Source organism: Acidobacteriaceae bacterium, from assembly GCA_035944135.1.
In the GTDB taxonomy this organism is placed as follows: domain Bacteria; phylum Acidobacteriota; class Terriglobia; order Terriglobales; family Acidobacteriaceae; genus Granulicella.
Window position 1 is genome coordinate 173,015 of sequence record DASZBM010000002.1, and the last position, 461,373, is coordinate 634,387.

388 protein-coding genes, 9 tRNA genes and 1 riboswitch (1 of these 398 running past the window's edge) are annotated in these 461,373 nt (G+C 60.5%); of the genes, 200 read left to right on the top strand and 197 right to left on the bottom strand.

The genetic code is table 11. The features are described from left to right. Window positions 1-63 precede the first annotated feature (63 nt). The gene (gene ruvC, locus VGU25_03405) at window positions 64-567 is read left to right on the top strand and encodes a crossover junction endodeoxyribonuclease RuvC (GenBank protein HEV2576237.1); all 504 of its coding nucleotides are present in this window, start codon (window positions 64-66) and stop codon (window positions 565-567) included. Further along, on the top strand, window positions 564-1,241 hold the full coding sequence (locus VGU25_03410) for a hypothetical protein (protein HEV2576238.1): 678 nt from the start codon (window positions 564-566) through the stop codon (window positions 1,239-1,241). Before ruvC ends, VGU25_03410 begins: the two co-directional genes overlap by 4 nt. On the opposite strand, the gene rsmA is transcribed toward VGU25_03410, so the two are convergent. The 3 genes from rsmA to tpiA are packed head-to-tail and all read right to left on the bottom strand — an operon-like array spanning window position 1,184 to window position 4,282. Further along, window positions 1,184-2,113, bottom strand: coding sequence for a 16S rRNA (adenine(1518)-N(6)/adenine(1519)-N(6))-dimethyltransferase RsmA (gene rsmA, locus VGU25_03415; GenBank protein ID HEV2576239.1), 930 nt, complete (start codon window positions 2,111-2,113; stop codon window positions 1,184-1,186). The two genes, VGU25_03410 and rsmA, sit on opposite strands and share 58 nt — an antisense overlap. Continuing rightward, window positions 2,113-3,489 (bottom strand): amino acid permease, encoded by a 1,377-nt coding sequence (locus tag VGU25_03420; protein HEV2576240.1) that lies wholly within the window; start codon window positions 3,487-3,489, stop codon window positions 2,113-2,115. The genes rsmA and VGU25_03420 overlap by 1 nt, the downstream gene beginning before the upstream one ends. Window positions 3,490-3,529: 40 nt before the next feature. Next, window positions 3,530-4,282: a triose-phosphate isomerase gene (gene tpiA / locus VGU25_03425; GenBank protein HEV2576241.1), complete on the bottom strand. Its 753-nt coding sequence runs from the start codon at window positions 4,280-4,282 to the stop codon at window positions 3,530-3,532. 162 nt (window positions 4,283-4,444) lie between these two features. On the opposite strand from tpiA, the gene VGU25_03430 reads away from it, so the two are divergent. Further along, window positions 4,445-4,792 carry a four helix bundle protein gene (locus VGU25_03430; protein ID HEV2576242.1) on the top strand — a complete coding sequence of 116 codons (348 nt, stop codon included), beginning with the start codon at window positions 4,445-4,447 and terminating at the stop codon, window positions 4,790-4,792. Here VGU25_03430 and VGU25_03435 read toward each other — a convergent pair whose 3' ends face one another. From VGU25_03435 to VGU25_03445, 3 genes are all read right to left on the bottom strand, one after another. Continuing rightward, on the bottom strand, window positions 4,793-6,016 hold the full coding sequence (locus tag VGU25_03435) for a phosphoglycerate kinase (GenBank protein ID HEV2576243.1): 1,224 nt from the start codon (window positions 6,014-6,016) through the stop codon (window positions 4,793-4,795). Between the two features lie 81 nt (window positions 6,017-6,097). Then, entirely contained in the window at window positions 6,098-6,571 is a 474-nt protein-coding gene (locus tag VGU25_03440; GenBank protein ID HEV2576244.1) for a hypothetical protein, read from the bottom strand. 41 nt (window positions 6,572-6,612) lie between these two features. Next, window positions 6,613-7,008, bottom strand: coding sequence for a RidA family protein (locus VGU25_03445; GenBank protein ID HEV2576245.1), 396 nt, complete (start codon window positions 7,006-7,008; stop codon window positions 6,613-6,615). Window positions 7,009-7,068: 60 nt separating this feature from the next. On the opposite strand from VGU25_03445, the gene VGU25_03450 reads away from it, so the two are divergent. The 5 genes from VGU25_03450 to VGU25_03470 all read left to right on the top strand — a co-directional run bounded on the left by VGU25_03450 (window position 7,069) and on the right by VGU25_03470 (window position 10,877). Continuing rightward, a complete protein-coding gene (locus VGU25_03450) occupies window positions 7,069-7,731 on the top strand; it encodes a DUF6629 family protein (GenBank protein HEV2576246.1) in 663 nt (220 codons plus the stop codon). Between the two features lie 108 nt (window positions 7,732-7,839). Then, window positions 7,840-8,757 (top strand): hypothetical protein, encoded by a 918-nt coding sequence (locus VGU25_03455; protein ID HEV2576247.1) that lies wholly within the window; start codon window positions 7,840-7,842, stop codon window positions 8,755-8,757. A gap of 37 nt (window positions 8,758-8,794) precedes the next feature. Further along, complete coding sequence (locus VGU25_03460) at window positions 8,795-9,340, top strand: sigma-70 family RNA polymerase sigma factor (GenBank protein ID HEV2576248.1); 546 nt, start codon at window positions 8,795-8,797, stop codon at window positions 9,338-9,340. Continuing rightward, window positions 9,340-9,822, top strand: a complete 483-nt coding sequence (locus tag VGU25_03465) for a hypothetical protein (GenBank protein HEV2576249.1) — start codon at window positions 9,340-9,342, stop codon at window positions 9,820-9,822. Before VGU25_03460 ends, VGU25_03465 begins: the two co-directional genes overlap by 1 nt. A gap of 443 nt (window positions 9,823-10,265) precedes the next feature. Beyond that, window positions 10,266-10,877, top strand: coding sequence for a PEP-CTERM sorting domain-containing protein (locus VGU25_03470; GenBank protein HEV2576250.1), 612 nt, complete (start codon window positions 10,266-10,268; stop codon window positions 10,875-10,877). A gap of 86 nt (window positions 10,878-10,963) precedes the next feature. On the opposite strand, the gene gap is transcribed toward VGU25_03470, so the two are convergent. Continuing rightward, the gene (gene gap, locus VGU25_03475) at window positions 10,964-11,968 is read right to left on the bottom strand and encodes a type I glyceraldehyde-3-phosphate dehydrogenase (GenBank protein ID HEV2576251.1); all 1,005 of its coding nucleotides are present in this window, start codon (window positions 11,966-11,968) and stop codon (window positions 10,964-10,966) included. Between the two features lie 210 nt (window positions 11,969-12,178). On the opposite strand from gap, the gene VGU25_03480 reads away from it, so the two are divergent. From VGU25_03480 to VGU25_03500, 5 genes are all read left to right on the top strand, one after another. Then, window positions 12,179-13,042 carry an ATP-binding protein gene (locus tag VGU25_03480; protein HEV2576252.1) on the top strand — a complete coding sequence of 288 codons (864 nt, stop codon included), beginning with the start codon at window positions 12,179-12,181 and terminating at the stop codon, window positions 13,040-13,042. 50 nt (window positions 13,043-13,092) lie between these two features. Next, window positions 13,093-13,857, top strand: a complete 765-nt coding sequence (locus VGU25_03485) for an ATP-binding cassette domain-containing protein (GenBank protein ID HEV2576253.1) — start codon at window positions 13,093-13,095, stop codon at window positions 13,855-13,857. Next, the gene (locus VGU25_03490) at window positions 13,854-14,483 is read left to right on the top strand and encodes an ABC transporter permease (protein HEV2576254.1); all 630 of its coding nucleotides are present in this window, start codon (window positions 13,854-13,856) and stop codon (window positions 14,481-14,483) included. The genes VGU25_03485 and VGU25_03490 overlap by 4 nt, the downstream gene beginning before the upstream one ends. 65 nt (window positions 14,484-14,548) lie before the next feature. Beyond that, window positions 14,549-15,409, top strand: coding sequence for a glycine betaine ABC transporter substrate-binding protein (locus VGU25_03495; protein HEV2576255.1), 861 nt, complete (start codon window positions 14,549-14,551; stop codon window positions 15,407-15,409). Next, complete coding sequence (locus tag VGU25_03500; protein HEV2576256.1) at window positions 15,406-15,939, top strand: DinB family protein; 534 nt, start codon at window positions 15,406-15,408, stop codon at window positions 15,937-15,939. The genes VGU25_03495 and VGU25_03500 overlap by 4 nt, the downstream gene beginning before the upstream one ends. Window positions 15,940-15,950: 11 nt before the next feature. Here the strand turns inward: VGU25_03500 and VGU25_03505 are convergent, their stop codons facing one another. Beyond that, on the bottom strand, window positions 15,951-18,260 hold the full coding sequence (locus VGU25_03505) for a GH92 family glycosyl hydrolase (GenBank protein ID HEV2576257.1): 2,310 nt from the start codon (window positions 18,258-18,260) through the stop codon (window positions 15,951-15,953). A 129-nt stretch (window positions 18,261-18,389) separates the two neighbouring features. Between VGU25_03505 and VGU25_03510 the strand changes: the two genes are divergently transcribed. After that, on the top strand, window positions 18,390-19,097 hold the full coding sequence (locus VGU25_03510; protein ID HEV2576258.1) for an SDR family NAD(P)-dependent oxidoreductase: 708 nt from the start codon (window positions 18,390-18,392) through the stop codon (window positions 19,095-19,097). On the opposite strand, the gene VGU25_03515 is transcribed toward VGU25_03510, so the two are convergent. Together VGU25_03515 and ribA are read right to left on the bottom strand one after the other, a co-directional pair. Further along, window positions 19,094-20,206 carry a serine hydrolase domain-containing protein gene (locus tag VGU25_03515; GenBank protein HEV2576259.1) on the bottom strand — a complete coding sequence of 371 codons (1,113 nt, stop codon included), beginning with the start codon at window positions 20,204-20,206 and terminating at the stop codon, window positions 19,094-19,096. The genes VGU25_03510 and VGU25_03515 overlap by 4 nt on opposite strands. A gap of 68 nt (window positions 20,207-20,274) precedes the next feature. Next, window positions 20,275-20,892 carry a GTP cyclohydrolase II gene (gene ribA, locus VGU25_03520; GenBank protein HEV2576260.1) on the bottom strand — a complete coding sequence of 206 codons (618 nt, stop codon included), beginning with the start codon at window positions 20,890-20,892 and terminating at the stop codon, window positions 20,275-20,277. Between the two features lie 234 nt (window positions 20,893-21,126). On the opposite strand from ribA, the gene VGU25_03525 reads away from it, so the two are divergent. The 5 genes from VGU25_03525 (at window position 21,127) to VGU25_03545 (ending at window position 27,802) form a co-directional block, all read left to right on the top strand. Next, window positions 21,127-21,957 (top strand): TIGR03435 family protein, encoded by an 831-nt coding sequence (locus VGU25_03525; GenBank protein HEV2576261.1) that lies wholly within the window; start codon window positions 21,127-21,129, stop codon window positions 21,955-21,957. A 40-nt stretch (window positions 21,958-21,997) separates the two neighbouring features. Next, a complete protein-coding gene (locus VGU25_03530; GenBank protein ID HEV2576262.1) occupies window positions 21,998-23,389 on the top strand; it encodes a histidine kinase in 1,392 nt (463 codons plus the stop codon). Between the two features lie 208 nt (window positions 23,390-23,597). Continuing rightward, a complete protein-coding gene (gene eno, locus VGU25_03535; protein ID HEV2576263.1) occupies window positions 23,598-24,890 on the top strand; it encodes a phosphopyruvate hydratase in 1,293 nt (430 codons plus the stop codon). Between the two features lie 7 nt (window positions 24,891-24,897). After that, window positions 24,898-26,502, top strand: a complete 1,605-nt coding sequence (gene gpmI, locus VGU25_03540) for a 2,3-bisphosphoglycerate-independent phosphoglycerate mutase (GenBank protein HEV2576264.1) — start codon at window positions 24,898-24,900, stop codon at window positions 26,500-26,502. A 52-nt stretch (window positions 26,503-26,554) separates the two neighbouring features. After that, entirely contained in the window at window positions 26,555-27,802 is a 1,248-nt protein-coding gene (locus tag VGU25_03545) for an energy transducer TonB (GenBank protein HEV2576265.1), read from the top strand. A 149-nt stretch (window positions 27,803-27,951) separates the two neighbouring features. Here the strand turns inward: VGU25_03545 and VGU25_03550 are convergent, their stop codons facing one another. From VGU25_03550 to dnaX, 9 genes are all read right to left on the bottom strand, one after another. After that, window positions 27,952-29,892 carry a hypothetical protein gene (locus VGU25_03550; protein HEV2576266.1) on the bottom strand — a complete coding sequence of 647 codons (1,941 nt, stop codon included), beginning with the start codon at window positions 29,890-29,892 and terminating at the stop codon, window positions 27,952-27,954. A 102-nt stretch (window positions 29,893-29,994) separates the two neighbouring features. Beyond that, on the bottom strand, window positions 29,995-30,756 hold the full coding sequence (locus VGU25_03555; GenBank protein HEV2576267.1) for a hypothetical protein: 762 nt from the start codon (window positions 30,754-30,756) through the stop codon (window positions 29,995-29,997). Between the two features lie 57 nt (window positions 30,757-30,813). Then, window positions 30,814-31,728: an ABC transporter permease gene (locus VGU25_03560; protein HEV2576268.1), complete on the bottom strand. Its 915-nt coding sequence runs from the start codon at window positions 31,726-31,728 to the stop codon at window positions 30,814-30,816. Further along, entirely contained in the window at window positions 31,725-32,600 is an 876-nt protein-coding gene (locus tag VGU25_03565) for an ABC transporter ATP-binding protein (GenBank protein HEV2576269.1), read from the bottom strand. The genes VGU25_03560 and VGU25_03565 overlap by 4 nt, the downstream gene beginning before the upstream one ends. Window positions 32,601-32,604: 4 nt before the next feature. Further along, window positions 32,605-32,967, bottom strand: coding sequence for a GntR family transcriptional regulator (locus VGU25_03570; protein ID HEV2576270.1), 363 nt, complete (start codon window positions 32,965-32,967; stop codon window positions 32,605-32,607). Window positions 32,968-33,159: 192 nt separating this feature from the next. Beyond that, window positions 33,160-34,272, bottom strand: coding sequence for a TIGR03118 family protein (locus VGU25_03575; GenBank protein ID HEV2576271.1), 1,113 nt, complete (start codon window positions 34,270-34,272; stop codon window positions 33,160-33,162). A gap of 110 nt (window positions 34,273-34,382) precedes the next feature. Next, complete coding sequence (locus tag VGU25_03580) at window positions 34,383-35,075, bottom strand: recombination mediator RecR (protein HEV2576272.1); 693 nt, start codon at window positions 35,073-35,075, stop codon at window positions 34,383-34,385. Between the two features lie 103 nt (window positions 35,076-35,178). Further along, window positions 35,179-35,490: a YbaB/EbfC family nucleoid-associated protein gene (locus VGU25_03585; GenBank protein HEV2576273.1), complete on the bottom strand. Its 312-nt coding sequence runs from the start codon at window positions 35,488-35,490 to the stop codon at window positions 35,179-35,181. 74 nt (window positions 35,491-35,564) lie between these two features. Continuing rightward, entirely contained in the window at window positions 35,565-37,487 is a 1,923-nt protein-coding gene (gene dnaX / locus VGU25_03590) for a DNA polymerase III subunit gamma/tau (protein HEV2576274.1), read from the bottom strand. Window positions 37,488-37,626: 139 nt separating this feature from the next. On the opposite strand from dnaX, the gene VGU25_03595 reads away from it, so the two are divergent. Then, window positions 37,627-38,562 carry a DUF5996 family protein gene (locus tag VGU25_03595; protein ID HEV2576275.1) on the top strand — a complete coding sequence of 312 codons (936 nt, stop codon included), beginning with the start codon at window positions 37,627-37,629 and terminating at the stop codon, window positions 38,560-38,562. On the opposite strand, the gene VGU25_03600 is transcribed toward VGU25_03595, so the two are convergent. Together VGU25_03600 and VGU25_03605 are read right to left on the bottom strand one after the other, a co-directional pair. Next, window positions 38,559-39,452, bottom strand: a complete 894-nt coding sequence (locus VGU25_03600; protein ID HEV2576276.1) for a hypothetical protein — start codon at window positions 39,450-39,452, stop codon at window positions 38,559-38,561. The two genes, VGU25_03595 and VGU25_03600, sit on opposite strands and share 4 nt — an antisense overlap. Window positions 39,453-39,532: 80 nt before the next feature. Continuing rightward, window positions 39,533-39,982, bottom strand: coding sequence for a queuosine precursor transporter (locus VGU25_03605; protein ID HEV2576277.1), 450 nt, complete (start codon window positions 39,980-39,982; stop codon window positions 39,533-39,535). A 32-nt stretch (window positions 39,983-40,014) separates the two neighbouring features. On the opposite strand from VGU25_03605, the gene VGU25_03610 reads away from it, so the two are divergent. The 7 genes from VGU25_03610 (at window position 40,015) to VGU25_03640 (ending at window position 55,049) form a co-directional block, all read left to right on the top strand. Continuing rightward, window positions 40,015-40,509 (top strand): hypothetical protein, encoded by a 495-nt coding sequence (locus VGU25_03610; protein ID HEV2576278.1) that lies wholly within the window; start codon window positions 40,015-40,017, stop codon window positions 40,507-40,509. Between the two features lie 125 nt (window positions 40,510-40,634). Next, window positions 40,635-41,708, top strand: coding sequence for a recombinase RecA (gene recA / locus VGU25_03615; GenBank protein HEV2576279.1), 1,074 nt, complete (start codon window positions 40,635-40,637; stop codon window positions 41,706-41,708). A gap of 97 nt (window positions 41,709-41,805) precedes the next feature. Beyond that, window positions 41,806-41,897 (top strand) — tRNA-Ser (locus VGU25_03620). A 674-nt stretch (window positions 41,898-42,571) separates the two neighbouring features. After that, window positions 42,572-46,165, top strand: a complete 3,594-nt coding sequence (locus VGU25_03625; GenBank protein HEV2576280.1) for a carboxypeptidase regulatory-like domain-containing protein — start codon at window positions 42,572-42,574, stop codon at window positions 46,163-46,165. Window positions 46,166-46,288: 123 nt separating this feature from the next. Next, window positions 46,289-49,906 (top strand): glycoside hydrolase family 38 C-terminal domain-containing protein, encoded by a 3,618-nt coding sequence (locus tag VGU25_03630; protein HEV2576281.1) that lies wholly within the window; start codon window positions 46,289-46,291, stop codon window positions 49,904-49,906. A 39-nt stretch (window positions 49,907-49,945) separates the two neighbouring features. Next, window positions 49,946-53,329: a GH92 family glycosyl hydrolase gene (locus tag VGU25_03635; protein HEV2576282.1), complete on the top strand. Its 3,384-nt coding sequence runs from the start codon at window positions 49,946-49,948 to the stop codon at window positions 53,327-53,329. Between the two features lie 190 nt (window positions 53,330-53,519). After that, entirely contained in the window at window positions 53,520-55,049 is a 1,530-nt protein-coding gene (locus VGU25_03640) for an alkaline phosphatase family protein (GenBank protein ID HEV2576283.1), read from the top strand. Window positions 55,050-55,634: 585 nt separating this feature from the next. Here VGU25_03640 and VGU25_03645 read toward each other — a convergent pair. Continuing rightward, a complete protein-coding gene (locus VGU25_03645) occupies window positions 55,635-56,999 on the bottom strand; it encodes a sigma-54 dependent transcriptional regulator (protein ID HEV2576284.1) in 1,365 nt (454 codons plus the stop codon). 171 nt (window positions 57,000-57,170) lie between these two features. Between VGU25_03645 and VGU25_03650 the strand changes: the two genes are divergently transcribed. Next, the gene (locus VGU25_03650; protein ID HEV2576285.1) at window positions 57,171-57,875 is read left to right on the top strand and encodes a Crp/Fnr family transcriptional regulator; all 705 of its coding nucleotides are present in this window, start codon (window positions 57,171-57,173) and stop codon (window positions 57,873-57,875) included. A gap of 53 nt (window positions 57,876-57,928) precedes the next feature. On the opposite strand, the gene VGU25_03655 is transcribed toward VGU25_03650, so the two are convergent. Next, entirely contained in the window at window positions 57,929-58,279 is a 351-nt protein-coding gene (locus tag VGU25_03655; GenBank protein HEV2576286.1) for a response regulator, read from the bottom strand. 112 nt (window positions 58,280-58,391) lie between these two features. Next, entirely contained in the window at window positions 58,392-59,963 is a 1,572-nt protein-coding gene (locus VGU25_03660; protein HEV2576287.1) for a PAS domain S-box protein, read from the bottom strand. Between the two features lie 156 nt (window positions 59,964-60,119). On the opposite strand from VGU25_03660, the gene VGU25_03665 reads away from it, so the two are divergent. Then, complete coding sequence (locus tag VGU25_03665) at window positions 60,120-60,656, top strand: polysaccharide deacetylase family protein (protein HEV2576288.1); 537 nt, start codon at window positions 60,120-60,122, stop codon at window positions 60,654-60,656. A gap of 290 nt (window positions 60,657-60,946) precedes the next feature. Here the strand turns inward: VGU25_03665 and VGU25_03670 are convergent, their stop codons facing one another. From VGU25_03670 to VGU25_03680, 3 genes are all read right to left on the bottom strand, one after another. Then, window positions 60,947-61,873 carry a universal stress protein gene (locus VGU25_03670; GenBank protein HEV2576289.1) on the bottom strand — a complete coding sequence of 309 codons (927 nt, stop codon included), beginning with the start codon at window positions 61,871-61,873 and terminating at the stop codon, window positions 60,947-60,949. A gap of 21 nt (window positions 61,874-61,894) precedes the next feature. Further along, on the bottom strand, window positions 61,895-62,755 hold the full coding sequence (locus VGU25_03675; GenBank protein ID HEV2576290.1) for a universal stress protein: 861 nt from the start codon (window positions 62,753-62,755) through the stop codon (window positions 61,895-61,897). A gap of 142 nt (window positions 62,756-62,897) precedes the next feature. Further along, window positions 62,898-63,569 (bottom strand): hypothetical protein, encoded by a 672-nt coding sequence (locus VGU25_03680; protein ID HEV2576291.1) that lies wholly within the window; start codon window positions 63,567-63,569, stop codon window positions 62,898-62,900. A gap of 182 nt (window positions 63,570-63,751) precedes the next feature. Between VGU25_03680 and VGU25_03685 the strand changes: the two genes are divergently transcribed. From VGU25_03685 to VGU25_03695, 3 genes are all read left to right on the top strand, one after another. Beyond that, window positions 63,752-64,645, top strand: a complete 894-nt coding sequence (locus VGU25_03685) for a universal stress protein (GenBank protein HEV2576292.1) — start codon at window positions 63,752-63,754, stop codon at window positions 64,643-64,645. 131 nt (window positions 64,646-64,776) lie between these two features. Beyond that, window positions 64,777-65,367 (top strand): Crp/Fnr family transcriptional regulator, encoded by a 591-nt coding sequence (locus tag VGU25_03690; protein HEV2576293.1) that lies wholly within the window; start codon window positions 64,777-64,779, stop codon window positions 65,365-65,367. Window positions 65,368-65,442: 75 nt separating this feature from the next. Next, complete coding sequence (locus tag VGU25_03695; protein HEV2576294.1) at window positions 65,443-66,348, top strand: universal stress protein; 906 nt, start codon at window positions 65,443-65,445, stop codon at window positions 66,346-66,348. Between the two features lie 47 nt (window positions 66,349-66,395). On the opposite strand, the gene VGU25_03700 is transcribed toward VGU25_03695, so the two are convergent. From VGU25_03700 to VGU25_03735, 8 genes are all read right to left on the bottom strand, one after another. After that, entirely contained in the window at window positions 66,396-67,886 is a 1,491-nt protein-coding gene (locus VGU25_03700; protein ID HEV2576295.1) for an efflux transporter outer membrane subunit, read from the bottom strand. Beyond that, the gene (locus VGU25_03705) at window positions 67,867-68,949 is read right to left on the bottom strand and encodes a biotin/lipoyl-binding protein (GenBank protein ID HEV2576296.1); all 1,083 of its coding nucleotides are present in this window, start codon (window positions 68,947-68,949) and stop codon (window positions 67,867-67,869) included. Before VGU25_03705 ends, VGU25_03700 begins: the two co-directional genes overlap by 20 nt. Then, window positions 68,946-69,551 (bottom strand): ABC transporter ATP-binding protein, encoded by a 606-nt coding sequence (locus VGU25_03710; protein ID HEV2576297.1) that lies wholly within the window; start codon window positions 69,549-69,551, stop codon window positions 68,946-68,948. The genes VGU25_03705 and VGU25_03710 overlap by 4 nt, the downstream gene beginning before the upstream one ends. 92 nt (window positions 69,552-69,643) lie before the next feature. Then, on the bottom strand, window positions 69,644-70,780 hold the full coding sequence (locus VGU25_03715) for an ABC transporter permease (GenBank protein ID HEV2576298.1): 1,137 nt from the start codon (window positions 70,778-70,780) through the stop codon (window positions 69,644-69,646). 117 nt (window positions 70,781-70,897) lie between these two features. Beyond that, a complete protein-coding gene (locus tag VGU25_03720; GenBank protein HEV2576299.1) occupies window positions 70,898-71,815 on the bottom strand; it encodes a universal stress protein in 918 nt (305 codons plus the stop codon). A gap of 115 nt (window positions 71,816-71,930) precedes the next feature. After that, on the bottom strand, window positions 71,931-74,447 hold the full coding sequence (gene mgtA / locus VGU25_03725) for a magnesium-translocating P-type ATPase (GenBank protein ID HEV2576300.1): 2,517 nt from the start codon (window positions 74,445-74,447) through the stop codon (window positions 71,931-71,933). Between the two features lie 8 nt (window positions 74,448-74,455). Continuing rightward, entirely contained in the window at window positions 74,456-74,956 is a 501-nt protein-coding gene (locus VGU25_03730; protein ID HEV2576301.1) for an alcohol dehydrogenase catalytic domain-containing protein, read from the bottom strand. A 465-nt stretch (window positions 74,957-75,421) separates the two neighbouring features. Continuing rightward, window positions 75,422-75,808 carry a response regulator gene (locus tag VGU25_03735; protein ID HEV2576302.1) on the bottom strand — a complete coding sequence of 129 codons (387 nt, stop codon included), beginning with the start codon at window positions 75,806-75,808 and terminating at the stop codon, window positions 75,422-75,424. 155 nt (window positions 75,809-75,963) lie between these two features. Here VGU25_03735 and VGU25_03740 point away from each other — a divergent pair, with 155 nt between their 5' ends. The 8 genes from VGU25_03740 (at window position 75,964) to VGU25_03775 (ending at window position 88,780) form a co-directional block, all read left to right on the top strand. Then, window positions 75,964-76,827, top strand: coding sequence for an STAS domain-containing protein (locus tag VGU25_03740; GenBank protein ID HEV2576303.1), 864 nt, complete (start codon window positions 75,964-75,966; stop codon window positions 76,825-76,827). A 14-nt stretch (window positions 76,828-76,841) separates the two neighbouring features. Further along, on the top strand, window positions 76,842-77,252 hold the full coding sequence (locus VGU25_03745; protein ID HEV2576304.1) for an STAS domain-containing protein: 411 nt from the start codon (window positions 76,842-76,844) through the stop codon (window positions 77,250-77,252). Further along, window positions 77,233-77,640 carry an anti-sigma regulatory factor gene (locus tag VGU25_03750; protein ID HEV2576305.1) on the top strand — a complete coding sequence of 136 codons (408 nt, stop codon included), beginning with the start codon at window positions 77,233-77,235 and terminating at the stop codon, window positions 77,638-77,640. Before VGU25_03745 ends, VGU25_03750 begins: the two co-directional genes overlap by 20 nt. Then, window positions 77,628-78,608 (top strand): ATP-binding SpoIIE family protein phosphatase, encoded by a 981-nt coding sequence (locus VGU25_03755; GenBank protein ID HEV2576306.1) that lies wholly within the window; start codon window positions 77,628-77,630, stop codon window positions 78,606-78,608. The genes VGU25_03750 and VGU25_03755 overlap by 13 nt, the downstream gene beginning before the upstream one ends. Continuing rightward, on the top strand, window positions 78,601-80,382 hold the full coding sequence (locus tag VGU25_03760; GenBank protein ID HEV2576307.1) for an ATP-binding protein: 1,782 nt from the start codon (window positions 78,601-78,603) through the stop codon (window positions 80,380-80,382). The genes VGU25_03755 and VGU25_03760 overlap by 8 nt, the downstream gene beginning before the upstream one ends. Then, on the top strand, window positions 80,379-81,863 hold the full coding sequence (locus VGU25_03765) for an ATP-binding protein (protein HEV2576308.1): 1,485 nt from the start codon (window positions 80,379-80,381) through the stop codon (window positions 81,861-81,863). Before VGU25_03760 ends, VGU25_03765 begins: the two co-directional genes overlap by 4 nt. Window positions 81,864-82,373: 510 nt before the next feature. Continuing rightward, window positions 82,374-86,330, top strand: a complete 3,957-nt coding sequence (locus VGU25_03770) for a TonB-dependent receptor (GenBank protein ID HEV2576309.1) — start codon at window positions 82,374-82,376, stop codon at window positions 86,328-86,330. Between the two features lie 218 nt (window positions 86,331-86,548). Further along, entirely contained in the window at window positions 86,549-88,780 is a 2,232-nt protein-coding gene (locus VGU25_03775) for a DUF6259 domain-containing protein (GenBank protein HEV2576310.1), read from the top strand. A 45-nt stretch (window positions 88,781-88,825) separates the two neighbouring features. On the opposite strand, the gene VGU25_03780 is transcribed toward VGU25_03775, so the two are convergent. Both VGU25_03780 and VGU25_03785 read right to left on the bottom strand, forming a co-directional pair. Continuing rightward, complete coding sequence (locus VGU25_03780; GenBank protein HEV2576311.1) at window positions 88,826-91,081, bottom strand: GH92 family glycosyl hydrolase; 2,256 nt, start codon at window positions 91,079-91,081, stop codon at window positions 88,826-88,828. Window positions 91,082-91,148: 67 nt separating this feature from the next. Then, on the bottom strand, window positions 91,149-92,564 hold the full coding sequence (locus tag VGU25_03785; protein HEV2576312.1) for a glycoside hydrolase family 125 protein: 1,416 nt from the start codon (window positions 92,562-92,564) through the stop codon (window positions 91,149-91,151). A 287-nt stretch (window positions 92,565-92,851) separates the two neighbouring features. On the opposite strand from VGU25_03785, the gene VGU25_03790 reads away from it, so the two are divergent. The 4 genes from VGU25_03790 to VGU25_03805 all read left to right on the top strand — a co-directional run bounded on the left by VGU25_03790 (window position 92,852) and on the right by VGU25_03805 (window position 102,552). Further along, window positions 92,852-95,017 (top strand): beta-galactosidase, encoded by a 2,166-nt coding sequence (locus VGU25_03790; protein HEV2576313.1) that lies wholly within the window; start codon window positions 92,852-92,854, stop codon window positions 95,015-95,017. Between the two features lie 45 nt (window positions 95,018-95,062). After that, window positions 95,063-98,368 (top strand): glycoside hydrolase family 38 C-terminal domain-containing protein, encoded by a 3,306-nt coding sequence (locus VGU25_03795; GenBank protein HEV2576314.1) that lies wholly within the window; start codon window positions 95,063-95,065, stop codon window positions 98,366-98,368. 37 nt (window positions 98,369-98,405) lie between these two features. After that, complete coding sequence (locus VGU25_03800; GenBank protein ID HEV2576315.1) at window positions 98,406-100,862, top strand: GH92 family glycosyl hydrolase; 2,457 nt, start codon at window positions 98,406-98,408, stop codon at window positions 100,860-100,862. Window positions 100,863-100,947: 85 nt separating this feature from the next. Continuing rightward, entirely contained in the window at window positions 100,948-102,552 is a 1,605-nt protein-coding gene (locus tag VGU25_03805) for a DUF5597 domain-containing protein (protein ID HEV2576316.1), read from the top strand. Window positions 102,553-102,577: 25 nt separating this feature from the next. Here the strand turns inward: VGU25_03805 and VGU25_03810 are convergent, their stop codons facing one another. From VGU25_03810 to VGU25_03830, 5 genes are all read right to left on the bottom strand, one after another. After that, the gene (locus VGU25_03810) at window positions 102,578-103,594 is read right to left on the bottom strand and encodes a LacI family DNA-binding transcriptional regulator (GenBank protein ID HEV2576317.1); all 1,017 of its coding nucleotides are present in this window, start codon (window positions 103,592-103,594) and stop codon (window positions 102,578-102,580) included. A gap of 189 nt (window positions 103,595-103,783) precedes the next feature. Then, entirely contained in the window at window positions 103,784-104,791 is a 1,008-nt protein-coding gene (locus VGU25_03815; protein ID HEV2576318.1) for a zinc-dependent alcohol dehydrogenase family protein, read from the bottom strand. A gap of 26 nt (window positions 104,792-104,817) precedes the next feature. Beyond that, window positions 104,818-105,852 carry a UDP-glucose--hexose-1-phosphate uridylyltransferase gene (locus tag VGU25_03820; protein ID HEV2576319.1) on the bottom strand — a complete coding sequence of 345 codons (1,035 nt, stop codon included), beginning with the start codon at window positions 105,850-105,852 and terminating at the stop codon, window positions 104,818-104,820. Then, the gene (galK, locus tag VGU25_03825; protein HEV2576320.1) at window positions 105,852-107,003 is read right to left on the bottom strand and encodes a galactokinase; all 1,152 of its coding nucleotides are present in this window, start codon (window positions 107,001-107,003) and stop codon (window positions 105,852-105,854) included. Before galK ends, VGU25_03820 begins: the two co-directional genes overlap by 1 nt. Before the next feature lie 87 nt (window positions 107,004-107,090). Next, window positions 107,091-108,662, bottom strand: a complete 1,572-nt coding sequence (locus VGU25_03830) for a sodium/solute symporter (protein ID HEV2576321.1) — start codon at window positions 108,660-108,662, stop codon at window positions 107,091-107,093. A 148-nt stretch (window positions 108,663-108,810) separates the two neighbouring features. On the opposite strand from VGU25_03830, the gene VGU25_03835 reads away from it, so the two are divergent. After that, window positions 108,811-109,929 carry a LacI family DNA-binding transcriptional regulator gene (locus tag VGU25_03835; protein ID HEV2576322.1) on the top strand — a complete coding sequence of 373 codons (1,119 nt, stop codon included), beginning with the start codon at window positions 108,811-108,813 and terminating at the stop codon, window positions 109,927-109,929. Here VGU25_03835 and VGU25_03840 read toward each other — a convergent pair. After that, window positions 109,886-111,262: a GH1 family beta-glucosidase gene (locus tag VGU25_03840; GenBank protein ID HEV2576323.1), complete on the bottom strand. Its 1,377-nt coding sequence runs from the start codon at window positions 111,260-111,262 to the stop codon at window positions 109,886-109,888. The genes VGU25_03835 and VGU25_03840 overlap by 44 nt on opposite strands. A 278-nt stretch (window positions 111,263-111,540) precedes the next feature. On the opposite strand from VGU25_03840, the gene VGU25_03845 reads away from it, so the two are divergent. After that, on the top strand, window positions 111,541-112,728 hold the full coding sequence (locus VGU25_03845; GenBank protein HEV2576324.1) for an alginate lyase family protein: 1,188 nt from the start codon (window positions 111,541-111,543) through the stop codon (window positions 112,726-112,728). An 8-nt stretch (window positions 112,729-112,736) separates the two neighbouring features. Here the strand turns inward: VGU25_03845 and VGU25_03850 are convergent, their stop codons facing one another. After that, window positions 112,737-113,903, bottom strand: coding sequence for an ROK family transcriptional regulator (locus VGU25_03850; protein ID HEV2576325.1), 1,167 nt, complete (start codon window positions 113,901-113,903; stop codon window positions 112,737-112,739). A gap of 500 nt (window positions 113,904-114,403) precedes the next feature. Here VGU25_03850 and queG point away from each other — a divergent pair, with 500 nt between their 5' ends. Both queG and VGU25_03860 read left to right on the top strand, forming a co-directional pair. Next, window positions 114,404-115,513, top strand: coding sequence for a tRNA epoxyqueuosine(34) reductase QueG (gene queG, locus VGU25_03855; GenBank protein HEV2576326.1), 1,110 nt, complete (start codon window positions 114,404-114,406; stop codon window positions 115,511-115,513). Further along, window positions 115,510-116,508, top strand: a complete 999-nt coding sequence (locus VGU25_03860) for a YihY/virulence factor BrkB family protein (protein ID HEV2576327.1) — start codon at window positions 115,510-115,512, stop codon at window positions 116,506-116,508. Before queG ends, VGU25_03860 begins: the two co-directional genes overlap by 4 nt. On the opposite strand, the gene VGU25_03865 is transcribed toward VGU25_03860, so the two are convergent. From VGU25_03865 to VGU25_03885, 5 genes are all read right to left on the bottom strand, one after another. After that, complete coding sequence (locus VGU25_03865; GenBank protein HEV2576328.1) at window positions 116,505-117,689, bottom strand: YncE family protein; 1,185 nt, start codon at window positions 117,687-117,689, stop codon at window positions 116,505-116,507. The two genes, VGU25_03860 and VGU25_03865, sit on opposite strands and share 4 nt — an antisense overlap. 343 nt (window positions 117,690-118,032) lie before the next feature. After that, entirely contained in the window at window positions 118,033-118,782 is a 750-nt protein-coding gene (gene ccsA / locus VGU25_03870; GenBank protein HEV2576329.1) for a cytochrome c biogenesis protein CcsA, read from the bottom strand. Window positions 118,783-118,831: 49 nt separating this feature from the next. Continuing rightward, on the bottom strand, window positions 118,832-119,515 hold the full coding sequence (locus tag VGU25_03875; protein ID HEV2576330.1) for a heme exporter protein CcmB: 684 nt from the start codon (window positions 119,513-119,515) through the stop codon (window positions 118,832-118,834). Next, window positions 119,512-120,009: a Cys-tRNA(Pro) deacylase gene (gene ybaK, locus VGU25_03880; protein HEV2576331.1), complete on the bottom strand. Its 498-nt coding sequence runs from the start codon at window positions 120,007-120,009 to the stop codon at window positions 119,512-119,514. The genes VGU25_03875 and ybaK overlap by 4 nt, the downstream gene beginning before the upstream one ends. 6 nt (window positions 120,010-120,015) lie before the next feature. Continuing rightward, window positions 120,016-120,681 (bottom strand): ABC transporter ATP-binding protein, encoded by a 666-nt coding sequence (locus VGU25_03885; protein HEV2576332.1) that lies wholly within the window; start codon window positions 120,679-120,681, stop codon window positions 120,016-120,018. A gap of 69 nt (window positions 120,682-120,750) precedes the next feature. On the opposite strand from VGU25_03885, the gene VGU25_03890 reads away from it, so the two are divergent. From VGU25_03890 to VGU25_03900, 3 genes are all read left to right on the top strand, one after another. Continuing rightward, on the top strand, window positions 120,751-122,202 hold the full coding sequence (locus VGU25_03890) for a M20/M25/M40 family metallo-hydrolase (GenBank protein ID HEV2576333.1): 1,452 nt from the start codon (window positions 120,751-120,753) through the stop codon (window positions 122,200-122,202). Window positions 122,203-122,401: 199 nt separating this feature from the next. Next, complete coding sequence (locus tag VGU25_03895) at window positions 122,402-122,986, top strand: hypothetical protein (protein HEV2576334.1); 585 nt, start codon at window positions 122,402-122,404, stop codon at window positions 122,984-122,986. Window positions 122,987-123,055: 69 nt separating this feature from the next. Continuing rightward, window positions 123,056-123,571: a hypothetical protein gene (locus VGU25_03900; GenBank protein ID HEV2576335.1), complete on the top strand. Its 516-nt coding sequence runs from the start codon at window positions 123,056-123,058 to the stop codon at window positions 123,569-123,571. An 88-nt stretch (window positions 123,572-123,659) separates the two neighbouring features. Here VGU25_03900 and VGU25_03905 read toward each other — a convergent pair whose 3' ends face one another. Further along, complete coding sequence (locus tag VGU25_03905) at window positions 123,660-124,124, bottom strand: cytochrome c maturation protein CcmE (GenBank protein ID HEV2576336.1); 465 nt, start codon at window positions 124,122-124,124, stop codon at window positions 123,660-123,662. A gap of 195 nt (window positions 124,125-124,319) precedes the next feature. On the opposite strand from VGU25_03905, the gene VGU25_03910 reads away from it, so the two are divergent. The 3 genes from VGU25_03910 to VGU25_03920 all read left to right on the top strand — a co-directional run bounded on the left by VGU25_03910 (window position 124,320) and on the right by VGU25_03920 (window position 129,663). Next, a complete protein-coding gene (locus VGU25_03910) occupies window positions 124,320-125,240 on the top strand; it encodes a hypothetical protein (protein HEV2576337.1) in 921 nt (306 codons plus the stop codon). A gap of 59 nt (window positions 125,241-125,299) precedes the next feature. Then, a complete protein-coding gene (locus VGU25_03915; protein HEV2576338.1) occupies window positions 125,300-127,483 on the top strand; it encodes a DUF6259 domain-containing protein in 2,184 nt (727 codons plus the stop codon). A gap of 143 nt (window positions 127,484-127,626) precedes the next feature. After that, on the top strand, window positions 127,627-129,663 hold the full coding sequence (locus VGU25_03920) for a hypothetical protein (protein ID HEV2576339.1): 2,037 nt from the start codon (window positions 127,627-127,629) through the stop codon (window positions 129,661-129,663). Window positions 129,664-129,759: 96 nt separating this feature from the next. Here the strand turns inward: VGU25_03920 and hldE are convergent, their stop codons facing one another. Further along, the gene (gene hldE, locus VGU25_03925) at window positions 129,760-131,232 is read right to left on the bottom strand and encodes a bifunctional D-glycero-beta-D-manno-heptose-7-phosphate kinase/D-glycero-beta-D-manno-heptose 1-phosphate adenylyltransferase HldE (GenBank protein HEV2576340.1); all 1,473 of its coding nucleotides are present in this window, start codon (window positions 131,230-131,232) and stop codon (window positions 129,760-129,762) included. Between the two features lie 59 nt (window positions 131,233-131,291). Then, window positions 131,292-132,425 (bottom strand): glycosyltransferase family 9 protein, encoded by a 1,134-nt coding sequence (locus VGU25_03930; GenBank protein ID HEV2576341.1) that lies wholly within the window; start codon window positions 132,423-132,425, stop codon window positions 131,292-131,294. A 73-nt stretch (window positions 132,426-132,498) separates the two neighbouring features. On the opposite strand from VGU25_03930, the gene VGU25_03935 reads away from it, so the two are divergent. From VGU25_03935 to bcsA, 5 genes are all read left to right on the top strand, one after another. Beyond that, window positions 132,499-133,089, top strand: coding sequence for a DUF4254 domain-containing protein (locus VGU25_03935; GenBank protein ID HEV2576342.1), 591 nt, complete (start codon window positions 132,499-132,501; stop codon window positions 133,087-133,089). A gap of 209 nt (window positions 133,090-133,298) precedes the next feature. Continuing rightward, window positions 133,299-133,817 carry a tetratricopeptide repeat protein gene (locus VGU25_03940; GenBank protein ID HEV2576343.1) on the top strand — a complete coding sequence of 173 codons (519 nt, stop codon included), beginning with the start codon at window positions 133,299-133,301 and terminating at the stop codon, window positions 133,815-133,817. 153 nt (window positions 133,818-133,970) lie between these two features. Further along, window positions 133,971-135,035, top strand: a complete 1,065-nt coding sequence (yvcK, locus tag VGU25_03945) for a uridine diphosphate-N-acetylglucosamine-binding protein YvcK (protein ID HEV2576344.1) — start codon at window positions 133,971-133,973, stop codon at window positions 135,033-135,035. Window positions 135,036-135,310: 275 nt separating this feature from the next. Beyond that, window positions 135,311-137,200, top strand: a complete 1,890-nt coding sequence (locus tag VGU25_03950; GenBank protein ID HEV2576345.1) for a cellulose synthase operon protein YhjQ/BcsQ — start codon at window positions 135,311-135,313, stop codon at window positions 137,198-137,200. Beyond that, window positions 137,197-140,127: a UDP-forming cellulose synthase catalytic subunit gene (bcsA, locus tag VGU25_03955; GenBank protein HEV2576346.1), complete on the top strand. Its 2,931-nt coding sequence runs from the start codon at window positions 137,197-137,199 to the stop codon at window positions 140,125-140,127. The genes VGU25_03950 and bcsA overlap by 4 nt, the downstream gene beginning before the upstream one ends. 18 nt (window positions 140,128-140,145) lie before the next feature. Here bcsA and VGU25_03960 read toward each other — a convergent pair whose 3' ends face one another. Next, on the bottom strand, window positions 140,146-141,687 hold the full coding sequence (locus tag VGU25_03960) for a hypothetical protein (protein ID HEV2576347.1): 1,542 nt from the start codon (window positions 141,685-141,687) through the stop codon (window positions 140,146-140,148). Between the two features lie 109 nt (window positions 141,688-141,796). On the opposite strand from VGU25_03960, the gene VGU25_03965 reads away from it, so the two are divergent. Together VGU25_03965 and argS are read left to right on the top strand one after the other, a co-directional pair. Beyond that, on the top strand, window positions 141,797-142,882 hold the full coding sequence (locus tag VGU25_03965) for a lysylphosphatidylglycerol synthase transmembrane domain-containing protein (protein ID HEV2576348.1): 1,086 nt from the start codon (window positions 141,797-141,799) through the stop codon (window positions 142,880-142,882). A gap of 38 nt (window positions 142,883-142,920) precedes the next feature. Further along, on the top strand, window positions 142,921-144,936 hold the full coding sequence (gene argS / locus VGU25_03970; protein HEV2576349.1) for an arginine--tRNA ligase: 2,016 nt from the start codon (window positions 142,921-142,923) through the stop codon (window positions 144,934-144,936). Here argS and VGU25_03975 read toward each other — a convergent pair. The 4 genes from VGU25_03975 to smpB form a co-directional block, all read right to left on the bottom strand. After that, the gene (locus VGU25_03975) at window positions 144,914-145,867 is read right to left on the bottom strand and encodes a diacylglycerol kinase family protein (GenBank protein HEV2576350.1); all 954 of its coding nucleotides are present in this window, start codon (window positions 145,865-145,867) and stop codon (window positions 144,914-144,916) included. The genes argS and VGU25_03975 overlap by 23 nt on opposite strands. A 45-nt stretch (window positions 145,868-145,912) precedes the next feature. Then, entirely contained in the window at window positions 145,913-146,428 is a 516-nt protein-coding gene (locus VGU25_03980; GenBank protein HEV2576351.1) for a c-type cytochrome, read from the bottom strand. A gap of 81 nt (window positions 146,429-146,509) precedes the next feature. Beyond that, window positions 146,510-148,054: a leucyl aminopeptidase gene (locus VGU25_03985; GenBank protein ID HEV2576352.1), complete on the bottom strand. Its 1,545-nt coding sequence runs from the start codon at window positions 148,052-148,054 to the stop codon at window positions 146,510-146,512. 37 nt (window positions 148,055-148,091) lie between these two features. Then, entirely contained in the window at window positions 148,092-148,634 is a 543-nt protein-coding gene (gene smpB, locus VGU25_03990; GenBank protein ID HEV2576353.1) for an SsrA-binding protein SmpB, read from the bottom strand. Window positions 148,635-149,047: 413 nt separating this feature from the next. Between smpB and VGU25_03995 the strand changes: the two genes are divergently transcribed. The 7 genes from VGU25_03995 to VGU25_04025 all read left to right on the top strand — a co-directional run bounded on the left by VGU25_03995 (window position 149,048) and on the right by VGU25_04025 (window position 156,493). After that, on the top strand, window positions 149,048-151,591 hold the full coding sequence (locus tag VGU25_03995) for a cohesin domain-containing protein (protein ID HEV2576354.1): 2,544 nt from the start codon (window positions 149,048-149,050) through the stop codon (window positions 151,589-151,591). A 10-nt stretch (window positions 151,592-151,601) separates the two neighbouring features. Beyond that, window positions 151,602-152,132, top strand: a complete 531-nt coding sequence (locus VGU25_04000) for a prepilin-type N-terminal cleavage/methylation domain-containing protein (GenBank protein ID HEV2576355.1) — start codon at window positions 151,602-151,604, stop codon at window positions 152,130-152,132. Beyond that, the gene (locus tag VGU25_04005) at window positions 152,126-152,554 is read left to right on the top strand and encodes a prepilin-type N-terminal cleavage/methylation domain-containing protein (protein HEV2576356.1); all 429 of its coding nucleotides are present in this window, start codon (window positions 152,126-152,128) and stop codon (window positions 152,552-152,554) included. The genes VGU25_04000 and VGU25_04005 overlap by 7 nt, the downstream gene beginning before the upstream one ends. 185 nt (window positions 152,555-152,739) lie before the next feature. After that, window positions 152,740-154,083, top strand: coding sequence for a M48 family metallopeptidase (locus VGU25_04010; protein HEV2576357.1), 1,344 nt, complete (start codon window positions 152,740-152,742; stop codon window positions 154,081-154,083). 207 nt (window positions 154,084-154,290) lie between these two features. Beyond that, the gene (gene queF / locus VGU25_04015) at window positions 154,291-154,701 is read left to right on the top strand and encodes a preQ(1) synthase (GenBank protein ID HEV2576358.1); all 411 of its coding nucleotides are present in this window, start codon (window positions 154,291-154,293) and stop codon (window positions 154,699-154,701) included. A gap of 478 nt (window positions 154,702-155,179) precedes the next feature. Next, window positions 155,180-156,169 (top strand): hypothetical protein, encoded by a 990-nt coding sequence (locus VGU25_04020; protein HEV2576359.1) that lies wholly within the window; start codon window positions 155,180-155,182, stop codon window positions 156,167-156,169. A 120-nt stretch (window positions 156,170-156,289) separates the two neighbouring features. Beyond that, window positions 156,290-156,493, top strand: coding sequence for a hypothetical protein (locus tag VGU25_04025; GenBank protein ID HEV2576360.1), 204 nt, complete (start codon window positions 156,290-156,292; stop codon window positions 156,491-156,493). 461 nt (window positions 156,494-156,954) lie between these two features. Here the strand turns inward: VGU25_04025 and VGU25_04030 are convergent, their stop codons facing one another. From VGU25_04030 to VGU25_04075, 10 genes are all read right to left on the bottom strand, one after another. Beyond that, window positions 156,955-157,434 (bottom strand): polymer-forming cytoskeletal protein, encoded by a 480-nt coding sequence (locus VGU25_04030; GenBank protein HEV2576361.1) that lies wholly within the window; start codon window positions 157,432-157,434, stop codon window positions 156,955-156,957. Window positions 157,435-157,737: 303 nt separating this feature from the next. Beyond that, window positions 157,738-158,145: a hypothetical protein gene (locus VGU25_04035; GenBank protein HEV2576362.1), complete on the bottom strand. Its 408-nt coding sequence runs from the start codon at window positions 158,143-158,145 to the stop codon at window positions 157,738-157,740. Between the two features lie 211 nt (window positions 158,146-158,356). Continuing rightward, window positions 158,357-158,992 carry a GNAT family N-acetyltransferase gene (locus VGU25_04040; GenBank protein ID HEV2576363.1) on the bottom strand — a complete coding sequence of 212 codons (636 nt, stop codon included), beginning with the start codon at window positions 158,990-158,992 and terminating at the stop codon, window positions 158,357-158,359. A 4-nt stretch (window positions 158,993-158,996) separates the two neighbouring features. Next, window positions 158,997-160,478 (bottom strand): argininosuccinate lyase, encoded by a 1,482-nt coding sequence (gene argH, locus VGU25_04045; GenBank protein HEV2576364.1) that lies wholly within the window; start codon window positions 160,476-160,478, stop codon window positions 158,997-158,999. A 62-nt stretch (window positions 160,479-160,540) separates the two neighbouring features. Next, window positions 160,541-160,969 (bottom strand): hypothetical protein, encoded by a 429-nt coding sequence (locus VGU25_04050; GenBank protein ID HEV2576365.1) that lies wholly within the window; start codon window positions 160,967-160,969, stop codon window positions 160,541-160,543. Between the two features lie 709 nt (window positions 160,970-161,678). Then, the gene (gene argF, locus VGU25_04055) at window positions 161,679-162,725 is read right to left on the bottom strand and encodes an ornithine carbamoyltransferase (GenBank protein HEV2576366.1); all 1,047 of its coding nucleotides are present in this window, start codon (window positions 162,723-162,725) and stop codon (window positions 161,679-161,681) included. 229 nt (window positions 162,726-162,954) lie between these two features. Further along, window positions 162,955-164,220, bottom strand: coding sequence for an aspartate aminotransferase family protein (locus tag VGU25_04060; GenBank protein ID HEV2576367.1), 1,266 nt, complete (start codon window positions 164,218-164,220; stop codon window positions 162,955-162,957). A gap of 232 nt (window positions 164,221-164,452) precedes the next feature. After that, window positions 164,453-165,235: an acetylglutamate kinase gene (gene argB / locus VGU25_04065; GenBank protein HEV2576368.1), complete on the bottom strand. Its 783-nt coding sequence runs from the start codon at window positions 165,233-165,235 to the stop codon at window positions 164,453-164,455. Between the two features lie 121 nt (window positions 165,236-165,356). Beyond that, window positions 165,357-166,442, bottom strand: coding sequence for an N-acetyl-gamma-glutamyl-phosphate reductase (argC, locus tag VGU25_04070; GenBank protein HEV2576369.1), 1,086 nt, complete (start codon window positions 166,440-166,442; stop codon window positions 165,357-165,359). Between the two features lie 145 nt (window positions 166,443-166,587). Then, complete coding sequence (locus tag VGU25_04075) at window positions 166,588-167,043, bottom strand: ArgR family transcriptional regulator (GenBank protein HEV2576370.1); 456 nt, start codon at window positions 167,041-167,043, stop codon at window positions 166,588-166,590. A gap of 264 nt (window positions 167,044-167,307) precedes the next feature. On the opposite strand from VGU25_04075, the gene VGU25_04080 reads away from it, so the two are divergent. The 4 genes from VGU25_04080 to VGU25_04095 all read left to right on the top strand — a co-directional run bounded on the left by VGU25_04080 (window position 167,308) and on the right by VGU25_04095 (window position 174,802). Then, window positions 167,308-171,921, top strand: coding sequence for a glutamate synthase-related protein (locus VGU25_04080; protein ID HEV2576371.1), 4,614 nt, complete (start codon window positions 167,308-167,310; stop codon window positions 171,919-171,921). Window positions 171,922-172,030: 109 nt separating this feature from the next. After that, the gene (locus VGU25_04085; protein HEV2576372.1) at window positions 172,031-173,185 is read left to right on the top strand and encodes a PLP-dependent aspartate aminotransferase family protein; all 1,155 of its coding nucleotides are present in this window, start codon (window positions 172,031-172,033) and stop codon (window positions 173,183-173,185) included. A gap of 346 nt (window positions 173,186-173,531) precedes the next feature. After that, a complete protein-coding gene (locus VGU25_04090; GenBank protein HEV2576373.1) occupies window positions 173,532-174,209 on the top strand; it encodes a PEP-CTERM sorting domain-containing protein in 678 nt (225 codons plus the stop codon). 104 nt (window positions 174,210-174,313) lie between these two features. Beyond that, window positions 174,314-174,802, top strand: coding sequence for a hypothetical protein (locus VGU25_04095; GenBank protein HEV2576374.1), 489 nt, complete (start codon window positions 174,314-174,316; stop codon window positions 174,800-174,802). 3 nt (window positions 174,803-174,805) lie between these two features. On the opposite strand, the gene VGU25_04100 is transcribed toward VGU25_04095, so the two are convergent. Next, the gene (locus VGU25_04100; GenBank protein HEV2576375.1) at window positions 174,806-175,348 is read right to left on the bottom strand and encodes a hypothetical protein; all 543 of its coding nucleotides are present in this window, start codon (window positions 175,346-175,348) and stop codon (window positions 174,806-174,808) included. Window positions 175,349-175,662: 314 nt separating this feature from the next. On the opposite strand from VGU25_04100, the gene VGU25_04105 reads away from it, so the two are divergent. Then, window positions 175,663-177,396, top strand: a complete 1,734-nt coding sequence (locus tag VGU25_04105; GenBank protein HEV2576376.1) for a C1 family peptidase — start codon at window positions 175,663-175,665, stop codon at window positions 177,394-177,396. On the opposite strand, the gene VGU25_04110 is transcribed toward VGU25_04105, so the two are convergent. From VGU25_04110 to VGU25_04120, 3 genes are all read right to left on the bottom strand, one after another. Beyond that, window positions 177,397-177,732 carry a type II toxin-antitoxin system PemK/MazF family toxin gene (locus VGU25_04110; protein HEV2576377.1) on the bottom strand — a complete coding sequence of 112 codons (336 nt, stop codon included), beginning with the start codon at window positions 177,730-177,732 and terminating at the stop codon, window positions 177,397-177,399. Then, window positions 177,717-177,965 (bottom strand): ribbon-helix-helix domain-containing protein, encoded by a 249-nt coding sequence (locus tag VGU25_04115; GenBank protein ID HEV2576378.1) that lies wholly within the window; start codon window positions 177,963-177,965, stop codon window positions 177,717-177,719. The genes VGU25_04110 and VGU25_04115 overlap by 16 nt, the downstream gene beginning before the upstream one ends. A 183-nt stretch (window positions 177,966-178,148) precedes the next feature. Next, window positions 178,149-178,225, bottom strand: a tRNA-Arg gene (locus VGU25_04120). 88 nt (window positions 178,226-178,313) lie between these two features. On the opposite strand from VGU25_04120, the gene VGU25_04125 reads away from it, so the two are divergent. From VGU25_04125 to VGU25_04140, 4 genes are all read left to right on the top strand, one after another. Then, entirely contained in the window at window positions 178,314-179,288 is a 975-nt protein-coding gene (locus VGU25_04125) for a glycosyltransferase family 2 protein (protein HEV2576379.1), read from the top strand. Window positions 179,289-179,380: 92 nt separating this feature from the next. Further along, a complete protein-coding gene (locus tag VGU25_04130; GenBank protein HEV2576380.1) occupies window positions 179,381-180,346 on the top strand; it encodes a quinone oxidoreductase in 966 nt (321 codons plus the stop codon). A 41-nt stretch (window positions 180,347-180,387) separates the two neighbouring features. After that, window positions 180,388-180,612: riboswitch (cobalamin riboswitch) on the top strand. 31 nt (window positions 180,613-180,643) lie between these two features. Beyond that, window positions 180,644-183,151 carry a TonB-dependent receptor gene (locus tag VGU25_04135; protein ID HEV2576381.1) on the top strand — a complete coding sequence of 836 codons (2,508 nt, stop codon included), beginning with the start codon at window positions 180,644-180,646 and terminating at the stop codon, window positions 183,149-183,151. Between the two features lie 95 nt (window positions 183,152-183,246). Next, on the top strand, window positions 183,247-184,197 hold the full coding sequence (locus tag VGU25_04140) for a hypothetical protein (protein ID HEV2576382.1): 951 nt from the start codon (window positions 183,247-183,249) through the stop codon (window positions 184,195-184,197). A gap of 67 nt (window positions 184,198-184,264) precedes the next feature. On the opposite strand, the gene VGU25_04145 is transcribed toward VGU25_04140, so the two are convergent. The 3 genes from VGU25_04145 to VGU25_04155 form a co-directional block, all read right to left on the bottom strand. Further along, window positions 184,265-185,632, bottom strand: coding sequence for a glycosyltransferase family 39 protein (locus tag VGU25_04145; GenBank protein HEV2576383.1), 1,368 nt, complete (start codon window positions 185,630-185,632; stop codon window positions 184,265-184,267). Window positions 185,633-185,925: 293 nt separating this feature from the next. After that, window positions 185,926-187,596 (bottom strand): chaperonin GroEL, encoded by a 1,671-nt coding sequence (gene groL, locus VGU25_04150; protein ID HEV2576384.1) that lies wholly within the window; start codon window positions 187,594-187,596, stop codon window positions 185,926-185,928. Window positions 187,597-187,775: 179 nt separating this feature from the next. Further along, window positions 187,776-188,072 (bottom strand): co-chaperone GroES, encoded by a 297-nt coding sequence (locus VGU25_04155; GenBank protein HEV2576385.1) that lies wholly within the window; start codon window positions 188,070-188,072, stop codon window positions 187,776-187,778. Window positions 188,073-188,315: 243 nt separating this feature from the next. On the opposite strand from VGU25_04155, the gene VGU25_04160 reads away from it, so the two are divergent. From VGU25_04160 to VGU25_04175, 4 genes are all read left to right on the top strand, one after another. After that, window positions 188,316-188,804: a hypothetical protein gene (locus VGU25_04160; protein ID HEV2576386.1), complete on the top strand. Its 489-nt coding sequence runs from the start codon at window positions 188,316-188,318 to the stop codon at window positions 188,802-188,804. Continuing rightward, complete coding sequence (locus tag VGU25_04165) at window positions 188,801-189,541, top strand: SDR family NAD(P)-dependent oxidoreductase (protein HEV2576387.1); 741 nt, start codon at window positions 188,801-188,803, stop codon at window positions 189,539-189,541. Before VGU25_04160 ends, VGU25_04165 begins: the two co-directional genes overlap by 4 nt. 123 nt (window positions 189,542-189,664) lie before the next feature. Further along, window positions 189,665-190,741 carry a helix-turn-helix domain-containing protein gene (locus VGU25_04170; GenBank protein HEV2576388.1) on the top strand — a complete coding sequence of 359 codons (1,077 nt, stop codon included), beginning with the start codon at window positions 189,665-189,667 and terminating at the stop codon, window positions 190,739-190,741. Window positions 190,742-191,311: 570 nt separating this feature from the next. Beyond that, window positions 191,312-192,229, top strand: a complete 918-nt coding sequence (locus tag VGU25_04175; GenBank protein HEV2576389.1) for an aspartyl protease family protein — start codon at window positions 191,312-191,314, stop codon at window positions 192,227-192,229. A 15-nt stretch (window positions 192,230-192,244) separates the two neighbouring features. Here VGU25_04175 and VGU25_04180 read toward each other — a convergent pair whose 3' ends face one another. Continuing rightward, entirely contained in the window at window positions 192,245-193,066 is an 822-nt protein-coding gene (locus VGU25_04180; protein ID HEV2576390.1) for a CpsB/CapC family capsule biosynthesis tyrosine phosphatase, read from the bottom strand. Window positions 193,067-193,281: 215 nt separating this feature from the next. Here VGU25_04180 and VGU25_04185 point away from each other — a divergent pair, with 215 nt between their 5' ends. Beyond that, entirely contained in the window at window positions 193,282-193,662 is a 381-nt protein-coding gene (locus VGU25_04185) for a response regulator (protein HEV2576391.1), read from the top strand. Between the two features lie 112 nt (window positions 193,663-193,774). Here VGU25_04185 and VGU25_04190 read toward each other — a convergent pair whose 3' ends face one another. The 6 genes from VGU25_04190 to VGU25_04215 form a co-directional block, all read right to left on the bottom strand. Further along, the gene (locus tag VGU25_04190) at window positions 193,775-194,632 is read right to left on the bottom strand and encodes a glycosyltransferase family 2 protein (protein ID HEV2576392.1); all 858 of its coding nucleotides are present in this window, start codon (window positions 194,630-194,632) and stop codon (window positions 193,775-193,777) included. Further along, window positions 194,629-195,246: a putative colanic acid biosynthesis acetyltransferase gene (locus tag VGU25_04195; protein ID HEV2576393.1), complete on the bottom strand. Its 618-nt coding sequence runs from the start codon at window positions 195,244-195,246 to the stop codon at window positions 194,629-194,631. The genes VGU25_04190 and VGU25_04195 overlap by 4 nt, the downstream gene beginning before the upstream one ends. Next, entirely contained in the window at window positions 195,246-196,427 is a 1,182-nt protein-coding gene (locus VGU25_04200) for a glycosyltransferase (protein HEV2576394.1), read from the bottom strand. Before VGU25_04200 ends, VGU25_04195 begins: the two co-directional genes overlap by 1 nt. A gap of 83 nt (window positions 196,428-196,510) precedes the next feature. Then, window positions 196,511-197,746 carry a glycosyltransferase family 4 protein gene (locus VGU25_04205; protein ID HEV2576395.1) on the bottom strand — a complete coding sequence of 412 codons (1,236 nt, stop codon included), beginning with the start codon at window positions 197,744-197,746 and terminating at the stop codon, window positions 196,511-196,513. 13 nt (window positions 197,747-197,759) lie between these two features. Continuing rightward, entirely contained in the window at window positions 197,760-198,758 is a 999-nt protein-coding gene (locus VGU25_04210) for a polysaccharide biosynthesis/export family protein (GenBank protein HEV2576396.1), read from the bottom strand. Then, the gene (locus VGU25_04215; protein HEV2576397.1) at window positions 198,755-201,004 is read right to left on the bottom strand and encodes a polysaccharide biosynthesis tyrosine autokinase; all 2,250 of its coding nucleotides are present in this window, start codon (window positions 201,002-201,004) and stop codon (window positions 198,755-198,757) included. Before VGU25_04215 ends, VGU25_04210 begins: the two co-directional genes overlap by 4 nt. A 119-nt stretch (window positions 201,005-201,123) precedes the next feature. Between VGU25_04215 and VGU25_04220 the strand changes: the two genes are divergently transcribed. Next, window positions 201,124-202,542: a UDP-glucose/GDP-mannose dehydrogenase family protein gene (locus VGU25_04220; GenBank protein HEV2576398.1), complete on the top strand. Its 1,419-nt coding sequence runs from the start codon at window positions 201,124-201,126 to the stop codon at window positions 202,540-202,542. Between the two features lie 81 nt (window positions 202,543-202,623). After that, window positions 202,624-203,640: a UDP-glucuronic acid decarboxylase family protein gene (locus VGU25_04225; protein HEV2576399.1), complete on the top strand. Its 1,017-nt coding sequence runs from the start codon at window positions 202,624-202,626 to the stop codon at window positions 203,638-203,640. Window positions 203,641-203,660: 20 nt separating this feature from the next. On the opposite strand, the gene VGU25_04230 is transcribed toward VGU25_04225, so the two are convergent. The 4 genes from VGU25_04230 to argJ form a co-directional block, all read right to left on the bottom strand. Continuing rightward, window positions 203,661-205,778, bottom strand: coding sequence for a capsule assembly Wzi family protein (locus VGU25_04230; protein ID HEV2576400.1), 2,118 nt, complete (start codon window positions 205,776-205,778; stop codon window positions 203,661-203,663). 62 nt (window positions 205,779-205,840) lie between these two features. Next, a complete protein-coding gene (locus tag VGU25_04235; protein HEV2576401.1) occupies window positions 205,841-206,536 on the bottom strand; it encodes a thiamine pyrophosphate-dependent enzyme in 696 nt (231 codons plus the stop codon). A 63-nt stretch (window positions 206,537-206,599) separates the two neighbouring features. After that, window positions 206,600-209,299 carry a pyruvate dehydrogenase (acetyl-transferring), homodimeric type gene (gene aceE / locus VGU25_04240; GenBank protein HEV2576402.1) on the bottom strand — a complete coding sequence of 900 codons (2,700 nt, stop codon included), beginning with the start codon at window positions 209,297-209,299 and terminating at the stop codon, window positions 206,600-206,602. Window positions 209,300-209,404: 105 nt separating this feature from the next. After that, on the bottom strand, window positions 209,405-210,622 hold the full coding sequence (argJ, locus tag VGU25_04245; protein HEV2576403.1) for a bifunctional glutamate N-acetyltransferase/amino-acid acetyltransferase ArgJ: 1,218 nt from the start codon (window positions 210,620-210,622) through the stop codon (window positions 209,405-209,407). Between the two features lie 551 nt (window positions 210,623-211,173). Between argJ and thiC the strand changes: the two genes are divergently transcribed. Beyond that, window positions 211,174-212,640 (top strand): phosphomethylpyrimidine synthase ThiC, encoded by a 1,467-nt coding sequence (thiC, locus tag VGU25_04250; protein HEV2576404.1) that lies wholly within the window; start codon window positions 211,174-211,176, stop codon window positions 212,638-212,640. Between the two features lie 370 nt (window positions 212,641-213,010). Here thiC and VGU25_04255 read toward each other — a convergent pair whose 3' ends face one another. Next, entirely contained in the window at window positions 213,011-215,230 is a 2,220-nt protein-coding gene (locus VGU25_04255) for a M28 family metallopeptidase (GenBank protein HEV2576405.1), read from the bottom strand. 55 nt (window positions 215,231-215,285) lie between these two features. Beyond that, the gene (gene mscL / locus VGU25_04260) at window positions 215,286-215,681 is read right to left on the bottom strand and encodes a large conductance mechanosensitive channel protein MscL (protein HEV2576406.1); all 396 of its coding nucleotides are present in this window, start codon (window positions 215,679-215,681) and stop codon (window positions 215,286-215,288) included. Between the two features lie 150 nt (window positions 215,682-215,831). Between mscL and VGU25_04265 the strand changes: the two genes are divergently transcribed. Together VGU25_04265 and VGU25_04270 are read left to right on the top strand one after the other, a co-directional pair. After that, window positions 215,832-216,530: a molybdenum cofactor biosynthesis protein MoaE gene (locus VGU25_04265; protein HEV2576407.1), complete on the top strand. Its 699-nt coding sequence runs from the start codon at window positions 215,832-215,834 to the stop codon at window positions 216,528-216,530. 50 nt (window positions 216,531-216,580) lie between these two features. Beyond that, window positions 216,581-217,507, top strand: coding sequence for a VWA domain-containing protein (locus tag VGU25_04270; protein HEV2576408.1), 927 nt, complete (start codon window positions 216,581-216,583; stop codon window positions 217,505-217,507). A 127-nt stretch (window positions 217,508-217,634) separates the two neighbouring features. Here VGU25_04270 and VGU25_04275 read toward each other — a convergent pair whose 3' ends face one another. After that, window positions 217,635-219,170, bottom strand: coding sequence for a glycosyl hydrolase family 28 protein (locus VGU25_04275; GenBank protein ID HEV2576409.1), 1,536 nt, complete (start codon window positions 219,168-219,170; stop codon window positions 217,635-217,637). A 54-nt stretch (window positions 219,171-219,224) separates the two neighbouring features. On the opposite strand from VGU25_04275, the gene VGU25_04280 reads away from it, so the two are divergent. The 5 genes from VGU25_04280 (at window position 219,225) to VGU25_04300 (ending at window position 223,690) form a co-directional block, all read left to right on the top strand. After that, window positions 219,225-219,494 (top strand): RNA chaperone Hfq, encoded by a 270-nt coding sequence (locus tag VGU25_04280; protein HEV2576410.1) that lies wholly within the window; start codon window positions 219,225-219,227, stop codon window positions 219,492-219,494. A 34-nt stretch (window positions 219,495-219,528) separates the two neighbouring features. After that, window positions 219,529-220,401 (top strand): inositol monophosphatase family protein, encoded by an 873-nt coding sequence (locus VGU25_04285; protein ID HEV2576411.1) that lies wholly within the window; start codon window positions 219,529-219,531, stop codon window positions 220,399-220,401. Window positions 220,402-220,496: 95 nt separating this feature from the next. Next, entirely contained in the window at window positions 220,497-220,757 is a 261-nt protein-coding gene (locus tag VGU25_04290; GenBank protein ID HEV2576412.1) for a 4Fe-4S binding protein, read from the top strand. A gap of 244 nt (window positions 220,758-221,001) precedes the next feature. After that, entirely contained in the window at window positions 221,002-221,817 is an 816-nt protein-coding gene (gene recO, locus VGU25_04295) for a DNA repair protein RecO (GenBank protein HEV2576413.1), read from the top strand. Window positions 221,818-222,061: 244 nt separating this feature from the next. Then, entirely contained in the window at window positions 222,062-223,690 is a 1,629-nt protein-coding gene (locus tag VGU25_04300; protein HEV2576414.1) for a carboxylesterase family protein, read from the top strand. A 65-nt stretch (window positions 223,691-223,755) separates the two neighbouring features. On the opposite strand, the gene VGU25_04305 is transcribed toward VGU25_04300, so the two are convergent. Together VGU25_04305 and VGU25_04310 are read right to left on the bottom strand one after the other, a co-directional pair. Then, window positions 223,756-224,940, bottom strand: a complete 1,185-nt coding sequence (locus tag VGU25_04305; GenBank protein HEV2576415.1) for a glycosyltransferase family 87 protein — start codon at window positions 224,938-224,940, stop codon at window positions 223,756-223,758. Window positions 224,941-225,002: 62 nt separating this feature from the next. Next, complete coding sequence (locus tag VGU25_04310; GenBank protein ID HEV2576416.1) at window positions 225,003-226,247, bottom strand: glycosyltransferase family 87 protein; 1,245 nt, start codon at window positions 226,245-226,247, stop codon at window positions 225,003-225,005. Window positions 226,248-226,326: 79 nt separating this feature from the next. Here VGU25_04310 and VGU25_04315 point away from each other — a divergent pair, with 79 nt between their 5' ends. From VGU25_04315 to VGU25_04330, 4 genes are all read left to right on the top strand, one after another. Next, window positions 226,327-227,322 (top strand): glycine--tRNA ligase subunit alpha, encoded by a 996-nt coding sequence (locus VGU25_04315; GenBank protein ID HEV2576417.1) that lies wholly within the window; start codon window positions 226,327-226,329, stop codon window positions 227,320-227,322. 71 nt (window positions 227,323-227,393) lie between these two features. After that, window positions 227,394-229,541 (top strand): glycine--tRNA ligase subunit beta, encoded by a 2,148-nt coding sequence (gene glyS, locus VGU25_04320; protein HEV2576418.1) that lies wholly within the window; start codon window positions 227,394-227,396, stop codon window positions 229,539-229,541. 198 nt (window positions 229,542-229,739) lie between these two features. Then, window positions 229,740-230,816, top strand: a complete 1,077-nt coding sequence (locus tag VGU25_04325) for an alkene reductase (GenBank protein ID HEV2576419.1) — start codon at window positions 229,740-229,742, stop codon at window positions 230,814-230,816. Between the two features lie 175 nt (window positions 230,817-230,991). Then, complete coding sequence (locus VGU25_04330) at window positions 230,992-232,041, top strand: hypothetical protein (protein ID HEV2576420.1); 1,050 nt, start codon at window positions 230,992-230,994, stop codon at window positions 232,039-232,041. A 94-nt stretch (window positions 232,042-232,135) separates the two neighbouring features. Here the strand turns inward: VGU25_04330 and VGU25_04335 are convergent, their stop codons facing one another. Together VGU25_04335 and VGU25_04340 are read right to left on the bottom strand one after the other, a co-directional pair. After that, complete coding sequence (locus VGU25_04335) at window positions 232,136-233,224, bottom strand: carboxypeptidase-like regulatory domain-containing protein (protein ID HEV2576421.1); 1,089 nt, start codon at window positions 233,222-233,224, stop codon at window positions 232,136-232,138. A gap of 144 nt (window positions 233,225-233,368) precedes the next feature. After that, window positions 233,369-234,034 carry a hypothetical protein gene (locus VGU25_04340; protein ID HEV2576422.1) on the bottom strand — a complete coding sequence of 222 codons (666 nt, stop codon included), beginning with the start codon at window positions 234,032-234,034 and terminating at the stop codon, window positions 233,369-233,371. A 74-nt stretch (window positions 234,035-234,108) separates the two neighbouring features. Between VGU25_04340 and VGU25_04345 the strand changes: the two genes are divergently transcribed. The 9 genes from VGU25_04345 (at window position 234,109) to VGU25_04385 (ending at window position 244,516) form a co-directional block, all read left to right on the top strand. Next, window positions 234,109-236,520, top strand: a complete 2,412-nt coding sequence (locus tag VGU25_04345; GenBank protein HEV2576423.1) for an LptA/OstA family protein — start codon at window positions 234,109-234,111, stop codon at window positions 236,518-236,520. 50 nt (window positions 236,521-236,570) lie between these two features. After that, on the top strand, window positions 236,571-237,299 hold the full coding sequence (gene lptB, locus VGU25_04350) for an LPS export ABC transporter ATP-binding protein (protein ID HEV2576424.1): 729 nt from the start codon (window positions 236,571-236,573) through the stop codon (window positions 237,297-237,299). A 181-nt stretch (window positions 237,300-237,480) separates the two neighbouring features. Continuing rightward, window positions 237,481-239,013: an RNA polymerase factor sigma-54 gene (rpoN, locus tag VGU25_04355; GenBank protein ID HEV2576425.1), complete on the top strand. Its 1,533-nt coding sequence runs from the start codon at window positions 237,481-237,483 to the stop codon at window positions 239,011-239,013. 27 nt (window positions 239,014-239,040) lie between these two features. Next, window positions 239,041-239,373, top strand: a complete 333-nt coding sequence (gene raiA / locus VGU25_04360) for a ribosome-associated translation inhibitor RaiA (GenBank protein ID HEV2576426.1) — start codon at window positions 239,041-239,043, stop codon at window positions 239,371-239,373. 190 nt (window positions 239,374-239,563) lie between these two features. Beyond that, complete coding sequence (rapZ, locus tag VGU25_04365) at window positions 239,564-240,508, top strand: RNase adapter RapZ (GenBank protein HEV2576427.1); 945 nt, start codon at window positions 239,564-239,566, stop codon at window positions 240,506-240,508. A 67-nt stretch (window positions 240,509-240,575) separates the two neighbouring features. Beyond that, the gene (locus tag VGU25_04370; GenBank protein HEV2576428.1) at window positions 240,576-242,444 is read left to right on the top strand and encodes an ABC transporter ATP-binding protein; all 1,869 of its coding nucleotides are present in this window, start codon (window positions 240,576-240,578) and stop codon (window positions 242,442-242,444) included. 92 nt (window positions 242,445-242,536) lie between these two features. Then, window positions 242,537-243,214, top strand: coding sequence for a guanylate kinase (gmk, locus tag VGU25_04375; GenBank protein HEV2576429.1), 678 nt, complete (start codon window positions 242,537-242,539; stop codon window positions 243,212-243,214). Window positions 243,215-243,293: 79 nt separating this feature from the next. Next, window positions 243,294-243,509: a DNA-directed RNA polymerase subunit omega gene (gene rpoZ / locus VGU25_04380; protein ID HEV2576430.1), complete on the top strand. Its 216-nt coding sequence runs from the start codon at window positions 243,294-243,296 to the stop codon at window positions 243,507-243,509. Continuing rightward, a complete protein-coding gene (locus tag VGU25_04385; GenBank protein ID HEV2576431.1) occupies window positions 243,509-244,516 on the top strand; it encodes a uracil-DNA glycosylase family protein in 1,008 nt (335 codons plus the stop codon). The genes rpoZ and VGU25_04385 overlap by 1 nt, the downstream gene beginning before the upstream one ends. Window positions 244,517-244,554: 38 nt before the next feature. On the opposite strand, the gene VGU25_04390 is transcribed toward VGU25_04385, so the two are convergent. Continuing rightward, window positions 244,555-245,358 carry a DUF2076 domain-containing protein gene (locus tag VGU25_04390; protein HEV2576432.1) on the bottom strand — a complete coding sequence of 268 codons (804 nt, stop codon included), beginning with the start codon at window positions 245,356-245,358 and terminating at the stop codon, window positions 244,555-244,557. 142 nt (window positions 245,359-245,500) lie between these two features. Between VGU25_04390 and VGU25_04395 the strand changes: the two genes are divergently transcribed. Beyond that, window positions 245,501-245,576 (top strand) — tRNA-Ala (locus VGU25_04395). A 135-nt stretch (window positions 245,577-245,711) separates the two neighbouring features. Here the strand turns inward: VGU25_04395 and VGU25_04400 are convergent. Continuing rightward, window positions 245,712-247,166 carry an ATP-binding protein gene (locus tag VGU25_04400; GenBank protein ID HEV2576433.1) on the bottom strand — a complete coding sequence of 485 codons (1,455 nt, stop codon included), beginning with the start codon at window positions 247,164-247,166 and terminating at the stop codon, window positions 245,712-245,714. A gap of 16 nt (window positions 247,167-247,182) precedes the next feature. Between VGU25_04400 and VGU25_04405 the strand changes: the two genes are divergently transcribed. The 8 genes from VGU25_04405 (at window position 247,183) to VGU25_04440 (ending at window position 256,293) form a co-directional block, all read left to right on the top strand. Beyond that, window positions 247,183-248,316: a universal stress protein gene (locus VGU25_04405; protein ID HEV2576434.1), complete on the top strand. Its 1,134-nt coding sequence runs from the start codon at window positions 247,183-247,185 to the stop codon at window positions 248,314-248,316. A gap of 2 nt (window positions 248,317-248,318) precedes the next feature. Continuing rightward, complete coding sequence (locus VGU25_04410; GenBank protein HEV2576435.1) at window positions 248,319-249,053, top strand: response regulator transcription factor; 735 nt, start codon at window positions 248,319-248,321, stop codon at window positions 249,051-249,053. Window positions 249,054-249,104: 51 nt separating this feature from the next. Continuing rightward, entirely contained in the window at window positions 249,105-250,688 is a 1,584-nt protein-coding gene (locus tag VGU25_04415; protein HEV2576436.1) for an outer membrane beta-barrel protein, read from the top strand. Between the two features lie 212 nt (window positions 250,689-250,900). Continuing rightward, window positions 250,901-252,664: a potassium-transporting ATPase subunit KdpA gene (gene kdpA / locus VGU25_04420; protein HEV2576437.1), complete on the top strand. Its 1,764-nt coding sequence runs from the start codon at window positions 250,901-250,903 to the stop codon at window positions 252,662-252,664. Window positions 252,665-252,678: 14 nt separating this feature from the next. Then, the gene (gene kdpB / locus VGU25_04425; protein HEV2576438.1) at window positions 252,679-254,718 is read left to right on the top strand and encodes a potassium-transporting ATPase subunit KdpB; all 2,040 of its coding nucleotides are present in this window, start codon (window positions 252,679-252,681) and stop codon (window positions 254,716-254,718) included. Window positions 254,719-254,727: 9 nt separating this feature from the next. After that, window positions 254,728-255,282: a potassium-transporting ATPase subunit KdpC gene (kdpC, locus tag VGU25_04430; protein ID HEV2576439.1), complete on the top strand. Its 555-nt coding sequence runs from the start codon at window positions 254,728-254,730 to the stop codon at window positions 255,280-255,282. Between the two features lie 83 nt (window positions 255,283-255,365). Further along, a tRNA-Gly gene (locus VGU25_04435) sits at window positions 255,366-255,440 on the top strand. Between the two features lie 148 nt (window positions 255,441-255,588). Further along, window positions 255,589-256,293, top strand: coding sequence for a hypothetical protein (locus VGU25_04440; protein ID HEV2576440.1), 705 nt, complete (start codon window positions 255,589-255,591; stop codon window positions 256,291-256,293). Here the strand turns inward: VGU25_04440 and VGU25_04445 are convergent. Both VGU25_04445 and VGU25_04450 read right to left on the bottom strand, forming a co-directional pair. Continuing rightward, window positions 256,290-257,207, bottom strand: coding sequence for a HAMP domain-containing sensor histidine kinase (locus tag VGU25_04445; GenBank protein ID HEV2576441.1), 918 nt, complete (start codon window positions 257,205-257,207; stop codon window positions 256,290-256,292). The genes VGU25_04440 and VGU25_04445 overlap by 4 nt on opposite strands. 90 nt (window positions 257,208-257,297) lie before the next feature. Next, on the bottom strand, window positions 257,298-258,173 hold the full coding sequence (locus VGU25_04450) for a fatty acid desaturase (protein ID HEV2576442.1): 876 nt from the start codon (window positions 258,171-258,173) through the stop codon (window positions 257,298-257,300). 216 nt (window positions 258,174-258,389) lie between these two features. On the opposite strand from VGU25_04450, the gene VGU25_04455 reads away from it, so the two are divergent. Further along, window positions 258,390-261,296 (top strand): phosphoesterase, encoded by a 2,907-nt coding sequence (locus VGU25_04455; GenBank protein ID HEV2576443.1) that lies wholly within the window; start codon window positions 258,390-258,392, stop codon window positions 261,294-261,296. Here the strand turns inward: VGU25_04455 and VGU25_04460 are convergent. From VGU25_04460 to VGU25_04470, 3 genes are all read right to left on the bottom strand, one after another. Continuing rightward, the gene (locus VGU25_04460) at window positions 261,293-262,147 is read right to left on the bottom strand and encodes an IclR family transcriptional regulator C-terminal domain-containing protein (GenBank protein ID HEV2576444.1); all 855 of its coding nucleotides are present in this window, start codon (window positions 262,145-262,147) and stop codon (window positions 261,293-261,295) included. The genes VGU25_04455 and VGU25_04460 overlap by 4 nt on opposite strands. 123 nt (window positions 262,148-262,270) lie before the next feature. Beyond that, window positions 262,271-263,905, bottom strand: a complete 1,635-nt coding sequence (gene pgi / locus VGU25_04465; GenBank protein ID HEV2576445.1) for a glucose-6-phosphate isomerase — start codon at window positions 263,903-263,905, stop codon at window positions 262,271-262,273. A gap of 110 nt (window positions 263,906-264,015) precedes the next feature. Beyond that, window positions 264,016-264,681: a ribonuclease T2 gene (locus VGU25_04470; GenBank protein ID HEV2576446.1), complete on the bottom strand. Its 666-nt coding sequence runs from the start codon at window positions 264,679-264,681 to the stop codon at window positions 264,016-264,018. A gap of 123 nt (window positions 264,682-264,804) precedes the next feature. Here VGU25_04470 and VGU25_04475 point away from each other — a divergent pair, with 123 nt between their 5' ends. Next, the gene (locus VGU25_04475; protein HEV2576447.1) at window positions 264,805-265,896 is read left to right on the top strand and encodes a DNA topoisomerase IB; all 1,092 of its coding nucleotides are present in this window, start codon (window positions 264,805-264,807) and stop codon (window positions 265,894-265,896) included. Between the two features lies 1 nt (window position 265,897). Here the strand turns inward: VGU25_04475 and VGU25_04480 are convergent, their stop codons facing one another. Beyond that, complete coding sequence (locus VGU25_04480) at window positions 265,898-266,563, bottom strand: peroxiredoxin-like family protein (GenBank protein ID HEV2576448.1); 666 nt, start codon at window positions 266,561-266,563, stop codon at window positions 265,898-265,900. Between the two features lie 97 nt (window positions 266,564-266,660). On the opposite strand from VGU25_04480, the gene VGU25_04485 reads away from it, so the two are divergent. After that, the gene (locus VGU25_04485) at window positions 266,661-267,530 is read left to right on the top strand and encodes a sugar phosphate isomerase/epimerase (protein ID HEV2576449.1); all 870 of its coding nucleotides are present in this window, start codon (window positions 266,661-266,663) and stop codon (window positions 267,528-267,530) included. After that, on the top strand, window positions 267,518-268,867 hold the full coding sequence (locus VGU25_04490; GenBank protein HEV2576450.1) for a DUF4147 domain-containing protein: 1,350 nt from the start codon (window positions 267,518-267,520) through the stop codon (window positions 268,865-268,867). The genes VGU25_04485 and VGU25_04490 overlap by 13 nt, the downstream gene beginning before the upstream one ends. On the opposite strand, the gene VGU25_04495 is transcribed toward VGU25_04490, so the two are convergent. After that, window positions 268,864-269,280, bottom strand: a complete 417-nt coding sequence (locus tag VGU25_04495; protein ID HEV2576451.1) for a group III truncated hemoglobin — start codon at window positions 269,278-269,280, stop codon at window positions 268,864-268,866. The genes VGU25_04490 and VGU25_04495 overlap by 4 nt on opposite strands. 295 nt (window positions 269,281-269,575) lie before the next feature. Between VGU25_04495 and VGU25_04500 the strand changes: the two genes are divergently transcribed. Both VGU25_04500 and VGU25_04505 read left to right on the top strand, forming a co-directional pair. Beyond that, window positions 269,576-273,388 carry a CheR family methyltransferase gene (locus VGU25_04500; GenBank protein HEV2576452.1) on the top strand — a complete coding sequence of 1,271 codons (3,813 nt, stop codon included), beginning with the start codon at window positions 269,576-269,578 and terminating at the stop codon, window positions 273,386-273,388. A gap of 2 nt (window positions 273,389-273,390) precedes the next feature. Beyond that, a complete protein-coding gene (locus tag VGU25_04505) occupies window positions 273,391-274,032 on the top strand; it encodes a response regulator transcription factor (protein HEV2576453.1) in 642 nt (213 codons plus the stop codon). Between the two features lie 8 nt (window positions 274,033-274,040). Here the strand turns inward: VGU25_04505 and VGU25_04510 are convergent, their stop codons facing one another. Then, window positions 274,041-277,358 (bottom strand): S41 family peptidase, encoded by a 3,318-nt coding sequence (locus tag VGU25_04510; protein ID HEV2576454.1) that lies wholly within the window; start codon window positions 277,356-277,358, stop codon window positions 274,041-274,043. 69 nt (window positions 277,359-277,427) lie between these two features. Continuing rightward, a complete protein-coding gene (locus tag VGU25_04515; GenBank protein ID HEV2576455.1) occupies window positions 277,428-278,672 on the bottom strand; it encodes an MFS transporter in 1,245 nt (414 codons plus the stop codon). A gap of 65 nt (window positions 278,673-278,737) precedes the next feature. Here VGU25_04515 and VGU25_04520 point away from each other — a divergent pair, with 65 nt between their 5' ends. Then, on the top strand, window positions 278,738-279,349 hold the full coding sequence (locus VGU25_04520) for a hypothetical protein (protein HEV2576456.1): 612 nt from the start codon (window positions 278,738-278,740) through the stop codon (window positions 279,347-279,349). Between the two features lie 5 nt (window positions 279,350-279,354). On the opposite strand, the gene VGU25_04525 is transcribed toward VGU25_04520, so the two are convergent. The 4 genes from VGU25_04525 to VGU25_04540 form a co-directional block, all read right to left on the bottom strand. Further along, on the bottom strand, window positions 279,355-280,092 hold the full coding sequence (locus VGU25_04525; GenBank protein HEV2576457.1) for a succinate dehydrogenase/fumarate reductase iron-sulfur subunit: 738 nt from the start codon (window positions 280,090-280,092) through the stop codon (window positions 279,355-279,357). 18 nt (window positions 280,093-280,110) lie between these two features. Further along, a complete protein-coding gene (locus VGU25_04530; GenBank protein ID HEV2576458.1) occupies window positions 280,111-281,925 on the bottom strand; it encodes a fumarate reductase/succinate dehydrogenase flavoprotein subunit in 1,815 nt (604 codons plus the stop codon). Then, window positions 281,926-282,711 carry a succinate dehydrogenase gene (locus VGU25_04535; protein HEV2576459.1) on the bottom strand — a complete coding sequence of 262 codons (786 nt, stop codon included), beginning with the start codon at window positions 282,709-282,711 and terminating at the stop codon, window positions 281,926-281,928. A gap of 99 nt (window positions 282,712-282,810) precedes the next feature. After that, window positions 282,811-285,123, bottom strand: a complete 2,313-nt coding sequence (locus VGU25_04540; GenBank protein HEV2576460.1) for a GH92 family glycosyl hydrolase — start codon at window positions 285,121-285,123, stop codon at window positions 282,811-282,813. Window positions 285,124-285,361: 238 nt separating this feature from the next. On the opposite strand from VGU25_04540, the gene VGU25_04545 reads away from it, so the two are divergent. Continuing rightward, window positions 285,362-285,922, top strand: a complete 561-nt coding sequence (locus tag VGU25_04545; GenBank protein ID HEV2576461.1) for a DNA-3-methyladenine glycosylase — start codon at window positions 285,362-285,364, stop codon at window positions 285,920-285,922. Window positions 285,923-285,946: 24 nt separating this feature from the next. Here VGU25_04545 and VGU25_04550 read toward each other — a convergent pair whose 3' ends face one another. Beyond that, complete coding sequence (locus VGU25_04550; GenBank protein ID HEV2576462.1) at window positions 285,947-286,225, bottom strand: hypothetical protein; 279 nt, start codon at window positions 286,223-286,225, stop codon at window positions 285,947-285,949. Between the two features lie 362 nt (window positions 286,226-286,587). Here VGU25_04550 and VGU25_04555 point away from each other — a divergent pair, with 362 nt between their 5' ends. The 3 genes from VGU25_04555 (at window position 286,588) to VGU25_04565 (ending at window position 292,394) form a co-directional block, all read left to right on the top strand. Then, window positions 286,588-286,965 (top strand): hypothetical protein, encoded by a 378-nt coding sequence (locus VGU25_04555; protein ID HEV2576463.1) that lies wholly within the window; start codon window positions 286,588-286,590, stop codon window positions 286,963-286,965. A gap of 491 nt (window positions 286,966-287,456) precedes the next feature. After that, the gene (locus VGU25_04560) at window positions 287,457-289,520 is read left to right on the top strand and encodes an alpha-N-arabinofuranosidase (protein ID HEV2576464.1); all 2,064 of its coding nucleotides are present in this window, start codon (window positions 287,457-287,459) and stop codon (window positions 289,518-289,520) included. A 222-nt stretch (window positions 289,521-289,742) separates the two neighbouring features. Then, entirely contained in the window at window positions 289,743-292,394 is a 2,652-nt protein-coding gene (locus VGU25_04565) for a glycoside hydrolase family 3 C-terminal domain-containing protein (protein HEV2576465.1), read from the top strand. Window positions 292,395-292,406: 12 nt separating this feature from the next. On the opposite strand, the gene VGU25_04570 is transcribed toward VGU25_04565, so the two are convergent. The 5 genes from VGU25_04570 to VGU25_04590 form a co-directional block, all read right to left on the bottom strand. Continuing rightward, the gene (locus VGU25_04570) at window positions 292,407-293,258 is read right to left on the bottom strand and encodes an alpha/beta hydrolase (protein ID HEV2576466.1); all 852 of its coding nucleotides are present in this window, start codon (window positions 293,256-293,258) and stop codon (window positions 292,407-292,409) included. A gap of 99 nt (window positions 293,259-293,357) precedes the next feature. Further along, complete coding sequence (locus VGU25_04575) at window positions 293,358-294,161, bottom strand: type 1 glutamine amidotransferase domain-containing protein (protein ID HEV2576467.1); 804 nt, start codon at window positions 294,159-294,161, stop codon at window positions 293,358-293,360. A 533-nt stretch (window positions 294,162-294,694) separates the two neighbouring features. Further along, on the bottom strand, window positions 294,695-295,591 hold the full coding sequence (locus VGU25_04580; protein ID HEV2576468.1) for a 2-oxoacid:ferredoxin oxidoreductase subunit beta: 897 nt from the start codon (window positions 295,589-295,591) through the stop codon (window positions 294,695-294,697). A gap of 11 nt (window positions 295,592-295,602) precedes the next feature. Further along, complete coding sequence (locus VGU25_04585) at window positions 295,603-297,402, bottom strand: 2-oxoacid:acceptor oxidoreductase subunit alpha (GenBank protein ID HEV2576469.1); 1,800 nt, start codon at window positions 297,400-297,402, stop codon at window positions 295,603-295,605. Between the two features lie 354 nt (window positions 297,403-297,756). Then, window positions 297,757-297,846: transfer RNA gene (locus tag VGU25_04590), tRNA-Ser, on the bottom strand. Between the two features lie 119 nt (window positions 297,847-297,965). Here VGU25_04590 and VGU25_04595 point away from each other — a divergent pair. Further along, entirely contained in the window at window positions 297,966-298,196 is a 231-nt protein-coding gene (locus VGU25_04595; protein HEV2576470.1) for a hypothetical protein, read from the top strand. Between the two features lie 49 nt (window positions 298,197-298,245). On the opposite strand, the gene VGU25_04600 is transcribed toward VGU25_04595, so the two are convergent. From VGU25_04600 to VGU25_04610, 3 genes are all read right to left on the bottom strand, one after another. Next, window positions 298,246-298,644, bottom strand: a complete 399-nt coding sequence (locus tag VGU25_04600; protein HEV2576471.1) for a hypothetical protein — start codon at window positions 298,642-298,644, stop codon at window positions 298,246-298,248. A 321-nt stretch (window positions 298,645-298,965) separates the two neighbouring features. Then, complete coding sequence (locus VGU25_04605) at window positions 298,966-299,580, bottom strand: PEP-CTERM sorting domain-containing protein (protein HEV2576472.1); 615 nt, start codon at window positions 299,578-299,580, stop codon at window positions 298,966-298,968. 378 nt (window positions 299,581-299,958) lie between these two features. Beyond that, the gene (locus VGU25_04610) at window positions 299,959-300,666 is read right to left on the bottom strand and encodes a PEP-CTERM sorting domain-containing protein (GenBank protein ID HEV2576473.1); all 708 of its coding nucleotides are present in this window, start codon (window positions 300,664-300,666) and stop codon (window positions 299,959-299,961) included. Window positions 300,667-300,992: 326 nt separating this feature from the next. Between VGU25_04610 and VGU25_04615 the strand changes: the two genes are divergently transcribed. Together VGU25_04615 and VGU25_04620 are read left to right on the top strand one after the other, a co-directional pair. After that, window positions 300,993-301,259 (top strand): hypothetical protein, encoded by a 267-nt coding sequence (locus tag VGU25_04615; protein ID HEV2576474.1) that lies wholly within the window; start codon window positions 300,993-300,995, stop codon window positions 301,257-301,259. Window positions 301,260-301,560: 301 nt separating this feature from the next. Further along, entirely contained in the window at window positions 301,561-301,932 is a 372-nt protein-coding gene (locus tag VGU25_04620) for an energy transducer TonB (protein HEV2576475.1), read from the top strand. 428 nt (window positions 301,933-302,360) lie between these two features. Here VGU25_04620 and VGU25_04625 read toward each other — a convergent pair whose 3' ends face one another. Then, the gene (locus VGU25_04625) at window positions 302,361-302,828 is read right to left on the bottom strand and encodes a hypothetical protein (GenBank protein HEV2576476.1); all 468 of its coding nucleotides are present in this window, start codon (window positions 302,826-302,828) and stop codon (window positions 302,361-302,363) included. Window positions 302,829-303,362: 534 nt separating this feature from the next. Here VGU25_04625 and VGU25_04630 point away from each other — a divergent pair. From VGU25_04630 to VGU25_04640, 3 genes are all read left to right on the top strand, one after another. Continuing rightward, on the top strand, window positions 303,363-304,040 hold the full coding sequence (locus VGU25_04630; protein ID HEV2576477.1) for a PEP-CTERM sorting domain-containing protein: 678 nt from the start codon (window positions 303,363-303,365) through the stop codon (window positions 304,038-304,040). A gap of 299 nt (window positions 304,041-304,339) precedes the next feature. Next, complete coding sequence (locus VGU25_04635) at window positions 304,340-304,666, top strand: hypothetical protein (protein ID HEV2576478.1); 327 nt, start codon at window positions 304,340-304,342, stop codon at window positions 304,664-304,666. Window positions 304,667-304,993: 327 nt separating this feature from the next. Continuing rightward, window positions 304,994-305,545 carry a cytochrome c gene (locus tag VGU25_04640; protein HEV2576479.1) on the top strand — a complete coding sequence of 184 codons (552 nt, stop codon included), beginning with the start codon at window positions 304,994-304,996 and terminating at the stop codon, window positions 305,543-305,545. Window positions 305,546-305,560: 15 nt separating this feature from the next. Here the strand turns inward: VGU25_04640 and VGU25_04645 are convergent, their stop codons facing one another. The 3 genes from VGU25_04645 to VGU25_04655 are packed head-to-tail and all read right to left on the bottom strand — an operon-like array spanning window position 305,561 to window position 308,305. Then, the gene (locus tag VGU25_04645) at window positions 305,561-306,532 is read right to left on the bottom strand and encodes an MBL fold metallo-hydrolase (protein ID HEV2576480.1); all 972 of its coding nucleotides are present in this window, start codon (window positions 306,530-306,532) and stop codon (window positions 305,561-305,563) included. 34 nt (window positions 306,533-306,566) lie between these two features. After that, on the bottom strand, window positions 306,567-307,127 hold the full coding sequence (locus tag VGU25_04650; protein ID HEV2576481.1) for a YceI family protein: 561 nt from the start codon (window positions 307,125-307,127) through the stop codon (window positions 306,567-306,569). A 47-nt stretch (window positions 307,128-307,174) separates the two neighbouring features. Continuing rightward, window positions 307,175-308,305, bottom strand: a complete 1,131-nt coding sequence (locus VGU25_04655) for an FAD-dependent oxidoreductase (GenBank protein ID HEV2576482.1) — start codon at window positions 308,303-308,305, stop codon at window positions 307,175-307,177. A gap of 248 nt (window positions 308,306-308,553) precedes the next feature. On the opposite strand from VGU25_04655, the gene VGU25_04660 reads away from it, so the two are divergent. Beyond that, entirely contained in the window at window positions 308,554-309,255 is a 702-nt protein-coding gene (locus tag VGU25_04660; protein HEV2576483.1) for a hypothetical protein, read from the top strand. A gap of 88 nt (window positions 309,256-309,343) precedes the next feature. Here VGU25_04660 and VGU25_04665 read toward each other — a convergent pair whose 3' ends face one another. The 5 genes from VGU25_04665 to VGU25_04685 all read right to left on the bottom strand — a co-directional run bounded on the left by VGU25_04665 (window position 309,344) and on the right by VGU25_04685 (window position 313,373). After that, window positions 309,344-309,979, bottom strand: a complete 636-nt coding sequence (locus VGU25_04665) for a DUF2306 domain-containing protein (protein HEV2576484.1) — start codon at window positions 309,977-309,979, stop codon at window positions 309,344-309,346. Window positions 309,980-310,045: 66 nt separating this feature from the next. Then, window positions 310,046-310,711, bottom strand: a complete 666-nt coding sequence (locus VGU25_04670; GenBank protein HEV2576485.1) for a methyltransferase domain-containing protein — start codon at window positions 310,709-310,711, stop codon at window positions 310,046-310,048. A 52-nt stretch (window positions 310,712-310,763) separates the two neighbouring features. Further along, on the bottom strand, window positions 310,764-311,810 hold the full coding sequence (locus tag VGU25_04675) for a type III polyketide synthase (GenBank protein ID HEV2576486.1): 1,047 nt from the start codon (window positions 311,808-311,810) through the stop codon (window positions 310,764-310,766). A 790-nt stretch (window positions 311,811-312,600) separates the two neighbouring features. Further along, window positions 312,601-312,750 carry a hypothetical protein gene (locus tag VGU25_04680; GenBank protein ID HEV2576487.1) on the bottom strand — a complete coding sequence of 50 codons (150 nt, stop codon included), beginning with the start codon at window positions 312,748-312,750 and terminating at the stop codon, window positions 312,601-312,603. A 530-nt stretch (window positions 312,751-313,280) separates the two neighbouring features. Continuing rightward, window positions 313,281-313,373, bottom strand: a tRNA-Ser gene (locus VGU25_04685). Window positions 313,374-313,823: 450 nt separating this feature from the next. On the opposite strand from VGU25_04685, the gene VGU25_04690 reads away from it, so the two are divergent. Then, window positions 313,824-314,093, top strand: coding sequence for a hypothetical protein (locus VGU25_04690; GenBank protein HEV2576488.1), 270 nt, complete (start codon window positions 313,824-313,826; stop codon window positions 314,091-314,093). 231 nt (window positions 314,094-314,324) lie between these two features. Here VGU25_04690 and VGU25_04695 read toward each other — a convergent pair whose 3' ends face one another. Then, window positions 314,325-314,597, bottom strand: coding sequence for a nickel-binding protein (locus tag VGU25_04695; GenBank protein ID HEV2576489.1), 273 nt, complete (start codon window positions 314,595-314,597; stop codon window positions 314,325-314,327). Window positions 314,598-314,912: 315 nt separating this feature from the next. On the opposite strand from VGU25_04695, the gene VGU25_04700 reads away from it, so the two are divergent. Further along, a complete protein-coding gene (locus VGU25_04700) occupies window positions 314,913-316,541 on the top strand; it encodes an AAA family ATPase (protein ID HEV2576490.1) in 1,629 nt (542 codons plus the stop codon). Then, window positions 316,542-317,684: a hypothetical protein gene (locus tag VGU25_04705; GenBank protein HEV2576491.1), complete on the top strand. Its 1,143-nt coding sequence runs from the start codon at window positions 316,542-316,544 to the stop codon at window positions 317,682-317,684. 5 nt (window positions 317,685-317,689) lie between these two features. Here VGU25_04705 and ffh read toward each other — a convergent pair whose 3' ends face one another. After that, a complete protein-coding gene (ffh, locus tag VGU25_04710; GenBank protein HEV2576492.1) occupies window positions 317,690-319,105 on the bottom strand; it encodes a signal recognition particle protein in 1,416 nt (471 codons plus the stop codon). Window positions 319,106-319,207: 102 nt separating this feature from the next. Between ffh and VGU25_04715 the strand changes: the two genes are divergently transcribed. Both VGU25_04715 and VGU25_04720 read left to right on the top strand, forming a co-directional pair. Next, the gene (locus tag VGU25_04715) at window positions 319,208-320,203 is read left to right on the top strand and encodes a tyrosine recombinase (protein ID HEV2576493.1); all 996 of its coding nucleotides are present in this window, start codon (window positions 319,208-319,210) and stop codon (window positions 320,201-320,203) included. Further along, a complete protein-coding gene (locus VGU25_04720) occupies window positions 320,200-321,195 on the top strand; it encodes a tyrosine-type recombinase/integrase (GenBank protein HEV2576494.1) in 996 nt (331 codons plus the stop codon). The genes VGU25_04715 and VGU25_04720 overlap by 4 nt, the downstream gene beginning before the upstream one ends. Before the next feature lie 26 nt (window positions 321,196-321,221). Here the strand turns inward: VGU25_04720 and VGU25_04725 are convergent, their stop codons facing one another. The 3 genes from VGU25_04725 to VGU25_04735 all read right to left on the bottom strand — a co-directional run bounded on the left by VGU25_04725 (window position 321,222) and on the right by VGU25_04735 (window position 323,380). Further along, window positions 321,222-321,590 (bottom strand): DUF202 domain-containing protein, encoded by a 369-nt coding sequence (locus VGU25_04725; GenBank protein ID HEV2576495.1) that lies wholly within the window; start codon window positions 321,588-321,590, stop codon window positions 321,222-321,224. A 333-nt stretch (window positions 321,591-321,923) separates the two neighbouring features. Next, on the bottom strand, window positions 321,924-322,622 hold the full coding sequence (locus tag VGU25_04730; protein HEV2576496.1) for a PEP-CTERM sorting domain-containing protein: 699 nt from the start codon (window positions 322,620-322,622) through the stop codon (window positions 321,924-321,926). A gap of 347 nt (window positions 322,623-322,969) precedes the next feature. Further along, window positions 322,970-323,380, bottom strand: a complete 411-nt coding sequence (locus VGU25_04735) for a rhodanese-like domain-containing protein (protein ID HEV2576497.1) — start codon at window positions 323,378-323,380, stop codon at window positions 322,970-322,972. 156 nt (window positions 323,381-323,536) lie between these two features. On the opposite strand from VGU25_04735, the gene VGU25_04740 reads away from it, so the two are divergent. Beyond that, window positions 323,537-324,619, top strand: a complete 1,083-nt coding sequence (locus tag VGU25_04740) for a class I SAM-dependent methyltransferase (protein HEV2576498.1) — start codon at window positions 323,537-323,539, stop codon at window positions 324,617-324,619. Window positions 324,620-324,657: 38 nt separating this feature from the next. Here the strand turns inward: VGU25_04740 and VGU25_04745 are convergent, their stop codons facing one another. The 5 genes from VGU25_04745 to VGU25_04765 all read right to left on the bottom strand — a co-directional run bounded on the left by VGU25_04745 (window position 324,658) and on the right by VGU25_04765 (window position 331,288). Next, window positions 324,658-326,151 (bottom strand): PAS domain-containing protein, encoded by a 1,494-nt coding sequence (locus tag VGU25_04745; protein HEV2576499.1) that lies wholly within the window; start codon window positions 326,149-326,151, stop codon window positions 324,658-324,660. A gap of 139 nt (window positions 326,152-326,290) precedes the next feature. Beyond that, window positions 326,291-326,815, bottom strand: a complete 525-nt coding sequence (locus tag VGU25_04750) for a dihydrofolate reductase family protein (GenBank protein ID HEV2576500.1) — start codon at window positions 326,813-326,815, stop codon at window positions 326,291-326,293. Window positions 326,816-326,908: 93 nt separating this feature from the next. Next, on the bottom strand, window positions 326,909-329,869 hold the full coding sequence (gene secA, locus VGU25_04755) for a preprotein translocase subunit SecA (GenBank protein HEV2576501.1): 2,961 nt from the start codon (window positions 329,867-329,869) through the stop codon (window positions 326,909-326,911). Window positions 329,870-330,034: 165 nt separating this feature from the next. Further along, window positions 330,035-330,355, bottom strand: coding sequence for a hypothetical protein (locus VGU25_04760; protein HEV2576502.1), 321 nt, complete (start codon window positions 330,353-330,355; stop codon window positions 330,035-330,037). Window positions 330,356-330,361: 6 nt separating this feature from the next. Then, on the bottom strand, window positions 330,362-331,288 hold the full coding sequence (locus tag VGU25_04765; GenBank protein ID HEV2576503.1) for a rhamnogalacturonan acetylesterase: 927 nt from the start codon (window positions 331,286-331,288) through the stop codon (window positions 330,362-330,364). A 159-nt stretch (window positions 331,289-331,447) separates the two neighbouring features. Between VGU25_04765 and VGU25_04770 the strand changes: the two genes are divergently transcribed. Beyond that, complete coding sequence (locus VGU25_04770) at window positions 331,448-332,746, top strand: MFS transporter (GenBank protein HEV2576504.1); 1,299 nt, start codon at window positions 331,448-331,450, stop codon at window positions 332,744-332,746. Window positions 332,747-332,813: 67 nt separating this feature from the next. After that, entirely contained in the window at window positions 332,814-333,167 is a 354-nt protein-coding gene (locus tag VGU25_04775) for a VOC family protein (GenBank protein ID HEV2576505.1), read from the top strand. A gap of 59 nt (window positions 333,168-333,226) precedes the next feature. Here the strand turns inward: VGU25_04775 and VGU25_04780 are convergent, their stop codons facing one another. Continuing rightward, a complete protein-coding gene (locus VGU25_04780; protein HEV2576506.1) occupies window positions 333,227-333,643 on the bottom strand; it encodes a cupin domain-containing protein in 417 nt (138 codons plus the stop codon). A gap of 28 nt (window positions 333,644-333,671) precedes the next feature. Then, a complete protein-coding gene (locus VGU25_04785) occupies window positions 333,672-334,163 on the bottom strand; it encodes an isoprenylcysteine carboxylmethyltransferase family protein (protein ID HEV2576507.1) in 492 nt (163 codons plus the stop codon). 71 nt (window positions 334,164-334,234) lie between these two features. Between VGU25_04785 and VGU25_04790 the strand changes: the two genes are divergently transcribed. The 6 genes from VGU25_04790 (at window position 334,235) to VGU25_04815 (ending at window position 341,843) form a co-directional block, all read left to right on the top strand. Next, window positions 334,235-335,635, top strand: coding sequence for a dipeptidase (locus tag VGU25_04790; protein ID HEV2576508.1), 1,401 nt, complete (start codon window positions 334,235-334,237; stop codon window positions 335,633-335,635). After that, window positions 335,632-336,267: a molybdenum cofactor guanylyltransferase gene (locus VGU25_04795; protein ID HEV2576509.1), complete on the top strand. Its 636-nt coding sequence runs from the start codon at window positions 335,632-335,634 to the stop codon at window positions 336,265-336,267. The genes VGU25_04790 and VGU25_04795 overlap by 4 nt, the downstream gene beginning before the upstream one ends. Window positions 336,268-336,329: 62 nt before the next feature. After that, window positions 336,330-337,322, top strand: a complete 993-nt coding sequence (locus tag VGU25_04800) for an ATP-binding cassette domain-containing protein (protein HEV2576510.1) — start codon at window positions 336,330-336,332, stop codon at window positions 337,320-337,322. 188 nt (window positions 337,323-337,510) lie between these two features. Then, window positions 337,511-339,019, top strand: a complete 1,509-nt coding sequence (locus VGU25_04805) for a sugar transferase (GenBank protein ID HEV2576511.1) — start codon at window positions 337,511-337,513, stop codon at window positions 339,017-339,019. A gap of 44 nt (window positions 339,020-339,063) precedes the next feature. After that, complete coding sequence (locus VGU25_04810) at window positions 339,064-340,779, top strand: NAD+ synthase (GenBank protein HEV2576512.1); 1,716 nt, start codon at window positions 339,064-339,066, stop codon at window positions 340,777-340,779. 53 nt (window positions 340,780-340,832) lie between these two features. Then, on the top strand, window positions 340,833-341,843 hold the full coding sequence (locus VGU25_04815) for a thioredoxin domain-containing protein (protein ID HEV2576513.1): 1,011 nt from the start codon (window positions 340,833-340,835) through the stop codon (window positions 341,841-341,843). A 73-nt stretch (window positions 341,844-341,916) separates the two neighbouring features. On the opposite strand, the gene VGU25_04820 is transcribed toward VGU25_04815, so the two are convergent. From VGU25_04820 to smc, 8 genes are all read right to left on the bottom strand, one after another. Continuing rightward, window positions 341,917-342,645, bottom strand: a complete 729-nt coding sequence (locus VGU25_04820; protein ID HEV2576514.1) for a hypothetical protein — start codon at window positions 342,643-342,645, stop codon at window positions 341,917-341,919. A 452-nt stretch (window positions 342,646-343,097) separates the two neighbouring features. Next, a tRNA-Cys gene (locus VGU25_04825) sits at window positions 343,098-343,172 on the bottom strand. Between the two features lie 81 nt (window positions 343,173-343,253). Then, window positions 343,254-343,328: transfer RNA gene (locus VGU25_04830), tRNA-Gly, on the bottom strand. A gap of 53 nt (window positions 343,329-343,381) precedes the next feature. Then, window positions 343,382-345,502 carry a hypothetical protein gene (locus tag VGU25_04835; GenBank protein ID HEV2576515.1) on the bottom strand — a complete coding sequence of 707 codons (2,121 nt, stop codon included), beginning with the start codon at window positions 345,500-345,502 and terminating at the stop codon, window positions 343,382-343,384. Between the two features lie 38 nt (window positions 345,503-345,540). Beyond that, on the bottom strand, window positions 345,541-345,828 hold the full coding sequence (locus VGU25_04840; GenBank protein HEV2576516.1) for a helix-turn-helix domain-containing protein: 288 nt from the start codon (window positions 345,826-345,828) through the stop codon (window positions 345,541-345,543). Window positions 345,829-345,852: 24 nt separating this feature from the next. Then, window positions 345,853-346,407: a CvpA family protein gene (locus tag VGU25_04845; GenBank protein ID HEV2576517.1), complete on the bottom strand. Its 555-nt coding sequence runs from the start codon at window positions 346,405-346,407 to the stop codon at window positions 345,853-345,855. A gap of 9 nt (window positions 346,408-346,416) precedes the next feature. Then, complete coding sequence (locus VGU25_04850) at window positions 346,417-346,914, bottom strand: YcxB family protein (GenBank protein HEV2576518.1); 498 nt, start codon at window positions 346,912-346,914, stop codon at window positions 346,417-346,419. Between the two features lie 2 nt (window positions 346,915-346,916). Next, window positions 346,917-350,810 carry a chromosome segregation protein SMC gene (gene smc / locus VGU25_04855; protein HEV2576519.1) on the bottom strand — a complete coding sequence of 1,298 codons (3,894 nt, stop codon included), beginning with the start codon at window positions 350,808-350,810 and terminating at the stop codon, window positions 346,917-346,919. Window positions 350,811-351,233: 423 nt separating this feature from the next. Here smc and VGU25_04860 point away from each other — a divergent pair, with 423 nt between their 5' ends. After that, the gene (locus VGU25_04860; GenBank protein HEV2576520.1) at window positions 351,234-352,541 is read left to right on the top strand and encodes a hypothetical protein; all 1,308 of its coding nucleotides are present in this window, start codon (window positions 351,234-351,236) and stop codon (window positions 352,539-352,541) included. Window positions 352,542-352,726: 185 nt separating this feature from the next. On the opposite strand, the gene VGU25_04865 is transcribed toward VGU25_04860, so the two are convergent. Together VGU25_04865 and VGU25_04870 are read right to left on the bottom strand one after the other, a co-directional pair. Then, window positions 352,727-355,798 (bottom strand): PIG-L family deacetylase, encoded by a 3,072-nt coding sequence (locus VGU25_04865; GenBank protein HEV2576521.1) that lies wholly within the window; start codon window positions 355,796-355,798, stop codon window positions 352,727-352,729. Window positions 355,799-355,936: 138 nt separating this feature from the next. After that, window positions 355,937-356,584 carry a DUF2306 domain-containing protein gene (locus VGU25_04870; GenBank protein ID HEV2576522.1) on the bottom strand — a complete coding sequence of 216 codons (648 nt, stop codon included), beginning with the start codon at window positions 356,582-356,584 and terminating at the stop codon, window positions 355,937-355,939. An 82-nt stretch (window positions 356,585-356,666) separates the two neighbouring features. Between VGU25_04870 and VGU25_04875 the strand changes: the two genes are divergently transcribed. The 4 genes from VGU25_04875 to VGU25_04890 all read left to right on the top strand — a co-directional run bounded on the left by VGU25_04875 (window position 356,667) and on the right by VGU25_04890 (window position 360,579). Then, window positions 356,667-358,043: an APC family permease gene (locus VGU25_04875; GenBank protein ID HEV2576523.1), complete on the top strand. Its 1,377-nt coding sequence runs from the start codon at window positions 356,667-356,669 to the stop codon at window positions 358,041-358,043. Window positions 358,044-358,105: 62 nt separating this feature from the next. After that, window positions 358,106-359,050, top strand: coding sequence for a protein-methionine-sulfoxide reductase catalytic subunit MsrP (gene msrP / locus VGU25_04880; protein ID HEV2576524.1), 945 nt, complete (start codon window positions 358,106-358,108; stop codon window positions 359,048-359,050). 102 nt (window positions 359,051-359,152) lie between these two features. Beyond that, on the top strand, window positions 359,153-359,872 hold the full coding sequence (locus VGU25_04885; GenBank protein ID HEV2576525.1) for a protein-methionine-sulfoxide reductase heme-binding subunit MsrQ: 720 nt from the start codon (window positions 359,153-359,155) through the stop codon (window positions 359,870-359,872). A 95-nt stretch (window positions 359,873-359,967) separates the two neighbouring features. Next, on the top strand, window positions 359,968-360,579 hold the full coding sequence (locus tag VGU25_04890; GenBank protein HEV2576526.1) for a hypothetical protein: 612 nt from the start codon (window positions 359,968-359,970) through the stop codon (window positions 360,577-360,579). 50 nt (window positions 360,580-360,629) lie between these two features. Here the strand turns inward: VGU25_04890 and VGU25_04895 are convergent, their stop codons facing one another. From VGU25_04895 to VGU25_04910, 4 genes are all read right to left on the bottom strand, one after another. Further along, window positions 360,630-361,937: a hypothetical protein gene (locus tag VGU25_04895; GenBank protein ID HEV2576527.1), complete on the bottom strand. Its 1,308-nt coding sequence runs from the start codon at window positions 361,935-361,937 to the stop codon at window positions 360,630-360,632. 91 nt (window positions 361,938-362,028) lie between these two features. Continuing rightward, complete coding sequence (locus VGU25_04900) at window positions 362,029-362,901, bottom strand: hypothetical protein (protein HEV2576528.1); 873 nt, start codon at window positions 362,899-362,901, stop codon at window positions 362,029-362,031. Between the two features lie 22 nt (window positions 362,902-362,923). Continuing rightward, window positions 362,924-363,661 (bottom strand): PIG-L deacetylase family protein, encoded by a 738-nt coding sequence (locus VGU25_04905; GenBank protein HEV2576529.1) that lies wholly within the window; start codon window positions 363,659-363,661, stop codon window positions 362,924-362,926. A gap of 131 nt (window positions 363,662-363,792) precedes the next feature. Continuing rightward, window positions 363,793-364,611, bottom strand: a complete 819-nt coding sequence (locus VGU25_04910; GenBank protein ID HEV2576530.1) for a ribonuclease HII — start codon at window positions 364,609-364,611, stop codon at window positions 363,793-363,795. Window positions 364,612-364,817: 206 nt separating this feature from the next. On the opposite strand from VGU25_04910, the gene VGU25_04915 reads away from it, so the two are divergent. Next, window positions 364,818-365,903: a hypothetical protein gene (locus VGU25_04915; GenBank protein ID HEV2576531.1), complete on the top strand. Its 1,086-nt coding sequence runs from the start codon at window positions 364,818-364,820 to the stop codon at window positions 365,901-365,903. Window positions 365,904-366,312: 409 nt separating this feature from the next. Here VGU25_04915 and rplS read toward each other — a convergent pair whose 3' ends face one another. The 8 genes from rplS to VGU25_04955 form a co-directional block, all read right to left on the bottom strand. After that, a complete protein-coding gene (gene rplS / locus VGU25_04920) occupies window positions 366,313-366,663 on the bottom strand; it encodes a 50S ribosomal protein L19 (GenBank protein HEV2576532.1) in 351 nt (116 codons plus the stop codon). Between the two features lie 102 nt (window positions 366,664-366,765). Further along, window positions 366,766-367,608 carry a hypothetical protein gene (locus tag VGU25_04925; protein HEV2576533.1) on the bottom strand — a complete coding sequence of 281 codons (843 nt, stop codon included), beginning with the start codon at window positions 367,606-367,608 and terminating at the stop codon, window positions 366,766-366,768. Window positions 367,609-367,726: 118 nt separating this feature from the next. Continuing rightward, window positions 367,727-368,188 carry a hypothetical protein gene (locus VGU25_04930; protein HEV2576534.1) on the bottom strand — a complete coding sequence of 154 codons (462 nt, stop codon included), beginning with the start codon at window positions 368,186-368,188 and terminating at the stop codon, window positions 367,727-367,729. Between the two features lie 51 nt (window positions 368,189-368,239). Continuing rightward, window positions 368,240-369,058, bottom strand: a complete 819-nt coding sequence (gene trmD / locus VGU25_04935; protein HEV2576535.1) for a tRNA (guanosine(37)-N1)-methyltransferase TrmD — start codon at window positions 369,056-369,058, stop codon at window positions 368,240-368,242. Between the two features lie 46 nt (window positions 369,059-369,104). Further along, entirely contained in the window at window positions 369,105-369,755 is a 651-nt protein-coding gene (locus VGU25_04940; protein ID HEV2576536.1) for a 16S rRNA processing protein RimM, read from the bottom strand. Between the two features lie 38 nt (window positions 369,756-369,793). Then, entirely contained in the window at window positions 369,794-370,099 is a 306-nt protein-coding gene (locus VGU25_04945; GenBank protein HEV2576537.1) for a KH domain-containing protein, read from the bottom strand. A 273-nt stretch (window positions 370,100-370,372) separates the two neighbouring features. Further along, window positions 370,373-370,624: a 30S ribosomal protein S16 gene (rpsP, locus tag VGU25_04950; protein HEV2576538.1), complete on the bottom strand. Its 252-nt coding sequence runs from the start codon at window positions 370,622-370,624 to the stop codon at window positions 370,373-370,375. A 150-nt stretch (window positions 370,625-370,774) separates the two neighbouring features. Continuing rightward, the gene (locus tag VGU25_04955; GenBank protein ID HEV2576539.1) at window positions 370,775-371,704 is read right to left on the bottom strand and encodes an alpha/beta hydrolase-fold protein; all 930 of its coding nucleotides are present in this window, start codon (window positions 371,702-371,704) and stop codon (window positions 370,775-370,777) included. Between the two features lie 105 nt (window positions 371,705-371,809). Between VGU25_04955 and VGU25_04960 the strand changes: the two genes are divergently transcribed. The 11 genes from VGU25_04960 to VGU25_05010 all read left to right on the top strand — a co-directional run bounded on the left by VGU25_04960 (window position 371,810) and on the right by VGU25_05010 (window position 382,337). Further along, window positions 371,810-372,526 carry an alpha/beta hydrolase-fold protein gene (locus tag VGU25_04960; GenBank protein HEV2576540.1) on the top strand — a complete coding sequence of 239 codons (717 nt, stop codon included), beginning with the start codon at window positions 371,810-371,812 and terminating at the stop codon, window positions 372,524-372,526. 50 nt (window positions 372,527-372,576) lie between these two features. Continuing rightward, a complete protein-coding gene (locus tag VGU25_04965; protein ID HEV2576541.1) occupies window positions 372,577-373,761 on the top strand; it encodes a hypothetical protein in 1,185 nt (394 codons plus the stop codon). Between the two features lie 44 nt (window positions 373,762-373,805). Then, a complete protein-coding gene (locus VGU25_04970; GenBank protein ID HEV2576542.1) occupies window positions 373,806-374,909 on the top strand; it encodes a carboxylate-amine ligase in 1,104 nt (367 codons plus the stop codon). Between the two features lie 55 nt (window positions 374,910-374,964). Beyond that, window positions 374,965-376,011, top strand: coding sequence for an aminopeptidase (locus VGU25_04975; GenBank protein ID HEV2576543.1), 1,047 nt, complete (start codon window positions 374,965-374,967; stop codon window positions 376,009-376,011). Window positions 376,012-376,057: 46 nt separating this feature from the next. Further along, window positions 376,058-377,296, top strand: a complete 1,239-nt coding sequence (locus tag VGU25_04980) for a hypothetical protein (GenBank protein HEV2576544.1) — start codon at window positions 376,058-376,060, stop codon at window positions 377,294-377,296. An 83-nt stretch (window positions 377,297-377,379) separates the two neighbouring features. Then, window positions 377,380-377,715 carry a PilZ domain-containing protein gene (locus VGU25_04985; protein ID HEV2576545.1) on the top strand — a complete coding sequence of 112 codons (336 nt, stop codon included), beginning with the start codon at window positions 377,380-377,382 and terminating at the stop codon, window positions 377,713-377,715. Then, window positions 377,705-378,478: a response regulator transcription factor gene (locus tag VGU25_04990; protein ID HEV2576546.1), complete on the top strand. Its 774-nt coding sequence runs from the start codon at window positions 377,705-377,707 to the stop codon at window positions 378,476-378,478. The genes VGU25_04985 and VGU25_04990 overlap by 11 nt, the downstream gene beginning before the upstream one ends. Window positions 378,479-378,518: 40 nt before the next feature. Further along, entirely contained in the window at window positions 378,519-379,772 is a 1,254-nt protein-coding gene (locus tag VGU25_04995) for an MFS transporter (protein HEV2576547.1), read from the top strand. A gap of 23 nt (window positions 379,773-379,795) precedes the next feature. Then, window positions 379,796-380,545, top strand: coding sequence for a phenylalanine 4-monooxygenase (locus VGU25_05000; protein ID HEV2576548.1), 750 nt, complete (start codon window positions 379,796-379,798; stop codon window positions 380,543-380,545). Between the two features lie 159 nt (window positions 380,546-380,704). After that, a complete protein-coding gene (locus tag VGU25_05005; GenBank protein ID HEV2576549.1) occupies window positions 380,705-381,829 on the top strand; it encodes an alpha/beta hydrolase-fold protein in 1,125 nt (374 codons plus the stop codon). A 19-nt stretch (window positions 381,830-381,848) separates the two neighbouring features. Beyond that, window positions 381,849-382,337 (top strand): hypothetical protein, encoded by a 489-nt coding sequence (locus VGU25_05010; GenBank protein HEV2576550.1) that lies wholly within the window; start codon window positions 381,849-381,851, stop codon window positions 382,335-382,337. Between the two features lie 196 nt (window positions 382,338-382,533). Here the strand turns inward: VGU25_05010 and VGU25_05015 are convergent, their stop codons facing one another. Then, window positions 382,534-383,001 (bottom strand): transposase, encoded by a 468-nt coding sequence (locus tag VGU25_05015; protein HEV2576551.1) that lies wholly within the window; start codon window positions 382,999-383,001, stop codon window positions 382,534-382,536. Window positions 383,002-383,414: 413 nt separating this feature from the next. Between VGU25_05015 and cobG the strand changes: the two genes are divergently transcribed. Genes cobG through cobA form a run of 3 tightly spaced genes read left to right on the top strand, consistent with a single transcriptional unit; the run spans window position 383,415 to window position 386,674 of the window. Beyond that, window positions 383,415-385,163 carry a precorrin-3B synthase gene (gene cobG / locus VGU25_05020; protein HEV2576552.1) on the top strand — a complete coding sequence of 583 codons (1,749 nt, stop codon included), beginning with the start codon at window positions 383,415-383,417 and terminating at the stop codon, window positions 385,161-385,163. Between the two features lie 24 nt (window positions 385,164-385,187). Beyond that, window positions 385,188-385,889: a bifunctional precorrin-2 dehydrogenase/sirohydrochlorin ferrochelatase gene (locus tag VGU25_05025; protein HEV2576553.1), complete on the top strand. Its 702-nt coding sequence runs from the start codon at window positions 385,188-385,190 to the stop codon at window positions 385,887-385,889. Further along, window positions 385,886-386,674, top strand: coding sequence for a uroporphyrinogen-III C-methyltransferase (gene cobA, locus VGU25_05030; GenBank protein ID HEV2576554.1), 789 nt, complete (start codon window positions 385,886-385,888; stop codon window positions 386,672-386,674). The genes VGU25_05025 and cobA overlap by 4 nt, the downstream gene beginning before the upstream one ends. A 78-nt stretch (window positions 386,675-386,752) precedes the next feature. Here the strand turns inward: cobA and VGU25_05035 are convergent, their stop codons facing one another. The 5 genes from VGU25_05035 to VGU25_05055 form a co-directional block, all read right to left on the bottom strand. Continuing rightward, the gene (locus VGU25_05035) at window positions 386,753-388,288 is read right to left on the bottom strand and encodes a hypothetical protein (GenBank protein ID HEV2576555.1); all 1,536 of its coding nucleotides are present in this window, start codon (window positions 388,286-388,288) and stop codon (window positions 386,753-386,755) included. 84 nt (window positions 388,289-388,372) lie between these two features. Further along, window positions 388,373-389,221, bottom strand: a complete 849-nt coding sequence (locus VGU25_05040; protein HEV2576556.1) for a TIGR03435 family protein — start codon at window positions 389,219-389,221, stop codon at window positions 388,373-388,375. 76 nt (window positions 389,222-389,297) lie between these two features. Beyond that, window positions 389,298-390,419 carry an alpha/beta fold hydrolase gene (locus VGU25_05045; protein HEV2576557.1) on the bottom strand — a complete coding sequence of 374 codons (1,122 nt, stop codon included), beginning with the start codon at window positions 390,417-390,419 and terminating at the stop codon, window positions 389,298-389,300. Between the two features lie 152 nt (window positions 390,420-390,571). Continuing rightward, window positions 390,572-392,497: a PDZ domain-containing protein gene (locus tag VGU25_05050; GenBank protein ID HEV2576558.1), complete on the bottom strand. Its 1,926-nt coding sequence runs from the start codon at window positions 392,495-392,497 to the stop codon at window positions 390,572-390,574. An 89-nt stretch (window positions 392,498-392,586) separates the two neighbouring features. Then, on the bottom strand, window positions 392,587-393,150 hold the full coding sequence (locus VGU25_05055; protein ID HEV2576559.1) for a glutathione peroxidase: 564 nt from the start codon (window positions 393,148-393,150) through the stop codon (window positions 392,587-392,589). Window positions 393,151-393,290: 140 nt separating this feature from the next. Between VGU25_05055 and VGU25_05060 the strand changes: the two genes are divergently transcribed. Beyond that, window positions 393,291-395,171, top strand: a complete 1,881-nt coding sequence (locus tag VGU25_05060; protein ID HEV2576560.1) for an APC family permease — start codon at window positions 393,291-393,293, stop codon at window positions 395,169-395,171. A gap of 25 nt (window positions 395,172-395,196) precedes the next feature. On the opposite strand, the gene VGU25_05065 is transcribed toward VGU25_05060, so the two are convergent. Next, window positions 395,197-396,441: a cysteine desulfurase family protein gene (locus VGU25_05065; protein ID HEV2576561.1), complete on the bottom strand. Its 1,245-nt coding sequence runs from the start codon at window positions 396,439-396,441 to the stop codon at window positions 395,197-395,199. A gap of 60 nt (window positions 396,442-396,501) precedes the next feature. Between VGU25_05065 and VGU25_05070 the strand changes: the two genes are divergently transcribed. Further along, window positions 396,502-397,077 carry a DinB family protein gene (locus tag VGU25_05070; protein ID HEV2576562.1) on the top strand — a complete coding sequence of 192 codons (576 nt, stop codon included), beginning with the start codon at window positions 396,502-396,504 and terminating at the stop codon, window positions 397,075-397,077. A gap of 83 nt (window positions 397,078-397,160) precedes the next feature. Here VGU25_05070 and VGU25_05075 read toward each other — a convergent pair whose 3' ends face one another. Next, window positions 397,161-398,291, bottom strand: coding sequence for a citrate synthase (locus tag VGU25_05075; GenBank protein HEV2576563.1), 1,131 nt, complete (start codon window positions 398,289-398,291; stop codon window positions 397,161-397,163). Window positions 398,292-398,398: 107 nt separating this feature from the next. Then, entirely contained in the window at window positions 398,399-399,397 is a 999-nt protein-coding gene (locus VGU25_05080; protein ID HEV2576564.1) for an FAD-dependent oxidoreductase, read from the bottom strand. 185 nt (window positions 399,398-399,582) lie between these two features. On the opposite strand from VGU25_05080, the gene VGU25_05085 reads away from it, so the two are divergent. After that, entirely contained in the window at window positions 399,583-400,428 is an 846-nt protein-coding gene (locus VGU25_05085) for a hypothetical protein (protein HEV2576565.1), read from the top strand. 81 nt (window positions 400,429-400,509) lie between these two features. Here VGU25_05085 and VGU25_05090 read toward each other — a convergent pair whose 3' ends face one another. The 4 genes from VGU25_05090 to VGU25_05105 all read right to left on the bottom strand — a co-directional run bounded on the left by VGU25_05090 (window position 400,510) and on the right by VGU25_05105 (window position 403,970). Continuing rightward, window positions 400,510-401,055: a hypothetical protein gene (locus tag VGU25_05090; protein HEV2576566.1), complete on the bottom strand. Its 546-nt coding sequence runs from the start codon at window positions 401,053-401,055 to the stop codon at window positions 400,510-400,512. Between the two features lie 20 nt (window positions 401,056-401,075). Continuing rightward, window positions 401,076-402,908 carry a helix-hairpin-helix domain-containing protein gene (locus VGU25_05095; protein ID HEV2576567.1) on the bottom strand — a complete coding sequence of 611 codons (1,833 nt, stop codon included), beginning with the start codon at window positions 402,906-402,908 and terminating at the stop codon, window positions 401,076-401,078. A gap of 42 nt (window positions 402,909-402,950) precedes the next feature. Continuing rightward, complete coding sequence (locus VGU25_05100; protein ID HEV2576568.1) at window positions 402,951-403,166, bottom strand: cold shock domain-containing protein; 216 nt, start codon at window positions 403,164-403,166, stop codon at window positions 402,951-402,953. A gap of 132 nt (window positions 403,167-403,298) precedes the next feature. Next, window positions 403,299-403,970 (bottom strand): NUDIX hydrolase, encoded by a 672-nt coding sequence (locus VGU25_05105; protein HEV2576569.1) that lies wholly within the window; start codon window positions 403,968-403,970, stop codon window positions 403,299-403,301. Window positions 403,971-404,065: 95 nt separating this feature from the next. Between VGU25_05105 and bshC the strand changes: the two genes are divergently transcribed. From bshC to VGU25_05120, 3 genes are read left to right on the top strand one after another with little or no spacing between them, the layout of a single operon-like run. Further along, on the top strand, window positions 404,066-405,715 hold the full coding sequence (bshC, locus tag VGU25_05110; GenBank protein ID HEV2576570.1) for a bacillithiol biosynthesis cysteine-adding enzyme BshC: 1,650 nt from the start codon (window positions 404,066-404,068) through the stop codon (window positions 405,713-405,715). Between the two features lie 45 nt (window positions 405,716-405,760). Further along, the gene (locus VGU25_05115; GenBank protein HEV2576571.1) at window positions 405,761-405,997 is read left to right on the top strand and encodes a superinfection immunity protein; all 237 of its coding nucleotides are present in this window, start codon (window positions 405,761-405,763) and stop codon (window positions 405,995-405,997) included. Between the two features lie 12 nt (window positions 405,998-406,009). After that, entirely contained in the window at window positions 406,010-406,318 is a 309-nt protein-coding gene (locus VGU25_05120; GenBank protein HEV2576572.1) for a hypothetical protein, read from the top strand. Here VGU25_05120 and VGU25_05125 read toward each other — a convergent pair. Further along, a complete protein-coding gene (locus VGU25_05125) occupies window positions 406,315-407,346 on the bottom strand; it encodes a hypothetical protein (protein HEV2576573.1) in 1,032 nt (343 codons plus the stop codon). The genes VGU25_05120 and VGU25_05125 overlap by 4 nt on opposite strands. Window positions 407,347-407,445: 99 nt before the next feature. Here VGU25_05125 and VGU25_05130 point away from each other — a divergent pair, with 99 nt between their 5' ends. Beyond that, a complete protein-coding gene (locus tag VGU25_05130; GenBank protein HEV2576574.1) occupies window positions 407,446-408,966 on the top strand; it encodes a sulfatase-like hydrolase/transferase in 1,521 nt (506 codons plus the stop codon). Window positions 408,967-408,982: 16 nt separating this feature from the next. Here the strand turns inward: VGU25_05130 and VGU25_05135 are convergent. The 3 genes from VGU25_05135 to VGU25_05145 all read right to left on the bottom strand — a co-directional run bounded on the left by VGU25_05135 (window position 408,983) and on the right by VGU25_05145 (window position 410,672). Beyond that, a tRNA-Lys gene (locus tag VGU25_05135) sits at window positions 408,983-409,058 on the bottom strand. 132 nt (window positions 409,059-409,190) lie between these two features. Further along, window positions 409,191-410,045 (bottom strand): MqnA/MqnD/SBP family protein, encoded by an 855-nt coding sequence (locus tag VGU25_05140; protein ID HEV2576575.1) that lies wholly within the window; start codon window positions 410,043-410,045, stop codon window positions 409,191-409,193. Between the two features lie 18 nt (window positions 410,046-410,063). Then, the gene (locus tag VGU25_05145; GenBank protein ID HEV2576576.1) at window positions 410,064-410,672 is read right to left on the bottom strand and encodes a biotin transporter BioY; all 609 of its coding nucleotides are present in this window, start codon (window positions 410,670-410,672) and stop codon (window positions 410,064-410,066) included. Between the two features lie 361 nt (window positions 410,673-411,033). Between VGU25_05145 and VGU25_05150 the strand changes: the two genes are divergently transcribed. The 3 genes from VGU25_05150 to VGU25_05160 all read left to right on the top strand — a co-directional run bounded on the left by VGU25_05150 (window position 411,034) and on the right by VGU25_05160 (window position 412,994). Further along, the gene (locus VGU25_05150) at window positions 411,034-411,423 is read left to right on the top strand and encodes a septum formation initiator family protein (protein HEV2576577.1); all 390 of its coding nucleotides are present in this window, start codon (window positions 411,034-411,036) and stop codon (window positions 411,421-411,423) included. 93 nt (window positions 411,424-411,516) lie between these two features. Next, window positions 411,517-412,452, top strand: coding sequence for an ROK family protein (locus VGU25_05155; protein ID HEV2576578.1), 936 nt, complete (start codon window positions 411,517-411,519; stop codon window positions 412,450-412,452). Window positions 412,453-412,466: 14 nt separating this feature from the next. Then, complete coding sequence (locus tag VGU25_05160) at window positions 412,467-412,994, top strand: DinB family protein (protein HEV2576579.1); 528 nt, start codon at window positions 412,467-412,469, stop codon at window positions 412,992-412,994. A 6-nt stretch (window positions 412,995-413,000) separates the two neighbouring features. Here the strand turns inward: VGU25_05160 and VGU25_05165 are convergent, their stop codons facing one another. The 4 genes from VGU25_05165 to lexA all read right to left on the bottom strand — a co-directional run bounded on the left by VGU25_05165 (window position 413,001) and on the right by lexA (window position 416,621). Further along, the gene (locus VGU25_05165; GenBank protein HEV2576580.1) at window positions 413,001-413,723 is read right to left on the bottom strand and encodes an HAD hydrolase-like protein; all 723 of its coding nucleotides are present in this window, start codon (window positions 413,721-413,723) and stop codon (window positions 413,001-413,003) included. 64 nt (window positions 413,724-413,787) lie between these two features. Further along, the gene (locus VGU25_05170) at window positions 413,788-414,645 is read right to left on the bottom strand and encodes a DUF4097 family beta strand repeat-containing protein (protein ID HEV2576581.1); all 858 of its coding nucleotides are present in this window, start codon (window positions 414,643-414,645) and stop codon (window positions 413,788-413,790) included. An 83-nt stretch (window positions 414,646-414,728) separates the two neighbouring features. Beyond that, on the bottom strand, window positions 414,729-415,943 hold the full coding sequence (locus tag VGU25_05175; protein ID HEV2576582.1) for an efflux RND transporter periplasmic adaptor subunit: 1,215 nt from the start codon (window positions 415,941-415,943) through the stop codon (window positions 414,729-414,731). Between the two features lie 72 nt (window positions 415,944-416,015). Beyond that, window positions 416,016-416,621 (bottom strand): transcriptional repressor LexA, encoded by a 606-nt coding sequence (lexA, locus tag VGU25_05180; GenBank protein ID HEV2576583.1) that lies wholly within the window; start codon window positions 416,619-416,621, stop codon window positions 416,016-416,018. Window positions 416,622-416,922: 301 nt separating this feature from the next. Here lexA and VGU25_05185 point away from each other — a divergent pair, with 301 nt between their 5' ends. The 5 genes from VGU25_05185 to VGU25_05205 all read left to right on the top strand — a co-directional run bounded on the left by VGU25_05185 (window position 416,923) and on the right by VGU25_05205 (window position 420,603). After that, window positions 416,923-417,666: a response regulator transcription factor gene (locus VGU25_05185; GenBank protein HEV2576584.1), complete on the top strand. Its 744-nt coding sequence runs from the start codon at window positions 416,923-416,925 to the stop codon at window positions 417,664-417,666. Continuing rightward, window positions 417,663-417,887: a hypothetical protein gene (locus VGU25_05190; protein ID HEV2576585.1), complete on the top strand. Its 225-nt coding sequence runs from the start codon at window positions 417,663-417,665 to the stop codon at window positions 417,885-417,887. The genes VGU25_05185 and VGU25_05190 overlap by 4 nt, the downstream gene beginning before the upstream one ends. Beyond that, window positions 417,884-419,179 carry a sigma-54 dependent transcriptional regulator gene (locus tag VGU25_05195; protein ID HEV2576586.1) on the top strand — a complete coding sequence of 432 codons (1,296 nt, stop codon included), beginning with the start codon at window positions 417,884-417,886 and terminating at the stop codon, window positions 419,177-419,179. Before VGU25_05190 ends, VGU25_05195 begins: the two co-directional genes overlap by 4 nt. 300 nt (window positions 419,180-419,479) lie before the next feature. Then, on the top strand, window positions 419,480-420,256 hold the full coding sequence (locus VGU25_05200; GenBank protein HEV2576587.1) for a FliA/WhiG family RNA polymerase sigma factor: 777 nt from the start codon (window positions 419,480-419,482) through the stop codon (window positions 420,254-420,256). Between the two features lie 137 nt (window positions 420,257-420,393). Next, window positions 420,394-420,603: a flagellar biosynthesis anti-sigma factor FlgM gene (locus VGU25_05205; GenBank protein HEV2576588.1), complete on the top strand. Its 210-nt coding sequence runs from the start codon at window positions 420,394-420,396 to the stop codon at window positions 420,601-420,603. A gap of 488 nt (window positions 420,604-421,091) precedes the next feature. Here the strand turns inward: VGU25_05205 and VGU25_05210 are convergent, their stop codons facing one another. Further along, window positions 421,092-421,490: an Imm50 family immunity protein gene (locus VGU25_05210; protein HEV2576589.1), complete on the bottom strand. Its 399-nt coding sequence runs from the start codon at window positions 421,488-421,490 to the stop codon at window positions 421,092-421,094. Window positions 421,491-421,506: 16 nt separating this feature from the next. After that, complete coding sequence (locus VGU25_05215; protein HEV2576590.1) at window positions 421,507-422,313, bottom strand: RHS repeat-associated core domain-containing protein; 807 nt, start codon at window positions 422,311-422,313, stop codon at window positions 421,507-421,509. Between the two features lie 70 nt (window positions 422,314-422,383). Here VGU25_05215 and VGU25_05220 point away from each other — a divergent pair, with 70 nt between their 5' ends. The 5 genes from VGU25_05220 (at window position 422,384) to VGU25_05240 (ending at window position 427,718) form a co-directional block, all read left to right on the top strand. Next, complete coding sequence (locus VGU25_05220) at window positions 422,384-423,082, top strand: dienelactone hydrolase family protein (protein ID HEV2576591.1); 699 nt, start codon at window positions 422,384-422,386, stop codon at window positions 423,080-423,082. 135 nt (window positions 423,083-423,217) lie between these two features. Beyond that, window positions 423,218-423,484, top strand: coding sequence for a 30S ribosomal protein S15 (rpsO, locus tag VGU25_05225; GenBank protein ID HEV2576592.1), 267 nt, complete (start codon window positions 423,218-423,220; stop codon window positions 423,482-423,484). 281 nt (window positions 423,485-423,765) lie between these two features. Further along, complete coding sequence (pnp, locus tag VGU25_05230) at window positions 423,766-426,276, top strand: polyribonucleotide nucleotidyltransferase (protein HEV2576593.1); 2,511 nt, start codon at window positions 423,766-423,768, stop codon at window positions 426,274-426,276. 99 nt (window positions 426,277-426,375) lie between these two features. After that, the gene (locus tag VGU25_05235) at window positions 426,376-427,269 is read left to right on the top strand and encodes a hypothetical protein (protein HEV2576594.1); all 894 of its coding nucleotides are present in this window, start codon (window positions 426,376-426,378) and stop codon (window positions 427,267-427,269) included. Between the two features lie 50 nt (window positions 427,270-427,319). After that, complete coding sequence (locus tag VGU25_05240; GenBank protein ID HEV2576595.1) at window positions 427,320-427,718, top strand: hypothetical protein; 399 nt, start codon at window positions 427,320-427,322, stop codon at window positions 427,716-427,718. Between the two features lie 106 nt (window positions 427,719-427,824). On the opposite strand, the gene VGU25_05245 is transcribed toward VGU25_05240, so the two are convergent. Next, complete coding sequence (locus tag VGU25_05245) at window positions 427,825-428,415, bottom strand: hypothetical protein (protein ID HEV2576596.1); 591 nt, start codon at window positions 428,413-428,415, stop codon at window positions 427,825-427,827. 136 nt (window positions 428,416-428,551) lie between these two features. Here VGU25_05245 and VGU25_05250 point away from each other — a divergent pair, with 136 nt between their 5' ends. Then, complete coding sequence (locus tag VGU25_05250; protein ID HEV2576597.1) at window positions 428,552-429,901, top strand: glycosyl hydrolase family 28 protein; 1,350 nt, start codon at window positions 428,552-428,554, stop codon at window positions 429,899-429,901. A gap of 139 nt (window positions 429,902-430,040) precedes the next feature. Here the strand turns inward: VGU25_05250 and VGU25_05255 are convergent, their stop codons facing one another. Further along, complete coding sequence (locus tag VGU25_05255) at window positions 430,041-430,424, bottom strand: peptidoglycan-binding domain-containing protein (protein HEV2576598.1); 384 nt, start codon at window positions 430,422-430,424, stop codon at window positions 430,041-430,043. A gap of 287 nt (window positions 430,425-430,711) precedes the next feature. On the opposite strand from VGU25_05255, the gene VGU25_05260 reads away from it, so the two are divergent. Continuing rightward, window positions 430,712-431,755 (top strand): YncE family protein, encoded by a 1,044-nt coding sequence (locus VGU25_05260; protein HEV2576599.1) that lies wholly within the window; start codon window positions 430,712-430,714, stop codon window positions 431,753-431,755. Between the two features lie 241 nt (window positions 431,756-431,996). Here the strand turns inward: VGU25_05260 and VGU25_05265 are convergent, their stop codons facing one another. The 7 genes from VGU25_05265 to VGU25_05295 all read right to left on the bottom strand — a co-directional run bounded on the left by VGU25_05265 (window position 431,997) and on the right by VGU25_05295 (window position 438,247). Beyond that, window positions 431,997-432,506: an SRPBCC domain-containing protein gene (locus tag VGU25_05265; protein ID HEV2576600.1), complete on the bottom strand. Its 510-nt coding sequence runs from the start codon at window positions 432,504-432,506 to the stop codon at window positions 431,997-431,999. Next, complete coding sequence (locus VGU25_05270) at window positions 432,487-432,840, bottom strand: metalloregulator ArsR/SmtB family transcription factor (GenBank protein ID HEV2576601.1); 354 nt, start codon at window positions 432,838-432,840, stop codon at window positions 432,487-432,489. Before VGU25_05270 ends, VGU25_05265 begins: the two co-directional genes overlap by 20 nt. Before the next feature lie 151 nt (window positions 432,841-432,991). Next, window positions 432,992-434,662, bottom strand: coding sequence for a trypsin-like peptidase domain-containing protein (locus VGU25_05275; GenBank protein ID HEV2576602.1), 1,671 nt, complete (start codon window positions 434,660-434,662; stop codon window positions 432,992-432,994). 192 nt (window positions 434,663-434,854) lie between these two features. After that, on the bottom strand, window positions 434,855-435,346 hold the full coding sequence (locus tag VGU25_05280) for a TadE family protein (GenBank protein HEV2576603.1): 492 nt from the start codon (window positions 435,344-435,346) through the stop codon (window positions 434,855-434,857). Beyond that, window positions 435,343-435,873: a TadE/TadG family type IV pilus assembly protein gene (locus tag VGU25_05285; protein ID HEV2576604.1), complete on the bottom strand. Its 531-nt coding sequence runs from the start codon at window positions 435,871-435,873 to the stop codon at window positions 435,343-435,345. Before VGU25_05285 ends, VGU25_05280 begins: the two co-directional genes overlap by 4 nt. Window positions 435,874-435,878: 5 nt before the next feature. Then, a complete protein-coding gene (locus VGU25_05290; GenBank protein HEV2576605.1) occupies window positions 435,879-437,123 on the bottom strand; it encodes a pilus assembly protein TadG-related protein in 1,245 nt (414 codons plus the stop codon). 206 nt (window positions 437,124-437,329) lie between these two features. Further along, window positions 437,330-438,247: a DMT family transporter gene (locus VGU25_05295; protein ID HEV2576606.1), complete on the bottom strand. Its 918-nt coding sequence runs from the start codon at window positions 438,245-438,247 to the stop codon at window positions 437,330-437,332. A gap of 44 nt (window positions 438,248-438,291) precedes the next feature. Between VGU25_05295 and VGU25_05300 the strand changes: the two genes are divergently transcribed. Beyond that, window positions 438,292-438,444 (top strand): hypothetical protein, encoded by a 153-nt coding sequence (locus tag VGU25_05300; GenBank protein HEV2576607.1) that lies wholly within the window; start codon window positions 438,292-438,294, stop codon window positions 438,442-438,444. A gap of 71 nt (window positions 438,445-438,515) precedes the next feature. Here VGU25_05300 and VGU25_05305 read toward each other — a convergent pair whose 3' ends face one another. From VGU25_05305 to truA, 3 genes are all read right to left on the bottom strand, one after another. Next, on the bottom strand, window positions 438,516-440,465 hold the full coding sequence (locus VGU25_05305; GenBank protein ID HEV2576608.1) for an amidohydrolase: 1,950 nt from the start codon (window positions 440,463-440,465) through the stop codon (window positions 438,516-438,518). A gap of 159 nt (window positions 440,466-440,624) precedes the next feature. Continuing rightward, window positions 440,625-441,884, bottom strand: a complete 1,260-nt coding sequence (locus VGU25_05310) for a M20/M25/M40 family metallo-hydrolase (GenBank protein ID HEV2576609.1) — start codon at window positions 441,882-441,884, stop codon at window positions 440,625-440,627. After that, window positions 441,881-442,819 (bottom strand): tRNA pseudouridine(38-40) synthase TruA, encoded by a 939-nt coding sequence (gene truA / locus VGU25_05315; GenBank protein ID HEV2576610.1) that lies wholly within the window; start codon window positions 442,817-442,819, stop codon window positions 441,881-441,883. Before truA ends, VGU25_05310 begins: the two co-directional genes overlap by 4 nt. Window positions 442,820-443,009: 190 nt before the next feature. Here truA and VGU25_05320 point away from each other — a divergent pair, with 190 nt between their 5' ends. After that, window positions 443,010-445,250 carry a TolC family protein gene (locus tag VGU25_05320; GenBank protein ID HEV2576611.1) on the top strand — a complete coding sequence of 747 codons (2,241 nt, stop codon included), beginning with the start codon at window positions 443,010-443,012 and terminating at the stop codon, window positions 445,248-445,250. Between the two features lie 141 nt (window positions 445,251-445,391). Continuing rightward, complete coding sequence (locus VGU25_05325; protein HEV2576612.1) at window positions 445,392-447,494, top strand: thioredoxin domain-containing protein; 2,103 nt, start codon at window positions 445,392-445,394, stop codon at window positions 447,492-447,494. On the opposite strand, the gene VGU25_05330 is transcribed toward VGU25_05325, so the two are convergent. Both VGU25_05330 and VGU25_05335 read right to left on the bottom strand, forming a co-directional pair. Next, on the bottom strand, window positions 447,495-448,181 hold the full coding sequence (locus tag VGU25_05330) for a MarC family protein (protein ID HEV2576613.1): 687 nt from the start codon (window positions 448,179-448,181) through the stop codon (window positions 447,495-447,497). Window positions 448,182-448,209: 28 nt separating this feature from the next. Next, window positions 448,210-449,178 carry a mechanosensitive ion channel domain-containing protein gene (locus tag VGU25_05335; protein ID HEV2576614.1) on the bottom strand — a complete coding sequence of 323 codons (969 nt, stop codon included), beginning with the start codon at window positions 449,176-449,178 and terminating at the stop codon, window positions 448,210-448,212. A 96-nt stretch (window positions 449,179-449,274) separates the two neighbouring features. On the opposite strand from VGU25_05335, the gene VGU25_05340 reads away from it, so the two are divergent. The 6 genes from VGU25_05340 (at window position 449,275) to VGU25_05365 (ending at window position 456,927) form a co-directional block, all read left to right on the top strand. Beyond that, on the top strand, window positions 449,275-449,682 hold the full coding sequence (locus VGU25_05340; protein ID HEV2576615.1) for a hypothetical protein: 408 nt from the start codon (window positions 449,275-449,277) through the stop codon (window positions 449,680-449,682). Between the two features lie 58 nt (window positions 449,683-449,740). Then, window positions 449,741-450,142 carry a hypothetical protein gene (locus VGU25_05345; protein ID HEV2576616.1) on the top strand — a complete coding sequence of 134 codons (402 nt, stop codon included), beginning with the start codon at window positions 449,741-449,743 and terminating at the stop codon, window positions 450,140-450,142. 160 nt (window positions 450,143-450,302) lie between these two features. Further along, window positions 450,303-450,704: a hypothetical protein gene (locus tag VGU25_05350; protein HEV2576617.1), complete on the top strand. Its 402-nt coding sequence runs from the start codon at window positions 450,303-450,305 to the stop codon at window positions 450,702-450,704. A 241-nt stretch (window positions 450,705-450,945) separates the two neighbouring features. Then, window positions 450,946-453,084: a dehydrogenase E1 component subunit alpha/beta gene (locus VGU25_05355; GenBank protein HEV2576618.1), complete on the top strand. Its 2,139-nt coding sequence runs from the start codon at window positions 450,946-450,948 to the stop codon at window positions 453,082-453,084. 97 nt (window positions 453,085-453,181) lie between these two features. Continuing rightward, entirely contained in the window at window positions 453,182-455,578 is a 2,397-nt protein-coding gene (locus VGU25_05360) for a DUF1800 family protein (GenBank protein ID HEV2576619.1), read from the top strand. Window positions 455,579-455,607: 29 nt separating this feature from the next. Beyond that, the gene (locus VGU25_05365; GenBank protein HEV2576620.1) at window positions 455,608-456,927 is read left to right on the top strand and encodes a DUF1501 domain-containing protein; all 1,320 of its coding nucleotides are present in this window, start codon (window positions 455,608-455,610) and stop codon (window positions 456,925-456,927) included. A gap of 343 nt (window positions 456,928-457,270) precedes the next feature. Here the strand turns inward: VGU25_05365 and VGU25_05370 are convergent, their stop codons facing one another. Beyond that, window positions 457,271-458,224, bottom strand: coding sequence for an alpha/beta fold hydrolase (locus VGU25_05370; protein HEV2576621.1), 954 nt, complete (start codon window positions 458,222-458,224; stop codon window positions 457,271-457,273). Window positions 458,225-458,277: 53 nt separating this feature from the next. On the opposite strand from VGU25_05370, the gene VGU25_05375 reads away from it, so the two are divergent. The 3 genes from VGU25_05375 to carB form a co-directional block, all read left to right on the top strand. Continuing rightward, window positions 458,278-458,589 carry a Rieske (2Fe-2S) protein gene (locus VGU25_05375; GenBank protein HEV2576622.1) on the top strand — a complete coding sequence of 104 codons (312 nt, stop codon included), beginning with the start codon at window positions 458,278-458,280 and terminating at the stop codon, window positions 458,587-458,589. A 693-nt stretch (window positions 458,590-459,282) separates the two neighbouring features. Further along, window positions 459,283-460,419 carry a glutamine-hydrolyzing carbamoyl-phosphate synthase small subunit gene (gene carA, locus VGU25_05380; protein ID HEV2576623.1) on the top strand — a complete coding sequence of 379 codons (1,137 nt, stop codon included), beginning with the start codon at window positions 459,283-459,285 and terminating at the stop codon, window positions 460,417-460,419. Window positions 460,420-460,532: 113 nt separating this feature from the next. After that, window positions 460,533-461,373, top strand: partial view of a carbamoyl-phosphate synthase large subunit gene (gene carB, locus VGU25_05385; protein HEV2576624.1) — the start only. 2,462 nt of this gene lie beyond the right edge of the window; the window shows 841 of its 3,303 coding nt (coding positions 1-841); its start codon is at window positions 460,533-460,535; the stop codon falls past the right edge of the window.

Consider the following 461,373-nt stretch of genomic DNA (forward strand, 5'->3'; position numbering starts at 1 on the left):
ACCGGTTGAGATGCGCGCGGGGCGATTTGGTGGGCCGGGCAGAGGTAGACTGAGGGAACAATCATGCGCGTTTTCGGGATCGACTGCGGAACGGAGTTTACGGGCTACGGCGTCGTGGAGGTCGATGAGACGGCGCGGAACCCGCGGCTGAAGCCACTGTGCGCGGGGGCGATCAAGCTGAACAAGAAGGACCTGACGCCGGTGCGGCTGGGGTGCGTGTATGCCGAGCTGATGGCGCTGATGGAGATGTGGGAGCCGGAGGTGGTGGCGATTGAGGATGTGTTTTTTGCGGCGAATGCGAAGAGCGCGTTGAAGCTGGGGCATGTGCGCGGCGTGGCGATGCTGGCGGCGGCAAACTGCGGGTTGCCGGTCGCAGAGTATGCGCCGCTCTCGATCAAGAGCGCGGTGGTGGGATACGGGCTGGCGGCGAAGGAGCAGGTGCAGTTTATGGTGGCTCGGCTGCTGGACCTGGAGCGCGCGCCGGAGCCGGCCGATGCAGCGGATGCGCTGGCGATTGCGATCTGCCACATTCATCATGCGCAGACCGCGGAAGGTTTGCGGCGATGAGACGAGCCGCGTTGGCGATGCTGGCTGCGACGGTGTTCGGCGCCGTGGCGATGGGTGCGAGCGCTTCATCCATGAAGTGGAGCGTGGTGGAGCTGTCGATGACACCGCGGACTGACGACGCAGAGCCTGGCTGGAAGGTGCGGCTGCAGGCTGATGGTGCGGGGATGTACGTCGAGAGTGGATCAGCGGATGCGAAGGAGATTCCGCTGACGGTGAGTGCGGCGACGCTGGAGCGCGTGAAGCTGGGCGAGCACGCGGTGAAGAGCGGAAAGTGCGAGACGAAGGCGAAGAACATCGCAAAGACGGGCGAGAAGACGATCCGCTACGAGATTGCGGACAAGACGGCGGAGTGCACGTTCAATTACTCGGATGACGCTGGGCTGATGGGCACGACGGCGACGTTCCAGGCGATTGCGGAGACGATGCAGCGCGGCAAGCGGCTGGAGCATGATCTGCGTTATGACCGGCTCGGGCTGGACGCGGAGATGGAGCAACTGGTGGCGGCGCAGAAGAGCGGGAGCGCGATTGAGATCGTGAATATTGCGCCGGTGCTGCAGGCGCTGGTCGAGGACGATCATGTGATCGATCGGGTGCGGCGCAGGGCGGCGCGGCTGCTTCAGGACGCGGGCGCGCCGGTGCCGGCGGGGTACGATCCCAATTCCAACGAGCGATAGAGCTCGGCTAATGATTCAAGTGAGACAGCTTCAGCGCGAACCTGCGCGGGGAGATCGTGCGGCCACGCGTGTTGCAGTTGCGCTGGAGTAAAGCCCGCGGCGCGCAGGTTGTTCGAGAGCGTCTTGCGCTTTTGTGCGAAGCCAGCGCGGAGGAAGCGATTGAAGCCCTCGGGGTCGACGTGGAGTTCGGCGAAGCGCGGGGCGAAGTCGAGACGCACGACGGTGGAGTAGACGTCCGGCGGCGGAGAGAACGCTGAGGGTGGAAGAGTGAAGAGCGGCGCGGCGTGCGCGTGCAGTTGTGTGAAGGCGGAGAGCGCGCCGTAGTCGCTGACGCCAGGTGCGGCGGTGATGCGGTCGGCGACCTCGCGCTGCATCATGAGGACGGCGCGGCGGATGAGGTTGGCGCGTGCGGCGGCGTAGAGGTGGAGGAGGATGTCGGAGGTGACGTAGTAGGGGAGGTTGCCGATGACGTCGAGGGTGGCGGGTTCGGGGGTTGTGCATTCAGCTCCCAGCTGCGAGCTGTCAGCTGCGAGCTGATCAGGATTCGTGGTGGGGTTTTGATTTTCAGTTTTCAGTTTGCAGTTTTCAGTTTGCAGTTGGGCGAGGTTGAACTGGAGGATGTCGGCGTGGTGGATGGTGACGCGCGGGTTGGCGCGGAACTTGAAGGTGAGTTCGCGGGCGAGGGCGGGGTCGAACTCGATGCAGTGAAGGTGGGCGCAGCGCGCGGCGAGGATGGATGTGATGGCGCCGTGGCCGGGGCCGATTTCGACGACGGTGCGCTGAGTGATGTCGCCGAGGGCGTCGGCGATGCGCAGACAGGCGGTCTCGTCGGTGAGGAAGTTCTGGCCGAGTTTGGGTTTTTGTTTCGGCATTATTCGGTGCGGCGCTGGCGGGAGCGCATCCACCAATAGATTGGCACGCCGAGAAGGATGACGGTGGCTCCGGCGATGGAATTGCGCGGTTCGGTGATGAAGCTGAAGACGATTACAACGAATGCGGAGAGGATGAAGAGGGCGGGAGTGACGGGATAGCCGTTGACGCTGTAGGGGCGCGAGACGTGCGGGTCGCGGCGGCGGAAGACGAAGACGGTGGACGTAGTGAGGGCGTAGAAGAGCCACTCGGAGACGATGGCGAGCGAGAAGAGTGCCTGGTATTTGCCGATAACGAGGAGCAGAAGCGAACTTAGGACGGCCTGGAGGATAAGGCTCGCAGCGGGCGTTTGGAAGCCTGGATGAATGGCGGCGAGTGTGCGAGGGAAGAGGTGGTCCCGTGCGGCGGCGAAGGGGACGCGAGCGCCGGAGAGTGAGCTACCGACTAAAGTGGCGCAGATGCTGACAGCCATGCCGATGGTGACGAGCGCAGAACCGGCGCTGCCGGCGACGACGCGGAGTGCGTCTGCGGCGGGGCGGTCCGAAACGGCGATGAGTGCGGCGGGAAGGATGTACTGGATGGCGGTCTGGATGAGGATGTAGAGCGCGGCGACGATCGCGACGCCACCGACGAAGGCGAGAGGAAGCGAGCGCTGCGGCTCGCGGACTTCGCCGGCGAGTTGCGAGAGGTCGGACCAGCCGTCGTAGGCCCAGAGCGCGGCGATGAGCGCGGTCATGAAGCCAGTGATGCCGGCGTGCGCGCCGAAGTAAGTTGTGGCGAGATTGTGCAGCGAGCCGTGGCGGAGGCTGGCGAAGCAGACGACGGCGATGCCGACGATGAGAATGATCTTGAGCCAGGTGAGCGCGGTCTGGACGTTGGCGGATTCTCGCGTGCTGATGATGTTGAGCGCAGTGATGAGCCAGGCGACGATGATGGCTGCGAGCTGCGACCAGAGCAGATGGGCGAACGCCGGTTGCGAGAGGAAGCTGAGCGCAGAGAAGTCGCCGAGCACGCGCATGAGACCAGCGGCGAGCGTGGCGATGGACGCGGGCTTGGCGATGGTGACCCAGGTCCAGGTGTAGAGGAAGGCAGGGAGATCGCCGTAGGCTTCGCGGATGAAGGCGTACTCGCCGCCGACGCGGGGGCGAAGCGCGGCGATCTCGGCGTAGCTCATGGCGCCGAAGAGCGAGAGCATGCCGCCGATGATCCAGACGACGTAGACGATGCTGACGCGGCCGGTGGCGGCCATCATCTCGCGCGGGACGAGGAAGATGCCGGAGCCGATGACGATGCCGACGACGATGGAGATCGCGTGGCGCGCGGTGAGGACACGCGGAAGATCGTGCGGGGCTTGCTCCCGAGATGCGGGTGGCTGCATTGTGTGCAGCGTAGCAGAGCGTGGGGTGATGTTTGTGGAGTTAGCTGTAGTGGACGATTTTGGCGAAGGTTTCCGGATTGAGGCTGGCGCCGCCGACGAGCGCGCCGTCGATGCCGTCCTGCGCCATGAGATCGGTGATGTTGTCGGGCTTGACGGAGCCGCCGTAGAGGATGCGGGTGCGCTCTGCCATTTCGCCGCTGCAGCAGTTGCCGAGCTCGTGGCGGACGATGCGATGGGCTTCCGCGGCGATTTCGGGTGTGGCGGTTGAGCCGGTGCCGATGGCCCAGACGGGTTCGTAGGCGATGACGAGGCGGCGGGCCTCGGCGGAGGAGACGTTCTTGAGAGCGGCGCGGATTTGCGTCCGGATGGTCTCTTCGGTGCGGCCGTCTTCGCGCTCGGTGAGGGTTTCGCCGACGCAGACGATGGGCGTGAGCCCGTGGTTGATGGCGGCCTTCAGCTTGAGGTTGACGCGCTCGTCAGTCTCGTTGAAGTAGAGACGCTGCTCGGAGTGGCCCAGCAGAACGTGGCGGCAGCCGATGGACATGAGCATGGTGGGCGAGATTTCGCCAGTGTATGGGCCTTCGTTGAGCCAGTGCATATTTTGTGCGCCGGCGCGGACGTTGTGGTCGTCAGTGGCGATGATGGCGGCGGCGAGCGAGGTGAAGGGAGGGAAGATGAGGATCTCGTCGCGCTCATGGCCGGCGATGAGTGGAAGAAGAGTTTCGATGAAGGCTACGGATTCGTTGGGGGTTTTGTACATCTTCCAGTTGCCGGCGATGATCGGCTTGCGCATGCGGTGTAGAGAGCTCCAGGAGAACGGTTTTTGGTGATCAAGGGAAGTATTTCATAGGCCGGGCGGGGTGAGGGTTTGCGCGATCAGTTTGCAGTTCACAGTTTGCAGTTCGCAGTTAAACTCGAAACTGAAAACTGACGACTGAAACTGAAAGCGGGCCCATTGCAGGAATTTCGGAAGCTGGATGTATGGAAGAGAGCGCACGAGCTGGTGTTGGCTGTTTACCGCGCGAGCCAGAATCTACCAAAAGAAGAGGTCTTCGGAATCACGATTCAACTGCGTAGAGCAGCGACTGCGATTCCAACGCGAATCGCGGAGGGATGCAGCCGCCAGGCAAGCTCGGAGTTTGTCGCAGACCTCAGACGGAGTGTCGCAGCGACCAATGAGCTCGATTATCTGCTGCTGCTCGCGAGAGATCTGGGGTACTTCCAGCCGGAGACATACGACAGCCTTAGCGCAGAGACCGTAGAGGTGCGGAAGATGATCTACGGTCTGCTGCGCAGGCTTTAGTTATTTATCGTCGAGGGCGGCGACGCCGGGGAGGGTTTTGCCCTCGAGGAATTCGAGGGAGGCTCCGCCGCCGGTGGAGATGTGGGTGATCTTGTCGGCGACGCCGGAGTTGTTGACCGCAGCGACGGAGTCACCGCCGCCGACGATCGAGATACAGTCTTCATTCTTGGCGATCGCGCGCGCGATGGCGTTGGTGCCCTTGGCGAAGGGCGAGAGTTCAGCGACGCCCATGGGGCCGTTCCAGACGATGGTGGCGGCGTCGGCGATCTCAGCGGAGAAGAGCTTGATGGTTTCGGGGCCGATGTCGAGGGCCATGAGGTTTTCGGGGAAGGGACCGTCGCCGGAGAAGAGCGTGGTCTTAGCGTCGGCGGCAAACTTGTCGGCGAGGCAGTGATCGACGGGGAGGAGGAATTTGACCTCGCGCTGCTCGGCCTTCTGCATGGCAGCGCGAGCGACGTCGATCTTGTCGAGCTCGGTGAGGGACTTGCCGGTGGTCTGGCCTTTGGCGTTGAGGAAGGTGTAGGCCATGGCGCCGCCGATGAGCAGAGCGTCGACCTTGTTGAGCAGGGCGTCGATGACCTCGATCTTGTCGGAGACCTTGGCGCCGCCGATGATGGCGACGAACGGACGGTTGGGGTCCAGCACGGCCTTCGAGAGGTAGGTGAGCTCTTTTTCCATCAGGAGGCCGGCGGCGCACTGGCCGCCCTTCTGCTTGACGAAGTGGGTGATGCCTTCGGTGGAGGCGTGCGCACGGTGCGCGGCTCCGAAGGCGTCGTTGACGTAAAGGTCGCAGAGCTCGGCGAGTTGTTTGGCGAAGGCCGGGTCGTTGGCCTCTTCGGCCGCGTGGAAACGCAGGTTTTCGAGCAGGAGCGTCTGTCCGGACTCGAGGTTGCCGGCCATCTCGCGGGCGATAGGGCCGACGCAGTCGGGCGCGAAGGCGACGTTCTCGCCGTTGGTGAGCACGTTCTCGAGGAGCTGGCGCAGCCGGTCGACGACGGGGCGAAGGCTCATCGTATCGACGCGCTTGCCCTTGGGGCGGCCGAGATGCGCGGCCAGGATGACCTTGGCCTTGCGGCGCAGCGCGTATTCGATGGTGGGGATGGTTTCGCGAATGCGCGTGTCGTCAGTGATGGTGCCCTCTTTGGAGAGCGGAACGTTGAAGTCGACGCGGATGAAGACACGCTTGTCGGCGAGGTTGAGGTCACGGATCGAAAGCTTGGGCATTGCGAAGAGGATATACGACGGAGGGGGAGGGTCTGCCAGTGGATATGATTTTTGAGCGAATTGGGTTTGGATTCTACGAAATTATTCGTGGAGGCAGCGCCGGGCGATGAGCGCGATGGGAAGGCCCTGGAACAGAAGGAGCGCGAGTACGGCGTTGAGGAGGATCACTGGCGGCGGCAGGTGAGTGCGCGGCGGAAGACGCGTGAGCGGGAGGACAAGGAAGTTCATCACGACGTAGATGATGCCCCCGTAGACGAGGCCGGCGATGACGGCATGGCGAGTGAGGACGGCGAAGCGTGCCGCGGCCAGGAGAAAGAGTGCGGCCCAGCAGAGAGTGATGGCGTAGTGGATGGCGAGGCCGAGCAATGCGGTTGCGAGGCCGCCGTGGAAGGCTTGCGGTCCGATGAGGGCGCTGGCGATGTTTTGGAGCAGGCGCTCGGGGCTGACGCCGCGCAGGCCATAGAAGATGAGGGCGTCGGAGATGTCGAGCGTGCCGGCGACGAGCAGGCAGAGCACGAGCGCTTTGAGGAACGAGCGGCTGGATGTCCCAGTCATGGCCGCGATTGTAGATGCAGGGCCAGGGCCGCGCGAGATTTTCAGGGCAGGATTGCTTCGGCTTCGATCTCGACACGCCACTTCGGGTTGAGGAGTTCTTTGACCGTCACCATGGTGGCGGCGGGGCGGATGTTCGCGAAGATCTCGCCGTGAGCGCGGCCGATTTCCTCCCAGTCCTCGGTGTGGGTGATGTACATCCGCGTGCGGACGACGTGCTCGAAGCCTGCGCCGGCCTGGGTGAGCGCGTTTCCGATGAGGCCGAAGACGGTGCGGGCCTGCTCATAGGCAGAGAGGTCTTCGGCGCCGACGGGCGCGGTACCCGCGACATGAACGATGTTGCCGACGCGAACGGCGCGGGAGAAGCCAACGATGGGCTCGTAGGGCGACGTGCCGGGGATGTTCGTGCGGATGCGCGTGACGTCGGAGGGCAATGACATGGTACGAGGATAGTCCTGCGGGGTCGTATATGATCTGCGCAATATCAAAGAGGAGTAGCGATGTGTTTTTCGGCGACGGCGAATTTCGTTGGAAGCGGGGTGCTCGGGTCCATCGGCGTCGCGACACTGACAAAGGTGAAACACCGGCGCGAGCTGCTGTTCGCTGCGCTGCCGACGCTGTTCGCGGTTCATCAGCTGATTGAAGGATTTGTGTGGCTGGGGTTGGATGGAGTTCTATCGCCGCAGGTAACCCATGATATGGGTGCGGCGTTCGTACTGTATGCCCAGGGACTTCTGCCGTTCCTGCTCCCGATGAGTGTCGTGCTTTTTGAGCCGACGGTGAAGGAGCGAAGGCGAATGATTCCGTTTCTAGCTCTTGGCACAGGATTGACGCTGTATACGTTGTGGGCGTTGATTGCATACCCGCTGGAGGTTTCCGTAAAGGGACACAGCATCGTGTATGTGAACCAGGGTACGAACCACACTGAAGTCGCAGTCCTATACGTTGCTGCGACTTGCGGCACGCTGTTCTTTTCGAAGATCAGAGATATGGTGATCTTTGGCGCGGCCAACCTGGTAATTCTGCTGGTGGTGATGGAAGTAAAGCGATATGCGTTTACGTCGCTGTGGTGCGCGTACGGAGCCATGTCGAGCCTGATTATCCTGGCGTACTTCTGGAAGAGCCGGTTTCACCGGCCCTTTCAATACGCTCACGCGACTTGAGTCGGGGAGCTCCGGCGGTTTGTCTTCTGACCTGTTAACCGAGGCTGCGCTATGCCGTAGTAGGGATATGCGGCTGCGCGAAGGCGTCCGCCTGGGAGGGTGAGCAGGATGAGATGGTCTGCGGGAATGCGGATGGTGGGGGTGGGTGTATTGGCCGGCGCGATGATTGCGCCGATGGCGGTGGGGGCGCAGGCGCCGGCGCCGGTGCAGGTCCAACCGGCCGCGGCTGCTGAAACGCAACAGGAGCTCGGCGCAACGCAGCAGCAATTGATGCAACTGCTGCGGTTGAGTCCGACGCTGGCTGAGGTGGTGTCGAGCGATCCGTCGCTGCTGGCGGACCAGCAGTATGTGGCGAAGAGCAATCCGGAGCTGGCGGCGTTCCTGGCGCAGCATCCGGAGATTGGGCGCAATCCTTCGTTCTGGCTGTTTTCTGAGCTGCGCAGCCCGCAACAGAGGTACTACGAAATACTGCAGCCGAAACAGGGCTTTGAGGAGAGACGATCTGCTCCGAGCCCGGCTCATGAAGTGATCGAGTCGCTTGCGCCGGTGGTTGTGATGATCGTGCTGCTGTGTGCGCTGGCGTGGATCCTCCGCACGTTAGCGGAGAACCGGCGATGGACGAAGGTTTTCACGCTACAGAGCGAGGTGCATGCAAAGCTGATCGACCGCTTTGCTACCAACCAGGAACTGCTGAACTACATGGAGACGGAGCCGGGCAAGCGCTTCCTGCAGGCGGCGCCGATTGTGACCGAGACAGAGTCTCGGCGGATGCCGAACCTCGTGTCCCGGATGATCGCGACCTTGCAGGTGGGGCTGGTGCTGACGTTGCTGGGTGCGGGACTGTTGTCGCTGAAGAACGTCGTGGGTGACGCGGGAACCACGATGCTGGTGCTGGGAATCGTCGCGTTGATGCCGGGAATCGGGCTTATTCTGTCGGCGGGCGCGTTGTGGGTGCTGGGGCGGCGGCTGAACCTGATGGAGATGCCGCACGTACAGTCGGAGATGGATCTTCGGGGGCGCGAGTGAGGCTAGGTGAGGCCGCGCTCCGGATGAGGGTGTCGCGATGACCTGGGATGAGGTTCTCGACAGTGTGCAGGCGGGTGAGAGCGCTGCAGCCGAGTCGCGCATGGACAGAGATGCGTTTGCTGGATTCTACGAACGGACAGCGCGGCCGCTGTGGGCGTACCTGATGCGGGTGTCGGGCGATCCGGCGCTGGCGGATGACCTGGTGCAGGAGAGCTTTGTGCGGATGCTGTGCTCGACGACGCCGCTGGATGGCGAGGTGCATGCCAAGCGCTACCTTTTCCGCATCGCGACGAATCTGTTGCGGGACTACTGGCGGAGGCCGAAGGCGTCGTCGATTGAAGATGTGCCGGAGGGCATGTTTGCGAGAGATGGCGGCGATGGGGCGGATGCGCAGATGATGCTGGAGCCGCGGCTGTTGCAGCTTCGTCCGCGAGAACGGCAGTTGTTGTGGCTGGCGCACGCGGAGGGATACTCGCACAAGGAGATTGCCGAGATTATGGGGCTACGGTCTCCGAGCATACGGTTGATGCTGTTCCGCGCACGGCGAAGGATGGCGGATCTGCTGGGCGAGGAGTGTGCGTGATGATGCGCTGCGGCCGGACTGCGGAGATCGACGAGCTGCTGCGGCTGGGGCACTGGCCTGAGGCCGCTGGTACGGAGTTGCAGGCCCATGTGCAGGCGTGCCGGGCGTGCGGGGAGCGCGTGCGGGTGACGCAGGCGCTGCGGGCGATGCGTGCGAGCAGCATGCGATCGGCGCGGATGGAGCCGCCGGCGCTGGTGTGGTGGCGCGCGCAGCTACGCCGCAGGCGCGAGGTGATGCAGCAGGTGGAGAGGCCACTGCGTGTGCAGATGCTGGTGGTGCTGGCGGTGGTGTGCGTGGGGCTGGGGTTGGCGTTCGAGCTGAGCGGCGGAGAGGCGGCCTGGCGCGGCTGGATTGACGCGAGCGCAGGGGCAGTGGCGCGGTCTGGATTGGCGAGCTTTGGGGTGGGGCTTGTGGTGGCGAGCGCGGTGGCGCTGGCGACAATGGCCGGGCTGGCGATTTATCTGACGCTGGAGCGTAAGTAAGGGCCGATTTGTTACTGAAAGAGCTGGCCGTCTGGTTACTGTCGGTTACAAGCCTTCCGAGAAAATCTGAGCCTATTTCCTGCGCAAAAAAGGGAAAAGCCTGGGAAGTCCCTGTGACATTTCCTGCATAGGGGACATTACAGGTGGGCGCGGGACGTGCGGATTAGGTCGAATCTGGACATTTTCTCTTCGCGTGAGAATGGCCGCCGGATTGCGACTGTATAGCGACAAATAATCATTTTGCTTTCGGCCGGCCTATTGCGAATCGGGTCTGAAGTAACCGGTCCGCATCTGGCTACAACGTTAACCCGCCGCTAACTGAACGCGTGCCTTGAGGAAGGTAACGTGTGGTTTTGGGGCCAAGTGTGCTTCGGCGTTGCAGAGACGTTACCGCGCATTTGAGGACGTGACTCGTATCAGCACGGGTCAGGAGAATTCTAAAGATGAGAAAGCTATGGGCACTACTCCCAGGCGTCTGCCTGGCTTTGGTCTCTTTGACGGCCAAAGCTGATCCCACACTAACTTTTGACAGCTCACCCGGCGGCGGGGAGATCGGTCCGTACACCCTGACGCTGAACCCGGGAAGCGCGAGCCTGCAGCTGTTCTGCATGAACGACGACCGTTACATCCAGGGCGGCGAAACCTGGGGAGTCAATATCGTGAACGGCGCCGATCTTACGACCTTCCTCGCCAGCGATCCGAACCTTGCGAAGGCCTATGAGGAGGAAGCGTACATCTACAGCCAGTACAACGGCACGAATGCGGCCGATGTTCAGGATGCATTGTGGGACATTTTTAATCCCATGACTCTCGACACCGCTGCTCAAAATCTTGTGACTGACGCTGAGATGTCGTCGAACCCGTTCTACACCAACGGCGATTTGGGTCATTACGACTTCTTCCTGTATGACGGTGGAGCGATCACGAATCAGTACGGCACGTACGATCCGCAGAACTTCATTGGTGCTGCTCCTGAACCATCGAGCCTGTTCCTGCTGGGATCGGGTCTTGCCGGTTTAGCTGGAGCTGCCCGCCGCAAGCTGACTCGCTCGTAGACAAATCAGTCGCCTCAAAACAAACGAGCGCGCGGATTCAGTTCCGCGCGCTCGTTCTTCGTTTCTGTGAGGTTCAGGGTTGTGTTTTACAGGCCCTTCTTCGCGAGGAAGAGGACGAGGTCGCGAACGCGGTTGGAGTAGCCCCACTCGTTGTCGTACCAGGAGATGACCTTGCCGGTGGTGCCGACAACCTTGGTCAGCTTGGAGTCAACGATGGACGAGAGCGGATTGCCCTTGAAGTCGGAGCTGACGAGCTCTTCGTCGGTGTAGCCGAGGATGCCTTTCAGCGGGCCTTCGGCGGCAGCCTTCAGCGCGGCGTTGATCGACTTCACGTCGATCGGCTTCTCGGTGACGAACGTGAGGTCGACCACTGAAACGTTGGGAGTCGGGACACGGATAGCGAAGCCGTCGAGCTTGCCGTCCATCTCCGGGATGACGAGCTTCAGCGCTTTGGCGGCGCCGGTGGAGCTCGGGATCATGGAGAGGGCAGCGGCGCGGGCGCGGCGAAGGTCCTTGTGCGGCGTGTCGAGGATGACCTGATCGTTGGTATAGCTGTGGATCGTGGTCATGATGCCCGAGGTGATGTTGAAGGTCTCATGCAGGACCTTGACGACGGGCGCGAGGCAGTTGGTGGTGCACGACGCGTTCGAGATGACGTTGTGCTTTGCGGGGTCGTACTTGCCTTCGTTCACGCCGAGGACGATGGTGATGTCCTCGTTCGAGGCCGGAGCGGAGATGATGACCTTCTTGACCGTCTTGCCGAGGTGGGCCTTGGCCTTTTCGGCGTCGGTGAAGAAGCCGGTGGATTCGATGACGATCTCGGCGCCAACGGAGGCCCAGTCGAGCTTGGCGGGGTCGCGCTCGGCGAAGACCTTGATGGTCTTGCCATCGACGGTGAGGGAGTTCTCGGTGTGCGAGACCTGATTCGGCAGGTTGCCGAGGATGGAGTCGTACTTGAGGAGGTGTGCGAGAGTGGCCGGTGTGGTGAGGTCGTTGACGGCGACGAATTCGATGTCTTTGTTGCCGAGTGCGCTGCGGAAAATGTTGCGCCCGATGCGGCCGAAGCCGTTGATACCTACCTTTACTGCCATTTGCGTGCTGACCTCGATCTGAATTGTTTGAGAGTGGCGTAGTTCAGAAACGTATGAGGACGCGCATGCTCCCAACTACTGAGGCTATCAAAGCGTGCTATGCGCCGCAAATGAGAGCGCATCCTGAGATATTCAGGGGGGCACGGTTTGGGCGGCATGGCACGCGTGTGATAAAAGCAGCGTATGCGCGAATGGATGCGCGAGAAACTCATGAGAAGACGTTCCAAGCGTGGACCTAACGATTCCGAGTCCACGGGCAAGATTGGGCAAGAGATACCTACGAACCAGCTGGCGCCACTGCGGCCGGCCTACCCTGACTCATCGCAGACCGAGCCGCAGACCGGATTGAAAGCTGAACCGCAGCCGGATGTTGCGGCGGAGATGCATGGATTGCAGCCGGGCGAAGCGACTCGGGACAGTGGCGACGCGAGCCGGCACAGCGATGTGGCGCAGAGCGCCGCGCAGGCTGCTGAGCAGCAGCCGCAGGTCGAGGTAGAGACGCAGCCGGAGTCACTGGCAACGCCACCGGCAGGTCCGGTGGCCGTTCCTGCGAGATCGCCGCGAGGCTATGTGGTGCTGACAATCGGATTGCCGGGGTCCGGCAAGACGACCTGGTACAAGCGCCGTGGCGTGACGCCGCTCTCGAGCGACATGCTGCGCACGATTTTGTTCGACGACATCACGGACCAGCGCTACCAGGGGCTGGTGTTCAGCACGCTGCGCAGTCTGCTGCGCGCGCGTCTGATCGCCAAGATGCCGTGGAACTATGTGGACGCAACGAACCTGAGCCCGCATGAACGCCGCCAGTGGATCAAGATGGCGAAGAGCTTCGGGTACGAGGTGCAGGCGGTGTTCTTCGACGTGCCGCTGTCGGTGTGCCTGGAGCGGAACGCGAAGCGCGACCGCCAGGTCTCGGACGAGGTGATGCACAAGATGGCGGAGAGGCTTCGACCGCCGGCGTTCAAGGAAGGCTTCGACAAGATCACGGTTGTGCGCGTGAAGGGAGCACAGGCGAATGGTTCCGGCGAGCAGGCGAGTGCGGACAGCGCACAGGAGCCGGTCGAGGAGTCATAGAACGCTGCCGCATGGGCAGGCAGAGCGCGGCAGCCACAAGCAGGAGAACGATGGCCACTCACGGGGTGGAGTTCGCGGATGTGAGCTTCACGGTGGGTGGCCGTCCTGTTTTGCGGGGCGTTTCGCTGCGGGTGGAGCAGGGAACGACAACAGCGCTGCTGGGCCGCAGCGGCTCTGGAAAGACGACGCTGCTGCGAACGGTGAATGCGCTGGTGCGGCCGACGAGCGGGCGCGTGCTCGTTGATGAGCGGGATGTGGCGGAGGAGGACGTGATCGCGCTGCGGCGGCGGATTGGATACGTGATCCAGGAGACTGGATTGTTTCCGCACATGACGATCGGCAGGAATGTGAGGCTTCCGCTCGACGTGAACGGTGGCATGGCCGGCCACGGTGACGAAACGGAAGCGGCCGTCAAAGGGCGATTGGAGAGTGTTGGCCTCTCCTATGCGGAGTATCGCGATCGCTATCCATGGCAGTTGAGTGGAGGACAGCGGCAAAGGGCAGGCGTGGCGCGAGCGCTGGTTAACAACCCCTCTGTGTTGCTGATGGATGAGCCGTTCGGAGCGCTCGATCCGCTCACGCGCGCGGAGATGCAGACGATGCTGCGCGAGCTCCTGCGAAAGACGTGTGTGACGACGCTGATCGTGACGCACGATCTTGATGAAGCAATCTATCTGGCGGATCGTGTGGTTCTGATCGAGGACGGACGTGTCGTCGCAAATCTTGCGTCGTCGGAGGTGCTCGAGTCGCGCGAGCCGTCGATACGCGCGTACGTTGCGGCTGCTCGGCGCGCGCAGGAGGTGCCGGCAGAATGACCAACTTTTTCGATCGCTACGGATCGCAGATCGGCCCGCTGACCTTTGAGCATGTGTGGCTGACGGGCAGCGCGATGTTGTTTGCTGTGGCCATCGCTGTGCCGCTGGGCATTCTGCTCACGCGACGGGAGAGGCTGGCACGACCGGTGCTCGCGTTCGCGAACATTGTGCAGACGATTCCAAGCCTGGCATTGTTTGGACTGCTTCTGCCGGTACCGTTTCTTGGCGACCGCGCGGCGAGGCTCGCCATTGTTGCATTGGTGGGCTACGCGTTGTTGCCGATCCTGCGCAACACGTATGCGGGGATTCGCGGGATTGATCCGGCGCTCGTGGATGTAGCGAACGCTCTTGGGATGACGCAGTGGCAGAGACTCATTCGCGTAGAACTGCCCCTTTCGGCGAGCTTCATCCTGGCGGGGATCCGCACGGCGACAGTAACGTGCGTGGGAGTGGCGACGATCGCGGCTGCGATTGGCGCGGGTGGACTGGGGGAGTTGATCTTCCGCGGCGTGGCCAGCGTGGATAACGGCCTGGTGCTGGCGGGCGCGGTGCCCGCGGCGCTGCTGGCGCTGTGCGCGGATGGATTGCTTGGGCTGGCGGAGAAGCGGATGGTGGTGCGGCGGTGATGGAGCTAGCCAGCGAGTCAGCAAGTCAGCGAGTCAGCCGGTGGGCCTTGCTGGCCGTGAGCGTGATGGCGCTGCTGTGTGGTTCGTGTGCGCCTCCGCGGTCCTCGCACATTGTGATTGGGGCGAAGAATTTTACGGAGCAGGTCGTGCTCGGCGAGCTGCTGGCGCAGGAGATTGAGGCGAGCGGCGGTGGCAAGGTCGAGCGCAGGTTCTGGCTTGCTGGGAGTTATTTGTGCCAGCAGGCGCTGATCTCGGATCGAATTGATGCGTACGTGGAGTACACGGGGACGGCGCTGACGGCGATTCTGAAGCAGCCACTGCCGAAGCCCGGCACGTGCGATGAGGCGTGTGTGCATGCGCGGGTCGCGGAATTGTATGAGCAGCGATATGGTGTTCGCGTCGGACCAGGGCTCGGGTTCGAGGATACGTTTGCGATGGTGATGCGTGCCGATGATGCGCAACGGCTCGGTTTGCGGACGATCTCGGATGTGGCGAAGGTGAATCCGCCGATGCGATTGGGCGTAGGGTATGAGTTCGCCGAGCGGCCGGATGGGTTGCGTGGGTTGAGCGCGGCGTATGGGTTGCATTTCACGGGACCGCCGCGAACGATGGAGCTCGGGCTGCTATATCGGGCGCTCGCGGCGAAGCAGGTGGATATTGTCGCGGGGAACTCGACCGATGGGGCGATCAAGTCTCATGGATTCGTCGCGCTTGCGGACGACAGGCACTACTTCCCGCCGTACGAGGCGGTGCCGCTGGTCCGCGAGGATTCGCTGAAGCGATGGCCGCAGATTGGAGTCGCGATGGAGAAGCTTGCAGGCAAGGTGAGTGATGAGGATATGCGTGCGATGAATCTTGCGGTTGAGTCGGAGCATCGGGATGTGGCGGAGGTCGTGCGCGAGTTTCGGGAGCGGAAGGGGCTATGAACGAGAGATCAGAGAGCAGAGATCAGAAAACAGCGAATGCAATCGAACCATGGATGCGCGGCACGCACGGCGATGTTGATGTTGTGCGGCGCGGTGTGATCCATGCGCTTGAACTGGCTGAGGAAGATATCGCAAAGTGGTGTGGCGGATTGAGCGATGAGGCGATGCTTGCGCGGCCGGGTGGCATCGCGCCGGTCGCGTTTCATCTGCGTCACATCGCGCGATCGCTCGACCGATTGCTGACGTATGCGGAAGGACGGATGCTCGACGAGGTGCAGCTTGCGGCGCTGAAGAGCGAGATGGAACAGGGCACGGCTGCGGAGGTATTGCGCGAGTTTCGCGAGGGTATTGCATCGGCGAAGGAACGGGTACGCGCGTTCCAGCCGGAGTCGTATGACGAATTTCGCGGCATCGGACGCAAGCAGTTGCCGACGACCGTCGGCGGCCTGTTGATTCACTGTGCCGAGCACACGGCTCGGCATGTGGGTCAGGCAGTGACAACATCGAAGCTGGTCAGCGGGCCCGCATAGCCGCGCGGGCTTCACGGCCGGGTATCGCTCAACGACGGTGGAGCATCGGATGGCGCGGAGCCCCAGCTGTGATTGGGTTTCGCGCCTGCTGTTACGCGTAACGTGCCGCCGGCAGCGATGGACTGAAATGAAATCCAATTCTGGCTGCGCGACTTGCCGTTGAGTTGCACGCGTTGAATATACGGATCCGCTTCTGGATTACCTTCCGCTTCAATGGTGAATGACTTGCCGGAGTAGGGTTGCTGGAGGTGGACCACAACCTTCGGGAAGACGGGACCGACGAGCTCATACGCAAGGCTGGCGGGATCGACGCTGTAGATTCCCATCATGCTCAGCACGGCCCAGGAGGACATCTCCCCACAGTCATCGTTGCCGGGTACGCCATCGGGCTTGTCGGTGTAGTTCTCGTCGAGGACGCGGCGGACTACTCGCTGCGACTCCCACGGTTCGCCGGAGAAGTTGAATTCAAACGGCGCCTGAAGATCGGTTTCGTTGTAGGGGTTGTAGTACTGGGCGTACCAGGCGGGAATCTTGTAATCGAAAAATTCGGTGAGGCGCTGGTTGAACTGATCACGTCCGACAGCATTCACGAGCCATGCCATGTCGGAGGGCGCGAGCCACTGATAGTGCCAGCCAGTGCCCTCAATAAAGCCGTGCCAGTTCAGCGCTGGATTGAAATCGGGAACCCATTGGCCGTCGGCATTGCGCGGCCGGAAGTACCGGTCTGTGGGATCGAAGAGGTTGCGGTAATAGAGCGCGCGGTCGTAGAGGGTTTTGGCGTCGTCCGTTTTCCCGAGGTCCACTGCGAGCCGATAGAGAGAGGCGTAGGCGATGGTGTCTTCCTGGAGCTGCGAAACCGAGCCGTAATGGACCTTGTCGTCAGGCACGTAATGGAGCTTGTTGATCCAGTCGATTCCTTCTTCGCCTGCATAGGGCTGGTGGGGCGGCGGAGCCTGAGTCGCGTCCTTGTACATTCCTTCCCACGCGGACTTGATGTCGAATCCGTGAAGTCCGTCGAGCCATGCGTTGGCGAGAGCGACGGTGAGCGGGCTGCCGGCCATCACGTTTGTGTAGCGGTTCACTTGTGGCCAGCGGTCGATCCATCCACCTTGTTGGTACGTCAGCACGATGGATTGCGCCATGTCTTCCATTCGATGGGGTTCAATCATGGCGAGTAGTGGGATCTCGCTGCGATAGATATCCCAGCCGGAATAGTTGGCATAGAGAAGATGGCCGGGAGCAACCTGGTGGACCTTGTCGTCGAATCCGAGATAGCGTCCATCCGCATCGTTGAAGATGCTGGGCATCATCAGCGAGTGATACAGCGCCGTGTAGAAGATCTTGCGGTGAGTTGCACTGCCGCCGGAGACATCGATGACACTAAGCTCGCGATTCCACGCGGAAAGAGCAGCGTCGCGGATCTCGGAGAAATCTTTTCCGGTGGACTCCGCCTTGAGGTTGTTCTGTGCACCTTCGGGGTCGACGTAAGAGATTGCAATCCTCGCCGTGATCGTCTGCGGCTGGGCCTGCGGAGCCCAGGTGGCGTATGCGCCGGTCGATCCGTCGTGCGTGGATTGACTTGCTGAACGGCTTCCTGACGCGATTGTCCCGGGACCGCCGTATTTCGCGCCGCTCCATGTGCCGAAGGAGGAGAACGGACGATCGAAGGTCATCACAAAATAGACTTTGTATGTCTGATGTCCGCCGCAAAAGACGCTGTCTTCGACGAATCCCTCGATCTGACGATCGCCGGTTACGGTGATTTGCGCGCCGGTGACGTTGTCGAGCGTGTGGCTGATGGGAACGAGCAGGTTGGCAACCTTGCCGGCGGGAAATGTGAAACGCGCGATGCCGGTGCGGTCGGTGGCGCTTAGCTCCGCGTTTATGTCCCACTGCAACAGTTGCACTTGGTAATAACCGGGCGCGGCTGCTTCCAGTTTGTGGGAGTAGGGTGATTGCATGTCGTCGATCTGCGTGACGATGGGGCCAGTGGTGGGCATGAAGAACATATCGCCTTCATTCGCACAGCCGACGCCGCTCATGTGCGTCATGCTGAAGCCGCGAATCGTATCCTGATCGTAGTGATAGCCGAAGCCTCGGTCCTCAGTGTCCGGACTGAGCTGCACCATGCCGAACGGCGTCGTGGCCCCGGGGAAGAGATTTACGGGTCCGCCCGGGCCACGCCCGGTACCGATGAATGGGTCTACGCTCGCGGTCGGTCCTTTTGCCGAAGGGGTCTGCGCGGTCAAGCCATTGGCTGCAACAGAGATGAAAGTAAGAAGTCCAAGAACGAAGGGGCCAGCGTGCTTCAACGTGGTCATCGAAAATTTCATCTCCTTCGCAGCACATTCAGGCGGCGACGAGTAGATTATCGAACAAGATTGGAATGACGATCAGATACTTCAGGCAGTGACCACGGCCAGGCTGGTGAGAGCACGAGAGGAGGAGCGATGAAAATTGATTTTGCAGGAAAGACTGCGCTGGTCGCCGGCGGCACAGGCGGTCTGGGGCGTGCAGTGTCGCTGGCGTTTCTTGAAGAAGGAGCGAAGGTAGTCGTTCCGTATCGAAGCGACGCGGAGTTTGCGGAGCTGAAGCGCGCAGCTTCAGGGCGAGAGGCGCAGATCGTCGGACGGACAACGGATGTGCTGGACGAGGCTGCTATCGCGAAGCTCGTTGAAGACACAGGGACGATCGACGTCCTGGTGAGCACGGTGGGCGCCTATGTCTGGGGAGACGAGGTGTGGAAGCTTGCCCCGGCGGACCTTGACCGCATGCTCAACCTGAATCTTCGTGCCGGATATCTACTGACGCGTGCGGTGGTGCCGGGGATGTTGAAGCGTGGACGCGGTGCGGTGGTGAATGTTTCAGCGAAGGCGGCGTTGGACCACGCCGCGCGTGCTTCAGCCTATGCGGCTTCGAAGGCGGCGGAGCTGGCGATGATGGATTGTCTTGCCGCCGAAACGCGCGGCAAGGGCGTGCGCGTGAACTCGGTGCTGCCGAGCATCATCGACACGGACGCGAATCGCAAAGCGATGCCGGATGCGAATTTCGACGCGTGGCCGAAACCTGAGGACATCGCGAAGGTGATTCTGTTTCTGGCGAGCGATGCGGCGAAGGTGGTGCATGGCGCAGCGGTGACGGTCTACGGAGACAGCTAGAAGCGCAGTGTGGCATCGAAGAGCGGATCGGGGTAGAGCATGGCCCCGATTTCGTCGGCGACTTTGTCTCCGTTGTCACCGTTCGTAAGAACGACGACGCCCACGCCGCTGGCTGGATTCAAGAAGGCGAGTGAATGAAAACCTGTGTCGGAACCGGTGTGCTCGAGGATTGTGTTGTCGTTGAGCTTCATGACCTGCCAGCCGAGCGCCATACCCACAGAGATGCTGCACGGCTGACCCGCGGGTAGAGCGGAGCAGATCTTGGCGCGTGATTCCGGAGTTACCAGATCGCGATGAATGGTGCGGCGCTGGGCGGCAATCTGGGGAGTGACGCCTTGATCGTGCATCACACTGACCACAAAGCGCGCGTAATCGCCGATGGTTGTGTGCACGAGATCGGCAGCGTTCCAGTGCGAGTTGGCGGGCTCGGGCACATCGCCGGCGGCGGTGTGGGCGATAGCGAGACGCGCAGCGGAATTGGGTTGCGGCGTGTAGGAGGTATCGTGCATGCCGATGGGATCGAAGACATAGGTCTTTGCAAGGAGATCGAAGGAAACGCCGGTCTTCTTTTCCGCGAAGTGGGCAACGTAGTTGTAACCTTCGCCGGAGTAGCTCATTGCGGTGCCAGGCCGGAACTTGAAGGTAAGCACGCTCCCCGTCATGCTCCGCCAATTGCGAAAGCCTGTCTCGTGTGCGAGGCAGATGCGTGGTGTGAGTAGGCTCGTCCAGGGATTGTCTTTGATATCGGGGTCGATCCAGAAGGGAGAGATTGGTTCGTCCAGCGAAAGCTTGTGTTGGGAGGCAAGTCGAAGGATAGTTTCGGCGGTTATCGGCTTGGTCAGCGAAGCCACTTCGTAGAGGGTGTCGGCAGTCGCCGGGACGCCGGGAGACTGGTTGCCGTAGACCGCGGTCCACGCGAGCGCGCCGTTATGAATGTAGGCAACGGCAACGCTGGGAACGTCATGCTGATGAAGCAACGCGGGTGCGGCTGCATCCAGGCGTGAGCGGAGCTCCCTGGGTGACGGAACAGATTGGCTGCGAGCTTGCGCCAGCGCAGCAGAGCCAAGCGACAGTGCGAGCAGCAGTGAAGGCCAGCGATAGCAGCGCATGGCAGTTGATACGCTGCGGCGCGACAAATGTTCAATCGGTGTGGTTTAGCTGGCGGGGCGTAGCGAAATCAACCGACCAGGTGCCCCATCTTGTCGCGCTTTGTTTCGAGATAGCGCTCGAAGGTTGGCTCGACGGGAATTTCCGCGGAGAGGCGCTCGACGACTTTGACGCCGGAGGCTTCGAGTGCCGCGACCTTCTCAGGATTATTCGTCAGCAGGCGAACCTCGTTCACGCCGAGGTGCTTGAGAATCGCTGCGGGCAGCTCAAAGTTACGGCAGTCGGCCTGGAAGCCGAGCTCGAGGTTGGCTTCGATTGTGTCGAGGCCCTGGTCCTGCAACTCGTACGCGCGGAGCTTGGCCATCAAGCCAATTCCGCGGCCCTCCTGCTGTTCATAGAGCAGAATGCCCGCGCCCTCTTCCGCGATGCGCGCGAGCGCAAGGTGTAGCTGATCATGGCAATCGCAGCGCAGGGAATGGAACACGTCGCCGGTGGTGCACTGCGAGTGGATGCGAATGACGGGCGGCCGTGCGTGGATGTCGCCCATAACGAGGGCGACAGCGCTCTCCACAGGCTGTCGGTTAGACTCGCCCGGCTGCGTCAGCCCTTCGAAGCCGAGGATACGGAAGTGTCCCCAGCGCGTGGGGAAGTCGGCATCGGCAACCTTTGAGACACTAACGAGCGGCATAGCAGGATTATAGATTCGCGTGCAGCGCGAAGGATTCACACGGAGCAGCTGAAGTGCGCGATGAGCAGATTCGAGCGGCGCTGCGAGCCGCTCGCCTGTAGTGTCGAAGGGTTGGTCTTTCGTGGAGGAAGTGTGCTTAGAAAAGTGACTTTGCGTTGTGGCTGGAGTTGCGCTCTTCTATGTCTTTTCATCGGCGCCGATTTTCCTCTGTCTCACGCGCAGACCTCACCTGATATGCCGGCGTGGCAACAAGCCGCCGGCGGGAAGATGGAGTTCGAGGTGGTTTCCGTGCGGCTCGGCAAGCCGGACGACAGATCCGGTACACGAGGTTTCCCACTGAGTGCAGACGACTCCTTTCAGCCGACGGGCGGATTATTTAGGGCGGAGTTTCGGTTGCAGGCCTACATTACATTCGCTTACAAGCTGTGGATGACGCGAGAGCAGGAGGATGCGATGCTTGCGCCGCTCCCTAGCTGGGCACGAAACGACAAATTTGTTATCGAAGCGCGTGCTGCGGCGACCGCCACGAAGGATCAGTACAGGCTGATGATGCAATCGGTGCTTGCGGAGCGCTTCGGGCTTAAGCTGCACTTTGAGCCCAAAGAATCTGCGGTTTTGTTGATGACCGTGGAGACGCCGGGGAAGCTCGGTCCGAGGTTGCGGCCACACTCCGAAGGACCGGCGTGCGATGCGGCTCCGGCGAAGGACATTTTCCCAGCCGAATGCTCTTCCTATGAAGCGGAAGGGCGTGACGGGATGTTTCTCGTAGGTTCGCGCGACACGACGATGCCGCTGTTGGCAGACCTTCTGGGGATGACCGGTGGGATGATGGACGAGATTGGAAGGCCGGTGATCGACGATACGGGATTAAAGGGGAGCTTCGATTTCACCCTTCAGATCGCGCCTCCGGCAAGGAACCCAGGAAAAGACTCCGCAGCAGCAGAAACGCAAGGGCCAACATTTCTGCAAGCGGTGCGGGAACAGTTGGGTCTGCGATTGAAGCCAGGAAAGGCCATCCTGTCGCTGCCGGTGATCGATCACGTTGAGCGGCCGTCCGAGAACTAGCGCCGCGTCAATGCCATGGGTAACCGCGTAAAGTAGAGGCGTGCACGCAAGCGACAACCTGATCCTGATCACGCTGCTGGTGGAGCTGGGCGTGGCGGCCGCGGTGGCCAGTTCTCTGGCAAGATCCACGCGGTTCAAGCGGCTGCTGCTGCGCGGCGCGGAGCGTACACGCGCCGAGACGATGGCCCTGGTTGCATGGATCTGCTTCCCGCTAATGCTGGGCGTGTGGGTGCGTGTGCGTGTGCCGAACTTTCTGGCTGCGGACCTTTCGTTTGAGGCGACAACGCTGCTGGCTCTGGTATTCGGCCCCGCTGCTGCGTTCGTGGGCGCCACTTTGCTGGCGCTTCCCGCCGTGCTGCATCACGAGTACTTTGCGCTCGGTGTGAACCTGTTTGTGGCGGCCATTTTCAGCACGTTTCGCGAGTTTGTGGACGAAGAGGATGTGTGGTCGTTCTCGCCACTCATCGACCTGAGTATCTACCGGTGGATTCGAAGCACGGTGCGGTTTCCGCACCTTGACCGGCAGATCTTTCTGCTGGTGCTGATCATGGCCGTGCAGCTCGTGACGAGCCTCATCTCGAGGTTCTATGGGACGCGATACTTCGAGCTCTACTCATACCGCTGGACGATCGAACTTGCAATTTGCGCGTGCGCGCCGGTGGTCGTCGGGATCCCGCTGAAGATCTGGAATGCGGTGCGCATCGAGAGCAAGCTGGAGGAGCAGAGCCGCCTGCTGCTTGAGGCGCGGCTCGACGCATTGCAGCGGCAGATTAATCCGCACTTCCTATTCAACACGCTGAACTCCATCGCATCGCTTGTGCGCTCGCGGCCGGAGCTTGCGCGAGAGCTGATTGTGAAGCTCGGCAACATTCTGCGAGCGCTGCTGCGTGACCGCGACGCGTTCGTTCCGCTCGGGGAAGAGCTGGCGTTCACCGACGACTACATCGACATCGAGGTCGTGCGGTTCGGCGAGAAACTGCGCGTCGAAAAAGAGATTGCCGAAGAGACGCTGGAGTTTGTCGTTCCCAGCATGCTGCTGCAGCCGCTGATAGAAAACAGTATCAAGCACGGTCTGGAGCCGCGCATCAATGGCGGCACGGTTAGAGTGCGGTCGCGCCTGGAGGGCGACCGGCTGGTGATTGAGGTCGAGGATGATGGTGTCGGCGTAGAGCCGGGACGCGACGTAACCGAGCCTGTAAGCGGCCTGGTGCGCGAAGGGTTCGGCATCGGGCTGCGCAACGTTCGCGAGCGCTTGCAGGTGCTCTACGGCGACGACGCCAGCGTAGAGATGGTGAGCCGGCCCGGGCGCGGAACGCGCGTGCGGCTGAGCGTGCCGGTGAACTCACCCCAGCGAACAAGTTCGCCGGGGACCCCGGCGCCGAGCGAGCGCGACGAGAGCCGCCGTGCGCGGGCTGCGGTCGCTGGCCGTTAAGTTGGCGAACAAGCAAGGGTGACCGGTTGCTTGTTAGAATTGGCGCGGTGGGGCTGGCGCCAAAGGAATCATGCCTGAATGGATTGACACGATTGCCGCGGTGACTGGCTCGCCGATTGCGGTGGACAACCGCCCCGGATTGACCGACCGGCTGCAGCACAGAATTGTGCGCCGGTCCAAAAGAGAGAAAGAGAGACAGAGAGATTCAATGACTGAGATTGCATCGATTCATGCGCGCGAGATTCTGGACAGCCGTGGAAACCCGACTGTGGAAGCAGATGTGGTGCTGGAGGATGGAACGCGCGGACGTGCGGCGGTTCCCAGCGGCGCTTCGACCGGCGAGCATGAGGCGGTGGAGCTGCGTGACGGCGACAAGACGCACTATCTCGGCAAAGGCGTGATGCTTGCGGTCGAGAACGTGGAGAGCGTGATCGCGCCAGAACTCGCCGGCATGGACGCGACGAACCAGCGCCTGATCGACGCAACGATGATTTCTCTCGACGGCACGGAGAATAAGAGCAAGCTGGGCGCGAATGCGATTCTTGCGGTTTCGATGGCGTGCGCGCGCGCCGCTGCGGACTCGCTGGGCGTGCCACTGTATCGCTACCTCGGCGGTGTGAACGCGTGCGTGCTGCCTACGCCGATGATGAACATCCTCAACGGCGGAGCCCACGCCGACAACAACGTGGACTTCCAGGAGTTCATGGTGATGCCGGTAGGCGCGGAAACCTTCAGCGACGCGCTGCGCTGGGGCGCAGAAATCTTTCACACGCTGAAGGGCGTGCTGAAGAAGAAGGGTTACAACACCGCGGTCGGCGACGAGGGCGGATTTGCGCCGAGCCTGAAGTCGAATGTTGAGGCTATCGAGGTGATCCTGGAGGCGATTGAGCTCGCGGGCTACAAGGCGGGTGATCAGATTGCGATTGCGCTCGATCCGGCGTCGAGCGAGTTCTACGACAAGGCCGCTGGACGTTACGTTTTCAAAAAGTCAGACAAGAGCGAAAAGACCTCCGACCAGATGGCGGACTACTGGATTAACTGGGTGCGGCAGTATCCGATCGTTTCTATTGAAGATGGACTCGCAGAGGACGACTGGCAGGGCTGGAAGTACATGACGGAGAAGGTCGGGCGCAAGATTCAGCTTGTGGGCGATGACCTCTTTGTGACGAACGTGAAGCGGTTGCAGCGTGGCATCGATGAGCAGGTCGGCAACTCGATTCTGGTGAAGGTGAACCAGATTGGCAGCATCTCGGAGACGCTGGATGCGATTGAACTGGCGCGTCGGAACGGCTACACGGCCGTGATCTCGCACCGCTCCGGCGAGACCGAGGACACGTTCATCGCGGACCTCGCGGTTGCGACCAATGCGGGACAGATCAAGACCGGCTCGGCCTCGCGCACGGACCGTATCGCAAAGTACAACCAGCTTCTGCGCATCGAGGAAGAGCTCGGGCAGACGGCAGAGTTTCTGGGACGGCAGAGCCTGAACGGCGGAGAGTAAGAGAACCATGGCAAGGCGTAATGGACCGGTGGTCCTGACCATTCTTGACGGCTGGGGCTACCGGGCAGAAACGAAGGGCAACGCGATCGCGCTGGCTCGAAAGCCGAACTATGACAAGCTCTTGCGCGAGTATCCGAATACGCTGATCCATGCGAGCAATCACTGGGTCGGGCTGCCGGATGGGCAGATGGGCAACTCTGAGGTGGGGCATCTGAACCTCGGCGCGGGCCGTATCGTGCGCATGGATATCACGCGCATTGATGCGGCGATTGCCAGCGGCGAGTTCTTTGAAGATCCGACACTGCTGAAGGCCATGCAGGCGGGAGCGCGCGCAGGACATGCGCTGCACCTGATTGGATTGGTGAGCGATGGTGGCGTGCATTCGCACCAGCGGCATCTGCATGCCTTGATCAAGATGGCCGCGCAGCAGAAGCTGGAGCGTGTGTATGTGCACGCGTTTATGGATGGGCGCGATACGCTGCCGACGAGCGGCGCTGGATATCTCGGGGAGCTGCAGCAGGTCTTCGCGGAGTACGGTGTTGGCAAAATTGCGAGCGTCAGCGGACGCTATTACGCGATGGACCGCGACCTGCGCTGGGAGCGCGAACTGAAGGCGTTTCGCGCGATAGTGACGGGCACGCCCGAGGGTGGAACATCCGCGGATCCGATTGCGCGCGTGCATGAGAGCTACAACAATGGAATTACCGACGAGTTCATTGAGCCGTTCGTGTGTGTGGACGCGAAGGGCGAGCCGATTGCGAAAATCAGCGACGGGGATGCAGTGATCTGCTTCAACTACCGGGCGGACCGCGTGCGGCAGATTACGCGCGTGCTGGCGCGCCGCTCGGGGCTGGCCGCGGATCGCGGACTGTCGCTGCCGAAGGCCGCAGAGCTGGATGAGACGATTCCTGTCGAGAGCACGCCGCGCGATCTGACGTACATCTGCATGACCCAGTACGATTCCAAGTTCGCGCTGCCAGTGGTGATTCCGCCGGAAAGCATGGAGAATCTGCTGGCGCACGTGATGGCGAAGTTCGAGCTTCGCAACCTACGCGTGGCGGAGACGGAAAAATATGCGCATGTGACGTACTTCTTCAACGGTGGCATCGAGAAGCCCTTTCCCGGTGAGGACCGTGAGCTGGTGCCGTCGAAGAAGGTAGCGACGTATGACCTTGCGCCGGAGATGTCGGCCGAGGGTATCGGCGACATCGTCGAGCGGGCAGTGAAGGACACGGCGTTTGATATCGTGATCGTCAATTTTGCGAACGCGGACATGGTCGGGCACTCGGGCAAGATTGAGCCGACGGTGAAGGCCGTGGAGGCTGTCGATGCGCAACTCGGCCGGATCTATAACGCAGTGCGCGGAGCTGGTGCGAACTGGATCATCACGGCGGACCACGGGAATGCAGAGATGCTGATCGACCCTGTGACCGGCGGCCCGCATACGGCGCATACGACGAACCCGGTGCCGTTCATCCTGGTGACGGACCAGGGGAAGAATGTTGGTGTGCGGGAGGGTGGATCGCTGCGGGATATCTCACCGACGGTGTTGGGTTTGGTCGGGCTGGAGTTGCCGAAGGAGATGACAGGCGGCGATTTGCGGGTGTTGTGAGTATTTGTGGGCTGTAGCGGAAGCCGGAGTGCGCATCTAAGGAAGTGCACACATGGCCACGGCTCCGAAACTCGACCCTTTCGCGGAATCGACTGTCGACAGGTTTGCTCCGCATGTTCATGATTTACAGGAGTTCTTCGGCGCGCGCGGGGTGAGTTTTGGCTCGGCTCGGGACCTGAGCTCGTTTGTCGCTCGGCTGGAATCGGACACGAGCTTCCGCGACGAGATGGCGTCGATGGTGCGGGCGGTGATCTATCGCGAGCGCGACGGGCTGTCGCGACCGGAGTTGATCGAACTGCTGGCGATGGCGGCGACCGGCACGAAGGCGGATCATCTGGCGCTGCCTGAGCTTGGCGAGGCGGTGCGCAAGCTGATGACGTTCGTTGAAAGTGTGTTCCGGACGCGGTGGAATCCGGGCGCGACGGTGAGTGGACCGGCGCCGAGGCTCGTTCGTCGAGAAGCGGAGGAGGCTGCGCTGGAGCAGGAGGTTGCGCCCCAGCCGACACCGGCGGTGCACCCGATGACGGATCTGTTTTATCGTGCTCAAGTGGTGGCGAACGGGGGAGTGGCGGGGACCGTGGCCGAGGAGCGAAAGATCGAGAGCGTGCCGGAGAGCGAGCCGCAGGCGATGAAGAGTCCGGCTCCGGCAGAGCTTCCGAATGACGAGCAGTGGCATATTCCGCTGGAGGACTTTGCGGGGCCGGAGCCCGAGCGGGGGTCCAGGGCGTGGCTGTGGATTGCGGGAATCTGCGCTCTGCTGCTGGCGTTCAGCGCGGGGCTTTTTGTGCACCAGCGGATGATGATGGTACCGCTGCGCGATTCGAGCCAGCCGTATGAAGCGGCGCCTGCGGAGGCACCGGCGGCGGTGCCGGTGGCACCCGTGCACCATGCCGGGGGAACGGCGGTGGATGACGATTGGCGGGCGCGGGCGACGAAGGTGAGGCGGGCACCGGCGTATGTTGCGGCCGAGCCGCCGATTGAGGCGGACCTGGAGCCGCGGTTCATGTCTCCGGCCACCATTGGGGCGTCGCCGGCGCTGATGGAGAGCCGTCTGGTGTATGCGCCGCCGGCGGGGTATCCGGCGCTGGCAAAGATGACCCATGTGCAGGGCAAGGTGATGGTGCAGGCAGTGGTGGGGAAGAACGGGCAGGTGCTCCGGGCGGAGGCCATCAGCGGGCATCGACTGCTGCGCGGGGCGGCGGTGCGTGAGGTGTTCGGGCGGAGGTATCGGCCGTACATTCTGGACGACCGGCCGCGCGACGTCGCCACAATTGTGACGGTGGATTTCAGGTTGAAGTAGGGACCCCCTCCCCCCCCGGTACTTTTTGCGCAAAGTCTTCGGAGGAGAGACTTTAGGTCTGGACTTTCCCAAGATGGGAAACGTGTGGGCGGTCCGGGCTGAAACGAGGGCTTCGTGTGGGAAGCCCTCGCTTGTCAAGTGCGGGATGGTTATGGGGTGACCCTGGCGATTCGGGTATCCCAATTGCCGAGGGCGGCGCGGGTGGCGCCGCAGGTGCCGAGAGGGGTGGAGGCGAGGTACTGGGTGAGGGTGCAGGTCTGCCCGATGTACTCCTGGGCGAACCAGATGGAGTTGCCGTCGGGAACGGCTGCGCCGTAGTCGCCCCAGCGCGGGTCAAAGCCGCCGATGAAGTAGCCGGTGAAGCCATCGTTGGCTCCGACGCCGGGCGCGGTGATCTGGACAGCGCCGGTTCCGGTTTTGTCGTCGAGGGTAGTGAACGCGACGCTTGGGTAATTGGAAGGCCCGGTGGCCGTGAAGGAGATGATGCCCCGGCCGTTCTGGGTCGCGGCGACGGAGCCGTAGGTCATATCGAGGTTGGGATCGCCGAGGTAGCCCTGGAGGTCGACGGTTGCGGTGGGTGTGCCGCCGCCGGCCCTGGGATGAAGGATGAAGTAGGCGAGACCCATGGACACGGAGCCGTCGTCGAAGGCGAGGCCGGTGCCGAGAGAGGTCCAGAGCTTGCCGTTCGAGTAATAGATCTGCTGGATCCGGGAGTCATTGGCGGCGAGTGGAGCGATGACCTCGGTGTAGGGGTTGCTGTAGCCGATCAGAGCGGCGCACGACTTGATGTTGAGGCACTGGCCGAGCGGCCAGTTGACGTTGCCTCCGCCGGGAGCCTGGCCGACGCCATCGGTGAATGAGCCGGGCTGGCGAGCGAAGCCGGGGACAGCGTAGGGCTCGGTGTTGACGATGGAATTGACGAGAGTAGGTGGCTGGTTGAACCAGAGGTTGAAGGTGTTGGTGAGGGACCAAAGCTGGAGGCGATCGTCGACGGCGCTGTCCTGGAAGACCGCGAGCGAACTGAGGAAGTATTCCGTGCCGCCGAATTCAGAAGGGAATGGACCGGCAGAGAGCGCGGGCCAGACCGAGAAGCCGGGCAGACCGGAAGCGGAGTTAGTGGATGGGTCGGCGGTGTTGTATTCGAAGACGGTGATGGATGGCGCAGAGGTGATGAGGGCGAACTTGGAGATGGCATAGATCTGCGCGCCGATGAAGCCGGGCCCGAAGAACGCGAATTCGTTAGAGGTGAGATAGACGCCGTTCGCGTCCGTACCGACCTTTGGGTAGTCGCCGAGGCAGGGACCGCCGGCGCAGTTGTGGTTGGGCGTGCCCTGGGTGCCATCGTCCTGGACGGGGATGCGGTAGATGGTCCAGAGACCGAGCGGATTGGCGGTGCGGCTGACGGCGAGATCGAGGTGATTGGTGCCGGAGAGAGTGGAGGTGGTGCCTACGCGATCGAGCGTGAGAACGAGATGGAACCAGCGCTGCACGGAGGGGTCGAAGTAGCAGCTTGGGTCGGTGATGGAGGGACCGTAGACACCGGCGGCGCGGTTGACGGCCGGAATGTAGCCGTAGAAGTCGTTGAGTGAGACGGGGCCGGTGAGCGGGGTGCCGTCGGACTTGAACACGCGGAGGACGTCGTTGACGGTTTCGAGGACGTAGCCGTTGCCTGCGCAGAGGCCCTGATCGGGAGGCTCGACGGAGAACTGATTGCCGTTGTCGGCGTAGCGCTGCTGGTAGAAGTCGAGACCATCGAAATTAAGGGAAGGCGTGGGCATCGGCTTTGCTTGCGACGAAAGGGCGGAAGCGTGGACGTTGCCGGCGCGGATGGTCTGGTGGAGCGGCCGGTTGATGAGCCGGGTGAACGGGACGTGGCCTGTGGTGTCATTGCCGCTGTCGTGGTCGGGAACCGCGGCGAGCGCCGGGTCGATCTCGGGATTGCCGTTGACGCTGCCGGTGCCGGTGGAGGTGAAGTAGCCGGTGCCTCCGGAGGGAATTTGACGACTGAAATTTTGTGCGGAGAGAGCGAGGTTGAAGGTGAGGAACCCGAAGGCAAACGTGGCCGGAACAATTCTGCATAACAAAGTCATGTTGTCCTCGTAGCCGATCGGAAATGTTTGGTGCGGTATGAAAGCTAGCACCGGATGTCCGGAGATGGCGAGAGGAATAAGCGTCGTGTGGCGGGGCTGCGGCTACTTGTTTGCCGGAAGTGGATGGTTCAACTCCACGACCGTGTACCCGGCGGGTGGCGTGAACAGCGCAGGGTCAGGATCGCCCTGCTTCAGGTCGACGACCTCGACGGTCCGTCGTCCGGTGCCGGAGTTGTCGGTGATCTGCAACACCTGAAGATCGAGCTTGGTGGCAAACCATGTCTCTTCGACGATCTTGTGACCGGCCGGCGTGGTGTTCACGGTGCGGTTGCCGACGGTTGTGACGCCATCGATGGTTTTGGTGCCGAGGTCCTGCTCGTGAATGCCCATGGCTTCGAGGGCAGCGCGGCCGTCGTCGTCACTTTGGTCCGCCGGTGTGGGCGGGTGCGGGTGGCGGACGGGCCCGTAGAGGACGCGACCCACCTTGGCGGGATCGTCATCCTTCCATGAGTAGGTGGCTCCGGTGGCGGTGTCATAGATCAAGGTCTGGAGCACAGGATGGCGGACGCCGTCGGGACCGGGCTGGCAGCCGAGCGATCTCTTCTGCCAGAGCCTGCCAGCGGCGTCGCGCGCCTGATACGTCGTTACGGAGGCGTGAGTGGTGGTTCCGTCGGGGAGCGTCTTGTCCTCGGTGGTTTTCACGGTGGCGCTGTAGGGCTCGCCGAGCGTGGGCAGGGGCGGCATCGACAGCGCACCTAAGGCCACGGGTGTGGTGCATGGAGCCGGAGCCTGGGCCGCAGCGCTGAACGCGATGGCCATCGAAGATGCAATGATCCACGCTGGCCATTGATTGCGCTTCAACATTCGTTCGAGTTTCCTCTCACCGTTTGATGAACGCTCCGACTATATCTCAGGCGGCGATTAGTTCGGTGCGCGGTACCGGCGAAGTTGGATGGCTGCGGCAAGGAAGAGGGCGGCGACGATGAGGCCGCCCCAGAGGCCGGGGCTGGCGAGGAAGTGGCCGGGGTTCAGAGATGCCGCGTGATGTCCCATCTCTGTGCCAAAAGACATTCCCGAGGGTTGTCCGCCTATGCGGGATTTGAGGAAGTTAATGAAGTGCGCTGTGTTGAAGGCGATCTTTTCGATGATTGCGATTGCCAGTGGCGGCAGGAACGCCCACAGCAACGGCACGCGCGGCGCCCAGGCGGAGACAAGGAGAAGCCAGGCGAAGATGGGAGCGTACCAGAGCGAGTGCACGGCGATGAGGTGGTAGAGCAGGCCGGCCTGCATTTGAAGGAGCGGGAGCTGGCGGATCACACTGAGGCTTCGTCCGTGGGCTGCGAGCGTCGCGGCGTCAACGCCGAGAATGACGCACTGCGTTACGACTGTGATGGCGAAAGTCACGAGGGGAATGATGAGCAGCGGGATAGTCGCCTTGGACAGCACGGTTACCGTGTCGGAGACCGGGAGAGATTTCCAGAAGAAGATGCTGCGGTCGCGGCGCTCTCCGTAGATGGCGTCGAGGCAATAGAAGATGGCGACGACGAAGGTGACGCCCATGATGAGCAGTGCTGTGAAGCCGCACTGCGTAGCGATGATGTTTTGCTGCTGCATGGCGTCCGGGGAGAGCAGGTTGCCTGTGCCGTGAAACGAGCCGAACAATGTGCCGAGGATGGCCAGACCAGCGGCGGCGAGCGGGGCGATGTAGATGGAGCGGTTCTCCCAGAGCTCGCGGCGGATGGACCAGAAGAATGGGCGCGTGGGGCGGGTGGGTGAGTCGGCGATGGCTTGAGATTCGAAGCGGGAATCGGAGACTGTGTTTGTGTTGGCGTTCATGCTGCCACCTCCTCGCGAGTGGTGGATCGGTTGCCGAGGATTGCGACGAAGAGGTCGGCGATGCTGGGCGTGCGGACTTCGCCGAGGGTGGTGAGACGGTCGCGGTCGATGCCTTCGAAGAGCAGGATGCTGCGGCCGAAGCCGGGGCGTTCGTTTAGTGGCTTGAGGGCGCGGGCTTCGGGCAGTTTGTCGGGGTTGACGCTGACCTCGGCGTAGCGGGATTCGAAGTTGTCTATGGAGGAGTTGAAGACGATGCGGCCGCGGTCGATGAACATGACGTCGGTGAGGATGTTCTGGATCTCGTCGACCTGGTGGGTGGTGATGAGAATGGTGCGGGTGTGGTCGAAGTAGTCGTTGAGGAGGGAGTCGTAGAACTGCTTGCGGTAGAGGATGTCGAGGCCGAGGGTGGGTTCGTCGAGGACGAGAAGTTTCGCGTCGATGGCCATGATGAGGGCGAGGTGAAGCTGGGTGACCATGCCCTTGGAGAGCTGTTTGACCTTGCTGTGCGGCTGGATGGAGGTCCTGGCGAGGAAGGCTTCGGCCTTGGCGCGGTCGAAGCGGGGGTGGACGCCTGCGACGAAGTCCAGAGCCTGCGAGACGCGCATCCAGCGGGGGAGGACGGCGACGTCGGCGATGAAGCAGACATCGCGCATGAGGATGTCGCGCTGGGTCCAGGGGTCGCGGCCGAGGACGCGCAGGGAGCCATCGTAGGAGGTGAGGCCGAGGATGGCGTTGAGTGCGGTGGTTTTGCCGGCGCCGTTGGGGCCGATGAGGCCGAGGATGCGGCCTTCTTCGACGCGGAGGTCGATGCCGTCGAGCGCGGTTGTTGCACCGTAGTGTTTGCGCAGATTGTGCGCTTCAATGGATGTCATTTGCTCAGCGCCTCCCCTTTTTTCCGTTCAGCAGATCTTGTGTGTTGAGCCCGAGGCGGTCGATTGTTGCTTTCACGCGGGGCCATTCGTCGTCGAGGAAGCGCTGGCGCTCGTCTGCGAGGAGCGCGGCACGGGCGCCGTCCCTGATGAACATGCCGAGTCCGCGGCGCTTTTCGACGAGCTGCTCGTCGGTGAGTTGCTGGTAACCCTTGAGGACGGTGAGTGGATTCACTCGGTATTCGGCGGCGACATTGCGCACCGACGGTAGTGGGTCGCCCTCTTTGAGCACGCCATCGAGGATCATCGCGACCACGCGGTCGCGAAGCTGGCGGTAGATGGGCTGGGTGTCATTGAACTCGAGGTCCATTTTCAGAGCATCCCCCCGCAGGGCGCGGTGTTATAGTCATATATAACACCAGAGCACGTGTCAAGCCCAAAAAAGGAGAGATAGGAGCGCGGCGAGTTTATTCGCTGGTTTCGGGGGATGTTCAGGGCTTCGATGCGACGGGTGGCGCGGCGAGCGGATGGGCGGGAGGAAGGGTTCCCGCCCAGTGGCCCGCTACTTACGTCTGAAGCGGAGCAGAAGGAGACCAATGAAGGCGGAGCCGGTCTCGAAGAGCGTGGAGGGTTCGGGTGTGTAGGCGATCTCTGCGAAGAGGCCGTCCTGCTGATTGTCGATACCCGCGGTGAGATAGAGCGCATCAGTGTTCACGTTGGTCCCGCCGGTGCGCACGATGAGTGCCCAGAGGAAGGGATCGACGATTGGGGATCCGTCCGGTCCATCCAATGCGCCAAGGAACATATCTGTGGTGGGATTGTAGGCGAGGATCTCTCCGTTGCCGAAGTTCCCGATGAGCAGATCGTTACTGTAGGGACCGAATTCCGAGGGAGCGAGGGTGATGCCCCACGGGGCATAGAGAGGCCCGTTCGTGGCGATGCGCGTGATGAAGTTTCCGTTGGCGTCAAACTCGTCCACGTAACCGCCAGGCAGGCCGGTTCCCTGCGAGGTGAGCTGCGCGTAGGTCACATAGATGTTCGAGCCAATGGTCTGGACGTTGAAGGGCACATAGCCGGCTACTGGATTCGGATCGACGAATTTGCCTGCGAAGACTGAACCGGTGACATCCGTCCAGCTGGAGTTGAAGACGTGAATGGCTCCGCCGGCGGAATCTGCAGCGTAGAGATAGGTCGCGGTTGCGGTGCTGTCGATAGCGAGGCCCGTGTAGACGGCTTCGGGAGTGGACGCCATGGTGACAGCGGAAGTACCGCTGTTCCAACCGGCGATGGTTCCGTTCAGGGTGTCGAAGATGAAGTGCGCGGGGCTATTGCCGACGACGAATCCGGTGGTGCTGTTGAAGACCTGGCCGGTTGGACCGCTGGGTGGAGTGGAGCTGCCGGGGATGGAGACGACCAGCGGAGTGATATTGCCCGCGCCATCGTAGAGTGTGGCCACACCTGTGCCTTGGTCGGATACCCAGAAGGGCGATGTTGCGGAGGAGGAGACACCCCAAGGATTGACGAGGTTTGGATCGGTATGTTCTGCGAGACCGGGAACGTTGGAGACGAGGTTGGTTTGCGTGAAGGCACTGGCAGGCAATCGTGCAGGGGCGCAAAGGAACACAACACTGCACACCACGGTCACGAGTGCGTGATTGGAAGCGTGTCTTAGCATGAGTTACCTCCTAAGACGGTTCAGGTTGTGGGTGAGGGGGACGATTTCCGAGAGCCCGGAAAGCAACCGGAAGAAGTATAGCTCGGGAGGTGAAGTGTGACGCTGGGGAACTAGAGGGCTCGACGGTTTTCGAGGGCGCGGGTCATGGTGATTTCGTCGGCGTACTCGATGTCGGAGCCGGCGGGGACGCCGGTGGCGATGCGGGTGATCCGCAGCGTGGGGAAGCGGTGGTGGGACTCGTCGGCGAGATAGCGGGCGGTGGCTTCGCCTTCGACGGTGGGAGAGGTGGCGAGGATGAGCTCGCTGTCGTTCGAGCCCACTCGTCCCGTCTGCGTCGGTACGAATGGGGCACCCGGTTCTGTGGTGGTCCGATCAGGGCTTCCAGTTGATTCTTCGGCAAGGGCGGCGAGGCGGGGCCAGAGGTTGGTGAGGCGGAGCTGGTCGGGGCCGATGCCGTTGACAGGTGAGAGTGTGCCGTGGAGGACATGGTAGACGCCGTTGTAACTGCGGGTCTTTTCGATGGCGGCGATGTTGGTGGGCTCTTCGATGACGCAGATGAGGTGTTGATTCCGCGTGGGCGAGGCGCAGTAGAGGCAGGGGTCGACGTCGGTGATGTTGTTGCAGATGGAGCAGAGACGGAGCGCAGCTTTGAGGGCGCGGATGGAGTCGGCGAGAGCGGCGGCGTCGGAGTCTGAGGAGCGAAGGATGTGGAAGGCGAAGCGCTGCGCGGTGCGCGTGCCGACGCCGGGGAGCTTGCGGAGCTCGTCGATGAGGCGGGTCATGGGCGCGGCGTAGCGGTTCATAAAGGCAGAGGGTAGAGGGTAGGGAATAGAGGGTAGAGAAAAGCGGGTTAGGAGTGAGGAGTTAGGGGCGAGGGGTTAGGGGTTAGGGGTTAGGAAAAGCGGGTTAGAGGCCGGGGAGGCCGAGGCCGCCGAGCATGCTGGCGGCGGAGGATTGCATGGCGTCGTCGGCCTTGCGGGCGGCGGCGTTGACGGCGGCGACGATGAGGTCCTCGAGCATGGTGATGTCACCGGCGGCGGCTGATGCGGCGGAGGGGGCGATGGTGAGTTTCAGCAACTCTTTTTTGCCGTTCATACGGGCGGTGACAGCGCCGCCGCCGGAGTCGGCTTCGACGATGGTGGCGGCGAGGCGTTGGTCCATCTGCTCGCGCATGGCGGTGGCCTGAGAGAGCATGTCCTGCATTTTGGAGAGGTCCATGGGTGAGGTCCTTGGGGCGGTGTTGGTGAGGGTTTGTGCGATCAGCTGCCAGCTGTGAGCTTCGAGCTGCCAGCTTAGTCTTTGTCGCGGAGGTCGATGACGTTGGAGATCTCGGCGGAGAAGAGACGTTTGGCTTCTTTGACCATGGGGTGGTTTTCGGCGAGCTCGGTGGCAGAGCCGGCGGCGGCGGCGCGTTTCTTTTTGGGGGCCGCGGCGGCGGGTGTGCCGGGGAGCAGCGCGAGCTTGAGGGTCGGATGCGACTGGCGAAGCGCGGCGGTGAGGATGCGCGTGGCGTCGGCGTTGAAGACGGCCGGGAGCATGGGTTTGGAGAGCGTGGTCTGGATGTTGAGTGTGTCGCCGGCGATTGTGAGGGTCGCGTCGTGGATGGCGTCGGAGGCGGACTGCTGGCCTTTGGCGGCGGCGAGGGCGGAGACGAGGGTGGATTGGAGAGTGTCGAGGTCGCCAGTTTGTTGAGGGACGAGTTGCGGGCGGTCGGGCTGTGCGGGCTCGGGGGCGAGGGCGAGGGAGCCGTCGGTGGTGTTGGTGGTTGAAAAGGGTCGAGCGGCGGGGGCAGGGCCGGGACCCTCGGGGTCCTTCGGCTGCGCCGCTGAAGCGGCTTCGCTCAGGATGACGGGGTTTTTGGTGGTGGAGAGATCTGTGGATCCCACTCGTCCCGACGATGAAGCTCCGCCCCCGCGAGCAAGTTCGCCGGGGACCCCGGCCGTCGATACGAATGGGGCATCCGGCGTGGTCGCCCCCGACGACAACCGATTGGTGGGTGTCGTTGAGGGAGTGGGTGGGGAGTTGGTGGCGCCGAGTTGGGTGAGGAGGTCTTCGACGGGAAGGAGGCGCTGGAGGTGGACGAGCTTGAGGACGCCGAGCTCGAGGTGGAAGCGGGGTTCCTGGCGGAAGCCGAGGTCGTCGAAGGTGCGGAGGAGGATGGAGAGGAAGCGTGAGAGCTCTTCTTCGGTGAAGAGTGCGGCGGTGCGTGCGGCGCGGGAGCGTTCCTCGGGGGATATCTGGAGGAGGTCGGCGGCTAGGCCGTGCGCGGGTTGGTCGGGTGCGAGGTGGGTGATCTTGGCGATGGTGCAGTTGCGAAGATAGCGAACGAACTGGCGGGCGAGCGGCTGGGGGCCGTTGCCTGCGTCGAGGAGGCGGCCGAGGATGGCGAGGACGTCAGCCGAGTTGTTGGCGTGGACCGCGGCGAGGATCTGCTCGAAGACGACGTTCGAGACGGTGCCCATGAGGGACCGGACTTCGTCGGCGGAGAGCGAGGGGATGCCGTTTTCAGTGGGTGCCGAGGCGATGGCCTGATCCATGATGGAGAGGGCATCGCGCATGGAGCCGTCGCCGGCTTCGGCGAGGAGAGCGAGAGTCGCGTCGTCGGCGGAGATGTTTTCGGCGGTGGCGATGGAGCGAAGCTGGCCGACGATGTCGTCGAGCTTGACGGCGTGAAAGCTGAAGTGCTGGCAGCGCGAACGGATGGTTTGCGGGATGTCTTCGGGCTGCGTGGTGGCCATCATGAAGACGATGTGCTCGGGTGGTTCTTCGAGGGTCTTCAGGAGGGCGTTGAAGGCGGCGTCGGTGATCTGGTGCGCCTCGTCGAGGATGATGATCTTGTACTTGTCGCGCGCGGGGCGGTAGCGGGCGGCGTCGCGGAGATCGCGGATTTCGTCGATGCCGCGATTCGTGGCGGCATCGATTTCGATGACGTCGACGGAGTTTCCGGAGCGGATCTCGGTGCAGGAGTCGCAGATGTTGCAGGGCTCGGGGGTGGGGCGGGCTGGATCACCAATGGGCGTTCGGCAATTGAGGGCGCTCGCGAGGATGCGCGCGATGGTGGTTTTGCCGATGCCGCGGTGGCCCGAGAAGATGTAGCCGTGGGCGATGCGGTTTTGGGAAAGCGCGTTGAGAAGCGTGCGGGTGACGTGGTCCTGGCCGACGACGTCGGAGAAGCGCGTGGGACGGTACTTGCGGGCGAGAACCTGATAGGGCATCGGCAGGGTTGATTGTATCGTTCGGCGCGGGTGTGGAGGGAGCGAGTCAGCAGGGCAGCGAGTCAGCGAGTCAGGCAGGAATTTAATAGCCAGGTGGCAAAGGGGTCGTATTATCGAGGGGTTCTGGAAGGAGGTCGTTATGGGCTCGGCTTCCGGGGTTGAACGAGGTGTAGAGGTTTGGCCGGCGCTGCCTTACAGCGAGTGGGCTGACTGTTGTCAGACGCTGCAGATGTGGCTGCAGATTGTGGGCAAGATTCGGATGCGGCTGACGCCGCATATCAACCATGGGTGGAATGTGACGCTGTATCCGACGGCGCGGGGGCTGACGACGGCGTCGATGTGGTGCAACGCGCGGACGGTGGCGATTCAGTTCGACTTTGTGACGCACGAGCTGGTGATCTCGATCGACGATGGCGGACAGAGAAAGATCCCGCTGCGTTCGATGACGGTGGCTGCGTTCTATGGCGAGGTGATGGATGCGATGAAGGCGGTGGGGACGCCGGTGAAGATCTATACCGTGCCGTCTGAAGTGCAGAACCCGATTCCGTTTGATCAGGACCAGACGCACAAGACATATGACCGCGAGAATGTAGAGCGGTACTGGCATGTGCTGCTGCAGTCGACGCGAGTGATCACGGCGTTTCGGTCGAAGTTCATCGGGAAGGTGAGCCCGGTGCATTTGTTCTGGGGAGCGATGGACCTGGCATGCACGCGATTTTCAGGCAGGCCGGCGCCGCCGCATCCGAGCATGCCAGGGCTGCCGGATCGCGTGACGCGCGATGCGTATTCGCATGAGGTGTCGAGCGCTGGGTTCTGGCCGGGAGCGCCGGGGGTGGATGCGTTCTTCTACAGCTATGCGTATCCGGAGCCGAAGGGATATCGCGAGTACAAGGTGATGCCGGCGGAGGCGCGATTTGATGCGACGTTTGGTGAGTTCATTCTGCCGTACGAGACGATGCGGCGTGCGCCTGATCCGGATAGAGCCTTGATGGATTTTCTGGAGAGCACGTACGATGCGGCGGCGAACTGTGGAGGGTGGAACAGGAAGGCGCTGGAACAGCGCGGGCAGAGCTAGGGAGCGACGGCCGTGGGCGGCTGGTTATTCGAATGGCCCTTGTGAATCCAATGTATGACGTCGGGATAGAACTCGACGGCGACTGAGCCAATGGCGCCCTCGGCGGTGGTGGTGGCGCTGCGTTCTACGGTGAGGATTCCGCCACGATCGGCGGCGGGATAGTAGACGTTCGAGATGGCGCCGCCGATGAAGTTGCCCATGACGTTGGAGTAGTTGGGCTGCCATTTGCCATTGTCGCCGCGGGCCATGATGGTGGATGCAGCGGCGTAGAGGATGCGGTGCATGACCTTGCCGTGGCCCAGGCGGAAGTAGCGCGGGTCCTGGTGAAAGAGCGATGGCAGGACGGCGTTGCCCCAGAAGTTTCCGTCGGCGGTATCGGCGAAGGACGCGCCATAGCGCTTGGCGTAGCCGGTGAATCCCTGGCCATAGCCCGGGTAGGAGTCCTCGCCCTGCTCGAGGGCGGCGTCGGCACCAGCGGCGACGAACTCGAAGGGATCAACCGCGGCTTTGAAGAAGAGATGGAACTTCTGTTTGGCCGTTAGCGGCGGCGCGACACCACTCATAACGCTGTTGAAGTTGGGGATGACGCCCAGCATGCGCTGCTGCTCCTCCTCATGAAGGATGCGGGCGCGGCGCTGCTCTTCAGTTTCCTGCGACTGTTCGGGCGTCTGGCTTTGTGATGTTTGAGCGGCGGGTGCGGTCTGCTGCGGGGTGGATGGCTGCTGCTGCTGCGAGGAGGAGGATGACTCTGGTTGCGATACGTCGGAGGTCAGGAGCAACTGGGGCTGCGGCTCGGTGGGGAGATCGGAGTTATTGGCAACGGATGCGGGTTGTTGCGCAGCGAGGCAGGCCGTGACGGCAAACAGAAGAGATGTTGTGAAGATGCGCAACGTTATTTCATTTCCTTGAAGGAAGAGATGAAATGCAGGGGGCCGGGACTCTGTAATAAGGAAGACGAGATTTCGGGCTTTCAGTTTTCAACCAGATGGAAGGGATTGAAGTTGGTGTGGGCGTCGAAGGGGTCGGATTGCTCGGCGCGCTTGAGGAAGTTGACGACGAGGTAGGTGAGGGGAGTGGCGAGGGCCTCGTAGGCAACTTTGAGGAAGTAGCTGGTAAGAATGATCTTCGCGAGCGTGGCGATGGGGTAAGTCCCAAGGAAGGTGAGGGTGATGACGATGGTGGTATCGACGGCCTGACCGACGATGGTGGAACCGACGGTGCGGGTCCAAAGCCAGCGGCCGCGGGTGAGGAGCTTGAGTCGTGCCATGGTGTAGGAGTTGGCGAATTCGCCGGCCCAGAAGGCGATGAGCGACGCGATGAGGATGCGCGGCAGGATGCCGAAGACGGTGACGAAGGCCTGCTGATTGCGGAAGGCGGGGTCGGCCGGAAGGGCGATGACGAGCGCGGCGATGCCGTACATGAGCGCGGTGCCGATGGGTTCCTGAGCAGGAGATGTGTCACGCGTGCAGGGCGGCGCTGGGCGGAGCTGTGTATGCGCCAGCGGATGGTGTATGGAAGCTGGAGACTGCCGGTGCGGCGGCGATCTATGCGGGCGGATGGGGAGGGCCGCCAGCGGGAATGGAACTGCGTGGCTGCGGGGAGCGGACGTACTGCTTTGTCGTGGAGGATGGGTTTACCGCGCAGGGAAATACGGACGCGTCGCTGAGGGTATATGGGCCGGTGGGCAGTTCGGTGCGGGGGCTGTTGACGATTCCGGTGGAGAGCGATGATCCGGATGGGTCGACGAAGTTGTCGGCGGCGGTGCGGTTTGTGCCGCGTGCGAGCCGGTTGCCGTTCTTCGATGCGGAGGTGATGACGGTGCGGCAGAAGTGCGCGAACGGGCACTGCTCGATCATGCGCGAGGAGACCGTATATCGGTATCGCGATGGCGAGTATGCGGAGTTGCAGGGATCGGTTATCAGGCCAGCGAAAGCGAAGGAGAAATAGCACGAATTACGTACGGGATTTCCGCGGGAATCTTCGCTTTTCTTTTGCCGGTGTCCGGTTTTGCTGCTAGACTCGGCTTCAAGACCTCCACCCTGAGCAGTGAGCGTGGCAAAAGGAGAACTGACGTGGCAGATGACCGGACCCGGGCAATAGAAACGGCCCTTTCGCAGTTGGAGAAGCAGTTTGGCAAGGGTTCGGTGATGCGGCTGGGAGCGAAGGAGGCGATTGGGCCAATTTCGGTCATTTCGACTGGATCGATCTCGTTCGATGCGGCGCTGGGTGTGGGCGGTGTGCCGCGGGGAAGAGTGATCGAGATCTTCGGGCCTGAGAGCTCGGGTAAGACGACGATTACGCTGCAGGTGATTGCCGAGGCTCAGAAGAACGGCGGGCTGGCGGCGTTTGTGGACGCCGAGCATGCGCTGGATCCGATCTATGCAAAGAAGCTCGGTGTGGATACGGATAATCTGCTGGTGAGCCAGCCGGATTACGGCGAGCAGGCTTTGGAGATCGTCGAGGCACTGGTGCGGTCAGGCGCGATCGATGTGCTGGTGGTCGACTCTGTGGCAGCGCTGGTTCCCAAGGCGGAGCTCGATGGCGAGATGGGCGATTCGCATATGGGTTTGCAGGCGCGGTTGATGTCGCAGGCGCTGCGCAAGCTGACAGGAACGGTGTCGAAGTCGCGCACCAGCCTGATTTTTATCAATCAGGTGCGCGAGAAGATTGGCGTGATGTTCGGGAATCCGGAGACAACGACGGGTGGACGCGCGCTGAAGTTTTATTCGTCGGTGCGTATCGACATTCGGCGCATTGGTGCGGTGAAGGAAGGCGAGACGGTTGTCGGATCGCGCACGAAGGTGAAGATCGTCAAGAACAAGGTAGCGGCGCCGTTCCGCGATGCGGAGTTCGACATTCTGTATGGCGAGGGCATCTCGCGTGAAGGCGATGTGCTGGACCTGGCGGTGCTGCACAACATCGTGGAGAAGAGCGGCGCGTGGTACAGCTACAGCGGAGAGCGCATCGGGCAGGGGCGCGAGAATGTGCGGAACTTCCTGAAGGAGAACAAGGACATCTTTGCACGGATGGACGGGGAACTGCGCAAAAAGCTGGGGATCAAGGCCGTGAATGAGGTCGAGATTCCTGAGGTGCCGGTGAACGGAACGGCGAAGGCTGCGGAGGCAGTGAAGTCGCGTCGCGCGTAGCTGGGAAGTTTTGTGAAGATGTTGACGCGCCGTGGAGATGCAAGCCCGGCGCGTTTTCGTTGGGGCTTTGATGTGAGGTAAAATCTACCTCAGGGCCGGAGAGGTGGCAGAGCCCGGTTGAATGCAGCTGACTCGAAATCAGCCATAGTCGCAAGGCTATCGGGGGTTCGAATCCCTCCCTCTCCGCCAGCAAATTTTGTAACCCTCTGATAACGCTAGTAAATAGCTGAAAATCAGGGGGTTACGTGTTTCTGGGGTTGTGCGGCTCGTGCGTTTAGTGCGATGTTTTACGCCTGATGAGCCTGATTTGCATGACAAAACGCTCGGCGCATGACAAAGTCCCCGCTCCCACCAAAACGGCCCCGATACCCACAGGCACTAACGGCTCGAATCTGAGGCACAGTTCTTCCCATGAGCGAAGTGGCTTTGGTTGCGAGTGTAGTCAGTGTGACGGCGGCGCGGTCTCCACAGCAAACACTGCCGTCGAGTTGTCCAAGCTACCGGCAATCGTGAACTCAAAGATGGCGGTCGGTGAGGTTCTGGATGCGGTGCTAGATGCCAAGGTGAAAATCCACGATCTCGGTGACGGTCCGCTGAGGGGCGGGGAAGTAGTCATTGATGACGCCTGCGAGATCCTCAGTAAGCGTTGTCTTTCTCAGACACAGAGGTACTCCTCTATGCCGCGTTCATCGAAGATATTCGCGAAATCTAACGGGCGTTTACGATAACGCAGCCGAAAATTGGCAAATTCGATTTGACAATCGATTTTCTCGCGGAGTATAACGCCACAACTTCTGATGCCGCGATCATACTTCTTTTCAACAAGAAGGCCCTGACAGTTCTGTTTATTTCAAGGAGAGCCGATGAAAAGCAACGCGTTGCTTAGAGCCCTGTATTTCCAGGTAATCGTCGCACTACTGCTACTGACATGCCCTTACGGACGCGCACAGTCGGACGTGGGAAGCATTGGCGGTTTTGTAAGAGATCAATCAGGCGCCGTCGTGCCGAATGCAAAAGTGACGATACGGAATGAGGGGACCGACCAGGCCTTCACCGTAACGACCGATTCAGACGGCCACTACACTGTTCCAAATCTCCCGCCCGCAACGTACTCGATGGAGGTTGAAGCACCCAGCTTCCGCAAGTTCATCAGCTTGCACAACCCTCTGGCAGCCAGCACCGCTCTGGCGATCGATGGAAGCCTTCAGGCGGGCGAAGTTACCCAAGCCGTTGAGGTGACCGCCACCGCTATGGTGTTGCAGACGGAGTCCGGCTCGACGCAGAGCGAGATCAGCGGTCAGACGATCACCGATCAGCAACTTAATGGCCGGAACCCGATGTTCATCGGTTCGCTGATTCCCGGAATGCGCAGCGGCACGACGTTGGGCGATCTCAACTTCGCCATCGGTTCTTCAATTCCGTTCAATGTCAATGGCGCGCGGCAGCAGGACACGCTGTTGACGTTCGACGGCGCGCCCGGCGTGCGCACTCGCGGTTCCGGCCAGGTCATCGGTGTAGCGAATCCGGATGCAATCGAAGAGATGCAGATTCTCACCTCTGACTACCAGGCGGAGTACGGCGCCTCTGCCGGCGGCCAGATGCGCATCATCTCCAAGTCCGGCACCAAAGACTTTCATGCAACAGCTTACGAATATCTGCGCAACTCAGCGATGAACGCGAACACATGGACGCGAAATCAGAGCCCGACGACGCAGTTTGCCTCACCGTTCCGCTTCAACAACTTTGGCTTCACGTTTGGCGGCCCGGTCTGGATTCCCGGAATGCACTGGACCGATAAATATCGGGAGAAGATGTTCTTCTTCGTGGCAGAAGACTGGATCCGTAACCGCTCCACGGATAGCCAGACCCAGTGGGTGCCGACGAACCTGATGCGTCAGGGCAACTTCAGCGAACTGCTGACGGCGAACCCCTTCTACGCCTCGCCTACCTACGTTTACGACCCGGCGACGTGCCCCAGCGTCAGCACGGTCAGTGGCCACCTGGTTGGCGCCACAGGGTGCACTCCATTTTTCAACAATACGATCCCCTCGAACCGCCTCAGCGCCAACGGTCTCGCCATCATCGACGCGTACCCTGCGCCGACGCCCGGGTACGTCAGCTCGTCGGCGAACTGGATCTCAGCGGCCGCACATCCGATCAATCAGCGCAAGCAACAGATCAGCTTCGACATCGCGATCAATGACCATCACCATCTCGCCTTCAGGCGCCAGAATGTCACCTACAACGAAACCCTTCCGTTCGATCAGGGTTCGGGCCTGACGGGCCGTTACTTCAATCGTCCCAACCAAACCAACGGACTTACCTGGACCTGGGTCGTGAACCCGAGTACCGTCAACGAAGCTCGTGTGACGTACAGTCTCGACCAGGTGTACATCCCGGTGAACCTGGCGCTGCCCGGCTTCAACCGGCAGACACTGGGTATCAATTTCCCGTACATCATCCCGGGCGGGAAAGCCGCTCCGAACAAGATTCCCACGGTCAGCGGTCTTGGTACCTTCTACGGCCTGGCCGGCGGACCCTATCCGTCGCATTCGGGCGGCCCGATCTACACATACACTGACAGCTTCACGAAGGTGTTCGGCAACCATACGCTCAAAGCCGGCGTGTCGGTCTGGTTCTCGGGCGAGAACGACAACGACCAGATCAACGTGTCGACGGTACCGGGCGGCGCGAACAACCAGAATGGGAGCTTCGTCTTCAGCGACAATCACAATGGCCTGAACGACACTACGGGCGTAGCAATCGCGAACCTGGCGATGGGCCTCTCCGACAGCTACACCGAAATCGGTCCCAAGTCTTACACTGCCTGGCGGGGTCAGTCATACGATTACTTCGCGCAGGACTCGTGGAAGGCCACTCAGCGGCTCCACCTGGACTTCGGACTTCGCGTCACGGGTCTGACGGCATACAAGCCGCTATGGGGCAATGCGGATTTCTTCGATCCCGCATCGTACAGCGCTTCATCAGCGCCCACAGTGAATACTGCGACCGGTAATATCAATCTCGGCACCGGCAACCCCTACGACGGCATGGTCATACCGGGCTATTCAAGCTTCCCGGCTTCGGCCGCGGCGCATGGCGTCGTCGGCGCGACGTCGTCTTCCAGTAGCACGGCTTGCGACAATAGCTCATGTAACGGCCTGTTCGCGCCCAAGCTACCCAACGGTTACGTCAACACTTCGTGGATTTACCAGCCACGGGTGGGCTTTGCGTACCAGATCCGGCAGAAGACGGTGGTACGTGGAGGCTTCGGCTCATTTGCAACCCGCATGGGATTGTTGGACAACATCTTCCCCGGCGGCAATCCGCCTTTCCAGCCATTCATTACGGTCAATGCGCTCAGCGGCAATCTGACCTCCATGGTGGACAATCCTGGCTTTGCCATCACGCCCGGCACGGCTCCATCACTCACCGTGACTACACTGAACCGCAACCTGAAGGCGCCGACCCGTTACAACTGGAACTTGGCCGTACAACGGGAGCTGCCGATGAGGTCCATGCTTACGTTGGCGTATGTCGGCGGCCGAGGAATTCATAACTGGCGCGTGTATGACATCAACCAGCCAACCGTCGGAGCGCTTCAGGCGTCGGCGGCAGCCCACGGCAAGGCGTACAACGTGAATGCGCTTCGCCCTTACCAGGGTTATGCCGCCATTCAGCAGGAGGTCAGCGATGGCCGCTCGCGCTATAACTCTCTGCAAGTAACCTGGCAGCGAACAAGTGCGAGGAACATCAGCTTCGGTGTAGCGTACACGCTCTCCAAGAGCAGCGATGACAGCTCGAACTACCGCGACATCGTGCCTGATACCTACAACACGAGCAACCTGTACGGACCGTCGGAGTATGACGCCCGCCACATGCTGGTCATCAACTATGTCTGGGCGCTTCCTTTCTTCCGCGACTCGCACGCTTTGAGCGGCAAGCTGCTCGGCGGATGGCGCATTGCCGGCGTTGCGCAGTTCCAAACCGGAGCGCCGTGCGGTATCGGCACAACAACTGATTACGCCGGAGTCGGCGAAGTTGGCAGCTTCGGCTGCGGGTCGGAAGGTCAGTTCTGGGTGATGAATGGAAAGCCGCAGATACTGAAAGGTTTTGCAGGTTACGCCACGAACAAAAAGCAGTGGTTCTCGACCACTGATTCGAGCGGCAACCCGCTGTTCACGCAGCCGACCACGGGAACCTTCAACCTTCAGCAGGGCGTCCGCGATTCTATCTACCAGCCTGGCTATCAGGACTGGAATCTCTCGCTGAAAAAGAGGTTCATGATCACCGAAACGGCCAACGCGGAGTTTACCGCAGATGCCTACAACTTCATCAACCACCCGAACTGGTCTGGACCGAACCTGAATCCGACTTCAGGTACTTTCGGCCAAGTCACAGGTAAATCGACCAGCAATCCTCGCACATTGCAGGTCGGTCTCCACTTCACTTACTAACCAGCCGTAAAGCTTCTTCAATCCGCCCGCATGGAGCCATCCTCCATGCGGGCTGCGTCTCTCCCGCGCACTCTTTTCCGCGCGCGATCCTAAGAACATCCCACCGTAACTATGGAGCCATGCATGAATTGGAATCGCCGCGATCGCCGCGCCGGCGCACGAAGCCGGAAGGAAAAGAATTTTCATCGATCCTTTTTTGCGTGGCTGCCGGCTGCATCGGCTGTGCTGCTGCTGCCCCTGCATGGGACGGCGCAGACCATGAAAGCTCCGGACATCACCAAGGACCCAACGCTGTACGTGGTTCCCTACGCGCATCTAGACACGCAGTGGCGGTGGGAGATGCCGCAGACGATCAGCGAGTACCTGCTGAAGACTATGCGTGTGAACTTCGACTATATCGATCGCTACCCCCACTACGTTTTCAATTGGACCGGATCCAACCGCTACCGCCTGATGAAGGAGTACTTCCCAGACGATTACGCGCGGATGAAGCAATATATCGCGGCTGGGCGGTGGTACCCGGCGGGTTCATCTGTCGAAGAGGGCGATGTAAATCTGCCGAGTGCGGAGGGAATCTTCCGCCAGGTGCTCTACGGGAATGAGTATTACCGCCACGAGTTCGGCAAGGCGAGCGCTGAATACATGCTTCCGGACTGCTTCGGCTTTCCAGCGTCGCTGCCCAGCATTCTTGCGCACGCGGGCGTGAAAGGCTTCTCGACGCAGAAGCTTAACTCAGTCTGGCAACCATCCCCGCTGGTCGGTGGGCCCGATTCGCCGGAAAAAACGCCAGAGGGTATCCCATTCAATGTCGGCGTGTGGACGGGCCCGGATGGTAAGACGGTTATCGCGGCGCTTAACCCGGGAGGGTATGGCAGCAACGTGTACACCGACCTCAGCCAGCCCCCTGTGACTTCAGCAGTTCCAACTTTGTCCGCGGAAGAGAGGGCCAAGCTCACTCCGGCGGAGCTGCGGCGATATGAGAGGCGGCAGGTCGAGTCGAATTGGGTGCAGCGCATCGATCTGGATGGCAAGGTGACAGGGATCTATGCGGATTATCACTATGTAGGAACGGGCGACGTCGGCGGAGCAACTCAGGAGTCCACGGTGAAGTTGCTGGAGGCTATTGCGACGAAGAGCGAAACTGTTCTTCCCGTACCTCCGCAGCTTAGCTTCCTCAACGAGTCGAGCACTAACAGCGCGAAGACGGTGCGTGTTGGTGAGGGGCCGGTGCACGTGATCATTTCCACTGCAGACCAGATGTTCCGCGACATGGGGCCGTTAGATAAGAGCCGGCTCCCTGGATATACAGGCGATCTTGAACTCATCAATCACTCGGCTGGTTCGCTCACGTCGGAGGCGTATCACAAGCGCTGGGTGATGCGAAATGAGTCCCTCGCGAACGCGGCTGAAGAATCATCGATCGCGGCGGCCTGGCTTGGGGCACGCCCCTATCCGTTGCAGAGGCTTACCGATGCATGGACTGTGGCGCTCGGCGGCCACTTCCATGACACTGCAGCAGGCACGGCAACACCGCAGGCTTATCGCTACGCGTGGAACGATGACGTGATCGTCGCGAACCAGTTCGGGGGTGTGCTCACGAGCGCAACGGAAGCAGTGGCCTCAAGCATGGACACGCGGGGCGCAGGCGTCCCGCTGGTGCTGTTCAATCCTTTGAACATTGAGCGCGAGGACCTAGTTGAGGCGTCGGTTGCTTTTCCCGGCGGCATGCCGACGGCGGTGCTAGCGATTGCGCCCGATGGAACGCAGTCTCCAGTGCAGATTATTGGCGGCAAGGTGTTGTTCGTTGCGAAGGCGCCTTCCGTCGGATATGCGGTATACCGTCTCGTTCCGGCGAAGAGTGTATCCGGGAAGAACGAGCTCAAGGTTACCGAGTCTTCTCTGGAGAACGCACGCTACCGCGTGCAGATCAATGCCGCCGGCGATATTTCAAGCATCTTCGACAAGCAGCTCAACAAGGAGCTACTGTCTGGCCCGGTGCGGCTCGCGATCACGACGGACACGCCGAAACAGTACCCGGCATGGAATATGGACTATGAGCAGGTGGAAGCGGCGCCGCGCGCTTACGTTGCAGGAGCTATGAAGGTGCGCATCGTTGAACGCGGGCCGGTGCGCGTAGCTCTGGAGGTTTCACGCGAAACGGAAGGCTCAACCTTTGTGCAGACGATCAGTCTGAGCGCCGGTGAGGCCGGTGGCCGCGTCGAGGTGAAGGACGCGATTGACTGGCGAGGACTTACTTCAAACCTAAAGGCGGTGTTTCCTTTCACGGCCACTAACAAAGACGCTATCTATAACCAGGATCTCGGCACCATTGAACGTCCGAACGCAGCCCCGCGCCAGTTTGAGGTCGGCTCACACCGTTGGATCGATCTCACTGACAACTCCGGAGCGTTCGGCGTAACACTGCTGACGGATTATAAGAATGGATCGGACAAGCCTGACGACCACACGCTTCGGCTTACGTTGCTGCGCTCACCCGGCATTCAGCCAACAGCTACGCGCGCTCCCGGGGCCTATAGCGATCAGGCCAACCAGGACTGGGGACATCACGAGATCGTCTACGCCATCGCAGGTCATGCAAAGGGATGGCGTGAAGCCCAAACCGACTGGCAGGGATATCGGCTGAACGATCCGATCATGCCGTTTGTTACAGAAGCTCATGCGGGTGTCCTAGGTAAGAGTTTCTCGCTGTTACGCATCGATCACTCGCGCATTCGTGTCTTTGCGCTGAAGCATGCGGAGGATTCCGATGAGGTGGTGCTCCGGGCGGTGGAGATGGACGGCCAACCTGCCAATGACGTGCACTTCACCTTTCCCGGACCAGTGGCATCAGCTCGCGAGATCGACGCACAGGAGCAGCCGATTGGGCCGGCAAACGTGGAAGGTGGAAAACTAGTGACCAGCTTCGGCGCTTACCAGCCGCGAACCTTCGCGTTGAAGCTGACGCCGGCTAGGGTAACTGCAGCCGCGGTGCACTCGGAGCCGGTGACGCTGCCGTTTACGTTGGTGGTGGCTACTAACGACGACACGAAAACGCCTGGCGGTGGTTTTGATGGGAACGGAAATGCTCTGCCTGCCGAGATGCTGCCCACCGAGATCGACTATGACGGAGTGCGGTTTCAACTGCCTGCGGCAGCTACAGGCACGATGAATGCGGTGGTCCCCGATGGGCAGCAAGTGGCTTTGCCTGCTGGCCGCTTTAATCGCCTATATGTCCTTGCTGCAGCCACGGATGGTGATCAGCAAGCGACGTTCAGCGTGGGAGGGAAGGGAACGGAGTTGACAGTACAGAACTGGGGCGGATTCATCGGGCAATGGGATACCCGTGTCTGGAAGAATGAACCTCACTTCAACTGGGACATTTCTGCGCACCATGCAGTGTGGCCGGCGAAGGACCTTGAGGAGCGCGAGCTACGCCGCCCGTCTCCCAGCTATCCGGATGATTACGTTGGCTTGGAGAAAGGCTTCATCAAGCCCGCGGGGCTGGCCTGGTATGCTTCGCATCACCACACAGCGGACGGACTCAACACTCCGTACCAATACTCGTATCTCTTCGCGTATGCGCTGGATGTGCCCGCGGGAGCACACTCACTGACACTGCCGAAGAATGACAAGATTCGGATTCTGGCGATCAGCGCTGCCGAGGAGAACCCCGTGACTACGCCGGCCGAGCCGCTCTTCGATACGCTCGGCAGCACCTCCAACCCGAAGCTGGCTCATTAGAAACCGCTTCCGTTTTCGGAAAAAGGAGTTATCGGATTCATGCGTCGTGGTGCTGCGTTCGTTGCCGGATGTTCCCTCGTTTTCTGCTTTGCGTCGAGTGCGGTGGTATCTGCACAAACGGTGAAACCCTCCAAGGATTACACCCAAAACGTCTACACATTTCTTGGTGTGGATTGGGGCGGCAACACATTTGTGGGCGCGGCGCTTCCGTTTGGCATGGTCAAGCTCGGTCCGGACATGGAGTCGTTCGACGGGCGCCCGTCGGGATTCGGATACTGGACGGATGGCCAGGTTTTGGGATTCAGCCACACACACCTAAGCGGCGCGCAGGGCAAGTATGGAAATGTGCTGCTGATGCCGGTGACCGGGCCGCTTGATATCAAGGACATTAAGTCTCCGCGAAATGAAGAGATCAATCATCCTGGCTTTTATGCCGCACAGCTTACCCGTTATGGAGTTCGCGCAGAGCTAACGACGACCCGTCGGGTGGGTTTGCATCGCTATACATTTACGAATTCCGGCGAAGCGCACATCACGTTGAGCATCGATCATTGTCTGAGTCGCGGACTGAGTTCCGAAGCGCAGCGCTTCCTCGGCGGCGAAGTGCACATGGTTTCTGACCATGAGGCGGAGGGCATGGGTCGTTACACCGGCGGATGGAACAAGGGTGGAGAGTATCGCGTGTATTTTGCGATGGCGCTTGACACTCGAGCGAGTGGCACGCGGACCTGGTCAGGCGCCGGCCTTTCCGCCTCGACGGATATAAAGGTGGATACGGATCAGCCTCTGGGTGCGAGCTTTGACTTCACAGCGCAGGCCGGCCAAGTGGTGCAGGCTAAGGTAGCGATCTCGTTTGTGAGCGTCGACCAGGCCCGCGCCACACTCGCTCAGGAGGCTCCCGGGTGGTCGTTCGACGCAGCGCGAAGCGCAAGCCATGATGCGTGGAACCATGCGCTCGCAAAAATCGATATCCATGGAGAGAGCGACTCCAAGCGCATTCAGTTCTACACAGCGATGTATCACACGATGTTGATGCCGACCGATCGCACAGGCGAGAATCCTAACTGGCAATCGAGCGAACCTTACTACGATGACTACTATGCGATCTGGGATACCTATCGCAGTTCGGCGCCGCTGCTGACGCTGATTGCTCCCGAGCGAGAGCGCGATCTTATTCGCTCGCTGATCGACATCTATCGGCATATCGGGTATATGCCGGACGCCCGAAGCGGTAACGACAACGGCCGCACACAGGGGGGAAGCAATGCCAACGTGATGGTCGCTGATGCGTTTGCCAAGCATCTCGGCGGCATTGACTACGAGACCGCTTTCGAAGCAATGCTGAAAGATGCCAGTGTTCCTCCGGCTAATGCGCAGAAGGAAGGGCGCGGGGGAATCGTGGACTACAACAGCAGGGGCTATATCACCCTGGCGGACGAACGTTCGGGATCACGCACGGTTGAATACTCCTACGACGACTTCACTATTGCCGAGGTCGCATGTGGTTTGCATCGCCCAGCCGAGGCGAAACAGTTCGCGACGCGTGCAAACAATTGGCAGAATCTCTGGGACAAGAATTTGAGTGCGGAGGGCTTCAAGGGATTTCTTCGTCCGCGCAAGACCGATGGTTCATGGGCTGCTCCGGACCTTCAGGTGCGTGGAACGTGGCCGGACTTCTTTTATGAAGGAGATCTGTGGACCTATTCTTTCTATGCTCCGCAAGATGTCCGCCAGCTAATTGCGATGAGCGGCGGTGATAAGACTTTCGTCCGACGTTTGGACAACATCTTCGTTCGCGGCCATTTCGATGTGACTAACGAGCCTGGTTTCCTGATGCCCGTGCTCTATAACTGGGCGGGCCGCCCGGACCACACCGCCGATGTAATCAGCCAACTGCTGGAGAAGGCGTTTACTGCGGAACGTAGTGGCATACCCGGGAATGATGATTCTGGTGCGATGTCAAGCTGGTTCATCTTCAACTCTCTGGGCTTTTATCCGAACGCAGGGCAAGATGTGTACCTGATCGGAACGCCTTCGTTTCCCGAGGCGGAGCTTCATCTGGCGAATGGAAAGACGCTGCGGATTATTGCGAAGAATCTTGATGCCGAACATCTGAATCACTATGTGCAGTCAGCGATGCTGAATGGAGCGCCGCTCGATCAATCGTGGTTCAGACACGACCAAATCGCAAACGGGGGCACGCTGGAGCTCACGATGGGGCCCGCACCATCAGTCTGGGGCACGCGCAACCCGCCGCCATCGCTCTCGGATGCGGCCTCACCGCTCTGCGCCGAAGCAGCGTCGGACGGCCCGTTTCACTCGAACGCGCCAGATAGCGAGCCGATCATTGCCGTGCAGCCGCCAGGCACGGTAAAGATGAACCAGATCCAGGTGATCGGCACGCATAACAGTTACCATGCCGGCATTGCGCCCAGCGAAGCGAAGCTGTGGCAGCAGAAGAACCCGAAAGTGTACGCAGCGCTCGAGTACAAGCATCCATCGCTCACGGCGCAACTGGACGGGGGTGTGCGGCAGCTTGAACTGGATGTTTTTGCTGACACCAAGGGTGGGCGTTACGCGCATCCGAGTGGACCGCAGCAGGTGGCAGCCGCGAAATTACCTGCGGACCCTGAATTCGATCCGCATGGAGTGATGAGCAAGCCTGGCTTCAAACTTATGCACGTGCAGGACGTGGATTACCGCAGCAATTGCCAGCCATTCGTGGCTTGCCTTGAGGAAGTGCATGCCTGGTCGAAGGCGCATCCACGGCATATTCCCATTTTTCTTTTGATCGAAACCAAGCAACGCGCGCCAAAGAATTCAACGCTGACGACACCGGAGCCATTTACGGCAGCCACTTTCGACGCGCTGGATACAGAGATCCGCTCTGTATTTCGCGCGGACGAGATGATTGTTCCGGACGATGTGCGTGGAGAACATGACTCGCTGGAAGAGGCTGTCCTCGCGGGCGAATGGCCATCGCTGGATGCAGCGCGAGGAAAGGTAATTTTGCTCATGGATCAGCATGACGTGACGCCGGTTTACCTTGAGGGCCATCCTTCGCTGCGTGGGCGCGTGCTGTTTACAAACTCCGAGCCCGGACAGCCGGATGCAGCCTTTATTGAGCGCAATGACGGTCCGGCAGGCGAGATCGCAGAACTGGTTCGCATGGGCTACCTGGTGCGCACGCGCACGGATGCCGATACGAAGGAAGCACGTGCCAACGACACTAGGCGACGCGATGCCATGATCGCCAGCGGAGCTCAGATTCTCAGTACGGACTACCCGCCTTCTGAAGCGGCTCCGTGGGACGGCCACTTTTCAGTTGCATTGCCGCAGAATGCCAAGGTCGCGCGTTGCGACCCAGCAAACTCGCCGGCCGCTTGCAGTCAGACTGCTGTGGACTCTGAAGGTACTCACTGAGATACTTCTGAGTGCGCCTGAGCCATCGTTAGATCATGGCTCAAACGACGGTGGAGCGTCTTCGGCGCCAGAGCCCCATTGTTTGTTTGGAATTGTTGAGAGCTCAAAGTCAAGCCGGCCGCCATGCTGTATGAAGCTTTCTGGGAGCCAGGTTTTGCTGGTGGATTTGCCGTCTACTTTCAGGCTTTGAATGGGACGGAAGCCGACCGGTCCAGGGCTATGGGAGCGTCCGCATACAAAGGGATATACGTGGACGACCTATCCTGAGCGACTGGAGGCTGCCGGTGTCACTTGGAAGCTCTACCAGGGCGGTACAGGCGAACCGGGTACCCCAACAGACAACTACACGGATAATTCTCTCGAGTTTTTTTCTGCATTTCATCCGGAGGAGGGGGCTGATCCCGATGGTCCACTGATGCAGAAGGGAGTCACGGACCACACACTGAAGGATCTGCGTGACGATGTGCTCGCCGGCCGGCTTGCGCAGGTAAATTGGATCGTTGCTCCGTATAAATATTGCGAACATCCAGAGGCTTCACCGACTGACGGTGCTTACTACATTCACAAGGTGTTGGAAGCCCTGACTGCGGATCCGCAAGTCTGGAGCCGCACGGTGCTCTTTCTTAACTATGACGAAAACGATGGGCTCTTCGACCATGTGATTCCGCCCATGCCTCCGGCGAGCAACGGCCTGGGCGCACAAGGCATGGTGTCGAGCGATCTTGCAGAAAGCCTGCCGGATGAATTTATCGACCTCGATCTTTATCCGAATGAAGAGCACCCTTTGATTCCTGGGCACATCGATCGCGGTTTACAGCCGATTGGTCTTGGACCTCGCGTGCCGATGATTATCGCTTCGCCATGGACGCGAGGGGGCTGGGTATGTTCGGAAACTTTTGATCACACCTCCGTTCTGCGATTCCTTGAGGTGCGTTTCGGCGTTCACGAGCCAAACATCACAGCATGGCGACGCTCGGTTTGTGGCGATCTAACCTCTGCCTTCGATTTCAGCAACGCCGCCGACCCTTTTCCTGTGTCCCTCTCCATTCCGACCCGAGCGGTCTCGAAGCAGAAGCCGTACCGTGTGCCGGCCAAGCAATCGATTCCGGTTCAGGAGACAGGGGACCGTCCTGCTCGCGCGCTGCCGTATCAGTTCATCGTCAATGGGCGCAGTGATGGAAAGCAGTTCTGGATTCACTTCGAAAATCAGGGTAAGGCGGCCGCGGCTTTTCAGGTACAGGATCGCGTTCGCTTCGAATCAGCTCCTCGTCGTTACGCGGTTTCTTCGGGGACGCATCTTTCCGATAGCTGGCAACCGGCCACACGGGCCTCGGACTATGACCTCATCGTGTATGGGCCGAATGGATTTCTTCGACAATTCCGCGGCAGCGCTTCGGACGATGCTCTTGAGGTTGAGATCAGCTACGTTGCTGGACAGCCGGCCTTGGAACTTTCGATTAATAATCACGATAAGGCTTCGTTGTTGCTTACCGCTACAGAAGCCTATAGCGGAAGCAACCGCAAGTTTTCGATACCTCCGGGGGGAACGCAGCAGATATGGGATGCAGCGGAAAGCCATGGTTGGTATGACCTGAGCCTCAGCACGGAAGATCAGTTCTTGCGCAGATTCGCTGGACATATTGAGACCGGCCAACCGAGCGTAAGCGATCCCGCGTTGTCTGCTGCTTTCTTACCGTTCGCGGGTATGGCCGTCGATTGAGCGAAGCAGATCCACATTGTTTCGAGCATGTTTCAGCTATCGCTCAGCTCCTCGTGCATTTGTTCGCGTGTATCCGAAATCAACATTTGCAAATCGCGAGTGATGGATGAATTCAGTGATGCCACGGCTCAAGGTGCGGGGTTCTGATCGAGCGTATAGTGGGACATCTTTTGGGGCTGCGCTGCCGCTCCTGTGTGTAGTCGCGGTAAGACTCTGTTGCTTTTGTGCTTCGCGAACCTCATGTGTGATGAGGATGACTCATCCAGATTTTTGACAATGCGACAGTGGAGCGGGGAGTGTGCATTCATGATCCGTCACTGCATCCGTCAGGATTGCCGGAACACGTTCGAAGACCTGAACGAAGGACAGATCTATTCACCAGAGAGGCGTCCTGTGGGGAGTACGGAGTTCTTCTGGCTATGTGACGATTGCCAACGGAACTTTGCGGTGGCCGTATCACCCGACGGCGAAGGGGAGGTCGCACCGCGAGGCTCAGGGGTTCGGTGGCTGCCTCCGAATCCTCTGGCTGATCTCCGCCCATTTCCGGCAGATCTCAGCAGGCACAGCACGGCATAACCGACCGAGCTACTCGAGGAAGCCGAACTTTTTCATTTTGTATCGCAGCGCGTCGCGCCCGATTCCGAGAGAACGCGCCGCTTCCGACTGATTACCACGTGCCGCCTTTAGCGCCTCGTCTAAAAGACGCTTCTCCTGTGCTGCCAAAGGGAAAGTGGCGTCCTCGGTGAGTTCGCTGGGTCCAGACGATCGAGTCAGAAGCTCGGGAAGATCCGTGACATCCAGTTGCGTATTGGCGGTCAGGATGCAGGCCCTTCCGATGACGTGTTCCAACTCGCGCACATTTCCGGGCCAGGAGTGCCGCTCGAGCACGAGCAGCGCCTTCGGAGTAAGGCCGGAGATGGATTTGCCGTATTGCTCAGAGAATTGCTTCGTGAAGTGTTTCGCGAGCAAGGGGATGTCCTCCCTCCGTTCCGCAAGCGACGGGACGGTCAGTTCCACCATGGACAGCCGGTAGAAAAGATCCTCACGGAAGGCGCCTGTCGCGATTGCGGAACGCAGATTCCGGTGCGTCGCCGCGATTACTCGCACGTCCACACGGCGGGGCGTAAGCGAGCCGACTGGTAGAACTTCCTGGTTCTGAATCACACGCAACAACTTCGCCTGTGCGGACGGGGGCATGTCGCCCACCTCGTCTAAAAATAGCGTTCCACCGCTTGCCAGCTCGATAAGCCCCATCTTGTCCCGATCGGCACCGGTGAAAGCACCACGTACATGGCCGAACATCTCGCTTTCAAAGAGCGTCTCGGTCACTGCCGAGCAGTTCACGACCACGAGTTTGCCTTTGACCCCGCTCTGGTTGTGAATCGCCCGCGCAACGAGGTCCTTTCCCGTTCCGGTGGGGCCATGGACCAGCACGGAGCGGTAGTGGGGAGCAATGCGCTCGATCTGAGCGAACAGGTTCCACATGAGCCCGCTCCGGGCGATCATGCCCTCGAATGCGAAATCCTCCGGATGCGCTGCGTTATTCAGCCGCCGTTGCGAGGACGCTATCAAGGTCGCGATCCGTTCCCGAAGAAGAGGAATCTTAACTGGCTTCTGCAAATAGTCGGCGGCGCCATTGCGGATGGCTTCGACCGCGGTCTCAGTGGTGTAATGCGCGGTCATCAGGATTACATCGATCGTTGGATCGAAGCGGACGATCTCCTGGAGGACCTCGATGCCGCTCATAGTCGGCATCATGAGGTCCGTGAGGACCAGTCGCGGGCGAATGCGCTTCACGAGAGCAATACCCGCAACGGGGTCTGGTGCCGTATGGATGACCAGATGTTCACGGCGCAACGCAGCCGAGATCAGCTCAAGGCTGCCCGAATGGTCATCAATCACGACGATATGGACCGGGTCCGACATCGAGTCCTGGAACGATGTCTGCATGGTATCAGCGGTGTGATGGGTACCGCCGAGCTGCGTTATTTCGCGCACTGATGCGCGAGGCCGCGCAGCCTGTCCGGGTCATCACATGACGAAGTGTCTGAAATCACAAGGTCTTGTGTTTGGCGCCCCGATTGCTGTTTGAGACTGTAAGCGCAATGGAGGAGTCCTAAAATGATCGCCTGCCTCATCCCGAACTGCAATGGCTGCCCGATTCGTCAAGCGCATGCTTTCTGCAACCTGCCCGAAGAGGCGCAGGAGTTTCTGGAAGCGAACTCGATTTCGATGGAATATCCTCGCGGCGCGGTGTTCTTCCGAGAGGGAGATCGTTCCACTGCGATCTATACGCTATGCTCTGGCCGGGTGAAGGTGTCGACCAGTTCACGGGAAGGGCGTGTGATGATTCTTCGCCTAGCCGGCGCTGGTTCTGTTCTGGGGATGAGCGCCGCATTTTCCGAAGAGCCGTACGAAACGACAGTAGAGGCTCTAGAGCCTTGCCATGTACGCGTGCTTCGCACATCTGCGCTGACGGTCCTGCTGCGTGACTATTCTCAGGTTGCCGTGGCGATGGCGCGAATCCTTGCAGGCGAGTACAAAGCTGCATTTGAGGAAGCGCGGCGCATCGCGTTGCCTGCCAGCCCCGCGGGTCGTATCGCCTGCCTGCTGCTGGATTGGCTTGCCTCTGAGAAAGGGGCACGTAAGGCCGACACCATCACGATGACTCTTACGCATGATGAACTTGCTTCAATGACGGCAACGACACGGGAAACTGTCACACGCACCCTCAGCCGCTTCAAGAAGGACGGCGTGATCAAGACGCACGGTGTGGCATTTACAGTGCTACAACCGGCGGTCCTGCACGAACTCGCTGCTTGCTGAGAAACCGAGCGGTCCGATCGTCGAGCTCTGGTGCGAAAAGAATTCGAAACTTGCTAGAGAAGCCTCGAAATGCAATTGCGCAGTCCCGCCGGCGGAATGGGCTTCGATAAGAAGGCCGAAAATCCGGACTCCTTGATTCGCGCAGGGTCGGTTTGGGTAACACCGGCACTTAGCGCAAGAATTGGCGTTTGCGTAAAGGCCGGCTGTTTGCGCAACTCCGCGGCGACGGAGTAACCGTCGAGCCGTGGCATGTTCAGATCGAGGATGAAAAGGTCGGGCGTAAATTCCAGAGCTAATGCAAGTGCTTGTTCACCGTCCTGCGCCTCGATCACATCACAACCGCTACGCTCCAGGATGAACCGGAGAAGATCACGGCTGCTTTGCGAGTCGTCCGCAATGAGCACGTGCTTTCGCGTTCCGTTTGTAACATGTGTCAAGTCTCCCAAGAGCGACCCCCAACCATTCTGATGACTTTACCGGCAGTTCAGTTGGAACCGCCGTGATGGGGGTCACCCTTTAGGCCCTGGGAAGTTCGAAATGAAATTTACTGCCCGCCCCGAGTGTGGATTCAACCGAGATCGATCCACCCTGTATCTCCACAAGCTGTTTGCAAATCGCGAGCCCCAGCCCGGTACCTCCCGTTTTGCTGCTTACCTGATAAAACCGGTCAAAAATCTGCGCCTGCTCTTCCTGAGACATGCCAATTCCTGTGTCAGTAACAGTAACCCGGACTGCAGTTCCATTACCTTCGGCACCAACAGTCACACTGCCGCCAACGGCGGTGAACTTTACAGCATTGCTCAGCAGGTTATAGAGGATCTGCCGCAGTCGGACGGAATCTGCAATGACCCGAAGATCACCCGGATCATCTGCACGCACTTCTACCGGTTTTGCATCGGCATGCGGTTTGATTCCGCTGACGGCCTCTAGAATCGCCTCACGCACGGACAGACTCTCCGTGTGGAGCCTCAGTCCTCCACTTTCAATCCGGCTAAGATCGAGCACGTCATTGATGAGGCCGAGAAGGTGCTCCGAATCCCGATGGATATGTCGAACAAACGCTCTTTGTGTCTCGTTCAGCGTGCCTTCCAGCTCTTCGCCTAACAGGTCCGTGAAACCGAGGATCGTATGCAATGGAGTGCGAAGCTCATGACTGACGCTGGCCAGGAATTCATTCTTCAAATGGTTCAGCCGTTCTGCCTCTCTCTGGCGATCCTTAAGTTCAGCCATGTAGCTTTCCTGCAAACTTCGAACCTGTTCCTCCACTCGCCTGCGCTCGGTCACATCGCGGATCACGGCTGTGACGCGAACACCTGCTTCGCTTGTAACAGGGCTCAGGCTAACCTCGACAGGGAACTCGCTGCCGTCTTTTCGGCGCGCACGGAGATCGAGGCCGATACCCATGGGCCGCGCAACATTTGCTTTCACAAAGTTTGCACGATACTCGGCATGGCGCGCCCGATAGGCGTCTGGCACGAGAACATCGACACTTCGGCCAATTAATTCGTCATGGCTGTATCCAAAAAGCCTTTCGGCTGCGCGATTGCTCACGATAATCATGCCCGCACCATCGACCTGAACGATCCCGTCCGGAGCGTCTTCAATCAGCTGGCGAAAACGCTGGTTTGCGAGGCTTGCTGCGCGCGCCTCCGCTTCTTGTTCGGTGAGCAATCGAACTCGATTGCTGCTCGCGAGTATGGACTGCTCCATGGCCACACGGCTCGTGATGTCTCGCGCGATCTTCGCGATGCCGATCAGCTTTCCGCTCGAATCAAGGATTGGAGACATGCTGAGAGACACCAGAACCTTTGTGCCATTTTTGTGCCTCCGGACGGTCTCGATGTGGTCGACACGCTCGCCACGGACGACGCGCCGGAGGAGGTCCTCGTCTCCCTGTTCATTCCCGGGCCAGATGAGCGATGAAATTGATCTTCCCGCTGCTTCTTCAGCCGTATAGCCGAAGATTCGCTCCGCTCCCCGATTCCAACTCGTTACCACCCCTTCGAGCGACTCGCCGATGATCGCGTCATCGGAGGACTCGACGATCGCCGCAAGCCAACGCTCGGCGCCTGAAGTCTCCGTACCCATACGTGCCTTTCAGAGGAAACTCTCGAATTCCGCCTTCGCCGGTGCATTCGCAAGTGTGAGAGTGATGAATGGCGGATAGAGAGTTGGTGACCGGCATCACATTGCCCACTGCAGTGGATCACAGTACGCAAATTCCAACAAACACACAATCACGTTATGCGCTGGCGCGTTTACCTGAGTGGATTTGATCTTATCGTGATTCTTTGCATCTGCGGTTTGGTGGCTCGAGCACAGAAGGGCATTCCAATCCTGACGTATCACCGCTTCGATTCCAAAACGCCCGCGTCAAGCACCGTGACGACCGCAGCATTTCTGTCTCAGCTCGACACATTGGAGACTAATGGATATACCGTCGTTCCACTCGAAACGGTAACGGACATTCTTCTGGGAAGCGCGCAGGCACCTGTAGACCCTATAGCAGCAATCACCGTGGATGACGGTCATTCCTCGGTATATACGGTCCTTTTCCCAATCATCAAGCAGCGGCGAATTCCTATCACTCTCTTCATCTATCCGTCGGCGATCTCGAATGCCTCTTATGCTCTTACGTGGGATCAGATCCGGGAAATGCTTGCGTCTGGACTGGTGGACGTCCAATCCCACACCTATTGGCATCCCGATTTCCGCAAAGAAAAGGTCCGCCGAAGTACCGGAGACTATGCGGCGTTCGTGGACACGCAGCTCTCGCGTTGAAAGGTGAAATTGGAGCAGGAACTTGGGATCCGAGTCGATCTCCTGGCCTGGCCATACGGGATCGTTGATGACGAGCTCGAGACTGCCGCATCGCGGAACGGATATCGTGCAGCGTTTGCGTACGATGGGGAAGTCGCGAGGACCGGGCAGGACGCGTTCGCTATCCATCGAATTCCGGTTGATGATTCTGCTCGCGGTGCGGCATTTATGGCAGTGCTGCGCGGGAATACCTCGGTTAGAAAGGACCACGCGAGGATAGCTCGTGAGTAGGCTTTCTATTCGTTTCGCGATTATCGAGAGTTGGTGGCTTCTACAATTCGCGTCAATGCCGAATGCATAGGATTGAGGATCCGGTCATGGAAAGTCAGGACCGGGCATCGCGATTGTGCGATGACTTGATACGTGTGGCTGTTCTGCTTAGACCACCAAGGGAAGTCATGGCGGATTCCCATCACGATGCAGTCGACATCCTCTGAGGCTGAGAAGTGCAGAATGCTTTGAACCGGGTCACCATATTCCATACGCGTTCGGACGTGCAGATCGGGCGGCCAGATGAAGTCCTCGACCTCATGGCGCGTCGTTGTTTCAAGTACCTCTGCGTAGTGCCCTGTGGCATTCGAGGGTGGCATTACGTGGAGAAACGTTAGCTCTGCGCCATACGCGTGCGCTATTTCGGCGGCGAAGCACATTCCCTCAAGGTAAAAACCTGAGGGTACGACAGGGTGGAGAATCCTAGCCTGGTGGCCGTGTCTCGGCCCTTGGTCCGGATTTGGCGGGATCACGAATACAGGCACTGTCGCTGTAAGCAGCAGAGCATTTGCTACGGTTCCGATCATGTTTTGGCCGCAAGGTCCATGCCCGTGGGTCCCTATGATCAGACGCCCGGCATGTACCCTGGTGATCTCCTCTCCCACCACTTCAGCGGGCAGCCCTTTCCTTACTATCGATGAGCATCGCACACCCTCAGCTTCAAGACCGATCTTCATTTGGTCCAGACGCTCGCGGGCATACATCTCTTCTTCCCGAGTCTGCTCCGGCGAATCAATCGGCGAACTCCGGATGACATGCACCAGAGTTACGTCCGCTTTGCACATCTTCGCCTGAACCGAGACATGCGGCAGCAACTCCTGCATCTCCGTCAAATCTGAAGCGACGACGATCTGGCGAGGAGAGATGAAATGAGCGGGAAGGGACTGGTCATTCCACGGAAACGGCATGAAGCACCTCGGGCGACTGCGTCACTGCAACCTTCGCCGAACTACGAGAACAGGGCAGCGCGCCTCCCGAATCACATGAGCGAGTGTTGACCACGGAGCGTGATCGGACAGCATCGCCCCCTCGCGGATACCCATCACGAGTAGGCTCGGGCAAACAGACTGGGCAACCTGGGTGATCATCTGACCAGCCTTGCCGTGCTCGATGCGCAATTCTCCGGACGAATAGATCGCGAGATCGGATGGCAGCAGGCTTCTTAGGCTTCGCAGTATTTCCTCTTCGGCCAATACAGGCCGCCGCTCATCTGGCATGCTTTTGGGCTCAACCACATGAAGCAACGTGAGCTTTCCGTGGAATCGCTCGGCGAGCCCGGAGGCATACTGGGCGGCCCGGAGTCCAGTCCGCTCCAGATCAGTAGCCAGCAGGATCGAGCGGAAGGGATGGTGGACCGCGGTGCAATGCGGGCCGACAATCAGCGTGGGACACGGGATGCGCTGCAGGATTGACTGGGCGATCGATCCTAATGCCAGGCGCTCCATGCCAGCGGGGCCATGAGAGCCGGCAACGACGAGGTCCACCTTTTCGTCCTTGACGATCTGCTCGATCAAGTCAGCTGGATAGCAGTAGGTAACGATCTCCCGATGTTTGATGGTTGTCAGATCACCGCAGTTATCGACGAGTTCCGTCATCATTCCCTTTGCGATATCCAGCGCGACCTCGAAGGTCTCGATGGGAACGGGTTCAACGCCGGTTCCGTAGACCTGGGGCGTCGCGCCGTTGACAAGGATCAACTCTGAGCCGAAGGCTTTTGCGATTGTCACCGCAGCTTCCAATGTGCGCGGGGTTTGTTGAGAGAAATCGATCGCCACCAGGAGCTTCGCCACATGAACGTCGCTCGTTTCGAGCTGGGGTATTGTCTGTAGATTCGCTGTTCCAGTCGCTGTCATGGACTTCTCCTTATTGATCAGAAGGTCAGCCTATGTCGGGTCGGCGGCCGGTTCTGTGATGGGCGTCACGCCGCAGAGATCACCGACGCCCGTAGGTGTGCTCCTCATCCGGCACAAACAACTTTCGAGGCATAGGAACCTCGTTATGCGGCATGGAAGACGACGTTAACCGCGCCTCACGATCCGCATACAGCATCCTCGCCGCAGTAAGGCACTGAGCGATTCCGAACGCTAGCAAGTAAATGTACACAGCCCACGAAAGAGCGCGCGGAGTGAGGATCTCGGCCCACCTGATGCGGATGAACCCGTACACCACCGCGAACACAAATGCGATGACGGCTGCGGCATAGTTCCAATGGCTAAGACTGCGGTTAGCCGTATGTCTCGCAACGACTGTTTCGCCGACTCCCGCCATGAGTGCCTGGAGGGCAGCGAGGCTTAAGAACCACTCCAAGCGAACCTGGTTGTAAACCACTGAGAGCAGCAGTAGACCGATAATCACGCCCATAAGACCCTGCAGGCGAAGCGCCGTCCTTATCTTCTGTCGTTCGACCATGAAGCTTGAAACAAAAATCAGGACGCTATCGAACACTCCGTATCCAGCCAAGCCGGCTATGGCGACGACTATCGCAATCGGCAGCAGAAGAATGGTTTTCGCCATATCCGGAATGATGAGGATCGCGCTGCCGGCGAGCAGTGCCACCAACCCCCGCGCCAGTACGGTGATCCAGAAGTGCACATCTCGCTTCATACAGCCTCCTTCTTGTGCGCTGATTAAGGATTTCAGGAGGTCGTGATGGCGCGCGGTGATAGGTGACGTTCAGACTTGTGATCACCGTCACTCCAAACCGTGATAGCCCTTACCGCGCTATGTCTTCTGGCCCCCTAGGCTGAGCGTAACCATGCAAGACCAGGGTAGTAAGGAGGTACGAGATGGCGGTAATAGGAGATGCAGTCGGCCTAACACTCGATCAGATTGTTGTTGCCACGGATTTCACGCCAGTATCAGAGATGGCTGTCAGTTACGCCGCCGGATTCGCGAAATGGTTCGATTCGAAGCTGACCGTTGCTCACGTGGTGGACCTTTCGGCTGCAACTCAAATGGATGCAGGTCTACTGGGGATTTCGATTGACACGATGCGGCGGCACAGCGCTGAGAAGGTCGAGAATTTGCTGAACGATCTGTCACTGGACGGAGTCCATGCTCTGGGAAGGACGCTCGAGGCTCACAATCCTGCTGCCAAGGTCGTCTGTTTGGCGAACGAGATCCGCGCAAGTCTGCTGGTCATCGGAACGCATTCCAGAACCGGCCTGAACAGGATGATTCTTGGTTCTTTCGCCGAAGGCGTGATTCATCACGCGAACTGCCCGGTTCTCACCATTGGTCCAAAAGTGAAGGTGCCGCCGATGGAGGACCTTCCATTTCGCACGATCGTGTTTGCAACTGACCTGGAGGATGATTCCGTACAGAAAGCCGGCGTGGCTCTCGCATTCGCGCAGGACAGTCTGGCCAGAATTTACATGTGCCATGTGATTAGCCATGCACCTAGAGATCTCACCAATTCGCTTAAACTTCAGTTCACCGCTGAAAAACGGCTTTCGAAGTTGATTCCGGCTGCAGCTTATGAGTGGTGCAGCCCCGAATGCATCCTGGAGTACGGCAATCCGGCGGAACATATCCTGCACCTTGCTGAGCAGAAGAGGGCAGATTTAATTGTGCTGGGGGCTCGGCGAAACACGAGCTGGTTTACTCATCTCACGCAGGGCACTGTGGCTCACGTCCTCTCAGAGGCAGCCTGCCCGCTCATGACAATCTGTGGAGAGTGAGGTGGGCGACGATGCCGGTCCGGACCTCCCAATTTGCGCTCAAGTGCAGCGAATACGACTGCGGTTCGCTAAGAATGTTCTGCAGCGCCCCATCGGATGTCGTTCAGGATCTGAATTCGATTGGCATGCAAATGCGCCTTCCGAAGGGAACCGTGCTATTCCAACAAGGTGACCCGGGGAGCAGCATTCTGATTCTCTACGAAGGCCAGGTTAAGCTTCAATGCACTTCGCGTGAAGGAAAGCAATCCATTCTGAAGATCGCCATGCCCGGTGATGTGCTGGGGCTTGGAACGGTCATCTCCGGCACCCGCTATGAGGTGACCGCCGAGGTCCTTGAACCAGCAACCGTGAAGAGTATTCGGAAGGAGGAGTTCCTTTCATTTCTAAAGCGCCACAACGAGCTAAGCATTCCCGCAGCCCGTGTCCTTTCGGAGGAGCATAAATCGGCATTCTTCGACGAGCGTCAAACGGTGACCTACCCTTCGGCCGCCAGCCGACTGGCCTGCATACTTCTCGACCTCAGCCGCAAGGCACCAGGCGAACGCGGCCGGCGCTGCTTCACAATGGCATTGACTCATGAGGAGCTCGCTAACTTGGCTGGAACCTCCCGCGAGACAATCACTCGCATGCTCGGCCGATTCCGGCGGGAGGGATGGCTTCGCGTCGAGGGATCGTCGATGACAATCCTGGATCCAGAATGCCTCATACAACTCGTGTCCTAACCTCGCGTGATCGCTGTCACTGCTTGCGAGGGCGCTCGTTGCTAGGCTCCTGCGTGATAGATGAGGTCAGCAACTATGAACCAGACAATCGAAGCGACAAAAAGTGAACTGCCGGTCGGATTACCGAAGTTCGAAAAGGTACTGCTCTGCACAGACTTTTCGCCAGCCTCAAAAGCTGCTGCCGATGCAGCTATGCAGTTATGCAGGGGAAGAGAGACGCATTTGACCGTGATGCACGTCTCGGAGTATGGGCCGATGCCGGCCATCACTGATGAAGCGCTGGATTATGTTTTGGGGCTTGTAGAAGAAGAACGTCGCAAACTGAAGAGTGTGACGGACGAGTTTGTGAAAAGTGGGATTCATGCTGAATCCGTCATGGATGAGGGAAGCGCGGCGGGGATAATTGTCGAGCACATCGGGCGGTGCCATATTGATCTGGCCATTCTCGGTACGAGTGGAGCAAATGGGTTAGATCGACTCTTATTTGGATCAACGGCAGAGTCGATCTTCCGCCGTGCCGCGTGCCCCATCCTCACCGTCGGGCCGAAGCTGGGATCTGTTGCGATGAACACTGTAGGAAGGCCAGTCATCTTCGCTACCGACTTCAATGACAGCTCTCTCGACGCACTGCGGCATGCTGCATCCCTTGCAGAGATTATCGGGTCACCCCTTCACGTCGTTCATGTGCTGCCGGCGACCGCCAATCAAGGGACGGATTTGGTTCCCGCGATCGTAGGAGATGCCCTTCGTCTTGTGGCAACGCGAATCCCGCCTGACGGCTCAGTTCCGCAATGCCAAATCTTGCGAGGCAGCGATGTCTCTCACGCTGTGGTGGAATACGCGAATGCGCAAAATGCTGCCTTCATCGTGCTTGGCATCCGCAGGAAATCGGCTATCGCTGCTCATCTACCTCCGCATCGTACCTTCCGTATCATTTTGACGGCACCATGCCCGGTCCTCACCGTGGCGTATGAGATATAGCCGCTAACCATGGAGCGCATCCCAGTCGATACAGGGCGCGATGAGTGCTATTTGGTCTTGGCCACCATCGCGCCTGTTGGTAGCTGTTGCACCTTCCAGCCGCCTCCCAAAGCCTGGATCAACTGGACGGCTGCCGTCATCTGCTGAGCCCGAATCTGCACCGCCGTCTCTTGATAGTTGAGGAGCGTTTGCTGGGCTTGGATGACATTAAGGTAAGGATCGAGCCCGGCTCTGTATCGGACGGTTGCCTCATCAAACGCTCGTTGTGCCGCAGCTATAGCCTGATTCTGCTGTTCCAACTCTCCGGCCAGTACATGCGAAGCTACCAGGCTATCTTCCACCTGCTGGAAAGCTGTCAACGTGGTTTGTCTGTAAGAGGCGATCGCAGCGTCATATTGAGAGCGATATTGCTGAACCGTCGCCCTCCTCAACCCAGCATCAAAGATGGTTTCCGTAATTGCTGGTCCAAGTGCCCAGATGCGACTGGGCCATGTAAACCAGTCGGATGCGCTGAGTCCGGTAAATCCTGCGGTTCCGGAGAGGGTGACATTTGGGAAGTAGGCGCTCTTCGCGACTCCGACTTGTGCATTCGCTTGGGCCAGCGTACGCTCGGCTGCCGCGATGTCGGGACGTCGTTCAAGGAGTTCCGATGGAACTCCCACCGGCACGGCCGGCGGGATCAACTCGGCGACAGCCGGAGAGAGGCTGAAATCGGCCGGTGCCTTTCCCAGCAATACGGCGACGGCATGTTCATACTGTGCCCGCGCTATGCGCACGCTCTCCCGTTGCACCTGAACGGAACGAAGCTGTGCCTCGGCAGCTGAAACTGCCTCGTCGGTTGTCAACCCGGAACGATAGAGAGTCTGGGTCAGATCCAACGTCTGCCGATCGGACGCTACCGTGTCGTCGAGCAATTTTGCCAGTAAGTCCTGCGTCCGGACGAAGTAGTAATCCATCGCTAACTGCGCCTGGACGGTAAGACGAACATTTGCGAGGGTTGCGGCATCGGCCTGGGCGGCGAACACCGCCGAATGCACTGAGTTCCGCACACGCCCCCACAGATCGGGTTCCCAGGATGCCTCCACTGGAAGTGAATATTCTGCGTACGTCGTTCCAGAAGTAAGATTCGCAGCCGGAAACACAGAGCTCCTGGAGTATCCGATAGAAGCGCCAGCAGTAAGAGAAGGAAAATACTGCGAGCGGACCTCGCGAACAATCGCACGTGCCGTCGCATAGTTTGCTGCTGCTGCCGCTATGTTCTGGTTCGAGATAACAACTTCTGTCTCAAGCGTATTCAATTCCTGATCGGTGAAACTTTCCCACCACCGGCCACGCGTCAAAGCATCGGCGGGATTGGCCGCCCCCCAACGGACACCACCTACCATTTCACCTGGCGAGAGCTCCTTATATGCTGCCGGTGCTTGAACCGTCGGAGGTACGTATTTTGGCCCAACGGTGCAGCCCAGGAGCAGCGTTCCCAACAGAAGACCGAAGGGAATTCCGATCACGAGCCGTGTTTTAGTTCCCAAGGTAGACATCGACCAACTCTCCGGGGTAGAGGTTCACTCTCTGCGGCTTCGCAAAGCTGAAGATCACCGGCAATACTCGAACGTCGACGCGTTCCTGCCGCTGGTCAGAGAGTTCAATCTTCGGTGAAACAAATGGCTGAATCCGTTCGAACCGGAGCGGAATTTTTGTGTCAGTTCCACGAATTGTCATCTGTGCCTTGATGTTTTCGGGCGCGGGCAGGCGCGATAGAAGAATCTCGTCGATATAGCAGCGAACATGAAGGCGATTCTGCTGCGGGCCGAGCACCAGCACCGGTAGGGATGCTTCCGTGTAGATGTCATAGGCTCCCTGCGGAGAGATGTAGCTGCCAGGAGCCGTGTTCAGCGTAAGCACTGTCGCATCGGTGGGAGCATGTAGCGTGTATTTCGCGAGCAGCGCACTCGATGACAGTGCCGACCTGTGCAGCGCCTCGTATTGCCTTTCCTGATTGCGGATGTCATAGCTCCAGGCGCCCGCCTTGGTGAGCTCGTACTGACGTTGTGCAACGTTCAAATTCGCCTTTGCCACCAACTCAGCGTTGATGGCAGCGTCAAGAGCATCTTTGCTTACGGCACGAAGGTCCTCTTTATACGCAGACTGCTGCTTCGCGAGCTCATCGCTTGTGGTCTTCAGAGATGCTTTAGCGGCTTCCACCTGCGCGACGGCAATCTCCAGGTTTTCTTTCCGTGGTTGTGCGTGTAGCTCCTCGAGCAACGCATGAGCGGCCTGCGCCTGTGATTCCTGCTGCTCGGTTGTGGCTCGTTGCACAGAGTCGTCGATTAGAAGCAGCGGCTGACCAGCATGGACCTTCTGCCCCTCATTCACAAAGATCTTGCTTACTGTTCCTGGAACCTCCGGGTAGACGCTTATATTCGATCCGCTCGTTTGTTCACTTTCCACGATCCCTTCGGCGTAAATGCCTGCGGCATAAGGGTTCGAGGCCGGATTGAATAGTGGCGGTTGTGCCGGCTTTTGAATCGCGAAGACAACAGCTGCAGCGCACCCCAGAAGAATGCCAATCCCCGAAAGAATGAATAGGAGTTTGTCTTTCATTCCTTGCTCCCCGCTCCGCTCAGGAGTTTGCCATCTTCCATGGTCAAGATTCGGGTCGCGAATTCGTTGATACGGGCATCATGAGTCACCACAACAATGCAGCGGTTTCCATTGAGAATGTTCGTTTTCACAAAGGTGAGAATTGACCGGCCGGTATCGCCATCCAACGATGCGGTCGGTTCATCCATGATCAGAATGTCGGGCTGGCTGATCATGGCTCGCGCAATGGCCACGCGTTGTTGTTCGCCTCCACTCAGCTTCACCGGTGGGAGTTGCGCCCGGCTCTTGAGCCCGACCACGTCAAGATATTTCTCCGCCTCTCGGAGAGCCTGATCCCATGGAATGCGTCTCAGAATGAGCGGAATTGCAACGTTTTCGGCGGTCGTAAGGCGAGGAAATAAGTGGTAGTCCTGGAAAACGAACCCGATTCGATTGAGGCGAAAGTCTGCGAGCTTGTCATTGGGCAAAGACCAGATGTCCTGGCCTTCCATCGTCACGGTTCCTTCGTTCGGCCGCAGGATTCCCGACAACATGCTTAGCAGCGTTGTCTTTCCGCTGCCAGAGGGCCCGACAATGTACACGATTTCGCCGAGGTAGGTCACAAGATCGACCGCTCTAACCGCATTGGTGCGAGCGTCGCCCTCACCAAACCATTTGGTGAGACCGATCGCCTGTATCGCAACCTGTGACATGGTTATCCCCGGAATATCTCGAAGGGTTCAATCCGGAGCACCTTGCGGACTCCGATGTAGCCAGAGATGGCTGCGATGATTAGCACCATTGAAAGTCCGAGAGCAAGATTTAGAAATGTGATCATCGATGCGTAATCGGGAATACGAAGCCGAGCCATGGCGATCACACACGTGCACAAGCCAATGCCGAGTCCGTATCCGATCAGCCCTGTAAATCCCGCCTGAAAAACGATCATGTTTACGAGATCGCGGTTTTTTGCACCGATCGCCTTCAAAGCCCCAAATTTGTCCAGGTTTTCGAGGATGAACGTGTAAAAGGTCTGACCTGAAATCGAAAGACCCACGATGAAGCTGATAGCGGTCATCAGCATGATGTTGAGTCCGAGCGCCGTTTGATATGTGTAGAAGTCCGAAATGCGGCGGATAAACTGGTCCTTTGTCAATGCCAGGTATCCGAGCGCTCGTACCTGTTTTTGGATTTGGACGACATCGGCCTGGGACTTGGGCCTCACGAGAATGTACGAAATCGTATACCGCGGGTTGGGAATGTACTGGATAGCACGCTCATACGTTGTATAGAGCGTGGGTGTTCCAAAGAGACCACTTGTGGTGACTTTCGCGATGCCAATGATCACACCACGGTGATCGTTCAACTCAAACTCCGTTCCGATCTTCGGATTGTTGAGTTTGGCGAACTCTGAGTCGTGGAGAACGATGAACGCGTTCTCGGCATAGATGCTTTCAATTTTCCCCGTTTCCATTTGCGGCCGGCCGTACAGGCTCGTGTCATCAAGCCCGATAACATTGACCGACTGGTAGGTGCCATTTACCAGCCTTACGAGCGCGCCGCCAGAGAACAAGGGGACTGCATAATCGACGCCGTTGATGCTACGTACTGCGTCCAGCGTGTAGTCGGGGATCCCGATGGTGTTTGCGACTGTGTTGACGCTCGGATCCATGATCCAGATCGGCGCCCCGATGTTGATCACAGTAGATGAGGCCCGGTTCAATACGCCGGCGAACATGGAAGTCATTGCGATCATCAGAAAAACCGCAAACGTGATGCCTATCAGCAGACCATTGAACTTTGCCCGATCGTTCACCAGCAGCTTGAATGCTAGTTTTAGAATTCCTGACATTCACTGCCTCCCGGTCATCTGGGATCATCGCAGTAATGCCAACGCGTCGCCGGGTCATTCGTCACGGAATATGGTGATGCGGATCACAAGCTTTCGCGAAGATCCCGCGATCGCCTGTTAGGCGGCCCCGGGCACTGTGAGAATTGGGCACTTCGCCGCGCGAATAATCGCGCTCAATGGTCCCATCTGTGATGGATCAGTTGCAGGATGCACGATTCCAAAGCACAGCAGGTCAGCCGAAGCTGCTTTAGCCTGTTCCAATATGTGATCCTGCTGAGATCCGAATCGCAGAGTCCAACTGGACCCGATCCCTTGGCGCCTGAAGTTGTCCGCAATCTTCTCCTCCCGCATCTCTAATTCGCGCAGCCTGGCGCCATCGATGACACGTGTTGCGTAAGGCTCGATATGGACGACGTGGATATGCATTGCAAATTTCCTGGCTAGATCGCGAGCGAGCTCCTGGGCTCGTCCCTGACTGGTTGGCAGGGTGGATGCATACACAATCTCGGACAGTCTTATCCCGTGTGCCGAAGCTTGCGCAACCGATGGGCCGACGATAAGGACTGGGCAACTGACAGATCGCAGGAGATACTCGGCAGTCGATCCGAGCGTGATGCGGTCAGCCGCGTGATACCCATAAGCGCCCATTAACAGGAGGTCGGGCTTGCGTTCGGATATTAATTGGACCAAAAGATCCGTAGGGGATCCACTCTGGATGAGATATGAAGCCTTGATCCCTTGCGACTGCAATTGGGTCGACAGCTGATCCAACTCGTGACGCTCTGCCAGTATCTCGACCTTCGCCTTAGCAACGCCCTCGTCCATCATCTCGCTGAGCGTTCCCGGGGTTTCAATGTGAGCGAGCACGATCTCAGAGTGAAAAGTCCTGGCAATCTCAATTGCGTAACGTAAAGCTGTTTCGGACGCGGTCGAGAAATCGTAGGCAACGACGAGCTTCTGAAGCACTGCCTGTTTTGCAGCTTCTGGAAATACCGTAGCGGGTGGATTTTGCTTCTGTAAGGGTGCGGGTTCCATAAGCTCCCCTCCTGTTGAGGTGAACTTTAGTATTCATTTGAACGCGTTCGTTCAGATGTGATGACTGTCACAACTGCGCGGGCCGGTGCACTAAGTCTCCGAATCGCAGAGCGACTTAGTGCACCGGTGAGGCTAGAACAGGAGTCGCGAGGTGGGGGACGAGGTCGCGGACTGGGAAAAGCTTCCGCTTCGCGAACTCCACAAACAGCAGATAGGCCCCGGTGGCTAGTCCGAGGAAGATGAAATATCGCGCATGCAGACCGACAAAGCCTAATCGCTGTGCGAAGCGGGAATAGGGAAGCCATAGGCCAGCTATTACGGCAACCGCGACGGTGATCAGCAACCCGTTGGACGGCCTGCTACGCAGCGGCGACCGCATCGTTCGAATGATCAACAGGACCAATGTCTGCGTAGCTAACGATTCAACGAACCAACCTGTATGAAACTCGACCTCGCCTGCATGAAAGACACGAAGCATGACGTAGAAGGTCAGAAAATCGAATAGAGAACTGATTGGGCCGACGAGAACCATGAAGCGCCGTATGGTTCGAATGTCCCAGTGTTGTGGCTTCTGGATGTACTCCGGATCGACGTTGTCAGTGGGAATTGTGAGCTGAGAGAGGTCATAGAGGAAATTATTCAGAAGAATTTGAGTTGGAAGCATCGGAAGGAAGGGAAGTACGACTGATGCCGCGGCCATGCTCAATACGTTGCCGAAGTTAGAGCTGGTCCCCATTAGCAAATACTTCATGACGTTCCCGAAGGCCCTACGACCCTCCACGATGCCATCGTGCAAAACATTGAGACCGGGCTTCAGCATCACCACGTCTGAAGCGTCTTGTGCAATGTCTACAGCATGCGGTGCGGCGATCCCGATATCGGCGGCATGCATCGCAGGTGAGTCATTGATGCCATCCCCGATAAAACCGACCACATGACCTGAGTGTCGCAATGCGTTCAGGACACGCACCTTTTGTGCAGGAGAAAGACGAGCGAATATGTTCGCCTCGTTTACGAGGTGCACCAGTGCCGGCTCGCTGATGTTTTCCAGATCATCGCCTAGAACTACACCAGAGATGGGCATTCCCGCATCCTGGCAGATGTATTTGGTTACGAGATCGCTGTCACCCGAAAGGATCTTGATCTCGATTCCATCTTCCTTCAAGTGCTGTATGGTCTCGGCAGCGTCTGGCAGAATCGGATCGGAAAATGAGAGATAACCCAGAAACGTCAGATTGTTCTCATCCGCAACAGTGTAAATGCCGCGAGGATCGAGCTGACGCTCGGCAACTGCAAGTACGCGAAAGCCATTGGCACTCTCTCGTTTGTAAAGATCCGTAAGGAAATTCTTCTGCTCCGCCGTTATAGGCAGCTCGCGGTCGCCACTCGCAATGGCGGTCACTAAAGGCAGGATTCCCTCCGGCGACCCCTTGCATATCAGGATGCTCTTGCCGTCTCGCTCCACTACAACCGAGAGGCGGCGGCGTTGGAAGTCGAAAGGAATCTCATCCAGCTTCCTAGGCATAGAGAGACCACTCATTGGAGTGGCTAAGATAGCCGTATCCAATGGGCTGCGAATTCCGGTCTCTTGTTGACTGTTGATTTGTGCGGCCGCGAGGGCCCGCGGCGAGGTTTTCCCATCCGGTCCGAGGGTCCCATGCAATTCCAGAGCGCCCGATGTGAGTGTGCCCGTTTTATCGCAGCATAGAATATCGATGCTGCCGAGGTTCTGGATTGCGGGAAGTCGTTTCACAATGACCTGTTTCCGCGCCATTGCCAGTGCCCCGCGTGAGAGGGTGACAGAGGTAATCATCGGGAGAAACTCGGGTGTGAGTCCCACGGCGAGAGAGACCGCGAACAGCAACGAATCAAAGGCTGGTCGATGCAGAGCCAAGCTAATTAGCAACACAAAGAGCACGAGTCCGAAAACGAACCTTGTGATTAGGTAGCCGAATCGGCGTAAACCGATATCGAATGCGGTCTCCGGCGCTCGCTCCGATAGCTGCGCCGCGATGTCACCGAACGCAGTTCGGGAACCGGTCGCGATCACCTCAGCAATGGCGGTGCCACTCACGACAGACGTGCCCACGAAAATCATGTTCGGTGCGTTCGGCAATTGCGACGCAGGAGTATCCGATGCCGTCTTCTCCGTAGGCGCCGATTCCCCCGTGAGCATCGCCTGTTGTACGAACAGATCGCGAGCTTCAAAGAGCCGCGCGTCTGCCGGAATCAAATCGCCGGCGGATAATCGGATGATGTCACCAGGAACAAGGACACGCCTGGGGAGCTCTTGCCAAGTGCCATCGCGTTGCACGGAGGCCGTGGCCGCGACCTTGGCCCGAAGGTGCTCGATGATCTTGCGCGATCTGTAGGACTGTACGAAATCGATCGTGGCTCCAAGGAGCACGAGGGCGGCGATCAAAGTGGCGTCAAAGGTTTCGCCAATTAGACGGGAAATGGCTGCCGCGATCAGCAGGATAATCGCGAGCGGATTCGTGAAAAGAACCAGGAAATCCAGCCACGGCTGCCTGCCGTGCTTCCTGGGCAATTCGTTCGGGCCAAATTCTTCGATCCTTGCGGTAGCTTCCTGAGAACTCAACCCTGGGAACGAAATGTTAGCTGTCGTTGCCATGGGACATCTCATGCTTGAGGTAGAAGGACGGCCGTGTGATTCAATTGGTCCGCCTCCTGAGCACGTAAGGCTGCATTGACCTGATCCAGTCGATAGGTATCTACCTCAGGTCGAAGATGGAGGGCAGCCGCGATCTTCAGGAGCTCGTATTCGGCGTATGCATCGTGATGCGTGTACACCGGCGGATCGCACAGATTTTCTCTATCTGCGCGGCAGAAGCGCCATGTTCCGTCTGTCCCCACAACCCAGGACACGCCGACGCGCATGCCTGCAGATAAGCGCTTCTGGGGCGATTGGACGACCTCTGCCACGATTTCATGGCCGGGAATGATGCACGGACCTTTTGGTGGCAGATGTCCTTCAATGATTTGGAGGTCCGTGCGGCAGATGCCACACGCTAGCACTTTCAGCAATGCAAAGCCCGGTTCAACAATGGGCGTGGGAATGTCTCGAATCGAGAGTGGGTTCGCGTCTGCTGCACCTAGTTTTGTCAGCACCGCTGCCTTCATCGTCCACCCCGGGTGCGACTTCGAATCGTGCCAAAGCCAGATTGTTCCTCCACTTCGGCAGACGGCAGTGATCAAGGTCACAAGCTTTCGTGACCGAAAATGCAGCACCAGTGCGCATTTGTTCCTACGCTCTCCCTAGATCCGCAGGATCGGAGGAGCAAACGCTCTTGCGCAAACCTGCCAGTCCAGTTCATCTTGAACGTGCTGACGCAATTGCAGATCGCTGCTCATCATTTCATTTCTCAGTTATGTCCAATGCTATTGGCACTCGCCCGAGTGAAAACCGGGACGTCTTCTGGCTGCTCGCAGGTGCCAGATAGCGCATCACGTCCTTGAGGTCCGATGGCGGGGGTCTTCAGCCCAAGTTGCGCAGGTCAAGTAGGGGAATCTTTCTCGCCATGGCTAATTAGTTCAAGGACGCCCTGGATGAAGCCCTTGACGCTGTTGGTCCTCGGAAGCGTAGCGTCACGATTCATCGGCCTGCAGAAACGCTCCTCGCAGTACCGAAACCAGATGTTCAACTCTGATTGGGTAGCTCAGGAAAGAAACTGCGCCGAGATCCATGGCGTGAGTTCTGGCCGATTGAGTGTCATGCGTCGCTGAATGGAAGATGACAGGGACCGACTTGGTCTGTGGATCGCTTTTCAACTTCTGACAAACATCAAAGCCGGTCATATCCGGCAGATTAATGTCCAACAGGACTGCATCCGGGCGACGCGAAGCGGCCATTTTCAGCGCCTCCGAGCCGGTTGTGGCCTGCATGACCTCGAAACCAGACCCCTCGAGATGTTTCCCGAGCGCGTATTGATGAGTTTGATTGTCATCGACGACCAGGATGATTCGATGATCCAAGGCTCCCTTTCCCTCCGTATCTGTAAGGATCGATCTTAATGTAAGTGAGCCGGTTCGTCGCTATGGACCGAGTTCGCACGCAAACATAACATCTGAACGCCGAGCTATCGCTATACTGGGTGTTCCGTTAGAACCATATACCAGAAGAGGTCCGTGTGAGCACATCGAAAATTCCCGAAATTCTTCGCCAGCATGAAGGAACCCTCCTGGACGACTGGACGCGAGAGCAGGGTCAGATCAAGGATTCGAGCAATCGCCTATCCGATGCAGAGGTGAGGTCACAATCCAGACGCTTCCTTCAACTGGTGCAGGAGGCAGCCACAAGGGGCAACGTGGTCGACGTCGAGGGGGATAATTACAGAGAGGTACGTAAATTCCTCGAAGAGATATCTTCGAGCCGTGCGGCTCTGGGGTTCAGCCCGAAGGACACAGCGCTTTTTATTTTCTCGTTCAAGCAGCCTCTATTCGCACAGATTCGCACCTCCCTGCCGAAGGCGGAGGAACAGGTTGCCGAGATATGGAATGCGACGCTGCTGCTCGACAGGCTGGGTCTGTTTACGACAGAGATGTATCAGAAGTCCCGCGAAGCCGTCATTCTCCGCCAGCAGGAGGAGATGCTGGAGCTCTCGACGCCTGTTGTGAAACTGTGGGATGGGGTTCTGGCGCTGCCCATTATCGGCACGCTGGACTCAAGCCGCACGCAGACGATCATGGAGAATCTTCTGGCGAGAATCGTTGAGACGGGATCGGAGCTCGCAATTATCGACATTACCGGCGTTCCCACGGTGGACACGCTCACGGCACAACATCTTTTGAAGACGGTCACGGCGGCGCGTCTGATGGGAGCGGAGTGCATTATCAGCGGTATACGTCCGCAGATTGCTCAGACGATCGTGCACCTCGGCGTTGAGCTGGGGGACATTGTGACGAAGGCAAGTCTTGCCGACGCCTTCCGCGTCGCGATGCAGCGCACAGGTCACACCGTAGTCCGTAGAGCCCTCGTTGCGGGCAAGGCATAATTCAGGAGCGATTCATGGAACATATACCTATTCTGCGGATGGGCGAGTTTCTCCTGATTACTGTGCAGGTAGACATGCACGACCGGCTTGCCATGCAGTTGCAGGACGATCTCACAGAGCAGATTGTGCGCTGCGGTTCACGCGGCGTTCTCATCGACATCTCGGCACTTGAGGTGGTGGATTCCTTCATTGGCCGAATGCTGGGAAATATTGCGTCGATGTCACGTGTGCTTGACGCGCAGACCGTCGTTGTTGGCATGCGTCCGGCAGTCGCGATCACGCTGGTGGAGCTGGGCATGTCTTTGCCAGGAATTCGGACCGCCCTGACGGTTGAACGCGGCATGGAGATTCTGCGCGCCGACGTATCTCGTGCTAATGAGGAGCTCGAAGCGGAGGAGTTAGCAGATGGAAGTTCTGAAATCTGAGACACTCGCCGTTCGAACGTCTGAGGATGTGGTGACGGTTCGCACTTCGGTGCGCAAGTTGGCGGCCGACCTTCGTTTCGGCATCGTCGATCAGACCAAAATCGTTACTGCGGCGAGCGAGATTGCCCGCAACACAATCGATTACGGGCATGGGGGAAACCTTCGCATGGACGTCCTTAATAACGGTCTGAAGAGAGGCCTCCGGCTGATTTTCGCGGATCAGGGGCCTGGAATAAAAGACATCCAGCAGGCCATGACGGATGGATTTACGAGTGGAAGCGGTATGGGGCTGGGGCTCGGCGGTACCCGTCGTCTGATGGATGAATTCGACATTGCATCCAAGCTAAACGAAGGGACAACCGTCACCATCACAAAATGGAGCCGCTAAAGCAAACCACGATCGTTCCTATTCAGGATTCGTCGCAAGTCGCACTCGCACGCCGGACAGCCAATGAGCTTGCGTCTGTGGCGGGTCTGGACGAACAGCGCCGCTCTGCAGTCAACGTTGTCACAGTAGAGCTGGCGAACAACATCCTGCAGCATGCGGGTTCCGGCCAACTGCTTTTTCAATACATCCAGAAGACCGGGGCGTTCGACATCATAGCCGTCGATCATGGCCCCGGGATGGTGGACGTGGAGCGTTGTCTCGAAGACGGCTTTAGTACAAAATCGACTCCGGGATTAGGGCTCGGTGCGGTACAGCGCTTCGCCATACGATATGGGGCGTTTTCAGTGCCGGAGCGCACTACTGTCGTGACCGCGCGTATGGCTGAACGAGCTCCCGAGCCCGACTTTTCCGTGATCTGCACTGCTATTCATGGCGAGACACTCAGCGGAGACGGGTGGGATGTTTCTGCGGATGGGCGCAGCTTCTGCGTTGTCGATGGCTTAGGCCACGGCATGCTGGCCGCAGAGGCTGCAAAGGTGGCTATCGAGATCTTACATAAGCATCCTGGAATCTCACCGGCGGCCTGCCTTGAGAAGATGCACGCGGCAATGAGATCCACTCGCGGAGCTGCAGGAGCTGTGGTACGAGTGAATCCTGAGACTGGTACTCTGGATTTCGCCGGAATCGGCAACATCAGCTGCGTTCTGATGGCGGACGAAAAGAACCAAAGTCTTGTCTCTTATAACGGCACTCTTGGGCATCAGCTTCGCCGTGTCCAGGAGTTTTCTTATCCGTACAAACGCCGTGACCTGCTTTTGATGCACTCAGATGGTCTGACCACGCAAGCGAAGCTAGGCATCCCCTCTTTGCTGCTCTCGCAAGCGCCGAACGTGATTGGGCCCTTTCTCTTTTCCGAGCAGCTTCGAGGTCGCGATGACGCGACCCTCCTGGTGAGCCGCCTTGCATAGAAACAGCTCAAGCCGGTTGCTCTGCGTTACGCTCGCTGTCGAGACGGACTTCCTGCTCGCGCGCCAACGTGCGAAGCAGATCGCCCATATTCTCGGATTCGACGGACAGGACCAGACGCGGATTGCCACGGCAGTTTCCGAAATTGCGCGCAACGCGTTCGAATATGCGGCGGGCGGTACCGTCGAATTCTATTTAGACCGCGACGATCGCCCGTCGTTTCGGATCATCGTCACGGACAAGGGCAGAGGGATCAAGAATCTCGAGGACATCTGGGACGGGACGTTCGTATCTGCATCAGGTATGGGCGTGGGCATAGCCGGCTCTCGGCGGCTGTTGGACGATCTGAAGATCGAGAGCTCTGACACCGGAACAACCGTAGTTATGCTCAAGTATCTTCCACGCGGGCGGCCCGTCCCGGCACAGAAAATAATCGCCGACCACCTTGCGGCACTCGGTCCACAGGATGCAAGTTCCGCTCTGCACGCGCAGAATCACGAGATGATGCGCCTTCTCAACGAGCTACGCGAACGCGAGCGCGAGCTCAGCCAGCTAAATCAGGAGTTGAAGGAGACCAATCGCGGCGTCATGGTTCTGTACGCGGAACTCGAGGACCGCGCGCAGGAGCTGCAGCAAGCCTCAGAGATGAAATCGCGTTTTATCTCGGGAGTGACCCATGAGCTGCGCACGCCGCTCAACTCCATCGTTTCATTGGCCGGACTACTGATTCGGCGAATCGATGGCGAGTTGAGCGCGGAACAAGAGAAGCAGGTGCTCTTCATTCAGCGCTCTGCGCAGAACCTGACGGAGATGGTCAACGATCTTCTCGACCTGGCGAAGATTGAAGCGGGCAAAGTCACGCCACGGCCATCCGAGTTCACGATCGCCGAGTTCTTCGCCGCGTTGCGCGGTATGTTTCGCCCACTCGCCATGAACGAGAATGTCCAGCTCATCATCGAAGACAGTCCCATAGTGTCAACCCGCCTCTACACGGACGAAGGCAAACTGGCGCAGATACTTCGGAACTTCATCTCCAATGCACTCAAGTTCACTGAGCGGGGCACGGTTCATGTAAGAGCGAACCTCACGCGCGATGGCGGTGTTCGCTTCTCGGTGAGGGACACGGGGATCGGCATCGCGCCGGAACACGCAGAACTCGTCTGGCAGGAGTGGGGACAGGTTGAAAGCGATCAGCGGCCCCGCCATAAGGGCAGCGGTCTCGGCCTTCCGCTGTCGCGCCAGCTTGCTGGGCTGTTGGGCGGGAAGACCTGGCTTGAATCCACTCTCGGCGAAGGCTCGACCTTTTATGTTGAGATCCCGACGGCAGTAAAATCATCAACTGTTCGGCCCGAGCCGGTTAAGAGCGAGGCAACGATGCTCATCATCGACGACGATGAGGTCTCGCGGTACATCCTTCGTCGCACACTCGTTACGCTGACCAGTGCGAAGCTCCTCGAGGCATCTTCTCTCGTCGAAGCTCGCCGCTGCCTGGCAACATATCATCCCAGCGTCATCTTCCTGGACATCGTCATGCCAGAGGAGAACGGACTTGCTTTCGCCGAGGAACTGGGAGAGAACGAAGACACCGCTGAACTGCCAATCGTGCTCGTCAGCTCCAAGGTGCTAACGCCCGAGGAAGAGGCGTACATCCAGCGCCGTTCGCTCGTTTACATCAATAAGGATCACGGCGACGCAGAAGATCAACGCGTAGCTTTGGAGCGCGTGCTCCTGAACCTCGGCATGAGCGATCTTCACGAATCGAGGGAGGCGCATTGATACATCACAAGAAGCGGCCGATCCTCTACGTGGACGATACCGTCGAGCAGCGCTACGCCATGCGTCGGATCCTCGAGACGGAGGGTTTTGACGTGCTCGAGGCTGGAACAGGCAAGGAAGCCCTCAAACTAATGGAAAGGGACCCGGCGCTTGCGGTCGTGGACGTCAGACTTCCCGACATCAGCGGATATGAGCTATCGCGGCAGATGAAAGAGATGTCGCCTCATCTCCAGGTGCTGCAGGTATCGGCAAGCTTCAGCGATCCCGAGTTGCGAGTCTCGGGGCTGTCTGGAGGCGCTGACGCTTACCTCGCTCAGCCGGTGTATCCCTCCGAACTTGTCACTTTGATTCGCCGCATGCTGCGCACAGCGGACGCGGAAGAGGCACTTCGTTTTCTCGCAACCATCGGCACGCGCCTGAGCGAATCGCTGTCCATTTCGGATACCGCAACCAACATCTGCGAGGCGATCGTTCCGCGGTTCGCAGACCGATGCCGGATATTCCTGGAGAAGTCTCCCGGACGCGCAGCGTCTTACTTCCCGATAGGGAAACGCGACGATGAGGACCTGATTGCGGCAATGAAGCCGCATTCGGCAATAACAACCGTCTGCATGGCAAATAGTCGGTTGCTTGTGGCACCGCTTTCGAGTGGTACGAGGTCCATCGGTTTGATCGCATTTCAATTGGATCAGGATCGCGAGTACACGGAGTCAGACCTCATCCTGGCCGATGATCTCGCGAACAGAGCAGCCTTGGCTCTGCAGAACTGCATCCTGTTTTCTTCCGAGCAACTGACCCGCTCTGCTCTGGTTCAATCCGAGAAACTCGCGACTGCGGGACGAATGGCCGCTGCCATAGCACACGAGATTAACAACCCGCTCGAAGCTCTCACCAATTTGCTCTACATCGTTGAAAGTTCGAATGGAGCGACCGAATCGATTCGAGAGACGGCCGGTGCTGCTCTCGCAGAGGTGACCCGTATTGCTCACATTACACGGCAGACATTGAGCTTTTATAGGGACATGCGAACGCCGATGACTCTGAACCTCTCCCAGAGTGTCTCGGACACGCTCCAGCTCTACATCAGGCGATTCACAGACAAAAGGATTGCGATCGAGCTCAAACTCGACGAGAAGGTTCAGATCAAAGGCGTAAAGGGAGAGATACGACAGGTTGTCGCGAACCTGTTGACGAATGCAGTTGAGGCGATGGAGCCCGACGGGAACATGCAGCTCGCGGTCTTCGAAGACCAACAGGACGCGGTTCTTTCTGTCTCCGATTCGGGGCCCGGCATAAGCGAGGAGCTGATCGGAAAGATCTTTGAGCCGTTCTTCACAACCAAACAGGGAACGGGAACCGGTCTGGGGCTCTGGATCACGCAGACGATTGTCGAAAAGCATGGGGGCAAGATTCGGGTCTCAACCAAGCGGGGCATCACGGATCATGGAGCGTCGTTTGAGGTCAGGTTCGCGAAGGCGTAGCTCGTGAGTTCATCGGCTGAACGGCTGTAAAAGCGTATGCCACCGATATTTGGCGAGACGTAATCGACGAGTTGACCCGAAGCCTGGGCGAGCGAAGACAAAACTTGCGTCGAGAAAACAAAGAACCCGATCGCTTTTATTCATGTTGGGCGATGGATGCGGGCGCGCAATCGAAGACAGCATAGTGTTGCGGTGCGGAAGATGAGACGCGGCCATATTGCGGGAAAAAATCGGCCTCGTCGAGCCTCGGAAAAGAGGCCGCTCGTGAAATTAGGAACCCGTTTTCCTAAGGCGATAGAGGCGTGTCTGTAAGATGTTCATAATAGACGTCTTATTTTTAGTGACCGTTCTCTCGGATTTTGTTTGACACCCTTGAAATTGTTCGCCTAAGATTGCGGGCGAACTCAAAAACACATCGTTGGTGAAGTCAGGCTAACGAGCAGGAGTACTTTGATGGCCAGTCAATCGATTGCAATCAACTCAGACCCAATAGCGAAAGTTCACAGGGACGTGACAAGAGCTCGTTCTGTCACGCGGGCCATCTGGAGCAGCTTAATCCTGACGCTGGCTGTGATCGGTTTGCTGAGCCCGCGTACAGCGGTGGCGCAGGTGGATCAGGGTGCCATCATCGGCGTGGTCACGGACTCGAGCGGCGCAGTGATCCCGAATGCCCAAGTGACGGTTACGGAGACGGACACCGGGCTGGTGCTGAAGGCGAAGACGAACGGCAGCGGAAATTACTTCTTCTCGCCGATCAAGATTGGAAACTACACGGTTAGCGCCTCGGCACCGGGCTTTCAAACGACCGAGGAGAAAAACGTCGCCGTTCACGTTCAGGACCGGCTGAACATTCCTCTCCATCTGCAGCCGGGCAAGGTGAATGAGACCGTTGTTGTCACTTCGACGGCGCCGCTAATGCAAACGCAAACGGCTGAAGTGGCCATGGACGTCGACTCGAAATTCCTGAACGATGCACCGCTGGCGAATCGCAACTGGATCTTTATCGCGCAGGAAGCTCCGGGCATCACCCCGGAGATAGGCCGCGGCGCCGGCAATGGTGACTTTTCATCGAACGGCCAGCACGAGGAACAGAACAACTACCAGCTTGACGGCGTCGATAACAACGTTGCGAACAGCGACTATATCAATGGATCGTCGTACAATCTGGCTCCCCCGCCGGATGCCATTCAGGAGTTCAAGCTCGAGACCAGCAACTATAGCGCGGAGCTCGGGCGCGGCCATGGCGCGGTGTTCAACGCCACCACCAAGTCCGGCACCAACCAGTTTCACGGTGATCTCTGGGAGTATGTGCGAAACACAGCCTTCGACTCACTCGTCTGGAACCAGGCCCCGGGCTCGAAGGTTGCGGTATTCCATATGAACCAATTTGGTGCTACGCTCGGTGGCCCGATCATCAAGAATCACTTGTTCTTCTTTGGAGACGTTCAGGAGCAGCGCTTCGTGAACGGAGCGAATCCCACCACGTATAGCGTGCCCACGCCGCGCGAGCGTCGTGGCGACTTCAGCGAACTGCTGAATCCGACATGGGGCAATGGTACCTGCCCCATAGTGCTGTACGTGCCTAACACCAACGGCGGCAACGGCCAAGACAGCAACAACTACTATAAGTGTGCAAGCAACTCCGTATCCCACGGGCCTACGGGCAGCCTGCAGCAGTATGGCAATTCGCAGTACACGTATTCCGGGTATACGTTTGCACCGGGCCAGAACGTTTTCTCGCCAACGCAAATCGACCCGGTCGCCCAGAAACTGCTTCAGGAGTACCCCTGCCCGAACTATGCTTCTGCCGGCCAACCGAATTTTGGGAAGCCTAATGGCGGATGGAGTACGGGAGACTGCAATTCTACGAGCGATGTGGACCAGGGACCGACCTCCAACAACTACCAGACGAATCTGACGACGACATCGGATCCAATTAATTGGGATGGGAAGCTCGACTGGAACATCAGCAGCCGCGACCTGGCCACCTTCCGCGTGGACTACGCGCACTTCATTCAGACGAATCCCTCCCCACTCGGCCCGATCCTTGACGGCTACCCGAACTACGCGGGCCATAACCAGAGTTACCTGAGCGAGAACTTCATGCTCAGCGAGACCCATACCTTCTCACAGTCGCTGATCAACGAATTCCGCTTTGGGTTTAACTACGGCAACGATTCGAACCTGCAGTACAACTACAACGCGAACATTGCGGCTACTCTGGGACTGAACGGGGTACCCGTCAATCTAGCTAACCAGGAAGGCGGCCTGCCCTCGGTAGCGGACGGCTTCACAACCTTCGGAACTCACGGCAACGACCCAGCCCATGAGGGCATGAACATCTACCAGTTCCTGGACAACGTCACCAAGGTGATTGGGAACCACTCGCTGAAGGCCGGTGTCGAAATCAATCCCGGGCGCTGGTACAGCACGAACGCCGGACAGCCCCTCGGAAGCTACAGCTATAACGGCCAGTTTACCGGTGTGACCGCAGCAGGCGGACCCACTGGAAATGGCGCCGCCGATTTCCTAGCCCTCGGCACATTAGCGGGCGGCGGATACACCAACACAAACAACATGGCCAGCGGCCAACTCACCACCTTCGTGTACACGCACTTCGTGCAAAAATACAATGCCGCCTACGCGCAGGACGACTGGAAGGTGACGCCCAAACTTACCCTGAACCTTGGGCTCAGGTACGAATACTTCACGCCCAAGAGGGAGCAGGCCAACCAGCTAGCGAACTTCGTCCAACTGGGCAGCATGATGACGTCGAATGGCGCGGTTTCCTCAGCGGAACTGGTGATGCCGCAAGCCGATTCGAGCCAAACGCTTCCAGCGAACTTCCTGGCGCTGCTCAACGCGGATAACGTGAAGGTGGTCTACACCAGCAACCCGTACCTGACGTCCTTCCCCAAATTCAACTGGTCGCCAAGGGTTGGCGCCGCGTACCAATTCAGCCCGCAGACAGTGGGGCGTATCGGTGGCGGCCTCTTCATGGGCGGTTTTGAGCCGGGCGGGGGCGCTGCCAATATCCTTAATCCGCCCTTCATCGTGACCGCCGCCACAGCCGCCTTGCCGTCCTGCTCGCAGGGAAGTTATTGTGAATCGCAATATGCGTTCGGCAATACGCTGGAGGGCGGTCTCGGGCAGTTCATGGGGCCGGGCGGAGTGGCGAACCACGCTGCCTTCCCGCAGGTCTCGGAAGAAGACCCGAACATGCATATGCCCTACACCATCAACTACAACGTGAGCGTGGAACAGGTGCTTACGCCCACAACCACGATGACGCTGAGCTACGTGGGCAGCCTCGGACGCCACCTGGTGACGAGCACCGGCCCCAACCTGCCAATGGCGATTACCGTCGGCGGCGAGCAGCCGAACGGGTTCCAGCAGTTCCCGCATCTTGGTGGGTACGCTTACATGCAGTGGACAGCCGCGAGCAATTACAACTCGCTGCAGGCACAGGTGCAGAAACGCTACGCCAGCGGGCTCGCCTTTTTGGCCACCTATACCTGGGCCCATGGCTTCAGTGACGAAAGCGATCTACTGGGCGGAGACGTCGGGTACAAGTCACCCTACATCATCCCTATCAGGAACGAGTACACCCAGTCGGGACAAGATATCCGGAACCGCGCTGTGATCAACGTCGACTATGACCTGCCGTTCGGCGAAGGCAGGCGCTTTGTAAATCAGAACCGTATTCTGGACAAAATCATCGGGGGATGGAAGACCGACATGGAATGGTGGGGCCAGACCGGTCAGCCGTTTACGATCGGCATCAACAGAATCTCAGGCTGGGGGAACGCCAACGGTGGCACGGCCAACAGCGCCATCAAAATCGCCAACCCATTCTCAACGGGCCTGCCGGCGCCAAACGTAGGCGGCGATCCGGCTCGACAGAGCGGCATCACCAACGGGACGCCGTCCAATACAGCCGCGAATGTTTGCGCTGCGCAGACTCACACCAGGACGCGCTGGTACAACCCTTGTGCCTTTGAAGACCCGATAGGTGTGATGAGTAACAACGCGGCTGGGTACGCTGCCCTGGCGCCGTACGCAACGGGGTACTTCAGCTATTATTCCCCGGCCATCGGCCCCGATTCAGCGCTGAACGACGGAGCCTACAACAACAATGGGACACTCAACACCCTTGGGCCGGCGCCTTACGTGACGGGCTATCCGAATGTGGCGCCGTTCTTTGGCAGCACGAGGAACGATCTTTCCGGTCCGGGCAACTGGAGGCTTAATGCGTCGATCTTCAAGGACTTCAAGGTGTGGCGCGAGGGCACCTATCTGGAGCTCCGCGCGGACGCGTTCAACGTGCTGAACCACCCCAGCTTCGGCAACCCTGGCGGCGGCACGAACATAGGTGCCAACTCAGTCGCGCTTACCGGGCCGGGATCTAACCAGGCCAACACTATCGACTCGCGCTTCCTCCAGTTCTCAGGGAAGTTCGTGTTCTAACGTAGTTCGATTCAGCCAACCACAGGGCTCTGAGCATGTTGGATATGCTCAGAGCCCTATGTGCTTAACTTCGCCCAACTGAATCACGGCTGAGCAGGCATGTGAGGCGAAGACAAACGCAGGCCTGCGGATCAAAGATGTTTTGTAATTCAACGCAGCCGCAGCTACGGAATGTCATGTATAGTGTTGCAGAGACCGGTATCTCAAGGAGATGAGAGTTGAAAGAGGGAATCAGTCGCAGGACGTTTGGGAAGCTCGCGGGTCTGGCGACGTTTGGTGCGCTGGGTAGCGGCAGCGAGTTAGCGGCACAGGACCAAGAGTCGCGACCGATTGCGCCGATGAAACTCGGCGAGGAGGTTGTGCTCGAAGACGCGCAGGTTCATTTAGCGTTCGACAGCCTTTCGGGTGCGCTCGTGCGGATGGAGCGCAAGTCAGGAACCTGGGTGATCGAACGGCGGCCGGAGCTTGGCGCGTCATTCCGCCTGTTTGTTCCGTTAAGCAAACGACGCGATAACTTCATCATTGGAACGAAGCAGAAGGCGATTAGTGTTCAGAAAATTGCGCCGAACAAGGTGCGTATGCGCTGGGAAAATTTGCTCAGCGAACATGGCGGCGTCATGCCGATCGCGTTCACCGGCACTGTGACGCTCGAGAACGGCAAGCTGACGTTCGACGCGGAGTTGGAGAACAACTCCGACTGTTTTGTCGAAGCGGTGGACTACCCGTACTTCGGCGACTTCAATCCGCCCTCGCGCGACAGCGTTGTTGAGGCACACCACATGTGGGTTGGGGCGCTTTCCACGGATTCGATCTATCCGCGATTCGATAATGCGAAGGGTTATTGGGGAGTTCGGTGGCCGACGCGAACGATCGAATCGAGCCAGAGCCAGTACTGTCTGCTGCAGGCTATACAGCCGGGAACTGCGGCACAGCCGGGTGCTGCCGCGGAGCAGGGAATCTATGTGGCCATCGAAGATCCGGAGATTCGCTATCTGATGGAATTCACGTTCGAGCAGCATCCGGGGGTGGTGGACTGGACGTATGACGATGTGCCGAAGGAGGATGAGATCTCCGGATGGCCGGTGCATCTCGAATTCCGAACGTGTCACTTTGTGTTCGCGCATCCGCATTCGAAAGTGCAGTTTGCGCCGATCGTCATGCGGACCTATGACGGAGATTGGCATGCGGGGCTCGATGTGTACAAGCAGTGGCGAGAGACATGGTTCAAGAAGCCGCGCATTGCGCCCTGGGCGCAGGATGTGCACTCGTGGCTGCAATTGCGCGTGGACGGCGCAGAGCAGGATTACAGCGTTCCGTACCGCGACCTGGTGAAGTATGGAACGGAGTGTGCGGAGAACGGGGTCGCGGCGATTCAGTTGGTGGGATGGAATAAGGGTGGACAGGATGGCGGCGATCCATCGCTGGATACTGACCCGGGACTCGGGACTTGGCAGGAATTGCACGACGCGGTGGCGGAGCTGCAGGCCAAGGGCGTGCACATGATTTTGTTCGGCAAGCCGATCTTCGCGGACATGTCGACGGATTACTACAAGAAGGAGCTTTATAAGTACGAGGCTGTTGATCCGTACGGTAATAAGTATGAGTCGGGCGGATATGCGTATACGACGCCGACGCAACTGGCGGGGATCAATCAGCGGCGCCGAGCGATTATGGATGTCTGTTCCCCGGCATATCGCGAGATCGCAACGCACGAGTTCGAGAAGATCCTCGCGCTCGGGGCCCACGGATGGCTGTTTGACGAGGTGATGCAGCACAATGGCGTTCTGTACAACTTCGCGCAGGGGCATGGCTATACTGCTCCGGGTTATCTGTTCAGCGCCGATATCCCGCTGGTTAAGCAGTTTCGCGCAGCTGCAGATAAGGTGAATCCGGACTTTCTTTTTGCGGGTGAAGGGCCAGGCGACTGGCTGATGCCGTACTACTTTCTGGGCTATTACCGGATCGGAACGGCGACGCGTCATGCACTGCGTTACCTCGATTCCCAGGCGCCGCTGATGGCTGCCGTGCGGGGTTTCAATGCGCGCGAGGAGGTAAATCTCTGTTTGTTGTACCGGTACATCATCAGCTACGAGCCATTCAACTTCAAGGGGCATGTCACAGACTTCCCGCTAACGCTTGACTATGGCAAGAAAGTCGATGCTCTGCGGCGAAAGTATCGCAAGTTTCTGTGGGATGCAGAGTTCCGCGACACGCTGGACGGCAGCGCGTCAGCGAATGGGCTGTTCAAATACAGCGTGTTTATCGCAAACGATAAGAAGAGGGCGGTGGTTGTGATGAACCTCGAAGAGGCTCGCCCAATCACGGTAAACGTCGCTGTGCCGGGAGTCACGAACTTCGTTGTGGCCACCCCGGAAGATCAGGATGCACAACCAAACTCCGGGACGCTGACGGTGCCTGCACGTTCCGCGGCTGTCTTCATGGAAGCTTAGCCGCTTTGCAGCTATTGGAGCGTGCAGCGGATTATGCTGCACGCTTCAGCTTTTCAGCGGGTGATCCTGCATGGAAAATTCGATTCTTCCGCCGCGCATGACAGTCTCGTGGGGGAGATACGGAGATTTTTGAGGCGTTCCGTTGACGGTAAGGCTAGAGACGTAAACCGCGGTTTCGCTTTGGTCCCGGGCCTCGATCTCAAGCGTCTTGTTCATCGGGAGATGCAGCGTAACTTTTTCAAAGAGCGGGCTGCCGAATACGTACTCCGCCTTACCCGGGCATAGCGGATAGAAACCAATCGCGCTGAGAATGTACCAGGCGGCCATGGAGCCTGTATCTTCGTCGCCGGGAAAGTCGTCGGGACTGTAGAGCTTGTTGAGCACCTGACGGACCCAGTACTGCGTGCGATCTGGCCGGCTGGCCACTGCATAGATGTACAGCAGGTGATGCACGGGCTGGTTGCTTTGCGCATACTGTCCGAAATCGACGGCTGCCATTTCGGACATCTCGTGGATCTCCTGGCCGTAGACACCGACATGAAAGGTCGGCGGCAGCGACAACATACGATCGAGTGCAGCGACAGCACTCGCTTGGCCGCCCATTTGACTGATGAGTGCGGCGATTTCATGAGGCGCATCCCACCGATGTTGCCATGCCGAGCCTTCTACGTAGGGCGAGCCCCACTGGAATTCGTCGAAGGGCTCAAGCCATGTGCCGTCCTCATGTTTGCCGCGAAAAAACCCCGTCTTCGGATCAAACACGCGGCGCCAGTTGCGTGATCTCTCGAGGAACATGCGGGCGTCGTCATTCTGTCCGAGCGCAGTTGCTACCTGAGATATGCAGAAGTCGCCATAGGCGGCATCGACGGTCTCGGCGACGGACTGGCTTACGGATTCAACGGGAACATAGCCGAGTTTCAGATAACTCTCGATCCCACGACGCCCATATCCCTTTTCCGGATCGCCGGGTTGTGTCGCGTGTTTCTTTAGGCCCTCATACGCGGTCTTCAGATCAAATCCAGGGATGCCTTTCGCAGCCGCGTCCCCGAAGACGGCGTCGATGAGGCTGCCGGTCATGCAGGCGCGGTAACCGGGACAAGGGAATTGGGGGAGCCAGCCTCCTTCACGGTAGGCATTCACCCAGCTCTCGAGGATTTCGCCGAGTTTCTCCGGCCAGAGAATCGACATGAGTGGATACCAGGCGCGATACACATCCCAATAACCATGATCCGCATACATCACGCCAGTATGAACTTTGCCATCGTAGGGGCTGAAGTGTTGCGGTTGGCCGCTTGCGTCGAACTCGTGCCAGGTGTGAGGGAAGAGCAATGCGCGATAAAGGCAGGAGTAGAAGGTCTTTCGCTGGTGGTCTGTTCCGCCCGTGATCTCTATCCGGTTTGCGTAGCTGTCCCACTGCTTCTCTGCGCGTTCGCGGTTCTGGTCGACACTTTGACTGCCGAGCTCAGCCGCGAGATTGCGTGCGCACTGCTCGTATGAGATGAACGAGGTTGCGATGCGCGCGGCGATCTTGCGAGGACCCGCGTCACCAAAGCTGATGAGAGCGGCTGTGCCAGCACTTGTTTCCAGGGTTTGTACGTGTTCCCAAGGTTGGTCGAACTGAACGATGTAATAGGTTGCAAAGTTCTCCGGAACGCCACCGTGATTCGAGCGAGATTGAAAACGAATAGTGGTGTGGTTGGAGTCTTGCTGGAATGTGACATCGTGCCCTGGAACTTCGATTATGAATCCGGGGGTTTCCTTGCTGTGGTAGCTCGAACTGATGAGGGCACAGCGTTCCGTCGGAACCAACTCCGCATCAATCTGATAGCGCATCAGCTCCAACTCGAAAGAGAACGGCTGGAGGCGAGCTTGCTCGGGACGCCATGAGGACGATCGCGATTCCGCGTCCAGCTTCGGCGCGCCGGCGCAAGGAAGGAAAACTGCATGGCCGTAGTCGGCGAGCCAAGGGCTTAACTGATGTGTGCAGCGAAATCCCTGAAGGCGGCGGCTTGATGGATCAAACATCCACGCGGTTCCTTCTGCCGATTGAAGTGTCCAGTGCGCCATGCCAAAGGGGAGAGCGGCGATTGGAAGGGTGTTGCCGCGCGAAAATCGGTATGTGGAATTTGTTCCCTGTAGGGGATTCGCATTGCCGATATTGGCCGAAGAAGGCGGAGAGGTGCTTAGATCGTCGCCCGCCTGCTGGGCATCGGCCGCGTTATTGTCCAGCGCCACGCCGACGATTACCGCGGCCGAAGACTTAAGAAAATCCCGACGTCCGAGGGGAAGACGCTTTGTCATGTTTGGATCATCCATTGAACACCCTTGAACATTTCCGCATGATTCATAGATCTGGCAGCGCAGGAGGTCAGATTGATTCGCGCAGGAGGTGAGGTTTTTTCTGCAGGAGGTTAAGGATCAGCTCCCCAAAAAGAGTGTTCACCCAAGCGAACCATGGTCGCGTGAAATTTGACGCATCGTCTTTGTTGAACGACTCATGCATGAATTTGGTGCCCGCTGTTGTGTCACGCAGCCAGCGGAGGCACTGTCGAATTTCCTGATCATCATTCGACGTCATCGCCTGAACGATGATTCCCATCGGCCAAATGTTGGACTGGCCGGCATGCGGGCTGCCGACTCCGTCAGCGGCGGTTCCTTTGATGAAATACGGGTTGTCCGAGCTAAGTACGAAGCGCCGGGTGCGTTGATAGAGCGGGTCATTCGACGCGCAGCAGCCAAGGTAGGGAAGGCTGAGAAGGCTGGGCACTCCGGCATCATCCATCATCAATGCATTACCGTAGCCGTCGACCTCATACGCCCATATGTTGCCGAGCGTGCCGTGCTGTATAGTGCCATGCGCCGTGAGTGCAGATCGTACTTCACGGGACAGATCGTCGCAGGCTTGTGCGAGGCGCTCATCCTGCGCGGCCTTGTGGGCAAGTTCGGAGAGGAGCGACAGTGCTTGCACGGCGAACAGGTTTGCCGGAATAAACAGCGGGAAGATACAGGCGTCATCGGACGGCCGGAACATGGAGAAGATGAGGCCCACAGGCCTTGCGGGGTTTCCGTAGCCGCCGAGGGGCAGAGTGTCCGTGGGGATGCGGGAGGAACGCTGGAACTCGTAGGGTCCATTCCCGTTCTTGCGTTGTTGTTCGCGGAAGGTCTGTACGATCTTCCATGCGCTCGCCTTCCACGTAGCGTCGAACGGTGTGGTGTCCCCCGTGTTCTGCCAGTAGCCATGGGCGAGCCGGGCCACATGGCAGAGCGAATCGACCTCCCATTTGCGCTCAGCGACGCCGGGAAACATCGTGGTATCGTCATGCACTGCCCAGCTCAGCGGTGGATCAGCGGCTGTCCGCATGAAGGCGTTTGCATAAGGGTCGATCAGAACCAAGCGCGCATGCCGTCGTACAACGCCCTGCAGCATGGCTTGGAGGCGAGCGTCCTGTCGGGCGAACGGAAGATAGGGCCAGACCTGCGAGGAGGAATCGCGAAGCCACATTGCGTCGATGTCGCCGGTAATAATGAAGGTATCGGGCGGTCTGCTCTGCTGGTCGAAGAAAACAGTTGTGTCGAGAGTGTTCGGGAAGCACTGTTCGAACATCGCAGCGAGCTGGGGATCGGCAATGCGGCGGCTCGTCTCCCTGATGACGGATTCAATAGCCGGGCTGGAGAAGCGGCGCTCGGAAGGCGCGGGCCGTCCGGCCAAAGCCTGTGCCTGTGCCGGGGCCGCCAGTGGATGAACGGCCGACTGCACGACTGCGGCGCCCCCTGCGAGAAGCATCGATCGTCTGGAGATCCGGGGCAATATGGCCTCGCGTCTGAGCATTCCCGCTGCACGGCTAGAAAAATGATAGAAGACAGCGGCTTCAATATACCGGTCACTCACATCAATGTGCAACGCTATTCAAGCTTTGCCCGGCTCCATAAATGTCTCCACGTAGCTCTTTGATTCTGCGGGTCGCTCTGATATCGTTCTTGTAATTCTGGATTGAGACAATTAACCCCAGAGACCGGTTTCCTAAAATGCTCCCTTCATTTTCGATTAGGTGCGGGGGAAGGACAACGTAGATGAATCGGCGAACCTTTGCGAAGACTGTCGGTTTGTCCGGCCTGGGCGCTCTGCTTCCCAAGCCAATTCGCGCGACAAACTTGTTTGAATCAGATCCTCCCGGCAGTTCTGCCCTCGCCGCTTCTCCATGGGATGTCTATCGCCTGGGAGCTTCCTATTATCCCGAGTGGTGGGACCCCTCTGAGTGGGAGCCCGATTTTGCCGGGATGCAGGCACTTGGTGTGAACACAGTTCGTATGGGCGAGTTTGCGTGGTCGTCCTTTGAACCGCAAGAAGGAAAGTTTGTTTTCGACTGGATGGATCATGCGATTGAAATCGCAAATCGGCATGGCATCAAGGTCCTCTTGGGCACACCCACTGCTGCCGTGCCGCCATGGCTGTATCAGCTTCATCCGGATGTGCTGGGCGCCAGCGCAATCGGCCCCTACACGTACGGAGGGCGCAAGGGATATTGCACGAACAGCCCGAACTATCTCGCAGCGAGCGCTCGAATCACACAGGCGCTTGCCGAGCACTACGGCTCGCATCCTGGAGTTATCGGGTGGCAGCTCGATAACGAGCCGGGAATTCCTTTCGAGTGCTACGACCTGAACTGCGAGCATGCATTTCAGCGGTGGCTTCAGAAGCGGTATGGCAGTCTCGATGAGTTGAACCGTACGTGGAACGGGGCGTTCTGGAGCAACCACTATACGGACTGGTCACAAATTCACTTCCCGAAGAATTCCGGTGAAGGCGGATGGCAGCCGGCGATCAGTCTTAACTATCGCGAGTTCTTTTCGGATTCCTACCTCAATCATCTTCGTCGTCAGGCGGACATTCTTCATCAGGTTACGAAGCATCAGTTCGTGTACACCAATTGGCCAAGCACCACATGGTCGGTTGATGTGCACAAAGCTGGCGCCGAGTTTCTGGATGCGACGGCCTGGGATAACTACGTAAGCGCCCCGGGCCTGACGGAGTATCAGCATCAGTACATTTCCTGCTTGAATCACGACCTTGCGCGCTGTGCCAGCCACGAGCAACGGTTCTTCTGCGCGGAACAGATCGCGTATCTGCCGCCGAATGCACTCGACGAAGGTCTGCGGATGCAGGCTTATCTGAATTTGGCACACGGAAGTCGCGGCCATATCTACTTCGAGTGGCGCAGGCCAGTTGCGGGCGGAGAGCAAGCCCGGCCTTCGTTCATCAAGGGATTCGACGGCAAGTTGACCCCGCAGGGGCCAATTCTCGAACGCATTGGACGCGAGTTCGGCGAGCTCGGTCCTGCGCTTGCTAATGCCACGACGAACGCCGACGTTGGTCTTTTGTACGATTTCACGAATGAGTTCGCGCAAGGCTTCTGGTCGGTCGGCGACCGCACGGATCGTTATGACGCCGAGTGTTCGCGCTTTTACGCTGGGTTGAAGTCGTTGCAGCGCAACATTGATATCGTTCCTCTCACGGCCGAACTCGATCGGTACAAGCTGATTGCTGCTCCGAACCTACGGTTGATCGATGATGTGGTGGCGGACAAGCTGAAAGCGTATGTCGCGCGTGGCGGTGTGCTGATCCTCACTTACCGCGTCGGCACTCAGCATACTGACGCCAGCATGCGCCACATCCTGTCGCCCGGAGTGTTCGCTGACATCGCGGGCGTGTCCGCGATCGCAAGGCTGGATCTGGTTGAATACAGCTCCGCACGCGGACAGATGGACAGCGCGCATGAGACGCAACTGGGCGTCGTGTTCAACGGCAGTTCCGAGGTTTTCAAGCCACGGACGATCATGGAGTCTTTGCAACTGCATGGTGCTGAGCCGGTCGCATCCTTCCGCGGGGGTCGTATGGAAGGCTTACCCGCCGTGACGCGTCACCGCTACGAGAAGGGATGGGTCATCTATGCAGGGACCGACAGCGGAGAGCACGGCTTCCACGAGGGGCTCGCGAGTCTGGCCGCAGCTGCTGCCGGTGTTAAGCCACTGCTGGAAGTGCCGCGCGGCGTTGCGGTGACCACTCGTGAAGACCAGCACCGTGTCTACTACTTTCTGCTGAATTTGACGGAGACGCCACACGACAACATCGCACTACCCCGTCCGATGGAGAACTGGACGGAGAATCGCCGGAGCGTGTCGAGCGTTCGCCTGGAGCCGGTGGGCGTCGCTCTCTTGGCTGCTGCAAAGAACGCGTGACCCAGTCTCTCGTTCGCTCGCTTTCCTTTTGAAAGGTTCACCTAGATGAAGAAGACAAGATTCACGACGGCAGCCGCAGTACTGGCATTTTGTGCAGCACGGCCGGGCGTAGGCACCGCGCAGGCAGGGCAGGCGATTGCGACATTTCCTCCGACCGCGGAGACCACACTCAACCGCCTGTCCGGTCTCGATCATCTTGACAGCGGAACCTGGCGCTATCACGCGGCGGACATGCCCCACGGCGAAGACCCAAATCTGGATGACTCAGCATGGCCGGTGGCGGAATCTAATCGGGATCTCGGAACGGAGGCAATATGGTTTCGGCGTTGGATCGAGGTTCCCAAATCTCTGGATGGTTACGATCTGACTGGCACGGCAATCTGGTTCCATGCCTCGATCGATGCCCACCTTCCACTTACGCAAATCATCTACGTCAACGGCCGCCGCATCGCAATGGGAGACAACATTGAGCCTGTGGAACTGCTGGCGCACGTCACGGCGGGCGAGAAGATACTTGTCGCAGTGAAGGCGCTTGCGACTGTACTGCCGAAGCGTTTCAACGGAACACAGATCACAATCCACTTCTCACCGGACCGCCCGAATCCAGTTGATCTGCGAGATGAGGTGCTGTCGGCGGCCATCCTTCTCCCGTCGGTGGAAGCAGATGCGTCTGCGGATAGAAAGGTGTTGGAGAGGGCCGTCGATGAGATCGACATCAAGGCATTGGACACAAATGATCAGAAAAGGTTCGATGCATCGCTTCGTGAGGCGCAGTCCACGCTTGAGCCGCTAAGACCTACGATGCAGAAGGTGCAGGTATCTCTCGATGGCGATGCACATATTGATGCGGCATGGTTGTGGCCCTGGACTGAATCCGTCGACGTCGTGCGGCGTACCTTCTCCACGGCACTGCAATTGATGGATGAATATCCGGGATATGTGTTTACGCAGTCCGCGGCTGCGTACAACGAGTGGATGGCCGAGAAGTATCCGGACATCAACGATGAGATTGCAAGGCGGATCAAGGAAGGCCGGTGGGAGGTCGTTGGAGGTATGTGGGTCGAGCCCGACCTGAACATGCCCGATGGTGAGTCGACCGCTCGGTCGCTGCTCATCGGAAAACGCTGGTATCAACAGCACTATGGTGTGGATGTGCGAGTCGGCTGGAATCCTGATTCCTTTGGGTACAACTGGCAGTTGCCGCAGATCTACAAGAAGTCCGGCGTCGATTATTTCGTCACGCAGAAGATGAGCTGGAACGACACGAACCAGTTACCACTGAAACTCTTCTGGTGGGAGTCGCCAGACGGCAGCAAGGTGCTGACCTATTTCCCAAGAGGCTATGGGAATCGCGACGTAGGCCCCGTGCGGTTGTCTGCAAACATGGTGCAGGCGCGCCAACAAGCCCCAGGCATGACGGATATGTTGGACTTGTATGGCGTGGGTGACCACGGTGGTGGGCCGACACGCGTCATTCTCGATCAGGCCTCGCGCTGGATGCAGCCCGGCAAGGTTGCGCCGCAGATGCACTTCGGCACAGCGAATGCTTACTTCGAATCTGTCGAGAAGCAGATCGCGAAGGACTCGCCGGTCTGGAACTATCAGAGCATCGCGGAGGGATATCACCCACCCGAGCCGCAGTCCGGTTCGGTTGTGATTCCAACGTGGAAAGATGAGCTCTACCTCGAGACCCATCGAGGCGTGTTCACAACTCAGGCCAATCAGAAGCGCAACCTTCGCAAAGCGCCGGAGGCAACGCTGAATGCGGAGAAGTTTGCATCGCTGGCGTGGCTGGATGGCGACTCATATCCTGGAGTGGAACTGACGGAGGCATGGAAGAAGATCGCCTTCAATGGCTTTCATGATCTCGCCGCAGGCTCCGGCATCGCCCAGGTCTACCGGGATGCACAGAAGGATTTCGACGAAGTCCGACGGATTGATGATGAGGTAAGTCGCAAGGCGCTTGAGACGGTTTCTGCCCGCATTGATACGCGAGCTCCTCAGGGCGTTCCCGTCATCGTGTTCAATCCGCTCGCGTGGAACCGGTCTGGATTTGTCAATGTAAACGTGCAGCTGCCAAACGCTACCGCAGACGTATCGGTATTCGATGGTAGTGGACAAGTGCTGCCGTCAGAGGTGATCTCACATGATGCGACGACGAACAGGTTTGTAATTCGGCTGTTCGCACGCGAGATTCCATCCATGGGCTACAGCGTTTTCCGCGTTGTGCCGGGGCGCCGCACCTTCAAGAGTGATCTTGAGGCGCATGGAACAACGATTGAAAATGCATCTCTTCGGGTGACCGTTGATCCGAAGACGGGTTGCATTACGAGTCTCTATGACAAGCGTGCGAACTTTGAAACGCTCGCGCGGGGAAGCTGTGGGAACGAACTGCAGGCGTTCAAGGATACGCCGAAGATCTACGATGCCTGGAACATCGATCCCGGCACACTCGATCAACCGCCCACGCGCCTCGACCATGCCGAATCAGTGAAGCTCGTCAGCAACACGCCTCTCCGCGCCGTTGTGCGTGTAACGCGTTCCTGGCAGAGTTCGAAGTTCGTGCAGGATATTGAGCTCGACGCTGGATCTGACGAAGTGCTGGTCAATAACAACATTGACTGGCACGAAACGCACGTGCTGCTCAAGGCTGCATTTCCGCTGGCTGCAACCGCACCGTTCGCAACCTATGAGATCCCCTACGGGACGATCCAGCGTCCTACAACGCGCAACAATTCCTTTGAGAAGGCTCGCTTCGAGGTGCCAGCCCAAAAGTGGGCGGACCTGGGCGACACGAAGCAGGGTTTCAGTCTCATAAACGAGAGCAAGTTCGGTTACGATGCTGTCGGAAATCTCCTTCGGCTCACCTTGCTTCGGTCGCCTGTCTATCCGGACCCCAACGCGGATCGTGGGCCAAATCACTTTCGGTATGCGCTCTATCCCCATGCCGGCAGCTGGAAAAATGCGCTCACTGTCCGAAAAGGATTTGAATTCAACTATCCGCTGATTGCTATGCAAGTAGCCCCGCATAGTGGCCCGATGCCGTCGGAGCATTCGTTTCTGCGACCCGCATCAGACAACGTTGTCATAACGGCGATGAAGAAGGCCGAGGACACACATTCCATCATCGTTCACCTGTATGAGTGGAAGGGCGAGGATCACGACGTTGATATCGATGTCCCCGCCGGTACGACCGCTGCAACGGAGACCAATCTGATGGAGAAGCCCGAAGGTGAAAGTCTCCCACTGAAAGGAAATCGCGTAACGCTCCACGTGCATCCGTTCGAGATTGTCTCGTTCCGTTTGGACTACCCGGACAGGTCAGACGTACGATCGGGCGCGGCGGAGTGAGCGTTCGGCGCATGCCTGGAGAGAGGGTGAGATCACGATGAAAATTGTTCGGCCTACTTCACAGCCACGGCGAGCGTTTCTCAAATCCTGCGTTGGTCTTTCGGCGGCACAGATCGTTTCATACTCGTCACTGTTGTCGATGTTTGATGGAAACGCCGCTGCGCAGCAAGCATCCACGAAGACACCTGAAGCTGTCTCGTCTGCAAATCCGATGGTTGGCACTGGCTGGCGTGGCCACATGTTTCCAGGGGCGACGCAGCCGTTCGGTCTGGTGCAACTCAGTCCGGACAGCAGCGGCCCTCCGGAGCCGCATTGGAATGTTCAGGGTGACTGGTACGAGTGGCAACATTGCTCCGGATACAACTATCGCGACAATGTCATTAATGGCTTCAGTCATACACACGTTCAGGGCACAGGAGGCATAGACCTCGGCGATGTTCTGATCATGCCGATGGTGGAGGGTCTCAACTGGTCTTGGGACGCTGGCCGGATCCAGCCTCTAACCGAGATGCAGATCGTGGCACTCGGGACGGACTCCGGGATTGTGTTCTCGCCGTCCGAGCTTGGCTACCGGTCCTTCTTTTCGCACGAACGAGAGATCGCGCGCCCTGGTTATTACAGCGTTCATCTGGATACACCGAAGGTGCAGGCTGAGCTGACTGCCACAACGCGCTGCGGCATGCACCGGTATCGCTACATGAGCAGTATTGGCCGGCAGGGACTTATGGTGGATCTTGTTCACGGACTCAACTGCCGTGTTCAGGATGCCGAGCTCACGATTGAGAGCAATGGGAGCATCACGGGCCGTCGATCGACTACAGGATGGGCGCATGACCGCGCCGTTTTCTTTGCGCTGGATCTTTCAGATGTTGCGGAAGCCATCGATGTAAGCGTGGATGGAACGATAACGAAGGCCAGGGTCGGCGATCGGTTTACGGGCAAGGAGATTAAAGTGATCTTCACTCGCCGCCCGTCGCAGGAGCCACTCATCGCTCGCGTGGGCATCTCGCCGGTCAGCATCGAAGGCGCCAGAAAGAATCTTCGCCGTGAGATTCCCGAATGGGGCTTCGATGCTGTTGCACAACGAGCGAGCGACAATTGGAATGAGCTTCTCTCCGGGCTGAATGCCGAGTCCTTCGACCCTGAAATCGAAAAGACCTTTTATTCTGACGCGTACCACTCGTTTGTTGCACCGGCTACCTACAACGATGCCGATGGCACCTTCCGCGGGCAAGACCTGAAGACTCACTCGAACCCAGGCTTCACGAAGTACACGACGCTCTCGATATGGGATATCTATCGCGGCCAGTTCCCATTTCTTACGATCACGCAGCCGAATCGCATCAACGACATTGTCCGCACGCTGCTGACGGACTATGACCAACTCGGGCAGCATGCGCTGCCCATGTGGCCCCTATGGGCGAATGAAACCTGGAGCATGGTTGGGTTTCATGCCGCGGCGATGATTCTTGGTGCCTACGTTCGCGGCTTTCGAGACTTCGACATTCAAGCCGCTTACGCTGCTGTTCGCGACACTGCGCTTGTGGGTGCCGAAGCACGTGGTAATCGCGAGTTGCAGGCGATGTTCCGGCAGTACGGGTATGTGCCATATGATCTTCATCCCGGCAGTGTCTCCTCGACGCTTGATCTCTCCTACGACTACTGGTGCGCGGGTGCTCTCGCACGGCTGCTTGGCAAAACCGAAGACAGCCAGATGTTCGCCAAGCTTGGCCAGAACTATCGGAACGTTTTCAATCCCTCAACGGGGTTTATGCAAGCCAGGTCAAAGGATGGTGCGTGGCGCATGCCGTTCCGTCCTGACCAGGAAACGAACGATTACGTGGAAACGGATGCCTGGCAGGCGAGCTTCAGCGTGCCCCACGATATCCAGGGCCTCATCCAACTCTATGGCGGTGACGAGGCGTTCATCGAGAAACTGGATGGCCTCTTCACTGCGCCATCCACAGTCCTCGACGCACGCCCTGACATCACGGGTATCGTCGGACAGGATGCGCAAGGCAATGAGCCCAGCAATCACCATCCCTACTTGTTCTCCTTTGCAGGAGCACCGTGGAAGACACAGTACTGGACTCGCACGGTCGCCGCGCTGTATAACGCAACGCCGGCGGGGATCCCCGGGAATGATGATTGCGGTCAGCTTGCGAGCTGGTTTGTTTTCGCGGCATTGGGCTTTTACCCCGTGAATGCGGCGAATGGAGTGTATGTGCTGGGCAGTCCGCTGGTGAATCGTGCTGCCATTCGCAACCCGGCAAACGGCTCGACCTTTACGATCGTCGCGGACAATAACAGCGCCGCGAATATGTACATTCACCAGGCCCACTTGAATGGAGAAGAGCTTCATCGATCATGGATATCGCATCAGCAGATCACAGCTGGAGGAGAACTGCGGCTGCGTATGGGCTCATCGCCAAACAAATCGTGGGGTTCCGCTTTGTCCGATAGACCACCCTCTGAATTGTTGTCTGAAAAATAGGCGTCGCAATCTAACAACGGAGTTTATACAACCACATATGATCAGCTGCGCCGCACCAGGTCGTGCATCAATCTGCTCGCGAGGAGTGAAGCTCGCGCTTGCATTTGCGCTGCTTCTTCTATCGCTGATTTGTAATCCACTCCGCCTTCGGGCGCAGGCGATTCCGACTGTCGAGAAATCGGACGGGCACTTTCATCTGCTTGTTGACGGCAAGCCATTTTTTGTCCTTGGCGCGCAGGTGCACAATTCCAGCGGCTGGCCGACAGCGCTCGATCAGGCCTGGCCTGTGTTGACGGCGATGCGCTGCAACACCGTGTCGGTCCCGGTGTACTGGGAGGCAATCGAGCCTGAAGAGGGCCGCTTTGACTTCAGCGCAGTCGATGCGATCGTGCTGGGCGCCCGTGCACACAATCTGCATGTTCTTCTCTCGTGGTTCGGTACATGGAAGAACGGTGCAATGACGTATGTGCCCGCCTGGGTCAAAGAAAATCCCAGGAAGTACCCACCCGTCCTTGATTCCGCGCAGCAGCCCGTGGAGGCCCTGAGCCCTCTTGGCGATGCGAGCCGCGAAGCAGACCGCAAGGCGTTCGCCGCGCTGATGGCCCACCTCAAATCCAGTGATGGCACACAGCACACGGTCATCCTTGTGCAAGTCGAGAACGAAGCCGGTGTTCTTGGGGCCGATCGCGACTACTCCGCTCAAGGGAACGCCCGCTTCCACGAGCAGGTCCCAACCGAAGTCTTAGCGTCGCTCGGCAGGACCAATGAACATGGCACATGGTCTGAGGTGTTCGCAGAACGCGCACCGGAAGCGTTCATGTCCTACTGGACCATGCGCTGCATCGACTCTGTCGCCGAGGCAGGGAAGAGCGTCTATCCGTTGCCCATGTACGTCAATGTGTGGCCGCGCGAGCAACCGGGACTGCTGCGCCCCGGCTTCTCGTCGCCGAGCGGAGGTGCCGTTGCCTGGCTGCTGCCGATGTGGAAACGCCTCGCACCGCACATCGATGTCATTTGTCCGGATATCTATGACGAGGATGAGGACTCTTATGAAACTCTGTTGAGTCTCTACAGCCGCCCCGACAATCCTCTCTATGTACCGGAGACTGGCGGTTCGATCGCACACGCGAAGAACATGTTCCTGACCTTTGCGTCACCGAACTCTCTAGGTATCTCCATCTTCGGAGTGGACGGCGCGTCTGCACAGGATCTGGAATCCTTCAAGGGCTGGGGCAGTGAAGTCGCAATGAACTTCGCGCTGTTCGGCCCAGCGTCCAGCGCGTTTCGGTCTCTCAGCGATGCAGGGCACTTGAAAGCAGCGGTGGAAGAGGAGGGTCTTGCCAATCCCGGAATGAGCTTCGATCAGTTTGATGTTGCTGTGCGCTTCGGCCCAGTCCTGAACGGCTACGGTGGCCCTCGCGGCCGCGGAAATTCTCAGCGGAACGGCCGTGTGCTTGTCGGTCAGATCAGCCCGGATGAGTTCCTCATCGGCGGCATGAACGCGAATATCATCTTCGCACCGAAGCTTGGATCAGAAATGACACACGCAATGCTTGTGACTGTCGAGGAAGGCCATTTCGAAGCTGGGGTATGGCAAACGGAACGACTGCTCAATGGTGATGAGACAGCTTTCGGGCTCACGCTGAAGCCGCATGGCAGTCTACTGAAGGTAAAGGTGCGCGCCTACTGAAGGCTGCTCCCAAACGTAGCCGGGCTTATCTGGGAGTCTGTACGCGGGGTGCGCCTGTCGAGTCGCGGAGCACGAACCTTGTCTTGTACTCGTACTCGTGGCGCACCTTGTCTTGCCGGATGTCTTCGAGAAGCGCCCGGAAGGCGAGGCTGGCAAGTTCGCTCGGTGAGAAGCGGATCGTCGTCAGAGAAGGCTGAGTAAAGCTGCAGAGCGGAAGATCGTCGAAGCCGATCAACGAGAGATCGCGACCGGCCACGATGGACCGCGTGCTCATCGTCTTGAGCGCTCCCATACCCGCCATGTCATTGCAGCACATCACCGCAGTCGGCGGTTTGGGCAGAGAAAGCAGCTTTGCCATCCCCTCTGCCCCGCCTTCCAAAGTGTGGTTGCACTCGATGACAAGCTCCTTCTGGAGCGGGAGGCCCGCCGAGCGCATGGCCTTGCGAAGCGCCTCATAGCGCATCTGCATACTGCTCCAATCCAGGTTGCCGCTGAGATATCCGATCCGCTTGTGCCCGAACTCAGCCAGATGTTTCACGGCATCGCGAAAGCCAGTTTGATAGTTAACACGGATGTTCCGGATGCCGTTCAACTGCCGATCCGCACCGGCATAGACCATCGGCAGCTTTCCACTATCGGCGTGCAGGCTTTGCTCCATGCCGAATGTCAGGACAGCAATGCCTTCCACCCGGCGCTCCTTCAGTCGGTCTGCGCAGACTGCAATGTGATTGGGATCGGTCTCTGTATCGGCAAAGCTGATGAGCACTTCGAAGCCATTTTCAACGGCGCAGCGCTCGAAATAGAGGATGATTTCAGCAAAGAACGGATTCCCACCGCTGATCTCCGAAACGATGAGGCCAACCGTGTGGCTGCGTCCTCGGGCAAGCGCCCGCGCCTGATAATTTGGCCGGTAGCCAACCTCTTCGATGACCGCCTGAACCCGCTTAGCAAGTTTGGCGTCGACGGTTGGAACGTTATTTATGACTCGGGAGACCGTCGAGTGCGAAACTTTGGCCCTGCGTGCAATTTCACGAATGTCCAAAGGTAGCCTTTCGTTGCCAGTGACCAGCCGACAGCATTGTCGGCAACAGTGTTACATCATTCGAAAAAGATTGCCACTGAATATACCGGTCACTCTACTAACTCGGCAACCGGTCAGGATGGGTCGAAGTCGCTATATTCGCGGAAGAAGGACCGGTTACCAAACGGCGAACATGACTTTCGATCTGGTTCATGGAACGATCACTGCCGAACTCGATACCTCGTCGGATTTGACCGCGAGGAGCGCTTCGTTGGCCTGTTCAAGAGGAAACGTCTGCACCCGCGGTGAGATTGAGATCTCCGCTGCAAGTTGCAGAAAGTCCCGGGCATCCTGTCGCGTCATATTGGTGACACTGCGAATCTGCCGTTCACCCCAAAGTAGCGTGTCATAGTCAAACTGCGGGATGCCGTCCAGATGAATAGCGTTGATCGCGAGGATGCTTCCTTTGTCCAGCGAACGCAGCGCGGCGAGGACCACTTCGCCTGCTGGAGCGAAAGTGATCGCAGCATCGAGCTTCCGCGGCGGAGTTGCGAGTGCATCGCCCACCCACTTCGCACCGAGTTCACTCGCAATCGCCTGGTGTCGCTTGTCTCGGGTCGAGACGTAGATTTCGCAGTTCCATGCGGTTAGCACTCGCATAAGAATTTGTGCGGAAGAGCCAAAGCCGAAAAGGCCAACCCGCATGCCCGGCTGAACACCGGCGATACGAACGCTTCGAAAGCCAATGATGCCGGCGCATAGCAACGGAGCAGCATCGGTGTCGGACAGTTTGTCGGGCAGCGGAAGGAGAAAATCAGTACGGGCCGTGGTGAACTCGGCATAGCCTCCGTTGTGGGAGTAGCCCGTGTAGGTAGGGTCATCGCAGAGGTTTTCGCGATTGGAGCGACAGAACCGGCAGGTGCCGTCGGTTCCGCCGACCCACGAGACTCCCACGCGTTGGCCGGGTGCAAAGGCGGGATCCGGCGAAGTGACCACCTCCGCCACAATCTGGTGGCCGGGAATAAGCATGTCCAGCTTCGGAGGAAGTTCACCTTCGACGATATGCAGATCGGTCCTGCAAACGCCGCAGGCAAGCACCTTCAGAAGCGCAGAGTTTTCATTCGGCTTCGGGACCGGGACCGTCTCGATCGCGAGGGGTCTGTCGCGTACAGCCGCGGTATGTCGGAGCACCGCGGCGCGCATGCTCGTGGACTCCATGAGCGCCTCCTTGTGAACTGACTGCGCTAGAGCGACATTACTCGTCGAAGCGTCTCTGCAGCGGATTCTGGCGTGATGTCGCGCTGCGGAGAGCCTAAGAGCTCAAAGCCGACCATAAACTTCCTGATCGTGGCTGACCGTAATAGCGGCGGATAGAAATGTGCGTGGAGCTGCCACTCTTTGTGCTCGTTTGAGTCGCACGGAGCGCCGTGAAATCCCATAGAGTACGGAAACGGCGCGTTGAACACGCGGTTGTAACCCGCTGTGACCGTTTTCAAAATCGATGCCAACCCATCGCGTCCCGCATCGCCAAGTGCGTTGATGTTCCGGACCTGACTACGCGGCAGCACCAGCGTTTCAAACGGCCACACCGCCCAGAACGGTACCAGCGCGACCCACGATTCATTCTCCGCAACGATACGCTGGCGCTGCTGCAACTCTAGTTCGACATAGTCCATCAGGAGCAAGCGCCCGTGCTTTGTGAAGTACTCGGCCTGTGACAGTAGCTCGGCGGTCGGATCGTTCGGGATGTGCTCGGTCGCCCAGATCTGTCCATGCGGATGCGGATTGCTTGCACCCATCAGTGCGCCGCGGTTCTCAAAAATCTGGACATAACGAATGTCATCTCTGGCGGAGAGTTCGTCCTCCTGCTCAGCCCAAACATCGACAACTCGCCGGATCGCGCTGACATCCATCGTCGCAAGCGTGAGATCATGCCGAGGGTCGAAGCAAAGTACACGGCAGACCCCGCGCTCAGTTGTGGCACGCAGGAGGCCTGCATCGTTGAGGTCGAACTCTGCGGGAGGAACATCGCTCTTCAGCGCCGCGAAATCATTGTCAAAGACATAGGTCGCTGCGTAGACGGGTGTGTGATGTCCGCCCGCTCGTGTGTTTCCCGGGCAGAGGTAACACTCCGGGTCATACTGTTTTGCAGCCGCGGTGGCAGTCTCTTCGGTTTGGCCTTGCCATGGGCGCTGCGTCCGATGCGGCGACACGACAACCCACTCGCGGCGCAGCGGATTCCATCGCCGGTGTGGCGATTCTTTGAACAATTCGAGCATCACCGCGCCTCCTCGGATCTATTAAGCTGTGTAGCGTTCCGTGCCAGCACACCGTCAACCGCCTCGCAAACGTATGTTTCCAGATCCAGCGAAAATCTGTCGCGGTAAGCGAACTGAAGCGCGGTGATGAAATCGCTCACGTCACTGGTATTCACAAGGTTCACCGTGCAGCCTCCGAAGCCTCCGCCAGTGAGCCGGGCGCCGAAACATCCGCGAAGCCCGACCGCGGTGTCGACGAGAAAATCGATCTCTTCGATGCTGCATTCGAAGTCATCACGTTCACTCGCGTGCGCAGCCGTCATGACCGAGCCCAGCCGCACCGGATCACCAGCAAGCATGGCCTCGCGAGCTTCGCGGACCCGTTCGTTCTCGCTGATGATATGGCGGCAACGCTTCACACTGGCTGCCGGAAGCTCGTGCTCGCACGCAGCGAGCTGCATCAATGTCGCGTCTCCCAGATCGCGCAGGTCTGGGAATCGCTCGCGTAGCTTTGCCTGTCCGGCCTCGACCTCGCGGCGGCGAATCCCATAATCTCCGCCTGCGATCGAGTGCTTTACACCAGAATTCGCTACAACGACTCGGCAGTTCGCAAGCCCTTTGTTATTCATTGGCAAGAGCTCGAACGTGAGATCGCGCGTGTTGAGAAGCAGGGCATGATCCTTCGCGGCTGCTGTGACGACAAACTGATCCATGATCCCGCATGGAGATCCCACGTAGTTATTCTCGGCGCTCTGACATAGCCGCGCGATGGCCTCCGCCGGAAGTGTAGCGTTCGCATGCGCCAGCAGCGCAATCGCGGTAACCACTTCAATCGAGGCCGAAGAGGATAGCCCTGCCCCGAGCGGCACATTGCCGCTCAGGTGAAGCGCGAATGGTGGAATTTGAATGCCTCGGAGTTCGAGTTCGTGCAGAACACCGACTGGATAGTCGCTCCACTCGCCGGTGCGAGGACACGGGCCATACGGCACAATCGAGCGGGTATTTGGAAAGATATCGCTGGAAAACGTGTATCGGCCGTCTGTTGCAGCGTGCAGGTGCGCCACTGTCGTGAAGGGAATTGCCATGGGCATTACCAGTCCGCCGGTGTAATCGGTGTGTTCTCCGATCAGGTTCACGCGGGCAGGCGCAACAAAATCTACTTGCTGTCTCACAGACGTTTGTTCAGAAGGTCTCATTCATTCGCTTTCCACTGCTTTACCACTCTATCGCTCAGGCGGTTACATGCTTCTTACTTTCGATTATCTCCAAACTGCATTCAACCCGACGCAAGCGAATATCAAAAGGATTGAAAGCAGCCACAACAACCGAGGTGTGCCTCGCAACGAGAAATCCATTTGTAGCCGCACCCCAGCAGTAATACCCGCGGGACCCCGCACGCTTGTTATCCATGCCACGAGAACCGCCGCGCCAAACGCATACATCGCGGCATAGAAGTTTGCGCTCATCACGCTGCCGTAATGCAGCCAGCCGAGGCTGAATGCTGCGAGATGCAGGAGCGCGATGGCCGTGCCGCTCAGGAATCCGATGATCGCGCCGCGCTCGGTAGTTCGACGTGTGGTCATGCCAAGCAGAAAGATTGCGAAGAATGGCGCGCCGAAGACAGAAAAGATCATCTGTACGTGCTCCATCAAATCGGAGAACAAGAAGCTGAAGTATGACGCGAGGATGCTAACCAGAACTGCGGTGACGGTCGCGACACGCCCCATGATCAAATAGTGACGGTCAGGCTTTTGTCTGACCAGGTGTGCTTGATAGATGTCCTCCGTCCACAACGCAGCGAACGCGGACACATTGGCGGCCAATGCAGACATGAGGCTTGCCGCGATCGCGGTGAGACCGAGGCCAAGCAGGGAGGGACCGTACGACTGTCTCATCAACGCCGGTAGCGCCTGATCGAACCGCTGCGAATGTCCCAGTTCTGGGAGCAATCGGTGTGCCGCCAGGCCAGGCACCACAACGAGCATCGAGAAGCCGAGTTTCCCAAAGCCTGCCCACAGCGGAACCTGGCGCGCCGCGTCATCCGTGCGCGCGGCGAATGCCCGCTGCATCAGCACGAAATCCGTACACCAGTAGCCGAAACTGAGCACGAACCCGAGGCCGACGATAATTCCCAGCGCATCCATCGGGGCCATGTGCGAAACCACCGGCAGGCCGCGCCACATATGGTCGCGCCGCTCGTCGGAAACCCATGCCCCGTAGCTCCAATATCGAATTGTCAGTGGAAGTAGGCCGGCGATCATTACTCCAAGCTGAAGGACCTGGTTGTAGATCGTTGCGCGAACACCGCCCAGCAAAACATATACAAGCACCACGCCCCCGGCGACGAGAGCACTTGCAGCAAACCTGATTCCAGCGACCACCTGAAGCACCTGCGCGATGGCATAGAGGCTGATTCCCGCGAAGAGCAGGGAAGTCACGGCCAGCACACAGGCGTTTACGAGACGAATGCCGGCGCCGTAGCGGTATTCAAGATACTCAGGAACGCTTCGGATTCCGCTGCGTCGATAGACGGGCATCATCCAGATGGAGAGAAAGATCATCGCCGGAATCGCGCCGATGCAATAGAAGTGGAAGGCCTCTGCTCCGTACTGCGCGGCCATTGCGCTCATCCCCACGACCTCGAGCGCCCCGCAGTTGGCTGCGAGAAACGCCGCGGTCACAAGCGGAAGTGGGAGAGCGCGGCTCGCATTCAAAAACGCGTTGGCGCTGCCGCTGCTGCGGCGTCGCGTGAGCCAGCCGATCAAGATTGTCGTCGCGAAATAAGCCGGAAGAATTGCGATCCCGAGAGACGCGCGAAAGAAGTTCGGCATCAGTGCTGCCTCATCGCTCCGGTTGCGGCGCGTACGCAGTGATCTCGAAGGGTCGCGTCTTCATACCCGTACTATACGCAGGGACCGATGGTCGGGTGACTTAGCGCAACCCAAAGCCGCGCGTTGGTGATAAAACTATTGCCACCTCATGAGCCGCAACTCCAACGGAAGCGGTGAAGACCGCCCTATAAGCCTGAAGGGACTCGCAGAGCACCTCGGGCTGTCGCCTGCAACCGTGTCGCTGGTTGTGAACAACGCGCCGGGGGCAAAGACGATCGCGCCCAAGACACGAGAGCGCGTGCTTGCTGCGGCGCAGAAGCTGAACTATCGGCCAAATTTCCTCGCTCGCTCTTTGCGTACGCGGCAGACGTTCACAATTGGCGTGATCGTGCCGGAGTTCAGTGAGGGTTATTTCACGATGGTGATGAATGGCGTCGAAGAGCATCTGCTGCAGGCCGGCTATCTGCACTTCGTCGTCAGCCATCAGGGGCGCCCGGATTTGCTTGAGGGCTATCCGCGTGTGCTGACGGAGCGCGCCGTCGACGGCTTCATTCTCGTGAATACCATGCTGACCGAGTCTGTTAATGTTCCCGTGGTTTCCATCTCGGGACACAAGCGGATGCGCGGCGTGACCAACGTGATGCTCGATCATGACCACTCCGCATCGCTGGCACTCCAGCACCTTTACGATCTCGGCCATCGCGATATCGCCTTCATGAAGGGCCAGCCGCATGCGCTCGACTCCGAATCGCGCTGGCAAAGCATCCGCCAGATCGCCGAGCGTATCGGCATCCGCATGCGCCCGGAGCTTTGCGTGCACATACGGAATAATTCCTGGTCACCGGAGCTAGGCTATCCCGTGGTGAAAGATCTGCTCGCATCCGGCCATCACTTCACCGCGATCTTCTGCTTCAACGATATCGCCGCGATCGGGGCCATTCGCGCCATCAAAGATGCCGGCCTGCGCTGTCCCGAGGATATTTCCGTCGTTGGCTTCGACGACATTTCCAGCGCGGCTTACCACACGCCCAGCCTGACGACGATCCGGCAGCCGCTACGCCGCATGGGAGAGATGGCTGCGCAGCAATTGCTGAAGCGCATCCAGAATCCGAATGAAGCGTTCCCCGACACCATTATGTTTGAGCCCGAGTTGATGCAGCGCGAGTCCACAATGGCAATCTCTGCTGCATCCAGTGCGAAAAAGCGCAGCACTACCGCGGAGGCTAAGCCAACCCGCCGCGGGCGATCACGTCGCGATAGAACATAGCACTCATCTTTGGCGTCCGCTTTTGCGTGGCGTAATCCACGTAAACAATCCCGAAACGCTTCCCGTAGCCGTCCGCCCACTCGAAGTTGTCCAGCAGACTCCAGACGAAATACCCCTTCACAGGCACACCCTCCGCGATCGCCCGATGGAGCTGCCCCAGATAATTGCGTAGATACATGATGCGATCCGAGTCGACGACCATGCCGTCACTCTGCGGCACATCAGACGAAGAGGCGCCATTCTCTGTGATGTAAAGTTCCTCCGGGCTCCAGAGCTGGTTCACAAGCCGCGTAGCCCAGTAGATCGACTCCGGCCCGACGTACAGCCACGGGCTGTACATATGCGGGAACGATGCCGGCGGCGTGACAACCGCATAGCCAGATTCGGAGTCATCGGCACGCACGTAAGTCGGCTGATAAATGTTCAGGCCAACGAAATCCAGCGGCGACGAAATGATCTTCATCTCCTCCGCGGTGAACTTCGGCGCGTCAGGGCCAAGCCGCCGCAGATACGCATCCGTATATTTCCCCTCGCGAATCACCGTCAGATATTGCGCGTTTTGCTCGCGCATCGCGCGTGTTGCGGCCTGAATGTGAGGTGCCGTTTCAATCAGCGGAGTCGTCGCCTGCACGTTGTCCGCGATGCCAACCTGCGTTCCCGGGCGCGCAGCCGCGCGAATCGCGCACACAGCCATCCCGTGCCCAAGCACGGCATAGTGGTTCAGTTGGGCGACTCGCGCCGGGCTCAGCTTCAGTCCCGGAGCATGCGTACCCTGCTGATATCCCAGCTCCACAAACGAGCGAATCTCGTTCATCGTCATGAACCGATGAATGCGGTCAGAGAGCTTGCCCGTGACGTATCCCGCGTAATCCGCAAATGCCTTCGCTGTGTCGCGGTTCTCCCACCCGCCCTTGTCCTGCAGAGCCTGAGGCAGGTCCCAGTGGTAAAGCGTGCAGAACGGTTCAATTCCGTTCGCTAGCAGCTCGTCAACGACATGGCTATAGAAGTCCAACCCCTTTGGATTCGGCGCTCCGGTGCCCGCCGGGAAAATGCGCGACCACGCAATCGAAAACCGGTAGCTGCGTAGTCCGAGTTCCTTCATCAGCGCAATATCCTGCTTGTACCGATGGTAGTAATCGGTCGAAACATCGCCCGTGTCGCCCGCAGCCACGGCCCCAGCCATGTGGCAGAAGGTATCCCAGATCGTCGGTCCGCGACCGTCCTCACGAACAGCGCCCTCCACCTGATACGAAGCTGTAGCTGAACCCCAGAGGAACCCCTGCGGGAAGGGCATGCGCGCCGGTGCAGCCGACTCGGGCCTCGCTTCAGCCATCAACGGCGACGCCGATGCTGAACCAACAGCAGCGGCAACGAGACGCGCGAAGGTGCGCCTGGAAAATGAATTCTTCAAACATTCACCTCGGACCGAGCATTATTTGCGCGTTCTCAAAAACAGGCTGAAAGTGTGCACAGAATCCTTTACTAAATCGATTAGCCTGATGGCAAGAATAATCTGCATTCCTATTCGATTTTGACGTCCGGATAGGTGCGTTGGTCCATAGGCTGTTGACCTGGACGACCTACCGGCGCCCCTGCGATAAACTTCGAGCGATGAACCGAAGAGAATTTCTGGCGGCCTCCGCCGCAGCCGTGTGGAGTCTCCGATCGTCTGCGCAGCGCCACAGCTATGCCACGACAATCGACGTCGCAAGGGTCGATCGCAGTCGCATCCTTAGCGCCGCAAACCGATATCTCGACGAGCAGCCGAAGACCATCACCTGCGTGCGGGCCACACGCAGCGAAGGAGGACCGCACGACTACTTCTCCGAAGGAGACTACTGGTGGCCCGACCCCAGCAGCCCGAACGGCCCCTACATCCGTCGCGATGGCATGTCCAACCCGGCAAACTTCAATGATCATCGCGAGCTGCTCATTCGCCTCAGTCTGCAGGTGCCGGCCCTGACGGCCGCCTGGGCGATCACAAAGAAGACTCTGTACGCCGCAAAAGCCGCTGACCACCTCCGCGCCTGGTTCGTGAACCCTGACACTCGCATGAACCCTGATCTGCAATATGCGCAGGCCATTCACGGAATCACTCCTGGCCGCGGCACGGGCATCATCGACACGCTTCATCTCGTCGAGGTCGCCCGCTCAGCCTCGTGGCTCGAGCCCTCTGGCTCGCTCAAGCCCGCCGAAATAAACGCCATCCGCCGCTGGTTCGCCGACTACACCACGTGGATGACCACCTCAAAGAACGGCCTCGAGGAGAAGGCCGCCAAGAACAATCACGGCACCTGCTGGGTCGCGCAGGTCGCGGAGTTCGCGCGCTTCACGCACGACGACTCAAAGGTCGCAGAGTGCCGCGAACTCTTCCGAACCAAGCTGGTTCCGGACCAGATCGCACCCGACGGCCGTCTTCCGCTCGAGCTCGCGCGCACGAAGCCTTACAGTTACTCGCTGTTCGACATGGACGCACTCTCCGCGATCTGCCAGATCGCCAGCGCCCCGGGGGACAACCTTTGGACTTTTGCCACACCCGATGGCCGCGGCATCCGCAAGACCATCGACTTCATGTTCCCGTTCATTCAGAACAAATCGAAGTGGTCGTTCCCGCATGACGTCGAGTACTTCGACGATCTGCCGGTGCGGCAGCCCAGCCTGCTCTTCGCCGGCCTCGCCTACAAGGACGACGCGTACATCGCACTCTGGCGGACGCTCAATCCCGATCCCGCTGTCCCTGAGATCATCCGCAACTTTCCGATTCGACAGCCCGTGCTCTGGGTCAACGAGCCTGCATAACGCGGCTCCTACTGCATCGTTCCCGAATTCAGCACCAGGGCGACAGCGCTCCGCAGTCGCGCCGAACCACCGTCGTAAGCAGGCCGCAGCACAGCGCCGGAGCTCAGCGCGTGCCGCCGCATCTCGGCCTCAATCGTCGGCCCGAATCTGTACCACGCCGAGGTGAAGTCCCCGACAATCACGATCTCTTTCGGCGCCAGCGCAGTTGCAATCATGCGCAGCCCACGGCCCAGGTTGATGGACATCCTCTCCAGCGCGGCAATCGCGATCGCGTCGCCGGCATGCGCGGCGGACAGCAGAGTGCCGAAGGTTGTCCCTGCAGCTCCGCCTGACTCCACGAAGTGACGCAGTGCCGCGCGGTTGGACGCGAGCGTCTCCCAGCAACCGTTGTTTCCGCACCCGCATGGCGGCCCGTCCGGGTCAAGCTGCACATGGCCGAATTCGCCCGCCATTCCTTTGTCTCCGCGAATCAGGCGGCCATTCGCAAGAATGCCTGTGCCGATACCCTCGGAGACATTGACGACGACGAGATCATGCGCGCCATCGCTCTCGCCGAACCAAACCTCGGCCAGCGCGCATGCATTCGCCACGTTATCCATCTCCACCCGCAGCCCGGTTGCCTTCGCGATGCGCTTGCGGATGTCCCGGAAAGGGAAGTGAAGGTTTGGTGCGAAGATGGGGTCCTCTCGCACGGGATCCGTACGGCCGGGCAGGCACACGCCGATTCCATCAAAGGCCTTCTGCTTGTGCTCCGTAATCATCTTCTTGATGGCCGAAACAATCGCTGCCACGGAGCGCTGGCTCTCTGGAATGTCGACCAGCTTCTGGGCCAGAATCTTGCCGCCGAGGTCCGAGATGGCAAGCGTGATCTGTTCCGGATGAATATCGAGCGCGAGCACCGCGCGCTGTGAGTTCAACTGCAGAAACGTCGGTCGGCGTCCGCGCGGCAATCTCCCCGTCGGCCCCTCCACCACCAGCCGATCGGCAATAAGCTCTTCGATAATCAGCGAAACAGTGCTTCGCTGCAGCCCGGAGACGCGCGCCAGGTCCGCCCGTGAGATCGGCTGCTGCTTCCGCACAAGATTCAAAATCAGATTGCGGTTGATCTGGCGCGGAGTCCGGTTCGAGGCACTCTGGCGTTCCGAAGGAAGAAGGTACTGTCGCGTAATGGGCAAACTTACCGCCGGATTCCAGCACGCTCGTGCAGTTGGTATAAAAGGCGGAATTAGTCTACAGCATGAGCAAAATACTGTCAGCGCTATGCCATTCAACTACATGGAACAACAGAGACCTATGGGCTGGCGTTGCTGCTCGGGTCCGTTGGCAAGCAGACTTTGTTCACGCCCTCGAACTTTATTGCGAACTATCTTGCAGGAGGATGGGCAATCCGCTTTTCTCCGCGCAGACGCATATAAACCTTGCGTTGGCACACGCGGCACTCCCACGGAAACAGCCCAAGCAATGGCAGGACGGAGCGTTCAAACACGCCCTCGCGCGGCAGGCGCCGAAATTCTTGATGACCACAACCGGGACACAGCCGCAACGGAATACCTCAAAGGCCTGAAAGACGGGCTAGCTCTGCAATTCAAACGGCAGGATAACCTAATCTTAGGCCTCGCGCTCGGTACGTCCGTGCACCCAACGGTTTGCCAAGAGCCGGCGCCCGCCGCGACACATGGTAATCCGGAATTCAGACCGCGAGTGGATCAGCCAGCGGGCTCACGAAGCAGGCTTCGACCTCGCCGGGATTGCCGCCGTTCCCGAAGCCGGAACGGCGGCTAATGCACAATCCAGCAACCGCTTTGCCGCCTGGATCGCTTCCGGTCATGCCGGTGAGATGGAGTGGCTCAAGCGCACAGACAGCACCGGCGAGCTTGTGCGTGGCGATCTCCGGCGGTCTATCCCGTGGGCCCACTCCGTCATCGTCTGCGCGATTAACTACAACCCCGACGCCCCGCGCTCCACTGATGCTGCACCCGCTGATGCTGGCTGGATTGCACGCTACGCCTGGAGCGGCCGCGCTCACGACACTTATCCCGGCAGCGACTACCACGATGTCCTGCTCGAAAAGCTGCGAACCGTCGAACAGAGCCTGCACGAACGCTTCGGCGCGGACCTCCAGACGCGCTGCTACGTCGATACGGGGCCCATCGTTGAGCGGGAATACGCCCACCGGGCCGGCATCGGTTGGATCGGCAAGAACGCCTGCCTGCTGAACCAGAGCCTCGGCTCCTGGCTCCTGCTCGGCGTTATCATCACCTCGCTCGATCTGCCGCGCGAAGCGTGGGCCCTCCCCGCCGCAGACCGGTGCGGCACCTGCACCCGCTGCATCGACGCCTGCCCAACCAACGCACTCATCGCACCGCGTCAGATGGACGCCTCGCTCTGCATCTCCTATCTCACGATCGAGAAGAAGGGAAGCATCGACGAGCCTTTGCGCCCGCTGATGGGCCGCAACGTCTTCGGCTGCGACATCTGCCAGGACGTCTGTCCCTGGAACCGCCGCGCTCCTGTCGCAGCATCCGACTCGCTCCCCGCAAGACCCGAACTCATCAATCCCTCACTCGATCGGCTCGGCTCGATGGACGGCCGCACCTTCAATCTCACCTTCCGCGGTTCGCCTCTCGAGCGGACTGGCCGCAAGCGCCTGCAGCGCAACGTCGCCATCGCGATGGGCAACAGCGGCGACTCGCGTTACATCCCGAAGCTCCGCGAATGGTCCAAAGGTGACGACCCTGTGCTCGCCGACGCTGCAACTTGGGGACTCGATAAACTGAACGAATGACATCCCCGCAGGAGACCGCAGCGAAACCGGATCCCAGCGGCCGCGAAATCAAAACCGAATCCTCGCCTGAACCGAAGAAGGCCGGCGAGGAGTCCGTCTCACCCAAGCTCGACAGCGCGCCTGCCGTCCCCGTCAGCGGCACTTCCGACCAGCTAAAAGCGCTCGGCCGCTATCTGCTGAAGACCGAGGTACACACCTACGCCTTCTCGGTCGCCGCGCAGGCCATTCTGTCGTTGTTTCCATTCATCGTTCTTCTGCTCACGCTTTCGCAGCGGGTCTTCCACTCGGCCCGCATGGCCGACGTCGTTGGCGAAATGATGTCCAACTTCCTGCCCAACCATCAGGACTTCGTCATGCGCAACATGCGCGTGCTCGCCTTCTCACATGCGAAGGTGAGGATTGTCTCCATCGTCATGCTGCTGATCACCGCAACTGGCGTCTTCCTCCCGCTCGAGGTCGCGTTGAACAGCGTCTGGGGCGTCAAAAAGAACCGCTCCTACCTGCAGAACCAGATCGTCTCCATCGCGCTTGCAATCGGCGTCGCCCTGCTCGCGATGGCCTCCGTCGCACTCACCGCAGCGCAGCGCACTGTGCTCGAGTGGGTCTTCTTCGGTCACACGCAGAACGCGTTCTTCGCGCTTATCGGACGCGGATTTCTTCAGATCGTCGCCCTTATTGCGAGCATTGGGCTCTTCTTCCTCATCTACTGGACGCTGCCGGCGCGCAAGATCCCCGCCCGCGCCGTTCTCCCCACTGCCATCGTCATGGGCATTCTCTGGACAGCGGCCAAGTACGTCTACATCCTTGTGCTTCCGCACCTTGATTTTCGCGCTGTCTACGGCCCCTTCGAAGTCTCCGTCGGCCTCATCACCTGGGCCTTCATCTCCGGCCTTCTACTACTCGGCGGAGCATACGTTTCCGCAACACGCCAGGCACTCCGCGAAACCCGCGAAGCCGAGCTGAAGAAAAACGAGCAGCAGTTTGAATCAACTTAATGACGCAGCGTCGGCCGCGTCCGGAACGACTTCACCGCAATGTCGTTCGGATGGTCTCCTGCCGGCAGCATCGTCACCAGTGACGGCCCATCCTTGCTCTGCATCCGGATCACCGCCACGTCCGACGAGCCCGCATCCACTGCCAGCAGCAGGTGTTCATCCGCCGAGAACGCCAGCGCATCCGGCCGCGATCCTGTACGCGCCGACGCTACGATTCGCCCATCGTCACTCGAATACAAACTCACCGAATCCGCGCCGAAGTTCGTCACGGCAAGCGTCGTATCATCGTGGCTGAAAATCCCACGCGACGGCTTCGCCCCGATCACATACGTGCCCAGCACCTCATTCGTCCACGTCGTGATCTCCGTGATCGAATCCGAGTCGAAGTTTGTCGTGAATACCTCGTATCCGTCCGGCTTCATCGCAATATGTGTCGGCGTCTTGCCCACATCCAGTAGCGTCAGCAGCTGGTCATGCTGCAGCGCAGGATCCTGCTTTCCGCGCCACGAATCCGGCGCCGCTGCCAGCCATATCGCCATCACCTGGTGACCGCCCGAGCACGCAACAAACGCCTTCGAAGAGTCCGGCAGAATCGCGATGTCCGTCGCACCCGGGCACCCTGGAAACGCATTTCGCAGCGTCAACGGCGCACCCGACGCATTGATCGAGTACACCGAAACGCTTCCCGCCTGCCCGTTCGACACAACCAGCGTGCGATTATCCGGGGACACTCGCGCCACGCCCGGCCCTTCACCCGTCGCAGCCACCGCAATCTGCCGCCGCGCGTCCAGGTCGATCACGCTCACTGTGTTCGATCCCGAGTTCGGCACATACGCGCGCTTGCCATCCGGCGAGACCGCAATGAAGTATGGCCGCTGGCGCACGCCAATCGTGGCCACCACCGTGTTCGTCACTGCATCAATCACCGTGACCGAGTTTGAACCCGTGTTGACCGCATAAACTTCGTTGCGTACCGGGTTCACCGCCAGCCCCGTCGGATTCCGCCCCACCTGCAGCACGCGGTCGCGCCGCAGATACACCAGGTCCAGCACGGTCACGGTGTTCGACGCACCGCCGGTCACATACGCAAACTCGTGATAGTTCGCGGGATACTCAGGGAATCCGCTATGACCGCAGCCCGCGAGCAGAAAACTCGCGCTCGCAAAGAGCGCTGCCAGCACGCGAACGGTTCGACCTCTGCCATCTTGTCCGATAAGGAACACGTCTCCCGAGTCTATGGGCCGCGTCGCGCAGCCGCAACGTGGAAGAAATTTTTGCGCAACCAATTCCGAAACCGCGGGTTCACGAAAGGGACGAGGCAGCCATGCTGAGCAGCCCGTCGTACGCTACTCCTCGGACCAACGGATCAAGGCTACCCGCTTTGCTCCGTTGTTTTTTTGCTGCCAGGTTGCCTGCCGCTCCGGCGCCACTGGACCGCCAGCCATGTGCCATAGCCGAACTGCAGAATCCACACCGCGCAGTACGCATAAACCAGGTGCCGGTCCGAAAGCGTAGAGAAGGGAATCATCGAACCTCCAGCACCGGCATAGGCGTTCCGCTCGGTACAACCGCCATAGCTTCTCCCGGCTCACGCTGCCGCCGGCGCTCGATTGCATAGCGTAGTCCCAGTGCAAATGCTCCCCACATCGCCCACGCCGCCAGGTTCCAGAAAACGGCCGGAAGCATATGCGGATCGATCCCCGAGTCCGCTCCTCCGCCAAAGACCGGTGCCGGATGCTGCGTCCTCCACCACCGAATTGACATGAAGCAGATTGGAATATCGATCGCCGCAAAGATCGCGAGCACTGCGGATAACACCGCCTTCTGATCCCCGCTCGTCAGCCGCCGCAGCAACAGGTAGCTCACATACAGCAACCACAGCAGAAGATACGTTGTTAGCCGCGGGTCCCACGTCCACCAGATTCCCCACGCCGCGCGTCCCCACAGCATCCCGGTCGCCAGGCCCACCGATGCATACAGCACCGTCAATTCCGCCGAAGCCAGCGCAAAGGCATCCGCCTTCAGTGCGCGCTGCGAATTGCTCCTTCGCCAGAAGAGAAACAGGAATGCCGCCACGCAGTTCATGTACGGAAACAGGAAACTCAGGATCGTGTGCGGGAAATGATAGAAGAAGACGCGGTAGAGGTTTCCCATCGTCGCCTCTTTGGGCGCCGTCATGGCCTCAAAGAATCCAATCGCCAGCACGGCGAACGTGAGCGCGAGATAGAGGCTCGCCCAGAGAGGGAACCTTTGGCTTTGGCTGCGATTATTCACTTCTCGTCAATTTTATCGCGATAACTAGCAATCCTGACGGATATTGCGCTCAATCTGCTGCGTTCAGAACTGTCTCGAAGAGGAGCACGCTCGCGATTGTGAATACAACGTCATAGCCCAGGAGCAGCTTGATCCACAACGACGGCGGGTAGTCCGCGGTCAGCACATTCGTCGTCGCCTGGATCATTGCCAGCAGCGCCGGCATCGCAATCGGACAGAGCACCAGCGGCAGCAGGAGCTCACGATTCCGCGTGCGCAGGCTCAGCGCGGCGAAAAAGGTTCCATTCACCGTCAACGCCCACGTGCCCAACGGAAGAATCAGCAGCAGCAGCCATGCATTTCCCAGCGGATGCAGGTCGTAGAAGATCGCAAACACCGGCGCCATTACCAGCTCGATAAAGCTGACGAAGATGAAATTCGCCAGCGCCTTGCCGGTGAACAGCGCCGACGCCGGAGCAGGCGCTAGCCGCTGCGCGTCGAGCACGTTGTTATGCATCTCACGCGACCAACTCTGATTCAGTGCGGTTATCGATGCGAACAGCAATCCCACCCACAACAGGCCGCCGCTGATCTGCCGCGCGATCGTCGGATACGCCGTCGGATCGAACGCCAGCGAGAAGACCACTACCACCAACAGCGCAAAAAATAGCATGCCGTTGATCAGCTCTCGCGCACGCCACTCGAGCTGCAGGTCCTTCTTCAGATGAGTGAGCACGTATCCCGCGTAGCTCATCCGTGCGTCCCCTTGGCAGGTGGCGCAGCCTTCGTCAGATCCGCAACCGTCGCTTCCGTCGCGCGCAGATAATCCGCAGGCGCCAGCACGATCTGCTGCCCGCGCTGCCCAGCCGAGATCGAAATCTGATCGAACAGCTCGATCGTTTCGTCCGCAAACGCGCGAAACGGCTTCTTTGCCGCCAGAACCGTCACTCCTCCACGCACATACCCGGTCAGCGGCTCAACCTCCTTCAGCGCAGCAAGCTCCGCCTTGCGCGCACCGGCGGCCGCTGCCAGTTTCTTCAGGTCGAGCTCATCGCCACCGGGAATCACCGCAAACAGGTGCTCTCCATCGGAGGTGTGTGTCAGCAGCGTCTTGAACACCTGTTCGATCGGCATATCGATCTTGCGCGCAACCGAGATTGCCGTCAGGTCCTCAGGGTCGACCTCATACGTTCGAATCTCATAAGCGATGCCGAGTTTGTCGAGCAGCCGTGCCGCGTTCGTCTTCATGTGTTGTCAGTTCTGCGCCGTAAGCTGGCCCGCGTGGAGCACAAGCGTCGTGGTTGCGAGCGGACGCGCAAGGTCCGCCTGATGTGTCGTCAGGAACAGGGTGCGCGCCGAACCGTTGCGTCCCGGCTGTGCAAGAAATGCCCGCAGACGCGTGAGCATCATCTGCGCCGAGCCCGTGTCCATGTTCGAGAATGGCTCATCCAGCAGCAGCAGATCGGGCTCCAGCATCAGCACACGCGCCAGCGACGCGCGCTGCCGCATGCCCTGCGAATATTCGCCGACATGCTTTGACATCTTCGGGTCCAGTCCGACATCGCGCAGCGCCTGCTCGGCTTTCGCACCATCGACCCCGTAAAGTGAACCAAAGTAGCGCAGGTTTTCGACACCCGTGAGTTCCTCGTACAACATCGGCGCATGGCTCATGAACGCAACACGGTCGCGTTCACTGCGCGCCGTCCCTCCCAGCACCGCCAGCTTTCCTTCACTCGGTGAGATGAGCCCGGCGATGAGCCGCAGCAGCGTCGATTTGCCCGCGCCGTTCTCGCCCAGCAGCAGAACCGCGGCGCCCGCATGCACCCGCATGGAAATGTCTCGCAGCGCGGCGAAGCTGCCAAATCGGCGCGAAACGCCGGAGAGTTCGACTGCGGGCTGATTGCGTAGAGTTGCGGGCATCGCTGCTATGCGAGTATAGAGCCATAATTCTGTAGAAGAATTCAGATAAGAGAAGCCATGAGAGGCAAGATGCGGGATACGAGAACGACTGTGCTCACGATTAGCGCTGCGAGCGCGTTGCTGTTGTGTGGTTTTCAGGCGCTCGCACAGACTGCGCCCGCACTGCCCGAACAGGATCGCGCCCTGGCTCATGACATCTTCAAGCAGCTCATCGAAACGAACACGCAGGATTCAAACGGAAGCGTAACTGCTGCCGCCGCGAAGATGCGTCAGCGTCTGCTCGACGCAGGATTTCCTGCCGAGGACCTGGTCCTTGCCGGTCCAAACGATCGCAAGCAGAACCTCGTCGCGCGCTACCGCGGAAAGCCCGGCTCAACGCTAAAGCCGATCATCACGATCTGCCATCTCGATGTTGTCGAGGCACGCAAAGCTGACTGGACGACAGATCCTTACCAGTTCGTTGAAAAGGATGGCTTCTTTTACGGACGCGGCACCCAGGACATCAAGGAAGAGGACGCCGCGCTCGTGGAGAGCTTCATCCGGATGAAGCGCGAGGGCTATGTGCCCGACCGGGATCTCGTTATTGCACTGACTGCGGATGAGGAGGGTGGAGCGTCGAATGGTGTCGCGTGGCTGCTCGAGCACCGGCCTGACCTGATGAGGGCGGACTTCGTGATCAATCCGGACGCGGGCGGCCTGGAGCTGCGCAGGGGCAAGCCGACGGAGCTCGATGTCGAGGCGACGGAGAAGCTCTATGCGGACTTTGAGGTGACGGCGACGAATCCGGGAGGGCACAGCTCGCAGCCGCGGCCCGACAATGCGATCTACGAGCTCGTGCACGCGCTGGCAAAGCTCGAGGCCTCGCCGTTTCCGGTGGAGCTGAACGCAGTCACGCGCGCCGAGCTGGAGGCGAAGGTCAAGATTGCAGACTCCGGACGCGCGGAGATCATTCGCGGCGTGCTGCGGAATCCTCCGGATCCGAAGGCCGTTGCGGAGTTCTCCAAAGACCCTACGGACAACTCAACGCTGCGGACGACCTGCGTGGCCACGATGGTCAACGCCGGGCACGCGCGCAATGCGCTGCCTGGCATGGCGAAGGCGAACGTGAACTGCAGAATCCTTCCAGGCCACTCACAGGAGGAGATTCGGCAGAGGCTGATCCAGATTTTTGGCGATCCGAAGCTAACGGTGAGCTATGTAAATGACGCCGGCCAGACGGTGGGGTTGGGGTCGGCGAAGAAGAGCATGGAGCCGCCCCCGGCCCGCGAGGACGTGTATGGGCCGCTGCGGAGGGTGACCGAGGAGATGTGGCCGGGGCTGCCGGTGATCCCGACGATGTCGACCGGAGCGAGCGACTCCATCATCACGATGGGGGCCGGAATTCCGAGCTATGGGATCAGCGGGATGGGTGTGGACTTCGACGACGACCGCGCGCATGGACGGGATGAGCGGATTCGGACTGAAGCCTTCTACCAAGGCGTCGAGTTCCGCTATTTGTATATGAAGGCGCTGACGGAGTAAGGGGTATCCCCCCCCTACTTTTTTGCGCAAAGTCTTCAGAACAGAGACTTTAGGTCTGGACTTTCTTAGCGCAGGCAAGTGTGAGGGCAGAAACAATACCCGGGGTTAAGGCAGAGCGTTGTCAAGTGCGGGCGGTCGTCTGGGGGATGCGGATTTCTCTTGATGCGATGGATGGTGTTCGCGTAGGCTGGCGGGCACTATGTCCTTGTCCTACAACTATCCACCGCAAATGGCCTATCCGTCTGCCCCTCCGGTTTACCGCGCGCTTCCGGCTCCGCCGAGGCTGCACTGGGGATGGGTGCTGGCGTTGTCGATTGTGAGCATAGGCATCTTCGGAATCATCTGGGTGGCCGTGCAGAGTTATTGGGTGAAGAAGGCGACTAAGAATGGGAAGCCGTTCGCTTGGGCTCTGGCCTATGTGATCTTTCTGCCGTTCGTCGTTGTGATGGCGGGGACTGTTGGCGCGCTTTCAACAATGGGAAAGCTTGGGGATAGTGCGGCTAATCTCAATATTCTGGTCGACCTTTTCACACGACTGGGCGGCTTTGTACTGTATCTAGCGTCGGCATACACGCTGAAAGGTGCACTGGAAGCGGAGCCAATCGACATACCCCTGAGTGGAGTGATGACGTTTTTCTTCGCTAGCACGTATTTCCAGTACCACCTGTACGACTACAACGTGGAGGGCCGGGTGGGGGAGCAGTTGAGCGGGTTTGGGAAGCCCGCGGTGGCGGGTGCTCCCGCAGGCGTTGTGAACGCGCCGGAGGTTCCACCGCAGGCGTAACCGGGCCCACTCACCATGTCGCTTTCGTACAACTATCCACCGCAGATTGCGTACCCGTCGGCGCCGCCGGTGTACCGGGCGTTTCCGGCCCCGCCTCGGCTGCACTGGGGGTGGGTGCTGGTGCTGTCGATTGTGACGCTGGGGATCTTCGTGCCGGTGTGGCTGTTCGTGCAGGCGCGTTGGGTTAAGAGGGCGACCGGCAAAATCAGACCATTCGCATGGACGACAGCGTATCTGATCTTTTATGGCCTGATTTTCGTGCTCGCCTTTGCGGCAAGTTTGTTCCTGACTCTCACCGGGCGGCATGAACTCTATGCCGTGATCAATGAGGAAGGGGTGTACCTGCAGCGCCTCGTAGGATTCGTGCTGTATGTCGCATCGGTTTATCTGCTGAAAAGCGCCCTGGAGGCGGCGCCGATCAAGATCCCGTTACAAGGACTGGCGACGTTCGTCTTTGGACCTGTGTATTTTCAGTGGTTTTTATGCAGGTACAAAGTGGAGGGGAAGTTGGGGGAGCAGTTGAGCGGATTTACGGACACCGCTCCAGCGGCGGTGGAGGCGGCGCAGATCCCGCCGCAGGCGTGAGGGTCTGAAACGCGTATGGCGCGGCTAAAGCCGCGCCATATCAAATTTAGTAGACCGATCTGGCCCGTCTGAAGACGGGCCCTTCCGATTAGCGGGCGACGGAGGCGGTGGTCAGGGGCGCGGTGTTGCCGGTGGGGGTGGTGGTGCCGGGTTTGGCAGGGGCGTACTTAGAGGCGCACTTGGCCTGGAGCTGGGTGGCGTGGAAGACGCCGTCGCGCCCGAAGGTGCCGATGGCCAGAGCCTGCGCGTTGTCCTTGAAGGTATCGGGCGGTGGCTCGGCGCCGTGGTAGTCGACTCGGAGAGTCTTGTCGAGCTCGACGAGGGTGAAGGTGGCGTTGGTGCCTTCGCGCTGGATGCTGCCGGGCTGGACGTTGCCGGCGACGCGCAGATTCTTGCTGTAGGCGCTGTGGCCCATGCCCTGGAGCTCGGCGATGGTGACGTAATAGCTCTTGGCCTGGCTGCCGGCCGAGACGGCGAGCCAGACGATGACGGCAACGACGAGGGCGCCGGCGATGACGAACTTGAGGGGAGAGCTCTGTTGCTGGACGGCCATTTGGCTTTAGTTTATCGCGGAAGCCCTCACTCACACGTGACATCGATCACCGTGTTTCGCGGCGTGGAGCTCTCAGCAATCTCCGTGGAGTCCGGTTGTGTGACGTTGATCACGGGGAAGCCGGGTCGCCGCGCCTATGATCTTTCGCCAGAAGACCTTAGGTGTTGAGCGGGAAGCCTTCGACGGAGGATCGGGATGCATAAGATCAGCGGATGGGTATCACTTGTGTTTGCCTGCTCGCTCTCGTTGCAGGGGCAGGGAACGGTTCCTGCACGAATGATCGTGACCACGGGCCACGTTTATGGCCAGGAACCGCCTATGCTTATGGCGAAGGATCTGGTTGTCACGCAGAACGATCGCCCGGTGAAGGTCACAGCTTTGCTTCCCCTTCGCGGCGATCGCGCGGGTCTTGAGCTATATGTCCTGGTGGACAATTGCTCAAATTGCGAGGCGGGGCCACAGTTTGAGGAATTGGCGAGGTTTATACAGACGCAGCCAGCGACCACCTCCGTGGGAGTCGCCTACATTCAGAACGGAAAGCTGGAGGTTGCTCTGGAGCCGACTTCAGATCACGCGCGGGCTGTAAAAGCTCTCAGTGCTCCGGAGGGAAGTAAACCGTCGAGCCCTTATGACGCGCTTGCCGATTTGATCAAGGGGTGGAAGCAAGGTTCAGCGCGCCGTGCAGTGCTCATGATTTCCACGGGGATTGATCCGGCCGAGACGAATCCCGAGTCGGCACAGAGTAAGTCCGCTGAGGCAGCGCTCCGGGCTGCGGAGCGCGCCGAGGTGACAATTTATGCGATCTATCACCCGAGCGCAGATTATCTATCGACGGACCTTTCGAAGATTCTGGCCGGACAGATTCAACTTTCCCATGTGGCGAGCAACTCTGGAGGCGAGGCCTACTTTTTGAACTTCGGACCTTTACTCTCACTGGCGCCATTCCTCGGCGACGTGGATCAGCATCTGGCCAACCAGTACCTGTTGGAGTTTCCTGGGTACCGTGGAAGCTCACCTGGGGAACTTCAGACGGTACGGGTGAAGAGCACGGCAATGCCGGAGCTGGACTTGATGGCACCGGACAAAATCGTCGTGGGTGGGAGAACACCGCAATAATACCGAGGGAGACCGGTCTCTCAATTTTGGGGTAGGATGGCTTCGCGGAGGAGTTGGCTTTGAGCGAGGCGCTGAAGTTGTGTGGCCGGCTTGCGGTTTGTGCGGCGGTCGGGGTGGTGGGAGTTTCTTCGGGCGCGCAGGTGCGGACGGTGGAGACGCCGGCGGTGACGATCCGGCTGGCGGAGCGCACGTGCGATCTGGTGGGACTGAAGTGGAAGAGCCCGGAGCTCGAGGTGATTGGAGAGCCGCGGCTGGGAGAGAACTTCCGGATCCTGGTGCCGCAGGAGCACTACCAGGCGAATTACTTCTACAGCCGCGAGCAGCAGGTGAGCCACATCGAGACGACGAACGATGGCGCGGTGTGCACGTATGACGAACTGAAGAACAGCCGCGAGACGCTGCCGATTGGCGTGACGTACCGGATTCAGGTGGTGGGCGGGCAGGTGCAGTTTTCGATTGAGGTGAGGAACCCGACGGAGCGGAAGCTGGCGGAGGTGATGTACGGGATTGTGGGCGGGCAGAAGGGGATTGGAAGCCGGCTGGATACGGAGTCGCTGGTGCCGGGGGCGAATGGGAATGCGGGCGCGAAGCTGTTTACGCGTTTTGGCGGCGGCGGCTATGGCGGCGGGAATCTGGGCATACGGTATGACGCGGGTGCGTTCACGTATCCGGGCAGAATGTCGATGGGGTGGATGGATGTATGGAATCCGAAGCTGGGCGTGGGTTATTACTACGCGAACCAGGACCCGGACACGCGGTTGTCGCTGATGGAGGTGGAACTGCGGCCGTTTTCAAAGAGCGCGAGCGTGGAGGATGTTTGGCCGAGCGAGGAAGAGGCCCAGGGCGAGCCAAGGGGCCTGACGATTGGCTGGGTCGACATGCCGTACGCGGGCAAGGGAACCTTCAAGGCCGGACCTGTGGCGCTGGAGGCACACACGGGTGACTGGCATACGGCGAGTGGACTGTATCGCGCGTGGTTCGATCAGCACTTTACGGTGAAGCGGGCGGATCGAAATCCGGACTGGCTGCGGAAGGAGAACGCGTGGCAGTCGGTGATTCTGTCGAACAGCGAAGACGTGGTGGTGCATCGCTTTGATGAACTGCCGAAGATGGCGGCGGACGCGAAGAAGTATGGGATCACAACGTTCGAGATTCTGGGGTGGGATATTGGCGGGATCGATCGCGGGTATCCGCAGTACACGCCAGACCCACGGATGGGATCGCCGGAGGAGTTTTACAAGGCGCTGCGGGAGATGCGTGCGATGGGCGTGCATCCGCTGATCTTTTCGAACATTCAGGTTGCCGATACGGCCACGCCAATTTTCAGGGACCGGCTGAAGCAATACGCGGTGGATGGGCGATGGGCGCCCGATTGGCGCATGAATGGATGGGGCGAAGGGACGATCAGCGCGCGCGCCGGCTTTACGAACTCCAACATGACGACGCTGAGCCCGTCGCATCCGGAGTTTCGGGAATATCTGATGAACCAATATCTGCAGCTCGTGCGCGAGGGCGCGGAGGGCTTTCAGTTTGACAAGGGAGGGGGCATCGTCAACATGGATTTCAATCCGACGGTTCCGGCGTCGCCCGACAAATCTCTCGTCGATGGAGTCTTAGGGACCTACGCGGAGGTGCTTCGCAAAGGACGGGAGATCGATCCCAACCTGGCCATCGCTTCGGAGATGCTGTACGACCGCGCCTTTCCGTATCTCGACGTGTCCTATATGCGGATGGGCGGGATCGATATGGACCCTGCGCTGCGTTATACGTTTCCGGAGTGGACGGGGACGATCTTCGGGGAGAGCCCGGGGGACTTTGGGCCGATGAATAACGGGATGCGCTATGGGCTGGTGTGGGACCTGGCGCCGCGACACTATAACGACTCCGTAGATGAAAAGCTGACGCAGCCACTGGCGAAGTATGTGAGTGAGCTGATTGATATTCGGAAGAGGTATGAGGAGCTGCTGTTCTTTGGGCGCTTCAATGACACGATGGGCGCGACGGTGACGGGCGGTACCTGGATCCGGTACTCGACCTTCACGACGTTTACGCCGAATGACGGCAAACGCGCGTGCGTGGTGGTGAACTTTGGTGACACGCCGGAGCAGGCTGCGGTGGCGCTGGATGGTGAGTCGGGCGAGGTGACGATTGCGCGGCCAGGTGAGGCGGAGACGACGGCGCAACTGCCGGTGAAGCTGGAGATTCCGCCGCATCGGCTGGTGGTGGTGGTGAAGCAGAAGTAAGTCGAGGAGTAAGTGGAAAGATGGATAGAAGAGAATTTAGTAAGTTGGCGGGGTTGACGGCGATGGTTGCGTTGACTCGGGGCGGGGAATTAAAGGCGCAGCAATTTGCTTCCGAGCACGAAGTGGTTTTAGAGGATGAGCAGTTGCTGGTTGCGTTTGATCAGGGATCAGGCGCTCTTACGCGGATGGAGCGAAAAGCGACGCAGTGGATGATTGAACGCCGGCCGGCTTTGGCGGCGTCATTTCGTCTGCTGGCGCCGCTGCCGAAGCGCCACGACAATTTTGTGCTTGGGCATAAGCAGCGTGCAGCGAGTGTGACGAAGATTTCGGCGAATCAGGTGCGGCTGCGGTGGGAGAACCTGGTCAGCGAACATGGTGGCGTGCTGCCGATTACGTTTACAGCGACGGTAACTCTGAAGGACGGGGCTGTTACTTTTGAGAGCGAGTTGGATAATCGGTCGTCGCTGTCGGTTGATTCGGTTGACTATCCGTATTTTGGCGATCTGTGCTCACCCAACGCCGACACGGTGATGCAGGCTGAGCATATGGCGGATGGGGCGATCTGGGCGGGTGAGATCTATCCGCATTTTGCGAATGAGCAAGGGTACTGGGGTGTGAAGTATCCGCTGAAGAGGATCCGGTCGTGCGAAAGCCAACTATGTTTGCTTCAAACGCCGGACCAGGGTGTGTATGTAGGGATGCATGACCCGGAGGTTCGCTACTATCTGGAGTTTACTTTTGAACAGCGTCCGGGACTGACGGATTGGGTGAACGCGGATGTCCCGCAGGAGGATGAGATTTCAGGGCTGCCGGTGCATCTGCAGTTCCGGTGCTGCCATTTTATTTTTGCTCATCCTAAGTCGACGGTGAATCTGGCTCCGATTGTTATGCGGAGTTATACGGGAGATTGGCACGCGGGAATTGATGTCTACAAGGAATGGCGGAAGACATGGTTTGTCGCGCCGAAGCTTGCGGATTGGAGCAGGGATGTTCATTCCTGGCTGCAGATTCAGATCGATGGATCAGAGCAGGACTTCACCATTCCGTATCGCGAGATTGTGAAATACGGCGAGGATTGTGCGCAGAATGGAGTTGCTGCGATTCAGTTGGTGGGATGGAGTATGGGAGGGCAGGACGGCGGGGATCCGTCGCTTGAGACCGATCCAGGATTAGGGACATGGCAGGAGTTACATGACGCCATTGCGCAGGTTCAGGCCAAGGGCGTGAAGATGATCCTGTTTGGAAAGCCGACGTTTGCGGTTCTTTCCAGTGATTTATATAAGAAAGAACTTTATAAGTATGCGGCGACGGATCCGTACGGAGATAACTACGAGCATGATGGATTCGGCTATAACACGACGACATCGCTAGCCAATATTAATTGCCGCCGGCGGGCGATTATGGATGTTTGTAGTCCGGCTTATCGCGATATTGCTACGCGTGAGTTTCAAAAGATCGTGGCGCTGGGCGCGGATGGCTGGCTGTTTGATGAGGTTCTTGAGCACAATGGCGTGCTCTATTCCTTCAGCGAGGACCATGGCTATAAAGGGCCGGGATATTTATTCGGTGGAGACATGCCGTTGGCAAGGCAATTTCGCGCGGCAGCGGACAAGGTCAGCCCGGATTTCTTGTTTTCCGGCGAAGGGCCTCAGGACTGGATGATGCAGTATTATCCGCTGGGATATTACCGCATCGGCGCGGGGACAAGGCACGTTTCGCGTTACATCGATTCGCAGGCTCCGCTGATGACGGCGATCCGGGGTTTCAATGCTCGTGAAGAGCTCAACCTGGTTCTTCTTTATCGCTACATCATTAGCTATGAGCCGTATAACTTCAAAGGCCGTTTGACGGATTTCCCGTTGACGCTGGCGTACGGCAAGAAGATCGATGCTCTGCGGCGGAAGTACCGGGAGTGGTTGTGGGATGCGGAGTTCCGCGACACGATGGGCGCAGAGGTGAGTGCGGATGGATCGCACCGGTACTCGGTTTACCGGACGGCTGCCGGGAAGAGAGCGGTTGTGATCGTGAGCTGGGAGAAGAAGAACACGATTACGGCGACGTTGAATCTGCCGAATGCCGGGAGGCTGGTGATGGCGACGCCTGAAGAGTTGGATAGTCGGGCGGTGACGGGAGCATTGCAGATTCCGCCACGGTCTGCGGTGGTGGTGATGGAGGAGTAAAGCTTCGGTGATTGAGAGATCTGTGAACCCCACCCATGCGCGATGAGACTGCGCATGAATGGGGCACCCAGGGTGGTGGTGGTTCGGGGCGGCCGGTTAGTTGGCGGTCTCGGTGAGTTTGCGGATGATGTTGGTGGTGGAGAAGCCTTCGACGGTGGGGACGATGGCGACGCGGCCGCCGGCGGCAAGGACGTCTTCGTGGCCGACGACTGTTTCGATGGTGTAGTCGCCGCCTTTGACGAGGACGTCAGGCTTGATCTCGCGGATGAGTTCGAGCGGCGTGTCTTCGGCGAAGAGGACGACCGCATCGACGGCGGCGAGTGCGGCCATGACGCGGGCGCGCTCGTTCTCGGCGACGATGGGGCGCGTGGGGCCTTTGAGGCGCGAGACGGAAGCGTCAGAGTTGAGGCCGAGGATGAGCTTCGTGCCGAACTTGCGGCAGTCTTCGAGGAGAGTGATGTGGCCGACGTGGAGGAGGTCGAAGCAGCCGTTGGTGAAGACGATGGTCTCGCCTGCGGCGCGCCAGTCCGCGATGCGCGCGGCGAGGTGCTGGCGATCGAGGATTTTTTCGGCTCCGCTGAGCGGGGTGGAAGGCGTGAGGAGCGCGACGAGCTCATGGTGCGCGATGGGCGCGGTGCCGACTTTGCCGACGACGATGCCGGCGGCGAGGTTGGCGAGGTCGGTGGCGGTTTCGACCTTGAGGCCTGCGGCCATTGAGGCCGCGAGCGTGGCGATGACGGTGTCGCCGGCGCCGGAGACGTCGAAGACCTCGCGCGCACGGGCGGGAGAGTGGAAGCTGCCGGAGGCGGAGAGAACGCGGATGCCGCGCTCGCTCATGGTGGCGGTGAGATAGTCGAAGCCGTGCTCGGCACGTTGCTGCTCGGCAGCGGCGAGGAGTTGGTCGAGGTGTTGTGAGGCGACGCCGGTGGCGAGCGAGAGCTCGCTGAGGTTGGGGCAGACCATGGTGGCGCCGGAGTATTTGGAGAGATCGGGCGTCTTGGGGTCGGCGAGGATGGGGATGCCTGCGCGGCGGGTGGCGCGGATGGCGGTGGCGCAGAGCTCATTGGTGAGCGCGCCTTTTGCGTAGTCGGAGAGGATGACGGCGTGAACCTTTTCGATGAGACCGAGGACGCGATCGGTGAGGAAGGAGAGGTCTTCGGCGGACGGAGCTTCGCGGGACTCAATGTCGAGGCGGAGGAGCTGTTGGGTGCGGCCGACGATGCGGGTCTTGGAGATGGTGGGAAGTGATGAGGTGACGACGCCGGCGGTGTCGATCTGTGCGGCTTCGAGAAGAGTGGCAAGCTCGCGCTGCTCGGCGTCTGCGCCCCAGAGGCCGGCGAGGAACGGCTGGCAGCCGAGGCCGGCGAGGTTCATGGCGACGTTGGCCGCGCCGCCGGGACGCTGGTAGCGATGCGCGTGGCGGAGCACGGGCACGGGAGCTTCGGGGGAGATGCGGTCGACCTCGCCGAGGATGTAGCGGTCGAGCATGAGGTCGCCGACGACGAGGACGCGGATGTCGCGGAAGCCGCCTTCGAGGAGGCCGAGGACTGTGTGGAGTTCAGGAAGCATGGTCACTTGGAACATCTTCGCAGATGTGAGGGAGTGAATGAGGCGCGAGAGACCCCAGGCTAAAGCCTCGGGGGACCTGGAAGCGATGCGTCGCTGCCTGATGTGCCTTGGATCCTCATCGCGGAGTGGATAGCGGCGAGGACTTCTTCGACGGTGATGGAGAGGATGCATTTCTTTTGTTGCTCGATGCAGGTTTCGAGGCCGCAGCCGGCGCACTCGACGCGGTGATAGAGGATGCGGTGGGCGGGGCCGTAGGGGAACCACTGGCGCGGGATGTTGCGTGCGGCGAAGATGGCGACGCAGGGTGTGCCGACGGCGGCGGCGAGGTGCATGGGGCCGGAGTCGTGGCCGATGAAGAGGCGCGCGCGGGCGAAGGCGGCGGCGGATTCGCGGGGCGTGAGGCGGCCGCAGAGGTTGATGACCGGGCCTCCGCCGGAGACCTGCCATTGCGAGGCCGCGAAGTCGGAGGCGTCGGATTCTTCGGGCGAGCCGGCGAGCAGGAGGGCGCGGTTGGGGAAGGCGCGGGCGAGGCGTGTGAGGAGGCCGCGCCAGTTGTCGCGGCCCCAGTCCTTGGACTGGACTTTGGTGCCGACGCTGACGGCGAGGATCTCGTGCTGGAGCGCTGTATGGCCGATGGCGCGGGCGGCCGTGGCGTGCTCGTTAGGCGTCAGGTGGAGGTCCCAGGAGGCGGGGTCGTCGAGGCGAGCGTCGCCGAGTTCGCGGAGATTGCGGGCGAGGCGGGAGGCTTCGGGCTCGAGATCGGCGTCGGGGGAAGCTGGAGTTTCGCCGCCGAAGAGGTTGAGCTGCGCAGCGGTGGTGAGCGGGACGCCGATCTGGCGAGTGATTCCGCAGAGGCGGAAGAATTTTGAGTCGCGGCGGGCGGACTCGAGACCGCGGGCGCCGGTGAGGTAGACGAGGACTTCGGGGCGGAAGCGGCGGATGTCGAGCGCGAGGCGCAGGAGCTCGCGGATGGAGCGCGTGCCGGTGGTGTAGCGCATGTAGCCGTGGATGAGGCCGGTATGGTCGAGCACGGCGGCGGCGGGCGGGGCCTTGGCGGCGACGGGGAGGTTGGTGAGGAGGCGGCGTTCGGCCTGCGGGAAGGCGCGGGCGATGAGATGGAAGGAGGGAAGAGCGATGAGGGTGTCGCCGAGGCTGCCGAGGCGGTAGACGAGGACGCGGTTCACGGGCGGCATTGCTGTTAAGTGTAGAGGGTAGAGGATGGACGGTAGAGGGTAGAGCGTCGATCTTCGTTATGCTTAGGGCTTGATGATGGACGCGGCACATATCGTGAAGCTTCAGTCGGGTGCGACGCGCCGCTGGCATGAGCCGGCGGAGATGCCGGCTGCAGCGAGTGAGCTGGATGCGCTTGTAGTGGATCAACACCGGGCGAACTTCGACCTGTGGCATGAAGAGGACCAGGCTCGGGACCCGAAGGCGACCCCGGAGAAGATTGTGGAGATCAAGCGGGCGATCGACCGCCTGAACCAGCGGCGGAATGATCTGATGGAACGGATTGACCAGGCGCTGCTGGCGGCGGCGGGTGAGCAACGCGCGGAGGCCCCGCTGCACTCTGAGACGCCGGGAATGATGATTGACCGGCTGTCAATCCTCGACCTGAAGCGGTTTCATACTGAGGAAGAGATTGCGCGTGCGAATGGCGATGAGCGGCATGCGCAGCGCAATCGGGAACGGCTGGCGGTGATTAAAGAGCAGCGCGATGATCTGCGGGATGCGCTGGACGCGCTGTGGGCCGATGTGTCGGCTGGACGACGCAGGTTCAAGCTTTACCGGCAGATGAAGATGTATAACGATCCGGCACTGAATCCGGTGCTGTACAGGGCGCGAGGATCGACGTGAAGAGAAGAGGTATGCAAGGGTCCGATTTGACCGCGATAGGTGTGGAACCGTATAACCAGCAAGCAAGTTCCCAAATTGAAACGTAGGCTCCCCCCAAGCCCCCGACGTAACCAGAGAGCGCTATGGCCACGAAGTCGGCACCCCCCGTTGCCCCGTCCAACAGTTCCCACCAACCCAAGAACGACGCGAAGTCGAGCAACCTGCGACGCATGCCCCGCACGCTAGCGGGCACGTCGCAGCCCGACGACGCTGCGCGCAAGCAGACGCTCGCGATGTATGAGAGCGCGCTGAAGCTGATGCAGAGCGGAAAGTATGACAAGGCGCACCAGGCCTTCACGCAGATGCTGGAGACGGCACCGCAGGACCTGGCCGACCGCATCCGCGTGTACATCGCTGCGTGTGTGTCGCAGATCGAGAAGGGCTCGACGAAGTTCGAGTCCAACGAGGAGCGCTACGATTACGCGATCTCGCTGCTGAACCAAGGGCAGTATGACGACGCGCGGCAGCACTTCGAGCAGATTCTGAAGCAGAATGACGCGGCGGACTATGCGTTCTACGGGCTGGCGCTGTTGGCCAGCATGACCGGCGATACGCAGGAGTGCATCGACAAGCTGCGTGAGGCGATCCGGCTGAACGGGCAGAACCGACTGCAGGCGCGCGCGGACTCGGACTTTGAGCCGGTCGCCGAAGACCCGCGGTTTACGGAGCTGCTGTACCCGGAGGCGTGAAGAATAGTGAATAGTGAATAGTGAATAACGCAAAAAGCAAAGGCCGTCTGCTCTCGGGCGGCCTTTGTTTTTGGTGTTGTCTTAATTCACTGCTCACTATTCACTTCTGCTGTGGAAGCTGCCGCCGCCTCACCGTCTACACTTAACGGACGCATGTCCGATCCAGTTCTTCCTCAGCTACGCGTTGTGGCGATCGGTGGCGGCACGGGCCTCTCTACGTTGCTGTTGGGACTGAAGCGGTACGTTGCCACCCCGGGATCGCCAACCGGTTTTGACAGGCGCGGTGGTTCGCGTCGGCGCGCCAGTGTGGCGCCCTGTCCGGATGCGCCTTGCCTCATCCGGGACCTGGCAGCGGTGGTGACGGTGACGGACGACGGCGGATCGTCGGGCCGACTGCGGGAGGAGCTGCAGATGCTCCCGCCGGGCGACATTCGCAACTGCATGGTGGCGCTGAGCGAGGACGAGCACCTGCTGTCGCGGCTGTTTCAATATCGCTTCGAGCATGGCGATCTCGAGGGGCACAGCTTCGGCAATCTGTTTCTGGCGGCGCTGAATGGGATCTCGGGGGATTTCGCGCAGGCCGTGCAGACCTCATCGCAGATTCTGGCGACGCGCGGACATATCTATCCGGCGACCACGGCCAATGCGACGTTGACGGCGCAGATGGACGACGGGTCAGTGGTCCGCGGCGAGACGAACATCACTGCCTCAAAACGCTCCATTGTGGAACTGATGCTGGACCCGGCGTCCGTGGACCCGATGGCGGAGACGCTCGAGGCGATCGCGCACGCGAACCTGATCACGCTTGGGCCGGGGTCGCTGTATACGTCGCTGATTACGAACCTGCTGGTGAAGGGAATTCCGGAGGCGATTGCGGCGTCGAAGGCGACGCGCGTGTATGTCTGCAACCTGATGACGCAGGCGAACGAGTCGCTGGGGCTGACGGCGTCGCAGCACATTGAGAAGATCGTGAACCACTGCGGCGGACAACGGATCTTCGATTACGCGCTGATCAACACGGCGCCGATCCGGCCGGAGACGCTGGCGAAGTACGCTCGTGAAGGACAGGCGCCGATTGAGGCCGATCTGGACCGGGTGCGGGCGCTTGGGGTGGAGCCGGTGGCGGGCAGCTTCGTCCATGAGGGCGATGTGCTGCGGCACGACTATGAGGCGGTAGCCCGAATGTTGCTGGAGCTGGCGCTGCCAAAGAGGGCATAGCACTAAAGAAGTACATGGGTGGGGTGCCGTCGAGGCGGCCGGTACGTTACGAAAGTGACCATGCGGCGGCCCGAAGCAGGCGTTGTGTGTGGAGCAGGATGAGGGCCATTTTGCGGCCCGAAACTGACGATACGGTTTCGTCTTTGTGTTACTTAGGGTGCATTGACTGCCAAAAAGGGGGAACGTAGCCTCACGTTACCTGACAAGCACCATTGTGGGTCGTTTGCGGGAACTCCGGCTGGGGTGACGGATTTCACCCGGAATTTGAGGCATGGATGGACGGCCAGAAGCCGGAGGTAATTGAAGAGCAGTCGCGCACGGAAAACCCCGAGGATGTAGCGGTTCTGTACTCGTGGGCGAACCTGCAGGGCGCTCGATACCGGGACTTCTCGGGCGCTCGGCGGGAATCCCGTGCCCTGATGCGGCAGCGAGCGGCGCAGGAGGCGAAGGATGCGGAGAGCCGGGCACAGGCGGAGGCGGAGGCCGCGGCCGCGGCTTCAGAACGTGCGGCTCGGGAGGCAGAGGAGATTGCGCGGCTGCACGAGAAGGCTGCGCGAAAGGCCGCTGAAGCCAAACAGCGGCGAGACCTGGAGCTGGAAGAGATCGCCCGGGCGCAGGCGATGCGGCAGGCGACGGAGCTAAGCCGCAAGGCTGCGGAGGAGCGCGTCCAGGCAGCGAAGAGAGCGGAGGCTGCAGCGGCTGCGGAGGCGGCGGAGCGGCGCGAAGCAAGAGAGATTACAGAGGCGAGGGCATCGGCCGAGCGGCAGGCGCTGCGGTATGCCGAGGCCGAGATGCGTCGTCGCAAGCTGGCCGGGCCGCAGCCCGTGGCGAAACTGCCGGGAGAACTGACGGACCCATACCAGCACCAGCGACAGCCGGATCAGCCACCGCCGGAGAAGGTGTTTGCAACGCTCGTGACTCCTGAGCAGGACATGCGGCCGGCGAGATTTCCAGCGCGCGATGGGCGCTTTCGGCTGCCACCGATGGGAATCGCCGACGAGGCGGACACGATGGGATTCGTTGCCGACCCGATCACCGCGGCGTTTGCTGTTACGGAGCCCGAGCCGCTCCCGGAGACGCAGAGCTCGAACAGAAACGGACACGCTGCGATTTCGGGCGGACCTCCGAAGGAGCTGCAGGACTCGAACGGTACGAAACAGGCCAGCGCCCAAGCTGTGCCTTCGGCGCCGACGGCTGGGGAGCATGCCCAGGCGCAGGCGGCGCTTCCGGCATGGCTTCAGGAAGAAGAGCACCCGAAACGGCATGCTGAAGCGGCCGTGGACGCAACTCTTGGAGACACTTTGCAGCAGTCGCGGGAGCGCGTAGCCTCGCGATGGTTTGCGTTGCGTGAACTGTTCGATCAGGGTCCGCAGGAGCAGGCTCCAGCGGAGCGAAAGTCCGCGACCGGCGAGGTGCCGGTGCTGGCGGTGTTCTCGCTAGCCGGCGGCGTAGGGAAGACCAGTTTGGTGGCCACGCTGGGGCGCGCGCTGGCCTCGAGTGGCGAAAAGGTGCTGCTGACCGATACGACCTCGCATGGGCTGCTGCCGTTTTACTTTGGCGCGAGCGAGCTGAAGCCGGGCGTCGTGCGCACGTTTGCGCCGCCGGTGGGAAGTGCGGATGCGCCCATTCATCTGCTGAGCTTCGATCTGCTGGAGAAGGGTGGCGATCTCGAAGCGCAGGACTGGCTGGCTGAGGAACTGACGCGCAACAGCCAGGGTATGCAGCGCGTCCTGGTGGATCTTTCGCCTTCGGTTCCGTGGGTGCTCCGGAGACTGGCGCGCATGAACTCGATTGTGATGGTGCCGATGAAACCTGATATGAGCTCGGTGATCAGCTTGAACGTGGTGGAGAAGTTCTTTGCAGATGTGACGGATGGAAACGGAAAGCCATTGCATCCGCGATATGTGCTGAATGGATTTGACGCGTCGCAGCCGCTGCACCTGGATGTGCGCGAGGTGTTGCGCCAACAGTTGGGCGATCGTTTGCTGCCGTTTGTGATTCGCCGCTCGCCGGCGGTGTCGGAGGCGCTGGCGGAGGGTATGACGGTGATGGATTATGCGCCTGATACGGCTGTGGCGGGCGATGTGTTGAACCTGGCTTCGTGGCTGAGGACGCAGGCGGCGCCTGCCTCTGGCTTTAGAAAGGCGCGGTGGAGCGAGCAATGACCCGATCGCCTCTGTGGCGGGAGTTCGAGTCGAGCGATGCGCTGCTTCCGCGGCTCCTGCGGTTTCTGATTGTCGCGGGCGGAACACTGTTCCTGCTCGCGTCGGCTGCTGTGCCGCTGCCGTGGCCGCAGCAGGCTGTGCTGGGCGGGTTGCTGGTGCTGAGCGCCCTTTGGCTGCACCGCGGCTCGGGCTCGTATCTCACGACTCTGATGCTGGTGTTGCTGTCGTGTTTTGCGACAGTGCGGTATGGCATCTGGCGCGTTCATGCGGTCGAGCAGTACTTCCGGTTCCGCGATTCGACGTGGAACCATCTCAACGCGTTCTTTGTCGTCGTTGTCTTAGGCGCTGAAGCCTATGCATTCGTGGCACTGATCCTGGGCTACTTCCAGACATTGTGGCCGCTGCGCCGGACGCCGGTGCCGCTGCCGGACGATCCGGAGAAGTGGCCTGAGGTCGACCTGCTGATTACGACCTACAACGAACCGCTGCGGCTGGTGAAGTATACGGCGCTTGCGGCGACGAACATCGACTGGCCTGAGGGCAAGCTGAACGTTTATCTGCTCGATGACGGCCGGCGCGAGGAGTTTCGCGACTTCGCCGAGCAGGCGGGCATCGGCTACATGACCCGCCCCAACAACGAGAACGCGAAGGCGGGCAACATCAATGCAGCGCTGAAGCGGTTGAATGCGCCATTCGTTGCGGTGTTCGATGCGGACCATGTGCCGACGCGCAGCTTTCTGCAGCTCACGATGGGGTGGTTCGACCGCGACGTGAACCTGGCGTTGCTGCAAACACCGCAGCACTTCTACTCGCCTGATCCGTTTGAACGAAACCTCGAGCAGTTCCGGCATATTCCGGCCGAGAACGAACTGTTTTACGGCGTGGTGCAGGATGGCAACGATCTCTGGAACGCGACGTCATTTTGCGGATCCTGCGCGGTGCTGCGCCGCAGGGCGCTGGATGAGATTGGCGGAATTGCGACGGAGACGGTAACCGAAGACGCGCACACGTCGATCCGGCTGCAGAAGGCTGGGTGGAGCACGGCGTACATCAATATTCCGCAGGCCGCGGGGCTCGCAACCGAACGGTTGAGCGGGCACATTCGCCAGCGCGTTCGCTGGGCGCGCGGCATGACGCAGATCCTGCGGGTCGAGAATCCGTTGTTCGGGCGCGGGCTGAAGCTGGTGCAGCGGCTGTGCTACCTGAATTCTGCAGCGCATTTCCTGTTTGCCCTGCCGCGGCTGGTCTTCCTGATGGCGCCGCTGATTTACCTGATCTATGGCGGCACCAACCTGCCGGGCACCTGGCAGTTGATTCTGGCGTACGCCGCGCCGCACCTGGTGATGCTGTACCTGACACATCTTCGCATTCAGGGAAGGCATCGGCACTCGTTCTGGAACGAGATCTATGAAACGGTGCTGGCGCCGTACGTTCTGCTGCCGACGATCGGCGCGTTCCTGTGGCCGCGCAAGCCGAAGTTCAACGTCACGCCCAAGGGGCAGGTGCTCTACTCGAGCTTCTTCGACCGCCGCATTGCGCGGCCGTTTCTGCTGATGCTGTTTGTGAACTTCATCGGTCTGCTGTGCGCGATTCCGCGGCTGCATCTGTTTGCCGCATCGAACGCACCCGGATGGCAGGGGCGGCTGCTGAGCGTGCCGCACCAGATGTATGACCCGAATCACCTCGGCACAATCGTGGTCAACGTGGTGTGGACGCTCTTCAACATGATGCTGCTCAGCGTCGCGACGGCTGTGGCGTGGGAGAACCAGCAGCGGCGCCGTGCGGTGCGGGTGAACGTTGAGGTGCCGGCGGGCGTGGTCCTGCCGGACGGCAGCGTCGTGCAGGGGCTGACGGGCGATCTTTCGAGCACAGGCGTGCGGCTGTGGACAGGGTCGCGCCTGAAGGTGCAGCCGGAAGACGCGGTGCGGATTGTTCTGCCGGTGCTGGATGGCGACGCGTCGCTGCCTGCAACTGTAGTGCGCGTGGAGGATGAGTCGCTGCGCGTGCAGTTCGACGCGCTCTCGCTGGCGGAGGACGAGGCGCTGACGATGGTGCTGTACTCGCGCGCCGACACGTGGCTCGGATGGGACGAGAGCCGTGAGCGCGATCATCCGGTGCGCAGCTTTGCGCGCATCGTTCGGCTTGCGTTCCGCGGGTTGCGGCAGACGATTCTACCGGGACGCCGTTCGCGCGATGCCGGCCTAGTGACGAGCATCGTGCCGCTGCTGATTGCGGCGGTGTTGCTGCCGAGTTGGGGCAGAGCGGCAGGGCAGGATGCGCAGACAACGACTCCGCCTGTTGCGACCGTCGCCGAAACGAAGCAACCGGCCGAGCCGCCGAAACCGGAAGCCGTGAAGCCGGAGCCGTCGAAGGCCGGACAGGCAAGTTCGCCAAAAAAGGCCGACGCGGATGCAGGGACCGCTCAGGATCATCCGCCTGCGAAGGCTGTTACGGAAGCAAAGACTGCCGACAAGCCGGCGGATCCGGCGACGACTGCCAAGACAGATGCTTCGAAGACAACAGCGACCGGGGATCCTAAGACCTCTTCGCCGCAGAGCGGATCTGCGGCCGCCGCTCCGAAGCTGACGAAGGCCGGCCATGCAACTGCAAAGACGATTGCGTCCGCTGTAAACGCACTGCCAGCCTCGGCAAAGTCCGTTCCATTTGCTCCCGCGGCGCCGACGCCCTCGCCCCCGCCCGCGGCGGTGTCTACGGTTCCGACGGCTCCTGTCATCAAGAGCGACCTGGCGGTCGTGAATTTCTATCAGTCTCGCGTTCTGCCAGGGTGGTGGCGCGCGAGCGTGCTCGCCGCACAGTATCCGTGGGCGCTGCTGATTATCGTGGTGCTGCAATCGTTTCTGATCGCCGTTCTGCTGCGGGCGTCGCTGCGGCGTCGTGCGCGCGAGCGGCTGCTCGGGCATATCTGATCGCTGCGCCTGCGCCGGTCAACGCTGCAGGCGGCACACCCTGAGAATCGCGTTCTGGTAGGGGCAGTTCAGTGCAGCCGGCGAGTCAGTGCGCAGGATCACCCAGTCAACGCCGTATGGATCGAGGTGCTCGCGGAGTTCGGGCGTGGTCTGCTTGTCCAGATCGAGCTGTGCGGTGAACCCCGCGTCCCACTCATCTGCGAGCCGCGGCGTAATCGCAGCCTCACCGCCATCCTTGGAGAAATCAGGAAGGACGCTGCGCAGCGCGATGGCGCGGAAGGTTTGCGCGTCTTCGCCGGGCGTTGTGATGTAGTGCGCGTCGAGCGCGAAGAGCGCATCCTGAGGCGTGTTGTCGCGGCACCACAGAAAAGCACGAACCCACTGGTTCTGATTCTGTTGCAACCGCCAGGGCAGTTCAACGTGCGGGGATGCGGCAAACTGGATACGCTGCGTGATGAACATTGCGACGGCAGCAGCCATCAGAATCGGAACGATTGCGTATCGCGCGTATCGCCTCGCCGAAGCGGCTGCAGCACATCGCTCAAGAGATTCCTGCAGATTTGCTCCGAGCAGTAAAAACATGACGAGGTAGATCACGAGGAAGGCGCGAAGGGGCTGCAGCCGCGCAATAACGTGAGCCCGATAGCTCTCGTGCGCGAAGGCCAAGGTGACTGTCGCGGCGAAGCATCCGTACAAAATTGCCGCGCTGCAGAGCGGTGCCCAGTTTGCATTCGACCGCGTCCGCCACAGTAGAAGCAGCAACAGCAGCGGCGCGATGATTCCGACCAGTTCGTACCAGTGCCACTGCGACAGGAACCAGTAGTAGCGGCTCTTTGTGGCGAGCACAATCGCGGCGGAGTCCGCCGGCGCGCGCGCCTGCAGAATCGCCGCCACTGCAAAGACGAGCACCGCCAGACTGAGGAGCACGAGAGTCCTGTGCCGGAAACGCAGAATGCGCAGCACGAGGATGAGGCCGAGCGCATACCCCGCCATCAGCGGGTGAAACGCTGCCGCAAGCGCGATGGTCACGACGCAGCCGGCGAGCGAGCGGCGATTGACCTTCCAGTCATCGAGCGCGAACGCGAGGGCCCACAATGAGAGCGGCGTGGAGAGGCTTCGCGCCGTGACGTAGGGGTCCATCAGGAGCAGGGAAGTGCCTGCGATCGGCACCGTCCAGAGTGTCGCGAGCGTCGCAATTCCGGCGAGCTGTGCGCGCTCGTTCCCGGTTACGCGGCGGAGGACAGCGCGCGCGCCGGTCAGCATCAGCACGATGCTGAGCAGCTCGAGGAGCAGAAGCACGCTGAGCAGTGGAAGGTGCGTAAGACGCGTGAGCGAGGCGATCACCGGCGCGAAGATCGAGTAGTGCAGGTGCGCTGAGACGAACTCGGTGAAATGCGGGAAAAGCGAGCGGTTCAGCGTGAGCTCAACGCCAGCGACGTAAAGGCCGCCGTCTTCGGCAAGGGGATGGTATCCGTGCACGAGAAGAGTGGCGAGCGTGAGCGCGGCCAGCAGGGCGCTCCAGCGAACAGCGGACCAGCCTTCCAGTGCGCGCAGCGGCATCGGTGGATTTTCAGCCAAACTGTTCCTTTCTGCTTAATTTCATGGACGCGAATCCAGCCAACGTTTGCAACACCGCGCTGTGCCAAATCGTCTCAATGCAAACGGTACAATGAAGAAGCGTACCAATGTTCGATCTACCTACAACATCGCCGGGGAATCCTCGGCCCGCCGCCCTGAGGACCCCGCGATGAGTCGTGAGCATCGCCTCAATCTGCTGAAGATGCTGCCTGGGCTGCTGATCAGCGCCTTCTTTCTGTGGTGGACCTTCCGCGGCTTCGACATGAAGGACCTTAGCGCTGTGCGCTTTGTCGCGCCCGCGTGGATCCTCGGCATCATCGTCTTCAGCGTGGCCGGATACACCTTGCGTTGCGTGCGCTGGTGGTGGATGCTGCGCAGTGTGAAGGCGCGCTTCAGCGACTGCGCGCGCATCTTCATGACTTCGCTTGCGGCGAACAACATCCTCCCGCTGCGCATCGGCGATGTGATGCGCATCTTTACCTACGCGCCGGACCTGAACGCGACACCGTCGACGGTGCTGAGCACGGTCATCCTGGAAAAGCTGCTGGATGTCTTCAGCCTCGCCGCGTTGTTTGTGATCACCATGCATGGCGGCCGCAAAGTCTCGCCGAAGCTTGCCGGCGGCGCGGAGATCGGGCTTGCGATTTCGGCGGTTGCGCTGCTTGTTCTGGTCTTCGGCGCGCACACGCTGCAGGGACCACTACGCTCGCTCACGGCGAAGAGCCACAACAAGATTGTGAAGAAGATCGAGCACTGGCTGTTGCTCGCGATGGAATGCATCGAGCACATCGGCCTGGGGGGCACGTTGCTGCTCTTCGTGTTCAGCTTCGTCGCCTGGGGTCTTGAGGGCATGATCTATCTTTCGGCGGTGAAGCTGGTGGCCCTGAAGACAGATCTGCTGGGGCCATGGCAGGCGGTCTCGCAGGCGAACCTTTCGTTTTTGATTCCGAGCTCGCCGGGAGGCATTGGGCCGTTTGAGTGGGCTTGCAAGGACGCGCTGGTTCGCCACGGAGCGCCGCCTGCCGCCGCCGGACTCTTCGGGCTCCTGATTCACGCCTGGCTGTTCATTGCGATCACAGCAGTCGGCGGTGGACTCTTCCTCGTGCATCGTCTGCACCGTGCGCGGCGAGTGCCTCTGGTCGAGGAGCTGGACACGTTGCCCGCTGAGCTTCCGTAAAACGATCAGCGAACTGGGATCCGAGAAACGGTTTCGATATGTACAGAATTTTGCAGCAGACAATTCAGGCGCGTATCCAGGCGCTATTGAGCGAGCGCTACGGCGTGGAGCTTGCACAGCTCGCGGTCGAGCTGCCGCCGAAGCTCGAGTTCGGCGAGATGGCGCTTCCTGTTGCGTTTGAGCTTGCCAAGCGGCTCAAAAAGGCGCCGCGGGCTATCGCGCAGGAGTTGCAGCCGGAGCTGGCGAAGATCGACGGCGTGGCGAGCGTGGAGATCGCCGGCGCGGGCTATCTGAACGTGAAGCTCGATCGCGCCGCAACCGCGCGACGCATTGCGGCGGATGAGCACGCGAGGATCGGCGGCGAAGGCTTTCGGCTGATCGAACACACGAGTATCAATCCGAACAAGGCGGCGCACGTCGGCCATTTGCGGAACGCGATCCTCGGCGACAGCTTCGCGCGGATGGTGCGCCCAGATGATTACAAGCCCGGATACGCGACCGGCGTGCAGAACTATATCGACAACACCGGCGTGCAGGTTGCGGACATCGTCGTTGCGGTGACTGCGCTTCAGGGCATGAACCTTGACGATGTGCGCGGGTGGATGTCGGAGCTGCTGGAGACGAATACGCGGCTCGATTACGCGTGCTGGGATTTGTACGCGCAGGTGTCGCAGTGGTACGACGCGGACCCGGATCAGACTGCAGCGCGCAAGCAGCTCCGGCTGGACACGCTGCACGCGATCGAAGCGGGCGGCAATGAGACCGCGGAGATAGCCGAGATTATCGCAACCGGCGTTCTGCACCGGCATCTCGAAACGATGGAGCGGCTGGGGATCGAGTACGATTTTCTGCCGCGCGAGAGCGAGATCCTGCACCTGCACTTCTGGGAAGCCGCGCGCGCGCTGATGGTGGAGCGCGGCGTGCTCTACAAAGAGACAGCAGGAAAGAACGCCGGCTGCTGGGTGATGCGCCGGTCTTCAAATTCAGCCGCAGGCGCTGCGCCGCCGCTCGCTCCGGGCGAGGTTGACGAAGACGCGAAGATCATCATCCGCTCGAACGGCACGGTCACGTATGTTGGCAAGGACATCGCGTATCACCTCTGGAAGTTCGGCCTGCTCGGGCGCGACTTTGGGTACGCGCGGTTCCGTGAGTATCCGACGCACACCTGCTGGGTATCGACGATGCACGGCGAAGACCCGCACCCAAGTTTTGGGCACGCGGACGCAATCTACAACGTCATCGACTCGCGCCAGGACGACCCGCAGACCCAGGTGAAGGAGGCGCTGCGCGCGCTTGGATACGAGGCGCAGGCCGCGCACTATACGCACCTGAACTACGCGTTCGTCGGCCTCACCGCACGCACTGCGCAGGAGCTCGGATATGTGCTCAGCGATGAGGATAAGGATCGTGCCTTCATCGAGGTGAGCGGGCGTAAGGGCTTCGGTGTGAAGGCGGATGATCTGATCGATCGCATGATCGCCGCTGCGCGCGTGGAGGTCGATGCCCGTCATCCGGCACTCGACGAAGCAGAACGTGCGCAGATTGCCAACGCAATCGGCGTCGGCGCTTTGCGGTACTTCATGCTGCGCTTCACACGCAACACGGTCATCGCGTTTGATTTCAAAGACGCGCTCAGCTTCGAAGGCGAAACCGGACCCTACGCGCAGTACGCTGCGGTGCGTGCGGCGAACATCTTCCGCAAAGGCGACGCGGAGGAGGGGCAAGTACTGCGCGATTTCGCAGAGCTCGATCCGAAGATTTTGGCGCCGCTGCTCGAAGGTGAAGAGGGCACGAGTATCTGGGAAGTGTGGCTGGCGGCGTCGCGTGTTTCGCTCGTGCTCGAGCAGGCGATTGCTGCTGCGGAGCCTGCCGTGCTCGCCAAGTATGCGTTTACGCTGGCGCAGACATTCAGCAACTTCTATCACCGGCATCGCGTGCTTACAGAGAGCGATCCGGCGCGGAAGACTCTGCTCTTCGCGACGGCTGCCGTGGCGCGGCGGGAGATTACGCGCGTGCTGGGCTGGCTCGGTATCAGCGTGCCGGCTGCGATGTAGCGCGTGGTGCAGGCATCAGGAGCCGCAGCGCGTTCGGCACGAGCTCGACGTGCATCGGTGTGGTGCCAATCCATTCACCGTCAGCCTGCACATGGATCCGGTGACCGGGCGCCGCGCATGCGAAGCTCGAGACGCGCAGGTGCTGCGTGTATGGATTCCAATGGTGAGTGCGTGTCCAACTCGTCGCAAACCACACGGGCAGCGTGAACCGGTGAGGCGGTTGGGTAACGGTCAGTTGTAAGGTCTCATCCACCGGCGAGGCCCCGCGAATCAATGGACTGAACACTCCGCCGAGATCGCCCACGCGAATTGCCATCGCGCTGACGGCTTCCTGCTCGAACCCGTTGTTTTCATCGCCCGTCGCGGTCACGCGAAATGTGGGGAACTGAGAGCCGAGGAACAGACGCGCGGCGCGCACGTAGTACATCGCCCGTCCGAGGCGATGCTTGCCGGCAGCGAGCATGCGATAGACGAGCATGCCATCCGGCCCCGCGCCGGCCATCACCGCGAAGTAGCGCGAGCGCTGACCCTCCGGCGTCTCGCAGGTCACGCGGCCCAGCGGGATCAAGCGCGGCTCAAAACGAAGCTGCTGGTGCACCGCCTCGGCAGCGTCAAATGACAGGCCCAGGTGACGAGCCAGCGCGTTCGCACTTCCGAGCGGAACAACACCGACAACCGCGGAGGGGTGATGCGCGAGTCCCTGCACAACCTCGTGCAGCGTGCCATCGCCGCCGCACGCGAAGACAATCTCGGCGCCACTCGCGACTGCGCCAGCCGCTTGCACGGCTGCGGTGCCGGGGCCAAGCGTGGCCACAATCTCCGTGTCGATGCCTTCGCGGCGCAGCACATTGGCCGCGCGTGCGAGCGCAGTTATGCGCGAGCGGCCGCCCCGGCCGGCGTGGGGATTGAAGATCAGGACCGCGCGAGGCATGAGCTTAGGCTACCGTGCGCATTAGAGCGGCAGCGGGTGCAGCCGTCAGCGTCCGTGCGGAGCTTCGCCGCCTGCAGCCGGTGGGGGCCCGCTCGGATGCTCATGCTCGTGCGGCTTCGGGACGAAGACAGGCGGCTCGGCCATACCCTGGTGGCAGGTGCCGCAGGTCACCGGGTGCTCTGGTTTCGGATCCGTCAACTGCGTCAGGTAGTCCGTGTTGATGGCGGTGGCCATCTTGATCATCACGCGAGCGCGGTCCTTCATCGGGTTCGCGTCGGAGGCGAAGTTCGGCCTGTTTGTCGCGGGATCCTTCGCATGGCAGTAGGTGCACTCGACGCCGAGATCGCCTTCGAAGTGCCGCATGATGGCGACGACCTGCTCGCCGGTCAGGTCCCTGGGCAACACCTTGAGGTTTGTAGGCGGTGGAATCGGCCGCCTCTGATGCTGCGCAGCCGCGGCCCCGGGCTGCTGGGTGGGTGCGGGTTCTGTCTGTTGCGCAAATACCACCGAACCGGCCAGAAAAGAACCGGCGATCAAGACAAATAGAGATCTACTGGCCATGAACGTTCCTTACCTCGCAGCTGCAAATGACTTCGTTCTGCGCAGTCTAGCAGGGGCCGTGACAGTGATCGCGCGAGAGAGTTACTTCGCGTAACTCCGTGCCCACTCGGTGATGCTGCGCACGCCGATGCCGCTGGGCCCCTTGGACTGCCAGGGCTTCTGCTCGTCCACCCACGCTGTGCCCGCGATGTCGAGGTGAATCCACGGCGTATCGCCGGCAAACTCCTTGAGGAACATCGCGCCTGCGATCGCGCCGCCGTAGCGCGATCCGCCGGTGTTCATGATGTCGGCTATCGAGCTCTTGATCTGCTCGCGGTAATCGTCGGTGCAGGGCATCTGCCAGAATTTCTCGCCCGCCGTCGGATACACACTGAACAACCGCTGCGCGGTCTCGTCGTCGTTGGTGAACAGCCCGGCGTTGAGCTGGCCGAGCGCGATTCCGATTGCTCCGGTCAGTGTCGCTGCGTTGATCAGCCGCGTCGCACCGAGCGTCTTCGCGTAGTGCAGGCCATCGGCAAGTACCAGGCGCCCCTCGGCATCGGTGTTCAACACCTCGATCGTCTTGCCGGACATCGCCGTGAGCACGTCGCCGGGCTTGTAGGCGCGGCCTGAGGGCATGTTCTCGCACGAGCAGATCACGCAGAGGACGCGCACGGCAGGCTTCAGCAGCGCAATCGCGCGCATCGCGCCCAGCATCGCAGCGGCGCCGGCCATGTCGTACTTCATCTTGTCCATGTTGTCGGCGGGCTTGATGGAAATGCCGCCGGTGTCGAACGTGATGCCCTTGCCGACGAGGCCAAGCACAGGAGCGTCCGCTGCGGGCGAGTTCGCAGGCTCATAGCGCAGCACGATGAGTGCGGGCGGCTCGGGCGAACCCTGCGCGACGCCAAGGAAGGCGCCCATCTTCAGCTCCTTCAGCTTGTCGGTCGAGTGAACCTCGCACTCCAAGCCCAGCTCCTTGGCCATTGCCGCCGCGCGTCGGCCGAACTCCGTCGGCGTGAGCACATTCCCGGGCTCGTTCACCAGCGAGCGCGTGAAGTTCTGGCTTTCGCCGAGGACTACGCCCTCGTCCCATCCGCGCTGCGTATCCTTGCGTGTCTCGTCGTCGGCGTTTGGGACCAGCACGGTCAGGCTGCTGATGCTCTGGTCCTTGCGGTCGCTGCGATAGGTGTCGATGTCGAAATCGGCGAGGATGGCGCCTTCGGCAATCGCGCGCGCCACGAGAAAGCAGGGCAGCGCGTCAATGTGTTCGTCGGCGATCGCGCGATCCTCTGGAAAGGCGATGGCGACATCGCGAAGCCCTCTCGGGCGTGCCAGCCGGATGGCAGTTCCCGCGGCCTTGCGAATCTCATTCGCGGACAGCGACTTCGGCTTGCCGAGACCGATGACCAGCAGGCGCTCTGCTTTCAGCCCATCGGGACGATGGAGCACCAGCGTCTCCGCGAGCGCAGCCTTGAATTCACCGGAGGCGAACCAGGGCGCGACGCTGGCCGCGAGTGCATCCGAGGTCGTCAGCAGGGCAGGAGAGCCCGGCTCATCCTTTCCGGTTGCGATGTCGACGGCAAAGGCAACGAGCAGAGGCGTAGCAAAGCCCGAGGGATCCTGGAAGAGCAGCTTGGAGGTCATGTGCTCTTAATCGTAACCTGAGCGACACAAGAGCCTGTCATCTGCGCTGGCTGCGAGCGATCGCCGCACGGGTTTCCTTGTCGGCCTCGCGCTTGCGTTCCGTCTCGCGCTTGTCCCACTGCTGTTTTCCGGTGGCGACGGCCAGCTCGCACTTCACGCGGCCGCGGCGGAAGTACAGTCTCACCGGGATCAGCGTTGTGCCTTTGCCCTGGGTGGCTGCCGTCAGCTTCTCAATCTCGCGCTTATGCAGCAGCAGCTTCCGGGTGCGCAGGCTTTCGTGATTCATCGCGTTGCCATGCGAGAACGGGCCGATGTGCGCGTTCAGCAGGAAGGCCTCGCCGTCCTTGAGCAGGCCGTAGGCGTCCTTCAGGTTCGCCTTGCCTTCGCGGATTGACTTCACCTCGGTCCCGCGCAGCGCCACACCACACTCGAAGCGGTCCCCCAGGAAGTAGTTGAAGCTCGCCGAGCGGTTGAACGCGGCGTCCCGCTGGCCCGCAGCGACGGGGTCGCGATCCTTCGGCTTGGCGGCGGGCTTGGCCGTCGTGGCCGGCGTGGTCGGGTTGGAGAGCGAGCGGGGCATCAGCGAAACGGAACCATCAGCGAAACTCTGATGCTAACAAAGCACGGAGGATGCACCGAAGGCCGGCTACTGCCAAAGACGTACAACTGACGCAGATTGGTCAACACTTTGGCGGTGACTTCGCGGGTGACGACCCGTCCAATGCGATAAGGCAACTCTCACACGTGACGACTAACCATCCTGAAGAGCATTTTGAGGGCCTGGGGGCCGCAGGGGCGCAGGCCAGCACCTCGCCGTGCACCCGCCGGCGTGCGGGGTCCGCCGCGGGCCCGATGGTAGTATGTAGCGAGCCCGAACATCCGCTCGAAACCGCAGCAGACTCACCCCGGAAGCGCCGCGCGCGCCGCTCCGGAGGCTTCCTCCGGCGGGGTTCCGAGCCCATAGTGCGGGGTCCACGGGAGCGGGTTACAGGAATGAAACAACGCGAGATCGGCCGGTTGCGCAACGCGCTTTCTGCCCGTATTTTGAGCAGGGCCGCCGGTGTGCTGTCGCTGTTTCTTGCTGGCCCGCTGCTTGCCGGCCTGCTGCTCCCGGCTCCGCTCCACGCACAGTCCGCCAGCACCTGGAACAAGCGTGGCGAGAACGCCGAGGCCCGCGAGGACTATGACGCCGCCTTTGAGGCCTATCGCCAGGCGTGGCTCAAGAAGCCCAAGGACCTGCGCTACAAGGAGCGCTACGACCGGCTCCGCTTTGAGGCTGCCAATCAGCACGTCGATCGCGGCCGTGTTCTCCGCCAGGCCGGCGATGCCGGCGGGGCGATCAACGAGTTCGCCCGCGCTCTCCAGATCGATCCCGGCAACCAGGCCGCGGCGCAGGAGCTCGCGCTGACCCAGAAGTCCGGTACAGCCGGCCAGCCCGCGACCTCCGGCCCGTCTGCATCCGGCGTGAATAACAAAGCGCTCTCCAACGCCGGTCCCGAGGCCCAGGTGCTCATTCCGGGCGTTGACGAGGAGACGCCCCACCAGCGCGCAGTGCGGCACGAGATCGAGTCTCTCGGCGGACCTCCGCAGTTGCAGCCCGTCTCGAACGATCCGATCACGCTGCACATGGTCGAGGACACGAAGAACATCTACCAGGCTATCGGCAAGGCCGCCGGCCTGAACGTCATCTTCGACCCCAAGTACAACTCCACCCGCATCCCGATCGACCTCACCAACGTGTCGCTCTATGACGCGCTGCGCATGGTCGGCATTCTGAGCAAGACCTTCTGGAAGCCGGTTACGCCGAATACCATCTACGTTGCCGAAGACAACACCACCAATCGCAACGAGGACACCGAGCAGGCGGTGCAGACGTTCTATCTCACGAACGCCTCGCAGCAGAACGACGCCAACGAAGTCCTGATCGCGCTGCGCAATCTGCTCGATCAGCGCGCGAAGCTCTTTCTCGTCGCCAGCCAGAACGCGATCATCATCAAGGCGACGCCGGATGAGCTCGTGCTCGCCGAAAAGATCATCAATGACCTGGACCGCACGAAGTCGGAGGTCGTCATGGACGTCGCTGTGCTTGAGGTGAGCCGCCAGAAGGAGCGCAACCTCGGCATCACGCTGCCCACCAGCTTCGGCCTTACGCCGCAGGCCAGCAACGCGAGCTCGACATCAACCACAAGCACTACCGGCACGACCACGACGAATAGCACCGGAACGACCGGCACCAACACGACCAACCTCACGCTGAACACGCTGGGCAACATCAACGCGACGAACTTCGCGGTTGCGGTTTCGGGCGGCACGGTGAACGCGCTGCTTTCGGACAGCGATACCCGCGTTCTGCAGAACCCGCGGATTCGAGCCACGGACGGCCAGCGCGCGATCCTGAAGATCGGCTCGAAGTATCCGGTAGCGACGGGGTCCTACAACGCTGGTGTCTCCGCCGGCATTGCCAGCCTCGGCGTGCAGACGCAGTTCCAGTACATCGACGTCGGCGTGAACATCGACATTACGCCGACGGTGCACTATGACCGCGAGATCTCGCTCAAGCTGAAGGTGGAGGTCTCCAGCACGAACGGCAGCGTGAACCTCGAGGGCGGTGTCACCGAGCCGATCATCTCGCAGCGGTCCGCGGAGCAGACCATTGAGCTGAAGGACGGCGAACCGAGCTTGCTCGCCGGCATCCTGACGAACCAGGATTCCAAGAACGTCAGTGGCACACCGGGTCTCGGCGAGCTTCCCATCCTGAAGTACTTCTTTTCCAGCCAGGATAAGGTTCAGCAGTCGGACGAGATTGTCTTCCTGATCATCCCGCACATCGTTCGCGACTCGCTGCTTACGGACGAGAACACGCGTCCCGTCTACGCGGGCACCCAGAACAACGTGGAGCTGATCCGCCATGGCTCCGAGGCTCCGGCCGGCGCGCCGCCCACCGCTGAGTACAACCCGACTCCTGCCTCCACGACGACCGCAGCCAATGCAGCTTCGGCGATGATTCCGAGCATTGCGGCTGCGGGGCAGCCGTTGCCGCAGCCGGCAACCGGCGCAGCACTGGCCCCGGGGAACATTCCGTCGGCCACCGCCGTGACTCCGCTGAATCTCGCGATCGTCTCGCCCGGACAGGCCCAGATTGGTTCCACGTTCCAGGTGACGGTGCGCGCTTCCAATGCGCACGATCTGTTCAGCGTGCCGATCCAGATGCAGTTCGATCCCAGGGTGCTGTCGCTCGTCGGTGTCGATGCGGGTGATCTGCTCGGCCGTGACGGACAGGCGGTTGCACTCGTCCATAGGGATGAGGGCAATGGCGCTGTGACTATCTCGACGAGCCGTCCACCGCATACCGTGGGGATCAGTGGTGACGGTCCGCTGTGCGTGCTGACCTTCAAGGCGGTTGCGCCGGGCAGCTCTTCGCTCGCGCTCGTCCGGATGGCCGCACGCGACAGCCACGACAACAGCCTGCCGGTTACGGGCGGCCAGGCGACGGTGCAGGTCACGGGCGGCGGCGCTGGCGCACCTCCGCGCCAGTGAGGGCTTGACGATGGAAGGCCTGCAAGAACGCGTTCGACGAGCGAGAGAGCAGAGGCTGACCTCCGGTGAAGCTGGAGTCATGCGCGAAGCCGGCGTGACACGCGAAGCCGGTGTGACATTAGTCGAACTGATCATCGTTGTCGCTATCCTGGCGATCCTCGCAACCGCAGCGCTTCCGGTAGCGCGTTTCGAGGTGAAGCGCCGCAAGGAGAAAGAGTTGCGCCGTGACCTGTGGGAGATGCGCGCTGCCATCGACGCCTACAAGGACGCTGCCGATAAGGGCGGCATCCAGACGAAGGCGGACTCGAACAACTATCCGCCGGATCTGCAGACGCTGGTGGACGGCGTCGACATCCAGGATCACAAGGTGCGGTTCCTGCGGGCGATTCCGATCGACCCGATGACGAACTCGACGGATTGGGGTCTGCGCTCGAACCAGGACGATCCTGATTCGGACAGCTTCGGCGGCCAGGACGTCTACGATGTGTATACGAAGAGCCAGGGAACGGCGATGGACGGGACGAAATACGACACATGGTGAGCATTGCCAAATCCGGGATGAACCATAGCGCGGCAAAGCGCGAACGCGGCTTCACGCTCATCGAGCTGATGGTCGTGATGGCGGTTATTGCAATCCTTAGCTCGATCGCTATCCCCAGCTTTATCAACGCGGTAAAGCATGCCCGCGAGGCAGTGCTTCGGGAAGACCTGCACACCATGCGCCAGGCGATCGACAGCTACACGGTCGACAAAGAGAAGGCGCCGCAGTCCTTGGACGACCTTGTCCAGGCCGGATACCTGAAGCAGATTCCCGTCGACCCGATGACCGGAACCTCCGATTCGTGGATGCCCGACACTTCGGACACCCTGATGGACATTGACCAGACCGACGGCGGGATCAATAACGTCCACTCGGGCTCGCAGGGAATCGCGACGGACGGGTCGAGCTACAACACCTGGTAGCGATAGTAGTTAGTGGTTAGTCGTTAGTAGTTAGTCAAAAGCGGCGCGGCGCTCCTCGCAGGAGCACTAACTACTAACAACTAACCACTCTCAATCGGCCTGCAACCCAGAATCCCCAAACACGTCTACAATATTGCAGAGTGCTGTGCCTTGAAGGCAGGGCCTCCGGCCTCCGGGAGTTTGCCATGCGCGTCCCAATGCTTCTCGCCTTCGCGGGTCTTTCCGCGACCCTCGTCTTTGCACAGCAGCCCACACCGGCAACTCCCACAGGAGCCAACACACCATCGGTGACGGAGATTCCGCGCGCGCAGACGCCGGCGACACAGTCTCCAACTTCGACAAGCACAACAGATCCGAGCAGCACGACCAGCGCGACACCGGCGCAGACGCAGCAGACTCCGGCGGCGACTGCAGGCACGACGGCGCCTGCACAAGCCTCGACGAAGGACCAGACTGCCGACAGCAAAGATCAGACGGCCGACAACGGTAAGGCCGCAAAGCCCGGCAAGAAGGGCAAGGTCAAGGCCGACCAGGTACCCGAGGATGCGAAGGCCGACTCGATTCCGAATCCGGGCGAAGAGCTGGACCCGCACATCAAGAAGGGCAGTGAAGAGGATGTGAATGCGGTCGGGCAGCGGAACATCGGCGGTCGCGGCCTGGGCAACTGGTACTCGACGAACTGGGAGATCGGCACGGGCAAGCAGTACTCGATGGAGATTGAGAAGAGTTCGCACCTGGTGACCGATCCGGTTGTGGTGGAGTACATCAATCGCATCGGCCAGAACATTGTGAAGAACTCGGATGCGAAGGTGCCGTTCACGATCAAGGTGCTGGACACGGATGAGATTAACGCGATGGCGCTGCCGGGCGGGTTCTTCTACGTGAACTCGGGCTTGATCCTCGCGTGCGACTCGGAAGACGAGCTCGCGGGCGTGATGGCGCACGAGATCTCGCACGTGGCGGCACATCATGCGGCGCGCGAGATGACCAAGCTGAACTACATGCAGCTCGGGCAGATTCCGCTGATCATTTTCACGCAGGGCACATGGACCGGGTACGGCATCTATGAGGCGTCGCAGCTGGCCATACCGCTGACGTTCCTGCAGTTCTCGCGCGAGTATGAGGCGGAGGCGGACTACCTTGGCATTCAGTACATGTACAAGGCTGGCTACGATCCGCAAGGCATGGTGAGCATCTTTGAGAAGCTGGCGGCGCTCGAGAAGCACAAGCCGGGAGCGCTGTCGAAGGCGTTCAGCGATCATCCGGCCACGCCGGACCGCATCGCGGCGGTGGAGAACGAGATTGCCACGATACTGCCTGCGGAGCCGCAGTACATGGTGACGAGCTCGGAGTTTGACCAGGTGAAGGCGCGGTTGGCGAGGATCCAGAACAAGCGCGGCCTGAACGACAAGAAAGACAACTCCAAGCCGACGCTGCGGCGCGTGGGCGGAAGCAACAACGATCCGAACGCACCAAACAATCCGAGCAGCTCGACGGATGATCGTCCGACGCTGGGACGGCGAGACTAGCGAACAGCAGGGTGTTCGATTAGCGGGGGGAGCTGAGGCTCCCCCCCCCGTACTTTTTGTGCAAAGTCTTCGAACGAGAGACTTTAGGTCTGGACTTTTTGTTACGGACTTTCGCGTGGATTTGCGGTGGTCCGAGGGCGTGGGGTGTCGTGAGCTGTGAGTTGTCAACTGCCGGCTTCGAGTTCTCCGGTTTGAGAGAATGGAGGGATGGCAGAGAAGACCTATACGACTGGATATACCGACGACCACGCGAAGTCGGGATTGGATGTTGAGTTTCCCGCGATTGAGACCTGGCGGAATCAGTTTGCGAAGTATGAGATTTTGATCGACGACCCGGAGTTTACGAGCGTGTGCCCGAAGACGGGGCTGCCGGACTTCGGCACGCTGCTGATCCGTTACATGCCGCGCGAGAAGTGCCTGGAGCTGAAATCGCTGAAGGAATACCTGTTCACATATCGCAATCTGGGGATCTTCCAGGAGAACATTGTGAACCAGGTACTGGACGACGTTGTGAAGGCGACGGACCCGGTTTGGGCGGAGGTGAAGGGTGATTTTCGGCCGCGAGGCGGGATCTCGACGATTGTGACGGCGCGGTATCCGCGGACGGAGAAGCAGTGAGTAGTGAGTAGTGAGTAGTGAATAAGGCAAAGGCAAACGCAGATCCCCTTCGGGGATGACAAACAAGAAGGACGACCGCAAGGTGGCCGAGAGGAGCTCCGGCTCCTCTTGTTTTGTTGCGAGGCGGGTGGTTCCCAGTCGTTCGTTGGCACCCGAGACAGCGGTTCGCGCTTTGCGCGAATGCCCACCTTAGCGACGATGAAGCCGTCGCGAAGATGGGGCACCCGGATTTGTGGCGCGGATGGGGTATGCGGCAGAGGTGATGGGTGAGTGCTGCCGCAATGGAGTGTAGTTCTGCGCTGCGGATGGTCAGTTCCGGCGCGGCGGAGTGGGATTTTTTGGAGGGTGACAGCTCGCTATTCTCGCACTGAAGTAACGGGGAAAAGCAGAGTTGTCAGCCCAAAACTGCAGGAGAACAGCACGCTACGCAGACCTTGCGGCCCTGGCCGTAAGCGCGGTCGCAGCGGCGCTGGCACCGATGCAAGTGTTTCTGTTCTCGTTTGCAGTGCTGGGGCCACTGCACTATCTGACCGAGATTGCGTGGCTGCGCAAGAAGAATTTCTACCTTGGCAAGAGCGTGGTTCCGTCGCGCGGGTATTTGGTGGCCGCGGTTGTCGCGGTAGTGCTGAGCCTCTCGAGCGATCTAGTGAAGCACGATCTGTGGTTCTGGACCGTGGGAGCGATGCTGCTGATTTCGCTCTCGGTGCTGGTGCGGAACGTTTACGTGATTGCAGTGGTGGCGGTGGCGGCTCTGGTCACGTCGTTGTTCCTGCGGACGTGGGTGTTTTTTATTGCGGCGATGGTGCCGACGCTAGTGCATGTGTTCTTTTTCACCTGGACATTCATGGTGAGCGGAGCGCTGCGCGAGAAGCGAAAGACGCTGGCCAAGTGGGTGAACCCGGCGCTGGCGGTTGCGACGCCGGTGGTCCTGATGTTTCTGCCGATTCACTATGGGGTGCTGGGAGGATTCTGGCTGCGGGCGGAGTCGATGACCTTCTTCTCGATCCATACGAAGCTCGCGGCTGATCTGCACCAGACGATGATGCTGAACGGAACGCTGCTCAATAGCCCGCTGATTGCGGGTCTCATTAGAGTGTTTGCGTTTGCTTATCTGTTCCACTACCTGAACTGGTTCGCCAAGACCGAAGTGCTGGAGTGGCATAAGATTTCGCGGCGCGGATGGTTGGCGATTGCCGTGATCTATGCGGCGTGCCTGGGGAGCTTCGCGGTGAGCTTCCGGTTCGGGTTTATGTTGTCCTCGTCCCTGGGTTTGCTGCATGTGGTGCTCGAGTTCCCGCTGAACTGGCAGACGCTGCGGTTTGTGGCGGGCGAGCATGGAGTTGTGCCGGCGAGACGATGGGTGCTGGCGCGGCTTGGAACGGGTGCGCGGCCGGCATGGCCACATTTCAGGCCGGTCCGGCAGACCGTCCTCCCGGCTGGCTTGCAGCCCGTTGAGGATGCTGGGTAAAGGCTCGGCTGGAGTGGGCCGGGGTTGAACCCGGATGCGCTCCCAGTATGCCTTGTCGGCGGCCTCATCTTCCTCGTCGCCGCCGAGTTCCTCGAGCAGACGCTGGGCTGAGCCCATGGGTTGATCATGGCCGAGTTCGGCCTCCGGGGCGATGGGGCCGTGGGTGGGGTCGTGGATGATTTCGGCTACCGGTTGGGCCTGGGCTTTGGGGTCCGGTTTGGGAAGGTTGTGGCTGGCGATCTGGAGGGCGTAGAGGACCAGGCCCGCGCGGCGCGGGTCGAGCTCTCCGGAGACGATCTGCTGGATGATGAGGCCGACGGATAGCTGGATGGCGGAGCGGTCTTCGGGGAGCGGGAGGGAAAGCATCCCACTAGCCCGCTCCGCGTGTGAATGGGGCACCCGGCGATGGGGCGCCCGACGGGAGCCGTAAGAGTTTATGGCGGCGCCGCGGGTGGTGTGGTGGTAGTAGCAGAAGTCCTGGCTGCGGAGGCATGGGCTGCCGCAGCGGCGACCGTCGGTGAAGATGTGGCGGCATTGGAGACGGGTCGGCTCTGGCGTGTGGATGCTCATTTTTTGGCCTTTCAGGTTAAATGCGAAAGCCCGGCGGGTGCCGGGCTTTCGAGAACTTTACTCTATAAGGTTAGTATAACAAGGCTGTCAAGGGGTTTTGATCCTAAAGCCTTTCGTTGATGCGATTTATAGGTGAAAGCAATTTCAGTGGTTTAGGTTTCAGGCTGCTGAATGAGGTGGAATCGAGCTCCTGCAGGGCGAGCCAGGAACTCGCTCTAGCCGACTGCTCCCACAAGTTCGGGCTCGACCTCTTGCTGGCCTTGATGCTGGACCCTGGCGGCGGCAGGTTTCGATTCTTTGCGGATGTCGATGCTCCCGTTCAGGTGAGCTCCTTCTTCGATGGAGATACGGGAGGTGATGACGTCTCCGCAGAGCGAGCCGTCGCGACGGACGTAGACATGATCGGTTGCGGAGCAGGCGCCGGTGACTTCGCCCTGGAGGACGATGTCCTGGGCGGTGATGGTTGCGGAGACTCGACCGCTGGGGCCGACGGTGACGCGATCGTGCGGGAGGGCGATGGAGCCCTGGACGTGGCCTTCGATCAGGATGGATTCTGCGCCGGTGATCTCACCTTTGATGGAGATGGTTTTGCCGATCATGCTGGGGGCGATCACGGCAGAGGCGGAGGAACCGGGGGGATTTCCGGGCCGGCGAACCGGCTCGGGCATTGAAGTATCGACGCGCTGCTCTGGCATGAGGACCTCGGTGGGACTTATGGGGGTGGGGGATGTGAACAACTGCTTAGAGCGCTACGTTAGGCGGGAGCGAGGGCGGTGGGATATAGCATTTTCGGGGGAGCGGCGTGGGTGGGATTGGCAAGCGAGGGTGCGGATCAGGGAGTGTGCTTCTCTGAGGCCGGCTGCCGCGGGTTCCGGGTTGCGCTACGAGCTTCGAGCTGCGAGCTTCGAGCTGCCAGTTTTAAGGTGCGGGTCAGCGGCATAAAAGAGCCCGGCTCGTGGGCCGGGCTCGGGGGTTACTCGTGGTGGGCAGGGGTGCAATTACTGCAAGGTGCGACGGCGCGCGGCGGTATTGGTGGAAGCTGCCCGGCGGCGCGCAACATAGCGGCGGTGAGCGATGGCGTTCCGCTTCTCCTGCTGCTTGATGTCGTGATGCTTCTTGATCATGTGGAAGCCCGTGCCGACGGTGTGGCCGGTTTTGAGGCCAACGAAAGCACCGGCAGGGCCGCCGACGACGCCTCCGGCGACGGCACCGGCGCCGGCTGGGATGGCCTCGGTCTTGAGCTTGTTGTGGTGCTGCTTGTCGCGGGCCTCTACCTGGGCCTTGGCGCGGGCCTGGGCGGCGTGGCGGGCCCGCTTTTGCGCGGGGGTCTGGCTAGCGGCGGCTGGCAGGGCTAGTGCGAGGGCGAGAAATGTGCCGGTGAGGCCTGCGATCCATCGGTTGAGCATGCGATCACTCCGTGACACCAAGAGAATCGGATGGGGTTTTGACTAGGGGTGGATGTCCAAGATTTCGGGAGGTTTGCGTGAAACTTTGGTCACTTGCGGGCAACCGTTGCGGGCCGGCGAGAAGCTATCGCGCGGCTTAGCGCGCGACCGCCCACTCATCCGCTGCGCGCATGAATGGGGCACCCGGATTGTGGGCGATCCAGCGCCGGCGCTAGCGGGTGCCGGTGGGGGCGAGGGGGTTGATCTGGACGAGCTCGGGGAGCTGGGGCTCGCGGGGGCCGAGGACGGCGATGTTGGGGAGCGGGCCGCGCACCATGGCGACTTCGTCGCAGGCGTAGAGACGCGGGCAGGTCTGGCAGTCCTTGTAGATTTTGTCGGGCATGGCGTCGCGTTCGGCGGTGCGGAAGCCGAGGTGCTCGAAGTAGTCGGGGATGCGGGTGAAGAGGCAGACGGAGGCGACCTCGTGGTCGTCGGCTTCGGCGATGAGGGCTTCGAGGATGGCGTCGCCGGCGCCGAGGCCGCGGCGGTCTGCGCGGACGACGATGGAGCGGACCTCGGCGAGGTGCGGGCCGTAGAGGTGGAGGGCGCCGCAGCCGAGGAACTCTTCTTCGGGTTCGTGGGTTTCGGGGTTTTCGATGGTGCGGTAGGCGACGGTGAAGTCGCGGATGTTCTCGCAGAGCTCGGCGTAGGAGCGGCGGAGGAGGGTGCCGTCGTGGGAGTGGGCGTTGACGAGGTCGAAGATGTTGCGGGCGTCCTGGAGGCGGGCTTTGTGGACGCGGATGGGTGCGGCGCTGGCGGGCTGCGCTTCGTGGGGGCCGAGATCGAGAGTGATGAGGTCGCTGGACATTTCTTTAGGGGGTAGAGGGTAGGGGATAGAGGGTAGAGAGGCGAGTGCGCGCGGCGGCGAGGGCTTCGCGGACGCGGTGGGTGGCGGTGCCGCCGGGGACGTCGTGGCAGTCGAGGGTGGCGGTGAGTGAGATGGCTTCGTAGAAGTCTTCGGCGAACTCGGGCGAGAGGGTGCGGAGGTCTTCGAGTGGGATGGCGTTGAGTTCGAGGTTGCGGTCGAGGCCGAGGCGGACGGCGTTGCCGACGATTTCGTGGGCTTTCCGGAAGGGGACGCCTTTGTTGGAGAGATAAGTGGCGGCGGCCATGGCGTTGAGGTAGCCGGTTTCGGCGGCGGATTTGAGGCGTGGGGTGCGGAAATTCAGGGCGCGGGTGAAGTTGGGGAGGACGCTGAGCAGGCCGGCGAGGGTGTCGGCGATGTCGAAGATCTGCTCCTGGCCTTCCTGGAGGTCTTTGTTATAGGCGAGCGGCAGGCCTTTGATGAGCGTGGCGAGCGCGGTGGCGGCGCCGAGGAGGCGGGCGGATTTGCCGCGGGCGAGCTCGGTGAGGTCGGGGTTTTTCTTTTGCGGCATCGCGGAAGAGCCGGTGGAGAAGGCTTCGGGGAGGTCGACGAAGGCGAACTCGGCCGTGGCGTAGAGGGTGAGCTCTTCGGCGAAGCGCGAGATGTGCAGGCCGAGGGTGGAGGCTGCTTGCGCGAAGTCGAGCATGAAATCGCGGTCGGATGTGGCGTCGATGGAGTTGGGTGTGGGGGCGCTGAAGGCGAGGGCGTCCGCGGCGATGGTGCGGTCGAGTGCGAGGGTGGCGCCGGCGATGGCTCCGCTGCCGAGCGGGCAGAGGTTCATGCGGGCGCGTGCGTCGGCGAAGCGGGAGAGGTCGCGCTCGAGCATGGAGACGTAGGCGAGGAGCCAGTGGGCGAGGAGGACGGGCTCGGCGCGCTGGAGGTGCGTGTAGCCGGGCATGACGTCGTCGATGTGGGCTTCGGCTTGCGTGAGGAGTGCGTTTGCCCAGTCGAGGAGGCCGTGAGTTGTCGCGTCGATCGCGTCGCGGACGAAGAGGCGCATGTCGGTGGCGATCTGTTCGTTGCGCGAGCGGCCGGTGTGGAGCTTGAGGGCGAGGGCGCCGATCTCTTTGGTGAGCTCGAGCTCGACGAAGTGGTGGATGTCTTCGGCCTGTGGGGCGCTGGCGACGATGGCGGCGCCGATCTGAGCGTTGGATGTTTCGTAATCGATTTGGCCTGAAGTTGCGCTGATGCGGTGCGACCAGTTGAGGAGGCGTTCGCCGACGCGGGTGAGGCCGGCGAGCATAGTGTCGAGTTCGTCTGGCGTGAGGATGCCGGCGGCGGCGAGGGCGCGGGCGTGCGCCTGCGAGGCGGCTACTTCGTGAGGCAGGAGGCGCCAGTCGAAGGGGAAGCTGCGCTGCCACTGCTCGAAGGTGCGGTCGAGGGGCTCGCGGAAGCGGCCGGACCACATCTTGGTTGGTTCACTAGGCATCTGCGATCGAATCCTTCTGTTTCTATTTCTATTTGTGTTTCATTTGCCGAGCGACTTGTATTTCAATCGCCAACGAAAATCCAGTGAAGCTGCTCTGCCAATGTGCGTTTTCGAAACTTCATCGTAGCTTCAGCAGGAAAGCTCTTAGGTTGAACGTCACAGCACGTCATGCCATAAGTGATTGGCAATGAATAGACGTCATCTATGTTCGGCAGCGACGGGGCTTCGGGAAACGATGCGATTCCTGCCTTATCGGTTCGCCGCTGGATCCATTTGCAGCCATGCCACTTCAACTTGAGGCCCGAGTCCACTGGCGTGCAGTTGTAACGCAGAGTGATTGGAATGTCCCGTAATGGTTTGTTCGTGCCGTCTTCAACTGCGTGGATCGTGAGTCCTTGCGCTTCAGCACTCTTGGATAAGGGGAGCACGCAGGCGAAGCACACGACGATTATGCCGAGCCATTTCGATTCGGACTGTGCGAACACCGTCATGCGTACCCCAGGGGCTGAAGCCCGTTTTGTGGTGAATTGTTATGGCACGGCTGAAGCCGTGCCCCTTCAAAAACTTTTGCGCTTTCAGTTTTCAGTTGCCAGTTTTCAGTTGCCAGTTTGTTTGCAGTTGAAAAGGGTTGAGCGGTTGTGGTGAGGCGGAGAGCGTCGGGGTCCTTCGACTTCGCTGCGCTCCGCTCAGGATGACGGCTTGTGGTGGTTCATTTACCTCAGGGGCTAAAGCCCCGTTTCTGCTGAACTGTTATGGCACGGCTGAAGCCGTGCCCCTTCAAAACTTTTGCGCTATCAGTTTTCAGTTGCCAGTTTGTTTGTAGTTGAAAAGGGTTGAGCGGTTGTGGTGAGGCGGAGAGCGTCGGGGTCCTTCGACTTCGCTTCGCTTCGCTCAGGATGACGGCTTGTGGTGGTTCATTTACCTCAGGGGCGAAAGCCCCGTTTCTGCTGAACTGTTATGGCACGGCTGAAGCCGTGCCCCTTCAAAACTTCTTTCCTCTTTCGCTTCTTCAGCACCTTTCGGAGTTGGGCTGCTGTGGGCTCCGGGTTTGCGCTATCAGTTTCGAGTTGCGAGTTTCGAGTCGCGAGTTAGTTCGTGGCTGAAAAGGGTTGAGGGGCTGTGGTGAGTCGGAGAGCGTCGGGGTCCTTCGACTTCGCTGCGCTCTGCTCAGGATGACCGGTTCTAACAACTACCGCGAAGCTATCTGCGGCGGTTGGGGGTTTTGGGGAGGCGCTTGGCGCCGCCGAGGAGCATGAGGGTGATGGCCTTTTGGGCGTGCATGCGGTTTTCGGCCTGGTCGAAGACGATGGAGTGCGGGCCGTCGAGGACCGAGTCGGTGACTTCAGCGTTGCGGTGCGCGGGCAGGCAGTGCATGAAGACTGCGCCCGATTGTGCGTGCGACATCAGGGCGTCGTTGACCTGGAAGGGGATGAAGATGGGGCCGCGGCGGGCGGAGTCGTGCTCCTGGCCCATGGAGACGCAGACGTCGGTGTAGATGGCGTCGGCGCCGGTGGCGGCCTTGACGGGGTCGTGGGTGAAGGTGAGCGAGCCGCCGGTGGTCTCGGCGATCTCGATGGCCTTGTGGATGATGTCGAGCTTGGGCTCGAAGCCTTTGGGTGTGGCGATGGTGACGTGCGAGCCGAGCAACGCGCCGGCGAGCATGAGCGAGTGGCAGACGTTGTTGCCGTCGCCGACGTAGGTGAACTTGAGGCCGTCGACGGCACCGAAGTGCTCTTCGAGGGTCATGAAGTCGGCAATGGCCTGGCAGGGATGCTCGAGGTCAGAGAGTGCGTTGATGACGGGGACCTTCGCGTTGGCGGCCATCTCGGTGATGGTGGAGTGCGCGAAGGTGCGGAGGACGATGATCTGCATCCAGCGCTCGAGATTGTGAGCGACGTCGGGGATGGACTCGCGCTCGCCGAGCGGCTGCTTGGTCTGGTCGTAGAAGATGGCGTTGCCGCCTGACGTGTTCATGGCGGCTTCGAAGGTGAGGCGCGTGCGGAGGGACGCCTTCTCGAAGATGAGGATCATCTGCTTCGCGTCGAGGGCGTGGCGGAAGTCGTCGGGGTTGGCTTTGACGGCGTGCGCGAGCTCGAGGATGGCGGTGAGCTCCTGCGGCGAGAGGTCGGCCATGGAGACGAGGTCGCGGCCGTTGAGACCCTTGGCGAGCTCGGTGAAGGCGGTGTCGGACTGGATGCCGGAGGGCTTCCGTGATTTCGGGTTCATGACGATGGTTTTCGTGTCCATGGGGTTCCTGGGTGGTGCGAGGTTCTAGGTACTAGGTACTAGGAACGAGATGCGAGTTAGATCCGTGGTTGAAAATGGTTCGACGCTATTCGTAAGGCCGGCATTTTCGGGGTCCTTCGACTTCGCGCTGCGCGCTTCGCTCAGGATGACGGCCTATTTTTCCTTTGCTCAGGATGACGGCCTATTTTTCCTTTGCTCCGGATGACGGCGCTAATTGACCTCCCCTACATTATTTTGCGGTGGCCTCGGCGGTTTGGGGCTCGGGGGTGAGGTGTTGGGTGAGGAGTTGGTCGAGCGCGGCGATGGTTTGGTCGACGTGCTCGCGGGTGATGATGTACGGCGGAAGGAAGCGCAGAACGGTGTCGTGCGTGCGGTTGAGGAGGATGTGATGTGTGTTCATCATTGCCTCGTGAACGGACTTGGCGAGGTCTGGCGAGTGGAGCTCGAGGCCGACCATGAGGCCGAGACCGCGTGCCTGCTTAATAGATGAGTGCTTTGCGGCGAGGTTGCGGAGCTGGGCGAGGAAGTAGTTGCCGAGCTCGGTGTTGTGGGCGAGGAGGTTGTCGCGCTTGATGGTGTCGATGGCCGCGATGGCGACGGCGCAGGCGAACGGGTTCCCGCCGAATGTAGTGCCGTGCATGCCGGGCGTGAAGGCGCGCGCGGCTTCTTCGGTGGCGATCATGGCGCCCATGGGGATGCCGCCGGCGATGGGCTTCGCGAGCGTGGTGATGTCGGGCATGACGTCAGTGTGCTGGTAGGCGGTCCACTTGCCGGTGCGGCCCATGCCGGATTGGATCTCGTCGAAGAGGAGCAATGCGCCGGTGGAGTCGCAGAGTGCGCGCGCGGTGCGGAGGAACTCTGCGGAGACGGGGTTGATGCCGCCTTCGCCCTGGAGGACCTCGATGCAGATGCCGCAGACGTCGGTGCTGAAGGCGGCCTTGAGTGCGGCGACGTCGTTGAAGGGAATGAATCCGACGTCGGGCATGACGGGTTGGAAGGGCTCGCGGTAGGCGGACTTGTGGGTGGTGGCGACGGCGCCCATGGTGCGGCCGTGGAAGCTGTGCTCGAGCGCGAGGAACTTTGTGCCGATGCGTTTGCCTTCGGAGCGCAGCAGGCCGGCGTGGGCGCGGGCGAGCTTGAGTGCGGCCTCCCAGGCTTCGGTGCCGGAGTTGGTGAGGAAGACGCGGTCGAGCCCGGTGATCTCGGTGAGGCGGAGGGCGAGCTCGGCGGTGTGGGGGTGGTAGAAGAGGTTGCTGGTGTGGACGAGGGTCTTCGCCTGCTCGGTGATGGCGGCGGTGATGGCGGGGTGGTTGTAGCCGAGAGCGCAGACGCCGATGCCGGAGAGGAGATCGAGGTACTCGGTGTTGTTCTCGTCGTAGAGGTGCACGCCTTCGCCGCGCGTGATGAGGATGGGGTAGCGCGCGTAGGTGTTGAGGACGAGTTTGGATTCGGCGGCTTGTGCGTCGGCGAGTGTGAGATGTGTCTGATTTGGCATCGTTCGGTCCGTGGTTGAAAAAGGTTCGAACAGCTTTCGTGATGTGAGAGCGTCGGGGTTCTTCGACTACCCCTTCGCTGTGCTCAGGGTTCGCTCAGAATGACGGTGCTGTGATGGTTCGGAAGCAAAGGCAAAGGCATCGAGCGTCGCTCGATTGCCCACTCATCCGCTACGCGTATGAATGGGGCACCCAGATTCGGCTCAGGATGACAGAAAGAAAAACAAGAACGGGTCATGCGACCATGACCTCCGTTCCGTCGTTGATGCGGGTGCTGGAGAAGTCGGGGAGGACGGCGGCGGATTCGGCGGGGAGGATGCGCACGCGCTTGACGCCGTGGGTGAGGGCTTCCTTGCAGGCGTTGAGCTTGGGCAGCATGCCGCCGGAGACGACTGCAGCTTTTTCGAGCGCGGGGACTTCTTTGAGGGAGAGCCAGCGCATGACGGAGCCGTCGGCGCCTTTGACGCCGGGGACGTCGGTGAGGAAGACGAGGGCGTCGGCCTTGGTGGAGATGGCGGCGGCGGCGGCCATTTCGTCGGCGTTGATGTTGTAGTATTCGCCGTCGAAGCCGAGGGCGATGGAGGAGATGACGGGGACGGCGCCCATCTTCCAGATGGCGTCGAGCCAGCGGGGGTCGGTGGAGGCGATCTCGCCGACGAAGCCGAGGTCGTGCTCGGTCTTTTTCTTGCGCGCGCGGAAGACCTGGGCGTCGCCGCCAGTGAGGCCGACGGCGGAGACGCCGTGCTGGGTGAGTGCGGCGACGAGAGACTTGTTGACGCGGCCGCCGAGGACCATGAGGGCGGCGTCGCGGGTTTCGGCGTCGGTGATGCGGAGGCCGGCGACGAACTCCGATTTCTTGCCCATCTGGGCGAGGAGCCTGGTGAGCTGGACGCCGCCGCCGTGGACGAGCGCGACGAGGTGACCGTCGCGGGTGAGGTCGGCGACGGCTTGCGCGCAGGTGGCGAGGAGCGAGGGGTTTTCAAGGGCGGCTCCGCCGAGCTTGAGGACGAATTTCATGGGTGGACTCCAGGTGCGAGAAGCAGATCCCCTGCGGGGATGACAGAAGGAAAGGCGAGAGCAAAAGCAAAAGCTTTGACGCAAAGAGCGCAAAGGGCGCGAAGGAACGCAAAGGAAGACGTCATAGGAGGCCCTCCTGTTGATGGAACCCGGCCATGAGGTTCATGTTTTCGATGGCTTGCGAGGCGGCGCCTTTGAGCAGGTTGTCGAGGCAGGAGACGACGATGAGGCGGCGAGCGTCGCGGTCGAGATGGAAGCCGAGGTCGCAGAAGTTGGTGCGCGCGACGTGCTGGATCTGCGGGAGGGTAGGCGAACGGCGCACGCGGACGAGTGGGGCGTTTGAGTAGAAGTCGTCGAAGCAGGATTGGATCTCGTCGACGGCGCACTCTTTGTTTAGACGCACGTAGATGGTGGAGAGAATTCCGCGGGGGATGGGGAGCAGATGCGGCGTGAAGATGATTTGCTCGCGGGTGAGTTGGAGTTGTTCGAGGAGCTCGCCGGTGTGGCGGTGGCCGAAGACGGCGTAAGCAGAGAGGTTGTCGGCCGCGTGCATGAAGTGCGTGGTCGCGGTGGGCAGCTTGCCCGCGCCGGAGACGCCGGATTTGGAGTCGGCGACGATGCCGTGGCCGAGGTCGACGATGTTGGCACGTACCAGGGGAGCGAGCGCGAGGATGACAGAGGTGGCGTAGCAGCCGGGGTTGGCGACGAGGCGTGCGCTGCGGATGGCGGGTGCGTGCAGCTCGGGCGAGCCGTAGACGGCTTCGGACTGGAGCTTGGCGGCGCAGTCGGGGTTGGCGTCGTGGAGTTTGTAGATGGCGCGGTTGGTGTCGTGCTGGAGGCGCCAGGCGGCGGAGAGATCGACGACGCGGATGTTGTTCTGGAGTGCGATGGGCGCGAGGTCGCGGGACTGCTCGTGAGGCAGCGCGAGGAAAAGGAGGTTAACGCCTTCTTTGGTGAGGGTGTCGAAGGAGAAGGGGATGACCTGGGCGGCGTCGGCGTTGGGGGCGCCGGTGAGTGCGGGGTGAATGTCGGTGAGGCGCAGGGTCTCTTCGGCGCCTTCGCGGCCGAGGAAGACGGGCGGAGTGGTGAGGCGCGGGTGGTGGAGGAGGAGGCGCGCGAGCTCGGCGCCGGCGTAGCCGGTGACGCCGGCGACAGCGACGCGGAGATTGGTGGAATCCCACTCGTCCGCTTGCACCCCAGCGAGCAAGCTCGCCGGGGACCCCGCTGCGCGTACGAATGGGGCACCCGCCGGGGACCCCGCCGCGCGTATGAACGGGGCACCCGGAGTTGTGGTGGTCCGTGAAGTGCCCGGAGTTGTGGTCATCCCCGCAGTACTCGGATTGGAGGTGGTATTAGGCAATGAAGGTCTCGATGCGGGTGCGCAGGGTTTCGGCGCGGCGGTTGTCGGGGCAAATGACGAGGACGGTGTTGTCGCCGGCGATGGTGCCGACAACCTCGGGCCATTCTTCGTAGTCGAGCGAGGCGGCGACGGGCTGAGCACCGCCCATGGTGGTGAGGACGATGAGAAGATTCTGGGCCTGGCGGACTTCGAGGCCGAAGTTCTGGAGAACGTCGCCGATCTCGGGGAGTTCCTCTGCTTCTTCGTCGACGGCGGGGAGCTCGTAGCCGGCGGGGCCTTTGAGGAGCTTGAGCTCGCGGATGTCGCGCGAGAGCGTGGCCTGCGTGACGTGAATGCCACGGGCGGCGAGCTTGCGGCGGAGGTCATCCTGGTTATTGATGGCCGCACCGTTGGATTCGGCGGCCTTGGCCAGGAGGTCTCGGATCGCGTTTTGGCGTTGATGCTTCATAAGGCGTCAGGGAGTGAGGAAGTTAGGGAACGCTCCGGATTCTTTTTCACTCCTTCTGGATGTTTGACCTGCTGAATGGGCTTTTAAGCACAGGAAAAAGCGTGACGCAGAGGGCGCCACGCCTGATGCATAAAAATCCACAATTCATGTATAAATATACATACCGCGAATGTCAAGGCGAGGGAACGGGTTTAGCTCAAGATTTCCTAGGAAGATTCACTCCCTCGATCGTGCGCTAGTCAAACAATGGAAGTATAGTGAAGCATGCCCCTTCTTTTTCCTCAGCGGCCGAAGTGTCTGTCGACGGGCGATGTTCAGCCTGGCGGCGGAAGTTTGAGTGAAGTTGCATTGCCGGAAGGCCGGGCGAGCCTTCCCGAGGGCCTTGCTGAAGGCCCGAAAAGCTTGATCGATCCGCGTTTTGACCAGGATTCGTGTGGCGTGGGCTTTGTGGCGTCGGCACTGGCGAAGGCGAACCACAAGATTCTGGAAGATGCGCTGACGGCGCTGGCGCGGCTGGAACATCGTGGTGCGGTGGCGGCGGACGGTGCCTCGAGCGACGGCGTGGGCCTGATGACGAATGTGCCGCGGGCGCTGCTGCTGAAGTCGGCTGGGATTGAATTGGCTGACGATGCGACGCTGGGCGTGGGCATGGTGTTTTTGCCGCAGGGAGAGACGCGCGCCGAGGCGGTGATTGAGCGCGCGCTGAAGGCGCAGGAGCTGAAGGTGCTGGCGTGGCGGGATGTGCCGACGCGGCCGGAGATCTTGGGCGAAATTGCTCGCTCGACGATGCCGACGGTCCGGCAGGTGCTGGTGGGCGATGCGGCGGTGCATGCGAACCTCGACCCGATGGAGCGCAGGCTGTACCTGGCGCGCAAGCAATTTGAGCGCGCGGTCGAACTGAACGAGGTTACGGGCTATATTTGCTCGCTCTCGGCGCAGACGATTGTGTACAAGGCGATGTGCCTGGGGAGATTGCTGCCCGAGTTCTATCCGGATCTGGCGTCGCCGGAGTTTGTGACGCAGTTCGCGATCTTCCATCAGCGGTATGCGACGAACACGCTGCCGACGTGGCATCGCGCGCAGCCGTCGCGCAAGCTGGCGCATAACGGCGAGATCAATACGGTGTGGGGCAATCGCTCGAGGATGCGGGCGCGCGGGTCGACGCTGCCGGTGGAGTGCAAGCCGGTGTTGACGGAAGGTGGAACGGATTCGGCGTCGCTGGATGAGGCGATTGAGCTGCTGAGCCACAACGGGCGGACGATTGCGGAGAGCGTGCGCATGCTGCTGCCGCCGGCAATTACGAAGCGCGTGCATCCGTTCCTGGAGTACCACCGGGAGTGCGCTGAGCCGTGGGATGGGCCGGCGGCGATTGCGTTCAGCGATGGCATTGTTGTGGGTGCGGCTCTGGACAGGAATGGGTTGCGGCCTTGCCGGTATGCGATCACGAGCGAGGGGATTGTGGTCGCGGGGTCCGAGGCTGGACTGGTGGACCTGGATCCGGGAACGGTGATTGAGAGCGGACGGTTGGGGCCGGGCGAGATGCTCGGTGTGGATATGTCCGAGCGGAAGGTGTACCACAACGAAGACATGATGGACGTCTTCGACTCGCGCGAGGAGTTTTTGGCGCTGACGCGGATGGAGCCGCTGGTGCCATTGCAGGCATCGGACCTTGGCTTACCGGTTGAGGAACTCTCGCGGGTGCAGAAGGGCTTCGGGTACACGAAGGAAGACGTCAACATGATTTTGAAGCCCATGGCGAGCACCGGGAAGGACGCGGTGTGGTCGATGGGTGATGACACGCCGCTGGCGTTTCTGGCGAAGAGTCCGCGACCGCTGTATGCGTTCTTCCGGCAGCGGTTTGCGCAGGTGACGAATCCGCCGATTGATTCGCTGCGCGAATCGGTGGTGGTGAGTCTGCACACGCGGCTGGGACCGTGGCCGCATTTGCTGGAGAAGAACGCGCCGCTGCCTGGCATTGCGCTGGATTCGCCGTTCTTGTCGCTGGGACAGATGGCGGCGTTGCGGAGCGGACAGTATCCGCATAAGGAAGAGCTGTGCGTGGAGGAGCTGGCGTGCGTATTTTCGCCGGAGAAGACTCTCGAACAGGCGATTGAAGAGCTGAGCCTGCGTGCGGTGGAGATGGTGCGCAAGGGAGCGCGGGTGGTGGTGCTGACGGATCGCAGCGCTTCGGCGGAGCGGATTCCGGTGCCGATGGCGATGGCAACGGGCGCGGTGCATGAGGCGCTGGTGGACGCGGGGCTGCGTACGCTGTGCGGGCTGGCGGTGGAGGCCGGCGATTGCCGCGATGTGCATCATGCGGCGGTGCTGATCGGGTATGGCGCGGGCGCGGTGTGCCCGTGGCTGGCGCTGGAGACGGCGCGGACGTACGTGGGTGAAAAGGGATTTCCGGAGGGCGTGGACGCAGAGAAGTATCTGCTGAAGTCGCTGGATGCGGGGCTGGCCAAGGTGATGTCGAAGATGGGCATCAGCGTGGTGAACAGCTATCGCATGGCGCACCTGTTCGACATTCTTGGTCTGCATAAGAGCGTGGTGGACCGGTGTTTTCCGGATACGCCGGCGCCGCTGTCAGGGATTGGGTTTTCTGAGCTGGAGCGGAGGCTGCGGGCGGCGTGGATTGGCGAGAGTGTTGAGCCGGCGGCGGCGAAGGCTGACCTGCCGGATTATGGATGGGTTCGGTTCCGCAAGGCGGATACGGCGGAGCCTCATCAATGGCAGCCGCCGAATGTGAAGGCGCTGCAGACGGTGGTGGGAAGCGCAAGAGGCGTGCCGCCCGCGAGTGATGCGGCGCAGGCGTTTCAGATTTTCACGCGCAATGTGGATACGGCGGAGCCGCGATCGCTGAGAGATTTGCTGGAGGTTCGACCGGCGGGGCCGGAGCTGGCGATTGACGATGTTGAGGCGCCGGAGAGTTTGTGCCATCACTTCATTGCGAGCGCGATGTCGCTGGGCTCGCTGAGCCCGGAGGCCCACTCGACGATCACGCAGGCGATGAACATGCTGGGCGCGAGGTCGAATACGGGTGAGGGTGGCGAAGATCGCGCGGTGTACAGTTTGCAGGGTCAGGGGCCGAGAGCTGGTGGACCGGAGGGTGAGTTCGCTGCGGCTGCGCGTGAGAGCAATGGAGGCGCGGCGGTGGCGGAGATGGTGAGTGCGCCGGCGGTGCATGCGAGCCTGAATAACAAGATTAAGCAGATTGCTTCGGGGCGTTTTGGCGTGACGGCGGAGTACCTGGCGCACGCGGAGGAGATCGAGATCAAGGTGGCGCAGGGAGCGAAGCCCGGTGAGGGTGGACAGCTTCCGGGACACAAGGTTTCGGGGTTGATCGCGAGACTGCGGCATGCGCAGCCGGGAGTGGCGCTGATCTCGCCGCCACCGCATCATGACATCTACTCGATTGAAGATCTGGCGCAGTTGATCTATGACCTGAAGCGCGTGAACAAGCGCGCGGCGGTGGGTGTGAAGCTGGTGTCGAGCTTTGGCGTGGGCACGGTGGCTGCGGGCGTGGCGAAGGCTTACGCGGATTACGTGGTGATTGCCGGCAACACGGGAGGCACGGGGGCGGCGGCCCTTTCGAGCATCAAGTATGCGGGGAATCCGTGGGAGCTTGGGCTGAGCGAAGCGCAGCAGGTGCTGCGGGCGAATGGCATGCGCGAGCGCGTGCGGCTGCGCACGGATGGCGGAATTGCGACGGCGCGGGATGTGCTGATGGCAGCGCTGCTGGGTGCGGACGAATATGCGTTCGGCACGGCGGTGTTGGTGGCCCTGGGCTGCGACATGGCGCGGCAGTGCCACCTGAACACCTGCCCGACGGGCATTGCGACGCAGAAGCCGGAGCTGCGGGCCAAGTTCCGCGGCAAGCCGGAGCACGTGGTGACGTTCTTCAAGCAGCTTGCGGGCGATCTGCAGCGGCTGCTGGCGAAGTTCGGGCTGCCGAGTCTGGAGGCGGCGATTGGGCGTGTGGATCTGCTGGAGCAGGTGCGGTTCGACGGCAACCTGAATTTGACGCCGCTGCTGGCGGATGGCGATGACGGACCGCGGCGTTGGGGCGGCGGACGGAATGACAGACCTGAGGCGAAGGAACCTTTGGACGAGCAGTGGACGCGGCAGGCCGTGGCCGCGGCGCAGAAGGGCAAGAGCTTCGAGGTGGGCGCGGAGATCTGCAACGAGGACCGTTCGGTGGGCGCGCGGCTGTCCGGTGAGCTTGCGCTGCTGCGGGCGAAGGGCGAGATCGAGTGCGTGGATGTGACGTTCGATCTGCATGGGACGGCTGGGCAAAGCTTCGGCGCGTTTGCGGCGGAGGGGATCAAGCTGATCCTGACGGGGCAGGCGAATGACTTTGTGGGCAAGGGACTGTCGGGCGCGGAGCTGGTGCTGCGGCCGGTGGGACGAGCGGTGGAGCGGAGCGGCGATCACGTGCTGTTGGGCAATGTCGCGCTGTACGGGGCAACCGCTGGGAAATTGTTCGCTGCGGGAAGAGCGGGCGAGCGGTTTGCGGTGAGAAACTCGGGTGCGATTGCGGTCATCGAGGGTATCGGCGACCACGGCTGCGAGTACATGACGGGCGGCGTTGTGGTGATTCTCGGCGAGATTGGGATCAACTTCGGCGCGGGCATGACGGGCGGACTGGCGTGGGTGCTGGATCGCGATGGCGAGATCGTTGAAAAGACGCGCTATCACGATGAGTTTCTGGAGGCGGTCGCGTTTGAGGCGTGCACGGAAGAGGAGCAGGCGCAGTTGCGCGGGCTGCTGGATGAGCATGTGCGGTTGACGGATAGTGTGCTGGCCAGTGGGATGCTGAACGACTGGGAGAGCGCGGCGAAGGAGTTTGTGTTGTTCCGGCCGAAGCCGCAGGCGTGATGCTAGTGAATAGTGAAAAGTGAATAGTGAATAAGGCGAGAGCGGTGGTCGCGTGAGCGGCTGCCGCTTTTGCTTTCGGTTCGGTAGGATGGCGAGTGGAGTGTGGTGAATGAGTGAGAAGAATTTGGGGTTTGCGACGCGGGCGATTCATGAGGGGCAGGAGCCGGATGAGCTGACGGGTGCGGTGAATGTGCCGATCTATCTGACGTCCACGTACAAGCAGGATGGCATTGGGAAGATGCGGCGCGGCTATGAGTATGCGCGGCTGACCAATCCGACACGCGATGCGCTGGAAGAGAGTTTGTGCGCGCTGGAAGGTGGAACGAGTGCGCATTGTTTTGGGTCGGGAATGGCGGCGATTACGGCGCTGTGCACGATGATGAAGGCCGGCGATCATGTGGTGTGCACGGACAACGTGTACGGTGGGACGTCGCGGCTGTTCAACCAGGTGCTGGTGAACTATGGGCTGACGTTCACCTATGTGGACACGCGTGATGTGGATGCGGTTAAGGCTGCGCTGCGGCCGGAGACGAAGCTGGTGCACCTGGAGACGCCGACGAATCCGATGATGTCGGTGACGGATATTCGCGCGGTGGCGGAGGTGTGTCACGCGAAGGGCGTCGAGGTCAGCGTAGACAACACGTTCCTGTCGCCTTATCTGCAGCGGCCGATTGAGCTGGGCGCGGATATCGTGATGCATTCGACGACGAAGTTTTTGAATGGGCACTCGGATGGACTGGGCGGTGTTCTGGTGGGGACGAAACCGGAGCATGCGGAGCGGTTCCGGTTTGTGCAGAAGTGCACGGGTGGAATTCTGTCGCCGTTTGATTCGTATTTGTTGCTGCGGGGCGTGAAGACGCTGGCGGTGCGAATGAAGCAGCATGATGCGAACGGGAGGGTTGTCGCGGATTGGTTGGTGGAGCGGTTCGGGCCGGAGAAGGTGTTTTATCCGGGACTGAAGACGCATCCGCAGCATGAGCTGGCGAAGCGGCAGCAGAAGGGGTTTGGGTCGATGTTGGCTTTTGAACTCGGTTCGCTCGAAGCAGCGAATGCGTTTGTTTCGAAGCTGGAGCTTTGTTACTTCGCGGAGTCGCTGGGTGGAGTGGAGACGCTGGTGTGTCATCCGGCGACGATGACGCATGCCGCGGTGGGAGCAGAGGGACGAAAGAAGCTGGGGATCACCGATGGGCTGATTCGAATCTCGGTGGGTATCGAAGATGTGGAGGACATCATCGCGGATTTGGAGCAGGCATTGGAGAAGTGAAGAGTGAATAGTGAGTAGTGAATAAAGCAGAGGTGGCGGCCGCGAGAGTGGCCGCCGCTTTTTGTTGTGTGTTGTCGCGGACTGAGACATTACAGTACCGATGGCGGTGAAGCGGGGTTACTAACTCCTTCGCATTGAATTACCGTCGCAATCTTCACGCAAGCATCATTCGGCCGTAACTTCACAGAAGCAAGGACAAGTGTAGATCTCCTGTGACGGGAGCTTGTGAACGGCGCGGAAATCGCGGCGACAGTGAGCGTGTGTCCGAAGCAGGCGTTATGTAGAGCAAAGTGTGGGAGCTCAATCCCGCCTCAACAGCCGGGCTATGCGCCGGCAGGAGATGATTATGCGTGTTTCGAAGTGGTATGCCCTGGCGGGTGCGGTGTTTCTTGTTGCATCGTCGCAGGTAAGTCGTGCAGACACCTTGAAGTTTATTAACTCGACGGGTCAGATCCAGGATGCCGGCAGCAAGACTGTCGGGCCGGAGGATGTGTATCTGTATCCGTATAACTTCAGCGTGAATGGGTCGTCGACGACCACGCAGCTTATGTGTGTGAGCTTTGACAACGAGATCACTGCGGGCGAGAGCTGGGATGTGAAGATCGAATCGATCGCGCAGGCGTCGGCCAATGCTACGCAGTTGATGAATTACGAGGCGGATGCGTGGCTGTTCTCGCAGATTACGCCGAGCAGCACGTCGACGCAGATTGCGAACGTCCAGTTTGCAGCGTGGGCGGTTGGCGATCCGACGGTTGCGAACGCTACGTACGATCCGTACTACGCGGCGAATGAAACGGCAATCAACCAACTGCTGAGCGATGCTTTCGCCAACGCGACCCCTGCGGATCTGAGCAACTACAACAACTATGAGCTGTACGTGCCAACGAGCTGGGACTCTTCGAATGGCGAGCCGCAGACGTTCATCGGGCCGGCGCCGGCGCCGGAACCGGGGACCCTTGCGCTGCTTGGAAGCGGACTGCTGGGCATGGGTGGCATCTTCCGTCGCAGAATGCGGAAGGCGTAGACAAGACGAATTTTGAAGAAGCCCGCGCCTCGGTTTGGCGCGGGCATTTTTTTTCTGAGATGAGAGGTCGGCGCTGCAGCGCGGAGTTGCGGTAGACTTCGCGCATGAAGGCGGTTGTGCTGCTCGCGTGTGTGATGTTGCTGGCCTCGTGCAATGCGGGGCCGAAGATTGTGATTCATGAGGAGGACGAGCCGGAGCCTGTTGCGAAGGCTGCGGCGCCGGTCTCGAGCTGGGAGTACAAGACGGAGGGCGGTGACTCATGGGCGTGCGCGCGGTCTGTGGACGACGCAGCGGAGCTCTGTTTCCGGCGGTCGAGGGGGCATCTGGATAGCTATCTGCACCTGCCGTGGAGGGAGGGTAATCCGTTCTTCTGCTCGCGTGGACGCTGCGAGACGAAGCTGCAGGTGGATGGAGTGCAGCAGACGGTGCAGGGCACGGATGATTCTGGCGGAGGAACGCGCATTTTATTTTTGCCTGATCCGCAGCGAGTGCTGCACGAGGTGGAACAGGCGAAAGAGGTGCGGGTGACGCCGCCGATGTTCGGCGTGGACCAGCAGTTTGTGTTTCATGTCGCCGGGCTGAAGTGGCCGTGAGCGCTATTTGGGATTGTGAGGGTCGATCTCGCCGCGCTTCTCGAAGATGAGGAAGGTTGCGTTGTCCCAGGCATCGTGGATGCCGATGAAGAGGAGCAGAAGGACGACGGCTGCGACCTCAAAGAGCGCGCCTGTGGGATGGAAGCGAGCCACGAAAGCGGCTGCGAAGAGACAGGAGTAGCCGAGGAACGGAAAAATGATGCGGTAGAGCCAGTCTTCCAGCACAGGATGGTAGGCCTGCTGGGTCTGAAAGCGGCGGACGGTGATTGCGGTGTAGATGATGCCGAGGATACCGGCGAGTGCCCAGAGGATCGATACGGGCGCGAGGCGGTGCCAGGGCATGACCTCGACTGCAGCGAGTGCGAGGACGACGCCGAAGTTGACGATGCTGGGAGTCGAGAAGGCGGAGACTGCCTGGGATTCGTTCTCCATTACGGGCATGTTTGCCATCAAGGCCATCACCACGAATTGCAGACCGGTAAGGGCGCCGGCGGCGGAGCCGACGATAACGTAAAAATTCTGCCAGCGGGTGAGAAGAGGGTTCATCGGTTCTCCGGGATTTTGAGCCATGGTAGCGCAGGCAGGATTTAGAGCTCCGCAGTCGGGTGAGTTGCGGCGGGTGTTCTTGCGAATCAATGGCATCCGCGGAGCGTCTCGGATTTGGAAACGCACAAATCGGTCGTCTTCCGAAAATCTTTGACAAATTTCCAGGTCGGGGCCAGACTTTTCGCTGCTCGCACGAGCTTCCGGGCGAGCCAATCCAGCATGCAACAGAAGGAGCGATCGAACAGGATCAGCTCTTTGTGATTGATCCCCATTCGATCGCTTTCGCGGCAATGAAGTCTGAATGGAGGATTTCCATGCACGCTCGCACACGTCGCGCACTCCGGCTGTTTTTCGTCTTCGCGATTGCCTCCGCTCTGCTTTCAAGTGCATCCGCGCAAAGCACCACGCCGACGATCAGGACTCTCTTCGACTTCTGCCGGCTGGTTGTTCCTGCAGCGAATGCGGCGGTGTTCGAGCCGCCAGACCCGTGCATTGCGGCCACGCTGCAGAACGAGCAACTGGCGCTGGAAGATATCCAGCACCTGCTTGTAATTGCCGATTACCTTATCAAGAATCCGAACCCGCAACTGCTGAAGCTGCTGCTTTCGAATCCGACGCCCGGTGCGAACGTACAGCCTGTGGGCGACGGGAATTGGAAGGTGACGGTGGCATTCACGGTGCCGCCTGACTGCGTGACCGGCGCCGCGGCTGTGGGGAACTGTCCTCCGCCGAGCACAATGGTTGAGACGCAAGGAATCTCCGGCAAGATCAGCGGGGTCTATGACTCGGTTGTTTTCGCGGAGAGCGCCGGTGCTCAATTGAACCTGTATACCAACGCTTACGTCAACGCGTTGCAGAGCTGCAGCAATCCGGGGACGATCGCGCCGAGCGCGGTTGGGCCGGCGTGCAATTTAGGTAATCTCCCGCTGCCGTCCAGCCTCACGGGAGCGCCGGTTTCAACCGTCGTCTCTGCGCTTGGTTCGCTGGCGGTCAACTGGCCTGTCATCCTGCGCAATCCGCTGCCATCGTTGATGCCGCCTTCGCCGGCTGACTGCGATGGAGAGACTGGCGGCACGGCGCAGAACGGGAACTACGGCGATCGCTCGGGGAACAATAACGCGTGCACGCCATCGTCAACGGGGCTGTACGCGACGCTGCCGACTGCGAACTTTCCGCTGCGGCCGTATCTCACGTGCGTGAAAGACCAGGGGAATCGGGAGACGTGTCATACATTTGCGGCGACTTCGGCGATGGAGTTGATGGTGTCGCAGAATCATGGGGTGAAGGTGAATCTCGCTGAAGAAGACCTGATGGAGCACTACCGGCTGACCTGGAGCCCGGGTTACATGCACGAGACGGGAGACTCGTTTGAAGAACTCAGCGACGCGATCAGCAACAACTACTTTTTCCCCTACGAAAAATCGTGGGACTACAACCCTTCGCACTCGCGGACGTTTTCGGATGCGGTGTACCACAACTCCTGCGCGAACTATCCTGGCAGCGAACCTGGCTGTTCAGATTCGGCGCCGCAGGCTCCGGGCTTCTGTACAAGCATCGATATCTTCGGGATCTACCTTCCGATTTGTGCATTGCACGATGCCGGAGTGTCGGGGTCGCCGTATCATCCAACGTCGGTGACGTCGTTCTGGAATCCGAATGACACCGAATTGTCTGTGGAGTATCTGGTACTGAATCTGGCTTTTAATCAGGCTGTGGTGTGGAGCTTCAACGTGAGTCCGAACTTTGGCGCCGGCGGGAACACTACGGTCAACAGCAAGGGACAGACGGTCGTGACCACGCCGGGATACATCACCTATAACGCCAGCGATGTGCAGGCTAAGCCGCTCGGCGGGCATGTTGTTCATGTGGTGGGATTCGCAGGGAATGACGAGCTGCCTGCAGGTATTCCGCCTGCTGTTGGGCCTGGCTACTTCATCATCAAGAATAGTTGGGATAACTGCTTTGCGGACGCCGGCTATATTTATCTGGATTGGGAGTACATGAAGGCCACGGGCTATCAGGCCTATGCGCTTTCCAGCATCAATTGACTATGCGGAGGGATCGCAGCCGAGGGCGAAGCGTAGAGCGTTGCAGACCTCGTTCATACGAGCAGGGCCGAGTTGGGTCACTCGCTTGCCTAGTCGATCCTGGCGGACAGTGACGGCATTGTGCAGATTGACGGCGCAGGTCGTCTTCAGTCCGTCGGCTTCATGCAGGACAACCTCGGATGGCACGCCGCGGATTGTGGACGTGATCGGTGCAACCGTGACGCTCGGAAGATATTCCAAGGCACTGTCGCGGGTGAGCACGAGGACTGGCCTCTTCTTATCAGGTGCAGCGAATTGATAAAGACGGACGTCGCCACGAACTATTCTGCCGGCCACTCTGCCTCCGACTCCCAGATTTGCAAATCATTATCGATGTTGTGCTGACTCAGATAACCCTGGCGATCGCGCAGCTCGAGCTCTCCGATGGCGAGTTGGCGAAGGTGCGCCCGCAGGGCATCGCGGACCAGGGCGGAACGGTTACGCTTCAAACGGCGTGCTGCACGGTCGGCGGCCTGCAGGAGCTTCTTATCAAGAACGATCTGCACGGTTTCCATGACTGTGGACCTCACTCCACAGTCTACTCCACAGTCCGGTTTACGCGTGAATGAGCCATGCAGAGCGTGATTCGATCAGATGTGGTGTGATGGTGGCCCTGGCAGGAGTCCTGATGCAGAGCGTGATTCGGACCGGTGGATACTGGTGGCCCCGGCAGGAGTCCTGATGCAGAGCGTGATCCGGAGACCGGTGGATACTGGTGGCCCGGGCAGGAGTCCAACCTGCGACCTTCGCGTTAGGAGTGCGCTGCTCTATGCATCTGAGCTACCGGGCCATTGTTTTCAGTGTATCGTGAGGCGGCTTTGAACCCGGGAGGGCACGGCTTGGGAAGGCTGAGGGAGTTGAGGGGGTATCATCTTATCGTGCCGAAATATTCCATCGTCGTTCCTTTTCACAATGAAGAGGAGAACGTCACGCGACTTTACGACCGCGTGAAGGGCGTGATGGAGCATGTCGAGGCGAGCTTTGAGCTGGTGTTTGTGGATGATGGCTCGCGCGACCGCACGTACAGGCTGCTGGAGGAGATTGCGGCGGTCGACTCTCGTGTGCTGGTGGTGAAGCTGCGGCGGAACTTTGGGCAGACGTCGGCGCTGGCGGCCGGGTTTGATCATGCGTCGGGCGAGTTCATCGTGGCGATGGATGGTGACCTGCAGCATGACCCGAATGAGATTCCGCGGTTTCTGGCGAAGCTGGAAGAGGGTTACGACGTGGTGAGCGGATGGCGCTCGCAGCGCGCGGACAACTTCGTGCGCAGGGTGCCTTCGCGGGTGGCCAACTGGATGATGGCCGGGCTTTCCGGGGTGGACATTCACGACTTTGGAACGACGTTCAAGGCGTACCGCCGCGAGTTGATCCAGAACATTCCGCTTTACGGCGAGATGCACCGCTTCATTCCGGCGCTGGCGAGCTGGTACGGGGCGACGATCTGCGAGGTGCCGATCTCCAACCCGGCGCGCGAGAACGGGCAGAGTCATTACGGGCTGGGGCGCACGTTCCGTGTGTTCTTCGATCTGGTGACGATTCGCTTCCTGCTGAAGTACATGACGCGGCCGCTGCATTTCTTCGGGGGGCTGGGGTCGGTTGGTGTGCTGAGCGGCGGCGGGATTGCGCTGTGGCTGCTGATTCATAAGCTGTTGTCGGGGCACGATGTCGCGGGCGAGCATGCGCCATTGTTCATCATTGCGAGTGTGTTGATTGTGGCGGGTATGCAGTTGATCGGCGTGGGGCTGCTGGGTGAGCTGCAGGTGCGGCACTTCTTCACGCAGTCGCACAGGTCGCCGTATGCGGTGGAGCGCGTGGTGCGGATGCGGTCGTCGGAAGAGAGTCTGCTGCGGTAAGGCAGAGATCAGAGATCAGAGATCAGAGAACAGAAATCAGAGATCAGTAGAACCGCGGCGATGGACCGCAGGGCCGCAGTATGCTTTCAACTATGCGAGCGATTCAGGTAAAGAAGACGGGTGGCCCGGAGGTTCTGGAGCTGGTGGAGGTTCCGCGGCCCGAGCCGAAGGCCGGCGAGGTGCTGGTGCGCATTGCGGCGTCCGGCGTGAACTTTATCGATACATATTTTCGCGAGGGGCGCTATCCGGAGAAACTGCCGTTTATTCCGGGGCAGGAGGCGGCGGGGGTCGTTGAAAAGCTTGGTGAGGGCGTAACGGGGTTTGCGGTTGGGGACCACGTTGCGTGGAATGGGACGCGCGGGACGTATGCGGAGTATGCGTGCGCGCAGGCGAAGGATCTGCTGCATGTGCCGGCGGGGATGAATCTCGATAATGCTGCGGCGGTGTTGCTGCAGGGGATGACGGCGCACTACCTGATCTATGACACGTACCCTGTGCAGCGAGGGGATACGGTGCTGGTACATGCGGGCGCGGGCGGAGTGGGGCTGCTGATTACGCAGATGCTGAAGATGATTGGCGCGCGGGTGATCACGACGGTGTCGACCGACGAGAAGGCGGAGCTGTCGCGGGGGGCGGGAGCGGACGATGTGATCCTGTACACGAAGGAGAACTTCGCGGAAGCGGTGAAGAGGATGGTGCCGGAGGGGTTGCCGGTGGTGTATGACTCGGTGGGGAAGACGACGTTTGAGGACTCGCTGAAGTGTTTGCGGCCGAGAGGGTTGATGGCGCTGTATGGAGGGTCGAGCGGGGCGGTGCCTCCGTTCGATCTGATACGGCTGTCGACGATGGGGTCTCTGTACGTGACGCGGCCGACACTGAAGGATTATGTGCGGACGCGCGAGGAGCTGGAGCGGCGAGCGAAGGATGTGTTCGACTGGGTCGCCGAAGGGAAGCTGAAGGTGCGGATCGGGAAGAGGTATTCGCTGGACGAGGCGCAGCAGGCGCAGATCGATCTGCAGGCGCGGAAGACGACGGGGAAGGTGCTGATCGTTCCGTGAGGCCGTGTACACTGAGTCTCTGATTTCTGCGTCGCTGCTCGCGGCGATGTGTGACTGATAACTGCTATCGCTCGGGAATGTTCGGGAAGCGCGGTGAAACTCCGCCACTGCCCCGCAACTGTGAAGCGCGCACCATGTTGGTGATGCAACGTGGTGAGGTTGTTCCGGCAGCGTCCACTGATGTCATGCATCGGGAAGGAGCTGCTAAGGTGAACGGCTTTGAAATCGCGCCAGTCAGGAGACCGGTTCTCTGAGTATTGCCTCTGCCACGCTTCCGAAGGGGAAGCGAGGAGACATATGATGACTCTTCTGAATCGGCGCCTGCAGGCGCACGGTCGGCCGTCTCGCACCTGGTTTGCGGGCGTTCTTCTTTCGACAATCCTGGCGGGTTTTTTGGCGCTGCAGGCGCATGCGGTGGTCATTCGCGGGCGGGTGACGGACGCGTTGGGCAAGGCTGTGCCCGGAGCGCGCGTGCAGCTCATTAAGCAGGGCCAGGTTACGGCGATCGGGTATGCACTTGCGGATGGGTCTTATGAGATCCGCTCGGCAGATGCGGGACGCTTTACGCTGCTGGGGTCGTCGGTGGGATTTCTGCCGGCGATCGGGCAGGAGTTTTACGGCGGTGCGACGGATGTTGTGGAGCGCGATGTCGTGCTCTCTGCGGTGACGGTGCAGCAGGCGATGAGCGTGAGCGCGACGGAGATTCCAACGCCGGTTCCGCAGTTGACTGCGCCAGTGACGGTGATTCCGGGCGGGCAGCTGGCAACGCATGTGGGTGTGGTGGATACGCTGGAGCAGTCGCCGGGAGTGTTCCTGGCGCAGAGCGGGCAGGCGGGTGGTGTGACGTCGCTGTTTTTGCGAGGCGGGAACTCGACTGCCAACCTGGTGCTAGTGGATGGGATCCCGGCGGAGGATGTGGGCGGCACGTTTGATTACGGCACGGTGAGCTCGACGGCGATTGATCGGATTGAGGTGTATCGCGGGCCGGACTCTGGCATCTACGGAACGGATGCGGGTGCGGGCGTGGTTACGATCGAGACGCCGCGCGGGTACACGCTGAAGCCGGTGCTCAACTACTCGGGCGATGCGGGAACGCTGCATGAGTATCGCAATGAGGCGACGGGCGGCGGAACGTATAAGAAGCTCGACTACTTTGGCGCGTTCTCGCGATTCGACACGCGCAATGCGCTGCCGAACGACAAGTTTCACGCGGCGACGGCTGCGGCGAACATTGGCTACTCGTTCAGCGGGAATGCAGATGTGCGGTTCACAATTCGCAATACGGACGCGGCGCAGGGGCTGCCGGGGCCGTATGACTTTTACAACATCACGAACACGGCGAAAGAGGGCGATCAGGATTTGTACTCGGGCCTGACGGCGGAGTACCGCACGGCCGGGAACTGGCACAACCTGGTGCGCTATGGGGTTGCGCGGAAGCGCGAGCAGCAGACGCAGTTCGGGAATGTGGGGAATCCGATCACGTTTGATGCGGGGACTCCGTATGAGTTTACGGAGTACTTCGGCAACAATGTTTTCTTCCGCGGCGCGAATGGATATTCGGCGACAGGGCAGGCGGCGTTTTTGACGGGGACGGACGATCAGTCGTCGAATCGCGATCAGCTTTACTACCAGAGCGACTGGACGCGGAGCCCGCTGTTCAATGTGCTGGTCGGGTTCAGGTATGACAACGAGCGTGGGAGCTACAACAACGCCGAGTACTTTGAGCACGAGCGAATTCAACGGACGAACTATGAGTACAACCTGCAGTTTCAGGGCGAGGTGAAGGGGCGGTTTTCGTATTCGCTGGGCGGCGCGGTTGAGAAGAACCATCTGTATGGGACTGCAGGCACGCCGCGGATTGGGTTTACGTATGTGCCGGTGAGGCCGTCGGCGAAGTGGTTTCATGGAACGCGGCTGCGCGCGAATGCGGCGACGGGTGTGCAGGAGCCGACGCTGGCACTGGAGTTCAACAGCCTGTATACGCAGCTTCTGCAGAACGGGGATACTGCGGACATCGCGACGTATCACATCGGGCCGCAGGGAGCGGAGCGCTCGCGCACGTACGACGTTGGAGTGGACCAGAACATCAAGGGCGAGAAGCTGGTGCTTCGCGCGGGATACTTCCACAACATCTTTGACCATCAGCTGGAGGGCGTGGGCAGCGGGGCGCTGGCGCAGTACTTCGGCATTGGGATGGTGTGCGGCAACAGTGTGTGTCCGTTTTCGTCGATCTATGAGGCGTATGTGAACTCGCTGGCGTACCGCGCGCAGGGAGCGGAGCTCGAGTTGCAGTGGCAGCCGACGGCGCATTGGATGGTGCGCGGCGGGTATACGTATCTCGACACGGTGGTGCTGCAGTCGTTTGCGTCAGACGCTGTGGCGGCGAACCAGGGAGCGCCGACGGAGAACCCGGATATTCCGGGCGTGGCGATTGGGGCGGAGAGCCCGCTGGTGGGTGCGCGGGTGTTTCGTCGGCCACCGCACACAGGGTTTACGACGGTGGAGTATGCGAAGTCAAAGTTCAGTGTGCTGTTTCAGGGAGCGTATGTGAGCCGCAGCGACGACTCGACGTTTCTGGACGGGCTGACCCCGAACTTTGATAACACGCTGCTGCTGCCGAATCGGAACCTCGATTTTGGGTATGCGAAGCTCGACCTGGGTGGAACGTATGCGATCGGCAGCAGAATCACTGTTTTCGTGCAGGCCCAGAACCTGATGAACAATCAGCACATCGGGCCGATCGGATATCCATCGCTGCCGCTGACGGCTCGCGGAGGCCTGAAGATACGGATTGGCGGCGACTGAGAACGGGGCGGTTGTGGCCGTCCGAATAGCGGTAACCGCAACTCCATCGTTTGTGCAACGTCTTCATCTAATAGAGAGATGGAAGGAGAAGCACGATGTTAAGAGGAATTCGTTCAGGCTTTATGTTGGCCGCGTTGGCAGCCGGAGTTGCGGCGCCAGCGCTCGCCCAGGAGCTTCCGCAGGAGGGCCCGGTTCCGACGACCGCACTGATTAATGTGGAATCGAAGAATCCTGTTCAGATTGACGCGCGGGGGCTGACTTTGCAGGTGAATGGCCATGACACGCCGATCACCTCGCTGAGAGCAGCGTCGTCGGGAAACGAGGAGATCGCGATTCTGATCGACGATGGACTGCGGACGAACTTCGGGCTGCAGTTGAAGGAAATCAGCACTTTTGTGAACAGCCTGCCGCGCAATGCCGGCGTGCTGGTGGGCTACATGGAGAATGGCACGGTGAAATCGTCGGGCCACTTCACGGCAGACCACCAGGAGCTTGCGAACCAGATTCGGGTTCCGCTGGGAGTGCCTGGACAGAGTGCGAGTCCGTACTTCTGCCTGTCGGATCTTGTGAAGCACTGGCCTTCGCAGGAGCCGGCGGCGCGTTTTGTGCTGATGATCACGAATGGCGTTGACCCTTACAACGGCAGCACGTCGATGATGAACCAGGACAGTCCGTATGTGCAGACGGCGCAGGATGATGCTGTGCGTGCGGGCGTGGCCGTGTACTCGATCTACTTCCAGGACTCCGGGTTCCGCGGTGGACGCGGCAGCTTCAGCGGGCAGAGCTACCTGCAACAGGTGGGCGATGCGACGGGCGGAATGCTGTTCAACAACGGGACTATTACGCCGGTGTCGATCATGCCTTATCTGAATCAGTTCGAGCGCGCCATCAATTCGAGTTATGAGCTTGGATTCAGGGCGAACGCACAGAACAAGCGCGATGCGCTGGTGCGGATCAAGGTGAAGTCGAACCTGTCCGGCGTGAAGGTGCGTGCGCCGGAGGCGGTGCGTCCGGGGCTGACGGAAGAGACGATCGCTACAAGGTAGGTGTTTCGCTGGAAAGCAAAGAGGCTCCGCATCGCGGAGCCTCTGTTTTTTGGGTCGCAGGCAAGCTTTAGGAGGGAACGAGATCGAGGTCGGACGCGGGCATCTCGATGGGCTCGGTGGCGTGTGCTTTCACGCGGTCGCGAACGGCGAGCATGCCGGCAGTGACAAGAATGGCGAGCTCCGGCTCGATGGGCTGACGGTAGTCCATGGAAGCGTGGGTGAGGTAGTAGGGAATCGGAAACGTGATGAGGAGAAGCGCGAAGGGAAGCAGCGTGCTGCTCTGATTGCGACGCCAGGTGATGAGGCCGGCGATGAGGAAGAGCGACAGCGTGGTGCAGAAGGGAACGTTGGGAATGTCGAACGGCTCCTTCTGGAGATAGCCGGGATTGAAGCTCCAGTAGCCAGTCCAGTAACGGAAGAAGCGGCGAACGCTGGCTTCGACGAAGCGGCGTTTGTGCTGGCGAATGGCGGCAATGGCGAGGTCGTGCTTCTGAGCCATGTAGGCGGGCTCGCCCATTTGTGCGTAGAGCGCCAGCTCGTCGGGATTGCTGGCGGGGTGCGCGTAAGGCGAGTTACTGTCCGCGGGGTCGCCGATGTTGCCTGCGTAGAGCTCGAGCCAGAAACCGTCACGCAGGGGCGTGGTCATGTGCAGCACGCGCTGATTGCGGATGGTCCAGGGAAGGATGACGACCGCGAAGGCGGCGAAGGCGATCATGGCGCGCTTGAAGGATGGCACACCGATTTGCCGGGCTCGGTGAACGGCGATTAGCAAGAGGAACGGAAGGATAGACGCGACGGAGGGGTTCGAAAGGGCGGTGATGCCGAAGACGAGACCGAAGAGCAGCCAGGAGCCCACGCCGACGGTGCGATGCAGACGCATGGCCCACCAGAACAGGCAGGCGAAGAGGAATGAGGTGAGCGCGTAGTCCCAGACGCGGCCTGCGGAGAAGTAAATCGCGAAGGGGTAGATGGCCCAGCCGATCGCTGCCCAGCGCGCCAGGCGCTCGCCGGAGGACTCCCGCGCCGCGCCGTAAATAGGGATGCATGTGAGCGAGGAGAGGACGGCGTTGAGGAAAAGCGCGACAAAGGAGGAGAGCGGCGTGTAGAGGCCGAAGAGCTTGAAAATGCCTGCGAGAAGGTAGGGGTAGAGCGGGGGGACGATGGCGGTGGGGCCGGTGATGGTTTGGAAGGGGCCGCTGAATCCGTGGCCGAGGAAGATGCAGCGCGCCGTCCAGCCCATTTCGTAGCCGAAATCAGCGTGGGCGTTGAGGGGACTGGCGATATCGCGAAAGACGCAGCAGACGACGATGAAGCGGATGAGGAATGCCAGAAGAGTTGCGCCGGTAACCCAAACCGCGGCGGGCTGGCTGTAGACAAATTCGCCAATGCGTCGAGAGATTGAGGGTTTTCTCTCGACTCCTTCCAGGACGATCAAACAACCTCCAAAAGCCCTAGCGCGAGTTCTCCAACCAGCATATTCGTAGACGACTGACGAACGACCTCCGTCTACAGTGGGACAGCGAATTTCACTGTGGGAAAGGTAGCAGAGGAGACTGGCGCAAAAAAAGAGCCACAGAAGGTTCCTGCGGCTGAGCAACTAGTTGCTCTCAACAGTATAAACAAGGATCGGCCCGCGGTCATAGCTGGGCACAAAAGCGAAGGCCCTGGATTTCTCCAGGGCCATTGCATGGAGCCGATGCGCCTTCGCGCAAAGGCAAGAACAACAGATTAGTACATGCCGTCCATGCCGCCGCCGTGGTTGTGGCCGCCGCCCGCTGCTTCCTTCTTCTCGGGGATCTCGGCGATCATGGCCTCGGTGGTGAGCATGAGGCCGGCGATGGAGGCCGCGTTCTGCAGGGCAGTGCGGGTGACCTTGGTCGGGTCGATGACACCGGCCTTGACCAGGTCCTCGTAGACGCCAGTTCCGGCGTTGTAGCCGAAGTTCGCGTCCTTGGAGTCGTTGATCTTGCCGATGACGACCGAACCCTCTTCGCCGGCGTTCTGGACGATCATGCGAAGCGGCTCTTCGAGCGCGCGGCGGATGATCTGCGCGCCGACCTTCTCGTCACCTTCGAGTTCCTTGACGAGCTTGTCGACGGCCTTGCCGGCGCGGACGAGAGCCACACCACCGCCAGGGACGATGCCCTCTTCGACGGCCGCGCGGGTTGCGTGCATCGCATCCTCGACGCGGGCCTTCTTCTCCTTCATCTCGGTCTCGGTAGCTGCACCGACCTTGATGACGGCGACGCCGCCGACGAGCTTGGCGAGGCGCTCCTGCAGCTTCTCGCGGTCGTAGTCGGAGGTGGTCTTCTCGACCTGTGCGCGAATCTCCTTCACGCGACCGGCGATCTTGTCGTCAGCTCCGCCGCCGTCAACGATCGTCGTGTTGTCCTTGTCGATGGTCACGCGCTTGGCAGAGCCGAGGTCCTCGATCTTGACGCCCTCGAGCTTGATGCCGAGGTCCTCAGTGATGGCCTTGCCGCCGGTGAGAACAGCGATGTCCTCGAGCATGGCCTTGCGGCGATCGCCGAACCCGGGAGCCTTGACGGCTGCGACGTTCAGGGTGCCGCGCAGCTTGTTGACCACGAGAGTGGCGAGCGCCTCACCGTCAACGTCCTCAGCGATGATCAGCAGGGGCTTGGCGGTGCGGGCGATCTGCTCGAGCAACGGGAGCAGGTCCTTCATCGTGGAGATCTTCTTCTCGTAGATGAGGATGTAGGGATTCTCGAGAACAGCTTCCATGCGCTCTGCATCGGTGACGAAGTAGGGCGAGAGGTAGCCGCGGTCGAACTGCATGCCTTCGACGACGTCGAGCTGGGTCTCCATGGTGCGGGACTCTTCGACGGTGATGACGCCATCCTTGCCAACCTTCTTCATGGCCTCGGCGATGATGGTGCCGATGGTGGAATCGGAGTTGGCGGAGATGGTGCCGACCTGCGCGATCATCTCGCCGGAAACGGGCTTGGAGAACTCGTTGAGCGAGCCGCCCTGCACGTTGCCGTTCTCATCGCGCTTGCCGATGATGGCCTCAACGGCCTTGTCGATGCCGCGCTTGAGCGCCATGGGGTTCGCGCCGGCAGCAACGGTCTTAACGCCTTCGCGATAGATTGCCTGGGCCAGAACGGTTGCGGTGGTGGTGCCGTCACCGGCGACGTCAGAGGTCTTCGAAGCGACTTCCTTGACCATCTGTGCGCCCATGTTCTCGAGGCCCTCGGGCAGCTCGACTTCCTTGGCGACGGTGACGCCGTCCTTGGTGATGGTGGGCGAACCAAACTTCTTTTCGATAACGACGTTGCGGCCCTTGGGACCGAGCGTCACCTTGACGGCGTTCGCGAGGTGGTTGACACCGCGCAGAATCGCCTGACGGGACTCTTCTCCGTGCAGAATCTGCTTTGCCATTTTGAAAGCTCCTGTTTCAGATACGAGATGCGAGATACGAGATGCGATTCGTACCTCAGGGGCTGAAGCCCCGAATCTTTTGAGTTCGAATCAATGTCACGACTGAAGCCGTGACCTACCGGTTCTCGTTGGGGTTTAGCGATTCTGCGGCGGAGCCGCGTCTCGCCGTCCGCGCAGGACTACTTGAGGATTCCGAGGACTTCTTCCTCGCGCATGATGAGGAAGTCCTCGCCATCGAGCTTGATCTCGGTGCCTGAGTACTTGCCGAAGAGCACGGTGTCGCCGGCCTTGACGTCGAGCGGGAAGACCTTGCCTTCGTCGTTCGACTTGCCCTTGCCAACCGAGATGACCTTGCCCTGCTGGGGCTTTTCCTTGGCGGAATCGGGGATGATGATACCGCCGCGGACGGTTTCGCTCTCCTCGAGGCGCTGGACCAGAATGCGGTCGTGCAACGGCGTGAATTTATTAGCTGCCATGTTCCTCTTTGTCTCCTTGATTGCGGTTTGCAGGGAAGCCGGGAGGCCGCTTTGGGGTCGGCCCGGGGGTTCTGGCACTCTCTGCTGCCGAGTGCTAATGTAGTCCTCCGGATTGAGGGTCGTCAAGCGGTCAACCGTAAAATGTGAGTGAAAGACGCGCATAGTTATGGCTAAGAGGGGGCGCAACTTGGACGGGAAGCTGGGCCGGGCCAGCGCTGTCTCAGGCGCGGTAGAATGCAGGGCATGAGATTCAGCAGTTTCGCGCTCTCGGCGGTCTTTCTGACCGCGACGATGGCCGGTACAGACGCTTCAGCCCAGGAACATGGCCGGAAATGGCAGCCGCCACCACCCACCGCGACGGTGGTTGTGAAGGTGGTGAAAGCTTTCAATGGCAAGCCTTATGAGAACGCCGGCGTGGTATTTCATGCCACCCGTAACGGCAAAGACGATGGCAACCTGGAGGTCAAGACCGACCCGGATGGCAACGCCAAAATTGACGTCCTTGAGGTGGGCAGCCACGTGACGGTGCAGGTGATCGCCAGCGGGTATGCGACGGCGGCGACGGAGTTCGACCTGCCGGCGGACGGGAAGGAGATGACCCTGAAACTGGAACGGCCGAAGGCGCAGGTTTCGACGTACGTGGACAACGACGGGAAGACTTCGCAGACGCAGCCGGGGGTGCAGGAGCGGGTAATTCCAAAACCGGTGCCACAGCAGAGTAATCCTCAGTGAGTGCTGACGCGCGTCCGCTGCGGGGCAAGCGGGCGCTGGTGACGGGAGGCGCGCGGCGGATTGGCCGTGCACTGGCTACGGCGCTGGCGCGCGCGGGGGCAGACGTTGCGATTACTTATCGTGGCTCGGTCGATGAGGCGGAGCAGACGGCGATCGATCTTGGTGGGCTTGGGGTGAGGGCGCTCGCGGTGGGCATGGATGTGCATCATGAGTGGAGCGTCGAACGGGCTCTGGACGACGCTGCGCTGGCTCTTGGCGGGATCGATATTCTCGTGAACAACGCCGGGCGGTTCGAGACGGAGACGCTGGAGAAGATCACCATTGGGCAATGGGACGAGATGTTCGCGACGAACACGCGCGGTCCCTTCCTGGTGGCGAAACACGCATATCCGCATCTGAAGCGCGCGCGGGGGCGGATCATCAATATCGGGTCGCTGGGCGGTTTGCACCCGTGGTCGACGCACGCGCACTACTGCACGTCGAAGGCGGCGGTGCACATGCTTTCGCAGACGATGGCGAAGGCGTGGGCGCCGGAGATAAGCGTCAACTGTGTGGCGCCCGGCATGATTGTGACGACGGGAGAGATCAGCTCAGGCTACGAGCACTTTGCGCAGAAGACACCGATGAAGCGCAATGGGACGGTCGAGGATGTTGCGGCGGCGGTGCTGTTCTTTGCGACCTGCCCCAACTTCATCACCGGGCAGTTGCTGGCGGTGGATGGCGGGTTAGGGCTGTAGGGAGGTCGCCGCCTCTTCTATTCCTGGCATCTCACGATGTCCCTTTTTGTCCCTTTCATGGCCGCTGCGCTCCTTTTGGCGCGGCATCGCCGGGCGTACAGTAGGAGACGAGAGGGCGTCGAAATGGTTCGGCATCAGCGCGTCCGGAACGGCTCCGGGCCTCATGCAATCACACAGCTTCCTTCGGCGAGACGCGAAATTCAGGTTATCGCCGTCCTTCCTCCACGCGTCTCGCTTCTCGATCTCGGTGGCCCGCTCGATGTGCTCCGCCGCGCCAACATCGAGCAAAAGGCGGTCTACTTCCGCGTACGCTGCGTCGGTGTCACGCGCTCCATCAGTACGTCTATTGGCCTCGACCTGCATACGATTGAGCCGCTGCCCGAATCTCTTCCTGACGACGCCATCGTGATGGTGTTTGGCAGTGTCGACAACCCGACCAATTGGGGGCGCCCGAAAGACCACGGAGGCGACGGCGAAGACCAGGCCGTCATCGTTCGTTGGCTGGAGAACAACATTCGTCCAACCCACACGCTGGTCGGAATTTGCTCTGGGACGCTATTCTTCGGCCACGCTGGTTTGCTCGATGGTCGTAGCTGCACGACTCATCACGCGGACTGCGCGGGCCTCGCGCGCATCGCACCCAAGGCGAGAGTGCTCGAAGATCGCCTCTTTGTGCAGGATGGCAACATCTACACCTCGGCCGGTATCACTGCCGGTGTCGATCTCATGCTCTACTTCGTCGGCCGTCTTCTGGGCCCAGCCTGCACCGTAGCAATCGCGCGTCACCTCGTGGTCTACATCCGCCGCACCGGCTCGGATCCGCAAGTTTCGCCATGGCTGGAGGGCCGTAACCACATTCACCCTGCCGTGCATCGAGTGCAGGATGCCATCGCGGCAAATCCCTCGCGGGCCTGGAACAGAGTTCAGCTCGCCCAAATCGCGGGTGCGAGCATCAGGCACCTCTCAAGGCTGTTCCATAAGCAGGTAGGCATGTCGATCGTCGACTATCGCAATCGGCTGCGCGTGGCTCTCGCGCGTGAGTTCCTGTTGCAAAGCGAACTCGATATGGAGAACATCGCCGAGCGGGCAGGATTCTCTTCCACGCGGCAATTGCGCAGGGCGTGGCAACGTGTTTATCCCGGCAGCCCCAGCGAGGCAAGAACGGCGGCCGCTGAACTTTCCTCCGCTTCGGCCGCATGATCGCATCGCCTGTGCCATGAGAACATCGTTGGCAGCAACTCTCCGTTCCTTCTTCGTTGACAGCCCAACCACGTGTTGCGATGGTGAAGCGCGCACAAATTTGATTTGAGTGCACACGTCGGAGTGTCACGACCCCGATTTCTGTTCAAGATTGCGGCATGGCAACGATGAACGCAGTTCCCAGGTCATCCCGCTCACTGCAGGGTTCCGTTCGTTCGCTGCTGGTTACAAAGCGCAGACACTTCACTGACAAGTACACAACCCCGCTGATCTATCCGTGAAGTCGCGGCCAAAGCCGCGCGGCCAAAAGGGACGACGGCCGGCGAGGGCTAATCGCCTTACGAAGAGCACCGTTTCGTCACGGCTCAGCTGCATATTGTCACGATGTCCTTTTTTGTCCGCACATCGTCCGTGCCGATGCTTTCGCGGTTGCCTTCGCAAACCTAACGTGGGTCATGCCGGACAGCAGAAGACGTCCCTCCGGCTGACAGGAGCAGCTAGATGTTGCACACTCCGCACACAGAAAACTCTCGGTCCTCGGCCACAGCTTCTCTCACCTTCAGAATCGCAATGCTACTCAGCGTTCTCTTTCTTCGGCTCGTCAGCGTTGCGGAAAGGACGAACAACAACATCGTTCCGTTCGAGTCCCCGCATCGCTCGATGATCGTCGTCAAGGTACGCGTGAACGGCGAGGGACCTTTTCCATTCCTCTTCGACACGGGCGCAACCTCGTCCATTGTCGACGCGAAGCTTTCTGCGGCGCTTCATCTGCCGGCCGCGCAGAGCGTCCAGGTTGCCAGTTGGGAAGCTACCACCGACGCTCGCCGAGTTCTCGTCGAGAGCCTTTCGTTCGGTCCCATCAACTCCGGTCGTCTGCCTGTGCTCGTTCAACCCCTCTTAGAGTTCAAGGCCATCGATCCAGACTTGCGCGGGGTCCTTGGGCAGGACGTGCTCCTCCGCTCCAATTACCTGATCGACAACCGCAAGCACCGCATCGAGTTTGACGACGACTCGTCCATTCTGTCGGAACTCACCGGTGACCGCATCGCCATCGAACCTGTGCGCACCCGCGCCGGCGATCTGGAGCCGCGGCTGATTTCAGTTCCCGTGCAGACGAACGGGCATGCGGAGCCGCTTCACCTTCTTCTGGACAGCGGGGCGGACATGGTCGTTCTTCAGCCATCCTTCTCGGATCAGCCGACTGTGCTGAGGGGCAGCAAGTGGATGACCGACGAAAACGGCAGGCTCTCCTCCGCTGTCACGTTCCATACCCGACTGTCTGTGGGGTCAGAAGTGTTCAGCGCGGAGGCCTGGATCGGGGATGCGGGGCTGAAGCATATCGTGATCGACGGTCTGCTGCCGACTGGAAGTTTCAGTCAGCTGTATATCGCCAATCAGGGTGCGTTTGTCATCTTTGAGCCCCGGCGAAAAGCGCGTAAAGCCGCGAACATCCCGGAGACGGCGGCCGCTTCCATCCAGCAGCCTTGAGCCGCGTGTGGCCTGCTACCGCCGGAGGATCCGACGGAGCAGGCCGCGCGGCTTTTCATCGTCGAGCTCGATGTCCTCGTATTCGTCGTGGCCTTCGATGCGTAATGGCGGTTCCTGCGGCGGAAGCCGGCGGTTGTCGAAGACGGCCTGTGGATTTTCGGTGCAAAGCCTCTGGGCGTAGGCGTCGCCGTGCCGGGAGGCGATGTGGTCAAAGGCGGGGCGCATCTGGGGCGGACGGGAGCTAATGTTGTGAGCGTCGGTGGCGATGAAATGTACCCAGCGGTCGGCGAGCAGGCGTTCGGCAAGTTTCTGCGCCTTGCGTCCCATAAGGCCGGTCACGGAGGCTGCGGTGACCTGGGTGAGCATGCCGTCGCGAACCCAGGTGGCGAGGCGTGAGGTGTCCTGCTGGAGGGTGGGATTGCGCTCGGGGTGGGTCAGGATCGGGGTCATGCCTCCCAGGCGGAGACTGTAGAAGGTCTCTTCGAGGGTGGGCGGAAGGCCGTAATCGGGCAGCTCGATGAGGAGATATTCGCCGCTATTGATGGTGTAACGATGCGGGTTTTCAATAGCCTCGCGCACATTGTCGTAGCTGAGATGGAAGTCGCAGCCGGTGCCGAGGATGAGCCGGATGCCGGCGTCGGCGATGGCCTGGCGGAGTTGGCCGAGCAGTGCCTGGATGCGTTGCGGGTCGAAATGGTAGCGGCTGCTGGCGTGGGGCGTGCAGACGACGTGGGTGATGCCGTCGTCGGCGGCCATGCGCGCCATCTTGAGGGAGGTGGCGAGGTCGGGGGCGCCGTCGTCGAGGGCGGGAAGAAGATGGTGGTGCAGATCAACCACGGTTTGAGGGTAGCATCGACTAACTCTTAGTGCCGCTGGACGTTGAACCCCACAAGCGGAGCAGCGTTGCTGTGGAATATCGCATCAGACTGGACTAGGATAAGCTGCGTTCCGGGGCCCGGCCTCCCGTATGATGACGAGAGAGGGTTGTGCTGCGGCTACTTGAGCGGCTACCGACAGGCACCCACGGAAGGAAATCTTTTTCAGGGACCCACATGGCAGAAACCAACACGAACAGCTCGAAGCCCCGCGTTCTCGTCGCCGACGACGAGCAGGTGATTGCAAACACGCTCGCTATCATTCTGAACCAGGCAGGCTTTGAAGCGCGTGCAGTCTATAGCGGCGAGAAGGCGATTGAGGCGCTGGACACCTTCAAGCCCGACATGCTGATCAGCGACGTCATTATGACGGGAATGACCGGCATCGAGGCGGCGATTCAAACGCGCGCCAAACTTCCAAATTGCAAGGTACTATTGTTCTCCGGGCAGGCGGCAACCGCCGACCTGCTGGAGCGGGCAAGGGCTCAGGGACATGAGTTCGAGATCCTGGCCAAGCCCGTTCACCCGACAGATCTGCTCGCCAAATTGCGCGGGTAGAGAGGCGAGAGCGAGATACGTGCGGGTGGCCCCGACGCTCCCTGAGCGCCCATCGGCAATGACACCTGGTATCTCGCTCTCGTCCTTCTCTTTTAACGAGAGACTTGCGCGATCAGATTGAAAGCCCTTTGCGGCGGCGCAGAATCTCGCGGAATTTCACTTCGATCAGGTACTCGTAGAAGCTCTGGAGCGTGGCGTACATAACGCCGGCTGCGCCATCGAGCACCGCGCCGCGTACAAACATCATGTATATCCATTTGAGCAGCGGACGCGCGGGCATGCGGTAGAAGATGGCCTTCTGCGCAGCGCGGCGATCGTGGAAGTTGCGCGCGAAGAGGGCGTCTTTTAGCGAGGCGTCACGGACTGCATCTCCGCTGGCAAGAAGTTCAGCTTCTGCGGTGGAGTACTGGTTGTGCTTCGCAACCCAGTGGGCGAGACCCTTGGAGAACGCCATATGGTCGAGTGGCGCTGAGAGCTGGCCGGTATCTCCATCCACTTCGACAAATTCGTTGATGTCGCGCGTGTAGTGGACGCGGCCGACGCGGAGCAGGCGCACATAGTAAGGCGTGAGCTGCGCGTGCTTGAGCCACGTGCCCCAGAGGAAGTCACGACGCCGGATTCGGAAGGCGCCGATGTTTGCCGGCGCTGCGGCTGCGGCGCGTGGGATTTCGATCGAGAGCTCGGGGGTAGCGCGCTCGTCGGCGTCGAGGACGAGAACCCATGGATGGCGGAAGGGGAGCTGCATCGCAGCGTTGCGCTGGGCCGCGTAGGTGTCAAAGGCGCGCCTGGTGACGGTCGCGCCACGGGAGCGCGCGATCTCGGCGGTGCGATCCGTGGAATTGGAGTCGAAGATGTGAATGTCGTCGGACCAGGCGACGGAGTCGAGGCAGCCGGGCAGGTCCAGTTCCTCGTTGAGCGTGAGGATGAGGACGGAGACGTTCGGCGATGTGGAGATCACGGGGCTGCTCACAGTGCAGCGGTCTCCACGGATGGAGTGGCGGCTTCCGTGCGCTGACGCTGGCGGATGGGTTGCGCGGGATGGCCGGAGTAGACGGTCCAGGGCTCGAGGTCGCGAGTGGCGACGGAGCCGAGGCCAAGCACGGCACCTTCACCGACGCGAATGCCTGGCGCAACCGAGGCGCGCGCGCAGATCCAAGCGTAGGGCTCGATCGTCATGGTGTAAGCGAGCAGAGGGAAGGCGGGGTCGTTGTAATCGTGCGTCGCGCCGCAGAGGTAACAGTCCTGCGAGAGGATGACGTGCGAGCCGAAGTGCATTGGTGACGGATTGTAGATCTCGACGCCATCGCCGGCAGCGACGTGATCGGCGCAGCGGAGATTCCATGGTGCCCAGACGCGCGAGGCCGGATAGAAGTGGCAGTCAGGGCCGAGCTCCGCGCCGAAAAGACGGAGCAGCATGGCGCGCCAGGCGTGGAGGGGACGCGGCGAAGGGCGATAGAGCAGGAGCCACGTGATGTTCCAGAGCAGGCGAGCCACGCGGTTGCTGAAGGAAAACGCCGGGCGGGTATAGGGATCGGCGCCGGTGGTGATGTGATCGTCGGCGCGGTAGTCGGGCTGGCGCGGCATCAGCGGGCCTCCCGAACAGCCGCGTGTGCATTGACGGCGCCCTGCGGGTTCTCAAAGACGCGCAGGATGGTTTCGGCATTGCGGCGCATGTCGTAGCGGCGCACAAAGCTCTCGCAAGCGCGCACGGACATCTGCGCCTTCTGTTCAGGTGTGAGGGCGAGCCAGCGCGTGAGGAGGTGGGTGATCCCTTCTGGTGTGTCGTGCTCGACCAGAGCGCAGCCGTCGGCTTCGAGGTCCTGCGCGATGTTGACTGGATGCGTCAGAAGCACGGGGCGGCCGGAGGCGAGGGCTTCGACGACCGCTACGCCGAAGTTCTCTTGATGCGAAGGCAGGATGAAGGCCTCAGACGCGGCGAACGCACCCCACTTGGCATCGCCGAGGAGCAGGCCGGGCCAGTGGATGCGGTCTGCGCAGTTGCAGTCTGCGGCCAGGGTCTCGAGGCGCTCGCGCCAGTGGCTGGGATCGGGGCCGGCCATTACGAGGTGAAGATCAGGGTGGGCGGAGGCGAGTTTGGCGAATGCACTGACGAGGAGGTCGCACCCTTTTTTCTCGTTGATGCGGCCAAGGAAGAGAAGAAAGCGGCGGCCGGCGATCTCCGGACAGGCAGCGTTGAACGCGGCGAGCAGTGCGGCGGTGTCTGTTGGCGGTGCCTCTGCGCCGAGCGGCACGACCATCGGCTTCCAGCGGTGCAGCCAGAAGCTTTGGGCGGCAAGGTCGCGTTCAGCGGCCGTCGTGAAAAGGACCCGGCGAGCGCCGCGGAGGACCCAATACTCGGCCGGAAGCCAGTAAAGCCACTTCTTAGCGTGCTTCGCGGGGAACGCGTGCTTGAAGTAAGGGTCGAGCATTCCATGGGTAAATACAACATAACCTGGACGCTTGGCGACGCTAAGAAGGGCTGCAAGCCCAGTGAATTCCCACAGGCCATGCACAATGACTCCATCGAAACGGGCACGGTTTTTCCTCAGCCAGCGGAGGAGCTCCGGGCGGAACCAGCGCTTTTGCGGGCTGCCAAGTGCGTGGACCGGAAATGGGAGGTCGCGGAGGAAAGGGGCTGCGGGGTCGTCGAGGGTGGCAAGCTCGCTGGTGTATCCGGGCGGAGCATAGCGCGCGAGCATGCGGATGACCTCGGTCGGGCCGCCTGCCGCGGGGCTGACGGTTCCGACGATGTGGAGGATTCTCATTCGCTCGAGGAGTGGGCTCTTGAGGGTAAGGATATCAAGCGCGGCTGCGGACGAGGGTGGCGGGATAGTGAACGTTCCGGGTTTCAGGCGTGCAGCTTTCCGGTCACGGCGGCCAATGCCTGGCGAAGCCCGCAGACGTCGGCCTCGAAGTCCCAAGAGGCGATTCGAGCCTTTGCGGCGTCGCCCATGCGCTGGGATTGTTCCGGGCTGGAGAGAACGCGGCTGAGGGCCGTTGCGAGGGCGGTGATGTCGCCGACGGGAAAGACGAAGCCCTCGACGCCATCGGTGATGAGGTCGGCGTGCGCACCGACTTCATCGGAGACGATGACGGCGCAACCCGCAGCCATAGCCTCGTTCACGATGAGCCCCCAGGGTTCGTGGCGTGAGGGGAGAACGAAGACGTCGGCCAGGGCGAAGAACCCGGGGAGCTCGGATTGATTGCGGAATCCGAGGAAGCGGACGCCTTCGAGGGCGAGTTCGTGTGCCCGGGTTTCGAGGCTGGCGCGCTCCTCTCCGTCGCCGACGATGAGGAGGTAGGGGAGTGGGGAGTCGGACGCGGAGCAGAGGCGGGAGTAGGCCTCGATCAGGTGGTCAGCGTGCTTGCGCGGCTGGAGCTTGGAGGCGAACAAAATGATCGGCCGCCCCGGAGCGAGCTGCAGGTCCCGGCGGAGCTGTTCGGTGTTGGCAGTGGCGGCAAGCTGGGCGAACCAGGCGTTGTCGACGGCGTAAGGCATCGGGAACTGGGGCATGTCGTCGCCGAAGTAGTGGGCCCAGTAGTCGCGGTTGCGCGAGCCGATGGGAAGCGTGGCTGCAATAGCAGGGCGCAGCAGCCGGAAGAAAAGGTGCTTGGCGGCTAGCGTCGCGAGGCTGCGCGCACGGTCGGCCAGCCAGGATTCTGCACGCAGGAGAACGGGAATTCCAAGGGCGTTGGCGGCGAGAATGGCGTGCAGCGCGTTGGCGCTGGCATAGCCGTGCACCCAGAGGGCGTCAAAGGCGGGCGAGCCGTCCGAGTTGCGGAGGCGGCGGAGAATGCCGCGGCTGATGGGGCTCAGCGGCGAGACGGTGCCGGTGTCGCGCAGGCGTGGAAGGAACTCGCTGCGGTAGCCATCGAGCAGCGGAACGTCCCAGGCGACCTGCACACCGAACCCTTCGTCCTTGTAGCCGCGGAGGGAGAAGTCTGCGCCGAAGAAGACTGTGAGGTCGATGCCGGGTTCGCGGGCGATGCGGCGAAGCAGAGGCGCCTGATACTGGATCGGGTGCGAGACAACGTAGGCTAGCCGCACCGGCGCGCGGCGTGAAGAGCTTCCTGGGATGGCCATGGTGCCAGGCTCCTCACAAGTTCTTGACTGTGATGAGCAGCGACACGACGCCGAATAGCGTGCCCAGGTTGCCGTTGGCAATAAACGACTTCAGGAAGTCGTCGGGCAGGAAGACGATGTCGTTGGGTTGCAGGATCGGGTCGGGGTCTTTGCCATGGAGAATTCGCTGGATGTCGACCTTCACCACGGTCCGGTGGTCGCCGACGGTGCGGATCAGGCGCACGTCATTGTACTTACCCTGGTAGGCCAGGCCTCCGGTGAGTGCGGTCGCCTGCATCAGGGTGAGCGGCGAGTATTGCGTGAGCGGTATTGTTCCCGGAGCTTTGAAGTCTCCAACCATGTAGACCACGCCTATGCGGCTGACGATGATTGTGTCGCCAGGAAAGATGGGGATATTGGCGAGACTGCTGCGGAGCGGATCTGTGCCGAGGTCGACAACGAGGGGTTGTGCCACGCCCGGGCGGCTGATGGTGATGACATGACTTGCCGTGGCTGGCAGGCCGCCGGCGACCGAAAGCACGTCAAGCAGGCGCCGCGAACCAACGATGGGAACGACCGCATGCACTTCGCCGGCGACGGTCGCCTCCTGGTTGGGCCCTTGAGTAAGCTGAATCGTTACCTGGGGATTGCGGTAAATGCCTGCGTCCTTCAGGCGCTCTTCGACCAGTTGCTCGGCCTGCGTGAGGGTGAGGCCGCTCAACTGAACCGTCCCGATGAGCGGCAGAACAACAGTGCCCTGGGCGGACAGCCTTACGTCGGGGCTGTAGTCGCTTTGCTCAAAGACGTGAATCGAGATGAGATCGCCGGGGGAGAGCAGTGGCTCCCGGATGGCGGGAAACAGCAAAGTCTGGTCGGTAGTGACTGTCGCGGTTGTAGGCGCCTCGACGGCCGGGCCCGGACCGCTGAACTGGGCGAAGGCTACGGGACTGCAAAGGAGTGCGAGCGCCGAGAGCAAGGGGATGCCGTTCAGGCGCGAGCCTCCGCGAGACGGTGGTGAGATGCGCGCACTCACTTGGGGCCTCCGTTGCGTGATTTCTTACTGCCGCGCGACTCCCAGCCTTTGCTGTCGACACCGCCCGAAGCGTAGCCGGAGTATCCCGAGTAACCATAGTAGGCGTAGTACTCGGGCGAGCTGAGATCGACGGCGTTGAGCACGGTACCTGTGATTTTTGTTCCGGCGCGCAACAGGAGATCGCGCGCGCGGCGGACGGCGTGCTTGTTGGCTTTGCCTTGCCGAACGACCAGGACCACGGCGTCGGCATCGTGTGCCAGGACCACGCTGTCCGTGATGGAAAGCAGCGGAGGCGAATCGAGGACGATGTGCGTGTAGATGCCGCGGCACTCGGCCAGCAGACGGTTCATGGCATCCGATGCAAGCATCTCGGTGGGGAAGGGAGGTACCGGACCACTGACCAGGATATCGAGCTTTGCAACCTCGGGAACCTGCTGGACGGCCTCGTGCAAAGACACGCTTCCTGTAAGGACGGAAGTGAGGCCGACCTTTCCATTGATGCTGAAGCGGTGGTGAACGGTAGGGCGGCGCAGATCGGCATCGATCAAGAGGACGCGCACGTCGCGCTGGGCAAGGACGCAGGCGAGATTCATGGCGACAGTCGTCTTGCCCTCGCTGGGCGTGGCACTGGTCAGGAGAATGACCTGCGGCTCGCGGCCGGCAACGGAAAGCAGCAACGAAGTTCGTAGAGCGCGGAAGGCCTCTGAGAACTGGGACATGGGTGCCCCGACCACGCCGAGATTTCGTTGCACAGATGTCTGGCCGGCAAGTTCGGCCGCACTTCGGCGGATGCGGGGAATGAGAGCGAGTGAGGGCAGCCCGGAGATCGATTCGATCTGCGCTACGGTGCGGATTCCGGTGTCCAGGCTCTCGAGGACGAAGGCGATGACGATGCCAAGCGTAAGCATCAGGATGCCGTCGACAATCATCATGCTGGACCTCGATTGCAGCGTGGGTCCGGTCGGCGGCACGGCGTTGTCGATGATGTCTATCTCGGTGGACTCCAGGCCGGCTTCGATACCTGCGGTGCGCAACCGCTGCGACAGGCCTTCGTAGAGAGTGCGGTTCGACTCGAAGTCGCGCTGCCGGAGCGTGTACTCGACGAGGTCGTCGCGGAGCTTGTAAGCCTCTTCTTTTTCCGTTTCCAGGGCGGCGCGTGTCTGCTGCTCGTTGACGTTTGCGGCAACGTACGCCTCGTGAGCCTGATCCACGAGCCGCTTCTCCTCGTCGGCGGTCTGTTTGTCAATTTGCGAGATCTGGTCCTGTAGCGCCAAGACCTGGGGATGTTTCGGCCCCAGAGCTGCATTCAGCTCAGCGTAGCGAACCATCAACTGTTGCTTGGTGGATCGCAGACCGGCGAGGTTGCTGGACAATGCACCTGCCACCCCTGCGCCGATCGTCCCGTCTAGCGCGTCGGGGTTCATCCCGGAGAGCGTCTTGTAGCGGGCCTGCTGCTGAATTCGGGCAATCTGCGCCGTGCTCACGGCGCGCGTCAGGTCGTCGAGGGTGGATTGAATCTGGTTGTGCTGCGGATCGAAGCCCAGGACACCGATTCGCTTCTGGAGATCGATGAGTTGCTCCTGCTGGGTCTCGACCTGCTGCTTCAAGTCGCGGAGCTGCAGGGAGAGGAAGTCCGAGACGCGCTGGGTTGCTTCGAAGCTGGACTGCAGATCGCGCTGGATGAATTCGCGAATAAGCCGGTTGACGATATCGGCTGAGAGCTTGGGATCAAGAGTCCGGCAACTGATCACGACGAGATCAGTCTTTGGGACGACCTCCACGCCGATATCGCCGTTCAGCCCATTCAACGTGCCTTGGCGGACATTAAGGTCGTCCAGGCTGAGGTGAAGGTTCGGACCAGTGTAGCCGGTGAAGGCGGCGTTGTTGGGCAGATCCAGATCGCGCGCAACGGTCAGGAGAACGGTGTCGCTTTTGATGATGGCGACTTGTGTCGACAGCGAGGAACTTGCGGATCCGTAGCCCGGGCCGCCGCCGACGCGAAATTGCTGGGATGAGCCGGTGCGAATCTCAATGGTGCCCGCTGCTTGATACATCCGCGGCTGCGTGGTGCCCTTATAAAAGCCCCAGGCGAGCCCCAGCGCCGTGATGGCTGCGATGAGGTATTTGCGCTTCCTGACTGTGAGGAGCGCCTCCGACAAGGTCGTATCAGCTGGATTCTGCGCGGCCCCAGCAGGCGAGTTCGCATCTGCTGGCAGTGGAGACACTTCGGCCCTTTCGGAGATCATCGCTCCTTAGTCTACTTGAAAACCAGCGGACACCGGGCATGGCAGCCGGTGAGCCCGGCAAGGCTCTACAATCAAAGGCAAACCGGAAATTTTCGATGAGCGGAAGTCAAGGAGCATTGATGGAGCATGGTTGCCAGATAGCAGTTGTCGGCTCGGGATACGTGGGGCTCGTCGCCGCGATCTGTTTTGCGGAGATCGGTCACCGGGTGATCTGCGTCGACAACGACGAGCGCAAGGTGGCGGCGCTCCAGGCGGGCGACAGCCTTATTCACGAAAAGCACCTTCCCGAGTTGCTGGGGCGGTACAGAAACACGCGCGTACGGTTTACGACTGATCTCGCCGAAGCGACCCGCGAGTGCGATGCGATTTTCATCGCAGTGGGCACACCCCAGGCCGAGAACGGCGACGCCGACCTCTCCTATGTGGAGGCAGTCGCAAGTGAGATTGCGCGGCACATCAGCGGATACAAGGTCATCGTGGAGAAGAGCACGGTGCCGGTTTACACGAACGAGTGGATCCGCCGGGTGATCGAGCGTAACGGCGTCAATCGCGACGCGTTCGATGTGGTCTCCAATCCGGAGTTCCTGCGCGAGGGCACCGCAGTAGAAGACTTTCTGCACCCGGACCGCATCGTGGTCGGGGCGGACAGCCAGCGCGCAGCTGCGCTTCTGAAGCAGGTTTACTCTCCGCTGGTGACCGGCGCGTACTACGAGAAGGACGGAGCGATCGAGGGCGGATGCTCAATGCAGTCGCCGCCGCCGTTGCTGATGACTTCGACGAAGAGTGCAGAGATCATCAAGCACGCGTCGAATGCGTTCCTGGCGTTAAAGATCTCGTTCATCAATGCAGTTTCGAATTTGTGCGAGGCTGCAGACGCCAACGTGGAGCAGGTGGCGCGCGGCATCGGCCTGGATTCGCGCATCGGACCGCGCTTTCTGCGGCCGGGCATCGGTTACGGCGGTTCGTGCTTTCCGAAAGACGTCGCAGCGTTCCGTTCAGTCGCGCAGCAGATGGGCGTGGACTTCAGCCTGCTCAGCGAGGTCGAAAAGATCAACGTTCAACAGAAACGGCGGTTTCTGAGCAAGGTGCGCTCCGCGCTGTGGACACTGCGCGGAAAGCGGCTGGCGGTGCTCGGGCTGTCCTTCAAAGGGGAAACAGACGATATCCGCGAATCGCCGGCAATCGATCTGGTTGAGATGCTGTTGGGCGAGGGATGCTGCATTGTGGCATACGACCCCGCGGCAACAGATCGCGCGCGTTTGGAACTGCCTGCTTCGCAGTACATGAGCTACGCAGCCGACGCGTACGAGGCAGCCAGGGACGCCGATGCTCTTCTGATCCTCACGGACTGGAAGGAGTTCGCCGAGCTTGACCTGCGTAAGATCCATGCGGCGCTGCGATATCCGATCGTGGTGGACGGCCGCAACCTCTTCGATCCGGCGTTGATGCAGGAACAGGGGTTCACCTACATGAGCGTCGGAAGGCCGACCGCGACTCCAGTGCGCGAAACGGTTTCCGATGCAATCGGAAGCAAATAGACGCGAGCGGATGAAGGCGGATGCACGCGAAATAGGACGCGAGCGGTTGCGGAAAGATGCACGCTGCGCAAGGGAGCAGGAATGGCTTCAAAGAAAGTTCTGGTGACGGGCGCGGCGGGTTTTCTGGGATCGCACCTTTGTGATGGGCTGCTGGCTGAAGGAAATGAGGTTATCGGCGTCGACAATCTCGCGACTGGAAGTCTCGCCAATCTGCGGCACCTTCAGGGTGAACCGCGTTTCCGATTCGAGCAGATCGATATCTGCGACCCGTTCGACGTCGGCCAGGTGGACTACGTCTTCAACTTTGCTTCGCCCGCGAGCCCGGTGGATTACATGCGGCTCGGAATCGAGACGCTGCGCGTGGGCTCGGCGGGCACGCTGAACACTCTTGAGATTGCGAAGCGATACGGCGCGGGCTATCTTCATGCGTCAACGTCGGAGTGCTACGGCGATCCAGAGGTGCATCCGCAGGTGGAGAGCTACTGGGGCAATGTGAACCCGATCGGGCCGCGTTCGGTGTATGACGAATCGAAGCGTTTCTCGGAGGCGGCTGTTTCGGCCTATCGGCGCTATTACGACGTGAACACGCACCTGGTGCGGATCTTCAACACGTATGGCCCGCGGCTGCAGGCGAACGACGGACGTGTGATTTCGAACCTGATGATGCAGGCACTACGTGGCGATCCGCTGACCGTTTACGGCGATGGATCGCAGACGCGCAGCTTCTGCTATGTCTCGGACCTCGTTGACGGCATACTGCGGCTGTCAAAGTCAGACGAGCACGACCCGGTGAACATCGGAAATCCTAACGAGTGGACGATCCTCGAGTGCGCGCGAGAGATTCAGTCGCTGATCGGCTCGCAGTGCGAGATCGTCTTCCGGCCGCTCCCGAAGGATGATCCAAAGCAGCGCCAGCCGGACATCACGCGCGCCAAAACGCTGCTCGGGTGGGAACCAAAGGTCCAGCTGCGCGAGGGACTGACTCGCTCACTCGATTACTTCCGCACTGCGGTTGAAGCTGAGAAGGCGCAGCCGCAGGCTCGCGCAGCAGCGGCCCAGCAGGACGAGGAGTACTTCCGCCTCGCCTCGGGCCGCTAAAGCGCGTCAGGGCCGGACAGCTATTTCGCTTTGGTCTGCAGTTCGGTGTGCAGCTTGGGGTAGAACTTGATCTCCGCTGCGACAACAACGTCGTTCTGCTGGCCGGTCTTGTAAACGGGAGCCTTCCAGCGCTCGTACTGCATCCAGGCGTTGAGCTGAATATCGCGGCGCAGGTTTTTCACGACATCGACCGTGAACTGGTTCTGCGTCGTCCCATCGGGAATGAAGTCCTTCGGGCCCTTCTTGTTCATGTATTCGAGCTGCACCCACTCGTCACCGGAGAGGTGATAGGTGAGCCAGGCGTTGCCGCCCTTCGCCTCGCGTCCAATCTCGTCGCCCATGATGAAACCCTTGTTGGTGTAGCCCTGGCGCTGAACGATCTCGTAGTAGTTGAACTGACCGCCCAGGCTGCGCAATGTTGAGGTGTCGGTGCTCGCCGCTTCAACGCGCAGATCGAGTTTTTCCATGTGCGGGAAGTGCGAGAGATAGATGCCCGGGCGATAGGCAGCGCGGCGCGGTGCACTGATCGGCGTCACGTCGTCATGGCAGATTGAGTCTGTGTACAGGGTCACGTATTTACGCATGAACGGCAGCCTGTAGGAGAAGGTGAACGCGCTGTAGCGCGCTCCTGGATCATCGCGCGAGTACTTTTCGCCTGCGGTCGTATCGCTGAAGGAGAAGAAGCTCTTCAGGAACGTATGAATCGTGATGGGCTCTGTGCACGGGTATATTGTCCCGTCAGGTGCGAAACAGCCGTGTCCCTTGCCGCCCCAGATGACACTGCGCTGGAAGCTGAAGTCGAAGTTCTTCGTGGGTTTGAAGGAGAATACTTCGGAGTGCATCCACGGATCGTTCGGTGCGGAATGGCCCTTCAAAGAGCCGACCATGAAGTCATAACGCAGCGGACCGAGTACCCTGCTCAGCAGGGGAATGTACATCGGGTCTACGCGATTGATGCGGAACGAGTACATGTTCTCGGCATTGTTGCTCAGTGCCATGCCGCCACCCATTCCGGGTCCAAGCCATGAGTCAGACTTCCCGAACGAGATCTCATGGCCCCACCAGTGGGCCGCGAGATTTGCTTCCTGCAGCCGGAAGGTGGTCACCGCGTTGTTGGTGCTTCCGTACGGAATCGTAGACTGCGGATCGTTGGGCGGAGTGAACGGACAGATCTCGTCAATGCAGGAGACCTGGTTGGCCAGAGCCAGGGTGTAACCGTCATACGCGGGAGCGTGCTGGAACTCGCCGCGAACATAGAGCGAGAACCGGCCATACTCATTCACGCTGGAGAAGCCGGTTACATTGTTGAAGCCTGTTGAATATGGGCGGCCGTAGTCGTTATAGACCGATTGCCCGAGGTGATAGCTGTCACGCAACACCGGCCCGCCGATTCCCATCAGCCGCGTGTACACAGACTGTAGACCGTACACCGCGCCGCGAGTCAGGTTGTTTCCGGGTGTCTCTTCAGCCAGATAGTCCTGCAGCTTGGCGAGGATGGCCGTCGCCTCCGGATCGCCGTCGGAGGTGATGTCGTCGGCGCTCCCCTGAAGCATGTGCAGCAGACTGCGCCGGGTCCACGGCCGCATCGAGATAAATGCAGTGTCGAGATAACCCATCGAATACAACCGGAGCGTCAGCGGATAGACGATGCTGTCCACCGGAATGTAAGTCGAACCGAGCGCATCCCCGCGCGCCTCACCGGGGACGGGACCATAGGCCGGCATGCTTGGGACGGAGGCCACGGGAACCGCGGGCGGTATCACGACCGGCGCCGGAGTGGGCGGGTTCTGCTGGTTCTGTACCTGGATCGGCTGCTCCAGTTGATCAGGCGCGGTTGTCGCCGGAGTTGTGGGTGCAGCAGGCGGGGCGGTCTGTGGCTGCGCCGGGACTGTCTGAGTCTGTGTCGGCTGAGTGCTCTGCGGTTGTGTCGTCTGCTGCTGTGCAGGGGCGGTCTGGTCGTTTGCCGCTGTAGGCGCGGCCACGGAAGGAATGCTGCTTGCGGGCGCCGGTGTGGCCGGCGGCACGGATCCTGGAGCTTGCGCCGATGCGGTCTTTCCGCTGATGAAGGTGGCAGCGATCAGCAGCGCGAACAGCACTGCCGCAGGTGGCCAGGGGCGGGGGGACCGCGAAAGAAACATGTTGTCAGTGTAAAGGCTTAGAACGAGGTAGAGGATGTCGAGACATTCATATTGCTTTGTGATTACAAACGGATTTTGCGGGCAACCATATACGCTTCGAGCCGCTTAATCGGCTGCTGACGCGGCGCGAGACGCTCCGCGCTGAGCATCGCCCATATCACTGAAGGCCCACCGCCGGAGCGCGCGCGAGCTGATGTCTCCTGCATCACGCGATAGACCGCAACTGCATCTTCGCCATCGACAGGGAAGTGCGGCAGGTGCAGGCTGCTGCCCAACTTCGTCAGTTCCGGCCACAGGAGCGGAGCGGCCATGCGCGAGGATTTCGACGCGCGTCTGCTAACAGGGTTCGAGCCATCATCGGCGACGATCAGGAGGAACGGCAGCCGGTCGCGATGTGCCCAGCGCAGAGCGTCCGCCCATCCGTTCTCCGGCGCGCCAGCCGCAACGAACGCAACTGCGAGCCGATCCGTGCCCGCCGTCTGCATACCGCGCGCCGCTCCTGCGCACAGCGGAATGCGAAGACTCTGCGGCACATCGTGCGCGTCTTCACCGGCGGACGATTTTGGTGCAAGCTCGCGAAGCGTGCGGTCGTCTGGATCGCCGGATACGAGATCGCCCGCAGAAAGATGAATCAGTGTGGCGGCGAGCAGCGCCTCCCGCGCGGCGTTCGAGCGCCGGCGGTCGGACGTGCGGATGCGCTGCATGAGCGCGTGAAGTTTGCGGAGGCGGTCCTGAGGCAGCAGGGGATTGTCGGCCAAAACGGCAATTCCTCTTCTTCGAGAGTTTCGTGATCGGGTCGAGCTTCCAATTCGAAATGCAGATCAGGCTGTGGCTGCGTCCGCGGCCTCAGGATTCAACCCAAGCTCCGCAAACGCCTGCGTGGCAACCTTCGGTTTGATGGTTCCTTCGCGGGCGAGCTTCGAAAGCGCCGCCGCGACGATGGATTCGGCGTCGACCTCGAAATGCCGGCGCAGATGCTCGCGATTGTCGGAGCGGCCGAAGCCATCCGTGCCAAGCGAGACCAGCCGCGAGCCGAGCCATGGCGAGAGCGCGTCCGGAAGCGACTTCATGTAGTCACTCGCAGCAACGATCGGTCCCTTCGCGCTGCCGAGCGCCGTGACAACGTATGGCACGCGCTCCTTCTCGGCGGGGTGCAGACGGTTCCACCGCTCGACTGCGATAGCGTCGCGGCGAAGCTCGGTGTAGCTGGTGACGGACCACACGTCAGCGGCAATGTTGTACTTCTCGGCGAGAATCTGCTGCGCGCGCAGGACTTCGTTCAGGATCGGACCTGCACCGAAGAGCTGCAGCTTTGCCTCGCCCTTGGCTTGCTCCGGAGAGGCACCCTTGAACTTGTAGATCCCGCGCAGAATGCCTTCGCGCACGGCGTCGAGGTTTTCCGGCGCCGCTGGCTGCGCGTAGTCCTCGTTGTACATCGTCAGGTAGTAGAAGATGTTCTCGCCTGCCTCGTACATGCGGTGCAGGCCGTCCTGGATGATCACGGCCATTTCGTACACGTAAGCGGGATCGTAGGTCTTGCACGTGGGAATCGTCGACGCCAGGATGTGCGAGTGGCCGTCCTGGTGCTGCAGGCCCTCGCCGAGCATTGTCGTGCGGCCTGCGGTACCGCCCATCAGGAAGCCTTTGCCGCGCGAGTCGGCAAACGCCCAGGCCATGTCGCCGATGCGCTGGAAGCCGAACATCGAGTAGTACATGTAGAACGGCACCGCCGGGACGCGGTAGTTCGTGTACGCCGTTCCCGCCGCGGTGAAGCTCGCCATCGAGCCCGCCTCGGTGATGCCTTCCTCGAGAATCTGCCCGTTCTTCTTCTCGTTGTATGCGAGCAACATGTCGGCGTCGTGCGGGACGTACTTCTGGCCCTCCGGCGCGTAGATGCCGACCTGCTTCATCACGGACTCAAAGCCGAACGTGCGGCCCTCGTCAGGAATGATCGGCACGATCAGCTTGCCGATGTCCGGGTTCTTCAGCAGTCCGTTCAGCATGTTCACGAAGCCCATGGTCGTGGAGATCGCACGGCCGCCGGACCCTGCAAGCCAGGTCTTGAAGAACTCGATCGGCGGAGCTTTGAAGTCCAGCTTCGGCACCGTGCGCGCGGGCAGAAAGCCACCCAGCGTCTCGCGGCGCGCGAGCATGTACGCCATCGCTGGATCGGAGTTCTCGGGCCTGTAGAAGTCGGCTTTCTTTGCCGCCTCTGCCGGAAGGCCACAGTCAAAGCGCTTCGCAAACGCCGCCAGGCCCTCATCGGTCAGCTTCTTCTCCGAGTGCGTCGGATTACGCGACTGCGCTGCCGCAATGCCGTAGCCCTTCACCGTCATCGCGAGGATGACCGTCGGTCCGCCCTTGTGCTCCAGTGCGCGCTTGTAGGCGTTGTAGATCTTGATCGGATCATGGCCGCCGCGGTGCAGGTGGATCAGTTCGTCGTCGGTTTTGTCCTCGACGATCTTGAGCAACTCCGGATACTTGCCGAAGAACTCCTTGCGCAGGTAGGCGCCGTCCTTGGCCTTGAAGCGCTGCAGGTCGCCGTCGACGCACTCCTCCATGCGCTTCAGCAGGAGACCCTGGTGGTCGCGCGCAAAGAGCTCATCCCAGTCCGAACCCCAGATGACCTTGATGACGTTCCATCCGGCGCCGCGGAAGACGGCCTCCAACTCGTCGATGATGCGTCCATTGCCGCGCACCGGGCCGTCCAGCCGCTGCAGGTTGCAGTTGACGACGAAGATGAGGTTATCGAGCTTCTCGCGTGTGCCCAGCGAGATCGCACCCAGCGTGTCGACCTCGTCCGTCTCGCCATCGCCGACGAATGCCCAGATCTTGCGCTCGGTGTGCGGGATCAGCCCGCGGTTCTCGAGATACTTCATGAAGCGCGCTTGGTAGATCGCGTTCAGCGGCCCGATGCCCATCGAGACCGTCGGGAACTGCCAGAAGTCCTTCATCAGCCAGGGGTGCGGATACGAGCTCAGGCCTGGTGTCTCGCGCAGCTCATGGCGGAAGTTCTTCAACTGGTCGGCGGTCAAGCGGCCTTCAAGGAAGGCGCGAGAGTAGACGCCCGGTGAGGCATGCCCCTGAAAGTAAACGAAGTCGCCCGGCTGCTCACCCTTGTCGCTCGGATAGGACGCGTGGAAGAAATGGTTGAAGCCCACCTCGAGCAGCGTGGCCTGCGACGCATACGTCGAGATATGGCCGCCGATTCCCGCGTCGTACTTGTTCTGCTTGTGCACCATCGCCATCGCGTTCCAGCGAATCAGTGCCTCGACTCGGCGCTCCAGTGCACGATCGCCGGGATAGGAAACTTCGTCGTGCTTGGGAATCGTGTTCTGGAAAGGAGTCACGACGTCGCCGGGTGCAGGCACCCCGGCCTCACGGGCCCTCGTCCGCAGAGCAGACAGCAGCGCGGCGCCTTGCTCCCAGTCCTTTGCGACGACCTCGTCAAACGCCTCGATCCACTCGCTGACCTCCGCGGTCATATCCTGCCTGACGGCTTCGTCGAGATTTGTCGCCATCCCACCCTCCATTACGAACGCTTATAGCTCTATAGCCACTCTCTACGATAATTCGGCCGGCCGAATTCTGCACAGCCGTCCGGTTACCGTTGGGTAATTCAGCGGTTAGCTGGAATAGTCGGCGTTTATCGAAACATATTCGTGGGTCAGGTCGCAGGTCACGAACCGCGCCCGGCCGTTCCCGCGGCCGAAGTCCATCGCAATCGTGTACTCCCGGGCCTGCATCGCCGCATGTGTGGCCGCCTCGTCATAGCGCGGGTCGCGCACGCCCTCGGCGAACACGGGCCGTCCGCCGATGGTAATCGTCACGTCTGACGGATCGAACCTGACCCCTGCCTTGCCGGCCGCTGCCAGCAGCCGTCCCCAGTTCGGGTCCGCCGACGACCACGCCGTCTTGCACAGCGGCGAGTTCGCAATGGATCGCGCGATGTCCCGGGCATCGGGATCGCCCTCTGCGCCTGTGATCTCCAGCGTCACAACGTGGGTGACACCCTCGCCATCGTCCACAATCTTGTGCGCCAGCGAGTCGCACACCTGCTGCAGCGCCGCTTCAAACATGCGCACCGCCTCGCCCTCCGCCGCAACCTCGCTCTTCCCACTAGCCAGCAGCAGTACGGTGTCGTTGGTGGACATATCGCCGTCCACCGAGATGCAGTTGAAGCTTGCATCGACTGCCTTCGTCAGCATCGCCCGCAGGTGCTCGGGGTTCGCCGCGATATCCGTGAACAGGTAGACCAGCATCGTCGCGTGCGGTACCACCTGCGGCCCGATCATCCCCGCGCCTTTGCAGCAGCCAAAGAGCGAGACCGTCCGCCCGCCGATCTCGAAGCTCGCGCGGGCAATCTTCACCTTGGTATCCGTCGTCAGGATCGCATTCGCAAACGCCTCCGCATGCTGCTCCGTGTCGCCCAGCGCCGCCCCAGCCGCGGGAACGGCCGCGACGAGTTTCTCAACCGGAAGGGGAACGCCAATGATTCCTGTCGAAGACGGGAACACCTCGTCGAACACGCAATGAAACTGCTCGGCCACTGCGACACAGCTCTGTTTGCATGCATCGATGCCCGGCTGCCCCGTCGCGCAGTTCGCATTGCCCGCATTCACCAGTACGGCGGTCACGCGATTGGCCGAAGCAATGAGGTGACGCTGCCCGACGACCACCGGCGCGGCGACGACCTGATTGCTCGTAAACATCGCAGCCGCATTCGCGCCGCCATCGCACACGGCGAGCGCAACGTCAGGCTTGCCCGAAGCCTTGATGCCGGCCGTCACAGCAGACCAGCGGAAACCAACAGGAAGAGATTGCTCAGGGGAACCGTTGCTCACGAAAGAATTGTATCTAGCGGACGAGGGAAGGTCTGTATAGTTTCCGGCAATGGCTAAGCGGTTGATCTTTGTTTGTGCCGGCTTGTTGGTCGTATCGATATTGATTTCTTCGCTCCGCCCACGTCTTGATGCGCCAACATGGGACGTTATTGTTACAGATTCCCGTGGAACTCCTGTCAGCGGTCTTCCTGTTACAGAGACATGGCAGAATTACTCCTGTGAACATGGGGAGCACACGTCCACAGTTGTTACGGATAGCCATGGAGCCGCGCATTTTCCACGCATTTACGCTCGGCACAATCCGCTGAGATGCCTTACCGAAACTGCTTCCGAGGGCTTTGATTTGGTTCATGGAAGTTTTGGCCCGCACGCTAGAGTCGATGTGGCCGGTGTGATGTGCGTCAGTGATGACAAGGGCTATTGCATCGATTGGACAGGCTCACCCAGGAGCATTGCCACACATATTCTCCTGAAACAACCCTGACTCTATCAGCGGCGTATACTCATTCGATAACAGCGGCGGTGGGCCGCCCCTTCAGGAGTTCAGGCCAATGAGCACAAACGGAAATGGTCACGCGAACGGCAATGGCTACGCTGTCCCCAAGCCACGCGCCGAGTGGATCGTAAAGCGCCGCGAAGAAGCCGCGCGCACCGGCGACACCAACATGAGCCAGATGCACTTCGCGCGCAAGGGCCTCATCACCGAGGAGATGGCCTTCGTGGCGCACCGCGAGAAGGTTGCGCCGGAGTTCATCCGTGACGAGATCGCACGCGGCACGATGATCATTCCTGCGAACATCAATCACCCCGAGCTCGAGCCGATGTGCATCGGCGTCAATTCGCTGTGCAAGATCAACGCCAACATCGGCAACTCCGCGCTCGTCTCGAATGTCGACGAGGAGCTCCGCAAGCTGCACACAGCAGTTCACTTCGGCGCCGACACCGTCATGGACCTCTCGACCGGCGGCGACATTCCGATGATCCGAGAGCAGATTCTTCGCCACTCGCCCGTGCCCATCGGCACAGTTCCTCTGTATGAGGCCCTGAGCCGCGTGAAGCGCGTCGAAGACCTCAACATCGACATGTATCTCGAGGTCATCGAAGAGCAGGCCCAGCAGGGCGTCGACTACTTCACCATCCACGCTGGCGTGCTCATCCAGTACGTCCCAATGGTCGCCAAGCGCATCACCGGCATCGTCAGCCGCGGGGGCGCCATCATGGCGCAATGGATGACCGCACACCACAAGCAGAACTTCCTGTACGAGAACTTCGACAGGATTACCAAGGTCCTCGCCAAGTACGACGTCAGCTACTCGCTCGGCGACGGCCTCCGCCCCGGCTGCGTTGCCGACGCCTCCGACGAGGCCCAGTTTGCCGAACTGAAGACGCTCGGCGAGCTCACCCGCCAGGCCTGGAAGGACGACGTGCAGGTCATGATCGAAGGCCCCGGCCACGTGCCGATGGACAAGATCAAGGAGCAGGTGGACAAGGAGGTCGAGCTCTGCGATGGCGCTCCGTTCTACGTGCTCGGCCCGCTCGTCACCGACATCGCGCCCGGCTACGACCACATCACCAGCGCTATCGGTGCGGCGATGATCGGCTGGCACGGTGCAGCCATGCTCTGCTATGTCACGCCGAAGGAGCACCTCGGCCTGCCGAATGAGAAGGATGTGAAGGACGGCATCATCGCCTACAAGATCGCGGCGCACGCAGCGGACATCGCGCGGCATCGCCCCGGCGCGCGAGACCGCGACGATGCGATCTCGCATGCACGGTACACCTTTGATTGGGAGAAGCAGTTCGCGCTGTCGCTGGACCCCGAGACCGCGCGCGGCATGCATGACGAGACGCTGCCGGACGACTACTACAAAGAGGCTGCGTTCTGCTCGATGTGCGGACCGAAGTTCTGCTCAATGAACTGGTCCAGCAAAGTGGACAAGTTTAATGAAGAGGTCCACGGCCTCAAGAAGCCGGACCTCACCCAGATCGTTACCGAGCAGATGGCATTGCGGAGCTGACCGTCTGCGCCGATGTATCCGGGGCCCACGCGCTGCGTGGGTCTTTCTTTTTGGCGGCGTTCTGAATCGCGCGACGCAGGGCCGTGCGCTCAGCCCAATTGAGCCCCGCATTGATCGCGAAGGGTGACAGAACGACGAAGAAGAACAACGCAGCAAGCAGCATGTCGTACACCTGGGGCCTCCAGCAAACTCACGTCTAAGGACATGCTGGCAGTGCCTCTCTTGCCCCGCCATTCAACAGCGCGGGTACGGAAACACTTGTTTTTGCCAGGTCTGTTGCAGAACGCAACAAACAAGCTCACTTTCGGGATGGCGGAAGAGTATTCGACGGGTTACTTCTTGGCAACAATAATTTGTGATATCAGGACAATCACTGGTAACCATGCACGCGCTCGGAGGTAATCCACCGCGTGCTTTCCAAGGCAGCCGCCGACCGATTCAGCGCCTCGGTAAGTGCTGCAAGCTGAGCAGATGTTCTCGCCGTATCCTTTGCGTCGATTCCTTCATTCACTCCCGGAATGACCACCGCAGCGTATCCGGTGTATTCGCCGGGTGCGTAGATGGTGTGCCGGTACCACGGCCGGTGCGGAAGCCCCGCCTCGTTCAGCAGCGCTTCCTCCGCATTTCGCAGAGCCTCATCCAGCCGCGCCTTCGCTGCGGCATCCAGCGATCCTGGGGTAGATTGCACAGTCATGACGCGCGCGCCGGCTGCTGCAAACCGCGCCGCCGCTGCGTTCGCCGGTGCAAAGTCCACCTGCAGGTGCTCGTCAATCGCGCGCTTCTGCGCATCCTTCAAGTAGCCGACGACCTCGCTGCCGTAGGTCTTGTAGTCGTACGGCAGCACGTCGGCGTCGGCCATGTGCAGGATCTCCAACCCGAACACGCGGGCCTGCTGCTGCTCGTACACGAAGGTGGGGTCGGCGTTCTTGATGAACCAGTTGTAGTTGTCGAAGACCGAGTGATACACGCCGTACGGCCCATCCGATCCGATGTCCGTCGACGGCACGCCGAGGTGCTGGATGAACGGTGTGTAGTCCGAGCCCGAGCCGAGGTCACCCACGCGCACGCCCTCAGTATTCACGGTCGAGTTCGACGGCGCATTGAACGGATTCGCAGCCGTTCCCCTCCGCCGCGGATTCTCCGACTGAGACTTCAGCCACTGCTCATACACCGTGCCGCCCTTGGGGCTCTGCACCTGCCGCGTCACATCGCGCACAAACTCTTTCAGCGACGGCACCGCGGACGCATTGAAGTTCGGCCCCGACACCCCGACATCCGTGTTGAAGTACGCCACCGCATGCGCCAGGTGCTCCGCATGATCCTCCGCCCACTCGGTCGAGCCGATCAGTCCTTCCTCTTCCGCGTCCCACGAGCACACCACAATGCGCCGTTTCGGCTTCCATCCCTGCTTCAGCAGTTCGCCGATCCCGTGCACCGTCTCCAGCATCGCCGCCGTTCCGCTGTTCGGATCGACCGCGCCATACACCCAGGCGTCGCGATGATTGCCCGCAACCACCCAGTCGTCTTTCTCGCTCGGATCTGTGCCGTCGACGGTACCGATCACGTCCCAGATCGTCCGCAGCGCATAATCCTGCTCCAGATGCATGTGCACCTTCACTGCGCCCGTTCCGCCCAGGTGGTAGGTGAACGGCAGGCCGCCCTGCCACTCGCGCGGAGTCGCAGGCCCATCCAGCGCCTCCAGGATCGGCGCCGCGTCTTTATAGCTAAGGGGGTTGGCGGGAATCGACGGCTGGTTCATCTTCGCCGGATCCATGGTGCGCTTCGACTCCGGCAGATCCGGCGTTGCGGCAATGCCTGGCGTGGTCGGATCACCCGCGTAGATTGGCAGAAACTGCACCGACCCACGCTGCACGCCGGAGTCCGGCCGGAACGCCCCGCGCGGATACTTGTCCCCGCGATCGTAGCCGTCGTCTTCCGGGTCCGAGTAGATCAGCACACCGGCCGCGCCCCGCTGCTGCGCGATGTACACCTTTACGCCGCGGAAGTTCTGCCCGTAGCGCACAAGCACGATCTTGCCCTTTACATCGACGCCCAGCTCCTTCAGCCGGTCGAAGTCCGCCAGCGTTCCATAGTTCGCGTAAACCACATCCGCCGTGACGTCGCCCGACGGTGACGACCCATTGAACGCCGGCAGAATGTCCGGATTGTCCTGGAACGGATCCCCCCCGTAAGCCTTCGGGTCGACATGCTCCGGTGTCGGCCCGCTCATCAACTGCTTTCCGCTGGCGTCGAACGCCGTGATCTCAATCTTCCTCGGCTTGTTCAGCCAGACGCGGTACTCCTGGATGGTTGTCTCGAGCCCCGCCGCCTTGAACTTCTCCGCAACATAATCCGCCGTCTTCTTGTCCGCCGGCGAACTGGCCCAGTGCGGCTCGGCCGTCAAAATCTTCAGGTGCTCACCCGCGAGCTTTGCATCCGGCACGGCCATGAACGCCGAGTCCCATTTGGCTTGCTGCGAAAAGTCGGCGTAGCCGAACACGTTCGGCGTGGAGGCGCTCTGGGCGAAGGTCGGCAGAGAAAGGCAGGCCAGGCAAAGGCCGGCTAAGCAAGTAGAGCGAAGGTGTGTCACCTGGGCGGTCTCCTCGTCGGTGCGGTTCGTCGATCGAGCTTTTAAAGACGGTTTGCTAAACGGGTTGTGTGCAGTACTTGCAGCGTGTGGCGGCAATAGGAATATCGCTCTGGCACTGCGGGCATGGCTTCATGGTCGGTGGTTCGGCCTTCTCCGGGTTGAACTTCTTGAGCAGATACTGCGTGGGAAGAACAAGCAGGAAATAAACGACTGCCGCGAGAATCAGAAAATCAATAACAGCCGTGATGAAGTTGCCGTACATGATCTTGCCGCCGTTCACGTAGGCGACCAGATAGCCGAAGTCCGGTTTGCCGATGATCGCACCCAGTAACGGCTTGATGATGTTCTCCGTGAGGGCGGTGACGATAGCAGTGAAAGCGGCGCCGATGATGACGGCCACCGCCAGGTCCATAACATTGCCGCGCAGTATGAAGTCGCGAAAACCCTTCATCAGTTTGACCTCCGTCTTTTTCAGCTTTTTAGTGTCTGGCGAAGTTACCAGAGCCCACTCTCTGTCCCGACCTCTGATTTGCACGCGAGTATATCGCACGCGCGCTGACATGTTTCTGGTGCAGCCTGCAGCCTGACGTATCCTTGCTCCATGCGCGTCCGGCTCCTATCCTTCGGCCCCCTGAAAACCGCTCTCCCGCCGGATGGCGCCTGGTTTGAGTTGACCGGAGAGCGGAACGTCACGGACCTCGTCCGCGCACTTGTCGCGCAGGGGACTTTCAGCGACGTCGCCATGCGCTCCGCCGCCGTCGCCGTCAATCAGGAGTACGCCGCGCCCGACCAGATTCTCAGCGATGGCGATGAGGTTGCTATCCTTCCGCCTGTAAGCGGCGGCGCCGACGATCTCGTCCAAATCGTCAGGGAGCCCATCGATACGGAGCGGATCGTGAACGCGGTGAAGAGCGGCGGCGACGGCGCGGTGTGCGTCTTCGACGGCATCGTGCGTGACAACACGCGCGGCCGCGCGACCCTGCACCTCGACTACGAGGCCTATGAGGAAATGGCGCTGCGCCAGATGCGGATGCTTCGCGAAGAAGCGATCGCGCGATTCGGCGTGCGCGAGGCCGCCATCGTGCATCGCCTCGGTAGGTTGTCCGTCGGCGAAACCAGCGTCCTGATTGCCGTCGCTTCCGCCCATCGCGGCGCCGCGTTCGACGCCTGCCGGCATCTCATCGACACCCTGAAGAAGACCGTGCCGATCTGGAAGCGCGAGCAGTTTGTGGACGGTGCGGTGTGGGCCGACGGCGAGCCATTCCCGGAAGATCTCACTCGGTCCGGAGTCGCTCGATGAGGCAAGGCTGGTTGCATTCGGTTTGCTGGGCCACGACGTTGGGAGCTCTGATGGGAACTCCAGCCGCCCATGCCGTGCAGCCCCAGCAACAGCCGCCCGCGCCCATAGAACGCAAGGATGGCCAGACGCCGACGATTCACGTCGAGAGCCGCCTGGTCAACGTGGCGCTGAACGTGGTCGATGAGACCGGAGCTCCCGTCGGCGGCCTGACGCGGGACGACTTCGAGATCCTCGAGGACGGTAAGCCGCAGAAGATTGCGATCTTCGATAAGGAGTCCACAACGCCGCTCGAGATTGTGCTGGCGATTGACACCAGCGGCAGTGTGATCATCGACGAGCGGCTGGAGATTCAGGCCGCGAAGAGCTTTGTGCGTTCGATCCTCCGCCCGCAGGACGCATTGGACGTGATGGAGTTCTCCGAAAACGTGACGGAGCTCGTCCCCTTCACAGACGACGTGCGCCGTATTGAGAGCGGTCTGGGGCACATCGGGCTGGGCGATGCCACGGCGCTCTATGACGCGATTTATCTGGCCAGCCAGCGGCTGAGCGAGACGCCTACCAAGGAGGGCCAGCGCCGCGTTATCGTTCTGATTACCGACGGCGAAAACACGACGCGTCATGGCGGCTATGACTCTGCACTCGAGCAGGCGGAACGCGCCGGCGCGATGGTCTACTCGCTGATCATCGTTCCGATTGAGGCAGACGCGGGCCGCAATACCGGCGGCGAGCATGTGCTGATCCAGATGGCGCACGACACCGGCGGCAAGTATTACTACGTCGAGGACAAGCGCGATCTTGCGCCGGCCTTTGCGCACGTGTCGGACGATCTGCGCACGCAGTACACGCTGGGCTACTATGCTCCGCAAAAGGGCGGCGATTTCTCGGGGCTGCGGCACATTGAGATTCGGATGAAAGATCCCACACTCCGCGAAAAATACAAGCTGCGCTACCGAACCGCGTATTACGGCAATCGTTAGTCAGCGAGTCACGACGTCATCCTGAGCGAAGCGAAGGATCCCCGTATTTGATTTGCCTTTGCCGTTGCCCTTGTCTTTGTAGTTGCTTTTCTTTCTGTCATCCCCGCAGGAGATCTGCTTTTCGCTTTTATTCAGTTGCCGCCGGCCTCAACTCCGCCGCCATGTGCACGTCCTCGAACACCGTGGCCGCCTGCCCGGCATGCGCCGCCGCACCCGTCACGCCTGACATTTCAACGCCGCTACACTGATGCATCTCCACCGCGGCCCCGTAATAATCGGGCGCACTCATCCCCCAGCGAACATGGACGTCGCTCAGCGTCGGGCCGTTCACGTCGGCCGCAAAGAATCCGGCTGTTGAACGCTTGTCGAGGCCGGAGGCTCCGGGTGTGTCGTCCGGGCGAACATCGTAAAAACCGCCTGGAATTGCCGAATTCTTCTCGATCAGCAGATCGACACCGCGGAAGCTGATGTCGCGCAGCGGCACATCGCGCGTCCCGCGAAGATAGATGCCGCTCTCGCTGTGGCAGTCGAGATTCGCAAACTGAATTCCGCGGAACTGGCCGACGGCAGCTCCGGATGTGCGCGGGCCGGCAGAGACGAAGACAGGTTCGCCGGATCCCCACCACATCATCGTGCGCATGCGCGTGTCGATCGTCATATCCGTGAACAGCAGGTCTTCCACCAGCTCGCCGTCACGGTTCGTCAACGAAATACCGCGATTGGTGCGCATGATCGTGCAGTTCGAAACCGTCGCCGAACGCAGCGGATATGGTCCTTCATTCCCGATCTTGATGCCCGCCGAGGACGACTCCAGCGTGCAATTCGTAATCGTGATGCCTTCACACGGACCATAGTGGCCGAAGTTGCGCGAGGCCTTCAGCACCAAACAGTCATCACCCGCGATGATGTTGCATCCTTCAATCCGCACATTGCGGCAATGGTCAATGTCGATGCCGTCGCAGTTGGGAATCTCCAGGCTATTCAAGATCGAGATACCGCTGATGTGCAGGCCGTCGCAGCCGATCGGGTGAATGGTCCAGGTGGGGCTGTCGCGAATGGTGAAATCCGCGAGCTGCGTATTGCGGCAGTTGACCAGCAGGATCATACGCGGCCTTCCGTCCTTAGGGTTGTGCGCGGCAGGCGGATACAGCGGATCGTACGGGCCGAGGAACGGCGCGGGAATCGCATACCCATCCGGTCCTTTGGGCGGAAAGAACGCGGCGAAGTTTCCGTCAATCGTTCCCGTGCCGCTGATCCGAACATTGCGCACGTCATCGGCGAACAGCAGCGAGCCGAACGTGCGAAAGTGGTCGCGGTTGGGGCTGGCGAGCAGCGTTGAGCCACCCGCCAGGTGCAGCTCCACATTGCTGCCGAGCGAAAGCGTTCCACTGAGGAAAGTGTGGTGCGACGGGAGCACTACGGTGCCGCCACCCGCATGCGCGCATGCGTCGAGGGTACGTTGCAGCGCAGCGGTATCGTTGGTCACGCCATTGCCGCGTGCGCCAAACGCAAGCGGGTTCCAGAGACCCAACTCGCCTCGGCCTTGCGTGCTGAGTTGGGTAAGAGCGTGCAGCGGAGCGCATGCGAGCAATGAGGTTGAAGCTGCGAGACGCGCGAGCAGATCGCGCCGAGTGAGTGCAACGCGGGCCTTGTCCAGAGACATGGCCGAGATTGTACGTGGGATGGTGTCAGCCGCCGTACAATCGTGTGCATGGCGATGAAGCGACGCAAGGGACCGCCGTCAAATGAGACGGGACAGGAGGCGCTCTATCTGAAGTCTCTGAGCGACCGGCAGGTGAATGTGGCGATCAAGCTGCGCGATGGCGAGATCGTGAGTGGGTGGATCGAGTATTTCGACGACATGATGCTGCGGCTGACACGCGACGGACGGCCGAATCTATTTATCTACAAATCGCAGATCCGGACGATCACCGAGAATGCGGCTGGCTCGCGTCGACCCACGCGTGAAGGCGCGGAAGAGCGATAGAAAAAACAACAAAAGCTGACCTAAAGGACATCAAGTGGCAGAGTTTGTAGCGAAAGCTGAGGAGATTGCGCGCGAAGCAGGAGCGCTGTTGCGCGACTACTTCCATCGCGGTGTGCACACGGAGTACAAGGGCGAGGTCGACGTCGTGACCGAGGCCGACCGTGCGAGTGAGAAGCTGATCACGGAGCGGTTGCGCGCGGCCTTCCCGGAGCACGGGATCTACGGCGAAGAGGGAACTCGGCAGGGCCTGGACGGCGAGTATCGCTGGTACGTCGATCCTCTTGATGGAACGACGAACTTCGCGCACGGGTTCCCGGTCTTCTGCGTGGTGCTGGGTTGCGAGCACCGGCCTAAAGGTCTGGCGGCAAGCGAAGACGGCGAGATGATCGCGGGCGTGATCTACGATCCGCTGCGCGATGAGATGTTCATGGCCGAGCGCGGTCACGGAGCAAAGCTGAACGGCAAGCCGATCCATGTTTCGCGCACGGCGAAGCTGCAGGAATCGCTCATCGCAACCGGCTTTCCGAGCCAGAAGCGCCATCGCAATCCGAACGTGCATTTTTATCAACAGTTCACGCTGCGCTCGCATGGGGTGCGGCGGGCGGGGTCGGCTGCTATTGACATGGCATACGTGGCTGCGGGCCGCTTGGAAGCCTTCTGGGAGTTCAACCTCAACCCATGGGACACGAGCGCAGGCTACCTGATCGTCGAGGAAGCCGGCGGCAAGGTCACGCACTTCGATGGATCGAAGTTCACGCTGGACTCACGTGAGGTCTTTGCCTCGAACGGGCTGATCCACGCGGAGATGCAGGCGCTGTTCGTAGACCTGTTTGCGGGCAGGAACCTCGATCCGATCCCCACACCGGCAGAGTATGCGGCTCGGAGAGCGGCCGGCGAGGCTGGGTAGAGAGACAGCGAAGCACGAGGAAATTTTCTTGTTAGAATTTAGCTGACCACCTGACAGGGATTGGGCAGCCGCTAGATAGATCGGAGATTTTAGTTATGGCGTACGTAATTGCGGAACCGTGCATTGGAACCAAGGACCGGGCGTGTGTGGATGCCTGCCCGGTGGACTGCATTCATCCGAAGGCCGACGAGCCGAAATCCGAAGAGGTTGATCAGCTCTTCATCGATCCGGTCGAGTGTATCGACTGCGGAGCATGCGTTCCGGTATGCCCGGTGTCGGCGATCTACGCGGGCGACGACCTGCCGGAAAAATGGGAGAGCTTCAAGGAAAAGAACGCGGCTCACTACGGCCGGTAAAATTCTTTCGGTCCTGAGACTGAAACGCGCGGCCTGCGGGCCGCGCGTTTGCTTGGTACCCCCTCCCCCCTGTTTTATGTCAAAGTCTTCAAAACAAATAACTTAGGTCTGGACTTTAAATGCAAAGTATTCAAAACAAAGCGGTTATTCTGATCAGGAGACGCGGTTAATTTCTGGATTGCCGAGGGCGAGTTTCCGTTGTGGAATGAGTTACTTAGCGCGGTGACGGGCGGCAGGAGGGTGAGTGGCCGAGGGAAGGCTGATTCCGCATCATGACGAGGCGATTGTGCTGCGGACCTGGCCGTTCCATGAGGCCGACCTGCTGGTGAGTCTGTTTACGCGCGAGCGCGGCAAGGTGAAGGGTGTGGCGCGGCATGCGATGCGGTCGCGGCGGAGGTTTGGCGGGGCGCTGGAGCCTGGCACGCAGGTGATGGCGCATTACACGGAGCGGCCGAAAGAGGAGCTGGTCCGGATGGACAGCTTCGAGATTGTCTGGTCGCCGCTGACGGCGCCGGTGGATGCGCTGCGGGCGGCGGGGCTGCAGCTGGTGGTGGAGGTGATCGAGGAGGCGATGCCGGAGCTGGCCGCGGAGGATAACGTGTTTCGGCTGGCGGTGGCGGTGTTGCGAGGGATGGGGTATTCGAACCCCACCCATGACGACGGAAAAGCTGTCGTCATGAATGGGGCACCCGGAGAATCTGGAGGTCAAGGTGTCTGGGTTGGGGCGACGTACTTTTGCGTGTGGATGGCCAGGTTGATGGGGTGGTGGCCGGAGCTGGGGCACTGCGTCGTGTGTGGTGTGGACCTGCGCGGGCAGGAGGTGTGGTGGTCTCCGGTGGCGGATGGGGTGACGTGTGCGGATGATCGGCGACCGCAGAGCAGAAAGCTAGGTGTGGCCGCGGTTGAGGAAAGTTACAGGATGGCGAAGGCGTCGCTGGAGCAGTTTGCTATTGAGGTGGGGCAGGGACGGGAGCTGTATCTGGAGTTGGGTGTGTTTGCGGTGGCGGTGCTGGAGAGGAATCTGCAGCGGCGGTTGAGGAGTGCGGCGGCGCTGGGGTGAGGGGGCTTTGGCGGCAGGCTGCGGTGTGGCATAGGAAAGTCGTTTGCTACCGCAAACGATAACCCACCCTTTCACGATGAAGTGTGAAGGGTAGGCCACCCGGTTGATGCGGCACTCGACTAATTCGTTTGCGAGGCCGACGTCCTGCGAAGGGTTTGCGCTATCAGCTTCGAGCTGCGAGTTTCGAGCTGCGAGTTAAGGCACGGGGCGGGCGGTGATAGAGTTCCGCGGAGGAGATTCGGGATTGGCGAGCGTCTGGTGTTTCTTTCTGCGGCGATCAAGGGGTGTCGCCGCGTGTTTGCTCGGTTTTGTGTTGTTGGGTGGCCGCGCTGAGGCTGAGGTACAGGCGCGGGTACAGATCGATCAGGGTGTCTTGTCCGGGGCGTGGCTTGGTTCGGGTGGGGCGGTGTTTCTGGGGATTCCGTATGCGGCTCCGCCGGTGGGGAGGTTGCGGTGGGTCGCGCCGCAGGAGCCGGCGAAGTGGGCTGGTGTGCGCGATGCGGGTCATTATGGGGCTGCCTGTCCGCAGCTGCCGAGTTCGTGGCTGCCGGAGATGCTCGGGCGGAAGGAGATGGAGACCAGCGAGGACTGCCTGTATCTGAATGTGTGGACGCCGCGGATGAAGGCCGGTGCGCGGCTGCCGGTGATGGTTTGGGTGCATGGCGGCGGGAATGTGGAGGGATCGCAGGAGTGGCCGCCGCTGGGGCCTCCGCTGGCGGCGCATGGCGTGGTGGTGGTGACGATCAACTATCGGCTGGGCGTGCTGGGGTATCTTGCGCATCCGGAGCTCAGCGCGGAGTCGGCGGAGCATGTGTCCGGGAATTATGGGCTGCTGGACCAGATGGCGGCGCTGCGCTGGGTGAAGCGGAATATTACGAGGTTTGGCGGGGATCGAGAGCGGGTGACGGTGTTCGGCGCGTCGTCGGGGTCGCTGGATGTGTGCGATCTGATGGCGTCGCCGCTGGCGAAGGGATTGTTTCAGCGGGCGATTATGCAGAGCGGCGAGTGCGTGGATGGGACGTCGCCGACGCTGAGTGAACAGGAAAAGAGCGGGGCGGGCTTTGCTGCGAAGGTTGCGGTTGCGGACGGAGGGGATTCTCCGAAGGTGGATGTTATAGCTCGGCTGCGTGCGATGCCGGCGGATGAACTGGTGCGCGTGGCGGACAAGGTTGGAGGGATGGATTGGAATCCGATTGTGGATGGGCGGGTGCTGGAGGCGCAGCCGGAGGAGGTGTTTCGGCGAGGCGAGCAGGTGAAGGTTCCGGTGATGGTGGGGAGCAATCTGGATGAGGTGTCGATTTTTGCGAGTCCAATCGTGGGCGGCAAATCCTATCGACCGCAAACGGTGAGTGCGTACCGCGAATGGCTGCAGCGCAAGTTTGGGGATCAGGCTGAGGCGGTGTTTGAGGCGTATCCGGCGAAAAAGGATGATGACGTTCCTGCGGCGTTCCGGGCGATGGATACGGACTGGTCGTTTGGGTTTGGGTCGCAGTTGCTGGCGCGAGAGGTTTCGGCGTCGGGCGAGAGGGCTTACTTATACAGCTTCACGATGACGGGACGCGGGCCGTTTGCGCCGCTGGGTGCGTTTCACAGCCTGGAGAGTATGTATCTGAGCAAACACTTTTGGACCGATTGGGTGAGTGGAGCGGAGGATGAGCGGTTGTCGGAGGCGATGATCCAGTACTGGACGAGCTTTGCAGCGAATGGGCGGCCGTCGGGCGCGGGGCTGCCGGTGTGGCCTGAGTACCGGCCGGAGAAGCCGGAGGCGCAGGAGCTGGGAAGGCATGTTGGTCCGGTGGACGTGCCGCGGGCGGATGCCATGACGGCGTTTGAGAAGGTGCTGGAGGAGAAGGTGAAAGGCCAGGCGAAGTAGGGTCAGGCGGTGGTGTGCTCGGATGTGGGCGCGCGGTGTGGGGAGGGATCGGGTGGGAGCGTGGACTAGTCACAGGGGCAGAGGGCGAGCGCGAGGATGGGAAGTGCGAGCAGGAAGATGAGGTTGTTGACGATGATCTCAATGAGCGCTGGGCCGATGAGGAAGGTGCCGAGCGCGCAAAAGAGGATGTCGCGGCGGTGTTTCTGGAGCCACGAGAGGTGTGGTGGCGGCGCGGTGGCGGGGAGTGCGTCGTCTTCGGCGAAGAGCTGGTTGCAGAGAAGGCTGAGGGGCAGAAGGAGCAGGGCGAGGTCGCAGGGGAAGAGATAGAGCCCTGTGCCGACGGAGATAAGCAGAGCGAGCGGAAGCGATGGGCGTTGGAATGCGGCCCATGCGAGGAGCGCGAGGCATGCGGCGAGCGTGAGGACGAGGGAAAGATGGTTGTGTCCTGTGACCGTTGCAAGCAGGCCGTAGAGATTGGGCATGCGATGGACGGACACGTTGTTGGTTCCGGTGGAGGCGGCGGCGAGGGGGCCCGTGCCCGAGAGCAGGGTGTGGAGATAGAGGCGGGACTCGCGAGCGCCGATGAGGAAGACGGACAAGGCAGCCAGCAGGGATGAGCCGGTGAGGAAGCCGGCGATGAATCGCCATTGACGCCAGAGGAGGAAGAGGAGAGCGACCGGGAGCGCGATCTGGAACTTGATGAGAGCGAGTGAAAGCACCAGGCCGGCGAGGAATGGTCGCGAGCGGTGGAGCGAGGCGAAGCTCATGCAGAAGAAGAGCAGCATGAAGATGGAGACCTGGCCCATCACGAGAGTGAGCCCGGCGGGGATGAAGGTGATGAAGAGAAGGTAGGGGAGCGGCGGCCAGCGCTCGGCGAGCGCGGTGAGATGCGGGCGCATGATGTGGGCTGCGAGGAGAAGCAGCGCGAGATTAATGGCCAGCAGGAACCAGAAGGCCTGCCGGTAGGTGACGAGCGAGAGTGGAGCGAAGGGCAGCGCGGCGAAGGGAGGAGCGAAGAAGGCGAGCGCGGCGGGCATCGGGGCGACGAGCTGGTTCTGGAGGAGTTTTTCGGCGGGGAGATTGTAGAGGAGCGCGGTCTGGCCGGTGCGCAGCATGTAGCCGGCGGTGTAGTAGACGCGGAGATCGATGGCGCCAGATTGAACGGAGGAGCGGAAGCCGAGGCACGTGGCCAGCTGCACGATGACGAGACCGGCGAGGTAGAGCTTGAGGCGTTTTCGGGTGAAAAACACCGGGTTGGCTCCGCTGTGGTGATGAAGTTGTGGGGAGTATAGCGCTCGGTCGGTGCTTGCGGTCACGTGGCGGGCGCGAGGTGGAGTGCGGGGTGGAGCGCGGGGGCGGCGAGGGGGGCGGGTTGCGGCGGACCGTCGAGCCGGGGCCACCAGGTGGAGGCGAGGGTGAGGCCGATGATGGGGAGCGCGAGCCAGCAGGTGGCCTCGCCGGCGATGAGGAAGCGCAGCAAGGGCGAGACGAGGAGCGCGCCGAGGGAGATCTGCGTTATTAGCAGGCGGTAGTTGGGGGTGGGGTTGCGGAGGAGGTGGTCGGCGAGGAGCGGAAGCGGGAGGAGGAGGAGCGTGAGGTCGTAGAAGAAGAGGTGGTAGCTGACGAGCATGGCGGTGCAGAGCGCGAGGGGAAGTGAGGGGCGCTGGAGGGCGGTCCAGACGAAGAGTGCGAGCGAGGCGGCGAGGATGAGGATGTGGGGCAGGATGTGGGGCCAGGCTGCGGCCCGCGTGAGTGTGAAGAGGAGCCCGTAGAGGTTGGGCATCTGCTCGGGGAGGATGGCGAAGTGGAGCTGGAGGGCGCGGTCGGCGGTAACGCTGGTGGTCATGGAGAAGAGCGAGTGGAGGTAAGCGACGAATGCTGTGGGGCCGATGAGGTAGATCGAGAGCGCGGTGAGGAGAGCGGAACCGCTGAGGAAGCCTGCGATGAATCGCCACTGACGCCAGAGGAGGAAGAGAAGCGCGACAGGGAGGGCGACTTGAAACTTAATGAGCGCGAGCGAGAGGATGAGGCCCGCGGCGAGGTTGTGGTTGCGGCGGAGGCAGACGAAGGCGGCGCAGAAGAGCAAAAGAAGGAGGATGGAGAGCTGGCCCATGAGGAGCGCGATCGCCGCGGGAAGGAACGAAAGGATGAGTAGCGCAGGCGCGGGTTTCCAGCGGGCGGAGAGGGCGGTGAGGAAGGGTCGCAGGAGTGAATACGCCGCGAAGAGCAGAGCGCAATTGATCGCGGCAAAGACGAAGTAGGCGGTCCAGAAGGAGAGCAGCGAGAGAGGCGCAAACGGCAGCGCGGTGAAGGGCGGCGGCATGAAGGGGAGTGCGCGGGGCTCGGGGCTGACGAGGGCGGATTGGAAGTGCTGCTCGGCGGCGTAGTCGTAGAGCTGGGCGGCGTGCCCGGTGCGAAGCATGGAACCGGCGGTGTAGAAGGCGCGAAAATCGATGTACCGGCGGGCGACGATGGGGATGCCGGTGAGCAGCGTGCACACCTGGAGCGCGAGCAGGGCTCCGAGATAGAGCTTGAGGCGTTTTTGGGTGAAAAACACCGGAGTGGCTCCGCTGAATCGGTGAGGTGCGGGAAGTATAGCGCGGGTGTAGCGAGTCCGATTGGCTACACTGGAAGGAATGAGTTTAGTGAATGAGAAGAAGGCTCTGACGTTTCAGGAGCTGTTGTTTGTGCTGCAGGACTTCTGGGCGAAGCGCGGGTGCGTGTTGACGCAGCCGTATGACCTGGAGGTCGGCGCGGGGACGATGTCTCCGGATACGTTTCTGCGCGTGCTGGGGCCGCGGCCGATCTGGATTGCGTATGCGCAGCCTTCGCGCAGGCCGGCGGATGGTCGGTATGGCGAGAATCCGAACCGACTGTTTCGGCACACGCAGCTGCAGGTGATTCTGAAGCCGCCACCGGAGGATGTGCAGGCGGTCTATCTGGAGTCGCTGAAGGCGATCGGGATTGATCTGCGCGAGCACGACATCAAGTTTGAAGAGGACAACTGGGAGTGGCCGGTGGGCGGCGCGTGGGGTGTCGGCTGGCAGGTAATGCTGGATGGGCAGGAGATTACGCAGTTCACGTACTTCCAGCAGTGCGGCGGAATGGATCTGGATCCGATCTCGGGCGAGATTACGTACGGGATGGAGCGGATCGCGCAGTTTTTGCAAGACAAGGATTCGATCTACGACATCGTGTGGTCGCGCGATCCGGTGACAGGTGAAGAGCGGACGTATGGAGAGGTGAGGCTGCATGAAGAGCAGCAGTTCTCGGCGTACAGCTTTGACTACGCGGATGTGGATTCGCTGTGGAAGCACCTGGAGCTGTATGAGGCGGAGTGTTTGAAGCTGCTGGAGCGGGCGAAGGCGGTGTTTGCGAGCGAGTCAGCAAGTCAGCGAGTCAGCGAGTCAGCGGGAGATCTGGCGGTGCTGCGGTTTCCGACCTTGGGAGCGTATGAGTTGGCGCTGAAGTGCTCGCATACGTTCAATCTGCTGGATGCGCGTGGCGCGATCAGCGTGACGGAGCGCGTGGGCGTGATGGCGCGGATCAGGAATCTGATTGTGGGTGTGGCCAAGGTTTATGCGGAGCAGGAGAGGTTGAAGTTTCCGACGGGCTCTGCGGTTGTGGTGTAGCGGGTTTAGAGACGCAGATTCCCTGCGGGAATGACAACAAGAAAAGCAACAGTAAAGGCGAGAGCGAACGCGTGGCGGATTTTCTTTTTGAGATTGGGTTGGAAGAGGTGCCTGCGCGGATGGTGGCGGGCGCCGAGGCGGAGTTGTTGCGCAGGACGGTGGCGCTGCTCGGCAAGGAAGGTTTGCTCGAAGAAGGAGTGAATCTCGACAGCGAAGGCGTGAAGAGCTACTCGACGCCGCGGAGGCTGGCGGTGCTGGTGCGCGGTGTGAAGGCGCAGCAGGCGGATGTTACCGAGGACCTGGTGGGGCCGGCGGTGAAGATCGCGTTCAAGGATGGAAAGCCGGGGCCGGCCGCGGAGGCGTTTGCGAAGAAGTGCGGCGTGGGTGTGGCCGCGCTGAAGACGGTGGAGACCTCGAAGGGCGAGTACGTTGCGGCGAGCGTGACGAAAAAAGGACGCAGCGCGGCGGAAGTCATTCGCGCGGAGCTGCCCAAGGAAGTTGGCGCGATCTACTGGGCGAAGAATATGTACTGGCGCGCTGGCAAGCCGGAGCGGTTTGTGAGGCCGGTGCTGTGGATGGTGTGTTTGCTCGATGGAGAGGTTGTGCCCGTGGAGTTTGCGGGACGCACGGCTGGACGCGAGACGTTTGGGCATCGTGTGTTGAGCGATGGAAGGCCGGTGGTGATTGCAAAACCGGGTGAGTACGCGGAGAAGCTTGAGTCTGCGTTTGTCGTTGCCGATGTTGAGGTGCGGCGGCAGCGGATTCGGAAGGAGCTGGATAAGGCGACTCGTACGGTTGAGGGTGCGCGCTGGCGTGAGGATGAGCCGCTGGTGGATCAGGTGACGCACCTGACCGAGTGGCCCACTGTTCTGATGGGAGGATTTGAGAGCGCGTATTTGAAGTTGCCGGAGGAGGTTCTGGTGACGGTGATGCGCGATCACCAGAAGTACTTTGCGGTGGACGATGCTGGCGGGAAATTAGCACCTCACTTTCTGGCGGTGCTGAATGTTGAGTTGACGGCGGAGAACGAGGCGATCATCCGCCAGGGGAATGAGCGCGTGCTGCGAGCGCGGTTCAATGATGCTCGGTTCTTCTGGGAGTTCGATCAGCGCGTGCCGCTGATGGACAGATTGCCGCTGCTCGAGAAAGTGACGTTCCAGAAGGAGCTGGGGAGTTACGCGGAGAAGACGGAGCGCGTGCATGCGCTGGTGGTGCGGCTCACGCAGTTGTTGGGAGTGCGTGGGACGATGCTGGATGCCGAGGGCGTGCAGGGCGCGGCTCTGCTGGCGAAGACGGACCTCACCACGGAACTGGTGAAGGAGTTTACGGAGCTGCAGGGCGTGGTTGGCGGGCTGTATGCGCGGGCGCAGGGGTTGAAGGCAGTTGTAGCGAATGCGATCTATGACCAGTACAAGCCGGCGAGCGCGACGGATAGCCTGCCGCGGTCGCTGGAGGGTGCGCTGCTGGGGTTGGCAGATCGCGTGGATACGCTGACGGGAATGTTTGGGTTGGGCATGGAACCCACGGGATCGAAGGACCCGTTTGCGCTGCGGCGCGCGGCGAATGCTGTGGTGCGGCTGTTGGCCGAGACGGATTTGCCGCTGGGATTGGAAGAGGTGCTCGGCGCGGCCGGGCCGGTGCCGGATGCGGTGATGGCGCGGCTGAGGTTGTTCTTTGCCGAGCGTATGGATTTCTATCTGCGCGAGGTGCGCGGCCAGGCGTATGACGTTGCAAAGGCCGTGATGATTACGGGGCAGGATGATCTGCGGGATCTGGTCGCGCGCGCTGAGGCAGTAACGGCGGTGCGTAGTGGAGAGAACGCGGCGACGTTCCTGGCGGTGGCGGCGGCTTTCAAGCGTATGCGCAACATCCTGGAGCAGGCGCAGGAACGCAATGAGGAGTTTGCAGACGAGGTGGATGCGGCCCTGCTGAAGGATGATGCGGAGCGCGCGCTGAATGAGACGGGAGCAAAGGTCGCCGCGGAGGTCGAGCGGCTGGCTGCGCGGCGCGAGTACGGGCCGGCGCTGACGGCGATTGCAGGAATGCGGCCGGTGGTGGATGCGTTCTTCGATCGCGTGATGGTGATGGCTCCGGAGCCTGAGATCAGGGCGAACCGACTGACGCTAGTGGGTAGGACGGTGAAGGATTTTTCGCGGATTGCGGACTTTTCGGAGATTGTGGTGCCTGTTACTGGTTTCAGCATCCAGCAAACTCGGTGATGTGCGATCAGCTTCCAGCTTTCAGCTGCGAGCTGCCAGCTTCTCACGAAGGGTTGCGCAACGAGTTTTCAGATGCGAGATGCGAGTCATTGTTGTGCGCGAAACTTTAATTGCGCAGTGAACGTTCGACGGCGGTCGAATCGTTGGTGGTAGGACAGTCATCTAATCCGTGAGCGATATTGCTCTGGAGGATTGTCTGTGCCCACTCTGTTTGATCCGCTGAAACTTGGAGATATCGTTCTTCCGAACCGCATCATCATGGCTCCGTTGACGAGGTTGCGGGGAACTGCGGAGCATCTGCCGACAGAGTTGATGCCGAGCTATTACGCGCAACGGGCGAGCGCGGGGTTGATCGTCTCCGAGGGCATTCCGATTGATCCGATGGGTGTGGGGTATCCGCATGTGCCAGGGCTGTGGAGCGAGGAGCAGGCGGAGCTTTGGAAGCCTGTGACCAAAGCCGTGCATGCGGCTGGCGGGCGAATATTTGCGCAGATCTGGCATGTGGGCAGGATTTCGGACCCGGTGTATCTGAACGGGAAAGAGCCAGTGGCTCCGAGTGCGATTGCGGCGACGGGGCATGTGAGCCTGCTGCGGCCGATGAAGCAGTTTGAGACGCCGCGGGCGCTGGATGTGGATGAGATTCCGGGGATCATCGCTGCCTACAAGCGAGGCGCGGAGCTGGCGAAGGCGGCTGGGTTTGACGGCGTGGAGCTGCACGGAGCGAATGGATATCTGCTGGACCAGTTTTTGCAGAGCGGGTCGAATCACAGGACGGACAAGTACGGCGGAAGCGTGGAGAACCGCGCGCGGTTGATGCTGGAGGTCACGGATGCTGTGGCCGGGGTGTGGGGACCGGGGCGTGTGGGCATGCATCTGGCGCCGCGCGGCGATTCACACGGCATCAGCGACGCGAACCCGGCGGAGACGTTTGGGTATGTGGCGCGTGAGTTGGGCAAGCGGAAGATCGCGTTCCTGATGGCGCGCGAGTATGAGGCGCCGGGATGGCTGGGGCCGCAGTTGAAACAACAATTCGGCGGGGCGTACATCGCGAACGAGAAGTTTACGTTTGAAAGCGCGCGGGACGTTGTGGAGCGCGGCGATGCGGATGCGGTGGCGTTTGGGAAACTGTGGATCGCGAATCCCGATTTAGTGGAGCGTTTCCGGCGCAAGGCGGAGCTGAATCAGCCGCAGGCGGAGACGTTTTATGCGCATGGCGCAACGGGGTACCTGGATTATCCTGCGCTGGGGGTGGAAGGATTGCGCGATCAGCTCTGAACTGCGAGCTTTCCGTCTGGGTCAAGCGTAAGGGGTCGTGCACTTCAGGCACCCTGCGACAAGGTTGCGCAACGAGTTTTCAGATGCGAGCGGTGAGTTGCGAGTTCATGAACAGCGGCACTGGAAACGCACGCTCTGATGGCGTTGAATGGATGCAGGTAGTTCAGGAGGTGTGATGACCCCGAAGGATCGGCCGGCGGTGGTGCCGGATGCGGCGCGCGAGAAGAGTGGTGATGGGCGGGGAGTGCAGCCGCCGATTCTGTTTGAGCGGACGCAGGAGGTCATTGGCCGGCTGGAGCACGAGCTCGGCGAGCCGATGCTGACTTACTGGAACTCGAACAAGGGATCGATATGCCAGAACGATGTGGCGGGGCTTTATGGGCTGCTGCAGCGGCTGGGCAAGCTGGATCGGCTGTCGATGTTCATCAAGTCGGATGGCGGATCGGGACAGGCGTCGCTGCGCATGGTGAACCTGCTGCGGCAGTACACGAAACATCTGACGGTGCTGGTGCCGTTTGAGTGCCAGAGTGCGGCGACGATGCTGGCGCTGGGTGCGGACAGAATTCTGATGGGGCCGATCGCGCATTTGTCGGCGGTAGATACGTCGCTGACACACGATTTGTCGCCGATCGATCGCGATAACGATCGCGTGAGTGTGAGCCAGGATGAACTGCAGCGCGTGGTGGGGCTGTGGCAGAAGCAGGCGACGACGGAGACGGCGAATCCGTATGAGTCGCTGTTCCGGTATGTGCATCCGCTGGTGATTGGAGCTGTGGACCGGTCGAGTGCGCTGTCGACGAAGCTGTGCCTGGAAATTCTTTCGTATCACATGAGCGATTTAGAGAAGGCGACGGCGATCAGCGAGGTGCTGAACTCGGGGTATCCGTCGCACAGCTATCCGATCACGCTGCGTGAGGCGCAGAGGATTGGCCTGCACACGGAGCCGATGCCGGATTCGATCAGTCATCTGCTGTTTGAGTTGAATGAGATCTATGCGGAGATGGGGCAAAACGCGTATGTGGATTTTGACGAGCGGAACTCGCACGACAACAGCATTTCGAATGTGATGGAAGCGAGCGGGTTCCAGGTGTTCTTCCAGTTGAATAAGGACTGGCACTATAGGACGGAGGAGCGGCGGTGGGTCGCGCTGAATGATCGGAGCGGGTGGAAGCGCGCGCAGGTGGTGGATGGAGCGGTGTCGGTGACGGCGTTCCACGTGCGGTGATGCGGGCATCGTTCAACCCAACCCACGACGGTGTCGCGAGGGACCCCGGCCTGTCGTCATGAATGGGGCACCCGGCGGTTGGCTGTCGCGAGTCTTATTGTGTGCGGTGGTGGGTTGTGAGTCTGGCGAGGAACTCCTGGGCGAGAGTGTTGGCTGCTCTGCCGGCTGAAAGGACGGCCCAGTTGGCGAGGAAGAGGTGAGCGCCGCGATCCGCGGTGGGATAGTAGGTGTTCGACAGGGCTGCGGAGGCCATATCTCCGCCGAGGCCGGAGTAGTTGAATTCGATTTTGCCGTTGTCTCCGTGAGTGAGGAAGATGGAGCGCAGGGCGTGGCCGACGCGCTGTCGCGGCGTGCCTTCTCCGTCGTAGAAGTAGCGAGGGTCCTGATGCAGGAGGGTGGGAAGAATCGCTCCGCCGATGAGGATGTCGGAGACGCCGCCGGCGTAGGCAGCGCCATAACGCTGGCCGTATCCCTTGAGGCCCTGTTGATAGGCCGGTGTGTCTGAGGCCTGATGGATTGCAGCGAGGGTGGCGGCTCCCATGAAGGTAACGACGTCCGTCTCGGCCCTGATGGCGAGGTTGAATTTCATAGACGGAGACATTGGGACGACGTTCCTGTCATAGACGACGAAGAAACTTGGAACGACACCGAGGACGCGCTGCGTCTCCTCACCTTTGACTTGTTGGGCAGCCATCTGCTCTGGAGATACAGCGGTGACGCTGGTCTCGACTGCCGAGATCTTCAATTTGATTTCGCGGAGGTCGAGATCCTGCCCGGGCTGCAAGGCGATTAGCTGGGAGTCCCACTCGCTGAAGCCAGGCGCTGTGATCGACAGGCGGTAGGTGTCGGTGGTATCGAGGTCGGCGAAGGCGAAGTGGCCGTTGGCGTCGGCGGTCAGGGAAGACATGTAGTTGCTCTTCTGGCCGGTGATGGAAACCGCTGCGCCTGAAATGGAATCGCCATCGCTGTCGAGGACGTTGCCGTTGATAGTGGCAACTGCCGAAGCCGGCGGCTGCAGCGTTTGGCTGAGCGCGAACTGCGGCGCGCAGCAAAGCGCTGCGAACAAGGCGACGGTTGCAAGGAGACCCATCAGGACAGCTTCTTTCCAGAGTTTACGCCGATGATCGTGGGCGATGACGGTCTGGCTCAGCGAGTAGATATGCGGGGGCTCGGGGAAGGGCATTGCATGTTGGGGTTAGGGGGAGTGCGACCCGCTTATGACGATGATGAGACTGTCCTCATGGATGTGGCGCCGGCACCCGGCAAAGGCTTTGACGCTAAGGTCGCGAAGGTGCGCGAAGGTTCGCCATGGCGGTCGTGGCCGGTCTTAGTTGAGGCGTTGGAGGCGGGCGATGAGTTTTTCGGCGAGGGGTTCGCCGGATTCGGTCCAGAGGAGGCGGCTGGAGATGCCGCAGTGTTTTTCGACGGAGAGAGTGAAGGCAAGGAGCTTTTCGATGTTCTGCTGGACGCGTTTGGCGGTGTCGGCGTCGAGGGCTTCGTCGTCTGTGCCTTCAAAGGTCCAGGGCGTGTCGAGGCCGAAGTCGACGCGGATGTGGCCGTTCTGTTCGTAGGAGCCGAGGTCGAAGTCGGGGCCGAAGCCGACGATGCGGACGCGGGAGGGCTCGAGTCGCCAGGCGGTGTCGAGGCCGGCGGGAGAGGGTTCGGGGACCCAGAGGCGCCAGCGCATTTCGAACTCGTAGGCGGTGTCGTCGTGGAGCTGCTCGGTGGCTTCGGCGACGGCGGTTTCGGGGAGGGAGGTTTCGGCATCGGAGGCTTCGGAGCGCTCATCGTTGACGTAGATGCGCTGGTAGATGGGGGACTCGGCCCAGTCGATGGGATAGGCGGAGGCGGCGGCGACGCGGGCGAGCTCGGGGTGGGAGCCGGCTTCGCGCGAAACGGTGATGAACTGGCGCATGACGCACACGAGTGCGTCGGGCAGGGACTGGAGCCTGAAGTTGGGGAACCAGAGGCTCAGGTAAAGCTGGTCGGCCATGAGGGAATTGTATTGTGAGCGACGGAAGGAGGGACGAGAGGGATGTGGATGAGAAGATGATGTGAGGCAAGAGAATGCGTCTGTCAGTGGAAAGGTTGCGGTGGGGACTGCTGGCGGGGGCGCTGCTGCTGATCGCAGTGCTGGTGGTTCTGCTGAGTTATGGGCGGTATCGCGCGGTGCAGGCGTGGAAGCAGATTCTGGCGCGGTCGGGCGCGACGATTACGCATGAGACGGACGGCTTTACGTATTCGCAGGCGCTGGGCAAGAAGCAGATTTTTACGCTGCATGCAAAGCATGCGATTCCTCATGGCCAGGGGAAATACACGCTGCAAGACGGCATGTTGGAGTTGTACGGGCCGAATGGACAGATAACGGACCGGATCTCAGGCGCACAGTTTGAGTACGACGAGAAGCAGGGTGTGGCACGCGCGGTGGGCGAGGTCGATATGGAGATTGAGCCGCCAGCGGCGCTTAAACCGGGTGCGAATAGCAAAGGCAAGGCAGCGGCTTCGCAGCCGATTCATGTGCGTACGAGTGGGCTGACGTATGTGAAGAAGCTGGATGTGGCGGCGACGGACCAGGATGTGGAGATCGACTACGCGGGGATGCATGGGCACGCGCGTGGAGCGGAGTTTGATTCGGGGCAGGATGTGGTGCATCTGCTGGCGGATGTGCGGGTGGATGGGACGCTGCGCGGAAGGCCGGCGACGCTGACGGCAGCGAAGGCGGATCTGGACCGGGATGCGTTTCAGGTTTCGCTGACGGCGCCGGTGCTGCGATCGGATGGGCGGACAGGAAGCGCGGGCGCGGCGGTGCTGCATATACGGAAGGATGGGTCGCTGGAGAGGATCGAGGCGAGCGGCCGCGTGAAGATTCAGCAGGAGACCCGCACGATTACAGCGGCGAGTCTGAGGGCTGCGATGAATGAGCGCTCGCAGATGAAGAGCGCGGAGCTGGCAGGCGGTGTTGCGCTGGTGGACACAAACGCCGAGCGGCCGATGAATGGGACGGCGAAGGCGGCGAGGGTGGCGTTCGACGATGCGGGGTTTGCGACGAGCGCAGTGCTGGATGGGGCTGTGGGGATGTCGATGGAGGACAGGATGCCGGGGCATCCTACGCTGGAACGGAAAATGGGCGCTACGGACAAGGTGACGCTGACGATGGAGAGGGTCGCGCGGCCGGGAGGAAGGACCGGCGGGACGAGCGTTTCGGCGGTACATGCCGAGGGTGGAGCGTGGGCTAACGGAGATGCCGTTGTGCAAGGGGCGGCTGGGAAGGCTTCGGGGCTCAAGAAGACGTCGGTGGCGGCGGATGATCTGCGGCTGACGCTGGCGGATGTGGCGGGGAAATCGGAGCCGCAGATGCTGAGCGGGACGGGACATACGCGGATCGAAGAGCAGACGCCGGATGGGACGGTAGAGACGAGCACGGGTGATTCGCTGGAGGCGCGATTTGCGCAGCAGGCGGGGCAGGGAGTCGAAAGACGCGGGCTGGAGATTGCGTCGGCGGAGCAGACGGGCAATGTGCGAATAAGGAGCTTGCCGGGGAAGGCGGGTGAGCTGCCGAGCGAGGGTGTGGCGGAAAAGGCGTCGCTGGATGGAGCGAGCAATGTGCTGACACTGACGGGCAGGCCGCGGTTGACGCAGGGTGATACGAGCGTGACGGCGGATACGATCCGCATGATGCAACAGACGGGCGATGCGGTGGCGGATGGGAGTGTAGCGGGGACGTTTGTGAGTGCGAATGCGAAGCCGGGAGAGCCGGTGACGCATGCGCTGGCGGCGGAGGCGGTGCTGCACAAGGCGGCGCAGACGATGGAGCTGAAGGGAACGGATGCGACACCGGCGAGGATGTGGCAGGGGGCGTCGCAGGTGGAGGCGGCGAATCTGTTGCTGGATCGTGGGAAAGATGAGATGCAGGCGTGGCCGGCGTCGGCGACGGGTGTTGTTCGGTCGGTGTTTGCGAGCGCAGGAAAGCCGGGGGCGAAGGATAAGAACGCGTCGAAGGTGGTGAGGGTGACGAGTGCGCGGCTGAACTATTCGGGCGCGGCTCATCAGGCGGTGTTCACAGGTGGTGTTACAGCACAGGCCGAGGACGGGACGGCGCAGGCGCAACTGGGTGTGGCGTTTCTGACTCCGGCAGAACCGCCAACGGCGGCACGGCGGGGGAACACATCGGCAGCGAAGGGACAGCCGGACGCGTTGGCGTCATCGCTGGAGAGGATTGTGATGTCGCACGGGGTGAAGGTGGAGCAGCCGGGCAGGGTCGGAACCGGAGACGAGCTGCTCTATACGGCTGCCACTGGTGACTTTGTTCTGACGGGAACGCCAGGGCATCCGCCGCACATTGCTGATGACAAGCAAGGCAGCATCACGGGGCATACGCTACTGTTTCATTCGCCGGATAGTACGATTGTGGTCGAGGGTGCGCTACCGGGCGCGCCGGGATCGCAACGCGTGCACACCGAGACGACGATAAAGAAGTGATACAGGTCAAAGAAATTCGAGCTGACAGCCGCACCGATGCGAGTCCGGTGATGAGAACGCTGACAACGGAACACATCACCAAGGCTTACGGCGGGCGTGAGGTGGTGCGCGGCGTGACCCTGGAGATCCACCAGGGCGAGGTGGTGGGGCTGCTGGGACCCAATGGCGCGGGGAAGACCACGAGTTTTTACATGATCGTGGGGCTGGTGCGGCCGGACGATGGGAAGATCCTGACGGATGGGGTCGACATTACGCGCACGCCGATGTACCTGCGGGCGAGAGAGTATGGAATCAGCTACTTGCCACAGGAACCTTCCGTGTTTCGGAAGCTGACGGTTGAGGAGAACATCCTGGCGGTGCTGGAGACGCTGCACATCACCTGGGAGGCACGCAGGAACCGCACGGAGAACCTGCTGAACCAGCTGAACCTGGGGCATGTGCGGAAGACGCGGGGGTATGCGCTCTCGGGCGGCGAGCGGCGCAGGGTGGAGATCGCCCGGTGCCTGGCGATCGAGCCGGCGTTCATTCTGCTGGATGAACCATTTTCAGGCATTGACCCGATTGCGGTGCTGGATTTACAGCAGATCATCTTTGATCTGAAGGCGGCGGGGATCGGGGTGCTGATCACGGATCACAACGTCCGGGAAACGCTGAACGTGACGGATCGGGCCTACATCATCAACCAGGGCTTGATCTTCCGGGCGGGAACGCCGGGGGAGCTGGGAAGGGATCCTGAGGTAAAGCGCATTTATTTAGGCGAAAACTTCTCGTTGGGGTAGGGGTTTTCGAGGATGGCGCATTGAGGTAAAGGTCGTGTCCGGACAGTTACGGAAGTCTGACACGTTCAGGTGAGAACAGGTTTTTGATTGGGCGCGATAAACTGGCCCTGAACTTGCTTACGGGTGTATTTCTCCCATGGGCAGGCCTGGGTAGAGCGCCGGGTGCGCAGCTGAGAGGTTCCTGTTGTTACAGCCCCGTCTGAATTTGAAGCTGTCGCAGCGCCAGGTTCTGACCCCTGGGCTGGTGCAGATGGTTAGTGTTCTTGCGCTCAACAAGCTTGAGCTCAAGAGCATGATCGATGGGGAGCTTGTTGAGAATCCAGTCTTAGAAGAGGTGGACGAGTCCACCGAAACTCTGGATGAGCGTGCGGCCCGGGAGGGCGAACGGGAGCGCAGCGCGGAGGAAGTGGCAGCCGAGCGGGGAGAAAAGGATCCGTTCGACGAGGTGGACTTCGGGAGCTACTTCCAGGACTACCTGGATCCCGGGTACAAGACGGGCGGAAGCCTGGATGAGGGCGATCCGGACCGGCCGTCGTTTGAGAACTTTTTGTCGCAGCCGAGTACGCTGACGGACCATCTGCTGTGGCAGGTGGGGGCGGTGGCGTTGTCGCCGAAGCTGCGTGCGTGCGTCGAGCTGATCATCGGCAACCTGAACGAGGATGGCTACCTGACGGCGAGCGACGAAGAGCTGGTGCAGGGGCTGGCGGGGCATCCGACGAAGAACGAGGACGTGCTGGCGCTGGTTAAGCAAGGCCGAAACCTGATGCGGCAGCTCGACCCGGCCGGTGTGGGGGCGCGGGACTTGCGCGAATGCCTGCTGTGGCAGATAGAGGCGCAGCGGCGCGAGGCTGAGATGCTGGCGCAGCGACCGGTGAACGGACATGGACTCAACGGCAATGGGGAAGTGCTGAAGGTGCTGGAGGTGGCGACGGCGATTGTCGAGGGTCATCTGCCGCTGTTGCAGCGCAAGGACCTGCGGGAGATTGCGCGGGTGACGCACCGCCCGGCAGAGCAGGTGCAGGAAGCCGTGGAGTATATCCGCAGGCTGGACCCGCGACCGGGTCAGAGATATAACCAGGCGGCAACGCGACTTATTGAGCCGGATGTGGCGTTTGTGAAGCGCGGCGATGAGTACGTGGTGGTGATGAATGACGAGAATATGCCGTCGCTGCGATTGAACAACGGATATCGCCGGATGCTGCGCGAGAAGGGAACGGAGCGCGAGGTACGCGAGTACGTGAAGGAGCGCTATCGATCGGCGATTCAGCTGCTGCGGAATATTGAGCAGCGCAAGAATACGATTGTGCGGACGTGCGATGCGATTGTGCGCCGGCAGCAGGAGTTTCTGGAGAAGGGTGTCGAGGGGCTGCGGCCGATGATGATCAAGGAAGTCGCTGAGGAGATTGGCGTACATCCTTCGACGGTGAGCCGCGCGGTGGCAAATAAGTATGTCCATACGCCGCAGGGCGTTTATGAGCTGCGGTTCTTCTTCTCAGAGGGCGTGAACGGGCCGGAGGGCGGGGATTTGCCGCTGGTGCTGCTGAAGCGTCGTGTGAAGAAGCTGATTGAAGAAGAAGATTCGCGGAAGCCGTTCACGGATGAGCAGTTGGCGGCGGAGCTGCAGCGACAGGGCATCCAGGTGACCCGACGGACGGTGGCGAAGTATCGCGAAGATATGCAGATTCCCTCCACACACCAACGGCGAGTACGATAGCGACATCCAACTCCGGAAGGAGAGGAGATGTCGATGATTGTTGAGTACACGGGCCGCAGAACCGAAATCACGTCAAAGTTGAAGCAGCTAACAGAGGAAGGTCTCGCGAGAATAGAACTCGTAGCCAACCGCTGTACAAGCGCCCACATTGTCCTCACGGAAGACAAATACCGACATATCGCAGAGATTACGGTGCACTGTCGTAACGAAGATCTCGTGACAAGTTGCGAGGCTTCAGACATGGAGCAGGCACTGCGTGAGGCTCTGGCGACAATCGAGCAGCAGGCGATCAAGTCAAAGGAGCGATTCACAACGGTGCGGAGCAGGCCGAAGCCGCCGGTGCAGGAACTTTCCGCGTAGCGATCTGCGTGGCTCAAGGCTGAAAAAGATGCAGTAGACGAGCGAATCTCCTCGCGGGTTTACGCGTGCGAGGAGATTCTGCGTCTTAAGCGGCTGCCTGTTTGAGGCAGAGTGAATGTATTGCGCGCAGTGCTACCACCCCAGCGAGTAAAGAACACTCGCCGGGGACCGCGGTGCTAGGATGGCGCGTATGGCGAAGCAGCGCGCGGGCAAAAAGCACGCGAAAGTGAAGAACACGAAGTCAAAGAAAACAGGGGCGAAGGCTCCTGCGAGTGGGGCGAGCCGTGAACTGGTGGTGCTTACGGGGATGTCGGGGTCGGGGAAGTTGTCGGCCCTGAAGGCATTCGAGGACCTCGGATATTACTCGGTGGACAACCTGCCTTTGGAGTTGATTCCAAGGTTTGCGGAACTTGTCGAGAAGTCTGCGGAGATCACGCACGCTGCACTGGTGGTCGACGTGCGTGAGGGCAGCAGGCTCGATCGCTTTCCAGAGATTTTGAAGCAGGTGCGCAAGGTGCTGCCGACGCGCGTGGTGTTTTTAGAGGCCAGCGAGGACGCGATTGTGCGGAGGTTTTCGGAGACGCGCAGGCCGCATCCGCTGGGGCGGGGCGAGACGGTGATCTCGCAGATCCGTGCGGAGCGCAAGCGGCTGGATCCGGTGCGGAACGTGGCGGACATTCTTATCGATACGACGAAGTTCACGGTGCATGATCTGCGCGCGCACATCGTTGCGCAGTTTGAGCGCGGCGGAAGCGATGAGAAGAACCTGACGATTTCCGTGACGAGCTTCGGGTTCAAGAACGGTGTGCCGACGGATGCGGATGTGGTTTTCGATGTGCGATTCCTGCCGAACCCGCACTTTGTGCCCGAGTTCAGGAAGCTGACGGGCAAGCATCCCAAAGTGGCGAAGTATGTGCGAAAGTTCCCGCAGACGCGGGAGTTTCTGGATAAGGCGGCGGATATGCTGACGTTTCTGCTGCCGCACTACATCAAGGAAGGCAAGAGCTATCTGACGGTGGCGATCGGATGCACGGGCGGGCAGCATCGGTCGGTGATGATTGCGGAGGAGTTGAAGAAGCGGCTGAGTGAGGCGGGGTATCGGGTGAAGTCGTCGCACCGGGACATGCCGCGGTGAACGCGGCTGCGGAAGTACACTAGGGATCGATGAGAGCAGAGCGAAACCGGCAGCAGCGGGGCGTGCGATGAAGCGCATCTGGCGGCTGTTGAACTACATGCGGCCGTATTCGGTGCATGTGACGGTGTCCGTGGTGCTAATGGCGGTGGTGGGCGCCATGGCCGCGTTCCGGGTGATGCTGATCAAGCCGATCCTGGATAACGTGCTGAACGCCAAGTCATCGCCGGCGCAAGTGCTGGTTTTTCCGATTGCGGGGACCAAACACACGATTAATTTGCAGGGGTGGCTGCCGCATTACTTCCACAATGCATGGACCGTCGTGGCGATGGCGCTGGTCGGATCCGCGATTGTGAAGTCGATCTGCGATTACCTGGGCACGCTGCTGACGAACAAGGCGGGGTTCGGGATGATTACGGACCTGCGGAATGATCTGTACGACACGTTGCTGCGGAGGTCGACGGCATTCTTTCAGCGGCACTCGACGGGGATGCTGGTGTCGACGCTGATCAATGATATTGAGCGCGTGCAGTCGGCGATGTCGACGGTGTTGAGCGATTTTCTGCAGCAGGTGTTCACGCTGCTGTTCATGGTTGTGGCGGTGATCATTGTGGGCGGCAGGATGGCGTGGGTGCTGCTGCTGTTTGTGCCGGTGATTATCAGCTCGGCGAGGCGGATTGGGCGCAGCGTGCGAAGGACGACGCGGAGGGGCCAGGACAAGCTGGCGGAGATTCAGACGATTGTTCACGAGACGGTGACGGGCAACAGCATCGTGAAGGCGTTCGGCATGGAGTTGTGGGAGATGGGGCGGTTCCGGCGCGCGGCAGACCGGCTGCTGCATGCGAACATGCGGTCGGTTGCGGTGCAGTCGATCTCGTCGCCGCTGATGGATGCGCTGGGCGCGGTGGCGATTGCGCTGCTGCTGTTTGTGGGCCGCGACCGCATCGTGCATGGGTCGTGGACGAGCGGTATGTTTATTGCATTTCTGGCGGCGGTGATTATGCTGTATGACCCGGTGCGGAAGATGCCGCTGTACTACAACAGCTTTCAGCAGGCGGTGGGAGCGAGCGAGGAGATTTTCAAGTTTCTCGATGCGCAGGACGAGGTGCGCGAGCGCAAGGGCGCGGCGAAGCTGAAGTCGTTTACGGATGCGATTGAATTTCGGGATGTGTGGTTCAGCTACGAGCACCAGGGAGAGAAGCACGAGGCGCTGCGCGGCGTATCGCTGAAGGTGAAGCGCGGCGAGGTAGTGGCGCTGGTGGGGCCGAGCGGAGCGGGGAAGTCGACGCTGATGAATCTGCTGCCGCGGTTCTATGACGTGAGCGAGGGCGCGATTCTGGTTGATGGACATGATGTGCGTGACCTGACCACTGCGTCGCTGCGGAAGCAGATTGGCAAGGTGACGCAGGAGACGGTGCTGTTCAATGACACGGTTCGGAACAACATCGCATACGGGCAACCGGATGTGCCGATGGAGAAGATTGAGTCAGCGGCGAAGGCGGCGCGAGCGCACGAGTTCATCATGCGGTTGCCGGAGGGGTATGACACACAGATTGGCGAGCGGGGGGCGAGGCTTTCCGGCGGTGAGCGGCAGCGGCTGGCGATTGCGCGGGCGCTGCTGAAGGATGCGCCAATTCTGGTGCTGGATGAGGCGACGTCGTCGCTGGACACGGAGAGCGAAGCGCATGTGCAGGCGGCGCTGGCAACGCTGATGAGCGACAGAACGGTGCTGGTGATTGCGCACAGGCTCTCGACCGTACGGAGCGCGGACCGCATTGCCGTGCTGGAGCGCGGGCAGATTACGGAGCTGGGCAGCCATGAGGAGTTGCTGGCGCGGGGAGGGACGTACAGCAGGCTGTATCAGCTTCAGTTTGGAGAGGATGAGGTGCTGGTGACGGCCGGTGAGCCGGCGGCGCACGGCGTGGAGGGCACGGCGTAGGCGATTTTTCTGAGGGAAACGCGGCTGTAATTGAGATTGTCGCTCGTGCGGGGGATGGACGGCGGGATAGACTAGCGGAAATACTTTTAGAAATGGCCGGAATTCTTTTCATCATCTCGGCACCCAGCGGCTCAGGCAAATCCACCCTTGTGGCGGAGGTGAGGCGGCTGGTGGAGGGCCTGGAGTTTTCGATCTCCTATACGACGCGAAAGCCGCGTGGTTCGGAGGAGCCTGGGCGGGAGTACCACTTCACGGATGTCGGAAATTTTCTCGACATGGTGGAGCGCGACGATTTTCTGGAGTGGGCCGAGGTCTTTGGGAATTACTACGGGACAGCGCGAGGCGGCCTGGAACACGCGAAGGCTGCGGGCAAGGACCTGCTGCTGGACATCGATGTGCAGGGTGCGCTCCAGGTGATCCATAAGGTGCCGGAGGCTGTCTCGATTTTTGTTGTGCCGCCGAGCCCGGAGGTGCTGGAGCGACGGCTGCGCAATCGCAGCCAGGCCGAGGGCATGACGGATGAAGCCGTGATTCAGCGCCGGCTGGCGCAGGCGAAGCAGGAGCTGCTCACGCTGAACAAATACAAGTATGTGCTGATCAATGATGTGCTCGACGAAGCGGTAACGGAGCTGAGGGCGATTGTGCAGTTTGAACGCGGAGAAGGCGGAGAAGCGGCCGCTGCTGTAGCGCAGCAGTGCAGAACGACGGTGCACTCGGCGCGGTTGGAAGCGGTACTCAGCAGCTTCGAGGTATCGGTCGCGGGAGTATAAGGTTTTGCGCAGGTGCAGTTTGGCTTGCGCAGAGTGATGGAAGAGCAGGATGATGTATCAGCTTGGGGAGGCTAGAGGTATGTCAGAGGATCTTTCGCTGTTCAACAACAAGTACAGCCTGGTGAAGGGCGCGGCTCGGCGCGCGCGGCAATTGCAGTCGGGCGCACCGTCGCTGGGAGTGTCGAACTCGATGAAGGCCTGCAAGGTGGCGCAGGATGAGATCAAGCGCGGAAAGGTGACGTACAGCGTTGTGGAGAAGAAGCCCACACCGCCGCCTCCTGTATCGTTTGATTGATGAGCCTTTCACCGGAGCAACAGCTACGCGCCTACGTGGAGTACTTCCGCGACCTGGGCGTGTATGAGCTGTACCGGCAGGCCGCTCCTGAGGTAGCCATCCCGGAGCGGTGGCGCGAGCTGATGGCGCGGCCGAAGCCGCCGGCGACGCCGCAGGCGGGCGCTGCCGTGAGACCGGCGACCGCTGCCCCGGCAGGTCAGCGGCCGACAGCAGCGGCGCAATCTGCGCCAGGCCCGATGCGTCCCACAGGACCTCAGGTTCCGGCACCGAGGCCGGCCGCGCAGGCGCATATTCCGCAGGCGCGCATTGAGCCGGAGCCGCAGCGGAGTTATTTTGAGACCGCGCTTCCCGAGGAGCTGCAGGCACCGATGCCAAAACCAGTTTCGTTTGATGCGCTGGCGCCGCTGCCCGCGGAGATTGTGTCGGCTGGCCAGCGTGTGGCGGCACTGGAGGCGGTGCGCGCAGAGATCGGCGACTGCACGCGGTGTCCGCTGGCGTATGCGGGACGACACAAGATTGTGTTTGCGGATGGTGACCCAAACGCCACGCTGATGTTTGTGGGTGAGGGGCCGGGAGCCGATGAGGACACGCAGGGGCTGCCGTTTGTAGGCAAGGCCGGGCAGTTGCTGAACAACATGATCGGCGCGATGGGGCTGAAGCGCGAAGAGGTGTACATCGCGAACATCGTGAAGTGCAGGCCGCCGGGGAATCGCACACCGGAGTTTGCCGAGGCGAGCACGTGCTCGCAATTTCTGCTGAAGCAGATTGATATCGTCCGGCCGAAGGTAATTGTGGCGCTGGGAGCGACGGCTGCGACGTATCTGCTCGGCGTGCGGCAGTCGCTGACTTCGCTGCGCGGACGGTGGCACTCGACGCGCGGAGCAAAGCTGGTGGTAACGTATCACCCGGCGTTTCTGCTGCGCGATCCGCGGCAGAAGGGCGAGGCGTGGAAGGACCTGCAGATGGTGATGGCCGAGCTTGGGCTGAAGGCACCGGCGAAGAAGTAATCTGCGATTCAGCAAGCTAGCGCGTCAGTGATGGGCGATTAGATGGAGTTGTCGCCGCCGCCGTCGTCGAAGTCAGAGCCGGAGTCGTCGAATCCGGAATCGTCGAAGCCACTGTTGTCGACGAAGTCTGTGGAATCGTTTCCGAAGCCGCCGATGTCATTGCCTGAGTTGTCAGCGACATCGGCGGAACTTTGCGATGAGCTCTGGTCGCCGAGGTCCTGACGGCTTGCATCGTTCTCAGGGTTGTAGAAATTGCTGTCGTCCGCGTGGTGCTCGTGCTGGCCGGCATCGTCGTAGTAATTGTTCACGACGCTTTCGTTGGGGTGTCCGTAGCCATATGGGCCGCCGCCGAAGCCGTGGAAGAGTGACTCCATGCTCTCGAAGGCCATCTCTCCCATAGCGACTCCGGCTGCGGTCTGCAGCGCGCCGCGCAGGAAGCCGCCGCCGGATCCGGGGTAGACGGGCTGGGTGTATGCGGGGGCGTAGGCCGGCGCATACGGCGGCGGATAGCCGGGGTTGTTCACGGGTTGATACTGCGGCTGCTGTTGCTGTGAACCGGATGGGCCGCCGAAGATCTTGCTGAGGAAGCTGCCGCCTCCGCTCTGCTGCGGGTGCTGGCGAGCTTCGTCGAGTGCAGACTGCAACTGCTGAATCTGCTGCTGCGCCTGCTGAAGACCGTACTGCTGGACGAGGACCGTTTGCGCAAGGATGTAAAGCGCGTCAGGAATCGTGGCGAGATTCTGCTGAAGGTAACGCTCGGTATCGAGGTCCTTGTCGGGGACCTGCGCGTTGCGGATGCGTTCGATGAGGCCGTCGATCATCTGCTGCTCTTGCGGTGTCATGGTGTCTCCGTTGATGTGCCTGCCGATGTATACGATACGACGGATGGTTAAGTTCTGAGGTGAGCCGGTTTGGAGCAGGGAAGAACTTTTGCTAGACTGAGAGGGTTGCAGATCGCGCCTTTGGCGCTGGATGTGTAGGTGTGGGGCTGTAGCTCAGCTGGGAGAGCGCCTCGTTCGCAACGAGGAGGTCAGCGGTTCGATCCCGCTCAGCTCCACCAAAAGCAAATCTAAAGTAGTCCGATGAGGATCGAAAGCCAGCGCTCATGCTGGCTTTTTGCGTTCGTGCACGGGATTCCGTGTGAGAGTGATTGTTCTTAGTTACTCGTCACTCGCTGCAGCTTCTCTTTTGGAGGCTAGGAGGTGTGATCGCTGTTTTGTGCAACACTTGGGACGATCACGGTGAAGACGGAACCCTGGCCGACCTGACTTGTTACCTGGATAGTGCCGCCGTGCGCCTCGACGATAGCACGACTAATGGCAAGACCCATGCCGGTGCCGGAACTGGATTCTGCCTGTGATCTGGCGCGGTAAAACCGTTCGAAGATCAGAGGCTGCTCGGAAGGTTCAATTCCGATTCCGCGATCCGCGACGCTAATGACCACGTTCCGACCGTTTGTCTGCGCGGTGATGGTGATCGGGGTGTTCGGTTTTGAGTATTTGTCAGCATTCTCCAAAAGATTGCAGATGACTTTCTGGAACATTACCGGATCTGCGCGCATCTCCAGTCGTTCATCGATATTTATGACCAGGGTGTGCCGCTCCTCGACACCGGAGCATATCTGGAGGGCATTTGCGACAACATCCGCCACGCGAATCGGGGCGAAGTGCATTTGAACCTGTTGCGCATCGAGCTGGGCCATCTCCACTGCCTCGGAGACAAGCTTGTTAAGGCGATCGCACTCTTCATCAATGATGCTGAGTAACTCGTATTGCTGCCCGTTTTCGACACTGTTTGCCAAGAGCGCGGTGGCCGCTCCTTTTATCGACGTCAGCGGCGTTCGCAGCTCATGCGTGATGGAGTCGATCATCAAGGTCCTCAGCCGCTCGCTTTCTTTTGCTGCTTCGTTGTGCGCGATACTCTCCAGAGCCTGAGCGCGTTCCATCGAAATAGAGATGAGGCTTCCTATTGCCTGTGCAGTTGCTTTCGATAGCGAGGCTCCGCGTAGCACCAATACGCCCTTCGGGCGGACTCCAGTCCTAATAGGGATAACCAGTTCGGAGACGTCGTCGCGAACATCCGATAACGTAGAAGCTAAGTTGTGGAGGTGCGGCAGCTCGATCTCCGAAGCTGTATCGCCGGCCTGATAGAGACGATCTCCATCGAGAAGATAAAGCATGGCTGTTCTGGCGGACGTGACATCAAGAGCAGCATGAGGCACGTTTGCCCACAGGCTTCCGGCATGTTCTGGCTGAAGAAACTCCCGGCTTAAACGAAACAGCACTTCCAATTCGCGTTGCCGAAGCTTTGCGTCTCTGGCCTCGTCGCGCGCGCGTTGCGACAATCGGCTGGCTATGATCGCGGTTGTCAGAAAGGCAAGCAGTGCGAGCCAATTTTGAGGGTCCGAGATCGTGAAGGTATCGATCGGGGGGAGGAAATAGTAGTTGTAGAGTATTGTCGCTGCTACGGAGATGAGTACTGCATATCTGAGGCCCCATTCCGCTGCGAGAACGAGGATGAGCAGGAGCAACGTGAGCGCAACGGTAGTGGTGTTGACATGAAACCAACGCCGGTACACGGCTACAATTCCGGCCAGAGCGCCGAAGGCAAGCAGCCAGCGTATAACGGAAATCGAACGGCGAGAGTGCACGTAGGAGATTGTACGGGTGGAGGCGAATAGAAAGTCGGCCGAGGACTGGCTTCTCAGTAGTGCGGAGGCTGAAAAGAAGCGTGGACGCTTCAAGGTCTTCCTTGGCTACGCGCCGGGCGTCGGTAAAACGTTCAGCATGTTGAGCGAGGGAGTTCGCCGCCGGAGCCGCGGAGAAGATGTCGTGATTGGGATCGTGGAGACACACGGTCGAGCAGTGACGGCCGAGCTTGCCGCAAAGCTGGAGCAGGTTCCGCGCAAGGAGATCAATTACAAGGGAACGCTGTTCAGCGAGATGGATGTAGACGCGATCCTTGCGCGCATGCCGCAGGTTGCGCTCATCGACGAACTTGCACACACCAACATCGAAGGCAGCCGCAATGCGAAACGCTATGAAGATGTTCTGCTGTTGCTGGAGAAGGATATAGACGTTCTCAGTACGGTGAACATCCAGCACGTGGAAAGCCTCGCACCACAGGTGCAATCGTTGACCGGCATCGCGGTCCGTGAGACTGTCCCCGATTGGGTTCTTGACCGCGCCGACGAGATTGTCATGAGTGACCTGACGCCGGAAGCGCTCGTGACGAGGATGCGACGGGGTGATATTTATCCCATGGAGCGCGTCGAACGGTCACTTACGAACTTTTTCCGGCGCGGCAATCTCATCGCCCTGCGCGAAATGGCGCTGCACCGCGTAGCGCGTGCAGTAGACCGCAATCTGGACGACTACGTGCGAAGGAAGAATCTCGGCCCACATTGGGCGGTGGCCGAGAAGGTTGCAGTCTGCATCAGCGCAAGCCGGCAGGCGAGAGACTTGATCGCTCGCGGCGCCAAGCTCGCACAGGCGCTCGATGCGGAACTGTATGTCCTGCACGTTCAGGATGGCCGAGATGAAGACGAAGAACGCAAGCGAACGCTGGAGTCCAGCCTGCAGTTCGCGAGGAATCTCGGCGCAGCCATTGTTCCGCTGACCGGCACAGACACGGCCCGTGTTACTGCGGCTTTCGTGCGGGAGAACCGCATTACGCAGACTATCGTTGGACGTTCCGCAGTGCGTGGGCTTCGAAGCTATCTGTATTATCTGGCTATCCAGAAGTTCATGTCCGAAGCCCCGCATGTGGACTTGCATATTGTTACGCAGGAGAAGCATTAACCGTGCAACCATCTCACGGAGCGAAGATTCTTGTTGTTGATGATGAGCGGCAGATTGTGCGCATGCTCCGCGCGTCTTTGCAGAGCAGTGGATATGAGGTTGCGGTGGCGACCAATGGCATCGAGGCGCTGGACCGCCTCGCAGCGGATCACCCGGACCTCGTGATTACTGACCTTGCCATGCCGGAGATGAATGGACTTGAACTGACGCGGGCGATTCGACGAGGCGCGCAGACGCCGATCATCGTTTTGAGCGTGCGCGACAGCGACGGGATGAAGGTACAGGCGCTGGATGAAGGAGCGGATGACTACCTGACAAAGCCGTTCAGCATGCCTGAGCTGCTTGCTCGTGTTCGGGCGCAACTGCGCCGGCTGCCATCCGCGGCGGAACAGCAGAGCCGCATCGAGGCCGGTGACTTTGTCATCGATCGCGATGCGCATTCGGTGCTGTTGCGCGGTGATTCGGTTCGCCTGACGCCCAAGGAGTTCGATCTTCTCTGGTTCTTATCCCGATCTCCGGGACGCGTGCTTACGCACAAGGTGCTGCTTCGAGCGATCTGGGGGCCCGCAGGTGATGAGCAACCCGACTACCTGCGCGTGCTCATCGCGAATCTGCGCAAGAAGATCGAGCGCGATCCAGGCAAGCCCAGCTACATCCAAAGCGAGCCTTGGGTGGGATACCGATTTCTTCCATCGGGTCAAGACGCAACGGATGACGACACTCCTATAGCTTCTTAACGGCTTTTCAATGGAATTCATACGATCGCTGGCCGCACTCTGGACAGCGGTATGAAACACGCGGTAAGACTTTTCGTCTCCTCTGTTCTCATCTTCGCCGCATGTGTTGCGTCGGCCCAGAGCGCGCCGGAAGTGCAGCAAACGCCGGTCAGTATCGAGCAGCTACAGCGGGAGATTGACTCTCTTCAGCGCCAACTCAATGCGCTAAAGAGTCAAAGTGCGGCGACAGGAACGCAGGCGTCCGCGCCACCGCCGTCTCTTCCCATCGGTACTGATGCGTCGGTTGCACGGCCCGCAGGCGCGCCTGAAGAGGGAACTGTTCAGACGGCGCACACGGAGGCGCCGGCGACACATCCTGCTCCTGATCGTCGTCACAGTGAGCCGTTCGCGTTCGCAGACTTCACGTGGTTGAACGGCAATCCGCGCACCAAGGACACGCCATATGCGACGGAGTTCTTCACGCCGGAGATCCGCGCTGACGTGAGCTATACGTACGATTTCCGGCACCCTGCAGATGACACGATCGGCGGCTCCAGCGAGGTATTTCGCGCGCAGGAAGTAGTGCTCGACGATCTGGGCATCGGTGGCGATTTCCACCTCGATAACGTGCACGCGCGGGTACTCAGTCAGATTGGGCTTTACTCAACCGCCACGCCTCGTAACGACGCGAGTCCGACGCGCGGACAGTGGGACCTGGCTGATGCCTACCGTTATGTCTCTGAGGCAAACGCCGGATACCACTTCAACGTGCAGCACGGCCTCAACGTTGATGGCGGCATCTTTCTTTCCTATGTGGGTCTGTTCTCGTTCTACCAGTTTGATAACTGGGCGTATCAGCCATCGTATGTGTCGTCTAATACGCCATGGTTTTTCACCGGCGCGCGCGTCCAGTATTTTCCGACAGAGAAGCTGAAGATTGAGCCGTGGTTCATCAATGGCTGGCAGTCGTACGGCCGCTTCAACAATCGCCCCGGGTTGGGCGGTCAATTGCTCTGGAGACCGAACGACAAGTTTCAGTTCATCGGCAATCAGTATGGCTACGGCGAGGACGCTCTTGGCGTATCCAGTCGCACTCGCTATCACACCGATGACAGCATTGAGTACAAGTATCTCGACCGGCCGTACGGGCTCTTGAGTAAGGCTGCGTTAAGTCTCACGGGCGATGCCGGATGCGAAAGCGGCGGCGGCGTGAGTTGTCATGGCAACACCGTGCAAGGACCCAAGCAGAGTTTTCTGGGATTCATGGAGTACAACCGATTCTGGTTCAAACACGATCAGTACGGGCTGACACTCGGCGGTGGTCGCATCAACAATCCTGGCCGGTATCTTGTGCTGCTGCCGCCGATCAACGGCGCGACCGCGGCATCGGGTACGCAATACTTCACGGAGAATCCTGGCGATCCGTTCAAGGCCTGGGACGCTTCCGTCACGGCCGACTACATGCCGAGCCAATACATCACCTGGCGGTTGGAGTACAACCACCGCGCGGCAAACGTGCCGTACTTTGCGGGCCCAGGTGGAATTACTCCACCAAATGGAAACCAGGGTGCTCCCGGGTCGCAGGTTGAAGGCTGGAGTCCGGATCTTCGCAAATCGGAGAACCGTATGACTGCGGCGATTCTAGTGAAGTTTTGAAGCGCATGTTCTTCGTCGGGAGATGGTAACCATGTTTGACCTCATTTCGATGTTTGCTATATCGGCGATGTTTGTGCTGTCCGCAGCTTACGTGAACGGTTGCGAACGATTGAAGGGAAAGCGATCCCCATGCTGAACGCGTTGCTCCTCACAATTTCGGTGGCTCTACTGGCTTATCTCGTATATGCGCTGTTGCGTCCGGAGAAATTCTGATGTCCCTGAATGGCTGGCTGCAAATCTTTGTGTTTATTGCCGCCGTGTTGCTGCTGGCCAAGCCCATGGGCGGCTACATGACACGTGTGTTCGAGCGGCGCAAGACGTTTCTCGATCCGATCATGGCACCTTGCGAGCGCCTTCTGTATCGCTTGACGGGGGTACATCCGGACCACGAGATGCGGTGGACCGAGTACACGATCGCCATGCTCGTTTTCAGCGCCGCCACAATGGTGCTTACCTATGCGGTCGAACGTTTGCAGCATCTGCTGCCGCTGAACCCGCAGCACCAGCTGGCGGTTGAGCCTGCGCTCGCGCTCAATACTGCGATCTCCTTCACGACGAATACCAACTGGCAGGCCTATACGCCTGAGTCAACTATGAGCTATCTGACGCAGATGCTCGGGCTGACTACACACAACTTCTGGTCGGCCGCGGTCGGGATGGCGCTCGCGGTTGCGTTCATTCGCGGTATCGCACGCCGGGAGATGAAGACGCTCGGCAACTTCTGGGTGGACCTTACACGCGGAACGCTGTGGGTACTGCTGCCCATCTCCATCGTCTTTTCGCTTGCGCTTGTATCGCAGGGCGTGGTGCAGAACTTCCGGCCCTACGATACTGCGAAGCTGGTCGAGCCCCAGAAGGTGACCGGGACAGACGGCAAGACGCAACTTGTCACGACGCAAACCATCGCGCAAGGACCAGTGGCGTCGCAGGAAGCCATTAAGATGCTTGGCACGAACGGTGGTGGATTCTTCAATGCCAATAGCGCGCATCCGTTTGAAAATCCCACCCCGCTCTCCAACCTGCTGCAGATGATCTCGATCTTCCTATTGCCTGCCGGCCTGGCAATCGCACTGGGGCAAATGGTGGGCTCGCCAAAGCATGGCTGGGCCGTGCTCGCGGCGATGGTGGTGCTGTGGTTCGCGGGGACGACGACATGCTACTGGGCGGAGTCACAACCCAATCCGCTGCTGCACGGCGTGGACCAACACGTGTCCGTGATGCAGGCCGGCGGCAATATGGAGGGTAAAGAGGTTCGCTTCGGTATTGCAAACTCTGCGCTGTTCGCGACGGTTACGACAGATGCAAGTTGCGGAGCCGTGAACGGCATGCATGACAGTTTCATGCCTCTTGGTGGCATGGTGCCCATGGTCAACATCCTGCTCGGGGAGATCGTTTTCGGCGGCGTCGGCGCGGGTTTGTACGGCATGCTGATGTTTGTCGTGGTTTCCGTGTTCATCGCCGGCCTCATGGTGGGACGAACGCCGGAATATCTGGGCAAGAAGATCGAAGCCTATGACGTGCAAATGAGCATGCTATACCTGCTCATTTTCCCTCTGATCATCCTGAGCTTCGCCGCGGTAACGGTGTCGATGCCGAATCTCGGCTTGAGCAGTCTCGCGAATCATGGGCCGCACGGGTTGAGCGAAATCCTGTACGCATACAGTTCCGCTACAGGGAACAACGGCTCGGCGTTCGCCGGCCTGAACGCCAACACTCATTGGTATAACTACTCGCTTGCCGTGGCGATGTTCTTCGGCAGGTTCATGATGGCGATTCCGATGCTCGCCCTGGCTGGAAGCCTGGTGCAAAAGAAAATTGCGCCTGCCTCTGTGGGCACATTCCCGGTGACGACACCGCTGTTCACCGTGTTGCTCATCGGAGTCATCCTGATTGTTGGGGCCCTAACCTTTTTCTGCGCGCTCTCGCTTGGTCCCGTGCTGGAGCACCTGTTGCTGCGTGCGGGCAACGTCTTCTGACTGAAAGGAAGCTGATGGCCACACAAGCCAAACGTTGGTCACTTTTCGATGCCGCTATTGTTCGTCGCGCGTTCATCGACGCTCTTGCCAAGCTCAACCCACGCACGATGATGCGAAACCCCGTAATGTTCGTGGTGGAGGTTGGCAGTGTCCTGACATCGGTGCTGTTGATAAGCGATGCTCTTGCGCGTCGCGGACACTTTGGCTTCAACCTCCAGATCACGCTTTGGCTCTGGTTCACTGTGCTCTTCGCAAACTTCGCCGAAGCCATGGCCGAAGGCCGCGGCAAAGCACAGGCTGACGCTTTGCGCCAAGCGAAGTCGGAGACCACGGCCTACCGTGTCGTTCGAGATGCCATTGAAGAGATTCCGAGTTCGATGCTGCGTTCAGGGGACGTCGTTCGGGTCAGAGCAGGCCAGATGATTCCTGGCGACGGCGAGGTGATTGAAGGTGTCGCCTCGGTAGACGAATCCGCGATCACCGGAGAGTCCGCGCCCGTCATTCGTGAAGCCGGCGGTGACCGCTCGGCTGTCACCGGCGGAACGCGCGTGCTTTCAGATGTGATCGTCATCCGCATTACTTCGAACCCGGGCGAGACCTTTCTGGATCGGATGATCGCGCTGGTCGAAGGTGCTGAACGCCAGAAGACACCGAACGAGATCGCACTCAACATTCTGCTTGCAGGGTTAACAATCATCTTCCTGCTGGCAGTTGTCACGCTGCAGCCATTCGCCGTCTACTCCGGTGCTCCCCAAACAATCTTTGTGTTGATCTCGCTTCTCGTCTGCCTGATCCCAACAACGATTGGAGGCTTGCTTTCGGCCATTGGAATCGCGGGGATGGACCGCCTGGTACAACACAACGTGCTGGCCACGTCGGGCCGGGCAGTTGAGGCGGCCGGCGATGTGAACACGCTTCTGCTCGATAAGACAGGCACCATCACCCTCGGAAATCGCCAGGCTTCGGATTTTTTGGCAGCGGCTGGGGTTGCAAAAGAGGAGCTGGCCGACGCCGCACAATTCTCCTCGTTGGCGGATGAGACGCCGGAGGGACGATCCATCGTGATCCTTGCAAAGGAGCAGTACAACCTGCGCGGCAGGGAACTCGCCCAACTCGATGCGAAGTTCATTCCGTTCTCCGCGACGACGCGTATGAGCGGGATCGAAGTGGACGGCCGCAGTATTCGTAAAGGCTCAGTCGACGCGATCAGAGCTTATCTGGAAGAGCACGGTTCACAGATGCCGGAGGAAGTTCACCGTACAGTCGAAGAGATCGCACGCAGCGGTGGAACACCCCTGGTGGTGGCCGAGAACGGTCGAGCTCTCGGTGTCATTCATTTGAAAGACATCGTGAAGGGTGGTATGCGCGAGCGTTTTGACCAACTCCGCGCCATGGGCATTCGCACCGTGATGATCACGGGCGATAACCCACTTACGGCCGCGGCGATTGCCTACGAAGCCGGTGTCGACGACTTTCTTGCGGAAGCGAAACCTAAAGACAAGATGGATCTCATCAAGCGAGAGCAGGCGGACGGCAAGCTGGTAGCGATGACGGGTGACGGCACGAATGACGCGCCCGCGCTCGCTCAGGCAGATGTCGGTGTGGCCATGAATTCCGGTACGCAGGCGGCCAAAGAAGCCGGCAACATGGTCGACCTCGACTCCAATCCGACCAAGCTCATCGAGATCGTGGCAATCGGGAAGCAATTGCTTATGACACGCGGGGCGCTCACGACGTTCTCCATCTCGAACGACGTCGCGAAATACTTTGCCATCATTCCGGCAATGTTCGCTGGAGTTTTTCCGGTGCTCAACGCGTTGAACGTGATGCATCTTCACAACGCTCAATCCGCGGTTCTATCCGCTGTGATCTTCAATGCGCTAATCATTGTCGCGCTCATTCCGCTCGCTCTGAGAGGCGTCGCTTATCGACCCATGTCCGCCGCTGCCATGCTTCGTCGCAACTTGCTCGTGTATGGTTTCGGCGGCATCATCGTGCCGTTCATCGGAATCAAGGCCATCGACATGCTGATTACGGCGCTGCATCTTGCCTGAGGGGAACTCATGAAGACCTACATCAAGACCGCTTGTCTCTACACGCTTGTCACCGCGGTTGTTCTCGGCCTGGTTTATCCGTTTTTGATCACAGGCCTTGCGCAGGTCATTTTCCACGCGAACGCGAATGGACAGCTCATCGTTCAGAATGGAGACGTGGTCGGCTCCGATCTGATTGGACAGCCCTTCACAGGGCCGCGGTATTTCCATAGCCGTCCATCGGCGGCTGGCACAGGCTACGACGCGTCCTCATCGTCTGGATCAAACCTGGCGCCGACAAATAAAGCGCTCATCGACCGCGTCCAGGCGAGCGTTAAACAGGAGGACAACGGAGCCCCCGTGCCCATCGATCTGGTTACCGCATCCGCATCTGGTCTTGATCCTGATATCACGCCCGCCGCGGCGCTTTACCAGGTCCAGCGCGTCGCACGCGAGCGCGGGAAATCCGAGGAAGCGATCCGCCAACTAGTAATGGAGCATGTAGTCCCAAGACAGTTCGGCCTCCTGGGAGAACCTGTGGTGAATGTGCTGGATCTCAATCGCGCTCTCGACTCCATGCGCTAGCGCAGCAGCACCCCTTCGATTCCGACAACCTGAAACTTCGACAATGAGGCGACAACGCCGGTAGCTTATAATCAGTGCACTGAGCGGGAGTAGTTCAGTGGCAGAACGTCAGCTTCCCAAGCTGAATGTCGCCGGTTCGATCCCGGTCTCCCGCTCCAATGCTTCCGCCCGGCGATTCATCGAAATCCTCAAGCTATCTAGTTGATTTGGTTGCCTCTGCGGGTATGCATCTAACGCGCGCCCGATCCCCCATTCATCGTATTGTCGTCAGCCCAGTGATCACTAGAGTGGAACTGGGAATACCTTATGAGATCGATAAATGCGGCCGTTTTGCTGGCTGGCATCGCGATAGCGGCCGGCGCACACGGGGATGAGATCGTTTCCGGAAGCGTCAGTAATCAGAACCTGAATAGCAGTGTCTGCTCATCGAGCTCGTCGAGCTCAACGTCTATCTCGCTCGCCTGCGTCTCGCCAAGCGTAACGGGTGGCCAGGCTCAGCTGAATGCATCGGTGACTCCGCTGACTGCGTCGATGCAGGTGAATCTCTCCTCGTACCAGAACCCCGCGCAACCCGGTATGTCGACGATAGCCGAGGCGAACCTCTCGTTCACGATTGACGGAACTTATGTGCTGACTGGCGGTACGGGGAACGGCACGGTGATCTGGACCGCTGATTCCTATAGATACGGCGAGGGCGGCGGGGGAGTGTTCGGGCCTTGCAGTATCACCATCGCCGGTGTGACCGAGACCTGTGATCTGAATGCTGGTGTCCCGCTGACCGGGACATTTATCGTGCCCTACAACACGCCGGTGTCACTGCTGTTCAACGCCTCATACTCTGCGGGATCGATTGATTTCGACGATGTTTACAGCGGGATGAACTTCAATATCGATCCGATGACCCCCACGGACATTCCGAAGACCTCCGAGCCCGCGACGTGGATGTTATTCAGCCTCGCAGCAGCGATGATCTTGTTCCTCTATCGAAGACAGGTGCGGGCCTCGCGCTAACTGGTCGAATTGCCGATCGAAAGCGGCAGCTTCAGGACCATCGTTGAACCTTTGCCTGGACCTTCACTCAGAGCGCGCACATCGCCTCCGTGTTGGCGCACGATCGTTCGAACGAGGAAGAGCCCGAGTCCTGTGCCTTTAATCTTCACGCGATCATTCGATGCCGCTCGATAGAAGCGTTTGAAGATGCGGCGCAAATCATGCGCCGGGATGCCGAGGCCGCTGTCGGTGATCGTGAGCACCGCCCAAGTATAGTGCTCGATCATAAGCCGGCATCGGACGTGCACGCCCTGCGGTGAGTACTTCACGGCATTATCCAGAAGATTCAGAACCGCTGTACGCAGGTCCTCCGGATTGGCTTGAACGAACAGCTTCACATTGCCGGGGACATCGTCCATCTGAATTGCCTCAGCGGGAAGATGATGCCGCGTGAGCGTAATCCCGATGCATTCCGCAACCAGCGTCTTCAGCTCGATTCGACTGCGTTGTTGCACGCGCTCGCGCTGGCCAAGTTCGCCGGCTTTCAGCACCTGCTCCACAGTGGCGAGAAGACGGTCGGTATCTGAGCGCATGGTGGTGTAGAAGCGCTGGCGCTGCGAGTCATCGCCGGGATGACGTTGTAACGTGTCCAGATATAGACGGATGCTCGCGATGGGAGTTTTCAGCTCGTGAGTCACGGCATTGAGGAACGAATCCTGGCGCTCGTTGCGGCGGATCTCGCGAACCAGAAAGACTGTGTTGAGAACCACTCCGGCGATAAGGATCGCGAAGAGAAACACGCCAAGTACGTCAAGGGCAATGCGGCGCCCGTTGATGTGCACCCACGTAACGTTCAACGCTATGGCCAGAGCCGTGAGGCAAACACCCAGCGTGATGAAGAAAGCGATGGCTCCGCGGCGGCGTGTGAGGTTCATCCTTGCTCAGGAGTATACGGGCAGGCGCTTCCACGGGGGACTGAAGATGAAGAAGGCCGCCCGGGGGCGGCCTTCTTGAAACTGATCGGTCTATGCACCAGCCGGTCGCGGATTGTTCGGATCGAACTTCGCGATCTGCACTCTCTTTGCGAGACCGAGCTTCTCCATGACCCAGATGCCGTAGTAGTTCACGTCGAACTCGTACCACGCGAGTCCGTGCCGTGCGCTGACGGGGTGGGCGTGATGATTGTTGTGCCAGCCTTCGCCGCCGGTGAGAAGCGCGACCCACCAGCTATTGCGCGAGTCATCGCGCGTTTCGAAGCGGCGCGATCCGAACATGTGCGTGGCGGAGTTGACGAGCCACGTGGCATGCAGGCCGAGGGTTGTGCGAAGGAACGTGCCCCATAGCAACATGCTGAAGGCGCCGATAAGGCGGTGGCCGGGGGAGAGTGCGGCGCCGAGCGCAACTTGCAGAATGCCCGCGATCGTCAGGGGAAGCCAGTGATACTTCGACAGCCATACCTGGACGCGGTCACGCGTGAGGTCGGGAGCATATCGGCCGAGCAATGCGGTCTCGGAATGCAGTGCGCGCCCGGAAAGAATCCAGCCCGCGTGTGCCCACCACGTGCCCTCGTTCGGGGTATGAGGATCGCCTTCGTGATCAGAGTTCTGGTGGTGGACGCGGTGCGTCGCGACCCAGAAGATTGGTCCACCCTCGAGCGCCATGGTGCCGCAAGCGGTGAGGAAGTACTCGAGCCAGCGCGGAACCTTGTATCCGCGATGCGTCAGCAGGCGATGATAGGCCATGCCGATGCCAACGTTAATGGCGAAGAAGTACATGACCGCGGCGACGATGAGGTTCTTCCAGGAGAAAAAGAACAGCGCGGCGATCGCGCCAACGTGGAACGCCCCCATGAAGAGGCTGGTGATCCAGTTGATGCGGCCTTGCTGATAGGTGCGCCCCATCCGCAAATCCTGCTTCAGGCGCTGGCTGGTCTCACGTACCGATGCGAACCGGTCGGCTTCGCTGGAAAGGGGAGGAAATTCGAGGACGGAAGCCGAGGTAGGGGAGATCGTTTGCTCGCGCTCTTGTGTTGCCGTTGTAATCAATGCCGTAGCCCTTCTTGAACTTCTTTATTGACCATACATGTCGGGTGAAGAAGCTTGTGTAAGACTTTTGTAATGCCGATCTTCCGACGTAACACACTCGTTGCAGAAGTGCCTCAACTGGTCATTCTGGGCTGCTTTGCGGTTATGGCTGCCCCGAGCCTGTGCCACGCACAGCAGACTTCGGCCGATCGGATTGATCTGCCGACGAGCAAGCAATTGTTTGTACCAGCGCCCGGCGATCCGCGCCGCGTCAACAGCCTGCCAATCTCGCTTGCGGTGTCGCCCGATGGCAAGTGGGTGGTGTCGCTCAATGCCGGCTACGGGACTGTGGAGTCCGATTACATGCAATCACTCTCCGTGCTGAACACCAGTACCGGCGACGTGCAGGATGTGCCCGACGAGCGTGTGTCACTGCATGCCTTGCAGACATTCTTCTCCGGACTCGCGTTCAGCGGCGACGGAACGCATGTCTATGCGAGCCTTGCATCCTCAACCAATCCGGAACCAGGCGCTCTGCACGCCACCGGCAATGGTGTGGCCGTATTCAGCTTCGCAGCGGGTGTTCTCAAGCCGGAGCGCCTGTTGAAGTTGCCCCTTGTGCCACTTGCCGCCGGCAAGACGACCGCGTTGCTTGCGGCCGGTGGCGGCCGAAAAGGCATTCCATTCCCGGCCGCAATCGCGGTAATTCCCGGCGCGCACGAGCGGCTGCTCGTTGCCGAGAACCTTTCCGATAGCGTGGTCGTGCTTGATGCACGCACCGGAGCGATAGAGCACACCTTCGATCTCAGCTCCGGTTCCTACGTTCCGTCCACTTATCCGATCGCTGTTGCGGTAAGCAGTGATGGCAAGCGTGCCTTCGTCGCGCTGTGGAACGCCAGCGAGGTCGACGAGCTTGATCTGGAACGCGGAACGGTCGTTCGTCGAATCGACTTGATGAAGGCGCACTCGCCCACAGCTCCGGGATCGCATCCGTGCGCTCTTCTGCTCGATGAGCGAGCCGGCATGTTGTACGTTGCGCTAGCGAACCGTGACGCGGTGGCAGCCGTTCGCGTCAGTGATCGGCATCATCATCCCGAGCTGTCGATTGCCGGCTACTTCGATACCCGCCTGCCGGGGCAGAGTTACTTCGGCGCTGAGCCGGATGCTCTTGCAGAAAACGCCGACGGAACGCGGCTGTATGCCGCAAACCTGGGCTCTGACGCCGTTGCGGTCATCGACCCCCGTCACCCGAAGCCGATCGACAACCAACGCGGCATGGCTCAGCCGCTCGGATTTGTTCCGACAGAGTTGATGCCGACTGCACTTGTATTTTCCGGCGGCACGCTCTACGTTGCGACCGACAAAGGCAAGGGAACAGGCCCAAACAACATGGCTCAAGCGGCCGCCGCGCATCCGGGGACTGCGAGATCACCGCAAGGCAGCTTCACGTATGCACCCACACTGATCCATGGCTCGCTCGCATCGTTGTCGGATCAGGCAATCGAATCCAATCTGAAGGCGTCCACCGAAACGGTGCTCGACAGCAATCGCATGCGAGCGGCGCAAGAGACCATCACATTCGCAGGCGGCGGCAGTCCGATCAAGCACGTGATCTACATCATCAAGGAGAACCGCACCTACGATCAGATCCTCGGCGATCTCCAGAAGGACGGCCGCCCTGTCGGTAACGGCGATCCGAAGCTGACGATGTATGGACAGACAATTACGCCAAATCAGCACAAGCTGGCCTTGCAATTCGGTGTGCTCGATAACTTCTTCGACTCCGGCGAAGTCTCCGGCGAAGGTCACGTGTGGTCGACTGCCGCGATCGGCACCGATTACCTCGAGAAGACATGGCAGATCAACTATCGCGGAAGAGAGCGCACCTACGACTACGAAGGCATGGTCGCGGATGGATATCCGCTGCTGCAGCACATTCCTGACGTGAATGAGCCGGCCACCAGCTACATCTGGAGCAACTTCGCCTCCCACGGCAAGTCCGTCTATCACTTCGCGGAATATGTTTCGTCGATATTCTGCGGAGACCGCAAAGCAGTGGAGCGGGCTCGCGAGATTCGTTCGCAGGACCCCAAGCAGGGCGCTGCATCAGGCGGAGAGACGCTCTGTCCCTCGCCCAGCATTAAGCCAGGCGAACCGTTGCCCGCAGAATGGGGCGGCGGAAAAAATCTATGGCCGTGGGCAATACCGCGCCTTGCCGCGGACATTGCCACGAAGCCGGAGCTCGTGGGTCATTACGCGCCGGAATCGCCTGACTTCAACCTGCGCATTCCGGATCAGATCCGCGTCGCAGTCTTCCTTCGCCATCTTGAGCAATGGAAAAAGGACCGTGCAGCAGGGCATGACACGATGCCGGATTATATTCTGCTGCGGTTGCCCGACGATCACACTGGCGGCACAACTCCCGGCGGACCTACACCGCGCTCTTCTGTTGCGGATAACGATCTCGCGGTCGGCATCGCAGTCGATGCGATCTCGCACTCAGCTTATTGGGACGACACGGCGTTTTTCATCCTCGAAGATGACGCCCAGAACGGTGCCGACCACGTGGACGCCCACCGTTCCACGGCATTGGTCATCAGCAAATACGCTCCGCATCCGAAGCCCGGCGACCCCGCCGTCGTTGACAGCCGCTTTTATTCGACGGTGAGCATCATTCGCACCATGGAGACTCTTCTGGGTGTCCCCCCGATGAATAACAACGACGCCTTTGCGTCTCTCATCTCAACGCTCTTCATGGGGCCAGGCGATCAGCCGCCATTCGACGCTGACTACTCAAACCGTGACAACGGCCTTATCTACACGGCCAACAAGTCGAACGCCGTTGGCGCAGCTGCGTCCATGAAGATGGACTTCACGCATGCGGACCGCGCACCGGCGGACAAGCTGAATCTGATTCTCTGGCAGGATGCAAAAGGCGCGCAGCCGCCGCCCGCGATGCTGCTCGAGAAGCATCCGAAGCACAAGGATGATGATGATTAGCGTAGAAAGACGCTGAGTTCGGCTGCCGCTGCGCGTAGATGCGGAAGAAACCGCGTCTGCATCTCGAGCATCGGCATGCGCGGCGCATGTCCGCTCAGGTTCACGCACGCCACGACGCGGCCGTTTGGCGCCTGCACCGGAACGGCCAGCGAGCGCAGTCCGACCTCGTACTCCTGATCGCACAGGCCATAGCCATTTCGGCGAACATTGCGCAGGGCCAGTCGCAGCTTATCCACGGATGTAATCGTCTTGGGCGTGTACTGCACCATCTGCACGCGCGCCAGATACTGCTCCAGCTGATCCTGCGGCAGATATGCGAGCAACACGCGCCCCATGCTTGTGCAGAAGGCCGGCAGCCTCGAGCCAATATGCAGATCTACCGACATAACGCGGGTAACCGTAGTCCGCGCAATATAGACAATGTCATCGCCGTCCAGCGTCGCCACCGAGAAGCTCTCGCCGAGCTGTGCGGACATCCGCTCCAGGATTGGCTGTGCAGCATTCGCCAGTGTGCTTGTGGCGGTGTAGGTGTTTGCGAGCGTCAGCATCTTAGGCCGCAGCGAATAGCGCTGCGCCTCGTCCGCGCCAGCGAAGCCCAACTTGCACAGTGTGTAAAGACAACGGCGGACGGCTGCGCGTGACAGGCCCGTGCGCAGACTCAACTGCGAGATCGTCATCTGCGGCATCTGCGGCGTGAACGCCTGGATTACTACGAGGCCGCGCGCGAGCGAAGCCATGAAATTCGGATCACCCGCATAGACCTCAAGCGCAGCGGCGGGCGTAACCTTCGGCTTCGGCGTGAGAGTCGCTGCAGTGGAAGGAGCAGGGGCGGAGAGCGTAGCAGTATTCATAGGCTTTCAATCGGGGCGGAACGATAGCCGTCCTATCTCAACGATAAACGCACACCGCCATGACTGCAAGAGAATGGGGCAGATCGCGGGATCTGCCCCATTCTGCCTGCCTGTTTTTCGCGTCTACTTGCGTGCGCGGTATCGGTTGATCAGATTGTTCGTCGAGGTGTCGTGCGTCAGCTTCGGCTGGTCCTCTGATTCCAGTTCGCCGATGATCCGCTGCGCCAGCACCTTGCCGAGTTCAACGCCCCACTGGTCGAACGAATCGATGTTCCAGATCACGCCCTGCGTGAAGACCGAGTGCTCGTACAGCGCGACCAGCCGGCCCAGCACCTCCGGTGTCAGCACATCGGCCAGAATCGTGTTCGACGGTCGGTTGCCTTCAAATACCTTGTGCGGCACGAGCCAGTCCGGCGCGCCCTCGGCCTTCACCTGCTCGGCCGTCTTGCCGAAGGCCAGCGCTTCGCCCTGCGCGAACACATTCGCCATCAGCAGATCGTGATGTTTCCCCAGCGGATTGAGCGTGCGCGCGAAGCCGATGAAGTCGCAGGGAATCAGCCGCGTGCCCTGGTGAATCAGTTGATAGAAGCTGTGCTGCCCGTTCGTGCCCGGCTCGCCCCAATAGATGGGGCCGGTTTCGTACGTCACCTTTTTGCCGTCGAGCGTCACATGCTTGCCGTTCGACTCCATTGTGAGCTGCTGCAGGTAAGCAGGGAAGCGCTTCAGATACTGTTCATACGGCAGCACTGCAACCGTCTCAGCGCCAAAGAACTCCGTGTACCAGACCGTGAGCAGGCCCAGCAGCGCGGGAAGATTCTTCTCAAATGGAGTCGTGCGAAAGTGCTCGTCCATCTGATGAAAGCCGTTCAGCATTGCGCGGAAGTTCTCCGGCCCGATCGCGATCATCGTGCTCAGTCCGATCGCCGAGTCCATCGAGTAGCGGCCGCCCACCCAGTCCCAGAAGCCGAACATGTTCTGCGGGTCGATGCCGAACTTCTTCACCTCTTTCTCGTTGGTCGAGATCGCCACAAAATGTTTTGCGATCGCCGATTCGTCGCCACCGAGCCCCTTCAGCGCCCACTCGCGCGCGCTGTGCGCGTTCGTCATTGTTTCCAGCGTCGTGAACGTCTTTGATGCGACGAGAAACAGCGTCTCGTCCGCATGCAGATCATGCACCGCTTCGACAAAATCCGTCCCATCCACGTTGGACACAAACCGGAAATTCAGATGCCGGTCCGAGTAGTGCTTGAGCGCCTCGTAGGCCATCACCGGGCCCAGGTCCGATCCTCCGATACCGATGTTCACAACATTCTTCACGCGCTTGCCGGTATGGCCGCGCCACTGGCCGGACCGCACCTGGTGCGCGAAGGCCGACATCTTGAAGAGGACCTTGTGAACCTCCGGAACCACGTCTTCGCCATCAACATTGATGTGCTCCGACTTGGGCGCACGCAGCGCTACATGAAGCACCGCGCGGTTCTCCGTGATGTTGATCTTCTGTCCTGTGAACATCGCCTCGGTGCGCTGACGTAGCCCGCACTCTTCAGCCAATTGCATCAGCAGCTTGATCGTCTCGTCTGTAATCCGGTTCTTCGAGTAATCAAGAAACAGGCCGCAGCCTTCCGCAGTCAGGCGGGTGCCGCGACTAGCGTCATCGGCGAAGAGCTGCTTGATTGTCTGGTTGCGCATCGCGTCTGCGTGGCTTTGGAGAGCCTTCCATGCAGGACGGTCGGTCAAAAAAACGGATTCGTCGCTCATCTCGGTTTTCTCCTCTGGGATTAGTGGGAGTTGTGCGTAATTCGTGCCGCGCAAGTCGGTGCGCCTCCTGCATTAGAACACCGCCAGGGGGCTCGACGCATAAAGCCGTTTTACGGTGGTGGAATCCGCACCGTGCGCGCGCGGCAGGATCGCACTGGCCCGCACGCGATCGCGTGGAGCTGCTTGTCCAGGCAGACCTCGACAGCCGTCAGAAAGTTATTCCCGCAACTGAGCACCAGGCTGCTCGCCGGAATCGATGGATTGCTCTGCTGCACCAGCGAAAGAATCTGATCCGGCGGCATCGAGATCTGCGCGTTGAGCTGAGCCAGTTTCGGAGGCGCCGTGAACGACTGGAACGCCGCACGCGCCGTCGTGAAGAAATCGTCTGCCGAAAGCCCTGAGCACGTTCCATGCGTCTCCCACTCATGCTGCAGCAGACCCGGGTCCGGATAAATATCGCTATATTGCGCAGGGTCCGCTGGCCCCGGCGCATTGCTGCAGTTCTGCGGATAGCTGCCGTCGGTGTTCTGCGGCCACAATCCATGCAGCACGAAGCTCGCATGGTGTGCGCACTCTGGCGCGCTCGCATGCGAGTAGCAGAACTCCGGTGACCAGGACAGATTCAGCAGGTAATAGTCGAAGTTCTGCGGCCCTGTAGCCTGCGGCCTCGCCGCCCTACTGTGCCGCGTAGTCGGCGGTGGAGCTGTATTGGTCGGTGCCGGAGCGTTGCACGCGGTAAGGCAAAGAAGAAGTGCGGGATAAAAAATCTTCTTCATGGCCCCGAAAGCATAGCAGGCAAATGCACTTCCGGTGGCAGGTTGGGCAGCGCATAGCTCCAAATCCTCATCCAAGTTGCCAATGCAGGTTTCTCGGGTGAGCAGGTGACCACGCGGGCTCGAATGACACAGTTACGGGTGGACCCACTGGCGGAGCCGCCTGATCCGAAAGAATCGGCGCAGGCGGCGGGGCTTCGCTACGTCACAGACGCGAAGCCGGGCATTCGCCGCATCCGCTGCGGCAAGGGGTTTCGTTACACGGCGCCGGGCGGAGCGACCATTCACGACGAGCAGACGCTCGCCCGCATCCGCTCTCTCGTCATACCGCCGGCGTGGACCGGCGTTTGGATCTGCACGATTCCCAACGGCCATCTTCAGGCTACCGGCCGCGACGCCCGAGGCCGCAAGCAAAGCCGTTACCATCCCCGCTGGCGCGAAGTCCGCGACGAGACCAAGTACGAACGCATGGTCCAGTTCGCCCGGGCTCTTCCTCAAATTCGCGAGCGAGTAAAGAACGACCTCGCGCTCCCGAACCTTCCGCGCGAGAAGGTGCTCGCCACCATCGTGAGTCTCATGGAACAGACGCACATCCGAGTGGGCAACCAGGAATACGCCAAGGAAAATGGCAGTTACGGCCTCACCACGCTGCGCAACAAGCACGTCGAGGTCAACGGCTCGCAGGTTACATTCAGCTTCCAGGGCAAGAGCAAGGTCCACCATACCGTCAGCCTGCAGGACCGCCGGCTCGCACGCATCGTCAAGCAGTGCGAAGATCTTCCCGGCTATGAGCTGTTCCAGTACGTCGACGAAGCAGGCGAGCGCCACGCCATCGACTCGTCCGACGTGAACGAATATCTTCGCGAAATCACCGGCCAGCACTTCACCGCGAAGGACTTCCGCACCTGGGCCGGCTCCGTCCTTGCCTGCGATCTGCTCCGCGGCATGGACGCATTCGAGAATCAGACGCAGGCCAAGAAGAACGTTGTCGCCGCAATCAAATCCGTCGCCGCGAAGCTCGGCAACACGCCGTCCATCTGCAGAAAGTGCTACGTGCACCCCGCCGTGCTCGAGGCATATCTGGGTGGCATCTCCGTCGAAGAGGCCAAAGCCGAGCTCGAAGAAGAGATTGGCGAGCAGTCCAACGCTCTCCGCAAAGACGAGGGCGCGCTCCTGCGCCTGCTCGAGCAGCGCAGCCTTCTCGACAAGGCCGCGTGATCTACAGCGCCGCCAGCACGTCCGTCGGATCCGGCCGCACGCGGTGGTCTGCATGTGCCTCTGCAAACGCAATCGTCGCCTGCCCATCTGCATTCGGCTTCAGCACGAACGTCGCCGGAACCGGCAGACGCCACGTCGCCTCCCCCTGATCGCCATGAACAAACGGAATGTTGATCATGATCGATCGCAGATGCTGCCGCATCACTTCGGGCACCGTGTACGCCACTCCAAACATCTCGGCCACACGGCATCCGGCATCCGACAGCACCGGAAATGTGAGCGAGTGCTGTTGTACCGTGAAGTCGTTTTGGCGCGGCAACTGCGGCGAGATCGCAACCAGCAGCGCGCCGCGTCCGCGCACCTTCGGGTACGCAGCCTCCCACGCTTCCAGCTCTGTTACACAGTACGGACACCAACGTCCGCGAAAGAAGTTGATGATCACCGGCCCCAGCGCAAGCAAATCCGCTGACCGTACCGGCTTGCCGGTGAGTGCATCGGGCAGTGTGAACGAGGGCGCCTGCGCACCGACAGGAAGAATGCGCGATTCAATCCCGGTCGCAAGCAGATCGTGAATCGCCTGCTCGGTAATGGCGAGCCGTTCCGGCTGCACAAGCGTGCGCGTCTGCGCGGTGATAGCGTCAAGCTGTGATTGAAGAGAATCTGCCACAGTTCAAGTTTAGGGGATGGGAAATCTTCAGCAAACCTGTGCAACATATTGTTTGCGCTTGGGACGAATCGGGTTCCGCGATGGTACGATTTCGCCGATGACCAATTCACTCGAACGGCGCACCTTCCTCTCGCTCACTGCAATGGCGGCTGCAGCCGCCGCGGTGCCGCGCGCATTCGCCAAAACCGCACAACCCGGCGCGGCCGCGGGAAATCCGCCCGTCCGCATTGGGATGTGCAGCTACACCTTCCGAAGCTTCGATCGCGCCCAGCTCATCGGATTTCTCAAACAGCTCAATATTTCCACGATCAACCTCAAGGACGTGAAGGACCATCTGCCATCGACCTCCGCCGCCGACGAGCAGAAGGCGCTCGATGACTACAAGGCCGCGGGCATCACTCCCACCGCGGTCGGCACCGTCTACTTCCCCAAGGACGAAGACGAAGACATCCGCTCGAAGTTCGAATACGCCAAGCGTGCCGGCGTGAAGGTGATTGTCGCGGGCGACCCAGCCCCGCAGGTACTTCCTCGCATCGAGCGCTTCGTCAAGGAATACGACATCGCGATTGGCGTGCACAATCACGGACCCGAAGACAAAATCTGGAAGTCACCACTCGACGTGCTCAAGGCGGTGCAGGGTATGGACGTTCGCATGGGCTGCTGCATCGATGTCGGCCATACGATGCGCGCCGGCGTTGACCCGGTTGACGCGATTCGCGCTGCAGGCCCGCGCCTGCATGACGTCCACATGAAAGATCTTGCCGAGCGCAACGTCAAGGAATCGCAGGTGGCCGTCGGCCGCGGGCTCATGCCCGTCCGCGAAATTTTCGCCGAGCTCGCAAAGATGCGTTATCCCGGCTACGTCGACCTCGAGTATGAAATTCACGGCGACGATCCGATGCCCGGCGTCACTGAGAGCATCGCGTACGAGCGCCGCGTGTTGGCAGGCATGGGGTGGAAGAGCTAGCGCAGTCGCGTGACCCGCAGCACAGCGGCGCCGCGCGGCGCGAGATGCTCCGCACGATCTTTCAAGAGACGCTCGACGCGATCGATGTCCGCAAGGTTCTGGCTCGCGCGGTAAGCTGCCGGCAAGGTGTGCTTCGCGTCACCGACCTGCGCTACCGCCTGGCGGACTTCGATCGCGTTCTTGTCATCTCTATCGGAAAGGCTGGGGTGCCATGCGCTGAGATACTGCTCGGCGCACTCGCAGGAAACGAAATTTCGGTCGAGGCGATTGTGGTTGGGCCAAACGAGATGGGCGAATTCTCTTGCCCCATTCGCCGGTGGCAGGGAAGTCATCCTTTCCCCGACGCGAGTGCACGCGAAGCGGCGCAGTACATCCTGACGGCGCTGAAGAACACCACCGCACGCGATCTGGTCCTCTTCCTGATCAGTGGCGGTGCCTCTGCAATGTTGGAGCTGCCGCTTGACGCAACTCTCACTGGCGAGGAAATCGCCGCGTTTTATCGCGCACTGGTCAACTCCGGTTTGACCATCGCCGGGATGAACACGCTTCGCAAGCATCTCTCTGCAGTCAAGGGAGGCAGGCTCGCCGAGGCCGCGGCGGACGCTACGAAGTGCACGCTGCTCATCTCCGATGTTCGCGAGGGCAGGGAAGACGTAATCGGATCGGGCCCTTCGCTGCCTGACTCATCCACCCGTGAGGACTGCTTCGAGCTCATGCGCAGGCCAGAGTTGCGGGATAAGGTGCCCGATCGCGTTCGCTCCTTCCTGGAAAGCGCGGAGCTGGCTGAGACGCCGAAGGCGGGGGCTGCGTGCTTTGCGCGCGCGGATTTCCGCGTCCTGCTCTCGACGGAAACGATGCTCCTCGCTGCTGCAAACGCGTGCCGCGGGCGCGGATTTCACGTCGTGATCAATAACATGTGCGATGACTGGGAATACCGAGCAGCCGCCAACTACCTGCTGGACCGGCTTCGCGATCTTAGCGCCGAGTACCCGCGCGTGGCTCTGATTTCAGGTGGCGAGGTGCTCGTCAGCGTCGGCGAGAATGCGGGCATCGGGGGGCGCAATCAACAGTTCGCGCTCTATTGCGCTACGAAGCTGGACACCATTCCCGCTCAAACGGCTGTGCTCAGCGCGGGTAGTGATGGGATTGATGGGAGCAGTCCCGCGGCGGGGGCTGTGGTCGACTCTCACATGATGAGTGGCGCGCAGCAGCAGATCAAGGAAGCTCTCGACCGATTCGACAGTTATCCGCTTCTCGCGCAGCTTGGCGCCACGATTGTGACCGGACCTACGGGAAACAACGTACGCGATCTGCGGATCCTGATTGCGGAGCGCTAGTGCTTTGAGGGCACAGGTGCGCGGAAGATGGGAAGAGCCTGCTTTTCGCCTTGCTTGTAGGCGATGGCAGCCTTGAAGTTTGCGGCAATCCGGTGGGATTTCGCGACGACGATCTCGGCGTGGTGGGGCTCCATTACTTCGCGCGCGGTCTCCTCGAAGAGGGCCAGCCACCGGGCAAAGTGTTGGGGGGCGAGGGATAGCTCCAGGTGCTTGGCGAGGGGGTCGCCCTTGTAGCGGCGCTCGGTGAGCAGGACGGTGCACCAGAAGTCCTTGAGCAGGCTGAGATGTGCGGGCCAGTCGTCGACGGCGGCATTGAAGATGGGACCGATTTCGGGATCGAGCTGCACCTTTGCGTAGAAGCGGTCCACTAAATTGTTGATCTCTTCGGGTGAAATGGACTGCTCATTCTGCATTTCAACTCGCTCCTTTTTTGCCTGATGAAAGGATACCGTGCGGCGATTTTTGGGATTTGGGTGGGGTACCTCCCCCCCCGTACTTTTTGCGCAAAGTCTTCAGAAAAGAGACTTTAGGTCTGGACTTTGATGTTTTGTCCGATATTCGAACCATGATGTCCTGCGGGCGCGAGGCCTGATTCCCGGTGCGGGTTTGTCAAGTCAATGGACGCCGATTGAGCCGGGATTACGGCGGGTCGTGGTCCTATAAGCAGGAGATTGAAGGTGTATTCTTAGGGCGCTCAGAGAGGATTTCATGTCCCCCGAAACAGAGCTTCCGGACGATTCACAGGCGGAGGCTGGGGCTCTGGCGGCGGCGGCGGCCCTGGAAGAGAAGGCCAGCGAGTCCGATCAGACACCTCCTGGCGAAATCGCAGAGGCGGAGCTCGGCGCGAGCTTGCCAGATCTTTCAGTTGAGTCGACCGGCCAGGCGAACCAGGCGCCCGCTTTGCCGTATCCGGTTGTGGGATTTGGGGCCTCGGCGGGAGGGCTGACCGCGTTCCGCGAGGTTCTGGAGAATCTGAACCCAGACACGGGAATGGCTTTTGTCCTGGTGACCCATATGGCTCCGGATCACAGGAGCTATCTGACGGAGATTCTTGAGAGATATACGCGGATCCCGGTGAGAGCCGTGGTGCACGGTGAGAGGCCGGAGCCGAACCATCTGTATGTAATGCAGCCGGAGCAGAGGTTACAGCTTCGAGCCGGGGCGTTTTATGTCGAGGAGCGGACCTCGGGCCGCGGCCCGCACGTCATTGACACCTTCTTCCGTTCTCTTGCGGCCGACCAGAAGAATCATGCGATCGGGGTTGTGCTTTCGGGAGCGGATTCGGACGGTGCATCCGGCCTGAAGGCGATTAAAGGAGAGGGCGGGATTGCGCTGGTACAAAGCCCGGGAAGCGCAGCGCAGCCCGGGATGCCGCGGAGCTCGATCGCGGCCGATCATGTGGACCTGGTGGTTCCACCGGCCGAGCTTGGAGTGGAACTCGGCAGGCTTGCGGCTCAGTTTTCACGCCCCGAGCTGCGGTCGCTGGAGAGTGGGGTTGTCCCACCGTCCGACGAATATTCGTTCCAGAAAATCCTGCAGTTGTTACGGAGCGTTTCGGGACTGGACTTGCGGCAGTACAAACCGGAGACGCTGCGCCGGCGGATGATCCGACGCCTGGTGCTGCTGCGCAAAGAGAGTCTGGCGGAATATTTCAGATTTCTGCAGGTTCGTCCGGATGAGCTGCGGTTGCTGCAGGAGGACCTGCTCATCAGCGTGACACGCTTTTTCCGGGACTCCGGATTCTGGGAGTCGCTGCGGCAGAATGTGTTCCCGGCACTGCTGCGGGATCGACCGGCGGACAGCCCGGTGCGCGTATGGTGCGCAGGGTGCTCGTCCGGGGAAGAGGCATATTCGCTGGCAATCACGCTGATCGAATACATGTCGTTGAACAGTCTGGACATTCCTCTCCAGATCTTCGGCACGGATGCGAGCGATCAGTCGATCGATGCCGCCAGGCTGGCTGTGTATCCGGAGACGCTGGCCGACGAGATTTCGCAGGAGCGGCTGCGGCGCTTCTTTGTGAAGGTGGAGCGCGGATACCAGGTGTCAAAACGTGTGCGCGACACGTGCATCTTCGCCAGACAGATTCTTTGCAATGACCCGCCGTTCTCGCACATCGACATTCTGAGCTGCCGGAACGTGATGATCTATTTCGACCAGGCGCTGCAGCGACAGGTCATGGTCACGTTTCACTATGCGCTGGAACCCGGCGGGTACATGCTGCTGGGCATGTCAGAGGGATTAAGAGATTACAGCGACCTCTTCAGCACGGTAGACCGGAAAAACAGGATCTACATGAAGTCCGGCGCGGCTCTGCCGCACATCGCCGATCTGCCGCGCAGCTATGCGATATCGCAGTTGCCGGGGGTGCCGCGTCCGACCGGCCTGAATCTGCAGGCGGAGAGCAACCTGTGGCCTGAGCTTGAGCTGCAGCGCGCGGCGGACCGAATTGTGCTGGCGCGCTTCGGACCGGCGGGATTGATCGTCGATGAAGAGATGAACGTGCGGCAGTCGCGCGGACATACGGCACCTTACCTGGAGCTGACGCCCGGTGGCGTGAGCTGGAACCTGCTTCGCGTGTTGAAGGACGGCGTCGCCACCGAAGCGCGAAACGCGGTTCAGCGCGCCATACGGGAGAACGTGCCGATCACAGCGACGTCAACCCTGATGGACAAAGAGAAGGGCCAGCAGACCATTCATATCGAGGTTCTGCCGATAACGAGCGCCATCGAGCGCCCGCGCTGCTTCCTGGTCCTGTTTCAGCCGGAGCAGCAGACCGATCAGGTTAAGCCGAATGAACAGGTGATTGCGTCGAACCTGACAACGGATGAAAAAGAGCGTCTGATTGCGCAGCTGCGGCAGGACCTGACCTCGACACGCTTCCACCTGCAGTCACTGGTTGAAGAGCGCGATGCGCGGAACCAGGAGCTGGTGTCTGTAAACGAGGAGATCCAATCCGCGAACGAGGAACTGCAGAGCACAAACGAGGAGCTGGAGACGACGAAGGAGGAGCTGCAGTCCGCGAATGAGGAGCTGCAGACGGTCAACGAAGAGCTACTGCAGCGGAACAATGTTCTTATGCAGACGGGGAACGATCTGACGAACCTGCTGAACAGCGTGAACATTCCGTTGCTGATGCTCACGAACGAACTTCACATTCGGCTATTTACGCCACCGATGCAGCGGCTGCTGAGCGTTCGATCCGCAGACGTAGGGCGGTCGATCAGCGAGATACGGTTCCAACTGAGCATCGACGATTTGGAGCCGATCCTGCGCGAGGTGCTGGAGACGCTGGGAACGCGCGAGCTGGAGGTGCAGGACAGGGAAGGGCGGTGGTACCTGCTGCGGGTTCGGCCGTACCGGACGGCAGAAAACAAGATCGAGGGCCTGGTCGTCGTCTTTTTGGATGTCGATCAGCTACGCAGCAGCCAACAGCATCTTCTGCAAGCTCATCACTTCACGAGCGCAGTGGTTGAAGGCGTCCCCGTGCCGATCGTCGTACTGGACGAGAACTGTGCCATCCAGACAGCAAACAACGCGTTTCGCGAGCTGTCACAGATGGACGCGAATGAGCTGGAGGGAAGATCGCTTCCGGATCTTGTGAAGCTGTTGTGGGGGATTGAGTCGATGGGCGAGCAGTTGCAAAGGCTGCTGGATGATCCAACGGCAACGCTCGAGTTTGAGCATGATTCCCAGACAGCACGAAGGAAGACCGTGGTGGTGAAGGGGCAGGTTGTACGAACAAACGGGAGGAAGGTGCTTCTGCTGGTGATGGAGGACATTACGCTGCGCCGTGAGGCGGAGCTGGAGATCTCGAAGCAGAAAGAGGCGCTGGAATACGAGATGGAAAGAGCAGCCTTTACGCTGAACCGGACAAAAGAGCAGTTACGCGGGCTGACGAGCCATTTGTTTCACGTGCAGGAAGAGGAGCGCCAGCGTGTGGCACGCGAGCTGCATGACGACGTGAGTCAACGCCTGAGTTTTCTGGACATGCTGCTGTCGGGCGTGAGCGCTTCGGTGGATTCGCCGGACTTTTCGGAGAAGCTGCAGTCGGCGAGGACGGAACTGCAAGGACTGAATACGGATGTTCGCGAACTTTCTCATCGGCTGCACCCGAAGGTGCTGAAGGACCTTGGCCTGGCGGCTGCGCTCCGCGCATTAGTGGAGGAGTTTGACCGGCGAGAGGGAATGCCCGCTACGTTTTCTTCGCGCAACATCCCGAAGAGCATGCCGGACGAGGCTTCCACGGCGATCTATCGAATTACGCAGGAGGCGCTGCGGAATGTAGCGAAGCATGCAGGCAGGACGCATGTGAAGGTGGGCCTTCAAAGCGTGGATCACAGTTTGAAGCTTACGGTAAGGGACTTCGGTGTGGGCTTCGATGCAGACGCCGCAGAAAGTCCGGATGGCCTGGGCCTGATCAGCATGCAGGAACGCGCGCGAATCGCGGGGGGATCGTTTGCTGTCGACTCCGAGCTTGGCGCAGGAACGACGATCAATGTAGTGGTTCCACTGGAATAGGCATGGTGCGCATCCTCATTGCGGACGATCACGTCCTGGTGCTGGAGGCGCTGTGCGCGATTCTGGCAAAAGAGTACGAGATTGCAGGGACGGCAAAGAACGGACGCGAGACGGTCCAGAAGGCCGTTCAGTTGAAGCCGGACATGGTGATTATGGATGTGTCGATGCCCGAGCTCAACGGGATCGAAGCCATGAGGCAGATTAAGGCCTCGGGATGTCCGGCGAAGATCATTTTTGTGACGCAGCAGTTGGAGTCGGCGTACATTCGCGCGGCATTTGACGCGGGTGCGATGGGGTACGTGGCGAAGCAGTCGGCGTCGTCAGAGCTTCTGCTGGCGGCGAGGATGGCGATTTCAGGGAGATACTATGTGACTCCGCTGGCGACGCCGAAGGCCGGCTTCGACAAGGGTGCGCGAGTGTCGCGAGTGAATCCGGCGGAGATGTTCGGTGCAGGACTGACGACGAGGCAGCGGGAGGTTCTGCAGCTGGTGGCGGAAGGGAAGACGACGAAGGAAGTGGCGCTGACGCTGAAGATCTCGCCGAAGACGGTGGAGTTTCACCGCAACGCGATTATGGATCAGCTCGGTCTGCGCACGACGGCGGAGCTGACGCGCTATGCGCTGTCACACGGGATTATCCAGTAAGGACGCGGTTATTTGAGTTGGCCGAGGAGGGTCTCGACGGCTTTCTTCAGCTGGGCGTCTTCTCCGGATTCGGTTTCGCCTAAGGGGCGGAGAACTTCGACGTCGACGGGCCGAGGGTGCATCTCCATGTCGTCGCCGTGCATGTCGCGGATGCGGTCGCCGGGGACGCGGACGCTGGAGCCGTCGATGAGGCGCTGGGCGCCGGTGAAGATGATCCAGCCGGCGGTGGGAGTTCCGACGACTTTGCCGAGTGCGAGCGCGCGGTAGCCTTCGGTGAAGTCCTCGCCGTCGGAGAGCGTGGACTCGTTGGTGACGAGCACGGTGGGAACGCCGAGCGCGCGCTGGCCGAGGGCCTGGCGGCTGGGTACGGTGGCGCCGTCGCGGGGAGTCATCAGCAGATAGTTGCGACGGGCGAAGACGTCGATGACGCGGCCGTTGACGTAGCCGCCGTTGTTGTTGCGGACGTCAATGACGACGCCCTGCTTTGTTTCGTTCTGCGCGTCGAGGTCAACGTAGAGCTGCGAGAGGTCGTGGTCACCCATGGCGGCGATGTGCACGTAGCCGAGCTTGCCGCCGGAGACGCGGTCGACGTAAGCGCGGCGGTCCTCGACCCAGGAGTTGTAGAGCAGGCCGGCCTCAACCTGCAGGGTGACGGGGCGCACGATGGCGTCGCGCTTTTTGCCGGCGGTTTCTACGCTGAGGACGACGCGCTTGTTGACCTTGTCTTCGAGCAGGGAATCGAGGTTGGTTTGTGGAGTGATGGTGGCGCCGTCTACGGCGAGCAGGCGGTCGCCCGGGTGGATGGTGCCTTCGAGCGAGGCGGGGCCGAGGGGCACGACTTCGCGGACGATGAGCTCGCCTTTGTCTTCGAAGGGCTCGCGCTCGAAGCGCAGGCCGAGTCTTCCGGTGCGCACGGCGGGCGGGGAGATTTTGTTGATGCCGGAGTGTGAGCTGTTGAGCTCGCCGATGAGGAGGTTGATGTCGCGGCGGAGCTCGGGACCGGTGTGCGCTCCGGTGATGTATGGCTCCCATTCATCGCGGAGCGCCTTCCAGTCGTGATGGTTGAAGTCGGCGCGGAAGAAGCGATGGTCGAGTGTGTTCCAGGCTTCGTCGAAGACGACCTGCTTCTGGCGGTCGAAGTCGACTTCCATCGACGCGGTCACGGTGATGGGGCGAGGAACACGCGTGTCGATGGGAATGGCGCGGACACCAGAGGGCATGTCGCTGCCGGCGTTGGCTGCGTTCGGGTTAGGGCTGGGGCCTTCGATGTAGTAGATGGTGTGCGAGTCCGGCGACCACGCGATGTTGGATTTGAAGCCGGGTGTTGAGGTGAGTTGGCGCGGGCTTGCGGGCTCGCGCGAGAGTTCATCGAGTGAGTAGGTGTAGATGTTCACCTGATCGGCGACGGTCGCGACGAAGGCCAGTGTTTTTCCATCGGGGCTGATGACCGGCGAACGGAGTTCGAGATTGAGGGGCAACAGCGTGAGGCGATTGCGAATGCCTTCGAAGACAATTCGTGTGGGCTCGATCTTCTTTGGCGGATGATGGTTGGCGTGGTCGGCGGGCCCTGTGGGTGCGGGCTTTGCGGGCGCTGTTTCAGGCGGCGTTTGTGGAGACTGATCGGGAGCCGGACGTGTGGAGGGCGTCGTCTCTGGGGGCGTCTGCGGTGCGGGTTCGGTTTCGTTGGGAATGTCGGGCGCGCCGGGGATCGACTGCTTGCGGAAGAGCTCGGTGAATTGATCTTCGCGGAATGCGGGAACATGCGGAACGAGATCGACGCGGGCGATCTGTGGAGTTTCGCTGCGCTGCGCGGTGTCGAAGAGGATGTATTTGCCGTCGGGCGACCAGGCGATGCGCGATGCGGCCTCGCCGTTTGCAAGGAAGGTCAAAGGGCGGGCGTCTGCGCCGCCCTCAGCGGGAACGGCGTAGAGATTGCTGAAGCCATCGGGGCCGGAGGGAACGTATACGACCCAGTGAGAGTCCGGTGACCATGCGATGGTGTCGTTGTCCAACTCGCCGTGGGCGAGGATGTGATCCTTCAAACCATCAACCGTGAGGACGTGCAGCTCCTTGCGATTGCGGATGAAGGCGACGCTCTTGCCATCGGGTGACCAGATGGGGCCCGCGTCGATGTCGAGGCCGTGAGTGAGGGCGTGCTCTGATTGCGTGGCGAAGTCGTACAGGTAGAGGCTGGAGCCGCCGTCGCGCTCGGAGCGGTAGACGACTTTGGTTGAATCGGGTGACCACTGCGGGTCGCTTTCCGCGGCGTCGGTGTAGGTCAGGCGCTGCGCTTCGCCGCCGGATTTTGTGCCTGTAGCAAAGACTTCGCCCTGATCGACAACGGCGAGCTTGTTGCCATCCGGCGAGATGGCGAGATCGCGCCAGTGAGTGAGGTTGGTGTGAGTGACGCCTTCACCGCTGGGCGCGCCGCGCAAAGTAATTGCGACTTCGGCTGCCTTGCCGCTGTGAGTGTCGAGCTTCCAGATGGCGAAGTGACGCTCGAAGACAATGGTCTTGCCGTCGTAAGAGATGGTGGGCCAGAGGCAGCGGCCGCTGGTGAACTGCGTGACCTGATGCTCGGCGCCGGTTGTGGCATCCGCGCTCCAGATGTTTTCGGCACCGCTCTTGTCGGACATATAGAAGACGGTTTCGCCGTCGGGCGACCACATGGGCCAGGCATGCTTGGCGTCGGCTGGGAGCAGGCGGTGATATCCGGCGTCGGTTTTGGAGGGAGCGAGGAGCGGCTTGAGCCAGAGCTCGGTCTCGTCGATGTGCGCGTGGCCGTTGCGCCACCATTGCGAGGACGAGATGCCCTTGGCGATGAGTGCGATCTCTTTGCCGTCCGGCGAAGGTGCGGATTCGAACTCGTTGAGGTAGCGCTCGCGCGAGACCTCGAGTGGTGTGCCGCCGGTCGAGCGGACGCGCAGGATGTCTCCCTGACCGGCGACGTCAGTGACGTTGGACGTGAAATAGATCCATTGGCCGTCGCGAGACCAGCCGTCGATGTTACTGGGCGAGTCGGAGAAGGTGAGGCGCTCGAGCGCACCGGATGCGAGTGTGAGGACGTAGATGTCGCCGCCGCCGGTGCGTGTGGAGATGAAGGCAAGCTTTGTGCCGTCGGGTGAGTACAGGGGGCGGGATTCGTCGGCGGGGCTGGAGATGAGCAGGCGCGCTTCGCCACCCTGCGTGGGCACGGTCCAGATGTCGCCGCCGGAGGCGAAGGCGATCTCGCGCCCGTCAGGCGAGATGGCCGGTGTCGCGAGTGAGGGTTTTGAGGACTGAGCGAAGGCGGCGGTGCAGAGGACAAAGCTCAGCAGAAGGGACAACGACGGAATCCGGACCAAGGATCACCTCGTGCAGCGGAAGGTTTGATTGATTGCGACAAGATGTTTCTATCATGCATTCAAAAGGCGATCTTCGGGACCGGCGGCCAGCGTGCCTTCTCGCGGAGGCCGGGCCAATGTGGCATAACTCAGCGCGCCGAGCAGCATGACGCCGCTGCAGAGCTCAAGCGACAGTGTGAAGGAGTGGGTGCGATCGAGGAGCCAGCCGGTAACGACCGGAGCTGCCGAGGCGAAGATGAAGCTGGCGAAGTTCATCAGCGCGCCAATGGGAGCCGTATATTTGTCGGCGCCCATGGCCTGCGCGTATCCCCAACCCGACGTGCCTGCGAAGTGCACGAAGAATAGCGCCGCGCTGATGCCGGCGATTGCGATGGGAGTGGTTTGGCTGCGGCCGACGATCAGAGTGCCGGCCGCGGAGAGCACCATCCCGACGACCAGGTTGATGCGATGTATCTTCGGCAGTGGCGCTCCGCGGCGTACGACCCAGTCGCTCATCAACCCGCTCAGCGCCATTCCCATCGCGCCGAATAAGAAGGGAATCGCTGCGAGCCAGCCGCTCTTTCCGACGCCGAGATGGCGGGCTGATTCGAGGTAGCCGGGAACCCACGCGGTGTAGAGCCAGACGGTGTAGTTGATGCCGCTCCAGCCGAGCATCATGCCCCACATTGTGCGATGGCGCAGCAGGACGCGCCATGCGCTCGGATTTTTGGGGGCGGGCGTTAGTAGGCGATGAGAAGTTAAATTCGCGCGTTCGACATACCAGGCCATCCAGGCCGCGGCTACCAGCAAACCGGCGACGCCCAACAGGCCAAACATCCAGCGCCATCCGACCCGGAGCATGATGATCGTCAGCGCCGGAGGGGCTGCGGCCATCGCTATTGTTGACGACATGTTGAGGAATGCCGTGGCTCGCGCGCGTATTTCGGCGGGGAACCATTCTCGTACTACATGCACACCGCAGGGATAGAACGGCGCCTCGCCGGCACCGAGAAGAACGCGCAACGCGAGGAACGGACCGAGTGAGCGCACGAGCCCGGTCAGCATCTGAGCGGCGGACCAGATGCCCAGCCCTGCGCCCAGTGAGCGGCGAGTGCCGAAGCGTTCGAGAATCGCTAGCAGCGGAAGTTGGGAGAAGCCGTACGCGAGCGAAAAGGCCGAGAGCAGCCAGCCCATCTGCGTTGCGCTCCAGTGCATCTCGGCGCGGACTGTGGTGTTTGCGACGCTCAGGGAGGCGCGATCGAAGAAGTTCACCGCGCCTGCCGCAAATAGCAGCATGAGCGTGACGACTTGCCGCACTCGATGCGACTGCTGCCGAGATGTCCGGGGATCGCTCAGAAGATTGTGTGAGAGACGAGGTGGCGGTGGATGCAGTCTACAGCGAAGTATGCCTCTGGACTATGCACGAGGAAAGAAGCATAATGTCGTGGCAGAAAAGGCGTTCCCTGGGAGGGCAAGCCATGGGATATGAAGTGAAACGTATCTCGACCGCTGGAATCGCCGAAGCCATCGCGAAAGCGGAACTCTATCGCTCTCTCAACGAACCTGAAGAAGCAGAATCAATCTGCCGCGATATCCTCGCCATCGAACCGCAGCATCAACTCGCATTGCGTTTGCTTGGGCTGGCGCTGACGGATCAGTTTGCCGGACTCAGCTCCGATCGCTACAACGAAACCAAAGATATTTTCCTGCATCTGAATGATCCTTACGAGCGCCTCTACTACACGGGGCTGCTGTACGAGCGGCGCGCGAAAGCGATGCTGAAGACCGGCCAGCCGCCGCGTTCTCTCCTCGCGCTTTTTGACCAGGCATTGCGGTCCTTTGCTGAGGCAGAGAAGATTCGTCCCGCGGGAAACGATGATGCCATTCTTCGCTGGAATCGCTGCGTGCGGTTGCTGCAGAGTGCGGACTATGAATGGGATGGATTAGAAGAGGAGCTTGTGACCTTTGATGGCCAGGATGCTCCGCCGAGGTAGCGCACTTAGAGAATGCGGAATAGTCGCTTGAGCGGGTCGAAGTAACGGTCCACAACGCGCTCCTTCAGCGGAATGATGGCATTCTCGGTGATTGTGATCGACTCCGGACACACCTGCCTACAGCAGGTAGTGATGTTGCAATAGCCGATGTTGTGCGCATGTCTCAAGTCGCTTACCCGGTCTTCGACGTCAAGGGGATGCATTTCAAGCGCCGCGGCATATACCAGCAGCCGCGGACCGATAAACTCATCTTCCTTGTGGTGCTCGCGCAGCACGTGGCACACGTCCTGGCAGAGGAAACACTCGATGCATTTGCGAAACTCCTGCACGCGTTCAACGTCTGCCTGTTGAATTCGCCATGTGCCATCGGGGGCGTCCGGAGGACGTGGCTTGAATTGCTTGATCGACTTCTTGGCGCGGAAGTTCCAGGAGACGTTTGTGGCCAGGTCACGTATGACAGGAAACGTATGCATCGGCTCCAGGATCACCGGCGCATTCAGGTTAATGTCGCTGAGGCGCGTCATACACATCAGTTTGGGCACGCCATTGATTTCGGCGGAACAAGAGCCGCATTTACCGGCCTTGCAGTTCCATCGCACTGCCATATCCGGTGCTTGCTGCGCCTGGATTCGGTGCACGGCGTCGAGTACGACCATACCCTCCTCGACCTGGGTGGGGTAATCCTGAAAGACGCCGCCTGCGGGATCTCCGCGCCAGATGCGAAATGTCGCTGATGTGGCCATCGGTTTCGTTTCCCCCTGCTATTTCATCTCCTCGATCACTACTTTCAATTCATCCGGCATCGCTGCGACGGCGCGCTTTTCTACGAGCATCTCGCCGTCTGCATCGCGCTTGATGACAATGTTGAACTTGCCCCAGTCGGGATCCTTTTGGGGGAAATCTTCGCGGAACTGCGCACCGCGGCTTTCCTTGCGGAGTAGTGCGGCGCGCGTAATTGCCTCCGACACAACCAGCATGTTTTCGACATCGATGGCAGTGTGCCACCCGTTGTTGTACTCGCGATTTCCGGGCACACCAATCTGTTCCGCACGCATGTGCAACTGTGCGGTCGCCGCGAGTGCTTGTTGCATTTCCTCTTCAATGCGAACAATCCCAACCAGGTTCTGCATGGTCTCCTGCAAATCGTATTGAATCTGGTATGGGTTCTCACCGGACGGACCGCGTTCAAAGAATGCCAGGGCTTTTGTTGCGACGGATTGAATCTGCGCATCGTCCACCGTCGCTTTTCCGTTTTCGCTGGCGAACGCTGCAGCGAAGCGTCCGGCTCGACGCCCGAACACGAGCAGATCAGAAAGTGAATTGCCCCCCAGACGATTTGCGCCATGTAATCCTGCGGCAGCTTCGCCTGCGGCGAAAAGTCCGGGCACAGTGGACATCTGCGTCTCGCCATCGACGCGGATGCCACCCATCATGTAATGCGTCGTGGGGCCAACCTCCATTGGCTCTTTGGTGATGTCAAGGTCGGCGAGCTGTTTGAATTGGTGGTACATGCTGGGGAGCTTGCGTTTGATATGTTCTTCTGCCTTCGGCAGCCGCTCCTTGATCCAGCTGATATCGAGGAAGACGCCGCCGTGCGGAGAACCGCGGCCCGCCTTGACTTCACGATTGATGCAACGTGCTACGTGATCTCTAGTGAGCAGTTCGGGAGGACGCCGGGCATCTTTGTCTCCTTGCGTGTACCGCCAACCTTCTTCTTCGCTGTCTGCGGTTTGCGCCTTGTAGAGATCGGGAATGTCGTCGAACATGAACCGGCGGCCTTCGCTATTGCGCAGAACACCGCCTTCGCCGCGCACACCCTCTGTAACGAGAATTCCGCGCACGCTGATAGGCCAGACCATTCCGGTCGGATGGAATTGAACGAACTCCATGTCCTGGAGTTCGGCTCCGGCGCGATAAGCGAGTGCGAGACCATCACCCGTATACTCCCAGCTGTTGCTCGTCACTTTGAACGCACGTCCGATTCCACCGGTCGCGATCACGACGGCCTTGGCCTCCCACAAGTAGAAGCGACCTTTTTCGCGATCGTATCCACAAGCTCCGGCAATTCGGCCTCCGTCGAGCAGAAGGCTGAGAACTGTGCACTCCATGTGGAATTCGATTCCTGTGTGAATCCCGTGGTCCTGGAGCGTGCGTATCATCTCCAGACCGGTGCGATCGCCGACATGGGCAAGCCTGGGATACCTGTGCCCGCCGAAGTTTCGCTGGAGAATCCTGCCGTCCGGCGTGCGATCAAAAAGCGCGCCCCATGCTTCGAGTTCGCGTACACACTCTGGCGCTTCTTTGGCGTGGAGTTCGGCCATGCGCCAGTTGTTGAGATACTGTCCGCCGCGCATCGTATCGGCGAAATGAACGCGCCAGTTATCGCGATCGTCGACGTTGGCCAGTGCTGCGGCGATGCCGCCTTCAGCCATCACCGTATGCGCCTTGCCAAGCAGGGATTTGCAGACGACCCCAACTGTTGCGCCATTGGCGCCGGCTTCAATCGCGGCGCGCAGGCCTGCTCCGCCGGCCCCGATCACTAGGACATCGTAGGAGAATCGACGGAATTCCGGCATCTAGAGAATTCTCCAATCGTGCCAGATTCCCATCGAACATAGCCGGACATAGATATCGGCGAATGCCACCCAGAGCAGGCTTGCCCATGCCCACTTCTTATGCGCGCCGTTGAGGCAGCTTACGCAATCGTAGAGCTTGTGGCGAACGGGGTGATCCGAGATGCTGTCGAATGTTCCTCCAATGAGGTGGCGGAACGCGTGGCATCCGAAGATATATCCGGCAAGAAGCACAACGTTCACTACAAGGACGAGGCTTCCAATCCCGATCCCGAATCCATCAGGAAAGAAGAACGATCGCACCGCGTCGTAGACCAGAAAGCCCCAGACAACGTAGGAGAGCCTAAGGAAGTAGCGATGATAGTTCTGCAGAATGAGCGGAAAGCTTCGTTCGCCCCAATAGCTTTTACGGGGCTCGCCCACTGCACAGGCCGGTGGATCCGCCCAGAACGACTTGTAGTACGCGCCCCTGTAGTAGTAACAGGTCACGCGGAACAGGCCGGGAATCCACAGGATGAAGAAGGCTGGAGAGAAGGGTAAGAAGCCCGGATACCAGCGTGGCTTCGGGCCAAACAAAGCAAACGGAGAAGAACCGAAGAGCTCCGGTGAATAGAAAGGCGAGATGTAGGGGCCAAAGGTGTAGTGACTATTCTGGAACGCCGCCCAGGTGGCGTAGATCACAAACGCACCGAAGCCAAGCAGTACCGCGGCTGGAGAAAGCCACCAGAAGTCGCGTCGTGACGTTTGGCCGAACTTCCCGTTTTTCCAGACAACATCCGGAGCAGACATCGTCCCCCCCAAGGCGGAGGACGTCCGAACAGCGCCCTACCCGCGGATGGCAGATGATTGTATAGCAAAACGGTTTCCTTACCGGCGCCGCTCAAAAGCCTATTCCGCTCTCGCCTCTTTGTAATTTTGCGAGCTCATCGATGGGGGCGCGTCTTCGGGCGAACTGCCCCAGTTCTCGTTCGGCTGGTCTCCCATCTGCAGCACCAAAGTGCCGCCATTCGCAATATCGGAATGACGGAACCAGGGTCGTTCGAGAGGCTGGCCATTGAGTTCAGCGGACTGAATATACTTGTTGCGTGCCGAAACGTGCGTAGCAATGATCGTGAATTCTTTGCCATTGCCTAGGCGCATCACGGCCTTATCAAAAATCGGGCTGCCGATCTCGTAGATGGGGCTGCCAGGGCATACGGGATAGAAGCCCAAGGCGCTGAGGACATACCACGAGGAAGTAGCGCCGCCGTCGTCGTCTCCTGGGATGCCCAGCGGCCCATCGCCGTACCACACGTCCATGATTTGTCTCACGCGCCGCTGCGTTTTCCACGGTTGCCCGGAGAAGTCGTAGAGGTACGCGATGTGAAAGCTTGGCTCATTGCCTTGTGCATACTGTCCAATCAAGCCCGTTGCGTCGGGAAACTGGCCCAGGAATGCGAATTTTGAGGTTCCATATTGCTCTACGAAGAGCTGGTCGAGCTTGGCGTTAAACTTGTCACGTCCGCCCATGAGATCGATTAGACCGGCCACATCGTGCTGGACGCCGAATGTGTAGAGCCATGAATTGACTTCGGTGAAGTAATCGCGGCCGCCTTGTCCGCCCCCCAGCTTGGGATCAAACGGCTCTACCCACTTCCCATCGGCACTCTTCGGAGCCATAAAGCCGATGGCGGGGTTGTAGACGTTGCGATAGTTGTGCGCAAGCTGCGTGAAATACGACGCATCCTGTACTTTGCCCAACGCTTTCGCGAGCTGCGCGAGGCACCAATCATCGTAGCTATTTTCAATCGTTACCGAGACTGCCTGCCTGCGCTCGCCAGTCACTTGAGGCACGGTCTCACTCTGACCATGCGCCAATGCCGGGAAGAAACCGCGGTCGAAGTAGACTTTGTCGAGGCTCGTTAACGTGGATCGGCTCCATGGAAGCATCGTCGCCTGTGTGGCGTTCTTGCGCATCGCCTCGTAGGCCCGTTGAACGTCGAAATCGCGATAGCCTTTCTGGTAAGCATCGAGAATGAAGCTCGCGACGTGATGCCCAATCATTACCGGCTGCTCGCCGGCCACTGAGGGAAACGAAGGCATCCATCCGCTTTGGTCATACATGCGTATGTAGGAGCGGATCATGTCTTCCTGTCGCTCGGGCTCGATTAATAGCTGCAGCGGATGGAGCGAGCGGTATGTGTCCCAAAGACCATCATCGACATAGAAGTCGTGACCCTCCGCGTTATGTACTTGGTGGTCAAAGCCGCTGAAGTACCGGCCGTCCTCGGTGATGTCCGTCATGCGGCAGAGCGAGCGATAGAGACCGGTGTAGAAGATGGTCCGCTGACGCTCGGTCCCGCCTTCGATTTGAATGCTGGAAAGAGCGGTGTTCCATGCCGCGCGTGCACTCGTCTTTACGCGGTCGAAGTCGCTGACAGGAATCTCGCGCTCAAGATTCCGGCGCGCCTGCTCGACGCTTATATACGAGAAACCAACTTTGACCTCTATCACCTCACCCGACGTAGAGGAGAAGTTCGTAACCCACCCCAGTTCATCACCAGACTGGCGCTGGCCTCGCGTCAAGACACCGCGACTCCATGTTTGCGAGGCCCCTGTCGGGCGCGAGAATTCGGCATAGAAATATTGCCGGGTTTCGCCGTTGGGCCCTGCCGTTCGGGTGATATTCCCATTGATTTGCTGGCTGCCGCTCACTGCATGATCGCCTGCGATGGCAACTTCCGCATCTTTTCCGAGACTCAGAACCAGGTGCGCATGTGGACTGGCCGGAAATGTGAATCGGTAATAGCCGGCTTCAGGAGTAACGGTAACTTCGGCCTTGATCTTCCAGGTCGTCAAATCCGCTTCGTAGTAATACGGTGTCGCAGTTTCAAAGTCATGATCGAAGTCGGAGGCGTAGGTTGCCGGCGACGTGCCGGTCTCTCCTGTCGACGCCATCAGCACCGCCGGCCCCGCGGGAAAGCCATAGATTTTGTCCGCCAGATAGCGATCAGTGATGCCAGGTGTGGTAATTGGATAAAGCCGGGCCATTCCATGCGGGTACTGCACATATGGAATCGTCGCAGTCAGCAGTTGCCCGATCCCTCCAATATTCGGAGAGACATAATCTACGGGATCTTTCCTTTGTTGGCCCGCGGCGGAACAGACCGACCCGCCCAGCAGGATTAGGCAAAGTAGACCTTTACCACTCTTAATGGTCATTTAGTTTACTGAGGACACTTTCCACTTTTACCGTGTTTTTCGCCGCGGTGTTCCGCCGCTCCGAAACTTACATTAGTCGAGTCGGTCAATCCGGGCAACGTTAGCCTGGCTTTGTTTGGAATATATAAGCAGCACCCAATCGGATCACTGGTGAGAGAGAAGATGTAGGAATAAGGGTGTGCCAATGCAATCTGCGTCTCAGCTTTCTCGCGGGGTCAGACGGTTGCCACGGGCGAGCTTGCCGACTCGTACTGCCGAGCTGGCGAGATATCTGATCGGGAAGACGGTTGTGCGCGAGGCCGAGCGAGGCAGGATCAGCGGACGAATTGTTGAGACTGAAGCTTACCCGCCGGGCGATTCGAGCGGGCGGGCTTATCGCGGACAGACGGCCAGCAATCGATCGCTCTTCCTGGGAACGGGTTTTGCTCATGTGTACTTCATCTATGGGACGTCGTACATGCTCAACGTGACGTCCGAAGAGCCGGGGGTGGGAGCGGGAGTGCTGTTGCGGGCGCTTGAGCCGTTGGAGGGAATCGAACTGATGGAACGGTTTCGCGGAACCGACAAGTTAAGGGATCTGGCGCGTGGGCCGGGACGGCTTGCGGCTGCGTTGGACGTTGGCCCAAGCCTGGATGGAGTTGACCTGTGCGCCGATGGTCCGCTCTGGCTTGGGAGCGCGATTCGGAAAGTAGCGCAGATCAACACGAGTGTGCGGATCGGCATCACGCGTGGGGTGGACCGGCCGCTGCGTTTCTTTGAGGCGGGAAGCCGGTTCGTCAGCGGCCCGGCAACGAGATAAGAGATCGCCAGGCTTGTCAGTAAGTTATATCTTGCGGATCGTGACGTAGCGGCCATCACTCCAATAGCGGCCGGTGGTCAATTGGGCGACATAGCGGGTCTTTTCGGCGTCGTCTCCTGCACAATTGATTTCGAGCCAGTAATCGACGTACTGCTCGATCTCGGGCGCGAGACCTTCCTGTCGATCGGATACCTGGCGTTGCACGGTGGCGGTTATCTGCTTCTCAGGAGCGTCGGCGAAGGTCAGGCTAATGCGGTCACCGGCGGAGAAATCTTCAGGCCCGACCCTTCCCGTGGTCCTCATAGAAAGATCTCCTTAGGTTCTGTTACGCAGATTGTATTCGCGGTTTTCCGAGGGCGTGCGGGAGACCGCTCAGAATGCCGAGGGGAGGGCTTGCGGAGCGAGGTAAAGCCGCTCCACGGGCTATTGCTTCCCGATCCGGCGAAAACTGAGGAAAGTAGGTCATGAGAGAGGAACTGTGGACAGGCTATGAGACCTTAGATCCGCCCCTGCGGAGTTGGCGTCTCGTCAGGGATTAATGGTGCTCGAGTCTGTCAGACACCTTAGAAATCCAAGAATCTGATGCGAAAGATTTGGGATTATTCATCGATGCGCCTCTACAATTCGTAACTGCGTGTAAACACAGAACCGTGAGGGATTCGAGAATGGCTGAGAAAACGATAGTAGAAAAGGCTGGTGAGGCTGTTGGCTACGGAATTGCGATGGCAGAAGATGTGGCCGGTGCGGTCAAAACGGCCGTCGGTGCAGCGGTGACCACGGTGACAGACGTTTTGAAAAAGACACCTGCGAAGAAAGCTCCCGTCAAACGGAGTACCAAGAAGGCGCCTGCAAAGAAGGCAGCCACCGCGAAGGTTGTCAAGAAAGCCGCCACGAAGACAGCGAGTAAGAAGGCAACCGCGACGAAGAAGCCTGTCAAAGCAGCCGCAGCTAAGAAGACGCCCGCCAAGAAGACGCCGGCTAAGAAAGCGGTGAAAAAGCCCGTAAAGAAGATTACGAAGAAGGCTGCCCAAAGGCGGAAATAACTGTGAGGAAATAGCCAAACGTGAAATCGGGGCAAGGGCCGCAGAGAGTTGATGCAGGTGTAAGTCAAGAAATTAACCAGTACCACTTACGGCTTAAGGGAGCCGAATTGAGCCAGCCGACGGAGCCGTTTATTCAGGCATGGGCGCTTCGTCGGTTTCAGCGCGGGGCGTCTTGAGATCGGTGCGGAATGCGGAGTTGACCTCGGAACAAGCCCTCCATCTGAGGTGGCTGTTGTCGCAATTAGCCATGGCGAAATAAACCTGAAAATCCAACACGCGATAGTATCCCGGGCAGAGCGGGATCGAATTTGCCTCTAGGCGCTCCCGATGAGTGATACTCAGCTCGCCGGATAAAGATTCACGGCACGATTTCTCGGTTGTGCTCCGCCGCCGCCGGCGGATATATTTGCGCTGTGCAAATTACACGTCCGTTCAGAAAGCCTGAGGCCCTGAAGCGTCGCCTGTTCCAGTCAGGATTGTTGCTGCTGTGTTTGTTGCTCTTGACCGACGGAGCACCGGCTCAGTCTCCCACGGTCCGCGCCATAGTCGATGTGTCCAGAACGGGGTCGACGATCTCCCCCTATCTTTACGGGATGTTTTTGGAGCATGGCGGAGAAATCGTCAACTCCGGCCTGTGGTCTGAAATGCTGGCAGACCGTAAATTCTTCTATCCGGTGCAGACCGCTGCTCCCACGCCTCCACCGGCAATGGGGAACGCGGCAGGTAACCCGCGCTTTCGAAACATACCAACACGATGGTGGTCTCCGATCGGCGCCGACGGCATGGTCATGATGGAGACCAAGAGTCCGTATACCGGCGATCACGCGCCGTTGATCAAGCTCGAGCGCAACGAGCCAAACGGCGTCCGTCAAGGCGGGATCACTGTTCGACGTGGTAAAGCGTACACCGGCCGCATCGTGCTTGCGGGCAGTGCGGGCGCGGTGGTAAAGGTCACGCTCGCCTGGGGTAAAGGCGCAGCGGATCGTCAGACCGTCACGATCCGGACGCTCAGGCCGGCCTACCGAAAGTTTCCCCTGCATTACACCGCGTCAGCCGATAACGACGACGCCACGCTTGAGATCACCGGAGTGGGCACGGGCTCCTTCCGTGTTGGTGCGGTTTCACTGATGCCCGCGGATAACATCGAGGGATTCCGTCCCGAGGTGATCGCGGCGCTGAAGCAGTTGCGGTTCGGCGTGCTGCGTTTTCCGGGCGGCAATTTTGTCTCCGCATATGAGTGGCGTAATGGTGTGGGCGACATTGACAAGCGGCCCCCGATCTTCGATCCCGTGTGGCACGCGCTTCAGCCCAACGACGTCGGAACAGACGAGTTCCTGACGCTCTGCCGTCTGCTCGGCGTCGATCCCTACATCACGGTGAACGCCGGTTTCGGCGATGCGTGGTCCGCGCGCGAATTGGTCGAATATGCGAATGGTGACGTCAGCACGCCAATGGGCAAATGGCGCGCGCAGAACGGGCATCCCGCGCGCTACCACGTGAAACTCTGGGGGATTGGCAACGAGCCCTGGGGCGACTATCAGATGGGCGCCATGGCACTTCCGCAGTTTGAGCTGAAGTACGAGATGTTCGCCAAGGAGATGAAGAAGGTCGATCCGGCGATCACGCTCATTGCGCCGGGCGCCATGCCCGACGTCATGGAAGGAGCGGACCAGTCACGGCGCATGAATGGACAGTACGTCCCGGACTACCTGTCCTCCGCGGACTGGACCGGCCAGATGATTCTCTGTTGCTTGAACGACATCGACATGATCAGCGAACACTACTACGCGTCCGGCACAATGCACACCAACATTAAGCTCGAGAAGAAGGTGCCGATTGACCCACCGCTATCGTTCATCGAGTTCCAACGAGCCGCGGCCGTCCAGGTCAGAGCCAAATACGAGCATTACGAGCAATATCTGAAGCTCATACCCGCACTCAAAGCAAAGCCTGTTCCCATCGCGATTGACGAGTGGGCATATTTTTCCGGGGACAGGAACTCCTACAAGACCGTACTTGCTTACGCATGGGCGTTCCATGAGATGTTCCGTCACTCGGACGTCTTCTCAATGGCGGCGCTGACCTTTGCGACTGCGACCATCACATCCAACCGCACGGAAGCCGTCCTCAATCCCACCGGCCTGCTCTTCAAAATGTACCGCGATCACTTCGGCCAGATCCCCGTCGAGGTGATGGGCAATTCGCCGCAGCCCAAGCCGGTGTTTCCTGCCGGCGGGGACCAGCCTGCCGTGAACCCTGGCAGCGACACGTATCCACTCGATGTCAGCGCGGCTTTGAGCGTAGATCGCCGGACACTCACTATCGCCGTCCTAAATCCTTCGAACTCCGAGCAGAGCATCGAGCTTGCGATTCACGGAGCAACGCTCGCGAGCGCCGGAAAGCTTTGGCGTATGGCTCCGGACTCCATCGATGCAACCATCAAGCTCGGAGCGAAGGCTGAGGTTCAAGTGGAAGAACAAAAGCTTGGAGCCCTGCCAGGCACCGTCACCGTTCGCCCTTTCAGTGTCAACATCTACTCCTATCCCAGTCAATAGCCCGCCGGCTGAGAAGGTGGCATGAGACTCACAAAACTTACTTCGCGGAGCAGCAACGGTAACGATCCTCGCAGGCGGCGAATCGCATTCCAGTGCGATAGCCGATCGATTCCAGAACCATGTCCTGCCATTCTTTAGCAGGAACCTTTGCTTTACGGAAGGCTGTCGATAGCCGATCAGCTGACTCAACCCATCCTGGAGAAATAAATGAGAAGCCGTTCTATGTCCCTTTTGGTTCGAGTCATCGCATGCACGGGGATTCTGTTCTTTAGCGGAATGCAGCAACGTGCAGTTGCCCAGGATTCAGCGAATCTGCCCTACATGAATCCGCAGCTTTCACCAGAGCAGCGAGCGATCGATCTGGTGGGTCGCATGACTCTTGCGGAGAAGGCATCGGAGATGCAGAACAACTCCGCTGCGGTACCGCGGCTGAAAATTCCGGCATACCAATGGTGGAGCGAAGCTCTCCACGGCGTCATCAACGACGGCGTGACGGAATATCCGGAGCCGGTCGGTCTCGCAGCCACATTTGACGTGCCGGGCATTCACACGATGGCCGCGCAGATCGGCATCGAAGGCCGCATCAAGCACGTCCAGAACCAGCGCGAAGGCCACACCGGCATCATGGGAGGTCTCGATTTCTGGTCGCCGAATCTCAACATCTTCCGCGATCCGCGCTGGGGGCGAGGGCAGGAGACTTACGGGGAAGACCCGTTTCTCACAGCCCGGATGGGCGTGGCCTACGTGACGGGCTTGCAGGGCAATGATCCCAAGTACTACCTCGCGATCGCGACTCCGAAGCACTTCGCGGTTCACAGCGGACCGGAGCCGACACGCCACTTCGCCGACGTGGACGTTAGCAAGCACGATGAGGTCGACACCTACGAGCCCGCCTTCCGCGCTGCTGTAGTTGAAGGCAAGGCAGGCTCGGTGATGTGTGCTTACAACGCGATCAACGGCCAACCGGCCTGCGCCAATCAATACCTTCTGCAAGATCAGTTGCGCGGCAAGTGGGGGTTCCAGGGATACGTCGTCTCCGACTGCGATGCCGTCAGGGACGTCGCGGCGAACCACCGCTATCGGCCAACGCAGGCGCAGGGTGCTGCCATTTCGGTCCTCCGCGGTATGGACAACGAATGCGTCACGTTCACCTCGCGCTTCGGCGAGCCTGTCGACAAGGCCTACATCGACGCCGTTCAACAGGGCTACCTCCCTGAGAGCGCTCTGGATACCGCTTTGATTCGCCTCTTCATCGCGCGCATCAAGCTAGGCATGTTCGACCCGCCGGACACCGTCCCCTACACGAAGATCGATGAAAAGGAACTCGACAGCGCTGAGCACCGCGCCCATGCTCGCAAGCTGGCCAATGAGTCGATGGTGCTGCTCAAGAACGACGGCATGCTTCCTCTCAAGCCGGAAGTCCGGCGCATCACCGTTGTCGGTCCGCTCGCCGATCAGACGCGGCCGCTCATCGGAAACTATGCTGGTCAACCTACACATATCGTGTCGATGCTGGAGGGCCTTCATGCTGAGTTTCCGAACGCCACTATCACCTTCGTTCCCGGGACGCAGTTCCTCCGCGCAGATGGAACCGCGGTCCCCGCCGCGCTCTTAACGACGCCGGACGGGAAGCCCGGCGTGAAGGCCGAGTACGTCGAAGGCCGCAGAGGGCCCGACGAGAAGAGCGAGCCCTTGCTCACCCGCACCGAAGCCAATGTGAACTTGACACAAGGCGATCTACCGAAGGAAATCGCAGGCAGAAAAACTTTCGGCGTGCAGTGGTCTGGATTCCTTACTCCGAGCGAGTCAGGTGACTTCCTGCTGGGCGTCCGCGCGCAGGGTTTTGCCAGGATTGCTGTCGATGGCAAGCAGGTAGCGATGTCATTCGGCGGTCGCGAACCTGAGCCGGTGATGGGTCGCGTGCACCTCATTAAAGGTCGCAAGGCTGCGATCGAAATCATCTACGGCACACAGAATGGAAAGGCCCACGCTGAACTCATCTGGGAGAAAGTGGACAATTCGGTCTCACCCGAAGCAATCGCGGCTGCGAAGAATGCCGATGCCGTGATCGCAGTAATGGGAATTACCAGCCAGCTTGAGGGCGAAGAGATGCCCGTGAGCGAGCCCGGATTCCTCGGCGGAGACCGCACCAGCATTGATCTGCCTCAGCCCGAGGAAGATCTCGTTGAGGCTGTCGCGGCCACAGGCAAACCGCTCGCAGTCGTGCTCATGAACGGCAGCGCACTCGCCGTCAACTGGATCAATGATCATGCCAATGCGGTGCTCGAGGCGTGGTATCCCGGCGAAGAAGGCGGCGCGGCTGTGGCCGAGACCCTGAGCGGGAAAAACAATCCCGCCGGCCGGCTGCCCGTTACCTTTTACAAGGGTGTCGACCAGCTGCCCAACTTCGAAGACTACGGAATGGCGAACCGTACCTATCGCTACTTCACAGGCAAGCCGCTCTATCCCTTCGGATACGGACTCAGTTACACGAAGTTCTCTTATAGCGATCTCAGCGTCCCCACGACGCCGGTCGCGGCGGGACAGCCCGTGGACGCCGACGTGACTGTGACCAATAGCGGCCGTCTCGCCGGCGACGAGGTTGTTCAGCTCTATCTCAAATTCCCATCGGTCAAGGGATCTCCACGGATTGCTCTCCGCGGATTCCGGCGGATTCATCTGGAGCCTGGGGCGAGCCAGAAGCTACATTTCCAACTCAACCCGCGCGACCTTGGCATGGTTACGGAAGACGGCGATCCAATTATTGCTCAGGGCGATTATTCGATCACCATCGGAGGTGGACAGCCGGATACGGGCGCGCCAATCGCGACCGGCCACTTTCACATTGATGGCCAGTACGCTTTGCCGGAATAGGCCTCGCCGATTTCACCCCATGAAAGCGCTGACCAGCGCAGCGATCTCATCGGCAGCAGTGTCCAGGGCGAAATGGCCGCCGTCGACAATGTGGACCTCGGCGTTCGGAACATCCTTGCGGTAACTTTCCGGCTCGCTCGGATCAAACGAGGTTTCGTATTTACCCCAGATCACGAGCAGCCGCGGTTGCCTTTCGCGCATCCACTGCTGCCATTTCGGATAGGAGTCAACGTTAGTTCGGTAGTCGTAGAAGAGATCGCTTTGTATCTCGGCCTGCCCGGGCCGACTCAGAAAATAAAACTCGTCGGTCCAGAGGTCGGGATCGTGGCGCTCGGAGTCGGGATCGTTTCCGACGTGTCGCGCTCGCGCGGCCTCGAGCGACAAGAGATTGGTGCGCAACGCGCTCTCGTTGGCGATGCGATCAGTCCAGAACGCCCGACGCGTTTTCCAATTTGCTCCCAGGCCTTCGTTGTGGGCGACTGCGTCCTGCACGATCAGCGCCGCGGTGCGCTCCTGGTGCTGCAGCGTCATGCGGAAGCCGACGGGGCCACCGTAATCCTGCATGTAGAGGCTATAGCGCGAAAGTCCGAGTGCCTCAGTGAAATGGTTCATGGTCTCAGCCAGATGGTCGAAGGTGTACCCGAATTTCTTCGGGTCCGGCCAATCGCTGTGTCCAAAGCCAGGATAATCAGGCGCCACCAGGTGATAGCGATCGGACAACCTTGCGAAAAGCGGCTCAAACATCCGCGACGACGATGGGAGGCCGTGCAGCAAAAGGAGCGTTTCCGCATTTTTCGGCCCAGCCTCTCGATAAAGGATCGACAGGCCGTCGACGTGTGTTGTGCGATAAAACGTGGGATTCATCGATGATTGTTTTCCCTTCATCTCCTGGGTCGCGACGGGAGAGTCGGGCGCCAGGCGCGCAATGCGAGGTCCGGCTAGAAGTGAGACTCACCACCAATCTCAGGCGGCTGCTTTTCTCTTGTTCAGTGCGGGTAGAAGAAGTTTAAGAAGCGCTTCGTCGGAGAAAGGGTTCTGGCCTGTGATCAACTCGCGATCCTGAAGGACGTAGCTCTTCCATGGAGCGAGAACACTTACATCACCGCCCGCAGTCTGCAAGGCAAAGTCCGGGTAGAAGAGAACCTTGCCACCAATCTCTAGCGGCTCCCGCTGCTGTTCTTCCGGCGTAGAAAAGATTGTCATCTTATATCCGGAATAGATCCAACCCTTAGCCTGTGCGTGCGCTCCAGCGGCATCGCCCGCACTCAGCGCGGCAATAAACTCCTTGGAATTCGGAAGAGCAGAGAGAAGTGAGATGGGGCCGTGGCAGAGGCACGCGGTCGGCTTGGATGTTTTATGAAAGTGCCTCATCACGGTGCCGGCGTCGGGATCGTCGAGAACATCGATCATCGGACCATGGCCGCCTGGGACAAAGACAGCGTCGTATTGATCCAGCCCGGATGCGATGACATCCGCGATACGGGTTGGATCTCTAAGTCCAGTCAGGCCGTCGCGAAATAGCATATAGTCCTGGAGCTTGGCCGCGTCGCCGCCGAAGAAATCGGCGACCTCTGAATGCACATCCACTTGCGGCGTGTTGCCTTTGGGGTTGGCAAAAGTGATTTCGTAGCCTTCCTTCATCAGGGCGCGAACCGGAACGGTCAGCTCGTTGAGATAGTAGCCAGCGCCTTTGTAGATCTTGCCATCTTTCAAGGGCAAGCCACGACCGCTCGAGACTAGTACCAAGACTTTTCCTGCTGGTGGCATTTTGTTCTCCTCTCGAGAAATCGAATTTGTCCCGAGATCTTAGTTTTTGTCGCTCTGCGCCGTCAGCTGTCCGTCTTTTTCGTGAGGTTTCCATGTAGGTTCGGGCATGTCATTGCCATCCTTTGAGATTGGGGCCGGCGCGGGTCGCGCGTGGGGACATCTCATGGAAATCAGGATGGGAGCCGAGTGGCGGTGGATGCAGTCTACCGCGAACTCGTCTCAGCGAGGAATTTCGCTAGTATCAGGGAATTTTGAAGAGAAATGCACCGCTTGCAGCGTCGCGCAGCCGCAAAATAACCCGAAACATCTGGGAATTTGGTGAAATGTGACTCGGCAGCATGGTTTGCTTGAGCTGGCCCACACCAGAAGCTACGCCGTCTCGCAGCGCAGCATATTAATGATCGTCGCTCCCGTGACTGTCGAAAGTAGCCTTGTTCGCCAGTCGAGCCCTCGCAAGGCCGGTTTATTTCGGAGATGCTGGGGATACTGACCATCCTCACTTGTCAGTTCTGGCCCAGAAGCGCGCCACATCGCTACATCAGTTCCTGAATGAACGATAGGGCAACATCGGAGGACACTCGCGGGTCCCGATTAATCAGAGGCCCTTGGTTCAAGATCGGCTCAGCGGTGTGCAACGGGGGAATGTCGGTGCGCTCGAAGAATTTGCCAATGGGAATTTCTTCGCCCCACAGTGTAGATTTCTCCATCGCTGCGATCCAGTCGGAGGCGTCGTAGGATGCGTCGTCCTCGAGCTTTTTCACGCGTGGACGGAACCATTGGTAGGTGTTGTCGTGGTTATAGGTGACGCAGGGACTGAAGACGTCGAGCAAGGAAAAGCCTCGATGCTGAATCCCCAGTTTTATGAGCTCGGTAAGATGCTTCTGCTCGCCACTAAAACCACGAGCGACAAAGGTACAGCCCGCAGCGAGAGCCAGGGAAATCGGGTTAATCGGGGGTTCGATGTTGCCGAAGGGCATGCTCTTGGTCTTCATGCCGAGGCGGCTGGTGGGTGAAGTCTGGCCGGTGGTTAGACCGTAAATTTGATTGTCCATGACGATGTAAAGCAGATCGACGTTGCGGCGCATGGTGTGAACGAAGTGATTGCCGCCGATGCCGAAACCATCTCCATCGCCGCCGGTGACGATCACGGTCAGCCCATGGTTGGCGAGCTTCACGCCCGTGGCCACAGCCAGAGAGCGGCCATGGAGCGTGTGCATGCCGTAGGTGTTGATGTAGCCGGGGAGGTTCGAGGAACAACCGATGCCGCTGATGGTGATGGTGTTGTGCAGAGGAATCTGCAGCTCGACCAAGGCTTTTTGAAGAGCGGCGAGGACGCCGTAATCGCCGCAGCCGGGGCACCAGTCCGGATCAGCTTTACCTTTCGTATCGGCGATCGTTAGTGTGCGGGGACTCTCTACGAGTGACGCCACGTGCTTCCTCCTCAGACCATGATTTCGTGAGTGGGAACGGAGAGGTTCGTCTTCCCACTGAGCTGTTCCTTTACGGCCTCGACGATGTGATGAGGCATAAACGGTTCTCCGTCGTATTTGCGGATGTGGCCGTCAGGCACAAAGCTGGTTTCGCTGCGCAGGTAGCGGGCAAACTGTCCGCTGTAGTTGTTCTCGACGATGATCGTGTGACGGGCGTCTTTCAGGATTTGAAGGATCGCTTCGCCGTGGAGTGGAACGAGCCAGCGGATCTGGAGTTGGTTGGCGACGATGCCTTGCTCGCTGAGAAGTTCGCAGGCTTCCTCGATCACACCCTTGGTCGAACCCCAGCCGATGAGTGTCACGTCCGCCTTCGGGAGCCCAGACAGAGTAGGCGGAGGAACGGCGGACTCGATCCCGGCCACCTTGCGCATACGCTTTTCCATCATGGCGCGTCGCTTGAGCGGGTTCGTGAATTCATCGCTGATCAAGACGCCGTCTTCCTGGTGTTCATCCGTGGCCGCCGTGTGGATATGGCCGGGCACACCGGGAATGGCGCGCGGCGAGACTCCGCTATCCGTGATCTTGTATCGCAGGTAATTGCCATGTGCGGAGGTTTCCGAGCCCGCACCGTTGCCATTGGCTGCAGTAATAAGCTCTCCCCGGTCAATGAAGGGGTAGAAATCCAGTTCTTTCGAATCGACGCTAAGCCGGCCCTCCGAGAGCAGCAGGTCGCAGAGAACGAGGCCCGGGCACTGAAAGCGATCGGCAATGTTGAAGATTTCGGGAATCAGTTTGAAGCAGTCACCAATGTCCAGCGGAGCCGCGATCACACGGGGATAATCACCAAAGGCCGCGCCGAGCATCTGCCAAAGATCGCCCTGCTCCGTTTTAGTAGGGACGCCGGTAGACGGGCCGGCTCGCTGGCAATTGATCACCACAACCGGGGTCTCCATCATGGCGGACATGCCGAGACCCTCGCTCATGAGGGCAAACCCGCCACCTGAGGTTGCGCACATGGCGCGGACCCCAGCGTGTGCGGCCCCTATCGCCATGTTGATGACGCCGATCTCATCCTCGACCTGGCGGACCATGATGCCGGCCTCGCGAGCGTGTGCAGCCATCCAATGAAGAACTCCAGTGGAAGGACTCATGGGATAAGCACAATAAAATTTAACTCCGGCTGCCGCGCCCCCCATGGCCATGGCCATATTGCCGCTCAAGATGGCATAACGATTCTCGGTTCTGGGAATCGGGTTCGGGAAAGCAGTGAAGTGCGCGGCAGCGTAATCATAGCCAGCGCGTGCCACCGCGACGTTTTCTGAAATGACAGCATCGCCCTTTTTCTTGAACTGCTCGCCGAGAACCTCTTCCAGAGAAGAGAACCCGATACCCATCATGTTGAGGCCGGCGCCGATCGCAAGTGTATTTTGCGCAACCTTGTTTCGCGTGATGTCGGCCAGCTCAGAAACTGGGAGCGGGCACATCTGTACGCCGTCTGCGGCAACGCCGGGCTTGATCGTATCGGAGTTGTAGATACAGGAAGAGCCGGCTGCAAGCAGGCCGAGATGGCGATCCATCGCGTCCTGGTTGAGAGGGATGAACAGGTCGATCCGGTCACCCATATTGGTGACTTTATCGGGACCAGTCCGAACAGTCAGAAAAGTGTGGCCACCACGAATGATGGACTGATATGCGTTGTAGGCGTTGAGATGGAGGCCGCGCCGACTGAATATCTTGGCGAAAATATCCCCGGGAGTGGCGACTCCCTGGCCGGCTGCTCCTCCGATGCCAATAGCAAAGGTCTGCTTCATCACACCTTCACTGACTATGAACCCAGCCGAAGGGGCCGGAGAACCGGCAGGCTCACGATATTAGATCCCGATAGACCAACTCTTCACACGTGAATGATCGGCTCGCTTTTTCGGGTGGCCGGAGTATACACCTAAACTTGCGGACGCTCGCCCGAGGCCGTTTTAGTGCCGCGGACGATCCTGTCAACTGCATCCGACCGCGAGCTTTACGGAAGAATCGATCTCGTTATGGAAGCAATTGACCGATGCTGTCAACTAGCATAGGCAGTATCGATATCTCCCATGAAAGGCTTGATCTGGACCAAGAAATCGCTTCCTTCAGCCGTTCGGGACGGTTCAATTAGTGGGAATGAGTGGCGGAGGGAGAGGGATTCGAACCCCCGTTGCCCGTTAGGGCAAAGCGGTTTTCAAGACCGCCTGTTTCAACCACTCACACATCCCTCCGCGGGGGTGAGTAGAGATAAGGATAGCAGGATGGCTCGGGCGCGCCAGTCGATGTCGCTACGTCCAAGTAGATAAGTCCGAGTACGCGGGATGGTGCGTCCGATTAAGGAGGTGACGCTATGCCGAGTCATTCTGTGAAGGCGCTGGTTTGCGGTGTGCTGCTGATTCCGCTGGCGTGGATCGGGATTGTTCTCGTGGGGAAGTTGCATGGCGGGGCTGCACTGGTGCCGGCGGTCGTCGTGTGGGCGTTGGTGTTGCTAGCTGATTTGTGGTTTGGCGTGGTGAGTGTGGTGCGCGCTCGACGTCACCGCATCGAGCGCACACCGGAGCCGAAGTTGGGAGGAAGGTAATTTGTGTTTCTCCCGCCGCAACGCTCGAGCGAAACCGCGCTGAACGCCGTTACTTCCATTCCCACATCTTTGAGATGGTCTGGCCGGAGGGATCTACGTCGTACTCGAAGGCTGCGCAGCTGTTGTTGAGCGCGGCGAGCTTTGTCGAGGTGGTCTGGAAAAAGAGCATGCCGCGATAACTGACGGAGCCGCCGGGTCCGAACTTTCCGACGCCGGTTCCAGTCCAGGTGACAGCTTCACCGTCATCGGTCGTGCTCATACCCTGACCATGGCCGAGGATGGAGCCGTCGGGACGAACTGTCGAGGTATAAGTTCCCATTCCAGTTGTGTTGTGGCCGAGGATTTTGCCGGAATCCTCAAAGGAGACTTCTGCGGTTGGCGGATTGACGGAGAGGACCCGGCGGACGAGTCGTTTGCCTTTGGTTTCACCTATCTGATTTCCGAGCATGGATGTTCTCTCGCTTTCAAAAGATTTGGATTGCGCAGCCCGGGGAAACCGGAATTGTAGTCCTGAAGAGGCGGGAGTGGCGTGGGAAATGATCGGAAAGGAGGGTACCCCCTCCCCCTACCTATATTGTGCAAAGTCTTCAGGGCAGGGGTGTTAGGTCTGGACTTTTTGGTGCAGGGAGGAAGTGATCGGTGACTTCAGAGGCTTGCAGGTGTTTTGGAGGGAGGGGCGTCGAGGGGGGATCTGTCAAGTTGCGGCACGACTCGTTTGGACTCAAGGGCCGAGGCAAGCCCAAGAGTCCAAACGGATCGATACGGTTGTTTAGCCGTTGCGGCGCAGACGGCGAGCGCCCGCGATGCTGAGCAGGCCGCTGCCGAGGAGAAACAGGGCAGAGGGCTCCGGGGTTGCAGAGGGGTTTGGTGAGAAGGTTGTGAGCCAGGATCCCGTAAACGAGGTAGGCGTGCTTCCATCAAAGAAAATATTGACGAAGTAAGACTGCCCGTCGGGGAGGTCAAAACCTGCGCTTTGCGCCAGGAATTCGATCGTATCCGGGCCGGTCAGGAAGGCCTCCCAGATATCGCCGCCGGTGCAGAAGGTCGTGCCGCCGGTGGTTGTGCCGGCGCAATGCGCGCCGTTTCCTGTCGTTACGGAAGCTGGATCGATCGCGCCGCCGCCTGCGAACGTGATCTCAAAGCCATAAGCCGGCGAGGACTCGCCGTAGTCTACAACGCCGCGGTCCACACCGGGGCTTCCCCAGTCGTTCAGGTAACCCGTGGAGGCTGCGCCGCCATCGCCGTTGAACACCCAGGTTTCAGACGAGCTGGCCAGTGTGCCGCTGGCCCCTGAACCTGAGAATGCGTAGTCTGCGCGTGCCGCGGCAGGAAGCATAGCCGCCACAACGCCAAGAGTGAGTGTTGCAATACCCAGTTTTTTCATAACCCTCCTAAATTCCTCCAGAGATAGTTACGTTCTACAGGCGAACAGACCTGCATTTTCTGTCGCAATGCGGAAGCAACGTTGGTGAGAAAAGGCCTCGAGTGCGCCTATGTTGGTGCATTTTCGATGCCATGAAGTGAGTGTGTAATTCGCCCAAAATCAAGGCCGTGCCAAGTTATGGGGCATCTACTGTGCACAGTTTTGCAGGGGAAGTGACCAACGATTTCCATTTGCACTCAAAAGTGCTCGCACGCGGTTACCAGAAAACCAATTGGATTGGCAGCGCCCGGCGGTCGCGAAGCGGGTTCCTGTGGAAATGCAAAGAGAAAAGCCCTCTGCTTTTTAGAGCAGAGGGCCGGGTTTGTGACTCAGGGATGATCAGAGTGAAACGGCTTTGCGGCGGCGAAATACGTAACCGGCAGCGCCGCAGAGGGTGGTGCCGAGCAGCAGGAGGCTGGAGGGCTCAGGGGTCGCAGCAGCCGCCGGCGCGTTGTAGAGTGTGCCGTTGACGTTGAAGTTGTTGATGTCGGTGGTCTGGGTGCTGCTGAAGCCGCCGTCCTCATCAACGGTGATGTAGTTGATGTCGACGGTGCCCTCCTGCGAGAGGAACTGCGCCCAGGTTTCATAGCTGGCACCGGTGCTGCCACCGCCGAAGCCATTGTTTTGAACGATGAGATCGGTGGAGTCGACGACGTTGCCGGTGGACTCCCAGGAGCCGGGAGTGGGGTCGGTCAAGGCGCCACCGCCGACGGGTGTGCCGAAATACACGTACGCCTCATTGTTGCTGTTGTCGCCGATGGAGAAGCGGGGCGCACCGTTGCCGAGGGTGCCTTGGGTCACGTCGAAATCGGCGCTGAGTGTGGTGAGGGCGGAGAGGGCGACGGCACTGTTGAACTGGACGTAAATGCCGGAGTAGTTGTTTGGGGCGTCGGCGGGGTTGGAGGTGAGCTGGTAGACAGGTGTGCCGCCGGGACCGGAGACGACGGAGGTCTCGCCATAGGTGCCGAAGCTGGTGGACTGCGCGTGGAGACAAGGGACAGCGAGGGCGAGTGGGAGAAGTGCTGCTAGGACAACTACTTTTTTCATACTGACTCCGGGACTTGAGATCGCGGCGTAAGCGCAGTTCTCGGATATTGCCCGGAGGGAAACCCTGGCCCGAACCAACTGAGAATGCGTGTGAGTCGCACGGCGATTGTTCATGTATCGCGACGCGTAAAGCAACGAATCATTGGTAACGGCGGCAAGTTACGTGCAAGAGTTTGCGGAGAGCTGTCACATAGCGGTTCCACTTCGACGAGCGGGCCGTGTCCCTCGAAGGAGCAGAGGCAGATAGCTGCTCGCCTGCGCAGAGTGGTGACGGGAGGTGGCCCCTTTTGCGCGTAGATCGCGCATTTGCTGATAAGGAGCTAATCATGAATCCGGGCGAGCCAAGAACATTCGAGCAGGGCAATGGCAACGCGGTTGTGTCAGCGGTTGAGTTATGGGCGGCTCGCGACGGTATACATCTCCGTGTCGATACCACGGATGATGGTGCGCATGCCGCCACGAACGGAGCGGGCTCGGCGAGAGACCGTCGAATTCTGTTTCGGGATCTTCGGGAGATGCTGATGGCGAACGGATGTTGGGAATCTGGAGATGAAGGCGCCGAAGCTCAAACAATCGGGAAAGACGAGGATTAGGGAGAGCGTGAGATAGCCCCTCCCCCCGTCAATATTGCGCAAAATATTGCCAGCCGTGTGCTTGGGGAACGGGTCAGGCTTCGGTGGAGGGTTCGATGACCCGGGCTGATGACGTGGATGGTGTCGACAGGCAGGTCGACGGCCTTCGAGTATTCGCGGGGTCGCTACTCTACGCTGCGGATTTGCGAGGTATGCCTCGGCGATGCGTGGTGGGTAGATTGGGTGCGTTATGAGCGCTCTGCGAGTCCTGTCCCTTTTGTTTGTTCTTACGGGAATCGGAACTGGTCTTGGATGGAGCGTTTTGGCGCAGGCGCCGGCAGGGGCGAGTCTGCGTAATGCTCCTTCTCCTGTCCAAAGTGAGCCTGATGCGCAGGGTATCTACAAGGTAGGTGGGGACGTGAAGGCACCGGTGTTGACCTTAGCGTATGCCCTTGATTTCAGCGAGGAGGAGAGGAGGAAGGAACAAGACCCTCGCTCCGGAACGATTGTGGTTGAGATGGTGGTTGATGTGAATGGTGTGCCGCAGCAGGTGCATGTCGTGCACGGGGTGGGGCTAGGGATTGACGCGGCGGCGGTGGAGGCGGTGCGGCAGTATCGCTTCAAGCCGGCGATGAAGGGTGATACGCCCGTTCCGGTTTATAAGACCGTGAGTGTTACTTTTCAGTTTTCTTGATACGTGGCTTCTTGTTGGGATGTGGCGGCTCCGTGCATGAGGCGCAGAGTGGCCCCTTATGCATGTAAATCGCGCATTTGCTGGTGAGGGCAGTTACGAAGGATGCCAACAGGAGCTAGCCATGAAACCGGACGAGCAGAAAACACTTGGGAAGAGCAATCGCGACACGTTCGTTTCAACGGTAGGGATGTGGGAGGCTCGCGACGGTATACATCTCCGCATCGACATGACAGCTACTGGTGCGCCTTCGACTGTCACAAACAGGCCGGGCTCTGTGAGAGACCATCGGATTTTGTTTTGGGATCTTCGGGAGATGCTGATGGTCAACGGATGCTGGGTGTTTGGCGCCGAAGGGGCCGGAGCTCAAGCTACCGGGAGCGCCGAGGATTAGCGGAAGCGGCACGGCGGAGAGCCGTGCCCTGGCGATGCTATTTAACGCGGTCGTAGACCAGCTTGATGTGATGCTCCTGGCCGTCTTTGGTTTTGACGATCGCGGTTTCGGTGTAGGACTTGAGGTCGTCGGCGGTGATGATGGTGCCGTCGAGGGTTGTGCCGTCGGCCTCGTCGATGTGGAAGGTGCCATCGCGCTGGATGGAGAACTTTTCACCCTTGACACCGGTGACAGGACGGAGCTTGCCGTCGTAGGCGCCGACCCATGAGCCAGTGGTGGTGCCTTTCGCGTCGGTGTTGGAGTGTCTCCAGCGGAGGTTGGTTTCGGTGTTGGCGGTGAGGCTCGTAGAACTTGCGGTGTATGGGGGCATCCCGCCGAAGTCTGAGGCCGAAGCGTTTAGCTTCCAGTGGCTGGGAGCGGGAGCGAGCGGCGGATTTTGGGCGAGCGCGGGGAGCGCGAGCGCGGAGAGGGCGAGCGCGACAGGGAGAGCCGTACGAAGTTTCATGTTTCGAAATCTCCTGAGATGGAATTTGGGGAACGCGGGAAGCGTATTCCAAAGATTCGAGAGGTGCAAAGAAAATTTGTGGCGGCGGAGAGGAAGGCAACTCAGTCGCTGCGGCTGCTGGTTTCGCGGGGTCCTTCGACTGCGTTCAGGACGGAGCAGAACGGTTTTTATGGTGCGGCGGAAGCGGCACGGCGTTAGCCGTGCCCTGAAGATGCGCGGTGTCGGTGGAGGTGGTCCGCACGTCCTCGTTTCCAACCCGCCCGCTACGCGTACGGACAGGCACCCGAGCATGTCGTTGGTTCACAGGAAGAAGGTTACGGATTGGCCACCCGCGCACCAGCCATTGGCCCAGGTAATCGTTTGCGAATTACCAATGATTGCCCGCGACGTATTCGGGGCTTACAACAATCGAGCTCTCCCGAGACATCAGAGATGACAGTCTCCCGCGATAGCCATGCGCGGCGTTTGAGAGTGCGCTCGGCCGGGACTTCGGGCCCCCAATCACGACAATTCAGAAAATGAGAGAGGTGGAACGTGAGACCGAAACACCTTGCAATGCTCGCATTTGTTACGACATTGGGGTTTTCGTCTGCTGCGATGGCGGACACATACGACTTTTCCTTCAACGGTAATGGCGTCAGCGCTTCGGGCGTGCTGACGGTTACGCCGTCCGGAACGCCGGGGGTGGATCACATCACCGGCATTAGCGGATTTTTCTCAGATACCAACGTCGGGGTTTCCGGCGGAATTACAGGGCTGTACATGCCGATATCGTATGTGAGCGACACCCTGGCTACGCCGGGCATTGCGTTTACCAGCGGCGGCTTGTCCTACGATGACACGTTTTATCCGGGAGGGAATTCTCCAGCGATCTGTTATGACCTCGTCGGCGGCGTACCTACGCTCACCTATCCGTTTTCCGGAGGTGTGTTCGACATCTTTGGCGTGGCGTTTGACGTTGCGGGAGGGTATGTCGGGGAACTCTGGAGCAACGGGGATGTAGGCGGCGGGCCGATTGTCTACGCAGCGGGACTGGCGGATGCGACGAGCCTTCTGGACGACCCGAATTCGGTGCCCGGCCCGGGCGTCCCGCCTCCGGGAAGGTTCGGCGCACTGGCTGTGAGCCCGACCCCGGAACCGAGTTCGCTGGCGTTGATGGGAACCGCGTTGCTGTCGGGCGTGGGATTGATCCGGCGGCGTCTACGGGCGTGAGTTGCGGAGGTGTGCAGGGCCGACGCTGCGGCGTCGGCTCTGTTGTTTTGAGGGGATCAGAGCATTTTTGTTCGGCTAAAGAGCGGCTCTGCGAGGGCTATGCGCCGGAGGGCTGCCAGCGCGCAGAACGCGGAGGACCGCTAGTAACGTCCAGCAGTCCAGGGGGTAGCCTCCATGGGCCGTTATCGCAAGATCGACGTTCGGATTTGGAATGATGCCAAGTTCATGGCGCTCAGTGAGCGTGCCAAATTGGTATTATCTTGTGCCTGACTCACCCCAATATGACGATGCTCGGGGCGATGCGGGCCACGATCCCCGGCCTTGCCGCCGAGTCCGAAATCGCGGCGGAACCCTTTAGCGAAGCCATTCAGGAAGTGTTGTCGCAGGGTATGGCGAGGCATGATGAAAAGGCATGCTTCATGTGGTTTCCGAACTTCCTCAAGTACAACAGACCTGAGTCCCCCAACGTGGTGAAATCGTGGCCTGAAGCGTTCGACATGCTGCCTGAATGCAACATGGACGGATGTTTCGACAAGCCGGAAGTAGTCTGCCGCTCGTCGCCGCCAGGCGCGGCGCTGGACTGCTACACCGAATCGACGCGTGATCTTCCACGGGGCGTCAGTTAGCGCATCATCGCCGAGTATCAAACCGAACTTGTTCTGAGCTGGATGAGCGCTTTGCCCTGTTCTCGCCAAGTGAGATTTAGGATCGTTGGCTACACGTAAACGGAAGCCCACTTCCAATTACCTATGCCAGGGCACGGAGCTTCTCAACGAGTGGGATCGAGTTCTTAGTCGCGGCGTATTTTCAGAGACTGCATCCTATCGGCGATCAGTCATCCTTGACGTGGTTTCTACATGATGCGTTGTGACGCTTTCGTCATTTGTTGATGTTGAGGTCCGGTAATTTGGTGCGAGGTAAACTAATCGCCAAACGAGGTTACGCATTTATCCATGGTTGTCCATCAGTCCGCGATTCACCGTGTCGCATTCTTCCTTTTTGGGATCATCTTCGCATTCGCTCTGATATTCGTTGGTGGCTATCTCTACCTGCATTATGGCCATCCTCCCGTGGCGGTTGATGACCCGGCATTTCCATACGAAGCTCAGATCGTCCACGTGCCTCTTGGCGCCCGCATTAGCCGCGAGATCAAGCAGGCGCCGTTCCCAGCCAGCGAGGATGCCTTCAAGCGTGGTGCGGAGGTTTACAAGGAAGACTGCGCTTTCTGCCACGGTGTCCCTAGCTCGGACTCCGTCTACGGCACGTCTATGTATCCGGCCGCTCCTCAACTTTGGCTCAAGCACAAGAAAGGCAATGTTGTCGGAGTTTCAGACGACGAGGTGGGCGAGACCTACTGGAAGGTGAAGAACGGAATCCGCCTCACGGGCATGCCAACGTATGACGAGTTGCTTTCTGATAGTGACATCTGGGATGTTAGCCTCCTGCTCAAAAATGCCGATCAGCAACTTCCCGCCCCAGTAATGAAAATCTTGAAGGGGCAATAGAGGCCCATTACCGAGTCATCTTGAACGGTGGTCCGTAACCGCAGACCGCCAGCTTTCGCCTTCCCGGAGCACAACGAACTGTTGATCTGGAAATTTCTCAAGTTCTGCTTTGAGGCGCTGGACTGGTGCGGCCATGCTCTCGTCGGCTAGGGCAAATGTGCCAAAGTGCATTGCAATCGCCACGGAAGCGTTCAGCGTCTGCTGAGCCTTGACCGCCTGCTCAGGGGTCATGTGAAACGACCCCATGAACCATTCCGGCTCATATGCTCCGATAGGTAGTAGAGCAACAACAAAACTCTCGAACCTCTCCGCGGCCTCCGCGAAGTGTTCTCCGAAGCCGGTGTCTCCAGCAACGTAGATATGACCTAAGGCAGTGCTGATAACCCAGCCACACCACAAAGTGCGGTTCCTGTCGAAGGGAGACCGTGAAGAGAAATGCTGTGCGGGCATGCAGTGCAGGGTGAAATTTTGGCACGGCCTCCGCTGCTGCCAATCCATTTCCTGGACATCCGTGAAGCCTGCCTTGAATAAGAGACGGCCTACTCCGAGCGGGCAGAAGACAGTTGGAGAATGGCGCGCTGCGAGTCTGCGAAGAGTAGGAATATCCAGGTGGTCGTAATGGTTGTGGCTGATCAGAATGGAATGAATTTGAGGCAGATCGTCGAAGCGTATTCCGGGATTCCGGTGACGGCGCGGCCCAAGAAACGTAACCGGACTAGCCCGTTCTGACCAGACGGGGTCAATCAGAATATTTTTGCCGGCAGTCTGAAGCAGAAATGTGGCATGGTTCACGAAAGTGACAACCACTTCCTGGCCGGACACGACAGCCAGGGGCTTCGGTCCAGGCGGCGCGTTGACGAAGCGCGGCCAGTATCCGATGCGTCGCGTCGCTAGCCACCTGAGGATCGTCGAGAGGCGCTGCTTCGGGGCATTGGGATTGAAGAATGTGCCGCGGATGCAGTGAGCCGAGTCTTTCGAGTTGATCATGTCGACGATACTGCGATTCGAAAAGATCACTTACTTAGTTGGACACCTGCCCAACGAGCGTTAGATCGATGCTGACGTCGTTGTCGGCTTTCCAGATCAAGAAGCTTGGATTCTTGAGTCCCCATTGCACATAGGGAACAACGAACTGAGCCTTTGCGGTCGCCTTTGATCCAGTCACATGGATCTGCATTGGAATCGTCAGATCATGAGGAGTACCAAGCAAAGTGAACACTCCCGTCACCTGAATATTCGAGTCCCCGGAAGGGGCGATCGTTCCGGTATAGGCCTTCGGCATAAAGGAGATATCGGTGAACTGGTCCACCTTGAGGATGTCATTCATCTTCTTATCGCGGCTGTTGTTGCCTGTCTTGCCGCTGCCTGCAGCCACAACAACGGTCCCCGACATGTGGGGATCCGTAAGGTCGAAATTGATCGAGCCGGACTTCACGTGGAACGTGCCGTTGACGATCTCGTGGGTTGTGTTAAGCCTCATCCGTACATCGCTGGGGTCGGGATTGACAGAGAACGTCTGGTGTTGGGCGACTGCAGTGGCACCGAGCAGAACCGCGAGGGCTAAGACTACGAAGGATTTCATGGCATCTCCTTTCGTCAGCTGACTCCTGAGAATGTTGCGAGGCGATCTCAACCGATCACTGCCTGCGGTACGACGGCGCTCTGCTGAGCGACTCGCGTAAGCCTGGCAGTAACGCGCATGACGCCAGGCCAGATGCGAAGGCAAAACGGTAATACAGCACGCGCCAGTGAGTTGTTCAAGCCATCGGCAGCAAACTCCGCGAGACGCATCTGTGCCAGAAGCCCGGAACGCAGCTTAGCCTGATAGATCGGTGCCGACTCTCCCGCAAGATACGCGGTGACTGCGGAACGAGCAGTATGCAGAGCGATGGAGATACCGTCACCAGTGAATGACGGGATGACAGCTGCCTGGTCGCCGATGCAGTAGAGCCCACCCTCGCTAGTGCGACGGACGTAGCCATATGGAATATGGGTGACGGCTATGGGCTTGGCGAGTAGCGGTTCCGCACCAGCAAGCCTCATGGCAAGGTGTGGACAGTCTTGCTGCATTCTCGCGAGAAAATTCTCCCAGCGATGACCCGCGCGAGCCAAGTACCGTTTTTGTACTACGCAGCAAAGGTTTGCAACACCACCCTCTACCGGCTGGATCCCACCGTATCCTCCGGGATAGAGCATCAACTCGGAAGCGCCGACTAGCTCGGCGGCCTGCTCAGGCGTCAGGCGATAGTACATCTTGAAGGCGACCCATTGTTCAGGGTCTTTGGGACGCGCGTGGCCGCGCAGATCGTGTTTACCCGTTGCGAGAAACACCGTTGGAGCTTCATAGGTGGTGCCATCGTCGAGCGTTGCTTGCCACCTGCCAGTTGTCGTGCGACTGAGTGCCTGCACACTACGCCCACGCTCAACACGAACCCCCGCTGCGATCGCCTCGGCGATGAGTGCCGTATCTAGCGTTTTGCGTGTGAGCGATGCCGCTGGGAAAGGCAGCGGAGCCTCAGCAGCGCGCCTGGCCGCAGCGAGACGAACGTAATCGATAGACACCGCGCCAAGCGAAGCTACATCGATGCCGAGTGCATGTAGGTCCTCAAGAGCCTCACCGCTCAGAAACTCTCCGCAAACCTTATCGCGCGGCGTTGGCTCGCGTTCAATGAGAGTTACACTTCGTCCCTTGCGGGCAAGGGAGATTGCGGTGGCGGCGCCGGCCACTCCACCGCCAAGGGTGAGAACTTCGTCGTGCAAATGTTGCTCCTATTCACCAAGTCCTCGATCGATTCGAAACAGGTGAGCTCATCTCTATAGTCTATAGACGTGAAGAAACAGCTTCGGACGTCAACCTGTACAAATTGTCATCTGGCGCGGCTAAAAAGCGCGTTGAATTAGGTGATCATCACATTAGAACGAGGCTGTTGATGCAACGAAGTAGTTTCCTTGTGGGTGTAATTTGGGCGACAGTTGTGTGCGTGTCAGCACCTGCAGAGCAAATTTCAGTGAGACACGTGCAAGGTCCGATGCATCGGTTTATGGTGGCGCGCTCAGAGGCTGGGAAAGTCATCGCTAATGGTGAGTTTTCGCAGGTCATGCATGGTGATGAAGTAACAATGCGCCTCACCTATCGCTTTGTAGATGGATCGATCGATGAAGAGACGACGACCTACAAACAACAGGGCACGTTCCAGTTGGTGCGCAATCATCACATTGAAAGAGGCCCGTTCTTTACGAGGCCCATCGACTTTGAGGTGGAAGCCTCCTCAGGTACAGCGATCACCCGCACGACGGACAAAAACGGCAAGGTACACGTGGAGAGCGAGCACGTGCAGCTCCCAGCCGACCTGGCCAACGGGTTCGTTGGGACATTGCTCCTGAATGTGCCAGAGAACACACCCCCGTTCCGAGTAGGGATGCTTGCGCCATTCAGCGGCGGCCGGCTGATTCGACTACTGATCTCTCCGGAGGGCGAGCAGACGTTTCATGCGGAAGGACAGACCCTCAAGGCGACGGTGTTTCGCATCCATCCGGAGTTGGGCGGCATCGTGGGGCTAATTGCACAGCTGATCGGCCTTCAGCCGAAAGATGTGATGGTCTGGATTCAGGAAACTGACGATCCTGCGGTAGTAAGGATCGTTGGACAACTGGGAGGTTACGGCCCTGTCATTAGCTCAGAGTTAGTGGGAACAAGCTTCGACAAGTAGGATTTCCGTAACACACATCTCGAGACGTACTTTGGGTGCCGGCGTTTTTTACGCCGCTCTGAAAATGAGTTGGCCTCGTGGCAGACGATCAGGCGCGGCGAGTGGTTAGCTCGCGCCAGTTGAGCCCGAGCTCAACGATGAGTAGCGAGGCGAGAGTGAAGGCAATCACGCCGACCGCAGCAAAAACATCGCCCAGATGACTCCAATAGCGTGGCCAGAGATTGAGCACGCGGCTGGATATGAAGGTAAAGGTGACGGCGTAAGAGCGGGCCATCCATTGGCGATGCGCAACGATCTGCCGATTGCGTGCAGTGATGAATGCGGCCGTGGTGCAGACCATCCAGGCGGCAGCCTGCATGGAGGTTCCGGGCAAACCTGGGCGGCCGGCTGCAAGTGCGATCCCTGTGAAAGAGCCGATAAAGACGGACGCTACGTAGAAACGACCCAGGACACGGTGAAGTTTGAGGTGTCGTTGACGAAACCGTGATGAGAACTGAAGGGGACCGACGAGAAGCGCCGTGAGGCCGGCGAGCGTATGCGGGATGAGGAGATGACGGTCTGCGATGACCTGTAGCCGGTAGGCGTGGTACATCGGATAGTCGGTGATGAGAAGCAGCTCAGAGGTAATGAAAACAAAGAGTGTCGTGAGACCGAGCGCGATCCAAAGGACCGTTTTGAATCTGGGACCGGAGAAACCGGTGGTTGACCACAGGGAGGTTGCCATTCGTCTCTAATACTTTAGACGTGACGAGACGCGCGAAGATACCATCTGTTCCCAGACTGACCTCACTTACTTTCGACGACCTACGCACAATCGTCCCGGTCGCCAATGCTCCAGAGTGACCGTCGATTGGGGGACCTCTGCCGCCGTCAGCAACCGCGCCCAATCTTCTCTCTGTAACGCCCGTCGAAATGATACCGGCCCATCGTGCCGAACAAACGGGTGCATACGCAGCACTTTTGCCAGCCACCCGAACATTCTGGAAGTTCGCTCCGACCGCTCCAGATCATTGAGAAACCAACCCACCCTGGCAGTGACCTCCATCCACCGCAGCAGCGCGACAATTTCCTCATCTTCCAGATGGTGAGTCATTAGCGAACTCACCACGACGTCGACCGGCTTCTCCGGCCGATAGGTGAGGGCATTGCAGGTCAACCACGTGATTCCGAGTTCTTTCGGCGTGCACTCGGCTGCCACACGCGTCGCGTAAGGATTCAAGTCAATTCCGGTAAGCTGCACAGCTATGTGGCGTCTGCGTGCCCAGGCACCAATCTGCCGCAGCAGATCGCCACCGCCACTGCCCACATCAAGGATGTGAATCGGTTCACGTGGAAAAGGAGATAGCAGCTGCTCCAGCCAGGACAGTGTCGACCGATAACCCAACGTCCACCGGTTGACTTGCTCCAGACTGCGCAAGCAGTCGCGAAACTCTTCATAGCCGCACTGGCCGTCCATGAGCTCCGGTAGATCGCGCGGACATGCCCGTGATCTAAAGTCGATGGGTGTTTTAGACCACATGGAATCGCATCGTCTCAGCTGTCAGCCCGGGGCCAAACGACATCGCGCACCCGCGCTGCCCCGGCTGTGTATTTTGCATCATTCGTTCCAGAACAAACATCACGGTCGCGGACGACATGTTGCCGAAGTTTGTCAGCACCTCGCGTGAGGCTTCCAGGGCGTCGGATGGCAGTTCGAGGCCCTTCTCAACCGCATCGAGGATGGATCGTCCACCCGGATGGACCGCCCACAGATCAATGCCATCGCGCTCGTCCATCAGCTCGCCTTCATGGAGCGCACGCCCTAACTGCGCGGGCACTTTGCCGGAAAGCAGCATGTCGAATCCTAAGTCACGAATATTCCATGTAATCAGCCCTCTTGTCTCAGGCACCATCACCGCTTTGAAGCTGTCCAGTGCCAGGCCCTGCTGGGAAGAGGTGATCAAGCTTGCCGCCGCGCCATCGGCGAAGACCAGGAAGGAGAGCACCTGCTCCAGGTCCTGCGTCTCCTGCAAATGCAGCGTGCACAACTCGAGATTGACCATAAGAACACCGGCTTTGGGATCCGAGCGCACTATGTGTCGCGCCAGCTTGAGCGCATTGATTGCGGCATAGCAACCCATGAACCCAACCATCGTGCGCTCGACACCCGATGAAAGCCCGAGGTGATCGACGATCTCAAAGTCCAGCCCCGGCGCATAGAGACCGGTGCAGCATGTGACCAGCACGTGCGTGATATCGGATCGTTCTTTCTCGCTGAGGGCCAGCCGATTTACGGCCTTCTTCATCAGCGCGGGTGCGCATTGTTCAAACATCTGCATGCGGCGCGCTGTGTTGGGAAAGTTGCCAGCCCGATAGAACTCATAGGCGTCAGCGGATGAGAACTGCGCGGCCCCTCTATGTGGGTCGAGGAATGAGTATCGGTGCGCAATGTCAGCGCGACTCACCATGCGCCGAAAGAGCGTGCGCAGCCGTGGGTCGGCAAGCATCTTCTCTGCGAAGATCACGAAAGCGCTGTGCACATCGTGATCCGGCACGGCAGTGGCAATTCGGTTCAAGTAAGCTGTAGTCACGCGCGATGCGCCGCGAACTTGACGATAGGAATGTTGGTCTGCACAGTGCTTCGTGCCCTCCTGTTTGATCTATGCGTCGATTACTTCGGGTTTGAGCATGCAGGCGCAAGTCAAACAGAGCATTCAGTCTCTCCTTTAGACGGCGCTATTCCCTCGTCGATAACCTTGCGGGCGGCTGTTAGAGATGAAGACTTGTTCATGCATTCAGACCGCGTTCATTTGACAGTTCCGTCATTTTCGTTGGGTAATCTGAAGGAGCCGCTTGGAAGTCTTCTATACGCATCACACGACCGATACGGTTCGATGCTGTTCAATGATCAACGGAAAATGTTCAATCAAAGCTGAGGAGAATTGCGCCGTTGCGAAACGCGACTGGCGAGTGCAATGGACTTCGCTATGCGATTCTGCTTCCCATATGCCGCCGATGCGCTGATGTCAAAGCCGCTTCTGATCCTGATTCTGATTGGCTGATATATAAGGTCGAACTGTACAGGTCTATGCATGCCCACGCACTGTACGAAGGACGTCATGTAGTCGCGGTGTTGTGTAATTGCGCCAGCCACCGCTTTTCTTCAACAGGTAAGAGCGCTCCCAACTTCAATACTGATTGAGGGGCTTGCCATGCAGGCGTCTTATGTTCTGGTCCACTCTACCTTGCGAACCTATGCTTGCCTTGCATTGGGACTTGAGGCGTTGCTCGGCTTTCACGCCGCCGGTCATGGCGCTCCTTGGAGGTCATGGAGTTGATGATTGCGTGGATGCGGGTGAACTCGGACTAGTCGACGTTGGCGGCTGCATGCCGGCGGGGCATCTTGAGGATGGATTGCCTGCTGCAGAGCTTCTTGATCTGACGTAGCCCGTCGCGGAAGTCCTCGAGGGAGAAGCCGTCGTCGGTGAGGGTTTTTTTGGCGAAGGTCTCGGACATGGAGCGGTCAAGCTTTTCTTCGGCGCGCTCGAGAGGGTGGCGGTGTTGTCCACTTCCAACCCGTCAGCATTCAGCTCAGATTTCTCCGCTAGCTCGGTGAAATGGCCGGTTTCTCCGATTTCCAGGACCGGAGAATAACAGGCTTGCCGGAGCCGACAGCGGGCAGGGGCCTTTCTCGCGGCAGAACAAAATTCTGGAAGAACTGCAAATACCCGCCAATTCTGCCTTTTTGAGTAGAACCAAGGACACCCGGTTATCTGATTGGAATGGGTGGCGGGCGTTCAGTCTTTCAAACTCTCTGGAAGAAAAGTTCTACCGAGAGTTCGAATCCCCGCATCGCATTCGAATTCTCTCCGCAGACTCGGGCCGCACCGAGAAGCCCTTGAATACGCCAAAGAGAGAACCACCGCGTCGCTAGCGGGTTTTATCCCTCTCTGAGATTCTCGACGCGGCCGCACATCAATAAAATCGCCCGCATGCGGGCGATTTTATTGACTCGTAAGTGCTTTATTTTCTATATATTAGATATTTGGCGGAGAGTGGGGGATTCGAACCCCCGATAGAACTTTTGATCCTATAACGGTTTAGCAAACCGCCGCCTTCAGCCACTCGGCCAACTCTCCGCGGGTAGATTTGATTATATCGGAGCGCCCGGCGTTCCGCTCCGTTTCACTTTCGGCGACCCTGAGATTCTTGGGGCGGCTAGGTGGCCGGCCTCGTCCGGAAGGTTCCTCGGATATCCTGCGAACCCACATCTCACGATGCGAGATGTGGGGCACCCGGCCGAACTGCGTAGACACTTTTGGGCGTTCGTGGCGGCGGAGAGGAAGGCAATTCAGTCGTTTCGTTCTTCGGACTAAACGACGGCCTTCGGCAGAGCGGAAGCGCGCAGCGCGCGTGGCTATGAGACCCGAGGCTGAAGCCTCGGAGTACCTAGAGGCGAAAGGCGTGGCGGAAGTGGCATCCCGGGGGCTGAAGCCCGGGACTAACCAAGCCGTGCCCTGATGATGCGTGTGGGGTGGAGGTGGCCCCGTTTGCGCGTAGATCGCGCATTTGCTGGTAAGGAGCTAGTCATGAAACCGGACGACCAAAGAACATTCGGGAAGGGCAATGGCGAAGCGGTAGTGTTAGCAGTAGGGTTGTGGGCCGCTCGTGACGGTATGCTTCTCCCCATTGATATGACAGGTGACAGTGCGCATACAACTGTCACGAACAGTCCGGGCTCTGCGAGAGACCATCGGATTCTGTTTCGGGATCTTCGGAGGGTGCTGATGGCCAACGGATTTTGGAAATTTGGTGATGAAGGCACCGAAGGTCAGGCAACTGGGGGCGACGAGGATTAGCGGACGTGAAGGTATGGCCCCCTCCCCCGTCAAATATTGCGCAAAATCTTGATGACATAGGACTTAGGGGTGGACCTAAATGCGCAGGCTGGCGCCTGGCGATTGGGAGGTCCCTCTTTTTAGAGGGTTCCTTTGTCAAGTTGGTCAAGGATTTTTGGGGCGTCGAGCCTCTTAGCCTAGCGAGCAGGCTTGATGGGGGATACGATGCGCGGACGGATGGGGCCCGGGTGATTATTCGCCGTATGCGGGGTCGGCGCTTTTGAGGATGCGATGAACCGGGCCGGGGGGCAGCGGGCTTTGCTTCAGGAAGTCCTGCATGGTGGTCTGGTCGGGAGCGATGTAGAAGGAGAAGACTTTGTCGGCGGTGAGAAAGCTCTCGACCCACTGGACGTTGCCGTTGGTTGATTTCACGGCCGCGCGGGATTTGTCGACGATCTCGTTGAGTTTGTCCTGCGGCCATGTGCCGACACCGGGCACGTCGCGTTCGATGATGAATTTGGGCATGCGAAACCTCTGTCGTAGAAGTGTTGCAAACGGACCCGGAATGTACTGAGGAGCGGTCGCCAATTATAGGGTCTCGGAGCGTTGCGTAGGGGAATATTTCCGGTTTCACTCGATGTGCGCTCAGGTGTGAGGCGCGCAGGCTTGCATGGGGCTTAGCGGGAGTTGGCGGCTCCCGAAGCCACCCGCCCCCCTGACGATGCGTGGCCAGAGAGGGGGATGCTAATTCCTTGTTGGGTACCGTCCCGCAAATTTTTGACTTCGCATCAGATAGACTTCGTTCGAAGGGACTAGGCACGGTTTGCCTTGATCGCGTAAATGGAATATATCCGCGTCTCTAATCTGCGTAGCTTAGCCGATACTGGGAGAATTGAACTAAAACCGCTGTCGCTTCTCGTTGGTGCTAATAGCTCTGGAAAGAGCACATTTCTCCGTATTTTCCCCCTGTTGAAGCAGAGCCACGAAATCCGGAGCCTCGGCGGCCTCGTTTTGAATGAAGGGGACGTTAATTTCGGCTTCTTCAACGAGGCTCTCCGAAAGGGTGCCGAACCGCCGGAGTTAAAGTTTGAGTTTGGATTTGCGCTGGAGAAAGGCTTGTACCAAGGCGCTTCATGGAATGCCTACTTTCTCGGAACGACAGATGTCGTCTGTGAGCTGGTTTATGTGGCTCGTGAACATGACAGCCGTTACGCCCGCCTGCGTAGATTGTCCCTCACACTCAAAATGGGCGACGCAACCGATAGCGTGATTATTGAGGCAGACGAAGATGGGCTTATCTCCGAGTTCAGAGTGAATGATTTAATCGCCACGGATGAAGAGAAGGGCGCATTGAAGCTGTTGATCCGCCGTGGTTTGGTTCCGGAGTTAATCTTTGCTGCTCAGGATGATGATCTAGTAGACAGAGGTTCCAACCCATTTGATCGGCGCCTTTTGTCTGAGACGGCTAGTTCATTTCATGGCAGAACGCTCACGGAAACGAGACTTGCCACTTTTCAGGATATCCGCGTCGGCTCGCCTCAGGAAATGCTAGACATCATGCGGTCTACAGGAGCTTTTTCTTGGCGTGACCGTGCGAAGAGTTGGAATGTCTCCTCGTCGCTCTTCCAGAAAGTCCGCAATCTGATTCTGGCGAGGCGAATGAATCAGATTCTCGATTCTGTCAACGTCTACGTTGCTCAGCTCGCAAACTCGGTTTATTACTTCCAACCTGTTCGCGCTACCGCACAACGTGATTACCTGAGCCGTGATGTTTCCGTTGCGGCTGTTGACGCGAGCGGCAGTAACGTCGCAATGGTTCTTCAGGGAATGGCTCCGAATGACCAGTTCAACTTCAGGAAATGGATGCGACAGCACCTTGGGTTTGAGGTCTTTCCGCAGATTGTCGGAGATGGCGCCCGCGTAGCGCTGCGGATGAAAGATGAGAAAACCGGAACTGAATTTAATTTAGCTGATACCGGGTTCGGTTTTTCACAGATGCTGCCATTTCTTGTGCAGCTTTGGACGCTTATTGAAGAACAACCGGGATTCAAAGCAAGGTGGATGTATCCTCCCCCTCGTCGCCGCCTCATGAGCATTCCGAGCAGCTTCATAGTTGCAATTGAGCAGCCCGAATTGCATCTTCATCCTGCTCTCCAGGCTAGTTTGGCAGATTTGATCGTGGCGGTTGTCGCGTTAGGCAGGCAGCGCGGTTTGCCAATTCGTTTCGTTTTAGAAACGCATAGTCCAACAATTGTCGAGAGGATAGGTCAGGCAATTGAGGCAAAGCTGCTCGATCCGTCCGATGCGCAAGTAATCCTCTTTGAGATGGACCGTGACCAGCCGACAAAGAACATTTCGAAAGTCTGTACAACAGCCTTCGATTCGAGCGGTGTTCTGGTCGATTGGCCGTTCGGCTTTTTTTCGGCACCATTGTTGCTGCCTCCACAGGGAGGTTCGGGAGCCGAATAGATGCTGTTTGAAATCGACGATTCTATTAGTCAGCTAATCGCGTCCGACGGGTTCTCTTCGCAAGATGAGCAATCGCTACATAACCTACTTCAATCGGTCGCGGAAGGGTCACATAGGATAACCGGTTCGCGTTCAGTTTTGCAGGCGATCGCTGGACTGGACACGTTGCGTCCACGGGAGCGGGCGGCAGCGACGCGCGCCTTGGGTAGGGTCGCCGAGGAGCGTTCTCTGGTCCGGAAACTAACTGTAAGAGGACGCGTTGTTTCTGGCGCGAGCGTATTGCCCGTTAGCTACATTGAGCACGGTAAGAGGGTCATCCAGTTTTCACACAGATGGTTCGACGGCATGTCGAGGATGCAGCCAACGACGGTCTTAGGCGAAAACCTCGACGATGTTAAGGTGCTGGAACTGATGTCGCGGGCTGCCATCCATATGGTAAACATCAGTTTTATGCCCTTAGCACACTTGGCTGCGCATGGCGGAGGAAGCACTATTGGTCAGGTCCTCTCGGATCTTGCGAATCAGCAGAGGATTTGCGTCTGCGTTGTGGATAGCGACAAGGCCTCGCCGGCTAGTGAACTAGGTGACACTGCTTCGACTGTGTCTAATTTCAAAGACAATGTTAGATACCCAACCATCGAAGTGATGGAAACGATCGGGAGGGACTTAGAAAACGCATTACCTGATTCTTTCTACGACGCCCAATATTCGTCTCACTCATCTTACGCTGGTATGTCGGCGCTACTAGCTAGTCTTAGTACTCTCGGTGAGCATGAGTTGAGGTTCCACGTCGACGTCAAGAGAGGGTTGAAGTACTGGGACTTTTTGCCGCAGAGCGGTGTTGTCGAGCACTCTTACTGGAGCGCGAAGCAAGCAACCCTCGGCGCCATTGTGAATGTTTCAGGGTCTGCGTCTTTGTGCGTTCAACAGCAGTCGTGCCCCGAAACTTCAAAAAGACACTGTGACTGCGCAATTGTTCGCGGAATATCAGCCAATGTTCTCGAAGCTTTCATCCATGCCTCTGAGTGGAAAGATGGAAGAGTGCTCGCACGCGAATTGGACGATTCGGTTCGAGGTGAATGGTTGCGCTTGGGTATGGCCGTTGCGAGTTGGTGCTGTGCGGATCAGAAAACACGTATCTGAGGTGATTATCGTCCGAATCTTTGTTTGCCTTGCATTTGGGATAGGAGGCGTTGCTGGGCTTTTGCGCCGCCGGCCAGGCCGCTGCCCATGCCTTTGAAGAGTTTGGACATTTGGGTGTGCTGGCGGAGGAGGTTGTTGACCTCCTGGACGGTGGTTCCGGAGCCGGCGGCGATGCGCTTGCGGCGGCTGCCGTTGATGATGGCGGAGTTGTGGCGCTCCTTGGCGGTCATGGAGTTGATGATGGCCTCGATGCGGGTGAACTGGGACTCGTCGACGTTGGCGGCGGCCTGCTGCATGCCGGCGAAGGGGCCGACGGAGGGCAGCATCTTGAGGATGGATTGCATGCTGCCGAGCTTCTTGACCTGACGGAGCTGGTCGCGGAAGTCTTCGAGGGAGAAGCCGTCGCCGGTGAGGGCCTTTTTGGCGAAGGCCTCGGCCTTGGAGCGGTCGAGTTTTTCTTCGGCGCGCTCGAGGAGGGTGGCGATGTCGCCCATGCCGAGGATGCGGCCGACGATGCGGTCGGGGTGGAAGGCTTCGAAGGCGTCGGGCTTTTCACCGGTGCCGAGGAACTTGATGGGGGCGCCGGTGATCTGGCGGATGGAGAGGGCGGCGCCGCCGCGGGAGTCGCCGTCCATTTTAGTGAGGATGGCGCCGGTGATCTGGAGGCGGTCGTTGAAGGCCTTGGCGGAGTTGACGGCGTCCTGGCCGGTCATGGCGTCGGCGACAAAGAGGATCTCGGAGGGGTTGAGGAGCTTTTTGAGCTCGGACATTTCGTCCATGAGCTGCTCGTCGATGCCGAGGCGGCCGGCGGTGTCGACGATGAGGATGTCGCAGGCGTAGTTGCGGGCTTCGCGGAGGGCTTCTTTGGCGAGGCGGAGGACTTCGGTTGTCTGGTTCTGGCGATCAGCTGCGAGCTCCGAGCTGCCAGCTTCGAGTTTGCCTTCGTAGATTTGTGCGTTGATGGATTGCGCGACGACTTTGAGCTGCTCGCGGGCGGCGGGGCGGTAGACGTCGACGGAGACGAGCAGGGGGCGGTGGCCGCCCTTTTTGAGCCACTGGGCGAGCTTGCCGGCGGTGGTGGTTTTGCCGGAGCCCTGGAGGCCGGCCATGAGGATGACGCTGGGGGGCTGGGGCGCGAATTTGAAGCGCGCGGTGTCGTGGCCGAGGACGTCCATGAGCTCGTCGCGGACGATTTTGACGATCTGCTCGGAGGGGTTGAGGGCGGTGGCGACGCCGGTGCCGAGGGCTTTGGCGCGGATGTCCTCGATGATTTTGCGGGTGACGTCGAGGTTGACGTCGGATTCGAGGAGGGCGACGCGGATGGAGCGGAGGGCGTCGTTGATGTTCTCGTCGGTGAGTGTGCCCTGGCCGCGCAGGTCTTTGAAGCTGCGCTGGAGTTTTTCGGAGAGGTTCTCAAACATGGCTACTTTGAGTTTATCGGATTAGGCGTGCTGGGGTCGGTTCGTGCCGAGGGAGGTACGGGGGGCTGGCGGTGAGGGGTGGTTCGGGGAAGAATCGGGAGTATGCCTTCTGCGAGTTTGGGTGCTTCAACCGGGTTGGGAGATGTGGGGTTGTTGCGGGAGTACGCGACGCATCTGCGGGTGGAAAAGGGCCTGCGGCCGCTGAGTGTGGAAGCGTATCAGAGGGACCTGGAGAGCTTTGCGGAGTTTGTGGAGGGCGGGGACAGGACGCTGATGTCGGCGAGGCAGGAGGATGTCAGCGGATTTATGCGGCATCTGCGCGAGCACGCGATTGAGAGCCGGAGTGTGGCGAGGAAGCTGAGCTGTCTGCGGGGGTTCTACAGGTGGATGCTGAAGGACAAGCGGATTGCGCATGATCCGACGGTGAATATTGAGTCGCCGAGTAGCTGGAAGGTGCTGCCAAAGAGTTTGGCCGAGAGTGATGTGCGCGAGATGCTGGAGCGTACGGGCGCGGCGGCGCGGAGCGATGCGGCGGATGGGGTTTCGTTGAGGGATCACGCGATCATGGAGCTGCTGTATGCGGGCGGTCTGCGTGTGGGCGAGATTGTGGGGCTGCACGTGGAGGATTTGCGGCTGGAGTCCGCGAGTGTGCAGGTGCGGGGCAAGGGAGATAAGGAGCGGATCGTGCCGCTGCATGCGAAGGCGGTCGAGGCGCTGGAGCAGTATGTGAAGCGCGGAAGGCCGGAGCTGCTGCGGGGTGTGCATGGTGTGCAGCGGGCGCTGTTTGTTTCGGTGAGAGGCAAGGCGTTGACGGCGCAGAGTGTGTGGCGGCTGGTGAAGGGGTTGAACTCGCAGGCGAGCCCGCACAAGCTGAGGCATAGTTGCGCGACGCATATGGTGGAGCATGGTGCGGATTTGCGCACGGTTCAGACGCTGCTGGGGCATGCGGATATCGCGACGACGCAGGTGTATACGCATCTGGCGATTGATCGGCTGAAGACGGTGCACAGGATGCATCATCCGCGCGCGAAGATGCGTGAACCCACTCATCGCGATGAGGCCGCGATGAATGGGGCACCCGGAGTTGTGGCACGATGAGCGGAAAGAAGTCGACTGGATTTGTCGAACTCGCGGGGAAGTTTCTTGCGATGCTGCGCGAGGAGCGGGGGGCGAGTGAGCACACGCTGCGGGCGTATGGGCGGGAGGTGCGCGGGTTCGCGGAGTATCTAGGCGAGACGCTGGGTGAGGATGGCGATGTGCGGAAGGTGGAGCACACGCATATTCGGGCGTACCTGGCGGTGCTGTTCGATCGTGGGTTGACAAAGGCGAGTGTGGCGCGGGCGCTGGCGGCGGTGAGGAGCTGGTTCAAGTGGCTGGCGCGGAGTGGGTATGTGGAGTCGAATCCGGCGTCGCTGGTGAGCACGCCGAAGCTGCCGAAGCATCTGCCGAGGGTTCCGGGGATTGAGGAGTTGAACCGGGTGTTGAATTCCTTAGAGCGAGGCAGCGGGTCAGCGAGTCAGCAAGTCAGTGGGAAGGACGAAGAGCAAGAGGCGGCAGCGTGGCCGGCGCGGGATCGGGTGATCTTTGAGTTGTTGTATGGGTCGGGGATTCGAAACTCGGAGCTGTGTGGGTTGGATTTGAGCAGCATCCTGTGGGGCGATGATGCGATTCGAGTGTTCGGTAAGGGCAGGAAAGAGAGATTGGTGCCGCTGGGAGATGAGGCGGCCGCGGCGATCAGGGCGTATCTGCCGGAGCGTCGCGAGAGGTTAGAGGCGGCGGGCAAGGGAAAGCTGGTGCATGATGGGCCGCTGCTGATGAATTTGCGGGCGCGCGGGAGCTGCAGACTTACGACGCGCAGCGTCGGGCGGATAGTCAAGCAGATTGCGCTGAGCCGCGGGCTGGCGGCGGATGTGCATCCGCATACGCTGCGGCATGCGTTCGGAACGCACATGCTGGAGGAGGGGGCTGATCTGCGGGCGATCCAGGAGATGCTGGGGCATGAGCGTCTTTCTACGACGCAGCGATACACGCAGTTGACGGTGGGGCAGGTGCAGCGCGTGTATGAGGAGACGCATCCGCGGGCGAGGTGAGCGGATGTTTCGCGTGGCCTTGCGATCTAACCGAGGCGCAGGATGAAGATCGCGAGTGCGATGCCACTAAGGGCGAGGATGCTTGCAAAGGTAACGCCGAGATACGAAGGTCTGCCGGGCTGCCACGTGCCCTGGGCAAGGCGGCGTATGACAGCGAGGTGCTGCAGCAGAGCCGCTACGAGGACAACTACGCCGAGCACAACGAGCAGAACGCCGGTGGCCACAGAGTGCATGGTGGAGTGCTGTGGAGTGTTACTGAGCTCACGCAGGAAGAGGCCGAATCGGCTGACGGCGAAGCCGACACCCATCAGGCCTAGGCCGGTGCGAATCCAGGCAAGAAAGGTGCGTTCGGCCGCGAAATAGATGCGCGGGTCCTGCTCGGGACTTTGTTCCATGGGACATGGGATGCGACATTCGGATGTCCCGACGGCCGGAGAACAAGGTGGTGTGACCATTGGATAGGTTGGGAAGCCTGTCACGCATCCGTGAGCTGGCTGGGCGGCTACATGCATACTGCGTACTGCGGGCGGTCCAGGAGATGCTGGGGCGTGAGCGGTTGTCGACGACGCAGCGGTAATACGCAATTGACGGTGGGTCAGGTGCAGCGCGTGTATGAGGAGACTCATCCGCGGGCGCGGTGAGTGCGGAGCTTCTTCTGTGAAATAAAGACTCGACCTCACGGGATGCGTGAGGTCGAGGGAAGAAACGCGCTTAAAAGTCCGAGGCGATTAGCAGCTCAACTTCGGGCGCATCTTGCGACGGAGTGCGCCGGCCGCGCCGAGAAGGCTGGAGCCGACGAGGAGCAGTGAGGCGGGCTCAGGCGTCGCGGCCGGCGGAGTGCCGGGTGTAACCGTGACATCTTCTTTGGAGCCGCTGGTTCCGTAGATAACTGAGACATCAGTGGAAACCACCGTTGAATCCGCGTTGAGGCCGGGGATCTTAATGATGAACGTGCCGGTGCCGAGGATCGACGGATCGTGGTTGAGCACGGATGGATTGACGTAGTAGTTGGTTTCGTCCGTAAGGATCAGATCATCAGGCTGGGAGCCGACGGCACAACTGCCTGCGGCCTCGAGGCAGATCTGACCGGTAGTGGTGTTATTCGAAACGCCCCAGTGGTCGATCGTGTCGGTTGTGTCCGGATCCGCGATCGCGGAATGGCTTTTGCTTGCGGAGATGTTGACCAAAGTGCCCGATGTTCCGGTCAATGTGACGGCCGACGTCGGTTTATTGTTCAGGTTGAAAAGGAGACCGGCGATCAGGTTGTCGTCGCTGCTCTGGCTGGATCCGTTGAGGTTAGTGTTATTCGTTAGCGTGATCGTGATTGTTCCGGCGGTGGGATTCAGATCCATGGTTCCCGTGCCAGCGACAGAACCGGTGAAGCTGAGGTTGTAATACGTATCCGCATGCATTGCAGAAGCCGACAAGAACAAAAGAGCGCAAACCAATGCTGCCAACGTAACCCCAAGGCGGGGTCTACCCAAAAACTTCATAAGAAAAGGCCTTCCTTGAATAAGTGATGTCTGTCGTATGTAGAAGCACGCCGAGTGCCACTTATTGTCGCGACGAGATTCGCGTTATGAAGGCAAATTCTGGGATATCGGAGAAGAGGAGTAGTCCATGTGCAAAGTTCTGCATGCACTCAGTGCGATGCATTTGCCTAGGAGCGTAAGTGCGTTGGCGGCGTGGGTTCCTGCGGCAGAGATTCGGGAACTCATGCAGGTAAAAGGGCAGGGTTGGCGGTAACGAAACAGCAGTACGTTGCCTTCACGCGTCAGTAGCGGGGGATGGAGGGGTCGATGGCGCAGGACCAGAGGTCGATGCCGCCGGCGACGGATTGGGCTTTTGCGAAGCCTTGCTGACGAAGCCAGTTGGCGACAGAGAGGGAACGTGCGCCGTGATGACAGAGGACGGCGATGGGTTGATCTTCGTCGAGCTCGTTGAAGGCACGCGCGGGGATCTCGTTCATCGGAATGAGCGTGCTATTGGGTATGTGCGCGGTGGCGTACTCCCAGGGCTCGCGGACATCGAGGAGAAGCGGCGGGTGAGTGGAGGCGAGTTGTTGTTTGAGCTGGTCGACGGTGATCTCGAGGTCCATGTTTAAGACAGTAGAGGGTGGACCGTAGACAGTAAAGTTGATGCGTCGTGATTCGATAGCGAAGTCAATTTGAATGGTGTCAGACATTTGCGAAACGCCGTTTCGGCTCGGTTGACGCGAGCCACGGAGCAGCGGAGAATTGCGGGCCTAGGCGCCTCGACAATTTGAACGATTAGCTTCCGCAGAGACTCTGAACCCGGCCCCATCCGAGGCGCAACAAATTTTTCAAGTCGAGGAGGAGTTATGAGCACACAGGCTCCGATGAAAGAGACCCCTGCGCTGGATATGGACAAGCTGAACGCGTTTGTGGGTCAGTTTGTGAACGATCTTGGCGCGGCGGTGCACAGCGGGATGGTGGTGATCGGCGAAAAGCTGGGGCTCTATAAGGCGCTGGCGGAGATGCCGATGACGTCGACGGAACTGGCGGCGAAGACGAAGACGGACGAACGGTATGTGCGCGAGTGGCTGGCGTCGCAAGCTGCGGGCGGATATGTAACGTTCGAGGAGAAGACGGGCAAGTTCAGCTTGTCGCCGGAGCAGGCGTTTACGCTGGCGGCGGAAGACAGTCCGGCGTATCTGCCGGGAGCGTTTGAGCTGGCGCTGGCTTCGCTGGCTGCAGTGCCGAGGATCGCGGCGTCGTTCAAGACTGGCGAGGGGATGGGATGGGGCGAGCATGTAGAGGGCGTGTTTCACGGCTGCGAGAAGTTCTTCCGGCCAGGGTATGCGGCGAATTTGATGAGCTCGTGGATTCCGTCGCTGGAGGGTGTGCAGGAAAAGCTGGAGAAGGGCGCGATGGTGGCCGACGTGGGATGCGGCAAGGGTGCGTCGACGCTATTGATGGCGGAGGCGTTTCCGAAATCGACGTTCTTCGGATTTGATTATCACGACAAGTCGATTGAGGGAGCGCGACAGGCGGCAGCGAACAAGGGGATGAGCGACCGCGTGACGTTCGGGATTGCGACGGCGAAGGGCTTTCCGGGGAAGTATGACCTGGTGACAGTCTTCGATTGCCTGCACGATATGGGCGATCCTGTGGGCGCAGCGAAGCACGTGCGCGAGGCACTGACGCCGGATGGAACGTGGATGATCGTGGAGCCGTTCGCGAACGACGCGTTGAAGGACAATATGAATCCGGTGGGGCGAGTTTATTACTCATTCTCGACGCTGCTATGCACGCCGTGCTCGCGATCGCAGGAGGTTGGAATGTGCTTGGGTGCGCAGGCGGGAGAGGCGCGGATTCGCGATGTGGTGACGCAGGCGGGGTTCACGCGCTTCCGCAGAGCGACGCAGACGCCATTCAACATTGTGTATGAGGCGAGGCCGTAGTGCGGAGTGGTCAGTGGTTCGTCGTTAGTGAAGGCAAACTACCGGACGACGGCGTTGAACGGAAGGAAGAGAGTGAAGACGGTGCCGCGGTGCGCGGGTGACTGGCTGCTGCGCACGTCGAGCGTGCCGCGGTGACGATCGACGATCTCTTTGGTGACCCAGAGGCCCAGGCCTGTGCCGGTGAGGCCTTTGGTCGTGAAGAAGGGATTGAACAGGCGCGCTCGAGTTTCGGGTGACATGCCCATGCCGGTATCGGCGATGGTCACCGCGATGCCGGGCTCTCCGTTGCGCCAGTTACGAGATTCACGGTCGCGAAGGAAGAGCGTGCCGCCGGCGGGCATGGCATCGAGCGCGTTGCTGATGATGTTGGCAAGTACCTGGCGGATTTCGCCTTCAAAGCAGTGGACGCGGCGCTTGGCACTGGAGTGGCGATCGATCTGGACGTTCGCGTTGGCGATGCGGCCCTGATAGACCGACAGGACGCTACCGACGAGGTCGGTGAGATTGATCTCCTGCGGGTTGCTGGACTGCTTGTGAAAACGGAGGGTCTGCGAGGTGATGGCGGAGACTCGGCGTAGCTCAACTTCGGCAGTCCGGACGTAATGGCGTGCCTGATCGAGGGTTTCGCTGTGCTCGGCGAGGTATAGGAGGTTTGTGACGGACTCGAGCGGATTGTTGATCTCGTGCGCGATGGAACTGGCGAGGCGACCGACGATGGCGAGCTTTTCGGATTGCTGGAGAGCGAGCTCGGCCTTCTTCTGCTGAGTGATCTCAAGTGAGGCAGCGGTGATGGCCTGGATGTTGCCGTCGGCGCCGTAGACGGGGAAGTAGCTGACGGTCCAGTAACGGTGCTCGTCCGCAGGGTCGTTGAAGAGCTTGCCTTCGAGCGGATAGTTGATGACGGGCTCGCCTCGCGCTACCTGATCGAAGAGCTCCTTGAGGCCTTCGATCGGAGCCATCTCGGTGAGCGTGCGGCCGACGATTTGTTCAGGCTTCAGCCCGAAGAAGGCAGCCTGACGGTCGTTGAGGCGGAGGTAATGGTAGTCGTCCAGATCAAAGAGCGCGAGTCCGATGGGGGCGGTGCTGTAGATGGTTTCGATTTCAGCGCGCTGGCGTTCGGCCTCTTGGGTCTTGCGCTGCAGGGTCTCGCGATCGAGCTTTTCCTGGGTGAAGTCGCGAAAGAAGATGACGATGCCGTCTTCGGTGGGAAAGCTCTGGACGCGCAGCCACTGGTTGAGGGGCTCCGGATAGAAGGCTTCGAACTCGCCGCGGAGGCCTTCTTCCATGGAGCGGCGGTAATTTTCAATGTAGGGCGAATTCTTGTAAACGGTACCGGGGAAGGCTTCAAAGAGGTTCTGGCCGACGAGGTTGCGGCCAAAGGAGATGATCTCGTTGGCGCGGCGGTTGAGGAATGTGAAGCGGTAGTCCCGGTCGAGGAAGACCATGGCGTCCGTCGTGGCGTCGAAGAACTGCTCCATCTGGCGCCGAAGTGATTCGGTTTGCAGGTCGGAGCGGCTGGCGAGGTCTGGCACAGAAGTGTCCTTGAGGCGATGAAAGGCGGAGGGTTGCCGACGTCGCGGGAAGAATCTGGCGTGATTCTAAACGTTGAGGAACGACTGCAAAAGAGTGGCAGTTTTGCGTCGCAAGACAATTTCATCCTGAATTTCGAGATTACTTATAGACGATGGAATAGGTAAGGCTAAGCGTTCCGCTCTTGTACGTATGATGCTGCCGGAGAATGAGCTGGAGGCGTTGCGACGGAGGGGGAAGCAAGGGTATGCCACCGCCGAGAAGGATTGGGATGACGATAAGTTCGATTTCGTCGACGAGATTAGCCGCGAGGAGGGTGCGGAAGAGCTCGCCGCCGCCGAAGAGCCAGATGTCTTTGCCATTGTCGGGTTGGTTGCGGAGTTCGGCGACGGTTTGCTCGGGTGTGGTGGAGAGGATGGAGGATTTGGGGATATCGGCGCGCGTGAGCGTACGGGAGAAGATGTAGTTCTTCTTGCCGGGGAAGGTGGGTTGCCCGTGCGCGCGCATGACATCAAAGGTGCGACGGCCGATGAGCAGAGTGTCGTAGCGGGAGAAGTCCTGGGCGTAGTCCACCTCGGGATCGGAGGGGATCCAGTCGAACTCGCCTTTGGGGCCGGCGATGAAGCCGTCGAGGCTAGAGGCTACGGCATAGCGGACGCGGCGCATGCGAAAGTTTATCGCCAACGATGGAACCCCACCCATGACGACGATAAAGCTGTCGTGATGAATGGGGCACCGAAAGAGTCGTACTGAGGAGCGCTACGCGTTGGCGCCGTGGCACTTCTTGTATTTCTTGCCGGAGCCGCAGTAGCACGGATCGTTGCGGCCGATGTTGGCGCCGGCGCGCTTGGGGGCAGAGCCGTTGCCGTTCGAGGTTGAGCCGCCGGCCTGGCGGGCGATCTCGAGTTCGCGCTCTTTCTTGCGGGCGAACTCGCGCTCGAGTGCGTCGATGGTGGTCTGCGGAGCGCGCGTGGGAACGACGGGCGGCGCGGACTGTTGCGCTGGCTGCTGGTTTGGCTGCCAGTGAGTGGGCGCGGCAGAGGGCATTTGAGCTGGCGGCGGCATCTGCGGCGGGGTGGCGAAGTGCCGCGCCTGCAGGGCGGCGAGTTGCTCAGGTGTTTCGATGGGCGTGCCGTCCGGAGCGAGGATCTGCATGCGGAACAGGTGCCGGCAGGTGTCCTCTTGGAAGCGCGTCATCATTGCCTCGAACATGATGAAGGACTCTTTCTTGTACTCGACGAGTGGATCGACCTGGGCGTAGCCGCGCAGGCCGATGCCCTCCTTGAGGTGATCCATGTTGAGGAGGTGATCCTTCCAGAGGCCGTCGAGCACGGACAGCATGACGACGCGCTCGTGGTAGCGCATGTTGGGTGCGCCGAGGATCTGCTCCTTGACGTTGTAGCGCTCGCGGAGCTTTTCAAACATGGCGTCGCCGAGGTCGTGACGCGAGAGCTCTTCGGCGTTGATCTGGTCCTGAAGCTTTGCGCCGAAGAGATCGAAGGTCGCGGCGAAGAGACCTTCGAGGTTCCATTGCTCGACATGCGCCTTCTCTGGGATGTACTCGTCGAGAAGGTTGGAGAGGATCGTCGAGACGTAGTCGTCGGTGATGAGCTCTTTCTGCTCGACGCCTTCCATGAGCTGGCGGCGGAGCCCGTAGACGGCTTCGCGCTGCTTGTTCATGACGTCGTCGTACTCGAGGACGTGTTTGCGGGACTCGAAGTTCTGAGCTTCGACAGCCTTCTGCGCGCCTTCGATGCGCTTGGAGATCATGCGCGATTCGATGGGCACGCCCTCTTCCATGCCGAGACGCTGCAGCAGCGTGCCGACCCACTCGCGCGCGAAGATGCGCATGAGGTCGTCTTCAAGCGAGAGGAAGAAGCGCGAGGCGCCGGGATCGCCCTGACGGCCGGCGCGGCCGCGGAGCTGGTTGTCGACGCGACGCGACTCATGGCGTTCGGTGCCGAGGATGAAGAGACCGCCGGTTTCGATGACTTTCTCGTGCTCGATCTTTGTGGCGGATTCATGGGCGGCGATGATCTCATCCCACTGCTCCTGCGTGGTCTCGAACTCCTGGCCCTGGTAGTAAAAGCGGGTGAAGCCGGCGGCGGCGTTGGGATGGATGGCGCCTTCGGCAGGCGAGACTGCGCGCGCGAGGTTCCGCTTGACGAGGTCCTGGCGCGCGATGAACTCGGAGTTGCCACCAAGAAGGATGTCCGTTCCGCGGCCAGCCATGTTGGTGGCGATGGTGACCATGCCGAGGCGACCGGCCTGCGCGACGATTTCGGCTTCTTTCTCGTGGAACTTCGCGTTGAGGACGACGTGGCGTACACCCTTGCGCTTGAGGATGTCAGAGAGGAGCTCGGATTTCTCGATCGACGTAGTGCCGACGAGGACCGGCTGCTTCGAGGCGTGCAGACGCTCGATCTCGTCGGCGACGGCGAAGTATTTTTCTTTCGCGGTGCGGTAGACGACATCGGGGTTTTCGATGCGCTGCATCGTGCGATTGGTAGGGATGACGACGATGTCGAGCTTGTAGATGGATTGGAACTCGGCGGCCTCGGTCTCAGCGGTACCAGTCATGCCGGCGAGCTTCTTGTAGAGACGGAAGTAGTTCTGGAAGGTGATGGTGGCAAGCGTCTGATCTTCCTTGCGGATATCGACGCCTTCCTTGGCCTCGATGGCCTGGTGGAGGCCATCAGACCAGCGGCGGCCGGGCATGAGGCGGCCGGTGAATTCGTCGACGATGATGATCTCGCCGTCCTTCACCACGTACTCGACGTCGCGCTTGTACAGGGCGTGGGCCTTGGTGGCCACCTCGATGTGGTGCTTCATGTCCCAGTTTTCGGGGTCGGCAATGTTGCCGATGCCGAGAAGCTTTTCGACCTTCTCGAAGCCTTCGTCGGTGATGGTGATGGCGCGCGCTTTTTCGTCAACGACGTAGTCGCCGGTCCAGGTCTTGGACTGCGACTCGAAGTTCTCGATCATCTCGCCTTCTACGAGTTGCGGGATGATGGTGTTGGCGATGGCGTACTTGTCGGTGGTTTTGTCAGTGGGGCCGGAGATGATGAGCGGCGTGCGGGCTTCGTCGATGAGGATGGAGTCGACTTCGTCCACGATGCAGTAGAAGTGGCCGCGCTGCACGGTGTCCTTGAGGTCGAACTTCATATTGTCCCGCAGGTAGTCGAAGCCGAACTCGTTGTTGGTGCCGTAGGTGATGTCAGAGCCATAGGCTTCGCGACGCTGCTCGTCGGAGAGGTCGTGCACGATGACGCCGACGGAGAGGCCGAGGAAGCCATAGACCTTGCCCATCCACTCGGCGTCGCGCTTGGCGAGGTAGTCGTTGACGGTGACGACGTGGACGCCGCGGCCGGCGAGCGCGTTGAGATAGCAGGGAAGCGTAGCGACGAGCGTCTTGCCTTCGCCGGTTTTCATTTCGGCGATCTTGCCCTGGTGCAGGACCATGCCGCCGATCATTTGCACGTCATAGTGACGCATGCCGATCACACGGATTGCTGCTTCGCGGACGACGGCGAAAGCCTCGGGCAGGAGCTCATCGAGCACGCGCTTTTCGGCGTCAGCGATGTCTTCGGGCTCGGTCAGGCCTTCGATGGCGGAAGCGACGCGGGCCTTGAATTCGGCGGTTTTGGCGGCGAGCTGCTCGTCGGTGAGCTGCTTGAGGGCGGGCTCGTGGTCGTTGATTTGCGCAAGCGTGGGGAGCATGCGCTTGACGGCGCGGTCATTGGCGGTGCCGAAGACTTTGGCGAAGGTTTTTTCGAGCAGCACGGGAGTTGTCCTTTTGGCGCGGCGCCGGATGGAGCTATCGACGCGAGTAATCAGAATTTCGAGCGGAGTGGAACAGGCCAGACTGGCCCGCAGAAATGGCGCTTAGAGAGCGGCGTTGCGGGCGAAGCTGGTGGCCGCGAAGATGGCGGCGGAGTGTGCGGCGGGCGGGCGCATCGTCCACGTGGAATGGAAGACGGCGGCTAACGCGGGCGCTGGTGTGAGAAGAGTTTCCGGATCGACGGCGCTATCTGCGGTGTTCTGCGCGAAGTGCTCGTTGTGCGCGTCTACCGCATGGCGGTACAGCAGCGCGGTGATGCGGTCGCCGTGAAAGCCGCGCGGCGAAGAAGACGCGTTCGCCTGTGCCGCTCCGAGCGTGGAGAGCAGCAGAAAGAGGCAGGCGAGATGGCGAGTGCGCAGAGACACGGGTGTCTATAGTTTAGATGATTGCGCGGCCGAATTGTTGCTGTTCTGCAGCGAGGGTTTGAGGTAGTGGGACAGCGGGTCGCCGGTAGAGCGAATCGCTGTTGCGACGCATTGTGCCACCAAATCAGCGCCTTCGGGGCTGGTGTGGGTGTGGTCCTTGGGGAAGAGCGGCGCGGTCTTTTCGGGGCCGAGGGCTTCGAGGCGGTCGGCTTCGACGTTGCCGAGCTCGAGGACGGGAATTTTCTCCTGCGCGGCGACCTGGCGGACCCAGTCGTTGTAGCCCATGTCGCGCTCGATGTGGGCGCCAGTGGGACAGGCGGGTTGAGCCGCGGCACCGCAGGATGAACCGTCCGGAGCCTTCCAGATGTTGCGGACGGTTGGCGTGAGAAGGATGGGGTGGACGCCTTTCGCTTTGGCGTCGTCGATCATCTTGCGCAGATACCAGCCGAAGGTGTGGATGGTCTCGATCTTGCCGGCGTAGGGGCCGGTGGTCTGCGCGACGTCCTGGGTGTCGTCGCCGATGCCCTTGAGGTCGCCCCGGGGCTTGGCGCCGCCGAGATCGCCGCCGTCGTTGTGACCCATCTGCAGGAGGAGGAAGTCGCCGGACTTCATCTCGGCGAGCGTGGCGGCCCAGTGGCCTTCGTCGATGTAGGAGCGGGCGGAGCGGCCGGCGATGGCGCGGTTCGCGACGTTGATGCGCGAGGTATCGAAGAAGTGCGCGAAGTGGTCGCCCCAGCCGAGGTCGGCGCTATTGCGTGCAGTGGAGTCTCCGACGATGAAGACGGTGGGAAGCGCTGGGTTGAGCGGAGCGTTGTGCGGGAGGTTTGTCTGTGGAGGTGTGGGCGGAGGGGCTTCCTGCGCGATGGCGGGAGCGCTGAATGCGAGGCCGAGGATGACAACGGGACCGAGTGCGAGGGAGACGAGCCGCAGCATAGAGCTAACGGTAGCATCCGCGCAGTGCGGCCGTGATGAACAAAGGTGTGGTGGAAGTCTGACTTGCGGCGTAAGCTACGCGCACACAGAAGAGCAGGCTTTCGGGGAAGGCGGATGGCGATGGGCGCTGGTGCGGGTCGGACGCCGTTGGAGAGCGCTTTGCGCAAAGCGCGGTGGCGAATTCTGCCGCTGCTGTCGATCGGCTATCTGCTTGCCTTCATGGACCGCGCGAACATCAGCTTCGCGGCGGAGCCGATGAACCGCGACCTGCACTTTACGCCGTACGTGTATGGGCTGGGCGCGGGCCTGTTTTTTGTGAGCTACGCGCTGTGCGAGGTGCCGTCCAACCTGCTGCTGCTGAGGTTCGGGGCGCGACGCTGGCTGGCGCGGATCATGTTTACGTGGGGCCTGCTGGCGATGGCCATGCTCTTTGTGCGCGGGCATGCAAGCTTCTATGGCATGAGGCTGCTGCTGGGTGTCGCCGAGGCCGGGTATTTTCCCGGCGCAGTGTACTTTATGTCACTGTGGTTTCCGGCGAAGGAGCGGGCGCGCGCGATCAGCTTCTTCTATGTCTCGCTGCCGCTCGCGAGCGTCGTAATGGGAAGCGCTGCGGGAACTCTGCTGCGGCTCGATGGACGTTATGGCCTGCACGGCTGGCAGTGGCTTTTTCTGCTGGAGGGTATTCCCGCCGTGCTGCTGAGTGTGGCGATCTGGTTCAGCCTGTCAGAGAGACCCAGAGCTGCGACGTGGCTGCGCGAGGACGAACGAGAGGCGCTTGAGTCCGAGATAGCAGACGCTTATCCGCCGGCGCATTCTCAAAGGCGGAGCGCTTTGGTTGCTGTGCTGCGCGACGTTCGCGTGTGGCTTCTCGGACTTTGTGGGTTCTGTCTGCTGGGAGCGAACTATGCTGAAAACTTTTTTCTGCCTGAGATTCTTCGCAAGCTGACGGGAGCGTCGACGGGCACTGTCGGCTATATGATCGCGCTGGCGGCCGGTGCAGGAGCGGTAGCCATGATCGTGAACGGGATGCATTCGGACCGGGCGCGCGAGCGTCGCTGGCATGTACTTGTTCCCGTGCTTCTGATGGCTGCGCTGATGTTAATTGCCGGGATTCATCTGCAGGGTTGGATCGCTGCGGTGGTTCTTCTGCTGGCGCTGCCGGTGTTCTTTTCGATGCAGGCTCCGTGGGTTGCCGTCTTCGTAGAGTTGTTCCGGGGCGAGCAGGCAGCGCTGGCGATCGCTACCGTCAATATGCTCTCCATCGTTGGCGGGTTTGCGGGCCCGTATTGGATGGGGTGGATGCGTGAATTCACCGGCGGGTATGCGGTGGGAATTGGGTCGCTCTGCGTCGTGTGGCTGGTGATGGGGGGTTCGCTGGCGCTGGCAACGCGGAGCAGGTCGGACGCCAGGATGGAATCCGTTGGAGATCTGATCGTTGCGAGTGAGAAAAGCTTGTAAAGATGCGGACGAGGTTGCGATCGGCGGACTAAGATAAGCCGGATTCCCAGCGACAAAGGAGAAAACTATGGCAAACCCATTTGTTCATCTGGAGCTGAATACGACTGATTTGAAGAAGGCGCAGACGTTCTACGGCGAGATGTTCGGGTGGCAGTTTCAGGACAACGATATGGGGCAGTTTGGGATCTATTCGACGTTCAAGCCCGAGAAGGATCCTGGCGGCGGAATGTACGCCGCTCCGAACATGCCGCAGGGATGGCTTGCCTACGTTGGCGTCGATGACATCAAGGCCGCGACTGCGAAGGCGAAATCGCTGGGTGCGCAGATATTCATCGACTCGCACGAGATTCCGAACGTCGGTTGGATGTCCGTGATGAATGATCCGACGGGATCGCGCATCGCGCTGTTCCAGCCGAAGTAAATAGAGAATACAGAATTGAGCGGCTGTCTATTCTGCCGCCGGAACCGGACGCGCGCGGATTAGCTGCCGTAGCCGCGGTGTTTCATGGCGGCGAGCTCTTCGGCGTTCGGCCACGAAATGGTGAGCAGGAAGGCGGAGTCTTCGAGCGCTTCGACATCGTGGCGGATGGATGCGCCGAGCGTGAAGAGATTGCCGGTCGAGAGCTCGTGCGGTTTGCCGCCGACGTTCAAGCGGAGCTTGCCTTTGAGGACCTGGACGGAGATGGTGCCGTCGGCGTGGTGCTCCTTCATGTGCGCGCCGCTTTCCATGGAGATGAGCACGACGCGTAAGTCGTGTTTCTTGAAGAGCGTTTTTGCATATTGGCCGGACTGCCAGGGCTTCTTGCTCGCCGCGTCGGCGATCTCCTGGTTGAGATCGAATTGCGCCATCCGGTCGACCATGGTGCCATCGTCGAGGGAGGTGGTGGATGTGGTCATAGTTCGCGGTCCTCCGTGAGCGTCGAGTCTACGCCTTGTGATGCGGGCCGAGCCATCGCGGTGTCCTGCGAGTAAACTCGTCGAAGGCTGCAGGATCGCGGTTGCGCAGGTGCGGCTCTTCGAGCAGCACGACAACAAGGTGGAAGCAGATGAAGACGAAGACGGCGTACTGGAGGATGGCTCTCGAGTCGAAGATGCAGGCCTGGCCGAGGATCACCAGGAGGACGCCGACGTACATTGGATTGCGCGAGTAGCGGTAGAGACCGGTGAGAACGAGACTGGACGGCTCTTCCCCAACCACAGCGCGCAGGGGTCGGATGAAGAAGATAGCCGGCGTGCCGTGTGCGGCAAAGAATCGCGTGGCGCAGAGGAGGTAGACGAGCGTGCCCGCAACGATGAGCAGCCAGCCAAGCTGCCATGCGCCGTGCGCGAGATGGCGCGGGCCGAAGCTCCACGGCAGGTAGCCGGCGACAACGCCCGGCACCAGAACGGTGAACAGGGCAAGCCGCAAGAGAAGCACGGCGGCAGTTTACATGCAAAGCTGGTCGCCGGGATGCGATACTGCGGGGCAGCCAAGGAGTGACTGAACGGATGAGTGAAGCGGCGATTGCCTATGCGCAGAACAATGGAGAGCGGTTTGTCGAAGAGTTGAAGGAGCTGTTGCGGATTCCGTCGGTTTCGACGGCGCCCGAGCATGCGGGCGATGTGCGCAGGGCGGCGGAGTTCGCCGCGGAAAAGCTGCGCGCGGCCGGCATGGAGAATGTCCGGTTGATCGAGACGACAAGCGAGAAGCATAAGAATGGGCACCCGCTGGTGTATGCGGATTGGCTGCTTGCAGGCTCAGAGAAGCCGACCGTCCTTTGCTATGCGCATTACGATGTGCAACCGCCCGATCCGCTGGATGAGTGGAAGTCGCCGCCGTTTGAGCCGGCGGAGCGCAACGGCAACATCTACGCGCGTGGTGCGGTTGATGACAAAGGCCAGTTGATGATTCATCTGAAGGCGATCGAGTCGCTGATGAAGACGGATGGCAAGCTGCCGGTAAATGTGCGCGTCATCCTCGAGGGCGAGGAGGAGGTTGGCGGGGAGGGAATTGCGACCTATGTGCGCGAGCACGGCGACACTCTGAAGGCTGATGCCGCGCTGGTGAGCGACTCGGAGATGTTTGCGCCGGAGCTGCCGACGCTGTGTGTGGGGTTGCGCGGGATGATCTACACGGAGATTGAGGCGCGTGGGGCGGCGCAGGATTTGCACTCCGGCATGTATGGCGGGGCGGCGCCGAATCCGTTTGTGGCGCTGGCACAGATCATCGCGCGGATGAAACGCGAGGATGGGCATATTGCCATTCCGGGTTTTTACGACGGTATCGAGGAGCCGACGAAAGACGAGCTGGAATCATGGCGTGCGCTGCCGTTTGATGAGGACGAATACCTGAAGCATGAGGTGGGGTCTACCGAGCTGACAGGCGAAGAGATGTTCTCGGTGCTGGAGCGCACGTGGTCGCGGCCGACGATGGATGTGCACGGGATGCCGGGTGGGTTTACCGGCGCGGGAGCCAAGACGGTCATCCCCGCCAAGGCGGTGGCGAAGGTAAGTTTTCGGCTGGTGCCCGGAATGAAGCCGATGGACATCTTCGAGAAGTACAAGGCCTTCGTGCAGGAGATCTGCCCGAATGGCATCACGGTTGATGTGCGGATGATCCACTTCGGCGATCCGATTGTGATGAGCTCCGACAATCCGTACATCCGCGCGGCGAAGCAGGCGATGGCGGAGGTCTTCCATAAGGACACGGTGTTTATTCGCAGCGGCGGGTCGATTCCGATCGTCGGCGACTTTGTGCGCGAGTTGGGGATTCCGACCGTGTTGATGGGCTTCGGGCTGCCGGACGACAATCTGCACGCGCCGAACGAGAAGTTCAATCTCTCGAACTTCCACCGCGGAATCGAATCCGTGATCCGCTTCTTCGACATTGTGGGCGAGCAAGGCCGGTGAGCGACGCAAAACTGCCGGTGCACGGCTTCGTACTCGCGGGCGGGAAGAGCACGCGCATGGGTCGCGATAAGGCTCTGCTCGAGATCGGCGAGCGGCCAATGGCTGAGATCGCCATTCGGAAGCTGGAGAGCTTCTGTGCGGAGGTGTCGATTGCCGGGAATCGCGACGACCTTGGTGCGTTTGGAGCGATCGTGCCGGAAGAGCGGGTAGGTGCGGGGCCGGCAGCGGGGATTGAGGCTGGGCTCCGTGCAGCGCGACAGCCCTGGGCGTTATTTGTACCCGTGGACGTGCCGCTGGTTCCAGCGGATTTGCTGCGCATGTGGGCGGCGCAGGTGCTTCGCGAGCCGCGGGTGGTGGTCGGTCACCTGTACGTCTTTGGGGATCAGCCGGCATTTTGCATGATTCGGAGCGGATGCGGGCAGGCGTTCACGGCCGCGCTGGAAACCGGCGAACGCAAGCTGGCGAGGCTGTTTGATCGCCTGGTTCAGAGCGGCGGGGTTCACCGCGTCTACAGCGTGCGTGAGCTTTATGGCGCCGGCTATCCGGGCGATGAGGTTCTGCGCAGGATGTTCATGAATGTGAATACGCCGGAAGAGCTTGCAATCGCGCAGCATTGCACAGTCGAGTCATAGCGACTCCAGATACCGTTCGCGAGGGCTCGGAATGAAATACTGGCACAGGAGAGCTGCCAACTATGGCGCACGTACCCGATCCCGGCAAATCAAAACTCGATCTTGAGCCTGGGGAGTCGCTGACCGCTGACGTTTCGCCGGAAGCCGCGCCGGTTGTCGAGGAGTTCATGGCCGGGGCCGCGGAGGCCAACGCGGAGGAGGTCGCTTCCGCCGAGCAGGACATGGCTTTCAGCGCCACGGCGGGGTTGCCGGCAGCAGAGTTCGCGGGCACTGTCACCGGGCCATACATAGCATTTGAGGGCGTCTGTAAGTCGTTTGGCGAGTTTGTTGTACTGAAGGACGTCAGCTTCTATGTAAATCCTGGGGAGACGCTGTGCATTCTCGGTAGAAGCGGTGTGGGGAAGTCGGTCTCATTGCAGATTCTGATGGGATTTCTGAAGGCCGACCGAGGCACGGTGCTGGTTGCCGGTCAGGACATCAGCGGATTCACCGAGCGGCAGATGCAGGAGGTGCGCCGGAAGGTCACGATGGTCTTTCAGAGCGGGGCGCTGTTTGACTCGATCACGGTGGGCGAGAACGTGGCTTTTCCTTTGCGCGAGCGCGAGCACATGGAGGAGGACCAGATCCAGAAGCTCGTAACCGGTCTGCTGGATATGGTGGGAGTGACCGGGATGGAGAACCTTCTGCCCAGTGACTTATCCACCGGAATGAAGCGCTCGGTGGCGATTGCGCGGGCGTTGGCAGCCCAGCCCTCGGCGATTCTTTACGACGAGCCGACCACGATGGTCGACCCCCTGATGGCGCACCTGCTCGGCGAACTCATCCAACTGCTCAAAACGCAGTTGCATCTCACAAGCATTGTCGTAACTCATGACACGCGGTTCGCCGAAAAACTAGCGGATCGGGTTGTCTTTCTCCACGAGGGCAGGGCACGCTTTTTCGGAACGATGGAACAGATGAAAAACAGCGATGACCCCGTCCTTCAGGAGTTCCTTTCCCTGGATGAATTGGTGCTGCCGGGAGGTGGTCGTGGAGGTAACTCTCCAGACCGGTGAGAACTGTCCTTATGCCCCTGAAGGGTAACTGTAAAAACACCAATTGTTGCAAAACTTTACGGTATGGATCGTGTTAGCGTGAAAGTAACGTATCAGTTCGAAACTTGCTAAAGCGATATGGACCCGCGGGGGTCTGCGGCTCTTGATGAGAAGGCATTAACGGATCGCTGAGAAGGTTTTTGGTTCCGATGGCAACACCGGATTACATAGAACAAGTCGTTATCTCGCGGCGCTCTCAACGGCGATCCAGACCCATTGCCCGTGAGGGAACTTCCAGCGTCTCGAGGCCATCAGTCGTCAGCCTGGTGTGGGTGGTGCTGGATTGCCTCAGCGTGCTGATTGCCGGACTGATCGCGTTTCGCATCCGGTTACCTCAAGCTACCACAGCAGAAGGGTCGTTGATTCAGCACATAGCCGGCCCTGCGCCTCAGGTGCTGTTCCTTTATCTGCTGCTGTTCTGTTTCTACATTGTAGTTTTCGCGCGGATCTACGGCCTCTACCGCTCGACAGATTCGCGCAGCGGCATGCACGAACAGCGGATGACGGTCCAGGCGACTCTGACCGCCGGCCTGCTGCTGTGCGGGACGCTTTATCTGCTTCGCGCCTACGCGGTCTCCCGGATCGTCATGATCGTCACGGTGCTGCTGACGATGCTGATGCTGATGGTGCGCCGCGCCCTTTGGCGCAGGTTGCGCCAGAAGCGGTTTATCGAGGGCCTCGAGGTTCGCAATGTGCTGATTGTCGGGGATGGCCGCGTTGGGCATGCGCTGCGCAATCATCTTGAGTCTCTGCCGCACATGGGTTTCCGCTTCAAGGGCTTCATCACCATGGACGGCCGTAGTGAAGGAGTCACCGGGTCACAGGTAGTCGGAAATATCCGCAACTGCGTGGCGCTTGCGCGGTCACTCTTTGTCGATGAGATTTACTTCTCCACTCCGGCCGACAAGCATACGGTGATCTCCGTGGTGGAGGACGCGCGCGCGCTGGGCATCGAGGTGCGTGTTGTGCCGGACCTCTACGACGGCCTGGCGTGGAACGCGCCGGTGGAGTACATCGGCCAGTTTCCGACAATTCCGCTCCATCGCCAGGACTTTCCACGCGATGCCTTCTTGCTGAAGCGCGTGATCGATATATTGCTGGCCTCCGCCGCGTTGGTAATCGCGGCGCCATTTATGGTGGTCATCGCGTTGCTCATCCGCTCGGACTCACCAGGACCTGTGCTGTACACGGCTGATCGGCTGGGCCGCAAAGGCCGCGTGTTCAAGTGCTATAAATTCCGCACTATGGTGAAAGACGCAGACCAGCGACGCGAGGATTTGCAGCACATGAATGAGCGCGATGGAGTGCTGTTCAAGATCAAGGAAGACCCACGCCTGACGCACGTTGGCCGCTGGCTCCGTAAGTACTCGCTGGATGAATTGCCGCAGTTCTGGAATGTGCTCAAGGGTGAAATGAGCATGGTTGGTCCTCGGCCACCGCTCGCCGCCGAGGTGGAGAAGTACGATCTCGCCCATCTCCGCCGCCTCGACGTGCTGCCCGGTATCACCGGGCTTTGGCAGGTCGAAGCGCGGCAGGATCCATCGTTCGACAGCTACATCTCGCTGGATACGGCGTATGTAGAGAACTGGAGCCTGATGCTCGACATGCGCATCCTCGCGCGCACGATCGGAGTTGTCTTCGCTGGGACTGGCGCCTAGGCGCACACCGGCCGACTTCGGGCTCAGCGCGATAAACTGGATGCGTGCGAATAGCTCTGGCTCAGATCAACCCAACTGTGGGTGATTTTTCAGGAAATCTTCAGATCATCTCCAGGTTCTACGAACAGGCAGCTCGCGACGGCGCCGAGCTGGTCATCTTCCCGGAACTCGCAACGGCTGGATACCCGCCGGCCGACCTGCTGGAAAAAGAGACGTTCGTCTGCAGCGCGGAGGAATCGCTGCACAAGCTGGCGCAATTGACGAGCGGAGAGAACCGGCCCGCGATCCTGGTGGGCTCGCCGATGCGGTGTCAGCAGGAGGGTGGGAAGCACGTTCGCAACGTGGCCGCGGTCCTGGAGTTTGGCGAGATTCGCTTTACGCAGACCAAGCGGCTGCTTCCGTTCTATGACGTCTTCGACGAGCAACGGTATTTCGAGCCGGCGACACGCCAGGGACTGACGAAGATCAAGGGCCACGCCGTCGCGATCACGGTTTGCGAGGACGCCTGGAACGACAAGATGTTCTGGCCGCAACGCTTCTATCCCAACGACCCGGTGGAAGAGTTGATGAAGCAGTGGGCGGTGCTTCCGCAGCCGCTCAGCGGTCACCGGTTGATTCTGAACATTTCCGCTTCTCCGTATTGGCACGGCAAGCCGGCTGTGCGGCGCCGCATGATCCGCGCGCTCGCCGAGCGGCATGGAGCGACGGTCGTAATGGTCAATCAAGTCGGCGCGAATGACAGCCTTATCTTCGACGGCGATTCGTTTGCAATGAACCCGCGCGGCGAGGTGATCGCTCAGTGCAAAGAGTTCGAGGAAGACCTGGTCATCGTCGACACGCAGAATGCGCAGCCGGTGACGGTCTCGCACAGAAATGAAGCTATCGCCGAAAACGCAAAGATGCCGGGCGGCGAAGCTGAGTGCGAGCGCACCTGGAAGGCGCTGGTACTGGGCACGCGCGACTATCTGCGCAAGTGCGGCTTCCGGCAGGCGCTGCTCGGCTTGAGCGGAGGCATTGACTCGGCGCTGGTTGCGGCAATCGCAGTGGAAGCGATAGGCGCAGAGAACATTCGCGGGATCGGCATGCCGAGCGAGTTCTCTTCGGAGGGCTCGGTGACAGACGCCGAGCGGCTCGCGAAGAACCTCGGGATTCGATTTGATGTCGTTCCGGTGCGCGCAATCTACGAGCAGTTCTCGCGCGCCCTGGAGCCATTCTTCAAGGGGACGCCGTTCGGACTCGCAGAGGAGAATCTGCAGCCGAGAATTCGTGGCAGCCTCCTCATGGCGATTTCAAATAAGCAGGGCGGCCTGGTGCTGACGACGGGCAACAAGAGCGAGATGGCAACCGGCTACTGCACGCTCTATGGTGATATGGTCGGCGCATTGGCGGTGATTGGCGACCTTTATAAGACCGAGGTTTACGCTCTCAGCCGCTATGCGAACCGCGAACGTGAGATCATCCCGCAGGAGACCATCGACAAGGAGCCTTCGGCGGAGTTGCGGCCCGGACAGAAGGACACGGACTCGTTGCCACCCTACGAGATCCTTGACCCCATTCTGCGCGCGTATGTGGAGGACTACCGTTCGGCCGACGAGATTGCAAAGATGCGGAACGTCTCACCGGATTTGGTACGCCGCATTATCCGGCTCGTAGAACTTGCAGAGTACAAGCGGCAACAAGCCGCCCCGGTGCTGAAGGTTTCCAAGAAGGCATTCGGCATGGGCAGGCGCTTTCCCATCGCGGCGAGGCGTGACGTTTAACCAGGCAGCGCCACGCGTTGCAGCATCATGAAGGAGATTCTCTTTTGGCATACGTGAAACAAGTAATCATCGGGATGGCGTGCGCTCTGGCAATGAGCGGCGCCACAATGCTTGCACAGAACGTCCCGGCTTCGAACACGCCGGTTGCAGCTCCGGCCACACCCGCGCCGCAGGCGTCCGCAGAGGCCCCGAATCCGTTCCCTCCAGCGAACCCAAAGAACTTCAGTGCGGATTCGCCCAGCCTGGACGAGGTGAACGGCTTTTTGAAGGCGCTATGGGGCTATGACACAAACAGGATCTGGCAGGTGGAAGGCATCGTGAAGACGACCGCGCCGGGTGTGGCCAAGGTCGTTGTTCTCGTGGGCGACAAGCGCGCCCCCGGGAAGACATCGCCTCTCATCTTTTTCACAACTCCCGATGGCAAACACGCGATCGCCGAAAACGTCATGGACTTCGGCATTAAACCCTTTGCTGCGGCTCGCAAGACCCTGCAGGAGCGCGCCGACGGGGCCGCCAGGGGCGCCAAGAGCAACGAGTTGCTGTTTGTAGAGTTCGCCGATCTGCAGTGCGATCGCTGCAAAGACGCGCAGGATAAGATGGACAGCCTCCAGCAGGACTTTCCGCAAGCGCGCATCGTCTTCGAAGATGCTCCCGCAATGAATCATCCGTACGCGGAACGCGCCGCGCTGGATGGAGTTTGCGTCCGCAAGGCCAAGGGGGACGCCGCATTCTTCAGTTTCGCCCAGGCGGTTTACTCGAAACAGGCCGGCCTGACACCCGCGAGTGCTGACGCGACCCTGAAGACTGCAATCTCTGCGGCCGGCGCGGACCCGGCCGCCGTCACAGCGTGCGCTGCGCTGCCTGAAACGAAAGCGACCGTGGATGCGACGGTCAAACTGGCGCAGGACCTCGGTGCAACACAGCTTCCGGTGATCGCCGTGAACGGCCACTTCATCTCGCTCGACTCAGTTCCGTACGAGACGCTCAAAGAGATGATCGCCTTCCAGGCAGGTCAGGATGGAATCACCGTGCATCTGCAGCCCACGCTGTCGACGCTCAAGTAATCTCCGGAGCAAAGAGAAGCGAGGAGGCCATTCTGCCTCCTCGCTCTACTTTCAGGCCTGCAAGTTAGGGCTCTTACTGCTGCGGTGGTCCGGTCGGGCCGCTGCCGGTGCCAGTGCCGGTACCGGTTCCAGTGCCCGTCCCGGTGCCGGTTCCTGTTCCTGTTCCAGTCCCGGTCCCAGTTCCCGTACCAGTGCCAGTTCCAGTTCCGGTTCCTGTTCCAGTCCCAGTGCCTGTTCCAGTACCAGTCCCAGTGCCTGTTCCAGTACCAGTGCCGGTGCCAGTGCCGTTTCCATCGCCTCCGCCGCAGATGAATCCACCAGGCAGGAAGCCGACGGTTGTCAGATCGAAGTAGGCGCCGTCAGGGATGCCTTTCTTGTTGTCCGCGGTGAAGGTGAACTGCGCCGTGACCCAGCCGAACAGATTGTTCGTCAGCCCCGAGGAAGTTTCCGCGATGGCGCAGTTCTTGAGATTGCTCCGCAGCGTGGGGTCGATGTTGCACTCCATGCCGAAAGCGAAGAGCTGAATGGTGGAATACGTGAACTGCAGGTTCGTGACCGTCTGTCCTGTGTCGTTGACGATTACGACCTCGCTGGGCAGAATCGGGAACACCGGAATCTGAATCGTGCCGTTTTCAATTTCCGTCAAGCTATACGCTTGGGTTCCATTGCAAAAGACAAACCCACGGCCGCATTCGTTGTTCTTGTCCTGCGAGATCGTGAGAATGGCGGCGTGCGATGGTACGGAACTCAGAAGCGCGGCAGAGCCAACGATCGCGAGCGACAACTTACCAATGAAATGCATCCGAAAAACCTCCTCATTGCCCAGGGGGGGTGGCAATGACCAAATGCTAACGGGTGTCGCTGTGGGACAGGCATCACGCGAGTAACGGGTGATTCAGTACACAAGGATGTCTACTTCTGCGACACAGCGCACATTTTTGCAACCTAGGTGTCACTTATAAAAACAGTGGGTTGCAGGCACCCTCGTCCATGGGTTGCAGACACGCTCAGCTAACAGTTGCAGTGAGGCTCGGCAAGGGCGCCAACCGAACTCGGAGGTAGTGCGATGGCTTGTAACAAGCATCAGCGCAAACAGGGATGTTTCCCATATCCGAAGGCTTGTGCGCCGATGCACAATGTTCGAGCTAGCTTCACTCATGCGGCCTCTGCCCCAAGAACGGGTATCGCCGCGGATGTTTTAGTCAGCTGCGAAACAGAATCGCGATCAGAAGGGATGTAACGTGAAGAAGGAATTGGAGGCGCGGGTCGGGATCGAACCGACGCATAAAGGTTTTGCAGACCTCTCCCTTACCGCTTGGGTACCGCGCCTCATTGCCCCACACACGCTCAGCCTCGCGATGCAGGACACACAGATTGACTTGTGGAGTGTATCGCAGAGGAAGGTGTTTTTGGAGCGGGAGACCGGGGTCGAACCGGCGACATCTTCCTTGGCAAGGAAGCACTCTACCACTGAGCTACTCCCGCCCTGCCAGTACCAAGTATAGCCAGAATACGAACCGCTTGCAACGCACTTTGCGCTACTGCGGTGGTGGCGTTGTAGTGCCGGGTGGCGGCAGGTTGCGCGGCGGAATCGCGTTGGGTGTTTGCGGCTGTGTCTGCTGCGGAGCGGGCGGAGGCGGTGGAGGCGCCTGTTCTTCGAAGAAGCTTTGCGTGCTGGGATTCGGGTTGTAGGGCATCAGCAGCGGCCGACTCGAAATCTGCAGCCCGGTCTGCCGCACCACATGCGGCGTGATCGTGATGAGCAACTCGCCGGTGTCGACCTCTTTGTTTTCATTGGTTGTGCCTTGGAAACCCGGCAGCTCGCTCAGCCCGGGAAGACCCTGCACCGCTTTCGTCTCGGACCTCGAAATCTCGCTCACGAGCAGCGCCGTCTGGCCTGCGGGAATCGTCGTAATCGACGTCAATTGACGGCTGTTCAGTACTGGAATGCCCTCGTTGGATCCCGCACCGAGCGATTCGATCTTCATGTCCAGCTTCAACTGCACAGAACCCGCGCGAAGGACGACCGGTGTCGCCTTGAGTGTCAGCCCAAGGTCCTCGAACTGAACCTGCGGGACCGTGACCGATGACGTGCCGAGATACTGCTGCAACAGCGAGCTCACACTTGTGCCGTTGATGTTCAGTCCCGACACAGCGGACGCAGTCGAGCTGCTGACGCCGGTCGTATACGTCGAGGTGATGATCGGATATCTCTCGCCGGCGCGAAAGATCGCGTCCTGGTTCGTGCCGGAGCGAAGCTGCACCGCATCCAGGATGCGAACGTCGCTCGAATTCAGCAACAGATTCAACGTCGCCCCTGATCCGAGGTATACCCCTGAAAGCGTCAGGCCCTTGCCAAAAAGTCCCAGGACATTGCTGAACTGCGTCGAGCTCGCCACGCCGCTTTCAATAAGAAATGCAGCCTCGGTGATCAGATCAGTGACCGAATTGCCCGTGAGCTTGATGACTCCACTGGCGATTGCCGTGTTGATGGCTGACTGATTGGCGGTTACAAGCTGCTGAGCTTCCTGCGCGACCGAGAACGCGCCGATGGAGGATGGAAGCTGAAGACCTAGATTGCGCGTGTGCGTGCGATCGATCTCATACAGTTTCACGTCGAGCATCACATCGGAACCGCCATTGAGCAGCCCATCGTAGGTCGCGTTCAGCACCTTCAGGTTGTCCGGATCTCCGTGCAGAACGATCGTGTCGGTTGAGGGGCTCGCTGTTACCAGCGGGAGATCGAAGACCGCGCGTGCCAGGTTGGCCATCTCCTGCATCTGGTTTTCCTGCAGTCCCGGCATGTAGAGCGTCTCTTCCACCACTGGCTTCAGGCGTCTGCGATTTTCTTCCGTGTCCTCAGCAATCAGGGCGGTATGTGGTTGCAGAGCAATGGCGAACGTATGCGTCATCTCGCTTGCGATTCGCGCCGCTTCCTCAAAGGTCACATTTTCCAGTTCGAGCTTCGCAGGCAAGACGCTCCTCACCGAGGGGTCAAACGAAGCCGCAATGCCGAACTGCGTGTAGAGCGACCGCAGGATTTCGGTCGCACCCCCGCGAAGATGCACATCCTGCTTGCCGGGCTTCGGCGCAAGCTCGATTGGGCCGCCGAGCGAACCTGCGACGGAATTGGCTGCCGCTAGCTCAGACACCGCTGAGAGGGCAGGGGACTCGAAGTGCTGGGCCACGATCGCGTTATTCGGGTCAATCTTGCGCGCTTCGGCAAGCAACTGCTCCGCATGCTGGTCATTGCCAAGCAGCCGTTGCTTCGCCGCCATCTGAACCAGTTCGCTCAGCCGGTGCTCGCGCGTGACGATCAGCGCCAGTGTGTAGTCACGGTTCTTCGGGTTGAGCTGGACTGCCCGGGAAAAGCTCTTCTCCGCGGCTTCAAGGTCCTTGCGGTCGACCGCCTTCGCACCCTGCAGGTAAGCATCATCCGCCTCGCGAGCGCGCTTCGCTGGAACATCTGGAGTGATCGCGACGCTGGGTTGCGGCTTGGCCGCCACCGCGCCCTCGGCTCCTGCCGGCACACTCGCCGGCGTGTCCGCGGCCGATTGCCCCTGCGCCGTAACGCTCGCCAGCGCCAGCACAAGCGCGCCGCACAGAGGCAGCAAAGCAGGGCCGTGGCGGAGGCTTCGGCGCGAACGGTGGAGACGCATGATCCTCTTGTTTAGACGAACGAAACAGCGCGCGGGCGTTATCGGCCGCCTACAACCTGCAGGCCAGGCCGCGCCACCGGCCGCACCGAGCGCGGCGGACGGCGAATCCCTCGGCGAATCTGCGCCGAATCCAGATCCAGCTCAGCCAGCGTGCGGCTGAGCGTGTTCCGGTGCATGCCGAGCTCCTCGGCCGCCTTGCATTGATTGCCGCGATGACGAACCAGCACTTCGAGCAGGAACCGCTTCTTGAACTCACGAACCGCATCGGCATAGCTGATGCCCGCGGCGTGCATCTGGAGGACGAGATTGTCGAGTTCGCGCTTCACTCGCGGTTTCCTTTTTCTTTTGACTTAACTGCCAGTGTGCGACGAAGTGCCGTAGTTGATCCAGTCGGGCGTTGTGTGCTTTAGCCGGTCCAGACCCTCCACCAATTGGCGCTTCAGTTGTCGCGGCATGACGAAGGATACAGCATGCGAGGCGCGAAGCAAATAGGGAGAAAATTTCGAGCCCTGCACCCAGGGTGCGGTGGGCAGAAACGCCGTGACCGCCAGCAGCAGCGCCATCGCCAGCACAAGCCCACGCGCCGCGCCAAACGCTGCTCCGCCAAGGCGATCCAACGGGCTAAGCCCAACTACGCTCGCCGCTCGCCGGACCAAAGTACCCGCGAGCGTCGACGCGATCATTACTAAGGACACAATCAAAAGGAACGCGCAGAAGTCCGCCAGCGGTTCCGAGTTCACCAGCCCACGCAAAAATTGCGCGACTTCGCGGTAGTACCAGCACGCCAGCACAAACCCCACCAGCAGCCCGCCCAGCGCGAACATCTCGCGCACTAGCCCGCGCATCGCCGCGCGGATCGTCGAATACACGAGCAGCACCGCGAGCATCCAGTCCAGCGGATTCATCGGCCAGCCTCAAGCGTTGTTTCGGATGCGCTGCGCAAAAAGACTTCGCAGTTGCTCTTGCTGCTCGGAAGAGAATGGGCGTTTCGGCACGGTGATAAACATTACACCGCGACCAAGCACAAATATGCGGGGCGTCTCACGCCATCCGGAAAACCCGTCCCAGTTGATCCATCCACCGCATTTGTTTGCTTTGTGGTCGCGATAGCCCTCGTCGTCGAAGCGCACGGAAGTCTCTTCCAACGATTCATTCTTAAACTTGTATTGGTACTTACGTGCCGCCTTCTTCCGCCATTGGCCTACGACCAGGACCGAGCAGAAGGAAAGAATTGAGGCCACGATCAGCGGAAAAGGCTGATATCGCAAGCTCCAGCCGAAGCACGCTCCGAATATCCCGGCTGTAATTTGCATCAGCCAATAACCTGGGACCCTACGCGCGACCTGCGGACACCACAGCCGCTGCGCTTCCATGAATTCTGCCTCGCTGAGGGTATAGGCCGCTTCGATCATGTCTACGCCGCTTGTGCCTTACGCGACTCCTTGCCCTGCGAGCGTCCGCCCAACGACACCGACACAATCTTCGACACGCCCGGCTCCTGCATCGTGACGCCATACATCACGTCCGCCTGCTCCATCGTGCGCTTCGAGTGTGTGATCACCACGAACTGCGTATTCTCCGCCATATCCGCAATCAACCGCGCGAAGCGTCCGACGTTCGTCTCATCCAGCGGAGCATCCACCTCGTCCAGCACGCAGAAGGGCGCCGGCTGGAACTGGAAGATGCCGACCAGCAGAGACAGCGCTGTCAGAGCCTTCTCACCGCCCGAGAGCAGCAGCACATTCTGCAGCTTCTTGCCCGGCGGCGACGCAATGATGTCGATGCCACTCTGGTCGCTCTTCTCCGCCTCGGGATCCGTCAGCCGCATGAACGCCTGCCCGCCGCCGAACAGCTTCGTGAACGTTGCAGAGAAGTTGTCGTTGATCACCTTGAACGCCTCATCGAACTTCACGCGCGAAACCTCGTCGATCTCCTTGATCGACGCCTGCGTGTTCTCGATCGACTCGACCAGGTCCTTGCGCTGCGACTCCAGGAATCCGTGCCGCTCGGCCGTTTCCGTGTACTCTTCGAGCGCCATCATGTTGACCGGGCCGATCGCCTCGAGCCTCTGCTTCAACCCGCGCGCCGCCTCGTCTTCCGCACTCAACGCCTCGCCCTCAAGATGCGCAATCGTCTGATCCTCGCGCAGTGTCGCCGCCTCGACCGACAGGTCCGCAATGCACGTCCCCTCAAGATGCTCGATGTCCGAGCTCAGCTTTGCCGCCCGCGCTGACAGCGTCGCGCGCTGCTCGCGCAACGCCTCCGTCTCGTGCCGCAGCGTGCGCAGCTTCGCGTCGAGCTCGGCGATCGAAGCCCGCAACGCCGTTGCCTCAGCCGAAAGCGTCTCTCCCTCGGCAATCGCTTGCGCGCGCATCTCCGCAAGCTCGGTCTGCTGCTGCGCGAGCATCCCGTTCTCCTCTTCGCGGCGCAACTTCTCCGCCGCTGCCGTCGCCAGTTGCTGCTCGAGCTGCGCGATGCGTTGCGATTGCGACTCGTAGAGCCGGTTCGTCTGCTCGAAGTTGGCGTTCGCATTGCGCCGCCGCTCTTCGAGCCCCGCCAGTGCCGCATTCGCCGCCGAAGCCTCCGCCTGCAGCTCCTCGCGACTCGCACGCATGCTGGCGATGCGCTCGGTCAGCTCGCTCACCTGGCGCTCGATGTTGGCGCGCTCAGCCTCAAACCGCTCGGCTTCCTCTCGCTTGCGGCCAATGAGGTCCTGCTTCACCTGGCGCTGATCGCCATTGCGGCCCATCGCAAGCTGCCACTCTTGCAGCCTACGCTCGATGCGCGCAACTTCGGATTCCATCTGGCGCAGCGCCGCGCCGGAGTTCGCACTCTCGCGCTCGGCATCGCGCCGCTCATTGTTCTTCGCATCCAGCGTCGCCGTCAGCTCCGTAATCTCACGGCTGAGAGAAGCACTCGCCAGTTCACTCTGCGAAAGCTCTGCCTCCACTGCTGACAGCTTCGTCTGCACCTCGGCAAGATCGCGCTTCAGCGCCAACGGGCCCTGTTCGCGCGGACGTCCGCCGGTCACCGTGACGTTGTGGAAGGTCTCACCTGAAGGCGAAAGGAAGAACGACTGCGGATTCGAGAGCGCGAGGGAGCGCGCGGTTTCTGCATCTGGCGCGACAAAGCCCTCGCGCAGCTTGGGCAGGATCACCTCTAGCGACTTGCCAAAGCCGTCAAGCACGCGGATGCAGTCCTTAAGCGGAACGATGCCGCGGGTTGTGTGTGTGGCGCTCTCCATGCCGTCGACGAAGGGGAAGGCAGCCTGCGCATCGTTCGGGTGCACCAGGAAGGTCGCGCGCCCGGCCACATCAGAGTGCAACATGCGCATGCCCTCGTCTGCCGCGTCCCAGCTCTTCACCACGATGTAATTCAGCTCATCGCGCAGGAACTCGTCGACAACGCTCTCGTACTGTCCCTCGACTTCAAGGAAGTCCGCCAGCGTTCCCACCGGCGCAATGCCGCCCGCCTGCTGCCGCTGCGCGTTTGCGCGGAAGAGATTCCGAACCGTGTCCGTCGAGTAGCTGTGCTCGCGGATGAGCGACTCAAGTGAACTGCGCCGTCCCATCAGCGTGGCCATTTCGGCGCGCAGTTCATCGCCGCGCCGCCGCGACTGCGTCTCCGCCTCGCGCTTCTGCTGCAATGATTGCCGAACCTCAATGATCTCGGCCTCGAGCCGCTTCAAGCGCTCCGTTACGCTCTCGAAGTTCATCGCGACCTGTCCGCGCTGCGCGCCCAGTGCTTCCAATTCACCACGCGCGGTCTCGGACTCCGCTGCCAACCGCTCGTTCTCCCGCTCCAGCCCTTGCAGCGCCGCCTCAGCCTGCGCAATCTCGTTGTTTGCCTGCGCTGCCCGTTGCATCGACTGCATCGCCGCGCGCCGCTGGTTTTCGGCAGTGGCTTCGGCGGCGAGCACGTTGCGCGTGGATTCATGGGCCTGCGCCTGCTTGGCCTGTGCTGCCTCGCGCGACCCATTCGATTCCGCCGTCGCGTTCTCCAGGAAGCTGCGGTGCTGCTCACGTTCAAACGCCAGCGTCTCCAACTGTCCGCGCGCATTCGCGAGATCATCGTTTGCGGTCGTCATTCGCTGTTCGAGATCGGCAATGCGATCGGTGTTCGAAGCCTGCCGCGCCGTGATGCGCTCCAACTCCACCGCACTCGAGTTCGCACGCGAGCCCGCCTCGCGAATCTGTCCGTCGAGCTCATACCCGCGCGCCACACCCGAAGAGTGTTCCGCGTCCATCGTCTCTAGCTCTGCAGCCTGCGAATCAATCAAACCTGCGAGCCTGCTGATTTCTGTTGCAGTGGCAGTCTGCTCCGCATCCATCTGGGTCAGGCGGCTCGCAATCACTACGCGCAGCTTCCCGCGTAGTTCATCGCGCAGGGCGCCGTAGCGCTCGGCCTTGGCGGCCTGCCGCTTCAGCGAACCCATCTGCCGCGTGACCTCTTCAAAGATGTCGTTTACGCGCGCGAGGTTCTGCTTTGCAGACTCCAGCCGCAGCTCCGCCAGCCGCTTTTTCGTCTTGAAGCGCGTGATCCCCGCGGCCTCTTCGATGATGGAGCGGCGATCGAGCGGCTTCGAGCTCAGCAACTGGCCGATGCGCTCCTGTCCGATGATCGCGTAGGTCTCCCCGCCGAGACCGGTGCCCATGAAGATGTCCTGGATATCGCGCAGGCGGCAGATCTTTCCATTCAGCAGGTACTCGCTCTCACCGGAGCGGAACAGGCGGCGCGTAATCGTGAGTTCGCCTGCACGCACCGGCGTGCGGCCGAACCTGCGCCGCCGCACCTTCAGCACAACGTTGCTGCCCGCTTCTATTTGCGCAGAAGCATCGGTTTTCTTCGCCTTGACCTCGGTTTCGTAGGTCTGGCCGGGCTGTGCGTCGATCACAGCCTCTTCGGTCTCTTCAGCAGCCTGGGCACGCAGCGCAGTCTCGTCCCAATCGCCGTCCGCGCGCACCAGCGTGGTGGCAGTAGCCTCGCCGTCGATCACGACGTCGGGCTCGCCATCCGCGAGCGTCTGGCCGTCGTACACCTCGGGGTCAACGAGGGTAAGCGACACCTCAGCCATTCCCGTCGGCTTGCGGTCGCGCGTGCCCGCGAAGATTACGTCTTCCATCTTGATGCCGCGCAGGCTCTTGGCGGATTGCTCGCCGAGCACCCACGTGATGGCGTCCGAAATATTCGACTTTCCGCAGCCGTTCGGCCCGACAATGGCCGCAATGCCTTCACCGGCGAGCTGCACTTCGGTGCGGTCGCAAAACGACTTGAAGCCGAGGATCTGTACTTTTTTGAGCTTGAGCAAGGGACGGTACCTCTTACAGTTTAAGGGGACGCCTGTGCGGCCGCGACTGCTAGCTGAATCGTATGGGGAGGAATCTGCTGAAGCAACAGTACCGGCGCGACATCTTGTGGATAAGGCGTCCCAATGTCTAGATGTTGCGATTTCCACATCCTCCGTGTGCTGGGTCGTCAAATTCGCTAATCTTCGCTCACCCATGACAAACATCGCTCTAAGAGCGTCCAAGCAAGGGTGACGGCACGTATCGGACTCTCCATTCTTATGCCAACTGAAGGAAATACGAACCTTGGTTGCGCATCGAGCAACACGGTTCATATAATCCGCATCATCGAGCGTAGGTCGCGAGAGCTGAAGCGCGATGGAAGCGTCAGGCTGGCGGTGCGCTATCCCAGGCAGAAACTATTGATTTTTCGAGGAGCTCTCTTTATGAAGAAGGTCGTACTGGCTTCGCTGCTCTCAGCGGCCGCTCTGATTCCTTTTGCAATCCAGCCCGCGTTTGGACAGGCCGCTCCGGGTGGTAGTGGCGTTCAGATGTCGCAGGAGGAGTACGCCAAGTACAACGCCGCGGTTACCGCGACGACGCCTCAGGCCAAAGCGCAGGCGTTTGAGGACTACCTCAAGGCGTATCCGAACTCAGCGGTCAAGTCGGATGTGATGAACCAGCTGATCTACCTCTATTCGAGCCAGAATGACGAGGCGAAGACGCTTGATGCTGCAGACCGTCTGCTGGCGATTGACCCCAACAATATTCGCGCACTGACGCTCGAGGTCTACTACCGTCGAGCGGACGCCGATAAGCTGACGGATGCCACGGCGAAGGAGGCTGCGCTCGATAAGGTCGCCACCTACGCAAACACCGGTCTGAATGCCACCAAGCCGAAGGACATGTCCGATGCGGACTTCAATGCGATGAAGACCGCTGCGGCACCGACCTTCGAGTCTGCCATCGCCGACGATGACATCGCCAAGAAGGACAACGCTGACGCCATCAAGGAGCTGAAGACCGAGATCGACGCCAATGAGCCGCTGACGGAGAAGCCGAGCCCGGTGCTGCAGGACGTTTACATCCTGGCGCAGGCGTATTACACCTCCACGCCGCCGGATTACCTGAACTGCGCCTGGTACGCGACGCGTGCGGCCAACTTCGCTCCCGAGCCGTACAAGACGCAGATCGGCCAGCTCGCGACGTACTGCTACACGAAGTACCACGGATCGAAGGACGGCTATCCGGCGATGCAGACGGCGGTTCAGACGAACGTCGATCCGCCGGCTGGATTCACGGTCACACCGGCTCCGAAGCCTGAGGACATCGTCTCGAACCTAATCTCCACGACGCCTGATCTCGCAACGCTGGCGCTAAGCGATAAGGAGTTCGTGCTGACCTACGGCCAGCCCGCCGATGCCGACAAGGTGTTCGACACGGTCAAGGGCAAGTCGGTGGAGATTCCGGGTGCGGTTGTAGTGGCTGCGACGCCGGACCAGTTGCAGGTTGCCGTGTCGGATGATGCGAAGCAGGCGCAGCCGAAGCCGATTGCGGACTTCACCTTTAACATGAAGGAGCCGTTGAAGACGCTGCCGAATGTTGGCGATACGGTCACGCTGGACGGAACGTATGCGAGCTACACTCAGAAGCCGCTGATGCTCACGATGAGCGATGCCTCAGTGGTGACCCCGAAGAAGACTCCGGCGAAGGCTCCTGTGCACCACACGACCACTCATCACACGACGCACTAAACCGCAATTCAATCGAAACAACGGCCTCCTTTTCGGAGGCCATTGTTTTTTGCTGTTGGGGTACCCGCTCCCCCCTGTTTTTGTGCAAAGTATTCAGAACATTAGAGTTAGGCTTGGACTTTTTTGCAAAGTCTTGAGAATAAAGGGGTAAGCTGCTCAGGGGGTGCTGGCGTGGATTGTAAGTGCTATGGATTCAGGAGGTTGACAAAGAGGCGGAAGGCGCCGGGGACGGCCTCGGGGAGTTGGCGGTAGAGGGCGAAGGCGCAGTAGGTCCAGCGGCCTTTGCCGAGGGGCGTGGTGATGAGGCCGCCGCGCTGGGGGGATTGCGGGAGGATGTGCTCGGCGGGGGCGCCCGGGTCGTGGGTTTCGGTGAGGGCGGTGTAGTGGGGGTCCCAGGTGTCGAGGAATCCGTGGCCGCGCTCTTCGATCCAGTTGTTGAAGTCGGCGGGGGTTATCTTGTTGGGGGTGGTGAGGAGGGACTCGGCGGATTCGGTTTGCGGATCAGTTTTCAGTTTGGAGTTTTCAGTTGTCAGTAAGACGACCGGTGCGGTTTCGTCGATAACGCGCTCGTTGTGGTCTACCAAGGGATAGGGGGCGTCGGCGGCGGTGAACTCGGGGGTCTGGTACTGGACGACGACGTTTCCGCCGCTGCGGGCGAAGTCGAGGAGGGCGTGGGTGGGCGCGCCGTGAAGGTCGGGGTGGGCGTTGTAGGTGCGGACGCCGAGGACGACGGTGTCGAAGGCTTTGAGTTTTTCGGGCGTGAGGTCGGAGACCTTGAGGATGGTGGGGTTGAGGCCGATGGAGGCGAGGGCTGCGGGGACGTCGTCACCGGTGCCGGGGAGGTAGGCGATGCGGCGCTTGTTCTCGGTTGGGAGTTTGAGGTCGACGGGGACGACGCGGAGCGTTGCGGGTGTGTAGAAGTTGGTCCGCGGGAGGTTGCCGTAGCCGACGGCGCGGAAGCCTTCGGTGTAGGTGGTGTTGGAGATCGTGGCTTCGGCTCTGAGGGTTGATGTATTTAGAGGCGCCGGGAGCGATGTGGAGAAGGATTCAGTTCCTGCGCGCAAGGGGCGCTGGGGTGAGCGGATGGTCCAGTCGGTTGGGGCCTGGAGGCGGAGGTCGCCTTGCGGGTGGTCTTCGGTTTCCGTGTGGACGTCGAGGTTGAGGGAGTGTGTGCCGTCGGGGATGACCTGCGCGTTGCGATCGAGGGTGAGGCTGACGGGCGGGATGATCTGGACGGGTTGCGGGCCGGAGTGAACGACGCGAAGAATATGAATGTATTGGCCCTGGTAGATAACTGTGGCAGAGGCGACGAAGGAAGATGGTGTGGACGGTGCGTTGCGAAGCGAGGGATTCACCAGGTCGTAGTATGGCTGCTCCTCATTCGGCCGAGTGAAGTATGGCCGTGAGATATGCGCAGGGTGCGACGAGATGGTGATGGAAAAATCTTTGTCAAGCGTGACGACTGCGGGCGGAATCGTTCCCAAACGCACAATGTCATGCCATGGATCGAAGGGGGTCTTGATCTCTTCATTGAAAAAACTGACTGGGACGGAAGAAGATTCGGCCAGATGAGTATGAAAGCTGACGTTCTCACCTGCGACGAGATTGCTCGTCTGCGATGTGGCATCCAGTGAGAGACCAAGCGCCATTGAGAGAGCCTCGTTCAACTGGGCGCGCTTGACGTCGAGTTCAAAGATGATTTGTGCCTTATTTACATCGTTGATCTTGCTGCTATGAACTGCACTCAGAATGGAGTCTGTTTGTGCGAGAGCCTTTGCGAGAGCGGGAGCACTCCGATCTGGATGGGCGAGGTCGTAGGAGTCACTCAACCGTTGCAGTGTGTGGTCGAGCTTATCGAGATTCAGACGGATTTCAACCGACAGCTTGTTGAGCATGCCGCCGATTCCGCCGATGGAGGTGTCGATGCCGTCGAAGAAGGATGGTTGGTGGGTGAGCGCGGGGTTGTAGGGCGCGCCTTCAGCGCTTGGTTCTCCTCTATCCGCCTTACCCAGGGCGTTGCCCTGGGCTGGTATAGAGCGCGCCGTTGGCGCTTTTGCCTTGGCCGCTGAAAAATGCGGCGTGCACAATCCGGGCGTGGGATTGGGGAGTCCGGGTCCACAAACGAACGAGCCGTAGAGATGATAGCCGACGTCGACGCGACCGGCGCGTGAGATGCGGTCGCCGCCGCCGATCTGGGAACGCTGCAGGCCGAGGCCGATGCGGGCGAATTGGACGTAGGACAGCGGCTCGCAGCCTCGTGTTGCGCTGGATGTGGGGCGCAGTGACGCAGGAAGATCGGCGGGGTTGGCGGAGCAGGTGCTGAGGAGTGGATCGGTGTCGCCCTCGTTGATGGTGACGTCTGGCGTGGGCTCGGTGGTGAAGGTCTGGCCGGTGACGTAGTTGGTGAATTCGGCGGGGACGGTTTGGCCGGTGGCGTAGTCGTAAAGGCCCTTGTCAGTGACGCGGGAGAACGGCACACGGGCGTAGACCTTGAGTGGCTGCCAGGGGAGGATGCCTTCGCGGGTGAGTTCGGGGAAGACGTTGGGGTCGCCGGCGGCTTTGAAGACCTCCTGGGCGATCTGGCCGGAGACCTGGTGCTGGCCGTGGCCGTCGGTGACGGCGCCGGAAAAGACGGAGGCGATGACGAGTGGGCGGTAGATGCGGACGGCGCGGACGGCGTCGTAGAGGACGCGCTGATGGTTCCACTTCTGGAAGGCTTCGGCTTTGGTTTTGGTGAAGCCGAAGTCGACCTCCGTGCCGAACATCTGATCGACGCCCATGTAGCGGTCGGCGGAGAGGAGTTCCTGTGTGCGGAGGAGGCCGAGCGCGTCGTCGAAATCGCCGGTCATCTCGTTCTGGCCGCCTTCGCCGCGATTGAGGGTGAGGATGGCGACGCGCGCGCCGAGGCCGCGGGAGTAGTAGGTGAGCATGCCGCCATCTTCGTCGTCAGGGTGGGCGACGATGAGCATGAGCGAGGCGCGGGTGTTAAGGCGGCGAAGCATTTGCGCGAGGCCGAGTGCGTTGTCGGGCTGCCCATTGGCTCCGAGGCCTCCGTTGATGGGGAGCTCGCGGCCATCGCGCGGGCGGACGCGCTCCCCGGCGAGGTTGGCGGGGTCAGTGAAGCGGCCGGTGGGCTGTGGGACGGTGAAGGGAGTGGGGGCCTGCGCGCGGGGCTGGATTCCGTTTTGCGCCTGGGCGCGGGCCGGGGCGGTTGCGGCGAGGATGGTCGCAAGGGCGACGGGCGCGAATCGGTGCATGAGGTTTAGATTCGCACAGAGTTGGGGGGATGCGGCATCGTGCTAGCCCACTCATGCGCGATGAGACGCGCATGAATGGGGCACCCGGCATCCGGCGTCGCGAAGATGGGGCACCCGGATTTGTTGTGCACGGAAGGCTCAGGCGCGGCGGTGGGTAAGTTCGCGGCGGTTGAAGGCGAGGTCGCAGCCGACGAGCATGAGGATGCAGACGTAGGCGTCCCACCAGGCGAAGTGGGGTCCTGGCATGTTCTCGAAGCGGGGCCAGAGGTTGAGCAGGCGGTTGACGATGAAGGTGAAGGTGAGGGCGTAGGAGCGGATCATCCACTGGCGATGGACGGCGATCTGGCGGTTGCGCGCGGTGATGAAGGCGGCGAGGGTGCAGAGGATCCAGAGAGAGATCTGGACGATGACGCCGGCGAAGTCGTCGCGGCCGAGCTCGATGAAGAAGGCGAATGTGGCGGCGGCGAGGACGGAAAACACATAGACGCGGCCGAGGATGCGGTGGAGTTGAAGGTGGCGGGCGCGGAGGCGCGAGGAGAACTGGATGGGGCCGGCGATGAAGGCGGCGGAGGCGAAGAGGGCGTGCGGGATGAGGAGGGCGCGGTCGTGGATGATGACGAGGCGGTAGGCGTGGTAGAGCGGGTAGTCGAAGGCGATGAAGAGGTCAGTGGTGATGAAGACGAAGAGCGACGCGATGGCCATGAAGAGCCAGAGGGTGTGCTTGGTCGAGAGACGGCGCGAGGGTGTGGACCGCGCAGGCGGAAGCGTGCTGCTGGGTGCAGCCATTGGTCGGCGACTCCAGGATGAGGTTGTGGCCCGGTGAAGGAAGCGTATGCGAGTGAGTGTGATTTGTCGATGAGAATGTGTTGTGGGTCATAGACTTGCTGGAATGAATGGTGGGGAACAGAGGCTGGAGCGGACGCTGACGCTGCGGGGAGCGGTGACGCTGAACCTGTTGGACATGATCGGCGTGGGGCCGTTTATTACGCTGCCTCTGCTGATTGGGGCGATGGGCGGGCCGCAGGCGATGGTGGGATGGGTGCTGGGTGCGCTGCTCGCCGCGTGCGATGGGATGGTGTGGGCGGAGCTGGGTGCGGCGATGCCCGAGGCGGGTGGGACGTATGCGTATCTGCACGAGATGTATCCGGGGCGCGTGGGCAGGTGGTTGAGTTTTCTGTTTGCGTTTCAGTTGTTGTTGTCGGCGCCGCTGAGTGTGGCGAGTGGGTGCATTGGCGTGGCGATGTATGCAGGCGCGGTGGTGCCGGGGCTTGCCGGGCATGCGGTGTGGGTTGCGGTGGCCAGTGTGGTGGTCGCTGTGGCGTTGCAGTATCGGCGGCTGAGTGGCGTGAAGCGCGTGGCGCAGGGGCTGCTGGTGGTGGTGCTGGCGACGATCGCGTGGACGGTGGTGACGGGCGTGTGGCGTGGCGAGTGGGCTCGGGTGGTGGCGGTGCCGAGTGGCGCGTTTCATCTGGATGCGGGATTTTTTGCGGGGCTGGCGAGCGCGATGCTGTGGGCGACGTATGACTACTGGGGTTATTACAACGTGACGTTTCTTGGTGGCGAGGCGAAGGATCCGGGGAGGGTGATTCCGCGGGCGGTGTTGTGGTCGATTGCGATTGTGGCGGTGCTGTATCTGGCGCTGAATGCGAGTGTGCTGAGTGTGATGGGCGCGCCGGGGTTGATGAAGGCGCAGCGGCCGGAGATTCGGCAGGCGATGCTGTCGGAGTTCATGCGGATGGCGTATGCGCCCATGGTTGGTGTGGGCGCGGCGGCGGTGTTGGGGAGGATTGCCGCGGTGCTGGTGATGGTGACGGCGTTCGGGAGTGTGTTCTCGCTGCTACTGGGGTACTCGCGCATACCGTATGCGGCGGCGAGGGATGGGAACTTTCCGGCGGTGTTTGGGAGGCTGCATGCGAAGGGGCGGTTTCCGTATGTGTCGCTGTTGACGCTGGCGGGCGTGGCGGCGGTGTGCTGCTTTTTCTCGCTGGCGCATGTGATTGCGGCGCTGGTAGTGGTGCGGATTGTGATGCAGTTTTCGCTGCAGCATGTGGGCGTGATGTTGTTGAGGAAGAGAAGGCCTGAGATGAAGCGGCCGTTTCGGATGTGGATGTATCCGGTGCCGCCGATTGTGGCGCTGGTGGGGTTTGCGTACATCGTGTTTGTGCGGAGGGGGTCTGGGACGGACTTGATGATTGCGGGTGCGGTGGTGGTAACGGGGACGGTGGTGTTTTTTGTGAGGTCCTAGATGCAATCCGAGCGGCGTGGTCAGAGCGTATCGTTATAGGGAAGGCGCGAGGAAGGCTGCGTATGTTGATCAGGACGAAGAAGGAGATTGCGTCGTCGGAGATTACTCCGAAGGAGACGTACAGGGCGTTTCAGATGAGCCGGCGAAGGCTGCTGACGGGAATGGGCGCGGTGGGAGCGGCGGCCGTGCTTCCGGACGCGGCGTGGGGACTGGACAAGCTGAAGACGGTGCCGTCGAACTATAACGTGACGGACCGGGATGTAACGCCGGAGGCGAAGGCGCAGAGCTACAACAATTTTTATGAGTTCGGAACGGATAAGAGCGATCCGTCGCACAATGCGGGGAAGATGAAGATCCGGCCGTGGACGGTGAAGATCGAAGGGCTGGTGAACAAGCCGCAGACGGTGAACATCGACGACATCATCAACTACAGGCCGATTGAGAACCGCGTGTACAGGTTTAGATGCGTTGAGGCGTGGTCGATGGTGATTCCGTGGGATGGGTATCCGCTGAGCGAGTTCATCAAGTTTGCGGACCCGCTGCCGAGCGCGAAGTATGTGCAGTTCATTACGACGGACAAAGGGCGGGGAATGAGTCTTCCGGGCGGATTTGATTGGCCGTACTCGGAGGGGCTGCGGATGGATGAGGCGATGCATCCGCTGACGCTGCTGACGTTCGGGAGTTATGGCGAGGTGCTGTCGAACCAGCAGGGCGCGCCGATTCGGGTGATTGTCCCGTGGAAGTATGGGTTCAAGTCGGCGAAGTCGATTGTGAAGATACGGTTTGTGGACAAGCAGCCGCACACTTTGTGGAATGATTCGGCGCCGGATGAGTATGGGTTTTATTCGAATGTGAATCCGCACGTGGACCATCCGCGGTGGTCGCAGGCGCATGAACGGTTTCTTGGTCCTGGATTCCTGCCGAAGAATATTCCGACGCAGATGTTCAACGGGTACGACGAGGTTGCGTCGTTATATGCAGGGATGGATTTGAAGAAGAATTATTGAGGCGCGAGTGGTTAGTGGTCAGTGGTTAGTCGTTAGTAGCTCAGCTCCAGAGTGGCTGTGAAGCTGAATTTTTGATTCCTGGGTTGTGATCTCTTCTTACGAATGCCAAGTAAAGCGATTCCATATTTGAAGGTGGTGGTGCACATTTTGTGCCTGCTGCCGTTTGCGTACCTGCTGCATCTGTATCGCGATGGGCAGTTGGCGACGTTTGCCGATCCGGTGAATTACATTACGCATTTCACCGGCGACTGGGCGCTGTGGCTGCTGCTGGTGACGCTCGCGGTGACGCCGGTTCGGCGGCTGCATCGGTCGCTCGGCTGGCTGATTCGGTTTCGCAGGATGCTGGGGCTGTATTGCTTTTTCTATGCGTGCCTCCACCTGGCGACGTATGTGTTTCTGTTCTCCGGGTACGACACGGCAGCGGCGATTGCGGGATTGCGTGCCGGACATCTCGTTGAGCCGTGGCGTCAGCTTGTGCTCATTTGGCCGAGCATGCTGGACGATGCGGAGAAGCGGCGGTTCATCCAGGTGGGCCTGGCGGCGTGGATCATTCTGCTGGCGCTGGCGGTGACGAGTCCGCAGCGCGTGCTGCGCGCGATGGGCGGTCCCGCGTGGAATAAGCTGCACCGGCTTATTTATGTCGCCGGAGTTCTTGCGGTGATTCATTACTGGTGGCTGGTGAAGAGCGGAGTGCGGACGCCGTGGAAGGTGACGGCGGTTCTGGCTGTGCTGCTGCTGTGGAGAGTCGGGCTGGCAGTGGCGAAGAGAATGCCGCGGCCCGTGGTAGCGAAGGCGCCTGAAGGTATGCGCGAAAGTTCGTAGGGGTCAGATCTTCCGAGGCGATTTTGCCGATTCTGCCGGGAGGGTGCGACCATTTCGAGTTGTAGAGTCGTGACCTTCAACTTTGGAGTTTCGCCATGCGGACATCGATTCAGAAGTTCCTTGTCGTGTATTCGGCTGTTGTGAGTACGGTGTTGCTCGGTGTCGTTCTGATGGGCGCGAAGAAGGGCATCCAGGAGTTCGACGAGCTGCGCGTGCATCGGATCGATGTTGTGGAACCCGACGGCACGCTGCGCATGGTGATCTCGAATAAGAACAGGCTGCCGCCGGTGATCATCAAGGGGAAAGAGCAACCCGAGAATGGGGAGCGGAGACCCCAGGCCGGGATGATCTTTTACAACGACGAAGGGACGGAGGACGGCGGACTGATCTTCGGCGGAAAGAAGAACGAGAAGGGCGAGGTGGTGGACTCCGGCGGCAGTTTGTCGTTCGACAAGTATGGCGCGGGCCAGAACATTGAGCTTGCAGGTGTGGACGATAAGGACAACCAGTTTGCCGGTCTGGCTGTGAGCCAGGGCGGTCAAAGGATATGGATCGGCCATGCAACCCCCGGGGTTGCCAGCGTTTCGCTTACGGATGCCAATGGGAAGAACCGGATTGTGATGCAGGTGGGACCGGACGGAACGCCGAGTCTCGGCTTCTTCGACGCTCAGGGACATTTAGTGCAGGAGCTGGCGCCGAGGCGATAGTTGAGTCGCCCTCCCAAAGTGTGGCGGCGCGCACGAGCTGCGAGAGACTCCTAGTGGTTGTTTTCGGGCGAGGGGTTGGCGGCTGGTGCGGTGTTCGAGGACTGATTGGGTGTGGGCTGCGCGATCTGCAGTTGAACGGTGAGATCGGTGATGTCGGTGTCTTTGACGAGGACGGTTGTGGTTTTGTCCGCGAATATGTGGGAGTTCTGAAGAGCGGCGGCATCGATCGGAGCGTTCTCAGGGTACTGAGAGGGAAGAGTTCCGTTCATCGCTCCGGTGACGGACAGGTTGTAGGTTCCTGAAGGTACCTCGGGAAAGGCGAAGGTTCCATCGCGGCCCGGCGCGGAGTGGAGGACGAACGAGTCATCGGAGGTATCGGTGAGCGTGAGAGCGCCGGCAAAGATAGGAGTGCCGTCCAGTGTTGTGAGCTGACCCTGGACGCGGTGAAAGGCGAAGACAGGGATGGTGATCTCAACTCCGGTGACGTCATCTCCCGCACGGAGCTCGTAGGTCTTCGCATTGTTTTTGTGGAGCGTGTCGCCGCTGTAGATACGAATAGACCGCGGGTTACCAACCATACCGAAGATCATGCCGAAGCCGTCTCCGTCGCCATCGGAGAGATTCCCAGCGGGTTCGATGGCTGCTATGCGATATGTTCCTGACTTGATGCCGGAGATGCGGAAGTTGCCCTGGTCGTCGGTGCCCTGGCTCTGGTGGAGAAAGAAGCCGCGAACGAGAGCGCCGGCGTTGATGTCGGGTGTGTTGGGATCGGGCTTTTTTGTCGGGGACTTCGCGTGGATGTCTTCGACGTTGAGCAGGATCTGCGTTGCGGGCGAGCCGTCGGAATAGAGGACACGTCCGCTGATGCTGGCGCCACGCTCGAGCGAGACATCCATGTGCGCGGTCTCGTTGTCGCGCACGGAGACGACGCCGTTCTGGACGAGGCGCTGGCGCATCTCGTCTTCGTTGGGGCCGCTCGCCTGGTCGATCTGGAGGTCATCGAAGGGCGAGAGGTAGCCGGGCAGGAGAGCGATGACGGTGTAGTCGCCGGGACGAAGATGCGGGAGTGTATAGGTGCCGTCGAGGCCGACGCGAGACATCGAGGTGCTGAGATTTACGTCGGGGCGGCCCTTCTTCGGGATGCCCTGGGCCATGACCATGGCGCCGCGCGCGGGACGATGGGTGTCGTTGCAGTAGACGGTTCCGGTGATGGCGGCAGTGGCGGGCGGCTGCACGGGAGGCTTGATTTGCGAAGGTTGAGTTGCAGGCGCGTCGTTCGTGGGTTCGTCCGGCGTTTGGGCGAGTAGAGGAGTGGAGAGGCAGACCAGAAGGAGAGCCAGAACGAGCCGCGGTCGCATGGTGCGGACAAGTGTACGCGCAGGGTGTTGAAGGGTGGTGACGCGCTGAGCTGGTTTTGGCTTTTGGATTCTTGCGCTGCGATTCGCGGTTTCAGTGTTCGGCGACGTCGCCGCGCAGGGCAGACCACAGTGTCTGAATGCTGGAGAGCGCAACTGCGGCGAGGACAATGCCAGTAAGGACGAAGGGCGGACGCTGATCGCGTGGCAGTACGTTGGCATGGTTGAGCGCGACTGCACCTGCGACGAACAGCGGGAGGGCAAGCCATGCCACAGTATTTCGAACACGTGGCGAGATGGAACTGATTTTTGCGGACAGAACGCCGGCGAGGGAGAGAAAAACGGCGAAGAGCGGAAAGCGCAGCAGAGCCTCTGACGCGGACTGCAGAATGTTCTGGACGAGGAAGGCGTGTGCATCGTGCATGCCGCTGGCGGCGAAGGGCTGCTGCAGTGGCAGCTCCGCACGAGCGGCAAAGACAAGATGCAGGCAGACAGCGGAACAAAGGAAGAGCGGCATGGCGACGACGACGCAACAAACGCCGGCGAAGATCGCGTGCGGAGTTGAATGTGTGTCAGCCCACGTGGCGGAGCCGGTGGCTGCGAGGATGGCGATGGCGAGGAAGACGGGAGCGATGATCAGCGCGAAGGGGCGGACCGGGATGAAGAGCTCGACGACGTCATTGGCGACCAGAACAGCGGCGAGCAGGAGGCCCAGCTTCGCGCCGACATGGAAGACGCGGTTCCAAGCTGCGCTGCGTTGAGTCGAAGCCCAGAGCACGGCCGCAGCGTAGATGGTGATGAGTACGAGGTTGAGCCAAAGCAGGCGGGTGCCGGGACCGTGCAGGCTTGCAGCATCGTCGACCGCGGCGCCGACGAGCATAGCCGTGAGCAGCAGCAAGCACGGGAACACGACCTGAGCGAAGGAGCGGCCCGGGGCCACTGTTCGTGCATTGGATCGTGCAGGCACGCAGCGATTGTAGACCTGCGATCTAAGGCTGATCGGCGACGCCTTCGAAGAGGTCGGTGCTCTGGCGCGTGGGTTGTGGCGTGACCGCGGCGGCGAGGGTGTAGCGCTCCTCAGGGCCGTGCTTTTCAAACAGCGGATATGCGAGGGCCATCAGCGGCGCCTGGGACTTGTGCTGCTCGAAGGCTTCCTTCTTTTTGTCGAAGACGGAGCTGATGTCGAGCGTGTGGGTCCAGGGCGCGAGGAGCGGAGGCTGCCGGTCAGGAAGCATGAAGTTGCTGGTGAGGTAGTAGAGGCGCTGCGGCTGCCAGAGATCGCCGACGGTGATGTAGCGCTTGTGCGAGCCGGACCAGTGGAAGGCGGCGGTGGTGGCGGCCGAGATGGTGGTGTGGTCGGGATGGGTGTTGAGCGCGCCTTCGCCGCCGAAGGTGATGATGACGTGCGGGCGGAGGCGGCGGATATGCGCGACGAGCGCGCCGGCGAGCTTGGAAAAGACTTCGTGCTCGAGCTGAGCGTCGTGGTAGTCGAGGATTTCGTAGTGGTGGACGCCGAGGACCTTGCAGGAGGCTTCAAACTCGGCGCGGCGGGTTTGGCCGAGCTCTTTGTTCGAGGAGGCGTCGCCGCGATTGGTAGCGGCCTGGCCGTCGGTGAGGCAGAGGACGGAGACTTCGACTCCGCGTGAGGCGTAGAGCGCGAGCGCGCCGCCGAAGCCGAAGCATTCGTCGTCGGGGTGCGCGCAGATGCAGAGGAGGCGAAGGGGCATGAAGCGATTGTGCCTGATTTGGCTGGCGAGGTGGTTAGAGGGTCCGTGGCAGAAAGGGCCGGACGGTCGTGCTGACTCGAATGGTCTCGGGGTCCTTCGACTTCGCAACTCACTTTCGTGAGTTGCTTCGCTCAGGATGACAGAGCAGTGGAGTCGGTAGTGACTGCTGGTTCCGGGATTGCGAGTTCGTCGGCGGCGAGTTCTTCGGGTGGGAGTTCATCGAACATTTCGTCGAGATCGAGCTGGGCGTCGAGGGCGGCTTCGGGATCGGCGGCGAGGACGGGAGCGAAGCTGCGGCGGTGCAGCGGGCAGGGGCCGTGCTCCTTGAGGGCTGCGCGGTGCTCGGGTGTGGCGTAGCCCTTGTGGCTGGCGAGGCCGTACTGCGGGAACTGCGCGTCGAGCTCGCGGCAGAGCGCGTCGCGGTAGACCTTGGCGACGACGGAGGCGGCCGCGATGGAGAGGCAGAGCGCGTCGCCGTAGTAGAGCTTGGTTTGCGGGCAGGGGTAGTCGATGCGGAGGGCGTCGATGATGAGGTGGTCGGGTGTGACGGGGAGTTGCTCGACGGCGAGGCGCATGGCGAGGCGCGAGGCCTGGTAGATGTTGATGCGGTCGATGGTCTCGGCGTCGATGGCGACGATGCCGATGGCGAGGGCCATCTTGCGGATCTTTCGGTCGAGTTTTTCGCGGGCGGCGCGGTCGAGCTGCTTGGAATCTTTGAGGCCCATGCGGGCGAGGATGCCGACCTTCTCGGGGAGGATGACGGCGGCGGCGACGACGGGACCGAAGAGTGCGCCGCGGCCGACCTCGTCGACGCCGGCGATGGTGCGGAAGCCGTGGTAGCGGAGGGCCTGCTCGGGCGCATTGGTGCAGACGAGCTGCTTGAGCATCTGCTGCTTGGCGGTGGCTTTGGTGACGCCTTGGACTTCGGGAATGCGGAAGAGCGTCGACATGGGGCGTGCCGGCTTCAAGTTTAGCGGATGCGGCGCGGGCGGCGTGTATCCGCGGCGGCGATTGGGGACGAGGTTTCCACAGGGCATTCCACCAGTGGGTCACGTGACCTCCCCTAAATGCGCCAAATCGGACGCCATCGGGGTGCCGTAGGCTGGCTTCGGCGAGCTTTATGTGACGAAAGCTCAGGATTTTTGGAGGGCAGGCGATGCGGAAACTCCTTATATTAGCGGGCGCGATCGTGTTGGTGGGATGGCAGGCGAACGCACAGACGCAGACTGTCTCGGGGCCAGCGGCGGAGCAGCAGCAGTTGGCGGCGAACACCTCGGCTGCATCGGCGCCGGCGCCGGCCGCTGAAGCTGCACCGGCGGCAAGTGCCGCGGCGGATGTTCCGCCGTTAAAGGTGCGCGATGTGCCGGAGGCGAAGTCCAAGAAGAGCAAGAAGGACACCTATACGGGGCCGAACACGATTGTGGAACTGCCGCCTACGCCGATGCTGGACGAGCAGGGAATGCAGCGGCTGGACCCGGACGGCAAGCCGATGTGGAACGCGCCGGTGAAGCAGCAGCGCGATAAGAAAGGCCACCCGTTGTTCGACGAGAACGGCAAGCCCGTCTTCCAGACGAAGAACGACCTGGGCTACGACGAACACGGCAAGAAGATCAAGGTACAGAAGGAAAAAGAGCCGAAGAAGGTTCCGGTGTCGGTGGCGCGCGGCACGCTGACGGTGGACGGCATGACCGGCAAGGCAGCGCTGAATTATGAAATCTCCGACCTGAAGTACATCTACCTTTACGCGCCGGGGATCGGGGTGGCGGTGATCTCGAATGAGCCGTTTCCGGGAGCTGTGGAGCAGAAGAATGCGTTCACGAACAACACGCTGACGGTGACGATCGGCGAGCACACGCTGCAGTTGGCGTCCGACAAGAATCTGCTGGGGAAGAAGCCTGAGTCGGCGTACGTGATGATGGACCGTCAGTTCACGCTGCCATCGCGCTTCCCGGTGATGGGATATGGGACGGTGCGAAAGGCGCCGTATCAGTGGCCGGGAGCGAGGGCGAACACCAAGCTGGCGGACGATGACGCTCCGCCGCCGCCGGCGGACCTGCTGCCGACCCAGCTTCTGAGCCCGTGCCCGGCTGGGCAGATGCGCAAGCCCGCGCCGCCGGTTCTGCCGGGGCAGACGGCTCCGGCGCAGCCTTGTGTGCCGATCAAGGCCGCAACGCAGACGGCTTCGAGTGCGAACCCGATTGCGAAGGATGCCGCCACGGCGGGAGACGCGGCGAAGAACTGACAACCAGATCCGTCCAAGGAAAATGAAAAGCCCTTCCAGCAAAGTGGAAGGGCTTTTCATGGTCACGTTACGCCTGTAAGGCACTCCGGTGATGGATAAGACCGGAGCTATGGCACGCGTTCTGTGACAGCAAGTGGCGTGAGGTGTGCTACTTGGCCGAAGGCTTCCAAATCGCGCGCTTGAAATATGGCGTCTGGTGAGTCTCTTGCTTTGACATCAGCAGGGAGCACACCTTTATGAAGCTGCTGATGACAGTTCGTCACGCCAAGGACGGTTTGCCTAAGGTCTCGGGTAGGACCCTGAGCAGCTTCGCGCACCAGGGCAGGGTCCGCTGCCTCATAGTGCAAACGAAAGGAGCCGCCATTCGCTGGCGGCTCTTTGTGTTTGCAATTGTGTACAGGATGACGTCTTAGGCAGTCCGTTCAACCTCGCGGAGACGGGCAGCCTTGCCACGCAGACCGCGGAGGTAGAAGAGCTTGGAGCGGCGCACCTGGTAGGAGCGGATCTTCTCGACCTTGTCGACGACTTTGGAGTTGTAGGGGAAGATGCGCTCGACGCCCTGGCCGAAGCTCATCTTGCGAACGGTGAAGCTCCCCTGGGGACCCTTGCGGCAGGCGATGACCATGCCTTCGAACGCCTGAAGACGCTCTTTTTCGCCTTCCTTGATGCGTACCTGGACGCGAACCTGGTCGCCGGGGCCGAAGTCAGGGAGATCTGTGCGCTGGAGCTTGTCGGCCAGCTTCTGCATAATCGGATGGATTGCCATTGATGCTTTCCTTGCTTGAAGTCGCAGGATTCAGTGTACCACGGTTTTGTCAGGGTTTAGGGCAGGACGTGCACAGGATACGGTGCAGCGGGGATGCTACCGGACGGCGGCGGGAAGCTCGAAGTCCACGCCGGTTTCGCGGTTCGCCTTGATGGTTGCGGGAATATCGAGATCACTGAGCGCGACCTCGCGGCGGCGATTGTTGTCTAGAATCGTCAGCGTGGAGCGAGTGGCCAGATAGTTCTGGATCTGCTCGGGTGGGCGGCCGTCCTTGAAGACGAGCGTAACGGTGTCCGATGAGCCCGGAACGTACTGCATCTGCGGCGCGGGAGCAGGCTGCGGTGCGTAGCCAGGCGCGTAGGGATAGATGTAAGGGCTCACTGGCCCTGGCTGGGGATAGGCGTAGCTGGAATCGGGCTCGGGAGCAGGCTGCGGATAAGTGTAATCGGGCTGAGCTTGGTAGCTGTAGTCCGGTTGCGAGTAGGCGTAGCTGTAATCGGGCTCAAGCGGCTGCGGGTTATTGAAGTAGCTGTCGTCCCAGTCGTCGTACAAGCCGCCGTAGGAAAGATAGATCACACCGGGATAGAGGGCGCCGTAGTAGGGATGCGGATATCCGCGGAAGGTGAAGTTGCGCCCCGCCGTGAGGTTGCCGTGGTGGTAAAACGTCGGACGGACGGCGGGGGCAGCGACGGGATAACGAACGCCTGGTGTCGCGACGCGTGGTGCATAAACCCGTGGAGCATAAGCCATGGGCGGGCGTGTCATTGGACCGCTGGAATAACCAAATGACGGGCGCGGAGCAAAACTGCTGTGAAAGGCCGGTGCGGATCGGGCGGCCGGGGCGCTGCGGCCGGAGAAGCTGGCGTGTCCGCCGCCGCGTTGCGCAGCAACTGGGAGCGCGACTGCAAATGCAAGCGCTGCTGCTGCCAGGCCCCTCATGCGAGGAATTGTACTCCTGAAATAACGGAAGTGATGAGTTCGCGGGAAGCAGCTGCGATGAACAGAACACGGCGCCAGCGGCGGAATGTGGCCGCCGCCGGCGCGATCTGGAGTGGGATTAGCGGGGTCGACCGCCGCCCTGGTGACCGCCACCTCCACCGGGAGCTCCACGGCCGGAGAAGCCCGGCTGGCGTTCGTTGGTGGGGGCATGATTTGCGTTGCCGACGTTGCCGCGGCCATCGCGAGCTTCATTGGGCTGGAAGTGGTTGAACGGCTCTGCTCCGCGGGACGGCATGGGGCCGTGGTATCCGTGACGAGGATCGTAGCGGTTATCCACGTGACCGTAGAAGCCGTGCGGGCCATGGAACCATGGTCCGGCGCCGATGAAAACGCCACCGAGAAACCAGTCCGGGCCGTAGTAGCCGTAAGGCGCGCAGTCGTAGGGTGGGTAATCGAAATAGCCATAAGGGCAGATGGGTGGAGCGCCAATGCCGACGACAACCTGCGCAGTGGACGGGCGAGCACAGAGAAGCAGTGCTGCCGCCACAACTGAGAAGGCCAAACTTTTCCAGTGAGACATGGATCCTCCTTTGTAGTTCGCAAAGAGCATATAGGAGAGACGAGTTTAACTTCAGGGGAGCTTCACATCGAGGCTGGCCAGATATTCGCGATCGTCGTCGGAGAGGTTTGCGTCGGCGAGTAGATCGGGCCGGTTCGCGAAGGTCTTGGCGAGTGCGGCCTGGCGGCGCCAGCGGCGGATGGCGGAGTGGTCACCGCTGGAGAGGATTTCGGGAACGGCGACGCCGCGGAAGTCGGCCGGCCGCGTGTAGTGCGGATAGTCGAGCAGCCCCCCGGCGCCGTGGGTGGAGCGGGGAACGCCGTCGGGTGTTTTGTTTTCGGCGGGGGAATCGTCGCCGAGACCGAAGCTTTCGTAGACGGTGGAGTCTTCGTGACCGAGGACGCCAGGGAGCAGCCGGACGGTGGCGTCGATGATGACTGCCGCGCCAAGCTCGCCGCCGGAGAGGACGAAGTCTCCGATGGATAGCTCTTCGTCGCAGAGCAGCTCGGAGACGCGCTCGTCGACGCCTTCATAGCGGCCGCAAATCAGGACGATGCGCTCGAGCGTGGCGAGGCGGCGAGCGGTGGTTTGGGTGAAGCGTTTGCCCTGCGCCGAGAGCAGGATCACGGACTCGCGGGCGGTGTCGCGTGCGGGTTTCGGCGTAACGGCAAGGGATTCGGCGCATTCGAAGATGGGCTGGGGCTTGAGGACCATGCCCTCACCGCCGCCGAAGGGGCGGTCGTCCACGGTGCGATGGCGGTCGTGGGTCCAGTTGCGGAGGTCGTGGGTGTGGACCGAAGCGAGGCCGGAGCGGAGCGCGCGCTCGAGGATGCCGTAGCGGAGTGTGCTTTCGAAGAAGCCGGGGAAGAGCGTGATCAGGTCGAAGCGCATGCGTGCGTAGCTTCGAGTCTAGACGCAGGGGCGGTCGCCGGAGTGTTCAGTCGCCGGAGTCAACCAGACCCGGTGGGAGGTGCATGACCACGCGCCTCTGCTCCAGGTCGACGGAATCGAGCCAAGCCTTGATGAATGGAATCAGTGCAGGTTCCGCGTGACCGAGGGTATCGGAAGACGACTCTGTGGAATTACCTCGGGCATCCTCAGCCCCCGTTACTTCAAGGAGCGGGGCGGCGTCCGAAAGCCGTGTCCGGCCGTCCGGGGCCATGGGGTATTCGACGCCGGTGATCTCGCCTATAAGCGTGCTGCCGTCGAAGAGCTGGCAGCCGAGAAGGTCGCGAACGAACCACGTATCTGGATCGAGCGGAGGGAGGTCGGCGGAGGGCACGAGAAGCTCGCGGCCGGCCAGGAGCTCAGCGGCGGAGATGCTGTCAATGCCGGCCAGTTTGAGCACGATGCGGCCGGCGTTTCGCCCGGTCGGCGACCACTGCGATTCGATGGTGGTGTCGATCGCAGGAGCCGGGCCGGCAGCAGCGATAGAGACGGAGCGGCCGGGCTCGAACAGTCCGGGCAGGTCGCTGAGCGGTTCGGCGAGCAGCTCTCCGCGACGCCCCTGCGGGCGAAGCAAGCGCGCGGCCGGAGTCCAGCTGGCAGCGCTGGCCTGCGATGCAGGCGAGGGCACGTTCTCTGTCAAAGGGGAACCTTCGCTGGGTGTGCTGTGGTTGCGCCGAGCTACTCGTTCTCGTCGTTGTCGGCAGGACGGTCGTCGGCTTCGACGATGTCCAGCGCAAAGCGCCTTCTGTGCTTCATGCTGGCGGCGCCGAGGATGGTCCTGAGAGAGCGGGCGGTTCGGCCCTGCTTTCCGATGACCTTGCCCACATCAGCGGGCGCAACCTCAAGCCGGAGCACAGCTGTGTCCTGTTCGACGATCGCTTCAACCTTAACGGCTGCGGGGTCATCGACCAGGGCCTGGGCGATCTCAGTAACGAGAGTGCGTATCTCGGAAACCGGATCTGAAGATTCAAAATTGTCTGTCACCACTCCACCTCAAAGCTCGCACAGGTGTCCTCATCGCCAGAGCCTTCTTCTTTCCGTGGAAGAGGTCCCGGAGGGGAATGCGACTACGACGAAATGCGACCAGGCAGCAAGAAATTCTATTTAGACTAAGGGCCCGGATGAGCCAGAATCCGATACTCCATAGACGAGCGGCTTCAGAGGAAGTCTACGATATGCCAAAGGGGACCAACCGAAGTCTTTGGGTTGTACTTCGGTAATATAACCGATTACAACCGGATTCCCGATGTGGATTACTTAGGCGGCTGTCGTCTCAGCGGCCGGCTGATGCTTTGCCAGCAGCTTGCCAACGGTCTCGGACAGTTGCGCTCCCTTGGCGGTCCAATACTCGATGCGATCGCGCTTCAGGTTTACGCTCGCCGGATTCGTGCGCGGATTGTAGGTGCCCACCACCTCGATGGAACGGCCGTTGCGGGCGCGGTCCTTCTCGATAACAACGACGCGGTAGTGCGGCTGCTTGCGGGCGCCAACGCGCGCCAGACGAATCATCAACACTGGAAAGGTCCTCTCAAAAAAAACTCTCAAGAAAATGGTTCAGGAGCCGCGCTGCTGGCCGTGGAGATAGGTCGACACGGTGTACGGGCGCAAAGAGTCCGAACACCTAAGTATCGCGAATTTTTGAAGATTGCGCAAATCGCTTCAGTCGCGCCGCGCCGGGAAAAGGAACTGCAGCACGCGATCGAATCGCCGGGCCCAGGCGTCCTCATTGTGAATGCCGTTCGGTACGTGCTCGTAGTGGAGGTCCGGGTCGTGGGCGCCGGGCCTGTCTCGCCAGCCGCGGTCGAGCAGGCGCCGGTAGAGAAGATCGGTATCGCGGACGTGGCGAGGGCCTTCGGCGGTACCCATATCCAGCCAGATGCGCAGGTCAGGACGGACACGGCCCGTGGAGACCGTTCGCAGGATCGCGCGATTGTCCCACCAGATGCTGGGCGAGATGACGGCCAGTTTGGAGAAGACCTCGGGGTAGGTGAAGCCGAGATAGAGGGAGATGAGGCCGCCGAGCGAAGATCCGCCGAGCCCGGTATGCGCTGCGTCGGGCAGCGTGCGAAAGGCGGTGTCGATGCAGGGCTTCAGTTCTTCGACGATCAGCCGGCCGTAGCGATCACCGTCGCCTCCGCGATGCTGGATGTCCGGAGTGGGTGTGTATTCCGCCATGCGGCGAATGCCGGTGTTATTGATGCCGACGAGGATCAGCGGCTCGATGAGGCCTTCGCGGGTGAGGCGGTCAGCCGTGGTGTGGGCCTTCCATGTGCAGTCGGCGAGGTAGGATGTGCGGCCATCAAAAAGATTTTGGCCGTCGTGAAGATAAAACACGGGAAATCTGCGTGTGGGGTCGTTCGTGTAGGCTTCCGGCAGGTAGACTTCGATGTCGCGGTCGTCCGGCAGGAAGCGCGAGTGAAACTGCTTGAGAACGAGGTAACGCGGATTGTTATCGAGCTCGTGTGAGGGACTGAGGGCGTTGTCGGCGCGAGGAGCGGGTTTGAGGGGCGCGAAGCCTGCAGAGGCTGCCCGCGATTCCGCATCAGATGGGAAGAGGTTGCGCGAGGCTGAAGGAGATTCAAGGGTCAAATCGATGCGGCGGTCCTTCTCCGAAAGTGCGATCAGGGATGGGGTCGTAAATGCGTCCTCAGGGTATCAAAATCGGAGCCAGTTCTCGGAGTTAATGCCCGCACGATGAGGCGCGATTATCACAAGTGGTACTCCTCGGATCTTGAACGCGACATGGAGATGCTGGTCTTCGGCCACGACGGCCTGCCGGCGATCGTGTATCCGACCTCGCAGGGACGCTTCTACGAGTTTGAAGATCGCGGCATGGTGGCGGCGGTCGCGGGCCAGCTTGAGCGCGGCGAGCTGCAGCTGTTCTGCGTGGATTCGCTTGACGCCGAGAGCTGGTACAACCGCAACGTTGGGCCTCGATGGCGCATTGCGCGACAGGTCCAGTACGACAAGTACATCGTCCAGGAGGTGGTGCCGTTTGTGCGCAGCCAGAACCGGCAGCCGCACCTGGTCGGCGTGGGATGCAGCTTCGGCGGATTTCATGCGGTGAACACAGCGTTGCGGCATCCGGATGTGTTTACGGGCTGTCTGTCGATGAGCGGCGCGTTCGACCTGAAGAGCCTGGGGTTTCTGGGCAGCTATTACGACGACGATGTGTACTTCAATCTGCCGCTGGACTATCTGCCGAATCTGAACGACCCCGCGTATCTGGACCAGATGCGCCGACACACGTATGTGCTGGCGACAGGAGTGCACGATCAGTGCTGGAATGACAATGAGAGGCTGGCGGCGGCGATGCGCGCAAAGGGCATTCCGGTGCGGCTGGATGTGTGGGGCGATAACGCGCGGCATGATTGGCCATGGTGGCAGAGGATGGTTCAGGTGTATCTGTGAAGAACAGAGGGCAGGCAGTAGAGGGTAGAGAGTAGAGGAGGACGGGAACGGTGAAGAAGATTGGCGTGCTGTTTGGGATGGAGAATACGTTTCCGGGAGCGCTGGTGGAGCGCATCAACTCGATGGAGCTTGACGACATCCGCGCGGAGTTCGTGCAGGTGGGTGGTGTGAAGGAAGCCGACCCGAGCGGGTATGCGGTGATCGTCGACCGCATCTCGCACGATATGCCGTTCTATCGCGCGTACCTGAAGAACGCGGCGTTGACCGGAACGCAGATCATCAACAATCCGTTCTGGTGGTCGGCGGACGATAAGTTTTTTAACTACTCGCTGGCGAAGATGCTCGGAGTGGCCGTGCCGAGGACAGTGCTGCTGCCGCACAAGCTGTTTCCGCCGGAGATCAATGTGCAGTCGGTGCGCAATCTTGAGTTTCCGCTCAACTGGGAGGCGATCTTCGACTACGTAAAGTTTCCCGCGTTCCTGAAGCCGCATGACGGTGGCGGATGGCGCGATGTGCACCACGTGCACAATCCGGATGAGTTCTTCCGCGCGTATGACTCGACGCGCGACCTCTGCATGACGCTGCAGGCCGCGGTGAACTTCAACGAGTACTTCCGCTGTTATGTGGTGGGGCAGAAAGACGTGCACATCATGCCCTACGATCCGCGCCGTCCGCACCATGAGCGTTACGTGCTCGACCCGCCGGAGTATCCGAAGGAGTTGCTGGCGCGTGTGGAGAAGGATGCGCGAACGCTGTGCCAGGCGCTGGGGTATGACCTGAACACGGTCGAGTTTGCGGTTGAGGATGGCGTGCCGTACGCCATCGATTTCATGAATCCTGCACCGGACGCCGATGTGCACTCGGTCGGCCAGAAGAACTTTGACTGGATCGTGGACAAGGTCGCGAACCTCGCGGTCGAGAAGGCGAAGCTTGCCGGTGCGCCACCGAAGGAGTTGAAGTGGTCGAGCTTTTTGGGCGGATGGGAGACGGGCGGAAAGAAAGCCGCCGCGAAGAAAACGCCGGGATCGACGACGCGGGCCGCGATTGCAAAGAACGCAAGTGAAAAGCGTGAGGTGAAGACAATGGCAAAAAAGGTGAAGGGTGCAGAGGCGAAGAGCCAGGAGCGGGATGAGCCGGATATGGTGAAGGCGCATGCCGAAAATCTGAAGGCGGCCAATGTGAAGGGCGCACAGATCGAGACGAGGCGGGCCCAGCTGCCGCCCAACAAGCGGTAAGAGATGCGACTGCATGTGGCAAGTTGAAGGGTCGAGGAGACAGGATGCGGCCAACGTTTTCGCTGGGAATTGAGGAGGAGTACCAGACAATCGATCCGGAGACACGCGATCTGCGGTCGCACATCAAGACCGAGATGCTGTCGAAGGGGAAGCTGCGTCTTGAGGAGCGCGTCAAGGCCGAGATGCATCAGTCGGTCATTGAGGTCGGCACGCGAGTTTGCCGGAACATCGAAGAGGCGCGCGAGGACCTGTACGACCTGCGGCGCAACATGATTCACCTTGCCGAAGAGAACGGCCTCATGCTCGTCGCCGGTGCGACTCATCCGTTCGCCGACTGGCGCGCGCAGGAGATCTATCCGGACCCGCGGTATGACAAGGTCGTCGAAGATCTGCAGCTTGTCGCGCGCGCGAACCTCATCTTCGGCCTGCACGTGCATGTCGGGATCGAGGACCGCGAGGCGGCAATACGAATCATGAATTCGCTGCGGTATTTTTTGCCGCATATTTTGGCGCTGAGCACGAATTCGCCGTTCTGGCTGGGAATGGAGACCGGCTACAAGAGCTATCGGGCGAAGGTCTTCGAGAACTTCCCGCGCACGAATCTTCCCGACAGCTTCGGCAGCTACTCTGAGTTTGAGAACTATGTAAACCTGCTGATCAAAACCAACTGCATCGACAACGCGAAGAAGATCTGGTGGGATGTGCGCCCGCATCCGTTCTTCAACACCGTGGAGGTTCGCGTCTGCGATATTCCGATGCGCGCCGAGGAGACGGTCGCGATTGCCGCGCTCATCCAGGCGACGGCGGCAAAGCTCTGCCGGCTCCACGAGCGTAATCAGGACTACAGGCAGTACTCACGCGCGCTACTGATGGAGAACAAGTTTCGCGCGGTGCGGTACGGGCTGGAGGGCAAGCTGATTGACTTCGGAAAAGAGGAAGAGGTTCCGGAGTGCGACCTGATATTGGAGTATCTGGAGTTTATCGATGATGTTGTGGATGAGCTGGAATCCAGGCCGGCGATCGAGCATATTCGCGAGATGATTCGCGATGGATCCGGCGCGGACCGGCAGTTGCGCGTCTATAGAGAGACGGGCGATTTGAAGAAGGTCGTTGATTACATGGCGGAAGAGACCCGAGCGGGACTTTAAGGCAAGTGGTTAGTCGTTAGTAAAAACGTTCAGGAGCGAATGGAATTTGGAAATTGTGAAGACAACTGCCACGGATTTGCGGACCGTGACTTTTCCCGAGGAGTTTCGCGCGGGTGCGCGCAACGCAGCGACAACGTGTCTCAGGATTCAACCGAGCGAGAAGGTCACGCTCATCACCGATGAGGCCACGCGCGAGATTGCGGCGTCGATTGCCGTTGAGCTGGATGCGATCGGCTGCCGGTGGAACGCGTTCGTGCTGGAGGAGCTCGCCGAACGGCCGCTGAAGGAGATGCCGAAGGCGGTGCTCGACGACATGGAGAGCTCTGCGGTGTCGATCTTCGCCGTGCTGGTGCAGCCGAACGAACTGCGCAGCCGAATGCAGATGACGGACGTGGTGAACCGCCGCAGGATGCGGCACGCGCACATGGTGAACATCACGCCGGAGGTGATGGTGCAGGGCATGCGCGCGGACTTCAACGCGGTCGATCGGCTCAGCCAGAAGGTGCTTGAGAAGGTGAGGGCAGCGAAGTACGTGCGGGCTACAAGTGGCGCCGGGACGAACATCTTTGCTGAATTAGAGCCGAACTACAAGTGGTTCAAGACGTCCGGAATCATCAGCCCCGAGAAGTGGGGCAATCTGCCCGGCGGCGAGTGCTTCACAGCGCCCGGCGAGGTGAACGGCGTGTTTGTCGTCGATGGTGTGGTCGGTGATTTTCTGTGCGCGCGTTTCGGCATCCTGCGCAAAACACCGCTGACGATTCACGTGGGCCACAACCGCATCACGAGCGTGGAATGCACGAACAAGGAGCTCGAGCAGGCGTTCTGGGAGTACACGCACACCGACGAGAACTCGGACCGTGTGGGAGAGTTTGCGATCGGCACGAACATTGGCGTCTCGCGCGTGATTGGGAACATCCTGCAGGATGAAAAATTCCCAGGCATTCACATCGCGTTCGGCGATCCGTATGGAGCGCACACCGGCGCGCCGTGGAAATCGACGACTCACATCGATGTTGTGGGACTCGAGTTCAATATCTGGCTGGGCGATGGGACGAATGAAGAGCAGATTATGAGCGCGGGAAAGTTTCTCCTAGAGGCCTAGGGAAGCGAGTCAGCGGGTCAGCGAGTCAGCAAGTCAGGGAAAGTAGATGCTCGAGCCGTATCGCACTGCATTCAATGAGCAGTTCACGTTGGGCAAGTATGCGCAACTGCTGCGGCTGCTCAATGAGCGCACGCGCACCGAGGTGGACTTTCGCGTCGCCGAAACGCCGTGCTTCTTTGCGCCGGAGTTGATGGAGAAGCTGGTGCGCACCGGCGAGGAGCTGACTGCCGAACTGCTCGGCGACGAACAGTACATGCGCGATTCGGATCGAGCGATTCCAGCGGAGTATCGCGTTCCCGGCGAGAACGCGCACCCGCACTTCATGACCGTCGACTTCGGCCTGGCGCGGAGTGCGGCCGGAGAGCTCGAACCAAAGCTCGTCGAGATGCAGGCGTTTCCGTCGGTCTTCGGATACCAGGCCGTGCTCTCGCGGGCCTACAAGGAGGTGTACGAACTCGATGAAGGGCTGCACTATCTGCTTGGCGGAATGGACGAAGCGGCGTACTGGTCGGTGCTGCGCGAGGTGATCGTCGGCCAGCGCGACCCGGAGAATGTGGTTCTGCTGGAGATTGAGCCGGAGAGGCAGAAGACGCTGCCGGACTTTCGCGTGCATGAGGAGCGGCTCGGCATTCGCACCGTCGATATCGCGACGGTAGTGAAGGAGGGGAAGCGGCTGTTCTACAAACCGGATGGCGAGCGCCGCGCGAATCGGGCGCTGGTGCCGATTGAGCGGATTTATAACCGCGCGATCGTGGACGAACTGGTCAGGAAGGGAATCAAGCTGCCGTTCGACTACCGCGAGGAGTTGGACGTCGAATGGGCGGGCCACCCGAACTGGTACTTCCGGATTAGCAAGTTCTCGATTCCATATCTGAAGCACCCGGCTGTTCCGGCGGCGGTGTTCCTGGACGACTGGTTTGCCGGGAAGGGCCGCGAGCGGCTGCCCCGCGACCGCAGCCAATGGATTTTGAAGCCGCTTTATTCATTTGCGGGCAAGGGGATACAGTTCGCACCCAGCGACGACGATCTGGCCGCCATTCCTGACGGAGAACGACATAATTATCTGCTTCAGGAGCGGGTGCAGTTTGAGCCGGTAATCTGCACCCCGGAGGGGATGACACAGGCGGAGATCCGGATCCTGTATGCATGGCCGGACGGGGGTAAGATGACGCCGCTGATCAGCCTGGTACGCATGGGGCGCGGGCTGATGATGGGGGTCGACCATAACCGGGACCGGACATGGGTCGGGGGTTCCGCGGGCCTGATCCCAAAAACAGCACCTTAGTAATGGTTCTACCGGGGTACAGCCGGGGTACAATCGTGCCACAATCGGTGCTGCCAAAAGACTGACCCGTAAGAGGAACTTATATGACGCTGAGTACCCCCGCGAGTGATCCGGTTCGTGCAGCGGTGCGTTTTCCGCTGCGGCTCGATCTGACGCTCACGTCAGAGGACCGCGAGTATCATGCCGTGACGGAGGACGTCTCTTCGGCGGGGCTGCTTTTTGTCAGTGACGAGGTACCTCCATTGGACAGCACGGTGCGTTTTCAGATAAAAATGCCGGCTGCCATTATGGGCGGGACAGAGGATGTTTTGCTGGACTGTGTTGGACGAATCGTTCGACATGACTTTTCCGCGGGCCGCAGCCGCGCCGCGGCTGTAATTGATAAGTACTCCCTAAGGGCTGAACGCCATGACCACTGATGGACCTAAAAACACAGTAACCAAAGCTCCTGAGAATGGAGCCGCGAATCCAGGGCCGGGAATCCGGGTAATCCTGGCGGACTCCCAGGCGATTTACCGCGTCGGAATGCGCAAGGTGTTTGCGCTGGAGGACGACATACGTGTCGTCGCGCAGGCGGAGACGCTGGAGAATCTGTACGCAGCGCTGCAGCGCTTCCCGACCGATGTTGTGTTGCTCGAAGGGCAGCTCATCGCGGGCACCGTCGACGCGATTCCGCAGTTTGTGCGCCGCGCGCCAAACGCGAAGCTGATCGTGCAGGTATCTGAAAGCGACGAGAGCAACACCGTCGAACTGTATCGCCGCGGTGTGCGCGGCGTTGTTCCGCGGTCGATCTCGCCGGACCTTCTGGTGAAGTGTGTGCGCAAGATCGCCGCAGGCGAGACCTGGATCGATAATCAGTCGATCTCGTGGGTCATCGATGCGTACCGCGCGCAGGCAGCGTCGCTGACCAATCCGCGGACACAGCCAAGGCTCTCTGACAAGGAACTCGCAATCATTGCCTGCATTACACGTGGCATGAGGAACAAGGAGATCGCGTACCAGATTGGGACGACCGAGCAGGTGGTGAAGAACTATCTGCGCAAGGTCTACGACAAGCTGGGCGTGAGTGATCGCCTGGAACTGGCGCTCTACTGCCTACACCACCAGATCCTGAAACAGGAGACGGCGGCGGCGGAGATGGCGTACGTGGATCCCGGCGTTCCACTGCGTGCGAAGCTCTAGACTGTTTGTCTGAACTTCAGTCTGAGGGCTGCGCGCCAGGATGTTTCTGAAGCCGTTTCGATCCCTGAATCCCGCGCAGTGGCGAACCTTTTCGGCTTGCTTTCTCGGCTGGTCGCTGGATGCGTTCGATTTCTTCCTGCTGACATTCTGCCTCGATTCAATCGCAGCCACGTTTCACATCAGCCTCGCGACGGCGGCAGACAGCATCACGTGGACGCTGTGCATGCGGCCGGTGGGTGCGCTGCTGTTCGGTCTGCTGGCGGAGAAGATTGGCCGGCGTCCTACGCTGATACTGAACGTGCTGACCTTCTCGATCTTTGGGGTAGGTTCAGCCTTTGCGCCGACCTTTACGGGCTTCCTGGTGATGCGCGCGTTGTTTGGCGTGGCGATGGGCGGGGAGTGGGGCGTGGGTGCGGCGCTGGCACTGGAGTCGATTCCGGCAGATGTGCGAGGGTTCTTCTCCGGGCTGCTGCAGGAAGGCTACATGGCAGGAAATCTGCTCGCCGCCGCGGCTTATGGCTCGATCTACCCGCACCTGCATGCGCATGGCTTCATGACGAAGTGGCGGATGTTGTTTCTGCTGGGCGGAATTCCCGCGGCGCTTGCCGCGTTCATCTCAGTCGGAGTGGAGGAATCGCCGGCGTGGAAGCGGGGGCGGACAAGGAACCAGGGCGAGAGCTATCGTGCGCTGTGGAAGTCGCTGCCAATGTTCTGTTTTCTGGCGTTCCTCATGTTTGGATTCAACTCGTTCAGTCACGGGACGCAGGACCTGTACCCCACGTTTCTGAAGCACGACAAAGGGCTGAGCGTACAGATGACTTCGCTCGTGTCGATGCTTGGGACCGTGGGGGCCTTCGTCGGCGGGATTTGTGCCGGGACGCTTTCGGAGAGATTCGGACGGCGGCGGATGATCGTTCTCGCGGTATTGCTGGCTGTGCCCGTGATCCCGCTATGGATCTGGAGCCACACGGCGGCCATGCTGGCGCTCGGCGGGTTTCTGATGCAATTGATGGTGCAGGGGGCGTGGGGGGTGATTCCGGTGCACCTGAACGAGCTGTCGCCGGGGGCGGTAAGGGCGGTGCTTCCGGGATTGGCTTATCAGTTGGGGAATCTGGGGTCCTCCAGGAACGGGCACTTTCAGGCGGAGGTGGCGCAACGGGTGTTCGGAGGACGACTTGCGCCTGTATTGGGCTGGACGGTAGTGTTCTGTGCGGTGTTCATCGCCGTGGTGACCTCGCTTGGGCGAGAGGCGCGCGGAGCGGATTTATCAGGCGGCGAGACAGCAGGCGTCTAAGGAGATAAGAGGTAGTGATGGAAATGGGGACCACAACAGCGCCGGAGCTCACGCAGGCCAAACCGTATTTGATCGAGCAGGATTGGGCAGCGTATACGCCGGAGCAGCACGCGATCTGGTCGGAGCTGGTGGGGCGGAGGATGCCGCAGCTGGAGAAACATGCGTGCGCGGAATATCTGGACGGGTTTGGCCGGATTGGATTGCAGCAGGACCAACTGCCGAATCTGACGGAGGTGACGAAGAGACTGCGGCCACGGACGGGATGGAGCTCGACGCCGGTGAGCGGTTTTCTGCCGGCGGGTGCGTTCTTCGAGATGCTGGCGGCGCGGATGTTTCCGACGACGACGTGGATTCGCAGCCGGGAGTCACTGGAGTACACGCCGGAGCCGGACATCTTCCACGACGTGTTTGGGCACGTGCCGATGCATGCGCATCCGGTGTTTGCGGACTTTCTGCAGCACTACGGGAAGCTGTGCGCTGGATTGACGAAGAAGGATGACCTGGAGCGGCTGGGCCGGCTGTTCTGGTTCACAGTGGAGTTCGGGGTTATTCGGCAGGAAGGGGAGATCAAGGTGTACGGGAGTGGGTTGATCTCATCGCATGGGGAGTGCACGCACGTAATCAACGGCGGGCCGGAGATTCGGGAGTTTGACCTGGCGAAGGTGCTGGACACGGTGGTGGATGTGGCGAAGATGCAGCCGGTGCTGTACGCGATTGAGAGCTTCGATCAGATTTACGAGGCGACCAAGGAGGCGGAGTCGCGGCTGGGATGAGGGTACCCCCTCCCCCCGTACTTTTTCGCGCAAAATCTTCAAAACAGAAGACTTGAGGGTGGACCTAGATGCGCGGAACAATGAAAGGCGTGCAAAGTCTTCAAAACAAAGGGGTAGAGTTCACAGGTGTCTGCGGTCGGAATGGATAGAGGAGCGCGGATGTTGCTGAAGATGTTGGGGTTGTTAGTGGTTGCAGCCGTCGGGTTGCCGGTGTTTGGGCAGGCGGCCCCTCCGGCGACTTCATATGTTCGGCCGACGCCGCCGACGCGCGACCCGCACACGCCTGGGTTCGTGAAGGCGACGGAGTTGCCAGACGGGGAGGTCCCGCCGCCGGATAAGGATGGGAACTTCATCATCGGGCCGACGCATGCGCCGGCCCCCGGAATGCAGGTTTCGGACCCGAGGGGCGAGCTGCGGGGGCAGGTGATCGAGTTCACGATGAGCTCGGCGGAGAGCAAGTTCTATCCGGGAATTGCGCGGGATAAAGGGACCTTTGGCACGCCAGACCCGAACGATCCGGCGAAGCTGGTGGTGACGACGAGCCACCCGGCACCGTGGACGCGCAAGGTGACGGTGTATGTGCCGAAGGAGTATGCGGCGGGGACGGTGGCGCCGTTCATTGTGGGAGCGGATGGGCCGGACTGGATGCTGTTTACGGCGATCGATGCGCTGCTGGCGGAGAGGAAGCTGCCGGTGATGATTGCGGTGTCGATCCAGAACGGTGGAGGGGATGCGCAGGGGAGTGAGCGGGGGCTCGAGTACGACACGATGTCCGGCAAGTATGCGGAGTGGGTGGAGAACGAGGTGCTGCCGCGCGTGGAGCGGGAGGCGCATGTGCGGCTGACGAAGGACCCGGATGGAAGGGCGACGATGGGCGGGAGCTCGGGTGGGTCGTGCGCGCTGGAGATGGCGTGGTATCACCCGGAGTGGTATCACCGGGTGCTGACGTACTCGGGGACGTTTGTGAATCAGCAGTGGCCGCCGAATGCGGAGACTCCAGGAGGGGCGTGGGGGTTTCATGAGCGGCTGATTCCCGAGTCGGCGAAGACGCCGATTCGGATTTGGATGGAGGTTGGGGATAGGGATTTGCTGAACCCGAACGCGATGCGCGATGGCATGCATGACTGGGTGGTGGCGAATGAAGACATGGCGAAGGTGCTGGCGGCGAAGGGATATCACTATCAGTTTGTGTTTGCCGAGAATGCAGGGCACGTCGATCGCGCGGTGAAGGCGCAGACGCTGCCGGAGGCGCTAGAGTATGTGTGGCGGGGGTATCGGAAGTAGGTGAGATTGGACGAAACGAATGGACGTTGAATCGCTTGCAACTGCGGAACAGATGGACGATTGTCGGCTTCTTAGCTTGTCTTCCTTAGAAAAGGTGCCGTTTTGGGGACTACGAATTGTCGTTGACGAGATGATGCCGGCGGCAGGGCCTGAAAATCCTGAGAGAGACTTCACGCCAGAATTGGCGGCGCGGATTCGAGCAGAGATGGCGATGAGGCCTCAGCGTGAATCACGCCGATTTGAAATTGCGTGGCGCGAGTGCGTCAGTTATCTGGTGCAGAACGAATGCTACGGACGTTATCCGGAAGCGCCAGAGATGTTCAGCGGCAAGTTCTTCCGTCGATTCTCGTGGTCGCATCTGCTAGAGCTCACGCGCAAGACGAGCTATGTCTCGGACGATCACCCCGGCTCCGGGCCGTTCCAGCATGTCTCTGTTGTTTGTTCCGATGATGTCGTAGACGTGATCGCGTGTGTCGAGCCAGTGGTGCGACGGTTGGATCGGGATTGAGTAGCGATAGGTGGTTCGTCGGGTCGAAGAGAAGCGGTCGTTTGCTACCGCAAACGATACCCCACCTTTTCACGATGAAACTGTGAAAGGATGGGCCACCCGGGTCCCCGAGGTGCGAGACCCACGCTTTCATGATGAGACCTTGAAAGGATGGGCCACCCGGGTTGGTGGACTGCTATTGAAGGTGGATATGGAGTCAGAGTGAAGTTACTGAGACCGGACCCGGCTCGCTGAGGAAGTGGGCGCGGTAACTACTCCATTGCCAGTCGGCGGGTGCCCTGACAAGGCCCGCTGTCACCGGATTCATGTGAATGTAGTCAAGCTTCTCTGCCAGCTTGTGTGAAGAGAACACGTTGAAGTCGTAATAGCGCTGCTCCCAAACATCTTTTTCGAGCACACGAGTTCGTGAGAAGCGCTGTTTGAGCACCTGCATAGCGAGCGAGAGCAGAGCGTTTTGTGGTTCGGAAACCAGGATATGGACGTGTGTGGGCATCACCACGTAGCCGATCACGTGGAATTGGTACTTGCGCCTCGTTTCTTCGAGAATGCGAAGGAAGGTGTCACGCGGCTCTGGGGTACCAAAGATCGGGCGTTTCCTGAAGCAGTTCACATTGATGGCGTGGAGGTCTCCGGTGTCGTGATAACGGCGGAGGCCCGTGGGCATGGCGTCAGTATATTTCGTTGTTAGTTAGTGTGATCGTCGTGAAAGAGATGGACGCCGATCGAAGAGAAAAACGGTCGTTTGCTGCCGCAAACGATACCCCACCCTTTCACGATGAGACTGTGAAAGGATGGGCCACACAGCCTTAAGCCCGTCGAGACGAAGTCGAATCGAGGGCACCGGAGGTGAGGCGCTAATGGGCGATTAGGAGATGTTATCGGCGTGAGGTTGATTTTGCGGGGGTGTCGACGTATGCTTGGAATTGTGCAAATGATGTGCATGTGCGCGTGTTGTCTTAGCCTCAGGGCTGAAGCGACGGCGTGCGTGTCGGAAGCATAAGCGCAAACCCATAAGCTTCAACCCCTGAGGTCCCACGACAAAGTTCGTGGGCTTTCGTTTTAACCGGGAGATTTTACGTGAGCGATACGAGTGTTTTGGAGCCTGCGGCCGGAGCAGCGCCAGTGAAAGAGGCTGCACCAGTGAAGGAAACAAAGGCCCAGAAGGCCGAGCGGCTGAAGCGCGAGAAAAATCCGTGGGATGCGTGGGATGAGGTGCGGGAGTTTGCGCGGCTCGGGCACAGCAGTATCCCGGCCGATTGGGCGATGTACTTCCGGTGGTGGGGGATTTATTCGCAGGGCGATGGCCTGGGCGTGACTGGCGGAACGGGCGGCGAGGGCAAGGCGACGGAGTTCTTCATGCAGCGGATTGGGCTGCCGAATGGATTGCTGACGTCGCGGCAACTGCGCGGGATTGCGGATATTACGGCGAAGTATGCGCGGGGGATCGGCGATGTGACGACGCGGCAGAATATTCAGCTGCATTGGCTGACGATTCAGTCGCTGCCGGTGGTGGCGGAGGAGCTGGAGAAGATTGGGCTGTCGTCGAAGGGCGCTTGCGGCGATGTGGTGAGGAATGTCACGGGGTGCCCGCTGGCGGGGCTGGATGGGCATGAGCTGATTGATTCGTCGCCGCTGGCGGTGGAGATTGCGCAGAAGCTGACGGGGAACTCGGAGTTTTATAACCTGCCGAGGAAGTTCAAGATTTCGGTGAGCGGATGCCCGGTGTGGTGCTCGTTCCCGGAGATTAATGATGTGTCGCTGACGGCGCTGAAGCGTGTGAAGGATGGCCGCGAGGAGATTGGCTATAGCTTGCGCGTGGGTGGCGGCTTGTCGAACCAACCGCATCTCGCGGTGCGGTTGCCGGCGTTCATTCCGCAGGATAAGGCGTTCGATGCGGTGAAGGCGGTGCTGGAGGTGTTTCGCGACTCGGATGTGCTGCGCGAGAGCAGAACAGCAGCGCGGATCAAGTATCTGTTCATGAAGAACGGGTGGACTGCAGAGCAGATGCTGGAGGCGGTCGAGGCGCGGCTGGGGTACAAGTTCGACTATGCGGAAGAGGGGCCGGTTGCGGAGGATATCTATCGCGATCATGTGGGCGTGCATCGGCAGAAGCAGGATGGGCTGAGCTATGTGGGCGCGACGATTCTGAATGGGCGGCTGACCGCTGACCAGATGTTTGCGCTGGCGGAGTTGAGCGAGCGGTTTGGCGATGGGCATCTGCGCACGACGATTGGGCAGAACATTTTGATTGTGAATGTGCCGAACGCGAAGACGCAGGAGCTGGTGAAGGAGATCACGGGGTTGGGGCTGGAGGTTCAGCCGACGGTGTTCTTCCGTGGCGCGGTGGCGTGCACAGGAACGGAGTTTTGCAAGCTGGCGATTGCGGAGACGAAGGGCTTCAACAAGTGGCTGGTGAGCGAGCTGGAAGAGCGGGTGCCGGAGTTCGATCAGCAGATCAGACTGCATGTGACGGGATGCACGAACTCGTGCGGGCAGTCGTGGATTGCGGACATTGGGCTTGAGGGCAAGAAGATCAAGAAGGATGGGAAGATGGTCGACGCGTTTTACGTCTGCGTCGGCGGAGCGGTGGGTGAGTATGCCGGAATTGCGCGGCAGATTGGGTATCGCGCGGCGGCGGAGGACTGCCCGGAGGCGATTGAGCGGCTGCTGAGGGGATACCTGGCGAAGCGGAAGCAGGGTGAGAGTTTGCGTGGGTACTTCCGCCGGTCGACGGATGCGGAGCTGAGGGAGGATCTGGCGGGCGGGGAGTTTCCGCCGGTGCAGAGAGATCCTGCTCCTGGGCGAGTGCCGGCGAATGTTGGATGACGTCATGTGGGCTGAGGTGGCGCGATGAGTTTGTTTCCGATGTTCCTGAAGCTGACGGGCCGGCCCTGTGTGGTGGTCGGGGCGGGCGCGATTGCGGAAGGGAAGATTGGGGCGCTGCTGGACGCTGAGGCGAAGGTGACGGTGATTGCGCCGGAGGCTCTGCCGCGGGTGCGCGAGTGGACTGAGGGTGGCGACATCGCGTGGGTTCAGCGTGAGTATCGCGAGGGTGATCTGGCGGGGGCGTTTCTTGCGGTTGCGGCAACGGCGACCTCGGAGGTGAACCGCGCGGTGTTTGCCGAGGCGACGAAGCGCGGCGTGCTGGTGAATGCGGTGGACGATCCGCCGTTCTGCGATTTCTATTTTCCGTCGATTGTGAAGCGCGGCGAGCTGCAGATTGCGATTTCGACGGCAGGAGAGAGCCCGGCACTCGCGCAGCGGCTGCGCAAGGAGATTAATGCGGCGCTGCCGCTGGACACGGGCGAGTGGTTGATGGAGCTGGGAAGGCTGCGGCGCGAGGTGACGGCGGTGGAACCGATCGGCGAGCCGCGGAAGCAGTTGCTGCATGAGCTGGCGCAGCGTGAGGTGTGCGGGTTTGCGGAATGTCCGGCAAGGGCGACGGCGAGGCAGCATGCAAGGGAGCATGGATACGCGGTAATCCAGCCCATTCATGACGACGATGAGACTGTCGTCATGAATGGGGCACCCAAAGGTGAGGTGATCCGATGACGCGAGCGGAAGCGGGGAAGGTTTATCTCGTGGGTGCGGGGCCGGGGGATCCGGAACTGCTGACGGTGCGCGCGGTGCGGCTGCTGGAGTCGGCGGATGTGGTGTTTCATGATGACCTGGTTCCGGATGAGGTGTTGGCGCTTGCGCACAGGCACGCGCTGATTACGAGTGTGGGCAAGCGTTGCGGACGGCCGCGGATTACACAGCAGGGAATTCATTCGCTGATGATCGAAGCGGCACGCGCGGGGCAAAGCGTGGTGCGGCTGAAGTCGGGCGACCCCCTGGTATTTGGGCGTGCGGGCGAGGAGATTGCGGCGCTGCGCGCGGCGGGTGTGGGGTTCGAGGTGGTGCCGGGAGTGACGGCGGCGTTTGCTGCGGGGGCATCGCTGGCGCTGCCTCTGACGGACAGGAAGTATGCGTCGAAACTGATTTTCTGCACGGGGCATCATGCGACGGGGAAGGATCCTGCGCCGATTTGGTCAGGTCCGCTGCCGGAGGATGCGACGCTGGTGATCTACATGCCGGGGCGCGATACGGCTCGGCTGGCGCGGGAGTTGGCGGAGGCGGGTGTGTCGGCGGATGTGCCGTGCGCGGCGGTGTCGCAGGCGGCGACTGCGCGGCAGACGCATGCGGTGTCGCGGCTGGAGGGGCTTGCGGAGATGGAGTGTGGGCCGGCTCCGCTGCTGGTGCTGGTGGGCAGCGCGATGGAGCCGTTGTTGGATCAGCCGGAGAAGCTGGTGCAGGTTTTCGAAGCGGCAAGAGCAGCCGCGTCCGACATCGCGTAAAAAGCAGATCCCCTTCGGGGATGACAAACAAGAAAAGCAAAAGCAAAAGCAAAAGCACAGAAAGGTCCGTCGAGTTGGTTAGCGGCGGGTGTAGATGTCGATGTTCGCGGTGGGGTCGTCGGCGAGATCGGCGTAGTGCGGCGAGGGTGGGTGTGGGAGTTGGCGGTATTCGCGGCTCATACGATCGAGCAGTGCGGTGGGCATGTGCGAGCGGTCGTCGTGGAGAAAGATGAGGAGCTGGGGGCGGTCGGCTTCGAAGGCGGCGAGGATTGCGGGTTCGGCAGGGAGTGGGTAGGCGCTGCCGGGGTGCCACCAGAGGGGGAGGCCGCGTGGTGAGGCTAGGCGATAGCGTGCGTAGAGGAACTCCATGCGTGGGCCGAAGAAAACGGAGCGCGGTGTGAGTGTGTGGATCGCGGAGTCGGTCTCTTCGAGGATTGAGGCGAGATTGCGGCAGGTGGTGAACGAGCCGAAGAAGGGATCGTGGATGTGGGCTTCGGTGGGGCAGGTTTCGGCTTCGGCCCAGACGCCGATCTCCTGCATGCGGGCGCGCGAGATGCCGTAGAAGCCCGCGATGGCGAAGAGGATGTAGGTTGCGGCGCTGATGGCGGAGCGAGCGAAGATGTTTGCGCGCGTGGTTGCGATGAGAGCGGCACCGAGGAGGAGAACGGGCGCGTCGACGAGGGCGAACTCGACGTTAGTGCCGATACCGAGCCAGGCGGCGATGACGCCGGTGAGTGCGACAGCGCGGAGCCAGATGGGTGTGGGTGTGCGGCGAAGCGCCTGGAGGATGATCCAGAGTGTGCCGGGCAGGAGGATGGCGTAGATGGTCCAGCGCTGGAAGCCGACGGAGAGGTCCTTGTTATAGAGAATGCCGTCGAGAAAGTGACCGGGCTGGAAGCGCGATGTGAGTTGCGCGTAGAGCCTGTACGTGGACACGAGTGACGTGTGGGCGAAGGCGAGAAGCAGCGAGGAGAGTAATGCCGCGCCGGCGAGTGTGAGGATCGCGGCGCGTGCGCGGCGAGCGAGGAGGAGTGTGATCGTGCAGCCGAGGAGAATGGGGAGTGCGATGTTGGGTTTGGCGAGCAGGAGCAGGGTTTCGGCGAGTGTGAGGTGAGTGAGGAGTTCGGTGCGCGGAGTGTTCGAGATTGCGAGCGCGAAGGTGGCGAGGAGCGCGTAGAGCGAGGCGGTTTCGGTCCAGGAGGAGTGCCAGGGGAAGCCGATGGCGAGGAGCGGCGTCATCTGCAGAGCGCAGTAGATGAGGGCGAGCCAGCGCAGGCGGGTTTCAGAAATGTGGGTTCGGAGCAGATGGATAATGCGGAGGCCGACGATGGTGAGTACGAGTGGGAAGATGGTTCCGGCAAGTGTGATGGCGAGCCAGCGGGCGCCGAGGATTCTGAAGGCGAGTGCGATGGCGAGATAGAGGATCGGTGGGAACGTGCAGATGAAGTCGCGGTTGGGGACCTGGCCGAGGTAGACGCGCCAGCCAGAGTCGATGAGCGGGCTTAGGTCGTAGCCGCCGAAGCGGTACTGCAGGAGTTTCAGGCTGAACCCCGCGATGCAGAGGCAGGCGAGTGCGCACAGCGCGAGGAAGCGGGGGAGGGCGATCCTCTGCATAGAGATGGAAGAATACGCGGAGAGCGTGCGGGGTTGTGTTTGCGTCGGGATTTGGGCGGAGAGCTTTGAGGCCGGACTCGTAGTTCAGTTCGCGGTGGGCATTTCGACGTGATCGATGACGAGGGTTTGGACGGGGCCTTTGGAGGACTCGAGCTTGAGGCCGAGCTGTTCCTGGAGGGCGGTGAAGAGGTCGGGGAACTGAGTGTGCGAGCCGTCGTCGGTGAGATCGTTGCTGGAGTGCCATTTCAGCGAAACGTCATAGATGCCGGTGAGGCCCGTCTTGTCGATGACCGTGCGTTCGACCTGGTAGGCGAGGTTTGCCGCGAGCATCGATACAGGCATGGCGACCGCCGTCATACCGGAATTGTTGCCCGCAAGATTGTTGACCGTAATGCTGCCGCGCTTCCGGTTGGAGGGCGTTTCGTCCGCGTTCTGCGGCGTTGCGGGAGCGCTCTGTTTCAGCTTCGGGCCGTTTTTGGCGACGATCAGATCGTAGACGGGAAGCGTTTTGGTTTGGATGTGCGTTCTGATATGGAAGCGATCCACCAATACCGCTTGCAACATGGCGCGCCGCTGGTCGCCGGTAAGGTCTTTCATCACGTTGATGTTCGGATCCGTCACTTTGGCGTTCACATCGAACCGGGCCGAGTCCGCCCAACTGGGAAGGCCGGAGATGAGGTCGGATCGGATATCGAAGGCGTTTGCTACCAAGGTGCTCAGCGTGGTGTTGGTCGCGGAGAAGCCCGTGTCGGTTGGTCGAACCATCATGATGCCGGATCCGGATTTGTTTTCCCGGATTGAGACGACGTCGAAGATCGGCAGCGGCGCGGCGGCTGTGGTTTGCGACGGTTGCTGTGCCGGGAGATGCGGAGCGATAAGTACTGCTCCGAAAATGAGAGGCAAGATGCGGTTGAACGGACGCAGGGTGCTCATCGGTCCGGAGTTCCTTCCTCGGCAGGTGTTTGGTGCGGTGGCAGGCTGATGGTAATGGTTGGACGAGCGAAGGCGCTTATGGTTTGGGCGCCGACTCGGCGAGGAGTTTGATGAGGTGGTCCTTCCAGATGGCGGCGGCGGTGTGGGTGCCGTGGCCGTGAGTCTGGTCGGAGATGGGGATGAGGACGAACTGCGCGTGCGGCATGCGTTTGGTGAGTTGCTCCGCGATGCCGAGCTCGGGTGGGTTGATGAAGTCGTCGGCGGAGTTGATGTACATGACGGGGACGGTGATGCGGTCGAGGTGGGGCTCGGGGTTGTAGTTGCGCGAGGCGTCGACGTAGTAGATGAAGTTGTTAGCGTCGGTGTGGGCGTCGACGCGGTCGAGGTAGTTGTCGATGTACTTCTCGGCGGCGGCGCGAGTGGGTGCGGCCCTCTGGAGGACGAGCGGAGCGGAGCCCATGACGAAGAGCATCTCGTTAGCGGTGCGGATGCCTTCGGCGGGTTCGGTGGTGTAGTTGCCGTTGTTCCAGGCGGGGTCGCGCTTGATGTTTTCGATGGCGAGATAGCGCATGATGCGGTTGCGGCCGGCGATTTCGGTGGGAAGGCAAGCTAGCGGCATGAGGGCGTCGGAGAAGCCGGGGTAGGTTTCGCCCCAGACGAACGATTGCATGCAGGCCATGGAGGTGCCGAGGATGAGGCGGAGGTGGTCGACGTGCAGGCCTTCGAGGAGCATCTGGTGCTGCGAGCGGACCATGTCGTCGTAGTCGTAGTGCGGGAATTTCATGCGCAAGCCGTCGGAGGGCTTGGAGGAGTCACCGTGGCCGATGTCGTCGGGGAGGATGAGGAAGTATTTGGTGATGTCGAGTGGCTGGCCGGGGCCGAAGAGGACGTTGGAGAAGATGGGATTGAGGAGCGTGTGGCGCTCGCCGCCTGTGCCGTGGAGGAGAAGGACAGCGTTGTCGACGTGGCCGGCAGCGTTGCGGTGCGGAGTGCCGAGGGTGAGGTAGCGGAGCTTAAGCTCGGGGAGAGATTCGCCAGTGCCGAATTTGAAGTCGTGCGCGACGTAGAGCTCGTCTTTGACGGGCCACTGCGATTGCGGGCGCGGTTGGGCGGGCGTTGTGGACATCGTCTGTGCTTTCGCCGTGAAGGGGGCGATGGTGGCGAGGGCGTTTGCGGCGAGGATGAGGATGGTTCGCATGCGGGGACTCCTGATGGGTGCGCAATCAGTTTCGAGATGCGAGTTTCGAGATGCGAGTAAAAGCAAAAACCTTGACGCGAAGAACGCAAACAAGAAGCGAAGGGCGCCACGGCGGTGTGTGATCGCCGGAGCGCCCTCAGTGTAGTACGGGACTATTCTGTTGCGGCGTGGGTGTGAGTGGGGGCCTGTTCGCGGGCTTTCTTCGCTTCGTCGGTGAGTGGGGTGGTGATCTCGTCGAGGAAGTCTTTCTTGCTGTCGTCGCGAACGAGAACGGGATAGCGCTGGCCGTCGTGGTAGTCGATGTTGACGGGAACGATGTAGTCCTCGGTCTGCATGAGGAGGTGGATGGGTTCTTTGCTCGATTTGGCGTCGTCGATGGCGTCGCGCAGGCGATCGGCGGAGAAGGTGCGGCCGTTGATCGCGATGAGCTTCTGCCCGGGCGCGAGCTTGGCCTGATCGGCGGGGCCGCCCCAGCGGACGTCGGAGATGCTGCCGTCGTTGCCGACGCGGAGACCGATGGAATACCAGACGTTCGGGCCCATGCCGCCGCGGCGCGAAGCGCCGGCCATCAGCTTTTCAGAGTCGTTCGGATGATCCTGGTAGGTGAGCTTGTAGCCGCCACGCTCGATGCCATCGAGATCAGCGCGTGGGTTGATGAGATCGACGCGGTCGTGGAGGAACTTTGCCCAGTCGTACTTAACCACTTGATTCAGGTCGTCGATGAGTTCCTGGCGGTTGTAGGTGACGATGAGCGGGCCGGTATTGCCACCCTTGGCGAGGAAGATGTGCAGGAAGTCAGTAAGCGATTTCTGATCGTTGGTGAGCTGACGGATCAGGGTGTCGGCGTCGAGCCAGAGGAGCTCGCCTTCCTGGTAGTAGTCCTGGCCGCGCTTCCAGTTGGCCCAGGCGGGGTTGCCGCCGCGGAGGATGCTGGCGGCGATGGCGGTGTCGTCGGTTGAGCGCCAATCGCGGCCGGGCTTGTTGTCGAGGTTGGCGGCGGACATCGCGAGCAGATCGCGGTATTGCGCGGCGGTCTTGAGGCCGGAGCGCGCGGCGAGCACGTTGCCGAGGTGCTGGGTCATGCCCTCGTAGACCCAGAGGAGCTCGCCTTGCTGCATCTGGTGGAAGTCGGGCTGGTAGAGGTTGTAGGGGCGGCGGTATTTGCCGTTCCAGGAGTGTGTGAACTCGTGCGACAGCAGGTCGGCGTTGCCGAGGCGCATGCCGGGGTTGATGAAGCCCTTTTCCTCGACGCCGTTGTCGGAGGATTGACCGTGCTCGAGGCCCTCGCCGCCGGCGACGTCAGAGAGCGTGAGGAGGAAGTGGTAGACGTTGTAATGATGCGAGGCGTAGGCGACGCTGGCTTCGCGAACAAGGTTGGAGACCTCGGCGAGGACGTCGGGCTTGAGGTCCGAGTCTTTTGGTTCGTCGGAGACGACGTCGATGAAGTGCTTCGGTGAAATTTCCGGGGCGAGCGCGAACTCGTGGAAGTATTCGCCGGCGATGACTGGGGAGTCTTCGAGCTGCTCGACGGTGGTGGGCTGGAACTGCGTGGTGCCGCCGACTCTTGCGTTGGGATCGTATGCGCCGACGGGCTGCAGGGCGGTGCCGATGCCCCAGCCTTTCGGGACGGTCACGCTGGGCTGGATGGGGATATTGCGGACGGGCGTGTTCGCCGGGTAGAGCATGAGCTTTTCCCACTCGAGCACGGCGAGCTTGTCTGAGGCGCGGGCGAGGACGATGCAGTCGAGATGCGCGTGAAGCGTGCTGACGCCGGGTGGGACGTCGACGTGGAACTGGTAGAGGTCCGCTTCGTCACGGCGCCAGGGGATGGTTTTGCCGTTCGCGGTGAAGACGACGCCTGTGATCTGGTCGACGGGACCGGTGGGGCGATGATTGCCGGGGATCCACTGGGGTGTGGTGAACGCAGCTGGTCCGGGCTTCACGGGAAGGTCGATCTCGGCGTGGTAGAGCTTGCGCGGGGCGTCGGTGAGATCGGCGGTGATGCGAATCGGCGCCTGGCTAAAGGAGGGAAGTGCGAGCAAAGACGCGGCGGCGAGGAGCACAGAGGTGCGGAGCATCTGGGAAAAGGTCCTCTCGTGAGAACAGATGGAGTGGTGATGATGAGGATGACGAGAGAGGGCCCGCCGAAGACGCGGCGAGCCCGGGTTTACGAGTTGCCGAGCGCTTGCTCGATGGCACCTGTGAGGCGCGTGTCGTCCGGTGTGATGTCGGACGCGAAACGGCCGATTACGTTGCCGCTGCGGTCGATCAGAAATTTCTCGAAGTTCCAAAGCAGTTCGGGCGGATTGTTGGGCGCGGGGAGGCCCTGAGATTTGAGATAGCCGGTAAGGTTTTCGCGCAGAGCATTACCGTTTTCGGTGCGGTCGGGATGCTGCGCGATCAGCTCTCGATAGAGCGGGTGTTTGTTAGCGCCGGTGACAACGGACTTGCTGAAGAGCGGGAAGGTGACGGGGTAGTCGATCGAACAGAAGTTTGCGATGTCCTGCTCTGTTCCGGGTTCCTGTCCGGCGAAGTCATTGGCGGGAAAGCCGAGGACGACCAGGCCGCGATCCTTGTAGCGCTGATAGAGAGACTCGAGGCCTGTGTACTGCGGAGTGAAACCGCATTTGGAGGCGACGTTGACGATGAGCAGGACCTTGCCACGGAAGGCGTCGAGCGATGTGGAGTTACCGGAGAGGGTAGTGAGTGGAATCTCGGAAATCTGAGGCATAGGCAATTATCGCAAGGTGCGGGTTGCGACATGCGGACGGGCTGGTCTGTTGTGAAGAAACGATCTAGCGGGATGGATTGACAGAGTAAGGTAGGATATTTATCGGTGCGCCTGCGGGCGGCCGAGGATTTTGCCCAAGCATGAGCTTCTTTGATCTGCTGTTTGGTAAACCGCTGGCTACCAGTGCCGAGAAGGACGAGCACATTGGTGTAGCGGCCGGCGTTCCGATCTTCGGACTCGATGGACTAACGAGCGCGGCGTACGGCCCGGAAGCGGCGATGGTGTTGCTGATTCCGCTGGGTATGGCCGGAGTGCAGCAGCATCTGCTGCCGATCTTTGTTCTAATCCTCAGCCTGCTGGTCATCCTGTATTTCAGTTACCGGCAGACCATTGATGCGTATCCGACGGGCGGCGGTTCGTTCACGGTGGCGAGCGAGAATCTCGGCAATGGAGCCGGGCTGCTGGCAGCCGCTGCGCTAATGATCGACTACATTCTGACGGCGGCGGTGGGCGTTTCCGCCGGTGTCACAGCGCTGGTGAGTGCGATTCCGGCGCTCCATCCGCATCAGCTGGCGCTGTGTTTGTTCGTGCTCGCCATCATCGTGATTGTGAACCTGCGTGGTGTGAAAGAGACGGGCCTTATCTTCATGATGCCGACGTTCCTTTTCGTCGGCACGTTGCTGGCAACTATTGCTGTGGGCGTGTTCCGGTCGATGGCAGCCGGTGGGCATCCGGTTCCAGTTCTGGCACCTCCGCCGCCCGCTCCAGTGTTCGGAACGTTCACGAAGTTTGCGCTGGTGTGGCTGCTGCTGAAGGCGTTCTCGAACGGCTGCGCGGCGATGACCGGCGTCGAGGCGGTATCGAATGGTGTGACAGCGTTTAAGGAGCCACGATCGAAGAGAGCGAACCAGACGCTGACAGTAATCATCTTCATGCTGATCATCCTGCTGTTCGGGCTGGCTTATGTGGCGCGCGCGTACGGGGTTACGGCGATGGATCCGGACGCTTCGAACTATCAGAGTGTGCTGTCGCTGGAGGTGGCCGCAGTCTTTGGACGCAGCTGGTTTTACTTCATCACGATGGGTAGCGTGCTCGCCGCGCTCTCATTCAGCGCGAATACGGCATTTGCTGATTTTCCACGCATGGCGCGCGCGATCGCGCAGAAGGACTATCTGCCGCATGTATTTCTGCTGCGCGGACGAAGGCTTCTGTTTTCGCACGGCATCTACGCGTTGACGGGGTTTACCGCGCTGATCCTGATTCTCTTCGACGGCGTGACGGACAGACTGATACCTCTGTATGCGATCGGCGCGTTTCTGGCGTTTACGCTGAGCCAGGCCGGCATGGTTCGGCACTGGATGAAGGAGAAGGACGCCAGGCACCGACGGGTGAAGATGTTCCTGAACGGGCTGGGCGCGACAGCTACGGGTATCACGCTGCTGGTTCTGTTGGTGACGAAGTTCATGTACGGCGCGTGGATTGTTGTGATCCTTGTTCCGTTGATCATTGCGCTGATGGCCGGGGTAAAGCGGCACTACAAGCGCGTAAAGGTGGAAACGGCGGATCCAACACCGCTGCGGCTGAGCGGGCTTGAGCCGCCCATCGTCGTGATTCCAATGGCGCGGTGGGACAAGATCGGCGAAAAGGCAATGCGTTTCGGGATGCTGATGAGCCCGGTGGTCAAGGTGGTGCATGTGGCTTCGAGCGAGGAATTTGATCCCGTGGAGAACGCGTGGGAGGAGCTTGTGCTCAAGCCCATTCGCGAGCATGGATGCGCCGAGCCGGAGCTTGTGACGGTTCAGAGCACGTACCGAACGATTCTGTCGCCACTGATGGATTACATCCTGGAGCTGGAGGATGAGAATCCGGGACGCAAGATTGCTGTGCTGCTGCCGGAACTTGTGGTGCGCCACTGGTGGGAGAACCTGCTGCACAATCAGCGCGTGCAACTGCTGAAGCTGCTGCTTCTGCTGAAGGGCAATCAGCGGATCGTGGTCGTGAATATTCCGTGGTATCTGTAACAGAGCGCGTCAGCTAGTTAGCGAGTCAGTGGAGAGAGCGCAGACGGCCGACTGCGGCGGGGATGATTTCGAGGGCGCGGTCGAGCTCTTCGTCGGTGGTGAGGCGGGAGAGTGAGAGCCTCAGGCTGGAGCTGGCTTGCTCGGGTGTGAGACCCATGGCGATCAGAACGTGCGAGGGCTCGGTGGCTCCGGACATGCATGCGGCGCCGAAGCTGGTCGATACTCCCTGAAGGTCGAGGGCGATAAGGAGCGCTTCGGCGTCGATGCCGTCGATGCGCAGGTTGATGGTGTTGGATATGCGTGGAGCGCCGCCGGAGTTGATGGTTGCGCCGGGAATGAGCGCGAGCAGACGGCGCTCAAAATGGCTGCGGCGAGCGATGAGCTCGGCGGGCGACTGAGAGCCTGGGAGCTGCACGGTGGTTGGGTTCGTGGGCGCGAGGAGCTGGTGGTGCTGTCCTTCGAGCCATGCGAGCGCGAGCTCTGCGGCGCGGCCGAGGCCGACGATGCCCGGGACGTTCTCGGTGCCGGCGCGGCGCTGGCGCTCGTGCGGGCCGCCGAGGAAGAGTGGAGCGAGTTGAATTCCAGTGCGCACGAAGAGCGCGCCAGTGCCTTGTGGAGCGTACATCTTGTGACCGGAGATGGAGAGCAGGTCGACGTTCTTGAACTCGCCGGAGAGATCAAGGGGGAGCTTGGCGGCGGCCTGCACGGCGTCGGTGTGGACGATCGCGCCGTGTGCCTTGGCGATGCGGGCGATTTTGCCGACGGATTGTATTGCGCCGGTCTCGTTGTTGGCGAGCATGACGCTGACGAGCTTTGTGTGCGGGCGCAGCGCGGCTTCGACGTCCGCGGAGTTGATGACGCCGTTGCTGTCGGGGGCGACGTAGGTGACCTGGACTCCCCGGCGCTCGAGAGATTCGGCGGCGAACAAGACAGCGTGGTGTTCGATTCTTGTGGTGATGAGGTGGGCGGGAGTTTTTTTGTCGAGGAACGGCTGCAGTACGCCGGAGAGTGCGAGATTGTTGCTCTCGGTTCCGCCGGAGGTGAAGACGATCTCTTTCGGCGCACAGTGGAGCAAAGAAGCGACCGCAGTGCGCGCGTGTTCGACGGCTGCGCGGGATCGTTGGCCGGACTGATGGGCGGAGCTGGGATTGCCGTAGCGCTCGAGCCAGAAGGGCTGCATCGCCTCCAGGACTTGTGGGAGAACGGGCGTGGTCGCGTTGGCGTCCAGGTCGATGCGCATCTGTGACGAGAGTACCGGTTTGGATGACAAGTTGCGATGCCGGCTCTGCTAGGCTGTTGGCGGCACAAAACTTACATCGTGAGGTGATCTATGCGTCTTGGGTATTGTTGCGCGGTTCTGGTTCTGGCTGGGTCGACGCTGGCGGGTTCTGCGCAGATGAGTTCGGCGAGTGCGAAGGTGACGCCTGGCGCGCAGATGTCGCCCGTGCAGGCAGAGGATGAACTGCTGAACCTGTTTGAGCAGGAGTTTATGGGTGTAGCGAAGGCGATGCCCGCGGACAAGTACGGCTTCGCGCCGGCTTCAACAAATGGCGCCAAGTACGACGGTGTACGGACGTTCGCGCAGGAGATTTCGCATGTCACGATGGCGAACTATTTCTTCGCGTCGAAGATTCTTGGAGAAAAGTTCCCTGGTGACCCGAAGACCATCCAGGGTCTGACGTCGAAGGACGAGCTGCTGAAGGCCGCGGCGGACTCGTTCACCTACGCGCATAAGGCAATCGCGTCGATTACTCCGGAGAATGCGTTCGTGTCGATTGAAGGAGTGGATGGTCTGCACACGCGGGCAGTGATAGCGTCCTTTATTGCGGCGCACGGTTACGACCATTACGGACAGATGGTTGAGTACCTGCGCATGAATGGGATTGTTCCGCCGGGATCGAAGTAAGAGATTACGAGTGGTTAGTCGTTAGTCGTTAGTGAGAAGCTGGCGCCGGGTCATCTTCACTAACGGCTAACGGCTAACCACTCTTAGCTGCGCTTCTCGATGGGCGTGTAGGGCGCCGGGTAGGCGGGGCCGGTGTACTCGGCGCGCGGACGGATGAGCCGGTTGTCGTCGTGCTGCTCCATGACGTGGGCACACCAGCCGGCGATGCGGCTGATCGCGAAGATCGGCGTGAAGAGATCGATGTCGATGCCCAGCGTCGTGTAGGTGGATGCGGAGTAGAAGTCGACGTTCGCGTTGAGCTTCTTCTGGTCTTTTACGAAGAGCTCGATCTTGCGTGACATCTCATACCACTTGGGGTTTGCGTCGCGTCCCAGCTCCTCGGACATGCGGCGAAGGTGCGTGGCGCGCGGGTCTTCGGTGGTGTAGACGCGATGGCCGAAGCCTGAGATTTTTTCCTTGCGCTCGAGCATGCCGCGGACGTATTCGACCGGATCCTGGCCGTTCTTGTCGACGGCATAGAGGATGCGCATCACGGCTTCGTTGGCGCCGCCATGCAGAGGGCCTTTGAGGGCGCCGATCGCGCCGGTGATGGCCGAGTGCATGTCGGAGAGCGTCGCGGCGATGACGCGCGCGGCAAAGGTGCTGGCGTTCAGCTCATGGTCGGCGTGGAGGATCAGGGCGACATCGAGCGCGCGGGTGGCGGTCTGCGAGGGCTTCTCGCCGTTCAACAAGTAGAGGAAGTTCGCCGCGTGGGAGAGCGACGGGTCAGGCTCAACGATGTTCTTGCCTTTGCGAATGCGGTCGAAATTCGCGACGATCATCGCAATCTGCGCGGTCAGATTGAAGCTCTTGCGCAGGTTCGCCTCATGGGTCGTGGAGTTCGCGTCGGTGTCGTAGGTGGAGAGCAGAGAGACCGTTGTGCGCAGGACCTCCATGGGCGAGGCTGTCTTGGGAAGTGTGCGGAGGAAGTCGACGGCCTGAGAAGGCAAGGTGCGCGCTGCGGCGAGTTCCTGCGTGAACTGCTTGAGCTCGGTGGCGGTCGGCAGTTTGCCTTTCCATAGCAGGTAGGTGGTCTCTTCGAAGTTGGAACGCTCGGCGAGCTCGTGGATGTCGATGCCGCGATAGGAGAGGATGCCGCGCGCGCCGTCGATGAAGCAGATGGAGGATTCGTTGGCGACGACGTCCTGCAGGCCTTTGGGTGCAGTCTTGGACATTTGGAGCAGCTCCGAGCTGGAAATAGCAAACAGCGTTACTGATTATCGGAGAGCGGCAAAACGATTGTCACGATGGGACGGCCGAATATCGGTTCGGACGGGCGAAATCATTGCATCGGGCGCGCGGGGTCGAACGGTCGCAGGTCGATGGCGGCGGGCTTGTTTTCGAGCAGGTCGGCGAGTGCGTGAGCGGTAGCGGGCGCGAGCAGAATGCCATTGCGGTAGTGCCCGCCGGCGATCCATTGCCGTGTGTGCCCGGGCAGTTTCCCGATCAAGGGAAGACCGTCGGCAGCCGCTGGACGGAGTCCGGCCCAGGCCTCGACCTGCGGAGCGGCGGTTGAGTCCGCAAGTGCCGGGAGCAGCGAGGAGGCGCGAAGGCGGAGCGCATCGAGGTCCGCCGTGCAGGTCCGGAGATCGAAGCCGGCGTCTTCTTCGGTGGCGCCGATCAGTGCCGTGCCGGCCTGGGGGCCGTGAGTGCGGGGAACGACGTAAATCGAGGGGCTGCGATGGACCTGGTCCAAACGAAGATTGGACGGCAGCCGCACGCGGAGCATCTGGCCTTTTCGCGGGGTGATCGCAGGCTGTCCTGTGAACCACGCGCCTGAGGCGTGGATAAGGCGATCTGCGGCCAGGGCAGGCCCGTGATTCGGGGTAAGGGTTATGCCGTCGGGAGCTTCGGTGATTTCGAGGCGTACGCAGTTTTCGAGCAGAGGGATGCCCGAACGGCGGACGGCTTGCAGGGCTGCAGCGCTGAGTTGGCGAGGATCGACGGACCTTTCCTGCAGTTCGACGGGGCCTCCGTCGTCGAGGTACTGGATTGTCGTCGTCGTCTGGTAGTGGACGTCCAGCCCTGAAAGTGCCGAGAGGCGATCGAGGAAAAGGTCATAGAGCGAGATGCTGAATGCGCAGAGCTCGCGCAGTTCGGCGGGATTGTGCGGATCTTCGGCGGCCAGCATGCCTGCGGCAGCACTGGACGCTCCGCCGAGGGCAGCGGCGGTGTCCAAAACCGCGACGGAGGCGCCGCGCGACTGGAGTTCAAGGGCGAGGGTGAGGCCGATGATTCCTGCGCCTGCTATTGCGAAATCGGGAGTAAGGACGGGGGGCATGTTCCTCGTATAGTGTAGAGGCGAAAGGCTCACCGCCCTTTGGGTTGGGGCCGGGGTCCAGGGAAGAAGTTTTCGTTAGATGCGCACCCTTTTGCGGTCGGGTGCGTCCAACAGCAAAGCTAAGTTGCGCCAGTTGATAAGGTTTGAGCGGAAAAAGGCGCATTGGCGTTAAGGAGGAGCAGCGCATGAGCGATCTGGAGCGCGAGTACGTAGTCCAATCGAAGGCCCCAGGGTGGCTGATCGGGATCTCCGTCGTGAGTTTGTTGCTGGCGCTGGGTGCGCTCGGCTGGAGTCTCGGTTTGCAGAACCATCTGACGGCAGCGGAGAGCCAACTCACCGCGGCGACACAGCAGAACACTCAACTGAGCGAGAAGCTCGAAGACACGAATGAGCGGATGCGTGCTCAGGGTGAGGCTCTGGGCCAGAGTGTGGGGCTGACGCAGAAGCAGTTAGAAGACAAGTCCAATCAGCTGGTGGCCGCGCAGAAGCAGGCCGTAGCTGCGACGGCTCGTCTGCGCAAGGAAGAAGTTGAGACGCAGCAGCAGGTTGGCGCCGTGAAACAGGATGTGTCGGCGGTGAAGACTGATGTTGCGACCACGAAGACCGATCTGTCGAATACGCAGAATGATCTGGCGCAGACCAAGGGCCAGCTGACCCGCGTGGTCGGCGACCAGGGCGTGATGAGTGGACTGATCGCGACCAACCACGATGAACTGATGGAGCTGAAACGTCGTGGCGAGCGAAACTACTACGAGTTCACGCTGCAGAAGGGTGGACCGGCTCAGAACGTTGGGACCGTGAAGCTGCAGCTGAAGAAGGTCAACGAGAAGCACTCGAAGTACACCATCAACGTCGACGCGGACGACAAGGTCATCGAGAAGAAGGACAAGAACCTCGACGAGCCTGTGCAGTTCTACTCGGGCAAGACACCGGCGCTGTTTGAAGTGGTCGTGAACAACATCAGCAAGAACTCGGTTACGGGCTATCTGAGCACGCCAAAGAATGCACCGGCACCGATTTCGGTTCCGTAAGCTTCAAATTCTGCAAGCCAAGAACAAGGGCTGCGTCCACTCGGATGCAGCCCTTTTCTTGTTTGTGATGGATCGCGATTGCTAGGGCAGTTTGACAGTTTGCGCCACGTGCTCGTGCAGGTCGATGGTCAGCACCGCGGACCCCTTCGTATTCCACTTGTCCTGCGTGGTGTTGGGGAACAGCAGAACAACGGATCCGGTTTTGGTGACACCGGGATCGAGTTCGTCGCCGTCACCGATCGGATCGGTGGCGAGGCTCGCGATCTGCGGAAAGATTGTTTCCAGGCGCGGGAGTTCCGACCTGGCAACCAGAGTGGAGTCCTCCGTGGTGCCGTCGCGGAACATGACGGTCGCGGACCAGCCGCTGATGAAGACGCGGTCATGAAGCTTGTTGGTCATGTTGATGTGCGCGACGACGTAGAGATCATCTTCGGATTGACCCGGCTCGCCGACTACCTGGCCGGAGGTCCCCTGGGAGGCCTTGAACTCGGTGTGAGGAGCGAAAATATCGACCTTGGAAACCGACAGCGCGGTGATCTTGTGCGGGATAACGAGATAGACCGTTACGGCGACCACCACCATGATGATGAAGGCAAGGACGACTGCGAGTAAGGGACGATCAGTCATGCTCGAAAGGATAACGCTATTCAGGGTTTACGTTGTATTGCCGCGAGAAAATCATCGACCGGCAGCGTGTTCAGTACGTCAGCAGGAGTAAGCCAGGCGCGGCGCAGCTGAACGATGCCGAAGTCGATCTGATCAAGCTCGTCAGTGGAGTGCGCGTCGGTATTGACGACAATCTTGCAGCCGAGTTCTTTCGCGCGACGAAGGTTCAGGTCGGAGAGATCCGAGCGAGCGGGGGAGGCGTTATGCTCCACGGCAACTCCCAGGCGGGCCGCGGCTGTAAGGAGCTGCTCCACGTCAATCTTGTAGGGTTCGCGTTTGAGGACTTTGCGGCCGGTGGGGTGGCCGAGGATGTGAACGCGCGGATTCTTCGCTGCGCGAAGGACGCGGGCTGTCACCTCATCCGGCGTCTGGTTGAAGCCGGAGTGAACGCTGGCGACAACAACATCGAGCTGCGCGAGCGTGTCGTCTTCGAGATCGAGTGCGCCGTCCAGCAGGATGTCCACCTCAACGCCGGAAAGGATGCGGAAGGGAACCGTGGGCTTGCGGGCAAGGGACTCGTCCTCGCGGAGCTGAGCCTCATAGCGCTGCCACTGCGGGCCGCTGCCGGCGTCGAACTCCTCCGCCAGCTGCTGCGAAGCTTCGCGGACTCGCTTGGCATGGGCGAGTGCACGCGCATCATCCATGCCGTTGGTCATCGCGAGATTCTTGGAGTGATCTGTAATGGCGATGTATTCAAGCCCGCGTGCGATGGCGGCTTCGGCCATTTCGCGGATCGAGTTTGCGCCGTCGGATTCGAAGGTGTGCATGTGCACATCACCGCGGATGTCGCCGCGCGTTATGAGTTGCGGCAACGTATGCTTCGCGGCGGCGTCGATCTCTCCACAGTTTTCGCGAAGCTCCGGCGGGATGTAATCCAGTTCCAGTGCGTTGTAGATCTCCTGCTCAGTAGCGGCGGCGACGATGGTGTTGTCTTCGAGTCGAAGCAGGGCGTACTCGGAGAGCGTGAGGCCGCGCTTGATGGCCCTCTGACGCAGCGAGACATTGTGGTGCTTGGAGCCGGTGAAGTACTGCAGGGCGGCGCCGTAACTGGCTCGCGGAAGCAGGCGCACATCGACCTGCAGATTGTTCCGCAGCGTGAAGCTGACCTTGTTCTGGCCCTTGGCCAGGAGCTTGTCGATGAGTGGAAGCGCAGCGACGTACTCAACCGCTGCAGCGACGACTTCAGGTTCGCAGGCGGGACCGGTGACGAGCAGGTCAAGGTCGCCAACCGATTCGCGGCCCCGGCGGAGACTGCCAGCAGGTGTGATGGTCTCGATGCCCGGGAATTCGCGTATGAGCGCGCTGATGCGTTCCGCATGTTCGTGGGCGACATCGATGCGGAATCGCGAAGAGTTTTTGCGATGGTCCTCGATGCCTTTGATCAGCTTGTCGGTGAAGCGCTGTCCCATGCGGGGCAGGGTCAGCAGGTCGCCGCGCTTGGCCGCTTCTTCAAGCGCATCGATGTCGGCGATGCCCAGGGCGGAGTAGACCATCGCAACGGTCTTGGGGCCCATGCCGGGCAGGCGGAGGAGCTCCAGCATGGTTGGCTTATAGCGCGTCAGTAGCTGCTCGCGAAGGGGAGTCGTGCCCGTGGAGACCAGGTCGCAGATGTTTGCTGCCATGGTTTTGCCGATGCCGGGAATGGCAAGCAGAGCCTTCGGGTCAGACTCGGCCATGGCGGCCAGGTTGGCGGTCTGCTGTTCGACTGCCTCGGCCGCACGCCGGTAAGAGCGCACGCGAAACGGGTCCGCCGCGTCTATCTCGAGTAACGCGGCGGTCTCATCCAGCAGGCGAGCGAGCGTGATGTTATCCATGTGTGGGCGGACGTCCGCCCTCGATTGTATCGGGAGGACCGCTCAGGCCTGCTTCACGACGACGACCTGGTCGGCCTGCGGTCCCTTCGCGCCCTGCACCACGTCGAACTCGATCTGATCGCCCTCTCGCAGGCTCTTGTAGCCTTCCTGCTGGAGCGAGCTGTAGTGAACGAACAGATCCGGAGCGTCCTCACGCCCGACAAAACCATAGCCTTTTGCATTGTTGAACCACTTGATAGTGCCTTTGTACTGACCCATGAATCTGCCACCTCTGCCTGAAAAATGATCCGTGATTCCTAGAAACCAAAGATTCTCAAGAGGGTTGCGTTCTCGTATGTCCGGCAACGTACAAAAAGCGAAGTCGTGTTTATTTATCGGAAAAATTTTTGGCTAAATCGAAATCAAGCGCTTTGTGGCAAAGAAGAGTATTCCGATCAGCGATTTACCGTCGTGCAGTTTGCCGGTGAGGGCGAGCCTGACAGCTTCCGAGAGCGGGGTGGGGTGCAGTTCGATATGCTCATCCTCGTCGGGCGTACCCTCGCCGGGCGCGTGGATGAGGTCTTCGGCGAGCAGAATGTCCATGGACTCGGCGACGAAGCCCGGGCTTGCGTAGTACTGAACGAGCCGTGACCACTTCCGGGCGCGGTAGCCGGTCTCTTCCAGCAGCTCGCGTTTGGCGGCAGGCATGAGTTTCTCGCCGGGTTCGATGCGGCCGGCGGGCAGCTCCAGGAGGAACTGGCCTGCGGCGTGCCGATATTGGCGGATGAGCATCACGTCGGGGTCGTTTGGGTTCTTGCGATCGTCGATGGCGAGGATGACGACCGAGCCGTTGTGGCGTACAACGTCGCGGCGTGCGCGAATGCCGCCGGGCTCCAGAACCTCATCGGCGGTGACCCAGAAGACCTTGCCCTGATAGACGGTTTTCGACGAGAGCGTACGCGCACGGCCAGTGATTTTCTTGTTCGCGGGCGAGTTTTTTGGCGCCGTGGCCGTGGCTTTTGATGACTTCTTTGTTGATGAAATGCTCTTCTTCTTTGCGGCAGGCGTTTTCCGGGTTGGCATGAGGGTACAGTACACGATGAGGGAGTGAATTCTGCATCGGGCAGCAGGGCGGCGCATCCAACAAGCTCAAGGCTCGGCAGGCGGAGACGAGGCGAATGGAAGTTCAGTGTCATCCCATATCGACCGCACCGGGAACGACTGCGCTCTTGCGCGCGTTTCTGGAACCGGCCGTTGCTGATACTGCATCGCTGCGCCGCTGGTATCCCTCCGAGCCATTCGGGATCGGCTGGGCCAGGAGTGCGCCTGAACTCGATGCCGACCACGGCGATCGACTCGCGGGATTGCTACTCGATCAAGCGGAGCGGTTTGGAGCAGGGAATTTAGCCCGGGAGAACATCGAGCATCTGCGCAACGGCGCTGCTGCGGTTGTCACAGGACAACAGGTGGCTCTGTTCGGTGGGCCGCTGCTGACGATCCTGAAGGCGGCTACTGCAATAAGGAAGGCGCAGGACGCGAGCGCGGTCAGTGGACGCAAGCATGTTCCGGTTTTCTGGCTGGCGAGCGAAGACCACGATCTGGCCGAGGTCGACCAGATCAGCCTGCCAACGAAAACAGAACTCGAGACGCTGAAGCTCGGGTTGGATCCCGTGCGCCCGGTGCCCGTTGGCAGCCTGCGCGTGGATGGAGACACGGAAGCCGGCCGGGCGAAGCTCGATGCAGCTATCGAACGCGCGAGTGAGTTGATTGGATGGGGACCGGTGGGCGATCTTCTGCGCGAGTGTTACGCCGCGCAGCCTGGAACTACTCTGGCTCAGGCGTTCGGCAAACTCCTCACCGCCGTTTTTGCAGAGTTCGGCCTTGTCGTGATGGATGCTTCATCGCGCGGCTTTCATGAGCTTGGAGCGCGGGTGCTCGGAGCTGCCATCGAGCACGCCGAATCGCTGGAGACGGCACTGCTTCGGCGCTCGGAAGAGCTGACGGCGCGCGGGTATCACGCGCAGGTTCTCGTCTCGCCGGGACACTCACTGCTGTTCCTGCTGGATGCCGAAACAGGGGCTCGCCAGCCTCTTCGCCGGATTGAGAACGGCGCGTGGAAGGCCGGCGGGCAGACGTACTCGACGGCAGAGCTGTTCGCAATTCTCGAGTCCGCGCCGGAGCGCCTGAGCCCTAACGCGCTTCTGCGGCCTGTATTTCAGGACGCGATTCTTCCGACCGCAGCCTACATTGGCGGACCGGCGGAGATCGCCTACTTCGCGCAGTCGGCTGTGGCGTACGAGCAGATTCTTGGCCGCGTCACGGCGATTCTGCCGCGACTGTCCGCCACACTTGTTGAACCCGCGCTTGCGAAGGTAATGGAGTCTCATGAACTGCAGTTACCGCAGCTCTGGGAGGCAAAGACGGCCGATGCATTGGCGCAGCGCCTCGGCGCACGAGCGATGCCGATTGAGCTGAAGCGCAAGCTTGCTGCGGCGGGCAATGCGCTGGATGCGGAGCTCGGCGGATTGACTGAGTACATGGCGGCCATGAGTTCGGAACTCGGCCGCGCTGCAGGTGTCTCCGCAAACAAGATGCGTTACCAGATGAACCGGCTGCGCAGAATGGCTGCCGCCTTCGAGGTACAGCGGGAGGCGTCGCTGCGCAAGCACGCGAACGCACTCATGCTGAACCTGTTTCCGGATGGGTATCTGCAGGAGCGGGTCATTGGCGGGATCTGGTTCCTGGCGCGCTATGGCGAGGGGCTGCCGAAGCTGCTGGTGGAGAATGCAGCGCAGGAGTGCCCGGGGCATCGGATAATCTTCCTCTAGGAACCATCGGGCCGCGTACTGCGTACACCTTCCTGGAGGTTCTCTGTGCACTTCCTGTTTCTGCCTTTCGTCCTTCCAGCGCTGGCGCTCCATTTCCTTCCGGCGATCATCGCGGGCGTGCGTCACGCACGGAACTTTGGATGGATTCTCGTCATAAACCTTCTGTTGAGCTGGACCGTCATCGGCTGGATTGTTGCGCTGATCTGGTCGATCTGTGACACGCCGCGCTATTACTATGTGCCCTATGTTCCTCCGCCCGGACCGCCATACAATGTGAGGTGAGGCAGGTGCGGAATGGGAATGAGTGATCAGCCGTTTGAGGTAATGTGTCCGGACTGCGGGGCGATGTTGAAGATCGATCCGGTGACCCGGCAGATCATCGCGCACACCTCTGCGCCGAGAAAGAAAACCTTCGAGGATCTGGGGGCCGCAGCTCGTGCGCTGAAGGACGCTGACGCCCGCCGCGAAAGCATCTTCGCGCAGTCGGTCGAGGCGCAGAAGAATAAGGATGATGTGCTGGCCAAGAAGTTCGCGGAGGCCGTGAAGAAGGCGAAAGAATCGCCCGCCACGGAGAAGCCGCTGCGCGAGTTCGATTTGGATTAGCTGCGAATTGACGCGCCCGGCTGCAGCGGCGCTGTGCTAAGCTCCAGCGCTGCCCAGATTGCAAATGCGGTGGACCACTCGATCCACGCTCTGCTCTCGACCCAGTTTGCAAAGTAAAAGGTGCCAAGAATCATCAGGCATGTGGCGTAGAGCCCGCGCCGATGCATTGCCGGAAGGTACCTCCGGCCCAGCAGAACGGGAATGGGCAGGAAGGCGAGCACGCTGAAAAGCTGAGGCAGATGCCACGGCAGCAGATAGCGGAGCTGTTCCAATCGCGGCATCCCTACATAACCGTTGGCACGGTAGATGTAGCGTGTCGCGCCCATGACGACGGCCCAACCGATCGCGGCGATCACAAGCACGATCTTCCACGTCCGCTGAGACCAGCGCATTGCGAACGCGAGCACGATCGCAAAGATGGCTGTCTCCCGCACAAAGCTGTCGAGCAGGATCGCGCCGAGGAAGGCGATGGGCGCATCGATGAACAGGAAGATCGTCGCCAGCCCGAAGATTGCGAGGTGCGGAATGTCGTATGGGTACCACAGCGGCTGCTCGTACCGTGCTGCGTAGCTGGAATACAGGATAACGAGAAGCAGCGACCAGGGAAGCCACCAGCGACGCAGGCCCAGCCGCCGTGACGCCAGCGCCAGCGCGGCGCCAATGCCGATCGCCGAAATAAGCGCCACGATCAGGCTGGTCAATTTGTAAACCGTGAATGTCTCGAGCGCTGGCACGTGCTCCGTAAAGCGTGGAACCAGTTTCAGGAGAGTCTGTAAGTGCTGGGTTGCGCGAAGCACCAGCGACATCAGAAGTCGGCCCTGGAACGGCATGCGTTCGTGACCATTCGCGTACGCGGCCAGGTCGATAAAGGAATAGTTCGTGTAGAAGATGCTGAGGACGCAATGGGCAGTCGCAAGCACCAGAAGGCTTGCGATGACGGCCGTGCGAATCGCTGAGCGCCTGTGCTCCGATTTGAGAGCAGGCCGTTCAACCGTCTCGCTGTCGAGACTCTGTCTGCTGCTGATCATTCTTCACTTTAGTGTTCCACAATCGGGGTCAATGAGCTTGCCCGATATCGATCGATTCTTATGGCGTCCACGTATTGGACGGACGATACAATCACACGAATGAGCGGATCAAAGGGGCACGCTGAATCCTCTATAACCGGGCTCAACCGCAGGGATTTCATCAAAGGATCGGCCGTAGCCGCCGCATTTCCCGCGACCGCGGCTGAAGCGGCGACACTCGGTAGCGATGCGCAGGAGAATGCGGCAGGGCGGCGGAAGCCAAACATCGTCCTTTATATCTCCGATCAGTTTCGCTGGGACATGGTTTCCGCTTATGGACTCAACCCCATGCAACTAACGCCGAACCTCGACGCGATAGCGCGCCGCGGTACGCTGTTGCGGTCGCACATCACCAACCAGCCCGTGTGTGCTCCATCGCGCGCAGGACTCTTCACCGGCCAATACCAGAACAAGCATGGCGTTTGGCGCAACGGGTTTGGTCTCGCTGAAGATGCGGTGACGCTTGCTACTGAACTGCGCAAAGCCGGGTACAGCGCGAACTACATCGGCAAGTGGCATCTTGCTGCGCGCGAGCCTGGGAAGGAAGCGAACACTGACCGCGGCAGAGTCGCGCCGAATGAGCGCGGAGGCTTTCTGGACTTCTGGGAGGGTTCCAACGAACTCGAATGGACGTCGCACCCCTATGAAGGCGAGATCTATGACGGCGCAGGGAAGGCCATACCGTTTTCCGGCGTCTACCGGGCAGACTTCATCACGCAGCGCGCAAAGCAATTCCTCAGCTCAGTGCATGGGCCGTTCCTTCTCGTGATCTCACAGCTTGAAGTTCATCAGCAGAACGACTGCAACTGCTTCGTGGCCCCGAAGGAATACGCCGGCAAATACACGAATCCGTTTGTGCCGGGCGATCTCAAGGCGCTGCCCGGCGATTGGCAGAAGCAGCTTCCCGACTATTGCGGTGCGGTGAAGAGCATCGACGACTCAGTAGGCGAAATTCGCAAGACGCTGGCTGACCGCGGTTTGGAAGACGACACGATCTTTCTCTTCCTCAGCGATCACGGCTGTCACTTCAGAACTCGAAATGGCGAGTACAAACGCAGTCCGCACGAGAGCTCTATCCACGTTCCGCTGGTCATTCAAGGTCCGGGCTTCGACCGGTCTCTTGAAATTCCGGAGCTCACATGCCAGATCGACGTAACGCCCACACTGCTGTCGGCGGTCGGGCTTCCAGTGCCTGCGTCGATGCAGGGCCGAAGCTTCATGCCGCTCCTCGACCGCAAGACGAAGGACTGGCCGAACGAGGTTTACGTTCAGATTTCCGAAGTGGGAACGGGACGTGCTCTGCGCACACCGGACTGGACCTATGCCGTGATGGCGCCGGGTTCAGGCCGTGCTTCGGCAGCCGCCAGCGATCATTACCAGGAAGAGTACCTGTACAACTTGCGCTCCGATCCTCACCAACTCATGAATCTTGCTGGCCGGCGCGACAATCCGGAACTCGTCCACGGATTCAGTGTGCCTCCGCAGCAGGCTGCAACCGAGCTGCGCGAGCGTCTGCTGGCGAGAATGGTGGAAGCAGGCGAACCGAAGGCAGAGATTGTGGAGCGAGAATTCTATCCGTGATTCAAGAATAAAGAGATGGTGGACGCGGAAGGAATCGAACCTTCAACCTGTCGATTAAGAGTCGAATGCTCTGCCAATTGAGCTACGCGTCCAGACCTGAATCCGCCCTGGGTGAGCGGAGCGAACCACATTGAAGTTCGCAAGGGAAGTGCGCGGGAAATGCTTGCGCACAGAGAGAAGTATACCACGATGCGAACCGTCGCTTGCGGTCGACTGCGGAGCTCCTAACCGACGAAGTCGACGTGAGCCTTATACGGAATGATTCCGCGGTCGTAACCCATGTCGAGCAGCTTGCGAATTGCCTCACGCCCGTCATCGCCGTAGTTGATCGTCCGCTCATTTACATACATCCCGACGAAGCGGTTAGCGAGCGATGGGTCGAGGTCGCGCGCGAACTGCATCGCGTATTCGAGCGCAGCCTCGCGATGTTCGAGCGCGTGCTGGATGCTCTGCCGCAGTGCGTTCGTCGTGATGATTTGCACATCGCCGCCTAGCGAGCGCCGGATCGCATTGCCACCGAGCGGCAGCGGAAGCCCGGTCTGTTCGAACCACCACACGCCGAGGTCGAGAATCTTCATCAGGCCCTGGCGACTGTAGGTCAACTGGCCCTCGTGGATGATCAGCCCTGCATCGAACTCACCCGCAATGACGGCGGGAATGATCTTGTCGAAGGGAACAACGGCCGTCTCGATCTCAGGAGCGAAGAGCTTCAAGGTCAGATAGGCGGTGGTCAGCGTGCCCGGCACGGCGATGCGAACCTTTTTGATCTCGTCCAGTGTGTGCGGCCGCGGCGCCACAATCATCGGCCCATATTTCTCGCCCACAGATCCGCCGCAGGCCATGAGCGTGTAGTGCTCCTGGAGGTATGGGTACGCATGAAAACTGATCGCGGTCACATCGTAGAACTGCTCGTTCATCGCCTTGCGGTTCAGCGTTTCGATGTCGGTCAGCGTGTGGACGAAGCGGTACCCGGGCACCCGAACCTTGTTCGTGGCGAGGCCATAAAACATGAATGCGTCGTCAGAATCAGGGCTATGGGCGATGGAGATTTCACGGACGGCAGATGCAGCGGGGGTCATCAGTTCCTTCAGATGCTTTTAAGCAGAGCGCTGGTTACGGGGATGGCGCCGGAGCGTGCTGTAAATGCCGGCGGCGGCAAGAACTTTTATGGCTTCGCCCGGCAGGAATGGGGCGACAGTTTCGATCCAGACGGCGTGGACCGGCACCTGCGTGAACACCATGAACCATGCCGCACCCGCCACGAAGAGAAGAACGGTCGCGGTGGCGCAGCCGGTGACAGCTGACGCGAAGAACGGCAGCCGGCGCTCGAGCACGCGCGTCAGGCCGCCCGCGATTGCCGCGACCAGCGGATACGCGAGCAGGTAACCACTCGTAGGCCCGAAGAAGAGCTGGGCCAGGCCGCCGACACCCGCAGGGCTGAAGACCGGCAGACCGCATGCACCCTCGGCGAGGTACGCGAGCAGCGTCAGGAATCCGCCGACGGGGCCAAATGCCAGGCCGACAGCAAGGACGGCGAGCGGCTGCAGGGTGAAGGGAACCGGCGTAAACGGCAGCGGGAAGGCGACGTGTGCCGCAAGCGCGATAACCACGGTCGCCGCGAGGCCAAGCGTCAGCTTGCCCGGAATGGTCGATCCGAATGTGCGGGCATGGGATAGCCCAAGGCGGTTTGTCAGAGCAGTCTGCATAAGTCTCGGTCGTCTGATTCTACGATGCTTTGCGTTGCCGGCTTGTTTCTTTCGCAGCCGGCTTTATTGGCGTTGCCTCAACCGTTGTTCCTGGACGCCTGTTCTTCTCCCGCTGTCTGCGACGGGCGCGATAAATGTGTTGCGCGATCGAGACCGATGCCCAAAGCAAAGCAGCGAGCGCGATTAACGAAATGGCGAACAGAATGCGCATCGGTCGCAGCTCAGAATACCAAACTCGTGCCAACGGCAACGCCGCTTGCGCGATCGATAACGAATGTGGTTCAGCCCTGTTGCATCGCGTGCAATTTCCTCCGTGCAGTGCGCGATACTTAGGGCGAGTCCACCTGCCAGGCTGGGGCGTTTGCGTAAACGACAAAAAAATCCGGGAAAGCTTGGAGCGATTGCAGTCATCTCTGCGATGCGCTCGCGGCTGTACGAATCCCGGCGAAAGCTGGCCACCCTTGGCGCTGGCGTCCTCGCCGTCCTGATGGGCTATGGCGTCGTCTTCGGACACAACGGAGTGACGGCGTTCCTCTTCAAACGCCAGGAAGCTCGCGAGCTGCAGGTCCAGATGCAGCAGCTCCAGACGGAGAATGGCCGCCTCCAGGATCACGTCGATCAGCTTCAGAACGACCCTGCCGCCATCGAGCATCAGGCCCGCGAGGAGCTCCACTACACGCGTGCCGGCGAAGTGATCTACACGCTTCCTGCATCGCCGCAAGACACAGCGCAGACGCCCGCCTCGCACTAACGCCTGCTACGAGCGACTCTCCAATCCCGCTATACTGCCCATTCCGGCACGTTCTCCTCGCATGCTCGGATAAGCGTCCACAACGGAGGCCAGATGCGGATCGGGGTCGATCTCGGCGGCACGAAGACAGAGGCGCTCGCGCTTGACGGCAACGGCCGCGAGCTTCGTCGCGTTCGTGTCCCGACGCCACAGCAGGACTATGCCGCCACCGTCGCGACCATAGCCACGCTCGTCCGCGACTTGGAGCGTGACACCGGCGCGCAGGGCACCGTCGGCGTTGGCATTCCCGGAACCATCGTCGCTGCCACCGGCCTGGTGAAGAATGCGAACTCGACGTGGCTCAATGGCCAGCCTCTCCAGCGCGATCTGAGCGCTGCTCTCGACCGCGAGGTTCGCTGCGCAAACGATGCAAACTGCTTTGCGATCAGTGAAGCGACGGACGGCGCTGCCGTTGGTGCTGAGGTGGTCTTTGGAGTCATTCTCGGCACGGGTTGCGGCGGCGGCGTGGTCGTTCGCGGCGCGCTGCTCACCGGTCCGAATGGCCTCGCCGGCGAGTGGGGACATACGCCGCTGCCGTGGATGTCGGCAGACGAATACCCCGGCCCACAATGCTACTGCGGGCGCCGCGGCTGTCTCGAGACGTGGATTTCCGGCACTGGCTTCGAACGCGATTTCGAACGAGTCACGGGGCGGTCGCTTCGCGGCACGGAAATCGTCTCCCAGGCCACAGCCGGCGACCGCGAAGCTGCGGCTGCACTGGAGCGCCTCGAAGACCGCATCGCCCGCGGCCTCTCCACGATTGTGAACATCGTCGATCCAGACGTCGTCGTTCTTGGTGGCGGCGTCTCGCGGATCGATCATCTGTACCGCGGCGGCATCTCCAACCGCCTACGCGACTACGGCTTCGGTGGCGGCGTGGAGACTTCGATTCGCCGCAACGTTCACGGCGACTCCAGCGGTGTGCGCGGAGCCGCGTGGCTGTGGCCGGCAACCGGGCACTCGCATCCAACCCAGACAGAAACGCTCTAACAAGGAGCAGGTCGATGGAAAGCACGAAGAAGAATGCGGCGCGGCCAGAAGGTCGCAGTCTCGGTGGCGAGCTGCGCAAGCAACTAAAGCTTCTCCTTGATGGCGGGCAAGCGCACGCCACCTTCGACCAGGCCGTGAACGACATGCCTGCAAACCTCCAGGGCACCGTGCCCGAGGGCTTGCCCTACTCAGCCTGGCAGTTGCTAGAGCATCTTCGCATCGCGCAGCGCGACATCCTCGACTTCAGCCGCAACCATGACGGCAGCTATCGCGAGCGCAAGTGGCCGGATGATTACTGGCCAAAGCAGCCTGCTCCGCCGAGTGCCGACGCATGGCAGAAAAGCGTCGCTCAGATTCGCGCCGACCGCCAGAGCTTCGAGCATCTTCTCGACTCCACCGACGACGAATATCTCGTCACTCCGTTTGAGTGGGGCAAGGGGCAGAACCTGCTTCGAGAAGCCTTCCTGATCGCTGATCACGAGGCATACCACGTCGGCGAGCTCGTGCTTGTTCGGCGTCTGCTCGGTGCCTGGAAAAAATAGCGAGAGCTAAAGCCCCAGCGCCTCCGGCCACTCCGACGCATGCTCCACTACACGGTCCGGTTGCACTGCATGAAGAGAGTGCGGCGCCAGCCCGAACAGGCAGCCCACTGCGCGGGCTCCCACGCGCCGCGCCGTCAGCACGTCCACATCCGAGTCTCCAACCATCACAACATCTTCGGCCGCAAGCGACGCTGTGCTATTGTCTCGTCGCTTCAGTAACTCCTCAGCCTCGCGGATCAGCGTCAGCATCCCCTCGGGATCAGGCTTCTTCGTCGTGAACGAATTTCCGCCGTAGTTCTGGAAGAAGAACGGCGACAATCCAAGCGCGTCACATATCAGCCGCGATGGTTTTACTGGCTTGTTCGTCAGCACAGCCATTGGAAGCTCTGGATTCCGTTCGCGAATCGCGCTCAGGGAATCGAGCACACCTTCATAACAACGCGTGTTGTCCAGCTTGTGCTCGCGATAGTGCTCGAGAAACAATTCGAACGCGCGATGAAACAGCGCATCGCCGGCAGCCGCATTTCCCGCATCCAAATCGCCCGGATCGCCCAGGGCGCGCCTCACCAGCATCGCGGCGCCGTCGCCGATGTATGTTGCGATCACCGCGTTTGGTAGCGTGCTCTTGCCCACACCCTGCATCGCCGCATTCACTGAGTTGCACAGATCCAGCGAAGAGTTGATAAGCGTTCCATCCAGATCGAAGACCACAAACCGGGGCCGTTTCATCCAGACAGTCTAGCCGCAGAGGTCCTCTCTGCGGCTAGGTTATGCAAAATGCGATTCGATGCGGCTAACGTTGTGCGATCTGGACATCACCCGATCCGGTGCGAATCTCAAGCGCCGGGCCGCCGCCGTTGACGGAGATTGTCAGATGGTGACGTGAACTCTCCGAGTTTGTCGCGACCACGCCCGGCATTTGCACGCGAATGTCGCCCGATCCCGTCGCCCCTTCCAGCGTGAATTGTGAATCCGAAGCAAGGTGCAACTTCACATCGCCTGAGCCGGTCATGATGCTGCCGCCACCCTGGAGGTGCCCGGTGGCCTCGATCGTGCCGGATCCACTGCGTGCAGTCAGGCCGCCATTGAAGTCACGAATCTGAATGTTGCCCGATCCCGTCTTCGCTTTCACGTCACCGGCGCCCGTGTCTTCAAGCTCCAGTTCGCCGGACCCGGATTCCAGGTTCGCAGGCCCATGAACGCCGTGCGCGCGTACGTTTCCAGACCCGCTGCCGGCTGAGAGAAAACGGCCTACATTATTCACCTCGACATCGCCCGATCCGCTGTGCAGATTCAGCGCTACATCCGCAGGCACATTGATGTCGTAATCAATCGAAATATTGTTGAACAGGCTGTGGTCCGTGACCTCGCCCACGCGTACCGTGTTGCCGTTCTGCACTATCGGCGGGTTGTCGACGATGCGCTGCACGCGCGCGTTCACGTCGCCAAAGGAGCTCCATCCGGCGTGAACATGTCCGACGATATGAATCTGGCTGCCGCTGCCCGGCACGATGTGGATGCTGCCCGATCCGGTCGAGACATAAAGATCCGGTTGTGCCGACACATTAAGCGTCCGGTCAAAGGTGCTGTCGGCCAGCGCCGCCGTAGTGACGCTGAGTAATGCCGTGAGAAGTAACGGTCGAAGATTCATTGAGTACTCCATCGCGCTGAGCTCATGATCTCGCGCCTTGTATTGGCCCTGCGCTGATCGCGCGTGGCGTGTTGCGTAAAATCCTACGACGTCTGTTGCAGGACGACGGTGTCACCGGCCTTGAGGCCCGAGGTAATCTCCACCCGGCTGCCATTCGACAGACCGGTCTTCACGTTCACGATGCGGTGTCCATCCTTGCCATGCGGATCCGGCACCCACACGCTGGCATTCCGGTCCTTGTCGTAGATAACGGCCTGTTCCGGCACCGTGAGCACATGCTTGTGCTCCTCGAGCACGACCTCTGCGTTCGCGGTCATGTTCGCCTTCAACTCGCCGCCCGGATTATCGATCGAGATCTGCACCTCAAACGTCGTGACGTTGTCCTTCTCAACGCCGAGCGGCGCGATCTTTGTCACCTTGCCGTAGAACGTGCGGTCTGGGAAGCTCTGCACCTTGATCCGCGCGGCCTGGCCAAGATACACCTTCCCGATATCCGACTCATCGACCTTGCCCTTCACATAAACCTCATGCGTATCGCCGAGCGTCATTACGAGTGTTGCGGTCGATCCCAGCACCAGGATCGAGCTCACGGCGTCGCCCACCTGCACATCACGCGAGAGCACCACGCCATCAATCGGCGAAGTAATCGTTGTGTACGAGAGCTGCTCCTCAAGCTGCTTCAGCGACGCCTCGTTTTGCGCGACCTGCGACTGCGCCTGACGCTGCTTCGCTGTGTCCACCGTAATCTGCGCCAACGCACGGTCCCGTGCATTCGCGGCCGAGAGGTACTGCTGCTGCGCCTGGTCGGCGTTCTGCTTCGATAGCACGCCGGACTTCTCCATCTCCGCCGCGCGGTGCCAGTTCCGCTCCCAGTCCGGCAGGTCCGGCGCCTCGGCCGCGACGCGGTCGTACGTCACAGCCGCCTCGGCCGACTTCAGATTCGAGATTGCGGCATCAAGCTGCGCCTTCTGCGCGGCCACTTCGTCCAGAATCTCCTGCTGGTCGAGCTGCGCCAGCACCTCGCCGACGTGGACCCTGTGGTTGATATCCGTGTCCAGCTTGGTCACAATTCCGCTGGCCTTCGACTTCACCTCAACCTGGGTGATCGGCCAGACCTTTCCGGTCGCCACCACCGACCGCGCAATGTCGCCGACCTCGGCTTTGCCGAGCTGCGATGGATCCAGCTTGTCAGGGGTCGAGAGCGCTCGGGCAACGAAGATGACGCTTGCGATCAGCACGGCGGCCACCGTACCAAGAATGATCCAAAGCCGCTTCCGGGACTTACGGGACGAGTTCAACGCGGGCCTCCAGCTTCGCAAGTCATTGTCGAAGCTGGATACGCAGTCAGACAGCCGTTGGTTCCCGCAGCCTCAGGAGTACTTCCGGAGAACTCCCAACACCTTGCCCTGGATGGCCACATTCGAGGCCGGCGCATAGATCGGCGCCATTTCGGTGTTCGAGGGCTGCAGCCGGATCAGGCTGCCTTCGCGATAAAACCGCTTCAGGGTCGCGTCCGTGCCATCCACGAGCGCCACCACAATCTCGCCCTCCCGCGCGGTCCGCGTCCGCTCCACCAGAACAAAGTCGCCCGAGACGATATGCTCATCGCGCATCGAATCCCCGCGCACCTCAAGGGCAAAAACCTCGCGGCCGCCGATGATGTCACCCAGTGAGATTGACTCGGCGTTTTCAATCGCTTCAACAGGTTGGCCCGCGGCGATCCTGCCCAGCAACGGCAGCCGGTCGAAGTTCTTCTTCTGCGCCCGCTGCGGTAGAACGTCGATCGACCGGCTGCGGTTATGTGCCCGCTGCAGCAGTCCCTTGTTCTGTAGGTTGGTCACATGCTTGTGGACCGTCGCGAGCGAACTCAGTCCCAATCCCGACGCCATCTCCTCGTACGAGGGCGAATAGCCGTGACGTGCCGTGAAGCTGGAAAGGAAATCGAGAACCTCTTTTTGCCGACGCGTGATCGCCATGCGGACATTCTAGCGAATAAAAGGCGAACTGCAACAGGAACCTGCATCGGAACCAGAAAAGTTATGCCGCGGCCAAAAAACCGCATCCCGGCCCATTCCCGAAATGGAATCGAGCTATTGATTCCAGAGAACTTTTTCATTGTGTAATGTCGCGACACACGTCATCTTGAACTCAAGCAAGTCAGCGAAACTTGCACGAAGAAAAATAGAACAATCGGCTAAAGGTTTCTCTGTCCCAGCCGATGAGATCGCGCTCCCAGGTTCTGTACCACCCTCCCAAGCGGAGGGAGAGGAGCAAGCGATGCGGGTTTTAGTAGTTGAGGATGATCGGTCCCTGGGGATGTTTCTCCAGAAGGGTCTTTCGCTTGAAGGTCATGAAGTGGAATGGGTTGGTGACGGCGACGCTGCCGTGGAGCGCACCCGCTCCTGGGGACCCGATCTAGTGGTGCTCGATCTCGGGCTGCCGCAGCGCGACGGCCGCGAGGTTCTCGAGTTCCTCTCCCGCGAATCCTCGCAGTCCTCCGTGGTTGTCCTCACCGGGCGCGGCGAGCTCGAAGAGCGCGTCCGCTGCCTGAACCTCGGCGCTGACGACTTCCTCCCCAAGCCCTTCAGCTTTCAGGAGCTCACCGCACGTTGCCGCGCCATCCTTCGCCGCCGTGAGCGCCACACCGACTCCGTCCTCCGCTGGGACGACATCGAGCTCGACCGCCTGCGCCGCACCGTCGAGCGCGCCGGCGTCTCCATCGAGCTCACCGGCAAAGAGTTCGCCCTGCTCGAATCCCTCATGCTGCGCCGCGGCCAGATCTGCACCCGCGCCGAGCTCCTCGAGCAGGTCTGGCAGATGCCGCCCGAAACCCCCACCAACGTCCTCGACGTCTACGTGAACTACGTGCGCCGCAAGCTGGCGGCTGCCACCGAGATCCAACCGGGTGGCGCCCTCATCGAGACCGTCCGCGGCATCGGCTATCGCATGGGCGCACCTCGCAGCCTCGCCGCGCTGCCGGGCGTCAGCACACATCCTCTGCCAACGGCGGTGAACGCATGACCGCTACTCACCAGCACGACCTCAGGACCACGCTCCGCCAGGAGCTCCACGACCTCAGCCAGCCTCTCACGCGTCTGCAGTGGCGGCTCGAGCTCGGCCGCGGCAGCAGGGAAGCCGAGCTGCGCGACACCATCGAAGGCGCGCTCGCCGATACACGCGAACTCATGGAATGGGTGCGCCGCATACGATCCGCGATTGAACACCAGGAGGCCACAGCATGATCGCCACCGCCCGCAACCCCGAGAGAGACGTCGTCCTTGCCAGCGCCGACCCGGCGCTCCGACAGCGCCTCCGTGAAAGCCTCGCCGGCCTGCGCTGGCGCGTGCACGAAGCTGCGGGCGGCGCCGAAGCCCTCACGTTGCTCGAGCGCCAGCCCTCCGACGCCCTGCTCATGGACGGTTGGCTCCCTGACCTCGAGGCCTCCGAGCTCGCCGGCCACATCGCCATGATGTACCCGGCGGTCGACGTCCTCAGCGTCGACGGTGGCGCGCTCACCAGCACCCGCAGCATCCATCGCCACGAGCTCCTCCACGCTCTCCGCGAGGCCCAGCAGACCTCCGCCCCCCATCAGCCTTCAGCGCCCAGGACCGACACCGCCGCCTGGAACGCCGCACCGGCCGCCGTCCCGTCCACCGGAGCAGGGAAATGGGCGTCCTTTCCGCTGCCGCTCCCGGCGGATGTGCTGATCGATCCCCCCGTGCAGCGGGCGCCCGCACCCTCACCCGCCCCAGCCTCTGCTCCTCGCACTCTCCCCATCCCCGGCCTCATTGGCGACAGCGCCCGGATGCGCGAGCTCGCCCATCTCATCCGCCTCGTCGCTCCGCGCAACGCGGCTGTCCTCATTGAAGGCGAGACCGGCACGGGCAAGGAGGTCGTCGCCTCCGCCATTCACCGGCTCAGCAGCCGCGCCGCAAAGCCCCTCACCGTGCTCAACTGCGCCGCCATCCCCGAGGCGCTTCTCGAGGCCGAGCTCTTCGGCCACACCCGCGGCGCGTTCACCGGCGCCGTCCAGTCCCGCACCGGCCGCATCGAAGCCGCGCACGGCGGCACGCTCTTCCTCGACGAAATCGGCGAGCTTCCCCTTCCGCTCCAGGCCAAGCTCCTCCGTTTTCTCGAGTGTGGCGAAATCCAGCGCGTCGGCGACAACGAGGTCACCCGCGTCGACGTCCGCATCCTCGCCGCCACTCACCGGGACCTCGAACAGCAGGTCGTCGACGGCGCCTTCCGGCTCGATCTCTACCATCGCCTTGCTGTCTTCCCGATCGAGGTCCCCGCACTTCGCGACCGCCTCGAAGACCTTCCCGTGCTCAGCGAGCATCTCCTGGCCGGGCTCGGCGCCGACGCTCCGCGCAAAACCCTCTCCGCGGACGCGCTCCACGCGCTTCAACAGCACAACTGGCCCGGCAACGTTCGCGAGCTCGCCCATGTCCTCGAGCGCGCTGTCATCCTCGCCGGAGACTCGCCCGAAATCACCGCCGAACACATCCGCTGCCGCAGACGCGCGCGGTCCTAAAAATGTCGCCTCGCGAGACGAAAAAAGTTAGAGTTAGAGGCAACGAATTTTTGCCGTCCTGGCATCCATCTACCAACGACGAAGAAACCGACTTCAACGCAGCCCCTGGAAACAGGGGCTTTCTTTTTGCTCTGCATAATCCTTCGTCCCTAGAACCCTGCTAAATCCTATGTTTTCTCTCACCTTCTGCTTGGAAACTGCTTAGGAAACTCGCTCGACTTCGGCAGCCATTTTGCTCCTTCTGTCCAGTGTTGACGCATAGAGAATGCGCCAGCCCAAACGATCGAAGGAGCCTTACCCATGCCTGCCCTCCATCCATCCCTGCTCAGCCTGCACGCAGCCGCCCCCGAACTCGAACCTGCCGTCACCTTTGCTGTCTCGCAGGCCGGCTCCGCCGCTAGCGAGCAGCTCGTAATGGAGCATCTCGCTTCGGTTCGTTTTATCGCACGCAAGCTGCACCGCACGCTGCCGCGCCACGTCGAGCTCGACGACCTCATCTCTGCCGGCACGATCGGGCTGATGGAGGCGTTGAAGCGCTTTGACGCCTGCCGCGACGTACAGTTCAAGAGCTACGCGCAGTTTCGCATTCGCGGCGCCATTCTGGACTGGCTCCGCACGCTCGACTGGAGCCCGCGCGAGCTGCGCCGCAAAGCTCGCGCAATTGCCGAAACGGCTCGCGTCCTCACCCTGAAGCTGGGCCGAACGCCCGCTGAGAACGAGATCGCGGACGCCATGGGCATTCAGCTCGATGAGCTCCAGCAGTTTCTCGGTGAGCTGCGCAGCGCGGACCTCGGCAGCCTCAACGCCGAACACAGCAAGGACGAGGAGGACGAAGAGCTCGACTATGTTCCCGCAGCCGCCGAAGAAGATCCGCTCTTCCGCTGCCTCGCCGCCGAGTCACGCCAGCACCTCATCGACGCCATCGAAGAGCTGCCCGAAAAGGAGCGCCTGGTCCTCACGCTCTACTACTACGAGGAGCTCACGATGCGCGAGATCGGCATGACCCTCGGCGTCGTCGAGTCTCGCGTCTCGCAGATCCACTCCGGCGCGGTCCGCCGTCTGCGCTCCGTTCTCTGAGCCTCGGCTGCTCAGCGCGCAATGCCTGCGCGTCGACCTCGCACCCGCCACAACGCCGCAGCCTGATCTCAAAAAAAATTTAAGAACGCACTAAAGTCGTTGGTGACGCCGCCGATATCTTCCGTGAGGAGATTCTTATGGTGGATGTTACGACTTTGGAAGCAATCGCAGCCCAACTGCCCGCAAACGATACAGCGCCTGAGCCGCTGAACCCGGAGTTATGGAAAGAAGCCCCGCGCCGCGAGCGCATCCTGCTCCTGCGCGAAGTGATCGAACGCGGCGACTACCGCATCTCCGCTTCTCAACTCGCCGACGCCATCCTGCGCACGATCCGCCGCGCTAACTGATCTGCGCTCCGCCATCGCATCGTCGCGCATTTCTTTTCTTTCTGTCATTCCCGAAGGGAACCTGCGTTTCGTTGTTGCAGCCGTTTCACCCTCTCTCGACTACCGAGAGGCCGGTGTGCCCGGTCAAAACGCATATTCGCCAAACGCGTCGCCTCTTTTGAGATTTAGGTTAGGCACGGGATTTCGGGCAACGGGCAACCGTCGCGCTTGCAGGTCCGCTTCAGAGTCGACAGGACCGTGTCGAGTCTCTGAGCGCATGGCGGTGGCGGATGGTGGGCATCTGCACCGGAGTCAGTGTGGTGAAGCCTGTCCTGGGCTGGCTGCTGAAGCCTTAGCGCTCAGCAGGCTGACGACGGTAGCAGGAGAATGTGACGAAGGGATCGTGCCCGTCCGCGTAGCGCCGTTCCAGCCCAACCGTGGTTCGCTTAGCCTGGCATCCTGCAAACCCACATCTCGATACCCAAGGTGTGGGCACCCGCTCAAATTTCTCAACTAGTCAGATAGGGCGTAAGGTGATTGATCCGTACAGAGTCGACTGTCGCAGTCAGGTTTAGCCCGGTTCCGGTCAGTCTTATGGTGATTGATCCCGATTCGATGCGCTCGAAGGCACAGCAAACGGTTCCGAAAGGCGGCGTTCCCGTGATTTCAAGGCTCAGCAGATTCCAGGCCTGAAATTCCATGTTTATTGCGTTATATCGCGAATTTCGGCTCCAGCGTTGGGGCGGGTTCGTGGGGATGTCCTTTAAAGAAAGACTGAATTTCAGCGTCGTACCTTCATCGAGCAGCTTAAGGCTTAGCAGCCTTGTTTGGTCGAGTACTGGATCAAGGCTGCCATAGACGTGTTGCACCAATTCAGGATTTAGAGTTACGGTACGCCAGTTAATCATTCACCACCTGTTTCGCTTATGGTTGATATGGATAGTGGGGCTTAGTTCCCTCAACTTGCCCGTGAGCAGTATCTCCTGCGGGTCTAACGTTGATGTGCGGTCCGACTGAGCCTCCGTCGGGGAATGTATGTCCCTGACCATGATCCTGTATAACGACTTGTTTTCCATCACCCGTTGTGTGCGTGTACTCCCGTGTGGTTTGCGGCTTCCCGTTGACTACCACCTGTTTGCCGCTCTGATCTTTAAGCGGAACCGTTTCTTGTTTACTGGGCTGCTGCGAAGTAGGTACGCCTGCATCTCTCTTCGCGTCGTTCATCGCGCCATGCCGTGTGTTCGTTTCCTCCTCAGTTGCGGCAGCGCCACTGTTCTTCGTAAACGTTACGATCGGCAGGCCGGGTATGAGCTGATTACCTGGTTGCCAGTGAATACTGATCGGAATCGATTTTATGGCGTCCAGAATGTCGTACTTTGTTGCTTCGAGGTTCGGGAACTGCTGGCAGGTACATTGCTCTGCTTGATGTCCGTCAGCGTCCGCCTTACTTAGCGGATTGTTGCCGACATACTCATACAGATTGAGGCTCTGGGGATCATCCAGCTTGGAGTAGGGCACAGCCTCGGGCTTCTGCGCCCAGTCTGCGCTGATCCACCTGCCGACATTGCTGGCGTAGTATCTCGCGCCGAAGTAATCCAGCCCTGACTCGGAATCCCTCTCCTTGCCGGTGAACTTGTAGTGCATGGTGGTGCCGTCACCGGGTTGCTGATTGCCAAGGGACGCGCTGAGCACCTGGCAAGCCACGTCAAGCCGAGGTGGTCGCGCATTCATCGAACAACTCTTCCCGCCGCGTACAATCTTCTCGTCGCGCCGACATCTAAGCGCACAGAGGAGATGTTTCATGAGTGAGTGGGTGAAGGTCACGGCGTCGGACGGGTTCGAACTCTCGGCGTACCTCGCGCGTCCGCAGGGCGAGCCGATCGGCGCGCTCGTTGTTATTCAGGAGATCTTCGGAGTTAACAAGTCCATTCAGGCCGTCGCCGACTCTTACGCGAAGGACGGCTTCCTCACCATTGCGCCCGCCATCATGGACCGCCTCGAGCCCAACCTCAATCTCGGCTATGGCGAGGCCGACCTGAAGAAGGCCTTCGCGCTCTACCCGAAGCTCAACCCCGACGACTCGCTCAAGGACATCGCCGCCGCCTTCAAGTACGCGGCCGGCATCGTCGACTCCGTCGGCGTCCTCGGCTTCTGCTACGGCGGCCTCATGAGCTGGCTCTCCGCCGTGCGCGGCAACAGGGAAGCCTTCGAGCCCGCCTGCACCGTCTGCTACTACCCCGGCGGCATCGGCAAGTATGCCACCGAGGAACCCGCCTGCCCGGTGCTCATCCACTTCGGCGGTGCCGACAGCCACATCGGCAAGGACCAGGTCGACGCTGTTCGCAAGGCGCACGGTAAGCACGAAGGCGAAGTTGAGATCTTCGTCTACGACGGCGCTGAACACGCCTTCGCCAATCCCGACCGTCCCTCGTACAAAGCCGATGCCGAGAAACTTGCTCGCGAACGCTCGCTCAAGTTCCTCAAAACCCACATTGCCTAGCGTTTGAAGGCTGCTGAATAACCCCGCAAAGAAGCCGCCCGGGCGCCGAAAATCGCTCTTCGGCGTGCTATCTTTAACGGAGACACTGAGAGAAGTGGACTGACGCTAGAAAGACGAGAGAGGTAACAACCAGCCGTGTTGGCCCCCGCACAGAAAACCGAAATCATTACCAAATTCCGCACTCATGACACCGACACCGGGAGTCCTGAAGTGCAGATTGCCATCCTCAGCGAGCGCATTGGCGAGCTGACCGAGCACTTCAAGACTCATAAGAAGGATCATGGCTCCCGCCGTGGCCTCCTCATGCTGGTTTCCAAGCGCCGCCGCCTTCTGGATTACCTGAAGAAGACGGACTCGGACCGCTATCGCGAAGTGATCGGCAAGCTGGGCATCCGCAAGTAACTCACCCATCGCTCCGGCTCGCGCGGCGAGCCGACGGAGAGCGAAGACGACAGCGAAGACGACATTGACCGCTTCAAGCGCCATCGATCGCGCAGGTTCTCCCGCAGGAGATGCTCGCGCCTTTCTGCGCCCGTGCGGTTACGCCTCTCGCCGTCCCGGCATCTCGCCCAATTCATTCCATGCCCCGTCCGAGACTCCTCTGGCGGGGCTTTCGCTTTAGGCGCAAGTCGCCTCCGGCGCCCCAAGATTTTATCGACGAAGAGAGAAAAAGAGGAACCCTCATGAAGCAGGACATCACTATCGAGCTTGCAGGTGGCAAGCACATCAAATTTGAGACAGGCAGGCTCGCCAAGCAGGCCTCAGGCGCCGCCTTCACAACCAGCGGCGACAACGCCGTGCTCGCAACCGCAGTCGCCTCGCCGGAGCCAAAGGAAGGCATTGACTTCTTCCCGCTCACGGTTGAATACAGAGAGTTTACGTATGCCGGCGGCCGCATCCCAGGCGGCTTCATCAAGCGCGAAGGCCGCCCCTCCGAGAAGGAGATCCTGACCTCCCGCCAGATCGACCGGCCCATCCGCCCGCTCTTTCCCGAGGCCTTCCGCAACGAGACGCAGGTCGTTGCGTTCGTCTACTCGGCGGACAAGGAAAACGACCCTGACGTTCTCGGCATCAACGGTGCCTCCTGCGCCCTCGCGCTGTCGGACATCCCGTTCCACGGCCCCGTCGGCGCCGTCCGCATCGGCATCGTGAATGACGAGTTCATCGTCAACCCGACCTACTCCGAGCGCCTCGAGTCCACCCTCAACATCATGGTCGTCGGCACCAAAGAAGGTATCACCATGATCGAATCCGGTGCCCGCGAGATCACGGAAGACCGCGTGGTCGACGCCATCGAGTTCGCCCACGGCGAGATCAAGAAGATCGTCGCCGGCATTGAGGACCTCGTTGCCCGCGCCGGCAAGCCCAAGCGCCAGGTCACCACGCCCGAAATCGACGAAGCCTATTCGAAGGAGCTCGAGTCGAAGATCGGCGATCGCCTCCGCGATGCGCTCGACACCAAGAAGTATCCGAAGTTCGAGAGCTACGCGAAGGTCAAGGAGATCAAGGACGAGTTGAAGAAGCAGCTCCCCGAGGGCGACGCCGACGCCGGCAAGAAGCTCAGCAAGTACTACGAGCTGCTCCGCGAAAAGATCTTCCGCGATCAGGTCCTCAACGACCGCATCCGCCCCGACCACCGCGCCTTCGACGAGATTCGCAAGGTGACGATCGAGACCGGCGTCCTGCCGCGCGTGCACGGCTCGGCGCTGTTCACCCGTGGCGAAACCCAGGCGCTCGTATCTGCCACGCTCGGCACCACCGACGACGCGCAGCGCATGGAAAGCTATGAAGGCGAGCAGAAGCGTCGCTTCATGCTGCACTATAACTTCCCGCCGTTCTCCGTTGGTGAAGTTGGACGTATGACCGGCGTCGGCCGCCGCGAGATCGGCCATGGTGCTCTCGCCTGGCGCGCCATCGAGGCCGTCCTCCCCGGCGAGGAGGAGTCGCCCTACACCCTCCGCGTCGTCTCCGACATCCTGGAGTCCAACGGCTCCAGCTCGATGGCCACCGTATGCGGCGCCTCGCTCGCGCTGATGCAGGCGGGCATCGAGCTCAAGGGCTCCGTGGCCGGGGTCGCCATGGGTCTCGTCAAGGAAGGCGACAATTACGCCATCCTCACCGATATCGCGGGCGCCGAGGACCACTACGGCGACATGGACTTCAAGGTCGCTGGCACGCGCAACGGCATCACCGCGCTCCAGATGGACATCAAGATCATGGGCATCACCGCGCAGATCATGCGTGAAGCTCTTGCCCAGGCCAAGCAGGGCCGCCTGTTCCTGCTGGACACCATGGACGCTGTCATCGCGGCGCCCAGCCAGGAGAAGTCCAAGTACGCTCCACGCATCCACACAATTCAGATCCCGACCGACAAGATTCGCGATCTCATCGGTCCGGGCGGCAAGGTCATCCGCGGCATCATCGATGCCACGGGCGTCAAGATCGACGTCGACGACACCGGCCGCGTGAACGTCGCCTCATCGGACGCCGAGGGACTCGCCAAGGCCATTCAGATGATCAGCGATCTGACTGCTGTGCCCGAGGTCGGCAAGACCTACCTCGGCAAGGTCGTCCGCCTCGCCGAGTTCGGCGCTTTCGTCGAGATCTTCCCCGGCACCGACGGTCTCCTGCACGTCTCCGAGATTGCCGAGCACCGCGTCAAGGACGTCAAGGACGAGCTCCGCGAGGGCGATCAGGTCCTCGTGAAGGTTCTCGCCATCGAAGGCAACCGCATCAAGCTCTCCCGCAAGGCCGTCCTGCGAGAGCAGCGCGCCAAGCTCGGCCTGCCCGAGGTCCCGGAAGCTGCCGGCGGCGGACGAGAGGGCCGCGGCGATCGTGAAGGCCGTGGTGATCGTGAGGGCCGGGGCGATCGTGACCGTGGCGAACGCCCGGAACGCGCACCGCGTCCCGAGCGCAGCGAGCGTCCGGAGCGTCCCACTCCCGAGACCACAATCACTCTTGAGGGCGGCGCCGACTTCGACGAGGATGACGAAGACCTCGAGATCGACGACGAGCTGGATACCGACGAGACGGACGAGACCGAAGGCGAAGCCGTTCCCGCAGTCGCAGGCCAGGGAGCACCGCAGGGTGGCAACCGTCCGGCCGGCGGTCAGGGACAGCGTCGTCGTCGCCGTCGCGGCGGACGCCGCAGCGGTCCCGGCGGTGGCGCACCGCAGGGCGGCGGAAACCGCTAAGTCCTGCTTCAAGCAGAACCACACACGGGCCGCGCGAAAGCGCGGCCTCTGTCGTCTCTGCACATCCCACTCTCGTCCAACCGAACAGAGAAGATGAATGTGCCTTCACATCGACGCTCACCCTGGCGGCTCTGGTGGCCATTCGCTCTCCTGTGCCTCGTGCGCGGCAGCCGCTGGATCTCCTCTGAATCGCTGCCCGGTTCGGCCACAACGCTGGGGTCCGCCGCCGTCGGCTGCAGCTCCGCAGCCGCGCTTTATTTCCTCATCCTGCGACCCCCATCTCGAGAGCAAGCCGGCCAGCTCACACGTTCCGCTCTCGGCGGCGGGCTCTTGATTGCGGGCCCGCTCATCGCTCTGCTGTACCCACACTCCATCTCTGCCGCTAGCGTCACCATGGCACTCGCGCTTACACCCGTCGTCATCGCTGTTGCAGAGGGCGCTGCACGCCATACCAGTACACTCGCGGGCCGCCTCTGGCCAGGGCTTGCAGCCATCGCCGGTTTGCTTCTTCTGCTCGCGCAGCCCTCACTGGCCAATCCTGGCGAAGACCTTGTACTCGCCCTTACGCCCGTGCTGACCGGCTGCGGCGCCGTTCTCTTTTGTTCCGCGCGCCCCAGCCCCTGGCGCGTTCCCGCGGCGCTGCTCGGCGCCTCGACCGCGCTCGGCATCGGTGCCGGCATCAATGTCGTGATGCAGAGCGGCACCTGGCCTGAGATGGCCGGCCTCGCCGCCGGCCTTGACGCATTCGAGGCGCTGCTCGCACTGGTCGCTCTGAGCCGTCTCTCCGCAACGCGCTGGTCTGCACAATTCGCCATCGTTCCGCTGCTCGTTTTGCTTGAAGCAATGGCTATGACGCCCTCGAGTATTCAAGCGCGCATGATCGTCGGTCTCCTGCTGCTCGCCCTCGCGGCGATCGCCCTTCTCATGCCACCTTCGGAGGAGCCATCCTTCGATTTGGGAGCATCAACCCCGCATCCGTCGCACTCGGATTAATGCGTCATACACAGCCGGCACAATTACACTGAACCCGAATGGCAGCATCCATGTACATCGTGGTCGAGGGCGAAGACCCCGGCTTCAACATTTTCGTGAACGGCCGCGCACTGGCCCGCTACGAAAGCGCCGTCGAGCGCCTCGCGCTGGAACTCGGCGTGCGCCCTCTGCTCGAGTTCTTCTCGGCCGACGAAAGCTCCATGGCCCTCCTCATCGAAGAGGGCGCCGGCAACCCCGATCTGCTGAAAAAACTTCCGCCGCCGCAGTGGTACCGCGCCCAGGACGGCCTGCGCACCGTCGAAGCGCTCGTCGAATCGCTCACCAACGATCCGCAGCAACTCGGCAGCGAAGGCACCGAGGTGCTCGCTGAACTTTTGGAGTACGAAGAGGTCCTCCGCAAGACAGCCGAGCGAGGTCTACGCTGGCACTTGGCGGTGAGCTGGCGGTAAAGCAAGTTAGGCATCGAGGAGTTAGGTGTGTGAGCCAGTTAAGAACTGCATCTCGTCGGGACTTGATGCCTTTCCTAACGCGCTAACTCCTCACTCCTAACTTCCTTCATTTGACCGACAGATTCCCATCAAAGTCCACTGCCAGATCCGGTCCCTGCACCTGCATCGAGTGGATCTTCAGGTCATCGAGCTTCATCTCGTAGCCGGTCGTCTCCACGGACTTCGACAGCACCTGCCGCAGCAGGTCCGCTGCATTCACCTTCATCTGTTGCGGCAGCTTGCGGCTCAGAAACGGCTCAAGGAAGAAGTTCAGTTCGCGAGACTCACTCAGGTGCTCTACGCGCGCGTCACGAAATCCGATCGTCTCACCCACGCCATCGGGAAGCACCGACACATCGCCTTCGGTGTTCAGGGCCACACCCAGGCACGCTCCATGCAGACTCGTGCCTAGCTTGGCATGCGCCTTCACATGGACCACAACGCGGTCGCCGTTGAAGCTAACCTTTGGGTCCTCGGCGTAGGCATAGCACGCTGAGCCGGGCTTGCCCTTGAAGTAATACTTTCCATCCTGCGTAAAGAGCTGCTTGTTCAACGTGCGCTCCAGCGCCTGCGACGAGATGTTGATCTCGATCGCGTTCGCCGGAATCGAAAATGCGGCAAGTATTCCGAGCGTCAATGCAAGCGTGGGAAGGTTCATGCCCACAGAATACGGTCGCGGCGAACCATATCGCTGTTGCCGGAGTTTGGACGCCTGCCAGAACTGCGATATACCTGAGGTTGAATCCTGTCAGGCAGGTTCTGGAGTACGGGTGAGGCAAAAGCTTTCAGGAGTCTTGTCATTCGCAGCGATTGCTTTGTTGTGCGCACGCGCTGCCGCGCAGGATACACGTGTGGTCACCGAGCCAAAGATTCCGCCGGTCTGTGCAACGGTTCGTGCGCAACTCGCGGCTCCGCACGGCATCGATCCAGCCGACGAGACGAAGCTCGATACCGCGCGGCTGCAGCAGGCGATCGATAGCTGTACTCCCGGACATGCGCTTGAGCTCGCACCGGAGCGCGAGCACAATGCCTTCCTTACCGGGCCAATCGAGCTGCGCAAAGGCGTCACCCTGCTGATCGACAAGGGCGTCACGCTCTACGGCTCACGCAATCCTGTTGACTACGCCGTCAGCGCGGGAAGCTGCGGCGTTGTGAATAACGAGCGCGGCGGGTGCCATCCGCTCATCCACGCGGACCATGCCGATGGGACCGGCATCATGGGCGAGGGTACGATTGATGGACGCGGCGGAGCGAAGCTGCTCGTGGTTGGGAAACCGGGCCGCGAGAGCTGGTGGGATCTTGCCGAAGATGCCCGCAAAGGCGGACACCAGCAGGTTCCGCGCCTGATCATCTTCGACTCAAGCAACAACGTGACGATCTACCAAATCACGTTGAAGAACTCCGCAATGTTCCACGTCACGTTCAACAAGGGCGATGGGTTCACCGTCTGGGGGCTGCGCATCGACACGCCGAAGACTGCGCGCAACACCGACGGCGTCGATCCAGGCAACGGTTCAAAGAACATCACCGTCACGCATTCCTTCATCCGCGATGGGGATGACAATATTGCGATCAAGGGTGGCACGGGTGGGTTGACGCAGATGACTGTGAGCCACAACCACTTCTACTACGGGCATGGGATGTCGATCGGGTCCGAGACCTATGGAGGCGTGAGCAGGGTGCTGGTGACGGACCTGACGCTGGACGGCGACGACAACGCCCTGAGGATCAAGTCCAACCCGACGCGCGGCGGGCTGGTGCAGGATGTGACGTACGAGGACGTGTGCATACGGGATTCGCGAAACCCGATCCTGCTGGATACGGCGTACAGCTATCCAGGGAACGGGAAGGAGCTGTTCCCCGAGTACAAGGACATCATCTTCCACGACGTGCGGATCAGTGGAGGAGGGAAGGTGCAGTTCGGTGGGTTGGATGCGGTGCATCGTGTTGGGGTGAAGCTGGATGGTGTGGAGCTGAGCGATGGGGCGGAGAAGTACATGATTGTCGCGGCGCACGCGGATGTGGAGCTTGGTCCTGGGCCTGTGAATTTCGTGGTGGGCGGCGAGGATGTGAAGGTCTCGGGGAAGGCCGGGAAGGGATCGCTCCCCTCCTGCGCGGGGAGGTTTGTGGGGTTTGCGGAGTAGTACCCCTCCCCCCCGTACTTTTTGCGCAAAGTCTTCGGAACAGAGACTTTAGGTCTGGACTTTATCTGGACTCCAGCGAGCCGTTAAATCCGAATGCCCGGCGGGGCCGGGCATTGCGTGTCAAGCAGGGGACTGTGAGCTACTGCGGCATCGTGTTGGTCGCGATGGTGTCCTGCTGGGGGCCGAGGCCGAGCTTGATGAGGGCGCGGGAGTCGGGGGTGATCTTGGTCTGCCAACCGTTGTCGCCCTGTAGGCGTTGCATGGCGGCTACGGAACTGGAGTCCCAGACACCGGTGGGCTCGCCGGAGAGGTAGCCCTTCTTGATGAGCGCCTGCTGAATCTCGGTGGCGCGCCCGGAGTCCATGGCGGCATCGTGCCTGAAAAACGAGTGGACGCTCTTGTGCGACTTCGAAGAGGCGTGGCGGATGCTGGCGTTGGTCGCGGTGTGGCGGTGTGTGATTCCGAAGCACGGGACCGTGGCGCAGAGAAGAGCGGCGGTCGAGAGGATCGAAAGGGTTCGCATCAGGCCGTTACCTCGTGTGGCAAAAGAGGTCGCTGCGAGTGGTTGCCCGGCAGCTTCATTTGATTGTTACTGACACGGTTAGATGAGGCAAGTGACCGTGTGCCTAAACGGGTACATAATTCGTATCGTGACGGAAGTATTACAGATGTAGGGCCTTTTGTACTGGAAAGGGAGGGAATGGCTTCATTTTGTTATGTAGCCGACGGGTCTTGAGGCGACGGGGTGGTGGTCCGTTTTGTTTCAGGACCAGACATGGGCCTCCATTTTCGGTTAAGGAGAAGCGATCGATGGGTACAAGGTTCCGTTTTGTGCTGGCTGGTGCCGCGTTGGCAGTTGCAATGTTTGCTGCTCCCATAAGCCGGGGTCAGGTTGCAGAGCATCCTGTGTTGCTGGCGCTCTCGAAGACCGATCACACGCTGGCGATCGTCGACCCGGTGACGCTGAAGGTCATTGCGAAGATGCCGGTCGGGCCGGATCCGCATGAGGTGATTGCGTCAGCAGACGGAACGCGCGCGTGGGTCTCCAATATGCTGAACAACCGGGGACACGAGCTGGATGTACTGGACCTGGTGAACCACAAGGCGCTGGCGAGCATTGATACAGCGCCCATGGTCGGTTTGCATGGTCTGGACTTCCAGGGCGGTAAGGTCTGGTTTACCGCGCAGGGGGCGAAGGCGATCGGCCGGCTGGATCCGGCGACGGGAAAGACCGAGTGGATCATGGGGACCGGACAGGACTTTACGCATCTGATCCGGGTGATGCCGGACGGTCAAACAATCTTCGTCTCGAACGCGCATTCGGCGAGCGTCAGCATCATCGAAAATCGTGAGATGCCGCCTGATCCGATGCATCCTGCGCCGCCCGGACGACCGGCGCAGCGTGACTGGTTCGTGACGACAATTCCGACCTCGTTCGGCACGGAGGGCTTCGATGTGTCGCCCGACTGGAAGGAGCTTTGGACCGCTGCTGCGGGCGATGGCAAGCTCTGGATCATCGACACGGCGCAGCGGAAGGTGGCTGCATCGATCGATGCAAAGTTGAATGGCGCCAATCGCCTTAAATTCACGCCCGATGGCAAACGCGTGTTGATTTCCATCCTTTCGACGGGCGATTTGTTTGTGTACGACGTGGCTTCGCGCAAAGAGGTCACGCGGGTGAGCCTGGGCAAAGGGTGCGCCGGCATCCTGATGGATCCGGACGGGTCACGCGCGTTCGTGGGCTGCACTGCAGCGAACTATGTTGCAGTGGTGGATCTGAAGACGCTGACGGTGACGAGCCATTTGGATGTAGGCGGCGGACCGGACGGTCTTACGTGGGCGAAGCGACCATGATGAGTCGCAACATGCGAGGGAAGAGGAGAGACCAGAGCAAGAAGGGATGCGCCCGGAGGTCAAAAAAGACCGCCACTGTCTTCCTCAATGAGTGTTTTGCCCTGAAGTCGACAGTTGAGCCAAGGACCACTTATCCGAGAGTCGACTAATCGGCCGAGCGGCGAGAAGCCTGTTCTAACCAGGCGCTCGCCGCCAGCCTCAGCTGTATTTCGCGCATGACGATCGTCAAAGCGTGAACTTCCTATTTCGTCCGCACCAGTCCAGCAACAACTGCGGCAACTTTATCAAGTATCTCGTTCCAGCCCTCCATTTGACCGCTATTTTTCGCGCTCTCCATGGGTTCATTTCCGATGAAGGTGAGTTTCGTCTGGCCGTTTCCGAGATCCTCAAAGAGGGTCACGTCGTATGCACCGTCGACGGCTTCATGTTCTATTCCTAATGTCGCAGGGTCGACCTTGTTTCCCTTCGAGTCCGAAAAGTACATCAAGGAAACGATCTTCTCGTGCGGAACAATCTCGTAGAATTCAACAGCATTCCAGCACTCCTGCCCATCCGGCGCCTTCATGCAGCAGAGAAGTTTTCCTCCAACGCGAAAATCCATCTGACAAACGGGCGCGGTAAAGCCCTTCGGTCCCCACCACTGCATGATGTACTTCGGGTCTGTCCACGCCTTCCAAACCAACTCGCGTGGGGCATCAAAAACTCTTGTTACAACCATCCGCTCAATTTCGTTAGCCGTGTTTTCTGCCATCTCTGACCTCCTCTTTCTTCATTTGATTGACGACTACTTCCAGTTTGTCGAAGCTCTCTTCCCAGAATCTGCGATAGCTAAAGGCCCAGTCGCTGACTGTCTTAATCGCCTGTGGTCTCAGCGTGCACACACTCTCTCGTCCACGCTTCGTCTTGATCACAATCCGCGCGCGCACCAGGTAGGCGATATGTTTTGAAATCATCTGCTGCGAGAGTGCAAACGGTTCGGCTAATCCATTCACGGAGGCCGGCCCATGCGAGAGTCGTTCGATCATTGCCCGGCGGGTTGGATCAGACAAAGCCGCAAATGTTGTACCCAATTTATCCACAACCATATGGTTGTGTATTGCCCGGTAAATGTCAAGCGGTATGGTGGCAAAAGAATTGGGGCACCCGTGGTGGGTGCCCCTCGTCCGGGGCTAAAGCCCCTTTGGTTTGGTCTGCGGGGTTAGCGGCGTAAAGGCCGCGGCTAACCCGGAGTTCGGGTTATTGGTTGGGAGCGGGCAGGGTTCCGCCGATGTAGGTGTTGCCGGCGTTCTGGCTCTGCGGGTCGCGGACGACGAAGACGACGTCGTCACCGGTTTTGAGCGAGGAGACTACTTCGCGGTAGCTCTGCTCGTCGGTGACCGGGTGACGGTTGATCTCGACGATGACGACGTTGTTGGGAAGGTTGATCTCGTCCGCGAAGGAGCCGGGACGAACGCTGGTGATGGTGACACCGCCCTTGATGCCGAGCTTGCTGGCGACGGCGGGCTGTACGGGCTGGACGGTGATGCCCAGCTTGTTCTGGCCGACGTCACCGACGTCAGGGCTGTTGCCGGGCTCAGCGTTGCCGGTGAGGTTGGCGAACAGCTTGGCGCGGTCGGCGATGCCGACATCCAGCGTGATGGGCTTGTTGTTGCGCAGGATGCCGAGGCGCACGGTGGAACCGGGCTGCTTCTCGGAGATGATGTTGACGAGCTCATCGCCGTTCTTGACGGAGTGGCCGTCGACGGAGGTGATGACGTCCTGGGGCTGCACGCCAGCCTTGGAGGCAGGGCCGTTGGGGGTGACGGTGGAGACCAGAACGCCGCCGTTGGCGAAGCCGTACATGCGGCCTACAGCAGCAGACTGAGCGGCCTGGAACTGGATGCCGATGGAGCCGCGCGTGACCTTGTGCGACGGGCTGATGAGCTGGTTGTAGACGCTGATGAGCGAGTTGGACGGCATGGCGAAGCCGACACCTTCAGAGCCAGCGGACTGGGTGTAGATGGCGGTGTTCATGCCGATGACCTGGCCGGCCATGTCGACGAGCGGACCGCCGGAGTTGCCGGGGTTGATGGCGGCGTCGGTCTGTATGAAGCGCTGGAACTGGCTCTGGTCGATACCGTTGGAACCTGGGTCATCGATGGCGCGGTTCTTAGCAGAGACGATGCCGGCGGAGACAGTTTGCGAGAGACCGAAGGGGCTGCCGATGGCAAGGACCCAATCGCCGACCTGCGCGCCGTCAGAGTTACCGAGCTTGGCGACGGGGAGGTTGAGGCCCTTGGGGTCGATCTTGATGACGGCGATGTCGGTGTCGGGGTCGGTGCCGACTACGGTTGCTGGGCGGCCTTGATCGAGAGGATCGTTGGGGTCGCTGGCGAGCTTGACGTAGATGTGGTCGGCTTTGTCGACGACGTGATTGTTGGTGATGATGTAGCCGCGCTGGTCGACGATGAAGCCGGAGCCGAGGGCCTCACGCTTGCCCATGTCGGGCATCTGGCCGCCGTTGCCGCCGCCAAAGAAGCGGTTGAGGAAGTCCTGCATGTCGTTGTTGTCGTCATCACCGCCGTCGGGCGCGTTGGGGGTGGGCATGTTGCGCCGTCCGCCGCGATTCTTGGGCTGCTTGGGGATGTAATCGGTGTTGATGTTGACGACGGCGGGGCCCACCTGTTTGACGATGGCGGAGAAGCCGTTGGAGAGATTGACGGGGCTCGGCAGGGCGAGCGGGCGGGCATCGGTGGAGTCGATGCGCTGGGATTCGTGGCCGCTGACTTTGCCGGTTGCGACGGAGCCGAGCAGAATGCCCACGGAGAGAACAGCGAGCAGAGCAAAGGTGGTGGAGAGGTGACCGCTGCGCAGGCGAGCTAGCAGATTGCTGAAGCCGCTGCGCCCGAACCGTTTCGGTGTATCCATAACTTTCGTTTTCCTCACGCAAATGTGCCGCCGCGCTGGCGCTGGCGACAGAGAAGATCGCTCGCTGCCCGGGCCATTTCCTGAGCGCGGCGTGCCTTACCCAATTAGACGCTGAAATTGTGTAAAAGTCTTCCGAGTGGCAGGCCGGGTGCAGGCTGTGTTCGGGATGTGAACATGCGGCTGGGTAGGGAATTATTGGGAGATGACCATGGTGGAGTGGGCGTTCATGGTGAAGGATTGCTGCGGGATGAAGGGCACGGAATAGAGGTAAGGGTAGGAGACTGTTACGGTCACCTGGTCACCTTCGCCATTGCAGTTGGCGGCGTTGCAGGAGGTGGCGCCCGGGCCGTGGGCGTAGGTAGTGGAGATGGACAGATGGTTGCCGTTGATGCCGGGAAAGATTTCGTGATTGAGATAGGTTTTGAGGGCGGCATTGGCGGTTGAGCCGGTGCTGATGGAGCAGGAGGCGTCGCTGTGTGCGGCCTCTTCGCATCCGTTGCCATGGACGATGGCGTAGCGGGAGGCATCGCGGGCGTATTCGTTCAGGACCTCGTTGGTATAGAAGGCCATGCTGATGGCGACGCACCCAAAGACGAGCGTGACGAGGACGATGACGGAGGCGAGCAGTTCGATTACGGCGGCGCCGTGCTCGGAGGGCTTGATATTGGCAGACGCCCTTATCACTGAATCACTTCCATCGTGGCTTTCCCGTGGAGCGTGTAAGACGCAGGCAGGCCGGTGTAGTGGATCAGGGGAGAAACGACTGCCTGCGTGGTGACCTGAACCGAGTCGACGATGATGTCCGGAGATGCGCAGCTGTCGATGATCGAGCTGCAGGGGTATGTTGTCGGGGTGCCGGATGGGGTCACGCAGGAGCAGGTTTGAGTTGGGGCGGTAGGAAAGGTGATGGTAAGGGCGGGCGCCTCACTTCGGGCGGCGGCTTCGATGTCTGTGATGTCGACGGCGTTGGTGCGAGAGAGTGAGGCGAACTGAGCGCCGGCGTGGGCTGCGTTGTTGAGTTGTATAGCGGCCCATCCGATGTTCGCGATTTCAGCTCCGCCGAGAATAAGCAGGGCAAACAGGGGGAGTGACAGCGCCAACTCGAGACTCGCCTGGCCTGAGTCGCGGGGAACGCAAGAAACGCGCGTGTCAGATGGAAACCGCCGCTGGGCATGGTCATGGTGTAGCCGAGTTGGGGATGTGCGCGCCACTGTGTTTACTCCACGAGATTGATGGAGGTGATGGGAGACTGAACCCCCGCGAGAGCCTGGTAGTCGTAGATATTTGGTGTGCCCTGGATGTCGATAGAACTCACGACAAAGTCGGCGTAAATTGTTCCGCCAGTCGAACCTTCCATCTCGAACTCCGCAGTCGGCATATAGATGACGCCCTGGGCATTGAGCGTAGAGTTGCCCTTCATATCGGTCGCTGTGGTATCTGACGGAACCTGATAGATGACTATGCCGTCGAAGGGATTCGTGCCGCTGGGATCGCTAGAGGCGAGCGGTGCCGTGAGCGTGATCGCCTTACTTCCGGTGGTTTCGATGCTGTTTGAGATCAGGATCAACGTAACTCCTGATCCGGTGATGTTGCCGTCTATCTTTCCATTGATGAGGTAGGTTCCTGAGCTCAGCGTGTAGGTGCCGTTCAGGCCCTTGTAGCATCCGGGGGACAGCGTCGCTCCCGAGGCGTTTCCGCATATGACCGCCGAGGAGTACGGGTACCCTGTGCAAGGTATGGTGGGGGTGCCGCTGCAGCCGCAGGCGTTGTTGTTACAGGAGTAGTTGGGGAAGTAGGACAGCGGATCGCTGACCTGAGCGATTCCTGTAATCGGTGTGGGGCTGTAATTGCCGATGCCAGATGGATCGCCAACGACGCCGATCGACCTAAATCTGGCGTATAAATTCGGTCCGTTGCCGGTCTGAGTGATGGCATTGCTGCTGCTGGAATTGACGAGCATTCCGCAACTGGTTGCGGTAATTTCGGCAGACCCCTGAATGTGAATGTCGTTCCCGGTCGTACCCAGCGTATACATGCATCCGTCGCCGGGGCCCTGATCGGTCGCCACGGCGCGCGCAGTGACTGTGACGGATGGAAATCCGAAGACGGAAAGGAAGATGGTGGGCTCGACCTTGGTGACCGTAGCTTCCACGTAGTCGGCCTTGTTGTAATAATTGCTGGACGCCCATACAGGCGGGCTTTTTACGGTGACGGTAACGCCGTTGCTGCCGTCCGTGTACCCATTCGCGGTGCTTGCGTTTTTAGCGGTTGTAACGTAGCTGCCATATCTCAGGTTGAGCGCGCCGGCGATGGCGGCGGCGTCGGCGGCGGTCTGGATGGTGCGCTTGTCTTTGAAGAGGGCGCCGACGTCCGTGGCCATGCCGACGAAGCCGAGCATGAAAGGCAGGGACAGAGCAACGAGGATGATGGTCTGGCCGCGTTCGTCGCGATGGAGACGCATGGGACTGCTCCTGGCGGAGTCAGGTGAAAGGCGGGGCCGAAGGGCTCAGCGGGGAGCTCGCAGCTGAGCGTGCCGTGAAGCGCAAGAGGGCCGAAGAAGTGGGAGAAGCATACGGCGTTTTGGGGCGGGAATCCAGTAAGAAAAGGTAACCGCAGGTCGTGGGGCGAGGGTCCTTCGACTTCGGCGCCAAGAAGCGAGCCTTTCGCTCAGGATGACGGCGGGATGGGTTGCGGGCTGCGGAGCTCGGCGAGGAGGATGCCGGCGAGGATGAGGGCGGCGCCGAGGAGCTCGCGGGGGCCGAAGCGCTCGTGGAAGAAGAGGAGCGAGGTGAGGGCGGCGAAGACGGGCTCGAGGGTGAGGATGAGGGCGGTGTGAGTGGGCGGAAGGAACTGCTGGGCCCAGCTCTGGATGGTGAAGGCGGCGGCGGTGGCGAAGAGGGCGGTGATGGCGAGGGCGAGAATGGCGGTGGGGGTGAGGTGGAATGTTGGGTGACCGCCGAGCGGGAGGGTGATCAACATGAAGATGGCGGCGAAGGCGATCTGGAGAGTGCCGAGGCGGCGCGCGGAGAGCTGAGGCGCGGCATGGGCGAGGGTGAGGAGGTGCGCGGCGAAGGCGGCGGCGCAGGCGAGGGTGAGCCACTCGCCGAGATGCATGCCGGAGAGGATTGCGGCGCCTGTGCCGGGCGTGCTGGTGAGGAGGATGAGGCCGATGAAGGCGAGGATTGCACCGAGGAAGACGATCGTGTTGGGGCGCGGGGCGGTGGGCGGAGCGACGCGCGGGAGCAGGCTGAGGATGGGGACGAGGACCACGACGAGGCCGGTGAGGAAGGCGGACTTCGACGGCGTGGTGTGGGCGAGGCCGGAGGTCTGGAACTGATAGCCGAGCGCGAGAAAGAGGCCGGCGGTGAGGCAGAGGCGGAGCTCAGAGCGGGTGAGGCCGCGGAGTTCTTTGAGGTTGATGGTGAGAAGGACGAGGGCCGCGAGTGACATGCGGAGGAGGTTGAAGAGGAGTGGCGAGATGTCGTTGAGTGCGGATTTGACGAGCGGGAAGGTGCAGCCCCAGACGAGCACGACTCCGATGAGGAGGATGTGGGCGAGGAGGTTGTGGCGGCGGTGGGCGGGCATTTCGAGTGGTTAGTGGTTAGTAGTTAGTGGTTAGTGGAAAGCAAATGCAACAGCAAAAGCAGATCCCCTTCGGGGATGACAACCAGAAAGACAAAGACAAAGACAAAGACAAAGACAAAGGGCAAGGGCAAGGGCAAGGGCAAAGGCAACGGCAGAGGCAAAAGCAAAGGCGGGTCGCGATCAGTTTCGAGTTGTGAGTTTCGAGTTGCGAGTTTTTGCGTTCAGTTTGCAGTTTGCAGTTTGCAGTTGTCAGTTGTCAGTTGAAGCGTTATTCGGGACTGTCGGGTGGGTGGGAGACCCCGGTGCGGGCGTCGGGGAGGGGATTGTCCTGCTTGACGTAGGGTGAGGGCTTTGCGGGTGGCGGCGGTGCGGTGGGCTGCGGTGTCGCGAGGGGTTGTGGTGGCGCGGTTGTTTCGGTTTCGGAGGTGTAGCGGGTGACGCCGCCGACGACAGTGCGGACGACGCGCGCGTGCAGGATTTGTTGCGGTGTGGAGCGGGTGAGGTCGCGATCGAGGACGACAAAGTCGGCGAGGAAGCCGGGTTCGAGGCGGCCTTTGATGTTCTCGCGCCACTCGGCGAAGGCGGGGGCCTGGGTGTAGGCGTAGAGGGCTTCGCTGAGAGTGAGCTTTTCCTGAGGCTCGAAGGTTTGCGTGCCGGCCTCGTTCATGCGCGTGATGGCGGAGTAGAGGCCGCGCATGGGGTTGATGGATTCGACGGGATAGTCGGTGCCGAAGGCGAGCGGGACGCCGTGGTTGAGGAACGAGCGCCAGGCGTAGGCGTACTTGCTGCGCTCGGGGCCGAGGCGCTGGCCGGCCCAGGCCATGTCGGTGAGCAGGTGTGAGGGCTGCATGGAGGCGATGATGCCGAGATCGTGGAAGCGCTGGAATGCGTCGGGTGAGACGACCTGCGCGTGCTCGATGCGGAAGCGGAAGTTGCGCGGAGCGTAGGGCGCTTGTGGGCATGGGTTGACGCGGGTGACGATGGCGTCGGGTGGAAGGCTGTGTTCGTACTGTTCTTCCTTCGCCTGGCAGAGGAGAGCGGGGGCGGGAACGCCGGCCTGCTCGGCGGCTTCGAAGGCGTTGAGGGCCATGTCATTGGCGCGGTCGCCGATGGCGTGGAAGCCGAGCTGGAAGCCGGCGGCGGCGCGGTCGGTGGCCATTGCGTTGAGTTTGTCCTGGTCGTAACGCGGGATGCCGGAGTTGTTGGGATCGTCACTGTAGGGCGCGTTCATGGCAGCGGTGCGTGAGCCGAGCGAGCCATCCATGAAGCCCTTGAGAAAGGTGAGATGAAGGAGCGGGTCGTTGGGATCGTGGCTGGCGCGACGCTGCTGAAGGTCGCCGACGGGGAGATTGAAGTCGATCCATTCGGCGATGCGTAGGGGCAGCTTGTTTTCGTGCTCCATGCCTTCGAGGGCGAGCCAGTCGTCCCAGGTGGAGAAGTCCTGGATAGAGGTGACGCCGTGTGCGAGCGCGTCGTGGATGGAGAGCTCGAGGGCGTGGCGGCGTGTTTCGTAGTCGGGCGGAGGGATGACCTTTTGCACGAGCGCAGTGGCAGGGCCTTCGCGGATGATGCCGGTGGGATTGCCTTCGGCATCGCGGTCGATGTGGCCGCCGGGCGGATCTGCGGTGGTGTTATCGATGCCGGCGGCTTTGAGGGCGGCGGTGTTGGCGATGGCGATGTGGCCGTCGACGCGATAGAGGAAGGCTGGGTGGGGGCCGGTGACGGCGTCGAGGTCTTGGCGTGTGGGGAGAGTATTTGAGGGCCACTTGGTGTGGTCCCAGCCGCCGCCAAGGATCCATTGATTTGGGTCGTCCAGGGTTTTGGCGTAGGCGGCGATGCGGGAGGTCATGTCGGCGAGAGAGGTGACGCCGTCGAGGTTGGCGGAGAGGCGCTGGAGGCCGGCGTCGGCGATGTGGGTGTGGGCGTCGTTGAAGCCGGGCATGGCGAAGGCGCCGTGGAGATCGATCTTGATGGCGTCGGGCGCGGCGCAGGCGAGCACGGTGTCGTTGGAGCCGGCGGCGGTGATCCAGGCGCCGCTGATGCCGATGGCCTGGACGCGCTGCGGCGGTGTGTGGTCGTCGATGGCGTGAAGGCCGGCGCCGGTTAGGATGTTGCCGTTGTAGAAGATGGTGTGCGCGGGTTGGGGGCAGCGCTGGGCGTGGGCGGTGGCGACGATGCAGAGTGCGCTGAGTAATGCTGCGGGAGTGTAGAGCTTCACGAGATGAGTGTATTCGGTGCGTGAGATTCGAAATGCCTACCCAGGGGGCTAAAGCCCCTTTGTTTCAAAGCAGCGTAGGAGACCCGAGGCTGGAGCCTCGGGAGAGGCAACGGCAAGGACAAAGGCAAAGGCGAGGCGACGGCGAGAGAGTGGCGAAGGCTAGTTGCCGGCTTTGCCGATTGTTGCGGCGGTGTTCGTGTGGAGATTGCAGGTGTCAAGGAGCAGGAGGAGGATGCGGCGGAGGGCGAGCTCGCGGTTGGTGGGCGAGTACCACTCTTCGAGGGTGTGGATGCCGCCGCCGGTGCCGCCGGAGCCGATGGCGAGAGCTGGAATGCCGAGCGAGAGTGGGAGATTTGCGTCGGTGGAACCGATGCGGGATTCGGTGCGGATGTTGAGGTGGCGGTCGACGGCGCGGAGGCTGACGGCGAGAGGGGAGTCGGAGGGCAGCGCGCCGGCGCGGCGGTCGCCGATGCGGCGGATCTGTAGGCGCAAGGCGTCGCGTGCGCGGGTGCGGCGGGCCTCGGCTTTTACGCACTTGGAGACGGTGGCGAGCACGAGGGTTTCGAGGCTTTCGAGCTCGTCGGTGGAGGTGGAGCGGAGGTCGAGGTCGGCGGTGGCGGAGGACGGGATGGAGTTGATGGAGGTGCCGCCGGCGATGGTGCCGCAGTTGAGCGTGGTGCGCGGGTTGGAGGGAAGCGTGAGCTGCGTGAGCGAGGCGATGGCGGCGGCGAGCGCGTTGATGGGGCTGGGGCGGCCGGCGTCGGCCCAGGAGTGGCCGCCGGGACCGGTGATTTCGACGCGCAGACGACGCGAGCCGAGCGCGCGGTCGACGACAGTGCCGGTGCCGCAGCCTTCGAGCGCGATGGCGGTCTGGATGCGCTGTGCGTAAGGCGAGTGTGAGAAGAGATGACGCATGCCGCGGAGGTCGCCTTCGCCTTCTTCACCGACGTTTGCGGCGAAGAGGATGGTTGCGGCGGGAGTGATGTTGGCGTAGCGCAGTGAAGCCGCGATCGCGAGAAGTGCGGTGAGGCCGGCGCCGTTGTCGGTGGCGCCGGGGCAGAGGAGCTTGCCGTCTTCCAGATGGGGTGTGCAGTCGGTTCCGGCGGGAAAGATGGTGTCGAGGTGCGCAGAGAGCAGGATGACGGGTGCGGTGACGTCCGCGGAGAGGAGCTCGGCGAGCGCGTTGCCTTCGCGGTCGATGTGCGGGCTGGTGAGGTCGAGGTCGGTGAAGCGGGAGATGAACCAGGCGGCGCGCGCGGCTTCGCCGAAGGGTGGTGCGGGGATGGCGAGGAACTCGGAGTGCCAGCGCTGGAGTTGCTGCTCGTAGAGGTGCAGCCAGTGGAAGGCGCGGTGGATGGCGCGGTCTGCGGCGAGGGTTGTGACGCGGGCGTTGGCGGCGGCGGAGGGCGCGGGGGTCATTGGGTGACTCCGCGTGTTGTGGGGTCGTTCACCCCACCCATGACGCCGACTGCTTCGTCGTCATGAATGGGGCACCCGGTATCGTCAATTGGATCGTAGACGACTTCGACGAGGTAGAGGCCGCGGGCGGGAGCAGTGGGACCGGCGGCGGTGCGGTCACGGGCTTGGAGGATGCGGGTGAGGTCGGCTGGGTCGAGTGAGCCGCGGCCGATCTCGACGAGCGTGCCGACGATGTTGCGCACCATGTGGTGGAGGAAGCCGTTGCCGGCGATGCGGAAGGTCAGGAGGTCTTGCTCTGCAGAGTTTGGGCGGTGCGACCACTCGGCGAGGGTGATGGTTTTGACCGGGTTGATTTTGATGGCGCGCGTCGGTGAGTCGTCGTCTGGATCGCGTTGGGCACGGTCGGCGTCAGTGGCGGCCATGGAGGTGAAGTCGTGTGTGCCGATGAGGTGTGCGGCGGCTTCGCGCATGGCGTCGAGCGAGAGAGGCCAGCGGCAGTCCCAGGCGTAGGGCGCGAGGAAGGGCGAGCAGATGCGTTCGATGGCGGGATGGCCGGGAGTGGAGCGGATGCGGCGCTCAAAGATGCGGTACTCGTAGGTTTTGCTGCGGGCGCTGTGGCGTGCGTGGAAGCTGTGCGGGACCTGTTCGCAGGAGAGCACGCGAATGCCCGCGGGCAGGATGCGATTGAGCGCGCGCTGGAGATTCGCTGCGGGAAGCGGTGCTGCGAGGCGGAAGCTGACGGCCTGGGCGAGTGCGTGGACGCCGGCGTCGGTGCGGCCGGAGCCTTGCGGGAGGACGGTTTCGCCGGTGAGACGGAAGAGGCAGTCGGCGAGGGTGCCCTGGACGGTTGTGAGGCCGGGCTGGACCTGCCAGCCGTGGAAGCCGGACCCGTCGTACGCGAGGGTGAGCTTCCAGTTGGTGGATGCGGCGGCCATTAGTAGAGGGTAGAGGATAGAGGGCAGAGAGTGGGACGAGATGTGGACAGAGTGGACGATATACTGAAGCGGCTCTTTGCCTTCTGTTCGTCGGGTGGAACTTCGGGTCCTCGCTCGCCGTATTGCAAGTGAACGGCAAGGCAATCTATCTGAAGCGCAAAAGGTCTGAACCAGACTCGGAGAAGCAAACGTGAAATTTAGGGATTTGCAGGCTGCGGCGTGCGTCGCCCTGATGTTGAGCAGCGCCGTGGCACAGACTCCTGCTGCGCCCGCGCCCGGACAGGCTCCTGCTACGACGCAGCAGCCGGCTGACTCACAACAGCAACTGGCGCCGCAACAGCAGCCGGCAGCGGCGAACTCGAATGCGGCGGGTGAGACGCCCGCGGCCCAGCAGCCGGCGGGGACGGTGAATCCGACCGCACCTGCTCCGCAGCAGGGCGTGCAGAATGACACGACGGGAACGCCGGGACTTCCGCAGGCGCCGGCTCCGAAGCTGACGGAGCCGCTGTATCTGCGGCCGACGGGCAAGGATTACACGGAGCCGATTCCGTTCCTGCCGAACCCATTGCATGACTACACACCGACGAACTATCCGGCGCCGCGGCTGAGCAATACGCCGGACCTGCGCGATCTGCTGCGGGATGGAAAGATCTTTCTCGGGCTGAACGATGCGGTGACGCTGGCGCTCGAGAACAACTACGACATCGCGATTGCGCGGATCAACCTGGACATTGCGGACACGGACATTCTGCGAGCCAAGGCTGGGTCGTCGCTGCGTGGTGTTTCGACGGGAATTGTGGCGAACACGCTGGGTGGATCGAGCTCGACGATTACGGGCGGCGGCGGACCGGGCGGAACGACCAGCGCAGCGGGCGGAAGCGGCGCGGGTGCGTCGGGCCTGGTGTTGAGCACGAACGGCGGCGGACCGGTGCCCGAGCTGCTGGATCCGGAGTTCACGGGGACGCTGCAGTATGAGCGGGCGAACACGCAGGAGTCGTCGACAATTTTGACGGGCACGAACACGCTCTCGCAGAACACGGGGACGTATGACTTCCAGTATCAGGAAGGATTCATTGGCGGCGAGTCGCTCAACGTGACCTTTGACAACTCGCACGTGACGACGAACAGCGAACGTACGAGCTACAGTCCGCTGCTGCAATCAAGTTTTCGTGCCCAGTTGACGCAACATCTGCTGCAGGGATGCTGCAAGTGGGTGAACGAGCGGTTCATCATCCAGGCGAAGAATGATCGGCGGATTACGGATTCTGCGTTCCGGCAGCAGTTGATCTACACGATAGGCCAGGTGGAGAGCATCTACTGGGCGCTGGTGAGCGCGTATGAGGACGAGCAGGCGAAGGAACGCGCGCTGCAGCAGTCGACGCAACTGGCGAGCGACAACCGCAAGCAGTTGCAGATTGGAACGCTGGCTCCGCTGGACGTGGTGAACTCGGACGCGGCAGTGGCGAGCGACAAGCAGGCGCTGATCACGTCGCAATCGAACCTGGAGTATCAGCAACTGCTGATGAAGCAGGCGATTGTGCGCAATCTGAATGATCCACAGATGGCGAACGCGCCGGTGATTCCGACGGATCGCGTGAGCCTGGATCGGCTGCCGGAAGAGGACATGCAGACGGAGGACCTGATCCGCGAGGCGTACCAGAACAATCCGCAGATTGAGCAGGCCACGCTGGCGATGAAGAACAACGAGATCACGATCCGGGCGGAGAAGAATGGCCTCCTTCCTGTCCTCGATGCGTACGGCTTCTATGGTGGCAGCGGTGTGGGCGGACAGCAAAACCCGGATTTGAACTGCGGCGGCCTGACCGGTACGCCAACGCCTTGCCCGCCGGGCACCGTGTCGAACTCAGGGTATGGATCGGTACTTGGGAATACGCTGAAAAACAGCTCGCCGGATTGGGGCGTGGGTGTGAACCTGCAGATTCCGATTCGGAACCGGATTGCACAGGCGGATCAGGTGCGATCGCAGATGGAATACCGGCAGTCGCAGATGCGGTTGCAGCAGCTTTATACGCAGATTCGCATTCAGGTGATCAATGGCGTGTATGCGTTGACGAACGATCGGGCGGCGGTGCAGTCGTCGCAGTCGGCGCGCGACTATGCGGCGCAGGCGCTGGAAGCGGAGCAGAAGAAGTACAGGCTCGGGGCTTCGACGACGGCGAATGTGCTGCAGATGGAGCGCAACCTGGCGACGGCGGAGGACAACATGATCTCGGCGACGGCGGCGTATGCGCGTGACCGCGCGTCGCTGGGGCAGATTCTGGCAAGCACGCTGGACAAGTACGGCATCAGCATTACCCAGGCGGCCAATGGAACGATTTCGCAGAAGCCGAATATTCCGGGGCTGACGGCGCCGACACCTCCGGCTCCGCCGAAGCCGCTGACGGAGACGCCTCCGCCGATGCCGCAGTAAAGGCAGAGGGTAGAGGTTAGAGGGTAGAGAGTAGACGAAGAGGCCGCGGCGAGTGCTGCGGCCTTTTGTTTGCGGTGGAAGTGAACTCGTGCGCTTGTCGTCGATGAGAGTGCGGTAGGCTGAGAGTTTGGAGTAAATGCAATGAGTGAAGCAATGGAGAATGGGCTCGGGCGATCGGCGTCGGCGTATCTGAGGTCGGCGCGGCATCAGCCGGTGCAGTGGCATGAGTGGGGCCCGGAGGCATTTGAAAAGGCCAAGCGCGAGAACAAGCCGGTGCTGCTGGATATTGGCGCGGTGTGGTGCCACTGGTGCCACGTGATGGACCGCGAAAGCTATGAGAATGACGAGACCGCGCAGGTGTTGAACGAGCATTACGTTGCGGTGAAGGTGGACCGCGACGAGCGGCCGGATGTGGATACGCGGTATCAGCAGGCGGTGGCGACGATCAGCGGGCAAGGGGGATGGCCGCTGACGGCGTTTTTGACGCCGGATGGGAAGCCGTTCTTTGGCGGAACGTACTTTCCGCCGGACGAGCGGTATGGCAGGCCGGGCTTTCGGCGCGTGCTGCTGACGATGGCGAAGGCGTTCGAGGAGCGGCGTGAGGAGGTTGAGGAGTCGGCGGGCAGCATCCTGACGATGATCGAGCACAACGAAAGTTTTTCGGGACGGAGCGGAGAGCCGGGGGCGGCGCTGCTCGAGAAGATTATCGAACCGATTGTGCGGATGTTCGACGCGCGTAATGGAGGGTTTGGGTCGCAGCCGAAGTTTCCGCACTCGGGCGCGATCGATCTGCTGATTGATGCAGCGACACGTGGTGGGACGCATGCAGAGGCGGCGCGCAACGTGGCCATCGTGACGCTGAAGAAGATGGCTGCGGGTGGGATTCACGACCAGCTTGCCGGCGGATTTCATCGCTACTCGGTGGACGAGCAGTGGATTGTGCCGCACTTCGAAAAGATGGCGTACGACAACAGCGAGCTGCTGAAGAATTATGCGCATGCGTTCCAGAGCTTTGCGGATCCCGAGTTTGCGCAGGTGGCGAACGGGATTCTGCGCTGGATGGATGAATGGCTGAGCGATCGCGAGCGGGGCGGATTTTATGCGTCGCAGGATGCGGATGATTCGCTGGATGATGACGGCGATTACTTCACGTGGACTCGCGATGAGGTGCAGGCGGCGTTGAGTCCGGAGGAGTTTCGGGTTGCGGAGGCGTACTTCAATGTGCGGCCGGTCGGCGATATGCATCACAATCCGACGAAGAATGTGCTGCACACGCCGAGGGCGATTGAGGATGTCGCGAAGGCGCTGGGGATTGAGGAGGCGAAGGCGGGTGAGTTGGTGCGGGCTGCGAAGGAGAAGATGTATGCGGCTCGGTTGACGCGGCGCACACCGTATGTCGACAAGACGGTTTATACGAACTGGAACGGGATGTGCGTCTCGGCGTACATCGCGGCGGGCAGAGCGCTGGGGTTGCGCGAGCCGGTGGAGTTTGCGCTGAAGTCGCTGGATCGAGTGCTGGGGGAGGCGTGGAGCGATGCCAGGCTCGTGCATGTGGTGGCGTATGGCGAGGGTGTGACGCCGGAGCGCGCGGTGCCGGGCGTGCTGGAGGACTATGCGTTTGTGGCGAATGCGGCGCTGGATGCGTGGGAGGCAAGCGGGGAGATGCGCTACTTCGAGGCGGCGAAGAAGATTGCAGATGCGATGCTGGCGAAGTTCTACGATGCGACGGGCTGCGGGTTCTTCGACACGGAGGTGAACTCGACGGAGGAGCGGATTGGTGCGCTGGTCACAAGGCGAAAGCCGCTGCAGGATGCGCCGACGCCGGCGGGGAATTCCGTTGCAGCGACGGTTCTGCTGCGATTGGCGACGCTGACGAACAACAAGGATTATGAGACGCGGGCGCAGGAGACGCTCGAGACGTTTGCGGGAGTTGTGGAGCACTTCGGGCTGTACGCGGCGAGTTATGCGCTGGCGCTGCGCAGGATGATCGAGCCGCCGGTGCAGGCTTGCATTGTGGGTGAAGATGCGGCGGCGAAGGAATTGCTGATTGTTGCGATGGCGCGGTTCATGGTGAACAAGAGCGTGATTCAACTGCGGCGTGGGCAGATGCAGGCGCTTCCGCCGGCGCTGAAGGAGACGCTGCCGAATGTGCCTGCGGATGAGGCGAGCTTTGCGTTGGTGTGCAAGGCGAACAGTTGTCTGCCGCCGATAAGGGATGCGGACGAGCTGTACTTGGTGGCGTAATCACCGGCCGAGGATGGGCGGCACAAGCGTTGAGAAGCCGTTCCAGGCGATCTGTACGCCGATGCAGACCACGATGAAGCCGACGACGCGCAGGATTCCTTGTGTGGTCGCGGGCGGGATCGCTCTTGTGAGCCGCGGTGCGTTGGCGTAGCAGAGATAAACGAATGCACTGAGGACCACGATCGCGAGGAAGAGGCCGCCGTGCCTGAGTGCGTTGAGGACGATGCCGCCGTTTTGCGCGCGCGCCGCGAGCGTAAGTGTGACGACGAGCGTGCCGGGGCCTGAGGTCACGGGAAACGTGAAGGGATAAAACGCCTTTTTGTTCAAGGCTTGAAAGCTGTCGTCAGGGTTGACGTGAACCTCTTCGCGCTTGTCGAGCGTCTTCTCTGACTCCTTCGCATTGAGCACGGACCAGCCGATGGCGGCGATGACGATGCCGCCGGAGACTTGCACGATAGGCAGCGAGATGCCGAAGAAGTGCAGAATGGCGGAGCCGAGGAGCTCGATGACGACGAGAAAGATGACGTTATTGAGGGCGATCTTGCGCGCGAGGCTGCGATAGGCGGCCCGCGGCGCGTCGCCGACGAGGCCGAGAAAGACCAGCGCGGAGCCGATTGGATTAATGAGCGGCAGAAGCGCGCTGAACGCGATGAGGAACGAGTTCCACAGCTCAATCGCCTGACTCACAGGCCGATGGTAGCAGGCTGGTGTTGTGCTACTGCGAGGTTGCGGGCGCCGCAGGTTGCGGTGGTTCGGTGGGCACGGACGGCGGAGCCGGTGGAGCGGCGGTGGGATCGCGGCGCTCGAGCACGAGCGTGCTGCTGGCGGTGCCGAAGGCGATGTTCTCCTTCTCGAAGGCGAGGAGGATGCGGCGGCGAAGCTCGCGGAGGACGCCGTCGCGCTGATTGACCTGCACGCGGATGTTGATGGGGTAGATGACCTCGTGACCGCTGATCTTGTCGACGCCGAGCACGGTGGGTTCATCGATGACAACGTCTTTGAAGGCTTCGTCCTGGCGAACCTGGTTGGCGACCCGGGTGAGGACCTGGACGACGCGGTCGGGGTTTTCGCTGGTGCTGACGCTGACCGGAAGCGTGGCGACGGAGAAGTCGCGCGAAAGATTGGAGACGGTCGTGATCTGGCTGTTGGGCACGATGTAGAGCGTGCCGTCGCCGTCACGGAGCGTGGTGACGCGCAGGGTAAGGTTTTCGACGGCGCCCTGAAGACCGGCGATCTTTATGGTGTCGCCGATGGCGTACTGGTCTTCGAGCAGGATGAAGAGGCCGGTGAGCATGTCCTTGAAGAGCGACTGCGCGCCAAAGCTGATGCCAAGGCCGATGACGCCGGCGGCGGCGATAAACGAGCCCAGAGGAACGCCGAGCGCGCCGAGGATCTGGATGAAGACGTAGGAGGCGATGAGCGCGTAGCCAGTGGCGCGGATGATGCCAGCCAGGGTGCGGAGTTGGGCGGCGCGGTGCGAGTTGCCGACCATGGCTTCGGCGCGCTTGCGCATGCGTTTTACAAAAAAGGCGAGGGTCTGCTGGGCGATGAGCGCCAGTAACAAGGCAATGACAATCTTGGGGACGCCGTGCTGTACAAAGTTCAGGACGTCCAGATGCCAGCCGTGTTCGAGCGAGACGACGGAGCGTTCCTCTTGTGGAAGAGTGGGTGTAAGGGTCATCATTAATGAAAATCCGGTCTACTCCGCAGGATACGAGAGAAGCCAAGCATAAGACGAGTCGCAGCCCGCGGCAGGTAGCTTTGGCAAAGGAGGAGTGAGATGGGACCGAGAGAAATCAATCACATATTGCGTGTGGGGGCGTTGTGCGCTGCTGTGCTTGTGGTCTCGGGAGCGGGGCTGAACACCGGCAGCGGGGTGGTGCATGCGCAGAAGAATCCACAGCCGAAGATACCGCCCTATATGCAGCAGGGCCCGGATGGACTGAGCGGAAACCAGCCGGCTCCGGATCCGGTTCACGCCAAGATGGAGCAGGAACGGATGAAGGCGATGAACGATGATCGGCATAAGAAGCTGGCGGCGGATGTCGACCGTCTGCTGGCGCTGACTAACGAGCTGAAGACTGACGTGGACAAGACGAACAAGGACGAGCTCTCGGTGGAGGTCATCAAGAAGGCGGGTGAGATTGAGAAGCTGGCGCATGACGTGCAGAGCCGGATGAAGAACTAGAGGCCGGTGAGCAAGGGCTCTCACGCGCGCACAGGTAGTTCAAGTGAAGGAGAGTGCCATGCGACCGATGAGGTTTGGCCAGGCTGTCCAGACTACTGTGTTGTGTTCGGCGGTGTTTCTGCTGTTGTCTGACGCGGGTGTGCGGGGTGGCGGCGGAGTGATGGCTGCTCAGCGAAGTCCCGCGATGAACTCAGGCCGGCCGATCGATCCCCCAAGCAGCGGTGTGCCTCCGGTATATCCAATCCAGATGGGCAACTCGACAGACGGCGGAGCCCAGGCAGCCAATGCTGAACGTCGCAAGAAGGTCGCTGCCGATGTGGACAGGCTGGTCCTTCTTAGCAATGAACTGAAAGCGGATGTGGACAAGACGGCGAACGATCAGTTGTCGCTGGACGTGATCAAGAAGGCGAAAGAGATTGAGAAGCTTGCCCATGCCGTGCAAGGCCAGATGAAGAACTGAAGCGGCGTCGGAACGCATAGATGCGGGGTTGGTACGCCGGGTGTTGAAGGATATGGTCAGATGAGCCCGGTGCAGCTATAAAGGCTGCGGCTGGTTTTGCCAGTGTCGCCGGGACTTGAGCTGGATATGAGGCGCGCTGCGGGGAGGACTCGATTTGCGATTGGGCGAGGTGACGAGGGTTGCAGTGGTGAGTGCGGTTGGGCTCGTTGTTTTGGGGGGAACGGGCCTGGCACGAAACGTGGGTGTGGTCCGCGCGCAGGGCAGTCAGATTCAGGACATTCCCCGGCCTCCGTCGCCGCACGACGCGAACACCCCGGCAATTGGCGCGGGGCTGCCGGACGGTGGGGTCCGCGCGCGGATGAACGAGGAGCGCATCAAGTCGGTGAACGATGCTCGTCAAAAGCGGCTGCAAGAAGATGTGGATAAGCTGCTGGCGCTGACCAACGAGTTGAAGCTTGATGTCGACAAGACGAACAAGGATGAGCTTTCTCTGGATGTGGTGAAGAAGGCGGGAGAGATCGAGAAGCTGGCGCACGACGTGCAGAGCCGGATGAAGAATTAGCGCCAGGTTTTCCACTCGGAGCGGCCGTTTTGCCGATTGTGAAGATCGTGTGGCGAAACGGGACAGCGGAGGTGTGTACGAGTAAAATCGTCGAGGCTGGTACACCCCAGCGGGCAGAGAACGCTTGCCGGGGACCCGTTAGGAGGACCAGGGGTTGGCGGAAAAACGGACGGCGGGCAAGCTGGCGGAACGCGGCGGCGGACGCGTTGCCGAGCGGGTAAGTGAACGGGGCGCGGAGCAGGTGGTGGCTGCCGGCCTTACGGCGTCGCAACTCATTGAGTTCTACCGGCTGATGTATCTCTCGCGGCGCACGGACGACCGCGAGATCATGCTGAAGCGGCAGCAGAAGATCTTCTTCCAGGTCTCGTGCGCAGGGCATGAGGCGCTCCTGGTGGCTGCGGGTCTGGCTATGAAGCCGGGATACGACTGGTTCTTTCCGTACTATCGCGACCGGGCGATCTGCCTGGCGCTGGGGATGACGGTGGAGGACCAGCTGCTTCAGGCGGTCGGCGCGGCGACGGATCCTTCGAGCGGCGGACGGCAGATGCCTTCGCACTGGACGAGTAAGCGGCTGAATATCGTGTCGCCGTCGTCGTCGACGGCAACGCAGTGTCTGCAGGCAGTGGGGTGCGCTGAGGCTGGACGGTATTACCGGAATCATTCCGGGACGGCGAAGCGACTGACCGATGGCGCGGATTATCGCAGCTTCAAGGATGTGAAGTTCGAGGCCGATGAGGTCGTGTATGTGTCGATCGGTGAGGGATCGACGAGCCAGGGCGAGTTCTGGGAGTCGCTGAATACGGCGTCGAACGAGAAGCTGCCGGTCGTGTATGTGATTGAGGACAACGGGTACGCGATCTCGACGCCGGTGGAGGCGAATACGCCGGGCGGGAATATCTCCAAGCTGATTGCGAACTTTCCGAATTTCCGCTTCTGGGAGGTCGACGGGACGGACGCGATTGCGAGCTACAAGGCGATGGTGCAGGCGGTCGAGTACTGCCGCAGTGGGCAGGGGCCGGCAGTGGTGCACGGGCATGTGACGCGGCCGTATTCGCACTCGCTGAGCGATGACGAGCGGCTGTACCGCAGCGCAGAGGAGATTGAGGCGGATGCACTGCGCGACCCGATTTCCCGCATGCAGATGTGGCTGCTGCGCGAGGGGATTCTGGACGCGCAGGGAATCAATGAGCTCGAGCGCAAGGTGGATGAAGAGGTGCAGCATGCCGCGGATCGCGCGCTGACTGCGGTGCTGCCGACGCCGGACACGATTCTGAAGCATGTGTACTCAGAGGACCTGGATCCGCGGGATATGCGGTTTGCGACGAAGCCCGCGGTGACCGCGGACGACACCGAGCGCACGATGGCCGACCTCATCAACGCGACGCTGAAGGACGAGATGCGACGCGATGAACGGATTGTGGTCTTCGGCGAAGATGTGGCCGATGCCACGCGCGATAAGGCGCTGCGCTCCGGAAAGGTGAAGGGCAAGGGCGGCGTGTTCAAGCTGACCGCCGGCCTGCAGAAGGAGTTCGGCAACGACCGCGTGTGGAACTCTCCGCTGGCGGAGGCGAATATCACGGGGCGTGCGATTGGCATGGCGGTGCGCGGGCTGAAGCCGGTGGTGGAGATTCAGTTCTTCGACTACATCTGGCCGGCGATGCACCAGATGCGCAATGAGCTGAGCGTGATGCGGTGGCGATCGAACGGGCAGTTCTCGTGCCCGCTGGTGATGCGAGTGCCGATCGGCGGGTATCTGACGGGCGGTTCGATCTATCATTCGCAGTCGGGCGAGAGCATCTTCACGCACACGCCTGGAGTGCGGGTGGTGATGCCGTCGAATGCGTTGGACGCCGCGGGGTTGCTGCGGACCGCTATCCGGTGCGACGATCCGGTGCTGTTCCTGGAGCATAAGCGGTTGTATCGCGAGACCTTTGGGCGCGCGCCGTACCCGGGGCCGGAGTACATGATTCCGTTCGGCAAGGCCAAGGTGGTGCGCGAAGGCAAGGACCTGACGGTGATCACCTACGGGGCGGTCGTGCCGCGGGCGCTGCAGGCGGCCCAGCGGATGGCGCGGGAACTGAAGGTGGAAGTTGAGGTGATCGATCTGCGTTGCCTAAGTCCGTACGACTGGGAGGCGATTGCGGAGTCGGTGAAGAAGACCAGCAAGGTGTTGGTGGCGCATGAGGACATGCTGAGCTGGGGTTATGGAGCCGAGATTGCGGCGCGGATTGGCGATGAGCTGTTTCACGACCTGGATGCGCCGGTGCGGCGCGTGGGGTCGATGGACACGTTTGTGGCATACCAGCCGCTGCTGGAGGATGTAATCCTGCCTCAGCCGGAGCGGTTGTTTGCGGCGATGAAGGAGCTTGCGGAGTTTTAGGATCAGGAATTTACGCTCCGAATCGCAACTTTCCGGCGGCCCTTGGGGTTTAGCCGGACAAGCCGATGTTTTGCGAGGTTTCTGGAGAACAACTGTCATGATGCCGCGGCGTAGATGGATGCGTGAGGCGGGGCAGACCGCACTGACGGGTCTGCTGTGCGGGTTGATGGCGGTTCCGCAGACGGCGTTTGCGGCTAGTGCTGGTGCTCTGGGGGGTGGAGCACCGGCACCGAAGCTGCCCAAGCGGCCGGAACGCGAGGCTCCGCTGACCCAGCAGGAGCGGGTGCTGCATGCGTTGAACCGGTTCACCTTCGGGCCGCGGCCGGGAGAGGCGGAGGCCGTCGAGAAGATGGGCCTGCAGAAGTGGTTTTTGCAGCAGCTTCAGCCGGAGACGATCGACGACTCTGCGTTTGAGCAGCGGATGAATGAGTATCCGTTGTTGCGGCTGAACCAGGCTGACCTGATGCACCAGTTTCCGTCGCAGGCCATGATGAGGATGGCTGACCGGGGCAATATTGCGATTCCGCGCGACCGTGTGGTGCACGCGATCTTTGAAGACGCGAAGTACGAGTACGACCAAAAGCAAAATGAGTTGAAGCTGCAGGCGGCAAACGGCGGGAAGCCGGGACAGCCGGAAGGTGCAGCGCAGGCTCAGTCGCAGCCGGCGGTTGCAGCGCTGCCGGAGAACGCGAAGCAGATGCGGCGGCAGGCGATCGCCGGCCTTGCGGCTCTGAATGAAGCAGACGAATCGGCGGGTAAGCGGCCGGCTCCGCAGAACGGCATGCAGGCCAGCATGGATATGGCCGGCGGCGGGGCGATGGAGCCTGCGATGAATTCAGCTGCTGCGCCCAGCGACGGCAACACGCCGCAGGGACAGGTGCTGCTTTCTAACGGAGAGGTTGCGACGCAGCCGATTGAGTTGAACAAGAAGGGCAAGCCGAAGGCGAAGGATCTGACCGAGCCCGCGCCGGAAGAGGTGCAGGCGATCCTGGCGCTGCCGCCGGATCAGCGCGTGGACCGGCTGGTTGCGATGAAGCCGGACGAGATGCTGTCCTTCAAGACGACGCTCAAGCCCGCGCAAAAGCTGCTGCTGATGCAGGGAATGAGCCCTGAAGACGAGGAGATCACGGGCGAGTTCATTACGGCGCCGGAGCGCGTGGTGGGCGCGGAGATTCTGGAGTCGCGGCTGGAGCGCGATGTGTTCAGCGAGCGCCAACTGCAGGCGGTGATGACGGACTTCTGGCTGAATCACTTCAGCGTGTATCTCAGGAAGAACGAAAACGAGCCGTACTACCTGCCGTCGTATGAGCGCAATGTGATTCTGCCGAATGCGCTGGGTAAGTTCGAGAATCTGCTGGTCGCTGTGGCGCAGAGCCCGGCGATGCTGATGTATCTCGACAACTGGGAGAGCGTTGGGCCGAATTCGATCCAGGCTATGAGGGCGCAGCAGGTGAACTTCATGCGTCCGAATGCGAAGAGGCAGCAGCCAAAGGGCATCAACGAGAACTACGGCCGGGAGTTGATGGAGCTGCACACGCTGGGCGTGAACGGCGGCTACACGCAGAAGGATGTCATCGAGGTCTCGAAGTGCTTCACGGGGTGGACGATCGACAGGCCATTCCAGGGTGGCGGCGCGATGTTCGATGAAAACCGGCATGAGCCGGGGACAAAGATCGTGCTGAGGCACAAGATCAAGGAGAACGGCCAGAAAGAAGGGCTTGAGGTGCTGCACATCCTGGCGACGAGCCCGGCGACCGCGCACTTCATCTCGCAGAAGCTGGCTGTGCGGTTTGTGAGCGACGATCCTCCGCCGGCGCTGGTGAACAGGATGGCGGCCACGTTCTTGAAGAGCGATGGAAACATCCGCGCGGTGCTGTTGACGATGTATCGCTCGCCGGAGTTCTGGAGCCCGCAGGTGTATCGCGCGAAGGTGAAGACGCCGATCGAGTTTATGGCGTCCGCGCTGCGGTCGAGTGGAGCCTCTGTGAAGACGCCGCTGCAACTGGTGCAGGCGATGGACAGGCTGGGCATGCCGATCTATGGCATGCTGACGCCGCAGGGGTACTCGTGGAAGAGCGAGGATTGGGTGAGCAGCAATGCGCTGATCTCGCGGATGAACTTTGCGCTGGTCTTGAGCAGTAACCGCGTGATGGGCGTGAAGACGGATTGGCCGGAGTTGCTGGGCGATGCCGATGGAACTCCGGCACCAGCTCCCGATGTCGCGACCGAGAACAAGCTGGAGATTGCGCTGCTGGGTGAGCCGGCGTCGGACAGGACGAGGTCCACCGTGCTGGCGCAGTTTGGCGATCCGACGGCCCAGCAGAGTGCCGAGGAGGCATTCAAAGCGAAGCCGGTGCAGGATGAGACCGCGATGGTTCCGACAGCCGGGCTTATGCGAGGAAAGCCTGGACGCGCGCCGCAGCCGGGGCCGGGATCGCCGCTGGATACGATGGCGGGGTTGTTGCTGGGCTCACCGGAGTTTCAACGGCGTTAGCAGCAGGAAACTGGAAAGCAGGAAGCGCGATGGCAAACAGGATGAAATTCACCGATGCGAGCGACTGGGGATGCGATATGTGCGGGCGCGATCTGGCGCGGCGCAATGGCGTGACGCGCCGTGGATTTCTGCGCGGAGGTGCGCTGGCCTTGGTGGGGACCTCTGTTGTGCCGGCGTTTTTGACGCGGGCTGTGTATGCGGAGGTGGATCGCGCGGCGGCGCAGAGGAAGAAGCTTGTTGTGATCTTTCAACGCGGCGCGTGCGATGGATTGAATGTCGTTGTGCCGTATGCGGAAAAGAACTATTACAGGATGCGGCCGACGATCGCGATTCAGAAGAACGATGTGCTCGATCTGAATGGGTATTTCGGGCTGCATCCGGCGATGGGCGCGATGAAGCCGTTGTATGACCAGGGGCACCTGGCGATTGTGCATGCCGCCGGCTCGCCGGATCCGTCGCGCTCGCACTTTGATGCGCAGGATTTTATGGAGAGCGGAACGCCAGGTGTGAAGAGTACGCTGGATGGATGGCTCAATCGTGCGCTGCAGGTTGAGGCGCTCACCGGACAGCCGTCGCCGTTTCGCGCCGTTGCGCTGAATGCGGAAGTGCCGCGGACGCTGCAGGGAAAGGTGCCGGCAGTTGCGGTGGCGAATTTGGCAGACTTCTCGGTGGGTGGTCGCGGCCCACAGACCTCAGCGGTATCGAATGCGTTTGAGGCGATGTATGACGAGAGCACCGATGCGGTGCTGCACGGAACCGGCGAGGAGACCTTTGAAGCCGTGAAGATGCTGAAGGCCGCGAACCCGGCTCAGTACACGCCGGCGGCGGGAGTGGTGTATCCGAATGGGGCGTTCGGCAACAGCATGAAACAGATTGCCCAGTTGTTGAAAGCGAACCTTGGTGTTGAGGCGGCGTTTTCGGATATTGGCGGATGGGACACGCATCAGAATCAGGGCGCGGCGAATGGACAGCTTGCAAATCGTCTGACGGAGTTTTCAAACACGATCGCCGCATTCTGGCGTGACATGGGTGATGATGCGGAGAACGTGACGCTGGTGACGATGTCGGAGTTTGGACGAACGGCTCGACAGAACGGAACCGGCGGAACGGACCACGGCCACGCGAATGTGATGTTCGTGCTCGGCGGCCAGGTGAAGGGCGGCAAGGTGTATGGGCAGTGGCCGGGCGTGAACGATGAGCAGTTGAATGAAGGGCGCGATCTGAAGGTAACAACCGACTTCAGAAATGTGCTGGGTGAGGCGGCCTACAAAACGCTGGGCGCGCGGAAGCTGGATGTGGTGTTTCCAGGCGCGCAGCTCGACGCGGATCGCTTTTTGAACTTTGTGTAGAGCTCGTGCGTATAGAAGGGTGAGGCGTTGCGCGCAAAAGGTTGCGCGTCTGACGTGTCATCGTTCGGTAATGTTTTGACGATGTCATGACTTTGTCGTGATACGTCTTCGTATTCGTGAAAACCCGCTCAGGATGCGGGTTTTCGTGTGTCTGTTGCCTGATGTTGCAGGTTAGATTCTCACAAGGAATTTCGCGCGAAGAGCAAAACCTTTTGTGCGATTCTTCGTCTGAACAGATGTAACACATGCTGGAGCGCCAGTCCCCACGGCTTCGGCTTCCCCAATCCGCACCACCCTCCCCACCTGTACCGAGGCTGCCGGAACACCGGCGGCCTTCGCGCCTTTAAGGCTGCGTTCCTTGTGTAGTGTGCGGGACGTATTGATCCACGAAGCGCTGAATGGTTGGGGTCAGCGCCGAGTCGTTTTCCGACGAGAGTTCGAGCGTGATCTTCGGATCGGCTGCGTTCGTAAGCGCCGCGGGCGTGTGCGAAGTGTTGTAGCTGATCAGGAGCTTCGGCGTCGTGAGTATGTGAAGTGGCGCGGCGAGTGGAAACTGTTCGTGGAAGAGGAGACGTGCGGGAACCAGGAAGGAATGTGCGTCATGTGCGACGCGCTCGGTGAGGTCGCCTTCGGGCGTGTCGAGGATCATGGCCGGGATGTCGTGGTTTTCTGCTGCGAGGTTGACAGCGAGTGAAGCGCCGACGCCGTTGCCGTAAAGGATGATTTGCGAGGCGGGGATGTGCTGCGTCGAGATGAGATAAGTGAGTGCGGATTCTGCGTCCTGCTGCATGGTGGCTTGCGTCGGATGCTGGCCGACGCTCTTGCCATAGCCGCGATAGTCAAAGATCAGCACGTTGAGGTGGGCGTTGTGGAGCAGGAGCGCGCGGGGGAGCGCGTCTGAAGCGGAGCCGTCGCCCGAGTGAAGCATCAGAGCCGTGGGAGCAGAGCTTACGTCGGCCGGGATGTACCAGCCGTTGAGCTGCGGTTGACCGGTGGCGTCGACCGCGAAGTGGAGCTCAGTGAACTTGAGGCCGAGCGACGCCGGCGATTTGGCAACGGTGCGCGACGGGTGAAGCACGAGCTGCCACTGTCCCTGATACCAGAGCAGGCAGAGCGTGCCCCAGGAGAGGAGCAGCGCGGTGGCGAAGACGATTGCCAAAGCTTTGAGGATCCAGCGCGGGTCTATGAGTTCGGGCGCACCGCTGAGTTCGGGCGCGCCGCTCTTTTGTGCCGGACGCTGAGATGATTGGGGTGTGCGTGAGGGGCGCGGAAGGTTCGGCTTGCGAGGAGCTGGCATGAGTCTTCTGTACAGAGTTCAGCATCTCACGTGCGGACCTGAATGGAGAGTTTGTGAGCGAGTGGGTGCGGCTGTGCGACGTCAACGAAGCACCAAAGCCGGGCGAGGTGATGGAGTTGGAAGTGAACGGCGTGCAGGTTTGCCTCGCGAATGTGGATGGAAGGCTGGCTGCACTTGGGAATATTTGCCCGCACCGCGGAGGGCCGCTGGGGCAAGGTTGGATTGAGGGTGAAGCGGTCGTATGCCCGTGGCACTGTTGGGCGTTCGATACCCGGAGCGGGCAGGCGCTGCCGCCGGACTGCGGGAAGGTCGACGTAATTCCGCTCAGGGTCGAAGGCGACAACGTGCTCATTCAAGTGAGCTGAACAGGCAACCTTTTGCTGTTTAGCATGAATATCCCAAGCCAAAGAAAGGTTTTTTGGGGGCAAACTTCGAGGTGCGGATGGCTTCTTACTCACTGTCGCAGGGCGTCAGGGAAATTGACGAAATGAAATAGACGCCCGCGAGGGGAACGAAATCATGATGAAGCGAATTCTTTTGGGTGTGTTTTCTCTGGCAGTGGTTCTAGCAACGGCGAGTACATCACAGGCTCAGTATCACCACCGGCATTGCTGGTATCAGCATCATCACCGCGTTTGCCGGGCGCGCTAGTCCGGCTGTAGCGAGATGAGCTATTCAACAGGACAATAGACGTTGCAGAGAGCCCGGCCTGACGCCGGGTTTTTTGCACCGCTCATACAGCGTTCGGCGAGGTTTGTGCATTCTTAGCACTTGACGGGAGATTTTCGCCCGGGAGGGAGTGTCACATGAGACGGGTTCTGTTGGGAGCGCTAACTCTGGCCATGGTTCTGGGTGTGGCCGGTAACTCGCAGGCGCAGCACCGGCACCGGCACTGCTGGTGGAGACATCATCACCGGGTTTGCCGTTACAGGTAGTAGCAACCGAAACTTTGCCGAAGGGCCCGGTGAGAGCCGGGCCTTTTGCTGTGTTTGGTCATGAAGACGCGCTGGCGGCGAGCCTGTTAGGATAGATAGAGTCCACTCCCCAAGGGAGATTCCATGCAGGCAATTCTTGCGCTCGAGGATGGGCGCATCTTTCGCGGCCGAGGTTTCGGCGCGCCGGTGGAGCGCGTGGGTGAGGTCGTTTTCAATACCTCGCTTACTGGCTACCAGGAAATTTTCACCGACCCGTCGTATACGGGCCAGATCGTCGTTCTGACGAACCCACACATTGGGAACTATGGCACGTCTCCGAGCGATGCGGAGTCGGCGCGGCCGGCGATCGAGGGGCTGGTGGTGCGGGAGTTTTCGCCTGTCGCTTCGAACTGGCGATCGACAGAGGTTGCCGATGAATATTTAGAGCGCAGCGGCGTTCCGGTCATCGCGGAGATTGATACACGTGCGGTCGTGCGCCATCTTCGCGCGAATGGATGTTTGCGCGGCGTGATCTCGACGAACGTGAATGATGTGGACGCGTTGGTGGCGAAGGCGCGGGCCCACAAAACCATGGCAGGCACCGATCTCGCGAGTGTAGTGACGACGCAGAAGACCTACGAATGGTCGAGCGAGGATCCGCGCAACGAGACGGGGGATGCGCTGCTGCCGGGTCAGGACACCGCGGCGGTGGAGCAGTTGCATGTGGTGGCATATGACTATGGGATCAAGCAGAACATCCTGCGCATGCTCACGCGCGAGAACTGCCGTGTAACGGTCGTTCCGGCGACGACGTCCGCCAAAGAAGTCCTGAAGCTGAATCCGGACGGGGTGTTCTTCTCGAACGGGCCGGGCGATCCGGAGCCGCTGGAGTATGCGGTCGCAAACATTCGCGAGCTGCAGGGCAAGAAGCCGATGTTCGGGATCTGCTTGGGGCATCAGTTGTTTGGGCTGGCGCTGGGCGGCAGGACGTACAAGCTGAAGTTCGGGCACCACGGCGGAAATCATCCGATCAAGAACCTGGAGACGGGCAAGGTCGAGATCACGTCGCAGAATCACAACTTCAATGTTGATCCTGACTCGCTGCCGGACGATGTTGTGCAGACGCATGTGAATCTGAACGACAACACGCTCGCGGGGCTGAAGCATAAGAGCGATCCGATGTTCAGCGTGCAGTATCACCCGGAGGCAAGCCCGGGGCCGCATGATTCGCATTATCTGTTCCGCGACTTCAGGAAGATGATGGAGGAGTGGAAGAAGTGAAGCCCCACGGCTGCAATTCGTCTGACGCAGTTGTGTTTTCCATTCCAGTGGGGCGGGACTTTAGTCCCGCCATTATTTTGAAAATTGACGATTTGAAGACGAGAGAGAAGTAGATGCCGCGTAGGAACGATATTTCGAAGATTCTGGTGATTGGCTCGGGGCCGATTGTGATTGGGCAGTCGGCGGAGTTTGATTACTCGGGCACGCAGGCGTGCAAGGCGCTGAAGGCCGAGGGCTATGAGGTCGTGCTGGTGAACTCGAACCCGGCGTCGATCATGACCGACCCGGAGGTTGCCGACCGTACGTACATTGAGCCGCTGACGCCGGCGTATCTCGAGGAGATTCTGCGCGTCGAGGCGGAGTCCCTTGACGCGAGCAAGGGCACGTTCGCGGTGCTGCCGACGGTGGGTGGGCAGACGGCGCTGAACCTTGCCGTCGATATGGCCGACAAGGGCGTGCTTGATAAGTACGGTATTGAGCTGATCGGCGCGAAGCTCGAGGCGATCAAGAAGGCTGAGGACCGGCTGCTGTTCAAGGATGCGATGAATCGCATTGGCCTGGACATGCCGAAGTCGAAGCTCGTGAACAACATTCGCGATGGGATTGAGTTTGCGGGCGCGCTGGGGTTCCCGGTGGTGATCCGGCCGAGCTTCACGCTTGGTGGATCGGGCGGCGGCATTGCGTACAACCGCGAAGAGCTGATGGAGATTCTGTCGCGCGGCCTCGATCTTTCTCCGGTGCATGAGTGCCTGCTGGAAGAAAGCGTACTTGGGTGGAAGGAGTATGAGCTCGAGGTTGTTCGCGATCTGAAGGACAACGTCGTGATCATCTGCTCGATTGAGAACTTTGATCCGATGGGCGTGCACACGGGCGACTCGATCACTGTTGCGCCGGCGCAGACGCTGACGGATCGCGAGTATCAGAAGATGCGCGACGCGGCGATTGCGGTGATTC

Coding starts and splice junctions, on each gene's coding strand:
- VGU25_04585 (HEV2576469.1), bottom strand. CDS start 297,402: ATGAAGCAGACCTTTGCTATTGGCATCGGAGGAGCAGCCGGCCAGGGA.
- VGU25_04905 (HEV2576529.1), bottom strand. CDS start 363,661: ATGCCCCTTCGCCTCCTCTGCATCTGCGCGCACCCCGACGACGAATGC.
- VGU25_05000 (HEV2576548.1), top strand. CDS start 379,796: ATGGGGACCACAACAGCGCCGGAGCTCACGCAGGCCAAACCGTATTTG.
- VGU25_04370 (HEV2576428.1), top strand. CDS start 240,576: ATGAAGCGCATCTGGCGGCTGTTGAACTACATGCGGCCGTATTCGGTG.
- VGU25_03890 (HEV2576333.1), top strand. CDS start 120,751: ATGCGGGATACGAGAACGACTGTGCTCACGATTAGCGCTGCGAGCGCG.
- VGU25_04700 (HEV2576490.1), top strand. CDS start 314,913: ATGGAATATATCCGCGTCTCTAATCTGCGTAGCTTAGCCGATACTGGG.
- rpsP (HEV2576538.1), bottom strand. CDS start 370,624: ATGATTCGTCTGGCGCGCGTTGGCGCCCGCAAGCAGCCGCACTACCGC.
- VGU25_04345 (HEV2576423.1), top strand. CDS start 234,109: ATGCGTCTGTCAGTGGAAAGGTTGCGGTGGGGACTGCTGGCGGGGGCG.
- truA (HEV2576610.1), bottom strand. CDS start 442,819: ATGGCCGCCGCATCCACCAACTGGAAGCTCACCCTCGCGTACGACGGG.
- VGU25_03645 (HEV2576284.1), bottom strand. CDS start 56,999: ATGCAGACATCGTTCCAGGACTCGATGTCGGACCCGGTCCATATCGTC.
- argF (HEV2576366.1), bottom strand. CDS start 162,725: ATGGACACGAAAACCATCGTCATGAACCCGAAATCACGGAAGCCCTCC.
- VGU25_03510 (HEV2576258.1), top strand. CDS start 18,390: ATGAAAATTGATTTTGCAGGAAAGACTGCGCTGGTCGCCGGCGGCACA.
- VGU25_04160 (HEV2576386.1), top strand. CDS start 188,316: ATGAGATTCAGCAGTTTCGCGCTCTCGGCGGTCTTTCTGACCGCGACG.
- VGU25_03610 (HEV2576278.1), top strand. CDS start 40,015: ATGTGTCACGCGTGCAGGGCGGCGCTGGGCGGAGCTGTGTATGCGCCA.
- VGU25_05210 (HEV2576589.1), bottom strand. CDS start 421,490: ATGATTAACTGGCGTACCGTAACTCTAAATCCTGAATTGGTGCAACAC.
- msrP (HEV2576524.1), top strand. CDS start 358,106: ATGTTGATCAGGACGAAGAAGGAGATTGCGTCGTCGGAGATTACTCCG.
- VGU25_04860 (HEV2576520.1), top strand. CDS start 351,234: ATGAAGAAGGTCGTACTGGCTTCGCTGCTCTCAGCGGCCGCTCTGATT.
- VGU25_04615 (HEV2576474.1), top strand. CDS start 300,993: ATGAATCCGGGCGAGCCAAGAACATTCGAGCAGGGCAATGGCAACGCG.
- VGU25_04925 (HEV2576533.1), bottom strand. CDS start 367,608: ATGAGGGGCCTGGCAGCAGCAGCGCTTGCATTTGCAGTCGCGCTCCCA.
- VGU25_04010 (HEV2576357.1), top strand. CDS start 152,740: ATGCGCGTCCCAATGCTTCTCGCCTTCGCGGGTCTTTCCGCGACCCTC.
- VGU25_04225 (HEV2576399.1), top strand. CDS start 202,624: ATGGCTTCAAAGAAAGTTCTGGTGACGGGCGCGGCGGGTTTTCTGGGA.
- VGU25_05140 (HEV2576575.1), bottom strand. CDS start 410,045: ATGACCCCCGCTGCATCTGCCGTCCGTGAAATCTCCATCGCCCATAGC.
- gmk (HEV2576429.1), top strand. CDS start 242,537: ATGGCCGGAATTCTTTTCATCATCTCGGCACCCAGCGGCTCAGGCAAA.
- VGU25_05090 (HEV2576566.1), bottom strand. CDS start 401,055: ATGACTGATCGTCCCTTACTCGCAGTCGTCCTTGCCTTCATCATCATG.
- eno (HEV2576263.1), top strand. CDS start 23,598: ATGACTGAGATTGCATCGATTCATGCGCGCGAGATTCTGGACAGCCGT.
- VGU25_05260 (HEV2576599.1), top strand. CDS start 430,712: ATGGGTACAAGGTTCCGTTTTGTGCTGGCTGGTGCCGCGTTGGCAGTT.
- VGU25_04610 (HEV2576473.1), bottom strand. CDS start 300,666: ATGAAAAAAGTAGTTGTCCTAGCAGCACTTCTCCCACTCGCCCTCGCT.
- VGU25_04315 (HEV2576417.1), top strand. CDS start 226,327: ATGAGTTTAGTGAATGAGAAGAAGGCTCTGACGTTTCAGGAGCTGTTG.
- VGU25_04705 (HEV2576491.1), top strand. CDS start 316,542: ATGCTGTTTGAAATCGACGATTCTATTAGTCAGCTAATCGCGTCCGAC.
- VGU25_04000 (HEV2576355.1), top strand. CDS start 151,602: ATGGAAGGCCTGCAAGAACGCGTTCGACGAGCGAGAGAGCAGAGGCTG.
- VGU25_04895 (HEV2576527.1), bottom strand. CDS start 361,937: ATGCGACCGCGGCTCGTTCTGGCTCTCCTTCTGGTCTGCCTCTCCACT.
- VGU25_05185 (HEV2576584.1), top strand. CDS start 416,923: ATGCGGGTTTTAGTAGTTGAGGATGATCGGTCCCTGGGGATGTTTCTC.
- VGU25_03720 (HEV2576299.1), bottom strand. CDS start 71,815: ATGGAACCCGCACCCTTACAGAAGCAAAATCCACCCGCTACGGTATTT.
- VGU25_05120 (HEV2576572.1), top strand. CDS start 406,010: ATGGGAATGAGTGATCAGCCGTTTGAGGTAATGTGTCCGGACTGCGGG.
- VGU25_04140 (HEV2576382.1), top strand. CDS start 183,247: ATGTTAAGAGGAATTCGTTCAGGCTTTATGTTGGCCGCGTTGGCAGCC.
- VGU25_04540 (HEV2576460.1), bottom strand. CDS start 285,123: ATGACCATTAAGAGTGGTAAAGGTCTACTTTGCCTAATCCTGCTGGGC.
- VGU25_03665 (HEV2576288.1), top strand. CDS start 60,120: ATGCGCTGGCGCGTTTACCTGAGTGGATTTGATCTTATCGTGATTCTT.
- VGU25_04035 (HEV2576362.1), bottom strand. CDS start 158,145: ATGCTCAACCGATGGATCGCAGGCCTCACCGGCACATTTCTCGCCCTC.
- VGU25_03680 (HEV2576291.1), bottom strand. CDS start 63,569: ATGAAGCGAGATGTGCACTTCTGGATCACCGTACTGGCGCGGGGGTTG.
- cobA (HEV2576554.1), top strand. CDS start 385,886: ATGACGCGAGCGGAAGCGGGGAAGGTTTATCTCGTGGGTGCGGGGCCG.
- VGU25_05270 (HEV2576601.1), bottom strand. CDS start 432,840: ATGGTTGTGGATAAATTGGGTACAACATTTGCGGCTTTGTCTGATCCA.
- VGU25_03995 (HEV2576354.1), top strand. CDS start 149,048: ATGAAACAACGCGAGATCGGCCGGTTGCGCAACGCGCTTTCTGCCCGT.
- VGU25_05240 (HEV2576595.1), top strand. CDS start 427,320: ATGTACATCGTGGTCGAGGGCGAAGACCCCGGCTTCAACATTTTCGTG.
- VGU25_04645 (HEV2576480.1), bottom strand. CDS start 306,532: ATGATCAACTCGAAAGACTCGGCTCACTGCATCCGCGGCACATTCTTC.
- VGU25_04450 (HEV2576442.1), bottom strand. CDS start 258,173: ATGGGGCGCACCTATCAGCAAGGCCGCATCAACTGGATCACCAGCCTC.
- VGU25_04740 (HEV2576498.1), top strand. CDS start 323,537: ATGAGCACACAGGCTCCGATGAAAGAGACCCCTGCGCTGGATATGGAC.
- VGU25_05095 (HEV2576567.1), bottom strand. CDS start 402,908: ATGGATAACATCACGCTCGCTCGCCTGCTGGATGAGACCGCCGCGTTA.
- VGU25_04485 (HEV2576449.1), top strand. CDS start 266,661: ATGACCAATTCACTCGAACGGCGCACCTTCCTCTCGCTCACTGCAATG.
- VGU25_05025 (HEV2576553.1), top strand. CDS start 385,188: ATGAGTTTGTTTCCGATGTTCCTGAAGCTGACGGGCCGGCCCTGTGTG.
- VGU25_05040 (HEV2576556.1), bottom strand. CDS start 389,221: ATGAGCACCCTGCGTCCGTTCAACCGCATCTTGCCTCTCATTTTCGGA.
- VGU25_03750 (HEV2576305.1), top strand. CDS start 77,233: ATGGAAGTTCTGAAATCTGAGACACTCGCCGTTCGAACGTCTGAGGAT.
- VGU25_05360 (HEV2576619.1), top strand. CDS start 453,182: ATGATGCCGCGGCGTAGATGGATGCGTGAGGCGGGGCAGACCGCACTG.
- VGU25_03985 (HEV2576352.1), bottom strand. CDS start 148,054: ATGACCTCCAAGCTGCTCTTCCAGGATCCCTCGGGCTTTGCTACGCCT.
- kdpB (HEV2576438.1), top strand. CDS start 252,679: ATGGCCACACAAGCCAAACGTTGGTCACTTTTCGATGCCGCTATTGTT.
- VGU25_05290 (HEV2576605.1), bottom strand. CDS start 437,123: ATGCGTCTCCATCGCGACGAACGCGGCCAGACCATCATCCTCGTTGCT.
- VGU25_04595 (HEV2576470.1), top strand. CDS start 297,966: ATGCCGAGTCATTCTGTGAAGGCGCTGGTTTGCGGTGTGCTGCTGATT.
- gpmI (HEV2576264.1), top strand. CDS start 24,898: ATGGCAAGGCGTAATGGACCGGTGGTCCTGACCATTCTTGACGGCTGG.
- VGU25_03630 (HEV2576281.1), top strand. CDS start 46,289: ATGAATTGGAATCGCCGCGATCGCCGCGCCGGCGCACGAAGCCGGAAG.
- VGU25_03575 (HEV2576271.1), bottom strand. CDS start 34,272: ATGCTAAGACACGCTTCCAATCACGCACTCGTGACCGTGGTGTGCAGT.
- VGU25_04850 (HEV2576518.1), bottom strand. CDS start 346,914: ATGATCGAAGCGGCCTATACCCTCAGCGAGGCAGAATTCATGGAAGCG.
- VGU25_04600 (HEV2576471.1), bottom strand. CDS start 298,644: ATGCTCGGAAATCAGATAGGTGAAACCAAAGGCAAACGACTCGTCCGC.
- VGU25_03785 (HEV2576312.1), bottom strand. CDS start 92,564: ATGCTTCTCGCAGGGGGCGCCGCAGTCGTGCAGTCGGCCGTTCATCCA.
- VGU25_04080 (HEV2576371.1), top strand. CDS start 167,308: ATGCCCCTTCTTTTTCCTCAGCGGCCGAAGTGTCTGTCGACGGGCGAT.
- VGU25_05035 (HEV2576555.1), bottom strand. CDS start 388,288: ATGCAGAGGATCGCCCTCCCCCGCTTCCTCGCGCTGTGCGCACTCGCC.
- VGU25_04215 (HEV2576397.1), bottom strand. CDS start 201,004: ATGATCTCCGAAAGGGCCGAAGTGTCTCCACTGCCAGCAGATGCGAAC.
- VGU25_03940 (HEV2576343.1), top strand. CDS start 133,299: ATGCCCCGCACGCTAGCGGGCACGTCGCAGCCCGACGACGCTGCGCGC.
- VGU25_05300 (HEV2576607.1), top strand. CDS start 438,292: ATGCAACAGCAAAAGCAGATCCCCTTCGGGGATGACAACCAGAAAGAC.
- VGU25_03435 (HEV2576243.1), bottom strand. CDS start 6,016: ATGCCCAAGCTTTCGATCCGTGACCTCAACCTCGCCGACAAGCGTGTC.
- VGU25_04330 (HEV2576420.1), top strand. CDS start 230,992: ATGACCCCGAAGGATCGGCCGGCGGTGGTGCCGGATGCGGCGCGCGAG.
- VGU25_05245 (HEV2576596.1), bottom strand. CDS start 428,415: ATGAACCTTCCCACGCTTGCATTGACGCTCGGAATACTTGCCGCATTT.
- VGU25_05165 (HEV2576580.1), bottom strand. CDS start 413,723: ATGAAACGGCCCCGGTTTGTGGTCTTCGATCTGGATGGAACGCTTATC.
- carA (HEV2576623.1), top strand. CDS start 459,283: ATGCAGGCAATTCTTGCGCTCGAGGATGGGCGCATCTTTCGCGGCCGA.
- VGU25_04495 (HEV2576451.1), bottom strand. CDS start 269,280: ATGCAGAATGAGCAGTCCATTTCACCCGAAGAGATCAACAATTTAGTG.
- VGU25_04525 (HEV2576457.1), bottom strand. CDS start 280,092: ATGGCCACATCAGCGACATTTCGCATCTGGCGCGGAGATCCCGCAGGC.
- VGU25_05130 (HEV2576574.1), top strand. CDS start 407,446: ATGAGCGGATCAAAGGGGCACGCTGAATCCTCTATAACCGGGCTCAAC.
- rpoZ (HEV2576430.1), top strand. CDS start 243,294: ATGTCAGAGGATCTTTCGCTGTTCAACAACAAGTACAGCCTGGTGAAG.
- bcsA (HEV2576346.1), top strand. CDS start 137,197: ATGACCCGATCGCCTCTGTGGCGGGAGTTCGAGTCGAGCGATGCGCTG.
- VGU25_03830 (HEV2576321.1), bottom strand. CDS start 108,662: ATGCCGAACTTCTTTCGCGCGTCTCTCGGGATCGCAATTCTTCCGGCT.
- VGU25_03685 (HEV2576292.1), top strand. CDS start 63,752: ATGGCGGTAATAGGAGATGCAGTCGGCCTAACACTCGATCAGATTGTT.
- VGU25_03570 (HEV2576270.1), bottom strand. CDS start 32,967: ATGGACCTCGAGTTCAATGACACCCAGCCCATCTACCGCCAGCTTCGC.
- VGU25_04020 (HEV2576359.1), top strand. CDS start 155,180: ATGCAAGTGTTTCTGTTCTCGTTTGCAGTGCTGGGGCCACTGCACTAT.
- VGU25_04775 (HEV2576505.1), top strand. CDS start 332,814: ATGGCAAACCCATTTGTTCATCTGGAGCTGAATACGACTGATTTGAAG.
- VGU25_04095 (HEV2576374.1), top strand. CDS start 174,314: ATGAAGGCGGTTGTGCTGCTCGCGTGTGTGATGTTGCTGGCCTCGTGC.
- VGU25_04535 (HEV2576459.1), bottom strand. CDS start 282,711: ATGTCTGCTCCGGATGTTGTCTGGAAAAACGGGAAGTTCGGCCAAACG.
- VGU25_04130 (HEV2576380.1), top strand. CDS start 179,381: ATGCGAGCGATTCAGGTAAAGAAGACGGGTGGCCCGGAGGTTCTGGAG.
- VGU25_04670 (HEV2576485.1), bottom strand. CDS start 310,711: ATGGACGGCCAGTGCGGCTATGAAGAGTTTCGCGACTGCTTGCGCAGT.
- VGU25_03700 (HEV2576295.1), bottom strand. CDS start 67,886: ATGTCTACCTTGGGAACTAAAACACGGCTCGTGATCGGAATTCCCTTC.
- VGU25_04390 (HEV2576432.1), bottom strand. CDS start 245,358: ATGACACCGCAAGAGCAGCAGATGATCGACGGCCTCATCGAACGCATC.
- VGU25_04175 (HEV2576389.1), top strand. CDS start 191,312: ATGCTACTCAGCGTTCTCTTTCTTCGGCTCGTCAGCGTTGCGGAAAGG.
- VGU25_04765 (HEV2576503.1), bottom strand. CDS start 331,288: ATGCTGCGGCTCGTCTCCCTCGCACTCGGTCCCGTTGTCATCCTCGGC.
- VGU25_03835 (HEV2576322.1), top strand. CDS start 108,811: ATGAGCCGCAACTCCAACGGAAGCGGTGAAGACCGCCCTATAAGCCTG.
- VGU25_04625 (HEV2576476.1), bottom strand. CDS start 302,828: ATGAAACTTCGTACGGCTCTCCCTGTCGCGCTCGCCCTCTCCGCGCTC.
- VGU25_04890 (HEV2576526.1), top strand. CDS start 359,968: ATGCGGACATCGATTCAGAAGTTCCTTGTCGTGTATTCGGCTGTTGTG.
- VGU25_04100 (HEV2576375.1), bottom strand. CDS start 175,348: ATGAACCCTCTTCTCACCCGCTGGCAGAATTTTTACGTTATCGTCGGC.
- VGU25_05145 (HEV2576576.1), bottom strand. CDS start 410,672: ATGCAGACTGCTCTGACAAACCGCCTTGGGCTATCCCATGCCCGCACA.
- VGU25_03445 (HEV2576245.1), bottom strand. CDS start 7,008: ATGTCATTGCCCTCCGACGTCACGCGCATCCGCACGAACATCCCCGGC.
- VGU25_05100 (HEV2576568.1), bottom strand. CDS start 403,166: ATGGGTCAGTACAAAGGCACTATCAAGTGGTTCAACAATGCAAAAGGC.
- VGU25_05310 (HEV2576609.1), bottom strand. CDS start 441,884: ATGACCCCCGCGCCCTCCGCCGCCGCCAACGCCCGCGTCACAACCCTC.
- ribA (HEV2576260.1), bottom strand. CDS start 20,892: ATGCCGCTCGTTAGTGTCTCAAAGGTTGCCGATGCCGACTTCCCCACG.
- VGU25_03905 (HEV2576336.1), bottom strand. CDS start 124,124: ATGGCCGTCCAGCAACAGAGCTCTCCCCTCAAGTTCGTCATCGCCGGC.
- VGU25_03690 (HEV2576293.1), top strand. CDS start 64,777: ATGCGCCTTCCGAAGGGAACCGTGCTATTCCAACAAGGTGACCCGGGG.
- VGU25_04060 (HEV2576367.1), bottom strand. CDS start 164,220: ATGCCAAATCAGACACATCTCACACTCGCCGACGCACAAGCCGCCGAA.
- VGU25_04340 (HEV2576422.1), bottom strand. CDS start 234,034: ATGGCCGACCAGCTTTACCTGAGCCTCTGGTTCCCCAACTTCAGGCTC.
- VGU25_04460 (HEV2576444.1), bottom strand. CDS start 262,147: ATGAATACTGCTACGCTCTCCGCCCCTGCTCCTTCCACTGCAGCGACT.
- VGU25_03715 (HEV2576298.1), bottom strand. CDS start 70,780: ATGTCAGGAATTCTAAAACTAGCATTCAAGCTGCTGGTGAACGATCGG.
- VGU25_04605 (HEV2576472.1), bottom strand. CDS start 299,580: ATGAAAAAACTGGGTATTGCAACACTCACTCTTGGCGTTGTGGCGGCT.
- VGU25_04455 (HEV2576443.1), top strand. CDS start 258,390: ATGCCGATCTTCCGACGTAACACACTCGTTGCAGAAGTGCCTCAACTG.
- trmD (HEV2576535.1), bottom strand. CDS start 369,058: ATGCGCTTCGACCTGATCACGCTCTTCCCCGGCTTCTTCGAAAGCACA.
- VGU25_03555 (HEV2576267.1), bottom strand. CDS start 30,756: ATGTTGAAGCGCAATCAATGGCCAGCGTGGATCATTGCATCTTCGATG.
- tpiA (HEV2576241.1), bottom strand. CDS start 4,282: ATGCGCAAGCCGATCATCGCCGGCAACTGGAAGATGTACAAAACCCCC.
- VGU25_04155 (HEV2576385.1), bottom strand. CDS start 188,072: ATGGCAGCTAATAAATTCACGCCGTTGCACGACCGCATTCTGGTCCAG.
- VGU25_05325 (HEV2576612.1), top strand. CDS start 445,392: ATGAGTGAAGCAATGGAGAATGGGCTCGGGCGATCGGCGTCGGCGTAT.
- smpB (HEV2576353.1), bottom strand. CDS start 148,634: ATGCCCCGCTCGCTCTCCAACCCGACCACGCCGGCCACGACGGCCAAG.
- VGU25_03820 (HEV2576319.1), bottom strand. CDS start 105,852: ATGCTCGAATTGTTCAAAGAATCGCCACACCGGCGATGGAATCCGCTG.
- VGU25_03625 (HEV2576280.1), top strand. CDS start 42,572: ATGAAAAGCAACGCGTTGCTTAGAGCCCTGTATTTCCAGGTAATCGTC.
- lexA (HEV2576583.1), bottom strand. CDS start 416,621: ATGGCGATCACGCGTCGGCAAAAAGAGGTTCTCGATTTCCTTTCCAGC.
- argB (HEV2576368.1), bottom strand. CDS start 165,235: ATGAAATTCGTCCTCAAGCTCGGCGGAGCCGCCCTTGAAAACCCCTCG.
- pgi (HEV2576445.1), bottom strand. CDS start 263,905: ATGAGCGACGAATCCGTTTTTTTGACCGACCGTCCTGCATGGAAGGCT.
- VGU25_04970 (HEV2576542.1), top strand. CDS start 373,806: ATGCGGCCAACGTTTTCGCTGGGAATTGAGGAGGAGTACCAGACAATC.
- argH (HEV2576364.1), bottom strand. CDS start 160,478: ATGCCTAGTGAACCAACCAAGATGTGGTCCGGCCGCTTCCGCGAGCCC.
- VGU25_03480 (HEV2576252.1), top strand. CDS start 12,179: ATGAGAAGACGTTCCAAGCGTGGACCTAACGATTCCGAGTCCACGGGC.
- ffh (HEV2576492.1), bottom strand. CDS start 319,105: ATGTTTGAGAACCTCTCCGAAAAACTCCAGCGCAGCTTCAAAGACCTG.
- VGU25_04870 (HEV2576522.1), bottom strand. CDS start 356,584: ATGGCTGCACCCAGCAGCACGCTTCCGCCTGCGCGGTCCACACCCTCG.
- VGU25_04980 (HEV2576544.1), top strand. CDS start 376,058: ATGCTCGAGCCGTATCGCACTGCATTCAATGAGCAGTTCACGTTGGGC.
- VGU25_04800 (HEV2576510.1), top strand. CDS start 336,330: ATGGCGCACGTACCCGATCCCGGCAAATCAAAACTCGATCTTGAGCCT.
- VGU25_04930 (HEV2576534.1), bottom strand. CDS start 368,188: ATGTCTCACTGGAAAAGTTTGGCCTTCTCAGTTGTGGCGGCAGCACTG.
- aceE (HEV2576402.1), bottom strand. CDS start 209,299: ATGGCGACAAATCTCGACGAAGCCGTCAGGCAGGATATGACCGCGGAG.
- VGU25_04990 (HEV2576546.1), top strand. CDS start 377,705: ATGACCACTGATGGACCTAAAAACACAGTAACCAAAGCTCCTGAGAAT.
- VGU25_03550 (HEV2576266.1), bottom strand. CDS start 29,892: ATGACTTTGTTATGCAGAATTGTTCCGGCCACGTTTGCCTTCGGGTTC.
- VGU25_04220 (HEV2576398.1), top strand. CDS start 201,124: ATGGAGCATGGTTGCCAGATAGCAGTTGTCGGCTCGGGATACGTGGGG.
- VGU25_04820 (HEV2576514.1), bottom strand. CDS start 342,645: ATGCATTTCATTGGTAAGTTGTCGCTCGCGATCGTTGGCTCTGCCGCG.
- VGU25_04995 (HEV2576547.1), top strand. CDS start 378,519: ATGTTTCTGAAGCCGTTTCGATCCCTGAATCCCGCGCAGTGGCGAACC.
- VGU25_05050 (HEV2576558.1), bottom strand. CDS start 392,497: ATGCTCCGCACCTCTGTGCTCCTCGCCGCCGCGTCTTTGCTCGCACTT.
- VGU25_03860 (HEV2576327.1), top strand. CDS start 115,510: ATGACATCCCCGCAGGAGACCGCAGCGAAACCGGATCCCAGCGGCCGC.
- VGU25_04170 (HEV2576388.1), top strand. CDS start 189,665: ATGGTTCGGCATCAGCGCGTCCGGAACGGCTCCGGGCCTCATGCAATC.
- VGU25_04835 (HEV2576515.1), bottom strand. CDS start 345,502: ATGCGTCTCCACCGTTCGCGCCGAAGCCTCCGCCACGGCCCTGCTTTG.
- VGU25_04530 (HEV2576458.1), bottom strand. CDS start 281,925: ATGCCGGAATTCCGTCGATTCTCCTACGATGTCCTAGTGATCGGGGCC.
- VGU25_03745 (HEV2576304.1), top strand. CDS start 76,842: ATGGAACATATACCTATTCTGCGGATGGGCGAGTTTCTCCTGATTACT.
- VGU25_03465 (HEV2576249.1), top strand. CDS start 9,340: ATGATGCGCTGCGGCCGGACTGCGGAGATCGACGAGCTGCTGCGGCTG.
- VGU25_03790 (HEV2576313.1), top strand. CDS start 92,852: ATGAATCGGCGAACCTTTGCGAAGACTGTCGGTTTGTCCGGCCTGGGC.
- VGU25_04205 (HEV2576395.1), bottom strand. CDS start 197,746: ATGGCCATCCCAGGAAGCTCTTCACGCCGCGCGCCGGTGCGGCTAGCC.
- VGU25_04030 (HEV2576361.1), bottom strand. CDS start 157,434: ATGCCAGAGCAGCGCGTCGATACTTCAATGCCCGAGCCGGTTCGCCGG.
- VGU25_04475 (HEV2576447.1), top strand. CDS start 264,805: ATGACACAGTTACGGGTGGACCCACTGGCGGAGCCGCCTGATCCGAAA.
- VGU25_05220 (HEV2576591.1), top strand. CDS start 422,384: ATGAGTGAGTGGGTGAAGGTCACGGCGTCGGACGGGTTCGAACTCTCG.
- VGU25_05075 (HEV2576563.1), bottom strand. CDS start 398,291: ATGTCCAAGACTGCACCCAAAGGCCTGCAGGACGTCGTCGCCAACGAA.
- VGU25_04750 (HEV2576500.1), bottom strand. CDS start 326,815: ATGCGCCGCGTCCGCTATGCCGTAGCCTCTAGCCTCGACGGCTTCATC.
- VGU25_04280 (HEV2576410.1), top strand. CDS start 219,225: ATGAAGCGACGCAAGGGACCGCCGTCAAATGAGACGGGACAGGAGGCG.
- VGU25_04265 (HEV2576407.1), top strand. CDS start 215,832: ATGCGCGTCCGGCTCCTATCCTTCGGCCCCCTGAAAACCGCTCTCCCG.
- VGU25_03560 (HEV2576268.1), bottom strand. CDS start 31,728: ATGAACGCCAACACAAACACAGTCTCCGATTCCCGCTTCGAATCTCAA.
- VGU25_05160 (HEV2576579.1), top strand. CDS start 412,467: ATGGAAAGCACGAAGAAGAATGCGGCGCGGCCAGAAGGTCGCAGTCTC.
- VGU25_03450 (HEV2576246.1), top strand. CDS start 7,069: ATGTGTTTTTCGGCGACGGCGAATTTCGTTGGAAGCGGGGTGCTCGGG.
- raiA (HEV2576426.1), top strand. CDS start 239,041: ATGTCGATGATTGTTGAGTACACGGGCCGCAGAACCGAAATCACGTCA.
- VGU25_05190 (HEV2576585.1), top strand. CDS start 417,663: ATGACCGCTACTCACCAGCACGACCTCAGGACCACGCTCCGCCAGGAG.
- VGU25_05105 (HEV2576569.1), bottom strand. CDS start 403,970: ATGCCAACCCGGAAAACGCCTGCCGCAAAGAAGAAGAGCATTTCATCA.
- VGU25_03410 (HEV2576238.1), top strand. CDS start 564: ATGAGACGAGCCGCGTTGGCGATGCTGGCTGCGACGGTGTTCGGCGCC.
- VGU25_05155 (HEV2576578.1), top strand. CDS start 411,517: ATGCGGATCGGGGTCGATCTCGGCGGCACGAAGACAGAGGCGCTCGCG.
- queG (HEV2576326.1), top strand. CDS start 114,404: ATGGTAATCCGGAATTCAGACCGCGAGTGGATCAGCCAGCGGGCTCAC.
- VGU25_03730 (HEV2576301.1), bottom strand. CDS start 74,956: ATGAAGGCAGCGGTGCTGACAAAACTAGGTGCAGCAGACGCGAACCCA.
- lptB (HEV2576424.1), top strand. CDS start 236,571: ATGAGAACGCTGACAACGGAACACATCACCAAGGCTTACGGCGGGCGT.
- VGU25_03505 (HEV2576257.1), bottom strand. CDS start 18,260: ATGACCACGTTGAAGCACGCTGGCCCCTTCGTTCTTGGACTTCTTACT.
- VGU25_05070 (HEV2576562.1), top strand. CDS start 396,502: ATGCGTCTTGGGTATTGTTGCGCGGTTCTGGTTCTGGCTGGGTCGACG.
- VGU25_03845 (HEV2576324.1), top strand. CDS start 111,541: ATGAACCGAAGAGAATTTCTGGCGGCCTCCGCCGCAGCCGTGTGGAGT.
- VGU25_04445 (HEV2576441.1), bottom strand. CDS start 257,207: ATGAACCTCACACGCCGCCGCGGAGCCATCGCTTTCTTCATCACGCTG.
- groL (HEV2576384.1), bottom strand. CDS start 187,596: ATGGCAAAGCAGATTCTGCACGGAGAAGAGTCCCGTCAGGCGATTCTG.
- VGU25_03755 (HEV2576306.1), top strand. CDS start 77,628: ATGGAGCCGCTAAAGCAAACCACGATCGTTCCTATTCAGGATTCGTCG.
- VGU25_04275 (HEV2576409.1), bottom strand. CDS start 219,170: ATGTCTCTGGACAAGGCCCGCGTTGCACTCACTCGGCGCGATCTGCTC.
- VGU25_03490 (HEV2576254.1), top strand. CDS start 13,854: ATGACCAACTTTTTCGATCGCTACGGATCGCAGATCGGCCCGCTGACC.
- VGU25_04720 (HEV2576494.1), top strand. CDS start 320,200: ATGAGCGGAAAGAAGTCGACTGGATTTGTCGAACTCGCGGGGAAGTTT.
- VGU25_03705 (HEV2576296.1), bottom strand. CDS start 68,949: ATGAAAGACAAACTCCTATTCATTCTTTCGGGGATTGGCATTCTTCTG.
- VGU25_03935 (HEV2576342.1), top strand. CDS start 132,499: ATGATGGACGCGGCACATATCGTGAAGCTTCAGTCGGGTGCGACGCGC.
- VGU25_04085 (HEV2576372.1), top strand. CDS start 172,031: ATGAGTGAGAAGAATTTGGGGTTTGCGACGCGGGCGATTCATGAGGGG.
- VGU25_03960 (HEV2576347.1), bottom strand. CDS start 141,687: ATGCCGCTGCGCGCACTGGAAGGCTGGTCCGCTGTTCGCTGGAGCGCC.
- VGU25_05335 (HEV2576614.1), bottom strand. CDS start 449,178: ATGATGACCCTTACACCCACTCTTCCACAAGAGGAACGCTCCGTCGTC.
- VGU25_04230 (HEV2576400.1), bottom strand. CDS start 205,778: ATGTTTCTTTCGCGGTCCCCCCGCCCCTGGCCACCTGCGGCAGTGCTG.
- VGU25_04440 (HEV2576440.1), top strand. CDS start 255,589: ATGAGATCGATAAATGCGGCCGTTTTGCTGGCTGGCATCGCGATAGCG.
- VGU25_03495 (HEV2576255.1), top strand. CDS start 14,549: ATGGCGCTGCTGTGTGGTTCGTGTGCGCCTCCGCGGTCCTCGCACATT.
- VGU25_04640 (HEV2576479.1), top strand. CDS start 304,994: ATGGTTGTCCATCAGTCCGCGATTCACCGTGTCGCATTCTTCCTTTTT.
- kdpC (HEV2576439.1), top strand. CDS start 254,728: ATGAAGACCTACATCAAGACCGCTTGTCTCTACACGCTTGTCACCGCG.
- kdpA (HEV2576437.1), top strand. CDS start 250,901: ATGTCCCTGAATGGCTGGCTGCAAATCTTTGTGTTTATTGCCGCCGTG.
- dnaX (HEV2576274.1), bottom strand. CDS start 37,487: ATGCCCTATCAGGTTCTCGCCCGCAAGTACCGTCCCACGCGCTTCTCC.
- VGU25_04845 (HEV2576517.1), bottom strand. CDS start 346,407: ATGAATCCGCTGGACTGGATGCTCGCGGTGCTGCTCGTGTATTCGACG.
- VGU25_03515 (HEV2576259.1), bottom strand. CDS start 20,206: ATGCGCTGCTATCGCTGGCCTTCACTGCTGCTCGCACTGTCGCTTGGC.
- ruvC (HEV2576237.1), top strand. CDS start 64: ATGCGCGTTTTCGGGATCGACTGCGGAACGGAGTTTACGGGCTACGGC.
- yvcK (HEV2576344.1), top strand. CDS start 133,971: ATGTCCGATCCAGTTCTTCCTCAGCTACGCGTTGTGGCGATCGGTGGC.
- VGU25_03485 (HEV2576253.1), top strand. CDS start 13,093: ATGGCCACTCACGGGGTGGAGTTCGCGGATGTGAGCTTCACGGTGGGT.
- VGU25_04470 (HEV2576446.1), bottom strand. CDS start 264,681: ATGAAGAAGATTTTTTATCCCGCACTTCTTCTTTGCCTTACCGCGTGC.
- VGU25_05340 (HEV2576615.1), top strand. CDS start 449,275: ATGGGACCGAGAGAAATCAATCACATATTGCGTGTGGGGGCGTTGTGC.
- VGU25_05055 (HEV2576559.1), bottom strand. CDS start 393,150: ATGCCTCAGATTTCCGAGATTCCACTCACTACCCTCTCCGGTAACTCC.
- VGU25_03980 (HEV2576351.1), bottom strand. CDS start 146,428: ATGGCCAGTAGATCTCTATTTGTCTTGATCGCCGGTTCTTTTCTGGCC.
- VGU25_04790 (HEV2576508.1), top strand. CDS start 334,235: ATGAGTGAAGCGGCGATTGCCTATGCGCAGAACAATGGAGAGCGGTTT.
- VGU25_03420 (HEV2576240.1), bottom strand. CDS start 3,489: ATGCAGCCACCCGCATCTCGGGAGCAAGCCCCGCACGATCTTCCGCGT.
- VGU25_03585 (HEV2576273.1), bottom strand. CDS start 35,490: ATGGACCTCTCCAAAATGCAGGACATGCTCTCTCAGGCCACCGCCATG.
- VGU25_03800 (HEV2576315.1), top strand. CDS start 98,406: ATGAAAATTGTTCGGCCTACTTCACAGCCACGGCGAGCGTTTCTCAAA.
- VGU25_04695 (HEV2576489.1), bottom strand. CDS start 314,597: ATGCCCAAATTCATCATCGAACGCGACGTGCCCGGTGTCGGCACATGG.
- VGU25_05005 (HEV2576549.1), top strand. CDS start 380,705: ATGTTGCTGAAGATGTTGGGGTTGTTAGTGGTTGCAGCCGTCGGGTTG.
- VGU25_04415 (HEV2576436.1), top strand. CDS start 249,105: ATGAAACACGCGGTAAGACTTTTCGTCTCCTCTGTTCTCATCTTCGCC.
- VGU25_04050 (HEV2576365.1), bottom strand. CDS start 160,969: ATGACGGTGTTCGCACAGTCCGAATCGAAATGGCTCGGCATAATCGTC.
- secA (HEV2576501.1), bottom strand. CDS start 329,869: ATGCTCCCCACGCTTGCGCAAATCAACGACCACGAGCCCGCCCTCAAG.
- VGU25_03605 (HEV2576277.1), bottom strand. CDS start 39,982: ATGTACGGCATCGCCGCGCTCGTCATCGCCCTTCCGGCCGACCCCGCC.
- VGU25_03950 (HEV2576345.1), top strand. CDS start 135,311: ATGGACGGCCAGAAGCCGGAGGTAATTGAAGAGCAGTCGCGCACGGAA.
- VGU25_04555 (HEV2576463.1), top strand. CDS start 286,588: ATGGCTGAGAAAACGATAGTAGAAAAGGCTGGTGAGGCTGTTGGCTAC.
- gap (HEV2576251.1), bottom strand. CDS start 11,968: ATGGCAGTAAAGGTAGGTATCAACGGCTTCGGCCGCATCGGGCGCAAC.
- VGU25_03975 (HEV2576350.1), bottom strand. CDS start 145,867: ATGCCTCGCGCGGTCCTGATCTTCAATCCCCACGCCGGCCGGGGCGGC.
- VGU25_05365 (HEV2576620.1), top strand. CDS start 455,608: ATGGCAAACAGGATGAAATTCACCGATGCGAGCGACTGGGGATGCGAT.
- VGU25_03455 (HEV2576247.1), top strand. CDS start 7,840: ATGAGATGGTCTGCGGGAATGCGGATGGTGGGGGTGGGTGTATTGGCC.
- VGU25_05015 (HEV2576551.1), bottom strand. CDS start 383,001: ATGCCCACGGGCCTCCGCCGTTATCACGACACCGGAGACCTCCACGCC.
- VGU25_04665 (HEV2576484.1), bottom strand. CDS start 309,979: ATGGCAACCTCCCTGTGGTCAACCACCGGTTTCTCCGGTCCCAGATTC.
- VGU25_03595 (HEV2576275.1), top strand. CDS start 37,627: ATGGGCTCGGCTTCCGGGGTTGAACGAGGTGTAGAGGTTTGGCCGGCG.
- queF (HEV2576358.1), top strand. CDS start 154,291: ATGGCAGAGAAGACCTATACGACTGGATATACCGACGACCACGCGAAG.
- VGU25_04040 (HEV2576363.1), bottom strand. CDS start 158,992: ATGTCCAGCGACCTCATCACTCTCGATCTCGGCCCCCACGAAGCGCAG.
- VGU25_04550 (HEV2576462.1), bottom strand. CDS start 286,225: ATGAGGACCACGGGAAGGGTCGGGCCTGAAGATTTCTCCGCCGGTGAC.
- VGU25_05010 (HEV2576550.1), top strand. CDS start 381,849: ATGGACGTTGAATCGCTTGCAACTGCGGAACAGATGGACGATTGTCGG.
- hldE (HEV2576340.1), bottom strand. CDS start 131,232: ATGCTTCCTGAACTCCACACAGTCCTCGGCCTCCTCGAAGGCGGCTTC.
- VGU25_04885 (HEV2576525.1), top strand. CDS start 359,153: ATGCCAAGTAAAGCGATTCCATATTTGAAGGTGGTGGTGCACATTTTG.
- VGU25_04385 (HEV2576431.1), top strand. CDS start 243,509: ATGAGCCTTTCACCGGAGCAACAGCTACGCGCCTACGTGGAGTACTTC.
- VGU25_03565 (HEV2576269.1), bottom strand. CDS start 32,600: ATGACATCCATTGAAGCGCACAATCTGCGCAAACACTACGGTGCAACA.
- VGU25_04960 (HEV2576540.1), top strand. CDS start 371,810: ATGAGGCGCGATTATCACAAGTGGTACTCCTCGGATCTTGAACGCGAC.
- VGU25_03635 (HEV2576282.1), top strand. CDS start 49,946: ATGCGTCGTGGTGCTGCGTTCGTTGCCGGATGTTCCCTCGTTTTCTGC.
- VGU25_03500 (HEV2576256.1), top strand. CDS start 15,406: ATGAACGAGAGATCAGAGAGCAGAGATCAGAAAACAGCGAATGCAATC.
- rsmA (HEV2576239.1), bottom strand. CDS start 2,113: ATGCCGAAACAAAAACCCAAACTCGGCCAGAACTTCCTCACCGACGAG.
- VGU25_04185 (HEV2576391.1), top strand. CDS start 193,282: ATGGCAGAAACCAACACGAACAGCTCGAAGCCCCGCGTTCTCGTCGCC.
- VGU25_03910 (HEV2576337.1), top strand. CDS start 124,320: ATGCATAAGATCAGCGGATGGGTATCACTTGTGTTTGCCTGCTCGCTC.
- VGU25_04865 (HEV2576521.1), bottom strand. CDS start 355,798: ATGCACCGATTCGCGCCCGTCGCCCTTGCGACCATCCTCGCCGCAACC.
- VGU25_03795 (HEV2576314.1), top strand. CDS start 95,063: ATGAAGAAGACAAGATTCACGACGGCAGCCGCAGTACTGGCATTTTGT.
- VGU25_05370 (HEV2576621.1), bottom strand. CDS start 458,224: ATGCCAGCTCCTCGCAAGCCGAACCTTCCGCGCCCCTCACGCACACCC.
- VGU25_04105 (HEV2576376.1), top strand. CDS start 175,663: ATGCACGCTCGCACACGTCGCGCACTCCGGCTGTTTTTCGTCTTCGCG.
- VGU25_04575 (HEV2576467.1), bottom strand. CDS start 294,161: ATGCCACCAGCAGGAAAAGTCTTGGTACTAGTCTCGAGCGGTCGTGGC.
- VGU25_03470 (HEV2576250.1), top strand. CDS start 10,266: ATGAGAAAGCTATGGGCACTACTCCCAGGCGTCTGCCTGGCTTTGGTC.
- mscL (HEV2576406.1), bottom strand. CDS start 215,681: ATGAAGGGTTTTCGCGACTTCATACTGCGCGGCAATGTTATGGACCTG.
- VGU25_05345 (HEV2576616.1), top strand. CDS start 449,741: ATGCGACCGATGAGGTTTGGCCAGGCTGTCCAGACTACTGTGTTGTGT.
- VGU25_04635 (HEV2576478.1), top strand. CDS start 304,340: ATGCGGGCCACGATCCCCGGCCTTGCCGCCGAGTCCGAAATCGCGGCG.
- VGU25_04505 (HEV2576453.1), top strand. CDS start 273,391: ATGGTGCGCATCCTCATTGCGGACGATCACGTCCTGGTGCTGGAGGCG.
- VGU25_05200 (HEV2576587.1), top strand. CDS start 419,480: ATGCCTGCCCTCCATCCATCCCTGCTCAGCCTGCACGCAGCCGCCCCC.
- VGU25_04195 (HEV2576393.1), bottom strand. CDS start 195,246: ATGCCGCGCCAGCCCGACTACCGCGCCGACGATCACATCACCACCGGC.
- VGU25_03545 (HEV2576265.1), top strand. CDS start 26,555: ATGGCCACGGCTCCGAAACTCGACCCTTTCGCGGAATCGACTGTCGAC.
- VGU25_04200 (HEV2576394.1), bottom strand. CDS start 196,427: ATGAGAATCCTCCACATCGTCGGAACCGTCAGCCCCGCGGCAGGCGGC.
- pnp (HEV2576593.1), top strand. CDS start 423,766: ATGAAGCAGGACATCACTATCGAGCTTGCAGGTGGCAAGCACATCAAA.
- VGU25_04075 (HEV2576370.1), bottom strand. CDS start 167,043: ATGAAGCATCAACGCCAAAACGCGATCCGAGACCTCCTGGCCAAGGCC.
- VGU25_04005 (HEV2576356.1), top strand. CDS start 152,126: ATGGTGAGCATTGCCAAATCCGGGATGAACCATAGCGCGGCAAAGCGC.
- VGU25_05045 (HEV2576557.1), bottom strand. CDS start 390,419: ATGCGAACCATCCTCATCCTCGCCGCAAACGCCCTCGCCACCATCGCC.
- VGU25_04805 (HEV2576511.1), top strand. CDS start 337,511: ATGGCAACACCGGATTACATAGAACAAGTCGTTATCTCGCGGCGCTCT.
- VGU25_04565 (HEV2576465.1), top strand. CDS start 289,743: ATGTCCCTTTTGGTTCGAGTCATCGCATGCACGGGGATTCTGTTCTTT.
- VGU25_03840 (HEV2576323.1), bottom strand. CDS start 111,262: ATGGCTGAAGCGAGGCCCGAGTCGGCTGCACCGGCGCGCATGCCCTTC.
- VGU25_04090 (HEV2576373.1), top strand. CDS start 173,532: ATGCGTGTTTCGAAGTGGTATGCCCTGGCGGGTGCGGTGTTTCTTGTT.
- VGU25_05060 (HEV2576560.1), top strand. CDS start 393,291: ATGAGCTTCTTTGATCTGCTGTTTGGTAAACCGCTGGCTACCAGTGCC.
- VGU25_03930 (HEV2576341.1), bottom strand. CDS start 132,425: ATGCCGCCCGTGAACCGCGTCCTCGTCTACCGCCTCGGCAGCCTCGGC.
- VGU25_05255 (HEV2576598.1), bottom strand. CDS start 430,424: ATGCGAACCCTTTCGATCCTCTCGACCGCCGCTCTTCTCTGCGCCACG.
- VGU25_03885 (HEV2576332.1), bottom strand. CDS start 120,681: ATGCCCGCAACTCTACGCAATCAGCCCGCAGTCGAACTCTCCGGCGTT.
- VGU25_04680 (HEV2576487.1), bottom strand. CDS start 312,750: ATGTCCGAGACCTTCGCCAAAAAAACCCTCACCGACGACGGCTTCTCC.
- VGU25_04500 (HEV2576452.1), top strand. CDS start 269,576: ATGTCCCCCGAAACAGAGCTTCCGGACGATTCACAGGCGGAGGCTGGG.
- VGU25_03460 (HEV2576248.1), top strand. CDS start 8,795: ATGACCTGGGATGAGGTTCTCGACAGTGTGCAGGCGGGTGAGAGCGCT.
- VGU25_03660 (HEV2576287.1), bottom strand. CDS start 59,963: ATGGGTACGGAGACTTCAGGCGCCGAGCGTTGGCTTGCGGCGATCGTC.
- VGU25_04735 (HEV2576497.1), bottom strand. CDS start 323,380: ATGTCTGACACCATTCAAATTGACTTCGCTATCGAATCACGACGCATC.
- VGU25_03525 (HEV2576261.1), top strand. CDS start 21,127: ATGCCGGCGTGGCAACAAGCCGCCGGCGGGAAGATGGAGTTCGAGGTG.
- VGU25_05080 (HEV2576564.1), bottom strand. CDS start 399,397: ATGCCCCCCGTCCTTACTCCCGATTTCGCAATAGCAGGCGCAGGAATC.
- VGU25_03580 (HEV2576272.1), bottom strand. CDS start 35,075: ATGAACCGCTACGCCGCGCCCATGACCCGCCTCATCGACGAGCTCCGC.
- rapZ (HEV2576427.1), top strand. CDS start 239,564: ATGGCGAAGCAGCGCGCGGGCAAAAAGCACGCGAAAGTGAAGAACACG.
- argS (HEV2576349.1), top strand. CDS start 142,921: ATGTACAGAATTTTGCAGCAGACAATTCAGGCGCGTATCCAGGCGCTA.
- VGU25_04650 (HEV2576481.1), bottom strand. CDS start 307,127: ATGAAATCCTTCGTAGTCTTAGCCCTCGCGGTTCTGCTCGGTGCCACT.
- VGU25_03780 (HEV2576311.1), bottom strand. CDS start 91,081: ATGACAAAGCGTCTTCCCCTCGGACGTCGGGATTTTCTTAAGTCTTCG.
- VGU25_03815 (HEV2576318.1), bottom strand. CDS start 104,791: ATGGAGTCCACGAGCATGCGCGCCGCGGTGCTCCGACATACCGCGGCT.
- VGU25_04715 (HEV2576493.1), top strand. CDS start 319,208: ATGCCTTCTGCGAGTTTGGGTGCTTCAACCGGGTTGGGAGATGTGGGG.
- VGU25_05215 (HEV2576590.1), bottom strand. CDS start 422,313: ATGAATGCGCGACCACCTCGGCTTGACGTGGCTTGCCAGGTGCTCAGC.
- bshC (HEV2576570.1), top strand. CDS start 404,066: ATGGAAGTTCAGTGTCATCCCATATCGACCGCACCGGGAACGACTGCG.
- VGU25_05125 (HEV2576573.1), bottom strand. CDS start 407,346: ATGATCAGCAGCAGACAGAGTCTCGACAGCGAGACGGTTGAACGGCCT.
- VGU25_03895 (HEV2576334.1), top strand. CDS start 122,402: ATGTCCTTGTCCTACAACTATCCACCGCAAATGGCCTATCCGTCTGCC.
- VGU25_04335 (HEV2576421.1), bottom strand. CDS start 233,224: ATGCCCTTCCCCGAGCCCCCGCATATCTACTCGCTGAGCCAGACCGTC.
- thiC (HEV2576404.1), top strand. CDS start 211,174: ATGAGCACAAACGGAAATGGTCACGCGAACGGCAATGGCTACGCTGTC.
- VGU25_05205 (HEV2576588.1), top strand. CDS start 420,394: ATGGTGGATGTTACGACTTTGGAAGCAATCGCAGCCCAACTGCCCGCA.
- VGU25_04135 (HEV2576381.1), top strand. CDS start 180,644: ATGATGACTCTTCTGAATCGGCGCCTGCAGGCGCACGGTCGGCCGTCT.
- VGU25_03440 (HEV2576244.1), bottom strand. CDS start 6,571: ATGACTGGGACATCCAGCCGCTCGTTCCTCAAAGCGCTCGTGCTCTGC.
- VGU25_03695 (HEV2576294.1), top strand. CDS start 65,443: ATGAACCAGACAATCGAAGCGACAAAAAGTGAACTGCCGGTCGGATTA.
- VGU25_04910 (HEV2576530.1), bottom strand. CDS start 364,611: ATGTCGACGCTCTTCCGCATTCCCGAAGTCCAAGGCGTCACCAAAGCC.
- VGU25_05195 (HEV2576586.1), top strand. CDS start 417,884: ATGATCGCCACCGCCCGCAACCCCGAGAGAGACGTCGTCCTTGCCAGC.
- VGU25_05085 (HEV2576565.1), top strand. CDS start 399,583: ATGAGCGATCTGGAGCGCGAGTACGTAGTCCAATCGAAGGCCCCAGGG.
- VGU25_03650 (HEV2576285.1), top strand. CDS start 57,171: ATGATCGCCTGCCTCATCCCGAACTGCAATGGCTGCCCGATTCGTCAA.
- VGU25_04985 (HEV2576545.1), top strand. CDS start 377,380: ATGACGCTGAGTACCCCCGCGAGTGATCCGGTTCGTGCAGCGGTGCGT.
- ybaK (HEV2576331.1), bottom strand. CDS start 120,009: ATGAAGACGAACGCGGCACGGCTGCTCGACAAACTCGGCATCGCTTAT.
- VGU25_05265 (HEV2576600.1), bottom strand. CDS start 432,506: ATGGCAGAAAACACGGCTAACGAAATTGAGCGGATGGTTGTAACAAGA.
- mgtA (HEV2576300.1), bottom strand. CDS start 74,447: ATGGCAACGACAGCTAACATTTCGTTCCCAGGGTTGAGTTCTCAGGAA.
- VGU25_05275 (HEV2576602.1), bottom strand. CDS start 434,662: ATGGATACACCGAAACGGTTCGGGCGCAGCGGCTTCAGCAATCTGCTA.
- VGU25_05170 (HEV2576581.1), bottom strand. CDS start 414,645: ATGAATCTTCGACCGTTACTTCTCACGGCATTACTCAGCGTCACTACG.
- VGU25_04725 (HEV2576495.1), bottom strand. CDS start 321,590: ATGGAACAAAGTCCCGAGCAGGACCCGCGCATCTATTTCGCGGCCGAA.
- VGU25_04690 (HEV2576488.1), top strand. CDS start 313,824: ATGAAACCGGACGACCAAAGAACATTCGGGAAGGGCAATGGCGAAGCG.
- VGU25_04290 (HEV2576412.1), top strand. CDS start 220,497: ATGGCGTACGTAATTGCGGAACCGTGCATTGGAACCAAGGACCGGGCG.
- VGU25_04915 (HEV2576531.1), top strand. CDS start 364,818: ATGCGGAAACTCCTTATATTAGCGGGCGCGATCGTGTTGGTGGGATGG.
- VGU25_04270 (HEV2576408.1), top strand. CDS start 216,581: ATGGGAACTCCAGCCGCCCATGCCGTGCAGCCCCAGCAACAGCCGCCC.
- VGU25_03670 (HEV2576289.1), bottom strand. CDS start 61,873: ATGCCGTTTCCGTGGAATGACCAGTCCCTTCCCGCTCATTTCATCTCT.
- VGU25_03875 (HEV2576330.1), bottom strand. CDS start 119,515: ATGAGCTACGCGGGATACGTGCTCACTCATCTGAAGAAGGACCTGCAG.
- VGU25_05295 (HEV2576606.1), bottom strand. CDS start 438,247: ATGCCCGCCCACCGCCGCCACAACCTCCTCGCCCACATCCTCCTCATC.
- VGU25_03640 (HEV2576283.1), top strand. CDS start 53,520: ATGGGACGGAAGCCGACCGGTCCAGGGCTATGGGAGCGTCCGCATACA.
- VGU25_03965 (HEV2576348.1), top strand. CDS start 141,797: ATGAAGAAGCGTACCAATGTTCGATCTACCTACAACATCGCCGGGGAA.
- VGU25_04570 (HEV2576466.1), bottom strand. CDS start 293,258: ATGAATCCCACGTTTTATCGCACAACACACGTCGACGGCCTGTCGATC.
- VGU25_04780 (HEV2576506.1), bottom strand. CDS start 333,643: ATGACCACATCCACCACCTCCCTCGACGATGGCACCATGGTCGACCGG.